The 461,373-nt window shown below is 52.5% G+C and carries 406 protein-coding genes, 5 tRNA genes and 1 riboswitch (1 of these 412 running past the window's edge); of the genes, 181 read left to right on the plus strand and 230 right to left on the minus strand.

Annotated features, from left to right (window positions below; genetic code table 11):
* Window positions 1-576 precede the first annotated feature (576 nt).
* Both IEV97_RS05530 and ppk1 read left to right on the plus strand, forming a co-directional pair.
* On the plus strand, window positions 577-1,071 hold the full coding sequence (locus tag IEV97_RS05530) for a SixA phosphatase family protein (RefSeq protein ID WP_188500528.1): 495 nt from the start codon (window positions 577-579) through the stop codon (window positions 1,069-1,071).
* A gap of 92 nt (window positions 1,072-1,163) precedes the next feature.
* Complete coding sequence (gene ppk1, locus IEV97_RS05535) at window positions 1,164-3,266, plus strand: polyphosphate kinase 1 (RefSeq protein ID WP_188500529.1); 2,103 nt, start codon at window positions 1,164-1,166, stop codon at window positions 3,264-3,266.
* Between the two features lie 74 nt (window positions 3,267-3,340).
* Here the strand turns inward: ppk1 and IEV97_RS05540 are convergent, their stop codons facing one another.
* The gene (locus IEV97_RS05540) at window positions 3,341-4,390 is read right to left on the minus strand and encodes a DUF6268 family outer membrane beta-barrel protein (protein ID WP_188500530.1); all 1,050 of its coding nucleotides are present in this window, start codon (window positions 4,388-4,390) and stop codon (window positions 3,341-3,343) included.
* 80 nt (window positions 4,391-4,470) lie between these two features.
* Window positions 4,471-8,280, minus strand: a complete 3,810-nt coding sequence (locus IEV97_RS05545; RefSeq protein WP_229733814.1) for a metallophosphoesterase — start codon at window positions 8,278-8,280, stop codon at window positions 4,471-4,473.
* 366 nt (window positions 8,281-8,646) lie between these two features.
* On the opposite strand from IEV97_RS05545, the gene IEV97_RS05550 reads away from it, so the two are divergent.
* Window positions 8,647-9,930 carry a Pycsar system effector family protein gene (locus IEV97_RS05550; protein ID WP_229733815.1) on the plus strand — a complete coding sequence of 428 codons (1,284 nt, stop codon included), beginning with the start codon at window positions 8,647-8,649 and terminating at the stop codon, window positions 9,928-9,930.
* A 137-nt stretch (window positions 9,931-10,067) separates the two neighbouring features.
* On the opposite strand, the gene IEV97_RS05555 is transcribed toward IEV97_RS05550, so the two are convergent.
* Window positions 10,068-11,363: a hemolysin family protein gene (locus tag IEV97_RS05555; RefSeq protein ID WP_188500532.1), complete on the minus strand. Its 1,296-nt coding sequence runs from the start codon at window positions 11,361-11,363 to the stop codon at window positions 10,068-10,070.
* 329 nt (window positions 11,364-11,692) lie between these two features.
* Here IEV97_RS05555 and IEV97_RS05560 point away from each other — a divergent pair.
* Both IEV97_RS05560 and IEV97_RS05565 read left to right on the plus strand, forming a co-directional pair.
* Window positions 11,693-11,767: transfer RNA gene (locus IEV97_RS05560), tRNA-Arg, on the plus strand.
* Window positions 11,768-11,911: 144 nt separating this feature from the next.
* Complete coding sequence (locus IEV97_RS05565) at window positions 11,912-12,247, plus strand: hypothetical protein (protein WP_188500533.1); 336 nt, start codon at window positions 11,912-11,914, stop codon at window positions 12,245-12,247.
* A 71-nt stretch (window positions 12,248-12,318) separates the two neighbouring features.
* Here the strand turns inward: IEV97_RS05565 and IEV97_RS05570 are convergent, their stop codons facing one another.
* Window positions 12,319-12,687 carry a T9SS type A sorting domain-containing protein gene (locus IEV97_RS05570; protein ID WP_229733816.1) on the minus strand — a complete coding sequence of 123 codons (369 nt, stop codon included), beginning with the start codon at window positions 12,685-12,687 and terminating at the stop codon, window positions 12,319-12,321.
* A gap of 161 nt (window positions 12,688-12,848) precedes the next feature.
* On the opposite strand from IEV97_RS05570, the gene IEV97_RS05575 reads away from it, so the two are divergent.
* The 5 genes from IEV97_RS05575 (at window position 12,849) to IEV97_RS05595 (ending at window position 16,400) form a co-directional block, all read left to right on the plus strand.
* A complete protein-coding gene (locus IEV97_RS05575) occupies window positions 12,849-13,958 on the plus strand; it encodes an NAD(P)/FAD-dependent oxidoreductase (RefSeq protein WP_188500534.1) in 1,110 nt (369 codons plus the stop codon).
* A 186-nt stretch (window positions 13,959-14,144) separates the two neighbouring features.
* Window positions 14,145-15,266, plus strand: coding sequence for a type III polyketide synthase (locus IEV97_RS05580; RefSeq protein ID WP_188500535.1), 1,122 nt, complete (start codon window positions 14,145-14,147; stop codon window positions 15,264-15,266).
* Window positions 15,247-15,948: a methyltransferase domain-containing protein gene (locus tag IEV97_RS05585; RefSeq protein WP_188500536.1), complete on the plus strand. Its 702-nt coding sequence runs from the start codon at window positions 15,247-15,249 to the stop codon at window positions 15,946-15,948. The genes IEV97_RS05580 and IEV97_RS05585 overlap by 20 nt, the downstream gene beginning before the upstream one ends.
* A 39-nt stretch (window positions 15,949-15,987) precedes the next feature.
* The gene (locus tag IEV97_RS05590; RefSeq protein ID WP_188500537.1) at window positions 15,988-16,164 is read left to right on the plus strand and encodes a hypothetical protein; all 177 of its coding nucleotides are present in this window, start codon (window positions 15,988-15,990) and stop codon (window positions 16,162-16,164) included.
* A gap of 23 nt (window positions 16,165-16,187) precedes the next feature.
* On the plus strand, window positions 16,188-16,400 hold the full coding sequence (locus IEV97_RS05595) for a hypothetical protein (RefSeq protein ID WP_188500538.1): 213 nt from the start codon (window positions 16,188-16,190) through the stop codon (window positions 16,398-16,400).
* 2 nt (window positions 16,401-16,402) lie between these two features.
* On the opposite strand, the gene IEV97_RS05600 is transcribed toward IEV97_RS05595, so the two are convergent.
* Window positions 16,403-17,305, minus strand: coding sequence for a histone deacetylase family protein (locus IEV97_RS05600; RefSeq protein WP_188500539.1), 903 nt, complete (start codon window positions 17,303-17,305; stop codon window positions 16,403-16,405).
* Between the two features lie 555 nt (window positions 17,306-17,860).
* Between IEV97_RS05600 and IEV97_RS05605 the strand changes: the two genes are divergently transcribed.
* The 3 genes from IEV97_RS05605 to IEV97_RS05615 all read left to right on the plus strand — a co-directional run bounded on the left by IEV97_RS05605 (window position 17,861) and on the right by IEV97_RS05615 (window position 20,063).
* The gene (locus tag IEV97_RS05605; protein ID WP_188500540.1) at window positions 17,861-18,490 is read left to right on the plus strand and encodes a porin family protein; all 630 of its coding nucleotides are present in this window, start codon (window positions 17,861-17,863) and stop codon (window positions 18,488-18,490) included.
* 177 nt (window positions 18,491-18,667) lie between these two features.
* On the plus strand, window positions 18,668-19,390 hold the full coding sequence (locus IEV97_RS05610) for a YceI family protein (protein ID WP_188500541.1): 723 nt from the start codon (window positions 18,668-18,670) through the stop codon (window positions 19,388-19,390).
* Window positions 19,391-19,514: 124 nt separating this feature from the next.
* Window positions 19,515-20,063 carry a DUF6992 family protein gene (locus tag IEV97_RS05615; protein WP_229733817.1) on the plus strand — a complete coding sequence of 183 codons (549 nt, stop codon included), beginning with the start codon at window positions 19,515-19,517 and terminating at the stop codon, window positions 20,061-20,063.
* A gap of 76 nt (window positions 20,064-20,139) precedes the next feature.
* On the opposite strand, the gene IEV97_RS05620 is transcribed toward IEV97_RS05615, so the two are convergent.
* Window positions 20,140-20,697: a type 1 glutamine amidotransferase domain-containing protein gene (locus IEV97_RS05620; RefSeq protein WP_188500542.1), complete on the minus strand. Its 558-nt coding sequence runs from the start codon at window positions 20,695-20,697 to the stop codon at window positions 20,140-20,142.
* Window positions 20,698-20,812: 115 nt separating this feature from the next.
* Between IEV97_RS05620 and IEV97_RS05625 the strand changes: the two genes are divergently transcribed.
* The gene (locus IEV97_RS05625; protein WP_229733818.1) at window positions 20,813-21,310 is read left to right on the plus strand and encodes a TlpA family protein disulfide reductase; all 498 of its coding nucleotides are present in this window, start codon (window positions 20,813-20,815) and stop codon (window positions 21,308-21,310) included.
* A 9-nt stretch (window positions 21,311-21,319) separates the two neighbouring features.
* Window positions 21,320-21,955 carry a thioredoxin family protein gene (locus tag IEV97_RS05630; RefSeq protein ID WP_188500543.1) on the plus strand — a complete coding sequence of 212 codons (636 nt, stop codon included), beginning with the start codon at window positions 21,320-21,322 and terminating at the stop codon, window positions 21,953-21,955.
* Window positions 21,956-22,144: 189 nt separating this feature from the next.
* On the opposite strand, the gene IEV97_RS05635 is transcribed toward IEV97_RS05630, so the two are convergent.
* Entirely contained in the window at window positions 22,145-22,522 is a 378-nt protein-coding gene (locus tag IEV97_RS05635) for a hypothetical protein (RefSeq protein ID WP_188500544.1), read from the minus strand.
* 292 nt (window positions 22,523-22,814) lie between these two features.
* Between IEV97_RS05635 and IEV97_RS05640 the strand changes: the two genes are divergently transcribed.
* The 3 genes from IEV97_RS05640 to IEV97_RS05650 all read left to right on the plus strand — a co-directional run bounded on the left by IEV97_RS05640 (window position 22,815) and on the right by IEV97_RS05650 (window position 25,314).
* Window positions 22,815-23,435 carry a C40 family peptidase gene (locus IEV97_RS05640; protein WP_188500545.1) on the plus strand — a complete coding sequence of 207 codons (621 nt, stop codon included), beginning with the start codon at window positions 22,815-22,817 and terminating at the stop codon, window positions 23,433-23,435.
* A 179-nt stretch (window positions 23,436-23,614) separates the two neighbouring features.
* Window positions 23,615-24,307 carry a DUF1232 domain-containing protein gene (locus tag IEV97_RS05645; RefSeq protein ID WP_188500546.1) on the plus strand — a complete coding sequence of 231 codons (693 nt, stop codon included), beginning with the start codon at window positions 23,615-23,617 and terminating at the stop codon, window positions 24,305-24,307.
* Between the two features lie 266 nt (window positions 24,308-24,573).
* Window positions 24,574-25,314 (plus strand): M48 family metallopeptidase, encoded by a 741-nt coding sequence (locus IEV97_RS05650; protein ID WP_188500547.1) that lies wholly within the window; start codon window positions 24,574-24,576, stop codon window positions 25,312-25,314.
* Window positions 25,315-25,481: 167 nt separating this feature from the next.
* On the opposite strand, the gene IEV97_RS05655 is transcribed toward IEV97_RS05650, so the two are convergent.
* The 8 genes from IEV97_RS05655 to IEV97_RS05690 form a co-directional block, all read right to left on the minus strand.
* Window positions 25,482-25,739 carry an acyl carrier protein gene (locus tag IEV97_RS05655; RefSeq protein WP_188500548.1) on the minus strand — a complete coding sequence of 86 codons (258 nt, stop codon included), beginning with the start codon at window positions 25,737-25,739 and terminating at the stop codon, window positions 25,482-25,484.
* A gap of 3 nt (window positions 25,740-25,742) precedes the next feature.
* Complete coding sequence (locus IEV97_RS05660; RefSeq protein ID WP_188500549.1) at window positions 25,743-29,177, minus strand: efflux RND transporter permease subunit; 3,435 nt, start codon at window positions 29,175-29,177, stop codon at window positions 25,743-25,745.
* Window positions 29,178-29,195: 18 nt separating this feature from the next.
* The gene (locus IEV97_RS05665) at window positions 29,196-30,344 is read right to left on the minus strand and encodes an efflux RND transporter periplasmic adaptor subunit (protein ID WP_188500550.1); all 1,149 of its coding nucleotides are present in this window, start codon (window positions 30,342-30,344) and stop codon (window positions 29,196-29,198) included.
* Between the two features lie 33 nt (window positions 30,345-30,377).
* Window positions 30,378-31,853 (minus strand): TolC family protein, encoded by a 1,476-nt coding sequence (locus tag IEV97_RS05670; protein WP_188500551.1) that lies wholly within the window; start codon window positions 31,851-31,853, stop codon window positions 30,378-30,380.
* A gap of 20 nt (window positions 31,854-31,873) precedes the next feature.
* On the minus strand, window positions 31,874-32,506 hold the full coding sequence (locus tag IEV97_RS05675; RefSeq protein WP_188500552.1) for a TetR/AcrR family transcriptional regulator: 633 nt from the start codon (window positions 32,504-32,506) through the stop codon (window positions 31,874-31,876).
* A 235-nt stretch (window positions 32,507-32,741) separates the two neighbouring features.
* Entirely contained in the window at window positions 32,742-33,485 is a 744-nt protein-coding gene (locus tag IEV97_RS05680; protein WP_188500553.1) for a LytR/AlgR family response regulator transcription factor, read from the minus strand.
* Window positions 33,460-34,518 carry a sensor histidine kinase gene (locus IEV97_RS05685; RefSeq protein ID WP_188500554.1) on the minus strand — a complete coding sequence of 353 codons (1,059 nt, stop codon included), beginning with the start codon at window positions 34,516-34,518 and terminating at the stop codon, window positions 33,460-33,462. The genes IEV97_RS05680 and IEV97_RS05685 overlap by 26 nt, the downstream gene beginning before the upstream one ends.
* Window positions 34,518-35,366, minus strand: a complete 849-nt coding sequence (locus tag IEV97_RS05690) for a LiaF transmembrane domain-containing protein (protein WP_188500555.1) — start codon at window positions 35,364-35,366, stop codon at window positions 34,518-34,520. Before IEV97_RS05690 ends, IEV97_RS05685 begins: the two co-directional genes overlap by 1 nt.
* A gap of 424 nt (window positions 35,367-35,790) precedes the next feature.
* On the opposite strand from IEV97_RS05690, the gene pheS reads away from it, so the two are divergent.
* The 5 genes from pheS to IEV97_RS05715 all read left to right on the plus strand — a co-directional run bounded on the left by pheS (window position 35,791) and on the right by IEV97_RS05715 (window position 38,860).
* A complete protein-coding gene (gene pheS, locus IEV97_RS05695; RefSeq protein WP_188500556.1) occupies window positions 35,791-36,819 on the plus strand; it encodes a phenylalanine--tRNA ligase subunit alpha in 1,029 nt (342 codons plus the stop codon).
* Between the two features lie 192 nt (window positions 36,820-37,011).
* On the plus strand, window positions 37,012-37,869 hold the full coding sequence (locus IEV97_RS05700; RefSeq protein WP_188500557.1) for a 3-hydroxyacyl-CoA dehydrogenase family protein: 858 nt from the start codon (window positions 37,012-37,014) through the stop codon (window positions 37,867-37,869).
* 19 nt (window positions 37,870-37,888) lie between these two features.
* A complete protein-coding gene (locus IEV97_RS05705; RefSeq protein ID WP_188500558.1) occupies window positions 37,889-38,278 on the plus strand; it encodes a Rieske (2Fe-2S) protein in 390 nt (129 codons plus the stop codon).
* Window positions 38,279-38,413: 135 nt separating this feature from the next.
* Window positions 38,414-38,487: transfer RNA gene (locus tag IEV97_RS05710), tRNA-Asn, on the plus strand.
* A 202-nt stretch (window positions 38,488-38,689) separates the two neighbouring features.
* Window positions 38,690-38,860, plus strand: a complete 171-nt coding sequence (locus IEV97_RS05715) for a hypothetical protein (RefSeq protein ID WP_188500559.1) — start codon at window positions 38,690-38,692, stop codon at window positions 38,858-38,860.
* 65 nt (window positions 38,861-38,925) lie between these two features.
* Here the strand turns inward: IEV97_RS05715 and IEV97_RS05720 are convergent, their stop codons facing one another.
* The 5 genes from IEV97_RS05720 to IEV97_RS05740 all read right to left on the minus strand — a co-directional run bounded on the left by IEV97_RS05720 (window position 38,926) and on the right by IEV97_RS05740 (window position 42,868).
* Window positions 38,926-39,540 (minus strand): sterol desaturase family protein, encoded by a 615-nt coding sequence (locus IEV97_RS05720; RefSeq protein ID WP_188500560.1) that lies wholly within the window; start codon window positions 39,538-39,540, stop codon window positions 38,926-38,928.
* A 105-nt stretch (window positions 39,541-39,645) separates the two neighbouring features.
* Window positions 39,646-40,167 carry a shikimate kinase gene (locus IEV97_RS05725; protein WP_229733819.1) on the minus strand — a complete coding sequence of 174 codons (522 nt, stop codon included), beginning with the start codon at window positions 40,165-40,167 and terminating at the stop codon, window positions 39,646-39,648.
* A 16-nt stretch (window positions 40,168-40,183) separates the two neighbouring features.
* Window positions 40,184-41,275: a BT_3928 family protein gene (locus IEV97_RS05730; RefSeq protein WP_188500561.1), complete on the minus strand. Its 1,092-nt coding sequence runs from the start codon at window positions 41,273-41,275 to the stop codon at window positions 40,184-40,186.
* 128 nt (window positions 41,276-41,403) lie between these two features.
* Window positions 41,404-42,210 (minus strand): alpha/beta hydrolase family protein, encoded by an 807-nt coding sequence (locus IEV97_RS05735; protein WP_188500562.1) that lies wholly within the window; start codon window positions 42,208-42,210, stop codon window positions 41,404-41,406.
* A gap of 103 nt (window positions 42,211-42,313) precedes the next feature.
* Entirely contained in the window at window positions 42,314-42,868 is a 555-nt protein-coding gene (locus IEV97_RS05740; RefSeq protein WP_188500563.1) for a DUF1599 domain-containing protein, read from the minus strand.
* A 42-nt stretch (window positions 42,869-42,910) separates the two neighbouring features.
* On the opposite strand from IEV97_RS05740, the gene folP reads away from it, so the two are divergent.
* The 3 genes from folP to IEV97_RS05755 all read left to right on the plus strand — a co-directional run bounded on the left by folP (window position 42,911) and on the right by IEV97_RS05755 (window position 45,249).
* Complete coding sequence (gene folP / locus IEV97_RS05745) at window positions 42,911-43,768, plus strand: dihydropteroate synthase (RefSeq protein WP_188500564.1); 858 nt, start codon at window positions 42,911-42,913, stop codon at window positions 43,766-43,768.
* Window positions 43,765-44,613 (plus strand): diadenylate cyclase CdaA, encoded by an 849-nt coding sequence (cdaA, locus tag IEV97_RS05750; RefSeq protein WP_188500565.1) that lies wholly within the window; start codon window positions 43,765-43,767, stop codon window positions 44,611-44,613. Before folP ends, cdaA begins: the two co-directional genes overlap by 4 nt.
* A 294-nt stretch (window positions 44,614-44,907) precedes the next feature.
* Window positions 44,908-45,249 carry a hypothetical protein gene (locus IEV97_RS05755; protein ID WP_188500566.1) on the plus strand — a complete coding sequence of 114 codons (342 nt, stop codon included), beginning with the start codon at window positions 44,908-44,910 and terminating at the stop codon, window positions 45,247-45,249.
* Window positions 45,250-45,329: 80 nt separating this feature from the next.
* Here IEV97_RS05755 and IEV97_RS05760 read toward each other — a convergent pair whose 3' ends face one another.
* The 4 genes from IEV97_RS05760 to IEV97_RS05775 form a co-directional block, all read right to left on the minus strand.
* Complete coding sequence (locus tag IEV97_RS05760; RefSeq protein ID WP_188500567.1) at window positions 45,330-45,542, minus strand: PLDc N-terminal domain-containing protein; 213 nt, start codon at window positions 45,540-45,542, stop codon at window positions 45,330-45,332.
* A 31-nt stretch (window positions 45,543-45,573) separates the two neighbouring features.
* A complete protein-coding gene (locus IEV97_RS05765) occupies window positions 45,574-45,864 on the minus strand; it encodes a hypothetical protein (protein WP_188500568.1) in 291 nt (96 codons plus the stop codon).
* Between the two features lie 104 nt (window positions 45,865-45,968).
* Window positions 45,969-47,165, minus strand: a complete 1,197-nt coding sequence (kbl, locus tag IEV97_RS05770) for a glycine C-acetyltransferase (protein ID WP_188500569.1) — start codon at window positions 47,163-47,165, stop codon at window positions 45,969-45,971.
* A 62-nt stretch (window positions 47,166-47,227) separates the two neighbouring features.
* A complete protein-coding gene (locus tag IEV97_RS05775) occupies window positions 47,228-48,649 on the minus strand; it encodes a hypothetical protein (protein ID WP_188500570.1) in 1,422 nt (473 codons plus the stop codon).
* Between the two features lie 387 nt (window positions 48,650-49,036).
* On the opposite strand from IEV97_RS05775, the gene IEV97_RS05780 reads away from it, so the two are divergent.
* The 3 genes from IEV97_RS05780 (at window position 49,037) to IEV97_RS05790 (ending at window position 52,350) form a co-directional block, all read left to right on the plus strand.
* Window positions 49,037-50,014: an NAD-dependent epimerase/dehydratase family protein gene (locus tag IEV97_RS05780; RefSeq protein ID WP_188500571.1), complete on the plus strand. Its 978-nt coding sequence runs from the start codon at window positions 49,037-49,039 to the stop codon at window positions 50,012-50,014.
* Between the two features lie 467 nt (window positions 50,015-50,481).
* Entirely contained in the window at window positions 50,482-50,820 is a 339-nt protein-coding gene (locus tag IEV97_RS05785) for a thioredoxin family protein (protein ID WP_188500572.1), read from the plus strand.
* Between the two features lie 75 nt (window positions 50,821-50,895).
* Window positions 50,896-52,350, plus strand: a complete 1,455-nt coding sequence (locus IEV97_RS05790) for a DUF4403 family protein (RefSeq protein ID WP_229733820.1) — start codon at window positions 50,896-50,898, stop codon at window positions 52,348-52,350.
* 124 nt (window positions 52,351-52,474) lie between these two features.
* Here IEV97_RS05790 and IEV97_RS05795 read toward each other — a convergent pair whose 3' ends face one another.
* Window positions 52,475-53,203, minus strand: coding sequence for a hypothetical protein (locus IEV97_RS05795; RefSeq protein ID WP_188500573.1), 729 nt, complete (start codon window positions 53,201-53,203; stop codon window positions 52,475-52,477).
* A gap of 25 nt (window positions 53,204-53,228) precedes the next feature.
* Between IEV97_RS05795 and IEV97_RS05800 the strand changes: the two genes are divergently transcribed.
* Both IEV97_RS05800 and IEV97_RS05805 read left to right on the plus strand, forming a co-directional pair.
* Window positions 53,229-53,384, plus strand: a complete 156-nt coding sequence (locus IEV97_RS05800; RefSeq protein WP_188500574.1) for a hypothetical protein — start codon at window positions 53,229-53,231, stop codon at window positions 53,382-53,384.
* Window positions 53,385-53,445: 61 nt separating this feature from the next.
* Entirely contained in the window at window positions 53,446-54,435 is a 990-nt protein-coding gene (locus IEV97_RS05805) for a YihY/virulence factor BrkB family protein (RefSeq protein WP_229733821.1), read from the plus strand.
* A 75-nt stretch (window positions 54,436-54,510) separates the two neighbouring features.
* Here IEV97_RS05805 and rlmN read toward each other — a convergent pair whose 3' ends face one another.
* Together rlmN and IEV97_RS05815 are read right to left on the minus strand one after the other, a co-directional pair.
* Window positions 54,511-55,584, minus strand: coding sequence for a dual-specificity RNA methyltransferase RlmN (gene rlmN, locus IEV97_RS05810; RefSeq protein ID WP_188500575.1), 1,074 nt, complete (start codon window positions 55,582-55,584; stop codon window positions 54,511-54,513).
* 21 nt (window positions 55,585-55,605) lie between these two features.
* Window positions 55,606-56,034: a thioesterase family protein gene (locus IEV97_RS05815; protein WP_188500576.1), complete on the minus strand. Its 429-nt coding sequence runs from the start codon at window positions 56,032-56,034 to the stop codon at window positions 55,606-55,608.
* A 316-nt stretch (window positions 56,035-56,350) separates the two neighbouring features.
* Between IEV97_RS05815 and mnmC2 the strand changes: the two genes are divergently transcribed.
* From mnmC2 to IEV97_RS05835, 4 genes are all read left to right on the plus strand, one after another.
* The gene (gene mnmC2, locus IEV97_RS05820) at window positions 56,351-57,028 is read left to right on the plus strand and encodes a tRNA (5-methylaminomethyl-2-thiouridine)(34)-methyltransferase MnmC2 (RefSeq protein ID WP_188500577.1); all 678 of its coding nucleotides are present in this window, start codon (window positions 56,351-56,353) and stop codon (window positions 57,026-57,028) included.
* Window positions 57,029-57,082: 54 nt separating this feature from the next.
* Window positions 57,083-57,622: a glutathione peroxidase gene (locus tag IEV97_RS05825; protein ID WP_188500578.1), complete on the plus strand. Its 540-nt coding sequence runs from the start codon at window positions 57,083-57,085 to the stop codon at window positions 57,620-57,622.
* A gap of 270 nt (window positions 57,623-57,892) precedes the next feature.
* Window positions 57,893-58,210 (plus strand): hypothetical protein, encoded by a 318-nt coding sequence (locus IEV97_RS05830; RefSeq protein WP_188500579.1) that lies wholly within the window; start codon window positions 57,893-57,895, stop codon window positions 58,208-58,210.
* Window positions 58,211-58,395: 185 nt separating this feature from the next.
* Entirely contained in the window at window positions 58,396-59,484 is a 1,089-nt protein-coding gene (locus IEV97_RS05835) for an endonuclease/exonuclease/phosphatase family protein (RefSeq protein WP_188500580.1), read from the plus strand.
* Here the strand turns inward: IEV97_RS05835 and IEV97_RS05840 are convergent.
* Together IEV97_RS05840 and bshC are read right to left on the minus strand one after the other, a co-directional pair.
* Window positions 59,481-60,062 carry a 5-formyltetrahydrofolate cyclo-ligase gene (locus tag IEV97_RS05840; protein WP_188500581.1) on the minus strand — a complete coding sequence of 194 codons (582 nt, stop codon included), beginning with the start codon at window positions 60,060-60,062 and terminating at the stop codon, window positions 59,481-59,483. The two genes, IEV97_RS05835 and IEV97_RS05840, sit on opposite strands and share 4 nt — an antisense overlap.
* Window positions 60,062-61,639 carry a bacillithiol biosynthesis cysteine-adding enzyme BshC gene (gene bshC, locus IEV97_RS05845; RefSeq protein ID WP_188500582.1) on the minus strand — a complete coding sequence of 526 codons (1,578 nt, stop codon included), beginning with the start codon at window positions 61,637-61,639 and terminating at the stop codon, window positions 60,062-60,064. Before bshC ends, IEV97_RS05840 begins: the two co-directional genes overlap by 1 nt.
* A 458-nt stretch (window positions 61,640-62,097) precedes the next feature.
* On the opposite strand from bshC, the gene IEV97_RS05850 reads away from it, so the two are divergent.
* Window positions 62,098-62,478, plus strand: coding sequence for a PH domain-containing protein (locus IEV97_RS05850; protein WP_188500583.1), 381 nt, complete (start codon window positions 62,098-62,100; stop codon window positions 62,476-62,478).
* Between the two features lies 1 nt (window position 62,479).
* On the opposite strand, the gene IEV97_RS05855 is transcribed toward IEV97_RS05850, so the two are convergent.
* The 10 genes from IEV97_RS05855 to IEV97_RS05900 form a co-directional block, all read right to left on the minus strand.
* On the minus strand, window positions 62,480-62,875 hold the full coding sequence (locus IEV97_RS05855) for a hypothetical protein (protein WP_188500584.1): 396 nt from the start codon (window positions 62,873-62,875) through the stop codon (window positions 62,480-62,482).
* Window positions 62,876-63,043: 168 nt separating this feature from the next.
* Window positions 63,044-64,357 carry a 30S ribosomal protein S12 methylthiotransferase RimO gene (rimO, locus tag IEV97_RS05860; RefSeq protein WP_188500585.1) on the minus strand — a complete coding sequence of 438 codons (1,314 nt, stop codon included), beginning with the start codon at window positions 64,355-64,357 and terminating at the stop codon, window positions 63,044-63,046.
* A 191-nt stretch (window positions 64,358-64,548) separates the two neighbouring features.
* Window positions 64,549-64,983 (minus strand): hypothetical protein, encoded by a 435-nt coding sequence (locus tag IEV97_RS05865; RefSeq protein WP_188500586.1) that lies wholly within the window; start codon window positions 64,981-64,983, stop codon window positions 64,549-64,551.
* Window positions 64,984-65,142: 159 nt separating this feature from the next.
* Window positions 65,143-65,658: a carboxypeptidase regulatory-like domain-containing protein gene (locus IEV97_RS05870; RefSeq protein ID WP_188500587.1), complete on the minus strand. Its 516-nt coding sequence runs from the start codon at window positions 65,656-65,658 to the stop codon at window positions 65,143-65,145.
* Window positions 65,659-65,676: 18 nt separating this feature from the next.
* Window positions 65,677-66,636 carry a signal recognition particle-docking protein FtsY gene (ftsY, locus tag IEV97_RS05875; protein WP_188500588.1) on the minus strand — a complete coding sequence of 320 codons (960 nt, stop codon included), beginning with the start codon at window positions 66,634-66,636 and terminating at the stop codon, window positions 65,677-65,679.
* Window positions 66,637-66,749: 113 nt separating this feature from the next.
* Window positions 66,750-66,902 (minus strand): DUF4295 domain-containing protein, encoded by a 153-nt coding sequence (locus IEV97_RS05880; protein ID WP_007652248.1) that lies wholly within the window; start codon window positions 66,900-66,902, stop codon window positions 66,750-66,752.
* Between the two features lie 2 nt (window positions 66,903-66,904).
* Entirely contained in the window at window positions 66,905-67,093 is a 189-nt protein-coding gene (rpmG, locus tag IEV97_RS05885) for a 50S ribosomal protein L33 (RefSeq protein ID WP_007652246.1), read from the minus strand.
* Between the two features lie 135 nt (window positions 67,094-67,228).
* Window positions 67,229-68,845, minus strand: a complete 1,617-nt coding sequence (locus tag IEV97_RS05890; protein ID WP_188500589.1) for an aminopeptidase P family protein — start codon at window positions 68,843-68,845, stop codon at window positions 67,229-67,231.
* The gene (rpmB, locus tag IEV97_RS05895) at window positions 68,845-69,084 is read right to left on the minus strand and encodes a 50S ribosomal protein L28 (protein WP_018476578.1); all 240 of its coding nucleotides are present in this window, start codon (window positions 69,082-69,084) and stop codon (window positions 68,845-68,847) included. Before rpmB ends, IEV97_RS05890 begins: the two co-directional genes overlap by 1 nt.
* A gap of 132 nt (window positions 69,085-69,216) precedes the next feature.
* Window positions 69,217-69,390: a C1orf53 family protein gene (locus tag IEV97_RS05900; protein WP_308419849.1), complete on the minus strand. Its 174-nt coding sequence runs from the start codon at window positions 69,388-69,390 to the stop codon at window positions 69,217-69,219.
* Between the two features lie 145 nt (window positions 69,391-69,535).
* On the opposite strand from IEV97_RS05900, the gene IEV97_RS05905 reads away from it, so the two are divergent.
* From IEV97_RS05905 to IEV97_RS05935, 7 genes are all read left to right on the plus strand, one after another.
* Window positions 69,536-69,850 (plus strand): hypothetical protein, encoded by a 315-nt coding sequence (locus IEV97_RS05905; protein ID WP_188500590.1) that lies wholly within the window; start codon window positions 69,536-69,538, stop codon window positions 69,848-69,850.
* 149 nt (window positions 69,851-69,999) lie between these two features.
* Complete coding sequence (gene rocD, locus IEV97_RS05910) at window positions 70,000-71,241, plus strand: ornithine--oxo-acid transaminase (RefSeq protein WP_188500591.1); 1,242 nt, start codon at window positions 70,000-70,002, stop codon at window positions 71,239-71,241.
* Window positions 71,242-71,395: 154 nt separating this feature from the next.
* On the plus strand, window positions 71,396-71,776 hold the full coding sequence (locus IEV97_RS05915; protein ID WP_188500592.1) for a hypothetical protein: 381 nt from the start codon (window positions 71,396-71,398) through the stop codon (window positions 71,774-71,776).
* Between the two features lie 81 nt (window positions 71,777-71,857).
* Window positions 71,858-72,121, plus strand: coding sequence for a putative signal transducing protein (locus IEV97_RS05920; protein ID WP_188500593.1), 264 nt, complete (start codon window positions 71,858-71,860; stop codon window positions 72,119-72,121).
* 145 nt (window positions 72,122-72,266) lie between these two features.
* Window positions 72,267-73,241, plus strand: a complete 975-nt coding sequence (gene hemB / locus IEV97_RS05925) for a porphobilinogen synthase (protein WP_188500594.1) — start codon at window positions 72,267-72,269, stop codon at window positions 73,239-73,241.
* 201 nt (window positions 73,242-73,442) lie between these two features.
* Window positions 73,443-77,204 carry a S8 family serine peptidase gene (locus IEV97_RS05930; RefSeq protein WP_188500595.1) on the plus strand — a complete coding sequence of 1,254 codons (3,762 nt, stop codon included), beginning with the start codon at window positions 73,443-73,445 and terminating at the stop codon, window positions 77,202-77,204.
* A 191-nt stretch (window positions 77,205-77,395) separates the two neighbouring features.
* A complete protein-coding gene (locus tag IEV97_RS05935; protein WP_188500596.1) occupies window positions 77,396-78,013 on the plus strand; it encodes a hypothetical protein in 618 nt (205 codons plus the stop codon).
* A gap of 389 nt (window positions 78,014-78,402) precedes the next feature.
* On the opposite strand, the gene IEV97_RS05940 is transcribed toward IEV97_RS05935, so the two are convergent.
* The 5 genes from IEV97_RS05940 to IEV97_RS05960 all read right to left on the minus strand — a co-directional run bounded on the left by IEV97_RS05940 (window position 78,403) and on the right by IEV97_RS05960 (window position 85,177).
* Complete coding sequence (locus tag IEV97_RS05940) at window positions 78,403-80,901, minus strand: DUF5916 domain-containing protein (protein ID WP_188500597.1); 2,499 nt, start codon at window positions 80,899-80,901, stop codon at window positions 78,403-78,405.
* 245 nt (window positions 80,902-81,146) lie between these two features.
* On the minus strand, window positions 81,147-81,527 hold the full coding sequence (locus IEV97_RS05945; protein ID WP_188500598.1) for a co-chaperone GroES: 381 nt from the start codon (window positions 81,525-81,527) through the stop codon (window positions 81,147-81,149).
* A 17-nt stretch (window positions 81,528-81,544) separates the two neighbouring features.
* Window positions 81,545-82,072 carry a hypothetical protein gene (locus tag IEV97_RS05950; RefSeq protein WP_188500599.1) on the minus strand — a complete coding sequence of 176 codons (528 nt, stop codon included), beginning with the start codon at window positions 82,070-82,072 and terminating at the stop codon, window positions 81,545-81,547.
* Window positions 82,073-82,216: 144 nt separating this feature from the next.
* A complete protein-coding gene (locus IEV97_RS05955; protein ID WP_188500600.1) occupies window positions 82,217-83,416 on the minus strand; it encodes a homogentisate 1,2-dioxygenase in 1,200 nt (399 codons plus the stop codon).
* A gap of 75 nt (window positions 83,417-83,491) precedes the next feature.
* Window positions 83,492-85,177 carry a S41 family peptidase gene (locus IEV97_RS05960; RefSeq protein WP_188500601.1) on the minus strand — a complete coding sequence of 562 codons (1,686 nt, stop codon included), beginning with the start codon at window positions 85,175-85,177 and terminating at the stop codon, window positions 83,492-83,494.
* 959 nt (window positions 85,178-86,136) lie between these two features.
* On the opposite strand from IEV97_RS05960, the gene ruvX reads away from it, so the two are divergent.
* Window positions 86,137-86,553, plus strand: a complete 417-nt coding sequence (gene ruvX / locus IEV97_RS05965) for a Holliday junction resolvase RuvX (RefSeq protein WP_188500602.1) — start codon at window positions 86,137-86,139, stop codon at window positions 86,551-86,553.
* Window positions 86,550-87,110 carry a peptide deformylase gene (gene def, locus IEV97_RS05970; protein WP_188500603.1) on the plus strand — a complete coding sequence of 187 codons (561 nt, stop codon included), beginning with the start codon at window positions 86,550-86,552 and terminating at the stop codon, window positions 87,108-87,110. Before ruvX ends, def begins: the two co-directional genes overlap by 4 nt.
* 81 nt (window positions 87,111-87,191) lie before the next feature.
* Here the strand turns inward: def and IEV97_RS05975 are convergent, their stop codons facing one another.
* From IEV97_RS05975 to IEV97_RS05990, 4 genes are all read right to left on the minus strand, one after another.
* A complete protein-coding gene (locus IEV97_RS05975; RefSeq protein WP_188500604.1) occupies window positions 87,192-88,067 on the minus strand; it encodes a hypothetical protein in 876 nt (291 codons plus the stop codon).
* Between the two features lie 119 nt (window positions 88,068-88,186).
* Window positions 88,187-89,269, minus strand: coding sequence for a signal peptidase I (gene lepB, locus IEV97_RS05980; protein ID WP_188501005.1), 1,083 nt, complete (start codon window positions 89,267-89,269; stop codon window positions 88,187-88,189).
* Between the two features lie 397 nt (window positions 89,270-89,666).
* On the minus strand, window positions 89,667-90,089 hold the full coding sequence (locus tag IEV97_RS05985; RefSeq protein ID WP_188500605.1) for a DUF1810 domain-containing protein: 423 nt from the start codon (window positions 90,087-90,089) through the stop codon (window positions 89,667-89,669).
* A 28-nt stretch (window positions 90,090-90,117) separates the two neighbouring features.
* The gene (locus IEV97_RS05990; RefSeq protein ID WP_188500606.1) at window positions 90,118-91,152 is read right to left on the minus strand and encodes a patatin-like phospholipase family protein; all 1,035 of its coding nucleotides are present in this window, start codon (window positions 91,150-91,152) and stop codon (window positions 90,118-90,120) included.
* 186 nt (window positions 91,153-91,338) lie between these two features.
* On the opposite strand from IEV97_RS05990, the gene IEV97_RS05995 reads away from it, so the two are divergent.
* The gene (locus IEV97_RS05995) at window positions 91,339-92,352 is read left to right on the plus strand and encodes a zinc dependent phospholipase C family protein (protein WP_188500607.1); all 1,014 of its coding nucleotides are present in this window, start codon (window positions 91,339-91,341) and stop codon (window positions 92,350-92,352) included.
* A gap of 120 nt (window positions 92,353-92,472) precedes the next feature.
* Window positions 92,473-94,041, plus strand: a complete 1,569-nt coding sequence (locus IEV97_RS06000; RefSeq protein ID WP_188500608.1) for a serine hydrolase — start codon at window positions 92,473-92,475, stop codon at window positions 94,039-94,041.
* Between the two features lie 1,000 nt (window positions 94,042-95,041).
* Here IEV97_RS06000 and ettA read toward each other — a convergent pair.
* Window positions 95,042-96,712, minus strand: coding sequence for an energy-dependent translational throttle protein EttA (gene ettA / locus IEV97_RS06005; RefSeq protein ID WP_188500609.1), 1,671 nt, complete (start codon window positions 96,710-96,712; stop codon window positions 95,042-95,044).
* A gap of 365 nt (window positions 96,713-97,077) precedes the next feature.
* Here ettA and IEV97_RS06010 point away from each other — a divergent pair, with 365 nt between their 5' ends.
* The 3 genes from IEV97_RS06010 (at window position 97,078) to IEV97_RS06020 (ending at window position 99,689) form a co-directional block, all read left to right on the plus strand.
* Window positions 97,078-98,391, plus strand: coding sequence for a DUF349 domain-containing protein (locus IEV97_RS06010; RefSeq protein ID WP_188500610.1), 1,314 nt, complete (start codon window positions 97,078-97,080; stop codon window positions 98,389-98,391).
* Between the two features lie 275 nt (window positions 98,392-98,666).
* Complete coding sequence (locus IEV97_RS06015) at window positions 98,667-98,888, plus strand: DUF2795 domain-containing protein (protein WP_007652164.1); 222 nt, start codon at window positions 98,667-98,669, stop codon at window positions 98,886-98,888.
* A gap of 72 nt (window positions 98,889-98,960) precedes the next feature.
* Window positions 98,961-99,689 (plus strand): ABC transporter ATP-binding protein, encoded by a 729-nt coding sequence (locus IEV97_RS06020; RefSeq protein WP_188500611.1) that lies wholly within the window; start codon window positions 98,961-98,963, stop codon window positions 99,687-99,689.
* Here the strand turns inward: IEV97_RS06020 and IEV97_RS06025 are convergent.
* The 3 genes from IEV97_RS06025 to queA all read right to left on the minus strand — a co-directional run bounded on the left by IEV97_RS06025 (window position 99,686) and on the right by queA (window position 102,185).
* Window positions 99,686-100,378: a 2-C-methyl-D-erythritol 4-phosphate cytidylyltransferase gene (locus tag IEV97_RS06025; protein WP_188500612.1), complete on the minus strand. Its 693-nt coding sequence runs from the start codon at window positions 100,376-100,378 to the stop codon at window positions 99,686-99,688. The two genes, IEV97_RS06020 and IEV97_RS06025, sit on opposite strands and share 4 nt — an antisense overlap.
* Before the next feature lie 31 nt (window positions 100,379-100,409).
* Complete coding sequence (locus tag IEV97_RS06030; RefSeq protein ID WP_188500613.1) at window positions 100,410-101,042, minus strand: CatB-related O-acetyltransferase; 633 nt, start codon at window positions 101,040-101,042, stop codon at window positions 100,410-100,412.
* Between the two features lie 96 nt (window positions 101,043-101,138).
* Window positions 101,139-102,185 (minus strand): tRNA preQ1(34) S-adenosylmethionine ribosyltransferase-isomerase QueA, encoded by a 1,047-nt coding sequence (queA, locus tag IEV97_RS06035; protein ID WP_188500614.1) that lies wholly within the window; start codon window positions 102,183-102,185, stop codon window positions 101,139-101,141.
* Window positions 102,186-102,367: 182 nt separating this feature from the next.
* On the opposite strand from queA, the gene IEV97_RS06040 reads away from it, so the two are divergent.
* A complete protein-coding gene (locus tag IEV97_RS06040; RefSeq protein ID WP_188500615.1) occupies window positions 102,368-103,615 on the plus strand; it encodes an ABC transporter permease in 1,248 nt (415 codons plus the stop codon).
* A 141-nt stretch (window positions 103,616-103,756) separates the two neighbouring features.
* Window positions 103,757-104,620, plus strand: a complete 864-nt coding sequence (locus IEV97_RS06045; protein ID WP_188501006.1) for an LOG family protein — start codon at window positions 103,757-103,759, stop codon at window positions 104,618-104,620.
* 109 nt (window positions 104,621-104,729) lie between these two features.
* Here IEV97_RS06045 and IEV97_RS06050 read toward each other — a convergent pair whose 3' ends face one another.
* The 3 genes from IEV97_RS06050 to IEV97_RS06060 are packed head-to-tail and all read right to left on the minus strand — an operon-like array spanning window position 104,730 to window position 110,638.
* Window positions 104,730-106,820 carry a carboxypeptidase regulatory-like domain-containing protein gene (locus IEV97_RS06050; RefSeq protein WP_188500616.1) on the minus strand — a complete coding sequence of 697 codons (2,091 nt, stop codon included), beginning with the start codon at window positions 106,818-106,820 and terminating at the stop codon, window positions 104,730-104,732.
* A gap of 15 nt (window positions 106,821-106,835) precedes the next feature.
* Window positions 106,836-107,897 (minus strand): DUF4249 domain-containing protein, encoded by a 1,062-nt coding sequence (locus IEV97_RS06055; protein ID WP_188500617.1) that lies wholly within the window; start codon window positions 107,895-107,897, stop codon window positions 106,836-106,838.
* 59 nt (window positions 107,898-107,956) lie between these two features.
* Window positions 107,957-110,638, minus strand: coding sequence for a TonB-dependent receptor (locus IEV97_RS06060; RefSeq protein ID WP_188500618.1), 2,682 nt, complete (start codon window positions 110,636-110,638; stop codon window positions 107,957-107,959).
* 185 nt (window positions 110,639-110,823) lie between these two features.
* Between IEV97_RS06060 and IEV97_RS06065 the strand changes: the two genes are divergently transcribed.
* The 3 genes from IEV97_RS06065 (at window position 110,824) to uvrA (ending at window position 114,718) form a co-directional block, all read left to right on the plus strand.
* Window positions 110,824-111,219: a YidH family protein gene (locus tag IEV97_RS06065; protein ID WP_188500619.1), complete on the plus strand. Its 396-nt coding sequence runs from the start codon at window positions 110,824-110,826 to the stop codon at window positions 111,217-111,219.
* A gap of 89 nt (window positions 111,220-111,308) precedes the next feature.
* Entirely contained in the window at window positions 111,309-111,692 is a 384-nt protein-coding gene (locus IEV97_RS06070; RefSeq protein ID WP_101444321.1) for a YidH family protein, read from the plus strand.
* A gap of 131 nt (window positions 111,693-111,823) precedes the next feature.
* Window positions 111,824-114,718, plus strand: a complete 2,895-nt coding sequence (gene uvrA / locus IEV97_RS06075) for an excinuclease ABC subunit UvrA (protein WP_188500620.1) — start codon at window positions 111,824-111,826, stop codon at window positions 114,716-114,718.
* Window positions 114,719-114,775: 57 nt separating this feature from the next.
* On the opposite strand, the gene IEV97_RS06080 is transcribed toward uvrA, so the two are convergent.
* Window positions 114,776-115,348 carry a DUF4142 domain-containing protein gene (locus IEV97_RS06080; protein WP_188500621.1) on the minus strand — a complete coding sequence of 191 codons (573 nt, stop codon included), beginning with the start codon at window positions 115,346-115,348 and terminating at the stop codon, window positions 114,776-114,778.
* Between the two features lie 99 nt (window positions 115,349-115,447).
* Window positions 115,448-116,029, minus strand: coding sequence for a DUF4142 domain-containing protein (locus IEV97_RS06085; protein ID WP_229733822.1), 582 nt, complete (start codon window positions 116,027-116,029; stop codon window positions 115,448-115,450).
* Between the two features lie 235 nt (window positions 116,030-116,264).
* Here IEV97_RS06085 and IEV97_RS06090 point away from each other — a divergent pair, with 235 nt between their 5' ends.
* Window positions 116,265-116,975 (plus strand): DUF3575 domain-containing protein, encoded by a 711-nt coding sequence (locus tag IEV97_RS06090; protein ID WP_188500622.1) that lies wholly within the window; start codon window positions 116,265-116,267, stop codon window positions 116,973-116,975.
* A 140-nt stretch (window positions 116,976-117,115) separates the two neighbouring features.
* On the opposite strand, the gene IEV97_RS06095 is transcribed toward IEV97_RS06090, so the two are convergent.
* The 3 genes from IEV97_RS06095 to rpoN all read right to left on the minus strand — a co-directional run bounded on the left by IEV97_RS06095 (window position 117,116) and on the right by rpoN (window position 120,238).
* Window positions 117,116-117,898 carry an enoyl-CoA hydratase-related protein gene (locus tag IEV97_RS06095; RefSeq protein ID WP_188500623.1) on the minus strand — a complete coding sequence of 261 codons (783 nt, stop codon included), beginning with the start codon at window positions 117,896-117,898 and terminating at the stop codon, window positions 117,116-117,118.
* A gap of 65 nt (window positions 117,899-117,963) precedes the next feature.
* On the minus strand, window positions 117,964-118,584 hold the full coding sequence (locus tag IEV97_RS06100) for a hypothetical protein (RefSeq protein WP_188500624.1): 621 nt from the start codon (window positions 118,582-118,584) through the stop codon (window positions 117,964-117,966).
* Window positions 118,585-118,792: 208 nt separating this feature from the next.
* Window positions 118,793-120,238, minus strand: coding sequence for an RNA polymerase factor sigma-54 (gene rpoN / locus IEV97_RS06105; RefSeq protein ID WP_188500625.1), 1,446 nt, complete (start codon window positions 120,236-120,238; stop codon window positions 118,793-118,795).
* A 285-nt stretch (window positions 120,239-120,523) separates the two neighbouring features.
* Here rpoN and asnS point away from each other — a divergent pair, with 285 nt between their 5' ends.
* The 3 genes from asnS to IEV97_RS06120 all read left to right on the plus strand — a co-directional run bounded on the left by asnS (window position 120,524) and on the right by IEV97_RS06120 (window position 124,268).
* Window positions 120,524-121,963, plus strand: a complete 1,440-nt coding sequence (gene asnS / locus IEV97_RS06110; RefSeq protein ID WP_188500626.1) for an asparagine--tRNA ligase — start codon at window positions 120,524-120,526, stop codon at window positions 121,961-121,963.
* Window positions 121,964-122,085: 122 nt separating this feature from the next.
* On the plus strand, window positions 122,086-122,661 hold the full coding sequence (locus tag IEV97_RS06115) for an outer membrane beta-barrel protein (RefSeq protein WP_188500627.1): 576 nt from the start codon (window positions 122,086-122,088) through the stop codon (window positions 122,659-122,661).
* A 71-nt stretch (window positions 122,662-122,732) separates the two neighbouring features.
* Entirely contained in the window at window positions 122,733-124,268 is a 1,536-nt protein-coding gene (locus IEV97_RS06120; protein ID WP_229733823.1) for a hypothetical protein, read from the plus strand.
* Between the two features lie 73 nt (window positions 124,269-124,341).
* Here the strand turns inward: IEV97_RS06120 and IEV97_RS06125 are convergent, their stop codons facing one another.
* Window positions 124,342-124,836 carry a DUF4168 domain-containing protein gene (locus IEV97_RS06125; RefSeq protein ID WP_188500628.1) on the minus strand — a complete coding sequence of 165 codons (495 nt, stop codon included), beginning with the start codon at window positions 124,834-124,836 and terminating at the stop codon, window positions 124,342-124,344.
* 402 nt (window positions 124,837-125,238) lie between these two features.
* Here IEV97_RS06125 and IEV97_RS06130 point away from each other — a divergent pair, with 402 nt between their 5' ends.
* Window positions 125,239-126,486, plus strand: coding sequence for an outer membrane beta-barrel protein (locus IEV97_RS06130; RefSeq protein WP_188500629.1), 1,248 nt, complete (start codon window positions 125,239-125,241; stop codon window positions 126,484-126,486).
* A 117-nt stretch (window positions 126,487-126,603) separates the two neighbouring features.
* On the plus strand, window positions 126,604-127,161 hold the full coding sequence (locus tag IEV97_RS06135; RefSeq protein ID WP_188500630.1) for an IPT/TIG domain-containing protein: 558 nt from the start codon (window positions 126,604-126,606) through the stop codon (window positions 127,159-127,161).
* Between the two features lie 94 nt (window positions 127,162-127,255).
* On the opposite strand, the gene IEV97_RS06140 is transcribed toward IEV97_RS06135, so the two are convergent.
* The 3 genes from IEV97_RS06140 to IEV97_RS06150 all read right to left on the minus strand — a co-directional run bounded on the left by IEV97_RS06140 (window position 127,256) and on the right by IEV97_RS06150 (window position 130,623).
* Window positions 127,256-128,653, minus strand: a complete 1,398-nt coding sequence (locus IEV97_RS06140) for an FAD-dependent oxidoreductase (protein WP_188500631.1) — start codon at window positions 128,651-128,653, stop codon at window positions 127,256-127,258.
* 77 nt (window positions 128,654-128,730) lie between these two features.
* A complete protein-coding gene (locus tag IEV97_RS06145) occupies window positions 128,731-129,330 on the minus strand; it encodes an alpha-ketoglutarate-dependent dioxygenase AlkB family protein (protein WP_188500632.1) in 600 nt (199 codons plus the stop codon).
* A 3-nt stretch (window positions 129,331-129,333) separates the two neighbouring features.
* Window positions 129,334-130,623, minus strand: a complete 1,290-nt coding sequence (locus IEV97_RS06150) for a cation:proton antiporter (protein ID WP_188500633.1) — start codon at window positions 130,621-130,623, stop codon at window positions 129,334-129,336.
* Window positions 130,624-130,749: 126 nt separating this feature from the next.
* Between IEV97_RS06150 and IEV97_RS06155 the strand changes: the two genes are divergently transcribed.
* Both IEV97_RS06155 and IEV97_RS06160 read left to right on the plus strand, forming a co-directional pair.
* Window positions 130,750-132,138, plus strand: coding sequence for an alanine/glycine:cation symporter family protein (locus IEV97_RS06155; protein WP_229733824.1), 1,389 nt, complete (start codon window positions 130,750-130,752; stop codon window positions 132,136-132,138).
* Window positions 132,139-132,279: 141 nt separating this feature from the next.
* A complete protein-coding gene (locus IEV97_RS06160; RefSeq protein ID WP_188500634.1) occupies window positions 132,280-132,711 on the plus strand; it encodes an SRPBCC domain-containing protein in 432 nt (143 codons plus the stop codon).
* A 61-nt stretch (window positions 132,712-132,772) separates the two neighbouring features.
* On the opposite strand, the gene IEV97_RS06165 is transcribed toward IEV97_RS06160, so the two are convergent.
* The 3 genes from IEV97_RS06165 to IEV97_RS06175 form a co-directional block, all read right to left on the minus strand.
* The gene (locus tag IEV97_RS06165; protein ID WP_188500635.1) at window positions 132,773-133,714 is read right to left on the minus strand and encodes a mechanosensitive ion channel family protein; all 942 of its coding nucleotides are present in this window, start codon (window positions 133,712-133,714) and stop codon (window positions 132,773-132,775) included.
* A gap of 47 nt (window positions 133,715-133,761) precedes the next feature.
* A complete protein-coding gene (locus IEV97_RS06170) occupies window positions 133,762-136,002 on the minus strand; it encodes a monovalent cation:proton antiporter family protein (protein ID WP_188500636.1) in 2,241 nt (746 codons plus the stop codon).
* Between the two features lie 181 nt (window positions 136,003-136,183).
* Complete coding sequence (locus IEV97_RS06175; protein WP_188500637.1) at window positions 136,184-137,509, minus strand: mechanosensitive ion channel family protein; 1,326 nt, start codon at window positions 137,507-137,509, stop codon at window positions 136,184-136,186.
* 16 nt (window positions 137,510-137,525) lie between these two features.
* On the opposite strand from IEV97_RS06175, the gene IEV97_RS06180 reads away from it, so the two are divergent.
* The gene (locus IEV97_RS06180; protein WP_188500638.1) at window positions 137,526-137,699 is read left to right on the plus strand and encodes a hypothetical protein; all 174 of its coding nucleotides are present in this window, start codon (window positions 137,526-137,528) and stop codon (window positions 137,697-137,699) included.
* Between the two features lie 248 nt (window positions 137,700-137,947).
* On the opposite strand, the gene kynU is transcribed toward IEV97_RS06180, so the two are convergent.
* The 4 genes from kynU to IEV97_RS06200 form a co-directional block, all read right to left on the minus strand.
* Window positions 137,948-139,225 carry a kynureninase gene (gene kynU, locus IEV97_RS06185; protein ID WP_188500639.1) on the minus strand — a complete coding sequence of 426 codons (1,278 nt, stop codon included), beginning with the start codon at window positions 139,223-139,225 and terminating at the stop codon, window positions 137,948-137,950.
* Between the two features lie 157 nt (window positions 139,226-139,382).
* The gene (locus tag IEV97_RS06190; RefSeq protein ID WP_188500640.1) at window positions 139,383-139,943 is read right to left on the minus strand and encodes a hypothetical protein; all 561 of its coding nucleotides are present in this window, start codon (window positions 139,941-139,943) and stop codon (window positions 139,383-139,385) included.
* Window positions 139,944-139,977: 34 nt separating this feature from the next.
* A complete protein-coding gene (locus IEV97_RS06195) occupies window positions 139,978-141,066 on the minus strand; it encodes an amidohydrolase family protein (RefSeq protein ID WP_188500641.1) in 1,089 nt (362 codons plus the stop codon).
* A gap of 92 nt (window positions 141,067-141,158) precedes the next feature.
* On the minus strand, window positions 141,159-141,686 hold the full coding sequence (locus IEV97_RS06200; protein ID WP_188500642.1) for a 3-hydroxyanthranilate 3,4-dioxygenase: 528 nt from the start codon (window positions 141,684-141,686) through the stop codon (window positions 141,159-141,161).
* A 119-nt stretch (window positions 141,687-141,805) separates the two neighbouring features.
* On the opposite strand from IEV97_RS06200, the gene IEV97_RS06205 reads away from it, so the two are divergent.
* The 3 genes from IEV97_RS06205 to IEV97_RS06215 all read left to right on the plus strand — a co-directional run bounded on the left by IEV97_RS06205 (window position 141,806) and on the right by IEV97_RS06215 (window position 145,220).
* Entirely contained in the window at window positions 141,806-142,594 is a 789-nt protein-coding gene (locus IEV97_RS06205) for an SDR family oxidoreductase (protein WP_188500643.1), read from the plus strand.
* 259 nt (window positions 142,595-142,853) lie between these two features.
* Window positions 142,854-144,299: an aldehyde dehydrogenase gene (locus IEV97_RS06210; RefSeq protein ID WP_188500644.1), complete on the plus strand. Its 1,446-nt coding sequence runs from the start codon at window positions 142,854-142,856 to the stop codon at window positions 144,297-144,299.
* Between the two features lie 57 nt (window positions 144,300-144,356).
* Window positions 144,357-145,220: a RelA/SpoT domain-containing protein gene (locus IEV97_RS06215; RefSeq protein ID WP_188500645.1), complete on the plus strand. Its 864-nt coding sequence runs from the start codon at window positions 144,357-144,359 to the stop codon at window positions 145,218-145,220.
* A gap of 18 nt (window positions 145,221-145,238) precedes the next feature.
* On the opposite strand, the gene IEV97_RS06220 is transcribed toward IEV97_RS06215, so the two are convergent.
* From IEV97_RS06220 to IEV97_RS06235, 4 genes are all read right to left on the minus strand, one after another.
* On the minus strand, window positions 145,239-146,039 hold the full coding sequence (locus tag IEV97_RS06220) for a YybH family protein (protein WP_188500646.1): 801 nt from the start codon (window positions 146,037-146,039) through the stop codon (window positions 145,239-145,241).
* Window positions 146,040-146,252: 213 nt separating this feature from the next.
* A complete protein-coding gene (locus IEV97_RS06225) occupies window positions 146,253-148,487 on the minus strand; it encodes a S9 family peptidase (RefSeq protein ID WP_188500647.1) in 2,235 nt (744 codons plus the stop codon).
* Window positions 148,488-148,649: 162 nt separating this feature from the next.
* Window positions 148,650-150,218, minus strand: coding sequence for an OmpP1/FadL family transporter (locus IEV97_RS06230; RefSeq protein WP_188500648.1), 1,569 nt, complete (start codon window positions 150,216-150,218; stop codon window positions 148,650-148,652).
* A gap of 17 nt (window positions 150,219-150,235) precedes the next feature.
* Entirely contained in the window at window positions 150,236-151,510 is a 1,275-nt protein-coding gene (locus IEV97_RS06235) for a hypothetical protein (RefSeq protein ID WP_188500649.1), read from the minus strand.
* A gap of 185 nt (window positions 151,511-151,695) precedes the next feature.
* Between IEV97_RS06235 and proS the strand changes: the two genes are divergently transcribed.
* The 3 genes from proS (at window position 151,696) to floA (ending at window position 154,854) form a co-directional block, all read left to right on the plus strand.
* The gene (gene proS / locus IEV97_RS06240; RefSeq protein ID WP_188500650.1) at window positions 151,696-153,174 is read left to right on the plus strand and encodes a proline--tRNA ligase; all 1,479 of its coding nucleotides are present in this window, start codon (window positions 151,696-151,698) and stop codon (window positions 153,172-153,174) included.
* A 210-nt stretch (window positions 153,175-153,384) separates the two neighbouring features.
* Complete coding sequence (locus IEV97_RS06245) at window positions 153,385-153,858, plus strand: NfeD family protein (protein WP_188500651.1); 474 nt, start codon at window positions 153,385-153,387, stop codon at window positions 153,856-153,858.
* A gap of 9 nt (window positions 153,859-153,867) precedes the next feature.
* Window positions 153,868-154,854 carry a flotillin-like protein FloA gene (floA, locus tag IEV97_RS06250; RefSeq protein WP_188500652.1) on the plus strand — a complete coding sequence of 329 codons (987 nt, stop codon included), beginning with the start codon at window positions 153,868-153,870 and terminating at the stop codon, window positions 154,852-154,854.
* A 279-nt stretch (window positions 154,855-155,133) separates the two neighbouring features.
* Here floA and IEV97_RS06255 read toward each other — a convergent pair whose 3' ends face one another.
* Window positions 155,134-155,970: a hypothetical protein gene (locus tag IEV97_RS06255; RefSeq protein WP_188500653.1), complete on the minus strand. Its 837-nt coding sequence runs from the start codon at window positions 155,968-155,970 to the stop codon at window positions 155,134-155,136.
* Window positions 155,971-156,068: 98 nt separating this feature from the next.
* On the opposite strand from IEV97_RS06255, the gene IEV97_RS06260 reads away from it, so the two are divergent.
* Window positions 156,069-157,052 (plus strand): isopenicillin N synthase family dioxygenase, encoded by a 984-nt coding sequence (locus IEV97_RS06260; RefSeq protein ID WP_188500654.1) that lies wholly within the window; start codon window positions 156,069-156,071, stop codon window positions 157,050-157,052.
* A gap of 65 nt (window positions 157,053-157,117) precedes the next feature.
* Complete coding sequence (chrA, locus tag IEV97_RS06265) at window positions 157,118-158,287, plus strand: chromate efflux transporter (protein ID WP_188500655.1); 1,170 nt, start codon at window positions 157,118-157,120, stop codon at window positions 158,285-158,287.
* 94 nt (window positions 158,288-158,381) lie between these two features.
* Here the strand turns inward: chrA and rfbA are convergent, their stop codons facing one another.
* From rfbA to prmC, 6 genes are all read right to left on the minus strand, one after another.
* Window positions 158,382-159,257, minus strand: coding sequence for a glucose-1-phosphate thymidylyltransferase RfbA (gene rfbA, locus IEV97_RS06270; RefSeq protein ID WP_188500656.1), 876 nt, complete (start codon window positions 159,255-159,257; stop codon window positions 158,382-158,384).
* Window positions 159,258-159,369: 112 nt separating this feature from the next.
* Complete coding sequence (gene rfbC / locus IEV97_RS06275) at window positions 159,370-159,921, minus strand: dTDP-4-dehydrorhamnose 3,5-epimerase (RefSeq protein ID WP_188500657.1); 552 nt, start codon at window positions 159,919-159,921, stop codon at window positions 159,370-159,372.
* Window positions 159,922-159,936: 15 nt separating this feature from the next.
* Entirely contained in the window at window positions 159,937-160,986 is a 1,050-nt protein-coding gene (rfbB, locus tag IEV97_RS06280) for a dTDP-glucose 4,6-dehydratase (protein WP_188500658.1), read from the minus strand.
* A gap of 8 nt (window positions 160,987-160,994) precedes the next feature.
* Window positions 160,995-162,020: a UDP-glucose 4-epimerase GalE gene (gene galE / locus IEV97_RS06285; RefSeq protein WP_188500659.1), complete on the minus strand. Its 1,026-nt coding sequence runs from the start codon at window positions 162,018-162,020 to the stop codon at window positions 160,995-160,997.
* 58 nt (window positions 162,021-162,078) lie between these two features.
* Complete coding sequence (locus IEV97_RS06290) at window positions 162,079-162,516, minus strand: PH domain-containing protein (RefSeq protein WP_229733825.1); 438 nt, start codon at window positions 162,514-162,516, stop codon at window positions 162,079-162,081.
* 162 nt (window positions 162,517-162,678) lie between these two features.
* Window positions 162,679-163,533 (minus strand): peptide chain release factor N(5)-glutamine methyltransferase, encoded by an 855-nt coding sequence (gene prmC, locus IEV97_RS06295; protein ID WP_188500660.1) that lies wholly within the window; start codon window positions 163,531-163,533, stop codon window positions 162,679-162,681.
* Window positions 163,534-163,762: 229 nt separating this feature from the next.
* On the opposite strand from prmC, the gene ribD reads away from it, so the two are divergent.
* Window positions 163,763-164,815 carry a bifunctional diaminohydroxyphosphoribosylaminopyrimidine deaminase/5-amino-6-(5-phosphoribosylamino)uracil reductase RibD gene (ribD, locus tag IEV97_RS06300; RefSeq protein ID WP_188500661.1) on the plus strand — a complete coding sequence of 351 codons (1,053 nt, stop codon included), beginning with the start codon at window positions 163,763-163,765 and terminating at the stop codon, window positions 164,813-164,815.
* Window positions 164,816-164,893: 78 nt separating this feature from the next.
* Entirely contained in the window at window positions 164,894-165,376 is a 483-nt protein-coding gene (gene msrC / locus IEV97_RS06305; RefSeq protein WP_188500662.1) for a free L-methionine (R)-S-oxide reductase MsrC, read from the plus strand.
* Window positions 165,377-165,464: 88 nt separating this feature from the next.
* Here the strand turns inward: msrC and IEV97_RS06310 are convergent, their stop codons facing one another.
* The 6 genes from IEV97_RS06310 to IEV97_RS06335 form a co-directional block, all read right to left on the minus strand.
* Complete coding sequence (locus tag IEV97_RS06310; RefSeq protein WP_188500663.1) at window positions 165,465-166,049, minus strand: hypothetical protein; 585 nt, start codon at window positions 166,047-166,049, stop codon at window positions 165,465-165,467.
* Window position 166,050: 1 nt separating this feature from the next.
* Entirely contained in the window at window positions 166,051-166,863 is an 813-nt protein-coding gene (locus tag IEV97_RS06315; protein WP_188500664.1) for a metallophosphoesterase family protein, read from the minus strand.
* Between the two features lie 245 nt (window positions 166,864-167,108).
* Window positions 167,109-167,792 (minus strand): phosphatidylserine decarboxylase family protein, encoded by a 684-nt coding sequence (locus IEV97_RS06320; protein WP_188500665.1) that lies wholly within the window; start codon window positions 167,790-167,792, stop codon window positions 167,109-167,111.
* 121 nt (window positions 167,793-167,913) lie between these two features.
* Entirely contained in the window at window positions 167,914-169,188 is a 1,275-nt protein-coding gene (locus tag IEV97_RS06325; protein WP_188500666.1) for a Glu/Leu/Phe/Val family dehydrogenase, read from the minus strand.
* Window positions 169,189-169,283: 95 nt separating this feature from the next.
* Window positions 169,284-170,111, minus strand: a complete 828-nt coding sequence (locus tag IEV97_RS06330) for a phosphatidate cytidylyltransferase (RefSeq protein WP_188500667.1) — start codon at window positions 170,109-170,111, stop codon at window positions 169,284-169,286.
* Between the two features lie 45 nt (window positions 170,112-170,156).
* Entirely contained in the window at window positions 170,157-171,122 is a 966-nt protein-coding gene (locus IEV97_RS06335) for a CPBP family intramembrane glutamic endopeptidase (RefSeq protein ID WP_188500668.1), read from the minus strand.
* 53 nt (window positions 171,123-171,175) lie between these two features.
* Between IEV97_RS06335 and dusB the strand changes: the two genes are divergently transcribed.
* From dusB to IEV97_RS06355, 4 genes are all read left to right on the plus strand, one after another.
* Complete coding sequence (gene dusB, locus IEV97_RS06340) at window positions 171,176-172,165, plus strand: tRNA dihydrouridine synthase DusB (protein ID WP_188500669.1); 990 nt, start codon at window positions 171,176-171,178, stop codon at window positions 172,163-172,165.
* Between the two features lie 234 nt (window positions 172,166-172,399).
* Window positions 172,400-173,245, plus strand: a complete 846-nt coding sequence (locus IEV97_RS06345) for a DMT family transporter (protein WP_262890285.1) — start codon at window positions 172,400-172,402, stop codon at window positions 173,243-173,245.
* A 161-nt stretch (window positions 173,246-173,406) separates the two neighbouring features.
* Window positions 173,407-175,404: a Na+/H+ antiporter NhaC family protein gene (locus tag IEV97_RS06350; RefSeq protein ID WP_229733826.1), complete on the plus strand. Its 1,998-nt coding sequence runs from the start codon at window positions 173,407-173,409 to the stop codon at window positions 175,402-175,404.
* A gap of 11 nt (window positions 175,405-175,415) precedes the next feature.
* On the plus strand, window positions 175,416-175,868 hold the full coding sequence (locus IEV97_RS06355) for a hypothetical protein (protein WP_188500670.1): 453 nt from the start codon (window positions 175,416-175,418) through the stop codon (window positions 175,866-175,868).
* A 31-nt stretch (window positions 175,869-175,899) separates the two neighbouring features.
* Here the strand turns inward: IEV97_RS06355 and IEV97_RS06360 are convergent, their stop codons facing one another.
* Both IEV97_RS06360 and IEV97_RS06365 read right to left on the minus strand, forming a co-directional pair.
* On the minus strand, window positions 175,900-176,835 hold the full coding sequence (locus IEV97_RS06360) for a GNAT family N-acetyltransferase (protein ID WP_188500671.1): 936 nt from the start codon (window positions 176,833-176,835) through the stop codon (window positions 175,900-175,902).
* 284 nt (window positions 176,836-177,119) lie between these two features.
* On the minus strand, window positions 177,120-178,295 hold the full coding sequence (locus IEV97_RS06365) for an ATP-binding protein (protein WP_188500672.1): 1,176 nt from the start codon (window positions 178,293-178,295) through the stop codon (window positions 177,120-177,122).
* Between the two features lie 112 nt (window positions 178,296-178,407).
* Here IEV97_RS06365 and hemA point away from each other — a divergent pair, with 112 nt between their 5' ends.
* Together hemA and IEV97_RS06375 are read left to right on the plus strand one after the other, a co-directional pair.
* Window positions 178,408-179,685 (plus strand): glutamyl-tRNA reductase, encoded by a 1,278-nt coding sequence (hemA, locus tag IEV97_RS06370; RefSeq protein WP_188500673.1) that lies wholly within the window; start codon window positions 178,408-178,410, stop codon window positions 179,683-179,685.
* Window positions 179,686-179,890: 205 nt separating this feature from the next.
* On the plus strand, window positions 179,891-180,298 hold the full coding sequence (locus IEV97_RS06375) for a hypothetical protein (protein WP_188500674.1): 408 nt from the start codon (window positions 179,891-179,893) through the stop codon (window positions 180,296-180,298).
* Window positions 180,299-180,462: 164 nt separating this feature from the next.
* Here IEV97_RS06375 and IEV97_RS06380 read toward each other — a convergent pair whose 3' ends face one another.
* Window positions 180,463-180,771: an ArsR/SmtB family transcription factor gene (locus IEV97_RS06380; protein WP_076421268.1), complete on the minus strand. Its 309-nt coding sequence runs from the start codon at window positions 180,769-180,771 to the stop codon at window positions 180,463-180,465.
* Window positions 180,772-181,210: 439 nt separating this feature from the next.
* On the opposite strand from IEV97_RS06380, the gene IEV97_RS06385 reads away from it, so the two are divergent.
* Window positions 181,211-182,437 (plus strand): Glu/Leu/Phe/Val dehydrogenase dimerization domain-containing protein, encoded by a 1,227-nt coding sequence (locus IEV97_RS06385; RefSeq protein ID WP_188500675.1) that lies wholly within the window; start codon window positions 181,211-181,213, stop codon window positions 182,435-182,437.
* Window positions 182,438-182,842: 405 nt separating this feature from the next.
* Here the strand turns inward: IEV97_RS06385 and IEV97_RS06390 are convergent, their stop codons facing one another.
* Entirely contained in the window at window positions 182,843-185,338 is a 2,496-nt protein-coding gene (locus IEV97_RS06390) for an AsmA-like C-terminal region-containing protein (protein WP_188500676.1), read from the minus strand.
* A 203-nt stretch (window positions 185,339-185,541) separates the two neighbouring features.
* On the opposite strand from IEV97_RS06390, the gene IEV97_RS06395 reads away from it, so the two are divergent.
* Window positions 185,542-185,616 (plus strand) — tRNA-Val (locus IEV97_RS06395).
* A 224-nt stretch (window positions 185,617-185,840) separates the two neighbouring features.
* Here the strand turns inward: IEV97_RS06395 and IEV97_RS06400 are convergent.
* The 9 genes from IEV97_RS06400 to IEV97_RS06440 form a co-directional block, all read right to left on the minus strand.
* Window positions 185,841-186,311, minus strand: coding sequence for a hypothetical protein (locus IEV97_RS06400; protein WP_188500677.1), 471 nt, complete (start codon window positions 186,309-186,311; stop codon window positions 185,841-185,843).
* Window positions 186,312-186,449: 138 nt separating this feature from the next.
* Window positions 186,450-187,055: a dephospho-CoA kinase gene (gene coaE / locus IEV97_RS06405; protein ID WP_188500678.1), complete on the minus strand. Its 606-nt coding sequence runs from the start codon at window positions 187,053-187,055 to the stop codon at window positions 186,450-186,452.
* Window positions 187,056-187,060: 5 nt separating this feature from the next.
* Window positions 187,061-188,038 carry a YbbR-like domain-containing protein gene (locus IEV97_RS06410; protein ID WP_188500679.1) on the minus strand — a complete coding sequence of 326 codons (978 nt, stop codon included), beginning with the start codon at window positions 188,036-188,038 and terminating at the stop codon, window positions 187,061-187,063.
* Window positions 188,039-188,050: 12 nt separating this feature from the next.
* The gene (gene yajC / locus IEV97_RS06415; RefSeq protein ID WP_007655023.1) at window positions 188,051-188,353 is read right to left on the minus strand and encodes a preprotein translocase subunit YajC; all 303 of its coding nucleotides are present in this window, start codon (window positions 188,351-188,353) and stop codon (window positions 188,051-188,053) included.
* Window positions 188,354-188,383: 30 nt separating this feature from the next.
* Window positions 188,384-188,923: a DUF1573 domain-containing protein gene (locus IEV97_RS06420; protein WP_188500680.1), complete on the minus strand. Its 540-nt coding sequence runs from the start codon at window positions 188,921-188,923 to the stop codon at window positions 188,384-188,386.
* Window positions 188,924-188,948: 25 nt separating this feature from the next.
* Entirely contained in the window at window positions 188,949-189,947 is a 999-nt protein-coding gene (locus tag IEV97_RS06425; RefSeq protein ID WP_188500681.1) for an isocitrate/isopropylmalate dehydrogenase family protein, read from the minus strand.
* A 2-nt stretch (window positions 189,948-189,949) separates the two neighbouring features.
* Complete coding sequence (locus tag IEV97_RS06430) at window positions 189,950-190,252, minus strand: YtxH domain-containing protein (protein WP_188500682.1); 303 nt, start codon at window positions 190,250-190,252, stop codon at window positions 189,950-189,952.
* Between the two features lie 80 nt (window positions 190,253-190,332).
* Window positions 190,333-191,472: a transcription antitermination factor NusB gene (gene nusB / locus IEV97_RS06435; protein WP_229733827.1), complete on the minus strand. Its 1,140-nt coding sequence runs from the start codon at window positions 191,470-191,472 to the stop codon at window positions 190,333-190,335.
* Between the two features lie 238 nt (window positions 191,473-191,710).
* Window positions 191,711-192,811: a Glu/Leu/Phe/Val family dehydrogenase gene (locus IEV97_RS06440; protein WP_188500684.1), complete on the minus strand. Its 1,101-nt coding sequence runs from the start codon at window positions 192,809-192,811 to the stop codon at window positions 191,711-191,713.
* Window positions 192,812-192,962: 151 nt separating this feature from the next.
* Here IEV97_RS06440 and IEV97_RS06445 point away from each other — a divergent pair, with 151 nt between their 5' ends.
* Both IEV97_RS06445 and IEV97_RS06450 read left to right on the plus strand, forming a co-directional pair.
* Window positions 192,963-194,747, plus strand: a complete 1,785-nt coding sequence (locus IEV97_RS06445) for an ABC transporter ATP-binding protein (protein WP_188500685.1) — start codon at window positions 192,963-192,965, stop codon at window positions 194,745-194,747.
* Window positions 194,748-194,884: 137 nt separating this feature from the next.
* Window positions 194,885-195,313, plus strand: coding sequence for a hypothetical protein (locus IEV97_RS06450; protein WP_188500686.1), 429 nt, complete (start codon window positions 194,885-194,887; stop codon window positions 195,311-195,313).
* A 113-nt stretch (window positions 195,314-195,426) separates the two neighbouring features.
* Here the strand turns inward: IEV97_RS06450 and IEV97_RS06455 are convergent, their stop codons facing one another.
* From IEV97_RS06455 to IEV97_RS06485, 7 genes are all read right to left on the minus strand, one after another.
* Window positions 195,427-196,038: a TetR/AcrR family transcriptional regulator gene (locus tag IEV97_RS06455; protein ID WP_188500687.1), complete on the minus strand. Its 612-nt coding sequence runs from the start codon at window positions 196,036-196,038 to the stop codon at window positions 195,427-195,429.
* Between the two features lie 84 nt (window positions 196,039-196,122).
* Window positions 196,123-196,644: a GyrI-like domain-containing protein gene (locus tag IEV97_RS06460; protein ID WP_188500688.1), complete on the minus strand. Its 522-nt coding sequence runs from the start codon at window positions 196,642-196,644 to the stop codon at window positions 196,123-196,125.
* Window positions 196,641-198,410, minus strand: a complete 1,770-nt coding sequence (locus tag IEV97_RS06465) for an ABC transporter ATP-binding protein (RefSeq protein WP_188500689.1) — start codon at window positions 198,408-198,410, stop codon at window positions 196,641-196,643. The genes IEV97_RS06460 and IEV97_RS06465 overlap by 4 nt, the downstream gene beginning before the upstream one ends.
* An 893-nt stretch (window positions 198,411-199,303) precedes the next feature.
* Window positions 199,304-200,611: a cystathionine gamma-synthase family protein gene (locus IEV97_RS06470; RefSeq protein WP_188500690.1), complete on the minus strand. Its 1,308-nt coding sequence runs from the start codon at window positions 200,609-200,611 to the stop codon at window positions 199,304-199,306.
* A gap of 1 nt (window position 200,612) precedes the next feature.
* Window positions 200,613-201,380 (minus strand): tRNA pseudouridine(38-40) synthase TruA, encoded by a 768-nt coding sequence (truA, locus tag IEV97_RS06475; protein ID WP_188500691.1) that lies wholly within the window; start codon window positions 201,378-201,380, stop codon window positions 200,613-200,615.
* 169 nt (window positions 201,381-201,549) lie between these two features.
* Window positions 201,550-202,011 carry a hypothetical protein gene (locus IEV97_RS06480; protein WP_188500692.1) on the minus strand — a complete coding sequence of 154 codons (462 nt, stop codon included), beginning with the start codon at window positions 202,009-202,011 and terminating at the stop codon, window positions 201,550-201,552.
* 137 nt (window positions 202,012-202,148) lie between these two features.
* Window positions 202,149-203,348: an acetyl-CoA C-acyltransferase gene (locus IEV97_RS06485; RefSeq protein WP_188500693.1), complete on the minus strand. Its 1,200-nt coding sequence runs from the start codon at window positions 203,346-203,348 to the stop codon at window positions 202,149-202,151.
* Between the two features lie 64 nt (window positions 203,349-203,412).
* Between IEV97_RS06485 and IEV97_RS06490 the strand changes: the two genes are divergently transcribed.
* Window positions 203,413-203,910: a DUF4293 domain-containing protein gene (locus IEV97_RS06490; RefSeq protein WP_188500694.1), complete on the plus strand. Its 498-nt coding sequence runs from the start codon at window positions 203,413-203,415 to the stop codon at window positions 203,908-203,910.
* 203 nt (window positions 203,911-204,113) lie between these two features.
* Here the strand turns inward: IEV97_RS06490 and IEV97_RS06495 are convergent, their stop codons facing one another.
* From IEV97_RS06495 to IEV97_RS06505, 3 genes are all read right to left on the minus strand, one after another.
* On the minus strand, window positions 204,114-205,451 hold the full coding sequence (locus tag IEV97_RS06495) for a PepSY-associated TM helix domain-containing protein (protein ID WP_188500695.1): 1,338 nt from the start codon (window positions 205,449-205,451) through the stop codon (window positions 204,114-204,116).
* Between the two features lie 79 nt (window positions 205,452-205,530).
* The gene (locus IEV97_RS06500) at window positions 205,531-207,048 is read right to left on the minus strand and encodes a SusD/RagB family nutrient-binding outer membrane lipoprotein (RefSeq protein ID WP_188500696.1); all 1,518 of its coding nucleotides are present in this window, start codon (window positions 207,046-207,048) and stop codon (window positions 205,531-205,533) included.
* Between the two features lie 27 nt (window positions 207,049-207,075).
* On the minus strand, window positions 207,076-210,111 hold the full coding sequence (locus IEV97_RS06505; protein ID WP_188500697.1) for a SusC/RagA family TonB-linked outer membrane protein: 3,036 nt from the start codon (window positions 210,109-210,111) through the stop codon (window positions 207,076-207,078).
* A 173-nt stretch (window positions 210,112-210,284) separates the two neighbouring features.
* On the opposite strand from IEV97_RS06505, the gene IEV97_RS06510 reads away from it, so the two are divergent.
* Window positions 210,285-211,265, plus strand: coding sequence for a helix-turn-helix transcriptional regulator (locus tag IEV97_RS06510; RefSeq protein WP_188500698.1), 981 nt, complete (start codon window positions 210,285-210,287; stop codon window positions 211,263-211,265).
* A 260-nt stretch (window positions 211,266-211,525) separates the two neighbouring features.
* Here IEV97_RS06510 and IEV97_RS06515 read toward each other — a convergent pair whose 3' ends face one another.
* Window positions 211,526-212,257, minus strand: coding sequence for a proline and serine-rich protein 1 family protein (locus IEV97_RS06515; RefSeq protein ID WP_188500699.1), 732 nt, complete (start codon window positions 212,255-212,257; stop codon window positions 211,526-211,528).
* 172 nt (window positions 212,258-212,429) lie between these two features.
* A complete protein-coding gene (locus IEV97_RS06520) occupies window positions 212,430-213,599 on the minus strand; it encodes an AIR synthase related protein (RefSeq protein WP_188500700.1) in 1,170 nt (389 codons plus the stop codon).
* 222 nt (window positions 213,600-213,821) lie between these two features.
* Here IEV97_RS06520 and IEV97_RS06525 point away from each other — a divergent pair, with 222 nt between their 5' ends.
* Together IEV97_RS06525 and IEV97_RS06530 are read left to right on the plus strand one after the other, a co-directional pair.
* Window positions 213,822-214,370 carry a hypothetical protein gene (locus IEV97_RS06525; RefSeq protein ID WP_188500701.1) on the plus strand — a complete coding sequence of 183 codons (549 nt, stop codon included), beginning with the start codon at window positions 213,822-213,824 and terminating at the stop codon, window positions 214,368-214,370.
* A gap of 58 nt (window positions 214,371-214,428) precedes the next feature.
* Window positions 214,429-214,971, plus strand: coding sequence for a hypothetical protein (locus tag IEV97_RS06530; protein ID WP_188500702.1), 543 nt, complete (start codon window positions 214,429-214,431; stop codon window positions 214,969-214,971).
* Between the two features lie 147 nt (window positions 214,972-215,118).
* Here the strand turns inward: IEV97_RS06530 and IEV97_RS06535 are convergent, their stop codons facing one another.
* From IEV97_RS06535 to IEV97_RS06550, 4 genes are all read right to left on the minus strand, one after another.
* Complete coding sequence (locus IEV97_RS06535; RefSeq protein ID WP_188500703.1) at window positions 215,119-217,065, minus strand: CHU_0125 family OmpA-like outer membrane integrity protein; 1,947 nt, start codon at window positions 217,063-217,065, stop codon at window positions 215,119-215,121.
* A 25-nt stretch (window positions 217,066-217,090) separates the two neighbouring features.
* Window positions 217,091-217,573, minus strand: coding sequence for a hypothetical protein (locus IEV97_RS06540; protein ID WP_188500704.1), 483 nt, complete (start codon window positions 217,571-217,573; stop codon window positions 217,091-217,093).
* Window positions 217,574-217,748: 175 nt separating this feature from the next.
* A complete protein-coding gene (locus tag IEV97_RS06545; protein WP_229733828.1) occupies window positions 217,749-218,567 on the minus strand; it encodes a (Fe-S)-binding protein in 819 nt (272 codons plus the stop codon).
* Between the two features lie 105 nt (window positions 218,568-218,672).
* Window positions 218,673-220,046 (minus strand): 4Fe-4S dicluster domain-containing protein, encoded by a 1,374-nt coding sequence (locus IEV97_RS06550; protein WP_188500705.1) that lies wholly within the window; start codon window positions 220,044-220,046, stop codon window positions 218,673-218,675.
* Between the two features lie 168 nt (window positions 220,047-220,214).
* Between IEV97_RS06550 and IEV97_RS06555 the strand changes: the two genes are divergently transcribed.
* A tRNA-Phe gene (locus tag IEV97_RS06555) sits at window positions 220,215-220,290 on the plus strand.
* 280 nt (window positions 220,291-220,570) lie between these two features.
* Window positions 220,571-221,077, plus strand: coding sequence for a TlpA family protein disulfide reductase (locus IEV97_RS06560; RefSeq protein WP_188500706.1), 507 nt, complete (start codon window positions 220,571-220,573; stop codon window positions 221,075-221,077).
* Here the strand turns inward: IEV97_RS06560 and IEV97_RS06565 are convergent.
* A complete protein-coding gene (locus IEV97_RS06565; RefSeq protein ID WP_188500707.1) occupies window positions 221,074-222,171 on the minus strand; it encodes a J domain-containing protein in 1,098 nt (365 codons plus the stop codon). The genes IEV97_RS06560 and IEV97_RS06565 overlap by 4 nt on opposite strands.
* A 152-nt stretch (window positions 222,172-222,323) precedes the next feature.
* On the opposite strand from IEV97_RS06565, the gene IEV97_RS06570 reads away from it, so the two are divergent.
* Genes IEV97_RS06570 through IEV97_RS06580 form a run of 3 tightly spaced genes read left to right on the plus strand, consistent with a single transcriptional unit; the run spans window position 222,324 to window position 224,081 of the window.
* On the plus strand, window positions 222,324-222,698 hold the full coding sequence (locus IEV97_RS06570; RefSeq protein WP_188500708.1) for a phage holin family protein: 375 nt from the start codon (window positions 222,324-222,326) through the stop codon (window positions 222,696-222,698).
* Complete coding sequence (locus tag IEV97_RS06575; RefSeq protein ID WP_188500709.1) at window positions 222,695-223,339, plus strand: hypothetical protein; 645 nt, start codon at window positions 222,695-222,697, stop codon at window positions 223,337-223,339. The genes IEV97_RS06570 and IEV97_RS06575 overlap by 4 nt, the downstream gene beginning before the upstream one ends.
* A complete protein-coding gene (locus tag IEV97_RS06580; RefSeq protein ID WP_188500710.1) occupies window positions 223,317-224,081 on the plus strand; it encodes a phosphoglycerol geranylgeranyltransferase in 765 nt (254 codons plus the stop codon). The genes IEV97_RS06575 and IEV97_RS06580 overlap by 23 nt, the downstream gene beginning before the upstream one ends.
* On the opposite strand, the gene IEV97_RS06585 is transcribed toward IEV97_RS06580, so the two are convergent.
* From IEV97_RS06585 to panC, 7 genes are all read right to left on the minus strand, one after another.
* Complete coding sequence (locus IEV97_RS06585; RefSeq protein ID WP_188500711.1) at window positions 224,064-224,987, minus strand: AraC family transcriptional regulator; 924 nt, start codon at window positions 224,985-224,987, stop codon at window positions 224,064-224,066. The genes IEV97_RS06580 and IEV97_RS06585 overlap by 18 nt on opposite strands.
* 158 nt (window positions 224,988-225,145) lie before the next feature.
* Window positions 225,146-226,285: an acyl-CoA dehydrogenase gene (locus tag IEV97_RS06590; protein WP_188500712.1), complete on the minus strand. Its 1,140-nt coding sequence runs from the start codon at window positions 226,283-226,285 to the stop codon at window positions 225,146-225,148.
* A gap of 192 nt (window positions 226,286-226,477) precedes the next feature.
* Window positions 226,478-227,158: a zinc metallopeptidase gene (locus tag IEV97_RS06595; RefSeq protein ID WP_188500713.1), complete on the minus strand. Its 681-nt coding sequence runs from the start codon at window positions 227,156-227,158 to the stop codon at window positions 226,478-226,480.
* A 13-nt stretch (window positions 227,159-227,171) separates the two neighbouring features.
* Window positions 227,172-227,660 (minus strand): D-glycero-beta-D-manno-heptose 1-phosphate adenylyltransferase, encoded by a 489-nt coding sequence (gene rfaE2 / locus IEV97_RS06600; protein ID WP_188500714.1) that lies wholly within the window; start codon window positions 227,658-227,660, stop codon window positions 227,172-227,174.
* Window positions 227,644-228,687 carry a lysylphosphatidylglycerol synthase transmembrane domain-containing protein gene (locus IEV97_RS06605; protein ID WP_188500715.1) on the minus strand — a complete coding sequence of 348 codons (1,044 nt, stop codon included), beginning with the start codon at window positions 228,685-228,687 and terminating at the stop codon, window positions 227,644-227,646. Before IEV97_RS06605 ends, rfaE2 begins: the two co-directional genes overlap by 17 nt.
* Window positions 228,688-228,696: 9 nt before the next feature.
* Window positions 228,697-229,044, minus strand: coding sequence for an aspartate 1-decarboxylase (panD, locus tag IEV97_RS06610; RefSeq protein WP_116545020.1), 348 nt, complete (start codon window positions 229,042-229,044; stop codon window positions 228,697-228,699).
* A 97-nt stretch (window positions 229,045-229,141) separates the two neighbouring features.
* On the minus strand, window positions 229,142-229,996 hold the full coding sequence (panC, locus tag IEV97_RS06615; RefSeq protein ID WP_188500716.1) for a pantoate--beta-alanine ligase: 855 nt from the start codon (window positions 229,994-229,996) through the stop codon (window positions 229,142-229,144).
* Window positions 229,997-230,133: 137 nt separating this feature from the next.
* On the opposite strand from panC, the gene IEV97_RS06620 reads away from it, so the two are divergent.
* From IEV97_RS06620 to glmS, 3 genes are all read left to right on the plus strand, one after another.
* The gene (locus IEV97_RS06620) at window positions 230,134-230,949 is read left to right on the plus strand and encodes a glycogen/starch synthase (protein WP_188500717.1); all 816 of its coding nucleotides are present in this window, start codon (window positions 230,134-230,136) and stop codon (window positions 230,947-230,949) included.
* Window positions 230,933-232,312: a DUF4270 domain-containing protein gene (locus IEV97_RS06625; RefSeq protein ID WP_188500718.1), complete on the plus strand. Its 1,380-nt coding sequence runs from the start codon at window positions 230,933-230,935 to the stop codon at window positions 232,310-232,312. Before IEV97_RS06620 ends, IEV97_RS06625 begins: the two co-directional genes overlap by 17 nt.
* A gap of 94 nt (window positions 232,313-232,406) precedes the next feature.
* A complete protein-coding gene (gene glmS, locus IEV97_RS06630; protein WP_188500719.1) occupies window positions 232,407-234,242 on the plus strand; it encodes a glutamine--fructose-6-phosphate transaminase (isomerizing) in 1,836 nt (611 codons plus the stop codon).
* A gap of 395 nt (window positions 234,243-234,637) precedes the next feature.
* Here glmS and IEV97_RS06635 read toward each other — a convergent pair whose 3' ends face one another.
* A complete protein-coding gene (locus IEV97_RS06635) occupies window positions 234,638-235,321 on the minus strand; it encodes a 3-hydroxyacyl-CoA dehydrogenase family protein (RefSeq protein ID WP_188500720.1) in 684 nt (227 codons plus the stop codon).
* A 48-nt stretch (window positions 235,322-235,369) separates the two neighbouring features.
* Between IEV97_RS06635 and IEV97_RS06640 the strand changes: the two genes are divergently transcribed.
* The 5 genes from IEV97_RS06640 (at window position 235,370) to IEV97_RS06660 (ending at window position 238,915) form a co-directional block, all read left to right on the plus strand.
* Window positions 235,370-235,750: a RidA family protein gene (locus IEV97_RS06640; protein ID WP_188500721.1), complete on the plus strand. Its 381-nt coding sequence runs from the start codon at window positions 235,370-235,372 to the stop codon at window positions 235,748-235,750.
* A gap of 184 nt (window positions 235,751-235,934) precedes the next feature.
* A complete protein-coding gene (locus IEV97_RS06645; RefSeq protein ID WP_188500722.1) occupies window positions 235,935-236,366 on the plus strand; it encodes an Imm44 family immunity protein in 432 nt (143 codons plus the stop codon).
* A 96-nt stretch (window positions 236,367-236,462) separates the two neighbouring features.
* A complete protein-coding gene (locus IEV97_RS06650; protein WP_188500723.1) occupies window positions 236,463-236,870 on the plus strand; it encodes a hypothetical protein in 408 nt (135 codons plus the stop codon).
* Window positions 236,871-237,032: 162 nt separating this feature from the next.
* On the plus strand, window positions 237,033-237,950 hold the full coding sequence (locus IEV97_RS06655; protein WP_188500724.1) for a T9SS type B sorting domain-containing protein: 918 nt from the start codon (window positions 237,033-237,035) through the stop codon (window positions 237,948-237,950).
* A 326-nt stretch (window positions 237,951-238,276) separates the two neighbouring features.
* Window positions 238,277-238,915 carry a hypothetical protein gene (locus IEV97_RS06660; RefSeq protein WP_188500725.1) on the plus strand — a complete coding sequence of 213 codons (639 nt, stop codon included), beginning with the start codon at window positions 238,277-238,279 and terminating at the stop codon, window positions 238,913-238,915.
* 144 nt (window positions 238,916-239,059) lie between these two features.
* Here the strand turns inward: IEV97_RS06660 and IEV97_RS06665 are convergent, their stop codons facing one another.
* Entirely contained in the window at window positions 239,060-240,082 is a 1,023-nt protein-coding gene (locus IEV97_RS06665; RefSeq protein ID WP_188500726.1) for a YihY/virulence factor BrkB family protein, read from the minus strand.
* 165 nt (window positions 240,083-240,247) lie between these two features.
* On the opposite strand from IEV97_RS06665, the gene gltX reads away from it, so the two are divergent.
* The 5 genes from gltX to IEV97_RS06690 all read left to right on the plus strand — a co-directional run bounded on the left by gltX (window position 240,248) and on the right by IEV97_RS06690 (window position 243,746).
* Entirely contained in the window at window positions 240,248-241,789 is a 1,542-nt protein-coding gene (gltX, locus tag IEV97_RS06670; RefSeq protein WP_188500727.1) for a glutamate--tRNA ligase, read from the plus strand.
* A gap of 131 nt (window positions 241,790-241,920) precedes the next feature.
* Entirely contained in the window at window positions 241,921-242,289 is a 369-nt protein-coding gene (locus IEV97_RS06675; protein ID WP_188500728.1) for a hypothetical protein, read from the plus strand.
* 44 nt (window positions 242,290-242,333) lie between these two features.
* Window positions 242,334-243,101, plus strand: coding sequence for a TIGR00266 family protein (locus IEV97_RS06680; protein ID WP_188500729.1), 768 nt, complete (start codon window positions 242,334-242,336; stop codon window positions 243,099-243,101).
* Window positions 243,102-243,147: 46 nt separating this feature from the next.
* Window positions 243,148-243,522: a hypothetical protein gene (locus tag IEV97_RS06685; protein ID WP_188500730.1), complete on the plus strand. Its 375-nt coding sequence runs from the start codon at window positions 243,148-243,150 to the stop codon at window positions 243,520-243,522.
* Between the two features lie 20 nt (window positions 243,523-243,542).
* Entirely contained in the window at window positions 243,543-243,746 is a 204-nt protein-coding gene (locus IEV97_RS06690; protein ID WP_188500731.1) for a hypothetical protein, read from the plus strand.
* A gap of 163 nt (window positions 243,747-243,909) precedes the next feature.
* Here IEV97_RS06690 and IEV97_RS06695 read toward each other — a convergent pair whose 3' ends face one another.
* The 4 genes from IEV97_RS06695 to lptB form a co-directional block, all read right to left on the minus strand.
* Window positions 243,910-244,419, minus strand: coding sequence for a hypothetical protein (locus IEV97_RS06695; RefSeq protein WP_188500732.1), 510 nt, complete (start codon window positions 244,417-244,419; stop codon window positions 243,910-243,912).
* A gap of 142 nt (window positions 244,420-244,561) precedes the next feature.
* Window positions 244,562-246,079 (minus strand): GH3 auxin-responsive promoter family protein, encoded by a 1,518-nt coding sequence (locus tag IEV97_RS06700; RefSeq protein WP_505801604.1) that lies wholly within the window; start codon window positions 246,077-246,079, stop codon window positions 244,562-244,564.
* Window positions 246,080-246,097: 18 nt separating this feature from the next.
* Window positions 246,098-246,478: a four helix bundle protein gene (locus IEV97_RS06705; protein WP_188500733.1), complete on the minus strand. Its 381-nt coding sequence runs from the start codon at window positions 246,476-246,478 to the stop codon at window positions 246,098-246,100.
* Between the two features lie 49 nt (window positions 246,479-246,527).
* A complete protein-coding gene (lptB, locus tag IEV97_RS06710) occupies window positions 246,528-247,259 on the minus strand; it encodes an LPS export ABC transporter ATP-binding protein (protein ID WP_076668514.1) in 732 nt (243 codons plus the stop codon).
* Window positions 247,260-247,458: 199 nt separating this feature from the next.
* On the opposite strand from lptB, the gene IEV97_RS06715 reads away from it, so the two are divergent.
* Window positions 247,459-248,322: a glycoside hydrolase family 25 protein gene (locus tag IEV97_RS06715; protein ID WP_188500734.1), complete on the plus strand. Its 864-nt coding sequence runs from the start codon at window positions 247,459-247,461 to the stop codon at window positions 248,320-248,322.
* A 91-nt stretch (window positions 248,323-248,413) separates the two neighbouring features.
* On the plus strand, window positions 248,414-248,698 hold the full coding sequence (locus tag IEV97_RS06720) for a hypothetical protein (RefSeq protein ID WP_188500735.1): 285 nt from the start codon (window positions 248,414-248,416) through the stop codon (window positions 248,696-248,698).
* 46 nt (window positions 248,699-248,744) lie between these two features.
* Here IEV97_RS06720 and recJ read toward each other — a convergent pair whose 3' ends face one another.
* The 11 genes from recJ to IEV97_RS06775 all read right to left on the minus strand — a co-directional run bounded on the left by recJ (window position 248,745) and on the right by IEV97_RS06775 (window position 262,306).
* Complete coding sequence (recJ, locus tag IEV97_RS06725) at window positions 248,745-250,460, minus strand: single-stranded-DNA-specific exonuclease RecJ (protein ID WP_188500736.1); 1,716 nt, start codon at window positions 250,458-250,460, stop codon at window positions 248,745-248,747.
* 657 nt (window positions 250,461-251,117) lie between these two features.
* On the minus strand, window positions 251,118-252,953 hold the full coding sequence (locus IEV97_RS06730; protein WP_229733829.1) for a tetratricopeptide repeat protein: 1,836 nt from the start codon (window positions 252,951-252,953) through the stop codon (window positions 251,118-251,120).
* A gap of 140 nt (window positions 252,954-253,093) precedes the next feature.
* The gene (locus tag IEV97_RS06735; RefSeq protein ID WP_188500737.1) at window positions 253,094-255,199 is read right to left on the minus strand and encodes a peptidylprolyl isomerase; all 2,106 of its coding nucleotides are present in this window, start codon (window positions 255,197-255,199) and stop codon (window positions 253,094-253,096) included.
* A 74-nt stretch (window positions 255,200-255,273) separates the two neighbouring features.
* Window positions 255,274-256,572 (minus strand): hemolysin family protein, encoded by a 1,299-nt coding sequence (locus IEV97_RS06740; RefSeq protein WP_188500738.1) that lies wholly within the window; start codon window positions 256,570-256,572, stop codon window positions 255,274-255,276.
* Window positions 256,573-256,585: 13 nt separating this feature from the next.
* Window positions 256,586-256,759 (minus strand): hypothetical protein, encoded by a 174-nt coding sequence (locus IEV97_RS06745; RefSeq protein ID WP_180336386.1) that lies wholly within the window; start codon window positions 256,757-256,759, stop codon window positions 256,586-256,588.
* Window positions 256,759-257,295, minus strand: coding sequence for an LPS export ABC transporter periplasmic protein LptC (gene lptC, locus IEV97_RS06750; protein WP_188500739.1), 537 nt, complete (start codon window positions 257,293-257,295; stop codon window positions 256,759-256,761). The genes IEV97_RS06745 and lptC overlap by 1 nt, the downstream gene beginning before the upstream one ends.
* 95 nt (window positions 257,296-257,390) lie before the next feature.
* Window positions 257,391-258,686 (minus strand): BamG family beta-barrel-assembly machinery protein, encoded by a 1,296-nt coding sequence (gene bamG, locus IEV97_RS06755; RefSeq protein ID WP_188500740.1) that lies wholly within the window; start codon window positions 258,684-258,686, stop codon window positions 257,391-257,393.
* Window positions 258,679-259,398: a type III pantothenate kinase gene (locus IEV97_RS06760; RefSeq protein ID WP_188500741.1), complete on the minus strand. Its 720-nt coding sequence runs from the start codon at window positions 259,396-259,398 to the stop codon at window positions 258,679-258,681. Before IEV97_RS06760 ends, bamG begins: the two co-directional genes overlap by 8 nt.
* Before the next feature lie 4 nt (window positions 259,399-259,402).
* Window positions 259,403-261,253, minus strand: coding sequence for a pseudouridine synthase (locus IEV97_RS20125; protein WP_188500742.1), 1,851 nt, complete (start codon window positions 261,251-261,253; stop codon window positions 259,403-259,405).
* Between the two features lie 90 nt (window positions 261,254-261,343).
* Complete coding sequence (gene scpB, locus IEV97_RS06770) at window positions 261,344-261,904, minus strand: SMC-Scp complex subunit ScpB (RefSeq protein ID WP_188500743.1); 561 nt, start codon at window positions 261,902-261,904, stop codon at window positions 261,344-261,346.
* A 12-nt stretch (window positions 261,905-261,916) separates the two neighbouring features.
* On the minus strand, window positions 261,917-262,306 hold the full coding sequence (locus IEV97_RS06775) for a TraR/DksA family transcriptional regulator (protein ID WP_188500744.1): 390 nt from the start codon (window positions 262,304-262,306) through the stop codon (window positions 261,917-261,919).
* A gap of 345 nt (window positions 262,307-262,651) precedes the next feature.
* Between IEV97_RS06775 and IEV97_RS06780 the strand changes: the two genes are divergently transcribed.
* Window positions 262,652-263,248: a DUF3575 domain-containing protein gene (locus IEV97_RS06780; RefSeq protein ID WP_188500745.1), complete on the plus strand. Its 597-nt coding sequence runs from the start codon at window positions 262,652-262,654 to the stop codon at window positions 263,246-263,248.
* 96 nt (window positions 263,249-263,344) lie between these two features.
* On the opposite strand, the gene ribH is transcribed toward IEV97_RS06780, so the two are convergent.
* From ribH to pdhA, 3 genes are all read right to left on the minus strand, one after another.
* Entirely contained in the window at window positions 263,345-263,821 is a 477-nt protein-coding gene (gene ribH / locus IEV97_RS06785; RefSeq protein WP_188500746.1) for a 6,7-dimethyl-8-ribityllumazine synthase, read from the minus strand.
* A 169-nt stretch (window positions 263,822-263,990) separates the two neighbouring features.
* Window positions 263,991-264,710: a tetratricopeptide repeat protein gene (locus IEV97_RS06790; RefSeq protein WP_188500747.1), complete on the minus strand. Its 720-nt coding sequence runs from the start codon at window positions 264,708-264,710 to the stop codon at window positions 263,991-263,993.
* Window positions 264,711-264,827: 117 nt separating this feature from the next.
* The gene (gene pdhA, locus IEV97_RS06795) at window positions 264,828-265,874 is read right to left on the minus strand and encodes a pyruvate dehydrogenase (acetyl-transferring) E1 component subunit alpha (RefSeq protein ID WP_188500748.1); all 1,047 of its coding nucleotides are present in this window, start codon (window positions 265,872-265,874) and stop codon (window positions 264,828-264,830) included.
* A 132-nt stretch (window positions 265,875-266,006) separates the two neighbouring features.
* On the opposite strand from pdhA, the gene recF reads away from it, so the two are divergent.
* From recF to IEV97_RS06825, 6 genes are all read left to right on the plus strand, one after another.
* Entirely contained in the window at window positions 266,007-267,113 is a 1,107-nt protein-coding gene (recF, locus tag IEV97_RS06800) for a DNA replication/repair protein RecF (protein WP_188500749.1), read from the plus strand.
* 370 nt (window positions 267,114-267,483) lie between these two features.
* Window positions 267,484-268,026: an RNA polymerase sigma factor SigZ gene (gene sigZ / locus IEV97_RS06805; RefSeq protein ID WP_188500750.1), complete on the plus strand. Its 543-nt coding sequence runs from the start codon at window positions 267,484-267,486 to the stop codon at window positions 268,024-268,026.
* 173 nt (window positions 268,027-268,199) lie between these two features.
* The gene (locus IEV97_RS06810; protein WP_229733830.1) at window positions 268,200-268,568 is read left to right on the plus strand and encodes a DciA family protein; all 369 of its coding nucleotides are present in this window, start codon (window positions 268,200-268,202) and stop codon (window positions 268,566-268,568) included.
* A 25-nt stretch (window positions 268,569-268,593) separates the two neighbouring features.
* On the plus strand, window positions 268,594-269,250 hold the full coding sequence (locus IEV97_RS06815) for a hypothetical protein (RefSeq protein WP_188500751.1): 657 nt from the start codon (window positions 268,594-268,596) through the stop codon (window positions 269,248-269,250).
* A gap of 52 nt (window positions 269,251-269,302) precedes the next feature.
* A complete protein-coding gene (locus IEV97_RS06820; RefSeq protein ID WP_188500752.1) occupies window positions 269,303-269,863 on the plus strand; it encodes an acyl-CoA thioesterase in 561 nt (186 codons plus the stop codon).
* Between the two features lie 161 nt (window positions 269,864-270,024).
* A complete protein-coding gene (locus IEV97_RS06825) occupies window positions 270,025-271,404 on the plus strand; it encodes a M28 family metallopeptidase (RefSeq protein ID WP_188500753.1) in 1,380 nt (459 codons plus the stop codon).
* A 76-nt stretch (window positions 271,405-271,480) separates the two neighbouring features.
* Here the strand turns inward: IEV97_RS06825 and IEV97_RS06830 are convergent, their stop codons facing one another.
* From IEV97_RS06830 to IEV97_RS06840, 3 genes are all read right to left on the minus strand, one after another.
* Window positions 271,481-272,212 carry a head GIN domain-containing protein gene (locus IEV97_RS06830; RefSeq protein WP_188500754.1) on the minus strand — a complete coding sequence of 244 codons (732 nt, stop codon included), beginning with the start codon at window positions 272,210-272,212 and terminating at the stop codon, window positions 271,481-271,483.
* A gap of 675 nt (window positions 272,213-272,887) precedes the next feature.
* Window positions 272,888-274,465 carry a rhomboid family intramembrane serine protease gene (locus IEV97_RS06835; protein ID WP_229733831.1) on the minus strand — a complete coding sequence of 526 codons (1,578 nt, stop codon included), beginning with the start codon at window positions 274,463-274,465 and terminating at the stop codon, window positions 272,888-272,890.
* Window positions 274,466-274,530: 65 nt separating this feature from the next.
* The gene (locus IEV97_RS06840; protein ID WP_188500755.1) at window positions 274,531-274,740 is read right to left on the minus strand and encodes a hypothetical protein; all 210 of its coding nucleotides are present in this window, start codon (window positions 274,738-274,740) and stop codon (window positions 274,531-274,533) included.
* 205 nt (window positions 274,741-274,945) lie between these two features.
* On the opposite strand from IEV97_RS06840, the gene IEV97_RS06845 reads away from it, so the two are divergent.
* The 3 genes from IEV97_RS06845 to IEV97_RS06855 are packed head-to-tail and all read left to right on the plus strand — an operon-like array spanning window position 274,946 to window position 278,689.
* The gene (locus IEV97_RS06845; RefSeq protein WP_188500756.1) at window positions 274,946-275,761 is read left to right on the plus strand and encodes an N-formylglutamate amidohydrolase; all 816 of its coding nucleotides are present in this window, start codon (window positions 274,946-274,948) and stop codon (window positions 275,759-275,761) included.
* Window positions 275,740-277,614 carry a peptidase MATCAP family protein gene (locus tag IEV97_RS06850; RefSeq protein WP_188500757.1) on the plus strand — a complete coding sequence of 625 codons (1,875 nt, stop codon included), beginning with the start codon at window positions 275,740-275,742 and terminating at the stop codon, window positions 277,612-277,614. Before IEV97_RS06845 ends, IEV97_RS06850 begins: the two co-directional genes overlap by 22 nt.
* A gap of 25 nt (window positions 277,615-277,639) precedes the next feature.
* Entirely contained in the window at window positions 277,640-278,689 is a 1,050-nt protein-coding gene (locus tag IEV97_RS06855) for a glutathione synthetase (RefSeq protein WP_188500758.1), read from the plus strand.
* 612 nt (window positions 278,690-279,301) lie between these two features.
* Here the strand turns inward: IEV97_RS06855 and IEV97_RS06860 are convergent.
* From IEV97_RS06860 to IEV97_RS06870, 3 genes are all read right to left on the minus strand, one after another.
* Window positions 279,302-279,754, minus strand: coding sequence for a hypothetical protein (locus IEV97_RS06860; protein ID WP_188500759.1), 453 nt, complete (start codon window positions 279,752-279,754; stop codon window positions 279,302-279,304).
* A gap of 27 nt (window positions 279,755-279,781) precedes the next feature.
* Window positions 279,782-280,717: a hypothetical protein gene (locus tag IEV97_RS06865; protein WP_188500760.1), complete on the minus strand. Its 936-nt coding sequence runs from the start codon at window positions 280,715-280,717 to the stop codon at window positions 279,782-279,784.
* Window positions 280,718-280,825: 108 nt separating this feature from the next.
* Entirely contained in the window at window positions 280,826-281,659 is an 834-nt protein-coding gene (locus IEV97_RS06870) for an energy transducer TonB (RefSeq protein ID WP_188500761.1), read from the minus strand.
* 139 nt (window positions 281,660-281,798) lie between these two features.
* Here IEV97_RS06870 and IEV97_RS06875 point away from each other — a divergent pair, with 139 nt between their 5' ends.
* Window positions 281,799-283,649: an ABC transporter ATP-binding protein gene (locus IEV97_RS06875; RefSeq protein ID WP_188500762.1), complete on the plus strand. Its 1,851-nt coding sequence runs from the start codon at window positions 281,799-281,801 to the stop codon at window positions 283,647-283,649.
* A gap of 81 nt (window positions 283,650-283,730) precedes the next feature.
* On the opposite strand, the gene IEV97_RS06880 is transcribed toward IEV97_RS06875, so the two are convergent.
* The 9 genes from IEV97_RS06880 to IEV97_RS06920 all read right to left on the minus strand — a co-directional run bounded on the left by IEV97_RS06880 (window position 283,731) and on the right by IEV97_RS06920 (window position 295,539).
* Window positions 283,731-284,501 (minus strand): DUF2490 domain-containing protein, encoded by a 771-nt coding sequence (locus IEV97_RS06880; protein ID WP_188500763.1) that lies wholly within the window; start codon window positions 284,499-284,501, stop codon window positions 283,731-283,733.
* A 99-nt stretch (window positions 284,502-284,600) separates the two neighbouring features.
* Entirely contained in the window at window positions 284,601-286,019 is a 1,419-nt protein-coding gene (locus IEV97_RS06885) for an FAD/NAD(P)-binding protein (RefSeq protein WP_188500764.1), read from the minus strand.
* A gap of 251 nt (window positions 286,020-286,270) precedes the next feature.
* A complete protein-coding gene (locus IEV97_RS06890) occupies window positions 286,271-288,049 on the minus strand; it encodes an SLC13 family permease (protein WP_188500765.1) in 1,779 nt (592 codons plus the stop codon).
* A 187-nt stretch (window positions 288,050-288,236) separates the two neighbouring features.
* Entirely contained in the window at window positions 288,237-288,674 is a 438-nt protein-coding gene (locus IEV97_RS06895) for a hypothetical protein (protein WP_188500766.1), read from the minus strand.
* Window positions 288,675-288,792: 118 nt separating this feature from the next.
* On the minus strand, window positions 288,793-289,266 hold the full coding sequence (locus tag IEV97_RS06900) for a fasciclin domain-containing protein (protein ID WP_188500767.1): 474 nt from the start codon (window positions 289,264-289,266) through the stop codon (window positions 288,793-288,795).
* A gap of 96 nt (window positions 289,267-289,362) precedes the next feature.
* Entirely contained in the window at window positions 289,363-289,989 is a 627-nt protein-coding gene (locus IEV97_RS06905; protein ID WP_188500768.1) for a rhomboid family intramembrane serine protease, read from the minus strand.
* Between the two features lie 301 nt (window positions 289,990-290,290).
* Window positions 290,291-291,265 (minus strand): polyprenyl synthetase family protein, encoded by a 975-nt coding sequence (locus IEV97_RS06910; RefSeq protein ID WP_188500769.1) that lies wholly within the window; start codon window positions 291,263-291,265, stop codon window positions 290,291-290,293.
* An 8-nt stretch (window positions 291,266-291,273) separates the two neighbouring features.
* Entirely contained in the window at window positions 291,274-293,532 is a 2,259-nt protein-coding gene (gene rnr / locus IEV97_RS06915) for a ribonuclease R (protein ID WP_188500770.1), read from the minus strand.
* A gap of 171 nt (window positions 293,533-293,703) precedes the next feature.
* On the minus strand, window positions 293,704-295,539 hold the full coding sequence (locus IEV97_RS06920) for an ABC transporter ATP-binding protein (RefSeq protein WP_188500771.1): 1,836 nt from the start codon (window positions 295,537-295,539) through the stop codon (window positions 293,704-293,706).
* A gap of 108 nt (window positions 295,540-295,647) precedes the next feature.
* Between IEV97_RS06920 and IEV97_RS06925 the strand changes: the two genes are divergently transcribed.
* Window positions 295,648-296,310 carry an HAD family hydrolase gene (locus IEV97_RS06925; RefSeq protein ID WP_188500772.1) on the plus strand — a complete coding sequence of 221 codons (663 nt, stop codon included), beginning with the start codon at window positions 295,648-295,650 and terminating at the stop codon, window positions 296,308-296,310.
* Between the two features lie 181 nt (window positions 296,311-296,491).
* Here the strand turns inward: IEV97_RS06925 and IEV97_RS06930 are convergent, their stop codons facing one another.
* From IEV97_RS06930 to IEV97_RS06940, 3 genes are all read right to left on the minus strand, one after another.
* Window positions 296,492-297,112, minus strand: a complete 621-nt coding sequence (locus IEV97_RS06930) for a lipoprotein signal peptidase (RefSeq protein WP_188500773.1) — start codon at window positions 297,110-297,112, stop codon at window positions 296,492-296,494.
* A 102-nt stretch (window positions 297,113-297,214) separates the two neighbouring features.
* Window positions 297,215-300,562: an isoleucine--tRNA ligase gene (gene ileS, locus IEV97_RS06935; protein ID WP_188500774.1), complete on the minus strand. Its 3,348-nt coding sequence runs from the start codon at window positions 300,560-300,562 to the stop codon at window positions 297,215-297,217.
* 1,010 nt (window positions 300,563-301,572) lie between these two features.
* The gene (locus IEV97_RS06940; RefSeq protein ID WP_188500775.1) at window positions 301,573-303,075 is read right to left on the minus strand and encodes a glycine--tRNA ligase; all 1,503 of its coding nucleotides are present in this window, start codon (window positions 303,073-303,075) and stop codon (window positions 301,573-301,575) included.
* A gap of 228 nt (window positions 303,076-303,303) precedes the next feature.
* On the opposite strand from IEV97_RS06940, the gene IEV97_RS06945 reads away from it, so the two are divergent.
* Complete coding sequence (locus tag IEV97_RS06945; protein ID WP_188500776.1) at window positions 303,304-304,440, plus strand: hypothetical protein; 1,137 nt, start codon at window positions 303,304-303,306, stop codon at window positions 304,438-304,440.
* Window positions 304,441-304,776: 336 nt separating this feature from the next.
* Here IEV97_RS06945 and IEV97_RS06950 read toward each other — a convergent pair whose 3' ends face one another.
* The 12 genes from IEV97_RS06950 to IEV97_RS07005 form a co-directional block, all read right to left on the minus strand.
* Entirely contained in the window at window positions 304,777-305,235 is a 459-nt protein-coding gene (locus IEV97_RS06950; RefSeq protein WP_188500777.1) for a hypothetical protein, read from the minus strand.
* A gap of 91 nt (window positions 305,236-305,326) precedes the next feature.
* The gene (locus tag IEV97_RS06955; RefSeq protein ID WP_188500778.1) at window positions 305,327-305,833 is read right to left on the minus strand and encodes a DUF4385 domain-containing protein; all 507 of its coding nucleotides are present in this window, start codon (window positions 305,831-305,833) and stop codon (window positions 305,327-305,329) included.
* Entirely contained in the window at window positions 305,805-307,883 is a 2,079-nt protein-coding gene (locus IEV97_RS06960) for a cation:proton antiporter domain-containing protein (protein ID WP_188500779.1), read from the minus strand. The genes IEV97_RS06955 and IEV97_RS06960 overlap by 29 nt, the downstream gene beginning before the upstream one ends.
* A 1,412-nt stretch (window positions 307,884-309,295) precedes the next feature.
* Window positions 309,296-310,912, minus strand: coding sequence for an Ig-like domain-containing domain (locus IEV97_RS06965; protein WP_188500780.1), 1,617 nt, complete (start codon window positions 310,910-310,912; stop codon window positions 309,296-309,298).
* 76 nt (window positions 310,913-310,988) lie between these two features.
* Window positions 310,989-311,876 (minus strand): class I SAM-dependent methyltransferase, encoded by an 888-nt coding sequence (locus IEV97_RS06970; RefSeq protein ID WP_188500781.1) that lies wholly within the window; start codon window positions 311,874-311,876, stop codon window positions 310,989-310,991.
* Window positions 311,877-313,739: a tRNA uridine-5-carboxymethylaminomethyl(34) synthesis enzyme MnmG gene (mnmG, locus tag IEV97_RS06975; RefSeq protein ID WP_188500782.1), complete on the minus strand. Its 1,863-nt coding sequence runs from the start codon at window positions 313,737-313,739 to the stop codon at window positions 311,877-311,879.
* Window positions 313,740-313,806: 67 nt separating this feature from the next.
* Window positions 313,807-314,235: an rRNA maturation RNase YbeY gene (gene ybeY / locus IEV97_RS06980; RefSeq protein ID WP_188500783.1), complete on the minus strand. Its 429-nt coding sequence runs from the start codon at window positions 314,233-314,235 to the stop codon at window positions 313,807-313,809.
* Window positions 314,219-314,644, minus strand: coding sequence for an ATP-binding protein (locus tag IEV97_RS06985; RefSeq protein ID WP_101444487.1), 426 nt, complete (start codon window positions 314,642-314,644; stop codon window positions 314,219-314,221). Before IEV97_RS06985 ends, ybeY begins: the two co-directional genes overlap by 17 nt.
* Before the next feature lie 31 nt (window positions 314,645-314,675).
* Window positions 314,676-317,984, minus strand: coding sequence for a DUF4175 family protein (locus tag IEV97_RS06990; protein ID WP_188500784.1), 3,309 nt, complete (start codon window positions 317,982-317,984; stop codon window positions 314,676-314,678).
* 157 nt (window positions 317,985-318,141) lie between these two features.
* Window positions 318,142-318,903, minus strand: coding sequence for an exodeoxyribonuclease III (locus IEV97_RS06995; RefSeq protein WP_188500785.1), 762 nt, complete (start codon window positions 318,901-318,903; stop codon window positions 318,142-318,144).
* A gap of 98 nt (window positions 318,904-319,001) precedes the next feature.
* Window positions 319,002-319,352, minus strand: coding sequence for a hypothetical protein (locus IEV97_RS07000; protein WP_188500786.1), 351 nt, complete (start codon window positions 319,350-319,352; stop codon window positions 319,002-319,004).
* Window positions 319,353-319,455: 103 nt separating this feature from the next.
* On the minus strand, window positions 319,456-319,809 hold the full coding sequence (locus IEV97_RS07005) for a carboxymuconolactone decarboxylase family protein (RefSeq protein ID WP_101444491.1): 354 nt from the start codon (window positions 319,807-319,809) through the stop codon (window positions 319,456-319,458).
* A 95-nt stretch (window positions 319,810-319,904) separates the two neighbouring features.
* Here IEV97_RS07005 and IEV97_RS07010 point away from each other — a divergent pair, with 95 nt between their 5' ends.
* Window positions 319,905-320,591, plus strand: coding sequence for a ComF family protein (locus IEV97_RS07010; protein WP_188500787.1), 687 nt, complete (start codon window positions 319,905-319,907; stop codon window positions 320,589-320,591).
* A gap of 64 nt (window positions 320,592-320,655) precedes the next feature.
* Here IEV97_RS07010 and gldJ read toward each other — a convergent pair whose 3' ends face one another.
* Together gldJ and IEV97_RS07020 are read right to left on the minus strand one after the other, a co-directional pair.
* Window positions 320,656-321,891, minus strand: coding sequence for a gliding motility lipoprotein GldJ (gene gldJ / locus IEV97_RS07015; RefSeq protein WP_188500788.1), 1,236 nt, complete (start codon window positions 321,889-321,891; stop codon window positions 320,656-320,658).
* Window positions 321,892-321,954: 63 nt separating this feature from the next.
* Window positions 321,955-322,968, minus strand: a complete 1,014-nt coding sequence (locus tag IEV97_RS07020) for a PorP/SprF family type IX secretion system membrane protein (RefSeq protein WP_188500789.1) — start codon at window positions 322,966-322,968, stop codon at window positions 321,955-321,957.
* Between the two features lie 106 nt (window positions 322,969-323,074).
* Between IEV97_RS07020 and IEV97_RS07025 the strand changes: the two genes are divergently transcribed.
* Complete coding sequence (locus tag IEV97_RS07025) at window positions 323,075-326,101, plus strand: AsmA family protein (protein ID WP_188500790.1); 3,027 nt, start codon at window positions 323,075-323,077, stop codon at window positions 326,099-326,101.
* 268 nt (window positions 326,102-326,369) lie between these two features.
* Window positions 326,370-327,161: a DUF4382 domain-containing protein gene (locus IEV97_RS07030; protein ID WP_188500791.1), complete on the plus strand. Its 792-nt coding sequence runs from the start codon at window positions 326,370-326,372 to the stop codon at window positions 327,159-327,161.
* 123 nt (window positions 327,162-327,284) lie between these two features.
* Here the strand turns inward: IEV97_RS07030 and IEV97_RS07035 are convergent, their stop codons facing one another.
* The 10 genes from IEV97_RS07035 to IEV97_RS07080 form a co-directional block, all read right to left on the minus strand.
* Window positions 327,285-327,761: a DinB family protein gene (locus IEV97_RS07035; RefSeq protein ID WP_188500792.1), complete on the minus strand. Its 477-nt coding sequence runs from the start codon at window positions 327,759-327,761 to the stop codon at window positions 327,285-327,287.
* A gap of 1 nt (window position 327,762) precedes the next feature.
* Window positions 327,763-328,158: a DUF6970 domain-containing protein gene (locus tag IEV97_RS07040; RefSeq protein ID WP_188500793.1), complete on the minus strand. Its 396-nt coding sequence runs from the start codon at window positions 328,156-328,158 to the stop codon at window positions 327,763-327,765.
* Between the two features lie 96 nt (window positions 328,159-328,254).
* Window positions 328,255-328,641 (minus strand): diacylglycerol kinase family protein, encoded by a 387-nt coding sequence (locus IEV97_RS07045; protein WP_188500794.1) that lies wholly within the window; start codon window positions 328,639-328,641, stop codon window positions 328,255-328,257.
* Between the two features lie 87 nt (window positions 328,642-328,728).
* Window positions 328,729-329,040, minus strand: a complete 312-nt coding sequence (locus tag IEV97_RS07050) for a peptide-methionine (R)-S-oxide reductase (protein WP_188500795.1) — start codon at window positions 329,038-329,040, stop codon at window positions 328,729-328,731.
* 23 nt (window positions 329,041-329,063) lie between these two features.
* A complete protein-coding gene (locus tag IEV97_RS07055) occupies window positions 329,064-329,459 on the minus strand; it encodes a methionine-R-sulfoxide reductase (RefSeq protein WP_188500796.1) in 396 nt (131 codons plus the stop codon).
* A gap of 94 nt (window positions 329,460-329,553) precedes the next feature.
* A complete protein-coding gene (locus tag IEV97_RS07060; protein WP_188500797.1) occupies window positions 329,554-330,330 on the minus strand; it encodes an SDR family NAD(P)-dependent oxidoreductase in 777 nt (258 codons plus the stop codon).
* A gap of 202 nt (window positions 330,331-330,532) precedes the next feature.
* Complete coding sequence (locus tag IEV97_RS07065) at window positions 330,533-331,570, minus strand: hypothetical protein (RefSeq protein WP_188500798.1); 1,038 nt, start codon at window positions 331,568-331,570, stop codon at window positions 330,533-330,535.
* 466 nt (window positions 331,571-332,036) lie between these two features.
* The gene (locus IEV97_RS07070; protein WP_188500799.1) at window positions 332,037-332,975 is read right to left on the minus strand and encodes a TerC family protein; all 939 of its coding nucleotides are present in this window, start codon (window positions 332,973-332,975) and stop codon (window positions 332,037-332,039) included.
* Between the two features lie 291 nt (window positions 332,976-333,266).
* The gene (gene fumC, locus IEV97_RS07075; protein ID WP_188500800.1) at window positions 333,267-334,664 is read right to left on the minus strand and encodes a class II fumarate hydratase; all 1,398 of its coding nucleotides are present in this window, start codon (window positions 334,662-334,664) and stop codon (window positions 333,267-333,269) included.
* Window positions 334,665-334,774: 110 nt separating this feature from the next.
* A complete protein-coding gene (locus IEV97_RS07080; RefSeq protein WP_188500801.1) occupies window positions 334,775-335,491 on the minus strand; it encodes a hypothetical protein in 717 nt (238 codons plus the stop codon).
* 266 nt (window positions 335,492-335,757) lie between these two features.
* Here IEV97_RS07080 and IEV97_RS07085 point away from each other — a divergent pair, with 266 nt between their 5' ends.
* From IEV97_RS07085 to IEV97_RS07110, 6 genes are all read left to right on the plus strand, one after another.
* Window positions 335,758-338,697 (plus strand): CHASE domain-containing protein, encoded by a 2,940-nt coding sequence (locus tag IEV97_RS07085; protein WP_188500802.1) that lies wholly within the window; start codon window positions 335,758-335,760, stop codon window positions 338,695-338,697.
* A 70-nt stretch (window positions 338,698-338,767) separates the two neighbouring features.
* Entirely contained in the window at window positions 338,768-340,153 is a 1,386-nt protein-coding gene (gene radA / locus IEV97_RS07090; RefSeq protein ID WP_188500803.1) for a DNA repair protein RadA, read from the plus strand.
* Between the two features lie 194 nt (window positions 340,154-340,347).
* Window positions 340,348-341,763, plus strand: a complete 1,416-nt coding sequence (locus IEV97_RS07095) for a TlpA disulfide reductase family protein (protein ID WP_188500804.1) — start codon at window positions 340,348-340,350, stop codon at window positions 341,761-341,763.
* 208 nt (window positions 341,764-341,971) lie between these two features.
* Entirely contained in the window at window positions 341,972-343,159 is a 1,188-nt protein-coding gene (locus IEV97_RS07100) for a baeRF7 domain-containing protein (protein ID WP_188500805.1), read from the plus strand.
* An 87-nt stretch (window positions 343,160-343,246) separates the two neighbouring features.
* A complete protein-coding gene (locus IEV97_RS07105; protein ID WP_188500806.1) occupies window positions 343,247-344,269 on the plus strand; it encodes an SPASM domain-containing protein in 1,023 nt (340 codons plus the stop codon).
* Window positions 344,270-344,308: 39 nt separating this feature from the next.
* On the plus strand, window positions 344,309-345,223 hold the full coding sequence (locus IEV97_RS07110) for a mechanosensitive ion channel family protein (RefSeq protein WP_188500807.1): 915 nt from the start codon (window positions 344,309-344,311) through the stop codon (window positions 345,221-345,223).
* 55 nt (window positions 345,224-345,278) lie between these two features.
* On the opposite strand, the gene IEV97_RS07115 is transcribed toward IEV97_RS07110, so the two are convergent.
* The 6 genes from IEV97_RS07115 to IEV97_RS07140 form a co-directional block, all read right to left on the minus strand.
* Window positions 345,279-345,617: a hypothetical protein gene (locus IEV97_RS07115; RefSeq protein ID WP_188500808.1), complete on the minus strand. Its 339-nt coding sequence runs from the start codon at window positions 345,615-345,617 to the stop codon at window positions 345,279-345,281.
* A 336-nt stretch (window positions 345,618-345,953) separates the two neighbouring features.
* On the minus strand, window positions 345,954-346,130 hold the full coding sequence (locus IEV97_RS07120) for a FeoB-associated Cys-rich membrane protein (protein WP_188500809.1): 177 nt from the start codon (window positions 346,128-346,130) through the stop codon (window positions 345,954-345,956).
* 119 nt (window positions 346,131-346,249) lie between these two features.
* Window positions 346,250-347,053 (minus strand): inositol monophosphatase family protein, encoded by an 804-nt coding sequence (locus tag IEV97_RS07125; protein WP_188500810.1) that lies wholly within the window; start codon window positions 347,051-347,053, stop codon window positions 346,250-346,252.
* The gene (locus tag IEV97_RS07130) at window positions 347,050-348,288 is read right to left on the minus strand and encodes an Lnb N-terminal periplasmic domain-containing protein (RefSeq protein ID WP_188500811.1); all 1,239 of its coding nucleotides are present in this window, start codon (window positions 348,286-348,288) and stop codon (window positions 347,050-347,052) included. Before IEV97_RS07130 ends, IEV97_RS07125 begins: the two co-directional genes overlap by 4 nt.
* Window positions 348,289-348,470: 182 nt before the next feature.
* Window positions 348,471-349,163 (minus strand): 16S rRNA (cytidine(1402)-2'-O)-methyltransferase, encoded by a 693-nt coding sequence (gene rsmI, locus IEV97_RS07135; protein WP_188500812.1) that lies wholly within the window; start codon window positions 349,161-349,163, stop codon window positions 348,471-348,473.
* Between the two features lie 92 nt (window positions 349,164-349,255).
* Window positions 349,256-349,501 carry a 4a-hydroxytetrahydrobiopterin dehydratase gene (locus tag IEV97_RS07140; RefSeq protein WP_188500813.1) on the minus strand — a complete coding sequence of 82 codons (246 nt, stop codon included), beginning with the start codon at window positions 349,499-349,501 and terminating at the stop codon, window positions 349,256-349,258.
* Between the two features lie 126 nt (window positions 349,502-349,627).
* Here IEV97_RS07140 and IEV97_RS07145 point away from each other — a divergent pair, with 126 nt between their 5' ends.
* The 10 genes from IEV97_RS07145 (at window position 349,628) to rpiB (ending at window position 366,747) form a co-directional block, all read left to right on the plus strand.
* On the plus strand, window positions 349,628-350,488 hold the full coding sequence (locus IEV97_RS07145; RefSeq protein WP_188500814.1) for an SDR family oxidoreductase: 861 nt from the start codon (window positions 349,628-349,630) through the stop codon (window positions 350,486-350,488).
* 76 nt (window positions 350,489-350,564) lie between these two features.
* Window positions 350,565-350,876, plus strand: coding sequence for a hypothetical protein (locus tag IEV97_RS07150; protein WP_188500815.1), 312 nt, complete (start codon window positions 350,565-350,567; stop codon window positions 350,874-350,876).
* Window positions 350,877-350,973: 97 nt separating this feature from the next.
* On the plus strand, window positions 350,974-351,210 hold the full coding sequence (locus IEV97_RS07155; protein WP_188500816.1) for a hypothetical protein: 237 nt from the start codon (window positions 350,974-350,976) through the stop codon (window positions 351,208-351,210).
* A 96-nt stretch (window positions 351,211-351,306) separates the two neighbouring features.
* Window positions 351,307-352,002 carry a metallophosphoesterase family protein gene (locus IEV97_RS07160; RefSeq protein ID WP_188500817.1) on the plus strand — a complete coding sequence of 232 codons (696 nt, stop codon included), beginning with the start codon at window positions 351,307-351,309 and terminating at the stop codon, window positions 352,000-352,002.
* A 416-nt stretch (window positions 352,003-352,418) separates the two neighbouring features.
* The gene (locus IEV97_RS07165) at window positions 352,419-354,020 is read left to right on the plus strand and encodes a PKD-like domain-containing protein (RefSeq protein ID WP_188500818.1); all 1,602 of its coding nucleotides are present in this window, start codon (window positions 352,419-352,421) and stop codon (window positions 354,018-354,020) included.
* A gap of 786 nt (window positions 354,021-354,806) precedes the next feature.
* On the plus strand, window positions 354,807-357,065 hold the full coding sequence (locus tag IEV97_RS20020; protein ID WP_229733833.1) for an Ig-like domain-containing protein: 2,259 nt from the start codon (window positions 354,807-354,809) through the stop codon (window positions 357,063-357,065).
* 692 nt (window positions 357,066-357,757) lie between these two features.
* Window positions 357,758-363,904 carry an IPT/TIG domain-containing protein gene (locus IEV97_RS07175; RefSeq protein WP_188500819.1) on the plus strand — a complete coding sequence of 2,049 codons (6,147 nt, stop codon included), beginning with the start codon at window positions 357,758-357,760 and terminating at the stop codon, window positions 363,902-363,904.
* A gap of 244 nt (window positions 363,905-364,148) precedes the next feature.
* Window positions 364,149-365,423, plus strand: a complete 1,275-nt coding sequence (gene glyA / locus IEV97_RS07180; RefSeq protein ID WP_188500820.1) for a serine hydroxymethyltransferase — start codon at window positions 364,149-364,151, stop codon at window positions 365,421-365,423.
* 33 nt (window positions 365,424-365,456) lie between these two features.
* Window positions 365,457-366,305 (plus strand): twin-arginine translocase subunit TatC, encoded by an 849-nt coding sequence (gene tatC, locus IEV97_RS07185; protein ID WP_188500821.1) that lies wholly within the window; start codon window positions 365,457-365,459, stop codon window positions 366,303-366,305.
* A gap of 4 nt (window positions 366,306-366,309) precedes the next feature.
* Window positions 366,310-366,747 carry a ribose 5-phosphate isomerase B gene (gene rpiB, locus IEV97_RS07190; protein ID WP_188500822.1) on the plus strand — a complete coding sequence of 146 codons (438 nt, stop codon included), beginning with the start codon at window positions 366,310-366,312 and terminating at the stop codon, window positions 366,745-366,747.
* 16 nt (window positions 366,748-366,763) lie between these two features.
* Here the strand turns inward: rpiB and IEV97_RS07195 are convergent, their stop codons facing one another.
* Entirely contained in the window at window positions 366,764-368,128 is a 1,365-nt protein-coding gene (locus tag IEV97_RS07195; protein WP_188500823.1) for a hypothetical protein, read from the minus strand.
* A 145-nt stretch (window positions 368,129-368,273) separates the two neighbouring features.
* Here IEV97_RS07195 and rbfA point away from each other — a divergent pair, with 145 nt between their 5' ends.
* From rbfA to IEV97_RS07240, 9 genes are all read left to right on the plus strand, one after another.
* Complete coding sequence (gene rbfA / locus IEV97_RS07200) at window positions 368,274-368,669, plus strand: 30S ribosome-binding factor RbfA (protein ID WP_188500824.1); 396 nt, start codon at window positions 368,274-368,276, stop codon at window positions 368,667-368,669.
* Window positions 368,670-368,686: 17 nt separating this feature from the next.
* Window positions 368,687-369,496 carry a class I SAM-dependent methyltransferase gene (locus IEV97_RS07205; RefSeq protein ID WP_188500825.1) on the plus strand — a complete coding sequence of 270 codons (810 nt, stop codon included), beginning with the start codon at window positions 368,687-368,689 and terminating at the stop codon, window positions 369,494-369,496.
* A 241-nt stretch (window positions 369,497-369,737) separates the two neighbouring features.
* Window positions 369,738-370,961, plus strand: coding sequence for an ABC transporter permease (locus tag IEV97_RS07210; RefSeq protein ID WP_188500826.1), 1,224 nt, complete (start codon window positions 369,738-369,740; stop codon window positions 370,959-370,961).
* A 49-nt stretch (window positions 370,962-371,010) separates the two neighbouring features.
* Window positions 371,011-371,688 (plus strand): hypothetical protein, encoded by a 678-nt coding sequence (locus IEV97_RS07215; protein ID WP_188500827.1) that lies wholly within the window; start codon window positions 371,011-371,013, stop codon window positions 371,686-371,688.
* Between the two features lie 180 nt (window positions 371,689-371,868).
* The gene (locus IEV97_RS07220; RefSeq protein WP_188500828.1) at window positions 371,869-374,802 is read left to right on the plus strand and encodes a DEAD/DEAH box helicase; all 2,934 of its coding nucleotides are present in this window, start codon (window positions 371,869-371,871) and stop codon (window positions 374,800-374,802) included.
* A gap of 502 nt (window positions 374,803-375,304) precedes the next feature.
* Complete coding sequence (locus IEV97_RS07225; RefSeq protein WP_188500829.1) at window positions 375,305-375,745, plus strand: SRPBCC family protein; 441 nt, start codon at window positions 375,305-375,307, stop codon at window positions 375,743-375,745.
* Between the two features lie 131 nt (window positions 375,746-375,876).
* Window positions 375,877-377,373: a 1-hydroxycarotenoid 3,4-desaturase CrtD gene (gene crtD / locus IEV97_RS07230; protein WP_188500830.1), complete on the plus strand. Its 1,497-nt coding sequence runs from the start codon at window positions 375,877-375,879 to the stop codon at window positions 377,371-377,373.
* A complete protein-coding gene (locus IEV97_RS07235; RefSeq protein ID WP_188500831.1) occupies window positions 377,366-378,049 on the plus strand; it encodes a carotenoid biosynthesis protein in 684 nt (227 codons plus the stop codon). The genes crtD and IEV97_RS07235 overlap by 8 nt, the downstream gene beginning before the upstream one ends.
* 163 nt (window positions 378,050-378,212) lie before the next feature.
* Complete coding sequence (locus IEV97_RS07240) at window positions 378,213-378,821, plus strand: TetR/AcrR family transcriptional regulator (protein ID WP_188500832.1); 609 nt, start codon at window positions 378,213-378,215, stop codon at window positions 378,819-378,821.
* Window positions 378,822-378,903: 82 nt separating this feature from the next.
* Here the strand turns inward: IEV97_RS07240 and IEV97_RS07245 are convergent, their stop codons facing one another.
* From IEV97_RS07245 to IEV97_RS07255, 3 genes are all read right to left on the minus strand, one after another.
* Window positions 378,904-379,146 (minus strand): DUF6952 family protein, encoded by a 243-nt coding sequence (locus IEV97_RS07245; protein WP_188500833.1) that lies wholly within the window; start codon window positions 379,144-379,146, stop codon window positions 378,904-378,906.
* Window positions 379,147-379,148: 2 nt separating this feature from the next.
* Window positions 379,149-379,469, minus strand: coding sequence for a thioredoxin family protein (locus tag IEV97_RS07250; RefSeq protein WP_188500834.1), 321 nt, complete (start codon window positions 379,467-379,469; stop codon window positions 379,149-379,151).
* 152 nt (window positions 379,470-379,621) lie between these two features.
* Window positions 379,622-380,239: a Tll0287-like domain-containing protein gene (locus IEV97_RS07255; RefSeq protein ID WP_229733834.1), complete on the minus strand. Its 618-nt coding sequence runs from the start codon at window positions 380,237-380,239 to the stop codon at window positions 379,622-379,624.
* Between the two features lie 193 nt (window positions 380,240-380,432).
* On the opposite strand from IEV97_RS07255, the gene prfA reads away from it, so the two are divergent.
* The 4 genes from prfA to IEV97_RS07275 all read left to right on the plus strand — a co-directional run bounded on the left by prfA (window position 380,433) and on the right by IEV97_RS07275 (window position 384,369).
* The gene (gene prfA, locus IEV97_RS07260; protein ID WP_188500835.1) at window positions 380,433-381,506 is read left to right on the plus strand and encodes a peptide chain release factor 1; all 1,074 of its coding nucleotides are present in this window, start codon (window positions 380,433-380,435) and stop codon (window positions 381,504-381,506) included.
* A gap of 184 nt (window positions 381,507-381,690) precedes the next feature.
* Window positions 381,691-382,254 (plus strand): LURP-one-related family protein, encoded by a 564-nt coding sequence (locus IEV97_RS07265; protein WP_188500836.1) that lies wholly within the window; start codon window positions 381,691-381,693, stop codon window positions 382,252-382,254.
* A 55-nt stretch (window positions 382,255-382,309) separates the two neighbouring features.
* Window positions 382,310-383,680 (plus strand): hypothetical protein, encoded by a 1,371-nt coding sequence (locus IEV97_RS07270; RefSeq protein ID WP_188500837.1) that lies wholly within the window; start codon window positions 382,310-382,312, stop codon window positions 383,678-383,680.
* 263 nt (window positions 383,681-383,943) lie between these two features.
* Window positions 383,944-384,369 carry a secondary thiamine-phosphate synthase enzyme YjbQ gene (locus tag IEV97_RS07275; RefSeq protein WP_188500838.1) on the plus strand — a complete coding sequence of 142 codons (426 nt, stop codon included), beginning with the start codon at window positions 383,944-383,946 and terminating at the stop codon, window positions 384,367-384,369.
* 13 nt (window positions 384,370-384,382) lie between these two features.
* Here IEV97_RS07275 and IEV97_RS07280 read toward each other — a convergent pair whose 3' ends face one another.
* From IEV97_RS07280 to gpmI, 3 genes are all read right to left on the minus strand, one after another.
* Window positions 384,383-385,876: a M43 family zinc metalloprotease gene (locus tag IEV97_RS07280; protein ID WP_188500839.1), complete on the minus strand. Its 1,494-nt coding sequence runs from the start codon at window positions 385,874-385,876 to the stop codon at window positions 384,383-384,385.
* Window positions 385,877-386,013: 137 nt separating this feature from the next.
* Window positions 386,014-386,589, minus strand: coding sequence for a hypothetical protein (locus tag IEV97_RS07285; RefSeq protein WP_188500840.1), 576 nt, complete (start codon window positions 386,587-386,589; stop codon window positions 386,014-386,016).
* 1 nt (window position 386,590) lies between these two features.
* Window positions 386,591-388,123 carry a 2,3-bisphosphoglycerate-independent phosphoglycerate mutase gene (gene gpmI / locus IEV97_RS07290; protein WP_188500841.1) on the minus strand — a complete coding sequence of 511 codons (1,533 nt, stop codon included), beginning with the start codon at window positions 388,121-388,123 and terminating at the stop codon, window positions 386,591-386,593.
* Between the two features lie 317 nt (window positions 388,124-388,440).
* Here gpmI and IEV97_RS07295 point away from each other — a divergent pair, with 317 nt between their 5' ends.
* From IEV97_RS07295 to IEV97_RS07320, 6 genes are all read left to right on the plus strand, one after another.
* Window positions 388,441-388,863 carry a DUF4783 domain-containing protein gene (locus tag IEV97_RS07295; protein ID WP_188500842.1) on the plus strand — a complete coding sequence of 141 codons (423 nt, stop codon included), beginning with the start codon at window positions 388,441-388,443 and terminating at the stop codon, window positions 388,861-388,863.
* Between the two features lie 66 nt (window positions 388,864-388,929).
* Window positions 388,930-389,787: a carboxylating nicotinate-nucleotide diphosphorylase gene (gene nadC, locus IEV97_RS07300; protein ID WP_188500843.1), complete on the plus strand. Its 858-nt coding sequence runs from the start codon at window positions 388,930-388,932 to the stop codon at window positions 389,785-389,787.
* A 51-nt stretch (window positions 389,788-389,838) separates the two neighbouring features.
* Window positions 389,839-390,420: a hypothetical protein gene (locus IEV97_RS07305; protein WP_229733835.1), complete on the plus strand. Its 582-nt coding sequence runs from the start codon at window positions 389,839-389,841 to the stop codon at window positions 390,418-390,420.
* 100 nt (window positions 390,421-390,520) lie between these two features.
* On the plus strand, window positions 390,521-390,820 hold the full coding sequence (locus IEV97_RS07310; RefSeq protein WP_188500844.1) for a hypothetical protein: 300 nt from the start codon (window positions 390,521-390,523) through the stop codon (window positions 390,818-390,820).
* A 160-nt stretch (window positions 390,821-390,980) separates the two neighbouring features.
* Entirely contained in the window at window positions 390,981-391,715 is a 735-nt protein-coding gene (locus IEV97_RS07315) for a class I SAM-dependent methyltransferase (RefSeq protein WP_188500845.1), read from the plus strand.
* Between the two features lie 6 nt (window positions 391,716-391,721).
* Window positions 391,722-392,477 (plus strand): ZIP family metal transporter, encoded by a 756-nt coding sequence (locus tag IEV97_RS07320; RefSeq protein WP_188500846.1) that lies wholly within the window; start codon window positions 391,722-391,724, stop codon window positions 392,475-392,477.
* 230 nt (window positions 392,478-392,707) lie between these two features.
* On the opposite strand, the gene IEV97_RS07325 is transcribed toward IEV97_RS07320, so the two are convergent.
* From IEV97_RS07325 to IEV97_RS07345, 5 genes are all read right to left on the minus strand, one after another.
* A complete protein-coding gene (locus tag IEV97_RS07325) occupies window positions 392,708-393,082 on the minus strand; it encodes a hypothetical protein (protein ID WP_188500847.1) in 375 nt (124 codons plus the stop codon).
* Between the two features lie 117 nt (window positions 393,083-393,199).
* Window positions 393,200-393,604 carry a septal ring lytic transglycosylase RlpA family protein gene (locus IEV97_RS07330; protein ID WP_188500848.1) on the minus strand — a complete coding sequence of 135 codons (405 nt, stop codon included), beginning with the start codon at window positions 393,602-393,604 and terminating at the stop codon, window positions 393,200-393,202.
* A 31-nt stretch (window positions 393,605-393,635) separates the two neighbouring features.
* Entirely contained in the window at window positions 393,636-394,340 is a 705-nt protein-coding gene (locus IEV97_RS07335; RefSeq protein WP_188500849.1) for an alpha/beta fold hydrolase, read from the minus strand.
* An 8-nt stretch (window positions 394,341-394,348) separates the two neighbouring features.
* Window positions 394,349-395,098, minus strand: coding sequence for a hypothetical protein (locus tag IEV97_RS07340; protein WP_188500850.1), 750 nt, complete (start codon window positions 395,096-395,098; stop codon window positions 394,349-394,351).
* A gap of 39 nt (window positions 395,099-395,137) precedes the next feature.
* The gene (locus IEV97_RS07345) at window positions 395,138-395,443 is read right to left on the minus strand and encodes a hypothetical protein (protein ID WP_188500851.1); all 306 of its coding nucleotides are present in this window, start codon (window positions 395,441-395,443) and stop codon (window positions 395,138-395,140) included.
* A gap of 647 nt (window positions 395,444-396,090) precedes the next feature.
* Here IEV97_RS07345 and IEV97_RS07350 point away from each other — a divergent pair.
* The gene (locus IEV97_RS07350) at window positions 396,091-396,270 is read left to right on the plus strand and encodes a hypothetical protein (RefSeq protein ID WP_188500852.1); all 180 of its coding nucleotides are present in this window, start codon (window positions 396,091-396,093) and stop codon (window positions 396,268-396,270) included.
* Between the two features lie 5 nt (window positions 396,271-396,275).
* On the opposite strand, the gene IEV97_RS07355 is transcribed toward IEV97_RS07350, so the two are convergent.
* The gene (locus IEV97_RS07355; RefSeq protein ID WP_188500853.1) at window positions 396,276-396,662 is read right to left on the minus strand and encodes an Hsp20/alpha crystallin family protein; all 387 of its coding nucleotides are present in this window, start codon (window positions 396,660-396,662) and stop codon (window positions 396,276-396,278) included.
* A 471-nt stretch (window positions 396,663-397,133) separates the two neighbouring features.
* Here IEV97_RS07355 and IEV97_RS07360 point away from each other — a divergent pair, with 471 nt between their 5' ends.
* Window positions 397,134-398,828, plus strand: a complete 1,695-nt coding sequence (locus IEV97_RS07360) for an Ig-like domain-containing protein (protein WP_188500854.1) — start codon at window positions 397,134-397,136, stop codon at window positions 398,826-398,828.
* A 648-nt stretch (window positions 398,829-399,476) separates the two neighbouring features.
* Window positions 399,477-399,908 (plus strand): hypothetical protein, encoded by a 432-nt coding sequence (locus IEV97_RS07365; RefSeq protein WP_188501021.1) that lies wholly within the window; start codon window positions 399,477-399,479, stop codon window positions 399,906-399,908.
* Between the two features lie 189 nt (window positions 399,909-400,097).
* Here the strand turns inward: IEV97_RS07365 and IEV97_RS07370 are convergent, their stop codons facing one another.
* Together IEV97_RS07370 and IEV97_RS07375 are read right to left on the minus strand one after the other, a co-directional pair.
* The gene (locus IEV97_RS07370; RefSeq protein WP_188500855.1) at window positions 400,098-402,476 is read right to left on the minus strand and encodes a ribonucleoside-diphosphate reductase subunit alpha; all 2,379 of its coding nucleotides are present in this window, start codon (window positions 402,474-402,476) and stop codon (window positions 400,098-400,100) included.
* 347 nt (window positions 402,477-402,823) lie between these two features.
* Complete coding sequence (locus tag IEV97_RS07375) at window positions 402,824-403,783, minus strand: ribonucleoside-diphosphate reductase small subunit (protein ID WP_188500856.1); 960 nt, start codon at window positions 403,781-403,783, stop codon at window positions 402,824-402,826.
* Between the two features lie 647 nt (window positions 403,784-404,430).
* Between IEV97_RS07375 and rplU the strand changes: the two genes are divergently transcribed.
* Both rplU and rpmA read left to right on the plus strand, forming a co-directional pair.
* A complete protein-coding gene (gene rplU, locus IEV97_RS07380; RefSeq protein ID WP_116543707.1) occupies window positions 404,431-404,739 on the plus strand; it encodes a 50S ribosomal protein L21 in 309 nt (102 codons plus the stop codon).
* Window positions 404,740-404,810: 71 nt separating this feature from the next.
* The gene (rpmA, locus tag IEV97_RS07385; RefSeq protein ID WP_116543706.1) at window positions 404,811-405,080 is read left to right on the plus strand and encodes a 50S ribosomal protein L27; all 270 of its coding nucleotides are present in this window, start codon (window positions 404,811-404,813) and stop codon (window positions 405,078-405,080) included.
* Between the two features lie 74 nt (window positions 405,081-405,154).
* Here rpmA and IEV97_RS07390 read toward each other — a convergent pair whose 3' ends face one another.
* Window positions 405,155-405,787 (minus strand): hypothetical protein, encoded by a 633-nt coding sequence (locus IEV97_RS07390; protein ID WP_188500857.1) that lies wholly within the window; start codon window positions 405,785-405,787, stop codon window positions 405,155-405,157.
* Window positions 405,788-406,177: 390 nt separating this feature from the next.
* Window positions 406,178-406,287: riboswitch (SAM riboswitch) on the plus strand.
* A gap of 71 nt (window positions 406,288-406,358) precedes the next feature.
* Between IEV97_RS07390 and metH the strand changes: the two genes are divergently transcribed.
* A complete protein-coding gene (gene metH / locus IEV97_RS07395) occupies window positions 406,359-410,069 on the plus strand; it encodes a methionine synthase (protein ID WP_188500858.1) in 3,711 nt (1,236 codons plus the stop codon).
* Between the two features lie 377 nt (window positions 410,070-410,446).
* Entirely contained in the window at window positions 410,447-411,403 is a 957-nt protein-coding gene (gene metF / locus IEV97_RS07400) for a methylenetetrahydrofolate reductase [NAD(P)H] (protein ID WP_188500859.1), read from the plus strand.
* A 239-nt stretch (window positions 411,404-411,642) separates the two neighbouring features.
* On the opposite strand, the gene IEV97_RS07405 is transcribed toward metF, so the two are convergent.
* The 3 genes from IEV97_RS07405 to hemW all read right to left on the minus strand — a co-directional run bounded on the left by IEV97_RS07405 (window position 411,643) and on the right by hemW (window position 414,045).
* Entirely contained in the window at window positions 411,643-412,413 is a 771-nt protein-coding gene (locus tag IEV97_RS07405; RefSeq protein WP_188500860.1) for a cyclase family protein, read from the minus strand.
* 3 nt (window positions 412,414-412,416) lie between these two features.
* Window positions 412,417-412,836: a hypothetical protein gene (locus IEV97_RS07410; RefSeq protein WP_188500861.1), complete on the minus strand. Its 420-nt coding sequence runs from the start codon at window positions 412,834-412,836 to the stop codon at window positions 412,417-412,419.
* An 81-nt stretch (window positions 412,837-412,917) separates the two neighbouring features.
* On the minus strand, window positions 412,918-414,045 hold the full coding sequence (gene hemW, locus IEV97_RS07415) for a radical SAM family heme chaperone HemW (RefSeq protein WP_188500862.1): 1,128 nt from the start codon (window positions 414,043-414,045) through the stop codon (window positions 412,918-412,920).
* 197 nt (window positions 414,046-414,242) lie between these two features.
* Between hemW and IEV97_RS07420 the strand changes: the two genes are divergently transcribed.
* The 8 genes from IEV97_RS07420 to IEV97_RS07455 all read left to right on the plus strand — a co-directional run bounded on the left by IEV97_RS07420 (window position 414,243) and on the right by IEV97_RS07455 (window position 430,634).
* Entirely contained in the window at window positions 414,243-416,042 is a 1,800-nt protein-coding gene (locus IEV97_RS07420) for a BamA/TamA family outer membrane protein (protein ID WP_229733836.1), read from the plus strand.
* An 83-nt stretch (window positions 416,043-416,125) separates the two neighbouring features.
* Window positions 416,126-416,198, plus strand: a tRNA-Met gene (locus IEV97_RS07425).
* Between the two features lie 173 nt (window positions 416,199-416,371).
* Entirely contained in the window at window positions 416,372-417,772 is a 1,401-nt protein-coding gene (locus tag IEV97_RS07430; protein ID WP_188500863.1) for a PKD-like domain-containing protein, read from the plus strand.
* A gap of 868 nt (window positions 417,773-418,640) precedes the next feature.
* On the plus strand, window positions 418,641-422,012 hold the full coding sequence (locus IEV97_RS07435) for a DUF8696 domain-containing protein (RefSeq protein ID WP_229733837.1): 3,372 nt from the start codon (window positions 418,641-418,643) through the stop codon (window positions 422,010-422,012).
* 5 nt (window positions 422,013-422,017) lie between these two features.
* Window positions 422,018-422,977 (plus strand): PorP/SprF family type IX secretion system membrane protein, encoded by a 960-nt coding sequence (locus IEV97_RS07440; protein ID WP_188500864.1) that lies wholly within the window; start codon window positions 422,018-422,020, stop codon window positions 422,975-422,977.
* A 500-nt stretch (window positions 422,978-423,477) separates the two neighbouring features.
* The gene (locus tag IEV97_RS07445; RefSeq protein ID WP_229733857.1) at window positions 423,478-427,641 is read left to right on the plus strand and encodes a PKD-like domain-containing protein; all 4,164 of its coding nucleotides are present in this window, start codon (window positions 423,478-423,480) and stop codon (window positions 427,639-427,641) included.
* Window positions 427,642-427,667: 26 nt separating this feature from the next.
* A complete protein-coding gene (locus IEV97_RS07450; protein WP_188500866.1) occupies window positions 427,668-428,621 on the plus strand; it encodes a PorP/SprF family type IX secretion system membrane protein in 954 nt (317 codons plus the stop codon).
* 18 nt (window positions 428,622-428,639) lie between these two features.
* Entirely contained in the window at window positions 428,640-430,634 is a 1,995-nt protein-coding gene (locus tag IEV97_RS07455; protein WP_188500867.1) for an OmpA family protein, read from the plus strand.
* A gap of 310 nt (window positions 430,635-430,944) precedes the next feature.
* On the opposite strand, the gene IEV97_RS07460 is transcribed toward IEV97_RS07455, so the two are convergent.
* The 5 genes from IEV97_RS07460 to IEV97_RS07480 form a co-directional block, all read right to left on the minus strand.
* Complete coding sequence (locus IEV97_RS07460) at window positions 430,945-431,712, minus strand: 3-hydroxybutyrate dehydrogenase (RefSeq protein WP_188500868.1); 768 nt, start codon at window positions 431,710-431,712, stop codon at window positions 430,945-430,947.
* A gap of 82 nt (window positions 431,713-431,794) precedes the next feature.
* A complete protein-coding gene (locus IEV97_RS07465) occupies window positions 431,795-434,296 on the minus strand; it encodes a TonB-dependent receptor (protein ID WP_188500869.1) in 2,502 nt (833 codons plus the stop codon).
* A 38-nt stretch (window positions 434,297-434,334) separates the two neighbouring features.
* The gene (locus IEV97_RS07470; RefSeq protein ID WP_188500870.1) at window positions 434,335-435,369 is read right to left on the minus strand and encodes an alpha/beta fold hydrolase; all 1,035 of its coding nucleotides are present in this window, start codon (window positions 435,367-435,369) and stop codon (window positions 434,335-434,337) included.
* Window positions 435,347-436,903 (minus strand): sodium/pantothenate symporter, encoded by a 1,557-nt coding sequence (locus IEV97_RS07475; RefSeq protein WP_188500871.1) that lies wholly within the window; start codon window positions 436,901-436,903, stop codon window positions 435,347-435,349. The genes IEV97_RS07470 and IEV97_RS07475 overlap by 23 nt, the downstream gene beginning before the upstream one ends.
* A 291-nt stretch (window positions 436,904-437,194) precedes the next feature.
* A complete protein-coding gene (locus IEV97_RS07480; protein ID WP_188500872.1) occupies window positions 437,195-437,950 on the minus strand; it encodes a LytR/AlgR family response regulator transcription factor in 756 nt (251 codons plus the stop codon).
* Window positions 437,951-438,071: 121 nt separating this feature from the next.
* On the opposite strand from IEV97_RS07480, the gene IEV97_RS07485 reads away from it, so the two are divergent.
* Together IEV97_RS07485 and IEV97_RS07490 are read left to right on the plus strand one after the other, a co-directional pair.
* Entirely contained in the window at window positions 438,072-440,237 is a 2,166-nt protein-coding gene (locus IEV97_RS07485) for a sensor histidine kinase (protein WP_188500873.1), read from the plus strand.
* A gap of 348 nt (window positions 440,238-440,585) precedes the next feature.
* The gene (locus tag IEV97_RS07490) at window positions 440,586-441,407 is read left to right on the plus strand and encodes an alpha/beta fold hydrolase (RefSeq protein WP_188500874.1); all 822 of its coding nucleotides are present in this window, start codon (window positions 440,586-440,588) and stop codon (window positions 441,405-441,407) included.
* Here IEV97_RS07490 and IEV97_RS07495 read toward each other — a convergent pair.
* The 12 genes from IEV97_RS07495 to IEV97_RS07550 form a co-directional block, all read right to left on the minus strand.
* Complete coding sequence (locus IEV97_RS07495) at window positions 441,404-442,096, minus strand: hypothetical protein (RefSeq protein ID WP_188500875.1); 693 nt, start codon at window positions 442,094-442,096, stop codon at window positions 441,404-441,406. The genes IEV97_RS07490 and IEV97_RS07495 overlap by 4 nt on opposite strands.
* 143 nt (window positions 442,097-442,239) lie before the next feature.
* Window positions 442,240-444,045: a hypothetical protein gene (locus tag IEV97_RS07500; RefSeq protein WP_188500876.1), complete on the minus strand. Its 1,806-nt coding sequence runs from the start codon at window positions 444,043-444,045 to the stop codon at window positions 442,240-442,242.
* A gap of 31 nt (window positions 444,046-444,076) precedes the next feature.
* Entirely contained in the window at window positions 444,077-444,736 is a 660-nt protein-coding gene (locus IEV97_RS07505) for a hypothetical protein (RefSeq protein WP_188500877.1), read from the minus strand.
* Between the two features lie 44 nt (window positions 444,737-444,780).
* The gene (locus IEV97_RS07510) at window positions 444,781-446,958 is read right to left on the minus strand and encodes a DUF4175 family protein (RefSeq protein WP_188500878.1); all 2,178 of its coding nucleotides are present in this window, start codon (window positions 446,956-446,958) and stop codon (window positions 444,781-444,783) included.
* On the minus strand, window positions 446,958-448,496 hold the full coding sequence (locus IEV97_RS07515; protein WP_188500879.1) for a BatA domain-containing protein: 1,539 nt from the start codon (window positions 448,494-448,496) through the stop codon (window positions 446,958-446,960). Before IEV97_RS07515 ends, IEV97_RS07510 begins: the two co-directional genes overlap by 1 nt.
* 38 nt (window positions 448,497-448,534) lie before the next feature.
* Complete coding sequence (locus IEV97_RS07520) at window positions 448,535-449,284, minus strand: class I SAM-dependent methyltransferase (protein WP_188500880.1); 750 nt, start codon at window positions 449,282-449,284, stop codon at window positions 448,535-448,537.
* 39 nt (window positions 449,285-449,323) lie between these two features.
* The gene (locus IEV97_RS07525; RefSeq protein ID WP_188500881.1) at window positions 449,324-450,223 is read right to left on the minus strand and encodes a DUF58 domain-containing protein; all 900 of its coding nucleotides are present in this window, start codon (window positions 450,221-450,223) and stop codon (window positions 449,324-449,326) included.
* 12 nt (window positions 450,224-450,235) lie between these two features.
* Entirely contained in the window at window positions 450,236-450,775 is a 540-nt protein-coding gene (locus tag IEV97_RS07530) for a hypothetical protein (RefSeq protein WP_188500882.1), read from the minus strand.
* A 72-nt stretch (window positions 450,776-450,847) separates the two neighbouring features.
* Complete coding sequence (locus IEV97_RS07535; protein WP_188500883.1) at window positions 450,848-451,843, minus strand: AAA family ATPase; 996 nt, start codon at window positions 451,841-451,843, stop codon at window positions 450,848-450,850.
* Between the two features lie 496 nt (window positions 451,844-452,339).
* A complete protein-coding gene (locus IEV97_RS07540; protein WP_188500884.1) occupies window positions 452,340-452,957 on the minus strand; it encodes a DUF4159 domain-containing protein in 618 nt (205 codons plus the stop codon).
* Between the two features lie 83 nt (window positions 452,958-453,040).
* Window positions 453,041-454,357 (minus strand): TldD/PmbA family protein, encoded by a 1,317-nt coding sequence (locus tag IEV97_RS07545; protein ID WP_188500885.1) that lies wholly within the window; start codon window positions 454,355-454,357, stop codon window positions 453,041-453,043.
* A gap of 149 nt (window positions 454,358-454,506) precedes the next feature.
* Window positions 454,507-456,153, minus strand: a complete 1,647-nt coding sequence (locus tag IEV97_RS07550; RefSeq protein ID WP_188500886.1) for a TldD/PmbA family protein — start codon at window positions 456,151-456,153, stop codon at window positions 454,507-454,509.
* Window positions 456,154-456,436: 283 nt separating this feature from the next.
* On the opposite strand from IEV97_RS07550, the gene IEV97_RS07555 reads away from it, so the two are divergent.
* The 5 genes from IEV97_RS07555 to IEV97_RS07575 all read left to right on the plus strand — a co-directional run bounded on the left by IEV97_RS07555 (window position 456,437) and on the right by IEV97_RS07575 (window position 461,164).
* On the plus strand, window positions 456,437-458,122 hold the full coding sequence (locus IEV97_RS07555; protein ID WP_188500887.1) for a S41 family peptidase: 1,686 nt from the start codon (window positions 456,437-456,439) through the stop codon (window positions 458,120-458,122).
* Between the two features lie 114 nt (window positions 458,123-458,236).
* Window positions 458,237-458,749 (plus strand): GFO_1088 family ECF-type sigma factor, encoded by a 513-nt coding sequence (locus IEV97_RS07560; RefSeq protein WP_188500888.1) that lies wholly within the window; start codon window positions 458,237-458,239, stop codon window positions 458,747-458,749.
* Window positions 458,736-459,524 (plus strand): HEAT repeat domain-containing protein, encoded by a 789-nt coding sequence (locus IEV97_RS07565; RefSeq protein ID WP_188500889.1) that lies wholly within the window; start codon window positions 458,736-458,738, stop codon window positions 459,522-459,524. The genes IEV97_RS07560 and IEV97_RS07565 overlap by 14 nt, the downstream gene beginning before the upstream one ends.
* 47 nt (window positions 459,525-459,571) lie before the next feature.
* Window positions 459,572-460,429, plus strand: a complete 858-nt coding sequence (locus tag IEV97_RS07570) for a DUF4097 family beta strand repeat-containing protein (RefSeq protein WP_229733838.1) — start codon at window positions 459,572-459,574, stop codon at window positions 460,427-460,429.
* A gap of 27 nt (window positions 460,430-460,456) precedes the next feature.
* Window positions 460,457-461,164, plus strand: coding sequence for a DUF4097 family beta strand repeat-containing protein (locus IEV97_RS07575; RefSeq protein ID WP_188500890.1), 708 nt, complete (start codon window positions 460,457-460,459; stop codon window positions 461,162-461,164).
* Window positions 461,165-461,289: 125 nt separating this feature from the next.
* Here the strand turns inward: IEV97_RS07575 and IEV97_RS07580 are convergent, their stop codons facing one another.
* Window positions 461,290-461,373, minus strand: partial view of a septal ring lytic transglycosylase RlpA family protein gene (locus IEV97_RS07580; RefSeq protein WP_188500891.1) — the 3' portion only. 561 nt of this gene lie beyond the right edge of the window; 84 of the gene's 645 nt are visible here — the last part of the coding sequence; its start codon lies beyond the right edge, outside the window; its stop codon occupies window positions 461,290-461,292.

The raw sequence follows: 461,373 nt of genomic DNA on the forward strand, positions 1-461,373 counted from the left end.
CGCTGTACCGGGTCCAACCACCCCTAACCCCTCCTTGTCTAAGGCGGGGAATCTGAAACTGCCATTCCAAGGTATAAGTTTTGTAGCACAGACCACTGACAGGTATAGCAAGACTAACTTGCCCCGATGGCAATGAAACAAACAGCCTTAGCCGGGTGCACTAAATGGCGCTCCACTGTTCGAGCGTTCAGCGAGTTTGGAGCGTCTTGATTTTTTTGCTTACTTTTTTCATCAAGGAAAAAAGTGAGGCCCGCCCGGCCAGGGCATACGGTGCCCGCCGCACAGGCGAAGCGATACAACAACTCAGGTTGCTATACCTATAACAGCCGTAGCTACAAAGTCGGTATAGTCAGCTATTACCTGCAACGGCCGCTGCTACAACGCAAGGCACAGGCGGGACTATCCGCTTTTACTGCAGGCGGACCTGATACCAGCAAATCATCATCCGTGTGCCCTACTGGCAGACTCCCCCTCCTCTATCACAACTATTTTCCACTGCTTTCAGTAAACAGCATGTATAGCAGACGCGCTATGTAACAGGCGCGCTGGTATACCTTTCTGAATGTGAATCATCTTATGAAAACCTTATATATCATGCGTCATGCCAAGTCCAGCTGGAAGTTTGAGGAGCTGAGCGACCATGACCGACCTCTTAACAAACGCGGCCGTACAGATGCCCCGCTCATGGGGCAGGAACTAGTGGCCAACAACGCCAAAATCCAGCTCATCCTGTCGAGCCCTGCGGTACGGGCAATCACTACCGCCACGCTGGTGGCCCGCGAGCTCGATTACGATGCCGATGACATTGCAATAGATGACCGCATATATGGCGCCAGCGCTGCAGAACTGCTGGAGATTGTCCGCGAGGCGCCCGCTGATGTGGATAGCATGCTGATGGTGGGCCACAATGATGCCATCTCGGAGTTTGCCAACATGCTCTCGCCCAAGCCTCTCACCAGCATGCCCACGGCCGGGGTGGTCGCGCTCCGCTTCGACTGCGAAAGCTGGCACGACATCAACCGCAGCAATGCCGGGCTTTTATTTTACGAAGTGCCCAGCAATAACAAATAACACAGCACAGCGGCGTGGCCGGCTACAACCCCATAACCGACCACCCTGTCTATACCTTTACACCATTGCCCCACCAGGCAACAAACCAAACCATGGAAACCAATACCCAAGATAAAGAACCAACCACCACACCGCTGATCAACCGTGAGCTCAGCTGGCTTGCCTTTAACTACCGTGTGCTGCAGGAGGCAAAAGACCGCACGGTGCCACTGCTGGAACGCATCAAGTTCATGGCCATCTTCTCGTCGAACCTGGACGAGTACTTCAAAGTGCGCGTGGCCACGCTCAAGCGCCTCATCAAACTCAAAAAGAAGACCCGAGACAAACTGTCCGAAGACCCTGCCGATACTTTTGAGCAGGTGATGCAGGAGGTAAAACGCCAACAGGAGGAGTTCGGAGAGGTGTTCAGAGAAGGCATACTGGCCGACCTTCGCCAGCAAAACATCCACCTGCTCACCGAGAACGACCTGAGCACAGAGCAGCAGAAATGGGTACAGACGTACTTTGCCGAGCACATACAGCCCCACATCCTGCCGCTTTTGCTGGACGATACCGAGACGCACTTTTTCCTGAAAGACCAAACCGTATACCTGGGCGTGCAACTCTTCGACCCGAAAGAGAAAGACCTGAAGCCGGAGCGCTTCTCCATGCTCGAGATACCCACCAAAAAGCACGGCGGCCGCTTTGTGAAGCTCCCTACTGAGGGTGAGGAGCGCTACGTGATGTTCATTGATGACGTGATTCGCTGCTGCCTGCCTGCCCTATACCCGAACTATACCCGCTTTGAGGCACATGCCGTGAAAGTGTCGCGCGACGCCGAACTGGATATTGAAGAAGAGGTATCGGGCAGTTTGATGGCCAAGATCCAGAAGAGCCTGCAGAAGCGTGAAACCGGCTACCCGGCCCGCCTGCTCTACGACCCCGTTACCCCCAGACCGATGCTGGAGGCCATCATGGCGCATACCGGCATCTCCGAAGATGAACTGGTGGAGGGCAGCAAGTACCACAACTTCCGCGACTTCTTTGGCTTCCCCGACTTTGACCTGCCGGACCTGAAATACTCGCCGCAGCCAACGCTGGTGCACCCGCTTCTGGAGAAGGAAGAAAGCCTGATCGAGGCCATGAAAAAGCAGGACTACTTGGCGCACTACCCTTACCAGTCCTTCGACTACGTGCTGCGCCTGTTCGAGGAAGCCGCCAACGACCCCAAGGTGACCGCCATAAGCGCCACCCTCTACCGCGTAGCCGAGGACTCGGCCATTGCCAAATCGCTGGTAAAGGCTGCCAAGAGCGGCAAACTGGTAACCGTGGTGGTGGAGCTCAAAGCCCGCTTTGATGAGGAGTCGAACATCTTCTGGGCGGGCAAGCTGCAGAAGGCCGGCGCCAACGTCATACTGGGCCTGCCTGACCTGAAGGTGCACACCAAACTAGGCCTGATCACCCGCAACGAGGACGGCCAACTGGTGAACTACGCCTACCTGAGCACGGGCAACTACAACGAAGACACTTCCAAAATCTACGCTGACCATGCCTTGTTCACCTCCAACCAAACCATCACACAGGATGTGGAGCAGGTATTCAACTTCTTCATCGATCGACAGCACGACAAGAAATTCAAGAAACTGCTGATGGCCCCGATCAACATGCAGGATCGCTTTGTGGATCTGATCAACCGGGAAATAAAGAACGCCAGCAAAGGCAAGCCTGCGTCCATGATCCTCAAGATGAACGCCCTGCAGGACGAACGCATGATCAACAAGCTGTACGCCGCCAGCCAGGCCGGTGTGAAGATCGAGTTGCTGGTGCGCGGCATTTGCTGCCTGGTGCCGGGCGTGGAGGGGCTGAGCGAAAACATCCGGGTGCGCAGCATCGTGGACCGCTACCTGGAGCATGCGCGGGTATACATCTTCCACAACGACGGCAAAGAAGAATACTACGTGGCCTCCGCCGACTGGATGACGCGCAACCTGAGCCGCCGTGTGGAAGTGGCTTTCCCGATCCTGCAGAAGGACCTTGTGGAGCAATTGCGTGCGATCATCGATCTGCAGCTAGCCGACGACACCAAGGCCCGCGACATCGACAACAATTATATAAAGCAGGAGAGTCCTGCCGATATCCGGTCGCAGTACGCTACCTATGAGTATCTGCGCAAGCTTATACCCGAAGGGATGGAACCGATCCGAAAATCGAAGTAATTATACCTTATCCAAAAGCAAAGCCCGACTCGCATACCTGCAAGTCAGGCTTTGTGCTTCTATACCTTCGCTTATTAGCGGTTCTGGCTGCGCTCCAGCAGCTTGCGGGGCGGTACCGCGTAAAGCTCTATCCCAATGTAGCCTGCTCCTTTCAGCGTGTTTTTGATCAGCTCGTCACGTGAGCCTACCTCGTCGAAAGCACGGTGGCGGTAGTACTGCCTGAAGCCCCCTTCCACGGCAAACCACAAAAAATCATAGATCTCCTGCTCCAACCGCAACAGGCCTTTGATGTCGGTGCGGCGCAGCTCGATGTCGTTGAACTGGGAGAGCGGTGGTTCGCTGGCGTAGAGGTTGTAGCTGGCCCCTTCAATGCGGTAGCCGGTGTAAAGGAGCGTCTTTTCAGACACGTTGTAGCGTACCCGCAGGTTGGCCGGAAAGATCGATTCCACACCCCAGCGGTCGTTGAAGGTGCGGTTGTAGATGATGCCCGGGTAGAGGCGCTGCCGCCCGAAAGTATAGCCCAGCTGGAAGCCGATGCCCCAGGCAAAGTCAGGGCTGCGCTTCCAACCGTAGCCCACGTCTACAGTGGTCTTCAGGTAATCTGACACGTTGACGTTGTCGCGGGTATAGTCGCCGTTGAGCTCGCCCTTGGCGCGCACCAGCAGGAAGCGCACCTCGTCAAAAGAGTGCAGGAAAGCCAGCTGCAGGCCCAGGCTCTTCAGGTTTTTGTCTTCCAGGTTGCGGTACAGGCTGTAGGAGGCCGGCGATACGTTCTCGAAGTTGAACTCCTCAAACTTATGGTCTATACCTAGTATCAGCTTGGTTTGCGGCTTGTTCATGACAGGAGCCAGTGCCCGCACAAAAAACTTATTGTGCCGCCGCACCCGTGCCCGTCCGTTGCCCACCTCCGGGTGGTCCGACTCCGATTCCATGTCGAACTGTGGCAGGCGCTCGTAGCCGATCACAATACCCCGGCTCTTGCCCATGCCCCTTACGCCCGGGCTGGCGTAATCTTTGGTTTGTTTTTGCACATCGGACAGGTCCTGTTCGGTTTCCTGGGCGAGTGCGCGTTCTCCTATCAGGAGCAAAGGGATAAGGAGTAATTTGGGTAGGATTAGTTTCATAGTTTGTGGCTAATTACATGGCGGTAAATGCAAAAAGTGCCAAAACTGAGGCACTTTTTGCTATACGTCTTTAGTTTATTTTAGAATAAAAAGCCGAAGCTTAATGTCCACAGCCGATCCACATCGCCTTTGGCATAGGTCAGCACGATGACATTCTTCTGCATAATATCGGCCCATACACCGCCACCAATGCTCGTATGCAGGCTGCGGAAGAAGGCTGATTCGCGTTCGCCGTCGTGGTATACGCGACCCACATCATACAGGCCCAGCACCCCGAGCCTGCCCGGTGTCAGGTACAGGTTAAAGTCAAAGAGCGACAGGCGCGCTTCAGCATTGCCAAAGATTGCGCTGCGGCCGGCAAAGCGGGTACGGCGGTAGCCGCGCATGTTGTCCATGCCACCCAGCGTATTGGCCTGGTAGAAACGGAAGTCGCCGAAGTTATGCGCTGCCCCCACACGGCCCGCCCAGGTGAGCTGGAAAGGGAAGTTAGGCGTCAGGTAGAAGGCGAACTCAGAGCTTACATGGGTATAGCTCAGCCCTTCGCCGTCGGTCTGCTTGTTGTAACTCAAGCGGTTGTGCAGGCGCATCCCGATGCGCGGGTTCTTCTGATTGCCTTCCCCCAGCACATCCATGTCGGCAAAAGCCATCAGGCCCACATAGTGGTGCGATTCGAAACGATCCTGCTCAAAGTCATAGGTACCTGGCTCCAAACGGCCGCTCAGTGCCTCGTTCACCAGGTAGGTGTCCTGCTCAGAGTTCACTACCCGGAAGCGATCGTAAGTAGGGCCTATACCTACTTTGAAGAAAGGAGCCAGGTTGTTATTGAGGGTTGCTCCTACGTTCGCCCGCTTAAACCGGACGCGGTAAAAGGAATCATCCTCCCCGTCCTGCTGGCGGGTGTCGTTGCCGTAGCCGTAGAAGTTGCGCTGGTACTGCGGGCCCTGAATGGCAGCATTCACACCGATGTTCCAGTTGCCGAACACCTGCCGCACATCACCGGTATAGCGCACGTTAAAGGAGTTTGTGTAAAAGGCATAGTTGCCCTCCAGCAGGTGCTCCGAAGCATAAGGTGATTTGCGGAACTTGTGTGTACGGGCCAGTATACCGGCTCCCACAAACAGCCCGTCGTCCACGTTATACTCCAGCGACAGACGAGGCCCTATGTAGGGCAGTTTGTAATTGTCACGGTCATAGAAATTCACATCCGGACTAACACTGGTACGGACTTTTGTCTCAGGTCCGAAGTTGAACACGTTGCCTTCTTCTGTATCATACACAATCGTATGCCGTTTAATGCCGGCTACACGCGACTTGTCGGTGATCACGTCTTCGTCGTTGCCCCCGATGATGCGCACTAAGATGCCTTTATTCACATCCCCGTTTACTTCAAATATATCTTTTCCGCGCTGCCCGTACAGGCGAAGTTCTTTGGTTTCAGGGGTATAGAAGGTGCGCTTGTAAAGTGTGTCGCGCAACTCGCCTTCTTTGTTGATCTTGTACACCGTCAGGTGGGTTTCCTGATCGTTGAGGCGGTTCACCACAAAGTGCTCATGCTTGTCGCTGCCGGCCACGTCCACCATCTCGGCGAGGTGTTCGTAGTAGGCTTCGGCAGCTTGTGGCAGCTTGTCGCGGCGGGAGCGCAGTTTGGCTTTGATCTCCTCACCTGATATGGCCCGCACCTCTTCCGGCCATTGGTTGATGGCCTCTTCAATCACCTGATCCGTCACACCGGCCTGTATCTCTTCGGCAATGCGGATCCAGTCCTGCCGGGTGATGGCCGAGGTAAAGGTACGGTCGATGGTAAGCGCACTCAGGTTGAGCCCCACAATATCGCGGAAATCATGACTGAAGTTCTGGACGTTGCGCACCCCCCACTTCCGGGTGGCCAGCCAGGGTATTACACCGTCGGCCTTGAAGAACACCTGGTCGCGATCCTCGGGTACCGGGATGTATACCTTGCCGCTGTCGGTCTTCTCCTCCTTCCAGCGCCATTGTCCCTCATGGCGGTCCCAGTCGCCTACCAGCATGTCGAACAGACGGGCGCGCACAAACTCCTGCTGGTTTACTTTGTTGTCGTTGTCCTGCCGCAACTCTTTCAGCACTTTGTCGGTGCCCACCAGGTTTTCGGCAAAGCCCAGGCTCTCCACATCCTCGTGGTTTTCGTCGGCATCCTCTTCCAGGAAAGCCAGCGTGTTGCTGAATTCATCCATGTACTGGCGCAGGTAAGGCGTCTGCGGAATGTACACAAGTTTCGGATTGGTATGGAACACGCCGGCTCCATCTGCCAGCCGGGGTATAGCCAGTGCACCATAAGGGTGCTGGGCTGAGACCTGGTCCTGTAGTAAAGCTTTGGCAGCGGTCTGGCGCAGGTACTCCGGCAGTGCCATCGTCGGGTCCTTGTCGACGGTGCGCAAGGTATACTCGCGGGCATCGGGGTTGCGCACTTTCAGCGAAGCCGTTTGCTTGCCGCCCCCCTTCTGGTAAGGAGTGAGCCCGCCCAGTTCGTTGCGCATGTCCAGCAACGGTACCTCTACCGGTGTGGCCCACTCTCGGCGGTAGTGGTCGCCCAGCATGGTGCGACGCAGCCCCCTGGCAGTATAGTTTTCGTTGGCAGCCACCACAATAGTACTGTCCGCGTAGTTGGTTTCGTCTACTATCGCGGATCGCTTGCGGCGTGGCTCCTTGGCGTAGAGCGGTGTCCGGAAGGTCATGGTGCCCTCCGAGCCGTCGCCCTCCGGCGTCCAGTATTCCACCCAGGCCTCTCCGTTTTCGTAATACATCAGCTTGGCAAAGCCCTTCACCTGGTGAGTGTACATGGCGTTGCCGCCCGGCTTTACGTGCTGTATCTTACAGCCCGAGCCGCTGACAATGTGGGCCAGTTTGTTGTGCTTGAAATGCTGCAGGGAGTGCTCGTGTCCGGCAGCATACACGATGTTATCATACTTATCAAAGATGTTGAGCAGTCCCTCGATGTAAGCGTTGTAGCGCGGGTGCGGAATGTCCTGCAGGATGCCGCCATACTTGCGGGCAAACGGATAGATGGATCCGATGACAGGCAGCGGCAGGTAGATCCAGTCGCGTAGCATGGTGAGCGGGAAAACGTGGTCTTTCAGTGTGAAGAATCCGCCATGATTACCGCGTGTGAACAAGGGATGGTGCGCTACCACCACGATGTTGGAGCCCTGGTGCTTTTCTATAATGTCTTCCAGCTTCACCAGAAAATCGGCCTCCGTAGATGCCCAGCAGTTGCTGCCGGCACCGTAAGGACGCTCCCAGGGGTGCAGCCACCACTCCGAGTCCAATGCAATCAATACGACATCATCGCTTATCTTCACCTCGTATGGACCAGGACAGCCGTCGCCCGGCACATAGAAGTCGCCACCCACCACAATGCCTTCCTCGGTCAGGTACTCGTTCACGTAATTCTGCTGACGCACTACAAACTCAAGTCCGCCGCGACCGCTGTGGTTCCAGTCGTGGTTGCCCGGAATCATATACTTTTCGCCCTGGTAGCCCCGCAGCACATCCAGCTGGGCGTTAAGGCGCTGCTCGGATACCTCCCGGTCGTAGCGGCCTGGCTCGGGCAGGCCGTTGTGGTACACGTTGTCACCTAAAAAGACGGTCGTGCTTTGCGCGCCCGCTTCGTTCATCTGCTTTTTCATGAGCTTGAGTGACGGCTCCTGCTGCTTCAGATCAGGTGCCCCCACGTCGCCGATCAGGAACACGGTGTAGTTTAGCTTGTTGCCAGCTTTGGGCTCGGTCTGCTGCCAGTCGAGCACATCGCGGCTGTAGTAAGGTTTTTGCGTGGCACAGGCTTGCAGAAGCACTAAGAAAAAGCCCACAGCCAGGGGGCGCAGGATAAGAGGTATAAGGTGAAAACGGTTTTTCATAAGGTTCTGTGTGTACGGGGTGTCCTGTCTAGCGAAAGCAAGTGAGCCGGCCACGGCACATCGTTTGGCGATAAGGTTGCTGCCGGCCGGCCAGGACTAAAAGCAGTGGTTGGGTTTGGTGGTGCATGGTTGGTGTCAGTGCGCGAAAGCAGCTTCAGGGTTACATCCGGGCTGAGATAAATAACGTAGGGCAGCTGTATTAAGTTTTTGCATTACTATATAGGGCATAGTGTGCGTTGTGGCCGGCCCTTTCAACAAAAAGCGGTATTCACCGTAACGGCAAAAGAATAATAGCACTACCTACAACCGCCGCTCACAACTATGCACCACTTGCAGAGCTCCCTGACAAAAGCGGCAGATACCGTTATGGAAGAACAAGATATCGTCAAGCAAGCCAGTGAGTACGTTTTCAGGCTTTTTAAGGAACAGCTGTCCAAGAAGCTTGTTTACCACAATTACAAACACACCTTCGAGACTGCTAATGAAGCCCGGCAACTAGGCGAACTGCATGGTCTGAGCCCTGAGGAACTACAGGACCTGGAGCTGGCCGCCTGGTTTCATGACACTGGTTATATCAAAGCCTACGACGGGCATGAAGAAGAAAGCGTACATTATGCTGCCTCTTGGCTACAGGAAAAGAACTACCCGCCCGAGCGCGTTGCCCGTGTGACTGACTGCATTATGGCCACCAGGCACGGCATTAAACCCCAAACCCTGCTGCATGAGGTCATCGTGGATGCGGACATGGCCAACATCGGCAAAGAAACCTTTTTTGCCACAGCCGAGCTGCTGCGTGTGGAATGGGAGATCTTCAAAGACAAGTTTTTCACGGATCAGGAGTGGGCGCAGTTCCAGATGGAGTTCCTGCTCTCAACCTCCTTCTACACCGCAAAGGCCCAGCACAAATATGCTGAGCAGCTCGGCCTGAACATACAGGAGCAGCGCAACCAGCTGCAGAAAGAGTCGAAGAAGCTGAAGAAGGAAGAGAAAGAGCAGCGCGAAACACTGGCCCAGCCCAAACGCGGTATCGAAACCATGTTCCGCAACACCTACCGCACGCACCTCAACCTGAGCGCCATCGCTGACAACAAGGCCAACATGATGATCAGCCTCAACGCCATCATCATGTCCGTGATCATCACCTACCTGAGCACCAAGACCTCTATTACGGGGGCTGAGTTTGCCCAGCACCGTTCGCTGCTTATACCGGTGGGTACGCTGTTGCTGACCACGCTTGGCTCGGTGATCTTCGCCATTATTTCGGCGCAGCCGGAGGTAACGAGTTTCTCTTTCAACCGAAAGAAGATCGACAGCAAAAAAGTGAACCTGCTCTTCTTCGGCAACTTCACCAATATCCCACTGGAGGATTTCCAAAACGGCATGCACGAGATCATGCGCGACAAACAATCGCTTTACACAAACATGATCACCGACATCTATTATTTGGGTGAAGTGCTGAGCCGCAAGTATAAGATCCTGCGCGTTTCCTACTCTATTTTTATGGTGGGGCTGATATTGACCGTGATCGCCTTCGGCATTTCCATCGCCCTGTACGACGAACCTATGCTGGAGCCAACCCCACAGGAGCAGACTCCGCAGGGACAGCAAACTCCACAAGAACAGTCCCCGCAAGAACAGACCAACCAGTAAGTAATGGGTATAAGACAAAGCCTGCGGAGGTTAGCGTAGCACGCTACCAGACCAAAAAGTATAAAACAGAAAGAGAGCCTGGCTACTGATGCCAGGCTCTCTTTTTTGCTTGGAGATTAGAATGGTCTTGGTTCGAGCTAAGATGCTTCCTCGCTTTCAATGGGCTTTAGAATAACTTTGTCCACCCTGAACCCGTCCATGTCCACTATCTCAAACTCATAGCCGCTGATCTGAAACTTGTCGCCGGCGACTGGCAGCTTGTCCAGCTCATAGGAGATGAATCCGGCCAGCGTAACGTAGTTGTCGGCGTCTTTGGGTATAACCTCCCGCCTCAGTTCCCGGTTCAGGTCGTAGATTTCCATGGAGCCGTTCACGAGAAGCGATCCATCGTCTCTTTTCACAACATCCGGTTCATCATGCTCGTCCAAATCCGGAATGTCTCCCACAATGGCTTCCAAGATGTCATGCAGCGTGATGATGCCTTCACTCGAACCGTACTCATCCACCACGATTCCCAGGTACTGCTTCTGCTTTTTGAAAATGTTCAGCACCACGCTCACCATCATGGTTTCGGGGATGTAAATGGGCGGCTGCAGAACGCTTTGCAGCGGCTCCCCTTTATTCTCCGCCAGATACTCGTAGAAGCGCTTTGCCGTCAGTATCCCGATGATCTTATCGAAGCTGCCATCGCCCACAGGAAATTTAGAGTGCGCGCTGTGCTGAATCATATCCCTGATGGCATCGATGGGCTGGTTGATGTCGATGTACTCCACGTCCATGCGGTGGGTGCGCAGGTTTTTGGCGCGCTGCTCGGAGTAAGTGAAAATGTTCTGGTGCAGCTGAATTTCCTCCTTCGCCAGGATGCCCTGCTTGCCAGCTGTCTTTATTATCTGCCGGAGCTCTTCTTCCGACATCTTCTCTTCTGACGGCTCCTTGATGCCGAGCACTTTGATGACCAGGTTAGTGGAGCCGGAGAGCAGCTTCACCAACGGAAGGGTGAGGCTAGTGAACACCTGGATGATGGGCGCTACAAAAAGGGCGATGTTGTCGGCATTGCCAAGCGCTATGGTTTTGGGTATCAGCTCCCCGATCACGATGGTGAAGTAAGTGATAAGTCCTATCACCAGCACAATGGAGAGCGTATCGGCGTAGGGCGCCAGAAAATCTATACCTACCAGCCACTGCCTCACATCGTCGGACAGGGCGGCCCCACCATAGGCACCAGACACAATGCCGATCAGCGTGATGCCAACCTGTATGGCTGACAGGAAATTCTCCGGCGATTCGAGCAGTTTCAAAACCGTTTCCGCGTTTTTGCTTCCCTGCTTTGCCTTGTTCATAATCCTGTTTCTGTTAACGGAGATGATGGACAGCTCAGACAAGGCGAAGAAGCCGTTAAGCAGGGTCAGGAGTATTAAAATGACAATTTCCATAGAGGTGTCGGGTAGTGAGAAAGATGAATTATCTGCCTTTATACCTTATGCAATGAAAAGGGTATAAAGAATGCCACTAATTTAAGTAAATCCTCAGTAAAGGATGTTGTTAATGACACGCGGTATCTTATATGTGTAAATCATACTTTATTTAAACGTATTACGCCTTTTATGATGTAATCAGAAAAGTTATCTTTGCACAGTCAGCTATTAAACTTTGTGCTGTTTAGCTATGATTCTGGAAGACGTGTAACACAGAGTGTAACGCATTTTTGCAAATATCTGGCAAGAGTGAGCTGAAAAGAACCAGCCAGGCATATAGTTCACAGGGCCCTGTAGTTCAATGGATAGAATAGGAGTTTCCTAAACTTTAGATAGCAGTTCGATTCTGCTCAGGGCCACCATTTTAAGAGTCTTCCGGCGTGGTTGAAGAGCTAGGCCCACCACTTCGCCTTAATAGCAAGAGGCTGAGTTACTTCGCCAGTTCACTATATTTTAGATTTTATATTTTATTCGCTATCTTGGAGCTGAAGCCACTCTCTAACACCATGAAAACAACCTTAACAGTATGCGTACTGGCTCTCTTCACCAGCCTTGCTGCCTGCAACAGCGAGCATCGGAGCACGGAGGTAGACGGATCTGAGGCTACCGTTGCCAGCGAAACCGGGGGGCTCCCGGCAGATGTACTCTATGCCACCCGGCCCCTGATGGGGGGAGAGGTATACAGAACAGCCAGCTTTCAGGCGGTCAGTTTGCTCCGCTTCGACACCACACAGGTCATCCAGGTGCTCGACACTTCCGATGTGATGTTTGTGAAAGCCCGTGTGCACCGAGACACCACCGCTTATACAGGGTTTGTATCCAAAGCTATCCTGCCGGAATAATCCGCTAAAGCATAAAACAAGAAAGGCCGCTCTGTTTGCAGAGCGGCCTTTCTTGTTTTATAGTTGCTGCTTTATTTAACGACAACCCGTCTGACAGAACTGTAGCCGTCAGCCTCAATCTTGACATAGTATAGCCCCTTGGCAAGGCGGGTCAGGTCTACGGTCTTGGTTGCATGAATGTCAGGTCGGCTGATCACTTCATGATACACCTCGTTTCCAATCACATTTAAAATGCGCAACTCCACCTGCTGGGTGTTAAGCTGGGCAAACGAAATTGTAAAAACCCCGTTGTTGGGGTTAGGATAAATAGCAACTTCCTTTTCCTGTTGCTCCAGGCTCTTACTCTTCGTATCAGCTTGTACAGGAGCGGGCTCGCGTACCTGGGCATCTGCCAGTAAGACTGTCATAGAGAAAAAGAAAGTAAGTATAATTTGCTTCATATTGAAAATTAAGATTTTGTCCTTCTGAGTATATACAAAAGTTGTTCCATATTGTTAACGTTTGGAGCAACAATTTGTTCTTGCATTTTACGCACCAAATCAGATGCTTTCACCAAATAACAGAAAGTTTTTTTGGACTTAAAACATATTGCCTGTCAATTATGCAGATAGCCGTTATCGGAGGGGGCCTTGCCGGACTGACCAGTGCAATCGCACTGGCCAACCAGGGACTTTCCGTGACGCTGATCGAAAAAAAATCCTACCCGCTGCATAAGGTATGCGGCGAATACGTCTCGAACGAAGTGCTGCCTTATCTCCGTGCCATCGGAGCAGACCCGGCGGCCCTCAACCCCGCTCCGATCTCCCGCTTTCAACTCACCTCACCGAAAGGCGTCATGCTGGAGTCGCCCCTTGACCTGGGCGGGTTTGGCGTGAGCCGCTACACCCTCGATCACTTTCTGTACCAGGTGGCCCTGGCGAAAGGGGTACAGGTACGGCTGCAAACGGCGGTGCAGGACGTGCGGTTTGCGGGCGACCAATTTGTTCTCAAATTATCCGACGGCGATACCCTTACGGCTGAGGTGGCACTGGGAGCGTTTGGCAAGCGCAGCGCCTTAGACCGGCAGCTCAACCGCTCCTTCTTTGCAAAGCGCTCCCCTTACATCGGCGTAAAATACCACCTGCGCCTCGACATGCCCACTGACCTCATCGCCCTGCATAATTTTCAGGATGGCTATGCCGGTATATCGGCAATCGAAGACGGCCGCTACTGCTTCTGCTACCTCACCACCCGCGAGAACCTGCGCCGGAATGGGTCTATACCTGCCATGGAGCGGGCTGTTTTACAGCAGAATCCGCACCTGCACCGGATTTTTTCGGAGGCCGAATTCCTGTACGAGCAGCCTGAAGTCATCAACGAAATCTCCTTTGCCACCAAAACCTGTGTGGAAGACCACCTGCTCATGTGCGGTGATGCGGCCGGCATGATCACGCCGCTTTGCGGAAACGGCATGGCCATGGCCATCCATGCAGGTAAGCTGGCGGCAGAGCAGGTGGTGCATTATTTCGAAAACGGTCGCAACCGGCAGGAATTGGAAAGGGGCTATACCCTGGCCTGGGAAAAGCAGTTCAAGCGCCGCCTGCAGCTGGGCCGTGCGGTGCAGCGACTGTTTGGCAACCCGCTGCTCTCGGAGATGGCGGTGGGCACGCTGCGTTACCTGCCGGCAGCCGTGCGCCTGATCATGCGCCAGACCCACGGGCAGCCCTTCTAATCCCTTACATCTTAAAACGGCCGCTTTCGTACTAATCCAAACCTGTAGCTGCATCTTTTTATAGGAAAAGCACAAACATAGTGCTTGCCTGCCTGTTGCTGCTATGCTTCTATCAGACGGGCAGGAAGCAGGTACAGTATTCCTTTATTTTGCTTTGAATCGAATTCTTAGAACGGACACCAGCTCATGAAAAGCTATATATGCGGTATCGGCACAGCTAATCCCCCCAACAAAATCCCGCAGATGCAGGTGGCTGACTTCATGGCCGCGGCCCACCAACTCGATGAAGCGGGAAGCCGCAAACTCAAGGCACTTTACCGCGTGTCAGGTATAGGACAGCGCTACAGTGTGCTCGAAGACTTTACCCGCCAAAACGGCGACTTCACCTTCTTCCCCAACACCCACGATCTGGAGCCTTTCCCCACCGTGCAGAAACGCATGGAGGTATACCGCAAGCACGCCCTCGACCTCTCGGAACAGGCGGTGCGCAATTGCCTGGACCAGGTGAGCGATACTTCCCTCCAAAGCCTGACGCACCTGATCACGGTGAGCTGCACCGGCATGTACGCGCCCGGCCTCGACATTGAGCTCGTGGAGCGACTCGAACTGAACTCCTCGGTGCAGCGCACGGCTGTTAATTTCATGGGCTGCTACGCGGCTTTCAACGCCATCAAACTGGCCGACGCCATTTGCAAAGCCGATCCGGGTGCGAGGGTGATGCTGGTGTGCACCGAGATCTGCACCATCCATTTTCAGAAGAACCCCGAGGAGGACCACCTGGTGTCAAACGCCCTGTTTGGCGATGGCGCGGCGGCGGTGCTCATGCAGGGCCAGCCTTGCCAGGAGGTGAGCCTCGAGCTGCAGTCTTTCCACTGCGACCTGGCCCCGGCCGGCAAACGCGAAATGGCCTGGCACATCGGTGACACGGGCTTTGAGATGACGCTCTCCTCCTACGTACCGGATCTCATTAAAAACGGCATTAGGCAACTGACCGACCGCCTGCTGCAAGGGCTCCGCACTACGGTGTCGGAGATCAAGCTGTTTGCCATACACCCCGGCGGCCGCCGCATCCTGGAGGTGATCGAACAGGAGCTGGGTATGACGCGCGATGACAACCGCTTTGCCTACCGTGTGCTGCACGAGTTTGGCAACATGTCGTCGGCGACGGTACTCTTTGTGCTGAAGGAGCTGATGGCGAGCCTGACCACAAAGGAAAAAGACGAGCCGGTGCTGAGCTTTGCCTTCGGCCCCGGCCTGACATTGGAATCGATGTTACTGAGGGTGCACTATGCTGAAGCAAAGGTCTAACCAAGCCGAACTGATGGACGACCTCAGCCTGTCGGGGGACGAGCTGCGGCGCAACCTCGAAGAGCTGGAGGTGATCAACACCTGGCTGGGCGGGTATAAGGTGGTGCTCGATGCGCTGGAGCAGCTGCTGGCTGGGTATACGGGTCCGCCCTTGCGCCTGGCCGACATCGGCTGCGGAGGAGGTGACACGCTGCGCCACATTGCCAAGTGGGCCCGCCGCAAAAACATACCCATGCAGCTCACAGGTATAGACGCCAACGACTTTATGGTGCGCTACGCCCGGCAGCGCTGCGGCGGCTTCCCTGAAATTGAACTGGAACAGCACGATGTGTTTTCGGAGAACTTTCAGCGGCAGCGGTATGACATGATCGTCTGCAGCCTTTTCTGCCACCATTTCACAGATGATCAACTCGTGCAGATGTTCCGGCAACTGCACCGGCAGGCAGGTATGGCCGTCATCGTCAACGACCTGCACCGCCACTGGCTGGCCTACCACTCCATCAAGTGGCTCACGAAAGCCTTCTCCGAATCGCACCTGGTCCGGCACGATGCGCCACTCTCCGTTTGGCGTGCTTTCAGAAAAGAGGAACTGCAGCAACTGGTGCAACAGGCAGGTATAGACAGGTATAGCCTGCGCTGGATGTGGGCGTTCCGGTGGCAGCTCCTTTTGAAAAAAGCCTAACAATTAGTACCTTAACTGGGTATACCAACTTACTCCCTTATGATGCGACGTCTCAACTTGCCTTACCTGCTTTCGGTACTGCTGGCTGCCGCGGCGTTTTATTTCGCCTGGTCCCGTGAGTTTGTGACGAATGTATGGCTGGCACTGGCCCTGCTGGCGACGCTGCTACCGGCTGTATACCTGGTGTTGCGGCACGCCCGCGACCGGTATGGCTGAATCGCTCACTTAACCCTTAAGACATGAACAAAAGCACGCTTAATTTCTGGATACTCTTCATCGTCTCCATCATTATCTCGGCACTCGTTCTCTCTATTTTTGTGAAGATGCTCAAGATTGCCCTGTTTGCGATTCTGGTGCTCGTACTGGCACCGATCGTTTACATCCTGCTCAAGCTGCTGCTCCCTGGCGCACGAGGCAAGAGCGAAGACGATAAGCTCAAGTCCAGGCCTTAGGTTTAGAAAAAGAGCTGCTGCGCCAGCCGGAAGGTGTTGGCGTGCGCCTCTACAATGTGCGCGATCTGTTTGGAGTAGCCCCCGCCCATACTCACCGTGACAGGTATACGGTGGCGTGCGCAGACCTCCAGCACCAGGCGGTCGCGCTCCTTGCAGCCGGCTATGCTCATGCCCAGCTTCCCCAGCTTGTCGGTAGCCAGCACATCCACCCCGGATTGAAAGAACACAAAATCGGGCTCCTGCTCATCCATCAGCCTCGGCAGGTGCTCCCCCAGTAACTTCAGGTAAGTTTTGTCATCCGTGCCCTCCGCCAGCGGCACGTCCAGGTCAGACTGCTCTTTGTGGAAAGGATAGTTGTGCCCGCCGTGCATGCTGAAGGTGAACACCCGCGGCTCGTTCCGGAAAATCTGCGCAGTTCCGTTTCCCTGGTGCACGTCCAGGTCCACTACCAGCACTTTTTTGATGCCTTTGTATTTGAGCAGGTGATTGGCGGCGATGGCAATGTCGTTGAGCAGGCAGAAACCCTCCCCCCGATTCGTAAAGGCGTGGTGCGTGCCGCCGGCGATGTTCATGCCGATACCAAAATCCAGCGCAAACAGCGAGGCCTGCAAGGTGCCGTTCATGATCACCACCTCCCGCTGCACCAATTGCTCCGATAGCGGAAAGCCTGTTTTGCGGATCTCCGACGGACTCAACTCCAGGTCGCGCAGGCGCTGCCAGTAGGCGGCATCGTGGGTATCGAGGATGAATTGCTCTTCGAGCGGCTCGGGGGCGAAGAGGTTGTCTTGGGTGATGGTGCCCTCATAGAGCAGCTGCTCGGGCAGCAGGTCGTACTTGGCCATCGGGAAGCGGTGGCCTTCGGGCAGGGAATGTGCGAATATCTCGGACCAGGCAATTTTCAGCATAACGTAAAATTAACATTTAAACCCCTTGACTGGTTTATCCACCGCCGCATTTTTGCTTTTAAACATGCACCTATTCCTGTACGCTGGACATAGATCCGGGCTTCTAACCAATCAAGTTTCGGCTCACTTATCCCTGATTTTCAGTGCAATTACAGGCACACAACATTATGTAAAACACGCTATACACACAGGTGCATAAATTCCTGAAACCCTATATAATTGCCCACAAATGCCCATTCAGAATGTGGAAAAATGTGGATAACTATGTTGATTAGCGTGAATTATCCACCATTTCGTGTTAACTCCATGTTAATTTCAGGTAAATTTTTATCTTCTTCCCTCCTATTGGGTAGTTCTTTCGGTAGCATCTATACCCAGTGTAATCCAAAAAATTGATGATCTCCCCGCAATTCCAGCAAGCCAAAAGCTATACCTGGAAGCTGATTCGCAAACCGGAGGCAACCTTAGTAAATATAAAACGCTATATATAACTTTATACATTAATCCATATGCAAGCTGCGCGACCGCAGATTTCTATTTAAACCAGCCAACACCATGAAAAAACCGATACTACTCTTCCTTGCTTTCCTGATCTCAGCCGGTGCTTTTGCCCAGACTGAGTACGGCCCCTCAACAGGACAGCAGAATCATAACCTGTTCAGCGACAGCGGCAGAAACGCGGGCTTCGGCATCAAAGGCGGCGTGAACTTCGCCACGCTCCGCGGCAGCGACAAAGAGGTGCTGGGCAATTTCAAAGGCCTCACTACTTTCCATGCGGGCGTCTATACCCAGTTTTCGCTGGGCAACACCTTTTCCATACAGCCCGAGGCGCTCTACTCCCGCAAAGGCATTGAGCGCAACGACTCCACTTTCCGTTTCGATTACCTGGAGGTACCCATTCTGGCCGTGTTCAACATCACTGAGACGGTGAGTGTGCATTTTGGTCCGCAGGTGGGCGTGCTGATGTCAGCCAAAGAAGAGGACACGGAAGTGAGCATAGAGCCGTTGAACACCTTTGCCTATGGCGTAGCCGCCGGAGCTGAGGCGCGTTTGAGCATCTTCAGGCTGGGGGCAAGGTATAATCTGGGGCTGGAGGACCTTCGCAAAGAGAATAACCAGGGCCAGAAAATCAGCCAGGACTTAAAGCACGGCGTTTTCCAGGTATACCTGGGCGTCGGCTTTTAAGGCATTACGCTCCTCCGATCAATTCGACGCAGGGAGCCGGCAACAGGTCCCTGTTTTGTTTCAATACCAGGTATAGCACCCTCTGTTTCAGACCTTTGAGTGCGCATAACGTATTTTATAATAACGGGATAATGCGAAAAAACCACCCCTGTATCGCCAGATACAGCGCCTATACTTATGAATACGTACAAACTGCGTCCGCTCTACACCCTGCTTTGGACCCTGCTGGCCTTTTCCGGCATGTCCTGCGACACCACTGTTAAAACGGACGAAGCAGAGATAGGCGCAGCCGCGAACTTCCTGGCCCCACTTAACCCTGACCAAATCTTTCGGATCGACACGTCCAGGAGCACCGTCACGTGGATAGGCGCTAAAGTGACAGGCCGCCACAATGGCTATATACCTATCAGGGAAGGCACGATCACATTGCACAACGGTGAACTACGCGGCGGGAAGACAATCTTTGACATGGCAAATGTGCGATCGGAAGACAGGGCCATTGACCAGGCAGGCAACATAAAACTGACAAACCAACTGCGCTCCGCCGATTTTTTTGCTGTGGAGCAGCATCCCACCGCCTCGTTTGTGATCACCACGATTGCCCCGTTTGACAGCACGGAGCGCCAGGGAACGCCTGCCACCGAGGGCAAAACAAAACGAATGCGCATCAAAGATCCTAATCACAAAGTGACGGGTAACCTCACCATCACAGGTATAACCCATAGCATCAGCTTTCCGGCCCGTATTGACCTGGAAGACTCGGTGCTGCGCGCCAGGGCCAACTTCAACATCGACCGCACGCACTGGAAGCTCACCTACGGGACCGATAAGTCGCTGGGGAACAGGACGATTTACCCGTCCGTCAATATTGGACTGGACATAGTGGCATACCGCCAATAAGCTAACCAGCAAACACTTACAGGTATAGTTGCGTTACAGCAATTGTACTGTTCCTGCATTTATTCCAGCCTAACTATGCTAAACTCACCCATAGTTCGTTCCTACACAAACCATTTGCGCGCATATGATGAGAAAATACCTTTGCCTGTTGCCTCTTTTGCTACTTTGCCTCACGGCCAACGCCCAGGGCAGCGCCGCAGCGGCAATTAACTTAAAACAGGCAGAGACGCTGAAATTCGGGATGCTGGTATTGGGTGTCTGGGCGTTGATCAACATCCTGATCAGCAGCATCAAACTCACCAAGTCGTCGCGCAACAGGCGTTACTTTTTCCAGATGAACATCTACTGGAACATCGTGAACATGATCATTGCAGGGGGGGCGCTCTATTATATCCTGTCCGCAGACGCTGGTGCGCGCACGCTGCCCGAGACGGTGGCATTCCACTCCTGGAACCTGAAGCTGCTATACCTGAGCATTGGCCTGGATTTGGCTTTCCTGATGCTGGCCGCCTACCTGAAGGAAAAATCCCTGAGTTCGCCAAAGGCAGAGCAATACCTGGGCTACGGGCAATCCATCACGCTGCAGGCGCTGTTTCTACTGGTGCTGGATGTTACGTTGGTGGTCTTGCTGGAGGGCCATGCCGAACAGCTGCTGCCCCTTATCCAAGGTTAAATGCAGACACAAAAAACCGCCGCGCTATACCTGTAGAGGTATGGCGCGGCGGTTTTTGTTATGGACGGGTGCCTGCTTAGCGCGGCTCGTGATGGCCTTCAGCAAATTCCTCCACCATCTTTTTGTTGAAGGCAGGTATATCGTCCGGCTTGCGGCTCGTGATCAGGCCATTGTCCACCACCACTTCCTGATCCACCCACTCGGCTCCGGCGTTTTTCAGGTCGGTCTTCAGGGTATGGTAGCTGGTCATTTTCTTGCCCTGCAACTTACCGGTTTCGATCAGCGTCCAGGGTCCGTGGCAGATAGCGGCGACGGGCTTGCCGCTTTCCATGAAGCTGCTCACAAAGCGCACCACTTTCTCGTTGGCGCGCAGCTTGTCGGGGCTCATCACGCCACCGGGCAGCAGGAGGGCACTGTAATCATCAGCGTTTACATTGTCGATGGTCTTGTCAACCTTGAATTTGTCGCCCCAGTCCGTGTGGTTCCAGCCTTTCACTTCGCCGTCTTTCAGAGCAATAAGGTGGGTTTCGGCGCCTGCCTCTTCCAGGGCTTTTTTCGGCTCGGTCAGTTCCACCTGCTCAAAGCCATCGGTTACTACTATCGCTATCTTTTTTCCTTTCAGATTATTAGCCATTCTAAGTTGGTTTTTATAGTTTAACATGCGTATCGTTTATTCAAAACGATTTGGAGGGCAAATTGTTAGAAAGGAACATTCGCAATAGGGCTGTTGCCCGTTTCGTTATAGCACCATGACCGTATACCTGAAACAACTTATTTTACTGTTAGCCACGGGCTTGCTCACCTGCACGGCAGCGCAGGCCCAAACCGTCCCGACCATTAAGTTCGACCAGTTGCAGGAACTGCGCCAGGCGCCGCACGACACACTGTACGTGGTCAATTTCTGGGCCACGTGGTGCAAGCCCTGCATCAAGGAAATGCCTTATTTTGAAGCCGCCAATGCGAAATACAAAGACCAGCCGGTGCGCGTGATTCTGGTGAGCATGGATGCGGTGCAGGACAAGGAGAAGCGGGTGCTGCCTTTTGTGCAGAAGCGCAAGCTGCAGTCGCGGCTATACCTGCTCGACGAGCCCGACGGCAACACCTGGATCGACCGCATCGAGCCCAAGTGGTCGGGTGCTATACCTGCCACCATGTTTTTCAACAACAAGCGCGGGCAGTACGAGTTTATTGAGCGCGAAATCTCTGAAAAGGAGTTACAGGAACTGATCACCAAGTATAAACCATAACCTATCACTATGAAGAATAACCGAATACCGTTCCTTTACATGGCCTGCCTGCTGGTGGTGGGCGTGCTGATGGCAGCTGTACCTGCCTCCGACAACTCTGGCTACCAGGTGGGCGACACGGCCCGCGATTTTAAACTGAAAAACGTGGATGGCAAGATGATCTCGATGGCCGACTACAAAGACGCCAAGGGCTTCATCGTGACCTTCACCTGCAACACCTGCCCCTACTCGGTGGCTTACGAAGACCGTATTATCAACCTCCACAACAAGTATGCACCAAAAGGCTACCCGGTTATCGCCATCAACCCGAACGATGTGAAGGCATCGCCGAAGGACTCTTACAAACACATGCAGGTGCGCGCCAAAGAAAAGAAATTCCCGTTCCCGTACGTGTATGACGAAACTCAGGAAATCACCAAAGCCTACGGAGCCACCCGCACACCGCACCTATATGTCGTGCAGAAGCAAAAGGACGGTAGTTTTAAAGTAGCCTACATCGGTACCATAGACGACAACTCACGCGAGCCGGAGAAAGTGCAGAAGAAATACGCCGAGGCCGCCCTTGACGAACTGGTAGCCGGCAAAGCCGTGAGCCAGCCGAACACCAAGGCGATCGGCTGCACCATCAAATGGCGCGAAGCGTAGTATTTCTGCGTATCAAGTATCAAGTATCACGTATCAGGTAGCACGACTTTTGAAAAATTGACAAAGGACTTTTCGACAAAAGACAAAGGACAAAAAACGCTTAGTTCTTTTGTCCTTTGTCACAAAATCTATTGTCGGATTATATCTAAAGAAGTCATGCTACGTGATACGTGTGTCGTGATACCTATTTCAGACTTCCTTTTTCACATCAGCAGGTATAGGCAGCTCGGTCGGATTGATCGAGCTGTCAGCTTTTTCGGCAATCAGCATATCGCGCGCTCCTTTCAGGCCGGCGATGCGGGCCTCCACTTCATACTTGTTGTTCCAATAACCCACCCGCATCGACTCGCGCAGGTATAGCCACAGGAAGCGCAGGTAGCCGTGCTCCTGAAACTGCCGGATGTGGCATAGCTCGTGCGCCACCCAGCCGCTGTCTTTCAGAAAGCCTTCCCGTTTCACGCCGCTCAGGTGTATCGTTTTGCCCAACACCATGGCAACGTTGCTGCTCCTGAGCACCAGTCGTGCAATGCGCGCAAAGGGCGAGTTTTCCACAATTTTGTACTTCATTTCTGTAAGCTTATACCTGAATAATAGCACCTAAGAAATACGGCCCGATACACTTTATCGTGTGAATGCATCGTTCCTAAGGGTGGAGCCTATACCTGTTCCCCGTGAGCATCAGCAATTTACTATATTGCCAGTTTAGAAAATTGTAGCTATTTTTGTCAATTCGTTCGTCAATTATTCAACTTGTCGGACAGGTTGCAGGGTATAAAATGCAATTATAAGACCTATACCATTCTACAACCATAAGGTGACAAAGTTTGCTGCCACGGCAGTGCGAAACATGCTAAACCCTATGACAAAAACGATCATACTGAGCGTACTGGCCCTTATCTCCATCGCTCTTTCTTTCTTCTACGATGTAAAGAAGCCAGAGTCGACGCCAGCCGGACCGGAAACCGCCGCCCTCATGCTGTACCCGGTGCAGACCGGCGAGGACATTGCCCGGGCCCTGGAGCTCTCGGTACCGCTGGACCTCAGCGAGCCAATTGACTCCTCGTTTTACAAGCGCTACTCCCGCAAACTGGGCCTCAAGCTCGACTACAGCGAAGACAAGGACCTGCTCCAAACCGTTTCCAGCTGGCTGGGCACCCCCTACAGCTACGGCAGCAGCTCCAAAAGAGGCACCGACTGCTCCGGCTTTGTGACCCGCATTTACAGCGACGTATACGGCATCGACCTGAGCCGGAGTTCCCGCTCCATGTTCGACGACGTGACCCGCATCCGCAAAGACAGCGTGCGCACCGGCGATCTGGTGTTCTTCCGCCGCGGACCCAAACAGCCCATCTTCCATGTGGGCATCTACCTCAAAGACAACAAGTTCGTGCACTCTGCCACAAACGGCGGCGTGATGGTGAGCTCGCTGAAGGAGCCCTATTACCGCAACTACTACTATGCGGCCGGCCGCGTGGACTAAACCCATTCCTTCCTGACAGATTTTGAGAAAGGGCTGCAGCATAAAGCGTCCCTTTTTTCGTTTACAGGATACAACAAAATTACTTGTGGCAAGGTATAGGAAGCTTGTTAGGAGTTGAGCAACTTGCGCCCGATTCGCATAACCCCTGCACAAGGGCCATACCAAATCACAGATACTTTATGACAGATCAAAATACACAGAACCAGCAACAACAGCGCCCGGACGGAAGCACCATCTCCCAGAGCCCGCTCTTTAAAAACATACTCAAAAAGGCCGAGAAGTATCTGGAGCACCCATCGCAGGTGGTGAAGCTCCTGAACGATGCCTTTAAGAAAGCCACTGCCAAGAAAAGCCTCGGCACAATCGCCTCCGAAGTGTGGGAAAGCTTCCAGATACTTTCGCAGATGATCAGGGCAGCCGTGAACGGGGAGTACAAAGGCATACCGAACACGACAGTGGTTGGAGGTATAGCCGTCATCCTGTACTTTTTGATGCCGCTTGACCTGATTCCGGACTTTATACCGGTGATCGGCCTGCTGGACGATGCCGCCCTGCTGGCCTGGTTTATGGCCAGCATCAAGTCTGAGCTGGACCGCTTCAAGGAGTGGGACACCGAGCGCCAGGCGCAACAGAAGACGGTGCACATCATGGAGCCGCACCACGCCGACAGCTCCTTTGGCACGCCCAAGTACAGCGACCAGCCTGCCGGCACTACCGAAGTCCGCCACGAAGGCACGGCCCCCGCTTCGCAGGGGCATGACACCGGAAACCTGGGCCACCACGAGCCAATCGTGCGCGCCTCCACCACCGACAGCAGCCGCGTGCCGAAAGACCCGCATGACGACGTTCCGGACGGCGGCAACATCCGCTAAACCAGATCTACAGAATAATTCCAGGAAGAGCTGCCCTCAAAGGCGGCTCTTTTTTATGTCTTTTTATCAGCTCGCGGGGACATGATTATTGGTCTGATAACCGCGTAACACAGCTTAAAAAAATACATTCCGACCACACAATATAGTACTATTCAAATACTGAAATCTGAAATAATTTAGAAAAAAGCCACCTGGCTATTAGTTTCCTAAGGAATTAATTTTCTATATTTGGACTGATGATTGTGTATTTTTAACTTTTAGCCAAGGTGTCTTCATCATTTCTACGACTAACATCCGTTAATCTTCACATCGACGGAATCGGGAAGGTTCTGATCGAACGAAGCGACAAGGCCAAGCGCCTTAGCATCAGTGTGCGCCCTATCAAAGGCATACGCGTGGCCGTGCCGCCGCATATCAGCTTTGAGAAAGCCGAGCAGCTTATTTATACCAAGAGCGATTGGATAAAGGAGCACCAGGCCCGCATGAAGCAGCAAGAGGCTCGCGTAACCATGTACGACGGCAACACCGACTTCAAGACCCGCAGCCATACCCTGCGGCTGCTCACGCACGCCCAGTACACCATGCGCTGCGTGATCGAGAACGGGTATATCAACGTGTTCTACCCGGCCTACAAAGACGTGCGCGACAGCGACGTGCAGAAGTTCATCCGCAAGTCGATTGAGGAGGCTTACCGCAAGGAGGCCAAGGAATACTTGCCGCAGCGTGTGAAGTTCTTTGCCGACAAGTTTGGCTTCGACTATCAGAACGTGTTCATCAAGAACGCCAAGTCGCGCTGGGGGAGCTGCTCGCACACCAACAACATCAACTTGAACCTGCACCTGATGCGCCTGCCCGATTCGCTCTGCGACTACGTGATCCTGCACGAGCTGGCGCACACGATCGAGAAGAACCACGGTTCTGGTTTCTGGTCGCTGCTCGACAAGGTTTGCCCTAACTCAAAGGCACTCGACCAAAAACTGAAGGCCTACCGCATTTCCATCTACTAAACCAATTGCTTATCGACTGAACGCTTACTATACCTGAATTTTGAAAACATACGCATAACGGCAGTCGCACAGGAGCTAACACTACCTTTCGTGCTGTTGTTTCACCAAATAAAAAGCGGCCGGGGTTTGCACCCCGGCCGCTCCTGTTTATAGCGTTACAAATTTGATCAGCTGGCTTTCTGCATCGTATGTGATGCCACATAGTCCACGAAGTCGCCCACCGTGTTGATCGGGACTTCATCCGGAATCGTGATCTGGAAATTTTTCTCCAACTCCAGGATGATATCCACTACATCCACCACATCAAAGCCGAAATCCTTTTCCAGACGGGCATTCGCCTGCAAACGGGCAGGCCTGATTTCCTTGGTTTTGCTAATGATACGGATCACCTCACGCTCAATAGTCTTGTCTGTTGTTGCAATCATAAATTATACGGTGTATTCTCTAACTACTTTTCCATTTACAGGCACCTCGGTTTCATCCTGAGGTATAATTTTTACGCCGCCTGCGGGCTTTCTCTCTCCTTTAACTTTCGCTCTCAGTTTCTCATTGAGCAGGTACATGACCGGCACAATGAGCAGTGTAATGATGGTGGCAAATCCCAGGCCAAAAATGATGGTCCAGGCCAGCGGACCCCAGAAAGCGGCACTATCGCCCCCCATGAAGAAGTTCGCTTTGAACTCCGTGAACAGGGTGAAGAAGTTCAGGTTTATACCTAACGCCAAGGGTATCAGGCCTAGTATAGTCGCCGTCGCCGTTAACAATACCGGGTTCAGGCGCGTCTTGCCTGCTTCCACAATCGCTTCTTTCAGGTCACGTCCCTCCTCTATCAGCAAGTCCGTGAATTCCACAATCAGGATACCGTTCTTCACCACGATACCGGCCAGCGCCACAATGCCCACACCCGTCATCACAATCGACACATCCATCCCGAAGATGGAGAAGCCCAGTAGCACGCCGATGATGCTGAAGAGCACCTCCGACAGAATGATGAAGGGCTTCGAGACGGAGTTGAACTGCGTCACCAGTACCAGAAAAATGATCAGGAAGGCCGCCACCAGGGCAATCAGCAGGAAGTTGGCTGTTTCCTCCTGCTCCTCCTGCTGTCCGCCCATACTGATCTCAAAGCCTTCCGGCGTTTGGAAGTTCTGCAGTGCGCTTCCGATACTCTGCACCACCTCGTTGGCGTTATACCCATCCAGCACGTTCGACTCCAGCGTCACCACCCGTTTCAGGTCCTTGCGCTTGATACCTCCGTATGAAGTACCGTACTCAATGCTCGCCAAAGACGAGAGCGGAATTTGCCGCACCAAGCCGCTGTTCATGTCGCGGTAGGTGATGCGCATGTCCAGCAGGGCGTCTATGTTCTTGCGGTAAGGCTCTGCGTAGCGTACCTGTATCGGGTACTCCTCTTCGTCCAGTTTGAACTTAGAGGCCTCGTCGCCGAAAATGGCCGTGCGCAGCTCCATCCCTATCTGCCCGGTGCTGATGCCTTCGCGGTTGGCGCGCTCCCGGTCGATGTTGATGATGATCTCCGGTTTGCTGTCTTCGAGGTCGCTGCGAAGTTCCTCTATACCGCCGATCTGCTGCTGCTCGATGTAAGCCTGCACCTGTTTCGACAGCGCTACCAGTCCCTCAAAGTCCTCACCGGCTATCTCAATGCTGACCGGCTTGCCCACCGGCGGACCGTTCTGCTCTTTGTCAACCGTGATGTTGGCGCCCGGTATGCCGCGCACCGCCTCCCGTATTTCATTCATATAGGCCTGCGTGCTGCGCTCGCCGGTCCGGTATTGATACTCAACAAAGGCTACGGTAACCTTACCTAAATGAGATTGTGCGGTCACGCTGCGGTCGTTCTGGTCGCCGGCACCGATAGCCACATTGGAAATAACCGATTCCACGTCGGCGTTCTCCTCCCCGATCACGCGGTAGATGCGCTTCTCCACTTCCTTCGTAACCGAGTCAGTGACAAGCTGATCGGTGCCCACCGGCATGCTGATATAGGTATAAATGAAGTTAGGATCAGAATCCGGAAAGAATACTACTTTGGGAGCACGCAGGCCTGTCAGGAAAATAGAGAAAAAAAGTAGTCCGAACATGCCCACCAGCATCCAAACGGGGCGTCTGCCCACCAACATCCAGCGCAGCAGGCGCTCGTAGCCCCGCATGAAACGCGGCAGCGTCGTATTCTGGAAACCGTGAATCATAGGGCGGAAGACATAGCGGTTGAGCAGCACCAGTGTCACAGCCAGCATAATCAGGTTGGCTGTACCGTACCAGCCAGCCAAATAGCCTACAATAGCCACCAGCATGGCACCGCCGATCAACAGCCAGAAATTACGACGGGCACGCGGGGTGATGTCAGCCTCCTGCTCGTGCTCTTTTTTCATGAAAGAAACCGCAAACACCGGGTTGATGATGAAGGCCACCAGCAACGAGGCCATCAGCGTCACGATAAGCGTGATGGGCAGGAAGAACATGAACTTACCCACCACACCGGGCCAGAAGGCTAGCGGCAGAAACGGTGCCACCGTTGTAAGCGTACCCGCCAGCACCGGCACAAACACTTCACCAGCCGCCAGTTTCGCCGATTTCATTACGCTCAGATTGGACTGGTGCAGAATGCGGTGCGTGTTTTCGATCACCACAATAGCATCGTCCACCACTATACCCAGCGCCAGCAGGAAGGAGAAGAGCACGATCATGTTGAGCGAGAAGCCCAGCACCGGCATCAGCATAAAGGCAATGAACATCGAGATCGGCACAGACAACCCCACGAAAATGGCGTTGGTCGTGCCCATGAAGAACATCAGGATCAGGGTCACCAGCACGAAGCCGATGATGATCGTGTTGATCAGGTCGTTCAGGGTATGGCGCGTCATCGTGGACTGGTCGCCGGTGATGGTGATCTTGAGGTCGGCTGGCAGTACGCTCGCCTGCATGTCCTCCACTAGGGCATGGATGTTGTCAGATGCCTCGATCAGGTTTTCTCCGCTTCGCTTGATCACGTTGAGCGTGATAACGGGGGAATTATCCAGACGGGCAAAGCTTTCCTGCTCTTCAAAACCTTCTTTTATCTCGGCAATTTCCTTCAGTTGTATGTTGGCACCGGATAGCGACTGCACCACAATGTCGCCGATCTTGTTCGGGTCTACATACTGGCCCACCACACGCACCGAGCGCTTCATCTCTCCCACTGAAATATTGCCACCCGACACGGTAACGTTTTCAGAGGAAATAGCCCGGCTGATGTCTGCAAAGGTCACCTGCGCCACCTGCATTTTGTAGAGGTCCACGTTCACCTGCACCTCCTTGTCAAGCGCGCCTACCATGTCCACGCGGGTAATCTCCGGCTGTGACTCGATCTGGTCCTGAATGTCCTCGGCGTACTTTTTCAGGCGGTCGAGGCTGTAGTTGCCCGACACGTTGAGGTACATGATCGGGAATTCGGAGAAGTTCACCTCCTGCACGTCCGGATCCTGGTCGAGGTCGGTGGGGAGGTCGGTGCGGGCTTTGTCTACGGCGTCCTTCACCAGCTGCTTGGCCTCTACCACATCCACGTCGGTGTTAAACTCTACCGTGATCATGGAGAAATCCTGAATGGAATTGGAGGTCACTTCTTTTACCCCCGATATGGATTTTAGCTGCTTTTCAATGGGGCGGGTCACCAGGTTCTCGATGTCCGCCGGCGAGGTGCCCGGGTATACCGTGCCCACAAACACTGTCGGGATCACAATGTCGGGGAAGTTCTCTTTCTGAAGCGTGATGTACGAGAATATACCCCATACCGCGATGATCAGGGTAATGATGTAGATGCTCGTTCTATTATCAATGGACCAGTTGGTCGGCTTGAAATGTTTCATAGTCTTGGGCTTAAGAGTTTATTGCTGCGCGATACGTTCCTGGCTGAAAACTACCGGCTGCCCCTCGTTCACGCTCTGGTATCCTGCTGTAATAATGTAGTCCTGCGCTGTCAGTCCTTTCAGCACCTCTACCTGCCCCTGGTAGTTCACGCCGGTCTCCACCTCTTTACGGGTAGCCACATAGCGCTCACCCTGTTTCTGGGCCACATACACGTACTGCGACTTCTCGTCGCGCTGCACCAGGTTGACAGGTATAACAATGGCGTCTTCTTTGCGGTAATCCTGTATGCGCACCACCGCCACCAGGTTCGGACGCAGCGCTACGTTCACGTTTTTAGGCCGAAGCTCGATGGTAAAGGTGCGGCTGCCGGGGTTGATGAAGCTGCTCACTACATCCACAGTGGCCGTTATTTCCTGGTTCAGGTCCGGGAAGCGCACCAGGGCTTCGTCGCCTTTGTTGATCTTGGATAGGTAAGCCTCTGATACTTCCGCCACAATCTTGGTACCACTGGTGTTGACCACCCTGATAATGCCCACGCCCGGCGCCACGGCCTCGCCTGCATTTGGAATCACGTTGTCTACCACGCCACTTACAGGGGCTTTGACGTTGTACTGGTCGCGCTGCTGCTGCAGGGTAGCCAGGCTGCGCTCCAATGCCTCTTTGTTATTTTTAGCGGTCAGAAACTGCATTTCGGTGCCGATCTGCTGATCCCAGAGGTTTTTCTGGCGCTCGTAGGCCACGTTGGCCAGTTCCAGTCGGGTGCGCACCTCAGCAATGTTCTGCTCCAGCACCTGTGCATCTATTGTCGCCATGGTCTGGCCCTTGGTCACTTTGTCGCCGCGCTTCACCCGTATACCTGTCAGCACACCCGGCACTTTGGCGCTCACCAGTACGTTCTGGTCGAAGTCTACACGGCCCTGCACCTCCAGGTAATGGCGGAACGTATCCTGCTGCACCTGCAACACGGTTACCGGCACGGTCTTTTTCTCAGCCGGCCCTCCTTTTCCAGCTGCCTTCAGTTCTGCTTCCAGTTGCGCGATCTGCTCCTGCAACTCAGTCTGCTGCTGCTTCAGTTCGGCCAGTTGCGCCTCTTTGTCGCTGCCTTGGTTGCAGGCGGCCAAACTCAGGAACAGGGCCAGCGATGAAACTCCGAATATCTTTTTCATAGTAAGTCGAGTGTAAATGTTTACAGAGGGTTTTTATTTTGTGAGAAGAGTGCCGGTGGCTTTGTCGAGGTTCACTTTGGCGATGAGGGCATCATACATGGCGGCGTAGTAATTGGTCTGCGCCTGGCGCAGGTCGGTTTCGGCGGTTACCACTTCCAGGTTAGAGCCCACGCCCTCCTGAAACTTGATCTTGGACACGCGGGCGATCTCCTCGGCCAGTTCCAGGTTCTCGCGCTGCGAGGCCAGCACATCCAGCGAGTTGGTCAGGTCGGTGGAGGCCTGCTCCAGTTCCAGGTCTATACCTTGCTCCAGACTCTCAAAGCCAAGTTTGGCGTTCTCCAGCGTCAGGCGGGACTGCTGCACCTGGTAGTGCTTGCGCAGTCCGTCAAAGATCGGTAACTGCAACTGCAGCCCCACATAGCCAAAGTCAAAGTAGTTTCTGTCTGTTGTGTTATCCTGACCGGCTCTTATGTTCATCACATCTGAAAAAGTAGACCCTACTCCGATGTAACCATAGCGGGCATTCAGGTATAGCTTGGGCAGGTAGCCGGAGCGGATGTTGCGCAGGTTTAGCATGGCAAGGTCGCGCTGCGTCTCCAGCACAGAATATTCGATGCGGTTGCTGTAGTTAAAGCCATTCCGATTCGTCTTGGCCATATCGACCTGCACTTCGCTCAGGCTGTCCGTCAGGGTGATCTGCTCTCTTTGGGGCATCCCCATCTGGAACTTGAGCAAGTCTTCGCCTAGAATGAGCAAGCGCTCGGTCTTCTGCTTTTCTACTTTCAGGTTGTTGTACGTCACCCGCAGACGGTCCACATCCAGCTTTTCGGCCACGCCATTGTCAAACATCACCTGCGTCTGTTTTAAAAGTGTGTCGAGGCGATTGAGGTTCTGATTGAGGAGTTCCATGCGCTCGCGGCTCACCAGCACGCTGTAGTAGGCCTTGGTCACTTGTTCCACCACGTCAATCTCGTTTTGCTCGGTAGTTTTGCGCGAGAGCTCGGTATAGGTTTTGGCGGCTTTCAAGCCGATCAGGTATGAGCCGTCGAACAATAGCTGACTGCCTGTAATGGTGAGACTTCCATTATAAGGCTGCACGAAGGAGATCGCCTGAAGCCCGGTGGATGGCTGAGGTTCCGGTTGCGAGTAAGTCGGATTAAGGACGATAGGCTGTCCGGAGGCCACCTGCTCCGGTGTAATTACAAAAGGATCCAGTTCAGAAGGGGCTCCCCCAAAACTACTCGGATCAAACAAAGTCTTCTGTTGGATGAAGTTATTGCCGACCTCTGCGTTTCCGTTGATCTGGGGCAAACCCATCGCCCGAATCTCCCCCACCTTGGCTTTGTCGATGTCCTGCTGGTTGCGGGCCATCTTCAGGCTCAGACGGTTCTGCAGGGCATAGTCTATACTCTGTTGCAGGCTAAAGGCCTGTGGTGCCCCTTGCGCAAGCGCCCCAAGCGGACTTAGGAGGACAAACAATGTGAGTAACAGGCTACTGTGTTTTTTCATAGTTGGGAAGGTATATTCGGTTATTCTTCTTCTGTGATTTGCTTGTAGTCATTGATCATCTTATGCCCTTTGAGCGTGGCAATGCCGAGCATGAAGTGCTCGAGGCTGGCCATCTGCACATGCAGCAGTTCAAATTGGAAGCGCGGGAAGATTGTTTCGTCAAAGGGCACTTCAATTTGGGAGAGACGAAGGCGGGCGATCACCTCTATGTCCAGGTCCTTGCGGAACAGACCCTCCGAAATGCCCCGCTCCAGATTCTCCTTGATCCGGTTCAGGAAATCGCGGTGCTTGTACTCCTGCCATTTTTGCCAGGCATTGGCGTGGTACTTCTGCAGGTCGTAGAATATGCCTGGGTGGATGCTGGCGAAGACCTGGCGGGTGGTCTTCATGATGTTGAAAAGCTCTTCGATGGCATTGGGTGCTTCCTGCCTGCAACACTCGCAGTCCGTGTCCACAGAGGTCAGGTAGGAGTTGATGGCCCAAAGCACGATCTCGTCCTTGTTGCTGAACCACTTGTAAATGGTTTTTTTCGACATCGAAAGGTGCTGCGCAATATCGTCGACTGAGGTGCCCTTAATGCCTCGACGACAGAAAAGCTTGAACGATTCTGCCGCAATCTTGTCTTTCACCGATGGCTGTACTGATGTCTCCATTTTCTTAATCACGAGGCAAAACTAAGGAAACGTTTTTTATCTCCAAAGTTTCCACCATAAAATAACAGTACTATCTAGTGATTGTTTTGAAATACAGGGCAAAAGCCACTTGCGGCTTGACGAGTGCCCCCGCATTACAAAAGTGGCAGGATTACCTGAGCGCGAAAAGAAGTTTTAGACGAACAGCCGAAAAGCTAATCCAGACAGTCGGATTTTGCGGTTGAAGCAGGTATAGCTATATACCAAGCACACTGCGAAGACGGGTATAGCCGCTCTTACTCAGGGGAATACGGGCTCCATTTCGAAGCAGGGCCACATGGCTGTCTTTCTCAAAAGGCTCGATACGCGTGAGCTGCGGCAGGGCCATGATGTAAGAGCGGTGCACCCGCACGAACTGCGCCGGGTCCAGCGCCTTCTCGTAATATCCCATTGTCTTCTTCTTCAGAAACACGCCTTCGCGGGTGTGGATCTTCACATAGTCGTCGTAGGCCTCCAGGTATAGCACCTCGGCTACAGGTATGATGCGGATGTTGTTGCCGGCCCGCACCACAATGCGGTGCTGCTCCTCGGGCTGTTTGCCGGTTGCCTCTTCCAAGGCCTCGGTTGCAGGTATAGCCTGTGCCACCGCCTGGCTCTGCAGCCACTTTTTAATTGCCGCATCGAAACGTGCTTTGCTGAAAGGCTTGAGCAGGTAATCCACGGCATTGGCTTCAAAGGCTTTGATGGCATACTCGTCGAAAGCCGTGGTGAAGATGACGCCAGGCGCCTGCTCCACCAGCTCCAGCATCTCGAAACCGTTGATCTTGGGCATCTGGATGTCGAGGAAGATCAGGTCGGGCTGGTGCTGCATGATCGCCTTTACGCCCTCGAAACCATCACCGCACTCCTGTACTACCTCCAGTTCGGGATAGGCTTGCAGGTACTCGGCCACAATGCTGCGTGCCAGCGGCTCATCATCTATTATCAGGCATTTTTTCATAGTGCTGGGGTATCTTGATGGTGGTTGTGAACTGATGGTCTTGCTGTGAGATACTTAGTAAATCCTGTCGGGCATAAAGCAGGTATAGCCTGCGCTGTATCGAATCGAGTCCGAAGCCGGTGCCCTTGCGCGGTTGACTGGTGGCGGGGTCGAAAGGGTTTTGGGTGGTGATGGTCAGGTAGCCGTCTGCGGCAGTGGCCTTTACCTTGATGGCCGTCTCCCCCACCGTGTCGTAGAGCCCGAACTTGATGGCGTTTTCCACAACAGGCTGTAGAAGCAAAGCAGGTAGTTTCATGTGCTGACTTTCTTCCGTCGCATCCACTTCCACCTGTAGCCTATGCCCAAAACGCACTTTCTCAATGTCCAGGTATAGCTGCAACTGCCTAAGCTCCTCTGCCAGCGGCACTAGCTGGTTGTTGTCTTTGCGCAGGGTGCCGCGCAGAAAATCCGACAGTTGTTGCACCATGGTACGCGCCTGTTCCGGCCGGCTCACCGCCAGGGCGCTGATGGAGTTGAGGCTGTTGAAAAGAAAGTGCGGTTGCAGTTGCTGGCGCAGGTTGTAAAGCTCGGCTTCGCGGGCCAGTTTCTCGGTGGCCGCCTTGCGCTTCTCGGCCTCCTGCAGTTCGCGGGTGTAAAACCAGAGCCAGGTCAGGAGAAGCATCAGAAGCAGCATCAACCAGTTAAAAGCCACCCGTATCGCCAGGGTGCTATCCACGAAACGCAGGTATAGCGCATTGCTTTCGAACAGGGCATGGGTGCTCCAGTAGAAAACAGTGACACTTATACCTGCTAGCCCGAGGCTCCAGCCCAGCAGGTAGCCCGCCTGCCGCAGACTGGGCTGGTAGTAGCGCAGGCCCGTGCCCATGGCAAAGCCCCCAATGGCGAGCAACAGATTCGTGAGCAAAGCATCTGTCACGATGACGCGCCTCTCAAAGCCCGCCGGCCACAGCACCAGCACCTGCACCACCGACCAAAGCAGAGCCCAGCCCAGGTATAGCAGCCCCAAGCGCACCTGTGACGCCACCCCCTCCATTAGTAACTCTTAATGCTTAGTCCGCCAAAAAGGGTAACACCTTTCAGGATCAGCACCTTGTTCGGGTCGTAGCCCTGCGGCATGGCCGGGCGCTTGTCGTCTATACCTCCCAGTATGGCCACCATCTCGTCCGACTTCACCTGCCAGTGCGGCGGTATGATCAGGGTGGTGCCTCCGAAAATCTGGGTGGCCTCCAGCACGATCGGGTGCTGTATGTCGGCCTGCATCAGGTTCAGCTCTGTGCCACCGAACACACTCACCACTTCGCCCCCTTTGAAGTTCTTAGAGACGATGTTTTTTTTTATGCCTCCGAGAATGGCCGCACTGTCGATATGGTCTTCGGGTCCGTATGCAGTCTGGTCGGTTGCTCCGTTGTAGGCGCCTGAGGTATAGGCCTCTTCACCTGTGTAGTCAGTATAGGCTCCGGGATAAGCGCCGTTCACCGGGTCGGTGTAGTAGCCGGGTGTATCCTCCGGTCTTGTGTTAGGGTTGGGGCCAACCTGGTTTTCCCAGGGATTGCGTTTCTTAGGCTTGAGGATCAGCCACAAGCCTAGTCCGATGATCAGGATGGGCCAGAAATAAAGTTTCAGGTTGATGTCGAGGAAGAAGTGCCTGTCGAGCAGAAAAACGCCGCCGATCACAATCAGCACCAGCCAGCTTGGTTTCTGGAACGAGTGCTTGAAGCCCAGGTAAACGCCCAGCGCGATCAGGAACATCGGCCAGGAGAACACCCAGCCCGGCAAAAAGAAAATGCCCATTTTGGCAGTGAGCAGGAGCACACCCACCATCAGCAGGAAAACACCGGCCATCTTGCCGGAACCGCCGCTTTTATAATCTTGATTTTTCATGGCTTTATTTCGTTTTAGTTTTAAGATCTGTTCCAAAGGTATAAGGTGCATTGGCTCAGCTCAATGGTTATTAGGTTACCTTTGGACAGAAGTCGGTGAACGGCCGGTTGGCGTCGGTAAAGCAAATTAGGATTTTAATTTGAAACATTTACCTACTGTGATTTCATCCCCCGCCCCCTTCATAGCATGGCCATTTCATTCTAAAAGAATGCTCTTAAAACTTATTGTCATTCTGTAAAGAAACTTGGTTGAAATAGAGGGCCCTTCCCCCGGGAGGTTAAGCCTATACAACTTGCTACCAAGATCCTTACAGGATGACAAAAAAGGAGAATGAAACGGCCTTGCTTTGAAGGAGGCAGGGGATGACCTTATTTATAGAGTCAAAACAACCGCTAAATTTCTCAAATTATTATCTTTGCATACTATGGTTGAGAATATACAGAGAGTAGCACAAGAGATAGAGGCCGCGCAGCTGACGAGCGCTGTCGAACTGGAGCAGTTTCGCATCACATACATTGGTCGCAAAGGCGCCATCGCCGCCCTTTTCGACGACCTGAAATCAGTGGCGCCGGAGCAGCGCCGCCAGGTAGGCCAGGAGCTGAACCAGCTCAAAAACCGCGCGCAGGCTCGTTTCGACGAGGCGCAGGAGCAGCTGAGCAATGCCTCGGCAGCCTCTGAAGCCGAGAACGCTTTTGACTTTTCGCTACCTCCTATACCTAACACGCTGGGTACCCGCCATCCGCTTTCATTGGTGCGTGCCGAGATCGTGCGCATTTTTGAGCGCATCGGCTTCAACGTGGCCGACGGTCCGGAGATCGAGGACGACTGGCACAACTTCACCGCCCTTAACTTCCCGGAAAACCACCCGGCCCGCGAAATGCAGGACACGTTCTTTTTGAGCGAAGACCGCGACAAGCTGCTCCGTACGCATACCTCCAATGTGCAGGTGCGCCTGATGGAGAACAACCAGCCGCCGCTGCGCAGCATCATGCCGGGACGCGTGTACCGCAATGAGGCCATCTCGGCCCGTGCACACATGGTGTTTCAGCAGGTGGAGGGCCTGTACGTGAACAAAGGCGTGAGCTTCAAAGATTTGAAAGAGACGCTATATTACTTTGCAAAGGAGATGTTCGGGCAGGACACCAAGATCCGTTTCCGTCCGTCGTTCTTCCCGTTCACGGAGCCAAGCGCCGAGATCGACATTTCGTGCCTCATCTGCAAGGGTGAGGGCTGCAACATCTGCAAGCAGTCGGGCTGGGTTGAGATCGGTGGCGCTGGTATGGTAGACCCGAACGTGCTGGATAACTGCGGCATCGACTCCACGGTATACTCGGGCTTCGCCTTCGGCATGGGCATCGAGCGCATCACCATGCTCCGCTACCAGATCCGCGATCTGCGCCTGTTCACCGAAAACGACGTGCGCTTCCTGCGGCAATTCAAGGGAGTGATTTAGCGATTGAGTGAATGAGTGAGTTGTTGGATGGTTAAATTTTGAAGGGTTGATTCAGTTAAAATTTATGATAAATTCATCCGTGATATATTGAATCATCCTCTCCATCAAAAATAAATAACTCACTCAACCACTAAATCAAAAACTTCTCAATCACTCATTCACTAACTCACTCATTCGCTAAATCAAAAACACATGAACTTCGAGGACATCAAGACGATCGGGATAGTGGGTGCCGGCACCATGGGCCAAGGTATAGCGCAGATCTGTGCGCAGGCCGGGTATAAAACCATCCTGTTCGACATCAATGCGCAGGTGCTCAAAAAAGCCGAAGCCACTACTAGCAATAACCTCGACAAGGGCATAGAGCGTGGAAAGCTGACCGAGGCTGAGAAGCAGGCGGCGCTGGCAAATCTTATTTATACCGGTGATACACTGCAACTGAGCTGCGACGTTATTATAGAGGCTGTGGTAGAGCGCCTGGAAGTGAAGCAAAGCATCTTCAAGGACCTGGATGCGGTCAACACACCGGACACTATCTTCGCCTCCAACACCTCGTCTATACCGATCACGCGCATCGCGGCAGGTATACCACACCCGGAGCGGGTAGTGGGTATGCACTTTTTCAATCCGGCCCACATCATGAAGCTGGTGGAGGTGATCTCCGGAGCAGCCACCTCACCGGAAGTAGCCGAAACCATCCGGCAGCTGGCACTGAAGCTGGACAAGAAGCCGGTGATGGCCAAGGATGCGCCGGGCTTTATCGTCAACCGGGTGGCACGCCACTTTTATGTAGAAGGGCTCAAGCTGCTCGAAGAGGGTGTGGCCGACGCGAAAGGTATAGATCGGCTCATACAGGCCAGCGGCTTTAAGATGGGCCCCTTTGAACTGATGGACCTCATCGGCGTAGACACCAATTATTCTGTTACCTCCTCCATGTTTGAGGCCTTTCATTATGACCCGAAATTCAGACCGAGCCGCATACAGCAGCAGAAAGTGGACGCAGGCCACCACGGCCGCAAGTCCGGCAAAGGCTTCTACGATTATCAGTAGACTCCTCTGCCTGCTGGCAATGCTGCTGGTCTCCTGCGGCAGCGACAACCAGGGCCCTGGTATACCCAATGTGCCGGTGAGCGAGCAGATCAACGTGAACAGCCAACTGTACACGCGCCTGCGCCAGGACGGTGGCTACGTATACCTGAACTCCGGCTACAAAGGCATCATCGTGGTGCGTCAAAACGCCAACTTATACCTGGCTTTCGAGCGGGCCTGCCCCTACGACCCAACTGCTAGCGCGCCCTGCGGTCAGGTGGAGGCAGACCAGTCCAACCTGTTTATGGTGGACACCTGCTGCGGTTCGCAGTTCAATTTTCAGGGTGGGATAATGGCGGGCCCTGCAGTGTACGGCCTCCGGCAGTACCGAACCGCACTGAACGGCTCCCTGCTCTCCATTTTCAATTAAAATTTTCAGATTGATTCCCAGAAATTTACGCTCCCAGAGAAGATTTTTTTAGGACAGGACTTGCATAATCTCAAAAAGAGCCGTAATATTGCATCATAATTCAACGGCACACCGCCTGCGAAATAACCGAAACACTCTTCCTTAGCTCAGTCGGTTAGAGCATCTGACTGTTAATCAGAGGGTCCCTGGTTCGAGCCCAGGAGGGAGAGCGAAAAGCCACTCAATCGAGTGGCTTTTTTGTTTTATGGCCTTTGCTTTAAGCACCCACTACAGCTTGCCCCTGCTTTAAAGCCAACCTTTTCCCAAAAAAGTAAGTATCTGATATATATATGACAATTTCGTCATATTACCACGGCCTCGTACTTGAGTAGAGCATATGGTGCCGTGCTATCACTTAAACTAACCAAGACTATGAATAATATAAGAGCATACTTATCCGTACTATTCGTGCTGATGGCAGTTACGCTGAGCAGCTGCGAATTAATAGGAGACATCTTCGAGGCGGGCATGTGGACCGCCCTCATCATCATCGTTCTGATTGTAGCCCTGGTGGGCTGGCTGTTCAGCCGATTCAGACGATAAGCTTAATACCTAACAAAAGAAAAGGGAGCCAAATGGCTCCCTTTTTGATTTTCGTATACCTTAAACTACTTGGCGTTGGTGCGCTTCGGCATGGTACCCAGTATGTAGTCCCAGAGCGGCGACGACACACCATAAGCCACGTTGGGGTCTTTGTAGTGATGGATGCTGTGGTGGATCCAGAGTTGCTTCAGGAAGTTTTTGGGTGGCGCATAGGCATGCACTGCATAATGCACAAACAGGTATAGCGCATAGCCAAACAGCATACCAGCTACCACACCAAACACAAACTGCCCGAAGATCAGCTTGAACACAAAGAAAAAGAACGACGCAATGAACAGGCTCACGATCGGCGGCATGGCCAGGCGCTCCTTGTCTTTTGGGTACTCGTGGTGGTTGCCGTGGAAGGTATACTGGATGCGTTCTTTCATCGGCGTGTCGGTATCCATGTGGAACACGAAACGGTGCGCGCAGTACTCGATCAGCGAGAAGATCAGCCAGCCTAGTAGGAAGAAGCTGATCGCCTCCAGCACGTTGATGAAGCTGTAGGTGATCCCATAGTAGATCAGCCCGATGGCGATGACGATAAAGATGGAAATAGGCAGTGCAATGTGCGTACGGGTCAGTCTTTCCAGCACAGGATTCTGGAATATCTGGGCTTGTCCTTTGTGATTAGGTTTCATAGTCAGGTTTTGCTAAAAACGGATTTTAACTGCAATATTAGTTAAATATTAGGTATACCGTATGTATTTACCGCTGCCATACGCGAGCGGTAACGCGGAGTTTTGTTATGGTTTAACTAACGATTCTAACTGTTCAATGTTATACCTTTTTCCCGATAGCGTATACCTTGCCTGCCGATAGTAGGCGATGCGTTCAGCTAATGTTTTGACAATGAAATCCTTTAGCCCGGCTTCGCTTTTTTGAGCCAGCAGGGGCCGCTGGCTCAAATCCGTTAAAAGTAGCCGTTGGGTGAGTTCGTCAGCCGGCACATCCAGAAAAATGCTGGTGCCGTGCTGGTTGATAAAATTCATGTTGTCGAAGCAGCAGGGGGTACCGCCACCAGTGGCAATCACGGCTTGTTCGAAGTCCTGCACCACCGCCTCCAGCGCCTGCCGCTCCTTTTGCCGGAACCACTCCTGCCCTCCTACCTCAAACAGCTGTGCAATGCTGCTGCCTTCCCGTTGCTCGATGTACTCGTCGAGGTCTACGAAGGTATAGCCGAGCCGCCCGGCCAGTTGCCTGCCCAGTGTGGTCTTGCCGGCCCCCATCATGCCGATCAGGAAAATGCGCTGTGCTTTCAAAGCCAAGGTATAGCGAAATCTCTTACAGCAAATTTACCAGCTCCGACACTTCGGGTGTGTCGTTGTGGTGCCACATACCCTTCACAGTACCGTCCTGCAGCAGCATGGTGCCGGGGTTGGAGCGCATCATGGTCTTGAGCACCGTGCCGTCGCCAAAGTAGTAGGGAGCAGCCAAACCAACCTCGTGGCGGAAAGCCTCAAACTCCTGGCGGCCGGACGAGGTGATGATCACCGGCGTTATACCTTGCTGTTCGGCTTCCTGCACCAGCTTGCTTATCTTATCGATGTTGCTGCGGTTAGCTTTCTCTACACTGTGCACGATCACCAGCAGTTTGTTGCCGCTCAGGATCTCCTGCGTGAAGTCGCCTTCGTCGTTCCATACGTTAAAATCGGTGATCTTCGGGCCGTCCTCCGGGTTCACCGCCACCATCTCCTTGAAGGTATAGGCCTCGTCCATCGGGTAGTCTTCAAACTCTTCCTCCTGGCCGTCTTTCACCATCACATACTTGTAGCGCAGAGGCGCTGAGGGCTTCATCAAGGCCGGAATGTTGTTGCCTATCTTATAGGCGCGGAAGTCAACATAAGGCAGGTGCTCGTAGGCGTACCAGCCGATGCCCACCGAAATCAGAGCGGTAAGTGCTGTTACGGTTGCACCCACTTTGGCCTGCACCAGTGGTTGCAAATGCCTGCGGTAAAGAAGCAGCCAAATGATCATCACCAGCAGCACCACGTCTTTGGTAAACGACTCCCAGGGCGTGAGCTTGATGGCGTCGCCGAAGCAGCCGCAGTCCGTCACTTTGTTGAAGTAAGCTGAGTAAAAGGTGAGGAAGGTGAAGAACACGATCATGGCCAGCAGCAGCCACAGCACCTCTTTGAGCTTCCAGCGGATAAGCAGGGCCACGCCCAGCACGATCTCCGCCGCACTCAGGAAGATGGACAGAAAAAGCGCCGCCGGCACCAGCGACAGGAACACAGGCGAAATGTCGTGGGAGAACACTTCAAAGTACTCTTCCAGTTTAATAGCCGTGCCTACCGGGTCGTTGATCTTGATCAGGCCCGAGAAGATGAACAGCACGCCCACAAAGAGCCAGAAAAATTTGGTGATGAATTTCATGATTGACCTCCCCCCTGCCCCCTCCTAAAAACAGGAGAGGGTGGGAATTATGTTTATTTTTATAGTAAAAGTATCGGCCTAACTAAGGCAAGTTTATGTGCTTTAGGTATTGTTGCCGTTTAATGCTTTTATTTTTGGCTGAACCTGGTAAGTTCTTTTATATACAGATCACCGAAGCTGTCCTGGGTCATTGTTATAAAGCCTTCCGTATGATTACCGCTATGCGTTAAGGTTGCTCTGTTATTCCTTTGCCGGGCAATCTTCTCACTGTCTTCTATTGTGGTGAATTTGTCTTTCTCACCTGCTACGAGTAGCATATTGCACTTTATTTTTCTCAACTTAGCGCTATACCTGTAGGCACCCTTCGGCAGGACAATATCCCTGTCTTTCAACAACTTTATTTTTGAAGCATAAGCGTCAGGTTCATAGACGTACCCCTCTCCAATTAAAAAGTCGACCTTCTCGTGCTGCAAGGCGAGCGTCGCTACGATTGTGCCCATCGAAAATGCCAGCACTCCTGTTCTATTCCCCTTAATGTTCTTCTTTGTCCACCCCAACACAGTCTGCAAGTCGGTAGCGAACTCATTGTAATAAAGGTTAAGAGGGTTGATTTCAAAGTCAGAGCTTTCCCCAAAACCCCTGTAGTCGTAGGCGACCACGGTGAAGCCATTATTTGTGAGAGCTTTGATATGGTAGAGCCAATAGGACATGTTGCCGCTGTCAGCATAAGTCAGTACCAACGTTGTTTTAGTGTCTTTGTCCTCTGCTGGTTTAATTACCCATGTGTTGATTAAATAACCATCCACGGTTTTGATCCGCTGCTGCTCATAACGCATTCCCAGGCTGTCTGGCGTAGTTACATATTCTCTGACTGGCTTTATGGCATAGCAGTCGAAGGAAAACAGTAAGACAAAAACTAATAGTATATTTTTCATTATATGCTTTTCAGTAAAGTCTCTCCTGTTAAACAGCTCTAAACAACAATGCCCCAGATCTCTCCCAAAGGTCGAGAGGACATGCTTGTATCTGGATTATACCCTACTTCACCGTCTCCGCAAAGCCCAACTTAATCAGCGCAAACACGGCGTAGTTGATCATGTCGCGGTAGTTGGCTTCCACGCCTTCCGAGATCAGGGTTTGCCCTTCGTTGTCTTCGATCTGCTTGGTGCGGTAGAGCTTCATCAGGATGATGTCGGTGATGGAGCTCACGCGCATGTCGCGCCAGGCCTCGCCGTAGTCGTGGTTTTTGGCGTTGAGCAGTTTGATGTTCTCCTCGACCTGCCGAGTATACATGCGCTCCACCTCCTCTGCCGAAAGCGTCAGTTCGTCACTCTCCTGCAAACCAAGCTGCATCAGGGCGATCACGCAGTAGTTGATGATGCCCACAAACTCGTCGCGGATGTCGTCCTCCACCATTTGCCTGCCCTTCTCCTGAATGGAGCGGATGCGCTGCGCTTTTATAAAAATCTGGTCGGTGATGGACGGTAATCGGAGCACGCGCCAGGCGGTGCCGTAATCTTTGGTCTTCTTGACGAAGGTATCTTTGCAGCGGTTTACTACCTGATTATATTCCTGGAGTGTTTGACTAATCAACTTTTTAGCTTTAATTTTAAACGATTGACAGATACGCCAACATTGGAATCGAAAGATAAGTTTTTTCGAAGGAAAAGCACACTTAACTGCCGCGGAAAAATCCTTTCGCTGGACACCCCGCTCGTGATGGGCATCCTCAACGTCACGCCTGACTCCTTTTATGCAGGCAGCCGCATCCGCTCTCTTGATGACGTGTTGCACCGCACCGAAGCCATGCTGCGCGACGGCGCCGACATCCTCGACCTGGGAGGCTACTCTTCCCGACCGGGAGCTGCGGAAGTCTCGGTAGCCGAGGAATTGGACCGTGTTATACCTGCCGTGGAGGCCATCATGCAGCGTTTTCCGGAAGCCATTATCTCAGTGGACACCTTCCGGGCCGAAGTGGCCGAGGCAAGTATACAGGCAGGCGCTTCTATCATCAACGACATTGCGGGCGGCAACCTCGACGAGGCCATGTTCGAAACCGTGGCGCGACTGCAGGTGCCGTACATCCTGATGCACATGCGCGGCACACCGCAGACCATGAACAGCCTGACGGACTATAACGACCTGGTGCTGGAGGTGATAGACGAACTGCAGGCCAAGGTGGCGCAGCTGAAGAACCTGGGCGTGAACGACATCATACTGGACCCGGGTTTCGGTTTTGCCAAGACCGTGGACCAGAACTTTGAGCTAATGCGTCGACTTGAGGAACTTCGTATACTGGAGCTGCCGTTACTAGTGGGAGTATCCCGCAAGTCCATGACCTACAAGTACCTCGGCATCGACCAAACTGAAGCACTGGCCGGCACAATAGCACTCAACACCATCGCGTTAACAAAGGGCGCCGACATTTTGCGGGTGCACGACGTAAAAGAAACTAAACAGACTATCCAACTATACACGAAAGTAGCGCATTGATTCCTTTATTTACACTGGGTTTTTTGGAGATTGAGTTGCTGGATGTGCTCGACATCCTGCTCGTAACGGTATTGCTCTACCAGCTCTACAAACTCCTGACCGGTAGCGTGGCCCTCAAAATTTTCCTGGGGCTGCTCTCCGTATACCTGTTATACCTGGTGGTAAGGGCGGCTGGCATGGAGTTGCTCAGCATCATCCTCGGCCAGTTTATGGGCGTAGGTGTGCTGGCGGCCATCATCGTGTTCCAGCCTGAGATCCGGCGCTTCCTTTTGCTGATCGGTAAAACTACCGCCTTCAACAACGACCGCCTGTTCCGTGGCTTCCCCTGGCGCCGCGATCAGGTGGAAAAACTCAGTCTCACGCCTTTCATTGAAGCTGCTAAATCCCTGGCCGCTAAAAATACAGGCGCCCTGATCGTGTTTGCCAAGAGTTCTGAATTGAAATACTACGCCGAGTCCGGTGACCTGATCGATGCCGTGATCTCGAAGCGCCTGCTGATGTCGATCTTTAACAAGACGAGTCCGCTGCACGACGGTGCCGTGATCATTTCGGGCAATCGCATCAAAGCGGCCCGCTGTATTTTGCCTGTGACGGAGAACAACGACATTCCCGCCTCGATGGGTCTGCGCCACCGCGCCGCCATCGGCCTGAGCGAAGTAACCGACAGTGTGGTGCTGGTGGTATCGGAAGAGACAGGCCAGATCGCGCTCGTGCGCAATGCCGAGGTATACCGTAACCTCTCCTCTGCCGACCTGCGCGTGAAGCTCAACCAGTTCCTGTTCGACACAGACCAGAAACCAGCCGCTGCTCCGGCCCCGGCCGAGAAGCCGGTGAGTGCAGTATAAGGTTTAAGCCATAAACTAACAGCAAAGCCAGCCTTCCGGGGCTGGCTTTTTTATTTAACCTGGCACAAGGCTGATCGCTATACCTGTTTTCTAGCACCGCCTTATTGGGGGCTCACACCACAATGTGTGGAAGCAGTTCCCCATCTTTCTACGTGCATCCACAGTTTGGGAGAAACCCACCTTAATCACAATAACCTGATTATCAGTCAATTGATTTGAAAATCAACTTATGGCACGGTTATGCCAATAGGGGTATTCTAAATCAAATGTTAATCAGAACTAAATAAGCATAACATGAAAAAAGCAACTTTTTTAGCAGCCGCCATCGCCCTTCTTGGATTTACATCAATCGATGCAAACGCACAAGCTACACAGGCTGCTGAGCAAGCACAGACGCAAACTCAGAACGACAATAAAGAGAAAGTTACAAAAGATCAGCTTCCAGCCCCTGTAAAGGCGGTGTTAGATCACGAAACTTACAAAGAGTGGACGGTAGGCGACATCTACAAAGTGAAGCCAGCTGAAGGTGACGCGAACGCAAAAGTTGTTTACGAGATCAACCTGACCAACAAAGAAGGTCAGTCTGGTACAATCACTCTTGACGAACAAGGCAAAGACGCTTCTAAAGAAGACTAGCCTCAGCGCATTTAAGACAATACTTAGAACTAACTATGGAAAGGGCCTCCGCTAAGCGGAGGCTTTTTTGCGTCTATACCTTAAGCTCTTCTTTTCCAAAACACCCAATAGGCCAGCAACCCGAACACCGGCACCACCCACAGCACCACCATCCAGAGCAGGCGCTCCGTCAGGGTATAGTCTGTCTTGAAAATCAGGTGCAGCAGCGAAAGGACGACCAATAAGTAGTGGGCCACCACCAGCAGTACGATGGAACCGAAGAAAGGATCGTTTTGGATAAAGCAGAGGGACATATAAGGGGATTGAAGTTAAGGCTGAACAGGTTTACCCAAACAGAATCTGGCTGACAAACCACGCCAGGTAGGCCAAGGCCGGAGCGCAGAGCAGGAGTATCATGCCCAGGTTTACACGCACCCACTGCGGGTTGAGCATCATACTCAGGTAGGCCTCCGCTGAGAGCAGGATGGAAAAGTAAAAAGTGATCTGAAGCAGCGTGCCCGTCAGGTTTACCTCACCCCGCATGTCGGCTGTGGCATAGGCCAGAAACGAGATCACTAGCCAGGCCAGCACGGTGCCGAGCAGCAACTGACCAGCCTTTATTTTAACGTTGTTCATAGGTATAGCAGGTATAAATGAAAACCGTACCTGACAAGGTACTAAAAAAACAGCCGCTCCCCAAGCGGAAGCGGCTGTTTCTATACCTTGATAGATTTGCAATTCTACTTGATCACACCAAGCTCGCGGCCTACCTCTATGAAGGCGGCGATACACTTGTCTATGTGTACGCGGTCGTGCACGGCAGAGAGCTGCACCCGGATGCGGGCCTGTCCTTTTGGCACCACCGGGTAGTAGAAGCCGATCACGTAGATGCCTTTGTCGAGCATGCGGGCGGCAAATTCCTGTGCCAGCGGGGCATCGTACAGCATCACCGGCACGATCGGGTGATCGCCCGGCTTGATGTCGAAACCGGCCGCCGTGATCTGCTCACGGAAGTATTTGGTGTTCCACTCCAGCTTGTCGCGCAGTTCGGTGGTGGAGCTCAGCATGTCGAGCACCGCGATGGACGCACCCACAATGGACGGAGCCAGTGAGTTGGAGAACAGGTATGGACGGGAGCGCTGACGCAGCATGTCGATGATCTCTTTTTTGCCAGACGTGAAACCACCCATGGCACCACCCAGGGCTTTGCCCAGCGTGCCCGTGATGATGTCTATTTTGTCCATCACGTTGTGGTACTCGTGCACCCCACGGCCCGTCTTTCCCATAAAGCCAGTCGCGTGCGAGTCGTCCACCAGGATCAGGGCCTTATACTTGTCGGCCAGCTCTACGATCTTGTCGAGTTGCGCCACGGTGCCGTCCATGGAGAAGGCGCCATCGGTTACGATGATGCGGTGCTTGGTGCCGGCATTCATGGCCTCCTGCAGTTTGGCCTCCAGGTCTTCCATGTTGTTGTGCTCGTAGCGGAAGCGCTGCGCCTTGCAAAGACGGATGCCGTCGATGATGGAGGCGTGGTTCAGGGCATCTGAAATGATGGCTGACTCCGCATCGAAAAGCGGCTCAAATACACCACCGTTGGCGTCAAAAGCCGCTGCGTACAGGATGGTGTCTTCCGTGCCCAGGAACTCGGATAGCTTTCGCTCCAGCTCTTTGTGGATGTCCTGCGTGCCACAGATGAAGCGCACCGAGCTCATGCCGTAGCCATGCGTGTCGATGGCGTTTTTGGCCGCCTCGATCACTTTCGGGTGAGCCGACAGGCCCAGGTAGTTGTTGGCGCAGAAGTTCAGCACGTGCTGCATCTGCGTGGTATCAATGTCCGCGCCCTGCGGCGTGGTGATGATGCGCTCCTGCTTATACAAACCAGCTTCCTTGATCTCGGCAAGCTGTTTTTCCAAATCTGGTTTTAAGGTTTCGTACATGTTTATCTTCGTTAGGCTGTTACTAATTTATTTTGATCGGCAGGTATAGCACCTGGCTTCGGTTATTCCTCTGTTTTGGGCGGCGGACGACGGATGATAGGTCGCGGCCGCGGTGGTTTTGGTTTTTCCGCCTGGTCCTCAGGTATAGGGGGCTCTTCCGTTCCCGCTTCCTCAGGTCTATCCAGTATTGCTGGACTCTCCTGCTTTTCTTCTACGCTCGGTTCTATCTCTGGTGCAGCCGAGACTGGCGGTGTCGGTCGCCTGATGATCGGGCGCGGACGGGGCGGCTTGGCTGGTGGCGCAGCATTGGGCTGCGCTTCTGGTGTGTGCTGAACTGGCTGATTGCCTGCCTGCTCCACTTCAGTAATTGGCGCGATTGGTGAGGTTTCCGCTGCAAGTTCATTTGCAGGGAATTTCTTTTCTGGTGATACGTCTACAGTCGCGTCAGGTATAGCAAGTTCCCCCTCAGCAGATTTTGCCTCTTCCGGCATCGCTTCCGGAGCAGCAGGTTTTGACAAAGCAGCCGAGCGCTTCATGACAGGCCGTGGCCTGGGTGGTTTTGGTGCGCCTTCGGCAGCGGATTGCGTTGGGTTGTCTATACCTGTTGGCGCTGTTTCTGCAGCAGCTGGCCCGGCTTCTATACCTGAACCCAACTGTTGTTCTTCCACAGGCTTCTGCAAAACAATTGGCCTTTTGATCACCGGTCTTGGGCGCGGTGGCTTTGGTGCTTCAGCGGCTGTCTCACTGGCTGGCGCTATACCTTCGTCTGCTACTCCCGAAACTGGTTGCTCCTCCCCTTGCAGCGGGTTTTGCAGCGCGGTTGGCCGCTTGATCACAGGCCGCGGGCGGACTGGCTTAGCTGCTTCAGCTGATGCTTCCGAAGAAGCGGCCTGCTCAGGTATAGCTTTGGTATCTTGCTCTTCTCTGGTTGGCTGGTCTTCCGGTTTTGCCAGGGCGGCCGGGCGCTTGATTACCGGTCTGGCGCGTGGCGCGGCAGGCTTGGCGGCTTCTTCGGCCTGTTTTGCCGGGGCTGGCGCTTCATCTTCGGCAGCAGGCGTTTGCAAAGCTGCTGGTCGGCGCACCACAGGTCTTGGCTTAGGCGCTGCGGCAGGTATAACCGGCTTTTCCTCAGTTGTTTCCTGTGGAACGTCCGGGGTGGCAGGTATAGCCAGCGCATCTGGAGTGATCTCTGCCTGAGGCGCAGGTATAGCAGCAGTTCTGCCGGCTTCAGGTATAGCGCCTGACGGGGCGGCGCGTCGGGCGGCTGGGCGTGGAGCAGACGTGGTGGCTGGCCTTGGCACATCCTCTTCGCGCAGGTGGTAGCGCAGCCGTACGTTGTTGAGCACCATTTTCACGGCCACATAAAAGCTGTTGGGGTGCATTTGCGCGTACATGCTCTCCCAGGCCCGGTACCGGCCCGGATCTTCTGCCGCGAAGGCATCCCTGTTTATCCGCTTCTTTATGAGGTACTCTTCAAACGTCATAGTGCGCTGACCGTGTGCTATACCTGCAAAGGTACGGAAACAGGCCTGAATCGTGTCTTACATTCACCCAATCGGCCTGCAATGCTTCCTGCGGCGGCCTTTTGCTCAACAAATATAAGAAAATCGCACTCCTGAAACAGGATGGCATTATTTCTATTTTAACGTTGCATTACTTAATCGTTAAATCTGCCCCTCGCTCTTTCAGTACCCGGCCAGCCGCTATACCTTTGGTCCGTGGTGAAAATAATAGGTTAAGATTAAATTAGTGAGCTTGAAGCGCTTGCCTTTGGCAGGCGTTTTCTATTTCAGAACCTTTGGGATTCTTGTGTTTATACTTTCAGGATTGCCTTGAAATCGGTTACTTTGTGCAATTAATTTACTCTGACTATGGCAAACACAAGTGACACGGTATTGGTGATTGGCGCCTGCGGACAACTTGGCTCTGAACTCACCCTGGAGCTCCGCAATATGTACGGTGGGTCTAATGTAGTGGCCGCCGATATTTCGGCGCCCAAGCAGGCTGACCTCCGCGACTCAGGCCCATTTGAGAAGGTGGATGTGCTGGACACAAACGTTTTGGCCGAACTAGCCTCCAAATATAAATTCAAGCAGATTTATCACCTCGCCGCCGTGCTGTCGGCCACCGGTGAGCGCAACCCGAAGTTCGCCTGGAAGCTGAACATGGAAGGTCTGTTCAACGTGCTGGACCTGTCGCTGGAGCACAAGGTGCAGAAGGTGTACTGGCCCAGCTCCATTGCCGTATTCGGCCCGAACACCCCACGCCAGAACACGCCGCAGTATACCGTCATGGACCCGAACACGGTCTATGGCATCAGCAAGCAGGCCGGTGAGCGCTGGTGTGAGTACTACTTCCAGAAATACGGCCTCGATGTGCGCAGCCTCCGCTACCCTGGCCTGATCGGTTACAAAGCCCTGCCGGGCGGCGGCACCACCGACTACGCCGTGGACATTTACCACAAGGCTTTAGAGAGCGGAACATACGAGTGCTTCCTGAGCGAAGACACCTACCTGCCGATGATGTACATGCCAGATGCCCTGAAAGCGACGCTGGACCTGATGCACGCCCCGGCCGAGCAGGTGAAGATCCGCGACTCTTACAACCTGAGCGCCATGAGCTTCTCGCCGAAGGAAATTACCGAGTCCATCCAAAAGTTTATACCTGATTTCAGCATCACCTACAAGCCCGACTACCGTCAGCAGATCGCCGACTCCTGGCCGCAGAGCATCGACGACAGCACCGCCCAGCAGGACTGGGGCTGGAAACCTGCCTATGACCTAGATGCCATGACGGAGGATATGCTGTTGAACCTGAAGAAGATGAAGGAAGAACAGACGCTGGCCTAAGGCGTTTGATTATCTTGAAAAAAGACTTTTTGGACAAAGAACTTACAGGGTAAGACACATGATCTGATAGTCCCCTAAAGCCAAAACTCTACAAAGTATAAAACCGAAAGCGGGTGGTGCGAAAGCATCATCCGCTTTTTTTGCTCAACAAACGAAATTATCACCGCAGACCCCATCTGCAAAAATCAGGCACAACATTTGCTTCAGGCTATATATTCATTTAAATATAAAAAGGAGCGAAACGCTGATAGCCTTTGCTTTCCGTTTGCCAATGGGCCATCCGCCCTGGATTTGTATTTTAATAAAGATTAAAGATTAGCTACACTTGCACAAACAGCCGCCAGCATCTTGTTGGCGGCTGTTTTCTTATTCAGCGGTTAACCTATATTTTGCACAAAACGTCTACAAGTTACATGGAATACTGTCGCAGGACCGTAACAGGTTTTCCGGCCTCAAAACTATGAAACATGACTGTAACTGAAATAAATGACGAAAAGCTGCGTCAGCTGATTTTTGAAAAGGAAAGAGTGATCGTCAAGTTCACCGACCCGGCCTGCCCGGTATGCAAACAACTGTCCCCTTCCTTTCGGAAGCTTTCTACAGAACCTCGGTACACCAATATTACTTTCGCGCGCATGAGCGCCAGCGAAAATCCCGTATCCAGCCAGGAAGTTAAACAGACGGGTACGCCATTTTTTGCTTCTTACCTGAAAGGAACAATTCAGGAGTGCGGCATTGTTGACACCGAAGAAGGCATCCGCGCTATGCTGACCCGGCTCCTGCAGCCCGCCAGTCAGGAAACCTGATTTGCTAGACCTTACACAGGTATAGCGAAAGCGCAAATGCCGTAACTTGCGTCCTTATTTAGAAGCCTATACCGCGTGTTCCGACTCACTACCCTACAGTTCGTTTTTATTTTGCTTGTACTCAGCAGCCTGCTCGTTTTTCAGGCCTGCTCCAGTACTGCCCGTCTGAACACCACCGCCCCTCCGGCTACTGTGGCGCATGCGCCCGTGTACCAGCCGAAGCTTTCGTCTATCAGCATACCTGTTTCCATCCCCTTGTCTGCCATTGAGGACAAGCTGAACCAGGAAGTACAGGGCACGCTTTACAAAGACGATAACCTGGAGGATGACGACCTGATGGTGACCGTGCTCAAAAAGGGCCGCATGACCATCCGGGCCGATAAGGACAAACTCTATTTCAATATACCACTGCAGGTCTACGCCAAAGGCCGCTGGCAATGGGGGCCTTGTAAGGCCTGCCCTTCGTTCAGCAAAACCGAGGCTACTTCTTTTGACATGGTCGTGCAAACCGAAAGCCGCTTTGGCCTGACTGACGATTATAAGGTGAACACCATCACAAGCAGCAATTTTGAATGGGGCAACACCAAACCTTACATCTACCTGGGTCCGCTTAAGATCGGCTTGGCGCGTTTTATAGAGCCTGCCATGCAGCAGCAGATGAACACGATCGCCCGCCAGCTGGACAAGGAAATACAGAACCGCCTGAACCTGCGCCAGTACGTGACCGACACCTGGGTGCAGCTGCAGCAGCCCGTGAAGCTGGAAGACAACCTCAACGCCTGGCTCACCGTGAAGCCGCAGGAAGTGCGCATGGCCCCGCTATACGCCCACAACGGCAGTCTGCACACCCGCCTGGGCATCAGCTCTTTTATACAGGTGAGCACCGAGGGCAAGCCCCAAACGCAGGTAAACAGAACCCTGCCCCGCCTGATCATCGACAGCCGCCTGAGCGACGACATCCAGATCGGATTGACCGCTACCGTGCCCTATACCCAGGCCAGTAGCCTGCTGCAGCAGCAGGTGGCCAACCAGACCTATACCTTCGATGACGGCAAAAGTCAGCTCACCGTAAAGGACGCCGCCATCACCCCGAGCGGCGAGCAGCTGGTACTGATGCTGGACGTGGACGGCAAAACCAAGGCAGGTCTCTTCACAAAGAAACTGATGGGCAAAGTATACCTGCGCGGCACGCCTTATTACGATGCGCAAACCGCCTCCATCAAACTGCGCGACGTGGACTACGACCTCGACACCAAAGACATGCTCGTGAACACGGCCAGTTGGCTCGCCAAAAACAAATTCAAGGAGATGATCCAGAGTCAGGTGAATATACCGGTGCAGAGCCAGCTAACGGATGTGCGCAATATGCTGCAGCATACCCTGAACCAGTCAGGTCGCCTGCACGAGTCGGTGCTGTTGCGGGGGGCTGTGAGCGATCTGGCCCTCGAGAACATCTACCTGAGCCCAACAGGTATACAGGCAGTCGTGAATGCGCGCGGCAACCTCACGGCAACTATCGATAAGCTGTAATTCCGGACGCAGGACTTAAGACTTTTTAGAAAGGGGAAGGGCTGCCATACCTGGCAGCCCTTCCCCTTTCTTCTATTCCATACCGGATCGGCATACAATGATCCTGTGTCTTGTCTCCCAGGAACTAAAGTTTCTCGATTGGGGTGGGGCTGTTGAACACGGTATCCGGCACCTCGGCTGGAGCGGCTATGTCGGTCAGCTTGAATTCACCCTGGGCATTGCTGCGGTCGGAGGCCAGTTTTATACTTCCGTAGTCTTTGTAATCACTCCAGCGCCGGGTAAAGGAGGGCTCGGCATCCTCGGCGCTTCGGAAGAAAGCCCACTGCGTTACCAGCCCCTGCTCCTTATCCACCCATAGTTTATACTTGTTTTGCGGCGTGAGACCCACCTGGGCAAAGGTCATCTCCAGCACATCGGCCGGGGCCCCCTCCAGGGTTTGCTCCTCGCCCACATAGCGGAGCGTTACGCCCTCGTCCTGCAGTTTAAAGGGCATCACGAGCCAATAAGAGTTGTTTATCCAGAGGGCATAGGCGCGCTCCAGCAGCTTTTGTTTCTCCTCCGGGTTCTGCAGTTCCCGGCCTTCTACGTATACCTTGCCGTCCTTGGTGTCGGTGTTGATAATGGCCACGAGGCTGTCCTGCTCCCAACGGAAGCGGTTCTGGTGTTTGTCCCATACCTGGTACTGGTTGTTGAAGGTCCAGGCAAGGTAGCGGGTGTCGTTCCAGCCTTTCTCCCCGCCCATGTTTTCCAGCACCTCCCGGGCTATACTTTTGGCTTTATCTTCGGGCCTTTGGGCACAGCCGAACAGCAACAGGAACAGCAACAGCGGTTGGAGGAGGTTTCGTAGCGACATCGGGCCATACTTTAAGTTCGCTCCCGTGTACGGATTTATACCCGCGCAAGATGCCACTATGGTGCCGCCGCCTGGAGTTGAGAGCGGGCTGGCCCTCGGGAACATCTGCCTGAGCCCAACAGGTATACAGGCTGTTGTAAAAGCGCGCGGCAATCTTACCGCCGCCATCGATAAGCTGTAGGGTTCCAACCTAACATTTCCCGCTGCCGTATCAAAAAGCTATTCTGATACAGACACGCGACATGACGAAATCTATAACCGGCATTATATTCCCGCTCACAAAGAATACCTTCAACGGGTTCCTGGACAATGGCTCCCTGATGCTCGCGGCGGCGCTGGCCTTCAACGCCATCTTTTCCATACCGCCGTTGCTGGTGATAATTATACAGGCAGCCGGTTTCTTTTTTGGGGAGAAGGCCGTTTCCGGTGAGCTTTCCAGCCAAATCTCTGGGGCGATAGGCCCTAGCGCAGCCGAATCCATTGAGACCATCGTGCAGAATGCAGCTTTGAGCGAAGGGGGCGGCATCGCCTTCTGGATAGGTATAGGGACTCTGATCTTTGCGTCCACCACGTTTTTCGCCACACTGCAGGAGTCGCTGAACCGGGTATGGAACGTGAAACCGAAACCAACGAACGGGATCGTGAAGATGCTGAAGGTGCGTATGTTCTCATTTGGCATCGTGCTGAGCATCGCCCTGCTGATGCTGGTGTCGCTTCTGCTGAGTGCCGTCATCTCCATCCTGAGCGATTATCTCCGGGCCATCTTCGACAACTACCTGACTTTTATGTCGCCTGATGTACTCTACTACCTCATTAAAGCAATGGACTTTATTCTGTCTGTTGCCATCATTACGGCGCTATTCTCACTTATTTTCAAGTACCTGCCCGATGCCTATATCAAGTGGAAAGATGTGTGGGTGGGCGCCTTGATCACGGCTTTGCTGTTCACCATTGGCAAATTCCTGATCAGTTGGTTTATCAGCACCAGCGACCCAGGCTCGGCCTACGGGGCGGCCGGCTCTATTATCGTGATTTTGGTGTGGATCTATTACTCGTCGCTTATCGTGCTGTTCGGGGCGGAGTTCACGCAGCAGTACGCCGCAGAGTTTGGCCAGGAGATAAGACCGAAGGAACACGCGGTGCTGTTCAGAGAACAGGAGATCACTAATAACCCGCACGACATCTCCAGCGGCAGGCCAAGGCCAGAGGGTAGGTTCAACAAAGCCAGCTGACCGAAAACCCAGGTATAGCAAAAGGCCCCCGCTACAGGTATAGCGGGGGCCTTTTGTATGAGGTATAGCTTACGCCTAAACGGGCTGTTTCTCTTTCACGGCGAGCTGTCCGCAGGCGGCGTCGATGTCCTTGCCACGGCTGCGGCGCACGTTCACCTGCACGCCACGGTCGGCGAGGTAGTAAATGAAGTTCTGCCAGCGGTCTTCGTCAGTATTTTTAAAGTCGGCGTTCTCGATCGGGTTATACTCGATCAGGTTGATCTTGCAAGGGATCACCTTGGAGAAACGGTACAGTTCTTCGGCGTCCTGCAGCGTGTCGTTGAAGTTCTGGAATACAATGTACTCGTAGGTTACCTTACGGCCCGTCACTTCATGGAAGTGCTTCAGGGCATCGGTCAGCGCCTCGAGTGAGTTCGTTTCGTTGATCGGCATGATCTGGTTGCGCTTCTCGTCGTTAGCGGCGTGCAGCGACAAGGCCAGGTTGGCTTTCACGCCATCGTCAGCCATCTTCTTGATCATCTTGGCGATGCCTGCCGTGCTCACCGTAATGCGGCGTGCGGCCATACCCAGGCCGTCGTGCGCCGTGATGCGCTCGATGCTCTTCATCACGTTGGCGTAGTTGAGCATCGGCTCGCCCATGCCCATGTACACGATGTTGGAAAGCGGCTGTCCGTACTGCTCCAGGCTTTGCTGGTTGATGCGCACTACTTGATCGTAGATCTCGGCGGCATCGAGGTTGCGCACGCGGTCCATGTAGCCGGTGGCGCAGAACTTGCAGGTAAGCGAGCAACCCACCTGGCTACTCACGCAGGCAGTCTTGCGCTCTTCGTGGGGTATGAGCACACCCTCCACAATGTTGTTGTCGTGCAGTTTGAAAGCAGACTTGATGGTGCCGTCGTTGCTGATCTGCTTGGTGGCCACCTGCACTGCGTTAATGGCAAAGTGCTGGTCCAGCTTTTCGCGCAGGGCCAGGCTCACGTTGTTCATCTCCTCAAACGACTGCGCTGAGTGCTTCCAGATCCACTCGTATACCTGCTTGGCACGGAACGCTTTCTCGCCCTGCTCCACGAGCCAGGCCTTCAGGTCGTCGAGCGACAGCTTGCGAATGTCTTTTTTATTTAAAACGGGGATGTCTGCAATCAAATTCATATCACAAAATTACAAAAATACTCAGGCTTTAGTTTCAATCCTGGCTTTTACTTCGTCGGGCAGCGCCATTAATTTTCGCTGCTGGTAATTAAAGCACAGCATACCGGTCTTGGCGCGGGCCACTTCTTTACCATTTTGGTTGAGCACGTGGTATGTAATATCGAAGCCATACCTGTGCACATCGTCGAAAGCCAGCCGCAGCGTGAGCACATCCCCGTAGAAGCCCTCGCCTTTGTACTCGATGGCCACATCAGCCATGATCAGGCTCGCCCCGCCCAGGTCAAGCTCGGTATAGCCGAAATTTTTTAGTAACTGCAGGCGGGCTTCGTGCAGAATGGAGAGCAGCGCGTCGTTGCCGAGGTGGGCGCCGTAGTTCAGGTCGGTAATGCGGACAGGTATAGAGGCCTCAAAAGAGACGTGTGCAGGTATAGCTACTTTGATGCGGGGCATGTTTGCTAGTTAAATGGTTGTATTGTTAAATTGTTAAATGGTTGGTTGTGCACGATTGGGCAAGTCGTGGCCTGTCCCTATAGTAACTAAAATGATCTTCGGAACACGGCTGTCCGAAACACCTGCGTAGCCAGAGAATTGGAATTTAAGCGAACGGTACAGCACATTCATCATTCCTCTACAGCCACTACCCACTATTGATTCATCATTAGTCGTTAATCACTACTCATTATTCATTCCACCCTATTCATTAATCATTATTCATTCCTCATTATTCTCCAACCATTGCTTACATTTGTAAAGTAAACAAATAATCATGCATCTCGAAATCAGGCAGACCAAAGATGGCTCCTACACCCTGTACGTGCCCGAATTGAACGAGCACTACCACTCGGTGCATGGCGCTTTGCAGGAGTCGCAGCATGTCTTCATTAAGCACGGCCTGGAGCATGTGCTTAATCTTCGCAAAGACATCAAAATACTGGAGGTGGGTTTTGGCACCGGTCTCAACGCCATCCTTACCTATCCTTTTGCGCTGGCCCAGAAAGCCTTTATCCAGTACGACACCCTGGAGAAGTTTCCGCTGACCATGGAGGTGGTGGAGCAACTGCAGTTTGACAAAGTGATCCTGAACCCGGAACTGCACGACGTGTTTCTGAAACTGCACCAAGCCCCCTGGAACGAACCGGTGGATGTGATCCCCTACTTCACGCTGCAAAAGATCCACGAAACACTTGAGGAGTTCGTGCCGCCGCGCGCTTACTACGACCTCATTTACTTCGACGCCTTCGCGCCCGAAAAGCAGCCCGAGCTGTGGTCTGACGAGATGTTTGCCAAGCTGTTCCAGGCCACCCGCCCCGGCGGCGTGTTGGTTACCTACTGCGCCAAGGGCTCGTTTAAGCGCAGCCTCAAAGCGGCCGGCTACGAAGTGGAGGCCCTGCCAGGCCCTCCGGGCAAGCGTGAAATGACGCGCGGCCTCCGCCCTGTGGAATAAAACCTTTTAAAAGAATTTCGGTTGAGGTATAGGATATACCTTACAAACGAATACATGAGCAGATCTCAGAACAACAGCGAATTCTATAACTTATCGGCCACCTCTTTGCAGGGCAAGGAAGTGGACATGGATGACTTCAAAGGGAAAGTGGTACTGGTGGTGAACACGGCCAGCCACTGCGGTTTCACGCCCCAGTACGAAGGCCTGGAGAACCTCTATAAGAAATACAAGGACGAGGGTTTGGTGATCCTGGGCTTCCCTTGCAACCAATTCGGCAACCAGGAGCCGGGTGGCAAAGAAGAAATAGAGCAGGGTTGCCTGATCAATTATGGCGTCAGTTTTCCGATGATGGAGAAAGTGGACGTAAACGGCCCCAATGCTCATCCGGTGTTTCAGTACCTGAAGTCAGAACTGGGTGGTCTGCTAGGCAGCCGGGTGAAATGGAACTTCACTAAATTCCTGATCGATGCCAACGGAAAGCCGGTAAAACGCTACGCCCCGATCACCAAACCCGAGAAAATAACACCGGATATAGAGCGACTGCTGCAGAAAGCCCAGGTAACACCGGACAGAGTAGAACAAGCTAACAAATAGTATATCAGGAGGTTGCATGCGCTATTAAAGTGACTGGTTATAGGGTTTTACAGGTATAGCAGGCTCATGCTATACCTTCGTTTTATACCAAGCTGCTTAATTTTAGCCCCCTGCAGCCATGTTCCATCTTAACAAAGTATAAAACAGCCACTTATAATTCTGCCCGCCCAATTTTTTTTCGCGCGCTGTTACAAAAATTGTTTTATTTCTGGAATTAAGTCTTATTTTGCGTTGTCTTAAAGCATTGAAAGCAAATCAACAGGAAGCAAAATGAAGAAATTATTACAGAAAGTGGTGAAGCCTTTGGTAACCCCATTCAAGGCGAAGTACGAAGTAGTGTGCACAACGTACCAGGTGATACCTGGTCTGCCCGTTAACAAGAACGAGTCAAGACATCAGTTTGAGCGTGGCGCAGTGGTAGAAGCCCGTGAGTTCTATACCAAAGTGGTGAGCTCGGACATGACCCGTACCATGGCACCTGTTGAAGTGCAGCTGCGCAAAATTTACCTGGGTGGCAAAACAATTGAGCAGGCTGAATTCGGCCCTGTCGCTCAACTCCGCCAGGTGTTAAATGGCAAAAAGAAATAAACGCTATCAGCGTTCCTAACTTAAAGCCCTGTTGCAGTCCTGCAGCGGGGCTTTTTGTTGCCGACCTGTTATCACTTGGCCAGTCCCCTCCCAACATCTGTGTGGGGCTTGCGTAATACTGCAAACCAACTATATAGAAAAATCTTCCTCCCAACCCAAGTCCTGCCAAACGCACCCAAAAAACCATGAAAAACGCTGCAGTCATTGCGCTGAGAACTGTGGCTACCATACTCATCATAGCGACCTTTGTGCCGCTACTGCCCTTTGAGGCATGGTATATCCGCATTTTTGATTTCCCCAGGACCCAGATATTTGTAATGGCCGCCCTGACACTGCTCTTTTTCCTGGGTATGCGCCTGTGGCGCTTTGGCTTAGACAAAATCTTACTGATGGGGCTGGTCGCCTCTCTGGTGTTTGAGGCCGTGAATATTTACCCCTATACCTTCCTCTCCCCTGTTGAGGTGAAACAGGCCCCTGCTGATGCCCCCGCAGACGGACAGCTGAGCATCCTCGTTTCCAATGTGTACCAGCATAATGTGGAGCACCAGTTGCTCGTCGACCTGATACAGGAACGCAACCCTGATCTACTGCTCACGCTGGAGACGGACAGCATCTGGCAGGAAGCGCTGCGCCCCGCCACCGACGCTTTCCCGGAGCGTGTCACCATCCCCCTGTCGAACACCTACGGCATGCACCTGTACAGCAAGCTGCCCCTGCGCCAGACACGCATCCGGCATTTGCTCGACGAGGAGATTCCTTCCATTAAAACCTATGTGCAACTGCGGAACGGCGTATGGGTGGAGCTGCACGCCGTTCATCCCAAACCGCCCGTGCCCACAGAAGATGATGACTCCAAAAAGCGTGATGCGGAGATCGTGCTGGTCGGCAAAGAGGTGAAGCGCTCTGACTACCCTGTGATTGTGGCAGGGGACTTCAACGATGTGGCCTGGTCGAACACCACCCTCTTGTTTCAGGAAGTGAGCGGCCTGCTGGACCCGCGCATAGGCCGCGGTTTTTACAACACATTCAACGCCAGGTATAAGTTGCTGCGTTGGCCCCTGGATCATGTCTTTCACTCTGACCACTTCAAGCTGGTGAAACTGGAGCGACTGCCGGACATCAACTCCGATCACTTCCCGATGATGGCCACCTTAAGCTTTGCGCCTGAGAACAAGTATGAGCAGAAGGAGCCGCAGCCCGATGAGGACACAGCAGAAGAAGCCGCCGAAACCATAAAGGAGGGAAAGGAAGAGGCGCAGGAAGAGGATGATTAAGGTATAGCCTCCGGCCAGACGCCTTCGGGCGTAATGGCATAATCAAGTGGCACGTCGTACTCATTGGGGTCGGCAATGCGCTCCACGGGCGGCTCCAGCGACAACCCCACCTTCACCACATCAGGGCGACAGTCGGCCAGGAAGCGGTCGTAGAAGCCTTTGCCATACCCTACCCGATGGCCCTGCCTGTCGAAAGCCAGCAAAGGAAGCAGCACCAGGTCCACCTCGTTGGCATGTATGATCTGCGCGTCTTTCGGCTCGGGTATACCCCAGGCGTTTTCCACCAGCACCGACTCCTCGGTCAGGTGATGGTGGGTGAGCACGTTTTGGGCAGCATCGGTGACGGGCACGACCACCCGCACTTCGGGGAATTCCAGCCGCAGTCGCTCAATGATGGCCCAGGTGTTGACCTCGTTGTTTTTGATGATCGGCAGAAACACGTGCACCGTCTGCCCTGCTCTCAGTGGGAAGTGCCGGAAAAACAAATCTGCAATGCGCTGGCTGCGCACGGCCACCTCGTCGACGGAAAGGGCCCGGCGGCGTTGCAGCATGGTCTTTCGCAGCTCGGCTTTGTGCATTATTCCTCCTCCAGTATCGTGAATTTAAACTCCAGCGGATCGAAGGCCTCTACCAGTGCAGGTATAAAGTTGGGGTGGTTGGTCTGGTACGAGAGCAGGTTGTCCTGGCGTTCCTGCAGGCTGCCGTTCGGGAAGAGCTTGTCTTTGAGATTTTCGAGTTGCTTGAAGGTCTGCTCGTGCTTGCTGTCGCGCGCCTTGGAGAGCTTCTTCTCCAGCATCTGCAGGGCGTTGGTTGCTTTCTGCTGTTCGGCTGCCACAGCCTTCACCAGCGTCGGGTCTATACCTGCGGCCAGTTCCTCTACCTGTTTATAAACCTCTGACAAGGCTTCGCGCTGCGCTTCTAAGTTAATTTCCGCTTCGTGCAGCTGCGACGAGAGTTTCTTTTTGAGCTCCAGGTAATCCTGGAAAAGATCGAGTGGCTCCAGCCCCAGCTTGTGTAGGCGGGTGGCGTTGGGTTTACTGATATACAGGGCCGAGTTGCGCAGCATGATGAGCGGGAAGGCTACCTGATGCGCCTCGAACACCTTGCCCAGTTGGAACCAGTACGCCACTTCGGCCCCACCGCCAATATAGGCCAGGTTCGGCAGCACCATTTCCTCGTACAGCGGGCGCAGAATCACATTCGGACTGAAGCGCTCCGGGTGTTGCTGCGCCTCCTGCATGATTTCCTGCCGTGTGAAGCTGAGGTCGGTGTTGAGTACCTTATACCGGTCACCTTCCTGCACAATGCGCTCGCGCATACCTTCCAGCAGGTAAAACAGGTTGATCTCGCGCGAAAACACCTGCGGCCTATACCCCAGCTTTTCCAGTTGGGCGTTCGTCTCCTCTACCAGCTTATTCGACAACTGCTCCGTCAGCTCTTTTTCCACCACAGGTATAAGCGCCTTTTTCAGCTCTTTATGATCCCCGTCGATGCTCACCAAACCATACTCCCCGAACAGGGCATGCGTAATGGCGCGGGTCGCGTCAGCCAGCGTCTTGCTGTTGCGGTAGGCTTCTTCAAAAACGGGGAAGGCTTCGGGCAGTTCTTCCAGTACCTTGTCGAGACCGGTTGTAGCGAAGCGGCCCACCGCGCCTGTCTGCTCCGACTCCCAGGTATAGCGCTTGCCGAACAGGTTGAAGTGGTTGATCTCCGCAAAGTCGTGGTCTTCGGTGGCCATCCAGTACACGGGCACAAAATTGTAATCCGGGTACTTCTCCTTCAACTGACGGCAGGTGTTGATGGCCGTCACGATCTTGTACACAAAGTAAAGCGGACCAGTGAAGATATTGAGCTGGTGGCCTGTGGTAACGGTATAGGTGTTGGGCTGCTGCAGCAGCTCCAGGTTTTGCTGCACTGCGGGATGGATGTCTGCCACGGAGCCATACTGCTCCTGCAAGGCCTGATACAAGGTATGGCGCTGAGCCTCCGTGAACTGCTTCTCTTTGATCTGCTCGCCGAAAGCCTCCAGCGTCGGGAAGCGGTGATAGAAAGCCTGCAGCTTGTTGCTTTGGGCAAGGTAATCGGCTATTGTCTGGGAGAAGGCGCCTGTGGCGGCGTAGTCTACCTTCGTTACTTTCATATCGGTTACTTCCATCTGCTCTATTTTGTGGACTCGCGCTCGTTTAGCTACCTGCACGGTATAACAAGGCGCCTTTGCCAATGTTGCGCCCCAAAGTTCGGTTTTTTATTCCTGATATACAGCTGATACGACAGAAAACAGGTATAGGCGGACGGAATCGGAATTTTAGCGGGCTACTGATGCCCTCGCTCGCGTCCCGCGAGTGTGAGCTGTTTGGTGGTGTCCCGCCATCTGTGCACGATTAACCTACCCCTCCTTTTATCGAGGCCCCCTACCCCAAAGGGGATTTTCAAATCCTGGTGTGTAAATTTTAGCGCTCTTTCGGACATGGATACCCGAAAGAGCATTTGGGCATTTGGAAAGCGCATTTAGAAAAGCGGCCAGAGTCCGCCTGATGACTCACACTCACGGGACGCGAGCAAGAGCGAACTAAAGGTATATAGTTCGTATACCTAGCTAAAAGGAAACACCATATGGGACTACTAAACGGATTGATGGGCCATGCCTCGGTGGTGCCTGTCGAGAAACTCACCAAAGAATTTCAACCGATCCTGCTCGATGATGAGCAGATCGAAAAAGCGTTCAAACTCATCCGCGACATGCTCGTGTTCACGAACAAGCGGCTGATCGTGGTGAACAAACAGGGACTGACGGGATCTAAAATCGAGTACCAGAGCGTACCCTACGCCAGCATCAAAATGTTCTCGAAAGAAAGCGCCGGCATGATGGACTTTGACGCTGAGCTGAAGATCTGGCTAACAGGTGAAGCCACACCCACCATCAAACAGGAGTTTCGCAAAGGAGACAATGTGAACGACGCCTACAAGGTGCTGAGCAAATACGTGCTGAAATAGACTAGAGCGAATTGAGCCAGTTTTCGGCGTTTTCAATTGTTTCAAAGCCTTGGGCAATGCCATCGCGCACCATACTCATGGCCCTGTCGGTCGAGAGACGGCTGAAGTAATCGCGGGAGTAAACGGCGGCGTGATACTGCAGGCCCGCTTGCTCCGCCCGGGGGTGCCAGTCATTCGCCAGCCAGTCGGTTAGCTCTACCCAAAGGCCCTGCACGTCGTAGTGGTTGTCGAGCAGTTTGTGGGTGCGCTCCTTCTGCAGGAAAAACAGGATCTGCTCGTAGCCCTGTTTAATAACATCGCTGGTGAAGGTACCATGCCAGGTGGCCACGATGTAATCTTCCACAGCGTTGTATTCCAGGGTGAGCGAGTCTGTCGTAAGTAATTTAATGTGCCGCATTTGGAGAGACAGGCGTTCTGAAGCAGAAGCCTATGTTTTGTACTATATTTTGGATCGAAAGACCATATTACGTAATTCCGGACTATAATCAAAAAAGGAAATTCCCTGCTTGCCGAAGCATCCAGGAAATTTCCCTTGATAATGGTTTATACCTGCGTTGGATTTTGCCTAAAGCACCACCTCCCCGTACAGGTCAAAGTCCGAAGCGTCAGTTATTTTCACGTTGGCGAAATCACCGAGGCGCACATACTGGTTGTCGGCGGGAACGAGCACTTCGTTGTCTACCTCCGGCGAGTCGTACTGGGTACGTCCCACGAAGTAGCCGCTCTCTTTACGGTCGAAGAGCACTTTGTAGGTCTTGCCTATTTTCTCCTCGTTCAGTTCTACCGATATTCCCTGCTGCAGCTCCATGATGGCGTCGGCACGCTCCTGCTTCACCTCGTCCGGCACATTGTCCTCCAAGGTATGGGAGTGCGTGCTTTCCTCGTGCGAGTAGGTGAAAATGCCCAGACGTTCGAAGCGAGTTTCTTCTACCCAGTCATACAGCTCCTGGAAATCCTGTTCGGTCTCGCCCGGGTGACCGGCAATCAGTGTGGTGCGCAGCGCGATGTCTGGCACACGCTGGCGAATCTGGTCCACCAGCTCGATGGTACGGCGCTTGCTGATGCCGCGGCGCATGGTCTTGAGCATATTATCTGACACGTGCTGCAGCGGCATGTCGAGGTACTTGCAGATGTTCTTACGCTCGTTCATCACGTCAAACACATCCATCGGGAACTGCGACGGGTAGGCGTACTGCATGCGGATCCAGTCTATACCTTCCACATCCGACAGGTTGCGGAGCAGGTCAGCCAGCTTGCGCTCGCCGTAGTGCTGCAGACCGTAATAGGTCAGGTCCTGGGCAATCAAAATCAGTTCTTTTGTTCCCATGCTGGCCAGTCGCTTGGCTTCGCGAACCAAATCCTCGATCGGACGGTCCACGTGCTTGCCGCGCATTAAAGGTATAGCACAGAAAGAGCAGGGGCGGTTGCAGCCCTCGGCAATTTTGAAATAAGCGAAGTGAGAAGGCGTCGTAAGCAATCGCTCGCCGATGAGTTCGTGCTTGTAGTCGGCCTCCAGCTTTTTGAGGAGTTGTGGCATCTCCAGCGTACCGAAGTAGGCATCCACTTGCGGAATCTCCTGCTCCAGAGAGTCTTTGTAGCGCTGCGACAAACAGCCGGTTACGTACAGCTTGTCAATCTGGCCTGCTTCCTTGGCTTCGGCGTAGCGCAGGATGGTGTCGATGGACTCCTGCTTGGCATTGTCGATAAAGCCACAGGTGTTCACAATGATGATATTCGAATCGTCGTTTGCAGACTCGTGCGCCACGTCAAACTCGTTGGCACGCAGTTGCCCCATCAGCACTTCCGAATCCACCAGGTTCTTAGAGCAACCCAGCGTGATCACGTTTACCTTGTCTTTCTTTAAACTTCTTACTTTCACTTATCTATAGTATTAGCGCGATAATTCCCGATCATTCAAAACCATTGCGGCTGCGCATTAGTTCGATTGGGCAAATGAACTGCAAAAGTACAACATGTTTGGATAATAACAGAGCAGCTTCCGGTATAGCGGGCTGTTCTTTCCGTGTTATACCTGTTTGAGAGCGTCGTTCAGCTGTTTCAGAGTATAGCCTATGTTTTACCTGCTCTCGATTTTCCACCTTTTACTGGTTGGTTAAACCATTTCCGGGCTGCAAATTCGTCTTTCACTACTTCGATTGCAATCGGCAACTGATGGTTGACGATCAATAGTTTAATCACCTGGTAAAGGTTTGCATCCCAGAGATAGTCGGGGGACTCCAGTAGGGCGATACGTTTTAAGGGTGTATCCGGAATGTTACGGACGATATGGTGGATGATGTCTTCGGTGAGTACACCGCCCGAGGGCTTGCCAGAGGCCACGATCAGGTTGGCTACCTGCTTCTCCCGAATCGCGACAAACAGCGTAACGATACTTTCATAGAACTGGTCAGACTCCACACTCAGTTCATCCGACCACTTCACACTTAGTACATTTGGCACCGCTTCATATACTATCTCCATCATCCTGTTTTCGCTTCCAGCCATAAGGCACCTTCGGTTAAGAGTAAATCTTTGTAGGTAAGGTTGTTTATAGCTTTATAAGAGGTCGCGCTGCCAATTGTTCAGTTTCTGCAAAACAATGGCTTACTGGAGGATGATCTTGTAGCAAATGTACTGCGAAACGGCCAATGACCGCGGAGCAGGCTAATAAAATGCGTTGTAATTCACCAAAAACTCCACTGTAGTCACTTCGCCCTCCTTTACTTCCACCGGAAAGATGTTCATGTCGCCATCCAGGAGGTTGGCGTACAGTCCCTGTTCTTCTTTTGTGAAGAGGCTGTACCTGCCAGGCTCCAGACGAACCGCAAAGTTACCGTTGGCGTCTGTTTTTACCTGCGTGATGAGTTTGGTTTGGATGGCGGTGTGAAAAACACCGTCCTGGGATGTGGTTTGCGAACTGTTGGTCAGCTCGTAGATGTACACGGTGCGCTCCACGCCGCGAGGGCCTTTGCTGGGCGGGGCGTCCGGGGAGGGCATTTGGTTGCCGGCTTCCCAGAGAATCTGCCCCCGTATACCTTGTTTGATCTGCATCTGCTGGCCTGTTTGCGCTTTCAGTTCCTGCTGCGATTCCTGCGCCTCGCTTTCCTGCCCGGACGTACCTTGGGTACCGTTACAAACGGTCAGCAACAGCGACAGCCCTATCAGCAGCAATTTTCCCATACAGGCAACAGCAAAAATCTATTTGCGGGAGAAGAACGACTCCACGAACTGGTTCTTGTCGAACAGCTGCAGGTCCTCTATCTTCTCGCCCACTCCGATGTATTTCACCGGAATCTTGAACTCGTCCGATATACCGATCACCACACCGCCTTTGGCCGTGCCGTCCAGCTTGGTGATGGCCAGCGCCGTTACGTCCGTGGCTTTGGTGAACTCACGCGCTTGAAGCAAGGCATTCTGCCCTGTGCTGCCGTCGAGCACCAGCAGCACCTCATGCGGGGTATCTACTGTGATCTTCTGCATCACGCGCTTGATCTTCGACAGCTCGTTCATCAGGCCCACTTTGTTGTGCAGTCTTCCGGCTGTGTCGATGATCACCACATCGGCTCCTATCTCTACTCCTTTCTTTACGGCATCATAGGCTACAGAGGCCGGGTCGGTGTTCATACCATGCGATATCACCGGCACGCCCACACGCTCGCCCCAGATGATCAGCTGATCCACGGCCGCGGCACGGAAGGTATCGGCAGCTCCCAGCACGACTTTCTTGCCGGCCTTGTGGAATTGCGATGCCAGCTTGCCGATGGTGGTGGTCTTCCCCACACCGTTCACACCCACGACCATGATCACGTAAGGCTTGATGCCTACCGGCAGGTCGAAGTTAGCGCCGTCGCCTGCACGGTTCTCCTCGAGCAGGGCGGCAATCTCCTCACGCAGGATTCTATCGAGCTCGCTTGTGCTCACGTATTTGTCGCGGGCTACGCGTTTCTCGATGCGGTCGATGATCTTCACCGTTGTCTCTACCCCTACGTCCGCATGCACCAGAATTTCCTCCAGTTCGTCGAGCACCTCCACGTCTACCGTAGATTTGCCAACGACTGCTTTGCTCAACTGCCCGAAAAAGCTGGTTTTTGTTTTCTCTAGGCCCTTATCGAGCGATTCTTTCTTCTGCTCTTTGCTGAAAAAGTCAAAAATTCCCATCTGCGTGTTTTGTAGGGTGAAGACTATCTCGGTGGATACGGTAATATACTAAAAAAGTCCCAATAAAGGGACTTCTTCATGTATTCTATCTATGTATAGTAGAGTAGGCTTAATTACTTCTTAAGGAACTCCTGTACTTTGTCAACAGGCACCATCTCTTCTTTAAAGCTGTAAGCACCAGTTTTTGGAGACTTAACGGCTTTGATCACTTTCGCCCAATCTTTACCTGTAGCGGTTTTTAGGGTTGCAACTACCTTCTTAGCCATGGTTATTTAATTTCTTTATGTACAGTTACTTTTTTCAACACAGGGTTATACTTCTTAAGCTCTAGACGCTCAGCAGTATTTTTTCTGTTTTTGGTAGTGATGTACCTTGAAGTTCCAGGCATGCCAGTCGCTTTATGCTCTGTGCACTCCATAATTACCTGGATTCTATTACCTTTTGCTTTTTTAGCCATCTCAACAGTAAATTTTTATTTAGGACTGCAAATATACAAGCTTAAATCTCTAATTACAAACAAAGTATCAATTTTTCTGAAGAAGCTTTTTGAGTGCCGCTCCAGACGCTTTCTATACCTTGCCCGTATCGCCTCTTAATCCAGCTTCGGAAGCTTAAAACCATCCAACGCGCTCGGCTGGGCCATTGTTTTCTCTATCTCCTCTACCGTGCGTGGCGCCAGTTTCGACAGGTTTTCCCAGCCCTTTTCGGTAATCAGGATGTCGTCTTCGATGCGCACGCCAATGCCCCACCACTTCTTGTCGCAGGGACTGCCTTCCGGTATGTAAATGCCCGGCTCCACGGTGATGACCGTGTTGGCTTGGAAAGGTCCGAAGCTACCTCGGTCGTGCACGTCTAACCCCAGATAATGTGAAGTGCCATGCGGAAAGTAGCGCTGTACTTCTTCTCTTTTCTTGATCACACCCAGCCTCACCAGCCCGTCGGCTATCACGGCTTCGGCTGCCTGGTGCGGCGCGTTAAAAGCGTTGCCCACTTTGCACTGCTGGAAACCCGCCTCCTGTGCCTTCAGCACCAGCTCATAAATGGCCCGCTGCTCTTTCGTAAACTTACCGTTGGCAGGTATGGTGCGTGTTACGTCGGCGGTATAGCCGAGGCACTCCGCCCCCACATCCATCAGCACCAGTTCCTGGCCAGGTATAGCCGGCTTGGCGCTGGAGGTATAGTGGAGCACGCAGCCGTTGTTGCCGGCCCCCACGATGCTGGGGTAGCCTACGTGCTGCGCGCCGTATTTCTTGAACACAAACTCGTGAATGCCCTGCACCTCCATTTCGGACATGCCCGGCTTCATGGCTTTCATCACCTCGATCTGCCCGACGGCCGATATACCCGCCGCCTTACGCAGCAGGCTGATCTCCGCCTCGGTTTTTACTTCCCGCATTCCGTCCAGCACCTGGTCGAGTGTGAAGGCGTCGAGCTTTTGGTCAGGTATAGCCGCCACCGCCTTGGTGCGGCCGCGCATGTCTTTGGCCTCCAGGTAACCCTGCAGCGGCTTGTCGTGCTTCAGTTCCGGCTCCCGCTGCATCGCTTCCTGAATGTAAACAGAGACGCCTTCCGCCTGTCCCAGCCCGTGCTCCCGCACAATGCCATAGAGCATGCTGCGGGTCGCGCTGAAATTGGCCGGGTACTTTACCTTCGTTTTGAACTGGCCTAGCAGACTAAATAAATCCGCTTCGTCAGCGGCGTCATCGCGCACGTCATGCGGCAGTTCCTTGATCAGGATGTGCTGCAGGTTGGCCGTGTCGAGTTTATAGCCCGCGAAGTCGGTGTTTGCGAGCGTGGTGATGCCAAGTTCTTTTTCTGCTCCCTTCACTCCTAGCCTGCTCCCGTTCCAGAGCTCCTGCATCTCGTCGTTGGGTTGCACGAACAGCAGTTCCTGTACCTGCTTGCCATCCACGGTATGCGGACTTTGAAACAACAAAAGCACGGCATTCGGCTCTTTGTAGCCGGTCAGATAATAGAAATCGGGGTCAGGATGGTAGTAGTAGTCCACGTCGTTGGCGCGGTTGCGCACCGGACTGGCAAAAAGAACGGCAACGGAGCGAGGGGGCAGCTGTTGCCGCAGTACCTCTCTCCGTTGCCGGTGAAACTCTTTATCTAAAGTATCAGATGGCTTTCCCGAGCCTGCATGCGGTTGCGCTACTGCCGTAAAAGACAGCCAGCATAACAGTGCACACAGCCGGAAGGCTGCCATTAGTACATAATGTAGCCTTGCTCAACAGCCTTCTTCAGCACTGCTGAGATGCCGTTCTTGTTGATTGTTCTCAATGCTGAAGTGGATACTTTAAGGGTTACCCAAGCATCTTCCTCAGGGATGTAGAAACGCTTCTTCTGAAGGTTCGGATAGAACTTACGCTTTGTCTTATTGTTAGCGTGAGAAACGTTATTTCCTACTTGTACTCTCTTTCCGGTTAAATCGCAAACTCGTGCCATCTTGTATTTTCTTCTAAATTATTTCAATAGGGGTGCAAATATCTATAAAAAGATACACAATGTCAAAGGCATAGCAGATAATTTTAACTAAACAGGCTCTAAAACAGCTACAAAGGCCTTTTCATTGTGCGTCTATATCTTGCCTGGGCCTTTATCTTCGGCTTCTTTCCTCTTTTTGGTGAAGTCATAGGGGCAGTTCCGGCAGGCGTTTTTGCAGCAGTAGCCGCGCTTAAGCAGGTACTTGGCCGTCAGCACCATCAGTCCCCGCTCAAAGTAAAAATCCTCTCCTTCTTTCAGGTCGCTCACAGCTATACTTCTTTTTAAAGGGCAAATATCGGCATTTTCAGGACGCTCACCAAATATCTGCCGTCCCCTCTCTCCCTTCCGCACCATATTCGTTCAACTATATATCATTCCTTGCCGCGCATTCGACAACTAAATCATAAAGACCATGTCCCGTTTCAACAATTTGAGTGAGCTCGTGTCCGTCATGCGCGCCCGCGGCTTCGTGAACACCTTCAGCATACAGCACCAGCAGGTATACTGCTCTGAGCTGAGCAAGTCCATCTCCCCTAGCCAGCTTACCCTGCTCGAGCGGCATGTCGTGCCTTTGCCTTCTTCGCAGACCGGGGAAGAGGAGGTATACGGTTTCCGGACCGACGACAACCAGCTCGGCATTATGACCAACATCTACGCCGAGTACGACCCGGAAGGCTTCTATGCGGTGTTCCGGCAATGTCTGAAAGGACACGCAGTCGGCGCCTAGCCGTGCTTTCCGGGTAAAGGTATAATTCAGGCTGTTTTCACTATATTTACAACAATTCGTCAGAATCCCGGTAAATATAGGTTCGGAGTTGTAGCCTGTGGCGCAGCTCTGTTCTTAGTTTCAGACAACAGCTTTTTAACACATAAACTATGAGCACGCTATCCATTACTTCCAGCCAGCAGGCAATCGAAACCGAAGAGAAATACGGCGCCCACAACTACCACCCGCTGCCGGTGGTGCTGAACAAAGGCGAGGGCGTATACCTGTGGGATGTGGAAGGCAAACGCTATTACGATTTCCTGTCGGCCTATAGCGCCGTGAACCAGGGCCACTGCCACCCACACATCATCAACGCGCTGATCGAGCAGGCGCAGCAACTCACGCTGACTTCCCGCGCTTTTTACAACGACAAGCTAGGTATAGCTGAGAAGTACATCTGCGAGCTGTTTGGCTACGACAAATCTCTTTACATGAACTCGGGCGCAGAGGCTGTGGAGACAGCCATCAAGCTAGCCCGCAAGTGGGGTTACCTCAAAAAGGGAATCGCCTCGCACAACGCCGAGATCATTGTAGTGGAGCGCAACTTCCACGGCCGCACGACGGGCATCATCTCCTTCTCCACCGATCCGGATTCCACCAAAGGCTTCGGTCCGTATATGCCGGGCTTCAAAGTGATTCCTTATGATGATCTGGAGGCGCTGGAAACGGCCCTGAAAGAGAACCCGAACGTGTGTGGCTTCCTGGTGGAGCCAATCCAGGGAGAAGCCGGTGTGGTCGTGCCGCAGGACGGCTACATGGCCAAGGCGCATGCGCTTTGCAAAGCGTACAACGTGCTGCTCATGGCCGATGAGATCCAGACAGGTATAGCCCGCACAGGCAAGCTACTGGCCAGTTATTATGACGATGTAAAAGCCGACATCCTGATTCTGGGCAAAGCCCTTTCGGGTGGTGTACTGCCGGTATCCTGCGTGCTGGCCGACGACGATATCATGCTGTGCATTCAGCCCGGCGAGCACGGCTCTACTTTTGGTGGCAACCCGATGGCCGCCGCAGTGGCCATTGCCGCTTTGGAGGTGATAAAAGATGAAAACCTGGTGGAGAATGCCTACAGGCTGGGTGAAGTGTTCCGGGACCGCATGAACCAACTGATGGCCAAGCGTCCGGAAGTGGTAACGCTAGTACGTGGTCGTGGATTGCTGAACGCCATCGTGATTAAGCCTGCTGCAGACGGTCGCACCGCTTGGGATGTGTGCGTGGAGCTGAAGGAGAACGGCCTGCTGGCCAAGCCAACCCACGGTGACATCATCCGCTTCGCTCCGCCGCTGGTGATGACCGAAGAGCAGCTGCACGAGTGCTGCGACATTATTGAAGGAGTGATCATGAACTTCTAAGTCAGGTATACCTGACGCAAAGTATAAAGGCGAGGCTCCAGCGGCTTCGCCTTTTTGTTTTTTAAGCGAAAACAAAAAAATCAGTAGCTTTAAGAAACAATAGTTCTTGATTACAAGAAGCGTAAACTGTATGTCTTGGATTAACTTAGAAGTAATGAAAAAGTATCTGTTTGTTTCAGCTTTGTTCTTATTTTCCTGTTCATCCGAAAACGTAACGACACCAGAAAACAACGCTTCTGCAGATGAAAAACTTCAATGGAGGAAGGACTATGCTTTTTGTGCCTGCTTGCACCACGCTTTAGGAGAAGACATAGCTGGTCAAATTAGAGAAGTAGATTTCTCTAGGGGAATGTTATTTGATATAGGAGACCTTGGTGGACTATACCGCCCTCTTGATAGCATGGCTTTAGAGGCTGCCAGCAAGATAACAGTGAGCCGGATAAAAGATTTTGGAGACTCGCGACCTATCGTTTTTGAATGTCTACAATTTCATCGCTCGAAAGAGCTGGATATGTACTTGAAATCTATAAAGTAAGAATAATTTCTACAGCAATCGCGAAAGCATAATAACGTCAACACATGGGACTTCGACTTGCTTCTAATTTAAATTGAAAACATGCCTCAACCAGATCAAACCAAACCCATTGTCATTTTCTCCGGTGATTTCCACCGGGCAGCCATCATCAAAAACATGCTCGAGAACCACAGCATTTACGTGTTCATGCAAAACGAGCACATGGGCAGCATCGCGCCCTGGCAGGTGAGCTCAGGCGGTTTCAACCCGGTAAAGCTGATCATCTCCGGTCAGGATGAGGAAGAAGCTAAAAGGCTTTTGGAGGGCTTTGATGACGCCGCTTTTGACAACGAAGACAACTTGTAAGGAAACCTCCGAAAAACAGGTATAGCCTCAAATCATTGCAGGTATAGCATGCACCAATTTCTGAGGTATCGCTTCGCTTTGCCCCGCATAAGCCGTACCTTTGCGGTATACTTATGTTGAAGCATGTTAGAGCAAACGCGATACTATGATCACGAAAAGACCAAGACGAAACCGCTATAACGAAGTCATCCGCAGTATGGTGCAGGAAACCGCACTGGAGCTGAACGACTTTATTTTCCCGCTCTTTATCATCGAAGGGCAAAATCAAAAAGTAGAGGTGGCCTCCATGCCGGGCATCAATCGCTACTCTGTGGACACTCTGCTCGATGAGGTGGCCTCCTGCGTGGACCTGGGCATCAAGGCTTTCGCTCCTTTCCCGAGCATCCCCGAAAACCTGAAAGACAAGTACGCCAAAGAGAGCGCGAACCCGGAGGGCCTCTTCCCGAGAGCCATCCGCGAAATCAAGAAGAACTTTCCGGACGTGGTGCTAATGACGGACGTCGCCATGGACCCCTACAGCTCCGACGGCCACGACGGCATTGTGATCAACGGTGAGATCGTGAACGACGAGACACTGGAGGTGCTGGGCAACATGGCGCTCACGCAGGCGCAGGCCGGCGCCGACATTGTGGGCCCTTCGGATATGATGGACGGCCGCGTGGGGCACATCCGCCGCGTACTTGATGAGAACGGCTTCCACAAGGTGGGCATCATGAGCTATACCGCCAAGTATGCGAGCGCCTTCTACGGTCCGTTCCGCGACGCCCTCGACTCTGCCCCGAAAATGGGTGACAAGAAAACCTATCAGATGAACCCTGCCAACAGCCGCGAAGCGCTGATCGAAGCCGCGCTCGATACCGAAGAAGGAGCCGATTACCTGATGGTGAAACCCGCTTTGGCCTACCTCGACATCATCAAGCTGCTGCGCGACAACTCGCACCTGCCGATAGCCGCCTACAACGTGAGCGGAGAGTACGCCATGGTGAAAGCCGCCGGCCTCAAGGGCTGGATCGATGGTGAGAAAGCCATGCTGGAAAGTCTGCTGAGCATCAAACGTGCCGGTGCCGACATCATCCTGTCTTACTTTGCCAAGGATTTCGCAGAATACATCCGCAAATAGTCGAATCTGACCACTGAGAGAAAGCGCTCTGGGCCACAAGCTCAGGGCGCTTTCTTTTTAAAAGCTATGTTGCAAGAACACAAGGTATAAGATGGCACCTGCGTCTGTGTTTAACCAATTATCATATTCATTCTGAACCAGTTTGGCGTTCGGGCACTTTTACTTATATTGGTGGTTCTATACTTATACCTAAACTACTTTATGAAGGGATTGGGCCTTTGGCTGATGGCCGCGGCACTCGCGACGACTTCTGTTAGCTTCGCGCAGCAGAATGCCTCATTGCCCGTGCGCGCAAATGTGAAGGAGCTGGGCCGCATTGCGGCAGCCGAGGATAAAAACTACCGGGCAAAACGTGCGGAGGCCATTGCGCTTGCCAGGAAAAATGGCTGGGAAATCGAGAAGACCTACCAAGACGGCACGCATATTTCGCTGCAGCGCCTCGATGCGCTGGGTATGCCGGTCTACTACATCACGTATAACAACGCGTCTGCCATCACAACCGGCACAGACCAACTCTGGGCGGGCGGCAAACTGGGCCTTAACCTGAGCGGGGCGAGCGCGAGCGTAACCGACAAAATGGGCATCTGGGACGGCGGCCTGGTCCGCGAATCGCATGTGGAGCTGCGTGGCCGGGTAGCGCAGAAAGATAAGGCCACCAAGCTGAATGACCATGCGACCCACGTGGCGGGCACGCTCATCGCCAGCGGGCAGAGCGGCATGGCCAAAGGGATGGCCCATGGAGTAAAAATGCTCCATGCTTATGACTTCAACAACAACGCCACTGAAATGGCCGAAGCCGCACAGGCCAATATGCTGGTTTCGAACCACTCCTATGGCACCATAGCCGGCTGGCGCTACAACAGCGAGCGCAAGGGCACTGACGAGGATCCGTATTGGGAATGGTGGGGCACTACGCAGGTGAGCGAGACCGAGGACTACAAATTTGGCCTTTACGACGAAACCTCTGTCAGCTGGGACCGCATTGCTTTTAACGCCCCTTATTTTCTGATCGTGAAGTCAGGCGGAAACAACCGCCAGGAGCCCGGGCCTGAGGTGGGGAAGCCCTACATGCAGCGCAACTCCAACGGCAACTTTACCCTGGTGGCAAAGCGCCCCGATAACATCAGCAGCAACGACGGCTACGATGGCATTGCCACATACGGTTCCGCCAAAAACATACTGACGGTGGGTGCTGTGAACAACATACCGGGCGGCTACAACCAGCCATCCGATGTAAAGGTTACCAACTTTAGCAGCTTTGGCCCTACGGACGATGGTCGCATCAAGCCTGACCTGGTTGGCGGCGGAGAAAAAGTACTATCTACGACCAGCGTCAGCGATAAATCTTACAAAGTGTTGAGTGGCACCTCCATGGCGGCGCCCAATATTTCGGGTTCGCTGCTGCTGTTGCAGGAGCATTATGCCAATCTGCACAACGGGCAGGTTATGCGCGCCGCTACCCTTAAGGGCCTGGCCATTCACACGGCTGACGAGGCGGGCAATGCCCTGGGCCCTGACTACATACACGGTTGGGGACTTTTGAACGCCAGTCGTGCCGCTACCATGATCAGCAATGCCCAGGGCACGCACCTGATGCAGGAGCGCAGGCTGGAGCAAGGCAAAACCTATACCTTCGAGGTAGTGGCATCCGGCGCGGGGCCGCTGGTAGCCACCATTTCCTGGACCGATCCGGAAGGAGCCGCCCACCCAACGGCAAGCGCCCTGAACAACCGCAGCCCGCGCCTGGTCAACGACCTGGATGTGCGCATCATGCACCGTGGTAAGACGATCATGCCTTGGGTACTGGACCCGAACGCACCCGACCAGCCTGCCACCCGCGGCGACAATGTGGTGGATAACGTCGAGCAGGTCTTTATACCTGATCCTATACCTGGCGAAACCTATACCATTACCGTAGGCCATAAGCGTACGATTCAGAAAGGACCTCAGGAATATTCCCTTTTGGTGAGCGGCGTGGGCGGCACCGCCTACTGTGCGAGTGCCCCTTCTTCAGAGGCGGGTTCACGCATCAGCAAGATCACATTCGACGGCATCACGACGCCTTTCGAGGGTTGCGCGACCTACCGCCTACAAGACGAGATGCTATTGACTTTTGAGCCGGGCCAGACCAAGGTCGTGTCGTTTGAGCTGGGCACCTGTGGCGCCAATGCCAGCAAAGCCGCCAAGGTATACGTGGACTGGAATGGCAACGGCAGTTTTGAAGATCAAGGTGAGGAAGCGGCTGCTTCGGACGTCATCAATGGTGTTGGCGTGTTCAACGCCAGTATCGCCGCCCCTTCGTTCCTGCAGCCCGGCTCCTCCACCCGACTGCGCGTCGTGCTGGTCGAAACTTCCAATCCGGCCAGTATAAGCCCCTGCGGCACCTATACCCGCGGCGAAACGCAGGACTACATCGTTCAGGTGACTAGGCCATCCTCCGACATCGTACTGCAGCAGGTGGCGCCAGTCGGTGCTTCGCTTTGCGCGGGCACTACCCAACAGTTCTTAGTGACCCTCCGCAACAACGGGCTACGCGAGCAAAAAGACATCCCTGTCACACTGGAGGTATACCGCAGTGGTGCTAAAGTAGCTACCTTGACAACGGTGTACACCAAAACGCTCAAGTCCTTTGACGCTGACGAGATCTTACTGACGGCTGATTTCCAGACCGAAGCTGGAGCGACTTATGAACTGATTTCCTCGGCAGGCGCTGCCAGTGATGCCGTGCCGGAGAATAACACCTTGAGCAAAACGTATGGTGTGGGGGGCAATACTACTGCACCGCAGGTGGTGGCCACCCGCTGCGGCGGTCAGGCCAGCTATACCCTGACGGGCACAGGCGACGGCACGGTCTTCTGGTTCAATACGGCGACCGGAGGCACGCCAATAGCCGCAGGTAACGCAACCAGCATCACGACGAGCAGTGCCAACGGTACCCTCTATGCCTCCCTCAACGATTTCTCAGCTACCGTTGGGCCAGCTACCAAGAAATTTGCAAGCGGCGGCGGGTATAACCAATTCACGCCGGATGTCATTGTAGAGACGCAAGCCCCGATGCTGCTGGAAAGCGCCCGCCTGTACATTGGCAACTCCGGCAAGATCACCTTCACGGCCTACAACAGCAACGGGCTACCTGTATCAACCCGGACACTTACCGTAGAAGCTACCCGCACCAGCCCTGCCCCAAAAGTGCAGGAAGATGACCCGAACGACCAGGGCGCGGTCTATTACTTGGGATTAGAGCTACCAGATGCCGGCACCTACAACATTGCGATCAGTTATGACCATCCGGATGGCGCCACCATCTACCGGAACAACGCCGGTGTAACGGGCTACCCGTTTGGCGTAAAGAACGTGTTCACCATCACCGGCACTACGGCCAACCCAGGTGCGCTTAGCTATTACTACTATTTCTACGACCTGAAAGTGCGTGCCCTCGGCTGCGTTAGCCCAAGGGTAGCGGTGCCAGTGGAGAATGGCGTTCCGATTCCGACACCGCTCATCACGCGCCAGGGCCTTAGCCTGCAGTCGAGTGTGGCGGATGGCAACCAGTGGTACTTAAACGACCAGCCTATACCTGGCGCAACCGGGCAAACCTATACCCCAACTGAAAGCGGCGACTATAGCGTGCAGGCGCAGTGGCAGGGCTGCGTTTCCACACGATCGCAGACCTATACCTTCGCCTATCAGGCTAACGGGCGCACGTTGAAGAAGGAACTGGTCGCTTCGCCTAACCCGAGCAGCGGCATTTTCAAGGTGCAGTTTGAGACAGAGCAGCAGGAGGATCTATACCTCCGCGTAACCGATATGCTGGGTCACGAGATTTACAGCAGACAGGTGACCGGATTCAACGGTTTCTACGAAGCTGATATTGATCTTTCGGCCAGGAGCTCCGGTATCTACCTGCTCCGCGTGAAGTTCGCCAACCAAACCTATACCCAGAAACTGGTGCTGCAGCGTTAGCAGGAAGCTTGCCATATGAAGAGCCCCGGCCGTTGCGCCGGGGCTTTTTTGTGACGCCGTATTTCCGTCTGCTTCAGGTATAGCACAAAGACATACAACCTGAGCCACCGCCTATACCTGCCGCTGCCGTGTTCCCCTTATTTTGCCGGATCGCCCGTATTGCCTATCTTCAGCCAAACAAAACAGAGATTATGAAGAAATTACTACTCGCCATGAGTGTGGCTTTTATGTTCGCCTCCTGCGCGCAGCAGCCACAGGCCAGCAACACCCCGCCACAAACCGAAGAACTTGAGGAGGTGCCTGAGCAGCTGCAACTGGCCTCGCCGGTAACGCCTACGCAACAGGCCTTCTTCAATCAGCTGAGCAAGCTGTGCGGCAAGAGCTTCCGGGGCAAGGCCGTGTTTCCGGCTGATGGCAAAGACCCCTTTGCGGGCAAAGAGCTGACCATGCATGTGCGCGAATGCTCCGATGAGGTTATCCGCATCCCTTTCCACGTGGGCGAGGATAAATCCAGAACCTGGGTCATCAGCCAGATGGAAGAGGGCCTGCAGCTGAAGCATGACCACCGCCACGAAGACGGCACGCCAGACGAGGTGACCATGTATGGTGGCATCGCTCTTGACACACAGGACGCCAGCACCATGCGCTTCCCGGCTGATGCCTTTACCGCCCAGCTTATACCTGCCGCCTCTACCAACGAGTGGAGCCTGGTGCTCAGCCCCGACGGTAAAACATTCAGCTACATCCTCAAGCGCGACAACCAGCTCCGCTTTCACGCTGACTTCGACCTGACCCAGCCGATCAACTAAGGTATAGCTCATCAAAGCAAGAAACCCGGAGTTTGCAATAACTCTGGGTTTATGCCCTCGCTTGCGTCCCGCGAGTGTGAGCTATCGGGCGGCCTCTGGCCGCTGGTGAACAGTAACTGCTAATCCCCGTGCCCTTTGTGCCTATCGTCATAGGTGGCGTCCCGCCACCAAATAGCTCACTCTCGCCAGAGGCGAGCGAGGGCTGTGGCCGCTCAATAGTGTCCAGAGTCTGCTCAATAGTGCCCACTCCGAAGACATTCGGAGCGAGGGCATTGAAACCTGAGCACAACTATTCTGTCTCCTTATTTTTTTAAGTACCACTTCTTCCATAGACAGAAGGCCCGGAGCTATTGTAGCTCCGGGCCTTCTCTTTGTTATGCGCAACAGACCTACGATTTCGAAAACTGCTTCTTCAGCACCTGATAATCGATGAAGTAGAGCACCTTGATGGAGAGGCTGTTGGTCTGCGGTCCCGTGATGGTTCGGGTGAAGTTGTCGTAGTACCGGGGTATGATCTCCGCCTGGTCGTTGAGTATGGCATTCTTCCATACGATACTGATTTCGCTGCCCGGCGCAAACCACCACGAGTACACCATGTCGATGTTAAAGGTGTTGAAGTTGATGTTGTGGTTCGGTTGCTTCCCATCCGCATAATAGCCGCCATGTGGGTAGGTGTCCGTCAGCAACTCCCCTTTGTCGCCGAGCTTGAAGAAGCGATCATACTCAGCCTTGGACCAGTAGTGGCGCGCGCGCAACGACAGCGACATCCGGTTGTTGAAAATGTAAGAACCGGTCAGGGCATTGGTCACCGTGTTCACATCCCGCAGGCCGAAGATCACCCGCTCCTCCATGCCATCCCGCTCCCCTTCCGCCACATGATGGGCAAAACCCATGTCGTCCTGGCGTATGTTGCGGCTGTAGCTGTATGTAAAGGAAAGCTTGTCGTTGACGCGGTAGCGGGGCGCCAAAAACACATCGAGGCTGCGACGCTCGTGTTCGTTGAAGGTACGGTAGTTGAGCTCCACGTCCAGGGCCAGCTTTTTGCGGTAGTCCGATGAGACCCAGCCGCCTATGCTGGAGTTGGTCGGGTAGGCGTAGTAGCGCCCATCCACGCGCGGCTCAAAAAAGTCATAGGTTACCACAGGCTCCAGGTTAGAGAAGATACCCATGCTCAGGAAGTTCTTAAACGTGCCGCTCACCCGCCCATAGACCACGAAGTTCTGGAAAGCGTCGGGCTTGTACCGGCGGCTGTACGTGGCGCCCAGCTGGGTGTTCATGTTCAGCAGCTTCCAGAAAGGCTGGTAGAAGTTATACCTCAGGTTCAGGTCCTCGTCCACGGTGTTGCGGATGAAGTTGATGCCCATGTCGTTGGGGTCGTAGGTGTCGGACTTCATGGAGTGGGTGAAGCTGTACTGAAAGTTGCCGCTCACCTTGCCCGCCCCCAGGCTATACATGTGCCCCAGGCGCGTGTCGCTGATGTAGTATTTCTGGCTGAGTGCCGCCTTGCCGTTCAGGGCGTATTTGTTGCCTTTGGTGGCCAACCGGAAGAGCAGGCCGGTCAGGTTGGCATCGTAGGTGCTGCCCTGCCGCATCACGTTCGTGTTCACCAGCGTTACATAGGAGTTGTTCTTGAGCGACTGGTCGAACACGGCGATGTTGTAGTTGGTGAGCGGCTGCGTCTCTTTGCGGAACTGCCTGCCTTCGCTGTCCTCCACAGTAGCGTACTGCCGCCCCACCACTGCATTGAAGATGCCTATACCCAAACCCGACTGTGTGCGACCCGATATCTTGGTGCCGTTCAGCATCTTCGTCTCACGCGGGTTCTCGATGATGGTATAGCCCAGCTTCTCCTCCTCGTCTGCTTTCAAGTAGTTGACAGGCCTGCCGCCAATGCGCCGCGAGTACAGGAAGTCCCCTTTGTTGAAGAGCTCGGTGCCCTCCATAAAGAAGGGCCTGTTCTCGTTGAACTGCACCTCGAAAGGAGACAGGTTGAGCACCTGGTTGTCGGACTGCACCTGGCTGAAGTCAGGTATAAGTGTCATGTCTAGCGTGAAGGCGTCGTTGATGCCGTACTTCACGTCCATGCCGCCGCTGAAGTTGAAGTTGTCTTTGTAGGAGGTGGTGCCGTCGCCGTTCTCGCGCGGGTACTTCTCGGCATAACCCGATACGTAGGGCGTCAGCGACAGGCGCAGCGGCGCTTCCACGTTCTTTATACCCGTCAGCTTGCCCCACTGGTTCACAAAGCCGTTGATGGCCGGGTCCACGTGGTTCCAGAAGTAGCCCTTGCGCGTCGACTGCCGGTTGCGCATGAGGTTGAGCCCCCACAGCTGCTCCGGTTTGTTGCTAAAGCGGATCGCCGAATAAGGTATGCGCATCTCGGCGACCCAGGTGTTGCCCTGCAGGGTGGCATTGCTTTCCCAAACGGCGTTCCAACTGAAGTCCTCGCCGTTGGAGGAATAGCGGGCGTCGAGCTGCACCCCGGCCGGGGTCGTGAAGAAACCGAAGCCGTTGATCTGGTCGTTGTAGGTGTCGAAGAAAACGCCGAAGAAGTCCGTGTTGCCCAGGTCATCGCGCTTGCCCATCTCCTTGAAGATGCTGTCCTGCGACACGTCGTGCATGATGGCTCCCACGTAGATGGCATCATCGTCGTAGAGGATGCGCACTTGGGTAGGGTGTACTTCCTTCGGACCGGGGTTGGGTCGGTTTTGTATAAAGTCTGTCGCTATTTCGGCTTGCTGCCATACCGCCTCGTCCAGCGAACCGTCGATTTTGATAGGTTCTGTAATGCGAAGTGCCTGCAGTTGTTTTGGAATAGCCAAGGCAGGGGTTTTCTTATCCTGCGCCTGCGCCTGTTGCTGCACCAGCACCGCCAGCACTAACACAACCATCCGTGCAAAAACAGGCTTAGGTAGACAATCAATCATAAAATAAGATAGCGATCAAGGTGAGTATCAAAACAAAGGTATAGAATAGATGTCGCTGAGTCTACAACAGTTGCTTTTGTCTGAAAATAATCCTGCAAACGCCGGATATGAGGGGGCTAACGGGTAATTTTTGTCTACCAAGGACTGTAAAAACAAAGCGCCATACCCGGCTTTCAGGTATGGCGCTTTCATAAAGGCTGGGGCAGGGCTTACAAGTCCTCTTCGCGCACCAGCATGAGCACAGCCGACTGCGGCACGATGAAGTACTTCTCGCCGAGGTAGTTGATCTCGATGGCGTCGCGCTGCAGGTAGATGGCCAGGTCGCCCTCCTTTATCTGGAGCGGCAGGTAGCGCACCTGCTCCTGCTCCTCGTCGCCGAGCACCTCGTCCTCAAAGCCATAATCGGCCGGCATCGGGTAACCGGGCCCGACTTTCATCACGTAGCCTTCCTGCACTTTCTCTTTTTCCTGCACGCCCGGCGGCAGGTACAGCCCGCTCTTGGTCTGCTCCCGCGAGCTTTTCGGTTTGATCAGCACCCGGTCGCCTACAATGATGATCTTCTCCAGTTTGTTGCCTTCTGAAATTCTCATGGATATAGTCTGCATGATTAAATGGGGTCTGCGGTCACTTTAAAACGCATGGCCGCCTTGATGGCAACGTCACGCGTGATCGGTTTGGCAATGGCAGCTCTTGTCTTGACAGTATAGGTTTCTCCTTTAATGTACTTGTCGAGCTTGGCGTTGGTCGATTTCAGCTCGATGGCCTTCACGCCCTTCGGCACCTCGTCCAGGTAAGCGATCCTGGTCTCCTCCCCTTTGTCGTTGCTCAGGTAGATCTCGATGCTGCGCAGGAAGTCAAAGTTCTCGTCGGCTGGATCTGCAATGGTCAGCGTCAGTTTGTTCAGGCTGACGTCCTTCACCAGCTCGGCGCGCGTCTTGTTGTTCTTAAACGTCTCCGATGAGTTGGTCTTCACAGGTATGGGTGACAGCGGCGTCACCACACCTATCGGGAAAGTCGACTCGATGGTGATGGTTTCTTCCTGGTTGATGTAAAAGGTGAGCAGGTCGTCTACCTTGTCACAGGATGTTCCTATAAATGTGAGCAGTACCAGTACCGCCAGCAGTATTTTCTTCATATAAGGGTGAAATGTAAAGTACTCTCTGTTAATTATTTTAACATGCAGCAGGCCTCAAAAAGGAGAGCAGCCTCGCGGGCTGCCCTTCCTGTATTGCCTGCACAGTGTGCAAAATTAAGTAAAATGATCGAGAGTAAAGAAATCCTAGTCAAACATGTCGGCAGCTCGGGTGGTATCCGGGCCATGCTCCAGCCAGCTCATCGGGTAGTTCTTGTCCATCAGGCCCACCGCCTCCTCGGTCAGGTATAGCGGTTTGAAGGTGTCGATCATCACGGCGTACTCGTGTGTTTCTTTCTTGCCGATGCTCGCTTCCACCGTGCCCGGGTGCGGACCATGCGGTATACCGCCCGGGTGCACCGTAAACGAAGCCCGGTCCACACCCTTGCGCGACATAAAGTCGCCGGCCACGTAGTAGAGCACCTCGTCGGAGTCTACGTTGGAGTGGTTGTAGGGCGCAGGTATAGCCTGTGGGTGATAGTCGAACAGACGCGGCACAAAAGAGCAGATCACGAAGTTGTGCGCCTCAAAAGTCTGGTGCACGGGCGGTGGCTGGTGGATGCGGCCGGTAATGGGCTCAAAATCGTAAATGGACAGCGCGTATGGATAGAAGTAACCATCCCAACCCACCACGTCAAACGGGCTGAAGTCGTAGTAGTACTGATGCAGCATGCCGTCTTTCTTGATCTGCACCAAATGCTCGCCTCCCTCGGTGTACTCGATTAGCTCGTGCGGGGCACGGATGTCGCGCTCGCAGAAAGGCGAATGCTCCAGCAGCTGCCCGAAGTGATTGCGGTAGCGGCGCGGCGTTTCGATCGGGCTGAACGACTCTGTGATCAGCAAGCGCACCGGGCCGTCGTTGAAGTGGAACTGATGGATGATGGTGCGCGGGATCACGATGTAGTCACCCTCACGGAACTCCAGCTTGCCCATCTGCGACAACAGCACCCCGCTGCCCTCATGCACAAATACCACCTCGTCGGCATGCCCGTTTTTGTAGTAGTAGTCCATTTTCAGCTCCGACGGATTGCAAATACTGATGGCCACATCGCTGTTCAGCATCATGGTTTTGCGGGCGCTCAGGTAGTCAGTGCCGGTGATGGTTTGGTCAAGTGTTTTCAGGTGATGCGGGGCCAGCTTTATACCTTCGGCAATTTTGGGCGCGTAAGGTATAGGCTCCCCGATGCGGGTGATGCGGGTCGGCGGGTTCTTATGGTAAAGCAACGACGACAGGCCACTGAAGCCCAGCGTGCCCACGAGTTGCTCGGCATACAGACTGCCGTCCTCCTGCCTGAACTGCGTGTGTCGCTTCTGCGGGAAATTGCCTAATTTGTGATAGTAAGCCATTCCTTTTCTTTGGTTATGGTTTTAAAAGCCACCCCACCGGGCGCCCTTCTTTTTACAGGTATAAATTTTGGTCTGTTATACGCCTCCTTTGGCCAGACGCTGCGCCTTCCCAAACTGGCGAAGGGCTTCCTGAAACTCCTCGTCCTTTTCGTGTAGGATCGGGAAGAAACCCGGATTGCCGTACACGCTGCGGCCTATGAAAGCCTTCACGTTGTTGCGCAGCAAGGCCTCCGAACGCTTGTACTGCGTTTCGTCATACGTTACCTCTGACTGGGATGCTACTTTCAGCAGGTCTTTCATCATCTTGTCCGACACGTTGAACGACTTGATGAATTTATCCATCTGCATCTTCTCCAGGTCTTTGCGGTTATCGTTGTAGTAGGCCAGGGCGTACTCGCGTATCACGTTCTTGCTATACAGCTGCCCCAGGAAGTCAGATATCTCAGTCGTGTCGCGTGCCACAAACACATCTGGCATAATGCCGCCGCCACCGTATACCACACGCCCCTTGCCTGTCTTATACTTGAGTGAGTCCACAAACAGGCTACTGTCCGGATGGAAGTATTCGCCGTTCTCGAAACGCTGCAGCATGTCTTTCTGGTAGTCTTCGGTTCCGGCTACATAGGGCTTCTGGATAGAACGGCCGCTAGGCGTATAGTAACGCGAAATGGTCAGGCGCAGCTCCGAGCCATCATTCAAAGGTATAGGCATCTGCACCAGCCCCTTGCCGAAGGAGCGGCGGCCAACGATCAGGGCGCGGTCGTTGTCCTGCAAGGCGCCGGCCACAATTTCGGAAGCGGAGGCGCTGCCTTCGTCCAAAAGCACGATGACCGGGTTATTTTCGAAATCGCCTTTGGTGCGGGCGAAGGATTTGGAGTCGTAGCGTGAACCTTTACCATCGGTATACACGATCATTTTGTCGCCGGCAATAAACTCGTCGGCCATGCGGGTGGCGTGGTCCATGTAGCCGCCGGGGTTGCCGCGCAAATCCAGGATCAGCTGCTGCATCCCTTTCTTCTTCAGGGCAGAAAGCGCCACTTTAAACTCATCAAAGGTGTTGGAAGCGAAGCGGCTCACTTTGATGTAGCCCGTGTTGTTGTTCACCATATAGCTCACGTCCACTGATACGGTCGGGATTTTGTTGCGGGTGATGGTAAATTCAAGCGGTCTCTTACTGGTCTTGCGCAGCACCTCCAGCTTCACAGTAGTTCCTTTGGGACCGCGCAGGCGCTTGAACACCCCTTCGTTGGTGATGCCGTTGCCGGCAACATTCTGGCCATCCACCGAAATGATCTTGTCGCCTGCCTGTATACCTGCCGCCTCTGACGGTCCGCCGCTCAGGGGCGTGATCACGTAGATCGTGTCTTTGAAAATGTTGAACTCCACGCCGATCCCTTCAAAATCGCCTTCGAGGTATGAGCGGGCCATGGCCAGGTCAGCAGCCGGAATGTACGAGGTATGCGGATCGAGCTTCTCGAGCATTTTGGTGATGGCGTGGTCAGTTAGTTTCTCGGTATCCACGGTGTCCACGTAGTCGCGGTCGATGTAGCTGAGCACGTCGCGAAACTTCAAATAAGCCCTGGCGGTACTTTGCGGGTTGGTATCAGAAGGGGAAAAGGTATTGGCGCCAATCAGGACCCCCACCACCAGGGCCAAGGCGATGTAGAGGGGCAGGCGCACCTGAAAAGGCGTGTTACGGGGCTTGTCCTGCCCGGTTGTTTCCGGCTCCTCCTGCGGATTGTATTTGGTTTCTTCGCTCATTTCGCTCTCTAAAAACGGTTAAATATAAAGCTAAGCGGGCGCTTTTGTGCAGCTTTATAGAGATAAATATTCAGTTTTCCTGATGCAGGGCTCCTCCATGTGTATACCTGCATACACTATTGCTTGTTATTCTCTCAACAAAGCTTTGGTCGGGTTTTATTCCATTTTAGTATAAAATAATGCTGTAGACGGATTTTGGATTAGCCAGTTGAGTTGTATTTGCTATAGTAGTAACGGTAATTGTAGGTGAAGCAACCTGCGTTGCTTTGTAGCATCGCCTGGCCGGCGGGGCCTCACTTTTTTCCTTGATGAAAAAGTAAGCAAAAAAATCAAGACTATCCAAACTCGCTGAACGCTCAAACAGTGGATAGTCGATAAAGTGCACTTGGCACAGAAGATTTGTTTCATAGCTAGCGTGCAAGTTAGTCTTTCAATGCGTGCCAGTGGTAGTTTGCAACAGTGCTTATACCTATTGATTGGCAGAAGCCGAAAATTCCCCGCCTTAGACAAGGAGGGGTTAGGGGTGGTTGGACCCGGTACAGCAAAAGGACTGCTGGAACTACAGTGCTTATACCTGTTTCCCCTCTTGAGAGGGGCAGGGGTGGGTTATAGCAACCGTCTAACCTCTCCCTTCAACCAAGATCCTTCCAGGATGACAGACCGGAAAGCAGCAGCGGAAAAGTCCCCCTTGGGGTAGGGAATGATAATCGTGCTCCAAAATCCTGTAAATCCTTTAATCCTGAAAATCCTGACTCCGACAAGCTATACCTCCGTTGCTGCTACTGAACGCTCACAAGTCTTAAAGACACTGCGAGGTCTTTGCACTCCCCTCCAACATTATCAATCCCGTAAACCCTTCTCCCCACAAGCCTCTGCAAATCCCGATTAAATCCCTTAACTTTGTATTTTTAAGTGTAAGCCTCCTGTTAGCGGGTAACAGCGGCAACTAATCAGGTATAATGGCGAGAATATTAGGGATAGACTATGGCAACAAGCGGGTGGGGCTGGCAGCGACCGACGCGCTCCAAATCATCGCCTCTCCGCTCGATACCATACATGCCAAGGACGTGCTCTCCTACCTGAAAGCCTATACCCAGCGCGAGGCCGTGGAGGCTATTGTCGTGGGCATGCCCCGCCGCCTGACCGGCGAGGCAACTGACGCAACGCCACACGTTATCGGTTTTGTGCGTAAGCTGCAAAAGGAGTTTCCGGGCATACCGGTGCATACCGTAGACGAGCGCTTTACCTCCAGCATGGCCCAGAAGGCAATGCTGGCCGGCGGCCTCAAGAAAAAGGACCGCCAGGACAAAGGCACCGTGGACCGCGTGAGCGCCGCCATTATTTTACAGTCGTATTTAGAAAGCAGAGCAATATGATTTACCCAATAACCGCCTATGGCGACCCGGTGCTGAAGGAGCCGGCGCAGGACATCCCGAAAGACTACGAAGGTCTGAACGAGCTCATCGAAGACATGTATACCACTATGTACCACGCGCATGGCGTAGGTCTGGCTGCCCCGCAGATCAGCAAGAGCATCCGCCTGTTCGTGATCGACTCGGAGCCCATGATGGACGAAGAGGACGAAGGCAAGGGCGTAAAGAAGGCGTTTATCAATCCGGAGATAATCGAGGAAGACGGCGAGGAATGGGGCTTTGAGGAAGGCTGCCTGAGCATACCGGGCGTACGCGAAGTGGTATACCGCCCCGAGCGCATCGTGATCCGCTACTTTGACCAGGACTGGAACGAGCACACCGACACCTACGACGGCATGACGGCCCGCGTGATCCAGCACGAGTACGACCATATCGAGGGTATCCTGTTCACCGATCACCTGACGGGACTGAAGAAGCGCCTGATCAAGAACAAACTCACCAAGATCTCTAAAGGTGAAGTGGACGCGGACTACCGCATGAAGTTCCCGGTGAAGCGATAGGCTATACCTGGCCAGCAATAAAAAAGCGCCTGCCCCAGAGATGAGGCAGGCGCTTTTTTATTGCTTAGTTATAATTTCACGCTATTCCGTTATAGTTAGTGCATAGGTGTTTACCATGTTGAAAGGTTCTCCTCCGTATGGATTCGGCCATATGTACTCCTCTCCGTTTGCAATTGTCCCGTCTTCAGCTGCAGTTAGTTTAATGTTTATGGTTTTCTCGGGGTTGAAGCTACCTGTTTTGTTAATGCGCAAAACCTGGTAGCTATTGCCTTGAAAGGGCCGATCAAAATGCCTTGGGTCAAGCTCCAGTTGCGCTTCTTTCTGGTAATGCACTCCATCCTCTGCTGTACCAGAAAATGAAAGTGAGATTTTCTGAGGCTGTGTAAAAGCTCTGTCTACCATTACAGTGAGATAGAAACGACCCTGATTGTCAAGATGCGCTATATTGACTGTTCGTGTTACATCTCTTTCATTTTTCTTGAACAAACCGAAAACCGGCTTCGGCGTTATATCTTGGTAATCAATGGATAGGCTAGTTTTGGGTAGTACTACCCCGTTCTCATAGCTGTAGACTTTTATTTCGAACGTGCTATTGCCTTGGTATACCTCATCCTTGTCTACCCGCAGGCGTATAGTTCTTTTTCTTTCCCCAGCAGGTATGGGTATGCGCGTCAAATTTCGTTGCTTGCCATCCACTTCTGCAGTAAGCCATCCGTCATCATGACGGATCTCCCTGTCCATAAACATTGCAGCCCCTTTTAAATATAGATATTTCAGCTCTTTGTAAGTTCTGTCCATCTCCACAGTCAGTTCAACAGCTTCGCCCCCTTCTACTAGCGTCTGGCTGGAGCTGCTTACGCTCACCTGTAAATTGGCGGGGTTTACATCGTCGTCGTTGCAGCTCGTTAAGAAGAGGCTTAAGCATAAACCCAGACTAAGTAGTACTTTAGATTTCATAGGCGTTTGAATAAGGGGGTTAGCAAATATTGATTTAAAGATATATTCTTGAAAGACAATGTGCTAACAAGCAATATCCATACCATATTCACTATATCTTATGTTTTTGCCCGCACCTGCTACTCTATCCAGCTGAACAATCTGTTCCAGCGCACTTTTTCAATCATTTCTGCCTTCTCGTCTACTGAGAACCAGGGAAAGAGGGGCTTGCCTACCACGTGGTCTTCGGGCACGAAGCCCCAGTAGCGCGAGTCGAGTGAGTTGTGGCGGTTGTCGCCCATCATGTAGTAGTAGTTCTGCCGGAAGGTATAGCTCTTCGCTTCCCGCCCGTTCAGGTATAATTTGCCGCCACGCACTTCGGCATTTTCGTTGCGCTCATAGTCCAGGATGATCTTCTCGTAAAGAGGCAGCGTTTCGGGGGTGATGGCCACGGTGGCGCCTTGTTTCGGGATGTAAAGTGGGCCGTAGTTGTCGCGGTTCCAGCCAGAATTGCCGAAAATATCCGGTTCCACCTCGCCGGCTTGCATTTGCTGTAGCTCTACCTGCCGGATAAAGTCGAGCGAGGCCAGCGCCTGTGCCCTGGCGGGCGTGGTGTGCAGCATGTAGCCGCCCGGCACAGGGTACACATCGGTGATATCGCGCTCCTGGAAAAACTTTGGCTGCAGCACTTTATCACTGGCCACAAAGTAAGCGTACTGCATCTTCTCCGGGTTGTCAAGGGGCTGGCCGTTTAGGTATAGCTGCCGGTTGCGGATCCGGAGGGTGTCGCCGGCTATACCTACGCAGCGCTTCACGTAGTGCGTGCGCAGGTCCACGGGGCGCTCGTCCTCTACGGGCAGGTTAAACACCACCGGATCGTTGCGCCTGATTTCTGAAAAGCCGGGGAGACGGAGCGCCTTTAGCTGCAACGCGTCGGAATAGGCAGGTATATCGGTGCCCCAGATGGTTTGGTGCGTGAGCGGCACCTGCAGCGGCGTTGTGGGCGTGCGGGGACCGTAGTGCAGCTTGCTCACAAACAGGCGGTCGCCCACCAGCATCGTCTTCTCCATGGAGGAGGTAGGTATGGCATAGGCCTCGAAAGTCGCCCACCGGAAAAAAGTGGACACGACCACAGCGAACATCAATGCGTTGCCCCATTCGCGCAGGGCGCTTTTCCGGACTGGTTTCTCAGCCGGCTTCTTCTTCCAGAGTTTTAGCTGCATCATCAAAGTATAGTAGGTCTACTATACTTTAACTGCGGTACAGGTCAGCATATTATACCTGCCGCCATGAAAATTACCGGGCTGCCACTTTGCGCGTGGAAAGGGAGCCACCCGAAAAAGCCGCGGTAGATCAGGTGATAAATGAGGAAGTGATTTCCAGGTACTATACCTGCCCAGAATCGCTTTTGTTAACGCATCAGGTCACTTCTTAACCCTGCCCTCACTTCGCGTCCCGCGGGTGTGAGTTATTGGGTGGTTTGGTCGCTTTTCTCATTGACAAACAGCACCAGCGGATAGACGCTAGCCTTTGTACAAGTTCAGTTGGTTGGACGCCGCACCCTGCACTGGCTTCCACTGTGTATGGCAGACGGAATTTGCCTGGCTTTGAGAGCCTCAGTTACTTCAAGAGCTGCAGCGTTTTCTCGTCTGCCTCTCCCCTGTAATATTTGTCGAGCACAGCCTGGAATACCGGATCAGCTCCGGGCACAGATGCAAACAGCGTCATGCTGGAGCGCAGCTTCAGATCATCGGGGTTTCCCAGGATCTGGTTGGCTGTTTTGCCTTCCAGTGCCAGCAGGGCTTTTGAGATTCCGATCAGCCGCGGCCCCAGCACAGGGTGCTGCAGGTATAGCCGGGCCTCTTCCAAGTCTTTGATGGCGTAGAAGCGGGCAGTTTCGCTGTAGCCCAGGCCCTGCAGTTGCGGAAAGATAAACCACATCCAGTGGCTGCGTTTGCGGCCGCTTTTAATTTCGGAAAGCGCTTGTTCATAGCTGTTGGATTGTGCATCCAGGAAGCGGATTAGGCTATCAGAGTCTTTCATATCAGGCGGTATATGGTTAATGGCTAGTTCAGTCTTGTATACTGCAAGTACGCAGCAGGTAGTTTGCCGTATACTCCCTTCCACTCTGAATCAGGCTATTCTTTTCCTCTTTCGACATCCTCCTGATGCGGGGACTGATACCGACTGACGAAACCGATATCGTTCTGTCCCAGTCCGCTTCGGTCAGCTCATTCCGGTTCAGGTTTTCGATCACGAAGGTATAGAGCGCTGCCATGTAATCATTCAGACTACGGATTTCGATGGGCACCAGCTCTTTCGTCAGGGCGTCTTCCTCAATCTGCGTATCCGAGTCTATCCGCACGCCCAGAGTGCCAGGGTCAGGTATACGATGTTTTCTCCCCGTTGAATCGGCTACAACGGTGTCGAACATGGTGATGGGAAAGTTGCCGATGATGCCGCCATCCACCACAACATCCAGCTGTTCGCCGGCGTCTGGCTTTTTGTACACCCTCCCATCGCTGTCTATAAAGACGGCCTTGAAGTAGAGCGGTATAGAGATCGATATCCTGACCGCATCTTTCACTTTCATGTCCGGGTAAGTTTCCCTCGAGAAAACAAGCAGCCGCTGCCTGTTCAGGCTCGTGGCGGTAATGTACAGGTCCTTATACCCCAGCGCGCTCAGCTCCCGGAAGGTGATATCCGGATTCCCCGTTTTTTCTTCGATCAGCCTGGCAGTCCAATCCGTGAAGCGATCTCCCCGGTACCACCCGTAGAGTTTGTGCATGCGCGCAAAGCCCCCGAGGAACATAAAGCGGCCATCGTTGAACTTCCTGAGTTGCGTGGACGAGATGATGGCTGCTATTTCTTCGGCGGAATACCCCAGGGATACCATCATGGCCGTAATCGCCCCGGCCGATGTGCCGCCGACTTTCTCTATCCCCTTCAACTGTCCGTGCCGCTCCAGCTCATCAATTACACCAGCATAGGCAATGCCCCGGATACCGGCTCCCTCAAAAGCCAGGTTCCGGATTTTACAGTCCTGACTGTATACTTGCACAGTGAGTAGAAAGAAGAAAAGGGCGAGTATGGCAAGTTGCTTCATTGTGAGGCTGGAATTGCATGTTTATTTAAAAATAGGATCACAAGGTGCAAAAGAGGCTCTCTAGAGTGCTGTCTCTTGCAGGTGATTCAGGTATAGCCTATTAAAGGAAGCGCAGACCAAATCAATGCAGTTGCCGCACTTCTTCTTACAATATACAAATTCCCCGATTCTCCGTACACCGCAGGTATGGCTTTCCGACAAATCGCTGTATTGTTGCTTCTTACGCTCCTGCTGCCGCTCACCGGGTATGGCTGGGGATTCTTTGCGCACCAGCGCATTAACCGGCTCGCCGTCTATACCCTGCCGCCCGAGATGGTGGGTTTCTACAAAAAGCACATCCGCTACATCACCGAAAACGCCGTGAACCCCGACCGCCGCCGCTATGCCGTGGCCGGTGAGGCACCCCGCCACTACATCGACCTGGACGTATACGGTGACAGCGCCCTGTATAAAATGCCCCGCTACTGGCAACAGGCTGTGGAGAAGTATGGAGAAGACACGCTCATGTCGCACGGCATCGTACCCTGGCACATCAACCGCATGAAGTTCCAGCTCACGCAGGCTTTCAAAGACCGTAACCTCGACCAGATCCTGCGCCTCTCCGCCGACATGGGTCACTACATAGCCGATGCCAGCGTACCACTGCACACCACCCGCAACTACAACGGACAACTAACCGGCCAGCGCGGCATCCACGCCTTTTGGGAAAGCCGCCTGCCCGAGCTGCTCTCCGACAACTATGACTTCTTTGTGGGGCAGGCACAGTACATCGAACAGCCACAGCTCAGGGCCTGGGACATTGTCGCCAGCGCCCACTTGGCCCTCGACTCGGTGCTCAGTTTTGAGCGGGAACTGACGCTGGCGTTTGACGAAGAGAAGAAATACAGCTACGAAGTGCGCGGCAACCTCACCACACGGGTATACTCGCGGGAGTTTTCCGAAGCCTACCACCGCCGGCTGAACGGGCAGGTGGAACGGCAGATGCGACTGGCCATCCACAACGTAGCCAGCTACTGGTTCACGGCCTGGGTAGATGCTGGTCAGCCCGACCTACGCCAGTTGGGCTCGACCTTATCGGCAGAAGAGCAGGAACGCCTGCGCATGGAGTTGAAAGAGTACGAACAGGGCCCGCACCTGCCGCGCGAAGAAGGCGAAAGCTACCTGCACCGAAACACATGGATTTCAGGGCATAAAGAGTAGCCTTACCCTCCCTGCAAAAGCTAAATCACTTTATTAGCGTCTATACAGCAACGCACAAGTGGCATTATGCAAAAGGATGTAAAATTACCTAACTTGCCCCTGCAACCTACTCACTCATCCATGAGCTATACCTATACCTTCTTAAAGCGCTTTGCGCTGTTCCTTTCTTTAGCATCCTTCGTTAGCCTGCAGGCCTCCGCGCAGCAAAACACGGCCGCTACTCTGCAAAAACTCGATGCCTACTACCAGAAAGCCCTCAAAGACTGGGACGTGCCCGGCATGGCCATCGCCATTGTGCGGAACGATTCCGTGATTTTTGCCAAGGGCTATGGCGTACGTGACCTGAAGTCGGGCGGACAGGTGGACGCCAACACCGTGTTCGGCATCGCCTCCAACTCCAAAGCCTATACCGCCGCCGCGCTTGGCATACTCGTAGATGAAGGCAAGCTCAACTGGAACGACAAGGTAACCAAGCACCTGCCCTGGCTGCAGCTCTATAATCCCTACGTAACGCAGGAGCTCAACATCAAAGACCTGCTGAGTCATCGCGCCGGCTTCCGCACCTTCAGCGGAGACCTGCTTTGGTACAACACCACCTACAGCCGACGCGAGATTCTGGAACGTGCCCGTCACCTGCAGCCCGCCTACAGCTTCCGCGACGGGTATGGCTACTCCAACATCATGTTCATCGCCGCCGGCGAAGTGATTGAGGCTGTGTCTGGCCAGAAGTGGGAGGACTTTATCAAGCAGCGCTTCTTCGCGCCGCTGGGCATGAACCGCTCCTATACCTCCGTAAATGAACTGGCAGGCAAGGACAATATCGCCTCCCCGCATGGAAACGACGAAAAGAACAAGCCCTACCCTACTACCTTCACCGCCTGGGACAACTGGAACCCGGCAGCCGGTATATTCACGAGTGTGAACCAGCAAGCCCAATGGATGCGTCTGCAGCTGAACCGCGGCACTTACAAGGGCCAGAAGATTTTCAGTGAGGACGCCAGTCGCATGATGTGGGCCGCCCACAACGCCCTCCCTGTTTCCAAACAGGCCGAAGCCAACGTACCCTCCACGCACTTCTCTGCCGCTGGACTGGGCTGGATGATGAACGACTACGAGGGCCGCAAAATACTGGCGCACGGTGGCGGGCACGAGGGGATGAACAGCCGCACCGTGCTGGTGCCCGAAGAGAACCTCGGCATCGTGATCCTGACCAACAGCATGAGCGGCATCATGTCGCCGCTGGCCAACTACACCCTGGACCAGTTCTTTGGGGTACAGAACGGGCGCGACTGGAGTCAGTTCTCGCTCGACAACATGGCCAAAGCACGCAAGGCGCAGGAAGAAGCCGCTGCCAAAGCTCCGAAAGAGAAGACACGCAAGAGCAAACCAACAATGGATCTGGAAGCCTATGCCGGCACTTATAACAGCCCGCTGTATGGTGATGCTACCATCAGGGTGCAGAACAAGCAACTGGTGTTAGACCTGGCCCCTGCGCCAGCCCTGGGTGGCAAGCTCACGCACTGGCAGCACGACATCTTTGACCTGGAATGGAAAAACAACTTCGCCCTGCTCACCCCCACCAAGGTGCGCTTCATTGTAGGGCCTGACGGCAAAATCGCTGAAATGCGATTGGATGCCAACAACCCGGACTTCCACTTCAGTGAACTGGAGTTTAAGAAAGTGAAGTAAGCTTTCCTGATCCTTAAAAACAGCGGGGCCATACCTAAAACTAGGTATGGCCCCGCTGTTTTTAAGATACTGCTCTTAGTAAGCTACAATAACAGAAACGATGCTCGCAACTGCAAAATATCCTGCTATAACAATGTATGCGAGTGCATCTTCATCAAAGTAAAGTTTTTTCATGAGTGACAACCTTTTAAACGTTAGAAATGCTTTAAAATACCTTTGGCCATCTTGGTATTCTTTACGCATTACGCCCGCAATCGTTGTACTAAATTAAAAATTGTTATAACTATTTATATATGAATATATAGATATTACTACACTTCTTACCTACAGGTATTTACAACATTATTACACCTCCCTACCCTGTAAGGTAGCTGTACGCTTACTGGATGTTTTTATGCAGGATTTACTTAGTTTTTAAAACACCAAGGGCGATGCTTAGTAGCATCGCCCTTGGTGGTAATTTATATAAGTAAGCTACATTATGCTACTGCTACTAGTAAACTACTTACTGCGCCACCAAGCACAAAATAAGCAGCAACAATTACATTAGCCATAGTTTCATTAAGAGTAAATTTTTTCATGGCAATAGAACGTTTTAAGGTTTAGTTTAGACATTTTTATTTTAAGCATAAAAAAATTCACTTCCAGTAAAACATATTCATATTTTTTCCAGAAGACGTTGCAAATAAATATTAAATAAATGTTGTATGCAAGCAATTGTATATAATTTCTGTTAATTATAACAATACCCATGCCCTAAAGTCAGCAGACCACCTTCTTATATTACAATTACCTAATAATCAATCATGTATCTTTAGTCAATTAATCATACGAATAATCCTATAATGGTTATATTAAAAAATATATCGAAATTATTTCAAATTATTGATCCTACTATACCTGATTGGCAGCTAAAAAAGAAAAATCCCCTGCTGACCGTCAGGCCAACAGGGGATTTTGTAAAACAAAGGCATTGGTTTTCAGCACTTAACAGTGCAATCTATACCAGCTTCTTATAGCGTATACGCTTCGGCTCTGTATCACCCAGACGCTTCTTCTTATTCTCTTCGTAGTCGGTGTAGTTACCCTCAAACCAGTATACCTGCGAGTCGCCTTCAAAGGCCAGGATGTGCGTGCAGATACGGTCCAGGAACCAGCGGTCGTGCGAAATAATCACGGCGCAACCAGCAAAGTTTTCCAGCGCGTCCTCCAGCGCACGGATCGCGTTCACGTCCAGGTCGTTGGTCGGTTCGTCGAGCAGCAGCAGGTTACCGCCTTCTTTCAGCGTCATGGCCAGGTGCACGCGGTTACGCTCCCCACCCGACAGCTTGTCTACTTTCTTCTCCTGGTCGCCGCCCGAGAAGTTGAACTTGCTCACGTACGCGCGGGAGTTCACCTGGCGACCGGCCATCATCATGTGCTCCGTGCCCCCTGAGATCACCTCAAACACTGACTTGTTCGGGTCCAACTGCGTGTGCTCCTGGTCTACGTAGGAGATCTGTACGGTAGAACCTACTGTAAAGTCACCTGCATCCGGTTTTTCCTGACCTGTGATCAGCTTGAACAACGTCGTCTTACCGGCACCGTTCGGACCGATGATGCCCACAATGCCACCCTGCGGCAGGGAGAAGTTCAGGTTCTCGAACAACAGCTTATCGCCATAGGCTTTGCTGATGTTGTGCGCCTCAATCACCTGCGTACCCAGACGCGGGCCGTCCGGTATAAAGAGCTCCAGTTTTTCTTCTTTCTTAGAGGCTTCTTCGCTGGCCAGCTTATCGTACTGGCTGATACGGGCCTTCGATTTGGCATGACGGGCTTTCGGGGCCATGCGCACCCACTCCAACTCACGCTGCAGGGTCTTCTGGCGCTTGCTCTCCGTCTTCTCCTCTTTCGCCAGGCGGGCAGCCTTCTGCTCCAGCCAGCTGCTGTAGTTGCCTTTCCACGGAATGCCTTCGCCACGGTCCAGCTCCAGAATCCAGCCGGCCACATTGTCGAGGAAGTAGCGGTCGTGGGTTACGGCGATTACGGTGCCTTTGTAGTGCTGCAGGTGCTGCTCCAGCCAGTCCACTGACTCCGCGTCGAGGTGGTTGGTAGGCTCGTCCAGCAGCAGCACGTCCGGCTCCTGCAGCAGCAGGCGGCACAGGGCCACGCGGCGCTTCTCACCACCCGACAGGTTGCCGATCACGGCATCTTCCGGTGGTGTGCGCAGGGCGTCCATGGCGCGCTCCAGGCGGTTGTCCAACTCCCAGGCGTTGTGGTGGTCCAGTTTTTCCTGCACGATGCCCTGGCGCTCGATGAGTTTGTTCATCTCATCGTCCGTCATCTCCTCGGCGAACTTCATGTTGATCTCGTCGAACTCCTTCAACAGGGCAACCACTTCTCTCACGCCTTCTTCCACTACTTCACGCACCGTCTTGGTCGGGTCGAGCTGCGGCTCCTGCTCCAGGTAGCCCACCGAGTAGCCCGGCGACCATACTACTTCGCCGCGGATCTCTTTGTCCACGCCAGCGATGATTTTCAGCAGGCTCGACTTACCGGATCCGTTAAGGCCCAGCACGCCGATTTTGGCGCCGTAGAAAAAGGAGAGGTAGATATTCTTAAGAACTTGCTTCTGTGGCGGGTAGATCTTGCTGACCCCGGCCATGGAGAAAATAATGGTTTCGTTGCTCATTTTACTGTATATCAGTTTAGTACTGTCTGCAGACAGCAGTTTTCGTTTACATAGGAACGGCATTTACAGCGACTTACCCGACAAATCCGTGCAGTCAGGCTGTTTTTATGCCGACAAATACAAATATCGTAAAAATTCATGTCTTTATGGTTCACAAAAGTGCTTTGAAATCACTAAACTTGTAGAAAAACTGTATGGGAGAAGTCCGCACAGACTGATCGTGGCACCAGGTCAGGTGATTACTCGAAGGCTTCTGCAGCTAAACTGCAGACTGTCAACACTACCACCTGACTTGCGTATGCTAAGGTTAGTCTAAATTCTGGACCCTTTGCCCTTTTATGTTCCGACTCTAACCCAATCCTTAAATGGAAAACAACGACCTATTGGAAGAAGCCAAAAAGTATGGCTTCATTCAGGACCAGCAAGTATGGCTGAAAGCTTTTATGACCTATCCCGACAGGAAGGTAGGCGAAGTGAAAGAATCAGAGGAAGACTCGCTGGTATATTTTGCCAGGCGCTTTCACATGTTTAGCGATAAAGTATACGCCCTGCTCGAGCGCATCGCAACTTCCGAGAACAAAGGCTCCTTTCTGATGAAGGTGCTGCACATGAAAGACCAGGTCGGTAACTATGACGCGCTGGGCGACTTTGAGTCCATTTACCATACGCTGAGCAAAGCGGAGGAGGATATCAATGAGACCATCAAGCAGAACCGCGAGAAGAACCTGAGCATCAAGATCGGGCTTATACAGGAGGCGGAGGAGTTGCAGAATAGCCTGGAGTGGAAGGAGACCTCTGACAAGATGAAGGACCTGCGCGCCACCTGGATCAAGACAGGCCCTGTAGAGAAAGACCTGACTGAAGAGATAGAGGAGCGCTTTAAAACAGCGCTGGAGGCTTTCTTTGAACGCAAAAAGTCTTTCTTCAACGATAAAAAGCAAATGCAGAACCGTACTTACGACAGGTATAGAGACCTGATCGCGAAGTCGGTGGCACTGCAGAACTCCGAGGAGTGGGAAGCCACGACGGCCAAACTGAAAGACCTGCAGACCCAGTGGAAGCAGATTGGCGGATCGTTGCCGCGCGCCACCACCAACAAGCTGTGGACGGAGTTCAGAAAAGCGCACAACCACTTTTTTGAGCGCCTCAAGGTAAAGATCACCAACGAGAAGACCGACTCGAAGGAGAAATACTACGAAACCAACCTGGAGCGCAAGCAGGAGCTGGTAGGCCAGGCTGAGCAACTGCTCCAGCACAACAGCCTGAACGACGCCGTGAAGCGCGCCAAGGAACTGCAGGCAGAGTGGAAAAAGGTAGGCCCGGTGCGCCCCGATGTTTCGGATGCGATCTGGGAGCGCTTTATCAAGGCATGCGACCGCGTGTTTGAGATGAGCAGCCTGGAGCACTACATCCGCAAGCGCCAGCAGAACGCCAACGAAACCTATGGCCACGAGGAAGGGCTGAACGCCCGCATCAACGCCCTGCGCGACTTCATCAAGTCTGACCGTCAGGAGTTAGAGGTGCTTGAATCGAACCTGGGCAAACTGAGCGAAGCGCCAAGCAACGACTCGTTCCGCAATATGCTTTTAGGCAAGATCCGTAATTTCAACCGCAAGATCACGACCAAACAGGCCCTAATCGAAATGTTCCAGGAGCAGCTGAGCACGATCAATAAATAGGAAAATAAAGATTTAACGATATCTTTTAAGAAGGCGTCTGTTGCGAATGCGGCAGACGCTTTCTATATTTACATACAGCCCAATCCAAGGTAAATTTCAGTAGTAAACGGAGTCCGAAAAAATTTGACTCAAAATGAACATTTACTGTGTATTTGCGTTGTTTTGGTAAAAACAATCACAAAAGCAATAAATATTTCAAAAAAATTTTAGTTTGTGAATTAATTCATACTTTTGCGAACTATTTTTTAACGCCATTATTTAAGGAGACACATACTATGTATTGGACACTGGAATTAGCATCATACCTGGAGGACGCACCTTGGCCTGCCACTAAGGACGAGCTGATCGACTATTCTATCCGCTCAGGCGCCCCTATGGAAGTGGTAGAAAACCTGCAGGCACTTGAAGATGACGGACAGCCTTACGAGAACATCGAAGAGATCTGGCCTGACTACCCTACCAAGGAAGACTTCATGTTCAACGAAGACGAGTACTAATTAGTGACTAATTAGATAATGAATAATGAGTAATTGACTTTATATTATTCATTATTCACTACTCATTATTCATTGAAAAGCATCGTTGAAGTAAAAAATCTGGTTGCGGGTTATGAGCATCGAGCTCTGATCCGCAACCTTTCTTTTTCTGTGCCTGCACAGGCATTTGTGGCTATTGTGGGCCATAACGGAGCAGGCAAAACAACCCTCTTCCGGGCTTTCCAGCAGAAAATACCCTACCAGGGGCAACTCCTGCTGCATGGCCTGGATTTGCGCCACACCAAAGACGCCGCAGCCTCCGGCCTCCTCTCCTATCTCCCCCAGAAGAACATTGTCTCTTTCTCGATCAGCGTGCTTGACCTGGTTGTGATGGGCCTTTTCCGAAAGAAGGGCTTTTTTGAGAACTATACCGCACAGGATTACGCCCAGGCCCGCGCCACGCTGGCGCAACTGGAGCTGACGCACCTGCAGGAGCAGGACTTTACAACCCTTTCAGGAGGTGAACAGCAAATGGTATGGCTGGCGCAACTGATGCTCCAGGACGCCGATGTCGTATTGCTCGACGAGCCGACACAACAGCTGGATGTATACTATAAGAAGCAGGTATTCCGACTTTTGCAGCAGTGGGTGCGGCAAAAAGGCAAAACGGTGTTCTGCATAACACATGACCTCTACAACCTGCAGCCGATGCAGGGCTTCCTCCTCAACCTCTCCAAACCCGACCCTACACTCGAGCCGCTTTCCCCGGAAACGGTGCAGCAGAACCAGGTATACCTGGAAGCGCAACGCATTGTCCGCTAAGGCAGCGACTCAAACTGCTTCACCAGCACTTCGGCCAACAGCAGGTCCTCAGGCGTGGTGATCTTGATGTTACTGTAGCTGCCTTCCACCAGCGCTATACCTGCGCCCAGCTGCTCTACCACCGAAGCATCGTCCGTGAAGTGTTCCTGCTCAGGCTGCTCGTAAGCTGCCCGCAACAAATCGGCCCTAAAGCACTGGGGCGTTTGCACCAGTTTATACCTGGTGCGCGGCACGGCACGGCTCCCGCTTTCAGTTAGCTCCCGGATAGAGTCTTTCGGAGACACTGCCACCACGGCAGTACCCGATTCAGCCGCCTGCTCAAAGGCCGCCTTGATGATGCCAGTGCTCACAAACGGGCGTACCCCATCGTGCACCGCCACTAGCGCCTCGCCCTGTACCGTAGCCAGCCCGTTCTTCACCGACCCGAAGCGTGTCTTTCCTCCCGGCACTGCCATATGGAACACGGGAAACTTATGCTGCTTGCAAAGGCCCCGCCATACCTGCAACTGGTCCTCGGGTAATACGACTACAATCCGTATATCCTTACTATAGGTATAGAACCGCTCGATCGTGTGCATCAGGATAGGCTTTCCGGCAAGCTCGATGAACTGCTTGGGCATGCTGTGCTGCATGCGGCTGCCCGTGCCTCCGGCAACGATAATGGCGTATTGTTGCAAAGATTCTTCCATATACTGGCTTGTTCTATTAATGCGCTCTTTGTTACTCACAATCGGCCAGTCGGGCCACATCGGCCGCGGTGATGTGAGGTAAGTTTCGGGTGATTTTTTCTATGCTCCAGTCCCACCACGCGATTTGGCGTAATTGTGCGATTTCGCTTTCTGTGAACCGCATCTTCACCACCTGCGCCGGGTTCCCGGCCACAATAGCGTAGTCCGCCACATCTCTGGTGACCACGGCCTTGGTCGCCACGATGGCGCCATTCCCAATTCTTACGCCGGGCATGATCACTGCTTCATAACCAATCCAGACGTCGTTCCCTACCACCGTGTCTCCTTTGTAGGGATACTTGTCCGTTCCGGCATCCGCTTGCTCCCAGCCGTTTGCGAAAATAGCGAAAGGGTAGGTAGAGACGGGCCTTGTTTCGTGATTGCCCCCATTCATAATGAATTTTACTCCGGAGGCGATGGCACAGAACTTCCCGATGCGGAGCTTATCGCCGATGAAATCGAAATGGTACAGCACGTTCTTCTCGAAGTTGTGAGGATCATCCATGTCATGGTAATAGGTATAGTCGCCTACCACAATGTTGGGGTTCCGGATGATGTTCTTCAGGAAAACCAGGTTGTGGTGATGGGCAAGCGGAAAAGTATTTTCTGGATCTGGACCGTTCATACATTCAGGCAGGTAGCACAATACTTGAAGCTGCAAATAAAACAAAAAGCCCCGACTTTGGAGAGCCGGGGCTTTGCTAAATATTTATACCTGCCACTAGAGGATCAGCATCACGTCGCCGTAGCTGAAGAAGCGGTACTTCTCTTTTACGGCCTCTTCGTAGGCTTTCATCACCAGTTCGTAGCCACCAAAAGCAGCCGTCATCATCAGCAGCGTGCTCTCCGGCATATGGAAGTTTGTCACCAGTGCGTTGGCGATCTTGAAGTCATATGGAGGGAAGATGAAACGGTCCGTCCAGCCCTCGTTTGGCTTCAGGCGGTTGCTCGCCGATACCGACGACTCCAGCGCACGCATGGTCGTCGTACCGATGGCACACACGCGCTTCTTGTTGTCCAGCGCTTTGTTCACCATTTCGGCTGTCTCGGCTGGCACCATGAAGTTCTCAGAGTCCATCTTGTGCTTAGTGAGGTCTTCTACATCCACTGGGCGGAAAGTGCCCAGGCCCACGTGCAGTGTAAGCGGCGTTACATCCACCCCTTTGATTTCGAGGCGCTTCAGAACCTCTTTCGTGAAGTGCAGACCAGCAGTTGGAGCCGCCACGGCGCCTACGTTCTTGGCGTATACGGTCTGGTAGCGCTCCTTGTCTTCCGGCTCTGCTTCGCGGTTGATGTACTTTGGAAGCGGGGTCTCGCCCAGCTCGTTGATGGTCTTGTAAAACTCCTCGTCCGGACCATCGAACAAAAACTTGATCGTGCGGCCACGGGAAGTCGTGTTGTCAATCACTTCAGCCACCAGGTCGCTGTCGCCGAAGTACAGCTTGTTGCCCACGCGGATCTTGCGGGCCGGGTCTACCAGCACGTCCCACAGGTGAATGTCCTTGTTGAGCTCACGAAGCAGAAACACTTCGATCTTGGCGCCGGTTTTCTCTTTGTTGCCATACAGGCGGGCCGGGAATACTTTGGTATCGTTTACTACCATCACATCGCCCTCGTCAAAATACTCCAGGATGTCTTTGAAGATGCGGTGCTCAATTTTGCCCGTGTCGCGGTGCAGCACCATCATGCGCGACTCGTCGCGGTTGGCGGAAGGATGCGTTGCTAGCAGGTTCTCAGGTAGGTCAAACTTAAATTCTGATAACTTCATACTTTTTATAATACGGTATAAATCGTGCTGACTTGGAACGGAATGTACCAGGTATAGGGTCAGCACCCTGAATTTCAGGTATGGCTAACCCATGATACAATTAAAAAATCAAACCGCAAATTTACTTAGTTTGCCCGAAATATTCTTACTTTTAAGAAAATTACTTTGCTATACGCCAATCTATGATCTACATCCGCCTAATAGCTGAAAGTTTCCGCTTTGCATGGCAGGCCTTGCGTGCTAACCTGCTCCGAACGATTCTCTCCCTGCTCGGCGTTACAATAGGCATTTTCGCCATCATCTCGGTTTTCACGCTGGTCGACTCGCTCGAGCGCAACGTGCGCGACAGCATGAGCTTCATTGGCGACAAGGTGCTGTATGTGGAGAAGTGGCCCTGGAGCTTTGGCGGAGAATACCCCTGGTGGAAGTACTTTAAACGCCCGCAGCCCAACACCCACGAGTACCGTTTGCTGGACCGCAACCTGACCAACGACGCTGGCGTGGCTATTTTTGCCAACAAAGGACGTAGCCTGTTCAAGTACCGCAACAACAGCTTCAAAGACGCCGGCCTGATGGGCGTCACCTACGACTATAACAAAGTGACGGAGATTCCGGTGGCCGAAGGCCGCTACTTTGTGCCGCAGGAGGTGGACGCCGCCCGAAACGTGATGATCATAGGCGACGAGGTGGCCAGCACGCTCTACCCGGGCCAGTCGGCCATTGGGCAGGAGCTCCGGGTGAGCGGGCATAAGTTTACGGTGATAGGCGTGATGGAAAAGCAGGGCGAAAGCATGTTTGGCATGCCTAATTTCGACCAGATGGGCATTATACCTTACGGCACGTTCAGCAAGATGTACGCGACCGGACCCAACGGCATTGGCTCGACCATTGCGGTAAAGGGCCGTGACGAGGACGTGGGTCTGCTGGAGCTGGAGTATGAGGTGCGGGGCATGATGCGCAACATCCGGGGCCTGAAACCGCGCGACGAGGACAGCTTCGCCATCAACCGCCCCGAAATGGCTACCCAGGCCATCACAGGCTTGTTTCAGGTCATCGGCCTGGCTGGCTGGGTAATCGGTGGCTTTGCGATTCTGGTGGGTGGCTTTGGCATTGCCAACATCATGTTCGTGTCCGTGAAAGAAAGAACCAACATCATCGGCATACAAAAATCACTGGGCGCCAAAAACTATTTCATCCTGTTCCAGTTCTTGTTCGAGTCCGTGTTTTTGAGCGTTATTGGCGGCGGCATCGGCATCCTGCTGGTATTCCTGCTCACGCTCATACCGCAGGACATGATGAAGATCTCGCTCTCGGCAGGCAACATAATTCTGGGCCTTGGCGTATCGGCGGTGATAGGTATGCTGTCGGGCATTATTCCGGCGGTGCTCGCCTCAAACCTGGACCCGGTGATTGCCATTCGCTCCAAGTAGGAAAAGACACAACCGTGGCTGCAAAGTTTAACCTCCATGCTGCAGACACAAACCCTTTAAATTGTTTATTAAATGAAGAAGGCACCTCCACATGAGCGTGCCGCAGGAGGCTTGCCTCCTGAAGAAGACGAAGAAAGATTTATGGCAAAGCTTAGAAAGACAAGCAAAACGAAACTCAACGACGAGTCACACAACAGCGGCAGCGGACAAACGATCCTAAACCCGGACGTAAACGAAAATAAAGCAAAAACCATTACCGACCTGCGCGAGGCCGGACACGTGCAGGCCCCGCCTGCCTCTGCAGAGGACATCAAAATCAGAAAGGCCTTTGTAGACAAGGACTGGAACGAGATCAAGATCGCCGACTCATGGCAGATCTTCAAGGTGATGTCGGAGTTCGTGGAAGGCTTCGAGAAGATGGCCAAGATCGGTCCCTGCGTTTCCATTTTCGGATCGGCCCGCACCAAGAACACCCACAAGTACTACGTTATGGCCGAGGAGATCGCTGCCAAGCTGGTGCGCCATGGCTATGGCGTGATCACGGGCGGTGGACCGGGCATTATGGAGGCGGGTAACAAAGGAGCGCACTCAGAGGGTGGCAAATCCGTGGGCCTGAACATTCACCTGCCATTCGAGCAGTTCAACAACATCTACATCGACTCTGACAAGCTCATCAACTTCGACTATTTCTTTGTGCGCAAAGTGATGTTCGTGAAGTATGCGCAGGGCTTCATCGTGATGCCAGGTGGCTTTGGCACGCTCGACGAGCTGTTTGAGGCGATCACGCTGATCCAGACCAAGAAAATCGGCGCATTCCCGATCGTGCTGGTGGGCCGTGAATTCTGGGGAGGCCTGTTTAAGTGGGTGGAGGATGTGATGCTGAACACGGAAAGCAACATCAGCCCGGAAGACCTGAACCTGGTGCACATCGTAGACGACGCCACCGAAGCGGTGAAAGTGATCGACGATTTCTACAGCAAATACCTGCTGTCTCCAAACTTCTAGGAAAGAGAATACTTCCACAAAAAACGCCCCGCTGCAGAACAGCGGGGCGTTTTTTTATCAAAGGTTTTCAGGGCTCTTCATGTTCCTCAACTTGTACTTGGCTTTGGCTTTAATTCACCAGCTTCACTTCAATTGAGGTGCTTCCGACTACAGGTGTACCCTCTGCTGTCTGGCCTTGCACCCTGACCTCAAATACACCCGTTTCATCGGAGGTATAGAAGGTGAAGGTGGCACTCCCGTCTGCTCCCGCCTGCAGGTATGGCTGCCAGTACAGCTGCTGCCGGAAATCGGGGAGCTGGGCCTGCGCTCCGCCGCTGGAGGCGGTGGTTGGCACAACAAAGTTTCGGGGCAGGTTGTACTGCTCGTACAGCACGGGCAGGCCCTTTTCTCTGAGACGTTCCCGGGCCTCCCCGCTTTTGGTGTAGATGGCGAACATACCGTTGTCGACCAGGCGGCCCAGGTTGCCGGCGTACAGTCTTTCCTCTGACCAGGCAATCTCAATCGAGGCGATATCATTCAGGTCGAGCGCCATGATCTCATCCATATTCTCCAGCATCACGCCGTCCAGCAGGTATAGCGGTTCCTCTCTCATCATGCGCTTGGTCTCTGCGGAAACGTAGAGCAGCCGCACGGTTTGCTTGCCTTTCTTTTTGCGCATGCGCAGGTTGGTAGACACCTCCCGAATGGCCTCCTCTACATCCTGGAAGGCAACATAATCATCCAGCTTGAATACCCGGTCGGCTGGCAGGCGTGGAAGCGGAGCAGCGGCATGCGGCTCTGTCAGGCCATAGATCTCATGGATATTGGCGCGGGTATAGTGCTTCTGCGCCGCGCTCACCACCTGCGGCGGCAGCGCCTGCACAAAGGCAGTGTCTGTGTGTTTGGCGAAAGTTTCCTGCTGAAAAGGGGCCTTTACATCTGCCTGCCGCATGGGCTCTACCAGGGGCTCTCTTCGGAAGCGGGCGTTTGCTTCGTTTCTGGCAATGGCCTCCCACAGTTCCTGGTCTGTATTATACCCTTGTCGCATCTCGTTTACAGCGATAAAACCATTTGGCTGCTGAAGGCCGGCACGGCGCTCTGCCACCGAGGCGGCGAGCCAGGTAGCGGGTTGCAGCCCCTTTACCGTAACAGTTACATGCTGGCGGGGGCCATACTGCTGGCGGTCGGCCTGCACGGCTATACCTGCTCTCTGGGGTAGCATTACCTGCTGCTCGGCTACTACCAACCCACCCGTATTGAGCAGCAGTAAGCGGCATTCTGGTCGTGCTGCATCGCGCCACGGCACCATAACCTGACTGGCTCCGGTAACATGCTGCGCGAAGTACACCAACCCTCCGGAAGCGGCCACTAGCACATGGCCTTCCGCCGATTTGCCCGGCACGCTCACTTCTATACCTGCGTCGCTTACCTTGCCAACTGCTAGCGCTATACCTTGCTGCTTGGTCGCCGGCAGCTTTACCTGTTGCGGCGCATAGCCCTCCGCCCGCAGTTGTGCCACTAAGTCCTGCTCCTCTGTGCCCAACAGGCTGAAAGTTGCTATACCTGTTTCGTCACTTTTGAAGGTGACGATGGTCTGTCCGGCTGTATCAGCCACTATTCCCTGGGCGGCTATACCTATACCTGCCGCGTTGGTTACGGTCGCTGTTATTTTGGTAGGCGCCCCGGCTGTCCACACACCGGACTCTGGGAAAAACCGCACCTGCAGTGGCTTGGCCGTTGCCGGCAATGTCTGCAGCGTCCTGACTTCGTTCGGGTTCAAGATGGTGAGTTGCTCCCGCCAGTGCTGCTGTGCGCTGAAGTTCCGCATCCAGTTGGTGGCGGCCAGTAGTGTATAGCTTCCTGAGGGCATGTCTTTAGGCAACAGAAAGTCACCTTGCGCTTTTCCGTCCTCCACGACCAATCGCTGGCTGATCAGGGTGGCGCCTTTCGCATCCAGCAGTTCAACGTAAAGCACCCGGCTTGCCGGAGCGGTTGAGCTCTTTTGAACAGCAGCGCTGTACCAGAGGCGCTCCCCGGCCATGTACCAGGGCTGACTGTGCGTCAGGTGCACCTGCTCGTCGGAGAGCTGGCGCTGCACCTGGGCGGCGGCTGCTTTAGCAACCTGCTCCTGCTGGGCGAAGGCAGGCAGGCTAAGGCAGGAAGCTACTGCCAGAAGCAGGCCAGCTGCGTGTTTGTGGAGGCTATCAAGGAGTAGATGCATCTGTTCTTTTAGATTTTAGAAGCCGATCGGCCGTTCATTCGTCACATTCGGATATAGGAAGGTATAGCGACAATCACCAAGAGGCGGCTCGTAAGGCAGGCCCGGGAAGGGTGCATACAGCTGCCGCCGGATCACAATGAAATCCTCGGTCACAGCCGAGGCGCTGAAATAGCCGACCACCTGTTCTTCCGGGTTTGTAAGACTATACAGGTTGCTGTTGATGCGTGCCGGAGGCGGGTCGAAGATGCTGCCGACGCTGGACTGCTGCTGATTGAACAGGCGCCAGAATTCGTACGCCTCGCCTGTCAGCGAGAACTGCCTGATTTTGATGCGGTATTTGGTTGGGATGTCTGCTGGCACCACCACCACCGGCTGCTCAAAGTAGCGCCCGTTCACCAGTCGGTCATCACTCGTTACCACTTTGGTGTTGATGCTGCCCATATTGGACCAGCACCTCGCAGGCAATGGAGCGTCGCCTACATTGGTATAAAACTCGAACACACCCTCTGTATCCCAACGGTAGTAGTTGCCTCGCTCCGAAGGGTCCTGCACCTGGGCCTTCACCTCAAAACCCACCGACCTGCGCTCAATCAGTAGGCCCGCTGAGTTGCGGACTACGTCTATAAATTGCTTAAACTCATAACTTATACCTTGAATGGCGGGCACAGGCCGGAGTAGCTCTGGCCGCGAGGCATATTCCCTGCCATCGGGTAGCCGGATGTGCAAGGTATAGCTGCGCCCCTGCTCTACCAGGAAGTCTTCTTTGCGCAAGGTATACACGCCATAGGCAGGCCCTTCATACAAAGGCATGCTGTTGCCGAGGTTGTCCTGCACCGTAACGGTGGCATTACGCACGCGCTCCACCACCACCTGCTGGTTTTCACTGTCGAAGGGGGCGGTCCAGGTCAGCGTCACTTTATTCAGCGTCGAATCGTTTTGATCTGTCACCATCCCACTCACTACCAGCGACCTCTGCCCGGTGTCGATCTGGAGCTCCAGAGGATCCACACAGGCCTGCAGACAAGCCACTATGAGCAGCACGGCCAACAAACGGTATTTTTGAAAAGTAATTCGCATTTGCAGGTATAATTTAGTTGCCTGTGCCTTGTCTGAGTATTCTTTCCTGATTAGTCTCCTCATCTGGTGATCTTGAAATTGTAGGTGATAGCCGGCACCGCAGAGCCGATCACTGATAGCCGGTAGGCCTGCGGAATGGTGCCGCCATAGGCAGGTTTGAAGAACACCGAGTAAGGGTTCTTGCGGCCGTATACATTGTACACCGAGAAGGCCCAGCTGCTCACCCAGTTTGCGTTGCGCTTGTTGGTGCCGTCAATCACCAAGGCCAGGTCCAGGCGGTGGTAGTCTGGTATGCGGTGCTGGTTGCGGTCACTGTAGTTTACCATCAGCAGGCCATCGATGTAACCCACCGACTCCGGATAGGTAATCGGCCGACCTGTGCTGTAAGTGAAGTTGGCGGAAAGACTGATCAAACGGGACAACTGTTGGTTCAGGACCAGGCTCAGGTCATGCGGCTTGTCGAAGTTGGCCGGAAAGAAGTTGCCGTTGTTGATGCGCTCTTCGGGCGTAGGGCCATTGACGCGGCGCAGCGACCTGGAATAGGTATAGCTGGCCCAGCCCGTCAGTTTTTTGCCTTTGCGGCGCATCATCAGCTCCAGCCCGTAGGCCTTGCCCTCGCCCGGCAGCAGGTCGGCATCGAGGGTGCTGTTGAGCAGGAGCCGGGCACCGTCCTTATACTCCACCAGGTCGTGCAGCTTTTTGTAGTATGCTTCTGCTGAAAGCTCGATGGTGTTGTCCTGCAGGTTTTTGAAAAAGCCGAGCGCCACCTGATCGCCGAGCTGCGGTCGCAGGTTTGGGTTGCTGGTTTTCCAGATATCCACTGGCGAGGCAGCGGTTGTGTTGGAGATCAAATGGATGTACTGTGCCATGCGGTTGTAGCCCACCTTCACCGAGCTGTTCTCGCTCAGGCTTATTTTAAGGGAAGCACGCGGCTCAATATTACCGTATCGCTGTATCACACCGCCGTTGCTGTAGCTGAGCGTGTCAATGATCGTGGACTCGCGCCGTGGCGACTCCGGATCGTACACATACACGTCGCCCGGCCCCAGGTTAAAGTAGGAAGAGTAGCGCAGCCCGAGGCTGACAGATATGCTTGGGCTGAGCGTGTACTCGTGGTCCAGGTATAGGGCGGCTTCGATAGAGCGCTCGCGCGGCATGCTGACAGGCAACAAGCTGGACCGCTCCGAGCCGGGCGTCAGGGTGCCGGGGCTGAACTGATACCAGGACGACGAGGCACCCAGGCCTATTTTATGCCGCACGGAAGGCTCGTAATTCAGGTCTGCCCTAATCTGCTTGTACTTAATCTCCGAGTCAAGGGTATAGCTGTAGGGCTCTGTTTCGGCCTCCACGCCATAGTCGTAGTCACCCACCACGCCGGTTACGCTTGACAGGAGTTTGTCGTTGAAGGTATGGTTCCAACGCACTGTGCCGGTGGCGGTGCCCCAGGTATAGGTCGTGTCGGCCCCAAACCGGAAACCGTCGCGGCTTAGGTAGCCAGATACCATCAGCTGGTCTTTGGCGCTGATCGTGTAGTCGACTTTGCCGTTGAAGTCGTAAAAGTAGCCATCGCTGTCGCGCACGGCCTTGTCAGGCACGTAGCGCATGGCCAGACCGGGGTAGGCGCCACGACCACCGAGCACAAAAGAGGCCTTGTCTTTCAGCAGCGGCGCTTCCACCATCAGACGGCTTGCCAGCAATCCGATGCCCCCGCTCAGGATGGGCGCCTTCTTATTGCCCTCTTTCAGCTCCACATCCAGCACCGACGAGATGCGCCCGCCATACCGGGCAGGTATACCGCCGCGGTACAAGGTGACATCCTGTACCATATCCGGATTGAAAACCGAAAAGAAGCCGAACAGGTGGGAGGAGCTAAAAAGCGGTGCCTGGTCCTGCAAAACCAGGTTCTGGTCGATGCTGCCTCCCCGCACGTTGAAGCCGCTGGCCCCCTCCCCGACGGTGGTCACGCCCGGTAGCGTAATGATGCTGCGCAGCACGTCCACCTCTCCTAAAAAGTTAGGCATCTTGCGCACTTCCTTGATCGACAGGCGGGCCACGCCCATTTCCAGGCTCTCCACATTATGGTCGGGCGCCTTGGCGGATACTTCTACTTCCCGCAGCTGGTTGCTTACCTCGAACAGCTCCACATGCATGGTGCGGCTTTGCTGCAGGCTCACGCGCCGCTGGTCCTCTACCATGCCGATGGCACGCACCCGCAAGGTATAGTTACCAGCCGGCACCGCCAGGGTATACCGGCCCTGCTCGTCGGCCACGGTGCCTTTTCCGGTTTCAACAAGCAGCACGGTGGCTCCTATGAAGGGCTCCCCTGTTTTGGCGTTGCGTACCTGTCCGCTCAGGGTCACGATGCGCTCAGCAGCCTGGCCTGCAGCCATCCCGGATGGCACCGTGTCTGTTCGAAACAGGGAGGCTGCCGATTGAGGCACAAGCACAATGGTACGGTCATCATACAGCACAAACGACAGGCGGGCTTTTTCCAGAAGCTTTTGTAATGCGCTGGCGAGCGGCTCCTGGTCAAAGGTTTGGGTAATCTGCACGCCTTCCACCCACTCGGGTTGGAAGAACACGCGCAGTTTGTGCTTCTGTTGCAGGTCATGGAGCACAGCCTGCAGAGGCTGCTCCTGGTAGCTTGCCGTGATGCGTGGCTGCCCAGTGCCCTGCGCCCAGGCGTAGCCGGACAGCAGCATAAAGGCGGCAAGCAGAAGGTAATGGTAGCGTCTTCTCATAAAAAGGAGGTGCGGTTGGCGTATGTGCGCAGCAGGGACAAAAAGGAACTACATTGCACCTTAGCAATATATAGTTTTAACACTGAATTTGAAAATTTTGGAATTGCCACTGCACAAAAGCTTTGCGTTTTTACATTTCACTTAAGTCCTACAGAATCGTACATAATAGCAGGAGAGCTAAGCCTATGTCCGACACCGACAAAGAGAAGATAAAGAAGCTCAAGAAAAAGCTGAAAGTGCAGGAGCAAAAGAACGCGGAGATACGGGACCACATGGCAGCGGAACGCACCATCTTCGCCAACGAACGTACCCTGATGGCCTACCTGCGCACGGCCATGACGATCTCCGTGGGCGGTTTTGTAGCCATCAAACTTTCCGAGGACCTGTACCTGGACATAATTGGTGTGATTTTAATCCCGATCGGCATCATACTCGCAATTTACAGCTTCGTCAGGTATAGGCACAAGCAGCGCATCATTGAGGGGCACCACCAGGACTACTGCCCCACCAGCCACGAACATGAGCGGGCGCACAACGAGCTGCCCCAGCCCGGCGGAAACGGCAAGCAGACCTCTGCTTAGCGCAAAAAGACCACCTGGCAGCTTCACGACTGGTAAGCGCTGCGCTCTTCGTCGTATTTGTTTCGTATATTTCTCAAAAAAAGGAATAAATGCAGGTGCCCCAGCAAGACGAAATCAAAAGGCTCAAGAAGAAAATCAGGAAGCTGGAGAAGAAGAACTCGGAGATACGCGACGAGATGGCCATACAGCGTACCATCTTCGCCAACGAGCGTACCCTCATGGCGTATTTACGGACCGCCATTGCGCTTATTGCCGGTGGCTTTGCCGCTATCAAGCTTTCCAACCATGTGTATATGACGATAATGGGCCTTGCCCTGATGCCGGTTGGCGTGCTGCTGGCAGTCTACAGCTTTGTGCGCTACCTTGGCAAGCAAAAGCTGATCAAACGCCACTGGCAGAGCTACGAACCCACCAGCCATCACCACGAAACACTGTACGAAAAGCAGGCCTCACGCTATGGGAACATAGATTGAGGTAGATGCTAAGGATAATTGCTGAAAGCTAAACCATTTAGCGCTGATCGCTGTTAAGAAGGGTTAGCATCCTCGAGTCCGAAGGCGCTGATATTTTTGTACCTTTGCTATTTAAAATCAAGCATTCCTGAATGGCTTTTAACCAAGCGCAAGACACAGCAGCCGGCACTGATACTGCCTTTTCGCAAAATGGCGAAACACAGCAGATCGAAGTTTACGGTGCCCGCGAACATAACCTCAAAAACATTTCCATTAAGTTGCCCCGCTACAAGCTGGTGGTCTTTACCGGCATCAGTGGCTCGGGCAAGTCCTCGCTGGCCTTCGACACCATTTATGCCGAGGGGCAGCGCCGCTACATGGAAACCTTCTCGGCCTACGCCCGCTCGTTTATGGGCGGACTCGAGCGCCCCGACGTGGACAAGATCGAAGGCCTTTCGCCGGTGATCTCCATCGAGCAGAAGACCACGAGCCGCAACCCGCGCTCCACGGTGGGCACCATCACCGAGATCTACGACTTTATGCGTCTGCTCTGGGCCCGTACGGCCGAGGCGTATAGCTATGTGACCGGCGAGAAAATGGTGCGCCAGAGCGACGACCAGATCGTGAACCACATCTTGGAGAACTTCGCTGGCAAGCGCATTATCGTGCTGGCACCGGTAGTAAAGGGGCGTAAAGGCCACTACCGGGAGCTCTTCCAGCAGATCCGGAAGATGGGCTTTATCCGCGCCCGTGTGGATGGCGAATTGCTGGAGATAGACCCGAAAATGCAGGTGGACCGGTATAAGATCCACGATATCGAGATCGTGATCGACAAGATCGTGGTGAAGGAAGAGGACCGCTTCCGTCTTTCCGGCTCCATCCAGAATGCGCTCACGCACGGCAAGGGCACGGCGCTGATACTGGATGTGGACGCGGACAAGACCCACTTCTTCTCGCGCCACCTCATGGACCCCGCCACAGGCATCGCCTACGACGATCCGGCGCCGAACTCCTTCTCGTTCAACTCCCCGTACGGCGCCTGCCCGGTGTGTACCGGATTGGGTGAGATACAGGAGATCACAGAAGAATCGGTTATACCGGACAAAAGCCTGAGCATCCGCCGGGGAGGTATAGCACCGCTCGGCGAGTACCGTGATATCTGGATTTTTAAGCAGATCGAAGCCCTGTTCAAGCACTTCAAGGTATCGGTTTCGACGCCGATCAAAGACCTGCCGGAAGATGTGCTGAAGGTGCTGCTCTATGGTCTGGATGAAGACTTGGAGGTGAATACCAAAAAAGGCAATTACGTGGTGGAGTTTGAGGGCATCGTCAACTTCCTGAAAGGGCAGATGGAATCGGACTCCGACAACATCCGCTCCTGGGTGGAGGATTTTGCACAGACCACCACCTGCCCGGAGTGTAACGGCTACCGACTCAAGAAAGAATCGCTGCACTTCAAGATTGCCAACACGAATATTGGTGAGCTTTCGGTGCTCGACATCAACAAACTGGCCGCCTGGTTTGAGGGTGTGGAAGAACGCATGAGCGAGCGCCAGAACGTGATCGCTCGCGAGCTGTTGAAAGAGATTCGCAAGCGCATCGGCTTTTTGCTGGATGTGGGTCTGGACTACCTGAGCCTGCACCGACCGGTGAAGACGCTTTCGGGCGGTGAGAGCCAGCGCATACGCCTGGCCACGCAGATCGGAACGCAACTGGTGGGCGTGCTTTACATCATGGACGAACCGAGTATCGGCCTGCACCAGCGCGACAACGAGCGCCTGATCAAAGCCCTGCAGGATCTCCGCGACCTGGGTAACTCCATTATTGTAGTGGAACACGACAAGGACATGATCCTGCAGGCCGACTATGTGGTGGACATCGGTCCGGGCGCAGGTATACACGGTGGCCAGGTAGTAACGGCTGGTACGCCAGAAGACATGATGAACGCTGGTACGACCACCGCCGACTTCCTGAGCAACCGCCGAGGTATAGCCGTGCCACGCGTAAAACGCCCGGGAACAGGCCAGGTACTGAAATTGAAAGGCGCTACCGGCAACAACCTGAAGAACGTGACACTGGAACTGCCGCTTGGCAAAATGGTGTGCGTAACAGGCGTGTCGGGCAGTGGCAAGTCCTCGCTCATTCACGATACGCTCTACCCTATCCTGAACACGCACTTTTTCCGGGCTAAGCGCGATCCGCTGCCTTACAAGAGCATCGAAGGGCTGGAGCACATCGACAAAGTGATCGAAGTGGACCAGTCACCGATTGGCCGTACGCCACGCTCCAACCCCGCTACGTATACCGGTGTGTTCACCGAAATCCGCACGCTGTTTGCACAACTGCCGGAGGCCAAGATCAGAGGGTATACGCCGGGCCGTTTCTCGTTTAACGTGAAGGGCGGACGCTGCGAGGCTTGTGAAGGCGCAGGTATGCGCACGATCGAGATGAACTTCTTACCGGACGTATACGTGCCCTGCGAGGTCTGCAAAGGCAAGCGCTACAACCGCGAAACCCTGGAAGTGCGCTTCAAAGGCAAGAGCATTACCGACGTGCTGGACATGACCGTGGAGCAGGCGGTGGACTTTTTCGAGAGTCAGCCGCGTATCCTACGCAAGATCCAGACACTGAACGAAGTGGGCCTGGGCTACATCACCCTCGGCCAGCAGGCTACCACCCTATCGGGTGGCGAGGCACAGCGCGTGAAACTGGCCACGGAGCTTTCCAAGAAAGACACGGGCCAGACGCTCTATATTCTGGACGAACCAACGACCGGTCTCCACTTCCAGGACATTGAGCACCTGAGCGAGGTGCTGCACAAGCTGACCGACAAAGGCAACTCAGTGCTCATCATCGAGCATAACCTGGATTTGATCAAGATTGCCGACTGGATCATCGACATCGGGCCGGAAGGCGGCGAGGGCGGTGGTACCATTGTGGCGGCCGGCACCCCAGAGGATATTGTCAAAAAAGGCAAAGGCTATACCGCCCGCTTCCTGAAAGAGGAGCTGAAAACGAGCCACTACCGCGAGAACGGCCAGGCCTAGCAGGTATAGCAGTATATAAAAATGCCGCTTTCAGGTATGAGAGCGGCATTTTTATTGTTAGATGTTTCCGAGTCTTTCTTCCAGTGCCTCCGTTTGCTGCAAGTGCTGCCGCAAGAGCGGAAGCTGCTTGGAGGCGAACTGCTTTACTTCCATCACCTGGGCGTTCTCGGCCATGTCCTCGTATCGGTTCAGCAGGTTGTCGTGCTCTTCGCGGATGCGTTTGATGTAGGCCAGGTCAAAGCCTATACCTGTTTCAGTGCTCACCTGTTCGTACACTTTCTGATGCGCCCTGCCCAGTTCATTCGGCACTACAAACCCGCCCTGCACTGCTGTGTTCTGCAAGTCTTCCATCAATCGCCGGTGTCCTTCGCCCATTACCTGAGCCGTTTCTTTTACTTCCGGACTGACAGCTTTCTCCAAAGCCAGTTCACTGAGTTGTACCTGCAGCATATTCGCGCTGGTAGCCTCGGCTATGAACAGGGCATCGTTTTTCATCCCCTGCACGCCGGCAGCTTCAAACTGCTCTACGCTCTGGGCGGCGGCCTGTTCAATGCTGTCGTCGGGGCTGCAGCTGGCGGTGCCCAGCAGAAGCATGGCACTGGCAAGGTATAGGGTAATATTTCGGATCATACACATGGGTTTAAAATAGGAGCATCTGCAGCCATGACAGGCGCAGATGCTCAAGATAATTAGATTTTAGGAAATGCCCAGTGTTTGGGATTACACATTTTACTTCAGTCCGTCTTTGATCTGCTGTGCACGCTTGTGATGCTCGCGTAGCTTAGGGAGCGTCTTGGTGGCGAAGGCTTTCACTTCGGCATCATCGTAGTCGGCATCCTCCGTCACATCTTCGAACAGGCTGATGTCGCTGTCGTGCGCGCTTACCATTTTATCCATGTACTCTCTGTCAAATTCGGCTCCCTGCTTTTCGCGCAGGTCACGCATCTGGCTCATGTGCTCATTGCTCATGCTGTCTGGCAGCGTGATGTTTTTGCTGAGCGCCAGGTCGCGCATTTCTTTGTTGGCCGCCGTGTGGTCCTTCACCATCATGGCGGCAAACTCCTTCACCTGCGGATTAGTAGCACGCTCCTGCGCCAGTTTGCCCGCTTCTACTTCCATCATGCTGCTGCTGGCAGCCTTGGTCATAAATTCAGCCTGATCATCGCGCTCCTCCTCCATGGCAGTGTCTTCAAAACGCTCCTCGGTAACATCCTGCGCCTGCTCTACACTGTCGTTGCCTGAGCCGCCGCAAGCCATTGTGCCAAATAGAAAGGCACAGGCCATTAATCCTGTTGTTGCAATTCTTTTCATAGTGTTATTTCTTGTTAATAGTAAAATAGTTTGAACAAATTGGTATACGCCGCTAAAGCCATGGAGTTTATACGATAGGCCTCTAATATATAGGAGGCTGACAATTATGTAATTTGGGGATATTCCGGAGCAGGGTGCGTGTATGCAAAATGCAGGGCCAATGGCCACAACTATCTCAGGTATAAAACGATATATACCTGAAGCAAGCCAGAAACACCTTCTTAAGCTATACCTTATGATACGACTCTTTGCTATGCGCGCCGTCGCAGCCTTGCTGTCCACTTTTTGCTTTTTGTTCTGCTCTGCCGTGTATGCGCAGGTAACGGAAGAGGAGAGAGAAGACCGCGCTGAAATGCTCAACATAGACCGTGACCATGACAAGACGATTAAACTACACCCGCTGCATTATGGGGAAGTGTTTGTGTCGTACGAGAAGGTGCGGGCGCCCAACATCAGCAACGAGTTTGGGCTAAGCTATTTCTACAAACTGCACCTGAAAGGCGATGGCTGGACCACGAACGCGAAAGACGTGATGGGCATCGGCATCCGGATGAGTCAGCGTTACTATACCTCTAAGAGGAAGTCGCCCCCCTTTGGTTTCTTTCACGGGCCCATGTTCAGCTACCGCTTCATCGTGTTTGAGCGCAATGTGTTCGACCTGCCCGACCTGCCGCCCAGCGACCCCGACTTCAGGTATGTGGGCCGGCTCTACCAGAACGCAGTGGACCTGAGCTACCACCTGGGCTACCAGTTCCAGTTAGGGCGCCACTTCACCACGGAGCTTTCAGGCGGGCTTGGAGGACGTATCAAAATTGCCAATGCCACCAATGGCGGCGATCTGATCGAGCAGAACATCATCGGGCATGTGGTGCGCTCCGACGAGGGGGCGGTCATTACCGTAGGGCCCTCTCCGCAGCTGAATTTCTCGATCGGCTACTCTTTCTGATTACTTGTTGATCATGTTGAGCACACTGGAGGTATAGATCGCTTTAGTCATACCCGAGCGGCCAGGATACCAAATGCCAGGTATAAAAAAACCGGACACATGGCCCGGCTTTGTAGGTATAGCTTATAAGGTATAGCGCACTAAGCGCCTGTAAAGTTTGGCTTGCGTTTTTCGTTGAAAGCCGTCACGCCCTCTTTGTAATCAGCGGAGTTGCCGGCAATTTTCTGGCAGTGGGCCTCGTAATCCAGCATTTCGTCCAGTGTAGAGCTAAAGGATTTGTTCAGCATCTTTTTCATCAAGCCAATGGCTTTGGTTGGAGCCACGGCATAGCGGGCGGCCAGTTCAGCTACGGCCGCATCCAGCTCTTCAGGAGCTACCACGCGGTTAACCATGCCTAGCTGCAGCGCTTCTTCGGCACTCACTTTAGAGCCCAGCGTGCTCAACTCAAACGCCTTCAGCGAACCCACTACACGCGGCAAAAAGAAAGAAGAACCCGAGTCGAGCACTAGGCCCACATTCACGAACACCTCGATCATACTGGCGGCGGTAGAGGCCACTACCAGGTCGCAGGCAAGGGCGAGAGAACAACCAGCACCAGCGGCCACGCCGTTCAGCTTGCAGATGATGGGCTTGGGCAAACTGCGCATGGCCCGGATGATCGGGTTATACCGCTTCTCCAGCGACTCAGACAGATCGCGCTTGTCGGCGCTGGCGATGGCTTTCAAATCCTGACCCGAGCAGAAGGCTTTGCCGGCGCCCGTCAGGATAACCACCCGCACGCTGTCGTCGCGGGTCACCTGCTTCAGGGCGTCCTGCAGTTCGTAGCTCTGCTTGTCGTTAAAGGCATTGAAAACATCGGGTCTGTTCAGCGTGATGGTCGCGATGCCATCCTGCACATCATATAGCAAGCACTCGTAGTTCATATTGTCGTTTGTTTAGTAGAAGAGATAACCAAAGGTATAGATAATCACTTTGAAGAGCAAAACGGTTACAGGGCCACAAAGCCCGCCGCCAGCACCAGCAAAAGCCCTGTCAGAAAGCCCGTGTAGGCCTGCGCCGGGGTATGGGCATGCAAGGCCAGCCTCGCCGTCAACACCGCACCTGACACCAGAATCAACAATACAATAGGTATAAGCAGGCCCGATTCCGGCATAAGTTTGTTCACCAGCAGAAGCACTCCCAATGCTCCTCCCAATCCGATGCCGTGCGCGCTGATCTTCCAGAAAAAAGAAACGCACCAGGCCACAAAAACAGAAGCGGTGACCACCCCCATCACAAAGTAAAACAGCTCATCAAAGACAGACTCAGTGTAAAACAGGTAAGTTGTGACGGCATAGCAAAGGGCCGTGAACAGGAGCGGCCTGCTGCGCTGCTCCCGCCGGTCTATTTCATACGAGTCGATGAAGCCGGTCTTGAACATGGCGAAAGCCCCCAGCCCAGGCACCATAAACGTGGTGAAAAAGATCATGCCCAGCACGATCCAGCGGCTTTGCAGCGGAAGCGAAATAGAGGAAACCGGCAGAAAATAAAGAATGATGGCAAACAGATACGTCGGCATCAGCAATGGGTGAAACGCAACAGACAAAAAGCGGGCGAGGGAGCGGTTCAAGAGGGAGTCAGTGATTGAGTGGTTGAGTGTGAGTTAGTGAATTAGAAAAGTTCGCTTGCAGGGACAGGTCGCGACCTGTCCGAATCGTGCACTGGTCATTCCTTGGGGTATACCTGTTTTGGCCGTCAACAAATAATCCTGCAGGCTATACCTGCCCGAATCGGGCACCAAACAACAATTTAACCATCAACAATTTAACAATTCAAAATTATAACTCCTTCCGCAGGCGGGCTACCGGTATATTGAGCTGCTCCCGGTATTTGGCCACGGTGCGGCGGGCAATGTTATACCCTTTCTCGTTGAGCATCTTTTCGATCTTCTCATCAGAGAGCGGCTTTCGCTTGCTTTCCTTGTCGATGATCTCTTTGAGAATGTGCTTTACCTCACGGCTGCTGGCGTCCTCGCCTGAGTCGGTGGCGATGCCTTCGGAGAAGAAGTACTTGAGCGGGTAAATGCCGAACTCGGTCTGCACGGCCTTGCTGTTGGCCACACGGCTCACGGTACTGATGTCCATGCCGATGTCCTCGGCGATGTCCTTCAGGATCATGGGGCGCAGCTTGCTTTCGTCGCCTTCTAAGAAAAACTCGTGCTGGTACTTGATGATGGACTCCATGGTGCGCAACAGCGTGTTCTGGCGCTGGCGGATGGCATCGATGAACCACTTGGCCGCGTCGAGCTTCTGCTTCACGAAAGCTACCGTCTCCTTCAGCTTCTTGTCCTTCTTGTCCGACTTGTCATAGGCGTCGAACATGTCGGCGTAGGAGCGGCTGATGCGCAGGTCCGGGGCGTTGCGGGAGTTGAGCGAGAGCTGCAGCTGCCCGTTTTCGTTGGTCAGAATGAAGTCAGGTATAATGTACTGCACCCGTGCCATGCCGGCGCCGCTTCCGCCCGGTTTCGGGTTGAGTTTAATGATCACGTCGATGGCCTTTTTCAGCTCATCTTCCGAAACGTTAAACTTCGACTGTATTTTCTGGTAGTGTTTCTTGGTGAATTCGTCGAACGACTCTTTGATGATGCGCTCAGCCAGACGGGTTGTTTCGTCCTGCTCGCGGCGCTCGAGCTGCAGCAGCAGGCACTCCGGCAAATCGCGGGCGCCTATACCTGCCGGATCGAAGGTCTGAATCATGTGCAGCACCTGCTCAATCTCCTCTTCGGTGGTCATCACGTTCTGCGAAAAAGCCAGGTCGTTGGCAATGGAGCTCAGCTCGCGGCGGATGTACCCGTCGCTGTCAATGCTGCCGATGAGCTGCATCCCGATGGTGTACTGCTTGTCGTCGAGCGCCAGGAAACCGAGCTGGTCCATCAGGTTGTCGTTGAGCGAGCTGGACATGGCAATCGGCATTTCGCGGTCTTCCTCGTCGCCCCCGCGGTCGCCCTGCATCTTGTAGCCGCTTATCTCGTCGTCGTTGAGGTAGTCGTTGATGTCGACTTCGTCCTTGCCGTAGTCATCCTCGCTGTCGTAGTCCTCTGACTCTGAGTCGCTGTACTCGCTTTCGGGCTCCTCTCGGCCCTCTTCAAGGGCGGGATTCATCTCCATTTCCTCTTTTATGCGCGCCTCGAGCTCAACAGTAGGTATCTGCAGCAGCTTGATAAATTGTATCTGCTGCGGCGATAACTTCTGGGATAAGAGTTGTCTTAAATCGAGTCGCTGCATAGTAGGAAAAATGGGTGCTGGTGCCTGTCAGTGCACCTTCAAATTTAGGATAATTTTACTTGCATTTACAAAAAAGGTTAAAATATCGTTACTTTGAGGGATTATTGGAAAATGGGTGGCTACACCATTCCGGATAGGGCCTGTGGGCTTGCTACACGCTTTGTCCGAACCGGTTAAGCCCTCTGATCCAATGGCGATACGGTACCTTCTTTTGCCTTTTCACGAAGGCATGAATGTATACCTTAACGCATAAATTGTTCAGACATATACGCTACTAGAAATAACATGCAACGCACGAAAGTAAAAGAGCTACTGACTGGTGCCGAAGAAGGCAAAGAGGTATTATTGAAGGGCTGGGTACGCACCAAGCGCGGCAACAAGTTTGTGAATTTCATTGCCGTGAACGACGGCTCTACGATACAGAACCTGCAGGTAGTGGCCGATGCCGAGAAGTTCGGCGACGAGGCGCTGAAAGACGTAACGACCGGTGCTGCCGTGTCCATTACGGGCCAGTTGGTGGCCTCGCAGGGCAAAGGACAGGCTTTTGAAATTGTAGCCAACACGATAGAAGTAGTGGGCAAAGCCGATCCGGAGACTTACCCGTTGCAGAAGAAGGCGCACTCGCTGGAGTTTTTGCGTGAGATCGCGCACCTGCGTTTCCGCACCAATACCTTCGGAGCCGTGTTCCGCGTACGCAACACGCTGGCCTTTGCCGTGCACAAGTTCTTCAACGAGAAAGGCTTCGTGTACATGCACACGCCCATCATCACGGCATCTGACGCCGAGGGCGCCGGCGAGATGTTCCATGTCACCAACTTCGACCTGGACAACCTGCCTCGCACCGAAGACGGCAAGATCAACTACGAAGAGGACTTCTTCGGCAAGGCGACCAACCTGACGGTGTCTGGTCAGCTGGAAGGCGAACTGGCGGCCATGGCCTTCAGCGACATCTATACCTTCGGACCGACCTTCCGTGCCGAGAACTCCAACACCGCCCGCCACCTGGCCGAGTTCTGGATGATTGAGCCGGAGATGGCGTTCTACGACCTCAAGATGAACGCCGACCTGGCCGAGGAGTTCATCAAATACATCATCCGCTATGCACTGGAGCATAACCGCGAAGACATCGAGTTCCTGGGCCAGCGCCTGGTGGAGGAAGACAAGGCCAAGCCGCAGAACGAGCGCCAGGAAATGACGCTGCTGGAGAAGCTGGAGTTTGTGGTGAACAACAACTTCGAACGCGTGACCTATACCGAGGCGGTGGACATTCTGATGAACTCACCTGCCTACAAGAAAAAGAAATTCCAGTACGACGTGTCGTGGGGCATCGACCTGCAGAGCGAGCACGAGCGCTACCTGGTGGAGAAGCATTTCAAGAAGCCGGTGATCGTAACGGACTACCCGAAAGACATCAAGGCTTTCTACATGCGCCTCAACGACGACGGCAAGACTGTGGCCGCTATGGACATCCTGGCGCCGGGCATCGGCGAGATCGTGGGTGGTTCGCAGCGTGAGGAGCGTATGGAGTTACTGGTGGAGCGCATGAAGGGCGTGGGCATCGAGGAAGAAGACCTGTGGTGGTACCTGGATACCCGCCGTTTTGGTGGCTGTCCGCACGCCGGCTTCGGTCTGGGCTTCGAGCGCATGGTGCAGTTCGTAACGGGCATGGGCAACATCCGCGACGTGATCCCATTCCCACGCACACCGGGAAACGCAGAGTTTTAACAGAAGCTATACCTTATACCTGAAAGAGCCCGGCTATACCTTAGCCGGGCTTTTATTTTAAGCTTAAAAAATATATATAGCATTCAACTATTTTTAAGAGTCTAATTTCTTGCCATTTTTATATGCATAAATTTTACGTACTCCTTGCTGGGATTTTTTTGCTTGGCTCTACCTCGGTGATGGCACAGGAGCAAGCCTCCTCCTCTTCTGCCAAAAGGAAGTATACCAGTATCAAAATTGGACCAAGCCTTACGACCTTATCTCCAAAGGATGAGCCCTGGCCTGGCGGACAGATTGGCGCTCACGCCGGTATTTCTTACCTCACCATGGAAAATGATTGGCTAGGCATACAGCTAGAGGCTCAATATTCATTACAGGGAGCAAAGATAAACAGAGGCCACCTGCTACTGCATTATCTGAATATCCCTGTGCTTGCTAAGCTCTTTATTGCTCCTCAGGTGAGTTTACAGGGGGGTGCCTATGCAGGTTTGTTACTGTCCGAGCGTTATGAGTTTGAATCCTACTCTTCCAAGCCGAATATGAAAGGAAGTGACTATGGACTGGCCTACGGGATAACTTTCGGAGATGAAGCCAAACTAACCTGTAGCCTTCGGCACCAAGTAGGACTTGCCAATGTCATACATGCTAAGAACCAAGTATTGCAACTATCCTTATCCTATTGCATCAGTAGCAAATAGTGTTAGTGATTTTATGTTTTTGGCTAGAAATTTGCTATCTAACATAAGTTAAATCCCTTATAAATAGACTTATGCGATATATATTTTTAGCCTTGCTCCTGCTCGGCTTTACGGCCTCTGAGGTGCGTGCGCAGCAGGAGTTCGCCAGCCTGGAGCTGCCCTTGCGCCGGGCTGAAGACCTGGTGTCGGTAGCGGATGGCGATGGCAACGTTTGTCTTTACTTTTTTCAGGGTGGCAAGCTGAATTTTAGTTTGGTAGATGCCAAAGGGCAAACCGTGGCCACCCAGGAAATCCCCTACCGCAACGGCCAGCAGCCCCAGGTGCTGGGCACCCGCGTAACCGATACGGAGTTTGTGTTTTACAGCCGCTTTGTGAATGGGAACAAGGAGTTTGTGCGTCCCTTTGCCATAAACAGGTATAGCGGCGCATTCCGAAGCCTGCCCGATGTACCGCTGCGTCGCGAAAGAAACGAAACGTTTGTCGGGGCTTTTGCGGATGCCTCCCACTTCTACATGATCTACACCGACAAAAAGGACAACCTGATCCTGCACCGCGAACTGGACGAAAGCTATTATGAGAAGAAGACGTTCAACTTAGCCGATCTGCCACGCACCCGCACCAAAGGCGAGCGGCAGCAAGAGCTGATCTTTGTGCACCCCGACCTGGAGCGAACCGTGTTCGCCGGCCAGCACCGAAGCAAGATCTATACCCGTGGCGACAAGCTATACCTGGTATTCGATGGCTTTTCGCTGCGCGGCAAGAAAAACGAACTGACCACGGAGATCCTGACGCTCGACTGGCCAAGCGGACAGACTGAATACCGCACCCTGCCGTCGCTGGCTGTTAAGAGCGATGCGAATTTCAACTCCTTTTTGCATGACAACACCCTGTTCCGGGTGCAGCTCGAAAGGGATGAGTTTACCTTGACCGCCTTTGACTTTAGCAGTCTGCAACCCATCAAGGAGTACAGGTATACGGCCGACCAGGACATCGATATTAAAGCCACGCCGGTGCACCAGCGGGGAGCGGGCGCCTTGTTTTCGTCCGGCAACAGCGTGATCGAGAAGACCTCAAAAGTGATGCGCAACCTGTCGACCGGCAAGCCTGCCATTACAGTGGATGCTTTCAACGACAGCACGCTGCAGTTGACCATTGGTTCGTACCAGCCGCCAGCCCGTCGCAACCCTGGAGGTGACCCAACCAGGCTGGTGCGTACGCCGGATCGCTATATCCAGACCTCCCGTGGCTTATTCCTGATGCCAGGCCGCTGGATACCAGCCTATTCGCTGCCGTACAGCTACAGCATGTTCCCCTACAACCGTTACTACTACGATCCGTTCTACAACCAGGCGGGCGAGTCAGTAGGGCCGGGCACCAGCACCTACTTCAGGGCCGTGCTCGACAGTGAGACGCTCGATAAGGCAACAGTGTCGGTTTCTGACAGCACCGTAGCCACTGCGCAGGACAAGATAGAGGCGTACGAAGAAGAGTTGAAGCAGACACCCGAGTACAAGACCCTGTACCGCTACGGCAACAACAAGCTGCACTACGGTTACTTCGATAAGCGCAGCAAGACCTTTAAAATACTGGAATTCACACAGAACTAAGAATTACGCCCAACAAAAAAGCTTCGTCGAATCCCGACGAAGCTTTTTTGTTTCCTATACCTGGGCGCCTGGTTTACAAGCCCATCAGTTTCTGGATTTTGGCCTGCACAGCGGGGTCCTGCTGGTAGGCCAGCATGATCTGCTCGTAGCGCTCCACCGTCATGCCGTCTTTCTGGATGGCTGTCTGCATGTTCTTCTCAATGTCAGGCTGCATTTCCATCATTCGGCCGATCGCCTTGTTAAAGGCGGCTTTCTCAGCGGCTGTGCCTTCGGCTTCTGCCAGTTTCTGCTGCTGGTGCGCCTGCGCCAGGGCGTTAAACTTGTCCACGCTCAGCTTTTCCTCTTCCAGAATCACTAACATGGCTTTTTCACTTTCCTGCTGCAGCTCCATCAGGCGCGTGCTGGCATCTACAAAAAGCTTGATATCTTGGTCAGAAATAGCCTGCGTTTGCTGCTGCGGTGCTTTCTGGGGAGTGGCCTGCTGCGCCAGAGCGCTGCCACTAATGGATACTAGACCTACAACAAGTCCTGCCACAGCAGTGACTTTCAGTTTATGGAAAATATTCATAAGACTCGGGGTTAAAGATTTTGAAGTGAAAATTAGGTCAAATAGTAGGCTGATCTATCTGATTGACACTTTAACTATACTTTTCTTTGGAAAAATAGTTGCTGGCGCTACTTATAAGACATTCTGTTAGAAGGCCTTGATAGCAATTTCCATACCATTAAGCTGAGTATACCCTGTACGGACCAAACACCTAAGGTAAGGGTATCTGCCTGATGTAAAAAGAGTAGCTTTAAGATGTCATTAGAGAAGTAGCAGCACAAAAACCCTTTGTATCAGACAAGCTGTTTTAACCGGCAAATACTACTGTAGATTGATTAATAAAAAGCTCTGAGTTTTCTTTTGAAATGGCTGACTTGCTAATGCTCAAGAAATGTTTAAGTTTGTTAAACACATCTGTCTCGTATGATTAAATTCTACACTACCCTGCTGCTGGTCCTTTGCAGTTGCACAGCTTATGCACAATCAGATTTCAGGCCAGGTTACATCGTTAACCTGGCTGGCGATACATTGAGCGGTTATGTCGATTACAAAGAAAGCCGGTCAAATAATAAGTTTTGCTCTTTTAAGCCAAGCAAAGAAAGTCACTCACAGCAGCTTGGTGTCGATGCCATACGGGCTTATGGGTTTAAAGGGGATAAAGCGTATGAGGCCAAGCAGGTAAAAACGAATGAAGAAGAGCTTACAAAGGCTTTTATAGAAGTCCTTGTCAAAGGTAGGTTAAGCTTATATCTCTATAAAGCCCGTTTCTTCGTTGAAAAGGACCCGGACCAGCTCCTGGAACTCACCAACACAGCAGAAGAGGTTTATGTTAATAACACGCGGGTAATGAAGCGTTCGAACGAGCACATCGCAACGCTCAATACACTAATGATTGACTGCCAGGACCAACTAAACAAAATTGAGGATGTGTCCCTGTCACAGCGTAGCCTGGTTACCCTGGTCAAAAATTATAACCAATGCGTAGCTCCTGAAGAAAACAGGATACTGAAAGAAAGTAAAAAATGGCTAGTCGCAAAAGTAGGGATTGCCGGTTCCGCAAATACAGAAAACCTTACCTTTACCTCATCAGACAGGAGATTGGCCTTATATGACCATGCCCGGTTTGATAAGGTATATTACCCATCCGTTGGGCTTGTTCTGAACATTGTCTCTCCCAGGCTAAAAGAAAGGCTGTCCCTACAGACTGAAGCATTTTACGCTACCTACGATTACATCGGCTATTCCAATTACTCTTCTTTCTCAGAAGATGTATATTACCGCAATGACTTTGCTTTGGAATTAACTTCGCTTAAATTAAATGCCGCCTTCCGCTATACCTTCATCGACAAAGCAACACAACCATACTTTAATTTAGGGGTCTCCAATAGATTGTTATTGAACAACACGGCATCCAGAATACAAGAGTCTGAATCCGGCAACACTATTCAAACAAGTAAGCACTCCGACACTTTCCTTAATAAATATCATATGGGGATGATGGCTGGCCTGGGAGCAAGCTACCAAATCTTCAGCTACAGGTTATTCTCTGAGCTCAGATATGACAAAGGTATGAACATCGCAACCCCTCCTGAATTTAGCAATGTCAGCAGAAGCCTGAAGGCAGGGTCTGACACGTTCAGTTTGATTGTTGGATTGTATTTTAACAAATAAGAACCTATCCGGATGAAATTAAATTGCTCATTCAGTTTACTCCTGGCCTTCTCACTGGCGACATTACTCCTTTCCTGTAAAGCAAAAGACGAACTAACCCCTCGGGAATACCCCCGGATGGATACAGGAGAAGTAACGGCCATCAATACTTCAGGAGCCACTTTCACAGGCATTATCAGGACTTTAGGAGCAACTCCTGTCAGTGACCATGGTTTTACCTGGAGCACCACACCCCATAGCCTTGTTGATAACTCCAGTCAAATCTCACTAGGCCCCCGCAATGAAATCGGTCCCTTTAGCGCTACAGCTACTTTTGCCATGGAAGCAGACAAAGTGCATTATGTCCGAGCCTATGCCCGCGCCGGTGAATATGTTGTGTATGGCCCTGCAATGCCTTATACCAGCAAAGGCAGCATGACACCGGTTATCACAGGATTTTCTCCGGCCTCAGCACGTAGAAATGACCAGGTGACCATTACCGGAAGTAACTTTACCCAGGACCTGAACAGGTTAACGGTCCTTTTTGGCAGCACGCCAGCTACAATCGTCAGAGCAACTCCTGAAAGTATCGTATGCATGGTGCCTTATAATTTGCAAGCGCCACAAACAAAGATTACCGTAAAGCTGGCGGGTAAAACTGCTACCACTACTAACAATTTTACTCTGATACCTTAGAAGCTTTATCACACTTCTATTTAATGGCGTGACTATTTATTAATGGCTGATGTGGTGTTGGAGTCTGATGTAAAAACAGGGAAAATAGTATAGATCAGCTTCTGGCAGCAGCCTCCTGCGCCTGATAACCCTTCAGTTTCTCTTTCTCCACAAGCTGCTTCTCCAACAGTTGCTGCACTTCCGGCTTGTCGTAGTCTTCCACGGTTCTGATGTGCTTCATCACCTTTTTCATAATGGCGTCCTGCAGGCGGCCTGTTTCCAGGGCATAGGAGTACGGCAGGTCGGTGAAGGTCACCATGGAATAGAGCGGGATCCACTTATCGGGGTATTGCTGGTTGATCTTGCCTTCGATTTTCTTGCGGAGCAGGAAGCGCGGGTCGGCCACCTTGTCGCGCATCTCGATGAAGTTCATCACGGCCAGGTCGGCGATGGCGTCGGCGTCGGGTTTGCGTTTGCGCTCGAATCTCTTGAACAGGCTCTCCCAATCGCCGTTGAAGTTTTCCAGCATCTGGTCAAGCACGGTGATATCCTCGAAACCGGCGTTCATCCCCTGCCCGTAGAACGGCACCACGGCATGGGAGGCATCCCCTATCAGCAGGGCCTTGTCCTCGTACGACCAGGGGAAGCACTTCACCGTTACCAGTGAGCCGATGGGATTGGAGAAGTAGTCCTCCGCCAGGTTAGGCATTAAAGGCACAGCATCAGGGAAGGTCTGCAGGAAGAAATTGAGCAGGTCGTCGTCGGTTTTGATGCTCTCGAAAGAAAGCGCGCCTTCGTAGGGGAAAAACAAGGTACAGGTAAAGCTGCCGTCGAGGTTGGGCAGGGCAATCATCATGTAGTTGCCGCGCGGCCAGATGTGGAGAGCGTTCTTTTCCAGTAGCCAGCCTCCGTCTGCCGCCGCAGGTATAGTCAGCTCTTTATAACCATACTCGAGGTAGCTCTGCGAGTAGTTGTAACGTTCGGTCTTCTGCATGGCGTTGCGCACCATCGAGAAAGCGCCGTCGGCCCCAAACAGCAGTTCCGTCTGCAGTTCCTCCAATCCCCCTGTTTCGTGGTTGCGCAGCGTGGCTTTGTTGCGGTGCAGGTCCAGGTCTAGGAGTTGGCGGTTGAAGTGGTAGGTGATGTGGGGGTTGGGCTCTGACAAATCCATCAGGGCAGCGTTCAATCCCGCACGCGATACCGAGTAGATGGACTGCCCCTCTTTGCCATAGGGCTGAAACGTGAGGTTGCCTTGCTCGTCGTGCATCATGCGACCGTGCATGGGGATGGCCACCTTACGCACGGCTTCTTCTATACCTATGCCGCGAAGCGCCCGGAAGCCGCGGTCGCTTAGGGCAAGGTTAATCGAACGGCCGCCATCGAGCAGGGTCTTGCGCATGTCGGGCCGGCGTTCGTAAATGTCTACCTTGTGGCCACGCTTGGCCAGGTATAGCGACAACAGCGAACCAACCAGTCCGGCTCCCATGATGGTGATGTTCTTTCTCTCGGCCATAGTGCAAGGGTATAGATTTCCTGTTCGTAAAGAAACGTTTTCCAATCGGGAAAGGCAATACTCGGCGTCAATATACCTTAGCCCACAATGGTGCGGAAAGTCAGGTTGATACGGGGTGCGATGGGGCGGCTGGTTTTGGGTAGTTGGTGCTGCCAGTGCTGCTGTGTGGCCCCCTGCATCAACAAAAGGCTACCGTGCTGCAAGGTGAGTTTCACCGGGGGCAAATCTTTGCGTTTGCGGTGCCGGAAAGCGAATCCCCGCTCCCCGCCCAAACTGACGGAGGCTATACCTGGCCCGAGCGTTTTCTCGTCGTCGGAGTGCCAACCCATACTGTCCTGCCCGTGGCGGTAGTAGTTGAGGAGCACACTGTTATACCTGTCGCCGGAGGCGGCTTCTACCCGCTCCTTCAGTTCCAACAGCACCGACAGCCAGGGCTGGGGCGCATTGTACAGGCCGGAGTAGGTATAACCTTTGTCGCCGTACCAGGCCGTGAGCCGGGGCAGGGGCAACTGCTTGCCGAACATCTTGATCTCCTCCTGTTGCCAGGCAATCTCTTCTGTCAACCGCTGCAGGTATAGGTCGCTTTCTTCTTTGCTGAAGAAGTGCGGCGCGTAGTATACCTCAGCCTCAAGCATATCGAGCCTGGAGAAGACTGTCTGATATGATTTGTTTATCATTTGCTACAGCTTATTTGCGTCATCGTCCGCATCTTGCTTTTTCAGATATCCCCTTCTGTAAAGAATGCGGCGCCGGGTTGAGTCTAAGTAATCCATTACGCGGGAAGCCGTAACACCATGCAAGATGATTGACACCATCACAATGAATCCCACAATAGACCAAAGCCTATCCGCGTCGACAAAGTCTATTTTTGATAGAGCGAAGGCAAGGTAGAAAAAAGAGCCGATGCCCCTTATCCCAAAAAAGCTGATGGCCATCTTTTCACGCCAGGAACAGCTTACGTTATAAATAGCCACCAAACTTGTGAGCGGCCGAATCACAAACAAGAAGGCAAGACTGATAAACACATCATTCCATGTTAGATGATCCAGCAAACCACTTACCAGGCTGCCTCCAAACAGTATCAGCAGCACAACCATGATGATGCGCTCCACCTGCAGCACAAAATCATGCATTTCGGTGTGATATTCATTCTCCTCTTCGTAGCTGCTCAGAGTCAGCGCCGTAAAAAAGACAGCCATAAAGCCGTAGCCCCCAATCATTTCGGTTACCCCGTACGATACCAGTGTTGCTGACAGCCCTACGAATCCGTCCCTTGTCTTGGGAAAAGCTACTTTCCTGGGAAGGTAAAATATCAGGTATGCCAGTCCCCGCCCAATCAGATAGCCAACTCCGACACCCGCCAGGATACGATATATAAGATCGCGCAGCAACCATTCTATAAACCAAGGTTCGTTGGTGCCTGCAGCAACAGCCACTACAATGGCAAGCCAGGTAAACGGAAAGGCCATCCCATCGTTGAGACCGGCCTCGGCCGTGAGCGAAAAGCGCACATCGTCTTCCTCTTTGTTGTTGGGGGGCCCTACCTGCACCTGTTCGGCCAGCACAGGATCTGTAGGTGCCATTACGGCCCCCAATAACACAGCGGCGGCAGGCGCCAAAGCCAGCAGCCACCATCCAAGGGCTGCCAGTATGGTAATTGAAAGCAACATGGTGACGGTAACCAGCAGGAAGGGGATTTTCCAGTTATGCCAGTTGAATTTACGTCTGATTTTTAGTCCTGTGCCCATCAAGGATATGATCACACTTAGTTCTGTCAGGTGCACAGCATAGCTTTCATGCCAGAGCGGGTCAGGCAGCGGCAAGTCAAGCGGCAGCAGGTAAATTATGGCGCCCAAGGCCAGAAACAGGATTGGGTAAGAAAAGAAACTTTTTTCCAAAAGCGTGGGCACCCACGCCATTGCCAGCGCTGCAAAGCCAATGATTGTAAGAGCGATTATGTACGTATCCATTAAAAGGGGCTATGGAATAAGGCGATGCGAAGGGCAACGTCGCTAAAAGCTGCACTTTGACCTCATGCCTTACGGAATTCCGGGCAAGGGTACTTATCTTTACAGATAACATCAGTTTTAATACAATTGGAAGCATTAGAAAGTTTTTTTGTCGCGTTTAGCGACGCCGCATGGGGCATGCCATTGTTGGTTTTGTTGATGGGAGGCGGCTGTTACTTCATGTTCTATTCGGGCTTTTTGCCTTTCCGTTACCTGCGTCACACTATCAACGTGTTGCTCGGCCGCTACGACGACCCCAACGACCCCGGCGATATCAACCACTACGAGGCCTTGTCGGCTACCCTCGCAGCCACAGTGGGCATGGGCAACATTAGTGGCGTGGCTGTAGCCATTGCCATTGGCGGGCCGGGTGTACTGTTCTGGATGTGGGTGAGCGCCGTGGTGGGCATGGCTACCAAGTTTTTCACCTGTTCGCTGTCGGTGATGTACCGCGGCTACGACAGCGTAGGCCACCTTGAAGGCGGCCCCATGTACGTGATTGAAACCGGATTGGGCAAAAAATGGAAACCGCTGGCAGTGGTCTTCGCCATAGCCGGCATGTTCGGCACGTTGCCCATCTTCCAGGCCAACCAACTCACCCAGGTAGTACGCGAGGTGCTGCTGGAGCCCCATGGCTATACCACCGCCGACCTGTTCTACACAAACATTACCATCGGTCTGGTGCTCGTGTTCATTACCTCTCTGGTAATTTTCGGGGGCATACAGCGCATTGGCAGCGTGGCGGGCAAGATGGTGCCTAGCATGGTAGTCCTCTACATGCTGGCCGTATTCTACATCATGTTTGCTAACTATGCCGCTATACCTGAAGCGTTCGCACTTATCTTCACAGATGCTTTCACAGCGCAATCCGTGCTGGGCGGCGCAGTGGGCGCCATCATCATCGCGGGTGCGCGCAGGGCGGCTTTCTCGAACGAGGCAGGCATCGGCACGGCTTCCATGATGCACGGCGCCGCTAAAACCGACGAACCCATCCGCGAAGGCCTGGTGGCCATGCTCGGCCCCTTCATCGACACCGTCATCGTGTGCACGCTGACGGGTCTGGCCATCATTGTGACGGGAACGTGGCACTCCTCCGAAGCCAGCGGCGTGACCCTGACGGCCACCGCCTTCAACAACGCCATGCCGGGTTTCGGCAACTATGTGCTGATGGTCTGCGTCCTGATCTTTGCGTTTACCTCGCTGTTCTCCTACTCCTACTACGGCACCAAGTGCTTCAGTTACCTCTTCGGCGCCAAGTACAAGCACCTTTACAACTACTTTTATGTAGTGACCATCGTGTTCGGCGCCACGGCCACCATCACGGCCGTTATCGCCCTCATTGATGGCTTGTTCGCCATTATGGCGGTGCCTACCATGATCTCAGCCCTGCTGCTATCGCCCAAGGTAATGGCTGCCGCCCGCGATTACTTTAAGCGGATGAAGGAGTTTAAAAAGTTAGAAAGTCAGAAAGTTTAGGAGTTTGGGATAGGTTGGAGGTAAGGAGCACGCTGTACAGATTGTATATGAGACTTCACTGCATTATTCAAGAAGAATATTGTTTATTCTGAATATTTGTAAATTACCGTCTTAATTGATAATTCACGCTTGTCCAACCCCATGCGACACATCGAAACTGAGATTTTAATCAATGCGAGCCCAGAAAAGGTGTGGGTTGTCCTCACCGATTTTGAGCAGCACCCAAAGTGGAACCCGTTCATCAAATCCATTGAGGGTGAGAAAGCTGTAGGCAGGCGATTGAAGGTTTTTATTCAACCTCCGGATGGGGGTGGCATGACGTTTAAGCCTGAGGTACTGGCATTTGAAGCGAACAAACAATTCCGCTGGAAAGGCAAGCTTTTCCTTAAAGGCATATTCGACGGCGAGCACTACTTCCGGCTGTCTGACGCAGGAAATGGAGCAACCCGTTTTGTACATGGCGAGAAATTCAGCGGTTTTCTGGTGGCGCTGATGGGTGGCACGCTCGATAAAACAAAAGTGGGGTTCGAGCTAATGAACGAGGCGTTGAAACGGGAGTGTGAAAAGGTATAGACGCTGGGATACTGGCACCTAAAACAATAAAGGCCTGGGCGATTACCCAGGCCTTTATTGTTTACTCCATTCCCCTCCTCCCACTCTCCATGTGCTGCATTTCGCTTTCCTGCCCTTCGGTGGCGCTGTAGAAGCGGGTGGTTGGGTAGGCGAAGCGGATATCGGGTGTGGCCAGGAACTCCGTCAGGGTGTCTTCCCAGATCTTGTTCTCGCTTTCGCGGCGGCCGTTGAGGTTAATGAGGTAGCGTACCGTGAGCTGTATGCCGTTCTCTCTTACTTTGATGAACACTTTGGGGTCGAAGCTCCTGTAAAAGATCAGGTGTTGCTGTGCCTCAATGCGCACGCGCTGCTCCTGTTCTTCGTTCAGCCGCTCGGAGTGGCGCAGGGCAATCTCCTTTAAGATGCCCTTGGCTTTCTGCCAGTTGCTCTCGAAGGTGATGCGCAGCTGCAGCTCGTGCCACAGGAACGGGAAGCCGTAGTTGTAATTGATCTGACCCTGCGTGAACACCTGGCTGTTGGGGATGTGCACCACGCGGCCCGTCGCCTGCTCCGAATCCACCCACTCGCCCAACTCGTTGATGGTGAACTGGAAGAAGCCTATGTCGATCACATCGCCGGTGTAGAGGCCTATTTTGATGCGGTCGCCTACTTTAAAAGGGCGCTTCCAGATCAGGAATACCCAGCCCATCATGTTCAGGATGGGGTCGCGGAGCACCACCACCAAACCCACCGAGAAGATACCCAGGAACGTGGTGATGGTCTTAAACCCATCGAACCAGATGTTGGCCAGAAAGATGATGCCCAGCCCCGTTACCACGTAGTTGGTCGTTTTCTTCCACTGGTAAAGCTTGCGCGTGTCCGTTTGCTGCCGTGAGGCCAGCCGCAACAGCACCCGGCTGATGATCCAGAGCACCAGCAATGCGATCAGCGACTTCAAAACGTTTTCCTGTATCTGGGCCGATAGGTGGAAATTCTCCTCTATCCAGTTTTCTATGTTACGCATCGTGTTTGTTTCTTTCTCAGGCTAAAATCGTAAAAAAAGCGCTTCTCTCAAACCTTCTGTCGGGCCGCCTCCAGCTGCCTTACGCGCCGCGGGCTACCCACAATCCAAACTATATCGCCCTCCTCTATCACTAACTCCGAGTCGGGGTTGAGGATCCGCCTGCCTTTCTTCTCTATACCTACGATCAGGCCTTTCGTTTTCTCACGCACCCCCGATTCGCGCACCGTACGGCCGTGCAGCATCGAGTCAGACGATATAATCAGTTTCTGTAACCCGACTTCTTCCCGGGTGGTTGCGCCGTCCTGAACAGGTATAGACGCCTCGTTGATAAAGTCTCCGAAAGACGCGATTTGCTCGTCTGTACCGAATACGAAAATCTTATCACCCGGAAAGATGCGTTCGTCGCGCGTCGGGGCCATGATCGTGCGGTCTTCCCGCTCTATAACGGCCACATTGATGCCATATTTTTCGCGTATCTGCAGCTCGATCATGCTCTTGCCCACCACCGCGGCGTTCGGCGCTACCTCAAAGCTGGTCAGGTGCGCGTCCCAGGGCACCAGGGTGTGCGTCATGCTGCTGGCGGCCGCTATTTCGCGGGCGTTCAGGTTCGACATGAACCGGTTCTCGATCCGGATGTAGAAGTTCTGAATTCTTTTGGAGAAAAGCACCAGCAGGCCGATGATGAGCAGACTCACCACAAGCGCCACCTGCACCGAAAGCACCCGGTTGAGCAAAAAGCCGATAACCAGAATGGCTATACCTACCCTGGTGAATTCCAGCACAATGATCAGGCTGCGGTAGTTGCGGTTGGCCCAGATACGACCCTGCGCCTCTTTCTGCGGATGGTACACAGCCATGGCCCAAAGGAAGGGCAGCATGAGAATCAAGGCGATGCTAACCGTAGCCACGCGCCCCAAAGTGCCCGGAAAGACTTCTTCGGTCATGAAAGGGTATAGGTAGTTTTGAGACAGCAGCACGATCGCCACCAGCAAAACAGAAGACACCACCATGTTGACCACGTAGGAGCGCAACAGTATTTTCCAGTCGCTGGCCGTGCTGATGGACTGGGCACCGGAGCTGTACTCGTTCAGCCTTTTCTTCCACTTCCTCGGCAGCATGCGCTCCACCGATTGGTAAAGCGGCTCCGACAGCTTGATCATGTAGGGCGTGGTGAACGTCGTGATAGCCGACACTGCCACTGCCACAGGGTATAGGAAGTCGCTGGTTACCTTGAGCGAAAGGCCGAGGGTGGCGATGATGAAGGAAAACTCCCCGATCTGCGACACGCTCATACCTGACTGGATGGAGGTTTTGAGTCCCTGCCCCGCTATCAGGCCGCCACCGCTGATACTCACTAGTTTCCCCACCAGCGTCACGACCGTGATCACGGCAATGGGTCCGGCGTACTCCACAATCATCGCCGGATTGATCAGGATGCCCACCGACACAAAGAAGATGGCGCCGAACAGGTCTTTCACAGACATGATCAGGTGCTCGATCTTCTCGGCTTTGGTTGTTTCGGCCAATATGGAGCCCATGATGAAGGCCCCGAGCGCCGGCGAGAAGCCCACCTGCGCCGCCAGAATCACCATCAGGAAGCAAAGCGCAATGGCAACGATCAGCAGCGTTTCGTCATTCATCAGTTTGCTTGCCTTCTTGAGCAGCGTAGGGATAAGGAAGATACCTGCCAGAAACCACACCGCCAGAAAAAAGGCGAGCTTGAGCACAGCCAGCAGCATTTCGGTGCCGGCAAACTGCTGGCTCACCGCTAAGGTCGATAGCAGCACCATCAGGAGGATGGCCACCAAGTCTTCCACGATGAGCACCCCAAATACCAGCCCGGCGAAGCGCTTCGATTTCACGCCCAGCTCATCGAAGGCCCGGATGATGATGGTGGTAGAGGAGATGGAAAGGATACCGCCCAGGAACACGCTGTCCATGGTGTTCCAGCCCAGCAGTTTGCCCGTGAGGTAGCCCAGCAGGAGCATCACGGCCACTTCGACCCCGGCCATGATGGAGGAGGCCCCTCCCACTTTCACGAGTTTTTTAAAGCTGAACTCCAGCCCCAGGCTGAACAGCAGGAAAATCACCCCAATCTCGGCCCAGACGTTGATGTTCTCCAGCTCCACTATGGTCGGGAACAGCTTAACATGCGGCCCCACCAGCAGTCCCGCGATGATATAGCCCAGCACCAGTGGCTGCTTCAGTTTCTTAAAAACAAGCGTCATGATGCCGGCTGCACCAAGAATCAACCCGAGGTCCAGGACCAAATTGGGTAGGTGGGTCATATAGTAGTGTCGTACTTAAACATTCGATCTGAAATCAATACGGCGGCGGCGGCCAACCTGACAATATACATTTAAAAAAACCCTTACGCAGGCTCGCATACCTGGGCATAAGCTTCGGGCATTTATTAGTTATACTCTTCCTGCAGCCGCTGCGATGCATCCTTTTCTAACGACCGAAGTTTTAGTTCTGCATGGTCTCTGCCATGGGGTAGCGCACACCCGGTGTACCCGTCATATTAAAGTGCAGACTCCGCACGTCGTCTGCCGCCGGCATCTCAAACACCTCCAGGTCGAAGTACTTAACCGCCGCCAGCAGGTGGTCAAAAATATCGGCCATGATGCCTTCGTACTCCACCCACACGATGCTGTTGGCGAACAGGTATAGCTCGATCGGCATACCGGTGGTGGTGGGCTCGAGCTGGCGCACCATCATGATCATGTCTTTGTGGGTGCCCGGGTGCTGCTTGATGTAGGCATCGATGTACTTCCTGAACACGCCTACGTTGGTCAGGCTGCGGCCGTTGATGAGCAGGCTCTTGTCGATCTCGTTCTCTTTGTTGAACCGGCTGATTTCGTTTTGGCGCTCCTCCAGGTAGCTTTTCAGCAACTGTATTTTGCTCAGTTTGGTTATTTCTTCGGCTGACAAATAGCGGATGCTCGATATTTTGATGTAGACAGAGCGCTTGATGCGTCGCCCGCCCGATGCCTGCATGCCCCGCCAGTTCTTGAACGAGTCGGAGATCAGGTAATAGGTAGGGATGGTGGTGATGGTTTTATCGAAGTTCTGCACTTTCACCGTCGTCAGGTTTATTTCGGTCACGGCCCCGTCGGCGCCATACTTGTCCATGGTTACCCAGTCGCCGATGCGCACCATGTCGTTGGACGACACCTGAATACTGGCCACAAAGCCCATGATGGTGTCTTTGAAGATCAGCATCAGAATGGCTGAGGCCGCACCCATCGCCGTGATAAACGTCCAGGCGTCTTTGCCGGTGAGGGTGGAGAAAATAAGTAGCCCAGCTATGAAGTATAGAAAAATGGTGATGACCTGCAGAAAACTGTCGACTGGTTTCTCTTTGAAGGTTTCGGTGGTTTTCAGAAAGTCTTTGCAGGTTCGCAGCACCGCGCGCGCCACCCACATCCACAGCAGGATCAGGTATATGTCGGTGAACTTGTTTAGAGCCGGAACCCAGGTCGGAAAGTCGGCAAACACAATAGGTATAGCCTGCACTACCACCACGAGTGGCGCAATGCGGGCCAGGTATACGACTACCCTGTTGCGCGCCATATACTCGACCAGCCTCGTACTGGACTTGGCTGCAAACTTATGGGCCGTGCCTACAAATATTTTTCTAGCCAGGAAATCAACCAGGTATACGACAAGGGCTGTCGCGGTGATCAGTACCAGCAGATTGATGTAAGTGGCGGCCTGCTCAGGCACGCCGAGGTTCAACAATTGGTCTGATGTCCAGCTACTGATTGCATCATTCGAATAAGTAGTGTTCATGGTAAAGGGATTAAGAATGTTGGCAATGAATCGGCATGGTGCTGCCGACAGGAGATTTGGCGGCGTAACGCTTCAGGAGCATCTGGCAGGCCTGGCCATACCTGTCAACCCGTGGCCTACCAGCAGTGCGAGCGGTAGTAGCGCTTACGAGGGCAGTGGAGTGACATGGACCATGCTAGGTTGCCGGTAATGACCGTCGCACTACAAAAGTAGGACTTTTGCGTCTAAAACACAGTTTAAACCTCAATTCCTGAGTCAGGCATTCGGCTCTCTTTGTCGGTTCTGTGTCATAGTTGGTCATCACAGCACCATACCTGCGTTTTCGGGTACAGGAGCGCATCGCAACATGCTACCTGACTGAAGCGGCCGCCGGGAGGGGTGCGCTTCAGTCAAGTAGTTGAAGTAGTTTTTGCGCTGGATTGCGCGATGCAGAGTGGTTTAACTGTGTCCTTCCAGGCAGGCGTGCAGTATTTCGGAGAAGCGGTATACCTCCTCGAAGCTGTTGTAAAGCGGCGTAGGCGCAACCCGGATCACGCTCGGTTCCCGGAAATCCACAATGATGCCGGCTTCCATTAGTTTGTTGAAAAGCTCACGGGCGTTTTGCTTCACCAGCAGCGATATCTGGCAGCCACGGGCCTGCGGGTTGCGTGGCGTGATTATCTCGAGCACATCTTTGCCCACCTGCACATCATCGATCAGGAACTCCAGGTAACCCGTCAGCTTCTCGCTTTTGGCCCGCAGGTTGGCCATACCTGCCTCGTCGAACAGCTCCAGCGAAGCGCGGTGTACCGCCATCGGCAGGATCTGGGCATTGCTCAGCTGCCAGCCTTCGGCGCCGGGCATCGGTATAAAGCCTTTCTTCATCTGGAAGCGGGAGCTGGCATCGTGCCCCCACCAGCCGGCAAAGCGCGGCAGGTCCGGGTTGTTGACATGGCGCTCGTGCACGAAAACGCCCGCCGTGCCGCCTGGTCCGGAGTTAAGGTATTTGTAGGTGCACCACACGGCAAAGTCCACGTCCCAGTCGTGCAGCTGCATAGGTACGTTGCCGGCGGCATGCGCCAGGTCAAAGCCCACCAAAGCGCCCACTTCGTGACCGACCCGGGTAATGGCCTGCATGTCGTATACCTGCCCGGTGTAGTAGTTGATGCCGCCCATTAGCACGAGTGCCAGCTCCCCGCCGTACTCTTCTATACTTTGCAGGATGTCCTCGGTGCGCAGTGTGTGCTCACCTTCTCTCGGGAACAGCTCCACAATCGCCTCTTCCGGGGTATAGCCATGGAACTTCACCTGCGTTTCGAGCGCATACTGGTCTGAAGGGAAGGCCCCGCCCTCCATGATGATCTTGATGCGCTTGCCCTCCGGTCTATAGAACGACACCAGCATGAGGTGCAGGTTCACGGTGAGCTGGTTCATAATGACTACTTCCTGAGGCCTGGCTCCTACCACGCGGGCAGCGCCATCAGTGAGCAACTTGTGGTAGTTGAACCAGGGTTCCTCGCCCTTGAAGTGACCTTCCACGGCGTAGTTTGCCCACTTATACATCTCGTTGTCGATGTACATCTGCGCCGACTTCGGCTGCAAACCGAGCGAGTTGCCACAGAAGTAAATGGCGTCCTGGCCGTTTACCTGCGGAAAGTAAAAGCGGTCTTTGAAATGCTTGAGTGGGTCGAGGTTATCCTGTTCCTGCGAGAAGGCAAGGGTATTTTGGTAGTTCATTTTTCTGGTGCGGGTAAAATATGGTTAGGCGCAGCTCGCAAAAGGCCATGCGCTATCATGTTGCAAGATAAGAAAATGAACAGGAAATTGGGGAAAGGACGAAACTAGCGTGAAAGAGAAAGTAACCTATGAAAGTTTAAGAGCATACATGAGTTTATTATTCATCTATCCTAACCAATTCTGTTAGTACTTCCTTTGTATTATCAGGAAACTTTTGATGAAAGAAATTAATAGTTCTTTCTGAGTTCTCAATAGAAACTGGCAGGTATTCGCCTTTCTTCTCTGCTTCTGCTAACACACCAGCAACTCCTCCATTTCTGCGAGTATCTGTTAAGTTAACTGGTGTCCAATCAATGGTAATATCTCCAATATAGTAGATCTTATCTGCTGCAGGGAGGTTTATAGAAATATAATTCTCTGGTAGGTTCTTATAGAATCCAATATTATCCCTATACTCAATTAGTGCAAGAAAATTGCTTCCTAATGGTAGCTTCGTATAAAAATATCCGCTTTCGTCTAGCCAAACGGAATGCTTACCCCACAACCGGTCATTAAAGTGCATCAATATTTTCTTGTTATCTAATGGTCTGGTACTATCAATGGATAGTTTACCAAACACTATAGTTTCAGAAGGTTTTGTGCCTGAAGTAGATGCAATTCTGCCTGTACTGCAGCTTACTAAAGCAAAAAACAATAAAATATAAACTATCCTATGCATTGGGTGTTTATTAATGCCATTTATCACACAAAGGCTACACTTTCGCCTTAGAAACTCTAGTCCCACCTTTCACAAAAAGACTCTTTTCCAGATTCAGCCATTCCAAGGCAGTACCGTGCAGCATGCGGTCTTTGGTGGCGCGGTCGTAGGGCATGGATTCGATCAGTTGGCCGGGCTCGAGTTCGCCGAGTGGGAAAGGATAGTCGGTGCCGAGGGCAATGCTGTTGGCGCCAACCAGGTTCACAAGATAATCCAGCGCCATAGGGTCGTGCACGAGCGAGTCGAAGTAGAATTTGCCCAGGTACTCGCGTGGGTTCACGTTGTTATCGACCGCGCACAGGTCGGGGCGTACCTCAAAGCCGTGGCAGATGCGACCGATGGTGGCCGGAAAGGAACCGCCGCCGTGGGCGAAGGCCACACGCAGTTTCGGCAGACGCTCGAGCACGCCACCGAAAATCATGGAGCAAATGGCCAGACTGGTTTCGGCGGGCATACCTACCAGCCAGGGCAGCCAGTATTTGTTCATTTTCTCTTTACCGTACATATCCCAGGGGTGCACAAACACGGCCGCACCCAGTTCTTCTGCCGCCTGAAAAATCGGAAAAAGCTCGGGCGCGTCGAGGTTCCAGTCGTTGATGTGCGAGCCGATCTGTATACCTGCCATCCCCAGCTCTTTCATGCAGCGCTCCAACTCTTTGATAGCTAACTCCGGGTCTTGCATCGGTATGGTGCCCAGGCCGATGAAGCGGTCCGGGTAGTCGGCAACTATACCTGCTATGTGGTCGTTGAGCATCCTGGACAAGTCGTAGGTATGCTCTGGCTTAGCCCAGTAGTTGAACATGACCGGCACCGTGCTCAGCACCTGCACCCCCACCTGGTGCTGACTGCACTCGTGCATGCGCACGTTGGGGTCCCAGCAATTGTCCTGTATCTCACGAAAAAACTTATCGTCCATCATCATGCGGGCGCAGCAGGGCTTGTGATGCTCCAGCCTGATGAAGCCACCATAGCCGTACCTTTCCCGCAGATCGGGCCACGTAGCGGGCAGGATGTGCGTGTGAATGTCAATCTTGAACAGATTATGCTCGGTAGGTATAGGTGCTATGGGCTTCAGGTTTTGCATGCTGGTAAAAGGGCGAAAATGCGGCTATACGGTATACATCCAAATCAGGCAATCCAACAAGATACACATTTTATAGATTCTATACCTATAAGCTATGCAGGCTTCACCGGTGGTTGCAGCACCTCACCGCACTTCTTGCAGGTACGCAGCTCCTCGTTGTCCCAGAAGTTGCCCATGATCACCGGCAGTTGTTTCACGATGTCCGTTACCTCGGTAAAGTCCTCGTGCAGCTTGTTGCCGCAGTTCTCACAGAACCACATAAAGCCGTCCTTCTCCCCCTCGCGGCGGTAGCGCTCAATCACCAGACCCACCGTATTAGCGGGACGCTGCGGGGAGTGCGGCACCTTGGCTGGCAGCAGGAAAATCTCGCCTTCCTTGATGGGAATATCCACGGGCTTGCCGTCTTCGATGATCTTCAGCACAATGTCGCCTTCCACCTGGTAGAAGAACTCCTCGCCTTCGTCGTAGTGGTAATCCTTGCGGGCATTGGGGCCGCCGACCACCATCACAATAAAGTCGTCGTTGCCTTTGTATACCTGTTGGTTGCCCACCGGTGGCTTGAGCAGGTGACGGTGCTCCTCTATCCACTGCTTGAAATTGAAAGCGCGCTGTATGGCCATAGTTCTATCGGGTTAGGTTGATTTTTGAATGTACGAAAAAGTATGTAGAAATGGTAGCCAAGGTATAGCTCCGCCTCAGACTGCCGTGCAAGTTTAAAGCCTTTTACGTACATTTAAGCATGAACTTAGACCTGACGGATAAAAGAGCCATCGTGTGCGGCAGCACGCAAGGTATAGGCAAAGCCATCGCCGTGGAACTGGCGCAACTCGGGGCCAGCGTAACACTGGTGGCGCGCAACGAAGCCAAGCTACAAGAGGTAGCCCAGGAACTCGACAATAGCAAAGGCCAGCAACACGACTACCTGGTGGCCGATTTCAGCAAGCCGGAGGAGTTGGTGCAGCAACTACAGGTATACCTGCAGCAACACGAAAAGGTACACATCCTCGTCAACAACACCGGCGGCCCGGCAGGAGGCCCGATCGTGAACGCCAAGCCAGAAGAGTTTCTCAGCGCCTTTAATATGCACCTGATCAACAACCACAATTTGGCGCAGGCGGTGATCCCGTTGATGAAAAAGGCAAGTTACGGCCGCATTATCAACATCATCAGCACGTCGGTGAAACAGCCGCTGCAAGGCTTGGGCGTGTCCAATACGATTCGCGGTGCCGTGGCCAGCTGGGCCAAGACCATGGCCAACGAGCTCGGGCAATTCGGCATCACGGTAAATAACGTGCTTCCCGGTGCCACCCGCACGGGCCGTCTGGAGTCCATCATCGAGAACAAAGCGAAAAAAACCGACAGCGCCGTGGACAAAGTGGAAGAAGAGATGATGTCCGAAATCCCGGCCCGCCGTTTCGCTGAACCCGAAGAAGTAGCGGCAGCCGCAGCTTTTCTGGCTACGCCAGCGGCGGCGTATATCAACGGCATTAATGTGCCGGTTGATGGGGGCAGGACGGGAAGTTTGTAACCCCACCCGAACCCTCCCCTAAAAACAGGGGAGGGAGTTGAAATAGCCCTCGCTCGCCTCTGGCGAGTGTGAGCTATATGGCGGACTCTGGCCGCTTTGATTGTGCCTCTGGGCACACAAGTGACGAGACACCACTAAATATCTCACACTCGCGGGACGCGAGCGAGGGCGAAACAAAACATAGATCATATTTATTTGATAAAAAAATAAACCCCAAAACTCCCCCTCCTGTTTTTAGGAGGGGCTGGGGAGAGGTAACATGCAACACATCCATAATTACATCGACGGCCAGTTAGTCATGCCTGTGGCGGGGCAGTACATCGACAACTACAACCCAGCTTTGGGTGAGGTATACTCGCTTATACCTGACTCGGATGAACAGGATGTGGAGCAGGCGGTGCAAGCAGCTCTCAAGGCTTTCCCGGCTTGGTCGAACACGCCTGCCGAGAAGCGGGGGCAGATTTTGATGCGCATTGCCGACCTGATTGACCAGAACCTGGACAAGCTGGCCGAGGCAGAATCAATCGATAATGGCAAGCCGCTGAAACTGGCAAAGTCGGTGGATATACCTAGGGCTAGTAGCAACATGCGTTTCTATGGCACGGCCATTCAGCATTTCGCTTCGGAGGCGCATTACATGGAAGGCACCGACGCCATCAACTATACCGTGCGCCATCCGCATGGCGTGGTGGGCTGCATCTCGCCCTGGAACCTGCCGCTTTACCTGTTCACCTGGAAAATTGCCCCTGCCCTTGCCGCCGGTAACTGCGTGGTGGCAAAGCCATCAGAAGTGACCCCTATGACGGCTTACATGCTGTCGGAAATCTGTATTGAAGCGGGCCTGCCGGCGGGTGTGCTCAACATCGTGCATGGCTACGGACACAAAGTAGGCGCTGCCATGACGGCGCACCCGAAAGTGCCCGTTATCTCTTTCACAGGCGGTACGGCCACGGGGCGTACCATTGCAGCCACGGCGGCCCCGATGTTCAAGAAGCTGTCGCTGGAGTTGGGCGGCAAGAACCCGAACATCATCTTCGCGGACTGCGATTTCAACAATGCGCTGCATACCTCCATTCACTCCTCTTTCGCCAACCAGGGGCAGATCTGTTTGTGCGGTTCCCGCATTTTCATTGAGCGTCCGCTATACGAGAAATTCCGCGATGCATTTGTGGAGAAAGTGAAAGCCATGCAAGTAGGCGACCCGATGGAAGAAGGCTCGAAAATGGGCGCCGTGGTATCGGAGCAGCACATGAAGAAAGTCCTCTCCTACATCGAACTGGCCCAGCAGGAGGGCGGCACCATCCTCACCGGCGGGCACCAGGTGCAGGTAGAAGGTCGTTGCCAGAAAGGCTGGTTCATCGCCCCGACCATCATCGAAGGGCTGCCCTACAACTGCCGCACCAACACCGAAGAGATCTTCGGGCCTGTGGTCACCCTCACTCCTTTCGACACCGAAGAAGAAGTCATCCAATACGCCAACTGCACCGACTACGGCCTCTCCGCCACCATCTGGACCCAAAACCTGCAACGCGCCCACCGTGTCGCGCACCAGGTACATGCGGGCATCATCTGGGTGAACACCTGGCTCCTCCGCGATCTGCGTACACCTTTCGGCGGCATGAAGAACTCGGGCGTGGGACGAGAGGGCGGTTTTGAAGCCTTGCGCTTCTTCACTGAGCCGCAGAATGTCTGTGTGAAATTGTAGGGATCATAACCCTTTCCACCATCAGAAGAGTATTAAACGTAGAACCGCATACTTCTGATGACCAGCCACAACCAGCCTAACGAGAGCCAATCCGCAGCTATCCTGACCAGTTTAGGTATAGCCGAGGAAGAATGGCGCGTGCAAGGTATAGCGCCTGAAACGCTGGTGGCTATTTACCACGACTTTATACAGCGCAAGACGGAACTACTGGAGATTGCGGCACTGACATCCCGAAGTCTGCAGTATCTGCCCGACGTACATGCCGTTCGGTATCGGGTGAAAGACCCGCTGCACCTGCTTCGCAAGGTCATCCGCAAAAAAACGGAGTACCCTGACCGCACCATCGATGAGCACAACTATGTGGATTGGATTAATGACCTGGCTGGCTTGCGGGTGCTATACCTGTACAAAGAGTCCTGGCAGAAGATAGGACAGCTCATACAAGACAAATGGGAGCTGAAACGTCCCCCGATCGCCTATATCAGCGCTGGAGAAGCCGAATCCGTTGCAAACCTTTTTGCTGCTACTGGCTGCGACATCCGGCTACACGGTCATGGCTACAGGGCGGTGCATTTCGTGATTCGGACGCAACCAAACCGACAGCGTTATTTTGTGGAGATACAGCTGCGCACCCTTTTTGAAGAGGGCTGGAGCGAGATTGACCATACTATCCGTTACCCGGACCAGAGCTGCAACGCCATCATTCGGGAGCTGCTAACGATTCTTAACCGCCTGACTGGCCAGTCCGATCAGCTTGCCTCTTTTATCAGGGCAGTGTTTAACACGGTTTATACCTCAAAGCAAATCCCTGAAAAAGAGCAGTCAAAGCTGTTTGCACAATTGCAGGCGCTTTCCATAAGCCGGACAGAAAAACGCCGGCTGCAGGAGCAAATCGAACGCATGCTGAAGACGGCAAAGTAAAGGCTATACCTGTTGGTGCTACTGCTTTTTGTTCGGCACCAGGTTGTGCGCTACCAGTTTCCAATCGCCGTCTATCGCTTTCCATACCTTCAGGTAATAGCCTGTTTCTCCTTCCTCGGTTTCACCGCGGGTATAGCGGCCGTAGGTATAGGCCATATCGGCTGCCGGTGAAATGTCGTGCCCGAGGGTGGTATATAGGATGTTTCCGGCTAGTTCTATGCTCAACTCCTTATACCTGACCGGGTACTGGCCTGCCCGGTAAATCAGTGTTTCGTCATGGTAAGGCTGCACCCGCAGCACGTCATTTTGCAGTAAGTCCTGCTCTGTTCCTTTACTTTCTTCAATGCCTTTAGTTGGCTTGTAAGACTCAGGCTTTATCTGATCTACTGAATAAGAACTCCCTTGATCGATGGCTACTTTCCACTGCCCGTCAGGCTGTTTTTTCCAGACCGACAGGTAAAAGCCCGCTCCTGTTGGCTGCTCATCCGTAGGGTTGGCTCTCACCTCGTAAGGTCCGGTGGTATAGCCCCAGTCCAGGGAGTTGGAGATATCGGCATACACAGGGTACCAGGAAAGTTTGGCGCTGCTTTCCGGTCGGTTGCCGTAGCCCTCTTTGCCGTTTACCGGCTCAGGCAGGAACACAATCGCGTCATCTGCCAAATACTCCAAAAAGGCAGTACGTATACCTTTCTCCACGGAAGCTGAAGCAAAGCCAATCTCGGCTTCCACCAGACTGGCAAGCGCTTTGTCACGGTCTTGACCCAGGCTCTGAAAAGCGCACAGCATAATCGGCAGGGACAGGAAAAGTAGTTTTTTCATAGGGAACAGGTATAGCCATCCTAAATTTAGCAGATAGCCGCTGTCTGTCTATAGCCGGTCACTTATTTTAATTAGTGCTTCACTTATAATATTGCCCCTTTAAAACAGAGAGGCCCGCCAATGCTGGCGGGCCTCTTTATTCAGGTATAGGCTTCGGACTTTACTCTAAGTACAGCAACCTGCTATACCTAACAATCCTTTGTCGGAAACCAATTACTGGTTCTTCTCTGTCGTCGGGTTGATCAGGTTGCGCTCCAGGAAGTCGGTCATCATGGTGAAGCGGTGCAGGCTGGTGATGCCGCCGCCCACGCCGTGATTACGGTTCGGGTAGTAGAAGCTCTCGAACTGCTTATTGGCGCTGATCAGGGCATCCTGCATTTCCACTGCGTTCTGGAAGTGTACGTTGTCGTCGCCCGTGCCGTGGATCAGCAGCAGCTTGCCCTGCAGCTTGTCGGCAAAGAACAGCGGTGAGTTGTCGTCGTAGCCCGATGCGTTCTCCTGCGGCGTTTTAAGGTAACGCTCGGTATAGATGGTGTCGTAATAGCGCCAGTTGGTAACCGGAGCCACCGATATACCTGCCGCGAACACGCCGTTGCCTTTGGTCAGGCCGAGCAGCGTCATGTAGCCGCCATAGCTGTGGCCCCAGATGCCGATGCGGTTCTTGTCCACGTACGACTGGTTGCCCAGCCACTTGGCCGCTTCAATCTGGTCCTCGATCTCGTACTTGCCGAGGTTTGCGTACGTCACTTTCTTGAACGCAGCGCCACGAGCACCTGTGCCGCGGTTGTCCACGCTCACCACAATAGCGCCTTTGTTGGCCAGCACCTGGTACCACAGGTAGTTGGCACCACCCCAGCTATTGTTCACCGTCTGAGAGCCAGGTCCGCCGTACACAAACATCAGCACCGGGTATTTTTTGTTCGGGTCGAAGTCAGTTGGTTTGATCATCCAGCCGTTCAGCTGCGTGCCGTCCTGCGTTTTCATGGTGAAGAACTCCTGCTTGGCAATGTCATATTGGGCCAGCGTGTTGCGGAGCTTCTGGTTGTCTTCCAGCACCTTCACCAGCTTGCCGTCTTTGGCAGTGTGCAGGCTCACGGTCAGTGGGGTGTTGGCAGCTGTGTGGTAGGCAAGGTAGTACTTGTAGTCCTTGCTCATGTTCACGCTATAAGTTCCTGCTTTGTCAGTCAGGCGCTTTTTGTTTTTGCCTTTGATGCTGATGCTGAACAAGTGGCGCTCCATCGGCGACACTTCTGTCGACATAAAATACAGCTTGTCGTTTTTCTCATCGAAACCGATAAAATTGCTAACCTCCCAGTTACCCTTCGTGATCTGGCGCACCAGTTTGCCGTTCATGTTGTGCAGGTACAGGTGGTTGAAGCCGTCCTTCTCCGAAGAGTGGATGAAGTGCTTGCCGTCTTTCAGGTAGGTCAGGTCGTCGGTGATGTCGATGTAGGCTTTGTCGGTTTCCTTCAGCACCACGTTGGCTTTGCCGGTTGTAGCGTTGGCGTGCAGCAACTCCAGCGTGTTCTGCAAGCGGTTCATCTTCTGGATCGAAAGCAGGTTGCTGTCGTTCGTCCACTTGATGCGCGGGATGTAGATGTCCGTCTCGTTGCCGGTGTCCATCTTCACGGTCTGCCCGTTACCCACGTTGTACACCGATACGGTCACGATCGAGTTGGCCTCACCGGCTTTCGGGTACTTGAACTTGTTATCCTGCGGGTATAGTTCACCCCACATTTGCATGTTGAACTCCGGTACGTTGGTCTCGTCGAAGGTATAGAAGGCAATTTTAGAGCCATCCGGTGACCAGTGGAAGCCTTGCGCAAACGAGAATTCCTCTTCGTATACCCAGTCGGCGTAGCCGTTGATGATGGAGTTGAACTTGCCAGTGTTGGTGATCTGCGTCTCCTTCATGTTGCCCAGGTCCACGAAGAACATGTTGCCTTCGCGGGCAAAAGCCACACGCTTCGCATCCGGCGAGAAAGTGGCATACAGCTGCTTGCCGCCGTTGCTCAGCTTGGTCAGCTTCTTGGAGGCGATGTCGTACACATAAAACTCAGCCTTGGAAGAGCGGCGGTAGATCTGCTCTTTTTCTGTGGCAAAAAGCACTTTCTTCTCATCCGAGCTGAAGGTATAGCTATCGAATTTAATCGGCTTGTCACTGCCTTCCGGCTTCAGGTCCTCGCCTTCGATGATGGTGTTCACCGGTTGGCCTGTCGTCACGTCGTAGCGCACGATGTCGTTCACGCCGTTTTTCTCGTCGGCTACCTGCCCGCTGTAATAGCGGCCGTCGTTCATCCAGTTGACGCCGTACACCGATTTGGCTGAGAAGGTACCCTTTTGGTAAATGTCCTCCAGCGTGACTTCTTTTTTCTGCTGCGCCTGCGCCACAAAAGCGAAGCACAAGAGCACCACAGCCAGAAAATTGGTTTTAAGGTTGATATGCATGTGTATAAGGGTTGTTATCGTTTAGTTTGCTAATTTATCAGAATAATGTGGTTTTGCCATACCTTGCGGCCAAAACCATACCGCACACAGGTATAGCCCAACAAAAAAGCGGCACCCCTTTCGGAATCCGCCGCCTTTCTGAAAACAGGAAAAAAGTCTTGCTTAGAAGTTATAGCCAAAGGTCACCATCACGGTGTTGAGCTTGTCTTCGATGTCAATGATCGGTTCACCGCTTCCGGAACTGAAAGTATAAGGAGAATAAGGGGTTTCTAACTTGCTGCTTGCATAAGCAGCATCCAGATAGAATTTTTTCAACCTGACGCCTGCACCCAAGGTATAGGTGCTAACAGAACCGTCAATGTCCGAGCTGTTATAAGGGTTACCCGTATGCGCATAGCCCGCTCTCACTCTAAAAACTTCGTACCGGCCTTCGGCTCCTATTCTGTAGTTTATTGCAGACTGGAAAGTATTTTCAATACGTGTATTTATACCAGAGAAATAATCACTTGATGAGTTCATATCATCTCTTTCTGAGTAGCGCATATTGCCATAGTTTACATACTCCAAATCACCCGTAATAAACCCATACTTGTTGATGAAAAAAGCTACACCACCTGTGGCACGTAGCGGAGTAGTCAGTTTATAATCGAACTCGCCAGGGAACGTCGACTCTGAAATGGATTCAGGCTGAAATGTCGTTGGATTTAGCGTGGTAGCCGTAAGCGAACTTTGATAGCTGTCACTAAACTGATAAACCGTTGGTGTCTGTAAGGTTACGCCCAGTCGTAAGGCATCCGTTGGTCTGGCAATCAACCCTAGCTTCAGATTTATTCCAGTGCCGCGCGACCTAAACTCATCACGCAATCCCAAACTGTAAGGCCCTTCTACGTCAGGATTGCCATTTTCATCGAATGTAGCCACATAATTGCCTGACTCTTGAAACAGGCTCTCTTGCTTAAAGTCAGTGGTTACAATGCCCATAGAAGCACCCAAATAGATTTTATCCCTGTAGCTCGTACCTGCGCCTATATCAATCTGACTCTGAGAGCCACTGCGCTGTACACGCTCTTGCTGATTGCTGTTTCCAAAAGTATACAGACCCTCTGCAAACTGTTTGCCGTTCGCATCTTCAAACACATCTACCAGGTATGTGCCGTATGCCAGGCCCGAAAGAGTCTGGAAACCTGCATCATACTCAGCATCCAAATTGCTCAGCAAAGTCTCACCTGCCCTAAGCTGTCTGTTATTGGCTAGATCACCAAAATAGTCAACAATTGTATTTGGTGGCTCGGAAGTATTCTGATAAGAGAAGATTTGGTTGAAGTTATTTAGCCTTGTAAATCCGATACCGAAGGTAACCCCCTTCCAGTCACTGTCTTCATTACCCATCCTGCTAGGAATTACTACCCCCATCTGCGGAATCACAAAGCGGCCTTCCTGCTCAGAGGCTTTCCCAACATTTGAGAAAGTGCCTACATTAGCAGACTGCTGTCCTAAGCTGAAACTAAATTCTGATCTCCTAAACATGCCCAAGCCAGCAGGATTGGAAGCAATTGTTGAGATGTCTGCACCGAGGGCTGTTTGCGCGCCTCCTATACCTTGTATGCGTGCCGAGCCGGTCAAACCCAAACGGGTATAACGTAAGGCATCTGTTTCGTTTTGGGCAAAAGCCGTTCCGCCCCAGCCCAGCATAAGTGCCAGGCTGGCCGAAACAATCTTCGAAAATTTCATAGGTTAGCTATTTGTGGTTAGTTTCCTCCTCTACCCGGGCGGCCACCGCCGCTGGAGTTAGTTCGTGCCGGAGGGCTTGATGTACCAGAGTTTCTGGATGGCGGAGAGTAGCTCGGCTGCGAACGCTGCACCGGCTCACTGCGCTGGTAACTTGGTTGAGAACGTTGCACCGGCTGGCTGCGCTGGTAGCTTGGCTGCGAGCGCTGTACTGGCTCGCGCTGAATCTGCTGACGCTGCACCGGCTGCTGCTGTATTCTTTCCTGGCGTTGCGTAGGCTGCTGTATGCGCTGCTGGCGCTCCCGTGGCTGCGTAGCTGGCGACACATACTCTTCTCTCGACTGATTCATGCGCTGCACAGGCTGCTGACCTTCCGGTTGCTGGCGCGATGGCCTCACCTGGCCGCTCTGCGGATCATAACCACGGTTCGTAGTCGCCGGTCTGGCTGGCAAAGCACGACCCGTGTTTTCTCCTGCATTGATCTCCTGGCTTCTTGAGTTCGTATTGCCGTTGGTACGTTCTGTTCTGCTTGGGCGGGCATAGTCTGCACCTTGTGTGCGCTGTTCGTTGCTAACTGCTTCTGATCGGTTTGGTCGGCCCGTTACACGCTCCGGGTTGCCCGTTGCAGGCACCACACTGCGCTCGCCACGCGGTCCGTACTGCACCTGACGCGGCTGCACCACTACCGGACGGTCGTAGATAAAGCGGTTGCCGCCGTAGTAGCCTCGGTTATAACCATGATAGTAGCCGGCATAGTAGTTGTTGTACGGCCAGTACCTGTTACCCCAGAATGGATCATACATACCGTAATGGTGTCCCCAGCGGTTCCAGCCAGAGCCCCAGCCCATGCCTAATCCGATGCTCACGCGCAGACCGCTTCTTCTGTGCATGAACGGATCATACATGAAAGGATCGTAGAAGGGGTCATAATAGTAAGGATCATAATACGGACTTACCCCGCGGTGAACGTACGAAGTCGTCCAGTACGGGTCCACATAGGCGTAGTTTGGTGTGTTCCAGGTTGCCTGCGGACGATAGGTGCGTCCGTCGTAGTACTCGTCGGCGGCGTAGTTCTGAGTCACATCGCCAGTGGCGGCCTGCTGGTTTTCCTCGGCAGAAGCGTACTGCTGCTGTTGGGGAGCCTGGGCCTGAGGCTGCACATATTCGGTACGGTCTGATGAGCTGTAATACATATCATCATACTCCGTCGACTGCATAGCTACCGGGCTGCTGCAACCAACCGCGAAAAGTGCAATCACAGGGGCTATTGCGGTGTATAGGTTTATTTTTTTCATGGCCTTCTGTGTTTCTAAAATGCTTCTATATCAAAGATATAAACACAATAGCGCAAAACCTTATCAATAGTATAATATATTAACGTAATTTTGGGCCGGAATGATTTTAAATCTTCTCTATGCGAAGAGCAATATCCATTCCAAAAAGATTTACAATTAGAGATATACAATAAATAATTTTAAAAATGAGTAAAGGGCTGCCAAAAAGAAGCGAAGACTACTCCTTATGGTATAACGAACTGGTGAAAAAAGCCGGTCTGGCGGAGAATTCCTCCGTTCGCGGCTGTATGGTGATCAAGCCATACGGATTCGCCATCTGGGAAAAAATGCAACGTCAGCTAGACGATATGTTCAAGGCCACGGGCCATGAGAACGCCTACTTCCCGCTGTTCGTGCCCAAGAGCCTGTTCGAGGCCGAGGAGCAGAACGCCGAAGGCTTTGCCAAGGAGTGCGCAGTAGTGACGCACTACCGTCTGCAATCAGACCCTGACAAGCCCGGCAAACTGCGCGTAGACCCGAATGCTAAACTCGAAGAAGAGCTGATTGTTCGACCAACTTCTGAGGCCGTGATCTGGGACACGTACAAAGGCTGGATCCAGAGCTACCGCGACCTGCCCTTGCTCATAAACCAGTGGGCGAACGTAGTGCGCTGGGAAATGCGTACGCGTCTGTTCCTGCGCACGACGGAGTTCCTCTGGCAGGAGGGCCATACGGCTCATGCCACCGCTGAGGAGGCTATCGCCGAAACCAGGCAAATGCTGGAGGTATACGCCACCTTTGCCGAGCAATACATAGCCCTGCCGGTTATACGCGGGGTAAAAACACCAAACGAGCGCTTCGCCGGCGCCCTTGACACGTATTGCATCGAAGGTTTGATGCAGGATGGCAAGGCTTTGCAGGCAGGCACATCCCACTTCCTGGGCCAGAACTTTGCAAAGGCTTTTGATGTGAAGTTCGCCACCAAAGAGGGCGGGCTGGAGTACGTATGGGGCACTTCGTGGGGTGTGAGCACGCGCCTGATGGGTGCGCTTGTAATGGCTCACTCCGACGACGAAGGCCTGGTGCTTCCTCCAAAACTGGCTCCTATCCAGGTGGTGATCGTGCCGATTTACAAAGGCGAAGAGCAACTGGCCCAGATCAGCGAGAAAGTAGAGCAACTCCGGAAAGAACTGATGGCCAAAGGCATCAGCGTGAAGTTCGACAACCGCGACACCGAGCGTCCTGGCTATAAGTTTGCTGAATGGGAGCTGAAGGGTGTGCCGGTGCGCATCGCTATCGGTGCCCGTGACCTGGAGAACGGCACGGCCGAAGTCGCCCGCCGCGACACCAAGGAGAAGAGCACGCAGCAATTCGACAGCCTGGCAACCTACATCCCTGCCCTGCTCGACGAGATACAGGCAAACATCTACAACCGCGCGCTGACCTACCGGGAGGAGAACACGACCAAGGTAGACAGCTACGAGGAGTTCAAGCAGGTGCTCGACACCAAAGGCGGCTTTGTGCTGGCCCACTGGGACGGCACACCGGAGACCGAAGAGCGCATCAAAGAAGAAACCAAAGCCACGATTCGCTGCATCGCCCTGGATACTCCTGAAGAAGACGGCGTGGACATGATCACAGGAAAGCCATCGAAACAGAGGGTATATTTTGCTAAGGCTTATTAATTGTTAATTGTTGATTGCTGATTGTTTTCGGCAGATAATCATAAAAAGCGTCGCTTTCCGGATAGGGAGGCGGCGCTTTTGCTTTACGGTTATCCAGGTTTTCGCTTGATGCTATGCCTACGTATAACCTTCTACTCTGTCGTCATCCAACAATTAACAATCAACAATTATCAATTATTTGCTATATTTACCTAAACCTACTCCGAAACTATGCTCTTAGACTGGCTTACAGTAGTGCTGCTTATAGGCATCGGTCTTGTCCTGATCGTGGTGGAGCTCATCTTCGTACCGGGCGTCACCATTGTGGGCATTCTGGGTTTCATACTGGTAGCCGTGGGCATCTGGATCAGCTATGCTGCTCTGGGTACCGAAACAGGGCATCTTGTACTGGCCGGATCGGTACTGGCTGGTGGAATAGCACTTTTCTATAGCTTCAGATCGGAGGCCTGGTCACGGTTTGCGCTCAAAGACAGCAACAAAAGCCGGGTGAACGAAGAAACGCCCCATTTGCTGGAGGTTGGTGAAGAAGGTATAACCGTATCGGCGCTTCGACCTCAGGGCACGGCCATTTTTAAGGAGCGGCGCCACGAAGTGCAGACAACCGGCACCTTTCTGCCACCCAACACTCCCGTGCGCATCATCAAAATAGTAGCGAATAAAATCACAGTAGAAGCAATTACCTAAAACAACTCAATGGAAAATTTTTCAATTTTATTCCTGATTGCGGGCGGCATCATCCTGCTGTTCATCTTCTTATACTTTGTGCCGATCAGCCTCTGGATCACGGCCCTTTTCTCGGGCGTAAAGGTTGGCCTGCTGGAGCTCGTGTTCATGCGCATCCGTAAGGTGCCGCCAAGCCTCATCGTCAATTCCATGATCAACGCCACCAAGGCAGGTATAGACGTGACCACCACGGAGCTCGAAACCCACTACCTGGCCGGCGGTAACGTACCCAATGTTATCCGGGCGCTCATCTCAGCTGACAAAGCCAATATCCCGCTCTCTTTCAAGCAGGCCACTGCCATCGACCTGGCAGGCCGCGATGTGTTTGAAGCCGTGACTACCTCGGTAAACCCGAAGGTGATCAATACACCCAATGTGGCCGCGGTAGCCCAGGATGGTATCCAGCTCATCGCCAAAGCCAGGGTAACGGTGCGCGCCAACATCATGCAGTTAGTAGGTGGCGCCGGTGAGGAGACTATTCTGGCCCGTGTGGGTGAAGGTATCGTGACATCCATCGGTTCATCCGCGTCGCACAAGAGCGTGCTGGAAAACCCCGATATGATTTCGAAACTGGTGCTACAGAAAGGCCTCGATGCCGGCACAGCTTACGAAATCCTGTCCATCGATATTGCCGACATTGACGTAGGGGAGAACATTGGTGCCAAGCTGCAGATTGACCAGGCAGGCGCCGACCTGAAAGTAGCCGAGGCCAAAGCCGAAGAGCGCCGTGCCATGGCTGTTGCCGTGGAGCAGGAAATGAAAGCCAAAGCCCAGGAAGCACGCGCCTCCGTAATTGCGGCCGAGGTAGAGATTCCGCAGGCCATCGCAGCTGCCTTCCGAAGCGGCAACCTCGGCATCATGGACTACTACAAGATGCAGAACATCCAGTCCGATACTGACATGCGCAACTCCATTGCCAACCCAAGCCAGGGCGGGCAGAACAAGCCGAAGGAGTAAAGCTTTTGCTCACAAAACAACAGCGGCTATACCTGCATCAGGTATAGCCGCTGTTGTTTTTGGCGCATGCTTATTGCCCGTATGCTCCCTACCTACTCTCTCCCTGGCGCTAAACCACACGACTTAGCTGGGGGCGGTGTTTGGCCTCATCATCCAACCAACCTGTCGGGTGACATGCTCTCATGCTAATATCAAAAGCTATACCTATACCTGCTAAAAACAAAAGCCCGTGACGCATTCTGGCCACGGGCTTTCGTTCTTTATAATGTGTTCTAAATCCTAGCTTTCTTTCAGCGTGATGGTGCGCGTTACGGTATTGTAAGGACCAGGTATAACGGCGCCGGCGTTGTTGATCAGCTCCAGCTTGATGGTTGTTTCGCCCATCGGCAGGCCCTCGATGATGTGCGGCATCCACTTGTCCAGGATAAACTCGTTGCCATTGATCGTAGCGCGCACCTTGTTGCCGGTCGTCGACAGGTCGGTGTTCACCAGGTAGAAGTCCAGCATGATGCGGCGGGTGTCGCTGCCTACGTACTCGCCCTTCGGACGGCTGTAGAACATGTGCTGCCCCTTCATGTCGAACTCCATGCGTTGCTGTGGTCTGCCCACTGTAACCATACGCAGGTCATAGGCACCTTTGTGCTTCAAACTCTCGTGGTAAGAACGCGAAATGAAAGATAGCACCACGTGCTCACCTTCCTCCATTTCTTTCGTGAAGGAAGTCTCGTAGTGGGCCGTGTAAGGCTCGTTGTCAACAATGTTGTGAATGTGCTGTCCTTCCTTTGAGTTAGCCATAAACTCCGAATTAGAGTGAGGCGTCATACGCGTAAGCTGGAAGTTAGACAGTTCGTATACAAACTCTACCGGGCCAGGCTGCACTACGCCGTTCTCAGGAGGAGTATTCAGTCGCAGCTGGGACTCAGGGTATTTCTGCGAATCGTCGAAAGCAAATACACGCAATCCGCCTTTGCTCATCACGGCTCCCGTAGGCGTTGGCCCTGTGGTGGTGGCCATTACCGGGGTGCGTGTTTCATCATCCTGCATCTGGCGTGTGGTGTCGCAGGAAGCAAAAGCCAGCATAAGGGCCGAAGCAAAGAGTAAGTAGGTTTTTTTCATCTAGAGGGGGTTTGAATTAGCAAATAGCCAATATACTGTTTTTATTTGTATATTGCGCACTACGTAATATTAACGTAAAAGTATACAAAAAAGACTATATGAGCGAGATTTTGTTTGATGAAGTTCCTTCATTGGACCTGGCTGATTTTACATCGGGGGATGAGGGACGCAGAGCGCGTTTTGTGCAGGAGTTGGGAAACGCTTATCAGAACATTGGCTTTATCGCCCTGAAAAACCACGGCCTGAGCGATGACCTGACCGGAAGACTCTACGCCGCCGTGAAGAAATTTTTTGCCTTGCCCGATGAGGTGAAGCAAAAGTATGAAAACCCTGAACTTGCCGGCCAGCGTGGCTACGTGGGCAAGGGTAAGGAGAAGGCCAAAGGCTTCAACACCGGCGACCTGAAAGAGTTCTACCATGTGGGTCAGGAGCTGAGCGGTATTCCGGACAACGACCCGATCAAGGCAGAATATCCGGAGAACATCTGGCCAACCGAAGTGCCGGAACTGAAAGATACCACCCTGGAGGCTTACACGAAGCTGGAGGCAGCCGGCAAGCAGGTACTGCGCGCTATCGCCATCCACCTGGGCCTGGAGGAAACGTACTTCGACGAGAAAGTGAAGTATGGCAACAGCATTTTGCGCCCGATCCACTACTTCCCGATCGAAAACCCGGACAGTGTGCCGGCTGATGCCGTGCGTGCCGCAGAGCACGGCGACATTAACCTGATCACGCTCCTGATGGGTGCCAGCGCCGACGGTCTGCAGGTGCTGCGCCGCGATGGCAAGTGGATCCCGATCACGGCCCTGCCTGAGCAGGTGGTGGTAAACGTGGGCGACATGCTGGCCCGCCTGACCAACAACAAGCTGAAGTCGACCATCCACCGTGTGGTAAACCCGCCGCGCGAGCTGATGCATACCTCCCGCTACTCTATTCCGTTCTTCATGCACCCGCGTTCCGAAATGGACCTGACCTGCCTGGAGAGCTGCATTGACGAGCAGAACCCAAAAGCCTATCCGGATGCCACTGCAGGTGAGTACCTGAACGAGCGCCTGGTGGAACTGGGGCTTAAAAAAGCTTAACTGAACTGAAACCAGTAAGAAGAGAGATGGTGCCCGCGCCGTCTCTCTTTTTTTGAACCCACGGCATGAGTCTGCGCTACTACATCTTCCTGAAAGACGTACTATTGCTCGCCCTGACCTCGTTTGGCGGACCGCAGGCGCATATCGCTTTGATGCTCCGGCTGCTGGTGAACAAGCGCCGCTACTTAACGGAGCAGGAACTCATCGAACTCAACGCCCTTTGCCAGATTCTGCCTGGCCCCACCTCCACCCAAACCCTCACGGCTATTGGTTACCGCATCGGCGGACCCAACCTGGCTTACCTCACCCTGCTGGTATGGCTGCTGCCAGCTTCTACTATCATGGCTTGCGCCGCGCTGGGCATTTCCTACATGCAGAAGAACAATATCTCGCTTGATTTTCTGCGCTTTATACAGCCCATGGCGGTTGGTTTCGTTTCGTATGCGGCCTATGCCATCAGCTCCAAAGTAGTCAACACCAAGCTAGCCATTGGCATCATGGTGGTCTCCGGTATACTGGCCTACTTTTTCCACTCTCCCTGGGTATACCCGCTGCTCCTGATTTCCGGGGGGGCTATCACGGCGCTCCGCTTCAGGCAGCACCCGCAGGAAAAGGACAAAAAACTCCGCATACAGTGGGCAAACTTTATACTCTATGTAGGGGTGCTGATCGTGGCAGCCGTATTGGGCGGGGCGACCTCGTCCCTTCCGATCAGGCTCTTCGAGAACTTTTACCGCAACGGCAGCCTGGTATTTGGTGGCGGGCAGGTACTCATCCCCCTGATGTTCACCGAGTTTGTTGACTTTAAGAAGTATCTAACAGGCGAAGAGTTTCTGTCCGGTTTCGCGGTGGCGCAGGCCCTTCCCGGACCCGTATTTTCTTTCTGCGCATTTATCGGCAACCTGGCCATGCGGGAGCATGGGGTGTGGGGGCAGTTACTGGGCTCACTAGTCGCTACGGTCGGCATTTTCCTGCCCGGTACCTTCCTGATCTTCTTTGTGATCCGCTTCTGGGACGACCTGAAAAAATACAGGGTCGTTCGGGCCTCGCTGGAAGGCATTAATGCCGTCAGTTCAGGCATGGTGGTGGCGGCAGCCATTATGCTCTACCATCCCATAGACAATACCCCGCTTAACTTTGGCATTGTCGTGGCCACTTTTTGTGTGTTGCTTTTCACCCGTATACCCGCGCCCATCATCATTCTGGTAGGCTTTGCGCTGGGTTTTATATTTTAAGGCTCGCTGTACCTTGGCATCAGGGTATACCTCAAAAAAAGCTGCCCATGCGTTTGCACAGGCAGCTTTCTTGTTTATTCTATAGAGTCTATACCTATCGGATTGTCTTTTCCTTCATGATGCGGAGCAGATACTCCCCGTAGCCGCTTTTTCGGAGCGGCTCTGCTACGGCCTTCAGCTGCTCGTCCGAGATGAAGCCCATGCGCCAGGCCACCTCCTCGATGCAGCCGATCTTGAGCCCCTGCCGCTCCTCGATCACCTGCACAAACGTGGCCGCCTGCATCAGCGACTGGACCGTGCCGGTGTCGAGCCAGGCCGTGCCGCGGTTCAGCACCCCGACCTTCAGCCTGCCCCGCCGCAGATACTCGCGGTTGACGTCCGTGATCTCGTACTCGCCCCGCGGGCTGGGCTCCAGGCGCTTGGCAATTTCAACAACGTCATTGTCGTAGAAGTAGAGGCCCGGCACGGCGTAGCTGCTCTTGGGCTCCGCGGGCTTCTCCTCGATGGAGACCGCCCTGCCCTGCTCGTCGAACTCGACCACGCCGTAGCGCTCCGGGTCCTGCACATGGTAGGCGTACACCACCCCGCCGTCCGGGTCGGCGTTGGCCTGCAGCAGCTGGCTCATGCCGGCGCCGTAGAAGATGTTGTCGCCCAGCACCAGCGCCACCTTGTCCCGCCCGATGAACTCCTCCCCGAGCACGAAGGCCTGCGCCAGCCCGTTGGGCACCTCCTGCACAGCGTAGCTGAAGCGGCAGCCGATGCGACTTCCATCGCCGAGCAGCCGCTCGAAGAGGGGCAGGTCGTGGGGCGTGGAGATGATTAGTATCTCCCGGATACCCGCCAGCATCAGCGTGGAGAGCGGGTAGTAGATCATGGGCTTGTCGTAGACGGGCATGAGCTGCTTGCTCACGGCCAGCGTCAGGGGGTGGAGTCGGGTGCCGGAGCCCCCGGCCAGGATAATGCCTTTCATTTGTCTTCCGTCAGTTTTTGTGTTTGATGCTCGGGCGGGGTCTACACGAGTTCCGCCCGGGCAAAGGTAATAAAATCCCCGGCAAGGGCTGCTCGCCCCGCCTGAGCGGGCATCAGAGGCTATGTCTGAACTCAGCGAATGTCCCGCTCTCCCTGTCCTTTGCGGACACGATCAACTCGGCCGGGTCGATCCCCCAGTCGATGCCCAGCTCCGGGTCGCTGTAGAGGATGCTGCCCTCCGACTCCCTGTGGTAGTAGTTGTCACACTTGTAGAAGAACTCGGCCTCCCGGCTGAGCACCGCGAAGCCGTGGGCGAAGCCGCGCGGGATGAAGAGCTGCAATTTGTTTTCGGCGCTGAGCACCACCGAGAAGTGCTCCCCGAAAGTGGGCGAATCCGGCCGCAGGTCCACGGCCACGTCAAGCACCTCGCCCCGCAGCACCCGCACCAACTTAGCCTGCGCGTACGCCCCGCGCTGGAAGTGCAGCCCGCGCAGCACGCCGCGGGTGGAGTGTGATTGGTTGTCCTGCACAAAGCGCACCTCTTTTCCCACCAAGCTGTTGAACCGGCTTTCGTTGAAGCTTTCAAAGAAGTGGCCCCGCTCGTCTGCGAAGACGGCCGGCTCCAGCAGCAGGCAGTCCCCCAGGTATGTCTCCTTTACTTTCATGTCTCGTCTCCTCCCCTATCTCTCCCCGTACTGCTGCGCGTAATACTGCTGGTAGTGGCCGCTTGTCACTTCCTCCAGCCAGGCCTCGTTCTCTAGGTACCAGTCCACGGTCATGCGCAGGCCCTCCTCGAAGGTCACCGACGGTCTCCAGCCCAGTTCCTCCATCAGCTTGGAGGAGTCGATGGCGTAGCGGGCGTCGTGGCCGGCGCGGTCCTTGACGAAGGTGATCAGCTTCCGTGAATCGCCCGGCTCGCGGCCCAGCCTCTCGTCCATCACCTCACAGAGCAGCTCGATCAAATCGATATTGCGCCACTCGTTCACCCCGCCCACGTTGTAGGTCTCCCCCACCCGGCCGCGGTGGAAGATGGCGTCGATCGCCCGGGCGTGGTCCTTGACGTAGAGCCAGTCGCGCACGTTCTCGCCTTTGCCGTACACGGGCACCGGCTTTGCGCTCTTGATGTTGTGGATCGCCAGCGGGATCAGCTTCTCGGGGAAGTGGTTGGGGCCGTAGTTGTTGGAGCAGTTCGAGAGCTTGACCGGCAGGCCGTAGGTGTGGAACCAGGCCCGCACGAAGTGGTCTGAGGCGGCCTTGGAGGCCGAGTAGGGCGAGCGCGGGTCATACGGTGTCTCTTCCGTAAACAGGCCCTCGGCGCCCAGCGAGCCGTACACCTCGTCGGTGGAGACGTGGTAGAAGAGCTTGCCCGCGTAGTCGCCGGCCCAGGCGCGGCGGCAGGCCTCCAGCAAATTCACCGTGCCGATGACGTTGGTCTCGACGAAGGCCATGGGCCCGGCGATGGAGCGGTCCACGTGCGACTCGGCCGCCAAATGGATGACGGCGTCGAACTTGTGCTCGGCAAAGAGCTGCTCCAGGTACGAAGCGTCGGTGATGTCGCCTTTCAGGAAGGTATAGTTCTCCCGCGACTCCACGTCGGCAAGGTTCTGCAGGTTGCCCGCGTAGGTCAGGGCGTCGAGGTTGAAGACGCGGTAGTGGGGGTAAGACTCTACGAAAAGCCGCACCACGTGCGAGCCGATGAAGCCCGCCCCCCCGGTAATAAGTAAGTTCATGTTATAGATTATTCTTCTGTTTTCTGTAAATGCATCTGCCAGTCCCAGGCGCTCTTCATGGCTTCTTCCAGGGTGCTGGTGGTCTTAAAGCCTAGCTCTTCAGTGGCTTTGGTTACGTCAGCGTATATTTTTGGCACGTCACCTGAGCGGCGGGGGCCGATCTTGTAGTTGAGCTTCTCGCCGGTGGCACGTTCAAATGCCTGCACCGCTTCCAGCACCGTGTTGCCTGTGCCTGTTCCCACGTTGAAGAACTCGATGTTTTCAGCCTTGCCGGACAAGAGCCTCTCAATCGCCACTACGTGTGCTTTGGCCAGATCGACCACATGCACGTAGTCGCGGATACAGGTACCGTCCGGGGTGTCGTAATCGTTGCCGAAGATGGTGAGCTGCTCCCGTATACCTGCGGCCGTTTGGGTGATAAAGGGCACCAGGTTGTTCGGAACTCCTAACGGCAGCTCGCCTATCTCAGCGGAAGGATGCGCTCCGATCGGGTTAAAATAGCGCAGCGCAGTCGTGTACATGTCGCTGCCGCTTGTTGCCAGATCCGACAGGATCTCTTCACAGATCTTTTTGGTGTTGCCGTAAGGAGAATTCGCTTTCTGCACTGGGGTCTGCTCCGTTACCGGCAGCTCGGCAGGTATACCGTACACCGTGCAGGACGAGGAGAACACCAGCTTATTCACATTAAACTCTTGCATCACCTGCAGCAGAGCCACCAGCGAGCCCACGTTGTTGTGGTAGTACTTGAGCGGCTCTTCTACCGACTCACCTACCGCCTTGTAAGCGGCAAAATGGATAACGCCCGCTATACCTGTTTCCTGCTCAAAAAACCTGCGCAACGCTGCCGTATCCGTACAGTCGATGCGGTGGCAGGTTACTTCGCGGCCCAGAATTGCAGCTATACCTTGTAGGGAACGCTCTTCAGTGTTAGAGAAATTGTCGATGATGACGGGTTCATAGCCTGCCTGTACCAGCTCTACCACGGTATGGGAGCCAATATAGCCCGCCCCTCCTGTCACTAAAATTTTCTTCATATGATTTGTTTTCAAGCTTTTCTAAAGCTTTCTGGTTTTGTAGCCGCCTGTTGGCAAACTACCGTTTAACAACTTGTATGTTTCGGTTGATCGACAACAGATCAGCGATCACTTCCTGGTTACTCTCCGGCGCAATATATATCTCATCAAAGCGGTTGTACTTAATCACCAGTCCATTTCGGGCTAACGCCGGCTTCATCCCTACCCAACTTGTTTTCCCTTCCTCTATCAGGGTAATGCTCTCCACCGCTACTGCACCTTTCCAGGGGCCGGACTTATACCTAAGCCTGCCATCCTGGAGCCAATAAACAGTGCCAAAGTAGATCCAGGCGATAAGCACAATCGGTGCCAGCAATGGCAGGAGCATGTAGGGTCTCGCTGCAAAAGCCTCCCTGTCGAGCAGGAAGACGGCGACCGGCAGCAAGAGCATCCCGATCAATAGAAATTGGATCAGGCCTTTCCGGTTAGCTGCGTATACCTTGGGCTCGCTCATCATATCACGTTTACTGTACCCTTTAAGCTATACCTGACTTCACACGCCTATTCTGCTCTATAACGGGCCTTCACAAAAATATAATATTAAATTGTATTTATAGTTACGAGTGGCCTGGCCACAGCGGTATTGCCGGAGAAGATACTGCAAAACAAAAGAGGGATTTTACAACTCTCCTTTCACGATTCTGTCTTTGCCGAAAAGGTCCTGCACCACCTGCGCCTGCGTGAAACCTGCCTGTAACAGCAATTGCCGCACTTCCTCGCCATACTGCTCGTTTATTTCGAAGTATAGCCGGCCGCCCTTCTTGAGTAATTCTACCCCTACCTCCGCAATGCGTCTGTAATATTTCAGCGGATCCTCGTCGGGCACAAACAGGGCCAGATGGGGCTCAAACGCCAGCACATTGGCGCGCATCAGGGCCTTCTCCTGCTCTTTCACATAGGGTGGGTTGCTCGTGATGATGTCCAGGGAGTGAGGTGCTATACCTTGAATCGGATCGAAAACATCCTGCTCCAGCCAGGCCACCGGCAACCTATGCTGGCGGGCGTTGGCGCGGGCTACCTTTAGCGCTCCTTCCGAAACTTCCAGCCCGTATACCCTATCGGTCAGTAGATGAGCGGCCAGCGCCAAAGGGATGCAGCCGCTGCCGGTGCAGATGTCGAGCACCTGCAAACCGCTGCGTCCCTGGTGTTCGCGCACTACCAGCTCCACCAACTCCTCTGTTTCGGGGCGGGGTATCAGCACGCGTTCGTCCACCTGCAGATCGAGGCCGTAGAAGTGGGCGGTGCCGAGCACGTACTGCACCGGTTCCTGCTTTTTTAACCGCTCCACCGCCTGTTGCACCTGCGCCTCCTGCTCCGGCTCCAGTTCTTCCTGCTGGGCCAGGCTCAGCTGCATGCGGCTTTTCCGGAGCACATGCTCCAGTACCAACTGTGCGATGGCGCCGGCCTCCGGTTCAGGGAAAGCCTCCTGTATGTTTTCGCGGATGTGTTGAGATGTTTGCTGTATGGTGGCCACAGGTATAGGTTTTGTGTGATTTTAGGTACCTTTGCAAAAGTAAAATTTTATTGCGTATAAGTACCCGGACGAAAGAACTTTAGACAAAGGAAGTAAGCCTTTTAAGTATAAAACCGCCTATACCTAGACACTATAATACAACCAGGTATAGCGCCAAAACTTAATATCATAAGATCCTATTCTTTTAACTTTCTAACTTTTTAACTTTCGCCTTTCTAACTTCTTAAACTTGACTGACGAACTGTACATGCGGCGTGCACTGGAACTGGCCAGGCTGGGCAGTGGCTATACCTACCCCAACCCGATGGTGGGCTGTGTGGTGGTGCACGAGGGGCGTATTATCGGGGAGGGCTGGCACCGCGTGTTTGGTGGGCCGCATGCTGAAGTCAATGCCATTGCCAGTGTGCAGAACAAAAGCCTGCTGCCCAAAAGCCGGGTATATGTCACCCTGGAGCCTTGCTCGCACTTTGGCAAAACGCCGCCTTGTGCCGATTTGCTGATCAGCAGCGGCGTGCGCGATGTGGTGGTTTGCAACACAGACCCTAACCCCAAAGTAGCCGGACGCGGCATCAGGAAGCTGTTTGAAGCGGGAGCACGGGTAAAAGTGGGTGTACTGGAAAGCGAAGGACTGGAACTGAACAAGCGCTTCTTTACTTTCCATACTCAGAAGCGGCCTTACATCCTGCTGAAATGGGCCGAGTCGGCTGACGGGTTTATCAGCGGACCCAACAACCAGCAGGTGCAGATCAGCGGACCGCTCTCGCGCAGGCTCGTGCACAAGTGGCGCTCCGAGGAGCAGGCCATCATGGTGGGCAGCCACACAGCCGCCTGCGACAACCCCCGCCTCGACACCCGCTTCTGGCCCGGACACAGTCCACTGCGCGTGGTCATCGACCGCCAACTGCAACTGCCCGGACACCTGCATTTGTTCGACAAAACCCTGCCAACCGTGGTGTATACCTACCAGCAAAAAGAGCAGCAGCACGAGCACCTGGCTTATGTGCAGCTCCGCGAAGATGAGCCGCTGCTACCTCAGCTGCTGCAGGACCTGCACCGACGCCAGGTATTGTCGCTGCTGGTGGAAGGTGGCACTTACCTGATCAAAAGTCTGTTGAAGGAAAACCTGTGGGACGAAGCGATCTGTTTCAAGAGCCAGACTTGTGTGCTGCGCGATGGCACGCCGGCTCCGGGTATGGCGCACAGCCAATTGCTCGAAGTGCAGTCCGCTGGCACAGACAGGCTTTTGCATTACCGTAACAGTATTTCAGAACTTAACTTTTAAACCCTGCGCAGGAGTGCTATCCCGTTAATCAGGTATAGATTATCTCCGCCGCGCACTTATACCTATACCTTACTCCTTATGGCTGAATCACTTATAGTAGACCAGAATCTAACAAAAGAAGAAAAATACAAGTCACTCATACCGCAGATCGAGGCACTCGTAACCGGCGAAACCGACCTGATCGCCAACCTCTCCAACATGATGGCCGCCCTGCGTCAGGGTATGGGCTTCTTCTGGGTGGGCGTGTACTTCAACAAAGAGGGCCAGCTGGTGCTGGGTCCGTTCCAGGGGCCGGTGGCCTGCACCCGTATCCCTTATCACAAGGGCGTATGCGGTGCCTGCTATACCCGCCGCGAAACCATCCTGGTGCCGGATGTGGAGGCTTTCCCGGGTCACATCGCCTGCAGCAGCGACTCCAAGTCTGAGATCGTGATACCGGTGATAAAGGACGGAGAGGTGAAACTCGTGCTGGACGTGGACAGCGACAAGCTCAACGACTTTGACGAAGTAGACCAGCAATACCTCGAGCAGCTGATGAAGCTGGTGGAAAGCTGGTATTAAAATTCATTGTTGCCAAAAGGAATGGCCTTCTCTCTGCTTCGGGGGAAGGCCATTCCTTTTAACTTGATGTGTTAAAGTAGTTCCACGTCTATAATCTCAACCGTACCCCCAGCGCCAGGTTAAAGATCTTGCCCGGACTCAGGTATTTTGGGTTCTGAATGTATGAGATGAGGTACTCTGCGCTGGAGTTCACCTCATAGTACAACCCGAACCGTTGCAGCTTCTCCACACGGGTAAAATCCACCTGGCCACCCAAGGTCAGGAATAGGTGCAGCGCCGTCGGGAATCCGTAATAGCCTCTCTCGTATTTATCGCGTGGTTCCACAATAAAGTACTGCTCCCCGAAGGTATAGCCCAGCTGCAATCCTGTGCGCAACGGCTGCCAGTCCAGCGACCTGACAGGTATAGCTTTGAAAGGTATGGCTGTGGCCTTAAGTGCGGCCGTCCAGATGTGGTCTCCGCCAATTTTCTCCGGCAGGTAGCCTATAAACAAGTCCGTCTCCAGCTTCTCGTGAAAGAAGCTCCGCCCTATACCTACCGATGCAAACCCAATGCTGCCCGCATACTGCACCTTGGCATGGTACGGCGAAAATGGCGTTTCCTGGCTGTGCGATGCCTGAGGGCTAAGCAGTAGCAGCAGGCTAACAAGCGCTATGACAAAGATCCGCTCCATGTCAGTAGGCAATCCGCTTATAATCGTAGCCTCCCTCCCATACCCTCAGGTGCGTGAATTCGCGCTGCTTCACAGTGGAGGTAGCCAGGTATAGCAGGGTAGAATCGTAGCGGAAGTCAGCTCTGAAGCTATGAATATGCCCATGCAAACTCAGTTGTACCCGCTCACTATCCTTCAACGTGCTGTGGAAGGCCCTTTCCAGATTCTTGTCAAAATCGTTGTCGTAAGGTGGTATATGCGACACCGCAATGGCCTGCTGCCACGTGTCACCCTGCTGGTGGAGTAGTTGCCTGCCCATCCAGTCGATGTCAGGCACTTTGCCGTTGTAGTTGTACTCCATGCTGTTGGTGTCGATGAATACAAAGCGGGTGTGGCCGTAGTCGAAGCTGTAGTTAAAGTCGCCGTACATCTGCTGGTATACCTTGCGCCCGTTGGCCAGCAGGTCGTGGTTGCCGACTACCGTCAGGTAGGGCCACTTCAGCCCTTTCATGATATCATGCACCCACCGGAATTCCTGCGACATGCCGAAATCAGAAATATCGCCCTGGTGAATGACTAAGTCGATGTAGGGGAAAGTATTGGCTTTGTCGACAAAGGCGCTGGCCGCGTCATAGAAGCGCTGGGTGTCGCCCATCACGAGCAGGTGCAGCGTATCGCCGGGCTGCTGGTTTTGCAATCGGGCCAGGTTGCGTGCGGTAAGGTTACGCTCGTCTTCGTTTAGTATTATCTGATTCGGATGGTATTCGAACAACTCTTCGCAGGCCGGAAGTATAGCCAGACTCAGTAAAAGTAACAGGAAATAAAAATTTCTCATAGGTGCAATTGGCGCCGTCATCATGCTTTTGTCCTAACGCTTTTCAAGGAAGAATGTTAGTCGCCAGCTCGACGGCTGCAATTTCATACCGCAATTTAATGTTTAAACTTCAAACTTGCCTCCGAACGGCTCCATAAATTTATGAGCGGTCCCGCTCAGGTATAGCCTATCAGCAAAAAGGCCCTGCCGGAGATCGTCTCTGGCAGGGCCTTTTTATGTCTTTGCTTGTAAACTGGTTATTGATCTTATCCGAAGAAGGTTGGGGTTTCGGTCTTGAGCTGGGCAATGACGGTCTGGCCGCCTTTGGTTTTCTGTCCGAGCTCCACTTTCACTTCCGTGTCAAGCGGCAGGAAGATGTCCACGCGCGAGCCGAACTTGATGAAACCGAACTCCTCGCCCTGGCTTACCTCATCGCCCTCGTTCACATACCACACGATGCGGCGCGCCATGGCTCCGGCAATCTGGCGGAAGAGCACCTCCGGCCCGGCAGTAGATTCTACTACTACCGTCGTGCGCTCGTTTTGTGTGCTCGACTTCGGGTGCCAGGCCACAAAGTAGTTGCCCGGGTGATATTTGAAGTAGCTCACGATACCCGAAACCGGGTTACGCGTGATGTGCACGTTGATCGGCGACATGAAAATCGAGATCTGCTTGCGCTTGTCTTTGAAGTATTCGGTCTCCTCTACCTCCTCGATCACCACCACTTTGCCGTCGGCAGGCGCCACGATCAGGTCTTCGTGCAATAACAGGTTGCGGTAGGGGCTGCGGAAAAACTGCAGAATGAGCAGGAAGAGCACTACCGAAACACCGGAGAAAATCTTGTTGAAGGTATTGTTGTCAGCGTTGAAATGGTACAGCAACAGGTTGAGTACCACCAAAATCAACAGTGTAAAAAATAGAATCCTTCTTCCTTCTTTATGAATTTTCATCCGTGAAAACTAAATGCTACAGGTCCTTTATAAGTTATAATAGCCCATCCAGTTCAGTAGATGGGCTATTATCTGTTCCAAAATTATATAATCTTTCGATTATTTTACTAAAAATCTTCGCTTAGAAGCCGCCGCGGTACTTATACGTCATGGCCACCTTGTCAATCGCCACAATGTAGGCAGCAATACGCATCGGCACGTTGTACTTCTGCGAAGCGGCGTACACGCGCTCAAACGACTCATTCATGATGCGCTCAGCACGTTCGTTCACACGGTCCAGCGTCCACTTAAAGCCCATGCGGTTCTGCACCCACTCGAAGTACGACACCGTTACACCACCGGAGTTGGCCAGAATGTCCGGCACCACCATAATGCCCTTCTCGTTGATGATGTTGTCGGCTTTGTAGGAAGTAGGGCCATTGGCACCTTCCACGATCAGGCGAGCCTGTATCTGGTCCACGTTCTTGATCGTGATCACGTCTTCCACAGCGGCAGGTACCAGCACGTCCACTTTAGAAACCAGCAGCTCGTCGTTGCTGATTTTCTCGGCGTTCTCGTAGCCCTCCAGTCGGCCTTTATTGTTGTTCTTGTATTCAATCGCCTCTTCGATGTCGATGCCGTTGTCGTTCCAGTAGGCACCGCTCACGTCGCTCACACCAAGGATCTTCACACCACGCTCCGACATCAGCTTGGCAGCCCAGGCGCCCACGTTGCCGAAGCCCTGTATCACGGCTGTTGATTTGGCCGGGTCCATGCCCAGTTTGTCCATAGCCGCCATTGCCGACACCATCACACCACGACCGGTTGCCTCTACACGGCCAAGCGAACCGCCCAGCACAAGGGGCTTGCCCGTTACTACCGCGTGTATGGTGGAGCCTTTCATTCGGGAGTATTCGTCCATCAGCCAGGCCATTTCGCGCGGACCGGTACCCATGTCAGGCGCAGGAATATCCTGGTCCGGGCCGAAGGTATCCACCAGCGCCTGGGTATAGGCTCTGGTCAAACGCTCCATTTCACCGGCAGACATCGAGAAAGGATCGCAGATAACGCCCCCTTTGGCGCCACCGTACGGGATGTCCACCACGGCGCACTTCCAGGTCATCCAGGCGGCCAGGGCCTTCACCTCGTCCAGGAACACATCCGGCGCAAAGCGCACACCACCTTTGGACGGGCCCAGGATGGTGGAGTGAATAACACGGTAACCTTCAAATACGCGTACTTTTCCATCGTCCATTGTAACAGGTACGTTTACGATCACCTGGCGCGTTGGCGTCTTGAGTACGTTGTAAACTTCCTCATCCAACCCCAGTATCTCTGCCGCGATGTTGAAACGCGACATCATCGATTCAAATGGGTTCTCCCTGTCCTTTATCGGTGCTGGCTCTTTGTATAACATTATTTTTAAGCTTGATTTTATCGGTGGTTAACAATTATGGTGGTAAAGTTATGTAATTATTACATACTCACACCTACACCTTTATCAACAATAAATTAGAAAATCTTAAGGAATGCGACGATGAACGGAACGGCCAGCACCAGGCTGTCGAAGCGGTCCAGGATGCCGCCGTGGCCAGGCAGCAGCGTGCCCGAATCCTTTACACCCAGGCTCCGCTTGAGCAGGGACTCCACCAGATCGCCCAGCACGCCGAAAACCGACACGATGATCGCTATGCCTATCCACTGGTAGAGCGCCAGATCGAGGAAGAACAGAGACAGCACCCAGCCAACAAGGATGGTCAGGATCGTGCCGCCCATCCAGCCTTCCCAGGTTTTGCCGGGGGAGATGCGCTCGAAGAGTTTGTTTTTGCCGAAGTTTTTGCCTGCAATGTAGGCGCCCGTGTCCGACGACCAGATCAGCAGCAGCAGCCCCAGGATGGGCTGCCAGCGGTACTCCCCCTGCAGGTAGCCCAGCAGCTGGAGCAGCGAGAACGGCACGGCGATGTAAAGCACGCCCAGTAAGGTAAAGGCGATGTTCGTGAACGGTTGCGGTTGCTTGCGGTACAGTTCCAACACAAACATCAGGAACAGCGCTGGCAGGATAAGGTATAGCAGCTCGGCCGGGGCGTCTGCTTGCTCGAACATGAAAACGAAGATGAAGATACCAGCCGCCAGCAGGGTGCCGTATACCTTGTTGGCCTTTATACCGGCTGCACCCGCCAGTCTGTAAAACTCCAGCGTGCCCAGCACGGTAAGCCCCAGGAACAGGATGAAGAAGGTCCACTCGCTGAAGATGATACCGCCGATGAATAGGGCGGCCCCCAATACTCCGACAATAAGGCGTTGCTGTAAATTACTAAGGGCAGATAGCTTGGTGCTCATGCGATATGGGTTGCCGGCAGCATCAGCCGGGTGATTTGTCTGGATTTAACTGTTTTGACGCTCTCCTGCGGCTTCGGCTATGCTTTCGGGGCGTGTGGGCGTTTGCATAAACTGCTTGTAAAGGTAATAGATTACGGCCGCACTCAGCACCGCCGATATCAGAATGGTCATGACCGGCATCGGCTCCGTCGACTCGATATTGAAGTCAATGGCGCCCGTTTGCTGCAGGTATAGCAGCACTACTGTGAAGCCGTTGTTGAAGAAGTGCGCGATGATCGGCACCCAGATATTGCCCGACCACAGGTATAGGTAGCCGAACAAAGCGCCCAGCAGTACGCGCGGCACAAAACCGAAGAACTGCACGTGTATGGCCGAGAAGATGATCGCCGCCACCCATACGGCTACGTGCGCATTGCCCGACCAGCGGTGCACCTGCCGTTGCAGCACGCCCCGGAACACCAGCTCCTCGCCGATGGCAGGTATAACGGCTATCACTAGCAGTCCCATCAGCAGGCGCGGAAACGTCCCGAAATTGGCGATCAGCTTGGTCAGTTCGGCCAGTTCGTCCTCCTTGGCACGCGCCCACTCCTCAAAACCCCGCATGAAGTCCGGCAAACCGAGCTCGGCGTTCCAGTTGATGATGAGCGAATTGGCTGGCATGATGAAGATGATCAGAAACCCCGCCAGCAGCAGCAAGGTGGGCAAAGGCAGCTTTTTCCAGTTCAGGTAATGGCCGATGTTCACCTTTGCCAGGCGCAGCATCAGCAGCGGCGCCAGCACAAAAGAGCAGAACTGCACCAGGCCCTGAAAGAGCAGGAGCGCATCGGCCGCTTCCGGATGCTCCGTCGGGTTGGCCAGCAGGTTGGTCAGGTCCATCACCTCTATTCCGAGCACCGTGGTTACCAGCGCCAGGTAGATAAAACTGGCCACAAAATAGCCGCCCAGCATGAATGCCAGCAACAGCAGCAGCACTAAAAATGGGTGTCGGTCTTCGGAGATGAAACCTTTCATAGAGAAGATTAGGTTTAATTGACGTAAATTTACGTGAAATTTTAACTTTTGCTTTGGTAAAGATAGCGAACATAGAACTGGGCGAGTTTCCGCTGCTGCTGGCACCGATGGAGGACGTGAGCGACCCGCCTTTCCGAAAAGTGTGCAAAGCCAACGGAGCAGACCTGATGTACACCGAGTTCATCTCTTCTGAGGGACTGATACGTGACGCCGCCAAAAGTGTGCAAAAACTCGACATTTTTGACTACGAGCGACCCATCGGCATCCAGATCTTCGGCTCCGACATCGACTCGATGCGCGAGGCCGCCATCGTGTCGTCGCAGGCCGGACCTGACCTCATCGACATTAACTACGGCTGCCCCGTGAAGAACGTAGCCTGCAAAGGGGCTGGCGCCGCACTGTTGCGCGACGTACCTAAGATGGTGAAGATGACCGAGGAGATCGTGAAAGCCACGCACCTGCCCGTGACCGTGAAAACGCGACTGGGCTGGGACGAAGACACAAAATACATCGTGGAGACGGCTGAAAGACTGCAGGATATCGGTATAAAAGCGCTGAGTATACACGGCCGCACCCGCGTGCAGATGTACAAAGGCGAGGCCGACTGGACCCTGATTGCGGAGGTGAAGAACAACCCGCGCATGCAAATCCCCATCTTCGGTAACGGCGACATCGACTCGCCGCAGAAGGCGCTGGAGTACCGCAACAGGTATGGCGTGGACGGCATTATGATCGGCCGCGCCAGCATCGGTCATCCCTGGATCTTCAACGAGATCAAGCACTTCATGGCGACCGGCGAAGTTTTACCAGCTCCAACTTTAGAGGAACGTGTAGAGGTATGCCGCCAGCACTTCACACACTCGCTGGAGTGGAAGGGCGACAAGCTGGGTATTTTCGAGATGCGCCGCCACTACACCAACTACTTCCGCGGTCTTCCTCACTTCAAGCCCCTGCGCATGAAGCTGGTGCAATCCGAGGACATCCAGGAAATCTACGACACGCTGGACGAGATCGCCCATACCATGGCGTATGAGGAAGCGTAGTGATTTAGAAAGTTAAAAAAGAAGAAAGTCAGAAAGTTTTTGAGGAGTTGGGGTATCGGCATACGTGTTGAGACTTCAACTCCTTTTATCTTTGCAGATGGTTCGAATGATGACTTACCAGAAGAGGCGAATTCTAACTTTCTACTTTTTTAACTTTCTAACTTAATTTAACTTATCAAAACTATCCCCTCTCCCCCACAGCAGCAAACAGGCACACCTACTATTGCCTGGATTCTGGTCATCATACTGGCCCTGATCTGGGGAACATCCTTTATACTGATCAAAAAAGGCCTGGTCGTTTACTCATCGGATGAACTGGGGGCGCTGCGCATGGTCATCGCCTGCGCCGCCTTGCTGCCTTTTGCTATCAAGAATGTGCGCAAGGTGGAGCCACACCGCTGGAAGTTTCTGCTGGGCAGCGGGCTTCTCGGCAACTTCCTGCCGGCTTTTCTGTTTGCCATCGCTGAGACGCGCCTGGCCAGTGGGCTGGCCGGAGTACTCAACTCACTCACAGCCCTGTTCACGCTGCTGGTAGGTGCCGCCCTGTTTGGCCAGTCCATTACCTGGATGCGCATGCTCGGCATCGTGGTAGGTATAGCGGGCACTGCCATTCTCATATTCTCGGGCAATGGCAACGCCGAGCTCGACAACATGTACTATGGGCTGTACATTGTGCTGGCCACCATTTTCTACGGTATCAGCGCCAACCTCATCAAATTCCGCCTGCACGGCATGAAGGCTATTGCTGTCTCCAGTCTGGCGCTGCTCACGGTGGGTCCTGTGGCGCTCGTATACCTGTTCACGACCGATTTCTGGCACAAACTGCATCATGTGCCTGGTGCCTGGGAAGCGCTCATGTACATCGCGATACTGGCCGTGTTCAGCACCGCCATTGCCCTGGTGCTCTTCAACAAACTGATCCATATCTCTACCACCCTGTTTGCCAGCTCCACCACCTACCTTATACCTGTGGTGGCGCTTATGTGGGGCGTTTTGGACGGGGAGGAAATTCAACTTTGGCACTACGTGGGCATGGTTATCATTCTGGCGGGGGTGTTTATTGTGAACCGGGCAAAGTAATTTCTGAGAATCAATAAGGCGATTCCTTCCTCAGCAGCCTCTGTCATACCCTGGCAGAGGCTGTTTTATTTTATCCCGGCAGGGTATGACAATATCAGAATTTTCTAATCTCTCGATAATTTACTTATTTAAGGGTTTACAAGAACCGACCCAACCACCATATGAGGTTATTACAGACCCTTTTGAGTCTTGCGCTGCTGATCCTTCTCTCATTTCAGGCAATGGCACAGGAAGACAGTTCAGAACTCGCCATAGAGGAACTCAAGCTGCAGGCCGTGAACGACACGGCTTTTACGCTGCGCGCCACCAACGAGTCGGGCAACCTGGTCAGGTATAGCGGCCCGCTGCCGGTGCGCATCAACGGCGACTTGCAGGAAATCAGCTTTACCGAAGGCGAGGCCCGCTTCTCTATACCTCAAAGGGCTAACCTGGTACAGGTGAGCGCCAACATCGGCACCCATACCATAGCCCGCCTCTACCGCCTCGATGCCGAGGCCGAGCACGGCGTGCGCCACTTCCCGATGTGGCTCTCCATACTGCCTCCACTGATCGCCATCATCCTGGCTCTTATCTTCAGGGAGGTGCTGCTATCGCTTTTTGCAGGTATATGGGTAGGAGGCTTTGTCATCTACGGCCTCTCCCTGAAGGCATTTTTCACCAGCCTGTTGGCTGTGGCCGACACCTATCTTATTGGTGCCCTCACCGATCCGGATCATATTTCCGTCGTCATTTTCTCGATGCTGATTGGCGGTATGGTGGCCATCATCTCCAGAAACGGGGGCATGGCAGGCGTCGTGAACAAGCTCTCGCGCTACGCACGCTCTGCCCGGAGCTCGCAGCTGGTGACATGGGTTTTGGGTATTGCCATCTTTTTTGACGATTACGCCAATTCCCTGATCGTGGGCAACACCATGCGCCCCGTTACCGACAAGCACCGCGTGTCGCGTGAAAAACTGGCCTACATCGTGGACAGCACCGCGGCTCCTGTGGCCGCCATCGCTTTTGTGACCACCTGGATCGGCGCTGAGCTGGGCTATATCAAGGATGCCACTGTCACACTGGGTATAGAGGAAGGCGCTTATTCCATGTTTTTAAACTCCCTGCAGTATGCCTACTACCCGGTCCTCACGCTGGTATTTATGCTGATGCTGATCTGGATGAACCGCGACTACGGTCTGATGCACAAAGCCGAGCGGCGCGCCCGTACAACAGGCGCCGTGAGCAACCACCGCCCCGACAGCCGCAGCGACGCCCGCCAGCACCTGGAAATGGCCGAGTTCGAGGCCATCGACCCTGACCGCAGCCGCGCTTTCAATGCGCTGATACCGGTGCTGGTCGTTGTCTTCGGAACCGTCATGGGCCTGCTTTTCACAGGGTACAACCCTGAAACGTGGGCTGATACAGGCATCGGTTTCTTCCGCAAGCTCTCCATGACAATCGGTGACTCCAACTCCTATACCGCGCTCATCTGGGCATCACTTTCAGGGGTGGTTGTGGCGATAGCCCTTACGGTGAGCCAGCGCATCATGAGCATCTACGAAACGATGGAGTCGCTGGTGACGGGCTTTAAAACGATGCTGCCGGCCATGCTGATCTTGGTGCTGGCCTGGTCGCTGGCACAGGTTACCAAAGAGCTTTACACGGCCGAGTACCTGACCTCGCTCTTCTCAGGCAACGTTTCGCCGCGCTGGCTCCCTGAGATCACCTTTTTCCTGGCTGGCATCATCGCCTTTTCTACCGGATCGAGCTGGGGCACCATGGCCATTCTATACCCGCTGATGCTGCCTGCCACCTGGTATGTGAGTCAGCAGCACGGCATGAGTGTGGAGGAAACGATGCCGATCATGTACAACGTGATATCGGTGGTGCTGGCCGGAGCCGTGTTCGGCGACCACTGCTCCCCTATTTCCGACACCACCATTCTCAGTTCGCTCGCCTCGGGCTGCAACCACATCGACCACGTAAAAACGCAGCTGCCTTATGCCATTACGGTGGCGCTGGTAGCCAACTTAGTTTGCACCTCACTCTCAAGCTGGGGGGTGCACTGGTTTCTGGTATACCTTATCGGAATTGCCGTGCTGTGGGGCATCATCAAGCTGATTGGAAAGAAAAACGAACCTGAGTCCATACGCGCTGAAGCAGTCGCAGAACTTACCTAAGCAAAGCGTTTATGATCCCAAAACTGCAACCAGGAAAAGGTATAGCACAGTCTAAAAAACTGGCAGAGGAGTTTGACCGCATGCAACAATTGATCGATGGGCTGAACAGCAAAGCCATACCGGAAGGTATAGCCGCTACCATTACGCAGCAGCTGGAGCCGCTCAACAGCCTGGATATTCCTGACAAGCAGTGTGCTGCCAGACTGAAAGAAAGCCGGCGCTCTATCCTGAGGCTTGTGGAAAAGCAATTAAACCTGGTTCCCCAAAAACATCATCTGAAACTGTGGATGGCACTGGGTATGTCGGCATTCGGCTTGCCATTTGGGGTCGTGTTTTCCCTGGCATTGAAGAATTTCGCCTTCATTGGGTTGGGCTTGCCGATTGGAATAGGTATAGGTATAGCTGTTGGCACCAAGCTCGATGAAAAGGCCAAAGCCGAAGGCCGACAGCTTGATTTGGAATAGACTAAAACAAGGCGACTTATTACCTGGAAAGCTAAAAGTCCAGTCTGTAAAAGTCGTGCACCAGGGTGCGGGCGCCGTAACTCTCCTTATACTTCACCAGGCCCTCGTTCAGGTATAGGCCCTGCTGCTCTGTGGAAATGCCGAAGCTGAAGTATTTTTTGTGTGGGTATACCTGGCGGATCAGGTGGTCAACCAGCACATAAGCGGCCCCTTCTTCCTGCGCCCTACTGTTCGCGCCGATGTACTGGCAGTGGGCCACGGTAGCGGTTTCGTATACCAGAGCGCCCGTCAGCAGCTTACCCTCCTGTGAAATTGTATAAAGGCTGACGTTCTCAGGAAATAACTGGGCCAGCCTCCCGACTTCCTCTGCTGAATGCACCGGTTGTAGCCTATGCCTGCTTTCAAGCTTTGTCGCTACAAGCTGCATAAAACCAGCATAATCTTCTGACTGCTGCACCTGCCACTTCTGCTGCCTGCCCTGCGAGAGGCGCCAGCGGCGGTCTTTGCTATACCTGGCTGGCTGCCCCAGGTCAACTACGGAGTTCACATCCCGGCGGTATAGAGCGGCTCCATACCTGAATAGGGCATAGAGGTCTTCTTCGGCTGGTAGTTGGTGGTAGATGTGCGGGATGGCTTTGTAATAAAGCGCCTTGAAATACTGCTCCCGGCTATACCTGACCAGGGCCTCAAACACCTGCAGCATCAGCGGACTTTTCATTTTCCGGCCGCTCACCAGCCCCCCGTAGCTCAGCCCTGCATGCGAGTGCAACTCGTTGTTGGCTACATTGGCCGGCAGCACTGCCACCAGCTTGCCTTTTTGGTAGAACAGCAATGAGTGGTCTTCGAAGCGGTCGGCATGATACGCCATGTAGTCACGCAGAAACAGGAACGTGCCGTTCTTGGAGGCTTTCACAAAAGCATCCCACTCCGACTTATGCCCATCGCTATACCTGACTACTGCTACCACTTAGAATGACTATTTGACAAAAGATTACTAGACAAAGGACAAAAGACGGCTATTCCCGCGATTAATAAAAGTTATACCTGTGAGGGTGCCGTCAACATAAAAGCGGACAGTTTGCTGCCTGTCCCTACAGCTATACCTGAGGTTGACTACCATACCTGCCAACGACCTTACCATGTAACGTCGCTTCATGCGGTTGTCTCCCACATTCTAGAGTCTTTTACTCTCAAACTCTATAACACACTCAACTTTCTACTTTTCTAACTTCCGAACTTTATAACTCAGAATCACCTGTTCAGCACGATCCGGAAGGTGGTGCCTTTGCCGACTTCGGAGGACTTGACGTAGAGGCGGCCTTCGTGGTAGTTGTCGATGATGCGCTTGGCCAGCGCCAGTCCCAGGCCCCAGCCCCTCTTTTTGGTTGTAAAGCCCGGCAAAAATACTGAATCCATTTTGCTCTTCGGTATACCTTTGCCAGTGTCGCTGATATCCAGGGCTATCTGGCTTTTGCCCAGCAGCGAGAGCTGTAGTTTAATGCTGCCGCGGCCTTCCATCGCATCCACCGCATTTTTGCAGATGTTCTCAATCACCCAGTCAAAGAGCGGCACGTTCACTTTGGCTGTGATTTCGGGGGCAAAGTTTGACGCTACCGTAAAGTCCACCTTGCTCGAAATACGGTTTTGCAGGTAGCCGATCGCATTTTCGGTTACCTGCAGAATGTTTTCGTCGCGCAGCAGCGGCACTGAGCCGATGTTGGAGAAGCGCTCCGTGATGATCTCCAGGCGCCGGATGTCTTTCCAGAGCTCAGCTGTGATGGGCTCGTTCTCGAACTTCGGGCTGGACTTCATGTACTCGTACCAGGCCATCAGGGAAGAAAGGGGCGTGCCCAGCTGGTGGGCGGTTTCCTTGGCCAGCCCCACCCATACCCTGTTTTGCTCGGCCTTGCGGGAGTAGCTGAAAGCAAAATACGCCATCAGGGCAAAGCAGGCGATCACCATCAGCTGCACGTAGGGATAGTAACGCAGTTGCGAAAGAAGGTCCGAGTCTTTGTAGAACACGTAGTTCTCAGAACCTTCCGCCCAAGGCACGATGATGGGAGCGTGCTGTGCCTTCATGCGGGCAATCTCGCGCTGCAACAGTTCATTTTTGCGCTCCTCCGAAATTTTGTCAGGCAGGTTGATATTTTTGAAATCGAGAATGTTCTCGTTCTCGTCTGTCAGGATAACAGGTATGGTGTGGTTAGATGAGAGGATTTCCTCTTCAATGAAAACGATGTTGTCATCGCTGGGCGCATTGATCATGTAACGCAGCCCCTTGGCATATAGCTGCACCAATTCCTGCTCTCTTTCAGACAATTTGCTCACCAATACGTTAGTGTACGTAATGGTAACCGCCCCGATAAAGAGCGCGACAATAACGACAAGAAACTTTATTCTGTTTTTCTGGGCGTAAATGGGAATCATGCGGTGCGCGAAAATTATCTGAAATTAGTAGAAATTAATTAATAAGGGCAAGGAAGTTTCTTTTTAATAAGCAAAGCCGTAATTTTGCACTTTAGTATTCCGAACGAACGTTATGCTTCAGAACTTTAAAGCAATCAGCCTGTCTTACAAGAAAGCGCCGCTGGATATCAGGGAACTGATTGCCTTAGATGAGAACTCATGCAGGCAATTTATTCAGACGCTGAAGAGCTTTATTCAGGCTTCTGACATACTGGTGCTCTCTACCTGCAACCGCACCGAGGTATACTATAACTCCGATGTGGACTATAGCACCGAAATTGTGAAGCTGCTCGGCATCACCAAAGGCATCGACAACATCACCCAATACCTCGACTACTTTACGATCCTCAACGAGCACAACGATGCCGTACAGCATTTATTTGAGGTGAGCATGGGGCTGGAGTCGCAGGTGGTGGGCGATATGCAGATCACCAACCAGGTGAAGCAGTCGTACCAGTGGGCGGCCGACAACGAAACCGCCGGTCCGTTCCTGCACCGCCTAATGCACACCATCTTCTTTACCAACAAGCGCGTCGTGCAGGAGACTGCCTTCCGCGATGGTGCCGCTTCTACGTCTTATGCCGCCATTGAGTTGATTGAGGAACTGACTGCCGATGTGGTGGCTGAGCCCAAAATCCTGGTGGTGGGGGTAGGCGAGATCGGCGCTGATGTGTGCCGTCACCTCAAAGACAAGGGTTACCAGCACGTCACCATCACCAACCGCACCATGGCCAAGGCGCAGGTCCTGGCGGACGAGTGCGGTATGACCGTGCTGCCGTTCGAGGATATCGTGCAGGGTTTGAAAGAGGCGGATGTGATCGTCTCGTCGGTGGCACGCGAAACGCCTTTCTTCACCAAGGAAATGATCCAGCGCCTGAACGTGCTCACATTCAAGTTCTTCATCGACCTGTCTGTGCCGCGCAGCGTGGAAGCCGAGGTAGAAGCCGTGCCGGGCGTGCTGGTTTACAACATCGATACGATACAGAACAAGGCATCGGCCGCACTTCAGCAGCGCATCAACTCCGTGCCAAAGGTACGCGCTATCATCGAAGAGTCGATCGAGCAGTTTAACGACTGGTCGAAGGAGATGATGGTGTCGCCTACCATCAACAAGCTGAAGAATGCCCTGGAGTCGATCCGCCAGGAGGAAATGGCCCGCTTCATGAAAAAGCTCGGCCCGAAAGAAGCCAAGCTGGTTGATAACATCACCAAGTCGATGATGCAGAAAGTGATCAAGCTGCCAGTGCTGCAACTGAAAGCGGCCTGCAAGCGCGGCGAAGCCGAAACGCTGATCGATCTGCTGAACGACCTATTTGATCTGGAAAAGCAACCGACAGACTCACACCAATAGTAACAAAACCATTAAATAATAGAAAGCTGACCCTAAAAAGGCCAGCTTTTTTTATGTCTAAACTTGCAACATATAAATATTTATACATATCTTTGCACATATAAATATTCAAATAAGATTTTTGCTTTAACCAGAAGGAATTCCGATCCAGGCTACGAGAACAGCAGCAAATAAATTCCACCCTATCACCCTTAGTGCAGTAAAAATGAAAAACATCTCCACTTTCCTATCCTTTATTACTGTTGTTCTGCTACTCAGCTCCTGTACCAGCCACTCATTTATGCTGACAGAGCGCGACATTGCCAATGATGGCATTGCCCCGATCCAGAAGTCAGAGTATAGAATGGTGGCCGACAAGCCAGCGGATGCCTATGCAGATGCGGACGCCAAGTGGGTTGCTACTTCCAAGCCGCACGTGGCCTCTACTTCCGCCCGTGTCGTGCGCCGCACCGATGCCGTGGCACTCTCTGCCGCCACTACCCACGAAGGCCACGAGATACTGAAGCGTGAGGTTGAAAAGGCCATGAAGAAGGAAAAGTCTGCAGCTGCCCCCACCAAGAAGGAAGCGAAGACAAAAAAGCAGAAAGAGACAGGCGATAAGATTTTACTCTAAGCCTCAGCACAAGAAACTACTTTGCGCGGTTCTTCGTGAACCGCCTGATTTTTTTAGTATAAAAAAAGCCAAAGGTCCCCGTCTGCTTCATTTTACGAAGGGAACGGAGACCTTTGGCTTTTCTATGAATGTAATACTCGGTGCCTCAGCACCTGGGCGGATCACTAAATGTCAATGCAGCATTCTTCCAGGCAATCGATCACGTCGATCAGCTTTGGAATGGCAAGGGAGTAGTAAATTTTGGTGCCCACCTTAAAGGAAGACAGCACCCCTTTGTCCTTCAGCGTAATCAAATGCTGGGAAGCAATAGCCTGTGGCAGGTCCAGATACTTATAAATTTCCGTAACAGTCATTTTATCCTCCTTGCCGAGCAAGTCCACTATCGCCAGTCTCTTCGGGTGTGCCAATACTTTCAGCATGGCTGCCGCCTTATCTATTTTCTTAGATTCAATTCTAGATAACAAACTTTTCATAATTAATAATTATACCTAACAGTTTCTACATACATTTAAACAATACAATTCATATTAAGATATATACGGCAACCGCGACATTTGGCTGATGTAGCTCCAAAGGAATTTTAAAATTTTCTTCTGAAGGCTCCCATAACACAACACACTCCTTGTCAGATACATCCTGAATGATGAATTGAGTACATGTACGTATAAAAATTAAAATTGGATATATGAAATACTTAATGTTGATAGATTCCTATATAGCGCTCTCCTAATTGCTTTCCTCCGTGAAACGTCCAACACGCTAAGCCGGTCACCGAAAATTCAGTGTCGCAACGTGCATTCCCAGCACAGTACAATATAAACGCCTGGATAGGTATAAGATTTCACAGCCCTGTACGCTCCGGGCTAATTTCGTACCTTTGCGGTCTGTAAACCCTTAACTACAAACAAACCCATGAAAGAGCTTCTCGAAAAATTTGAGAATAAACGCCCTGAGATAGTATTTGAGTGGAAGGATGCCGAGACCGAGGCAGAAGGCTGGGTGGTGATCAACTCGCTGCGCGGTGGCGCGGCCGGTGGTGGCACCCGCATGCGCAAAGGCCTGGACAAGCGTGAGGTAGAGTCATTGGCCAAAACCATGGAAGTGAAGTTCACCGTGTCGGGCCCTGCCATCGGCGGAGCCAAGTCAGGTATAAACTTTGATCCGGCCGACCCGCGAAAGCGCGGTGTGCTGGAGCGCTGGTACAAGGCGGTTATTCCGCTGCTCAAGAGCTACTACGGCACGGGTGGCGACCTGAATGTGGACGAGATACACGAAGTGATCCCGATTACGGAAGACTACGGCCTGTGGCACCCGCAGGAAGGTGTGGTGAACGGGCATTTTAACGCCACGGAGCCGCAGAAGATCAACAAAATAGGCCAGTTGCGCCAGGGCGTGATCAAGGTGATCGAAGACCCGGCCTATACCCCGGCTGCGGCCCGCAAGTATACGGTAGCCGATATGATTACGGGCTACGGCGTGGCCGAAGCTGTTTGTCACTATTATACCATTTGGGGCGGCTCGTATGAAGGCAAGCGCGCCATCATACAGGGTTGGGGAAACGTAGGCGCCGCCGCGGCCTTTTACCTGGCTGGCAAGGGCGTCAGAATTGTCGGCATCATCGACCGGACGGGCGGCCTGATCAGGGAAGAGGGCTTCTCTTTCGAAGAGATCAGGGAGCTTTTCCTGGGCCGGCAGGGCAACACGCTTTATGCAGAGAACCTGATTCCATTCGAGGAGATGAACAACCGCATCTGGTCGCTCCCTGCCGAAATCTTTATACCTGCCGCCGCATCGCGCCTGGTGACGCGCGGCCAACTCGAGCAAATGATCGCCAGCGGCCTGGAGGTAATCTCCTGCGGGGCCAATGTGCCGTTCCAGGACCCGGAGATATTCTTCGGCCCTACCGGTGAATTTGCCGACCGCAACATATCCGTTATACCTGACTTTATCGCCAACTGCGGCATGGCCCGTGTGTTTGCCTACCTGATGGAGAACGAGGTGGAGATCACGGACGATGCCATCTTCCACGACATCTCCCGCATTATCCGGGAGGCGCTGGAAAAGACGCACACGAAGAACCAGGCAAAAACAGAGATCGCGAAGGCCTCTTTTGAAATAGCGCTCAGCCAGTTGCTGTAACACTGTATAAGTCCCCTCGGGGCTAAGATATAAATAAAAAAGCCGGAGAAACTCCGGCTTTTTTTTCACCCTTATATCTTCAAACTGCAACGTATTCCTTAACAAGATAGGACCTTACCAAGGAACCTTACAGCATCTATTAAATTTATACCCAAAAACAAATACAAATCATTATTGTAATTTTGTTTTATCTAACGACCGAACGCCACGCAGGTTATACAACAAACAGCATTTTTTTAACAAACACTTCCTTTTGCGCAGTAAACGTTAGTTAACAAAGGATGTAAGTAAAATATAATTTTTACAATACAACCCCTGCTACCCCATAGCCCCTGCCCTATACCTGCCTGATGCTGTAGATCTGCTTAGGGCCTTATCAGGTATAGCCGCTTTATTTCTGACCTGCTAAAAGTCGAAGTACTCGCCTTCCTGCAGCTCCACTTTCTTTTCCTGTTTCACAGGTTTTTTGCCGCGTAGCAGCTCTTTCAGCTCCTGCCCTTCCTGCTTCAGGTCGGTCTTGATTTTCTCACGCACACGCTCGTTGTCGTACGCCAGCTTAAAGTCGCTCTCCTTGCCGCGCAGGGTCAGGAAAAGCGAGCTGTTCCCTGCATCTGTATCCTCAGCCACCACCCCATAAACGCTGTCGCGGTCACGCCGGCCACCTTTGCTAAGCGGCAGCTTGATGCGGTAATCCATGTCCTGGTCGAAGGTATGGGTACCGGAGATAGACACCGAAGGTATAGCCGACAGGTTGGAGCGGATGTCCATCTCCGGAATGAAGATGGTGCGCTGCTGTATCCAGAAGTTATTGCTGAGCTCTGCAAACTTCATGTTCGCCAGTTCTGACCGCTTCACGAAAGCCGACATTTTCTGCATCGGGGCAAAGCTGATCAGCTGACCGTCGCGCACCGTGGCGGCAATCTCCGCCTGCATGAGGTCCGTTTTGGTATTGAGCTGGCTATCGAAGTAAACGTCCGATACAATGTTGGCGGTCAGTCTGCCCCGCAGCTGCTTATCCGAAATAAAGCTCTGCCCGAAGTTCTCAAAAACATAGAACAGGCTGTCGACGCTCATGTTGCTCAGCTTGGTGGCCGTGCTCACCTTGATGTGGTCGCGGTTGCGTGCATCCAGATTTCCGCGCACGGCGAAGTCCCCCCCAATGGCGTTAAACGAGATGTTAGGCGTTGACACGATCTGGTTGCGCAGCTTCACCTCGCCTTTGATGTGCTCCGCCCGGAAGCGTCTGAACTTAGCCTGCCGGATAGTGGCGCCCAGGTCGAAGGCAATATCGGGGGAGATGTTGAACTTATAGGCAGCACTGCCGGTCTGTCTGGCGTCAGCCGGTGTATTCAGCTCTTCGCTTAGCAACTGATCAAAATTAAGGTATTGGCTACTGAAGTCAGCCTCTACGAGCAGACGCTGCTTGTCGAGCAGCAGCCAGGCCATCACGTTGCGAAACATCCCGTTCAGTACAAAGTCTGAGTCGCCCAGCTGGCCCTTGAAATCCGACACGGCTACGTCATTCTTCTTGAAAATGAAGTTTCCATTCAGACTCTTCAGTGGCATCGGCATTTCCTTGAGGTTCAGCATCACGTTGTGCAGCGTGATATCGCCGCTTGTATTGAGCGTGCTGTTGCCCGGCCTGGCCTTGAACTCTTTGAGGTTACCTGCAAAGGCGATGTGCACATCCGCCAGGCCGCTGCCGCTTTTCACTTCCTCGAGCTGCAGCAGGTTAACCACATAGCCCACATCCAGCATGCCTTTGGCACTAAAGGCCAGGTAGGGATTCTCGAAATTACGGTAAGTCAGACTCCCCTCAAAAGGACGCTTGTTCAGCACGCCTTTCAGGTTCTTCACTTCCAGTAGCGACGTTGCAGCGCTCTTGCTGCTGCCATTTGTAAAGTACCCGTCCAGGTGCAGGCCTTCGATCTTCTGTTTGGTGTCAGGGTGAAAGAAGGAAGCGTTTCGGGCGCCAAACTCAAAGGCCACCTCGGGGTTTTGCTTGCCGGATACCTTGCCTTTTACGGTTCCTTCAAAGAAGACGTCCCCCTCGCTGCGGTACTGGCTGTACTCACGCGTAATATGCTGGGGCAGCAACGAGAGCAGCGACTGTATGTTGGTGTCCTTGCCCTGCAACTGTAAATTCAGCTCTGTCGTGCCGCCATAAGCGATCTTTCCGCCTACTTCATAGGCAGCGCCTTCTACCTGCACAACAGAGGGTCGCAAGGCAATGGTGCGCGCTGTGCGGTCTATTGTCAGGGCGGTATGCAGCGCGACAGACTTCCCCTTAAAGAACTCACTCTCCACTATCCGGATGGTGCTGATCGTGGCGTTCCCCTTCGTTTCGAGGGCTATCTTATCGTTGGTGATCGCCATGGCGGCAACCAGTTGCTGCGCGTCGGCTTCGATGTAGTGGTTCAGTTGCAGGTCGGTGTAGCGCAGCGCGACCTGGCTAAGGTTGATCTTCTCCAGATGGAAGGCGAAATCACCGGACGAGTTGGTGGAATCAGTCGCAAGGATATGGTAGTTGACCTGTCCGTTTTTCAGTACGCGCACGTGTATGGAGCCGTTCTCCAGGTATAGCTGCTTCACATCGTACTTACCGCGGATGATATCGAACACGCTGAACGTAAAATACAGCTTCTCGGCCCGGGCCAGCGACGAGTCACTGTCCGCTATACCTTCGTGCACGTTTACCTGCTTGAGCGCCACGGCCACCTGCGGAAACTTATCGAAGAGGGATAGCGAAATTTTGCCGACGTCGACCTTGGTTGTGATGTGCTTGTTGGCTTCGGCCACAAAGAGCCCGATTATTTTATCTTGGTACGCATACACCAGCCCTGCCGAAATGCCTGTGATCGCCACCGCTGCCAGGGCGACATAAAATAGCACTTTTTTCACAACACGTTTTCGTCCCAAGAGAAAGTTCAGATTTTAAGCATCTTACAAAAGCTAAAGGTACTGCAGTATTCACACGTGCACAATAGAGGATGCGGCTCGAAAAAAAATTTTAAGATTTTTTTATCAGATGTTTTGCAGTTCCAAAAAAACACCCCATATTTGCATCATCAAACGGGGACAACAGGTCAACGAAACGATAAAACGGGGTGTTAGCTCAGCTGGTTCAGAGCACCTGCCTTACAAGCAGGGGGTCACTGGTTCGAATCCAGTACGCCCCACAAAAGGACAACTTCAAAGTTGTCCTTTTTTTATGTCCATACTTTTCTGAAGCGCTATAGCTTCAATAAGCAAAGCCCGCCCCAGCTTCTTGTATAACGGTCTGATTTCGAATATAATATACCTATGCTAAGAAGGTCTTAAAATTCGCCTCCCCATATTAGATCAAGTTATCCAAAGGAGTATAAGGTATGAGAAGCCTAGACATGACTGTAGTCATGTGAAGTTATATTCCCCAACTGACCACTTTTTCATACTCGAAGCTTTCTTTCTGGCAGTCATGCTTAAAGTAAATTTGCACCCCATTACCAAGAGACAGATTCAGGTTCCCGTTCCACTTCCTCACCCCGCTATAGGGTATGAAGCTGACTACTATTCTCCCCCTTTCAACTTTCATTGGGAACAACTTTGTATGAATCAGGCTGTTATTATTAGACCTGTATACCTGCTTTATGTTTTCCCGTGTCAGAGCTACTATCTGGTATCCGTTCAAGCTATTTGGTAAGCCATCCAGGGAGCCAGGAAGCTCTAGATAGATTGTATTGCCTTCATGATTCCTGTTGCCAGCATACAAAGAGTCTATCTGAAGCGTGTACTGGTTCAGGGCTTCCAAATAGATTTCCTTGCTCTCATCCAATTGAGCATGTGCTACCAAGGTTGATGTAAGAGAGAGGTGTATAAGGAGAAGACTCTTCATGCTTTGCGATTATCTACAAGGGTTTCAGGAAAACAGAATATTAGAAAGAACGCTTCTGTATTCCTTGGGCATTCTTTCAGGTATAAGCATAAAAATAGGCATGCTATACCTGCAGGGCGCAGGTATACATAAAAAACCCTACTCAGCTATACCTGACTTGGAAAGGAATTGCTCGTGCAGGGCCAGCACCTGGGGTATGATAAGCTGTTGGTCGTCGTTGTAGACAATGTGCTGCGCCCGGGCTATTTTCTCCTCTTCGCTCAGCTGCTTGCTGATGATCGCTTTTATATCGGGCTCTGTGCGGTGCGGGTCGCGTTTGAGCAGGCGCTTGAGGCGCACATCCAGCGGGGCGGTCACGACAATGATCTCGTCCATCTGCCGCCATGACTCCGACTCAAACATCAGAGCGGCTTCCTTGATCAGATAAGGGGCGTTGGCATTCGCCGTAGCCCAGCGCTCAAAATCAAGACCTACGTGCGGATGCACCAGGGCATTTAGCCTTTCGAGTCGTTCCTGGTTGTTGAAGACTACTGATGCCAGATAGGCACGGTCCAGATGTCCTTCTGAGGTATAGGTTTCCTGCCCGAAGGCTGCCTGCAGCTCCTGCTTCAGTGCAAGGTCGTATTGCATCACCCATTTGGCGCGGGTGTCGGCATCATACACAGGTATACCCAGCACTTGAAACACGCGGCACACAATGGTTTTGCCTACGCCTATTCCACCGGTTATACCTATCCTGAGCATCCTCTTTATTTTTTTAAGACGGCTTTGATGCGCTCAGGCCAAAGCGTGATGTTGCGGGCGCCGGCAGGCTTCTGCACAAGTTCGGGTGCCACAGTGGAGTCGAGGCGGCTATACCTGGAGAAGTCCACGATGGCCTTGAATGCCTCGGAGTTGATGACGGCCGCTGAATCCTCGAGTGCGAGGTAGCGTATCAAGACCACTTGCGGACGCAGGGTTACCTCGGTATTCAAGGGCACATTCACCATCTCCGGCACAACCTGGTGCTCGCGCTGCTGCAGTGGCCTTATCCTTGCCGAAACAGTGGCTTCTGTTATATCCGCCTTCACAAGCGACTTGTTATCATACTCGATAGGCACTACGATCTTAGCCGACTCGGTCAGGTTGGTGATCGGCAGGCGCAAAATAAAAGGGCTGGGCAAACTATCGACCATGGAGGATGGCCCGCGGAAGGTAATGGAATCTGGGTCGATGCGGACAGGGCGCAGCAAGGCGTGGCGTTCGCCTGTCACTTTCTGAGCAGGATCGAGCTGCAGTGGAATGCGGCGCGTCACATTCTCATTGAAGTTAAAGAAGAGGGTATCGGTTACAACAAAGTTAAGCTGCAGACCGTCCATGGCATTCACCAGAGCAGGTCTTAGGGCTGAGCCAAGCAGGTAGTTGTTGCGGGGAAGGCTACGGATGTAGACCTCTGCGGGCTGTACTTCTACTCTAAGCGCTTTGCGGAGGAGTTTCCACCCCCGGCCGGTAACATTTACCGCTACCTCTTCAGGCAGCGGACTGATTGGAACCAGGCGCTGTTCGTTGTACACAAAGCGCACCGGGTAGGTGGTCTGTGTAGAGTAGCTTTTATTGAGGGCATTGAGCAGCCAGAAAGTAGAGGCCGCCACAAAACAGAGCACTACAATTCGCCAGTAGTGCTCTGTTTGGGGCTTAAATGGCCTTACAAACCATAAAATGATATTTCGGGCTTTCTCAAACGACAAGGTGTCTTATCCTTATTTCACTTTAGCAGTAGCTTCCAGCGAGATAGCAGATTTCTCAAACACAAGGCGCACGCCTTTGTCTACTTCTATCTCTACGGTGTCATCGTTCACAGCTGTTAAACGACCATGCAGTCCGCCTATTGTCACGACCTGCATGCCTTTGGTCAGCTCTTCACGAAATTTTTTCTGGTCCTTCGCCTTTTTCTGCTGCGGACGGATCATGAAAAAATAGAAAACAAGGATAATAGCGCCGAACATCAGGAGCTGTGGCAGCATGCCACCGTCTGGTGCGGCTTGTAGGAATATCGTTTGCATAAAAAGGGTTGTGCTCTTTGGAGCGTGTTTTTAGTTGAGTTTCACAGGGCCGTCGGCGCCTGCAGTTGGAATGCTTGATGACGTTACGTTGCCTTTCATGAACACACGCACAATGTTAGGCTCTGTGTTGGCACGTACCGTTACAGTTGGAGACTGCTGGCCAGGCTTGTTGCGGCTATCGAAACGAACCTTCACTTCACCTTCTTCACCAGGAGCAACAGGAGTCTTCGTCCAGTCAGGAGCAGTACAACCGCAAGAAGCAGAAGCACTCTCGATCACCAGCGGTGACTTACCTGTGTTGGTGAATTTGAAGGTATGCTCCACTACATCACCTTCCTTAATAGTACCAAAATCATACTCGGTTGTCTCGAAGCTCATCACCGCCATGTTCTCCGTGCTTGTCGCCTGGCTGGTCGGCACTACGTTCGGGTTGTCCACTGCCTGTGGCTGTGCTGCAGGTGCGGTTGCTTCGGCAGTAGTTGCCTCCGATGCCGTCGTGTTGTTCTGGTCGCAGCTGGTCACTGTCATGGCAGTGCCAAGCGCTAGGGCTAATAAGAAGTTCTTTTTCATATCAGTTAAACAGCTTTTTGCTTGATTATAGTTTCGCAATAATGTGTTGTGCAAATTCCATGGTGCTGGCTTTGCCACCCAGGTCGCCTGTGCACTGCTCTCTGTTGGCAAGCGTTGCGTCCAGCGCCGTCTCAATGCGGTTTGCCTCATCTTTCAGGTCGATGTGGTGGAGCATCATGATGGCGGAGCGCAGCAGCGCAGTTGGGTTTGCCTTGCCCTGGCCTGCAATATCAGGAGCAGAGCCGTGTACGGCTTCGAAAATGGCCATGTCGCTGCCGATGTTGGCACCGGATACCACGCCCAGACCGCCTACCAGACCCGCGCACAGGTCAGACAGGATATCGCCGAACAGGTTGGTGGTTACGATCACGTCGAACTGCTCTGGCTTGATCACCAGCTGCATGCACATGTTGTCGATGATCTTATCGTCGTACTGGATGTGCGGATATTCTTTTGAGATTTCGCTGGCTTCGCTCAGGAACAGGGCGCCAGCGCTTTTCAGAATATTGGCTTTGTGAACCGCCGTTACCTTCTTGCAGTTGTGCTTGTTGGCGTACTCAAAGGCAGCGCGGATAATCTTGCGGCAGCCAACGCGTGTGAGACGGGCTACTGAGTCAGAGATCTGCAGACGCTCGTCGAACATCTCCAGGCCAGAGTACAGGCCTTCGGTGTTCTCACGGAACAGCACCAGGTTTACGTTATCGAAGCGGGTGTTCACGCCTGGCGTCGTCTTGGCGGGGCGTACGTTGGAGTACAGGTCGAACATCTGGCGCAGCTGCACATTGATGCTCTTGAAACCTTTGCCAACCGGCGTAGTGATAGGGCCTTTCAGGGCCACTTTGTTTTTCTTAAGCGAGGCAATCAGGGTTGAAGGGATCAGCTCACCCATTGAGTCGAAGGTGGTCTGTCCTGCATTTTCCTCTTCCCAGGTTACGGGCACCTTAGCGGCACTGAAAACGGCTTTAACAGCTTCTGTAATCTCTGGTCCAATCCCGTCGCCGGGAATCAGTGTAATCTCTCTCATGTCTATATTTCTTTCCTGCTGTTAATCTCGTTGATAAGTGAATCCACATCGCCCAGCAGCTTCTCGGCCTTGTCTTTTGCGTCCTGTATCACACGCTGCCCCTCGGACTTTGCGCTTGATGTTACGCGGTTGCGGTCTTCCACCAGTTCTTCCAGCAGGTCTGACAGGGTATCGCGGTATTTCTCAAGGCGGTAGCTCAGCCAGCTGCGTGTCTCTCTACCTTTCTCTGGCGCAAACAGGATGCCTGCTGCAGCTCCTACAGCGGCTCCGGAAACGAAAAACAGGATATTGCTCGTTTTACTCATAGGATTATCTCTATACTTATATATTAGGTATGTCGTTTTTCCCTATTACGGCATAATGGGGCGTAAAGACGGACAATACCTTATTTGTTGTCGATCAAACCACGGCCTGACTTGCGGATTTCTCCTTTTGTGGTCAGTTCCTGCGCCATCTTGTCCAGTACGCCATTCACAAACTGCTTGCTTTTCGGCGTGCTGTACAGCTTCGAGATCTCAATGTATTCGTTGATGGTCACTTTAACGGGTATGCTTCGGAAGATGTGCATTTCGCAAAGCGCCAACTTCAGGATGATCTTGTCAAGCAGGGCCACACGCTCCACATCCCAGTTCTTCACGCTTGCGGCAATCATGGCCTCGTACTTTTCATCATCCTGCAGGGTTTGGTGGTAGAGCTCCTCAAAGAAGGCCTTGTCGTCTTCCCAGTTAGCCGAAAGGTCGAGCAATACGGGCTCTTCTTCGGTCTCTTCGCCAAACATCTTTACAGTCTTGTTGACCAGGCTTTTCACGATGGATTTGTTCTCCACCCAGTTCAAATCCTGCTCTTCAAACAAAGATTGTAAGTTTTTTTCTTTAAAAATAATGTTTTTGAAAATATGTTTCACCACTTCCAGGTCCTCCTCGAGCGTGGGCTCAGGCAGTGCCAGGTAGTTCAGAAACACTTCGTCCTGCTTCAGAATGTTCTTGTAAACGAGGCGAATTTCGCTGATGTCGGAGCCCCAGCTGATGTTGCGACGAATGATGTGCTGCTGGTAGGACTTGTTGGTGAGGATGCGTTGGGCTACCCGGTTGTTCAGAAAGCGCTTGACATCAGGGCCAGTGGCGGCCGTAAAACGTTTCTCCTTCTTCTCCTCCTCATCTTTTACCAGCTCGTTGATCAGCTCCAGAATCTGCAGGGTGCCCAGGTAGTGATCGTAGATGCGCTCCACCGCACTCATCATCTGGCTGCTGTATTGCTTGTAGTCTTTTTTGGTGAGGTTCTTATAAGTTACAACAGCTCTATTTACCGCATCTATTATCTCCTTGCCGGTCTCTTCTGTTTCAAACTGGCCCGTTTCGTGCCATTCCTTAAAGAGCAGCTGGGCAATCTGTTTGCGGCCTTCAAGCAGCTTGCGGTCCTGCACCTCCATGGAGTTCAGGTCCGGTGCGAAGTCTTCTGCTATCTGGTCAAGTGCCAGCTGGTAATCCGAACCTTCGGCCTGTTTGTAGGCATAAATGGCTTGCATAGCCTTGATTCGAAGTGTTCTGCGGTTGAGCATAATGGTATTTTAAAGAACGTGTTGGTTGATATGTGTTTTACTATAGTCGGTGCCGCGGCACCAAAAGCAGCAGACAGGTATAGCTGCCGCTGGTAAAGGTATACGCAAAGGCGAACCTGTGCGCTAATAAATATGGCATGTAGTAAAACAAAAGTGCCACAGGTTAATGCAGCACTTTTGTTTTGAATAAGATCAAAAGGAAAGCCTAGAAAGTGGACTTTACTTTACCAATGGCGTTGATGCGCTGCTCTGCCATCTTGGTAGCGGCTAGCTGCGTATGGATGCCTTCTTTCTCAGCCTTCTCAAAGATATCCAGGGTATAGCCGTAGATACGCTCTGTCTGAGCATAAGCGCTTTCGCGGTTGTAGCCAACCAGCTCAGAGTACACGTTGATCAGACCACCCGCATTGATCAGGAAGTCCGGAGCGTATGCGATGCCTTTTTCTATCAGCGCAGGGCCATGAATGGACTCATCGCGCAGCTGGTTGTTGGCGCTGCCCGCAATCACCTGGCACTTCAGGCGGTTCAGGGTGTCGTCGTTGATGGTGCCACCCAGCGCGCATGGCGAGTAGATGTCCACATCCAGGTCATAGATCTCGTCCATGCCCACTACCTTTGCGTTGTACTTGGCAGAAATCTCGCGCAGACGGTCTTCGTAGATGTCGGTGATAAAAATCTGGGCGTTTTCCTTCGCCAGCAACTCTACCAGGTAGCCACCTACGTGACCAACACCCTGCACAGAGATCTTCTTACCTGCCAGTGAGTCAGAACCATACACCTTCTTGGCAGCAGCTTTCATGCCCATGTAGGTACCGTAAGCCGTTACCGGAGACGGGTCTCCGCCACCACCCATCGATTCTGGAAGACCGGCCACATGATCTGTTTCCATCTTGATGAACTCCATATCTTTGGTCGTGGTCCCTACGTCTTCGGCCGTGATGTAAGCACCGTTCAGGTTCTTCACAAAGCGACCGTAGCGGCGCATCAGGGCTTCTGATTTATCTTTTTTAGCATCGCCGATGATCACGGCTTTACCGCCACCCAAGTTCAGCCCGGAGATGGCAGCCTTATAGGTCATACCTCTCGAAAGACGCAACACATCATTCAGCGCTTCAGCATCAGAAGCATAAGACCACATACGGGTACCACCCAGTGCCGGGCCAAGTACCGTATTGTGGATACCAATGATAGCTTTCAGACCGGTCTCGTGGTCGTGGCAGAAAACTACTTTCTCATGGTTATACTCTGATATCTGACCGAAGATAGAATCGTCTTTCTTCAGTTCAACTTCTTTTAGTTCGACCATTTATGAATTTAAATTAAGGGTTGTCCTATCTTTGTAGTAGACGGGAAGGAAGTACCTCCCGTTTCATGCTGCAAAATTAATTCTTTTTTTGATTAATTCAATTTGAACCTGATAACTCTACGTAAAAGCCTCTGAGCTTCATATTCTTGCTGTGAAATCACTCCGCTACCTCAATAAATATCTGCTCAAGTATAAATACCGCCTTTTCTGGGGGCTGGTATTCATCATCATATCCAACTTTTTCCAGATTCTGCCTGCCCAGGTGGTGCGCCATGCCTTCAATTTGATCAAAGAAGGCATCAACCTGCACAACCTGTATGGGGGCATGGAACAGCAGGAGTTGGTGTACGACAATTTCGCGAGCAGCATCCTGGTGTATGGGGTGGTGATCTTGGTGATGGCGCTCCTGCGGGGCCTTTTCCTATTTTTCGTGCGGCAGACCATCATCGTGATGAGCCGCCTGATCGAAAACGACCTCAAAAACGAGATTTACGAGCACTACCAGAGCCTGCCGCTCAGTTTCTACCGCAAAAACAACACCGGCGACCTGATGTCGCGCATCTCCGAAGACGTGAGCCGGGTGCGCATGTACCTTGGCCCGGCCATTATGTACGGCCTCAACCTGGTCATTCTGTTTCTGATGGTGATTCCGTACATGCTGTCGGTGAACGTGAAGCTTACGCTCTATACCCTGATTCCGCTGCCAATCCTGGCCATCAGCATTTACTACGTCAACAACATCATTGAGCGAAAGTCCGACGAGATTCAGCGCAGCCTCTCAGGTATAACGACCTTTGTGCAGGAGGCTTTCTCAGGTATACGGGTGCTCAAATCCTTTGTGCGCGAAGACGATTCGCACAACAACTTCACCAAAGCCAGCAATAATTACAAGGATAAGTCGCTGGAGCTCAACTTCGTGAACTCGCTCTTTTTCCCGCTGGTGCTTTTTCTGGTGGGCCTGAGTACCATCATCACGGTATACATTGGCGGTCAGGAAGTGATGAACGGGAGCATTACCACCGGTAACATCGCCGAGTTTATCATTTATGTGAACATGCTCACCTGGCCTGTTACTTCGCTGGGCTGGACGGCCAGCCTGGTGCAGCGCGCCGCCGCTTCGCAAGCCCGCATCAACGAGTTCCTGAACACCAAAAACGACATCATTTCGCGCGCGAACATCAGCAAGCCGATCGAGGGGGACATCGTGTTCGAAAATGTGGATTTTGTATACCCTGACACAGGTATACACGCCCTGAAAAACATCTCGTTCCGCATCAACCACGGCGAAACGCTGGCCGTTATCGGCAACACAGGCTCGGGCAAAAGCACGATTGCCACGCTCCTACCCCGCATGTACGACGTCACCAGCGGCCGCATTTTGATTGACGGGGTGGATGTGCGCGACTATAACTTAGAGAGCCTCCGCAGCCAGATCGGCTACGTCCCGCAGGATGTGTTCCTTTTCTCCGACTCCATCCGCAACAACATCGGCTTTGGTTTGCCGAGCATCACGGAAGAGCAGATGGTGCAGTCCGCCAAAGACGCCGACGTATACGAGAACATCATGCGCTTCCCCGAGCAGTTCGACACCAAGCTGGGTGAGCGGGGCATCACGCTTTCCGGCGGTCAGAAGCAGCGGGTGTCCATCGCCAGGGCGCTGGTGCGGGAACCAAGCATTTTGATCCTCGATGACTCGCTCTCGGCCGTGGACACCAAGACGGAGAACGCCATCCTCAACAGCCTTCGCCGCATCATGGCCAACCGCACTTCTATTATCATTTCACATAGAGTATCTTCCGTAAAACTGGCCGACAAGATCCTGGTACTGGATGATGGCGAGATCGTGCAGCACGGTACGCACGAAGAGCTGATACAGCAGCAGGGGCTCTACAAGGTGCTTTATGAGCGACAACTACAGGCCGAGGACTCGCAGTAGACCTCTTTGCAACTTCCTGATTATGAACCCGAAATGAATCAGCTCAACTGGCCATAGTATTATCTGAGGGAATTTTTTGATACAGAAACTGTTATAGGTACGTATAGCAAGTTTAATCAACTCCTAAATCTCTATCTATGGCTATTGACATACAGCAAATCGGCAAAAGGTTCCGTTTTTATACCAGCATCAAAGAGTTGGAAATGCCACAGCTCCTCGAGATGACGGGCAGCGATGAAGCAGTGCTTGCCAACATCCTGTCAGGGAAAAATTACCTGCTCGATGAGTTAGTGGCTATCGTAAAGAATTTTCATGACCTGAACACGCAGTGGCTCATCTATGGAGAGGGTGGTATGTTCAAGCCCATGGACGAGGACGGCACCTGCAAAGACAACCACAAAGGCTGCCTCAAAAAGGACAAAACCGCCTACCTGAAGCAAATGCAGAACATGCTCATAGAGCTCGACGCTGCCGAAGTAGCCAAAGGCCACCACGCCGATGTGGATGCGCTGAAGGCAAAGCTGGAAGAGTACAAAGCCAGTCAGGGCAACAGCATGGCTGAGTAGTTAACGGCCTAACCCCACACCCTATTTTGATACGTTTATTAGCCTGAGCAGGCTTTAGACATACTGATGCCCCCATGCAAGCGGTTTGCTTTCCTGGGGGCATTTTTTATTCCTTACACCCTCACCCGTATACCTTCCAGAATCAGGTTCACGGTATAGAGAACCTCGCGCTCTATTTTCTCAAAGTCGATGGAGGGCAGGTTGTGGAATTGGGCGCGCTGGAACTCTTCGAACTGGATCAGGTCTTTGACGACCATGATAGAGTAGCCCACCCGCTCGGCTTCACACTCGATAAAAGTGCCGTTGGCTATACCTTCTTTAATGACGGAGGCGTAGAAATTCGTCTCCTTGGCACGCGATTCCTTAAAAAGCTCCTGAAACATGATGCGCGTTTCGATGAGCACTTGGATGGAGATGGTGTGCTGCGTGACGATTTCCTGATAGTAGCGCAGCGATGAGCGGATGTAACGCAACAAGCGCTCGCGGGGGTCTTTTTCCTGTTCGGCTATTTTCTTGATCCGGTACAGACTGTCTTTCCACTCCTGCGAGAAAGCCTCGATAAAGAGCACTTCTTTGCTCTTGTAGTAATAGTAGAGCGTGGGTTTCTTGAGTCCGATGGCATGGGCAATGTCATCCAGTGTGGCTTTGCTATAGCCTAGTTTGCCGAACACCGACTTAGCTGCGTCCAGTATCAGCTCCTTTTTTGCCTCTGCCTTTTTGCCCAATTTGCTGTTTTGCTATCGTTCCACGGGGAAAGGAGTGACCGTTCCCCTTTTATCAAATATAGAGAGATAATCTATACCTGCAAGCTAGTCCTTTATCGGAACCTCCACTATACCCTGATGGTCATCGGGGAACCACTCCACGTAGAAAGTGTCCAATTCTAGGTCCTTCTTTTTGGCGTAGTCAAAAATAGCTTCGTAGAGTCTGTTTGGGGCCAGCATGTAATGGGCGTTCACTTCGCCGCGCAGCACACGTCGGCCAGCGGGCACTACCCGCAGTTCGTAGTCGGCAGGCAACTGCACCGTGCTGTCAGGTATAATTATGCCGATAAAAGCGTTCACACTATCGGCCCTCCCCTCGGGATTGTTGTAGTAGATATTGCCCAGCGTTCCTCCCAGTTCTTTCTTGTCGAGCACCTCGGCAGCTCTCCGGAAAGCATCATTGATCCCACTGTCGTTTACGGAACCATGGAAGGCGCGGCCCGCCACATAAAGTTGTGTTGAACTTGCTTCTGATACGCTGGCCGAGCTGAAGCCTCCCAGATAGGCATAAAAAGCCGCTACGATGAAGGAGAGCACCAACATCACTAACAAGAATTTCTTGTTCATAGGTCGATCATGTTTTTGTACTGCATGTGGTAGAGTTGCGCATAGTAACCGTCGTGGCGCAGTAATTCCTCGTGGTTACCCATTTCCTTTATCTCGCCCCGGTCCATCACAATAATCTTGTCAGCCTTCTGGATAGTAGACAGACGGTGGGCGATAACGATGGACGTACGACCGTGCATGAGCTGGTCGATGGCGTACTGGATCAGTTCTTCGGTTTCGGAGTCGACGCTAGAGGTGGCCTCGTCGAGGATGATGATCTCGGGGTTGTAGACCATGGCCCGCACGAAGGAGATCAGCTGGCGCTGGCCTACCGAAAGTGTGGCCCCACGCTCCATCACCTGGTAGTGCAGGCCGCCCGGCAGTCGCTCAATGAACTTGCGGGCGCCCACCAGGTCGGCGGCGTGCCACATCTGCTCCTCGGTGATGGCTTTGTTACCCAGGCTGATGTTGTCGGCGATGGTGCCCGAGAAGAGGAACACATCCTGCAGCACCACGCCGATGTGGTGGCGCAGCACGTCCAGGTCGTACTCCTTGATGTCGTGCCCATCGATCAGGATCTGGCCGCTGTTAATCTCGTAGAAACGATTGAGCAGGTTGATCATCGAGGTCTTACCCGCGCCCGTGGCTCCTACGAAGGCCACGGATTCGCCCGCTTTCACATCGAGCGAAATGTTGCGCAGCACCCAGTCCTCGTCTTTGTAGGCAAACCACACATCCTTGAAGTTCACGTTGCCTTTTATCTTCTCCGGTGCATAGGTGCCGTTGTCCGGTACCATTTCCTTGCTGTCGAGCAGGCGCATGAGGCGCTCGGTGCTCACCACGCCCAACTGCAGCGTGTTGAAGCGGTCGGCGATCATGCGGATCGGGCGGAAGAACATCTGGATATAGAGGATGAAGGCCATCAGCGTTCCCAGCGACACGTCGTTGTCGATCACGCCGTGAGCGCCATACCAAACGAGCAGGCCCAAACCGGCCGCACCGATGATCTCCGCCACCGGGAAGTACACCGAGTAGTAGAGCACAGACCGAACGTTGGCGCGGGTATGCTCCTTGTTGATCTCCTTGAACTTTTCCATCTCGCGCTTCTCGTTGTTGAAGATCTGCACGATGCTCATGCCGGTGATATGCTCCTGCACAAAGGAGTTGAGCCGTGCCACGGCCGTGCGCACATCCTGGAACGTGTCTTTGATCTTCTCTTTGAAAATGTAGATACTGATAAGCATGATCGGGAAAGTGGACAAACTCACCAGCGCCAGTTCCCAGTCGATGTAGAACATGAAGCCCAGGATGAAGACCAGCTGCAGGATATCGCCGATCATGGCCGCCAGCCCTTCGCTGAATACATCCGATAGCGTCTCCACATCCGACACGTTGCGGGTCACGAGCGTGCCAATGGGCGTGCGGTCGAAGAACTTGAGGCGCAGGTTGAGGATGTGGCGGTAAAGCACAACCCGTATGTCGCGCACCACGTGCTGACCGAGCCAGCCAGCGAAATAGGTATGGAGGTACTGCACGATGGCATGCACGACCAGAAGCACCGCGAGAATCACGAACATCTTGTTCAGTCCTTCCCAGTCGTTCTGCAGGATCTCCTGGTCCACGGTATACTGGATCAGGAAGGGGCGCACTGCAGCCAGTATGGCCGAGGCGAACGTCAGGAACACGATGAAGTAGAAGATCCGGATGTACGGCTTCACAAAGGTGAAGAGCCGCCGGATCACGTCCGCATCGAATACCTTGCCTGTATTTTGTGGTTTATCTTCCAAGTTTGGTTGTTCTGTTATTAAACCCGGGAACAATTGTTGTCCGCCTGTTCCTTTATTGTCCAGCTGCCCTACCTCAAAGGAGGCTTTTCTGCTGATACCAATTTTCAGGTATAGCTTGTATCTTTTGCCTTTTAAGGGCCACTTTACTTAACCCACCCCTCCCAAGAGGGGATTTTCAGCTGGTGCTTAATTGTCAGGTATAATCATAGTAGCTGCTATACCGGATCCAACCACCCCTGCCCCTCCTTGTCTTTTAGAGGGCCCCTACCCCCAGGCGGGGAATCTGTTGCTACCAATTTACAGGTATAGGCATTGTCGCTTCAGTATTCTGTGCACGATTGACATCCCCCTTCGAAGGGGGACCTTACTGCCGTGGCCAGCCTACAGGTATAAGCCATGTCGTGAGTGTGACGCACCACTGGCAGGTACAGCAAGGCTAACTTGCCCCGGAAGCGATGAAACAAACAGCATCAGCCAGGTGCACTTTTCGGCGCTCCACTGTTTGAGCGTTCAGCGAGTTTGGAGCGTCTTGACTTTTTTGCTTACTTTTTGTGTCAAGACAAAAAGTGAGTGCCCGCCGCACAGGCGAAGCTATGAAACAGCACGATTGCTATACCTGCAGAAAGCAATAGCCACAGTGCAAAGCAGGCTATACCTATACCTGAGTCTAACACAGACACGAGCTACTATGCCCCGAATCGAGTTCGGGATCTGCGACTCATGCAACTAACCAGCCGTAGCTATACCCTTACGGATACTACATGCTAACCGCTTGCAAAGTTAATGGTTTTTGCATCAGGATTTTCGGGATTTATCAGGTATAGCCATTCCTCCTGAAGGCACAAAAAAGCCCTCCCCTGTTTTGAGGAGAGGGCTTGGGTGGGATTTTATACCTATACCTCCGCTTCCACAGGTACGACTACTTTCTCGAGTGCCTGTGCGATATCTGATATGATATCCTCCGGGTGCTCCACGCCTACCGAGATGCGCACCATGCCTTCGCCAATCCCCATCACGGCGCGGTCAGCCAGACAGATGTCGGAGTGCGTCATGGAGGCAGGGTGCTCAGCCAGCGACTCGGTGCCACCAAGGCTCACGGCCAGTTTAATCAGCTTCAGGTTGTTCAGGAATGTGAATGCCTCTTTCTCGCCGCCTTTGATGTCGAACGAAATCATAGAGCCCGCTGCCTTGCATTGCTTGTCGTAAATAGCTTGTTGCTGCGGATTATCCTGCAGATAGCCGAGGAAGTAAATCTTGTCTACTTTCGGGTGCTCTTTCAGGTATGCCGCTACTACTTCGGCGCCGCGTGCCTGGCACTCCATCCGGATCTTCAGCGTCTCGAGGCTTCGCATCAGCATCCAGCCAGTCCACGGACTCGCCATGGAACCCATGAACGTACGCATGCCTTTTACTTGCTTCATCAAGTCAGCCGGGCCAGCACAGGCACCCGCGATCAGGTCGGAGTGGCCGCCAATGTACTTGGTGGCCGAGTATAGCACAAGATCAGCACCGTGCTTGAGTGGGTGCGAAAACACCGGGCCGAGGAAGGTGTTGTCCACGGCTACCACGACTTTTTTATCCGCAGTCGAGTGCTTCTTGGCCATGGCAGCGCATGCCTCGATATCCACCAGGTGGTTGGTTGGGTTGGCAGGGGTTTCCAGGTATACCATCGCCAGTTTGTCGGCCATACCTGACTCTTCGAGCATTTGCTCTACTTTCTCAATCGGGGTGTTGGCACGGAAGCCCATGCTCTTCACGCCGAACTTCGGCAGGATGTTTTTGATGTAGTAGTCAGAACCACCGTAGATGGGCTCGCTGTGCAGGATCAGATCGCCTGGCTTAAGCAAGGCCAGGAGCGTGGTGCTGATGGCGGCCATCCCGCTGGCAAACACGGCCGCTTCCTCGGCACCGTCCCAGAAGCGGAGGCGGTTCTCGAGTATCTCGAGGTCGGGGTTGTTGAGGCGGCTGTAGATCAGGCCAAGCTGCTCTTCGGCGTGCTTCTCACGCAGGCCATACGCTAGTTCAAAAAAGGCCTTGCCCTCTTCCGCGTTCTTGAACACGAAGGTAGAAGTCTGGTAAATCGGCGCCTTGACGGCCATTTCTGACCACTCCGGGTTATAACCGTAGCTCATCATCAAACTTTCAGGGCGCAGGTGTTTGCCGTTTAGATGGGGACCGTTCTGGTCTTCTGGTAATTGCATGCTATAAAGGGTTTGTTTTTGGTGATGTCTTGAAAATATGCTCCGGATACGACACCCTGGCCAGGTATAGCCCCTCCGATGGTGCCGCCCCACTGGCCTTGCTGCGGTCCTGGTTGGCCACAATCCGCTCAAAATCGGCCACCGTGAGCTTGCCGCGCCCTACGTCCAGTAAAGTGCCCACGACCAAGCGCACCATACCTCTCAGGAAGCGGTTGGCCCGGATCGTGAAAATAAGCTCGTCGCCCTGCTGTCGCCATATGGCCTCGTACATGTTGCAGCGGTAGTGATTGGTGTCGCCTTTGACTTTGCTAAAGGTCGTAAAATCCTCGTAACGAAGCAATACGGCAGCCGCCTCGTTCATCTGCGCCACATCCACGGAACGCGGCAGATACGTGGCGTAGTATCTTTTGAAAGGGTCTTTGGCCAGCGTGATGTGATAGTGATAAGTGCGCTCAAAGGCATCAAATCGGGCGTGGGCCGCGTCGGTGACCAGGTATAGGTTCTTCGCCACGATATCAGCCGGCAGGAGGCGGTTAAAGCGGTAAACCGTATGCGCGGGGTCCAGTTCCTCCTCCACATCAAAGTGCACGAACTGCTGACTTGCATGCACGCCCGTGTCGGTGCGGCCGCTCCCCGTGGAGTTGATGTGTTGCCGCAGCACTTTGCTCAGGCAATCGTCGAGCACCTCCTGCACCGAGAGCGCGTTGGGCTGCACCTGCCAACCATGAAAACGAGTGCCGTCGTAGGCGATTTCCAGAAAATACCGCATGGGCAAAGATAAGATTTCCTGACAAAAGTGAGAGAAAATTAGTGCACCCGGCCACTAAAGGCCACGCCTCATAGTTTATAAAAACAGAAAGGGCACTCCCATCAGGAGTGCCCTCTGCAAAGGGTGAAACTGTGTGCTCTACACTAGTATCGTTATAGCAAAAGGTTGTTTAGTTTCTGTGGCTGGGATCAGGGGAGCGATTACCGATATCGTCGTTTCTCACACCTTCCTGCAGAATTTCGCCCAGGCTGCGATTGCGGCGCTGCTCATCCCGCTTCTCCCAGCGCTCACGCTCCTGCCGTTCTGCTCTTTTCTCGTCTTCTTTTCGTCGTTCCCAGCGATCATCATCTCTTCGCTCATTTTCTCTTCGTCGCTCCCAACGCTCGTCATCTCTTCTTCTATCCTCCCAACGATCATCGTCGTCATCACGGTCTTTGTATTCCTTTTTGCGGGCCTTCTCATACTCCTTCTCCCGCTTCCACTCGGCATGCGCCCGGTGTTTCTCCTCTACAAAAGAGGGCTTGCCCTTTTTCTTGCCTTTATCTTTATCACCATTGTAGTCGGCGGCGGTGGCTACCTGAGCCCCAAATGCCACCAAACCTACCAGTACCAGTGTCATCAACTTTTTCATAAGCTTTTGTTTTAGGTTTGATGAAATGTAGGCAAAGGAGGTGCCAGTTTCTATCCGGTTAGCCACTGCGGCATAATATGCAAAAGAAAAAGGCCCTTCTGAAGCTTCAGAAGGGCCTTTCCTAATATAAAAAATAACTATAGTTTCTCGTAAATGATGGCTGCTCCTTGCCCTACCCCCACGCACATGGTGGCCAAACCGTAGCGCACGTTGTCGCGGCGCTTCATTTCGTGCAGTAAGGTAGCTGAGATACGGGTGCCGCTTGCCCCCAGTGGGTGACCGATGGCAATGGAGCCGCCGTTCACGTTCACGATCTCCGGGTTGATGCCGAGTTCCTGCACACAAGGTATAGCCTGCGCCGCAAACGCCTCGTTGATCTCAGCCAGACCAATGTCGTTGATGGTAAGGCCTGCACGTTTCAGGGCTTTCAGGGTAGCTGGAACCGGGCCCATGCCCATGTATGCGGGTTCTACACCGGCCACTGCGGCCGACACAATGCGGGCCATTGGCTTCAGGTCGAAGCGCTTTACGATTTCCTCACTCACGACCAACGAAGCGGCCGCCCCGTCGTTTATGCCAGAGGCGTTGCCTGCGGTCACAGTGCCGCATTTTTTGAAGGCTGCCCCCAGCGTGCCCAGCTTTTCTACAGACGAAAGGCGCGGGTGCTCGTCGGTGTCGAAGATGATCGGGTCGCCTTTGCGCTGCGGTACAGGTATAGGTACGATCTCGTCTTTGAACTTGCCGGCCTCGGCTGCGGCCTTGTACTTGAGCTGCGAGCTGTGGGCAAACTCGTCCTGCGCTTCACGTGAAACACCGTAGCGCTCGGCCACATTCTCGGCCGTCTCACCCATGCTGTACGGGTAGTGCAGTGACGAGAGTTGGTTGTTCACAAAGCGCCAGCCGATAGTGGTGTCGTAGATTTCGGGGGTGCGGGCGAAAGCGGTTTCGGCTTTGGCCATCACGAAAGGCGCGCGCGTCATGCTCTCCACGCCACCGGCCAGGTATACGTCGCCGTCGCCACAGGTAATGGCGCGACCAGCGTCGATGATGGACTGCAATCCCGAAGCGCAAAGGCGGTTCACGGTCACGCCACCGATCTCGTGCGGAAGCCCGGCCAACAGGAGCGCCATGCGGGCCACATTGCGGTTGTCTTCGCCAGCCTGGTTGGCGGCGCCCAACACCACATCCTCGATCAGGCTTGGGTCCAGCTGCGGATTGCGGGCCATCAACTCTTTCAGAATAAAGGCTGCCATGTCGTCGGGGCGCACGCTGCTGAGGGCTCCGGTAAACTTGCCAACGGGTGTTCTAACGATATCAATTATATAAGCTGTGCTCATCAATTTTTGTTTTACAGGTCTTTGTCTAATTTTGCATCTCTTTGCAAGTTAAATTAACCCCCTTATGATACAAAGAATTCAAACCGTATTTCTGGCGCTCATCGTGGTGGCCATGGTGTCCCTGTTGTTTTTGCCAATCTGGTCTAAAGTTGATGCCACCACCGGCGAAGAGGTGGTGCTGACTGCCTGGAACCTGTTTTTCCAGACGGTGAACGACCAGGGTGAGGCCGTGCAGGCAGGCGCGCAGACAGGCAGAAGCACGATCGCCATCGGCATCCTCGCGATTGTGGCAGCAGGTGTGGCCCTGTACGAGATTTTCCAGTTCAAGAGCCGCCTTACCCAAATGAAGTTCGGCCTGATTAACTCGCTGGTACTGATCGCACTGTTCGGCACCTCATTTTACTATGCCAACTACGTAGGCAACGCGATGGCTGCTGGCAACGGAGGTGGCTACGAGGCCGGTTTCTACATGCCTGTACTGGCGCTGTTTCTCAATGCCCTGGCTAACCGCTTCATCAAAAAAGACGAGGACCTGGTTCGCTCTGTCGACAGACTGCGCTAAGGTATAGCGCATTGCCAAATGCATAAAAAGGAAGGGCTTCTGTGATGAACAGAAGCCCTTCCTTTTTTAAAGTTGAGCACTAAGTAGAGAAAGCCACCTTGTCATTTCGAGTGCAACAAGAAATCTGAAATAGTGTGGAAACCATGAAATACCCCAGATTTCTTGTTGTACTCAAAATGACAAAAAAGCCTAAGCTACCACCTCTAAACCGTGGCCGACTTTCTGGCCACAGGTATAGCCCCCTTCTTCGACTTCTTGCGCAGCTTGTTGATCCAGATCAGCGTGCCCGTGATCGGCAGACTGGTCGCCACGAGGCAGGCGATGAAGTAGAGTATTTTGGAGAAGGTGCCATATACGTTGCCCACGTGCAGCGGCTTGATGGAGGAGGTGATTTTCTCGTTGAACGGCTTGTCGGCGAAGACATCAGCCTTCAGCACCTGTCCGCTGTACTGGTCGAGCTGCAGTTTGTCTGAGGCCGCCGGCGCAAAAAAGCCCACTTTGTTCTTGTTGATAGATACCGTAGCGGCTGAATCGGTTGAGAACGAAATGCGGTAGTCACCCTTGTAAGGCAGCGCGGTATCAGCCGCCTTTACGTAATCCGCTATCGTCGGTGCTGTGGCTTGGGTTGGATCTGTTGGCACAGTGGAGAAAAGCGGCTCTTCTTTGCGGTCTTTCGGCTGCTCTACGCCCAGCACTTTGAAGAATCCTTCTTTGTACCACTCAAACGACCAGGTAAGACCCGTCAGCGACATGACCAGCAACAGGAATGACGAGTAGAAACCAAGCGAGTTGTGTAGGTCGTGGTTAACGCGCTTCCAGTTGCCGCTCCACTTGATCTTGAGGCCTTGTCGCCAGTTTTTCACTTTCTGCGGGATCCAGATCACCAGACCACTGATAACGATCAGCGTGAAGATAATGGTAGCCCAGCCCACAATCGGACGGCCTACTTCGGTATCGAGCAACAACCAGCGGTGCAAACGGAACATGGTCATGAAAAACTCGGAAGTCGGACTTTCGGTCGTGCCGATCACTTCAGCTGTGTAGGGGTTCACGAGGTAGTTGGTGCCCCGGTCGCGGCCACCGCCTTTGCCACCAGGACCAGCACCCGGCCCGCCTTTGGCTACGGCAGCTTCCGGTCCTTTTTTGCCTTCACCGCCTTTTTCGCCGGCTCCCTTGTCACTACCTTTTGCTTTACCACCAGGGCCTTTTCCTTCCCCGCCCTTGTCCATTTTCACGTTCACGGTATAGGTACGGTAGGGGTCAGCAGGTATAGTAATAGCACTCACCTTACCGCCTGTCTCGGCTGCCACTTTTGCCATGATTGCTTCCGCTGCCATAGGCTCAACTCCCGCCTCTATCTGCACGGTAAACTTCTCCGGCTCCATAAACTCCTGCACCTCGGTGTTGAAGGTATAGATAGTGCCGCTCAGGCAGACCACAAACAGGATCAGGCCGCTCGCTATACCCATCCACAGGTGGAGGTCGTTGAACAGCTTGCGCACCTTTTGCCAGGTCGATTTTGGTTTTTGGTTTTGTGTCATGGTGGTGATGTTTAGCTAAAAATCCCCTCCTTGCTTTTGCCGGCAAGGAAGGGAAGTACTGTGTATTGCTATTTTCAATTTACTTGTTCCAGAATACCCGCGAGCGGAATGGATCGATGGCCCCCTGCCTGGCTACTTCCTCGCTGTTGGTGTATACCTCCGACTGGCGGTAAGTCAACCGGCGTGGCCTGAAATCCGGGTCAGCCGACGGGCTCTGCAGCGACTGTGGCAACCTGTTCAGGTAGTTCAGCCTTCTGAAGTCGTTCCAGGCTTCGATGCTGCTGATACTGTTCAGCGCCAGCCACTTCTGCTCGATGATGCGCTCGATCTTGTTCGAAGCAAGTGCAAAGTTAACAGATGGCTGCGCATTGTAGGCCACAAATTCGCTCGCCGGCACAGTCATGTATTTAAAGGATTCTTTGATGGCCTCTTCGTAGAGTTGCTCTGCCCCGCTCAGCCAGCCCCGCTCAGCTGCTTCAGCCTGCAGGAACAGGCTTTCGAATGAAGATAGAAAAACAGATGGCTGTTGTGCGCTCTTCAGCAAACCTGCCGGCTGGTTGCCGTTCTCGTTCGGTCCCAGCAAAGCCGAGGTTTTTGCCATGGTAAAGTCAGCGCTGATCGCTCCGAGCGGCACGCCTACGTAGTTTCCATTCACGGGGCGGTAGAGCCTGGGCAGGCGCGGGTCGTTGCGTTCTTTGTACTGCTGCACCAGGTAGGCCGTGGGGCGCAGCGTGTTGTAGCCAGTGGTAAGCGCTCCGGCCTGGTTCCTGTAGTAAGTGTCCCAGAAAGGATTCTGCAAACCGGCCGTGATCTGGTAACCCGGATTGACCAACGCGCTCTCGCCGGCACCCAAGAACCCGCTTCCCTCCTGCTTTATTTTGGCCAACTCGTCGTTGATGTAGCCTTCCCTGCCGGCCTCCGACTGGCGAAGCAGCGCCCGCAGCTTGATCGTGTTGGCGAATTTCACCCACAGTGTCAGGTTGCCTTTGAAAATCACGTCGTCGGTCACCGGCTTTTTAGACAAGGCAGGGGCTGCTTTGATGTCCTGTATACCTGCCGTGATGAGATTGATGGCTCCATCATATACCACCTGGCCGTCTTCGTACTTTGGCGTCACATTGGTGCTTCCCTGCAGGGCATCCGAGAAAGGCACGTTATTGTACAGGTCCACGAGGCGCATGAAGTGCCAGCCCTGCATGATCTTCGCTATACCTACATAGGCCAGATCGCCGGTGGCGGCGGCACTATTCTCGATGTCTTTGTAATTAACCAGCGTGGTATAGCTGTCTTCCCAGATCGGACGACCGTCGCGGTCAAAGGACATGGCCTCCACGCCGTAGGTTTCTTCCAGCCTGAACAGCGAGGTGTTCACAGGACCGTCCGTAGCTTTGGCCCAGTAGCCTGCCCACACGGCGCCCAGTTGATTCAGGGCGCCCGTTTCGAGGTTTACTGTCTTGACAAGTGCGGCAGGTAACTTTTGCTCTACCGGCACATCGGTCGGTGCATTGGGGTTCACGTTTGTATCCAGGAAGCTGTCGCAGGCGGTAAAAGTAGTGCCGGCAAGCGCGATCAGGATAAGAGAGAATAACTTTTTCATATCACTAAGTATGCAGAATGATCTTATTTAGAATGCCACGTTTACATTGAAGCCAAACGTGCGGGTCGGCGGCAGGTGTCGCCAGCTCATGTAGCCTTCGCTGCTTCCGCCGGCATACACAAACTCCGGATCGTTGTAGATGTTGTCTTTTGCCCAGACAGAGAACAGGTTGCGGCCCACAAAACCGATGGTCGCCTCTTTCACCAGCTTCTGCCCATCCAGCCATTCCATTGGCAAAGTATAGCTCAGGCTCAGTTCCCGCAGTTTGAAGAAGTCGGCGCTCACGGCGTAGTTCGACTGCACCGTGGCATAGTGGTTGGCAAAGTAGTTACGGTCACCTTTGGTCTGTATCTCGGTGTTTGGAGTGAATACGCCCGGAGAAGTCTCGATCACGGAGTTCGGGATCACAAACGGTTCGCGGCCATACTGCGTGGTGAGCGGGCTGGTACCGTCTGAGATCATACGAGCTGCTGCCTCGGTGTATACCACGGCGCCCATGCGCCAATCAAACTGCGCGCCCAGTTTGAAGCCTTTGTACTGCAGTGAGGTGTTCAGGCCGAGCTGATAAGGAGGTGTGCCGGTGCCGCCGTAGTAGAGTTCCGAACCACTTACCGGGTTGCCGGTTTTTGGGTCCACGATCACCCGACCTTGCGGATCGCGCTTGTAGTCGGTGAACAGGTAGCTATTGTAAGGCTTGCCCACGATCAGGTAGTTCTGGCGGAAGTGGAACAGCTGGTCGATGCCACCGTAGATTTCCTCTACCTCGCTTCTGATGTGTGTGAGGTTGGCTCCCACATTCCATACCAGGTCTCCGCGCTGGATCACATCTCCGTTGATGTTCAGTTCGATGATCTTGTTGCTCGCCTTGAAGGCATTCACCCAAGCCGATGTGAAGCCGGATCCAGCAGAGATGTCGGCCAGGATGGTACCGTCCGTTGTTTTGGCATCTACATAGGCGGCCTCCAAATTCAGGCGGTTCTGGAAGAAGCTCAGTTGCGTGCCCACTTCAAATGAGGTCACAAACTCAGGCTTCAGGTTCGGGTTGGCGTCGGAGGTACTCAAGCTAAAGCCAGGTAGGTTGGCGTATGGGAAGCCGTCGGTCTGGCTGTACACATTCTGCAACTGGTAGGGCTCCACCACCACATTACCGGTCCGGTTGTAAGAGGCGTATACCTTGCCGTAGGAGAGCGTGCTGTTGTTCTGAAGCGCAGGTATGGCATCACTGAAAACAAAAGACGAACTCACGCCTGGGTAAAAGTAGTTGCGATTCTCCGGACTCAGCACCGACACGGCTTCCTGGCGACCGGTAAAGGTTAGAAACAGGTAGTTGTTGTAGCCGGCTGTCAATTCTCCAAAGACTGCCACCTGCCTCCTTTGGCTGATGCCGGACTTTCCGCCCAACTGCCCCAAACGGTTGTCCTGGTTGAACAGGCCGGGCACTACCAGCGCCGAGGCACTCAGGTTGGTTGTCTTGCTGTCGTCGGTGCGCACATTATTGCCCAGTAACAGGCGAGTGCTGAACTTACCGAAGTCCTTGTGCATGTCCAGGATAAAGTCGCTGTTGATGCGTCGGAAGTTATGTGTAGCATCGTTTACGCTGCCCGGTATGTTTGTGCGACCCGGTGTGGTATAAGTAAACTTACCTACCGTGGTGCGGGTGTCGGTGTTGCGGCTGTAAAGGCCCAGGCGGTAGATGGCGCTGATCCAGGGAGCAAGCTCGTAGTTGAGCTCGATGTTTCCGGTCAGGGTCTGCTGCTCGTTTACCGTGCGCTGGTTATCGGCGTTGAAGTACGGGTTGGGCTGGTTAGTGCTGAACCAGTAATTCGGGTTGGCATGCGGCGTGTTTTCCCAGTCTTTCAAGTCGGCAAAAGGCAGGCTGACCGGCAGGCGGTATACCGTAGACCAGGGCTCGCTCTGGGTTACGTCGCTTTTGTTGAACACATAGTTGAGGTTGTAGCTGGTGCTCAGTTTGCCAAAGGAACGGGAGCCGTTAAAGCGGGCGCCGGAGCGTCTGTTTTTGTCGCCTTCGATGATGCCTTTGGTCAGCACATCCTGCAGCGAGAAATAGTAAGTGGTTTTCTCATCGCCACCTGAAAAGTTCAGGTCGTTTTGGGTGGTAAACCCCGTGTTGAAGAACGCCTTTCTGCCGTCCGAATTTGGACTGTAAGGCAACTGCCACTGGCTGCCGTCTGGCAGCACAGGTCCCACCGGGCGCAGCTCCCCATCAAAACGCGGCCCCCACGACTGGTACTGCAGCGGGTCGTATACGCCGTTCAGTCCCTGGCCGAATTCCGTCTGCTGCTCCGGCAGGCGGCTTACCTTATCGAAAGTAGTGGTGTTGGAGAAATTGATGCGCTGCGTTCCTGCCTTGCCTTTTTTGGTGGTGATCATCAGCACACCGTTTACGCCGTCAGAGCCGTACACCGCCGCTGCGTTGGCGCCTTTCAGCACGTTGATGCTTTCGATATCGTTTGGATTAAGGCGGTTGATGTCAGGTATAGGCACGCCGTCCACCACATAGAGCGGCGCGTTGTTGCCGGTGTGGGAGCGTATACCGCGCAGGTTCACCTGCACATCCGGGTCCACCTTGCTGTCGAACATGTTGATGCGCAGGCCCGACACCTTGCTGGCCAGTCCAAGAATGGGGTTTACCACTTTGCCCTGGGTCAGCTCGGCGGTGTTGAGTTGGGCGCTGGCCGTGCCCAGTTCGCGGGCGGGCCGCTTGATACCGAGTGCACCAGTCACCACCACTTCTGAGAGTTGGGTATTGCCGGGCTGAAGCTCGACCTGCAACGAACCGGCATTTCCGTTTACCGACACTTCCCGGGAGGCATAACCTATGTATGAGAAAACAAGTACCTCCCCCTCTTTGGCACGAATCTGAAAAGCCCCGTCAGTGTTCGTTGTGGTTCCGTTGTTTGTTTCTTTCACTCTAACCGTGACGCCTGGCAGCGCCGTGCCGGTCGTCTGTTCTGTCACCTGCCCCGAAACGGCCAGGTCCTGTGCTGAAACGCCGAGCGCCGTGAGCATAAGTAAAGCCGACGCCAGTAAATGTTTGAACATATCTCTGTAAGGTATAGTAATTGGCTTTAAGGCAATATTGAAAGGACCATCGCCTTTTTTATCCGGTTCGTTATTTAGATATAGTCTAAATAAACTTAACTTGCGCAAAAGTAGACCTTACAAAGGTATTTCGATAACAGGTAAGGGAATACTTTTATCAAATGAGGGAAAACATGGAGCAAGACGTGAGCGAACCGGGAATCAGTGAGCGGGACTGCACCAGCCAGCAGCTGGCTGAGCAGAACCGGCCCACCTTCTGCGCCTGCCAGGGTCAGGATGCACGTGCTACCGCCGAGGCCAACATGCGCTTTCCTTCCGGCGAAATCCACTTCAGCCATACCACCATCAGTTTATCCAATAAAAAAGTGGTGGGGTGCTTTAACAGCGAGGACTTCGCCCAGTTGTACTTTTCGATGCGTGGGAAGAGCGCCTTTAGAGTGGGGGACAACCCAAAACCCTTTGCCAGTTTTGACGCCCAGCAGCACAACCTGCTTTTCTTCTCCGACGCGCAGGCGCAACAGGAGATAAAGCCCGGTCCGCAGGTGGAGATGATGACCGTATACATTCCCTCGGACTTCCTGCTGCACTATCTGCCTGAAACAGGAGGCCCGTTTTCAGAGTTGCGGGAGCATATCCTGGCCGGTAAGCCAGCACGGCTGAGAAAAGGGAATCTACCCATCACACCCAGGATAACAGCGGTGCTGCACGAGCTGCTCAACTGCACGTACACAGGCTACAGCAAGCGCATGTTTGTGCAGGCGAAGGTGATCGAGCTGCTGATGCTGCAGTTTGAGCAATGCGAGCAGGATGAAGCGTCACTCGTTACAGGGCTGAAGCAAACGGATATCGAAAAGATGCTCCACGCCCGCGATTTGATCCTTAAAAACATGGAGTGCCCCTGTTCGCTGATTGACCTGGCCCATATGGTCGGTACGAATGAGTATTATCTCAAAAAGCATTTCAAACAGGTGTTCGGCACCACAGTGTTCGGCTACCTGAACAGTTACCGCATGGAACAGGCCCGGAAGATGTTGCTGGAAGGTGACAATAAGATAGGCGACATTGCCAGCGCCCTAGGCTTTAAGTACGCCGCTCACTTCACGGCTGCCTTTAAAAAGCACTTCGGCTACCTGCCTCAGAAGATAAAGTCGTAGTGCTGCGCCGTGTTTCAGGTATAGGCCCATCGCTTCCGGACAATCTGGACAAAGGATATTTTGACAAAGGACAAAAGACTCTTAGGTATATCTTCTTGATTCGCCGCATTGCCTGATTCATTACGATTGCTAATGCTTCAGCTTGATTCTCCCCTTCCAGTAGATTATACCTTCTCTTAACTAAAAAAAGAGCAACGCAGGATTGCCCCACACTGCTCTCAATTTATACCTTTCTACCTTTTCAACTTTCTAACTTAAAATCACCTTCTCCGGCTGGTATACTCCTCCAGTTCCCGCACATGGTGGTCGAACTTGAAGATGTCGTAGATGTAGTAGAAGCGCTCTTTGTCGCACACGCTGTCGTAGGCGAATTTGGCGAACTCCAGTCGGGTGCTTTCAAATTCAAATTGCAGCAGCACATTGCGCAGGTCCTCTGACAGGATGCTGCTGTTGCGCACCGCCTCGCGGGCAATGGTGAGGCGGGTGCTCTCGAAGTCGCGGCCTTTCATGGCGTCGATCAGGCGGTCCACGTCGTAGCGGTCCAGGAGGTTGCGGCAGCCGTTGGCGGGCTCTTCGTAACGGGGAGGCACCGGCTCGTAACGCGGCGGAGCGGGCTCATAGCGGTCGGGGTAGCGCGGTGGCACAACCACTACCGGCGGCGGGCCCAGTGGTATTTCGCTGAGCACGTGCAGGGCTACTTTTCTACCGGACACACGCACGGAGTAATTCGTTTCGTACCCAGCGCGGGCCAGCACGTTTATACCTGTCCTGTAAATGCCATGGCGACCTCTGATGCGGAACTCCACATAGTGGTTACCGGGCCGCAGGTGCGTGATGCGCACAAAGTTGGAAGCCGATCGGTTGATCACACGCCCATCCAGGGCCATCTGGAACAGTTCGCCCCGATGGGTGGTAAAGGTCACAACAGTGGGTTGTGCGAAAGCCGGCAGCGCCAGCAGCACAAACAGAAGCGGGAGTAGAAGCTTTTTCATGGCAGTATAGGTTTTAGCGTATACTTTCGCCAAGCCAATTATTGTGCCAGTTTGTGGAACTAAAGAAGAGCGGGCTTTGTCTGCGGGGATTCTTTGATTTTGCAGGTATAGGTATAAGTAAAAAACCACAGGCGCTATACCTGTGGTTTCTCTTCAAATCTTACTCGGAAGCTTATCCTTCGTAGTAGAACTCCCCCTTATCAGTCTTGATCGTGAGTTCGTTGCGTTCGCTGGCTTCTACACGACCAACAATCTGCGCGTCCACATTGAAGGACTTCGAAATGTCAATCAGGCTTTGGGCGTATTGCTCCGGTAGGTAAATTTCGAGGCGGTGGCCCATGTTGAAGACCTTGTACATCTCCTTCCAGTCGGTGTGGCTCTGCTCCTGTATGATGCGGAACAGCGGCGGCACCGGGAAGAGATTGTCTTTGATGATGTGCACCTTTTCGGTGAAATGCAGCACTTTGGTCTGGGCGCCGCCACTGCAATGCACCATGCCGTGTATGTGCGGACGGTGCTGGTTCAGAATTTCCTTCACGATAGGTGCATAGGTTCGTGTCGGCGAAAGCACCAGTTTGCCAACTTCTATACCTGTCTCGGGCTCCACATCGGTCACGCGGTAGTTGCCTGCGTACACCAGGTCCTTCGGTAATTCCGGATCGTAACTCTCCGGATAAGAGGCGGACAGGTATGAGTGAAACACATCGTGGCGGGCGGAGGTGAGGCCATTGCTGCCCATGCCGCCGTTGTACTCGTCTTCGTAGGTAGCCTGCCCGTAAGAGGCAAAGCCCACGATCACGTCGCCAGGCTGTATCTTATCATTCGAGATCACTTCGTCGCGGCGCATGCGGGCCGTCACGGTGCTGTCCACGATAATGGTGCGCACCAGGTCGCCAACGTCTGCTGTCTCGCCGCCTGTGCTGTAAATGCCGATGCCGTTGTCGCGGAGCATCTGCAGCACCTCCTCGGTGCCGTTGATGATGGCGGCAATCACATCACCCGAAACCAGGTGCTTGTTACGGCCGATGGTAGAAGAGAGCAGGATGTTATCCATAGCGCCCACGCACAGCAGGTCATCGGTATTCATCACCACAGCATCCTGTGCTATACCTTTCCACACGCTCAGGTCGCCGGTTTCTTTCCAGTACATGTAGGCCAGTGCCGACTTGGTGCCCGCACCGTCGGCGTGCATGAGCACGCAGTGCTCGGGGTCGCCGGTCAGGATGTCCGGAATAATCTTGCAGAATGCTTTCGGGAAAAGTCCTTTGTCGATGTTCTTGATGGCGTTGTGCACGTCTTCCTTTGAGGCGGACACGCCACGCCGGAGGTATCTATTTTCCATAGTGCTGGTCTTACTTGCTTTACAAATTTAAGAAAGGCCTTTGTATATACGGCAAAAAGAAATGCTTTTAAAAAGCCATGACTGCAATTATTGGTCGGGCCAGCATGTCACAGAGCCAAATCCAGCGGGTATAAAGCAAAGCGTTTCGGAAAAGCAGCACCTATACCTTGCAACCTTCCTGCAATATATTGACTCCTCTATATAAACAAACTTAAATAAAATATGATAAAGAAATTATTGATTTCATGCATCAGTCTGTGTTTTGTTGGTGCAGCGCAGGCGCAAGATTCACTGCAGGTGCAACCTCAGCAAGTGTCGGCGCCTTATAAATTGGCTGTCGGCCTACGCTATGCAGTCGGACCGACAGGCTTGACGCTTGGGGTAACGGCTAAGTACTTCATACGGGAACAGTCTGCCTTAGAGGCTTACTCCGATGTGAATCCTGAATCCCGCCAGTTTCTTTCCTCCCTCAGCTACATCTGGCAGCCAAAACTCGCTACATCAAACCGCCTCAGGCCATATGCAGGTATAGGCGTTGGCTTGCTCCGCACCAACAATCCGGCGCCTACATACTTCGATGGACCCGCCTCCTATATTAATCCGGTAGGAGTTGCTTCTTTCGGCGCTGAATACTCTTTCAAGAAGCTTCCTCTGGCCCTTTCGCTCGATTACCGATCGACCTTCCTGCGCTATGGACGCACCACACCAAACTATGTGAACCATTACAGGTCCAGCAATTTAGGTATAGGCCTGAAATACACCTTCCGCTAGGTATACCTGCCTCCGATTCCAGTTCCAACTCAAATAGCTCAAAACTAAATCTACACCTATGATCAAGAAAGCTTTGCTTACCCTATTCGGTGCTTGTACCTTCCTGGCTGTGCATGCGCAGGATTTGCCCGATACAAAGCCACAAGCATCAGCGACTTACAGGGCGGCTGTCGGACTCCGTTATACAGTAGGAGGCGCGGGCTATACAGATCTCGGTCTAACGGCCAAGTACTTTATCACGGACCAAACAGCCTTCGAGGTCTATACAAAGCTACCTTTCTACTCTCGCGACTACCTGGCTTCCCTGAGTTATATCTGGCAACCGAAACTGGGTTTCTCGGAACGCTTTCGGCCCTATGTAGGTGCAGGCGCGGGAATACTGCGCCATACCAATTCACCGCTTGAACATGAGGGCGAACCCCGTATAAGCCCAATTGCTTTCGGAATGGTAGGTATAGAATACCAATTCAAAAAGCTGCCTATGGCTCTTTCACTGGATTATCGCACACCACTGCTCAGCAGTGGGACTTATGCTCCAAGTCACAGACATATTAGTCGGGTAAGTAGTCTTAGTGTAGGCCTGATATATACCTTCCGCTAGGTATAGCACGGGTAGAAACAGCATCGGCGGCTACAGTGCAAGACTATAGCCGCCGATTTTATTTGCACTAAGGTATAGCGCTACACCTGTCGAGCCAGCGATGTGTGTCAAAAAATTCCTTTGTCAAAAAGTCTTTTGTCCAGGCACTTACTCCTGTATGCGCACCACCTTAAACTCGGTGCGGCGGTTGCGCTGGTGCTCGTCTTCGGTCTTGGCATTGCGCACCACCGGGCGACTCTCGCCATAACCTTTGGCCGTGATACGCGACTTATCAATCCCTTTAGAGATGATGTAGTTCACAGCGGACTGGGCACGACGCTGTGACAGGTCTTGGTTGTAGATGTCTACACCACGGGAGTCGGTGTGTGAACTCAGCTCAATGGAGATGCGCGGGTTGTCCACGAGTATCTCCACCAGTTTGTCGAGTTCTTCAGCGGCGTCTGGTCGGATGTCGGCCTTGTCGAAGTCGTAGAAAATGTTCTCAAGTACAATGGCCTTCTCTTTCACGATCTCGGTCAGCAGCAGGTCAGCGGTGAGGCGTACTTCGTTCACTTCGTTTGGCAACTGGTTCTGCGGTGGCATTTTGCCTACAGTAGTCACACGCTGGCGGGCAGCGAAGAAGCCGGGTTTCTCAGCCAGCAAAGAGTAAGCAGTCGCGCTGTCGAGCGGGAAGCTGAACTTACCCTCTGCATCGGCTGTGGTTTCGGCAATTTTCTGCCCCTTGCTGTCCTGCAGCACCACCGGTGTGTTCGGTACTGTCGTCTGCTGCTTGTCTTTGTCGCGGCGCTGGTATACCGTACCGTCCACAAAGAAATTCACCAGTTTGCGGGCCGACTTAGCAATCGCGTAAATATCGTCGCCCCCTTTGCCGCCTTCGCGGTTAGAGGAAATGTACCCTGTCAAAGCATCCTGGAAGAAGATGCCGAAATCGTCGCCGCTGGAGTTAACGGGCACGCCCATGTTCACGGGTTTGCCATCTTCTATCTTAAAGACATCGAGTCCGCCCAGCCCTGGCAAACCATCAGAGGCGATGTATAAAGTGCCGTCCGGGCCTACATACACATAGCTCTCGTTGCCCGGCGTGTTGATGCTTGGGCCCAAATTCTCGGGAGCCGAGAAGCGGCCATTGTCGTCGATGGTGGTTTTGTAGATGTCGTTGCCTCCCAAGCCGCCTTTGCGGTCAGATGAAAAGTAAAGCGTTCTGCCATCAGGAGAGAAAGCAGGAGAAGAATCCCAGGCTCGCGGGTCGCTGATGCTGATCAGCTTCGGCTCGGTCCAGGCGTTGGAGCGGTAGAAGGAGATGAATAGGTCCACGTTGCGGCGGCCTTTCTTGGTGCCTTCGTTGCCACGGGCAAACACCATCGTGTTCCCTTCGTCAGCAAAGGTAGCCAGCGCATCGTGCAGGTCTTCGGTGTTTACCCCCTCCAGCTTGCGCACGGCAGCGCCCATGTTGGCCGTGTCGCCGAGTGTGGTGGCATATAGGTTCAGGAAGCCTTCGCCATTGCCCAGGTAGGTTTTGCCAGGTCCGCGGGAAGACGAGAAAACCAGTTCGTTGCCACGCACAAAAGGAGCAAAGTCAGAGCCTTCCGTATTCAGCGCCTCCAGGTTATAGATCTCAAAGCCGGTGTTTTTCTTCAGAATGGTGCTCAGCTGGCTCAGGGTTTCGACTTCGCGCAGTGCGAGTGCCTTCAGCTCCGGCTTGCTGCCAATGCGGGCGTAGTCCTGCATCTGGCCCAAAGCGGCTTCGTACTTGCCATTGGCCTTCAGGGCCATGCCATAATAGAAGTAGCCCTCCTCTTTGCGGTAGTTGTTGTCGAGCGCGGCTTTGTAATAGGTTTCGGCCTCCGCCAGTCGGTTAGACAGACGGTACGACTCGGCAATGCGGTAATTGATCTCGCCGGTGTTCTTAGCCCCCTTCAGCGCCTGTTTGTAATACTCGATGGCCCGCTCATACTGCTCTTCTTCGAAGCGCTTCTCGGCCTTGCTCAGGTACATGCCCGCGCCACAGGAGCTGAGCACCACGGCCAGCAGCAGAATGGCTGCTGTAAACTTCAGGTAATGGGCCACTGACTTGGTCGATAGCGTCTGCTGCATGGGGGTAGGTTTTGAATTAGCGGTTCTAAAAATACCTGGAGAGCCAGCTCTGCTGCGCCGGCCGTGGCCAGGCATCCTGCAGCTCTCCGTAATTGTTTACCAATGTATCAAAATATAAGGTATGTCCGTCAATCTCGCCGGCGGCCACTTTATTCTTTAACTCGTTCATACTCACCACCTCTACCTGATCGTCTTTCAAAAAAGCCAGTCGGGTACGGTCGAAGAACGAAACGCCAAAGCGCTGCTCCAGTTCCCGTACAAAACTCACCGAAGAGTCGATAGAGCAGCCACTGGCAGAAGTAACGGCTTCGTTGTTGGCCAGCACCAGAAAGCGGTCGTGCAGGAAACTGGCCGACGCCTGCAAGCCTGCGCCATGACTGCTCCACTCAGTAGCAAAACGCTCCAGCATTGGCTTTATTTCTTCTTGCTCTTCCGCCGTCAACGCCCTGTCAGCCTGGTAGATCCAGAGCCGGGCATGCGGTGGCAATTGGTCAAAAGGAATGTACATTTTTTAATTGTTGAATTGTTGATTGTTAAATTGTTGCCTCAAAAAACGTGCAGCTTGTTGACGGTTAGATGGCTGATGGCTATACCTGATTACACGCTTTCGCAAACGCCAAAGCAGGTATGCTTAGCCCCCTTGATACCAAAACAACAATTGAACAATTTAACAATGTAGCAATTTACTTACTAAGCCCCTCCGCTTGTGCGATCAGCTCGGCGATGTCAAAAACTTTTACGCTTTCTTCCTGCTCCTTGTTTTTCACGCCGTCGCTCATCATCACCATGCAGAACGGGCAGGCTGTCGCAATCACACCATTACCAGTGCCAAGGGTTGCCAGGGCTTCTTCCGTACGCTCGATGTTGATGTCTTTGTTGCCCGGCTCCGGCTCTTTGAACATCTGGGCACCACCGGCGCCGCAGCAAAGTCCGTTGGCGCGGCTGCGCTTCATCTCCACCAGGTCGGCATCGAGTGCGGCCAGCACGTCGCGCGGCGCTTCGTAAATGTCGTTGGCACGGCCTAGGTAGCAGGAGTCGTGGAAGGTGATGCGCTTGCCTTTGAAGGCTTCGCCACCCTGCACCTTCACCTTGCCCTCGTTGATGAGCTGCTGCAGGAACGTAGAATGGTGAATCACCTCATAGTTACCGCCCAGGTCCGGATACTCGTTTTTGATGGTGTTGAAGCAGTGCGGACAAGCCGTCACTATCTTCTTGATGTTATAGGCGTTGAGCACCTCGATGTTGGTGATGGCCTGCATCTGGAACAGGAACTCGTTGCCGGCGCGCTTGGCGGGCTCGCCCGTGCAGCTTTCTTCGGTGCCCAGCACGGCATACTTCACGCCTACGTGCTCTAATATCTGCACGAAAGCACGCGTTACACGCTTGTAACGGTCGTCGAACGAACCGGCACAGCCAACCCAGAACAGCACTTCCGGCTCCTCGCCGTTTGCCGCCATCTCCGCCATGGTTGGCACTTTCACTAATCTTTTATTTTCTTCCATCTGTGTATTTGAAAAGGACAAAGGACTGTTTGACAAAAGACAAAGGACATTTTATCAGGTCCAGTATCATGAAGTCTTTTGTCCTATGTCTAAAAATTCTTTTGTCTAGTTCTTACTTGGTACATACAACTCTTCGGCCCAGTTAAAGCGGTCTGAAGACGGGAAGGCCCACGGTGCGCCGTTGTTTTCGATGTTGGTGAACATGGCGTTAATTGAGGCCGGAGCAGCTGACTCTTCGAGTACCAAGTAACGGCGCAGGTCCATGATCGTGGACAGCTGGTCGATGTTCACCGGGCAGGACTCCACACAGGCGTTGCAGGTAGTGCAGGCCCAGAGTTCTTCTGGCGTGATATACCCACGCAGCAGCGTCTTCTCGTCGGTGGTCTTCACGCGCTCCACGCCCAGTTCTTTGTAGTGGTTCGGGGCGAAGATGGCCGGATGCTCACCCTTCTCTTCCATACGGTCGCGGGTGTCCATCACGATCTTGCGCGGCGAGAGCAGCTTGCCTGTTATGTTAGCAGGACACACGGATGTACAGCGACCACACTCGGTACAGGTATAGGAATCCATCAGTTGTTTCCAGGTCAGGTCCTCTACGTCCTTGGCACCGAAGCGCTGCACGATCGGGTTGCCCTCCGCGTCCATTTCCGGAGCCGGTGGCTGGTAGCTTGGGTCCAGCATCGCCTTGATCTCGTGCGTGATGGCTGGGTTTGTGGTGAACTTACCCTTTGGCCACAGCTTGGAGAAGTACACGTTCGGGAAAGCCATGATGATGTGGAAGTGCTTGGAGCTCGGCAGGTAGTTCATAAAGGCCAGAATGCCGATTATGTGGATCCACCAGCCAACGCTTGCGATGGTCGCCAGTGTGCCGGCGTCGTTGCCAAAAATATTCACAAAGGAGCTGCTCACCGGAAAGGTGCCCGGCAAGGTATGGTTGTTGAGCGCAGCCAGTTTCAGGTCGGCGATGTTGAAGGCAAAGAGGGCAAACATCAGCACAATTTCCGTGATCAGGATCACGTTGGCATCCATCTTGGGCCAGGCGCGCATCTCCACACCGGTTGCCAGGCGCGGCACTTTGGTCACGTTGCGACGCCACAGGAAGATGGCACAGGCAATGATCACAAGGGCAGCCAGAATCTCGTTCACGGCCATTAGCCCATCATAGAACGGGCCCAGGAAACCGAGCACCCGGTGCGTGCCGAAGATCCCGTCGATCATGATCTCCAGCACTTCGATGTTGATCACCAGGAAGCCTACATACACAAACAGGTGCAGCACGGCCGGCAGCATACGCTTAAACATCTTCTGCTGCCCAAAGGCCACCAGCAGGGTTTTGTTGATGCGCTCCGAGGGATTATCGCTCCGGTCGACGTCACGGCCTATGAGAATGTTCTTGCGAATCTTGCGAATCTGCCATACAAACAGGCCAATGCCCAGGGCAGCTACTATCAGGAAGATAATGTTCTCGAGTTGAATCACGGTGAATTATTCGTTATACATACCAATTCGTAGATAAAGATAGCAGAATAGTGAGAATAAACGTATACGGAGGCCCTTTTTTAAAATATTTTTGCCCGAAAGTTTGCGACTTCGAATTTGGTTACTACTTTTGCATACTCTTTCGAAAGAAGGGGCAACAACAGAGCTGGTGATGTAGCTCAGTTGGTAGAGCAAAGGACTGAAAATCCTTGTGTCGTTGGTTCGATTCCAATCATCACCACCAGCTTAAACCCTTACCCTAACCGGTAAGGGTTTTTTGTTTTTATACCCTTCTCACTTCCACTGCCCCTACTATACTTCATATAAAGCCACTGGTTGTCTAATTTGTTTTCAGCCTGTAATTCTTCCTGCATTTTAGTAACTTAGCTGTTACAACACCAATTACTGCCATGAAAAAAACCTACTGGAGCGCCATTTTTGCGGGCATGTCGGCCGGCATCGGCACGGTGCTCCTGCTTGCACTCGTTTACATGTATTTCATCCAGAACATCCAAATCTAAGCCATGACCCGCCGACAAACCTTCTGGACAGCCTATGCCGTGGGCTTTGCCGTTACGAGCATTATTGCTGTGTTTGCCTTTTACATGCTCAACCAAACAGTGCCGCAACGCGTGGACTGGCAGTCGCTAAAACTCACCAGCCTGCAGGGCGAACCCATCTCTATTGACAAGTACAAGGGAAGAGTGGTGGTGCTGAACGTGTGGGCCACCTGGTGCAAGCCCTGCATCGAAGAGATGCCCGCTATGGACCGCCTTCAGCAGTTGCACCCCGATAAGATTGCCGTCGTTACCGTGTCGGATGAGGAGTTGGAAAAGCTTCAGAAGTTCCGAAGCCGGCAGACGTATTCCTTTACCTATCTCAAAGCCAACACTCCCCTGGCCAACCAGCAACTGACCGTATACCCGACCACCTACATATTGAACCCGGAAGGAGAGATAAAAGAGATCTACCTGGGAGGGCAGACCTGGGACAGTGACAAAATGCAGCAGAAGCTGCTAAAGCACTTCTAGCGACAATTGGCCCGAAGCTCCAGCAGCGCCGCGGAGTAGCCCAGCCGGTAGGCCTCGTTAAAATGCGCGCAGGCGGAGTCGGGCTGCGCCTGCTCCAGCTCGGTGCGACCGAGCAGGTAGTATACCCGTCCATTGGCGTTATCTGCCTGGAGCACCTGCCGGTAGTCGGCCTCCGAGGCGGCATAGTCTCCTGTTTTGTAGTACCCGAATCCCCGGAAGGTCAGGGCGTTTGCCCACGATTCGCCTTTGGAGGTATAGCGCAGAAAGCTGGTAAAGTCAGCGATGGCCGGCTCGAACTTCTGCAGGTAAAACAAGCGCACCTCCCCCCTATCCAGCTGCGCCGTGTGCAGGGTGCTGTCCAGCGTGAGGGCTATCCCGAAATCCCGCTCGGCCTCCGGGTACTTTTCTAACTTGGCGAGACTCTTGCCCCGCATCAAAAACACTTCCGCTGAGGGCCTGTCCTGCAGCGCGATCACCTGGTTCAGGTCCTCCACTGCCGCGCGGTAATTCTCATACACGTTCATCGAGATGCTCGCCCTCGTCAGGTAGGCATCCGCGTGCTTTGGCCGGAAATAGATGGCATCATTCAACAGGCTGTGCGCACTGCTGTACTTGCCATGCTCGATGTAGCTGAGGGCCGTCTTATACCTGTCTTCGCCCGTGATGTAGTCCATGGTGGATTTGAGCAGCACACTGAAGACAAACATGAAAGCGAAAAATCCGAGCGTGATGTAGAGGTCCTTGCGCACGAAGCGGCGGCCTTCGCGGCGGGGTATGTTCTGGTAGTGGCGCTCCGACACAGGAGCCGGTGGCCGGGTTTGCCGGTAGCGGGGGTTGTGGTGCGGCTGGTGCTGGCGTATGGCCTGCCGCTGTTCGCGCAGGTACTGCAGGCGCAGGTCGTAGCGCGCACGTTTGCCCGGATCTGACAAGGTCTGGTAAGCAGCATTAACGACTTTGAACAATTCCTCGGCACGCGCATCGCCCGGGTTTCGGTCAGGATGATACTTCAAAGCCAGCTGCTTGTAAGCCAGTTTGATCTCCTGCGCCGACGCCGTAGGGCTCACGCCCAGAATGCTATATAGGTTATGATCCAAGGAGGCTAATGTAACAAAAAAGGAATACTTAAGTTAAGTAAACACGGACAAGATACAGCAAATTCCGTACTACCACTTTAACTGATTGCATCTTCCGTACATATTTTAATATACTACCGTATACAGAAAAAGCACTAAAAAAGCTGGGCACTATGAACGACAACGGCACAAGAGAAAAAAGCACCAACCTCATCGAAAACCTCATGGGGTACATTGATACCCGCATAGACATTATACGGCTTGAGATACAGGAGAAGATGAAGGCAGCCATGGTGGGTGCTATACATGGAGTACTGCTGGGCTTTTTTGGCCTGATGAGCTTTCTGTTTGTGAGTATTTTCCTGGGGCTGCTGCTCAACCACCTGCTCGACAGCTCTTTCTGGGGCTTCGGCATTATTGCCCTGTTCTATGTAGTAGTGCTTGTAATTTTGCTGGTTGGCCTCGACAAAAAAGTGTTCCAGGGTATGGCCGACAAGGCTTTGGACAATACCATCTATAAAACCGATAAACGAGAAAATCAGATATGAGCGAGATAACGAATCCTTTGTTCGACAATGAACGGGAACTGCTGGAGCGCCAGAAAGAAGAATACAAGAAGGCGCTCATGGGTGATGTGGACCAGATAAAGACACAGGGCCAGCAGATCGGCAAAAAGGTCGCCATTGCCGGCGGTGTGCTGGTGGCAGGACTACTGCTCCGAAGCCTGTTCAGCGGCGGTAAAAAAAAAGCTAAAACGCTGAAGGGCAAGAAAGCTGCCAAGCAATCAAAGTTCACGGGAAAAGAGGCGGACGCACCTGGCTCCAACAGGTATGCGTACGGACAGGAAGCCGGCTATACCGCAAGCAACGCGGACGTGGCCGGATACGACTCTTTTGTACACGAGCAGGAAGACGCCTATACCTTGTCTTCTGAGCGCATGCCGCATGCGCAGCGTGAGCCGAAGCAACAGACCGGCGTTTCCAAAAGCTTCTTAAGCCCTGAGCTGATGCAGGTCATCAGCCAGCAGGTAATGGCCCTGCTCCTTGTATACCTTACGAAAAAGGTGGAGGAATACTTAAGCACTGTTTCTAAAAATAGCGATATTGCAGCAGCGCCTATTGAGGTGACTGAAATAGAGACCATTGCTTATACCATTCCAGAAGAGGATGCCATTCAACAACCTTTGTAACAGACAGCAGCATGAACCAGGCAGAAAGCACTTCGCCCTCCTGATCGATCCCGATAATCTGGACGAAGCTTCCTGCCTGAACCTGCTCTCTCTAAGCGAAACCCACCAGGTAGATTTTTTCTTTGTCGGCGGCAGCCTCATCACCACCGACAACCAGGCCGCCATCATCCGGCTCATCAAAGAGAACAGCACAATCCCCGTCATCCTTTTCCCGAGCAACAGCCTGCACATCGACAAGCAGGCCGACGGCATTCTGCTTCTTTCCCTTATCTCGGGCCGCAACCCCGACTTCCTGATCGGCCAGCATGTGCTTTCGGCCCCCATCCTCAAGGCCAGTGCGCTGCAGGTATACCCTACCGGCTACATCCTCGTTGAATCCGGCCGCCAGACCACCGCTTCTTACATGAGCGGCACCACGCCTATACCGCATGACAAGCCCGCCATTGCTGCCTGCACGGCCATGGCCGGTGAACTCCTGGGTCTGCGTTACATCTACCTGGATGGCGGCAGCGGTGCGCTGCACCCTGTCAGCGCGGACATGATCAGAGCCGTGCGCCAGTCCGTGGAAGCGCCCATTATTGTGGGAGGAGGCATTGACACGGCGGAAAAGGCACAGGCAGCGCTGGAGGCTGGTGCCGACGTGATCGTGGTGGGCAACCACATAGAAAAAAACCCCGGCTTTCTGGCCGAGGTTTCTCATACAATAGCTTCTTATAATCTAGCCTTAGATGTTCATCGCTGATTCGCGACGGCGCATCTTACCGGCAGGTATACCGAACATCATCTTGAAGCGACGGCAGAAGTACGCTGTGTCTTTGTAGCCCACATCTTTACCGATTTCGCGGATGCTCTTCTTCGTGGTGCGAAGCAGGAACACGGCGCGCTCCATACGCTGGTATTCTATATAGTCCTGTGGGTTTATACCTGTCAGCATTTTGAAGTACTGGCCTACATAGTCCTCAGACACGTTGGCAACGTTAGAAAGCACTTTGTTAGACAGGTCGCCGCCCAGGTTCTCCTTGATGTAGTTGAACAGGTCGATGAGACGCGGGTCTTTGAAGTACGTGCTGTTCGTGGCCAACTGCTCCACAAACATTTTGTTGCGCAGAATGTGACGAACAATCTCTACCACGATGTTCTCGGTGTAGATGCTGATCAGGCGCTCCTTGCCAGGCAGGTCCTGCATGTTCTCTTCCACCACCTTGATCACCAGGTTAGCCAGCTTGTTGTTTCCTGAGATCAGGAAAGCAGGCAGGTCAAGCGATGCAAAGAAGTTAACAGAGTCGAACACTTTTGCTTCGAAGCTCACGTAGCTGTGGCTCTCTTCGGCGTCGCCGATCAGGTCGAGGTCGTTGTTGCTCTTAAAGAACTTCTCTCTGTTGGTGATCAGATCATCATTTGTGATGGAGCGGCCGTCCGTGGAACCATAGGTTACCTTTGTGCTGCGCCCACCCGGTATAAAGAGCAGTTCGCCCTCTTCTACCATCTGTTCCTCCTCACCAAAGAAAATTGTACCTTTATGAAGCAGAATCAGGTTGTTGCCTACATCGTAGTAGTTGCGAACCGAGAACGGCTGCTGCAACACCAGATTTTTCGCTTTAATGAATCGCACCCCAAGCGACTCAATAATCTTATTGTAATCTTCCATGTGTGTTACCAACTAACTTTTATACTATAAACCCTTTAATTTTGTCCTAAAGCTAGGCTAATCTTTATAAAATTCAAAATATTTTAAATATTTAATTTTAATTCAATAAACCATATCCTTAGCCTAAATAACACAGCAACAAAGGTTTAAGTGCCAAATTACTTTAGTAATTCTCTTGAAATTACTATTTTCTGAATCTCAGAAGTACCCTCATAGATTTGTGTGATTTTAGCATCACGCATCAAACGCTCCACATGGTACTCTTTCACGAAACCATATCCGCCATGCACCTGCACTGCTTCAACGGTTGTGTCCATGGCCACTTTTGAGGCGAACAGCTTGGCCATCGCACCGGACATGCCATAATCCTGGTGTGTGTCTTTGTGATAGGCAGCCTTCAGGCAAAGCAGGCGGGCAGCCTCAATGTTGGTGGCCATGTCAGCCAGCTTGAACTGGATGGCCTGGTGCTTGGCGATCTCCACTCCAAATGCCTTGCGCTCTTTTGAGTACTTCACCGCCAGTTCGAAAGCGCCTGAGGCTATACCTAAAGCCTGCGCCGCTATACCGATGCGGCCGCCTGCCAACGTGGACATGGCGAACTTAAAGCCGAAGCCGTCTTCGCCGATGCGGTTTTCCTTTGGTACTTTCACGTCTGTGAACATCAAAGAGTGCGTGTCAGAGCCACGGATACCCAGCTTGTTTTCCTTCAGACCTACCTGGAAGCCTTCCATGCCGCGCTCCACGATAAACGCGTTAATGCCACGGTGCTTCTTCTCAGGGTCTGTCTGCGCGATCACCAGGTATACGGAGGCCGTGCTGCCGTTTGTGATCCAGTTCTTGGTGCCGTTCAGCAGGTAGTAGTCGCCTTTGTCTTCGGCGGTGGTGCGCTGCGAAGTGGCGTCAGAACCAGCCTCCGGCTCTGAAAGACAGAAGGCACCGATGATCTCGCCTGTTGCCAGACGGGTCAGGTATTTCTGCTTTTGTTCTTCCGTGCCGTATTTCTCAAGGCCCCAGCATACCAGCGAGTTGTTCACCGACATCACTACAGAGGCAGAAGCGTCTACTTTAGAGATCTCTTCCATGGCCAGCACATAGGAGATGGTGTCCATGCCGCCGCCGTTGTATTTGGGATCCACCATCATACCCAGGAAGCCTAGCTCTCCCATTTTCTTGATCTGCTCAGCCGGGAACTTCTGGTGCTCGTCGCGCTCGATTACGCCAGGCAGCAACTCTGTTTGTGCAAACTCACGGGCAGCAGCCTGCACCGCCAAATGTTCTTCAGTTAATTGAAAATTCATGCTTTTATATATAAAAGGACTGCGATTAATAGTTTATAGTACAAAACTATGAAATTTGGTAATATCTGTGTAACCCTCCTAACGAATATTTGTTAGGCTGCCGTTTTAATTAGTGCAATAACACAAAAGCGCCATCCGCTCTGAACGAACGGATGGCGCTTTGTTTATTTTATAAGTTGCATAATGTCCAGCTTAGTCGCGGCGGCCCATCAGCAGCGATACGTAGTACAACAGCGTAGCCAGTGAACCGAGTGCTGCGACCACATAGGTTAGGGCGGCCCACTTCAGCGCGTCTTTCGACATGGCCAGTTCCTGCTGCGTTACTATGTTGTTGGAGCTGATCCAGGCCAGGGCCCGCTTACTCGCGTCAAACTCGACAGGCAATGTCACAAAGCTGAAGATGGTCGTCAGGCCGAAAAGGGCCACACCGATCGTCAGCGGAATAGGCGTGGTCTGTAGCATCAGGATACCGATCAGGATGATCCACTGCATGTAGCGCGAAGCGATGCTCAGCGCCGGCACCATGGCCGAGCGGAACTTCAGGAAGCTGTACGCTTTGGCGTGCTGCACGGCGTGACCGCATTCGTGTGCTGCCACCGCTGCCGCAGCCGCGCTGCGTGCTTCATACACATACTCACTCAGGTTCACGGTCTTGTCTGCCGGATTGTAATGGTCCGTCAGGCGGCCTGCCACCGATATCACTTTCACATCGTGTATGCCATTGTCGGCCAGCATCATTTCGGCAATCTCGCGGCCTGTGTAGCCCGATTGCAACGGAATCTCCGAATATTTTTTGAATTTGCTCTTCAGTCTCCAGCTTACCCACATGCTGATGCCCATGAAGAGAATACCTATTAAATATATTCCAGCCATAGCTTTCTCCTAATTATAACTTATTTTGGTTTTCAATCTTTTTAACAACATTCGTGGTGGAGTAGCCTTTCACGAGCGGCACGGTCTTCACCTCGCCCCCTCTTGCAGTAACGACATCCTGCCCCACAATATTTTCGATGGTATAATCGTCGCCCTTTACCAGAATATCGGGCTGTACAGCCTTTATCAGTTCGAGCGGCGTATCTTCATCGAAGAATACTACCGCATCCACAAACAAAAGCGATGCCATAACCCGTGCACGTGACATTTCGTCCTGCAGCGGGCGACTTGGACCTTTTATACGGCTTATTGACGCGTCCGTGTTAAGTCCGAGCACCAATTTATCGCCAAGTTGTCGTGCTTTCTCCAGGTAATCGACGTGGCCCAGGTGCAGAATATCAAAGCAACCGTTGGTGAAAACGACCTTCTGCTCCTGGCTGCGCCAGGCCTGCACTTGCTCCTGCAGGTCGGGCAGGGATAGGATTTTATCTTTCGAGTTCATGTATAGGCGGGTTTGCCTCCGCGAGCTCCTCCGCCACGGCAGGCTTTTGTAACATTCCTGTCATAAAACTAAGCACTCCCATGGCAACTACCAAAAGTGTCTGCGAAGTGTGCGCCACCAGGGCATAGGCCATACCCGCCTCTTTAGGTATACCATAGAGTAATAGCACAGTCTGCACCAGCAGGTGGTACACCCCTACCCCGCCCTGCACAGGCGCGGCCATACCCAACGTACCGATCACGAGCACCGAGAGTCCGGCTGTTGGCGACAGACCGGATGTGGCAGGTATAGCATAGAACACGACAAGGCTCATGCCGTAATACATACCCCACACAAACAAGGTATGGCCCCAGAAACCAACCTGGTTCTCGATTTTGGTGATGCTGAACACGCCCTGCAGCATGCCGCGCACGAAGGTGACGGTTTTCCTGAAGAAGGCGTTTTGCCGCAGCCTGTTCAGGTATAGCAGCCCCAGCACCAGGAATACGAAACCGACCGCCATTACCAGCACAACCAACAGGTATAGCGACCCGAAGCTTTGCTCCAGGCTGGCGTACTTATCCGTGAAAAGACCGAAGAGGAAATCGCGGAGGCGGTTGACCTCCAGCAGAAAGGTGAGCCCCAGGAAAAGGAGCAGCATGACCATGTCGATGATGCGCTCGGCGATAACGGTGCCGAAAGCCTTGTTGACAGGTATGCCATCGCTTCGGCGGAGCATGCTGCAACGCACCACCTCGCCCATACGGGGCAGCACGAGGTTGGCCACGTAGCCCACCATCATGGCGTTGTAGGTATTCCGAAAGGAAGGGGTATAGCCCGTAGGCCGTATCTGCATGTACCAGCGGTACGCCCGGCTCAGGTAGGCGGCCAGGCCCATCATCAAAGAGAGCACCAGCCAGCTGTAATTGATGTTCTGAAGCTCCGCCCACAATTTTTCGAAGTCGAGCTCTTTGAGGGCATACCACATCAGAAATGCGGAAAGCCCCAGAAGCAGGCTATACTTCAGAAAAGAGAGCAGTTTTCTCATGCAATGGCGTTACACCAATCGGTTGTGCTGATCCGGGAACACGAGCGTTGGCTGGTGGCTTTTGGCGTCTTCGAACTTGATGGAGCAGTAAGAGATCACGATCACGATATCGCCTACCTGCACTTTGCGGGCGGCCGGGCCGTTGAGACAAACCGTGCCGGTACCGCGCTCGCCCTTAATCACATAGGTCTCGAAGCGCTCGCCGTTGTTGATGTTGACGATCTGCACTTTCTCATTCTCCACCACGTTGGCGGCATCCATCAGGTCTTCATCAATGGTGATGCTTCCTACGTAGTGCAGCTCCGCCTGTGTAACCCGGCAACGGTGGATCTTTGATTTTAAAACCTCAATATACATGGTTTATTTTTGTAATAGGGCGCAAAGTTATGCATTTAGCCGCAGATAAACTACCAGCGCCTCAGCATCTTCTTAAGCCTCCACCATCCTAAACAAATCAGCCTTCCTTTAGATTCACGAGCACATTGTCGATGAGGCGCACCTCGCCCACATAGGCGGCAATGCAAAGGGCCACTTCCTCCTGCCCGCTGACATCCTGGAGCGGCTGCAGAGTAAGCGGGTCCACTATTTCAAAGTACTCCAGCTTTATCTCGTTCGATTGCTGTAGCTGCTGCGCCATGTCGCTTTTGATGGTTGCGATGGGCTTCTGCTGCAGACTGGCGGCCGCCGTTTGCAGGGCGTTGTAAAGCTGCGGGGCCAGCTGCCGCTGCGCCTCGCTCAGGCGCTTGTTGCGCGACGACATGGCCAGTCCGTCGGCTTCGCGCACGGTGGGGTAGCATACCAGCTCCAGGTCGAAGCTCAGCGTCTGCACCAGCTGCCGCACGATGGCAACCTGCTGCAGATCCTTCTGCCCGAAATAGGCCTTGTGCGGCTGCACGATATGGAACAGTTTGCTCACCACAGTGGCCACCCCGTTGAAGTGACCCGGCCGGTGCTCGCCCTCCATTACAGCCTCCAGCGCCCCGAAACTAAACTGCAGCACAGACTGTTGTGGGTATACTTCCTCCGCACTCGGCGCGAACAGGTAGTTGCAGCCGACGGTTTGCAGCAGGCTAATGTCCTGCTCGAGCGAGCGGGGGTATAGCTTATAATCAGAGGCGTTGTTGAATTGGGTCGGATTCACGAACACACTACAGATCGTAATGTCATTCTCGCGGGCCGAGGCGCGCAGGAGTTGCAGGTGCCCTTCGTGCAGGGCGCCCATGGTAGGCACAAAACCAATGCGCTTGCCGCCACATCGCAGCGCCGTCACAATGGCTCTCAGGGCTGACACCCGCTCTATAACTTCCATATTAATAGGTATAAAAGATGCAATTGCTGAAAGTCGGCAAAAGTAGGTTATAGAACATTAAATTGAAAATTAGAATAAAAAGTGCTAATTTTGCACGTCCCATTACTGTTGCTCATTAATTTTTTAATTACATCCCCATGTCTAAATTGCGAATCCTGTACGCCGCCACCGAAATCCTTCCTTTCCTCCAAACCACTAAAGTAGCAGAATTTCTGAACACGCTGCCGCAGAGTATGCAGGAAAGAGGTATGGAGATCCGCATCTTCGTGCCAAAGTTCGGTATAATAAACGAGCGTAAAAACCGTTTGCATGAGGTAGTTCGCCTGTCGGGCATCAATATCGCCGTGGGCGATGACGAGAAACCGCTGGTTATTAAGGTAGCTTCTATCCCGAATGCCAAGCTGCAGGTATATTTTATCGATAACGAAGACTATTTCCAGCGCAAGTCCGTTTTTGTGGATAAGAACAACAACTTCCACCAGGACAACGACGAGCGTGCCATCTTCTTCTGCAAGGGCGTGCTCGAAACAGTGAAGAAACTGGGCTGGCAGCCGGACATCGTGCATTGCAACGACTGGATGACCGGTCTGATTCCACTGTACCTGAAAACTACTTACAAAAAAGACCCGATCTTTAAGGATTCGAAGTCTATCTTTACGGTTTACAACCACGAGTACAAGCACAAGTTTGAAGGCGACCTGCTCGAAAAAGTAAAAATGCTTGATATCGACAACAGCATGCTGGCCTCACTGCAGGAAGCGGACCTGGACAGCTTTATCAAGGTGGGCATGGAATACGCTGACTCTGTGATCAAGACAAACGAGAACTTCAGCGAGAACATCAATGCCCTGTTCAGCGAATTCGTTGAGACAAACAAGAACATCAATACCATCAGTGCCGACGACAACCTGTGTGATTCATACTTCAACCTATATAATGAACTCAGCCGCTAGAAGATTATTCCTTTTCTTCTTTTCATTTGCCGCTCTCACAGCCTGCGAAGACCCAAAAGACATCGGACTCGAACTTCAGGACGAAAACCTGATAGGCACGGAGTTCACCGACACCCTTACCATCCGGACCGGAACCGTTTTTCAGGGGGACTCGATCCCTGCGTTCCGTTCACAGCCGCCTCTGCTGGGGCAGTATGTTGATCCGGTGCTGGGTAAGGTGCGCGCCAGCACGATCACGGAAGTGTCGCTCAATGGCACTAGCCTGAACTTTGGCGCGGGCGCCAGGGCAGACTCGCTGGTGCTCACACTGGACTATGCGTTTAAGTATGCGGACACCCTGAAGGCGATGCAGGTAAACGTGCACCGCCTGACCGGTACTTTTGATGAAAGAACGTCCTACTTCACGACCACCCCTTTCCCTTATGAAGCAACTCCGGTTGGCTCGAGGGCTTTCGTTCCCCGCATAGATACCGAGACCACGAATGGGGCCACGACCAAAAAGACACGACTAATTAGGATAAAGCTGAGCCCCGAGCTGGCAAACGAGTTCATGGCCCAGTCCGGCCAGGCGGGTTTGGCTGATCAGGCTGGCTTCCGAAACTTCTTCAAGGGCCTCGCGCTGACAGTGCCTGAGGATGCGAATGCAAGTATCGTGGGCCTGACCCTGACAAGCACCAACTCCAGCCTGGCACTGCATTACACAACGGCGGAAGGCACGGCCAAGCAGCATAACTTTTTGATGGGCGCCGGCAATTTCTTCACGCAGCTATCATCCGATCGCACGGGCACCGCTGTTGCGGCGCTGCAGACTGACGGCAGCTTTATACCTGCCACCGAGACAGGCGGCGACTCTTATGTGCAGGCGGGCACGCAGTTGCTCAGCAAGATCACTTTCCCTTACCTGGATAAACTCAAGGACCTTCCGGGCAACCTGATCATCAACCGGGCCGAGCTGATCATACCTGTCAAAGCAGCTTCTTCGGCCAACAACCTGCCGAGACCACCGCAATTGGTTCTGTATGAGACCAACAGCGCGAACGAGTTTTTGAAAGACATTTCCGGCACTGTGCGCGCCGTGCAGGTAGACGGTATTAATCCATTGTTTACCAACTACCCGGCCCTGGTGGCCAGCAGCCGCAAAAATGGCGTGGATTATTATACTATGAACGTGACCAGCTACCTGCAGGGTGTGATGATGGGCATCAAGTCAAACAATGGCCTGATGCTGGGTGCTGTATCAGCCGCTTCAGGAGAAAGGTCTACGACCATAATTCGCCCTGAGGTGCGCCCATACCGCGCCATTGTTACCAATAACGAGGCGAACCCGGTGAGGCTACTGATATACTATTCAAAGCTACAGTAGCAAGTCATAAATTTTAGTTAGAAATTTTATACATATTGAAGAAAAGGGTACCTTTACGGGTACCCTTTATTTTTTTAATGAAATTTTATACTATATGTGCGGAATTGTAGCATACGTAGGGCACAGAGAAGCTTGCCCTATAGTCCTAAAAGGCTTGAAACGACTTGAGTACAGAGGCTATGACAGCGCAGGAATAGCCCTGATGAACGGAGGTTTAAACATCTTCAAAAGAAAAGGCAAGGTAAGCGACCTTGAGGAGTTTATTGCAGACAAAGATGTGCACGGCCACATCGGTATGGGCCACACCCGCTGGGCTACCCACGGCGAGCCGAACGATGTAAATGCACACCCGCACTACTCTAGCTCCAAGAACATTGCCATCATCCACAACGGCATTATCGAAAACTATGCTTCCCTGAAGCAGCTCCTCATCGAGAAAGGCCATACTTTCCAGTCTGAAACGGACTCGGAGGTTTTCATTAACCTGATCGAAGACATTAAGCAGAACAGCAACTGTACGCTGGCCGAAGCGGTGCGTCTGGCCCTGCACGAAGTGGTGGGTGCTTATGCCATCGTGGTGCTTTCGAAAGACGACCATAACCAGCTGATCGCCGCCCGTAAAGGCAGCCCGCTGGTGGTAGGTATAGGCGAGGGCGAATACTTCCTCGCTTCTGACGCGACCCCGATCATTGAGTATACCAACGATGTAGTGTACATCAATGACTACGAACTGGTGGTGATCAAAAACGGTGAGTTGGAGATCCGCACCAAAGAGGACGTGGTGCAAACACCTTACGTACAGCGCCTTGAAATGGCCCTGGAGTCGATTGAGAAAGGCGGCTACCCGCACTTCATGCTGAAGGAGATCTTTGAGCAGCCACGCTCTATCCTCGACAGCATGCGCGGACGCATGATCGCTGAGAGCGACCACATGATGATGGGCGGCATCCGTGAGTTCGAAAACAAATTTGTGAATGCAGAGCGCATTATCATCGTGGCCTGCGGTACGTCCTGGCACGCCGGTCTGGTGGCCGAATACCTCATCGAGGACCTCGCCCGCATACCTGTGGAAGTGGAGTACGCCTCTGAGTTCCGTTACCGCAACCCGATCCTGAGCGAGCGCGACATTGTGGTGGCGATTTCGCAGTCTGGTGAGACGGCTGATACGCTGGCTGCGCTGGAACTGGCGAAGTCGAAGGGCGCTACGATCTTCGGTATCTGCAACGTGGTGGGATCTTCTATCGCCCGCGCTACGGACGCCGGTGCCTATACCCACGCGGGTCCTGAGATTGGCGTAGCCTCTACCAAAGCCTTCACGGCACAGGTAACGGTGTTGTCGCTGATCGCCATGATCCTGGGCAGCAAGCGCGGCACGCTGGAAACAACCAAGCTGCGCCAGCTGATGGTGGAGCTGGAAAGCATTCCGGCCAAAGTAGAGAAGGCGCTGGAGCTGAACGACCAGATCGTCCAAATTTCGGAGCAGTACAAAGACGCTACGAACTTCCTATACCTGGGTCGCGGTTACAACTTCCCGGTTGCTCTGGAAGGCGCCCTGAAGCTGAAAGAGATCTCTTACATCCACGCCGAAGGCTATCCTGCTGCTGAAATGAAGCACGGCCCGATCGCGCTGATCGACCAGCACATGCCGGTGGTAGTGATCGCTACGAAAGACAGCTCTTACGAGAAGATCGTATCGAACATACAGGAGGTGAAGGCCCGCAAAGGCAGGATCATCGCCGTGGTGACGGAAGGCGACACCACTATACCTGCTATGGCAGACCATGTGATCGAGATTCCGGAGACGAGTGAGCACCTGGTGCCGCTGCTGTCTGTTATTCCGCTGCAGTTACTGTCGTACCACATCGCGGTGATGCGCGGCTGTAACGTAGACCAGCCCCGTAATTTGGCGAAGTCTGTGACGGTGGAGTAATTTTATTTAGGTATAAAAGAGAAGGGGAAGCCAATCGGCTTCCCCTTTTTTGTTGATCTAACCGCCACTCTCGGTAGCAGCCGTTTATCCGATGCGCTTATACCTGTAAAGTGGCAGCAACTACAGGCTCCCCTCCTTTGACAAGGAGGGGCAGGGGTGGCTAGACCCGGTAAAGCAAAAGGACTGCTGTAACCAAAACACTTATACCTTGAAGTTGTAGGAGGTTCCCCTCTCGGGAGTGGCAGGGGAGATGTAGCGAGAGCCTGATCTCCCTTCAATCAAGATCCTTCCAGGATGACAGGTGGGAAAGCAGTAGTCGATGGTCCCCTTTGAAGGGGGAAGGAGGATGACAATCGTTCCCGAGAATCCTGAGAACCCCTTAACCCACACCAATATTACACCTCAAACTTTTCCCCTCTCAGGTACTTCGTCTTGAGCAGCGGGCAGATCTTGTAGCGCTCTTCTCTGGTGTCTTCGTACATGGCCTTCAGCACCTTATAGACGTTGGCTATACCTATCGCATTGGCCCACTCGAAGGGGCCGTGCGGGTAGTTGGTGCCGAGCTTCATGCCCAGATCTATGTCCTGGATAGAGGCCGTGCCCTCCTGCAAGGTATAGCAGGCTTCGTTGATGATCATACACAGGATGCGCGGTGTGGCCATACCTGCGCGGTCTGCTACCAACTGATACTCTGTAACGAGTTGCTCACATACCTGGTGCAGTTTTTCGGCGTCGCTCTGCTGGTATAGGCTTACCTCCAGCACCGGCCGGTTGAGCATGGTAGGCAGCCCGTTGAAACCGAACAGCGTGCAGGTAGTCTCTAAGCATGACTCGTGCACGAGTGCGGCCAGCTGCTTTGTTACCGCCTGGCAAAACACGACTTGTTCCGGTGCATAATGGCACAGGCGCTCGGGTTCCTCGTGCAGCAGGAAGTCAAACACGATATCAGAAGGCTTCAGCTGCTCATCGGTCAGGTGGCGGCTGTGGAGGAAGGTATAGGTGTTGCCGTTTGCTCCTTCCGGAAACTTCTGTCGAAACTCAGCGGCCATTTCATCGCCAGACAAAACAAGTATGTGCATATTTCTGTACTTTTGATCATAAAGATACACATTAAAATAAATCAGACTATGAATCATAGCATCATCACATCCGCCAACGCACCAGCCGCTATCGGGCCTTACAGCCAGGCAACGCTTCACAACGGCACCATGTATGTTTCGGGACAAATCCCACTGGACCCACAAAGCGGCGAGTTGGTAAGCGGCACCATCGAGGAGGAAACGCACCAGGTCATGAAGAACCTGTTTGCCATTCTGCAAGAGGCCGGCATGGGCTTCGACAATGTACTCAAGTGCTCCATCTTCGTGAAAGACCTGGGCAACTTCGGCAAAATAAACGAGGTATATGGCAGCTACTTCACCGCCAACCCACCTGCCCGCGAGACTGTGGAAGTAAGCCGCCTGCCGAAGGATGTGAATGTTGAGATTTCCTGTATTGCGGCTTTGTAGAAAAGCTTAAATTAGTAAATACTATACCTCCAGCTCTGTCTTTTGATGATGGGGTTGGAGGTATTTTCATGTATAGAATATTCAGTAATCCAGTTACGCCTATCTGTTGAAATCGACAAAAAACCGTATGTTTATTCCGTTTATACAGTAGTTATGTGCAACCTTAAGAAAGACTGTTTAGAATATGACAGCAATAGCAGGGAACAATCTTTTTGGATTTTATGCGAGTTTTCAAGCAGGTGAATCAAACCAAGAATTGGTTAAAGATTACTTATGGGGGAATGAAGGATTGAAAGAAAAACTAAAGGCTTTAAAGTGGCAAACCTACGGTCAGGACTTTCATCTCATATTATTTGAAATTTACGTAAATCCCATTCCGACTTATCGTGAAGCCTTGAAGGAAATGGGAAGTTATAGACGAAAAGAAAAATCCATTGGGATTCCAATTATACTCGACCAAAATAACTTTTTCGGACTTAATGAACGTGACCGACAAAAATTCTTTCAATCAACTATCTTAAAAAGACTGGAACTACTCAAAGAAAAAATTAAAAGGAATAAGCTTGATTTGGAAATTCAAAAATTAATAAATGATACCGAAGAGATATTAGGTTAAAATCATAAAAAAGCCAGCACATAACATTGCATAAATGTCACCTCGGCCGGCGGCCTTCGCCGTCATTTATACTAACAGTTGTATGAAATTGAAAGAATGATGGAGCCAATATCTATACCATACCATCTGTTACTTCCAGCGATTGCTTGCATAGTATTTCTTTACCTGATTTTTATTAGAAGAAAGAAATTGTTCAGCAACAGCAAGAAGAGGTCTCTGTGGATTACGGCTACAATACTTATCGCTTTCTATGGTCTCATTGTTGGCGGAGCCACTTTTGAGGATGTGTATGCTCAATGGGATGTAAACAGGTATGACTTAAACAGTGATGGTCTCTTTTCTAGTGATGAAGTAACTGAAGAGCAAGAAGCTGCAATGTTCAGATTAACGAGTGACGTTGGGCGGAATCTTTCTGTGCTTACAGGCTTGATTTCTACAGCAGTGCTGGCTCTTCCTATCTATATTCTGGTAAGACTTATAGTAAAGATAAAAACACCTTCATAAAACAAAACCTGAAGCATACTTAGGTGTGTCCTAGCCACCACATTTGTAATAACACTATAAAAACGGAAACTCAACAAGTAGCATGCTCACATGAGCCTCTTTTGAATGCTCCATTAAGTATGGTTTAATATAGAAATCAACTCAACCAATCTTTAAATAAAAATGACCTTTGTTGTTCGCTCCGTTTTGCTAATAATCTTGTTTTGTAACACCTTAAGGGGATATGCTCAATTAATAACAAACCCTTCTTTTGAGAACACTCCCACCGGTGCGAACAATATTCCTTTATCCTGGGCAAGGTGCCACTATTACAGTACGCCAGATACGCAGCCAGGGGCCTGGAAAACAACAACTCCTCCATCTCATGGAAATACTTATTTGGGGTTAGTTACAAGGGGAAACAATGGCCCTTATGCCAATTCTACCGAAGACGCCCAGATTCAACTATCTTCAAAGTTAAAAGCCGCTAAGCGGTATGACTTTAGTGTTGATCTTGCCTATTCTGCTACGCAAGGTCATGATGATGACAACGGAAACTTCATCTCCTATGCGAATCCTACTATACTTAGATTATGGGGAGGAGTTAATAACTGCCAAAAAACAGAACTATTATGGGAATCACCGAAAATAGATCATACAACCTGGCAAACTTATGATTTCAGTATTGTTCCGAAGCTACAGGAAATTGGCTACCTTATTTTAGAAGTTTACTATACCGGCTCTCCAACTTATTTCGGTAATATCCTGATCGATAATATAGTTGAAAAGAAAGTGCCAGAACCCAATCCTACGTCCTGTACTCTGGAGACTTTTAACGTGTTTACCCCGAATGGAGACGGATACAATGATGTGTTTCAATTTAGATCCAGTACTAAAATTGCCAGGTTCAAATCTCAGATTTATAACCGCTGGGGAAATCTGGTTTTTGAGAGTAATGACATAGAGAAAGGCTGGGATGGGAAATATAAAGGAAGTGATTGCGCAACAGGAGTTTACTACTGGTACGTTGATTATATGTGTATAGAAGGCGAGTCAATTACCGATTATAAAAGAAAGGGTACAGTCACTATGCTCAAATGAAGACACTTAGAGATTTAAATTAATGCTCCGGAAGCAAGTAGCTAATCCTAAAAATATACACTCTCAGTTGATAGAACTAAAAAACTTATAAAGCTCTTATAATGCATTTTAGTCTGAACTGTTGGCAGTACCTTTAAAACAAATTAAGAACAAGACCATACAACAGAGTACAGCCTGTATGCTCGGCTCTGCCGCGCATACAGGCTGTACCACCCCGTTAGACTTATTATAATTATGGACCACTTTTTGCCCTCGCAATTTATATAGCTTCCATAACCATTCTTTTGATTTCTTAAACAGTCAATGTTGCAGATGATACAATGTCTATGAAGAAGTATTTTATTCTACTATCATTAATAGTTATCAGCCAGCTATCACACGCTCAGCGCATTCAATTCGATATCTTCGGAGATTTACATTATGAATCCAAAGAAAATCGATATACAGCTTCTTTGAAGAAAGACATTTTTAACAATCTGATATTTAGCGACAATACCAACAACGAACTAGTTTTCAAGAAAAAATACCTTGACCTGAATTATAAATACTTAATAAAAGATGAGGAAGCTAAAATAGACTTCTTCAGATATATCATTAATAGATATAGCCTAGAAAGAGGATATAAAGCAAAATTTGATGTAGACATATTCGATAAGGTAATAATTGAGGACAATAAGAATAATAGAGTTGAGGTCGGAAGGGATATTTTTGGCAATCTAACATATGAAGAAAAGAGAGATGATTTTAAAATCTCTATAAAAAGAGATCTCTCCGGGAACTTAGAGTTTAGATCAGACAAAGAACAAGCCTATCTGAAAAAGGATATCTTAAATAAATGGAGTTACAGCGATAGCAGTGGGAATAGATTTAATTTTAGTAACAAAACATGGGATAAGTTGATGCATGTGTATGGAAGCGATGAAAGTATTTTCTTCTTCTTAATTGACAATTTTCTATACTTTTAGCAACTATCCTTTAGTTAACTTCTAAGTCCTGTATTTTGTGCTTATTCTTGATAGTGAGCTTATGAAATAATACTTCACAGCAATTTAAGTCTCGCCACCCGATAGAAATCTGTCGTTATACTTGGCTGCTTCATACTATTGCCTCTAAATCCCCTCCCCCGCCGTCTTATCGTGCTCATCGGATTTAGCGGCCTCCTTCGCTTCCTCTTCTCCATAAATATCCTTGGTGAACTTGCCTGGCTCGGCGTTCACGGCCGTGTGGCCTACTTCTATTTCCTGCCGGATGAAGCGCACGGCATACTCGGCGGGGTAAATGTTGAAGCCATACTTGCGGGAGTAGACGAACGTGAACACGGCCCCGAAAAAGATGATCTGCGAGGTATAGAACACCCACAGCAGAATCACAATAACTGAACCCGCCGCCCCGTAGATGGAGGTGACGTTGCTCGTGCCCAGGTATAGCCCGATGATCTCGCGGCCGATGGCAAAGAGGCCCGACGTCACCAGCGCGCCTACCCACACGTCGCGCCACTTGATCTTGGCATCGGGCAGGAAACGGTAGATGCAGCCGAACATGAAGGTCATCAGCACAAAGCCCGACACCAGGTTGACACCGCGCATCACGTACACAACCCAGCCAGCCAACCGGGCCTCCAGGAAATCCCCGACGGCGACCAGGATGGTATTAGCCAGCAGCGACACGATGAGCAGAATGGCGATGGCCAGAATCATGGCGAAGGACAGGAAACGGTCGAGGATCAGCTTGACGTAGCCGCGCTTGGGGGCGGGCCGCACGTACCATACCTCATTCAGCGATTCCTGCAATGACACAAAAACACCTGTAGCCGCTATAAACAGCGTAAATACAATGATAGCGGTCGCAAAGTTGAAGGAGGTGATGTCGTTGATGCTCTCCACCATGCGCTGCACGGCAAAAGCGGCCTCCGAGCCGATCGTCTCCCGAATCTGGTAATAGATCTCTCCCGAGACAGCCTGTTCCCCAAAAAAATAACCGGTGGCGTTGATGATGATCAGCAGAATGGGCGGCAGCGCGAAAATGGTGTAATAGGCCAGCGCCGCCCCTTTTTGGAAGGAGTTGTTCTCGATGAACTCAAGGCCAGCCTCCTGGAGCAGGCACCATATCTTTTTCAGCGTCTTGCGGGGCATGGGGTGGTAAGGGATACTATCCTAAAACTGATACGCAGATGAAAGGTTATGTTTATACCTGAACCTCGTACAGGTATAGGTTAGAGCACGTAACACTTACCGAAACGAAAATTTATTTTGTACCTTTGTGCCTGAATTAGCAATGCCTTTTTGATATAACCATACATGGAAAGAGAAGTTAGAGTACGCTTTGCCCCGAGCCCGACAGGGCCTCTCCATATCGGCGGTGTTCGCACGGCCCTTTACAACTTTTTGCTTGCCAAGAAAACCGGCGGCAAAATGATTTTGCGCATCGAGGACACCGACCAGAACCGTTTTGTGCCGGGTGCTGAAGACTACATCCGCGAGTCGCTGGAGTGGTGCGGCATCGAGCTGGACGAGAGCCCATGGGACGGCGGCCCTTACGCGCCATACCGCCAGTCGGAGCGCAAGCCGATGTACATGCAGTATGCCATGCAACTCATCGAGAGCGGCCATGCTTACTACGCTTTCGACACGGCCGAGGAGCTGGACGAAATGCGCGAGCGCCTGAAGGCTGCCAAGGTAGCCACGCCCCAGTACAACGCCATCACCCGTATGACGATGAAGAATTCTCTCACGCTGCCGGAGGATGAAGTGAAGAAGCGTCTGGAATCAGGCGACCCGTACGTGATCCGCCTGAAAGTGCCGCGCAAGGAAGAGGTTCGTTTGAAAGACCTGATCCGTGGTTGGGTCATGGTACACTCTTCTGCCATCGACGATAAAGTACTCATGAAGTCGGACGGTATGCCGACCTACCACCTGGCCAACATCGTGGACGACCACCTGATGAAGATCACGCATGTGATCCGGGGTGAGGAGTGGTTGCCATCTGCGCCGCTGCACGTGTTGCTATACCGCTACCTGGGTTGGGAAGACACCATGCCGGAGTTCGCACACCTGCCGCTTTTGCTAAAGCCAGACGGCAACGGCAAACTGAGCAAGCGTGACGGCGACAAGCTGGGCTTCCCGGTATTCCCGCTCCGCTGGGTAGATCCGTTTACCAGCGAGGTTTCCTCTGGCTACCGTGAGGCAGGCTACATTCCGGAAGCTTTCATTAACTTCCTGGCCTTTTTGGGCTGGAACCCGGGCACGCAGCAGGAGATCTTCTCGATGGAAGAGCTGGCAAATGAATTCTCTATCGAGCGCATCGGCAAGTCCGGCACCCGCTTCGACATACAGAAAGCCCGTTGGTTCAACGAGCAGTACCTGCGCGCCAAGCCAGACGCCGAGTTGGCAGGTTACCTGCTGAAGGCACTGGAAGAGCACAACATTTCTTGCTCGCCTGAGAAAGCCGAGAAGATCGCCGGCCTGATGAAGGAGCGGGTGAGCTTCCCGCAGGAATTCTGGCGTGAGGCGGCCTACTTCTTCGTGGCGCCAACCGAGTACAGCGAGAAAGTGGCCTCCAAGAAGTGGAACAGCCAGTCAGTGGCCGTTTTTACGGATTTCCGCAACGAGCTGTCCACCTTGAGCGACTTCAACGCCGATACCGTAAAAGATTTGCTGGTAAGCATTCTGGAGCGTCACGGCATGAAGATCGGCATGGTGATGCAGGCACTTCGCCTGGCCGTGACCGGTGCCGAGGCGGGTCCTGATTTGATGCAGATCATCGAAGTGATTGGCCGTGAGGAAACGCAGAACCGCATAGACGCTGCCATCAGCGCACTGAGCCAGTACGCGACGGCTTAGGCTATACCTTATACCTGACAGAGGCGGCTATTCCGGAAGGGGTAGCCGCCTTTTTTATACCTGCCTACTATACCTGTGTGTAACTATTTGGTCGTTTCGCCTTATACTTCAGAAAGCAACAGACCCAAGGTATGGCTAAGGATAAGAAAGAAAATAAAAGCTCAAAGAAGAAAACCCGTGTGCACAAAGACCTCGAGGGCTTCGAGATCAAGGTAAACAAGCAGGGCGAGATCATCTCCAACTACTCCATCGACCAGATCAACGAGTTCCTGAACAAGAACGTGGAGGACAAAAAACTGGTGAAGCGCGACGCTGCCGAGCGTGCCAAGAAAGAGGAAGAAGAGTTTCACATAGAGGAGGGTGAAGAAGTGGAGGAAACCGACGAGGACTTTGTGAAAGGCACCAGCTCCGTTTCAGATGACGAGGACGACAAGGACCTGCCCAAAGCCCGCCGAAAAAAAGGCAGCGTGGAAGAGGACGAAGACGATGAAGTGGATTAGATAATTTGTTATCTTGTCTGCCTGAACATCACGTCCTAAAAACTATGAGAAACGCACACGAAATCGACTTCCGCATTTTCGGTAATGACATACAGGTACTCGAAATCGAACTCGACCCCAACGAAACGGTTATTGCCGAGGCCGGCGCCATGGTCTACATGGAAGAAGGCATCGACTTCCAGACCAAAATGGGCGACGGCTCCAACCCCAGCCAGGGTTTTCTGGGCAAACTGGTCTCGATGGGCAGCCGCCTGATCACGGGTGAGTCGCTGTTTATGACACACTTTACGCACCGTGGCCATGGCAAGAGCCGGGTCGCTTTCTCGGCCCCCTACCCCGGTACCATCCTGCCCATCGACCTGCAGCAGCTCACCGGCAACACACTGATTGCACAGCGAGATGCTTTCCTGGCAGCGGCGCTGGGTACCAAACTGGCCATGCACTTCAATCAGAAACTCGGATCCGGCCTGTTCGGTGGCGAGGGCTTTATCCTGCAGAAACTCACCGGCGATGGACTGGCCTTCCTGCATGCGGGCGGCACCATCGTAGAGAAAGAGCTCAACAACGAGACCCTGCGCGTGGACACAGGCTGTGTGGTGGCGTTCGAGCTAGGTATAGATTTCAGCATACAGCAGGCCGGCGGACTCAAGTCCATGATCTTTGGCGGGGAAGGCTTGTTCCTGGCCACCTTGCGAGGCACCGGCAGAGTATGGCTGCAGTCCATGCCAGTGAAGAAGCTGATCCAGGCCCTGATGCCACACGGCGAGAACGCCAAGAAGGAAGGCGGCTTTATGAGCAGCTTTCTCGAGTAATGAGTAATTAAAAATGATGAATGGATAATTTTTTGGCCCCATGTATATGGTAAGATCCAATAAATTAATAGAGCAGAAAAATAAGGTACTTCCCTATACCTACTTCATCGGATTGGCTGCACTCTGGTTCTTTGGTGACCTGCTTGCCAAAGAAAATTTTAGCTTCGTTGCCTTGGGCATTATGGTTGCGCTTATTGTTCAAGCGGTATGGCAGAATAAATTAGTAGGGGCCAGCCTGGGTGTGTTCACCACAGCAGTCAGCTTCGTCGCTTTTTTGGCCGTTCTGTCAGAGTTTAGCGATTTTGAAGTTGTTAATGGGAGCGCTGTACAGTTGATCGCTGTTGGCTCCATACTTACATTAAGCGGGCTTGCCATGGGGCTTCTATTGACTGTAACGAACTCGCGTAAGTTGGCGATTTAAGTATAATATAAGGCTGTACCATGACTTTAGAGATCAAGAATTCCTGGAACGCCATTAACAGAGTGTTGACCATCATTAACCTCTTCCTGTTTATGGTGTTAACCGCTCAGGGTTTTAACTACCAAGAAGTGAAAGGCAAGACGGTACCTGTTTATCTGAATGTGGTGCTTCTGCTTGTTTTGGGTTTCGCGGTGTTTATATCCCTATATGGTTTGCTTCGCTAGTCGCTATACCTGAGATAAGGCTTAAAAATGAAAATGCCCGGCAGTCTATACCTGCCGGGCATTTTCATTTTGTCATTTCGAACGACAGTGAGAAATCTGGAGTGAGTAACGGCTACTATTCCAGAATTCGCCTACTGTCTGAATAACACGCTGAGCCATCGCCTTATTTCACGATCTCCATATACCTTGGCCCCGTTCCATCCCACACCAGTTCATTGTTATACCATACCCTGGTTACGGCAACAGACTGGTTGTTTTTCCCCCACCTTTTTACAGCACAGGATATCGTATCAGTATCCGTTTCACTGAGCTTGATATAAGTCTGGGTTCGCATATTCTCTTCCTGCAGACTCGGGAAAAGCCGCATGACATATTGGCTCCCGGCTTGATACACAAAGAATTGCTTCGGATAATCCAGTTTACCGTCAAAGACGCGCTCCTGCTTTCCATTTGTCAGGTAGTACAAATCTATGTTGCTAGGGGAATAAGCATGGGGAGTTTTGGCATCCAATAGATCATTCCCAGACGAGTCTTTGAAAGTGAGTTCGATAGCAATATCGTTCACCACCTCTCCTTCCTCCTTTTCGCAGGATGTGAACATGGGCCCAATGGCTACCAGCAGCATGGTTATGACTTTACCAAACTGGTTGGGCATGTATGATCTTGCTTTCATGTTGCTGGTGCTTAATTGGTTGGGTCGCTCATCACTCTAAATATCAGAAATAAAGATAGAGTAGCGTACTATAATTTTACTTAACATGAAAAAGCCCCTGCAGGTTATAGCTGCAGGGGCCTCAAGTACTTCTCTCTGATTTTTAGCTCTCCACTAAATTTAAGATCTCCTCCAGGTATTCTCTGGAATTACTCAGCCTTGGCACTTTATGCTGGCCGCCGAGTTTGCCTTTTTTGCTGAGCCAGTTCATGAAAGTACCCTTCGGGGCGGCGTGCACGATGGGCTCCTGCAGGGCGATGTCGTTCTGGCGTTTGGCGTCGTAGTCGGAGTTCACTTCGCGCAGGGTTTCGTCGAGCACCTGGGTGAAACGGGGCAGGCTATCCGGTTCCTTCTCGAACTCAATCAGCCATTCGTGCCCGCCACGCTTGCCGCTCTCCATGTACACAGGTGCGGCCGTGAAGTTGGAGATGATCGCGCCAGTGGCTTTGCATGCCCTTATAATGGCTTCTTCGGCATTCTCCACGATTACTTCCTCGCCAAAAGCATTGATGAAGTGCTTCGTGCGGCCTGATATCTTGATGCGGTAAGGACTCAGGTTGGTGAAGCGCACGGTATCGCCAATTTTATAGCGCCACAGGCCGGCGTTGGTCGAGATCACGATGGCGTAATTTTTACCTAGCTCTACCTGGTCCAGCGTGAGCGTTTTCGGGTTCTCCTCCTCGAACTGCTCCATCGGGATGAACTCGTAGTACACGCCGTAGTCCAGCATCAGCAGCATTTCGTCTTCGGTTTCGCGCTGGTCCTGTATACCGAAGAAGCCCTCCGAGGCATTGTATACCTCCAGGTAACGCATCTTATCAGAAGGGATGATATCCCTAAACAGCTGCCGGTAAGGCCCAAAGGCCACAGCCCCGTGCGTAAAAAGCTCCAGGTTCGGCCATACCTCCAGGATATTCTGCTTGCCCGTCACTTCCAGAATGCGCTTCAGCAGCACGTAGGTCCAGGTAGGTACACCGCTCAGGCTGGTTACGTTCTCCGGCACCGTCACCTCCACCATTTTCTCGATCTTCTCTTCCCACTTGTCCATAAGCGCTACTTTGAGCGGCGGCGTGCGCATGGCCTCGGCCCAGATCGGCAGGTTTTGCATGATCACCGCCGACACATCGCCGCAGGAGGTCTTGGCGTTGAACTCGTTGGGATGATGGCTGCCCCCAATGGAAAGGCCCTTGCCTGTGAACAGCTTGGTATCGGGGTAGTTGTTGACGTAGAGTGAGAGCATGTCTTTGCCGCCCTTGTAGTGGCAGTCTTCCAGCGACTCCGGGCTGACAGGTATAAACTTGCTACGGGCGTTGGTGGTACCCGACGATTTGGCAAACCACTCGATCTTGCTGGGCCACAGGATATTCTGTTCGCCCTTCATCACCCGCTCTATATAAGGGTATAGGTCCTCGTAAGCAGCAACCGGCACCCGCTCCTGAAAGGTCTCCACGGACTTCATATCGCCGAAGCCATACTTCTTGCCAAACTCTGTGCCCTTCGCCGTGCTGATCAGGTTCTGAAACAGCTCGTTCTGCACTTCATGCGGGTACTTCCGAAACAGATCAATGTCATGAATCCGCTTCTTCATCACCCACGTTACGATTGAGTTGATTATTTCCAAAGGCTGAAGGCTAAATTGTTAAATGGTTAAATTGTTGTTTGTCCACTTCACCAAGCTATTAATTGCTATAGGCAGCTTCTTCAACTCACCTAGTATGTACTGGTACTGCTCTTCTGTAATCAGCTTACGTACTCTTGCTTTCTCGGTCCAATTAAACGATTCGTACATGGAGCCTTGGGCATAGCGGTAAAACTTTATTTTGTCTTTTTTCCCATACCTGCCAAACCCCTCTGCAATATTGGCTGAAATACTATCTACTGCCGTAGCATACTGCTGCCCTACTGTATTTTGAGGAAAATGGCTCCAGGCGATCACGATAGCCCAGATATGATTACTTAATGCAAAACTGATCTTGTAGGCTTCGATGTCGTTCAATTTAAGATATTTCTTCTCCTCCATATATCTCTTCAAACAACAATTCAACCATTTAACAATTTAACAATTTAACCTAAATCTTCCTCTTCAACTCAAAGTGCTTGCCCAGGTATACGCGGCGCACCTGCTCGTCGGCGGCGAGCTCTTCGGCGGTACCGGATTTCAGGATTTTGCCTTCAAACAGCAGGTAGGCGCGGTCGGTGATGGAAAGGGTTTCGTTTACGTTGTGGTCGGTGATCAGGATGCCGATATTTTTGCTCTTAAGCTTGGCCACGATGCTCTGTATCTCTTCCACGGCTATCGGGTCCACGCCAGCGAAGGGTTCATCGAGCAGCACGAATTTGGGGTCAACAGCCAGGGCGCGGGCGATCTCGGTACGGCGGCGCTCCCCTCCTGACAGCACAATGCCTTTGTTTTTGCGTACGTGCGTGAGCGAGAACTCCTCCAGCAGTTCCTCCACCTTCTCAAGCTGCTCTTTCTTCGGGCGATTCGTCATCTCCAGTGGGGCCAGGATGTTCTCCTCCACCGTTAGTTGCCGGAATACCGAAGCTTCCTGCGCCAGGTAGCCTACGCCGCGCTTGGCGCGCTGGTACATGGGCAGGTCGGTGATATCTTCCTTGTCGAGGAAAATACGGCCCTCGTTCGGCTTCACCAGCCCCACGATCATGTAAAACGAAGTGGTTTTACCGGCACCGTTCGGCCCCAGCAGACCCACGATCTCGCCCTGGTTCACTTCCACGCTCACGTCGTTCACGACCATGCGCGACTTATATTTTTTATATAGATGTTCGGCTCTTAATATCATCGGGCTAATTTACGCATTCTAGTTCCGTCCTGCAATGCAGTAATCCTGCCAAGTTTTATACCTATACCTGGCAGGCATAACATCGGATATACCTTGTCATATATTCAGAAAATCTAATTTTAAAATTGAAATTATTCCGGGTACACTGTTGTTAGTGTCGCGTCTTCTTATTAGTTTGGAATTCCGATAACCAGCCTTTATGATGTTTTCTTTACTTTACCTGGCCGCTCACAAGGCGGCTTACTCCGGCTTATTGCTTTCGTTCATGTTTACCGGGCTTTCTTCCGGAAATTCCGATAATGCAAAAAATAACGGTACTACTGCCAAAAGCACGGGTGCTACCACGAAGACCACATTGATCACTTCTTCGAGCCTGAAAGGTATAGACGTGTCCAAGTGGCAGAAAGAAGTGGACTGGGACCAGGTACGGGACGCTGACGTGACGTTTGCATTCGTAAAGGCAACGCAGGACGACTACAGGCTGGACCCTTACTTCGCCCGCAACTGGGCCGAAACAAAGCGTGTGGGCATCAAGCGGGGCGCCTATCATTTTTTTATACCTGCCGCGCCGGTGCAGGGCCAGATCGAGATGTTCATCAATACCGTAGAGTTGCATGAAGGCGATTTGCCGCCTGTGCTGGACGTGGAAGTGATTGAAAAGCACACCTCCCCGGCCGACATGCGAAAGAATATGCGTATCTGGCTGGAGGCCGTTACAGCGCACTATGGCGTGAAGCCCATCATCTATACCAACCAGAACTTCTACCGCCGCTGGCTGCAGGGGCACTTCAAGGACTACCATTTCTGGATTGCCCGCTACAATACCATCGAGCCTGACATTCACCACGAAGACAAATGGCTCTTTTGGCAATATACCGATACAGGCCGGCTGGCTGGCGTCAACGCCGCTATTGATCTTAACTACTTTGCAGGCGACCTCAACAGCCTGAACCTGATGTGTGTGCCTCCTAAACTTATACCTTACCCGGAGAAGGTGATCTTAGCCGAACTCGAGCAATTGCCCGCCGTGAAGCTTTTGGCTAACAATTACGAACAACAGTAAGATTTCCTAAGCGAAACAAACGAAGCGAGCCCTGCCATCACTGTGCAGAGCTCGCTTCGTTTGTTTTTGATGGTTATGCGTAACCAGGTATATGAAAATGGGATTCGCCTCTGTGATAATCGGTTTGATCGGGCTGATCGTGATCACCTATTTCTACCTGCAGGCAGAAGAAATCCAGGTGGATACAGGCGAGGCGCTGCACATGGCTTCCGTTTACACCATGAGCCTCCCGCTGCGGGTTGCTTTGTTTACAGTGGAGGCGCTGGGTGTCCTGCTGGGCTATCTGGCCTACAGAGGCCGGCACATGAAGCCCGGGCTGCTCGGTATAGGATTGTGCACCCTTTGCCTTATCCTTTTATATGGTTATAGCTTCTAAGGACAGCTGCAAACCTTGCACAAGAGCGTGAGAGGTAGATCGTTTACTACTTCAGCATCCGGATGTCCTTGATGCGCAGCTGCAGCGTCACGTTTCCCCTGTACTCGTTCTCTTCTATGGTATAGCACACATCAAATGGTATCCCTTTGGAGATGTGTCGGAAGAAGTCGCTAAAGCCAAAGCCGATGGCGTCAATGTCATAAAACCCGTCCTGCGTCAGGCGCAGCTTCAGGTGGCTGTCACCGACTACCCGCACAGAGCCCGTATCGTACACGCATTCCGAAACGAACACAGGCTTCATGTTGCCCGGCCCAAAAGGCTCCATCTGTTTGATGATCTTGTAGAAGTTCTGGGTAATCTGGTTGAGCCTGATCTTGGCGTCTACTTCTATCTGCGGGATCTTCTGGTCTTCGGTAATGGTACGGGCCACCACCTCTTCAAAGCGCTGTCTGAAGGCTGGCACGTTCTCCACCGGCAACGTCAGGCCGGCGGCGTACATGTGGCCCCCAAACTGATCGAGCAAATCGGAGCAGCTTTCGATGGCGTCGTGCACGTTGAAACCATGCACCGAACGGGCCGAACCGGACGCCTTGCCGTTTGATTGCGTGAGGATGATGGTAGGGCGGTAGTAGTGATCGATGCAGCGCGAAGCCACAATACCGATCACGCCCTTGTGCCAGTTCTCTTTGTAGAGCACCGTCGAGTTGGCATTGCGCAGAAACTCGTCCTCGGCAATCATCTGCAGCGCCTCCTTGGTGATGTTGGAGTCTTTGTCGCGGCGCTCTTTGTTGGACTCGTTGATGATATCGGCCATCTCAATGGCCTCTGTCTTCGTCTGAGCCAGCAGCATGCGCACAGAGCGCTTCGCATCGCCCATACGCCCTGCCGCATTAATGCGGGGCGCAAAGCCGAACACCACACTCGTAATGTCCATCTCACCGGTTATACCTGCCAGTTCCTTGAGCGCCTCAAGCCCCGGACGCAGCGGGCCAGGTCCGTTGATCAGCTGCAGACCAAAGTATGCCAGAATGCGGTTCTCTCCCGTGATCGGCACAATGTCGGCGGCAATGCTCACCACCAGCAGGTCGAGCAGCTTGAAGGTCTCTTCCAGCGGGATGCCCTGCTGCATACAAAAAGCCTGCGCCAGCTTAAAGCCAACGCCACAACCCGAAAGTTCTTTGTAAGGATAAGGGCAATCGATCTGTTTCGGATCCAGCACTGCCACGGCCTGCGGAATGTCCTCGTCGGGCAAGTGATGGTCGCAGATGATGAAGTCTATACCTAGTGATTTAGCATAGGCCACCTTGTCGGCCGACTTGATGCCGCAGTCGAGACTGACGATCAGTGTGAAGCCCTGCTCCTTGGCATAGTCTATACCTTGCGTGGAGACGCCGTAGCCTTCCTTATACCTGTCCGGGATGTAATACTCGAGCTGACCGGGTTGGGTGAGCGGCTGCAGGAAGCTATACATGAGCGCCACGGAGGTGGTGCCGTCCACGTCGTAGTCGCCGTACACCAGAATGCGCTCGGCGCGGTGCAGGGCCTCGGCCAGTCGATCGACGGCGCGGTGCATGTCCTTCATCAGGAAAGGGTCGTGCAGGTCGAGCAGGCTGGGGCGGAAAAAGGATTTTGCCTCGTCAAACGTGCAGATAGAGCGCTGACACAGTACATCAGCCAGCGTGGTGCTGATCCGGAGCGATTCGGCCAGTTGATTGATCAATTCCGGCGCAACTCTTGCGTTATATACCCACCTTTTCTCCATATGCTGCTTCACAAATAAACCCGAGTGCAAAGGTAGTCAATTTACGCAGGATTTGGGTTCGCCGCATCCCATTACGCAGCACCTTTGCGCTATTTTTTGTAATTTGCAGCTATACAATTCACCAGATCATGAAACGCATTAAAGAAATTTATGAGCAGTATAAGAACTACTCGCTCGACCTGATCATGTATGGATTCTTCCTTCTCTTCATCCTGTTCCTGTTTATTTTCTTTGCTTAGGATGTAGAGCAGAAAACAGTTTATACCATTCGCAAAGACTTTTACAGCATGCCCCATTAGGCGCACATCGGGCGGATTGGGGGTTTACTAGCCTGTGTGGCCCTAGGCTAAACAACTGGGAGTATTACACTTACGACTGATCGCTATACCTATCAGTTGATTAAAGAATTTTTGAAGCTGATTCGGATATATTTATCCGAATCTAAACTGTTGCGGGTCTCCTGACCCGCGTATATAGCAAAGCGGGGATTGAAAAATCTCCAACAGTGGGGGTAGGGGCCCTCGATAAAACTTTCGGATTGGTAAATCCGAAAGAGCCATTGTAGCTCCTGGTGCAAAACTCTCTGTCGCCAATAGTGCAGCCGTTATGCTACCTCTGGTCAGGTGCAGGTATAGCCTAAGAACTTTTGCTTAGGTATTAGTTAACCACGGGCGCATCGCCGCGAAGGTTGCGGAAGCGTTTGCGGGCCTCAGCCACGTAAATGCTGCCCTGGTGCTTCACCAGAAACTCGTTGTATAGCTCCTGTGCCTTCTGGGTGTCTTTCAGGTTCTCCTCGTAGATGTAGGCCATTTTATACAGCGCATCATCACTCAGAATATCGGCGGGAGCGCTCACCACTTTCTGCAGACTGGCGATGGCTTTGTCAAACGCACCGGTGCGCTCGTAGATGCTGGCTTTCCGGAAGTAGATCTCATCCGTCAGGCTGTGGCCCGGGAATTTCTGCAGCATATCGTCCAGTCTATTTTGCGCCTCGTCCAGCTTGTTCTGGAAGATGAGCAACTCAATGGCCGCATACTCTTCCATCGCTACGGTAGAGGTGTCCAGGCCGGTGTTGTCGGTAATGAGCAGACTCAGGTCCATGGCGTCGTTGGCGATCTCGCGGCTGGTGGCCAGCTTCAGGATATCGAGGTGGGCCTGCGCCAGTTCGAAGTCACCTTTGTAGTAGTTGAGCCGGGCGTTGCGCAGCTTGGCCTCGTGCCCGATCGGCGTTTCCTTATGCGACTTCTCCACCTGCGAGTACAGCAAAGTCGACTCCCAGGGTTCTCCTTTCAGCAGGTAGATATCGCCTAGCGTGAGCTTGCTTTCAGCCACAAAATCGGACTTGGCACGTGGCATGGCAATGGCCTCCTGCAACAAGGCAATGGCTTTGTCTTTATCATCCAGGTGAAAGGCATATAGATTGGCCATGTGTTGCAGCACCTCCACGGTCTGGTCATTGCGTCCCACTTCAGCCAGCAGTGCTTCATAGTCCGTTATCAGCGTCCGGATCTTGTCCAGGTCAACCGGGAAGGTGTTCTCCACCTGTTCCTCGCGGGCGTGTATCAGTCGCTGCCGGGCAATCAGGTAATAGGGCCCGTCCGGGTACTCTTTGATGATGTACTCGTAGGCCTCGATGGCACCCTGGTAATCCTGGTTGCGGGCACTAATGGCTCCCAGCTCCATCACGCGGGTACCGCCGCTACGGGTGCGCTTGTCCACAGAGCGGGCCTGCAGCAGGGCGCTGTAGAAGTCGCGACGCTGGATGTAGAGCCAGATCAGCAGTTCGTTGTAAGCCAGCAGGTCGGGGTTTTGCTGCACCCGGGTAATGAGTTCTTTTTCCAGCAGGTCCATCGTCTTTTCGTCCTGCATGCTGTTCTGCAGCATGTTCTGCACATAGATCAGCTCGCTCTCGTTTTCCTGCAGCAGGTTAAGCGCCTCCCCTATCAGATTTTCATGCTTCTGGCGGAAGGTATAGAGCGCGATGAGCGAGCGGTTGTGTTCGTAAGGGTTCTTGCTGAGCTCACGGCCCCGCAGGTAGGCTTTCTCGGCATAGTCGAACAACTCGTGCTGCACAAATACGCTGGCGGCTACGATCACTTCCTCCGGCTTCAGTTGGGCAATCAGTTTGTCGAAGTGCTTCTCCGCAGCCGCTTTGTCGCCGGCTGCCTGGTAGACTATACCCAGGTCGATGTTGTAGCTCACCTGCCCCGGATAGCGCTTGATGGTGCGCTTCACCAGCTTCTCGGCATCTTTGTGATTGTTCTGCGCCAGCAGGGTTTTCAGGTAGTCGGGGTACACGACGGAAAAGAGGCGCTGGTCGTCGATGAGCTTGCTGTAAATGGCCTCCGCCTTCTGGTACTCACCTTTGCTGAGGTACTCGCGTGCCAGCGCCAGCTCCTGGTTTTGCGCCATGGCACCAGGTATAGCCAGCAGTAGCAGGGCCAGTGTCAGCAGCAGGTAGGTATAGCAGGTCTTCACAGGTACAGGCATCATCTCTTAAAACGTGTATGCGGGCTTTTTGATATGGACTTATCTCCCGAAATTGAAGATAACCAATAATTTTAATTTGGCCATTAACAACAAAGGGCTGCTTCTTCCGAAACAGCCCTTTGCTCTTATACCTTCTGTAAGTCTTAGAAGAATCTTACGCGGTTGTCTTTGATATCGGCTTTCTCTTTGATCGCCTCGAACGCGTTGCTTTCTACACGTGAAGAGCGGGTGTTGGCCAGCTGTGCTTTCACGCCAGAAAGATCTTGCGCATCCGGCGCTTTGGTCACGTTAACCAGCTCTGCTATCACCACGCCACCCTGTCCTTCGATCGGAGCAGTACGGCTGCCAGGCTTCAGGCCAAATGCACTGCCGATGGCCACTGGCTCCAAGCCCAGGCCAGGTATAGCACCAGAAGCAAGCGATACATCTGCAGCATCTCTTACAATCGCATCCGGGCCGTAGTTAGCCGCGATCTGATCGATTGAACCGGTAGCGCCTTTCAGCTTGGCGATGATCTGCTGTGCTTTTACCTCGTTACGAACGGCGGCAGTCAGCTCTTCTTTCACATCCTCCAGCTTGGCATAACCAGCCTCACGCTTGCCGGTCAGGGTAGCGATTACGTACTGGTCGTTGATCTCGAACACAGGCGACACGTCACCAACTGAAGTGTCTTTGGAGTAAGCCCAGCGCACCAGTTCTCTGGCGTTGCTCAGGTTACCTACCAGCACGTTGTTCTTGCCTACGTTTGGCGCTTCTTCAACAGAAAGTGCCTCGTTTTTCTTCACGTTCTCTCTGAACTCCTGAGTTGAACCGCTTGTGCCGGCCAGCTCGTCGGCCATGGCATAGGCCTGGTCGCGGGTGGCGTCGCTGGCGTCCAGTGAGCGCTGCACGGCAGCCACTTTGTACGTACGCTTCGACTTGGGAGCCGTCACTTTGATGATGTGGTAACCGTACTCTGTTTCAACAGGAGCAGGCAGCAGGCCTTCGGCAGTAGCGCCAAATACCGCTTTCTCAAAAGCTGGCACCATGCGGCCTTCCGTGAAGTAACCCAGGTCACCACCTACTGATGCTGTACCGTCAGAACCGTGCTGTGCCGCCATTGCCGCGAAATCAGCGCCGTTTTTGATTTGCGCCTGAATATCTTTTGCTTTGGCAAGGGCTGCCTGCTTCGCCTCCGGCGTGTCGTTCTCCGGCTTGATCAGAATGTGGCTGGCACGTGCTGTGTTCACGCTACCGTCTTTGATGTCCACGATCTTGTACAAAGCATAGGTATCGCCGTCGTTGTAAGGGCCGTATACCTTGCCTTCTTCCAATGGTGCGATTTTGTGCAATTGCTCAGGCAGCTCTGCGGTGTGCAGGTACGTACCGTCGTATGGCACGTCGGAGTGTGTGTTCACGAAAGCGGAGTCGTTGGTGGCTGCCGTAAACTGTTCTGTCAGGTCTTTCAGCTCTTCCTGGAAATAGTTCATGTCGTCGGTAGAGGCAGCAACCGGAATGGTCACAAACTCCAGCGTACGGCCATCTTCTACTTTGTAGAGCTCCTTGTTGCGGTTGTAGTAGTCTTTCAACTGTGCGTCTGTTACGCTCACAGCTGAGTCAGCGATCGAGAAGTAAGGGATGTACAACACTTTCATGTCGGCGATCGTGTTCTGCGCATCGAAGTGCTTCTTCGCTTCAGCCCCTGTTACGTACACCGACTTGGTCAGCAGGTTGCTGTACTTGGTCTGGATACGGTCGTTGAGGATGCTCTGCTCGAAGTTCACCCACATCGGGCGGCCACCAGTCTGGTCCAGGCTCTGCAGGTACTGCACAACCTGGGAACGGTCGAACTCGCCGGTTTGCGGGTTGGTAAATGCCTGGCGCACTGAAGGGTGGATGTTGTTACCCTGCACCATATCGGCCAGTTCTTCTTCTGACACCTGTATGCCCAGGCGGTCGTACTCCTTCTGCAGGGCAATCTGGAAGATTAGCTGGTTCCAGGCCTGCTCACGCATCATGGCCATTTCACTCTCAGTGGCTGCGCGCTGTACCTGTCCTTCGTACTGGGCTTTGATCTGCTGAAACACCATATCGAAGCGCTGGTAGTCTATTTTCTCACCGGCTATTTCGCCTACGGTAGTTGCATCGTTGCCCAAAAGTCTGGAGTTTGGCCCTAATAGGTCGCCGCCTACTACAAATACGCCAAGTCCAATGGCGATAGCGCCAACAGCCCAACCCGACTTCTCTCTAATCTTGTTAATTAATGCCATGTGTTATACGAATGATAAAGGATGTGCAAAATAAGGTTAATCGTGCAAAAATTCAAAATTTTGTGCGCATCTGTTTAAAATACGCCATCTGCCTGTAAGTCTGGATCTTTGAAGAGCTTCACGGCATTGATGCGGTTATCGTCCATCGACAGGATGGTGATCATAAAAGGACGCAGCTCCACCACATCGCCCGGCTTCGGTATTTCGCCCAGCACCGAGAAAATAAGGCCACCCAGTGTCTCGTAATCCCCTTCAGGCAGGTTGAGCTCGTATTTGTCGTTGAGGTAGTCGATCTCGTGGCGGGCGCTCAGCAGGTATAGGTGCTTGGCCGGGAACACCTGCTCAAGCAGGGCCTCGTAATCGTACTCGTCCTGTATCTCCCCTACAATCTCCTCGATCACATCCTCCACCGTCACGATGCCGGACGTTCCGCCGAACTCGTCTACCACCACGGCCACGGTGCGGTGCTCCGTGCCGAAGCGCAAAAACAGCTCGCTGGCCAGCATACTCTCCGGCACCAGGCTCACCGGCGACAGGATCTCGCGGATGTGGCGTGGCTGCTGAAACATGGCCAGCTGGTGGCAGTACCCGATGATGTTGTCTATGGAGTCCTCGTATACCAGGATCTTGGAATGTCCTGTTTTGATAAAAGTGTCACGCAAAAGTTCTACCGTCTCATTTACCTCTATTGCCTCTACCTCCGTGCGCGGCACCATGCATTCCTTCACACGCACTTTCTTAAACTCGAGCGCATTGTGGAATATCTCCTGGTCTACTTCCGGGGCTCCCTCCTCTACCGGGTGGTAGAGCCGGTTTTTGATGAAGGCGTTCAGGTCCGTTACCCCAAACACCGGGTGCTCGTCCGAGAACTCGATCTTAAGTATCCGCTCGGCAATCCATTTGCTCAGCCCCATCAGCAGGATGACAACAGGGTATAGCAGGTAATACAGCACCAGCATCGGTATAGCCAGCACGTCGAGCATGCGGTTGGGGTTGATGGCAAAGAGGCTGCGGGGAAGAAACTCGGCCGTGAGCAGCACGAAGACAGAAGCGACCAGCACCTGCAGCACCAGAATAAGCGGGGCCAGTTGCAAAGACGCAGGCAGGTAGGTCTGGAGCAAGGTATAGAGGATGCCCGCGATCACGAAGCCGTACAGCACCAGCGAGAGGACGTAGCCGATCAGGGTGGTGCCCATCAGGTGAGCGGGTTGACGAAGCAGATGCGTGAGGATGCGCCCGGAAAGGACGTTGTTTTTCTCGTCGAGCTCTATCTGCAGTTTATTCGCAGCCATAAAAGCGATCTCCATACCTGCGAAAAAGGCACAGGACAGCAGCGCAACAAATAGCAGCAGTATCTGGTCGGGGTCTATCATAAGATCCTGCAGACTACTCGGTCTGTTTCTTCTTGCGGTAATGGTACACGATGTAGAGCATAAAGCCGATCATGTAGATCCAGTAATTGCCTGCAATATCAGATTCCTGAATGCTTCTGTGCACGCCAATCACCATGGCTACAAAAGCCAGCGACAGTAAAATGCTATTAACCAGTTTTGGGTTCATTATTCTTTCAGGCTGAAAACGCCTGTTACTTTTTTGATTCTGTAATTGCTAAAGTCCTGGTTTGCCTCCAGGCCGTGCCCCATCAGGATTTCCTCGGGCGTCGTGATCTTCACAAACTTGTCTGTGTAGATCTGGGCCTTGGCTTTGTTCCAGTAAAGTTCTTCCGTTTCGAGTTTTTCCTGCTTCTGCAGGTTGTGCACGATCACGTTGCCCCGCACCAGGTATAGGTCTTTGTTGCTCTCCTGCTTGCCGTAATTGGCCCGTAGCGTGGAAGTCACCGCTTCCCCTTCTTCCAGAAACTCCACGTCAATGCCGTCCGGAAAAACCACATCGCCATTTTCGTAGTCTTCCTGCATCGGGGTCTGCAGCCTGACCATCACCTTGGCCGAGTCGCTGTACAGGGTCAGCACATTGGCTGTTTCCCGAAAGGGGCCTTCATATTTCTTCTCCTGGTCCGGGTCCTTCAGCTCTGTTCCGCAGCCTGCTGCCAAGATGGCCAGCAAGGCGATCAGCACTGAAAAAATAGATCTCGGCATGCTTTTTATCCTTATCGAAAGTGAAGATACTAAAAATTAAAAAAGACCGTCGTCAGAACGGCCTGTTTTAATAATGCTTTTAAGGTCGGAATAGTTTACTCTATTCTGCGTTTTACAAACCAGCGGCTGTTGATGGTCACACCTGCACCGAACTGGAAGTAGTTTTCAGCAATCAGGCCCTTGTCAGTCGTACCCCGCTTGCCATAGCCCATCATAACGTTCAGTTGGAAAGGAGGCTCAAAGTAATTTCCGCGTCCTATTGGGAATGTTGCGCCTCCTGTAACGGCCATGTCCTTGATGTTCTCGCCGTTAATGCTGTAGGGGCTCTGGCCGTAGCGCAGACCGCCCCGGTACGTAACACGCTTGAGGTAACTGTCGATGGCGGTTGGGTTGGGCGTGAACTCGGTACCGAAACCAATCTTATAGCTTTTGCCGAGTTCCTGCTCTCCATCCAGGTTGCGGTAGTCCGACCAGTCCTGCGTCATAAACTCTGTACCGATGGTCAGGTTAGAGCCATTGTCGTAGCTAATGGAGGCGCTCAGGCTTGGCGGAACATTCACGGAAGATTCTACGCTGTCGGGCAGCATTGGCGCCCCCTTGAGGGCATCTCCCAGGTCGCGGCGCTCGTAGGCAGTGCTGCGCTTCGCATTCAGGTCGGTGCCCAGGGTATAAACGGCTCCAGCGCTTATGTAGGACTTGTCAGCGATCTTCTTGCGGTAGTTGGCTCCACCCCTGAAAATAAAATCTGTATAGCGGGTGCGCTCCACGTAGGCCACCCGCTCCAGCGAGGCATTGCTGATCGTCGTATCCGCCACGATAGAGGAAGACTCCTGCGAGATAGTACCGAACAGGTATGAGGCGCTGGCGCCGATTGTCAGACCGTCCGCAATTCGGACACCATGCCCGAAGTATAGTTCCGAAATACCGCCTTCGCCACTGTATTCGCTGATTACTACGGCTTCCTGCCTGTTCGGCAATGAACCCATGTTTGTGATCTTGTATTCAACTGAGCTATAAGGCCTCAGGCTGAGTGCAGAACTCCAGCGCTTGGTAATAGGCACGCCCAGGGTCAGGTAACTGAGGTTGGCATCGCCGTCGCGCTGCGACTGGCTGGCGTTTTTCAGGGTTTTATACCTGCCTGCTATACCTACATCAAACACCGTGATGCTATTGTAGTACAGAAGTGCCGGGTTGGCGGTGTTGGAATGAAAGCTGTTTCCAGTGCTTACGCCCACATCGCCCATTGCTGCCGTTCGCAGGTTGCCTAAGTTGGTGTTGAGTTCTCCTAATCCGTAGCGGGAGTAAGGCGAGTTACCGATGCTTTGCGCCTGCACGCCCTGCGCCAGGCACAGTACGGATGCGCAAATAAGTAAACGGAGCGTTTTATACATTATGTCTTAATATTCTTTGCAGTCCAATCAGGACCAGTTCAGGAATTACAAAGATGGGGTGTTTTACGGTACTTTCAAAAAATCCTGCGTCTCCACCGCAAAGTATAACCACCAGTTTATCTGATTTTTGACGGTAAGCGCTGATAATTCCCTCTACCTCTGCCACACTACCGCCCAGCACACCGCTCTCCAGCGACTCCTGCGTGGTCTGTCCGATCAAAGGAAAATTTTCGTGGATTCCTTGTACTAACGGAAGGCGGCCTGTAAAATTATGCAGGGCTTTAAATTTCATCTGGATGCCAGGCGCTATACCTCCGCCCTGGTAATGGCCGCGCTCATCTATAAAGTCATAGGTGATGGCCGTGCCTGCATCAATCGTGAGGCAGTTGCGCCCGGGAAAGAAATAGTGGGCGGCCACAGCAGCTGCGATGCGGTCGGCACCCAGTGTTGCGGGCGTCTTGTAATCGTTAGAAACAGGCAGGGCTGTCTGCGCCGAAAGCATGATGATGCTCCCGGACACTGACAGCCCTGTTTGAATCTTTGCCGCGTCACCACTCACTGACGCAATAATGGCATGGTCAAAAGTCTGGGAGGCTACCGTTTGCGGTAGTCCCTCCTGTTCTTTAAAACTGCCTTGCGAGACAAGCGCGTCCTCTTCGAAGACACCATACTTACCTCCTGTATTGCCTATGTCAATGGCGATGCTGCGCATATGCTTACATAAAGTATTTCAGACGAATCACTTCTTTTTCGGACAGGTAGCGCCACTCGCCGCGTGGCAGGTCCTTCTTAGTCAGGCCAGCGTACTGCACGCGGTCCAGTGTTACTACATCATAACCCAGGTGCTCAAAAATACGGCGCACGATGCGGTTGCGACCTATGTGGATCTCCAGCCCGAGAAACTTCTTTGAGTCACCCAGCATGGCCACGTCGTCTACCATCGCTTTGCCGTCCTCCAGCTCCACGCCTTCCACCACTTTCTGGAAATCGTCTTTGGTGATCGGCTTGTCCAACTCCACCTGGTAGATTTTCTTGATCTCGTTCGACGGGTGCGTCAGTTTCTGGGCCAGCTCGCCGTCGTTGGTGAACAACAGCAGACCGGTTGTATTGCGATCCAGGCGACCTACCGGGAAGATGCGCTCTTTTGAGGATTTCTCCACGAGGCTCATCACGGTCTTGCGGCCTTCCGGATCTTCTGTTGTCGTGATAAAGTCTTTTGGCTTGTTGAGCAACACGTATACCATCTTCTCGCGGCTCAGCACTTTCTTGCCGTATGTCACGGTATCAGAAGGCTGTACCTTGAAGCCCATTTCGGTTACGGCTTCACCGTTCACCTTGATCTCGCCTGACAGGATCAGCTCATCCGCCTCACGACGTGAACATACCCCGGCATTGGCAATGTAACGGTTCAGACGGATGCTGCCATCCTCGTCTTCGCCCTTGCGGTTGGTTTTCTTAATGCGCGGATTGTCTTTGTAGCGGCGCAGGTCGTAGTTTGGCGTCTCCGGATTGTGCTCTGAATCGGAGCTGCTGTCGAAACTGCGGCTACGGCGCTCTTCGCCATCTTTGCTGAAGCTGTCTTTGCGGTCGAATGATTTACGTTCGCCTCCTTCACGTCGATCACCAAAGGTGCGGCGCTCCCCACCTTCTCTGCGGTCGCCTCCGAAAGAACGTTTCTCGCCACGGTCACCGCCTTCACGGCGATCTCCGAAGCTACGGCGTTCTTCCCTTTCACCACCTTCTCTGCGGTCACCGTAGGGCTTGCGCTCACGATCTCCTCCGAAAGAACGGCCTTCACCACTCTCTCTTCTGTCACCATATGGCTTTCTGTCGCCACCTTCGCGACGGTCACCGTAAGGTTTACGCTCTCTGTCACCGCCTTCGCGACGATCGCCATACGATTTGCGGTCTCTGTCGCCGCCGAACGAACGACGTTCTCCGCCTTCACGACGGTCGTTGCCAAATGAGCGGCGTTCACCTCTTTCTTCCCGGTTCTCACCAAACGAACGGCGCTCGCCTCCTTCTTCTCTGTTAGCACGGCTAAAGGATTTTCTCTCGCCACGCTCTGAGTCAAAGCGACGCTCACCACCCTCTTTGCGTTCACCACCTTCACGGCGATCGCCATAGGATCTGCGTTCGCCTCCCTCGTTGCGTTCGCCATAAGACTTGCGCTCACGGTCTCCTCCAAAAGAGCGACGTTCGCCACCCTCTCTTCTGTCACCGTATGATTTGCGTTCGCGATCGCCTCCGAAAGAACGGCCTTCGCCGCCTTCTCTGCGATCTCCGTACGACTTTCTTTCTCCACCCTCGCGGCGCTCTCTGTCACCTCCGAAGCTGCGGCGCTCACCACCTTCGCGGCGGTCGCCGTATGGTTTGCGGTCTCCGCGGTCGTCTCTTCTATCGTTTCCGAAAGAGCGGCGCTCACCGCCATCTCTTCCTTCGCCTTTATCTCTTCTGTTAAAAATCTTCTTTTCGCCGCGGTCGTTGTACGGTCTGCCTGACTCGTTTCTGTCAGACGATCTTCTGCCTTCGCCGTCGCGTGAAGGTCTTTCGTTTTCTGTTGCCATTGTCTAATTATTATCGATGCAGTATCGCTACTGTACCCTTGTGTGCAGTATATGTAAGAATAGTATACTCTAATGAATGATGGGGGTTCGCTAGTCGGCTATCTCGCCAATCATGTTTTCTTCTGAGGCGAAATCCTTTAGCTGTGGAAGGTCCTTGATGTGGTTAATACCGAAGTAGTCCATGAACTTCTGAGACGTGCCGTACAGGACGGGTCTCCCAATGGTGTCGGCTTTACCCTTGATCTCGATAAGCTCTTTCTCTAGTAGTTTGTGAATGGCGTAGTCGCAGCCAACGCCACGGATCTGCTCTACAGCCGAGCGGGTGATCGGCTGCTTGTAGGCAATGATTGCCAGCGTCTCCAGAGAAGACGCTGACAATTTCTTTTTTGACTTATGCTTCAGGTACGTGCTCACCGTTTCCTGATACTCCGGTTTGGTCAGGAATTGGTAGCCGCCTCCGATAGCGTATATCTGAAAGGCAAAACCAGCTTCAGCCAGCTGCTGATTGATATTTTCAATCGCCTCCAGCACGTCGCTCACCAGCACCTCCATTTGCAGCGACTCCGTCAGGCAGCGCTGCACCTCTTCGATGCTGATTGGCGATTGGGCACAAAATACCAGTGCCTGAATATGATTCTGCAGTATATTCAAAGTATAAATTGACTAGTCTTTACGCTGAAGCTTGGCTTCGATGGTATGCTGTGTGTGTGGCACGGCACGCAGTCTCTCTTTCGGGATCAGCTTGTCCGTCACGATGCACACACCGTAAGTTCCGTTTTTGATGCGGATCAGCGCATTTTCCAACTGCTGGATAAACTTCATCTGACGCGACGCCAGCTGGTTCAGGCTTTCCTTTTCCGCTGTGTCAGCCCCGTCTTCCAATACCTTGGTTGGAGATGCCGTGTTATCGGTGCCCGAGTCGTTTTTGCGGCTCAGGGTCTCTTTGATAAAAGACACTTCCTTGCGTGCGTTCGTCAGCTTCTCCTGAATGATTGCTTCAAATTCTGCCAATTCCTCACGGGAATACCGCTGTTTCTCTTCGTTTGTGTTCATTATACTATCTTAGAACTAGGTTATAGCTTTTTGTCTTGATCCTTAAAAAACCACCCCTTCGTTGTGTTTGCGCTTGTGCCTACTCAACAGCAAAGGGGAAGTTTTAGTTTACTGCTTCAAACTTATGCCCAAAAACTGAACCACACTGATGTTCAGATTATTATTTAAGCTAAATTTCGTGCAAAAATAGAAGTTATATCTATAATTTGCTACCCGCCTTCTTTATTTTAATTTTAATTTTGTCTTTCTGCTCTTTTATCCGGCTTGCCGCAATACTGGAATGGAACTTGCTGATAGCCTGAACATGATCTGCTTAACTTAGGTTCGATATACTCTCATTAATATATGAAAAACAAAATAATACTCGCTTTGGCTGCTGCAGCACTCTTTTTTATACCTTCCCAACAGGCTCATGCCCAAGCACAACAACCGAATAGAGCCGTGATCAAGGTAAACCCGTTGAGTGCTTTCGCGCTTACGGGCTCTGGTTTTCTGGAGTATGCCATTACCGATAACCTGAGTGCACAGCTCGGCGCTTCCGTTTCGGGCATCTCTATTTCTGATGTCAAGTTCAGGGGGTATGGCTTCACGCCTGAGGTGCGGTATTATTTTTCTGAAAACAAAGCGGCGCCCATGGGACCGTATGTGGCAGGCTATGGCCGCATCAGGAGCTTTAAACTGACAATGGATAAGCAGGATGAAGAAGGCCGCGACTACAGCGCCACTTACAAACCAATAGGGGCCGGTGTGGCCATCGGCAACCAGTGGATCTTTAACAGCGGCTTTACCTTCGATGTGTTCCTGGGAGCCGGCTACAACGGCGGCAACCTGAAGGTGAACGTTGGGACAGAGGAAGACTTTGATACAGGTATAATCGGCGACATGCTTTTGGGAGGCGGTTTTTCCGTTCGGCCAGGTATAGCGATCGGCTATAATTTTTAAACTGCCTATACCTATCTTTTCTTACACAAAATCAAAAAAGGCCCTTGCTATGACTAGCAAGGGCCTTTCTGTTATACCTCTATACCTGCTCCTGGTCTAGAAGCTCAGCATGTGGATGGCCGCTGCGGCTGCCTCTACGCCTTTGTTGCCGTGCTTGCCGCCGGCTCTGTCCAGGGCCTGCTCCAGGTTATTGGTCGTTACCAGGCCAAACGAGACAGGCTTGTTGAACTTGAGGGACACATTGGTGAGGCCGTTCGCTACCGCGTGGTTGATGTAGTCGTCGTGCTTGGTGTCGCCCTTGATCACAACGCCGATACAGATCACCGCATCGATCTCTTCCTGCAAAGCCAGGAACTGTGCACCCAGTGTTAGCTCGAAGCTGCCAGGCACCGTGTTGCGGAAGATGTTCTCCTTTTTGGCGCCGTGCTGCAGCAAGGTATCAATAGCGCCTGCACACAGTACATCGGTTATCTCATGGTGCCAGTCGGCCACTACAATGCCAAACCGCTTTTCAGATATATCGCCGAAGCCCTCTTTCTTATAGTCGTTCAGGTTTTTGAGAGAAGTAGCCATGGTTAAATTGTTGATGGTTAAATTGTTTAATTGTTGACTTGCAGGTATAGGACCACGCCATACAGCAGGTATAGCGCTTCCGTTCCATGCCCCGCTAGCCTAAAAAAAGAAGCGCTTTTGCCGGAAAGACAAAAGCGCTTTTTATATCCAGGCCTTCGCCTATCGGATCTTACTTGGCAGCAGCTGTGCCGGCCAGTGACTCGGCAAGCGCCTTGTACTTTTTGGCATCGGTTACCTCAGCTGAGGTCGCATAATCCTTGATGATCTTGTCATACACGTTGACAGCAGCCTTGAAGTCGTTGGCAGCTTCGTACGCTACGGCAGCCTTCATCAGGTACTGTGGTGAGAATAATGCGTTGCTGTTGTGGTTAGCAGCTTTGTTATACAGGTCAGCTGCCTCCTTGTACTTGCCCTGCTCAGAGAGTGCATCGCCTGTCAGGCTGTAAGCACGCGCCTGCATCAGGTAGTCATCCGACTTGAAGCCCTCTAAGTGAGCCTGTGCCTCGGCAAAATTTCCCTGCTTCAGTAAAGCAACGCCAGCGTAGAAGTTGGCCAGGTTGCCAGCCTCTGTTCCGCTATACTCGTCCGCAATGCTGAGCAAACCGTCGTACTGTCCGTCGCCGTTCAGGGCTTTGTTCAGCGAGTCGGCTTCGAAGTAGTATACTGCCTGGAACATGGCTTCGTGCGCCTCCTGGTTCTGGGTAGTGCGGTGGTTATAATACAGGAAACCTGCAACAACAATAGCGGCAATGGCGGCAAACACACCGAGCAGCTTGGTCTTGTTTTTCTTCACAAAGTCCTCCGAGTGCGCCAGGCGTTCAGCCAACACCTCCGGATTCTCTACCAGCTCCTCAAACTCGCTGTGCTTCTTTACTGTCTCTTTTGCCATTAGTTTAATTGAAATAAGAACTCAAAAATAGAAATTAAAAGCGATTCGTTCCAAATCTCATAAGACCAGAACATCAAATTTATGTTTTTTAATTCCTAATCTTTAAATATTTAGAATTTAGTCCATTATATATGGATAGTTCGGCTCCACATAAATGTCGGTGTACAGCTCAGAAGGATCCGGGTATGGAGACTCTTCGGCAAACTTCACAGCATCGGCCACGATCTGCTTTTGCTGCTCGTCGATCTCGTCCAGTTCCTCTTCAGTAGCCCAGCCGTTTTTCAGGATGGTGGCTTTTACAGACTCTATCGAGTCGCGGCCTTTGTAGTCTTCCAGCTCTTCTTTGGTTCTATACTTGGCAGGGTCAGACATGGAGTGACCTTTGTAGCGGTAAGTTCTGAACTCCAGCAAGGTCGGTCCTTCGCCGGCGCGGGCACGCTCAGCGGCTCTTGCCACAGCCTCGTGCACATTCTCCACGCTCATGGCCTCTATTGGCTCCGAAGGCATGTCGAACGCAAGGCCCAGTTTGTAAAGCTCCGTCACGTTAGACGTACGCGTTACGGATGTACCCATTGCGTAGCCGTTGTTCTCGATAACAAAAATCACCGGCAGTTTCCAGGTCATGGCCATGTTCAGGGCCTCGTGGAAGGCACCCTGACGTACGGCACCGTCGCCCATGTAGCAGATACACACGTTGCCGGTCTTGTTATACTTCTCGGCAAAGGCTATACCTGCGCCCAGTGGCACCTGGCCACCCACAATACCGTGGCCGCCCATGAAGTTCACCTCTTTGTCGAACATGTGCATCGAGCCGCCTTTGCCTTTGGAGCAACCGGTCACCTTTGCAAACATTTCGGCCATAATCGCGCCTGGCGATGAGCCCAGCGCCAGCGGGTGGGCGTGATCGCGGTAAGCGGTAATCCACTTATCGTCTTTGGTGAGCGCTGTAACAGCACCGGCCACACAGGCCTCCTGGCCAATGTAAAGGTGGCAGAAGCCTTTGATCTTCTGCTGGCCATACAGCTGCCCAGATTTTTCTTCAAAACGGCGCATGAGTTTCATCGACTCATACCACTGCATGTAGGTCTCTTTTGAAAATGATGGTTCAGCCTGTACCTTTGCTTTCTGCGACTTCGCTTTTGCCTTTTCTTTCGTATCAGCCATGAGTATTTGTGTAACGTTATTGTTGTCCCTACAGCTTTTTTAGCGAGATTCGGCCCTAAATGGACGGCAAATCGGCTTACTGTCGGGTTTTAGCATGCGAAATTAAGGAAAAAGAAATCAAAGACGAAACTAATGCTCCTCGAAAATCTAAGTCTGCTGTTTTTCAAGAACTACGACGACGCGAACATTAGTTTCTCGCCGCACATAAACTGCTTTATCGGCGACAACGGCAGCGGCAAGACCAACCTGCTCGACGCCATCCATTACCTCTCCATGACACGCAGCGCCTTCAACAGCTCCGATGCCCTCAACATCAAGCAGGGCGAGGAGTATTTTATGGTGAAAGGCCGCTTTAAGATAGATGGTGAGAAGCACACCGTGACCTGCAGCCTGAAGCAGGGCCAGAAGAAAACCGTGCTGCACAACAAGGTGGCCTACGAGAAGATGAGCGACCACATCGGCCGCTTCCCCGTGGTACTGATCTCGCCCTATGACACCGACCTGATCCGGGAGGGCAGCGAGGAGCGCCGCAAGTACTTCGACAGCCTCATTTCGCAGCTGGACCATACCTACCTGGAGCGGCTCATCCAGTACAACTACGTCCTCAAGCAGCGCAACTCGTTGCTCAAGCAGTTTGCCGAGCGCCGCTACTTTGACCGCGACTACCTGCATATCCTCAACGAGCAGCTGGTGCCGCTGGGTGAGCAGCTGGCCCAGGAACGCATGGCTTTTCTGGAGAGTTTTGAGCCTGTGTTTCAGAAGCACTACCGCCACATCTCCGACAGCCACGAAACGGTGACGCTGACCTACAAAAGCCAGCTGCCCGGCGCGAACTTCGCCCAACTGCTGGAGCAGGCCGAGCAGAAGGACCGCGCCCTCCAGCGCACCACCGTCGGCACGCACAAAGACGACTTCGTGTTCCTGATGGACGGCAACCCCGTGAAGAGCTTCGGTTCGCAGGGCCAGCAGAAGAGCTACGTGATCGCCCTGAAGCTGGCGCACTTCGAGGTAATGGACAAACGCCAGCACCACAAGCCCCTCCTCCTCCTCGACGACATCTTCGACCGCCTCGACGAGAAGCGCATCACCAAACTCATGCAAATGGTCGCCGCCCATACCTTCGGCCAGATCTTCCTGACCGATACCCACCTGGAGCGCACCGATAAGATACTCGAAAACCTGTCGGAGCAGATCCGCAGGTTTGAGGTGAAGGAAGGGACGGTGAAGTTAATAGGGTAAAGGTTGGTTGTTGGTTTCAACTTTATCCTTTGGGCATGTGTTATAGGGGAGCTGGGCATTTTACCGAGCTCCGGGCAGTAAGATTTTATACCTCCGAAACTTTGAATCCTTTTCGAGCTTTTGCAGTCTACAGCACAGATAAATTTAAAATTCAATCTTATGAAGACGATCATGCTGTTCAAAGAAGAAACTGAAAAGAAGCAAGGAGGCTGTACCTGCCCTGACTGCAAATGCGCCAACTGCGACTGCGGAAATTGTGCCGACGGCCAGTGCACATGCGAAAAGTGCGAATGTGAAAACTGCGTAAATTGTTGTTAACAAGGTATAAAGTGAGGAGGGGCAATCTCTCCTCACTTTAAAACTACTTGAAATGCAAAAAGACACTTTACATATCTGGAATGGCCTGAGAGAGAACCTCCACCGCTTTATTCTGAAAAGAGTCAAGAGTCAGGCGGAGGCAGAAGATATTCTGCAGGAAGTTTTCATTAAGATCCACCTCAACCTGCCCCACCTTAAAAATCATTCCAGCGTGCAGGCCTGGGCCTATCAGATCACCAGAAACCAGATTGTAGATTTTTATAAGCAAACCAGACAGTCGGTTGAACTGCAGGACACGACGCTTGAAAGGTTGTCGGAGACAGAGAGCAGGGACATGTACTGCTGTTTCGAATCCTTCATCCATGAACTTCCCCAGAAGTATAGGAAAGTGATCGAGTTGATCAACCTGGAGGGCAGGAAGCAGCAGGAAGTGGCCAAACTGCTGGGGGTTTCGCTTGCGAACACAAAGTCGAGGGTACACCGCGCAAAGGAAATGCTGAAGGAGAAGTTTGTGGCGTGCTGCCAGTTTACAATAGATGCGCAAGGCAAGCTGAAGGGAGAGCAGAATTGCCAACGCTGCGGTTTCGAAAGCTAGTAGAAGCGGGCTGCTTTTTAACTCGGTGGCGTTGCTGTATAACTTATAACCAGCGTATAAGCTATAACTCTGAAGCTTTATGATTACTTTTGCCTCTGCTTGACGAGAGGAAATTAAAAGCCATTCGGAAAGCCCCGGAAGTTTTTCAGCAGTCAGCCATTTGCCTGAAAGGCATGCCTCTGGGAAAACCAACCCACTTATTCAAAAACCAACCACCCGTGCGCTACTACAAGAAGAAAGAGGAGATTGCGAAGCGAAAGGCTGACGTGCAGACCATCGGTGACAGCATCAAAGGGTTGCTGAAGGCCTACCGGCTGCAGGGCAAGCTCAATGAGGTGGACCTGGTGCAGCGCTGGGAGCAGATAATGGGCAAACCCATTGCCATGAAAACCAAGGAGCTCTACTTTCGTGACCAGAAATTGTTTGTGCGCCTCACCTCCGCCCCCCTCAAGCACGAGCTCAACATGTCGAAAAGCAAGGTGGTAGAGTTGCTCAACCGTGCCATGGGCGATGAGGTGGTGAAAGAAGTCGTATTTTTGTAGGTCCTATACCTGCTGCTTCCCTTTTATGAGAAACCTTGTTTTTTTAATCCCGTTGGTGCTGTGCCTGGGCATGAGCTTTGGTTGTGAGCAAAGCAAACGGGGCCTGACAGAGGCCGACGGCATCACGATCGAGTCAGCGGAAGAAACGATAACGGATGCACCCGCTGAAGCAGTTTCCCCTGAACCTGAACCCGAAGAACAGACAGCGACTGAGAGCACGGCCACTGCATGCGAGGAAAAAGATGAGGACAACCCGGGCTCCGAAGATCCCATCATTGTCAGAACCTGCACTTACCAGAACTACAGATCGGTGGCCACCGGCATGCCCGACTACAAAGGCCGCTACAGTTGGGAGCACGCCCTGTACAAGCTCGAAAATGAAGCCTATGTGCCGATAAAGAACGAATCCCTGTTCAACGACAAACGAAACGCCCTGCTCCGACAGGTCAACCAGCGGATACGGGCTGAGTACCATCTCTTCGCAGGCGACCCTGACTTCAGCGACTGTTTCACGATGGCAGAGACCATACCTGAGTTTGGCTATGAGGACCTCAACATCGGGTTCGAAGACGATCAGCTGGTTTTTCACGCCTCGCTTGGCCTGCCTGAGGTGTGCCTCTCCATAGACGGAGCTTCCGTTTCGTTTAAGCTTTCAGAGGTGGCTCCGTATTTGCAGCAGTAGCGTACCCCTCTCTTGCCGGCCTCGTATACCTTGCCATACCCGATAAAAGAACATGGCTATACCTGCATTCCGACCTGTCTCCTATTCCCGCACCACCCTCACCGAGCTCATGATCCCGAGCTACGCCAACTTTGGCGGTAAGATACACGGCGGCATTCTGCTCTCGCTCATGGACAAAGTGGCCTACGCCTGCTCCGCCAAGCATGCCGGCAACTACTGCGTGACTGTAACAGTAGATGGCGTGCATTTTCTGCAGCCCGTGGAGGTAGGTGAACTGGTGTCGCTGTTGGCTTCGGTGAATTATGTCGGCAATACGTCGCTGATGGTAGGTATAAAAGTAATTGCTGAGAATGTAAAGACAGGCATCGTCAAGCATACCAACACCTCATACTTTACCATGGTGGCCAAGGGCGATGACGACAAGCCTACCCAGGTACCGGGTCTGATACTGGAGAGCCCGGATGATGCACGCCGGTTTCTGGAGGCGATCAAGCGGCGTGAGCTGGCCCAGCGCTACCAGTCGGAGTTTGCTGAGGCCAAGCACGATATCACTGTCGAAGCAGAACTCGATAAACTTAAGGGTGAGCGCTGCCAGCTTGCTTTTACACAATAGGCCGTTTGGGGAGATTTATACCTGAGATAGGACTATGCTGCTATACCTGCTACGGCCTGCGCTTTGGCACAGTCTTTCTTTTCATTCTTTCCTGAAGCTGCTTATCTTTAGAAACTAAATCTAAACTACCAAGCACTTAACCGACCTCACCTGACACACCAATGACTTACAAATCGAAGTTCACCCGACTGCTGGCGCTCTGCATGCTGGCAGGGCTATACCTGAACCAAACCGCAGTAGCCCAGGCGCCCGCTGCGCAAGACGAAGAAATCCATAAGATGGTAAACGAGGTATCGGCAGACAACCTGCGGGCGCTTGTTGAGAAGATGGTTTCCTTTGAGACCCGCCACTCCCTGAGCTCCACCACCGACAAGAAAAGAGGTATAGGCGCCGCCCGCGAATGGGCGAAAGCCGAGTTTGAGAAATACGCCAAAACCTCCAACGGCCGCATGACCGTGGACATGGACCGCTATACCGTCAAGAGTGACGGCCGCCGTATCCCGCAGGACGTGGAAATGGCCAACGTACTCGCTACCCTCAAAGGCTCCGACCCGACCGACGACCGTGTGATCATCGTGGCCGGCCACCTTGACTCGCGCGCCACTGACGTGATGGACGCCAAAAGCAAAGCCCCCGGTGCCAACGATGATGCCTCCGGTGTAGCCATTGTGATGGAGATGGCCCGCGTGATGGCTTCGCGCCAGTTCCCGGCAACACTGGTGTTTGTGGCCTTTCAGGGCGAAGAGCAGGGCTTGTACGGCTCCCGCCACATGGCCGAGCGCGTAAAGAAGGAAGGCTGGAACCTGGTGGCCGTGCTCAACAACGACATCGTGGGCAACTCCTACTCTGCCGAGATGGGCATTCACGACAATACCCGTGTGCGTGTGTTCAGTGAAGCCACTCCTTCCAACGAAACCGAAGAACAGGCTCGTCTGCGCCGCACCCTGGGTTCCGAGAACGACGGCCCGAGCCGTAACCTGGCCCGCTACATGAAAATGACCGGCGAAGCGTATGTAGACCAGATCGAGGTGGTGCTTGGCTATCGCCCGGACCGCTTCCTGCGTGGCGGCGACCACACGCCGTTTAACCAGCAGGGCTATGCAGCCGTGCGCATGAGTGAGATGAACGAGGACTTCGACCACCAGCACCAGGACGTGCGCAAGGAGAATGGCAAGCAGTACGGCGACCTGACAGAGTTCATGGACTTCGAGTACCTGCGCAAAAACACTGCCGTGAACCTGGCCACGATGGCCAATCTGGGTCGCGCGCCGCATGCGCCTGAGAAGGTAGGCGTGCTCACGGCCAACCTCACCAACAAAACCGACCTGAAATGGGAGGCCCCTGCCAAAGGCAAAAAACCGGCAGGCTACTATATTTTGATGCGCGAAACCAGCAGCCAGACCTGGGACAAGAAGTTTTTTGTGAAGGATACGAAAGTGACGCTGCCTTACTCGAAAGACAACTACTTCTTTGCCGTACAGGCCGCTGACGAACTGGGCCATACCAGTCTGCCGGTGCTGCCGGTACCGGTGCGCCAGTAAAACTCAGCCAAACTCCTGCATAAGAAAAGGGCAACCCAGCGGGCTGCCCTTTTTCTTTTGTATGCGATGTATTCTCTTACATTTTAGAAATTTTGGCTGCCGCCGACACGTTAGACGATACACTTGGGTCGCCTTTGTAGGCCACTTTCGTAGCTCCCGAAGCATTCACGCTCAACTTGTTCTTGGCAAACACCTTCACATTGCTGGCGCCGCTGGCTTCTAGGTATACATCCTTAGCCTCTAACTCAGACGCGTCTACTTTAGAGCCTCCCGACATATCCATGCGCATTTCGTCGGCGCGGCCGCTGAGTTTTACATTACTGCCACCGCTCATGTCGGCTGTCAATTTTTTGGTGTTCAGTGCCAGCGTTACCTTAGAGCCACCGCTCAAATCCATCTTAAAAGCATCGGCCTTAAAGGTGGAGGTGCCGGTCACTTTCACGCCGCCGCTGATATCAAGCATGTTCAGTTCTTTAACCGATATGTAGGCTTTCAGACTTTTGTTGGTGCTGATGTTGTCAGAGGTATAGATGTGGAGCACGCCATTCTTCACTTCCGTCCGGATGCTGTTGAGCAGGTTCTCCTGCGCTTCAATCCGCACGCCTTCTTTGCTGCTCTGCGTCACTTCCACTGCAAAGCCCCCGCCCACATCAATGCCTTTGAAGCCGGATACTTTTCTGTCTTGCGATACAGGCTCCCCCTCCCCTTTCAGGTTGCGACGCCCCTGCGCCAGGGTGGTCAGGCTGGTCAGCAGAAAGGCCACTAAAAGTACAGAGGCAAGTGTTTTGTAGATGTTGATGGTGTTCATAGTTTTATTTTGTTTGATGGTTTTGGTTAGAAGTGCGTGGGCCAGGCAGCAGGCTATACCTGTCTTAAGCTTATCTCTGCCTAATAGATGCGCAGATTCCCGAAAGGTTGCTTGGAGCTCATAAAAAATTATACTTTTTGATATTCTCTTGCAAAAGGGCATTGCAAGGTATAACCTGCTACCTGAGAGATGGGTGCGTGAAAGGTATAGCAATGACAAACAGGGAGCAGTATGCCCCTTGCCGCCAACTCAAGAATTTAGAAAAGCTGAATTGCAGAGCTGATTCGGATTTATCAATCCGAATCCCAAGCGGTGGCAGGGATGTTTCATTCAAGTTGATTCTCCCCTTGAGGACAAGTGAGAACGAGAGTTGGAAGCCTGCGAGCGAAGCTCTCAGAGGGGTGTTTACAGGTGTAGAGGAAATGGAAATTGGCCCATTACTGGCAATTCAATGCTGAATTTACACCCCTATAATCCCCTCAAGGGGATAGTCTTGGAAAATGAAACGACCCTGCCTGCAGTAGTGGTAGGGCCCCTTGATAAAACTTCCAGACATGGATGTCCCGAAGAGCATCGGCTTAAGCTGACGGCATCGGCAGCATACCTTAGGTATAGGCCGCCACCTCTAATTGGTTTGCACATCGAGCCACTTGCCTGTTGGATTACAGTAGCAGTTTATTTCTGCTTCGAAATTATCTCGATCACCCCGTTCCGGGCCTTCTCGCCATACTTGGCTACGGCCTCCTCACCCTTCAACATTGACACCGCTTCTATGTCGTCACGTCCGATATGATCCTCTAAATCATCGGGCGCTATACCTTCCAGTACCTCGCCATCGAGCACGATAAGCGGTTGTGATTCCAGTGGCAGGCCTGTGACTTCTTCCAGCGCTTCTGGCAGCGGGAGATCGTTTACGCCTTTGTACAGCTTGGAGGGTTTGCCCTCGCGCAGGTCGTTCAGTTCCTGCACATACGTCCCGATGGCCCACAGCACCCGTTGCTGCTGCTGATGCATCCAGGGTTGGTTGCTCCGGATATCATCACGCATCATGGTATAGGATGTTTTGCGCAGCTGCGTGTAGTTCAACAAGATTTCTACCTCCTTTGCCTGCTGCTCGCCCAGGTCAGGCAACTCCTGCAGTGCGATCAGTTCTTTGACGCTCTCGTCCCACAACGCTATACCTTGCTCCAGCCCTGGCAGGTACTTCCCTCCATTGATCAGACTGGCATCCAGCTCCATTTCCTTCATCACATCCATCGCCTTTGTTTCCCGTTCGCCAAAGCGGTCCAGCATGGTCAGGTACTTGGCGTTCTCGGTCGGTATCTGCAGGTATAGGCCCACAAAAGCAACCAGCAACAGCGCTACCGTCGCGATGTTTCCACCCAAATTGTACTGTCGCGTAAAATACCTCCCCGAGCGCAGCATCAGCACAGCCCCGTAGGCTATACCCAGCACCAGGCCGCCTGTGTGCGCCGCATTGTCAATACCTCCTTGCAGACCGAAGACCAGGTTCAGCGCAATTACGCCCAGCATGTTGTACACCATGCCTTTTTTCTCGGCCCAGGTCATCCGGCGCTCCAGCAGCACCATGGTCATGAACATGCCAAACATGCCAAAAATAGCCCCGGAGGCACCCGCGCTGATGCGCTGCTGGTCCCACCACAGGCTCGCCAGGCTACCCGCCAGTCCGCAGAGCACGTAGGCTGTGATAAACTGCCTGCGACCCACCAGCGGCTCCAGCGCACCGCCTATGCTGGCCAGCGCATACATGTTCACGAGCAGGTGGATGATGCCGATGTGCAGGAACATGGACGTGAATAGGCGCCATGGCTCGCCGGTCAGGGTATAGGGGCCGAAGTTAGCGCCTGCGTTCACCAGGTCCTCTCCCTCAGGCGAAAGCACGTGCATGCCTGTGAGCACCAGCAGCACGAAAATGACAATGTTAATGTTGACCAGGATGGGCGTGACAAAGTAGTGCCGTTGCGGCACGAAGAGTGTCCAGAAATCTTTGAATTTATCTGCAAACGAGGTTGGCCCTGCGGGTTCAGGGTTTACCTGTAGCTCGCGTTGTTGAAGGGCTTGCAGGGTTTCCTGCTTTATCTGCTCCAGATCCGGAGCCTGTAGGTTTCGTTTTTCAATCTCAGCGATCACGGCCAAAATGGCTTCCGGCTCGTATGCTGCATGTTCCCCTAATATTCTCAGCAGTTGATCGTCCTCTTTTTCGGAGGCCACTGCTGCATAGCTGTTTTCCATCTGCAAACCTTATTCTCTTCCTGTAAAGATAAGGCAGCGGACGCATTATACAAGCACAGGGGGTGTTACCGGATGTAGGCCAGCATCCCTTTGCCCACCAGCAGGGCGCCGGTTAGCCCAATGGCAAACCATAAACCAAGTGCTAGGGTTTCTGTTAGAAACAGTCCTCCGTTTCTAAGGCTCTGCATGAGCAGGATCACTGAGAAAATGGCAATAGCTAATAGCGTATTTTTGTAGAACTCACGCATGGGCACCTTCGGTTTGTGGTGAAACAATTGGTATATAGCTATACTTTATAGTATCTAATTTTGTTATAGACTTCTAAATCTATTTATTTCTCATCAATCCGCCAACCATTTCAAGGTGGGCTTTCGCCTTATTTCTATGAAATGTTTGTGATTGAATATCAAGGTTTAAACAAACATACCTGTGAAATAACCTTAGGTATAAATATCGGGTAAAAGTTTTCAAAAAGATTTTATGCCTGACCCTACACAAGCAAAACCATACTATACCCTTACCACTGGCCAGAGCCCCCTCATCGCCACTGCCATACACGACGGTCATGTCGTACGCGACAACATCAGTTCCCTTTTTTCGCTCTCTTCGGATGAGCGGCTGCGCGAAGAAGACCCTTTCACGGCCGGCTGGGTAAGTATAACCGACAACCAGATAATTGGTTTGAACTCCCGGTTCGAAATGGACCTGAACCGCCCGCGCGAGAAAGCCATCTACCGCAAGCCCGAAGATGCCTGGGGGCTCACCGTCTGGAAAGAAGAACTCTCGGAAGAACTGGCGCAAGAGTCGCTGGCCCGCTACGACCAGTTTTATGCCAACGTAAAAAAGATGCTGCAAAGTATAGCGGACCGCCACGGCTGCTTTGTGGTGTACGACCTCCATACCTACAACCACCGCCGCGAGGGGGCTGACGGTCCCGAGGCCGACCCGCAGGACAATCCCGAGGTGAACCTGGGCACCGGCAATATGAACCGCCAACTCTGGGCTCCCGTGGTGGATGCTTTTACCCAAAACCTGCAAGCCTACGACTACCAGGGTCGCCACCTCGACGTGCGCGAGAATGTCAAGTTTGAGGGTGGTCATTTCATGCGCTGGATCCACGACACCTTTCCGGGCCGCGCCTGCGTCATCTCCATCGAGTTCAAAAAGTTTTTTATGGATGAGTGGACGGGCAAACCGGACGAGGCCCAGCTGCAGGAAATCAGGAAAGCGCTGCAAAGCACGATAGCACCTGTTTTGGCGGCGCGCGAACAGGTATGCAAAACCCTCTCACCATGATCGACACCATCTCTGACATCTTCATAAAAGGCATTGTGCGGAGCTTAAAGCGCGGCCGGCAGGTGCGCCGACGGCTGCCCGATGGGGGCTTGCTGCACATCGACAGGCCGCTGCCCTTTCTGGTGCTCTACCGGCACCCGGCGGGGCAGCCCGACTATGCCACTGCCGACTTTGTGAAAGCCGAGGCTGCCTACATTATCGCCCGCGAAGAACAGACACCGGAGCTGCGGCAGTTGGTAGGCGAAATCGCCAAGGCCATGGCCGACGAGTTTGGCGCTTTTATGGTGCTTGAGCTATTTGCCGCCCCGGACAACAGCGCCGCCGACAGTCCGACCTTTCGGGTGCTGGGGCCGGAACAGGCCTTGCCCGCCACTATTCGTACGCTTAAGAACGAACTGGCCAGCATCAAGATCAGTAATTTGCCGGTTACGGTGGACACGGCTTCCAACCAGGCCTTGCTGCAGGGACCTAACAGCCTGATGAATGAAGAAGAGCTAAAGCAGCACAGCACGCTCATGCTCGGGCTCGAAATGAAGCCCATTTACCGCCAGGCCGGCACCGGACAGGTATACCCCCTGCTGCAGCGCACCCTGCGCAGCCATGTATCGAGCGCCATCAAAAAAGCCGTCTTCGACTTTGTGCGCGTGCAGACCACCCATCATCCCAAGCACTTTCAGGCGCTTGGCCGGCAGGCCGTGGTGCCTGCCGTCTGGCGAATCGATCGGCAGCTCACGGCCATCAGCGACCAGTTCCGGTTTCTGCTGCTTGTCACGCCCATTAATGCTGCTGAGGCCTGGGAGGAGTTCCGCGTAAACAAGTTCAGGCAGGCGCCCAACTTCCATTACCGCCTCATGCCCATGGACGCCGACCTGCTCAAGCGCAAGCTCTACAACATCCCCATCGAGAAGGTGGAGGACCCGACACTGGCCTTCCTGTTCCGGGACAAGCGCAACGAGCTCGACAAGACCCTGACGATGCTGGCCAACCGCAATACACCGCACTTTCTGTACAGCAGTATGCAGCTGTTTGGCGGTGTGGATGAGCAATTGCTGAAAGTGGCGGAAGGTATACTGGCCGCTATACCGGAGTCCGCCCGCCAGAAAGATATGCCGCTTATACCTGTGGACGAGTTTGCCGCACTGGCCGAGCGCGAAATTGCTTTTCTCAAAAGCCAGTACCCGCCGCTCGAATCGGGTGTAGATATCCGCAAAGACATCGTGGGGCTGATCGTCTCGAAAGGCAGGCTCAACATCGGCACCGACGCTAAAATACCACGCCACCGCGCCGAGGCGCTGATTCAGCACGAAGTGGGCACGCACATTCTCACTTACTTTAATGGCAAAGCCCAGCCGCTGCAGCAGCTGTATGTGGGCGCGCCGGGCTACGAAGAGTTGCAGGAGGGGCTGGCCGTGCTAAGCGAGTACCTGGTGGGTGGCCTCGACCAGGACCGATTGCGCATACTGGCCGCCCGCGTTGTGGCCGTGCACCACCTTGTCAAAGGCTGCAGCTTTACCGACAACTTCTGCCGACTGAAGGATGAATATAAGTTTGACGAAGAAACGGCCTTTAACGTGACCATGCGCGTGCACCGGGGCGGCGGGCTCACCAAAGACGCCGTATACCTGCGCGGGCTCGTCCACCTGCTGCACTACCTCAGGGAAGGCAACGATTTGGAACCGCTTCTCATCGGAAAGATCCGGCAGGAGTACATTCCCATCGTGCAGGAACTCATCTACCGGCAGGTGCTGCGACCCGTGCCCATCCGGCCACGTTACCTCACCGATCCGGCCGTGCAACCCAAACTGGAAAAACTAAAAACGGGGATATCAGTATTTAACCTACTGGAAAATTAATCCCAACAAATACTGATATATAGATATGACAATAGGATTCGTAGTAAACGACGTAAAAACAGAAAAGCCCGAACACACCACTATCTTTCTGGCGCAGCGCATGCACAATCTGGGGCACAGGGTGCTGCTGATGGGCGTGGGCGACCTGGCTTATTACCCCGACGGCTACATGGGTGCCACGGCCACTTTTGCCGACTCTAAGCAGAAGTATAAATCCCCGGCCACTTTTCTGGAGGCCATACAAGGCCCTAAGGCTAAGCAGGCCCGCGTGACCGCTCCGGAAATAGATGTGCTGATGCTCCGTAACGACCCTTCATCGGAAGGCGAAGGCCGTAGCTGGGCGCAGAACGCGGGCATTATCTTCGGTCAGTTGGCGCAGCGCCACGGCGTGATCGTGCTCAACGACCCAACCTCGCTTTCAGATGCCGTGAACAAGATGTACTTCCAGCACTTTCCGGAAGCGGTGCGTCCCCGCACGCTCATCACCCGCGACAAGGAGGAGATAAAGGAGTTCTTTAACGAGCAGAAAAACAACATCATCCTGAAGCCTCTACAGGGTTCGGGCGGCTCGGGCGTGTTTATGGTGAAGAAGGACGACTCGACCAACCTCAACCAGATTGTGGAGGCCATCAGCCGCGACGGCTACGTGATTGCGCAGGAGTACCTGCCACAGGCTACTGAAGGTGACACACGCCTCTTTGTGGTGAACGGCGAGGCCTTGCAGTACAAAGGCAAGTACTGCGCCATGCACCGCGTAAACAGCAAAGACGACATCCGAAGCAACATACACGCCGGCGGCACTGCCGTAGCCGCCAAAATCAGCCAGACTGCCCTGGACCTGGTGGAGCTGGTGCGCCCGAAGCTTATTCAGGATGGCATGTTCATGGTGGGCCTTGATATTGTGGGTGACAAGCTGATGGAGATAAACGTGTTCAGCCCGGGCGGTATGCCAACTGCCAGCAACCTGGAGGGGGTAGACTTCTCTATACCTGTTATCGAGGCGCTGGAACGCAAGGTGCACTACAAAAAGACCTACGGCACACAGATCGACAATAAAACGGTGGCGATGATCTAAGCCTGTTTTAGAAATTAAAAAGGCAGCCGGAAGCGTGTTCGCAAGCAACGCATTTCCGGCTGCTTTTTTTATGGGCCAGGTATAGCAAGCTATAAGTGGTGATGCGAAACGCCTGTTGCTTATCTGCCAGGTATAGCGCTCAAGAAATTTCGAATAAAGACTAAGTAGCCCGCAAAAAGGACAGGTGAAAGGGGAAATAGAGGAAGCGAAATAAAATTATTTTCCTGAGGATCAGGCACATACAGAAAGTGCAAAAAAATTTATGCAGACTGCTTTGTTTTATAAAAACAAAGCCATAATTTTGCACCCGAATTGAGAGAGACACATAACCGGAAGGCTAATATGTGGAGCAATTCCTAAACACGCAAATCTCTCCGTGATTTTTTTGAATTTTATTAGCTATATACAGTATAGCTTTAGAAAAGTGATATAAAATCTGCCCCGGCAGGTATAAAGATAAGGTTAGTTAAAGTTTAGATTAGTTTGTTTTAAGGTGAGAGAAGGCCCCGGTCATTTTGACGGGGCTTTTCTCATTTCAGAGCTTTTCTGAATCGTATTTTCTTGGTGCCTGCTATGCAGAAAAACCCGCCACTTTCTTCTTTCAGAAACAAGTCAGGCATACAGCAAATAGGCAGTCCCCAGTGTGATCGGTATAGCGGTCAGGAGCAACTTCAGGACCAGGCCCGGCGAAGGGGTGCCCGCTCCCCAGGGCAGCTTCGTCTTAAACACGTAGCGGAGGCTGGTCACCAGGGTGACCAGGGCTATCAGGCCCACCGCCAGGTGGGTGATGGCAATGGCCGTATCGAAGGCAGCGGTTTGCCCCATGATACGCTCGGCAGTGCGCAGGTTCCAGTAAACGAGCAGCAGCAGACAAGGCAGGGACACCAGCGCGCCCAACCGCATGCTGAACAAGGTGAGCCACGAAGCGAAGGCAAAAAGCGGAACAGCCGCCATCAACCCCATTCTCCGGTCAAAGAGCGCTTCATCGCCTGCCAGGTCGGTATAGAGCAGGATCAGGAGAGCGTGGGCAAAGCCCGTCAGGAAAAGCAGCAGGTAGCGCGTCATAGGCTACTATACTGCAGAACCAGGGTTTCAGATTTCCTCCAGGGAGTAATAGGTATAGGAACTTCGCAAAAGTGGCAGTTTTTCGGGGAGGTTCGTGTTGTATACCAGCACCTCGTGGGCCTGCCCCGCTTCGTTGTAGCGGTATTCCTCCTCGATGTAAGGCTTGCCGCTTCGTAAAATGGTGCGCTGGCTCAGCCTGCCTGCCTCGTCATACACGAAGTTTATCTCTTCCGAGGCTCCCCTCACATTTCTGATCCGGATCTGCTTTAGCCGCCTGGCTGTATCGTAGTCGAACGCCATGTGCTTTTGCAGCATGCCGTCTCTGTGCAGTTCACGCTCCACTACAAAGCCCTCTTGTGTGCGGTTTGACCAGCCCGGCCCACGCTCCTGCAGGTAGCGCAAGGTATAGCTGCCTATGTAGTTGCTGTAAATAAACGCCGCATTATCGTGCAGTTCCTCTTTCGCCTTCAGCTCTCCATCCGGCCAGTACGCTAGGTTGATCAAGGGCTGATAGGTGCCCGTCGTGGGGTCGTACATTTCAACCTCCTGCGTTTTGGGCATCAGGTTGGTATCCAGATTCTTCTTGTATTTGATGGCGATACCTGTAAGGGCACCTACGCTAGTGGTGTACAGATTGCCAGTGACCGCACCAGCTTGTACATCAGGTATAAAACTCTTGTCCTGGATGACTATCCCATCGGCGCCATAGGCTCTGGCTTTGTCCTGCAGGCTTTTGATCATGTAGGCGTAAGGCACATTCCCTCCGCTTCTGGTCTCGAGCGCCGCCAGTTTAATGTACGGTTCCTGGGGCCACTCTCCGGCGAAGAACACTTCTATATCGTAGGGATGTGGTTGCGACGGGAGTGTCGTCAGGCGTTCGTCCACTTCGGGGTATAATGTTGGGGAGCAGGCGGTAAGCGAAACAGCTCCGGCCAGCAGTATGAACAGTACAGTTTTTTTCATAGGTCTTTACTAATTGTTCGACCTAACATGGCTCAAACTTCGTGCTACAGTTGGCCCGGAAGGCCTTGAAGTAATAAAATATAGTAAAAAGCTATATTCAGAGGTTTTTTAATGCAGCGAAAAACGCAACGGCAAGGTATAGCGCACCGGCACGGGCTCGCCCTCCTGCAGCCCGGGCTTCCAGGTGGGCATGGCCTGTACGACCCGAAGTGCCTCGGCATCGGCGTCTGCATGAAAGCCCTTGATCACTTCGGGGTTACTGATACGGCCGCTTTTATCCACTACAAAAGAGATAAACACCATCCCCTGCGCTTCGTCCTTCCGGGTTGTTTTCGGATACCGCACATTGGTAGCGAGCCACTGCAGCAGGCGCCTCTCCCCTCCCGGAAACGCGGGCATCACTTCCATCGGAAGGTACTTAATTTCTGCTCCAGCCTCGTCGTATACCTTGCCGGCAATCATTTTCCCTTTGCTATATACCTCCGTTCTGCGCAGCATGCCCGATTCGTAATAGGCATGGAGCGTATCTACAGGCATGTTGCGGAAATACCTGCGGCTTACCTTTGGCTTGCCACTCTCATACCATGATTTGTAATGGCCCGTCAGGCTATCGTTATGGAAGGTCTGCTCCATTTTCAGCTGGCCGTTCTCGTACCATTCGTAGCTGGGGCCGTGCTGTATACCGTAGCCATACTTGCCGCCGTCAATATCCTGATAAGTAGTCAGGCTCACCTTAACATTGGTTCCCACTTTAAACTTGGTCCGGGTTCCACCGCCAAGCGAGTCCTCTTTAGCCACAATGAAATAAGCCGCCTCGGCAGGACTCACTTCCTTTCCGTGCTCGCTGACGTATTTCACTGTTATATTTAGGTTCTGGGACTGCACACTATGCCCTGTAAAGAGCAAGGCTATACCTATCAGAATAGCGTAAATTTGTTTCATCCGCTAAAAATAGGCACAATTCTGAATACAGGGTATCGCCGCAATAAATATCCTACAGCTTTTGTTAAGATTCAGACTCCGTGGTAAAACATAAGCCCGTTATTTCGGTATAGGTATAGGTTTCAGGTATAAATTGACGATGAACAGACCAAGCAAGGGGGCCCGTGGGGCGAATCAGGCAGACGATAAGAAGAGCTTCCGCGAACAGGTGGGTGCCCTGAAAAACCTGCCCAAATTCTTCCGCCTGATCTGGAACACGAGTCCGAGTATGACCATCGGCAACGTGCTGCTGCGCCTCGTCAAGTCGGCTATACCTTTGGCGATGCTCTATGTGGGCAAACTGATCATCGATGAGGTGATCGGGCTGATTGCCGTGACGGGGGAGCGTGACCTGAGTTTCCTTTGGATATTGGTGGCGGCAGAACTGGGCCTGGCCATCCTCTCCGATATCTTCAACCGGGGCATCACGCTGCTCGACAGCCTGCTCGGCGACCTGTTCTCCAACAATACCTCGGTGCAACTCATCGAACACGCTGCCCGGCTGGACCTGACGCAGTTCGAGGATGCTACCTTTTACGACAAACTGGAGCGGGCCCGCCGGCAGACGATTACACGAGTGGTGCTGATGTCGCAGGTGCTTTCGCAGCTGCAGGACATGGTCACAATTGCTTTTCTGGCAGTTGGTCTGATTGCCTTCAATCCCTGGCTTATTCTGATCTTGCTGGTGGCGGTTATCCCTTCGTTTCTGGGTGAGACGCACTTCAATGAGCGCACCTACTCCCTCTCCCGCTCCTGGACGCCCGAGCGCCGCGAACTCGACTACCTGCGCTACATCGGCGCCTCCGACGAAACAGCCAAGGAAATCAAGACCTTTAACCTGTCGGGCTTCCTGGCAACTCGTTTCAAGGAACTCTCGGACCGCTACTATGCCCTGAACAAAAGCCTGATCGTGCGGCGGGCCGTGTGGGGGAGCGCCCTCTCCTCATTGGGCACGCTGGCTTACTATGGCGCCTACATTTTTATACTAGCCCAGACCGTAGCAGGTGCCATCACGGTGGGTACGCTCACTTTCCTGGCGGGCTCGTTCAGTAACATGCGGGGCTTGCTGCAGGGCATCATGACCCGCTTTTCGCAGATCGCGGAGAGCGCGCTATACCTGCAGGACCTCTTTGATTTCCTGGAATTGAAACCGCAGATCACCCCGCCTGCCAATCCGCTTTCCATACCCCGGCCGATCCGGGAAGGCTTTACCTTTGAGAATGTCGGCTTTAAGTACCACAACAGCGACAAATGGGCGGTGCGGCACCTCTCCTTTCATCTGCAGGCCGGCGAAAAACTGGCGTTGGTGGGCGAGAACGGGGCTGGCAAAACCACGCTGGTCAAGCTGCTTGCCCGCCTCTACGAGCCCACCGAGGGCCGCATCCTGCTCGACGGCATCGACCTGCGCGAGTACGACCTCAACGATCTGCGTCACCAGGTCGGCATCATCTTTCAGGATTATGTACGCTTCCAGATGACGGCCTCCGACAACATCGCCATTGGCCAGATCAGCAACATCGCTGACCGCGACCGCATACAGGGCTCCGCGCAGAAAAGCCTGGCCGACCCGGTGATCCAGCGCCTGCCGGATGGCTATGAACAGGTGCTGGGCAAGCGCTTTAACAAGGGCGTGGAACTGTCGGGTGGGGAATGGCAGAAGGTGGCGCTGGCCCGTGCCTACATGCGCGATGCGCAGCTGCTCATCCTCGACGAGCCCACTTCAGCTTTGGATGCCCGCGCCGAGCACGAGGTGTTTCTGCGTTTTTCGGAGCTGATCGCCGGCAAAACGGCCGTGCTCATCTCCCACCGCTTCTCCACGGTGCGCATGGCCGACCGCATCCTGTTCCTCGAGCAGGGACAACTCAAAGAACTGGGTTCGCATGAAGAACTCCTGGCACAAAATGGAAAATACGCCGAGCTGTTTGCGTTGCAGGCGAAAGGGTATTTGTAGGTTTCTCGACAAAGGAAATTTCTGACAAAGGACAAAAGACTTTAAGCGCTCTACTTATTATACCAACCACATCCCTATCCTTTACTCTATCACCTCCTTGCGCTTGTCCGATAGATCTATTGTGTGGGAGACGGCCAGCTGCACGATATGCCGGTTGTAGAACTGGTTGCCCGTCGCCCGCTGCTGGAACCAGTTAAGGTAACCCGCCGCTATTTCCAGGTTATCTAAAATGGCGTAACTCAGCCCGGCATATACCCTGTTCTGGTCGAAGCGGTTATACAAAATCTTCTTCCCGGCATTGACGTGGATCTCATCGGTTACCTCGAGTTTGAGCGGCCGGTCATGTAGTTCTGTCAACCGGTACGCGATCCCCAGCTTATACCTGAAGCGGTAATTCGTGTTATACCCGGGGGCCAGTTCTCCATTGCTGGTGTTTCGAAAGAAGCGCTTTTCGGCCCTATACCTGTGCGTCATGTTTATCCTGCCAAAAGATTGCTCGTAGCTCAACTGAATGTGCGGTCTTAGCTCCGGCACGACGAGCCTCTCCGTGGCTTTGGGGTCGTTGGGGCTTTGCAGGAAATACATAAAGCCCGTCTCCGCCTTCCAATTCTCACCCAGTACATAGCGGCCCTGCGCGCGTACCAAAAACTGGTGCTGCCTGTCAGGGTTTACGAACCGGCGTTCCTGCACCTCCGAAGTCAGCGACCACTTGTGGTTAAACTTAAGCGTGTTGGCATAAGAGAACCAGACCAGTTGCTGGTGCGTCACCTCTTTTCCGGGAGATTGGGCAAATCCCGAAGTGGCATGCAGCACCCCCATCGCAAGCAGCACCCAAAGCCGTATGTTATTCATCCTCCGCCATAAAATGCCAAACCAGTAGCACACAGGCCAGACTCAGTACTGCCAGCAAGATCAGGAACAGGTCTTCTCCCATGGTCGGTCTTTAACAAATCAGCTTTTGTCGGCGATTTCCAGCGTGGCCTTGCCCTCCCGAATTATTCTGTGAGCGAGCGCTTTCGCCTGCTGCCTTATCTCACGCAGCGCGGTCGACTCGAAAAGCATCCCCTTTCTGGGAGGCCCGAGCGTGAACAGGCCGCGAACGGGTTTGCCTTCTGCATCGATTAACTTGCCTCCTGGTGTCGTTTTAAGCCCAAGGTATAGCACATCGGGCTGCGCCATGCCGTCCGTCAGCAACTGCTGTACCAGCGGGACTTTTACCTGGGTGTAGTCGCATTGCGGGCCCGTGCAGTTGATGACCCTACCTACTTCAATTTCCTCTGTTTCCTGATGATGCCTTCTCCTGATGGTAACGCGCGTGCCATTCTCCGTCTCGTGCATATCCACAACAGCCGCTGCGATCACCTCAAGCTGCCCGTTTGCCTGTAGCTCTTGTAGAAGGGCGGCTGAGGCGGCAGGCATGCGGTGGCGGTGCACTTCCCAGTATGGCCGAACGTGGCGCAGAAAAGTCTTTTTCTCTTTCAACGGCAAAGCCTGCCATAGAACGGGTATGTCATCGCGCAGCGCATCCAGCACACTCCGCCAGGTATAGCCCTCCGCTTCGGCCCGCTTTATCTCTTCCCGAACGAAACGGAATAAACTCAATGCGGATAGATACGCCGCTGTAGGAATCGCCAGGTTGGGGTATGGCCGTGTGCCCACGTCGAAAGGCTGCGGCAGCAGTCCGTGGCGCGAAACCACGTATACCTTGCCTTTGTGGCCCTGCGCCTGCAGGCTGCCCACCAGGTCCACCATCGTCAGGCTGGAGCCAATAAGCAAGAGCGGTTCCTGCGCCTGCAAACCGTTCAGCCCTTTGGCCGACCAGGGAGAGGCTACATAGCATTGGCTTCTATAGAAGTGTGTATTAGGTATAGGCAACGGCGCCGGCGGGAAGTTGCCCATTGCCAGCACTACTTTGTTGGCGCTTAACATGCACTGGTTGCTGCAGCTGACAGTGAACCCACGGCCCTGCCTCGATACAGACAGGGCCTCTTCGTACACCCGCACAAACCCAACGCCCAGCGCCGCACCAGCCTCTGCCTCCTGCAAGCGCGCTTTCAGGTAATCGCCGAAAACAGTGCGCGGGATGAAGTCAGTCGCCTGAACCGGCTGCGAAAGCTGTCTTTTGTAAAGATAAGCGTGCTCCGTCAGCCAGTTAAAAAAATCGAGGGGTTCATCGGCAAACAGGCTCATGGTGGAAGCGGGCACATTGAGCGGCTGAAACGGCAACTGACTTGAGTAGGCAACACCGCGGTGCATTCTATACCTGTCAGGCTCGATCAGATAAATCGTAGTGCCCGATGCAGCATGCTTCAGCAGATGGATAGCCGTTAGCGTACCGCTCAGCCCTGCTCCTATTATTGCAATTGTCATGGTGGGTATAGCTAAGGTATAGACTTCTTTTCCTGTGGCGGGACGTATGGCCTGGTGCTTGCCATCTGCCTGTAAGCTTGTCAGGTGCCTGTATCTGCAACGGTTTCAAAACAACACTCTGATTTTACGGCAATCCAAAGGCTGAGTTGGTAAGTTACGTTGCTTAAAAACATTGGTTTTAAGCCGATTACACCCCAGCTTATACCTTAGTCCGTTGCACGGCAGGGCACAGGCGTCCCACGTGGAACAATTCAGAACGGGAAGAAGAAAGGGATGATAAACGAGGCTACCAGCCACAGCAGGATGTTGAGCGGCGTGCCCACGCGCAGGTAGTCCATAAATCTGTAATTACCCGGACCGTAAATCATGGTATTGGTCTGATAACCCATGGGCGTCATAAAGCTGAGCGAGGCTGCATAGGTCACCGCCACCAGAAAAGGCCGCACGCTCACGCCCATCTCTTTGGCAGCCACAATGGCGATGGGCGCCAACAGGGCCGCCGTGGCGTTGTTGGACATGAAGTTGGTCGACATAAAGGTGATGAAGAAGAAAGCCGACAGGAGTGCATGCGGCCCGTAACTGCCTATCGACTCCACCAAAAAGCCTGAGAGCAGGCTCGCTGCGCCGGTCTTTTCGAGCGCCGTTCCCATCGAGAGCACACCGGCCAGCATGAAAATCACTTTCCACTCAATGGCTTTGTAGAGTTCGTCGAGGCGAATAGATTTGGTGAGTACCAGCAGCACCACTCCTACCAATGCGCTGAGCACGATGTGCGCTAGCCCCGTGGCCGCCGTAATCACGACGCCTGCCCCGATGATTAACACTGGTATAATCTTGCTATAGTCGTAAGGGCTGCGCTCCGTTTCGGAAATGAGCAGAATGTCCTCGTTGCTGCGCAGGTTCAGGGCCTGGTTCTTATCGGCTGAGATCAGGAGCACATCGCCGGCAGAGAGACGCGTGTGGGTGAGCTTTTCGTGGAGGATCTCGTCGCGGTGGCGGATGGCGACCACCGTGGCCCCGTGGTTGTAGGCCCTGAAGTCGAGCTCTTTCAGGGACTTGCCTACCATGTAGGAGTTGGGTGTCACAATGGCCTCAAAAAGCTTTGTGTTGGCGCTGTTCAGGTCCTCTTCTTTGAGCTTCCGCTCCGATTTCAGTTTGATGCCCTTCTCCTCCTTCATTTTCTTGAGCTTCTCCACATCGCAGCGCACCTTCAGCACATCGCCGGCCCGCAGCATGGTATAGGGCGTGGCATTGAGTTTGTATTTGTCGCGGGTCACCTGCAGCACGTCTATATCGAGGTTCTGCACCAGGCTGGAGCTGCTGAGCGGCATACCTACCGATGGCGAGTTGGGCAAGAGCACGATCTCGGTCAGGTAATCGCCCATGTTAAAGTCCTCGGTCAGGTCTTCGGCTACTTTGCGGTTGGGCAGTAGGAAGCGGCCCACAAACACCATGTAGAGCACCCCGGTTATCATAAAAAAAATTCCTGCCGACGTGAGTTCGAACATGCCGATGGGTGGTTCGCCCTGCGCCTCGGCAACGCCGCTTACCAGTATGTTGGTAGAGGTTCCGATCAGGGTACAAACGCCCCCCAACAGCGCTCCGAAGGAGAGCGGCATCAGTAGTTTGGCAGGACTGATGCGGGTGTCGCGGGCCACCTGTATCACCATGGGCATGAGCAGGGCTACCACCGCCGTGTCGTTAACAAAAGCGGAGAGAAGGCCTGCCACCAGCATAACCGCCAGCAGACAGAGCAGGTAGTTTTTGCGCCCTACCCGGGTGAGCAGCACCCCCACACTGCTTAAAGACCCGGACTTAAATATAGCGGTGCTGATGATGAACATACAGGCTACCGTGATGGTGGCAGGGTTGCTGAAACCGGCCAGGCCTTCGGCGGGAGTGAGGATACCGAGTACCATGAATAGGGACATGACCAGAATGGCCGTCGTGTCGATGGAGAGCTTCTCGCTGACGAAAAGCACCACAGCCACCGCTATCACAGATAGAACCACGCCAATCTCGTATGTCATGCTCGATGTTTAGGTATGGAACCGACTTTGTATGCCGCCGGTCAGAAGGTATAGCGTTGCCGCAGTAAAGAGGCGAAATAATTGGTAGCTATAACTGCATTTGTGGCCAAACAGTTACAAAAAACGGGAATTAGCGAGAAGGAAAATAAAGGTATTCAGGATAAGAAAAGCTGTAGCTAGGCAGGTGTTACGCCATTGTTTTATCAAGCCACTGCTGAGCCGCTTCGCAGGTTTCAAAATGCTGGGAAGGCAGTTCTATCTTCTTGATACTGTCTGCCACCTGCAGACTGGCAATTTTGTCCAGCGGCATCACATTGGCAATTCTGCTTAATCCGGCCGCTCTCATTTTGCGCTGCGACTCTTCGTGCAGGTCGGTGAGCTGTTGCGGATGGGTAATCATGGTGCGCATATCGATGAGAAGGGTGAATCCCGGTGAAACCAGTTGCAGTGCTCTGTCCCAGTCTTTCAGAAAATCAGGTACGATGTCCGTGTTTTTCCAAAAGCCCAGTATGCTGAAGTATAATCTGTTCCGGATTCCGTCGTAGCCAATTTCGTAACAAGTGTTACGGACAACATGTTGTTGGGGAGGTATAGAAGGGTCGGTGTGTAGGGTTTTGCTATCCATGGGGCTTAGGTATAGCATACGCAATCGGCCGGCAAATGCATGACACCTATTCAAGTATGAATAGGCTGATAAAAGGTAAGGCAGTGAAATCGTGGAATTGGGCCGCTATTTTCTGCTTCTAAGGTTGCAACATCCCTCCCAACTCGTGCACTTTACCGTTTCGCAGGCTAATGTCGGCGGTGCGCAGTTGCACACCGTTCAGGAGTATATTGTTATTCTTACGGCACACGTTGAGTGAGGCACTGCCATAGGTCTGCAAGCGGCTCCCCTCTTTAAAGTCAGTGGCGGACAGAGCGCCTTTGACCAGGTGCATCGCCATAACCGCGCGTATTTTCTCTACAGGCTGGCCTTTCAACTCCTGCAAGCTTGCTTCGGGCGGCATCAGCAATGTATAGGCCGTGCTGCCGGAAAGGGCTGGCGCCATACCAGCCGTGGTCAGAAGTTCGGCCAGCAAGGGGCGTTCGTTGATGACATATTGCATGATAGTGGTGCGCTGCAGGTCAGTGTCCTGCGCTACGGCCTCCTTGCCCGCCAGGGAAAAGGCTACAAAAAGTACTATTCCAAGGTATATATAATAAAGTTTCGATTTCATCAGTACAAATGCTGTTCTTATGCATTTATACGGAAATCACCGGCTCTCAGCCTGATTTTATTTTCAGAGAATCAGGGCAGAAGAGTGCAATTACACCTAGCCGAACAAACGCCAGTTGCCAATCTGCTCAATAAACAGCGGACCTGCGCCCGGTACAAGCGCCAGACTGATGACCATGCCATACACGGCTCCATATAAGTGTGCATCGTGGTTGATGTTGTCGCCCATGCGCTTGCCCTGAAAATAGGAGTACATCAGGTATAGGATGCCCAGGATGAAGCCAGGTATACAGAGGATGGCGTACAGGCAAATGTCTTGGGTCGGGTAGAACAGGATGCTCGAGAAAACCACCGAAGCCACCCCACCCGAAGCGCCCAGGGCACGATAAGCCGGTTCATCGCGGTGCTTCAGGTAAGTAGGAATATCCGACACGATGATGCCGCCCAGGTAAATCAGCATGTAGATGAGTATACCTGTCACATCCCCAAAAATAGCCCCGAATGTCATTTCCACAGCATTACCGAAGAAATACAGCGTGAACATGTTGAAGAACAGGTGGGTATAATCGGCATGCAGGAAGCCCGAAGTCAGGAAGCGATGCCAGGAGTTATCGCGTGCCACGGAGTACGGATGAAAAATCCAGTTCTGCATCAAGTCGTGGTTCTTCCAGGCATACAATGATATACCTACTGTAATGATGATCAGGATGACGGTAACGCTCATTTTTTATTTTTGAGTGATTGAGTGGGGTAGCAAGTTAGTGAGTTAGCGAATGAGTGATTGAGTGATTTTACCATATTCCCAAGCGCTCTATTTTGGCTGGCACCGACTTTTCTGTCTTTGCCGATTTATTGATTTTGGTCTATGTCTAGGCTATTAGTTATAAAGTATAGGTTTGCAGACCTACGCTATACCTGCAGACTTAACTCCTATACCTGAAAAGCCCTTCGCTATACCTGACAATTTATACCTGAGAGCCACGCTCTGCGAACCAACAATTTAACAATCCAACAATTTAGCAACTCTAACTATCCCTCTCCATCAGCTGCAAGGCCAGCCCATGAATGGTCGCTTTGCGCTCGACAGGCACTTGCACAGCCTCTAAGTGATACAGGGCCTGCTGGAAATAGAAATCGATTTGCTGTTCGGTTTGCTTTCGGATGTTGAGCTGGTCATAAACAGCGGTGATGGCCTGCACTTTTTCCTCGGCTATACCTGCGTCTGTATTATCGCGCCAGCTCAGAATGGTTTGCAGTTGCTCCTGGTTGGCCTGCTCTAGGGCCGTCAGCATCAGAAAGGTTTTCTTATCCGAGAGGATATCGCCGCCCACTTGTTTACCGAATTTGGCCTTGTCGCCATACACGTCGAGCAGGTCGTCGCGGAGCTGGAAGGCGATGCCTACGTTGTCGCCGAATTGCTTCAGGTGCTCGGCGTCGCTGTCAGGGGCTCCCTGCAGGATAGCGCCCAGCTCCAGACTGAAGCCCAGGAGTACGGCCGTTTTAAGCGTGATCATGTGGATGTACTCTTCAATGCCCACCTGCTCGCGGCGCTCAAAGTTCATGTCGAGTTGCTGGCCTTCGCATACCTCAGCGGCTGTTTTGCTGAAGAGCTGCAGCACCTTGCCCAGCTTGTCGGGCGCTATACCCAGGAGCATTTCGTAGGCGCGCACCAGCATCACGTCACCACTTAGAATGGCGGTGTTGGCGTTCCACTTTTCGTGCACGGTCGGGTTGCCGCGGCGCAGTGGGGCCTTGTCCATGATGTCGTCGTGCATGAGCGTGAAGTTGTGGAAAACCTCCACTGCCGCAGCGGGCAATAGTGCGTTTTCCACATCATCAGCATACATTTTTGCAGCCAGCAGCACTAGTAAGGGCCTTATCCGCTTTCCGCCCAGCGACATGATGTAGCGGATGGGCTCGTACAATTCCGCCGGCTGTTCTCCAAAGCGGAGGGTATTGAGCGTTTGGTTAAGCTGGGTTGAAAGCTGCGTAATATCCACAGGTTGTTTTAATGTCTTTTAAGGGTTTCTACCAGTTCCATGTCGATGGTGCGCTCGGCCATGTTGGCACCCACGATCTCGACCAGCACTTCATCTCCAAAAGAGATAATGCGCTTCGACTGACGACCAATAATGCGGTAGTTGTTGGAATCCAGCTCGTAGTAGTCGTCGTTCAGACTCGAGAGGCGCACCATGCCTTCGCACTTGTTCTCTTCAATCTCCACAAATATACCCCATTCTGTCACACCAGACACAATTCCTTTGTACTGATTGCCGATGGTGTCCTTCATGAACTCCACCTGCTTGTACTTAATGGAGGCACGCTCGGCGTCGGCGGCACGTTTCTCCATTTCGGAAGAATGGCGGCAGCGCTCCTCAAAAGCCTCTTTGTCCTCCGAAGTGCCACCGTCCAGGTAGTGCTGCAACAGGCGATGCGCCATCATGTCGGGGTAGCGGCGAATAGGTGAGGTAAAGTGTGAGTAGTGGTCGAATGCCAGACCGAAGTGACCTTCCGGCTCGGTGCTATACTTGGCTTTGGCCATCGTACGGATCGCCAGGTTCTGCAGCACGCTTTGCTCGGGCTTGCCCTCGATCTCGTGCGTCAGGTTGTTCAGTTCTTCCGAAATATCGCCATCCGGGTCTACCTTGTAGCCAAACTTGCCGGCGAAGATAGAGAACGTGCTCAGCTTGTCGGGGTCCGGGGAGCCGTGCGTACGGTATACCATGGTCGGGCGCTTTTTGCCTTTGCCCAAGCCGTAGACAAACTCAGCCACCTTTTTGTTTGCCAGCAGCATGAATTCCTCAATCAGCTTGTGGGCGTCCTTGCGCTCCTTCACATAAACAGAAAGCGGCTTGCCCTTCTCATCGAGCCTAAATTTCACTTCGGTCGTCTCAAAGCTGATAGCACCGTTTTTGAAGCGCTTCGCCTGCAGTTTTTTGGCAATGTTATTCAGGGTATTGATTTCCTCCACAAAGTCGCCCTCACCTGTCTCAATGCGCTCCTGCGCTTCTTCGTAGGAAAAGCGGCGGTCGGAATACGTTATCGTACGACCGTACCAGGTGTCGTAGAGCTTGCCGTTGTCGTCAATCTCAAACACCACCGAGAAGGTCAGTTTCTCTTCGTTCGGACGCAGGGAGCAGAGGCCGTTTGATAGGCGCTCCGGCAGCATCGGGATGGTTCTGTCCACCAGGTATACCGAGGTGGCCCTGTGGAAAGCTTCCTTCTCGAGCAGGCTGCGCGGGTGTACGTAATGCGTCACGTCGGCAATGTGCACGCCAATCTCCCAGTTACCATTCTCTAGTTTCTGGATCGAAAGGGCATCGTCAAAGTCCTTGGCGTCGGCCGGGTCAATCGTGAAAGTGGTGACGTCGCGCATATCGCGGCGCTTGGCAAGCTCACCGGCCGGTATCTTGTCGGATATCTGCTCGGCCTCTTCTTCCACAGTCTCCGGAAACTCGAACGGCAGGCCGAACTCGGCCATGATGGAGTGAATCTCGGCCTCGTTCTCACCGGCCGGACCGAATACGCGAATCACTTCGCCCGTCGGGTTCTTGCCGGGCTCTTTGGGCCATTCGATGATTTTCACCAGCACCTTGTCGCCTGATTGTGCCCCATTCAGGTTGCGCTCGCCCACGAACACGTCGAAGTAGAGTCGCTTGAAGTCGGGCACCACGAAGCCAAAGTTTTTGGTGAGCTCCATCAGGCCCACCAGTTCGGTGCGCGAACGCTCCAGTACCTCGACCACCATGCCTTCTGAACGGCCGCCCTGCATCGTGGGCAGCACTTTCACTTTCACCAGGTCACCGTCCATGGCGTACTTCAGGTGCTCGCGGAACACGCGCACATCGTCTTCTGTATCCTCGGACACGATGTAGGCATACTTGCTGTTTGCCAGGTCCACACGGCCCGTGATGATGTTGACGCGCAGGTTGAGCTGGTATTTGTCGCCGTCGATCAGCAGCAGCTTGTTCTCGCGCAGCAGTGTATTGACAATCACCATTAGCTCATCGCGGCCTTTCTTATCGACTATACCCAGCTTGCGGGTCATCTGACGCTGCGTGAATACGGTGTCAGGGCTGTTGGAGAACATCTCCAGCACGATGCCTTTGGCTGAGCGGTCTCTGCCGCCGCCTCTTTGGCCATCGCCTCGGCGGGAGCCGCCACCTGCGGATGGTTCTCTTCTGGAAGACTCGCCTCTGCGGGAGCCGCCTTTCTCGTTGCGGCTGTCTTTGTCTCTGCCGCCTTTGCTTGGTCTTTTACTTCTCATGTATCTTGTTTCTAATGGCTAGTGCAGGTATGCCGCACCTCAGGCCATGTACTTATTGGTTGAAATGGTTTTGACTCTATACGCCCGCAAGGCAGACTAAGGTTAAAGCCAACTCAATTTCAGGTGAATTTATAGAGAAAAGTCTATATATGGGCCATGTGGACGGGTATATTAATCCTGGTACTGCGCTATACCTGATCTCAGGGCCACGCGCTTCTCCTGCGCCGCTGCAATGGCCTCGGGCCCGCCATCAGGTATGGCTTGCAGCAGCGAACGGGTATAGGCGTGCTGCGGGTTCCGGAAAAGCTGTGCAGGTATACCTTCTTCCACCAGGCGCCCTTCGTGCATCACCAGAATACGGTCGGCCATGTGCCGGGCCACGGCCAGATCGTGGGTGATGAAGAGGTACGTCATATTGAAATCGCGCTTGAGTTCGTTGAGCAGATTGAGCACCTGCGCCTGCACCGACACATCCAGCGCCGACACCGACTCGTCGCATATCAACAGCTTCGGCTGCAGCGCCAGGGCCCGTGCGATGACAATGCGCTGCCGTTGTCCTCCGGAAAATGCCTGTGGATAACGCTGCGCATGTTCCGGCGTAAGCCCAACCTTCTCAAGGAGTTCCAGCATTTTAGCGCGGCGTTCTTTGTCATTTCCGTAGAGTTTATGCACACGCATGGGTTCCAGTATGGCCTCCCCTACGGTTTGCATGGGGTTGAGCGAGGTATAGGGGTCCTGGAAGATCATCTGAAAATGGCGGCGGTTCCGGCGCAGGGTTTCCGCGTTCATGCGGGCGATGTTGTTGCCTTCGAACAGTACGCTCCCCGCCGTTGGCTCTATTAGCCGCAGAATCGCCCGCCCCAGTGTCGTCTTGCCGCTCCCCGACTCGCCCACCAGCGCAATCGTTTCGCCGTGCTTTAAGGCAAAGCTCACGCCGTCCACCGCTTTTACATGGCCTGTGGTGCGGGAGAAGATTCCTTTTTTGATAGGGAAGTATACCTGCAGGTCCTGCACCACCAGCAGGGGTGGCTTCTGGCTGTTGTCGCGCTGTTGTTTTATACCGGATACAGTGCCTACGTAGGCATTCACCACATCTACCAGAGAGGGTTCGTATACCTGAGGCTGCTTTTCGAGGATATGGCCCTGCTCGTCTTCCTCCATAAAGTCGGCCACAACCGGCAGCCTGGTCTGTGACCTGGTGCTGAGCGTAGGGCGGCAGGCCAACAGGCCCTTGGTATAGGGGTGCTGCGGATTGGTGAAGATGTCGAGCACTTTCCCTTGCTCTACGATACGGCCTTTGTACATGACCAGCACGCGGTCGGCTATCTCGGCCACTACCCCCAGATCGTGACTGATGAACAGCACGGCCATGTTCTGCTTGACCCGCAACTCGTCGATCAACGAGAGCATGCGGGCCTGCACCGTTACGTCCAGGGCAGTGGTCGGCTCGTCGGCAAGCAGGATGGCAGGCTTGCAGGCCATGGCCATGGCGATCATGACGCGTTGCTTCTGTCCGCCGGAAATCTGGTGTGGATAACTGTCGTAAATTTGCTCCGGCCTGGGCAGCCTGGCCTGCTCAAAAAGTCGCAAAACGTGCTCTTTCGCCTCTTTTTTGGAAATTTTACGGTGCCACAACAGCACCTCCGCTACCTGTTGTCCACAGGTATAGACGGGGTTGAGCGACGACATCGGGTCCTGAAAGATCATGCCCATCTCGTTGCCCCGAACCTGTTGCAGGTCCTTTTCCTTTAGTTGCAGGAGATCTACCGCCCCCAGCCGTTCCGACTGAAACAAGGCCTTCCCGCCGACCTTTGCGTTGGCATCGAGCAACTGCATCAGCGAGAGCGCCGTCACCGTCTTTCCCGACCCCGACTCACCCACAATGGCTACCGCCTCGCCCGGGTATACCGCAAACGACACCTTGTCCACTGCGCGCACCATACCCTGGCGTGTGGCAAAAGTGGTTTCGAGATCGGTTACCTGCAGTATGGGTGTGGGTATAGGCAAGGGCGATGGGGCTTGGTGCTTCTGGTAAAAATAAGGTTTTTTGAATGAATGCGAAGCCTTTCTTGTTCTGGTATTTCGCACTACATTTAAGTTTGACCAAAAAAAGCAATGCAGAACAATTCAGAATATAATCACGCTACCAATTTAACTAGTTTAGAAGCCGATCAGAAAAGCACGATCATTTGGGACCTCGGTGCCGTGCTCATCGACTGGAACCCGCACTACCTGTACCGCAAGATTTTTGACGATGAGGCAGAGATGCATCATTTCCTGGAGAACGTCTGCACCTTTGATTGGAACGAAGAGCAGGATGGCGGCCGCACGATTCAGGAAGCCAATGATTACCTGATTGCCAGACACCCGGAGCATGAAGAGAACATTAGAGCCTACTATGGCCGCTGGGAGGAAATGCTGGGCGGACCGATTCAGGACTCAGTAGCGATCTTACGCGAGATGAAACTACGCGGAGAACATACCCTATACGCCCTTACGAACTGGTCTGCCGAACTCTTTCCGATCGCTTTGGAGCGCTACGACTTCCTCGGCTGGTTCGACGGCATCGTGGTGTCGGGTACTGAAAAAGACCGCAAGCCCAACCACAGCTTCTACCATACCTTGCTGAACAGGTATAGCCTGCAACCCGAAGAAGTGCTTTTCATTGATGACAACCTGCGCAACATCAAGGCCGCCGAGCAGTTAGGCATCGAGTCAATTCATTTTACTTCGCCGGAGGAGTTGAGAGTACGACTGGAGAAAATGGGGGTGTTGTAAAAAATTCTTACCTTCAGTTGATGTCGATCCTCATAAATGATGGAGAAGAAAAGATGGTCTATGGTTTCCTTCTTCACCATGGTTTTGAAGATATCAGGTATGAACCAGGTAAAACTTTAAGCAAAACGAAAGCGGCTATTCCACATGGAACAGCCGCTTTCGTTTTGCTTATACCTATACCTTACAAACCCTGCTGCTCGGCAGCCGGCTCCTTAACGGGCTCGTCGTGATGCGCGAAGAAACGCTTCTGGTTGAAGAGGATAATCAGCACCCCGATAAAGATAGCCGAATCCGCCACGTTGAAGATAGGCCACAGCGACATCGGTTTGCCACCCAGCAAGGGGATCCAGTGTGGCACGATGCCTTCCCAAATATCAATGTAGAACATATCGATTACCTGCCCATGGAACCACGGTGTGGACGAGCCATAAGGGTGATTGTCGAACAACACACCATAGAACGTACTGTCGATCAGGTTGCCGATGGCACCGCCCAGAATCAGGCCGATGCACCAGATCAGGCCTTTAGGGGCTTTCGTCTTCACCAGATGATAGATATAATAGGCGATGCCAAACACCGCCACCAATCTAAACAGCGACAGCATCAGCTTACCGTAATCAGAGCCGAGCTCCACACCGAAGGCCATACCCGGATTCAGGGTATAGTGCAGCTTCAGCCAGTCGCCCAGCAGTACGATCTCGCCCGGCATACCCATTTCCATGTTGTAATGCACGATAAGCTTCACAGCCTGATCGATGATGATGACGATGAGGGCCACCAGGTAGTACTTCCAATATTTCATGTTTCGTCAATTAGGCTGCGGGGACCTTGTGAAGCCGCCGCAGGATAAAGGTATAAGGTATAGCCCCAGCCGATTCAAGGCCGGGGCTTCTTGTTCTTTAAGCTAAACCGCTTCGGTGCGGATGTGAATGTTCACCTGGTAGTCATCCACCTCGAGAAGCGTACCATCTACCACATTGTCAGTCAGTTCCAGGCTCAGCGCCTGCGTTTCGGTCTGGATGTAGTCGCGGAAGTTTTCCACAGCGGTATTTACCTCCTGCACCGATGCCTGCAGCACGATGTGTATCTTGTCCTGCACCTCCAGGTTGCTGTCCTTGCGCAGGTTCTGGATGCGGTTCACCAGTTCGCGGGCGATGCCTTCCTGTTTCAGCTCTTCGGTGATGGTCACGTCGAGCGCCACGGTCAGTTTGCCTTCGCTGGCTACCAGCCAACCCGGAATGTCTTCTGAAGAGATTTCCACGTCATCTGGCGTCAGCACGGCGGTTTCCTCGTCGTTTATCTGCAGCTCGATGCCACCTTCACGCTCCAGCGTAGCGATGTCGTCCTGGTTCATCTGCTGCACGGCAGCGGCCACCAGCTTCATTTTCGGACCGAATACCTGACCCAGCTTCTTGAAATTCGGTTTGATCTTCTTCACCAGGATACCCGACGTATCGTCGATGTACTCCACATGCTTGATGTTCACCTCGCTCATGATCAGGTCTTCCACGGCCTGTATCTGGTGACGGGTATGCTCGCTCAGTACAGGTATAAGGATACGCTGCAGCGGCTGACGTACCTTGATGAAGTGCTTCTTGCGCAGCGAGTGCACCAGCGACGAGATGGTCTGGGCCAACGCCATGCGCTCTTCCAGGTCTTTGTCGATGGCGGCGTGCTCCACTTCCGGGTAGTAAGCCAGGTGTACCGATTCCTCTTTGTGCTTGCCGCTCACGGCGTTCAGGTCGCGGTACAGCTGCTCGGCGTAGAACGGCGCGATTGGCGAAGCTAGCTTGGCAATGGTCTCCAGACAGGTATAAAGCGTCTGGTAAGCGGCCACCTTGTCTTCGTTGTACTCGCCTTTCCAGAAGCGCTTGCGGTTGAGGCGCACGTACCAGTTGCTCAGGTCGTCCACCACGAAATCCTGTATCGCACGGGCGGCGCGGGTTGGGTCGTAGTCATCTAAATACGAATCTACGTCAGCTACCAGTGTGTTCAGCTTCGAGATGATCCAGCGGTCGCTTTCGGTTCTGCGTTCCAGCGGCACTTCGTCCTCGGCGAACGTAAAGTTATCGAGGTTGGCGTACAGCGCGAAGAAAGAGTAGGTGTTCTGCAGCGTGCCGAAGAAACGGCGCTGTGTCTCTACCACCCCCTCCGGGTTGAATTTCAGGTTGTCCCAAGGCGGCGCGTTGGCGATCATGTACCAGCGCACGGCATCCGGGCCGTACTTGCCGATCATTTCGAACGGATCGATGGCGTTGCCCAGGCGCTTGCTCATCTTGTTGCCGTTCTTGTCCAGCACCAGGCCGTTGGCGATTACGTTCTTGTAGGCCACGCTGTCCTCGAGCATCACCGCCAAGGCGTGCAGCGTAAAGAACCAGCCACGTGTCTGGTCCACCCCTTCGGCGATGTAGTCAGCCGGGAAGTTCTGTTCGAATATTTCCTTGTTCTCGATCGGGTAGTGCCACTGTGCATAAGGCATGGCGCCCGAGTCAAACCAAACGTCGATCAGGTCTGTCTCTCTGTACATTGGCTTTCCGGACGGGCTCACCAGCACGATGTTGTCCACATACGGACGGTGCAGGTCATTGATCTCCACGGAAGCCTCCATGTAGCCTTTTTCCACCGCACGATCCATCTCCTCGCTCAGCTGTGCGATCGAGCCAATGCAGATTTCTTCCTCGCCGTCCTCTGTCCGCCAGATCGGCAAAGGGGTACCCCAGTAGCGGGAGCGCGACAGGTTCCAGTCCACCAGGTTCTCGAGCCAGTTACCGAATCGCCCTGTACCGGTAGACTCCGGTTTCCAGTTGATGGTCTTGTTGAGCTCGATCATCCTGTCTTTCACGGCAGTGGTTTTGATGAACCAGCTGTCGAGCGGATAGTAGAGCACCGGCTTGTCAGTTCTCCAGCAGTGTGGGTAGGTGTGCTCGTATTTCTCTACTTTAAAGGCTTTGCCTTCTTCTTTCAGTTTGATGGCGATCAGGACATCGGTCGGCTTGTAGTCAGGCGCTGACTCGTCTTCTCCGGTGTAGTTTTTCACGTACATGCCGGCAAAGTCGGTGATCTCCTGTACAAAACGACCTTGCTTGTCCACGATAGGGGCAGGCTTTCCGTTCTCGTCCATTACCAGCAGCGCCGGGATGTCGTTCTGAGCCGCTACCCTAAAGTCGTCCGCACCAAAGGTTGGCGAGATATGCACGATACCGGTACCATCTTCGGTAGTCACGAAGTCGCCTACCACTACGCGGAACGCAGGCTTGTCTGGCTGCACGTACGGCATCAGCTGGTGGTACTCCACCCCTGCCAGGTCCGCGCCTGTAAATTCCTCTACTACTTTGAACGGGATCAGCTTGTCGCCGGAGCTATAGTCCGTCAGGGCCAGGTCAGCGGCCTTCGGATTGAAGAAACGGCTCACCAGGTCTTTGGCCAGGATAACCGAGATCGGCTCGTAGGTATAGGGGTTGTAGGTTTTTACCTTCACGTACTTGATGCCTTTGCCTACGGCCAGGGCCGTGTTGGCAGGTAGCGTCCAGGGCGTGGTCGTCCAGGCCAGGAAAGAGACTTTCTCTTCCTCGTACTCGAACAGGAACATGTTGCGGGTGATCTTCTTCACCTCGAACTGCGCCACGATGGTCGTGTCTTTTACCATCTTGTAGCAACCCGGCTGGTTGAGCTCATGCGAACTCAAGCCGGTACCCGCACCCGGCGAATAAGGCTGGATGGTGTAGCCTTTGTAAAGCAGGCCTTTGTCGTAGAGGCGCTTCAGCAGGGCCCATACCGACTCAATGTATTCGTTCTCAAACGTGATGTAGGGGTTGTCCAGGTCTACCCAGTAGCCCATCTTCTCGGTCAGGTCGTCCCACTGGCCTTTGAAACGCATCACGGTTTCGCGGCAGCGCTGGTTGTACTCCTCTACAGTGATTTTCTTGCCTATATCTTCCTTAGTAATGCCCAGTTCCTTTTCTACCTGCAGTTCTACGGGCAGGCCATGCGTGTCCCAGCCACCTTTGCGGTTTACCTGGAAACCTTTGAGGGTCTTGTAGCGGCAGAAAATGTCTTTCACGGCGCGGGCCATCACGTGGTGAATGCCTGGCGTACCGTTCGCTGACGGCGGTCCTTCATAAAACACGAAAGGCTTGTGCCCTTCTCTTGTTGCAACTGACTTCTGGAAGATGTTGTGCTCCTTCCAAAACGCCAGCACCTCCTCGCCTACTTGCGCGTAGTTGAGGTTTTTGTATTCGTTATATTTTGCCATGTTCAGCACTTATTCTTCAGGTAATTCTTCGTCAAAATCAAATCAGCTGGTTCAGGTATAGCCTCAGGGACCGGACCGTGTTGCTATTTGGCAAGTTAGTTAGGTTTGGGCACATTGCAATCCAGGCTGCCACTCTACTTGCCTGATGCCTGGTGCAATCGTCTATACCTCTCCAGAGCATCCGGCTCAGGCAAGCGGGCAAAGTAACCAGGTTACTTCTCTTCGGGGTTTCGGACTGGCTACCAAAATCAATTGATCTGCCTCCTTATGGCTCTGATAGAGTGCCTTTTTGCCCCAGATTTTCCAGCTGTAATACAAAGGTAAGTATTTTTAATTTTTTGATGCTTTCCACGTGGAAGCTTGCCAGAATTTCTATCATCTTTTGCTATACCTATACCTAACAAGTGAAGCCCGAATTTAGCGACATAGCCTAACTAAGATTGTGGAATAATGACTGTAAAAAACCGTTTGCGCGACCCACAGACGCTTTATGGAACAGTTATACACGATTGACCCTGTAGTTTTCTATTGCGAAAAGCTTCTTCGCTTTGTCCGGAGATTACTTGAAAAAGGTATCTGAAAAATGTAGCATCATCCTATGCTTCTTTATTCCTGCCCGCCTGTATGCCCGAAGTGTAAGGACACAGCTATACCTTCAGTAATCCTATCATCCGGCAAAAAGGTAAATGTTACAGGTATAGCTGTGGATTATATTGCATTTTATAAACCACAAACAACTGTCTATCAGGTTATTATTATGCGAACATGATCAAACTTTCACGTAATTTTCCACATAAAGCGAGGCATAGCTTAACATAACAACAGCACTTTACTTGGTTTCAGGACATTTTCAGCGCTCGTGTAAGGTATAGTTATACCTAGCAACTGCTTCAGCTAACCTCGCCCATCATAGCCTATACCTGTAAAACAAGGCCTATACCTGGTGCTAAAATAAAACAGCCCACGGCTTAGCGCCGCAGGCTGTTCTTAATCCAGGCTATACCTATACCTTAGGCCAGCTTTTCGAATATGCTTTTGAAGTTAACGGCTTTGTCGATGTAGCTGTGCAGTTCGCTGATCGGCATGCGTACCTGCTCGCGTGAGTCACGGTCACGCACGGTAACAGTGTTATCCTCCAGAGTCTGGTGGTCTACGGCGATACAGAACGGCGTACCGATCAGGTCCTGGCGGGTATAGCGCTTGCCGATGGAGTCACGCTCTTCGTAGATGGTCTTGAAGTCGTACTTGAGCGAGTCAAAGATCTCAGTGGCTTTCTCTGGAAGACCGTCCTTTTTAGTAAGCGGCAGGATGGCGGCCTTTACAGGAGCCAGTGCCGGGTGGAGCTTCAGGAAGGTACGCGTCTTGGTTTGTTCGCCTTCGGTGATCTCCTCTACGGTATAGGCGCTGCAAAGCGTCATCAGGAACAGGCGGTCGGCCCCAACGGATGTCTCCACCACGTAAGGGATGTAGTTGCCGTATGGCTTGCCTTCCTCGTTCAGGTCGTTGTCGAAGTACTGCAGTTTCTTGCGGCTCAGCTCCTGGTGCTGGGTCAGGTCAAAGTCGGTGCGGGAGTGGATGCCTTCCACCTCTTTGAAACCAAACGGGAACTTGAACTCGATGTCCACGGCGGCGTTGGCGTAGTGGGCCAGCTTTTCGTGGTCGTGGTAGCGCAGGCTGTCGGCAGGTATACCAATGGCCTCGTGCCACTTCTTGCGGTTCTCTTTCCAGGTGTTGTACCACTCCATCTCGGTGCCAGGGCGCACGAAGAACTGCATTTCCATTTGCTCGAACTCGCGCATGCGGAAGATGAACTGACGGGCCACGATCTCGTTTCGGAAGGCCTTTCCGATCTGCGCAATGCCAAACGGCACTTTCATGCGGCCGGTCTTCTGCACGTTCAGGAAGTTCACGAATATACCCTGTGCTGTTTCGGGGCGCAGGTAAATGGTGCTCGAGTCTTCGGCCACAGAACCTACCTGGGTGGAGAACATCAGGTTGAACTGACGCACCTCGGTCCAGTTGGTGGTGCCGGAGATCGGGCATTTGATATTTTCACGGATTATCAGGTCACGTACTGCGTCCAGTTCCTCGGCGCCTAACAGCTTACCCATCTCCACCAGCAGCTCGCTGGCTTTGTCGTAGTGGCCGTCGGCCTCGTACTGGGCGGCTTTCTCTTCAATCAGCACGTCGGCACGGTAGCGCTTCTTCGAGTCCTTGTTGTCGATCATCGGGTCATTGAAGCTGTCGATGTGACCGGAGGCCTTCCAGGTGAGCGGGTGCATGAAAATGGAGGCGTCTATACCTACCACATTCTGGTGCAGCTGCGTCATGGACTTCCACCACAGGTTCTTGAGGTTGTTCTTCAGCTCTACGCCCATCTGGCCGTAGTCATACACGGCTTGCAGGCCATCGTATATCTCGCTTGACGGGAACACGAAGCCGTACTCCTTCGCGTGCGAGATAATGTCTTTCAATTGTGCGTTTTCTACAGGGGTTTTCTCTTGTGTCGCCATGCTGCAAAGATAGAAGATTAAAGGGTGATTATGCCAAACGCTGTTTATAGAATTTTGGGTACAGCAACAGCTTTATATTTTAATTTTATCAGGTCTTGCTATAATTATTAAGGGTATATTCGGTATTAATCCTTCGCTGTTAACAATTTCTTAACATTGGCAGCACTACCTCTCGCCTATTATGTGATAACTTGCGTCGTTTTTGAAAATCTCACCCAACCTTTAAAAATGGCTAAGAAAAAGAAGGGACCGAAGCAAGTTCTTCCGGCCCAGCCGCACAAATTCACAAAGCGCTTCAGTCTTTTGGATGTTGTTGTCCAGAAGGAGAAGAAGTTTCTCTACTTTATTGCTTTCTCCCTTATCGCAGCGGGCGCGCTCTATCCTTATCCTTCCATTGCTATGTGGGTGGGTTTTGCTTTTGCAGGTTACTCCGCTATCGCCAACGACAGTATCCAGACCATCGGCACGTTTATCGGTTCCAACGAAGACAAGAAGTGGTACTGGCAGTGGCTGTTCATGGGCCTTATTTTTGTGGCCACGGTTACCTATAGCTGGGTCGTGTTTAACGGTGATGTTTCATACCAGCGTCTGGCCACACCTGGCCTCGAAAAAGCGCCTACCAACTTTGTGTACCTGCAACTGGCTGCGCCTATCATTCTGCTTCTCTTAACCCGGTTCCGCATACCTGTCTCAACCACGTTCATGCTACTGAGTGTGTTCACGGCTACCTCAGGCACCATCCTGAGCATGCTCAACAAGAGTATAGCGGGGTATATTGTGGCGTTCCTGTCAGCACTGATCATATACCTTACCCTAACAAAGGTTATAAAACGTTTTATCAAAGGCGAGGCGCATACTTTCTGGGTGTGGGCTCAATGGATAATCAGTGGCTTTTTATGGTACATCTGGTTGGCACAGGACCTGGCAAACATTGCCGTATACCTGCCGCGTCAACTGAATGTTTATGAATTCCTGGCTTTCACCTTGTTTATCTTCCTGGGCCTCGGTTTCCTGTTCTTTATGAAAGGAGACAAAATCCAGAACATCATCAACGAGAAATCCGAAGTACGTGATGTTCGCAGCGCTACCATCATTGACCTCGTATACGCTTTGATACTGTATGTTTTCAAGGAAGTGAACAACGTGCCGATGAGTACCACCTGGGTATTTATAGGTTTGCTCGCAGGCCGTGAATTGGGTATGCGCCTGAGAGCCCAAGACAGCAGCGTGAAAATTGCCAAAACGCTCAACCTAATCGGCAAGGACATCTTGTCTGTGACCATTGGTCTAATCATTTCCATGATCCTGGCAATTTCCATCAACCCGGCCATTCAGGAGGAGATTTACAACTTCTTCTTCAACTAAGGTATAGCACTTTTACCACAGAAAAGGCCCGGTTTAAGCCGGGCCTTTTTTATGCCCCTTGTGTACAGCTATACCTGATACAGGGCTTCCTATACCTTTGAACGCTATTTTTGATTCGCTTTTCCACAGCTGTATACCCGCACTTTAGGGGTAGATTGCCCCATGTGGAACAGCTTTCCCATGGCTTTGATCAGTTTTCAGCTTGCTGTATACTTCAAGGCAGGTATACAGCTTGTGGTCTTTTAAGATCAGACTTCACTGCAGGTAGCTCAAGTCGGGCAAAAAAAATCCCGGCTCCTTTGCAGAAGCCGGGTTGTATATAGATTTACTGTTTTCTTATTTCTCTGGCCAAACAACCTCCAGGTTGTCATTGATGAACACGCCGAAGTTCACGGCAATTAGCTGGTCCTCGTCGAAGTACAGGTCGATCATCTCTTTCTCGTAAGAAATGCGCGTCTCGCCTGTTTCCATTTCCTCTTCTTCCAGATCCTCATACCCGTGGTCAGCGAAAAGCCTTTTCAGCTGCTCCTGGCTCATCTCGAAAATGCGCTCTTCCCACAGTTTCACCTCGCGGTTGGCTGTTTCGATGCAGCTGAGTTTGTAATCGTCTTCCTTATCGAAGTACAGCGAGTAGCCTTCCTCCCAGTAGTTCCAGGCCTGATGCTCAAACTCATCCTCTTCGTCGGACTCTTCTATTTCTTCAGGTTCGCCCAATAGCGCTTCTACTTCTTCCATTGTAAGGCCAAACTTGATCTTACCAAGCCCTTTGCCTAACCTGATTTCTTTGTTAACCATGTTGCTCTATCGTTTTATCTTGTATGCAAAGATATGTGATTTACTAATTTCGGAATTAAAAGGTTAAATCATTTCATCTCCTTCAATTTTTTTACGACTCGTATGTTGCCCTGAACTCTGTCATCAGCTTTTTATACGTTTCATTTTCTTTCGCCTCCTCCCACCTCGCCTTGAAAATGCGTGCCGATTCAGCTTTTACCGGGTCAGGGTCCAGAGGCAACTGGTCTCTTCCATGGGCGCCGCTCTGCCCTTTCTTATCATCCGGAACGGGGCCTCTGTACTTCTGGCCCGTGCGGTGGTTAGCGTAGCGGCGTGAGCGGGTGTAGCCCATCTGCAAAAACTTGCGGGCCATGTCGGCGCCTACAAAGTCGTTGTGACGGAGGTAATCCAGGAACAAGCCGTAGATATGCTCCGACGACTCCCGTGCCACCTCGGGCGTTTTAAAGCGCCAATGCGGCAGTATCTCCGACTTATAGGGTTCTACCAGCAGAACGCCTTGCTCTCCTTTTCCTATACGGTATAGCTCCGGATTTTTTCTGAAATCCGTATTTCTGAAATCCAGATCATAGTTAAAAGCCCTCGATTTCCCTGGTTTCATTGGTATAGCCGGTTGTTTTGAACTGATTGTCCTGGTATAGGTTCGGGTGTTGCTCCGGATATATGATGATGAAGCTGTTGTCTTTGTAGTTACGCGAAAGCACGCGCGGCACGCTATCGAGTATACCGTTGTAGGACACCGTACCTTTTCGTGCAGATAGCACGACTACCATATCGTCTTTGCCTATACCTGTCTGGTTGTTCTCAAACTCGGGCATGGACGGTCTCGGCTCGTAGGTCGCATCTATGGCTGGCTTGCTGTTCTTTACCGTAGATTTCAGGTTGTTGATGGTTCTGTTTCCTGCCATGAACACAACCTTGGCCCCCAGCTGGGTTGCCAATATGCTCACTGTTCGCATCCAACGCAAAAAGCCTCTTTCCAGTTCGGCGTAGGCCGGCACGATCACCACGATGCGTCGGGTCGTATTCAGCGGCTGCATGATTTTGCACACGAGTATCATCTGTTCGGTGTTCTCCAACAGGTTGTCGAGCACCGTGCCGAAAATACGGTCGCGGGTGGTAATCTTCGCGTTCCAGCCCAGCACCACTTCCGTAATCATCAGCTCTTTGATGGCGCGTAGGATGCCGCTGGCAATGTTGATGTCAATTTTGGCGACCAGCTGCACATCGTTGTCCGTGGCCGAGGCGTAGGTAATGGCTTCCTGCAGCATCTTGTTCTTTTTGAAGATCTCCTCCTCTGCCTGCTCGTTGTCCAGCACGACGGCCAGCGGGTAGATCGGCTCATGATAATCCGGGTTGCGCAGCATCACAGCCAGGTCAATCAGGTTCTCGATGTTCTTCGGGTTGGCGATCGGCACCAGGATGCGGTCTGGTTTCTGGCTCAGGTCCGGCTTGCGTCGGCTTTCAATGATAGCCAGTTTCTTACCTGCCTTCTCTGTCACAAAAGAGCTTACGAGGCAGCTCACCAATATCAGCACGATGGTGCCGTTCAGGGCGTCCTCGTTGATGATGCCAAGGTTGAAGCCCACCAGTATAACGGCCAGCGTTGCGGCTGCGTGAGCGCTGCTCAAACCGAACATCACGTTGCGCTGCGCAGCGTTATAGCCGTATACCTTCTGGGTGGCCCAGGCCGCCAGGTATTTCGTAACAAGCGCCACTGCTACTATAACGCCCGCTATGATTAGTGCCTCCGGCCCCCTGAAGAGAACGCTCAGGTCTACGATCATGCCCACGTTTATCAGGAAGAAAGGGATGAAGATGTTATTGCCCACAAACTCGATCCGGTTCATCAGCGCTGAGGAATGAGGGATCAGCGTATTGAGCGCCAGCCCTGCCAGGAAGGCGCCGATGATAGCCTCCACGCCCGCCAGCTCTGCCAGAAAGGCCGCCGCAAACACTAGGGTGAGCACGAAGATATACTGGGCTCCTTTCTCGCTTTCTATCTGTTTAAAAAACCAGCTGGCGATGCGCGGGAACACATACATGACGATGAACCCGAACACTGCCAGCGACAGGGCAAGTTTTATCCAGTACCACATGTCCACGTTGCCCTCTGCGCTGCCTGCCACGATGGCCAGCACCAAAAGCACGGCCGTATCCGTTATGATCGTGCCCCCTATGGTGACGGTCACTGCTTCGTTTTTACTTATTCCCAAACGGCTGGCTATGGGGTATGCGATCAGGGTATGGGTGGAGAACATACTGGATAGCAGAATTGCCGACAGCAATTGGTAATCCAGTATGTAGTAGAAAATCAGGGTGCCTGTTATAATCGGGATGAAAAACGTAAAGGCGCCGAATACCATGCTTCTGTTTTTGTTCTTCTTGAAATCAATCATGTCGATTTCCAAGCCCGCCAGGAACATGATGTAGAGTAAGCCCACCGTACCGAACAGAATGATGCTGGAGTCGCGCAGCAGCAGGTTAAATCCGTTTGGCCCTACAATCACGCCAGCCAGTATGAGTCCTATTATACCTGGTATTTTGAGTTTGTTGAGGATAATGGGGGCAATCAGGATAATGAGCAGCACCAGCGTGAAAATCAACACCGGGTCTTCGAAGGGTGGTACCAGTTTTAATAGAAATGTCATAGTTCAGATTTAGCGTTCTCGTTTTCTCCTTATAAATATAGGGCTTTTATTTTTTTGCTCTTTTCTTCAGCTGTTTTCTCCGGGCCTTTTCCGCCGCTCTTTCTCCCCCTTTTTGAGCCGACTTATCCAGCTTTCCACATCTTTCCTGACCTTATTAATTTTAATTAGATAAATCTTTAAATAAATCTTCTTTCATCATTAAGGCTGTTCATAAGTTGATAAGTGTGGAACATCTGGACTTGTCCTCATTTCCTATTCCTATACCTTGGCTGTGCACCCGTCTTCCCACACATTATCTTTTTGTTAATTTTTAGCTTTCAGTTACTTACCCTGCTTATCCACTTTTACCCATTTTGTGTGTATTACTTTTTTCACATGAGGGTGCCACCGTGGAAAAGCCTTTTCAAGGTATAGCTTTGTCAACCGCTTTCCACTTTTTTGGTGTTCCACAGGCCTCTTGCTATACCTGTGGAACATGGGGGTGCTGAGTTATCAGATTTACTCCACACTTGTCCACAGCTATACCCACCTTTTTTGTGGATTACTAAACAGTTTTTTTGATTCCAGAAAAAGCTGATTTTTCTTTTCTCCCGGCACCAGGTTTTTACCTCTTACGGCAATCCGAAGACTTTCTTTGCGAGGCCGCCCCTACTTTCTTTTAATAGTTGTTTCACGCGTAGTCTGGTTCGTTGCTGCACATCAACTCTACAACATTGCTTGCTCGCTGAGTTTCTCTTTTCAGGTTCTTATAACGGTGCAGCGGCTAGTTATACCCTTGCTATACCTATGCGATTATTTCGAGTGCCCTAACCGGGACTATTTTAGATCTTTTACCAGGGAGAATTGGCCAGGTATAATCTCACCAGGTGCGATTTTATCTTACTGACTTTTTTATGTATCAGGCCGATCTAGTCCTCTTTTAGTGAAGAGCTAAATCTAAATCGGCAATCGTTTCAATCTGATGGGGACTTTTCAGGTGTGGCGATCGATGATTTTACAAAGGTTCGCTTCACTCCGATTCTGCGATTTGATATACCGGGCTTCAGTCTTTCCTTATACCTTGAGACTATCTATGCTTGTGTTTTTAGGAGTCAGACACTCTGTGGTTACGTTGGCCTGTTTACATGAATTGAGACGGGCTGGCAATTTGTGTGAGTGATTCCCCTGTTCGCTTTTTTGTTTTTCGCTTGGGCCCTGTTTCAGAATCTATCTCCACAAATGATCTCTCTTTTTTTTAAAGCGTACGGACAGCTTTCGCGTCTTCACTCTGCTTTACTACTGTTGACAAGGTGCAGCCTTTATGCCCCCTGCGTAACCTATTGGTCCTTCCTGCAGATTTTATCCACTATAATTCAGCCTGGCTATGCTGGTCCGGACATGAAAAAAGGAAGCTACTTTGCTTCCTTTTTCTTTTAAAATGTTATGTCCTCTTCCATTTCCCAGTTTGCCCGAATCTCCAATGGCTTGTCATGCAGGTATACTTGTTCCGGTTCCTTCACTAGTTCCGGGTCTCCTCCATCCCACTTTCCATTGTTGTTGGTATCCAGTATGACCCGGATAAAGTAGGTGCCTGGCTCAATGTTTCTGAAGTTGTACGTCTTGGTATTACGCACCTGGTTCTTCACTTTATATTGGTTGTCTACTAGCTGAACGATGTAGTTTTTCTGTTCTGTTTTCACGGCTCCTCTCAAGCTTCCGGCGCCACGCGCCTCTGCTATCGTTACCTGAATGGCCGGTTTGCTGAACTGCGCTCCCTGTACCGGCACTATACCCGCGCTGTCTATTATGATAGTTGCTTCACGAATCTTGTTGGTCCACTTTGGCATAACGAAACTCAGCTCTGTAGCGGAGCGGTCTACTTTCACCTGATCAGGATACGTTAGCCTGGCCACTTCTATGCTATCGGCCAGTAGGCGAATGGGCTCCTTTGTCTTAATGCTTACTGGCGTCTCCAATTCGATCGTTACTTGCTGTCCTTCACTTACCGTGTTGTTATTGCCTGTTCCATTGCCATTCGCTTTCAGCCTGGCTCCGATCACACGCTGGGCTCTCTTTCCTTCAAATGCTATTTGAACCGTATCCACGGTGCGATTTGCAGCGGAGTCCAGTGCGGTTAACAGGGCCTTGCCTCCTGTGAAACGGTTGCTTCCAAATACATCCACGACCTTTCCATCTGGCGATATCTTATGGACCAGGGTATCCTTTGGGGATTCTGCGGAGGTGGCTACGAACCTTTCCAGGCCTTCATTATAGTTGGCCACGAAGCGGTCTGTATACCTTTCGCGGCGTTGCAGAAGTGGACGTTTGGTATCTATTCGTACCGTTTGCAATACAACCTCCTGTTCTTCGCTGGTTACACGGATTGGTTCTGCTTTGTAGGCTACCCATTCATCTTCGTTATCATACAGCGAGTTGTTGTTCTTATCTGTCAGCGCGTAAATCCTGTATTCGCCATCCTTTATGTTCTCAAATGCAAACTCCCCATTCGCATCTGCCTGTGTCTGGTAATAGGGTCTGCTTTTCCGGATGCTGAGGGTATCGTTGGTTGGGTATAAGGCAACCACGGCTTCTTTCTCTGGTTCCTGTGTCAGCAGTTTGACCACCTGACCGCTTACTCTGCTTGAGTCGATGAACGTGCCAGTACTGAACGTAAGCCCAAGTCCTTCCGCTGTGTTTTTCTCCGTGATATCCTGTATGCCTTTTCGGAAGTTGAAGGTATAGGTGGTGTTTTCCTCAAACGGTTCTTCAAATACCAGTTCCAACCTGGTCTTCTGTAACCTCACCTGGTATTTGTTATCAGTGAAAGGCGTGATCAGCAATTCCTTCTGTAAGTTGTTTGGCTGCACCTCTTCATTAAAGTCCAGCGTGATGGTGCGGGTGCTGACATTTAGCTCTTGCGGCTTGGGATTGCTGTCGAGGAGTTCCGGTGCGTCTTCATCCTTTGGGCCTCCTTCCGGGTTGTTTATGCTCGCACAGGATGCAAGCGTCATAAGGGAAGCAGCTAGAAAAATACTGTTGACAAGTTTCATCTACTATTCGTTTAAATGAAAAACAGGCAAACTTTCGCTTGCCTTGTTCTTATTTATTAACACCCGATTGGGGTGCTTATTTTCTTTTTGCTACAAATATCAGGCTCGAATAATCGTTGCCGTTTTTCTCTGCGTAGCTATTGGACTTGTACCCGTTCACTACGCTGCTGATGACCTTTGTCTTTCCCTCCTTCTGTTTCTCACTTAGCATGCTGACGTAGTAGGCATCAAACTTCATAGGCAGCACTTCCTCCAGTTGCATCTTGTGCTTTTTGAGCAGGCGCTTCATAGTCGGCTGTGTGAAATGGTATAGGTGTCGTGGCACATCATAGGCTGCCCAGTCTGCCTTGTACTGCTGCGCATCATGCGAATCGGCGTTGGGAACAGCTATGATCAACGTCCCGTCGTCCTGCAGCAAGTTGATGAGTTCTGCCAACGTTTCGTTTAGCGTATGGATATGCTCCAACACATGCCACATCGTAATGACTTCGAATTTCTCACCAGAGATCTCTTCGAGCCCCTTGGCAATTATTTCCCCTGTCAGGGAGGAGGCTTCCTCGCGAGCACGGATATTTGGCTCGACTCCTCTTATGTCCCAACCGTCCTGCTTGCAGGCATTCAGGAATACGCCCGTCCCGCAGCCATAATCCAAAATGGTTCCCTTGGCTGGGACGTGCCTGTTGATAAGCTCTACTTTTTGCTTCGTCGTAATGGAGCGCACCACATGATAGGCCCTGTTGATAATGCCTGTCTTAATGTTGCTGTGCGATATGTATTCTTCAGATTCGTAATACTTATCAATACTGGCAGCATCCGGCCGTGGGTTTGTAAACTTGAAGTTGCAATTCTCGCACTCCACAATTACAAAGCTCTCTTTCGAGACCGCGTTGTCTGTCACTACCAGGAAGTTTTTAAAATCTTCTTTGCCGCATATCGGGCATTGCTCCAGTCTTTCGTAGCTCATTTATTTTCCAAGGTATACCATTAGTACCGATATGTCAGCCGGTGACACGCCACTGATGCGCGATGCCTGCCCTATGGTTTCAGGCTGTATGCGCAGCAATTTTTCGCGGGCTTCTGCTGACAAGGCAGGTATGTTGCGGTAGTCTATTTTCTCTTTGATGTTATAGTTCTCGAGTTCGCCCATTTTAGCAGCCATGGTATGCTCCTTTACTATGTAGCTCTCGTATTTCACTGCAATCTCAGCCTGTTCTATGCTGTCAGTTTTGAACTTGCTTAAGTATTCTGCTACAGCCGGTACAGCTTCAGCGATGTGCTTTATCTCGATGTTTGGTCGCTTGATCAGTTGGCCTGCACGCTGCTTTTCAACGATTGGAGCGGACCCCATTTGCTCTAGCATGCTGTTGATATCTCCAGGCTCAATCGGCTTGTTATTTAAGTAGGCGATGATATCTGCTGATTCTGTGATCTTCTTATCCACAGTTGCCATGCGGCTTTCATCAGCCAATCCGAGTTCATAGCCCAGCTTCGTCAGGCGAATATCCGCATTATCCTGGCGTAGCAGGATGCGGTGCTCTGCTCTGGAAGTAAACATGCGGTACGGCTCGTCCGTCCCTTTGTTTACCAGATCATCGATCAGCACACCGATATAAGCTTCTGATCGCTTCAGTATAAACGGTGCTTTTTCATTTATCTTGTTGTGCGCATTTATACCTGCCATCAATCCCTGACATGCTGCTTCCTCATACCCTGTCGTTCCGTTGATCTGGCCTGCAAAGTAAAGGTTTTCTACCACCTTCGTCTCCAGCGTCAAGTTGAGCTGAGTTGGTGGAAAGAAGTCGTACTCGATGGCATAGCCAGGGCGGAACATCTTGGCATTCTCGAATCCAACGATCTTCCGAAGCGCTTTCATTTGCACATCTTCTGGCAGAGAGCTCGAGAAGCCATTCACGTATACCTCTACTGTGTTCCATCCCTCTGGTTCCACAAAGATCTGGTGACGGTCACGATCGGCAAAACGGTTAATCTTGTCTTCAATTGATGGGCAGTAACGTGGCCCCAATCCCTGAATACGACCCTGGAACATCGGCGACTTTTCGAAGCCGGTCTTTAGGATCTCATGTACGTCTGAATTGGTATAGGTAATGTAGCAACTGCGCTGTTTTGCCAGTGGCGTCGTTTCAGTGTATGAGAACTTGGATGGATTCTCATCTCCGAACTGCTCTTCCATGCGGCTATAGTCCAGCGAGCGGCCATCCACTCGTGGCGGAGTTCCGGTCTTCATACGGCCTGCCTCAAAACCAAGTTGGATCAGCTGCTCTGTTATCCCTTTCGCTGATTTCTCAGCTGAGCGGCCACCGCCCATCTGCTTCTCTCCAATGTGGATAATACCATTCAAAAAGGTGCCATTCGTTAAGACAACGGCCTTTCCACGTATAGTTATCCCCAGACTAGTGCGTACGCCAACAGCTCTTCCACCCTCTACTTCTATACCTGTCACCATCTCCTGCCAGAAGTCCACGTTCTCCGTTTGCTCCAACGTCAGGCGCCAGGCTTCCGCAAAGCGCATGCGATCGCTCTGTGCACGGGGGCTCCACATGGCAGGCCCTTTGGACTTATTAAGCATGCGGAATTGGATCATGGTCTCGTCGGTGATAATACCGCTCATACCACCCAAGGCATCTACTTCGCGCACTATCTGCCCTTTTGCCACACCGCCCATGGCAGGGTTGCAGGACATCTGGGCAATGGTGTTCATGTTCATGGTTGCCAATAGAACTTTTGAGCCCATTTTGGCAGCGGCGGCGGCAGCTTCACAGCCCGCATGACCCGCACCTACAACTATGATATCGTATTCTGGAAACATTTATTCTGAATTTAGAGATGTTTCACGTGAAACATCAAAGGAGGGTCGGTAATTCCCTTTTTTGCGATTAAAATTTCCGCAAAGATAAGGAAGAATCTTCGAGTTTGCGCATAGCGGCTTCCTGCTCAGGGGTTTTATCTTTAAAACCTAGCAGGTGGAGAACCCCGTGGATGAGGACGCGGTGAAGTTCGTCGTGGAAAGATGTGCCGTGCGTAGCGGCATTATCGCGTACCCGGTCTATGCTTATAAAAACATCACCTTCGATAGTGCCTTCTATATCAGCATTGTCGAAGGTGATGATGTCAGTGAGCGTGTCGTGATCGAGATACTCAACGTTGATCTGGTGCAGGTAATCATCAGAACAGAAAATGTAAGTCAGGCCTACCAGTTCATGCTCGTGACGCTCTATGATGTCTGCGATCCAGTCGGAAATCTGTTCTGGGTTATCCAGCGAGAATTCGATGTCCTCGCTGAAGAACTCAATTAGATGATCCATTCTGTAAAGAAGTGATGTTAAATATGAGTTGTACCTTTTTGCCGTTGTCCAGGAAGTTCACCTCGTCGCACAAATTGCGCATCAGGAAAATGCCGCGGCCACCTGGGTTCTCCAGGTTTTCAGGAGCGGTAGGATCCGGGAGCGTATCGTAATCAAAGCCGGGACCTTCGTCCTCGATTTCAAAAAGAAGCTGGTTGTTCTCTACCTGGAGTGTGAGGTATACTAGTTTTTCCTTGTCGAATTTATTGCCATGGCGGATGGCATTGTTCACAGACTCTGTCACGGCTACCATGATGTTGCCATACACGTCGTCTTCAAACTCGAATTCTTCCTTTGAATTGTCTATGAAGCTCTCTATAACCCGGATGTTCTCGATTAAGGAAGGAATCTGAATTTTAACCTGATTCATATAACTTGTTAGTGATGCTATAAGGTGCGTATTAGTTACTCATATGCTGGAAATACTCGCTGACCTTTTGCTTATAGTATGGCGTAAGCGCCGGTGGTACGGTCTGCAGTAATTCCGTTTGTTTTTCTTTCGTTCTTAAATACTTTTCAAATGACGGCGGAACTCGTCTGGCTACATCCTGAGCGCTCTTTGCCTCACGTTTGTTGTCCAACTCCCGCTCCTTCATAGACTTCTCGGCCTCCAGCAAACGAGTGAGTATTTCGCGCTGTCGCATGATGGTCTGGTCAGTCAAACGTTTATTAACGAGATCAGTCTCGCTTTGTTCCATCATCTTGGTGATATTTCCCAACTCACCGTTGCCGCCCTTTTCGCCGGGTTTTTGGCCCTGCTTTTCCATTTCCTTCAAGGCATTGCGTAGCGCCTCCTGCTCCGCAGCTAATTTAGCTAATTCTTCAGACAGTGCCTTACCCGACTTGCCACCTTTTTTCAATTCGTCGATTTTTTTGTTCAAAGCGTCCTGCATCTGACCAAAATCGCCCGGCTGTGGCTTACTGCCCTTCTGTTTGCTGGCCATATTGCCCTGCATTTGCTGCATGGCCTGCTGCATTTGTTTCAAAGCGTCGTTCAGCATCAAAGCCAGGTTGTTCATGGACGTCATGGCCAGTTGCTGCTGGGCGGTGGCCCGACCCACATTGCGGTCGCGCAGCTCTTTCATGCTGTTGTCCATGCTCTGGTTCATCTGGGCCACCTCACGGGTTACAAACGACTCTAGTTGGAACACTTTCTTGGCGAGGGCAAAAAGGCTATCTTCAATTACCTTAGCATTGTCGCGGAGCGAGAGCTGCTGCTGCGAAAGGGAAATGAAGCGTGGGTCGCTTTGGTTGACGCCCCGGAAGGCCTTCATCACTCCTTCCTGGTCAAAGGAAAGTTTGATCAGGTTCTCCAGAATGTCGCGGAGGTTGTCGAGGTTTTGCTCCATGCCTTGCATGCTCATGCTGTTCTGCATCTGCTCCATTTGCTGGGCCATCTGCTTCATCTTCTCCCCTGCCTTCTGCTGCGACTCGCTGGCTTTTTTGTTCTGCTTCTTTTCAAGCTGCTGCTGCCCCTGCTCCATGCTCTGCTGTATCTGCTGCTGTTCCTGCTGCAGCTGCTGTTCATCCATCTGGTTCGGATTCTGAAGCTTGTCATTGAGCTCTTTGAGGTCCTTCATGTCCTGCTTCAGTTGCTCAAACTCCTTCTGTATGCTTTCCTGCTCCTGCTGCAGTTGCTGGTTGTCTTCCTGTTTCTGTGCGGTCTTGTCGGCCAACTCTTCCTGCTCTTTGGCCATCTCCTCCAGCTTGTTGGTGATGTTGTCGAGCTTTTGCTCAAACTGAAGCTGTTTGAATAACTCCAGTGCCCTTTCGAGTTCACGCTCCATGTTGCGCTCTCGGTTATCGAGTTTGCTCAGCAGTTTCTGTAGTTCGGAATCTTTCGGGCTTTGCTCCTGCAGTAGCTTTTCGAGCTCCTCATACAGCTTTTTGGTTTCTTCGTCCAATAGGCTGTCCATCAGTTTCTTCAGCTCCTGCGCTTTTTCGGCCAGTTGCTTGTCCTGTTCCGAAAACATGTTCTGCTTCTTGTTGAGTTCATCAAAGTGCTCTTTCATCGAAGAGATGTCCTGCTCCAGTTGCTTGCGCTTCTCGGCCAGGTCCTCCAGTTGCTTTTTGTCCTGCCAGTTAAGGTCGCGCTTGGTCTTCATCTTTTCTTCTGACTGAGCGAGCTCCTCCTTCAGCTTTGTGCTTCTCTCCAACGATTTGCTCAACTGGCTCTCCACCGATTGGGCGTTGCTGATCAACTCCTTTTCCAAGTCCTGGCGGCTTGGCACCCGCAGTTCAAAGGAACGCGTGCGTGCGCTCTTGGGACCCTTCAGTCCGTCGTTGTCCCATACCTGCACAAAGTACTCGAGCTTGTCACCAGGGTTAAGCTGCAAGCCGGCTGTGTTCCACTGGTGATAATAGGTCTGGTTAAGTTGCTGCCGGTTCAGTCCGATCGGCACGCTCTTGTACCTGGCTTGCGGATTTTTATCGTTAGTCACTTTATAGTGCAGTACCAGCCGGGTCAGGCCGTAGTCATCCGATATCTCGCCGGCCAGCACTACAAAGCGATAGAGCGCTGAGTCATGGTACTGCTCCAGCGTAATCTGCGGGTGATGGTCAGGTATAGTCGTGATCTGGTAATTGATGTCTTCCTTGTTGGTGCTATGCGCGTTCCGCAGGTTTACCCCATAATTCTGACTTTCGGTAAACTGCTTGGTCGCTGTGTATAAGTTTGCCTTAGATTTAGCTACAAGCGTTTCAGAGGGGTTTTCTAATTTGATTTCAACACGCTCTGTTTCGGTTGCGTCAAAATTCCAGGTGATGGTACTGCCGGCAGGTATAGTGGCGTTGCCGGTGTTCTGGATCAGTTCAGGCTTGCGCTTCAGGTAAGTGGGGTAGGCCACTTCCATATAGAAGTTCTTCAGGCTGGGCCGCGAGAGCAGGTTCAGGTTGTAGTCATCGGACATAAAGCCGGAGCCTTCCAATTGAAACTCCACGGGGCGCTGCAGTTGCCTGAAGGTATAGGTATAGCCATCGCCGTTCTTTTGCAGTCGCTGGCGTCTGCCATTATAGTGGATGTATACTTCATTGGGGATAGTCTTGCCCTCCAGCTGCACTTTCAGCTCAAAGTCCTCTCCTCTGTAGGTCTGGAGGGACTCGTTCTCCAGCACGAACTGGAATGGGGCCAGCGGGGTATAGTGTTTCTTGTAGTTGAGGATGCGCTCGGTGCCCTGTACAAAAATCGTAGGGTATAGCAAAGCGATCAGCAGCATCACGACTGCCGGCAGTGCAATGTATTTTAAAAGCGGCTTGTTTTCGCGATAGGTGACGGCTTCCTCGAAGGGGTAATTGACAAGCTGCGAAGAGCGCTGGGCTATACTGGCTGCAATAAGCTCGTTGGTCCGGTCAAGGTCTTTTAACTGAATGGCATTCAGGAGCTTATCCTTTATTTCGGGATAGTGTTCTCCTACCCTGGCGGCGGCCTGCTCATCGGAGAGCAGTTTCCGGAGATTGGTTAAGGCTGAGAGTGGAAGAATGATCCAGCGAACGAGCGCGTAAATGGTGAGGGCAACGAATGAGAACAGCAAAAAGGCCCGCACAAACACCGGGAAGTAGAAGATGTACTCCAGCAAACTGTACACAATGTAGATGGACATCAGCAAGCCGATGGCGAAAATGCTCCCCCGCAACAATAAGTTGAGGTAGAACTTTTTCTTAAAGGCCTGCAGTTGCTGTAACAACCTGTCCATCGCATCGTGCTGATTCATCTGCCTGATTCTTTAACTGTGACTAACCCATGCTTACAGCTAATGATTAACCTGAGAGGTATAAGTTGTTAAACTATAGAAATTTAAGAGAATCTCCTATAGCCCCTATTATTAAACTGACGACAAGGTCGATTTAGTATACGTACAGTACGTTGCACTATATAATATCCAATAATACAGGGCAGTGATCAGAGTGCTTGGCTTCCGGCAAAATGGCTGCCCGTTGCATGCGGTCCTGCAGATTGCCCGTCACCATGTTATAATCGATACGCCAGCCCAGGTTCTTGGCGCGAGCTCCTGCCCTGTAGCTCCACCAGCTGTAATTATGCGGCTCCTTATTGAAATGGCGGAAGCTGTCCACAAAGCCACTTTCGATAAATTGGGTCATCCAGTTGCGCTCCTCAGGCAGAAAGCCCGAGCTATTGGCATTCGATTTCGGGTTATGGATGTCGATCGCCTGGTGACAGATGTTGTAGTCACCGCTGATCACCATACCTGGCAGCGTCTGCTTCAGGTCGCCGATGTACCCATTGAAATCGTCGAGCCACTGCATCTTAAAGCTCTGCCGCTCGTCACCACTGGAGCCGGAAGGCATGTATACGCTCATGACCGAGAAATCGTCGTAGTCTGCGCGGATCACACGGCCCTCATTATCGTAGCATTCTATGCCACAACCTATCTCCACATGCTTCGGCTTCTCCTTGCTGAGGATGGCCACCCCGCTATACCCCTTCTTAACAGCAGGGTGCAGGTATACGTTATACCCCAGATCTTCAAAGATGGCCCGGTCAAACTTGACTTCACAAGCCTTGATCTCCTGCAGGCAAAGCACGTCCGGGTTGGCAGCTTTCACCCAATCCTGAAATCCTTTGGAAATAGCGGCACGGATGCCGTTCACGTTATAGGTAATAATTTTCATACTTCCTGTTTCACAGTCCATGTATAGGCAGCATGCCTCTCCTTTGTCTATCAGAGGAAACATGCTGCCGGTACAGGTTAAATAATTGGTTTGAGATGTTAGATTTCGTCCGCTCTGTCAAAGTATTCCAGGATGTGCCACTTCAGCATGCGCTCCTGATCTTTCAGGTTGGTGAAAGGGATGGGCTTGACAGAGCGGTAGTGCGGCCAACCTTCTTCGTCAACCCGCTCTAATTCGTAAAAGCCCGACAGACTGAACACCTTGCAGGTGGCGATGTGCATCAGGTCCTGCTTTTCTTCTTTTGTAAAATCCGAGATGCCCCTGCCCAGTTCCTGTATACCTATCAGAAAGAGAATTGCATTCAGGTCAGGCTTTTTCCCGAAAGTCTTCATCATAGAAGCCCGCAGATTAGTCCATCTGTGCTCCAGGTTAGATGATTCGTCGGTCATATAGTTAATTGTTGAATGGCTAAATTGTTTAATTGTTGTCCTCAAGAGTGTATATCCACGAGGAGTAACAATATGATCAACAGTTTAGCATTTGAATTTCTGTTTAAGAAGCGCTTTGCTGGGCTTTAAGTTCCTCCCAATACTCCACGGCGCGGCGGAAATGCGGGATCACGATAGAGCCGCCCACCAGGTTGGCGATCGAGAAGACCTCAAACACCTGCTCATCTGAAACACCCTCTTCAAAGCATTTGCCCAGGTGGTACTTGATGCAATCGTCGCAGCGGAGCACCATGGAAGCCACCAGGCCGAGCATCTCCTTGGTTTTTACATCGAGGGCACCCTCTGCGTAGGTGTTGGTATCGAGGTTAAAAAAGCGCTTGATTACTTTGTTGTCGTACGACATGATGCGTTCGTTCATGCGCGTACGGTATTCGTTGAATTCTTCTATCTGACTCATTGTTGTGTGTGCTGTTACTGTTTTAAGCTTTTAAAAGTATAATAGATAAAGTTAATCGAAATTATCAAGAATACCTTAACCACAACAGCGCCGCTATGTTACAGGATTTCCTGTCCCTGCTTTTCCCGGAGATATGCCATGCATGCGACCAGCCATTGGCCCGGGGTGAGCGTTATATCTGCACCGAGTGCAACGTAAAACTCCCTTATACCGACCTGCACCTGCACGGCGCAACTGAGTTGAACTGCCTGCAACAAAGGTTCTGGGGTAAGGTGCCGGTTCGGTTCGCTTTTTCTTACCTGCATTTCAGATCCAAAGGGCGCGTGCAGCGTGTGCTTCACAAGCTCAAGTATAAAGGTGCGCAGGAACTCGGGGAGCACCTGGGCAAACGGTACGGAGCCATTCTCTTAGACCAGGGATATGCCGTGCACTTTGATCTGATTGTGCCTGTGCCGCTTCACCGCCTGAAACTGCGGCGCCGTGGCTATAACCAGTCCGAGGGTTTTGCGAAGGGGTTGGCGGAGGCTTTGCAGATTCCGTGGAGTAACAGGGTGCTGGAGCGCGCAGTGGACACCGACTCGCAGACAAAGAAAAGCCGTCTCGACCGGTGGCAAAATGTGGAGCAGGTGTTTGCTGTCAAGCAGATGGAGGCAGTAAAGGGGAAGCGCATTCTGCTGGTGGACGATGTGCTGACTACCGGCGCGACGTTGGAAGCCTGCGCCCAAGCACTGCTGCAGAAGGGATGCAGCGAAGTGAGCGTGACCACTATTGCGGCGGCCTAGGTATAAATGCAAAAAGCCCGGGTAAGTCCCGGGCTCTTTAAAATATAGTATTAACTGTTAGTTCTTATCTGTTAGATCCTGCGTTGATCATCGCACAACGGAAACCGATTGTTGCTGTAGACGAATCCTGTGCCATGAATCTTCTGGTACCTGGAGACAACCAGTAGGCTACGTCTTTCCATGAACCACCTTTGAAAACGCGCACTTCGTTGCTGATCAGGGAGTGGAAGCCTTCAGAAGTGTCGTAGTTTTCAGCTTCGTCCTGGTAGCCGTCTCTGCGGAACGGGTTCAGGTCTTCCACATCCTGGAAGGAAAGCGGACGGTACACGTCCTGCACCCACTCGTTTACGTTACCAGCCATATTGTACAGACCGAAGTCGTTTGGCGGATAAGCGTAGATGTAGTCCGTGATCATGGCACCGTCGTTGAGTGAACCGGCTACACCTGCATAGTCACCGCGACCGCGCTTGAAGTTCGCCAGGAACTGGCCCATTTTCTTGCCGTGCGGGTTACGCAGCTGGTGGCCATCCCAAGGGTATAGTCTTCTGTTGTTCTGGTTTTCGTCTTCGTTGTACTGCGTACCGATCAAAGCCTGGGCGGCGTACTCCCACTCAGCCTCTGTTGGGAGACGGTAGTTCGGCAACACATAGCCAGACTCGATGGAAAGGGCTGTTGCTTCAGTTGCTTCCTCCGTACGGTTTCTACCGAAAAGACCTCTTCTCTTTTTACCACCAGTTGTTGCTTCTTTGGCCAGGTTCTCGTTCACCTTAGCCGTACGCCAGGTGCAGTAATCATTGGCCTGTAGCCAGCTAACACCTACCACCGGGAAGAAACGGAAACCAGGGTAACGCAGGTAATACGTTACGTAAGGGTCGTTGAAAGAAAGCTGACGGGACCATACAGTCGTGTCCGGAAGAGCAGCTACGTATACCTCAGGTATAGAGTCACGCTTCAGGTAGTGCAGGTACTCCAGCCAGTGGATGTTAGCCACCTCGGTTTCGTCCATGTAAAAAGAAGCTACCGTTACCGTGCGCTCGATATTATCGCGGGTCATGGCAATGTCCTCCTCCATAGAGCCCAGCGTGGTACGGCCGCCTTCAATAAATACAAGACCCGGTGCCTGAGGGAAATCCTCGTAGTCGTTTACCTGAAACGCCGTTTCGTCCTCGTTGTATTCTATACCCGTGGCTGAGCTGTAATCGCCTGGGTCAGTGCTAGTTGGATAGCCACCACCTTTTCCGCATGACGCAAGGAGAGCCCCTCCTACTACAACGGCTGATACATACTTAATAAGCTTCATAGATTAGGACCTACTAATGATAAGGTTCTTTTAATGTAATTTAACGTGCAATTATAACTAAATTCAGAATGCCGGACAAACAATGTTATGGTTTATTTTGGACGATCGACGGCCTGTGAACAAATTATTTAAGTTAAGTTGTTCAAAAACGAGCGAAATTTCATTCGCGCCTCCCGCCTGTCTGCCAAAACCCTTCACTCCCACGTCATGGCTGAAGCCGATGCGGAGCCTGTTGAGGCTCACACCTGCGATTACGCCTAAGCTCTGATCCTGGTCGGCACCCGTTACAGGTACTCCTTTATATATTACTCCTAACGCCAAAGGCGAATAGATAGTATACAGGGCTAAATCAACGCGGCTAAAATTTTGCTGGTGGGTAAGATTCAGGGCCGGACTTACGCTAAACTCCGCGTTGTTGCGCCCCAGGCCGGTGCTAAGATAAAACTTATACCCGGCATTCGCCACAAAGCGCAGGGGCAGGCGGGTGGTCTCATCAAAGCCATAGTTTGGCTGGTTGAGGTGCGATACGTTGAGCCCCGCCCAGAAATTGTTATTGTACAAGATGCTGCCTACAGCAAAGCTCACATAATTAGTGGGGTCAAATTGATTAGCCTCGGCAGAAGTAAGGGCAGTTTGGCCGTAGTCGGAGAGCTGGTCGCCAAACACCAGGTTGTCGTAATTGACACGGAGTGAGGCAATCGTAGTCTGAAGGCCTGCAGCAAGAGCCAGGTTGTCCGTCAGGCGGGTGTGGTAGGCGTACGCCAGGGCGGCCTGCAGTTTTTGTAATCCGCCAATACCGGCGCGGTCTTGCTGCAGGACCATCCCAATTGCACTTTTGGTGCCCTCAAAACGATAGTCGGCCGAGACCTGGTTGGTAATGAAGGAGCCGTTCAGCGAAGGCCACTGGTTGCGGTGTGCAACGGCCACACTCCAGTCGCGGCCCAGCCCGCTGAAGGCAGGGTTCAGGTATAGCCGGTTGGCGTACTGTTGCGTAAAATGCGCATCCTGCCCTGTTGCCCGCAGGCCACAGAGGGAGATTATCAGGCAAAAAAGTAATTTTGTGAGGCCTATACGCATACTATCAGTACTCCTGAACGGTTATTGCTACAGCACTTGTATAATTTCCGCATGGTTTTCGCTATAAAATTATATAGCTTAGCTTTTACTAAACGCAACCACCTATATGAAAAAAGTAGTTATCGGTTTTTTTGTCTTCTTAGCGGTGCTGTTGGCACTGGCAGCCTTAGTGCCCCTGCTCTTCAAAGATAAAATTAAACAGGCCCTGGACAAAGAGATCGCCAAGAATATCAACGCTTCTGTTGTGTATGCGACAGATGATGTAAGCCTTTCCCTTTTTCGCGATTTCCCGAACATGTCGCTGGGCGTGGAGAACCTGCTGGTTGTTGGCCAGGATTCTTTCGCAACTGACACGCTGGCAAAAGTCCCTTCCTTCCGGATGGGCCTTGACCTGATGAGTGTCATTACGGGCAACCGGGTGAAGGTGAACAGCATCAAACTCGACGACCCGACCATCCGTCTGCTCGTGCTCAAGAGCGGCAAGGCAAACTGGGACATCTTTCTAACAGATACTACCACAACTGCCGAAGCCGACACGGCAGCCAGCGACTTTCGCATGGCGATCAAGCGATGGGACATCAACAACGGGACCCTGTTCTACGACGACCTGAGCATTCCTTTCGGATTGGCGGCCTACAACGTGCAGCACACCGGTAGCGGCGACTTTGAGAAGAGCGTCTTCGATATGAAATCGCAGACCACGGCCGACCGTTTTGTGATGACCTACGACGGCGTGAACTACATCGAAAACGCGGTGCTGGACGCCGACGTCACCATGGCCATGGACCTGGATAAGTTCCTCTTTACTTTCAAAGACAACCACATCCGCATCAACGAACTGCCGGTTCAGTTTGCCGGTACCATTTTGATGCCGGAAGAAGACATTGACCTCGACCTGACCTTTAAGGCGGCTGACACCGACTTCCGCAGTGTGCTCTCCGTGGTGCCAGGTATGTTCAAAGAAGATTTCAAGGACATTAAGACCGAGGGTAACCTGAGTTTTGACGGCTATGTGAAGGGCCGCTTTAACGACACCCTGATGCCGGGTTTTGGCACGGAGCTGAAAGTGTCGGAAGGGATGTTCAAGTACCCTGACCTGCCACAGGCCGCCCGCAACATCAACGTAGACATGCGCATCGACAACCCGGATGGCAACATGGAGAACACCGTGGTGGATGTGCGCAAGTTCCACATGGACATGGGCAAAAACCCGATTGACGCCCGTGTGCTGGTGAAAGGTATAGAAGTGATGCAGGTGGACGGTAACGTGAAAGCCAACATCGACCTGGAGGAGGTAACCAAGGTGTTTCCCGTGGAAGGAATGACGCTGCGTGGGCTCCTGAAGGTGGACGCCGACGCGAAGGGTACCTACAGCGAGAAGAGCATGCCGGTAATAGACGCCGACATGCGCCTGACCAATGGCTACGTGAAGTCAAAGGATTTCCCCGCCCCTATCCAGAATCTGAGTGCAGTGGTGAACATCCTCAACAAAACAGGCAACACCGATGACACCCGCATCAACATTGAGCGCTTCAACATGACGCTGGACGGCGAGCCACTGGAGGGCCGCATGCTCGTGCAAGGTATAGAGCACCCTGCTTTCGACGGGCAGATCAAAGGAATACTGGATCTGGAGAAGCTCACCAAGATTTTCCCGCAGGAAGGTATGACCGTGACAGGTCGCATCAACGCCAACGTGGCGGCCAAAGGCAAAATGACCGACATCGAGGCTGAAAGGTATAACAACATCACCGCCAACGGCACCATGGGCATCAAAAACCTGAACTTTGTGAGCACTGACCTGCCACAAGGGTTAAAGATCAGCAGCGCCGATGCCGTGTTCAACAACGAGCGCATCCAGCTCAACAACATGAACGGCTTCCTGGGCCAAAGCGACTTCAAGGCCAGCGGTACCGTGTCGAACTACATCGGTTATGCCCTGGCCGAGAACCAGTCGCTGCGTGGTAACTTCAACCTGAGCTCCAACACCTTTAATGTGAACGAGTGGATGGTGGACGAAAATACCGGGCAGACCACAGATGCCACAGCCGAGGCCGAGGGCGTAGTGGCAGTACCGGAGAATCTGGACATCACACTGAATGTGGATGCCAAGCAGGTGCTTTATGACAACCTGAAACTCAGCAATGTGGACGGCCGCGTGCTTGTGAAAGACAAAGTAGCCCGGTTGGAGGCTGTGAAATTCAACACGCTGGGCGGTGCTTTTGTGGCCAGTGGCAGTTACAATACCCAGAGCCTGAAGCAGCCGCTATTTGACATGAAGCTGGATGTGCAGAACCTGAGCTTTAAGGAGGCCTTCAACGCCTTCAACACCATCAAAGTGATTGCCCCTATCGCAGGTCTGCTGGACGGTACCTTCTCCACCAAGTTCAACTTTAACGGAGAGATAGGCCAGCACATGACCCCGGTATTCAAAACGCTGGACGGCTCAGGTATAATCGATGTGGTGAAAGCTGCCGTGAGCGATGTGAAGATTGTAGACCAGATCAGCAGGCTCACCCATTTTGAAGAGCTGCAGAACTTTGTGATCCAGAACAAGCGCATCGATGCCCAGATCATAGACGGCAGCCTGGTAATTCGCCCGTTTGACATGAAAGTAGGCGATATCCAAATGACCGTGGGAGGCTCTAACAACGTGAACGGCAACATCGACTATGTAACCGCGCTTAACGTACCTGCCGGCAAAATAGGCCGTGAGCTGAACACCCGACTGGGCAGCCTGATCGGTAATGAGGCCCTGAAGACATCGGACCGCATTACCCTGAACCTGAACATTGGCGGTACCCTGTCTGATCCTCGCGTGGCCTTGGCGGGCGGCAGTGCCAAGGGGCAGGCCAAAGACCTGGTGGAAAGTGTGGTGAAGAGCAAAGTGGATGACGCGAAAATGCAGCTGGAGCAGAAGAAGCAACAGATGCAGGACAGCGTGCGCAACGAGCTCGATCGTCGCCGTCAGGAAGCGGAGGATAAGGCACGTCAGGAACTGGAGAAAAAGCGACTGGAAGCTGAAAAGCAGATCAAAAAGCAGGCGACAGATAAGATAACGGACTTCCTGAAACCCAAGGCAAAACCGGCTACCCCCCCTGCGCAGCCTGATACCACAAAGGTACAGCAGTAGTAAAATGTAATTTTAATAAAGGTGAGGCCCTAAGGCAATTGCACTCTTTTTAACAAGCAAAAGCCGGCAGCGGATAATCGTTGCCGGCTTTTATTTTCCTAAAGCTATATAACATTGTTAGACTATTTATCGTTTTGCAGTCGCAGGGATCTGTGAAACCAAACAAATCCTTATTCCTGATTAAATAAAATATAGCGATATCTGATTCTTCATTCTATCTTCATTTAAGGTACAGATATTTGCTATGAAACTTAAATATGCAATTTTTATGAAAACAAGATTTGTAATTCCTTTTCTGATGAGTGGCCTGGTGTGGTTCAGCTCTTGTGATAGCGAGTCAGACAGCAATGGCACTGCCCGTATGGAAGTGCGCATGACAGACGCGCCCGGCGACTATGAAGAGGTGAACGTGGACATCCGCTCCGTGCAGATCCACAAAGAGAGTACTGACAGCGAAAGCGGCTGGCAAACGCTTGACGAGATCAACCCGGGTGTATACAACCTGCTTGACTTTGCCAACGGACGCGACACGCTGCTTGCTTCTGCCAACCTGCCGGCGGGTACTATTTCCCAAATTAGACTGGTACTGGGCGAGAACAACTCGCTTAAACTTAAGAACGGCGATATAGTTGGTCTGAAAACTCCAAGTGGACAAACCTCAGGCGTGAAGCTGCAGCTGAATGCTGACCTGAGAGAGGATGTGACTTATGTGGTGTTGCTCGACTTTGACGCGGCCAAGTCGGTTGTAGCCAGAGGAAACGGTCAATATAACCTAAAGCCCGTAGTCCGCACAATCACGCAGGCTGTGGCAGGCGGTATTAAAGGCCGGGTAACGCCAGCCGAAGCCAAGCCTGGCATCTATGTGATCTCCGCTGCAAACGACACCATTGGCGGGTTTGCCAATGAAAACGGCGATTTCCTGATCAAAGGTGTGAAAGCGGGTACCTACTCAGTGAAGTTCTATACCGCGGGTGCTGTAAACGACACGACTCTGACAAACATCAGCGTTTCACAGGATCAGATCAAAGACCTGGGCACGGTTAAGTTGCCAACAAAATAAGTTTTAGGAACAAGCTATACCTGGCTTGTCCTATCTCCGAAGCAAACAAAAAGGGAGCTCTTCGTAACGAAGAGCTCCCTTTTTGTTTAAAGTCTGAATATCTAAAAGTCCTTTGCCGACCAATTAATATACCTGCCCCATCAGTTCGCGCACATACGTTACGTAGTCGGTGTTGGGCGGCGTGTGGCCGCACTTGCGCAGATCAGTGGCTACCTGGGCACGGTGGTAGGTGGCATGGTTGAAGGCGTGTGTCAGGATGTCGAGCACGCGGGTGCTGTACTTGTGGCCCTGGCTGTTGGTGTAGTCGATCAGGCGGTTAAACTCGTCCTCGTCGGAATTTGAAACCAGTTCGGCTATTTTGTAAGAAGCATACTGGTGCAGCTTGTGCAGTTCCTCTAGGTTGTGCTCCTGCCATACCTTCACCGGGCTTTCGGTGCCGGTGATGCGGGCTATCCAAATGGCCTGCGCATTTAGGGCGTGGCTGAACAGGCGCGCTGCGTTAGCGGGTAGCTCTGGCAGTGAGTCGAATACCTGCAGCATCGTCTGATTAGCCCAGATGTTATATTCCGAAAGGTTCTTTAATACGTCGTTTCCAGTCATCTCAATTATATTCTCTTTTATCTTCCCAAATCAAGGTCTCGTTTGTCCTGGCGTCCAGAAAGTCCGCGCAGCGACCGTCGCCCTGGCCCGTTATGCCGCCTTCAGGCTCACACAGCAGGTTACCGTCGGTGTCGTATACCCTGGAGGGGATGTCGCAGCAACGGCTGGTCAGGTAGTAGACTTCCTGCCCGTTATAGGTATAGCGGTATACCTTGGCTGGCGGGTTGGCTACGTCTTCCTGCTCCAGTTCACGGATGAGCTCGCTTAGCCAGCCTGTCGGAGCGGCCTTTCCCTGTTGTACTTCAGAAGTTGCAGGACTGCCTGCCGTCTGGCAACTGACAGAAGCCGTCATCAGCAAGAGTGCAAGTGCCCACACAGGTATTTTTGGTGCAGCCATAGCGGTTAATTTTCAAACGAAGCGCAAAGGTACGACATTTAAGGCTAAACACCGATTCCGGCGCAGCATTATACCTATACCTGCCTTTTGCGGCAATTACAATTCAGTGTTTACGTACCCGACCCAATAAGGTATGAAGATGAACAAGCCGACAACCGCAGCGGTAATGGCGGCCATCAGCACGGCGCCGGCCGCCAGGTCTTTGGTCTTGCCTGCCAGTGGGTTGTGCTCCGGCGACACCAGGTTGGTGAGCGTTTCGATGGAGGTGTTGAAGATCTCCGCCACCCACACCATGCCAATGCAAAGAATAAGCAGGCACCACTCCACGCGCGTAACTTCAAAACCATAAGCCATGCCCAGCACAACGATGCTGGCCAGCACATGCAACTGCATGTTACGCTCGGAGCGGAAGACGGCTGTCAGACCATTAAAAGCAAACCGGAAACTGTTTAGGCGGCTTCTGATAAAAGAGGGTCGGCTCATGCTAGCGTATGTCAGGGTGAGGATATTCGGTTTTTGCTGTGGTTTACTGTGCAGGCAGGTATAAAGTTAAGGTATAGCCCACTCACGTTAATCTACAAATCGGATGGCGGCCTGGTTGATGCAGTAGCGGAGTTGCGTGGGCGTGCGTGCGTCCTCGAAAAGGTGCCCCAGGTGCTGGCCGCATTTGCCACACAACAGCTGCGTGCGATCTCGTCCATAAGTGCCAAGCGCCTTGTGGATAACATGGTTGCCAAACTGCTCCCAGAAGCTGGGGAAGCCGGATCCGACCTCAAATTTCCTGCTCGCCTCAAACAGCGCATAGCCGCAACCGGTACAGACATAAGAGCCGGCGCTATGTGCGCGGTCTCTGGCCGATACCTGTTGCCTGTGCTTAAACATGTGCCTGCGGCTATACCTGTGGTTTACTTCTCCAGTTCTTCGACCGGTACAAATTTCATGGAAAGGGAATTGACGCAGTGGCGCACGTTCTTCGGAGTGAGGTACTCGCCCTCAAACACGTGGCCCAGGTGGCCGCCGCAGTTGGCGCATACGATCTCGGTGCGGTGTCCGTCCGGGTCAGGTATACGCTTTACGGCGCCCGTTATCTCGTCGTCAAAGCTTGGCCAGCCGCAGTTTGATTCAAACTTATACTCGGAGGTATAGAGCGGCGCATTGCAGCGGCGGCACAGGTATACCCCTTCTCCTTTAAATTTATTGTATTCACCAGTACCCGGGTATTCGGTGCCCTTGCGCACGATGATGCGCTCTTCGTCTGGTGTCAATTTGTTATATTCAGATGGGTCTTTCGCGATTTTCATAAGCTTAATAGTAATGTATTTGTGTATACAAAGGTATACAAATAACGCACCACAAGGGTATTTGTGACAGGATGGCGGAGGTATAGGCTACAGGCTATGCCCCCTGCCCCATGTACTGCGACAAGCCGCCGTCCATAAAATAGCTCGATCCGGTCACATAGTCAGCGTCCGACGAGGCCAGGAACAGCACTACTTTGGCGATCTCCTCAGGCTTGCCCGCCCGCTTCATCGGGATGTTCTGTTCGCTCTCTTCACGTTTTTCCTTATCGTCTACCGCTTCCTGGTTCATGGGTGTCAGGATCATGCCGGGGCAAACGTTGTTTACGTTGATGCCGTCCTCGGCCAGTTCCAGCGCCAGGGTGCGGGTGAGGTTGCGCACACCGGCTTTGGAGGCGCAGTAGTCCGCCGTGCCCGCCGACACGATCTCCTCGTGCACCGACGATACATTGACGATCTTGCCTTTGCCGCCCTGCTGTTTGCGGTGCCGGATAAAAGCGCGGGAGCAAAAGAATGTGCCATACAGATTGGTCCTGATCGTTCTGTCGAAAACTTCGGTGTCCATGTCGGCTACGTTGATGCCAGAGCCGTTTACTGCGGCGTTATTCACAAGTATATCGATGGAGCCGAACTCTTTCAGGGCCTGCTCAAAAAGCTTTTCCACTGCCTGCTCATCGCTGATATCCACTTGAAGCACCATGCCCTTGCGGCCCTGTTTCTTGACCTCGCTCAGTGTTTTTTCAGCACCTTCCTTATCGGTGTGGTAGGTCACAACGACATCGGCCCCTTCTTTGGCGAATTCGATTGCAGTGGCCTGTCCAATGCCGGAGTCGGATCCGGTGATTAAAGCAACTTTATTTTTGAGTCTTTCCATAGCGTAGGTTTTAGAGGTATAAGCATGTAGCTTGTTCGCTTCCATACTTCCTAAAGCATACTGTTTGGGTGGGGCGATTGTTTTGATGATGCTACTTATTGGGGATGGGCTTACGTCTCCCCTACTCGTTTTTTTAATTAGCCTACACATAAAAAAAAGCAGCCCCTCTCAGAGCTGCTTTCCTGTTTATGTATTTCCAATCCTACTCTTCTAACTTAAGCGGGTAATCAGAGCAGCGGGCTTCTATTACCCTGAAACTGCCATACCGTTTCTTCAATGATGCATTGTGGTCTGCATTGACAGGTATAAGCTGCTTTTCGCCGCGTTGTGTTCTAATCTCCAGCAATTCTCCCAGTGGGTTGACGAGTGGGTTGGCCTGTGAACCTGCGATCTTAAACGCAGTGCCAGGCTTCATGCCCTTGGCCTCAAAAAGCACGTCGCCGCTGTTCCCCTCCTGCACCGACTTAACGGTGACATTGGCAGGCTGCTCGCCAGTATACTCCAGCCACAAGGTATGCACAGCTCGGTAGCGGGTTTCATCATAACGACCCTGGCCATCCACGCAAAGCTGCAATCTGGCTATAGCCCCAGAGCCGACTTTGCTGCGCTCATCACCAAAAGTCACAATAGCCTTGGCTACGCCAGGTATGTTGCCAAAAGATACGATAACAGCCGAGTTTTTCGCTCCAGTCGGTATTTCTCTTTGATGCAGCAATTGCCCGTTGCGACTATACAACTCAACCTTTGAGCCTTTATCTTCTGCTGCAACATCTGTAAAAACCATGGTTTTCATAGTAACAACGCCAACAGGAGCAAAGTCCATGATCACACGGCCACCATCACGGTTTGCCTTAGTGCCTGTTTCGTCCGGTACAGTAAGTATGCCTCCAAACATACCTAGCATCTGTGCATCAAAGGGGTTGGTAAGGTCTGTTGCCGGGTCGCGTGGGTCGAGTAACAACCCCTCTGTTGCGGGCAGGTATTTGCCGTTGTGTCCTCTTCGTTGAGCCGTTACGGTCATGATCAACCCGTCCTCTTCTATTAGGTTCACGTGTCGCGGAAGCGCTCCTGTCCCCATGCTCTGCACCAGGTTGCAGGTGCTCGGGTCATAGCCCACTAACTCACTTTGCTGATTGACCTGCATTGGCTCTACCAAGTCCTGGTCTGCATTGCGTTCGCATGAAAATAAGAAAAGACTGGCGAACGCCATGGCAAGGGTTTTTGTATTTATTGTTTTCATAGAATAATGTATAGTTTGAAAAATGAAATAAGTATCCTGAGAATTAGCTTTTCAACTAAAACATATAAATTGTATTATATAATGTGGTTTAATTATGTTGATTTGAAATCAAACGTATCGTGCTCTGATGCGATTTGTCTGATCAGGGGGGTTTTTTACTAAAAAGGAAAGGTAGTACACTAAATTTATTTACTGATTCTGGATACGAAGCTTATTTAAAATCAGTTTTAAAATTTGTGCTGAAATTGAATTTTTTTTAAGTAGAGCTCCAAGTGTTACTTGGGTGGATTACCCTTTTGTTGGGATTGTATTTACCAATTGTGATGTAGGGACAGTAGGATTTTTTTGTAGCCAAGCAAAAAAGCAGCCCCTTCCGGAGCTGCTTTCTCTGTTGTCTCAGTTAAATTGTAAAGCTTCCATTAGGCAGCAGCTTTGTGCTGCTTCTAACCGAAGGAAAGAATCGTTACTACATCCCCTGCCCGTTCATTTTATTGTCTCTTCTCGTTTTCACAAAAGACAAAACGATACTAAAGATCAGGATGATAGCAATTACCAGCAGGGATATAAAAGTAGGGATCTTGAAGATATCGATCAGTAGCATTTTCGTGCCTACAAATGCCAGTATGATGGCAAGGCCGTAGGACAGGTAAACAAAACGGTCCACGACGTGGGCAAGGGCGAAATACAGCGAACGCAGGCCCAGGATGGCAAAAACGTTGGAGGTATAGACGATGAACTGGTCCTGCGTAATGGCAAGTATGGCCGGAATGCTGTCCACGGCGAAGATCAGGTCAGTGGTTTCGATCAGTACCAGGACAAGGAACAGTGGGGTTGCGAACCGCTTGCCATCTAGCTTCACAAAGAATTTATCACCATGCAGTTGATTCGTAACCGGCATCATCCTTCTAAAGAACTTCATAACCGGGTTGTTTTCCGGATCGATTGCAGTGCCCTTCTCCGTAAACATCTTATAGCCGGTATAGATCAGGAAGGCACCGAAAATGTAAATGGTCCAGTGAAACTTTTCGATGAGGGCAACGCCGGCGAAAATAAAGATCACGCGCATAACGAGCGCCCCCAGTATACCCCAAAACAGGATCTTGTGCTGGTAAATGGGAGGTATCTGGAAATAACCGAAAACAAGCACAAACACGAATATGTTGTCTACACTCAGCGATTTCTCAATAAGGTAACCGGTCAGAAACTCGATCGCTTTCGCCTCACCAAACCAGTAGTAAATAAGCCCGTTAAAAGTTAAGGCGAGGCTGATCCAGACGCCCGACCAGGTCAGGGCTTCTTTGACAGAAACTACGTGTGCCTTCCGGTTAAAAACCCCCAGGTCAAGGGCAAGCATGAGCAGTACGAATACGTTGAATCCAATCCAGAATGAAGCGGTTACTTCCATAAGTGTTTTTATAATTAAAATTAAGCCACAAGGCTTTTAAGGTGTTTGTTGTAAGCAGGACCTGTTTTGTGTACAAATTTAATCAGAACGGGTTCTAGGCACATGATGTTTTTAACTACAGGCACCAAAATAAGATAGAAAACACGAAAAGCAGCCTAAACAGCAACTACTTTTCCTTAAACTAATAGTGGCTATAGAAGAATAGATGTATAAAGTATAGGATGTTTCATTGTAAAACTAAAAAGCAGCCCCTAATGGAGCTGCTTTTCCTTTGTAAGTCAAATGTATCTTTTACTTCTTCAAGCTGCCGATCATGTCTTCCGGCTTCACCCACTCGTCAAACTGCTCGTTGGTCAGGTGGCCAAGTTCAATAGCTGCCTGACGAAGCGTAGTGCCCTCTTTATGGGCTTTCTTAGCGATGGCGGCGGCTTTGTCGTACCCGATGTGTGGGTTCAGGGCCGTTACCAGCATCAGCGAGTTCTCCAGGTTGTGCTTGATGCGCTCTCTGTTTGGCTCTATACCTACGGCACAGTGCTTGTCGAACGAGTCGCAGGCGTCGCCTATCAACTGGGCGCTCATCAGCAGGTTGTATATCATCACTGGCTTGAACACGTTCAGCTCGAAGTGGCCGTTCATGCCGCCTACAGAGATGGCTACGTCGTTGCCGATCACTTGGGCGCACACCATGGTCATGGCCTCAGCCTGGGTTGGGTTTACCTTGCCCGGCATGATAGAGGAGCCCGGCTCGTTTTCAGGTATCAGGATCTCGGCTATACCTGAGCGCGGACCAGAGGCCAGCAGACGGATGTCGTTGGCGATCTTCATCAGCGATACAGCCAGCTGCTTCAGGGCGCCGGATGTCTCCACCATCGCGTCGTGCGCGGCAAGCGCCTCAAATTTGTTCGGGGCTGTACGGAAGTCGTGGCCGGCGTACTTCGATATCTTCTCGGCAACCAGCTCTGCGTAGCCAGCCGGTGTGTTCAGGCCCGTACCCACGGCAGAGCCGCCCAGCGCCAGGTCCTTCAGGTGGTCCAGCGTGTTTTCCAGCGCCTTCATGCCGTACTCCAGCTGCTTCACGTAGCCCGACAGTTCCTGGCCCAGTGTCAGCGGCGTGGCGTCCATCAGGTGCGTACGACCGATCTTCACCACGTCCATAAACTCCTCCGACTTGGCCTTCAGCGTGTCGTGCAGTTTCTTTACCATCGGCAGCGTATGCTCCACCACTTTCTTGTAAGCGGCAATGTGCATGGCGGTCGGGAAGGTGTCGTTCGATGACTGCGACTTGTTCACGTCATCGTTCGGGTGAATCTTCTTTTTCTCGTCCATCAGGTTGCCGCCCAGCACCACGTGCGCACGGTTGGCCACCACTTCGTTCACGTTCATGTTCGACTGTGTGCCCGAGCCTGTCTGCCATACCACCAGCGGGAACTGGTCGTCCAGCTTGCCTGCCAGTATCTCGTCGCATACCTGCGAGATGATGTCGGCTTTGTCCTGCGCCAGCACGCCCAGCTCGGCATTGGCCTGCGCCGCCGATTTTTTCAGGATGGCAAAGGCCTCAATTACCTCTTTCGGCATCTGCTGACCACCGATCGTGAAGTTTTCTTTTGAGCGCTGTGTCTGCGCGCCCCAGTATTTGTCGGCAGGCACCTCAATCGGGCCCATCGTGTCTTTCTCTACGCGAACTTGCATATCGTTTATACTTAGGTTTAAAGGATCAGTTTAACTCCGGCAAAACTACGAAAATATTCTTTCACGGCCGCTTTACAGGTATAATCAAGGTATAGCCTATACCTGCCAACTTATCGGATCACGCGCTTGCCCGAGCGGTCGGACAAAAGGGCAATCAAGTCTAACGGCACAGGCTTCAGGTAGGCTGTGTTCAGGATGGTCTGGTCTTCGAACGTGATGAGGTACTCGCCCTCCGCCCCCATGTAGTGGATGCTCTCGATCGCGCTGTGCGGGTAGGTGCGCTCCTGGTTGAGCATATTGGTCACCTGCACCTGGTTTTCGTCTACGTTCACATGCCAGCGCATGGCAAACCAAAGCACCACCACCGAGATAATCAGCATGAAAGCAAACAGGATGCGGTAGATACGGGTGGAGCGGAGCCCTTCCTGCTGGACCAGGTACTGCCTGTACAAATCCAGGTCCTGGCCCAGGAGCGTGCTATGTGAGAGCCGCAGCGGCAGCATGGCCGTGGTGAGGCCCAGCAGCAGGCCCGGCGCAAAGAAGGCATGGAAGTTAGGCGTCAGCACAAACATGTGCTCCGAAGAGAGGTGCAGTATGCTGGCGAGCATGGCCAGCGCCCCTGCGAAGAACACGGACAGCACCGAGGCAAATATAAAATAGGCAATTGTCAGTTGCCACTCTTTCTTCTGCATGTAGCGCGACTCGTCGGCGCTGATGGAAGCCTGCTGCCCTGCTGGTGACAGCCTGCGTAGCGCATAGCGCAGCACAGGCAGGAGTACAGCCACAGCGATGAAACTCAACAGCAGGCTTTTCAGAATATCTATCATGGTAAAAAGGTGTTTGATGTAAAATTAACATGCAAAGCCCAATTTCCTGTATTTAATTCGGCATTATCCGTTTATTTATAGGTAATTCAGGTATAATCAAGGGCTGGCTTGCAGCGCCGCCGCCGCCGGATTTTAAGCCCCTTAAATGTTGCAGTGGTTACAATAAATTCGTTATTTTTGATGACCTAACCATTGAACTAAGTGCTGTTGCCGGCCGTTGTTTTGCGCAAGGCCGGTGTTTTTTTGAATAGCCTGTTCATTTATTTATGAAACTTTCCAAACTGGTAGCGTTTGTCCGGGAGTATCTGATCGCGATTTCGTCTTTTCTGCTTATTTTTCTGTTAACGCTTTTTATTTACTCAGAGACGAAGAAGAAGGCGCTGGAGCGAAACGAAAAACTCTTCGAACTAAAGGCAGTACAGGCTACTCAGGCACTGCAACTGCGCATGCGCGACTATACCCAGATCTTGGTGGGTGCGAAAGCTCTTTTCGTGGCCTCCGACACCATTACCCGCGAAGACTGGGCGCAATACTACCGGACACTGAAGCTCGAGGAAAACTACCCCGGCATACAGGGTGTGGGCTATACCCATTTTGTGAAACCCGAAGAAATGCCTGCCCATATCAGCCGCTTTCGCAAGGAGGGCTTTAAGGATTATGCCATCCGTCCGGACAACCCCCGCTCTACCTATACCTCCATCATTTACCTGGAGCCGCTCGACAAACGCAACCGGAGGGCCATAGGCTACGACATGTTCAGCGACTCTACAAGGCGCTCGGCTATGCAAATGGCCCGTGACACCCGCAAGCCAGCCTTGTCTGGCAAGGTAAGGCTGGTGCAGGAAACTGGCGTGGATGAGCAGGCCGGTTTCCTGATCTACCTGCCCATTTATAAAGGCAATGCCGAACCCGAATCCATCAAGGAGCGCCAACGGCTCATCCAAGGTTTTGTCTATAGCCCTTTTCGGGCCAAAGACCTGATGATGGCGGTGTGGGGGAGTAATTATAGCGACCTGGATATTGAAGTGTATGACGGCACAGGCCTGGGAAGAAAAGACCTGCTTTTCAACACAGACAGCGTGCTGCATTATCATGCCGCTAAAAAACCGGAGCTGGACATGCTGAGCACCCTGAGCATCGGCAATCAAACCTGGCGCGTGTACTTTTCTGCCAAGCCCTCATTTGCCCGCTCCGCCGATACCGAACTGCCTTATTTTATTTTGTTGGGTGGTACTATCATCAGTCTGCTGATGTTCTTCATCATTTGGTCGCTCATCAACACGCGCCGCTCCAACAGCCTGAAACAGACGATAACCGACAATGCCACGGCTGCCCTGTTTATCATCGACGCAAATGGCATTTGCACCTTCATGAACCCGGCCGCAGAAGAAATGACCGGTTATGATTTCTCGGAGATGCAGAACAAGTCGCTGCACAAGATGGTGCACCACACCAGGCCGGACGGCACGCCATACCCGGCAACCGAGTGCCCGCTGCGCAATGCGCTGCATAAGGGGGTAGAAAAGAAAGAGGTATACGAGGAAGTGTTCGTCCGTAAAGACGGCAGTTTTTTCGATGTATCCTGTGCTGTGCACCTGATCAAAGACGGCAGCCGCGAAGCCTATGCCATCATTGAAGTGCAGGATATTACAGAAGAGAAGAGAGCCCAGCAAGCCATTATTGAGAGCGAGGCCCGCTTCCGTACCATGGCCGACAACGCTCCCGTGATCATCACCATCCTCGATATCTGGAAGCAGAGCGTGTATGTGAACAGGCAGTGGCTTGACTTTAGCGGGCAGAATTTCGAAGACAGCATCAACTTCGGCTGGCAGCAGATCATCCACCCGCAGGACATGCCTGCCTTTGATGAACAGTACAACAATGCCCTTGCCTCAGAAAGCGATTTCAGCGTAGAGGTGCGCATGCGCCGCCATGACGGGCAGTACCGCTGGATGGTGGTCACCTGCACGCCGCGTGTTGGCACCGAGGGCGACTTCCTGGGGCATATCAGTTCGGCCATCGATATTACAGATATAAAAGAGGCGGACCGCAAAGTGAAGCAGAATGCCGAGCTGCTGCAGAAGCTGTTCCTCGAAGTGCCGGCCCTGGTAGGGCTTGTGCGCGCCTCGGACCAGCAGTACCTGTTAGCTAACCCGCTTTACCGCAAGCTGTTCGGAAACCGCATGTTGGTAGGCAAAACGCTGCGCGAGGCCCATCCCGAACAGGAGTACCGGGGTGTATTCGAGGAGATAAAGAAGGTGTTTGGAACCGGCTCTCCTTACGTAGGCAAGGAGGTGCCCCTCATGGTGGACAACCACAACAACGGCAGCCTGACACAGGGTTATTTCAACATCGTGATACAGCCGCTGATGGACGCGAAGGGCAAACCGGAGGCCGTGCTCATTTTTGCGGTGGAGGTGACGGAGTTGGTAAAGGCCCGCACCAAGCTGGTGTCAACTAACGAGGAGCTCAGCCTGAAAAACATGGAACTGCTGCGCACCAACAACGACCTGGACAACTTCGTTTACACCGCCTCGCATGACCTGAAGTCTCCGATTGCCAACATGGAGGGCCTGTCTAACCTGCTGCGCGACATCCTGGAGGGCAAGCTGGAGGGCGAAGACAAGCAACTGCTCGACATGCTGGCCGATGCGATCGACAAGCTGAAGCGGACCATTGCCGACCTGGCGGAGATCACCAAAGTGCAGAAAGGGCTGCACGCCAAAGTGGAGCCGCTGGAGTTCGAGCACATACTGCAGGATGTGATGCTGGACATCGACAGTCTTGCAAAGGAATCCAACGCGGATGTGCAGGTGGATTTCCAGGTGAAGAACCTGCTCTATGCCCGCAAGAACCTGCGCAGCATCATTTACAACCTGGTGTCCAATGCGCTCAAGTACCGCAAGCCGGATCTGGCGCCGGAGGTGCACATCAGCACTTATATGGAAGGTGACTATGTGGTGCTGCGCGTGCAGGACAACGGGCTCGGCATCAAAAAAGGCCAGGAGCAAAAGCTCTTCAACATGTTTAAACGCCTGCACAATCACGTAGAAGGCACAGGTATAGGCCTGTACATTGTGAAGCGGATTATTGAAAACAATGGCGGGCGCATAGAACTGGAAAGTGAGCTGGGGCAGGGTACCACCTTCAAGGTATACTTCAAGCAGGTGCCGGTAGAGGAAGTGGTAAAGCCGGAACAGGTATAGTGCTCCTTTTTTAATCAATTTAAGAACACGTCAGCCCTGATTCAAAAGGGCTGCATAGGTATAAGGCTGAATGGCTAAAATCAAAACCTCTTATTTCTGTCAGAACTGCGGTGCGCAGTCCGCCAAATGGATTGGCAAATGTCCCGCTTGCGGCGAGTGGAACACCTACGTGGAGGAAGTGGTGCAGCGCGAAGAGCTCACCCCCACCAGCGTGTGGAAAGTGGGCAACACCAGCAGTTCGTCGCAGGTGGCCAACAAACCCAAGCCGATAGCCGACATCAACTACCAGGAGCAGCAGCGCATCCAGACCGTGGACCAGGAACTGAACCGGGTGCTGGGCGGCGGCATCGTGCCGGGCTCCATGGTGCTGATTGGCGGCGAGCCAGGTATAGGCAAGTCCACGCTGATGCTGCAGATCGCCCTGAGCCTGACGGGGATGCGGGTACTGTACGTGAGCGGCGAGGAAAGCGAGCACCAGATCAAGATGCGAGCCGAGCGCCTCAATGCCCAGACCTCCGACTGCTTCATCCTGACCGAGACCGGCACCCAGAACATCTTCAAGCAAATAGAGCAGCTGCGCCCGCAGGTCCTCATCATCGACTCCATCCAGACGCTGCACTCATCCTTTATAGAGGCTGGGGCCGGCAGTGTGAGCCAGGTGCGCGAGTGCACGGCGGAGTTGCTAAAGTTTGCCAAGGAAAGCGGCACGCCCGTTTTCCTGATCGGCCACATCACCAAAGAAGGCAACCTTGCAGGTCCGAAGATACTGGAGCACATGGTAGACACCGTGCTCACATTCGAAGGAGACCGCCATATGACCTACCGCATCCTGCGCACCACCAAGAACCGCTTTGGCTCTACCTCGGAACTGGGTATTTACGAAATGCTGGGTACCGGGCTGCGGGAAGTGAGCAACCCTTCGGAGATTCTGATCTCACAGCGGGAAGACGCCTTCAGCGGCATTGCCATCGGAGCGACGCTGGAAGGCAACCGGCCTTTGCTGATCGAGGTACAGAGCCTGGTAACACCTGCCACCTACGGCACACCCCAGCGTACGAGCACCGGCTTCGACGGCAAGCGCCTGAACATGCTGCTGGCCGTGCTCGAGAAGCGGGGCGGGTATCGACTGGGAGCACAGGATGTGTTCCTCAACATAGCCGGCGGCCTCAAGGTAGAAGACCCGGCGCTGGATCTGGCTGTCTGCGCCTCCATCCTCTCCTCTTTCGAGGACATTGCCATACCTAGCACCTCGTGTTTTGCAGCCGAGGTGGGCCTTGGCGGCGAGGTGCGGGCTGTCAATCGCATCGAGAACCGCATTACCGAAGCAGAGAAGCTTGGCTTCCGGGACATCTACATCTCAAAGTACAACAAAAAAGGAGTGGACCTGAGCAAGTTCTCGATCAATGTGCACGCTTTTGGACGGTTGGAGGAAGTGTTTGCCTCCCTGTTTGGTTAGGATTGTGCTTTAAACAGGAAGGACTTCTAACTTTCGTATAATTTAAAAGGGGGCGTTGGGATTTGGAATTATAATCTATATAATTAATGTTGAGTGCGTTAGCTGAGAGATTTTCGGTCCTGGACTGGAAGATCGAAATAGCGCCTAACTCAACCTAAATTAGATTTTATAAGACACCTCTACCCACTGTACCTATGAAACGGACGCTTACCCTATTGCTGGCATGCATGCTGGCAACGCATTGCCTGTTGGCTCAAAGTACCGTTACCATTACGGGCAAAGTTCAAAAAGGCCAGGTGGATGACATCTTCATCGCCTCTCTCCCCTCTTTATTATTTCCGGAAGAACAGCGCACGTTTACCGAAGTGAACAACGGCCGTTTCAGGTTTGAGCTGCCGGTGAACAAACCCACGACGGTAGAGCTGGTGTATGGCAACGAATCAGTGCCGCTATACCTGGAGCCAGGTTTTGAGCTACAGGTTTCGTTTGCAGCCGGCAAAATGCTCAAGACGCTGAAATATAGCGGACAGGGTGCTAACGAAAACAACTACCTGGCCCTGCATACCTATCGCTTCGACGAGGAGGAAGATTACCAGACCCTGCCCGACAATGTGCGGCTTTCAGAAAAAGCGTTTCTGCAGTTTCTGGACTTCCGCAGAGAGGACCAGCAGGCCATCTTCGAAAAGAAAATAGAAGTGAAGCCAGTGAGCGAGCATTTCCGGCAAATGATACTGGCGGAGATCGAATATAGCTACGCCAACGACCGCCTCACCTTTTTCGACATGCGCGAGCTGATGCGACTGCCGGTGCAGCTTAGTCCCTCTGCCACCTACTTCGACTTCCTGAATCACCTGGAAATGGAGCAGCCTGCCAGTCTGGAGGCCATCAGCTTTCCGGCCTTCCTGCGCAACTACATCCGGTTTATAGGGCAGCAAGCCAAGCTGGAAACGAGCGACATACACTATTATAAAAAGGCCTACGATGAGGTGAGCTATACCTTGCAGGGGCAGGCGCGCGTGATGGCGCAGGCCTACCTCATACGGCTGTCGCTGCAGCAGGGCAACGTGCTGCACCTGCCTGCCATGCTGCATGACTTCAGCCAGAACCAAGGTATAGCGGCTGTGCATGCCAACCTGCTGCGCCAGTACGAAAGCCACCCGGGCTTAGGTATAGGCAGCGCCGCTCCCGACTTTAGCCTGCAGGACATAAACGGCGAGTTAGTATCGCTCAGCGATTTTAAAGGCAAGATTGTGTACCTGAGCTTCTGGCGTACGGACTGCGGCCTGTGCATGGTAGAACAACCGCATGCGCAGGAATTGGCCCGAAAGCTACAGCCCCACGACGTGGTGCTCATCAATATAGGAGTGGATGAAAACGAGCAGGCCTGGCGCAGCGTGGTGCAGTCGAGAGGGTTGGGCGGCGTGCAGCTATATCTGAAGGGGCAGGGCCATGAACTGGCCCGGAAGTATGGCCTCAAAGATGTGCCGGCTTACTTCCTGATAGGCGATGATGGCACGATCCTGAGTACAAAGCCCCGCCGCCCCATAGACCGCGAAGTCGAAAAGGAAATTCTGCAGCATGTGATGAACAATCGCGCCTCCCGCAAATAGGCAGTTTGTAATTTATACTTTAGCAAGAGCCGCCCGTCATGTTAACGTGATGGGCGGCTTTGTTTTTGGATCTTAAGCCCCTCTTTCCGGAGGCATAAATAACCGTGCATTTGATTGGTGCGTAATTAAAGCCTAACCCCCAACGCGAGGGGCAATCAAAAGGAATTGATTGTTTGAGATATCCTTATTCATTTAACCGCTAGAAAATATGGCATTAATCAACAAAAGTGACATTGAGAAACTGCTCAATGTTCAGAGCAACACGAAGGGCGCACTTTGCATCTCTATTTACATACCTACGCACCGAGCCGGCCACGAAACCCTGAATGGTCAGAACCAGACCCTCTTTAAAAACAAACTGAAAGAAGCGCGCGCCCTGCTGGCCAGACACGATGTGGCAGAGACGGAGATTAACGCCTACCTGCAGCCTGCCGAAGAACTCCTGAGCGACACCGGATTCTGGCGCCACCAGGCCGAGGGACTCGCCGTGTTTCTGACCAAAGGCTTCTCGGCACACTATACCCTGCCGACCACCATGCCGGACGTGGTATACGTGCTCGACCAGTTCTACTTCACACCGATGCTGCCGATCCTGAGCCAGAACGGCCGTTTCTTTATCCTGTCCCTTTACCGCGAGCGCATCGGTTTCTACGAAGCCACTATTGAGCGCATCCGTCAGATAGACATCAGTGCTTTTGCGCCGGAGAGCATGAACGAGGCGCTCAAGTTCAATGTCAAGGGCAAAGACCAGGATTTCCATAACTCCACCACGACCGTAAACGGCTCCAACATTGTACACGGGGCAGGTGCCAGCAAAGGCGACGAAGAGCACGACGAGGTAATTGAGTTTATCCACGAGGTAGACAACAGCCTGCAGGAGATTCTGCACAACGCCACGGAGCCACTGGTGCTGGCCGGTGTTGACCACTATTGTGCCCTGTACCGCAAGTTCAGCAAGTATAAGCACATCGTGCCGCAGCACATCAACCTGAACGAGAGCGCGGCAGGCATGAACCCGCAGACCATCCACGAGAAGGCGCTGGAAGTGATCAAGCCGCTGATGCAGCAAAGCCATACCGACTCACTGAGCCGCTACGAAAACGTGGCAGGCACCGGGGTAACCTCCGAAGACATTGCCACGGTGGCCGCCGAAGCGGTGCACGGTCGTGTGGACACGCTCTTTATTACGCCAAGCAGCCCGGTTTGGGGACGCTACGATGCCAAGAGCGCTGTGGCGGAAGTGCACAAAGACTACCAGCGCGGTGATGACGACCTAATTAACCTGGCGGCCATCAAGACGCTGGCGCAAGGCGGAAAGGTGTTTGTGAGCAGCTACAACGGCCTGGCCGAGGTAAGCGAGGACGGCGGCAGCGTGAAAGCGCTCTTCCGTTACTAATCAGCACCAGATTTTGGCCGTTAGCGCCATAAAGTATAATTTAGAGGGCAGCCTTTGTGGGCTGCCCTTTCTTTTGCATACCTGTACATGAAGCTTCACCTTACTGATAAGCTCAATTTCCTGTCGAAACTAACACCGCTGCGCATGCTCAATGCCCTGCAGGTGACGGGCAGCTATTGGTATGCAAGAGCGTCGCGGAAAGCGGTGCACTGGGGCGACCCGCTCAGCATCTCGTTTGAGCCGACCACCTCCTGCAACCTGCGCTGCCCCGAGTGCCCCAGCGGCCTCCGCTCCTTCACCAGGCCCACCGGCATGCTGCAGGCCGATCTGTTCAAACAGACCATCGACCAGCTGCACAAGCGCCTGTTATACCTGATTTTCTACTTCCAGGGCGAGCCCTACCTGCACAAACAGTTTCTGGAGCTGGTGAAGTATGCCTCCGACAAGGGCATCTATACCGCCACCTCCACCAACGCTCACTTCCTCGACGACGACACCGCCCGCAAGACTGTGGAGTCGGGTCTTGACCGACTGATCGTATCGATTGACGGCACCACGCAGGAGACCTATGCGGCCTATCGGGTGGGTGGCAAACTCGACAAGGTGCTGGAAGGCACGCGGCAAGTCGTGAAATGGAAAAAAGAACTGAAGTCGCGCACGCCGCACATCATGTTCCAGTTTCTGGTGGTGCGCCCCAATGAGCACCAGATTTCGGAGGTGCAGGCGCTGGCCGACGAACTGGGCGTAGATGAAGTGGTGTTTAAAACGGCGCAGATTTATGATTATGAGCAGGGCTCCCCGCTTATACCTACCATCGACTATTACTCCAGGTATAAAAATAACGGCAATGGCAGCTTCTCCATCAAAAACAAGCTGCTTAACCAGTGCTGGAAGATGTGGCACTCGTGTGTGATCACCTGGGATGGCCTGGTAGTGCCCTGCTGCTTCGACAAAGACGCTGAGTACCGCATGGGCGATGTGAAAACGCAGAGCTTCCGGCAGGTATGGCGCAGCCCGGGGTATAACCAATTCCGCAAATCGTTGTTACAGTCACGGGAAGAGATAGAGATGTGCCGCAACTGCACCGAAGGCACACGGGTATGGGCATAAGCTATACCTGAAGATAATGTGAAACAATAGAAACGCTATATGAATGATATAAACAAGGCGCTTGAACTTTTGCTGGGCAAGCTGGAGAGTTGGGGTGAGCACTTGATTTTGATGCTGCCAAATATTGCAGTGGCGATCATACTGATTATCATCACATTCGTGGTGGCCCGGTTTATCCGCAACGGTCTGGACAAAGTGATCGGACGCATATCGCACAGCGCTGCCCTTAATAACCTGATTTCCACTATTCTTTACATTGCCCTGCTGGCGGTTGGTTTCTTTTTTGTGCTCAGCGTGCTGCAACTCGATAAAGTGGTGATCTCCTTGCTGGCCGGTGTCGGCATTATCGGTCTGGCATTGGGTTTCGCCTTTCAGGATATTGCCGCCAATTTCATCTCAGGCATTATCATAGCAGTGCAAAAGCCCTTTGGAGTGGGCGACATGATAGAAACCAACGATTATTTTGGGGTGATTGAGCGGGTGTCGTTGCGCACCTTGGATATCAGGCAACCCTCGGGCGAATTGGTGAAGTTGCCCAACAAGATGGTGTTTGAGAACCCGGTCACCAACTTTTCGAGCAGCGGTACACGGCGCCTCGACCTGGATGTGGGCGTGTCGTATGGAGAGGACCTGGAAAAGGTGCAGCAGATTGCGATTGAAGCTTTGCAGGATGTGAAGAACCGTGTAAAAACGCGTGACATAGAAGTGATGTACGATGCCTTCGGTGACAGCTCTATTAATTTCAAAGTCCGCTTCTGGATCAGCTATTCACGGCAGATAGATTTTGTATCGGCCAAGAGCGATGCTATTATCAAGATCAAAAAGGCTTTTGATGCGAACAACATCATGATCCCGTTCCCGATTCGAACACTGGACTTTGGCATAAAAGGAGGTGAAAAGCTGAGCGAACAGCTAGAGCAGGTGAAGGATGGCCGGAGCGTGTCAGATAATTAGGTATAGCCGAGGCAGTTATAAAACAGAAAGGGCCGACTCATCGGCCCTTTCTGTTTTATTTGTCTTTTTTGTCAAGGTTTTTACCAAGGTCTTCCACCTGTTTCAGGAAGTCATCCACTTTCGCGTCGGCATAAGGCCCGTAGGAGTTGGAGATCGTGCCGTGCAGGCCATTGCTGGTTTCCACGGCGTAAAGTATCGACATGTCATCCGGATTGCTTTCACCCTCAAAGCGGTAAAAGTCCACGATACGCACCTCGTCCGGCCCGAAGGTCTGCTTGTCCTCCATGGTGCACAGTCTGCCCTCACCAGACACTTTAAAGTCGTAGGTATAGCCGTCCTTGCGGAGGCGGTTGAGTACGTTAATGAGGCTTCTTTCTTCTACTTTATCTTGCATAGCATATAGTTTTAAGGGATATTCTAGTTAGGTATAGAACTATACGCAAAATCAGGCAAGGGATATGAAAATGGGGCTGGAATTATTAATAGCCGCAGGTATGGCAGGCACAGGAGGAGCAGTGAGCCAGCGCAGACGATCAGGCATAGTGCCATGGAACTACCGAAGCTTATACCTAAAGCGTTGAGGATTTGTGCGAAGGTATAGCCGAATTCACGCGGAGGCAGTTCAGGCATGGCGACCAGCGTAATCCCAGGTATAGGTGCTATGCCTAGTTAGTTTTTGAGAAAGGAGTCCCAAAGTCTTTTGTCAAAAACTCCTTTGTCAAGCCGAAACCTATGCCGATTTCTTCGCGAGCTCCTTCTGAATCTTGCTGAAGTCGATGGCCGAGCAGCTGCCGCAGCCTTTGGCGCATCCGGCATTTTTGTTCGGCATGAAACTGCGGTAAATCACCCGGCCCATGTAGACCACTGCTACCGCGAATATCAGGAAGATGATGATGTTCTGTACCATACGCTCTTATCAACTGCACAAAGATACAAAAAGTTTAGAGGTCGTTTTTGATTTTATACCTGAAGACGAAAAGACCCTTTTATAAAAGTTTTTTGTCTTAACCTCCTTTGTCAAACAGCTTACGGGAGCTGCTCTTTCCAGTGCTCGGCAATCGTATCGAGCATCTCCTGGTGGATGTTGCCGTTGCTGGCCACAATCTCCCGGTCAAAAACATAGTCGCCGCCCGCTGTGAACTTCGAGACATGGCCGCCGGCCTCCTGCACGATAATGGCGCCGCCTGCCACATCCCAGGCGTTCAGGTTAAACTCAAAGAAGCCCTCAAAACGGCCCACCGCTACATAGGCCAGGTCCAGCGCCGCTGAGCCGAGCCGACGCACCCCATGCGATTTGCCCATGAAAGCGCCCAGCACCTGCAGGTACTGCTGCGTGAGCCCGAACTCGTAATAAGGAAAGCCAGTGGCGATGAGCGAATCCTTTAGTTTTTCTGCAGGCGATACCTTGATGGGACTGTCATTCAAGAACGCACCGTTGCCCTTGGTGGCGTAGAAGCATTCGTCTTTGTTGATCTCGTACACAATGCCCAGTACCACCTCGTCGCCTTCCATCAGGGCCACGCTCACAGAGTAGAGAGGCAGGCCATGGGTAAAGTTGGTGGTGCCATCCAGCGGGTCGATAACCCAGTTGAAGCGCTCGCCACGGGTGTTGTCGGTTTCCTCTTCTGTAATAAAGCCCGCCTCGGGGAAGAGATTGCGCAGGCCCTCGACCAGTTGCTTTTCGGCCTCTTTGTCTACGTAAGACACCAGGTTGTTGAATCCCTTCAATTCTACCCTGCCCCTGTCAAAATCAGCGGCTTCGTGCTTGATAAAGGCGCCTACTCTTTTGACGATGATAATGGCATTCTGGCAAAGTTGCTGCAAGTTCATATACGCTCCTTTATTTTAGTATTTGTGTTGCTGATAACCGTGGGCTGTCTGGCAGCCCAAACCGTATACGCGGCTCTTACCAGGAGGGCTAAGGCAATTGGGAAAACGGCAGTGTGCAGTTGCTGCGGCCACGCCCACCACAGCAGTAGGGTGATGAACGCCAGTGCAGCCGTCACCAGCATGTACTTCTGCAACCAGCCCGGCAGCACCGGACGGGCCAGGAAGGCCGCCGCTATAACGTGGGTAGGAAGCGCCCAGAGCAAATTAAAGTTATTGGCAGCCGCCTGGTGATCGGTGGCAAACCAAAGCAGAAACAACAACACGCCCAGCAGACCGGTGATCAGGAAGAAAAACACATCAAACATACGGCTGCGCTTGCGGCGCTTGTAATCCAGGTACGTTATCAGGGCAACTGCCCCGAAAAACAGCCACCACACCACCACCGGGTTAAACGGGCCGCCAGTGGAGGTAGGCGGAGGGCTGTTCTGGAAAATAACGGTTGGTTCGCCCACCAAAGGTACCTGCTGACCATTTTGCTGAATGGTGGCGCTGCCGAATCCCTCCGAAAGGTAATCCGGCAGGAACATGTACTCGTAAGGCGTGGCTTTCTGGTCGATCGGTGCGCCCAAGGCCAGGTCTATCCCGAAATCGGACCAGGGCTGCGGCGGCAGGTATAGGTCGATCAGGTTGCGGAAGCTCATGTCCTGATCAAGATGCGTGATGTTGAAGGCCACCTGGTCTGGGAAGGTAGCTTCTACACCGTCGCGGATGCGGGTGGCGCAGTTGTCGAAGAAGAAGTCGTAGAGGTAGAAGCGGTTCTGGGGCAGGTAGTTGTTTGTGAGGAACTGCCAGTACTGCTGCTTCTGCGCTTCCGTGAAGTTCATCTCCTGCTCATAAATGGAGCGGTTGTCCAGGGTATAGCTGTAGGCGAAATCCTGGAAGTAGGCAATGGAGAGCTTGTAGTTGAGCTTGCCCCGGATGAACTTGATGTAGAAGCCGGGCTCATTGAAGTCGAAGGTGCCGTAGTTGAACACGATGTCCATACCTGTGGCGGGGTCGTTGACGCGCACGGCGCTGTGCCCGAATATGGCGTACAGCTCTTCGCCCGGTGAGCAGGTGATCAGGCTAATCTTGGCCTCCGTAGACAGGCGGGTGTCCTCAAACTGCGCCTGTGCCTGCAGGGCAACCAGCAGCAGCGTGCATATGAGTGAGAGCTTTTTAAGGTATAGCTTCATGGTAGTTTCAGTATCACGACACACGTATCAAGTATCACGATTTTCGTGTGTAGTATGCGTTTATAACAATATCTCCAGATCTAATCTACCAGGCAGGCCTGGCCAGGGTCTAGGGTTCGGGTTCTTAACGACACAGGTATAAAAATCAGACGTGCTACTTGATACATGTGTCATGATACGTTTTACTTCGCTCCTGCCCCGGAAACCACCAGCACAAACTCTCCCTTTATGGCTTTGGTGGTGAAGAGCTCGATCAGTTCGTCAAGCGTGCCGTTCACGGTCTCCTCAAACATCTTCGAGATTTCACGTGAAACAGAGGCCATGCGCTCGCCCCCGAAGTACTCTTTGAACTGCGTAAGCGTTTTGAGCAGGCGGTGCGGAGATTCGTAGAAAATCATGGTGCGCTCCTCGGCAGCCAAGCTGATCAGGCGCGTCTGCCGTCCTTTTTTCAGTGGCAGAAAACCCTCGAAGGTAAAGCGATCAGTGCTGAAACCGGATTTCACCAAAGCGGGAACAAAAGCGGTTGCGCCGGGCAGACATTCTACTTTGAGACCGGCCTTCAGGCATTCGCGCACGAGCAGGAAGCCGGGGTCAGAAATTCCGGGCGTGCCGGCATCCGAAATAAGCGCCATTACCTCGCCCGCTTTCATGCGCTCTGCCAGGTGTGCGCTGGCTTTGTGCTCGTTGTGCAGATGGTGGCTGTGCATGCGCTTCTCTATACCTAGGTGCTGCAACAGCTTGCCGCTGGTACGGGTATCCTCGGCCAGAATCACGTCCACTTCCTTCAGGATGCGAATAGCCCGCAGCGTAATGTCCTCCAGGTTTCCGATGGGTGTCGGCACGAGGTATAGATTGGTTTTTTCAGGTTCCTGCATGCAGCAAAGGTATTACTTAATTGTCGATTGTGCACAGCTGATTGCTTCGCCAGCGCACTGGTTTACGCAGCTGTAAGTGAGCTACAAGCAATTTATACCATCATGCTATCGTAGATTTCGTCGATGCGCCGGGCCAGCTCTACATCTTTGTCTGTCACCGTATTGCCGGCGTCGTGGGTGGTCAGCTCGATCTCTACTTTGTTGTACACATTGCTCCACCACGGGTGATGATTGAGCTCCTGGGCCACATCGGCCACTTTGTTCATAAAAGCCATGGCCGCCCTGAAGTCTTTGAACTCGAGGCTGCGGGTGAGTTTATTTTCAGTTTCCTTCCACATGTTCTTCCGGTGCTAAATTTTAAGGTATAAACGGCCAGCTACCTCACAAGATGCCGACCTGCGGTAACTAGGCTAAAAATGCAGGCGTATAGTAGGGACTGCGATCACACTAAAACTATGAAAACTATGGCAAACAAACCAAAAGAAGTGCCCGCTCAGAAGCAAGACGAGCAACCCGGCAAAGAGCACAAAATGACCCCACGGCCGGAGTACATACGCGAAAACTACAAAGGCAGCGATAAACTGAAAGGCAAAAAAGCCCTGATAACGGGCGGTGACAGCGGTATAGGCCGTGCCGTGGCCGTGCACTTTGCCCGCGAAGGGGCCGATGTGGCCATCGTATACCTGAATGAGGACAAAGACGCCAAAGACACACTTCAGCTAATCGAGAAGGAGGGCCGGAAAGGGGTGCTCATCTCAGGCGATATCGGTGACGAATCCTTTTGCAAAAGTGCGGTGAAGCAGGCCGTGAAGGAACTCGGAGGCTTGGACATACTGGTCAACAACGCCGCTGAGCAGCACGACCAGGCCGACCTCCGGGACATCACGAAAGATCAGCTGCAGCGCACCTTTCAGACCAACATTTTCTCGATGTTCTACATGACCAAAGCGGCCCTGGACCACCTGAAAGAAGGCAGTGCGATCGTCAATTCTACTTCCGTTACCTCCTACCGTGGCAGCGACCACCTCATGGACTACGCCTCCACCAAAGGAGCGATCACAGCCTTCACCCGCTCCCTTTCCTCTAACCTGGCCGAAAAGAAAATACGGGTAAACGCGGTGGCCCCCGGCCCGATCTGGACCCCGCTTATACCTGCCTCTTTTGACAAAAAGAAAGTGAAGGAATTCGGGCAGGATGCGCCGCTGGGGCGTCCTGGGCAGCCATCAGAGGTGGCGCCGGCCTATGTGCTGCTGGCCTCGGAAGACGGCTCTTACATAACCGGGCAGGTGATCCATGTGAACGGCGGCGAACAGGTAGGCAGCTAATCAAATTAAACCATAGCGGCCGAAAAGGAGTAAAAACAGGTATAGCTCCCGAGCGGAGCGCGATAAAGACACAACTATGGAAAACAAAGAAAACGATAAACACGCAGGTGAATCGAATCACAGTGAGGCCGCCAAAAACAGGCCGGTGCGTGTGATTGAGGACGACACCACGGATCAGGAATTCCGTGCAGGGCACATCATACCCGGCGCTGATCCGCCCAAGAACGAGCACCAGCGCGGCGGCTTCGGTAACCGCGACGGCAAAGAGGGCTTTGGCAGCGACACGGCTTCCGAGGGACCATCAGCCACTGGCGTGAACGACTACGCCGACGACGGCACACCGCCACCCGACAACATGCGCACCGAAGACGAAGGGCGCGGCACCTGATCAGTAGCATCGAATTTTACACAAGGTATAGCTGCTTCAGGTATAGCCTGAAGCAGCTTGCCTTTCATTTTTAACTTAACTACAAGGAGGACACATTATGCCATCATATAAGCATACCCAGCCTGGAGGGGAAAATTCAGGAAATCCAACAGGCAAGGGCCAGGACAAAGCCGGCGCCAAACCTGTGGACCCAAACAGCACCAGATCGGAACACGAAGAACTGGAAGAGAAATATACCGTGGATGATGCGGATGAGACCGGCGCCAATGTACGCGTCAACAACCCGAACCGCAACCACGACAAGCCCGGCCTAGACAATAACAAGTATAACTAATCAGAAAAAAACAGCTGAAGAGAATAGCACCTGCTTATAACACAGGTGCTATTTTTTTAGCCTGTTTAAAACGATTCAGACCAGACGTACCCCGCCATGGCCCGATACGCGATCAGTGACATACACGGCTGCGCCCGCACTTTTAAAACGCTTGTGCTTGAGCAGCTGCAGCTCAAAAAAACGGACGAGCTATACCTGCTCGGCGATTACGTAAACAAAGGCCCTGACAGCAAAGGCGTACTCGATTTCATTATTCATCTTCAGAAGCAGCAGTACCAGGTGTATTGCCTGCGCGGCAACCACGACCAGATGCTACTCAAAGCTGCTTCCAAAGGAGAGTCAGCGCTGAACCTTTCAGAGCCGGAGAAAGAAATGGTGCTGCAAAACTTTGGGATGCAGGATTTCAGAAAACTCCCCACCACCTATGCCCGTTTCATAGACTCCCTTCCCTACTACCTCGAACTATCCGACTACTACCTGGTGCACGCCGGCTTCGACTTCCACCAGGATGATCTGTTCAGAGACATAGAGGCCATGCTTAACATCAGAAACTATAACGTCGACTGGAATCGGCTGGATAACAAGAGACTGCTGCACGGCCATACCCCTACTGCCCTTCATGCCATAAAGAAAAGTGTTACACACCAAAACGCCCGCGTCAACCTCGATGCAGGCTGCGTCTACTACAAAAACGCCGCCTATGGCAACCTGGTGGCGTTGGATTTAGATACTAATTTATTGAATATTCAGTGCAATTTAGACCGCCCTTATACTGTTCGCAGAAAGAGCTGATAATTAAATATTTGAATCGTTATAATTGGCTATTGGTAAGATAATTTTGGTTATTAAAGCATATGGGTGTGTATAAAACCATTAAAATTTAGTGCAATTTGTGAAAATCTAATAAAATAAATAACATAAATAATGTGAGTTTTTGTGGTGCAATTCTTAATATTGCTTTATAGTTATAAACAATTACACTTAATAGCTGCAAGGCAAAACAAAATTCCAGAATATTTAACGAGGTATTAGGCTACTCTAGTAAGCTATAGCATACTGTGCTTTCCTGACGAAGTGGTGAACCTTAAGCTTCAGCTTTAAGAAGCAGATGCAGGAAGTGCTTGAAAAAGCATGCTGGAATTGCTTTGCCCATTTTTTCCAGCTTGTGAGTAGGTGCATAGGGATACTTCTAACCTTTTATAATTTTTATGAAACACTTCTACAACTCAAACACGGCTGCAGGTAACCCGCAGCCAATTGCTAAAGCCATGGGAACGGCGATTAGCGGTAAACTCCTCACTTTTCTGTTATTGGGCTTTTTCCTGCTGGTGAGTGGGGAGAGTATGGGACAAGCTGCAGTTATTACCAATATTACTCCTAAATGTGGTATAAAAGGCCAGGCTTTAAATTTAACAATAGTTGGTACGGGCTTTAAGATAAACCAAGGCGGAGGTAATGATCATGATGCCCATGTAGTAATTAATGGCAATACTTCGAGCCTAATAGTTCCTACTTCTAAAACATCAACTGAATTGCAAGTAAATATTCCTGCTAGCAGAGTAATAGGTGATTTTTTAGATATCCAAGTTAGGCAGAGGGAAAGTAGTGGGAATGTTTATCCATTGTCTAATGTTGTACGAGTACATTTATATGACATTCTGCCTACCCTTAGCCCAATAGGAAATATAACTGCTTCAAGGGATATCTCTTGTGGAGTGCAGCAGGTTACTTACTCAGTTCCAGCGGTAACAAATGCCACATCTTACAATTGGGTAATACCATCAGGAGCGTCTGTTATAGGGGCTACAAACACTAATAGCATTATTTTGGAATATACTGATGCAGACCTAGTTGGAACGGTATCAGTTTCAGCAAGTAATAATTGCTTTACAAGTGGATCTACAAGTTTAAGTATAGTGCATAAAAAATCTACTATATTGTCAGGAGGTAGGATAGATATAAGGACTACTAATCCAGACAACAGAGTTGATGCTTTCAAACCTGCAACATTTATAGCATGGTCAGAAATTACAGAGGCGAATGACGTTGCTAGCTATGCTTGGTTTATAACAACTGATGGAGTGAACTGGGCTGGTGTACCTAATTCAAATTCAAAAGAAATTACTATTGCCTCTGTCCCTGAAAATTTAAAAGGCATTCAAGTGTTTTTGTACGCAAAGCAAGAAGGAAATCTTAGTACTTGTTACAATAACCTACCAGCAAATAGAATTGTTGAGATAAATAATATTGGTATAGTTCCCCTCCCAGTAGAACTCGTCTCCTTCAACGTGAAGCGTGATGTCAAAGGAGCAAAATTAGTATGGGCAACAGCCTCGGAACTAGATAACAAAGGCTTCGAGGTACAGGTTTCGACAGATAGCAGAACATTCGTAGCTATTGGCTTTGTAGAAAGCAAAGTAGGTACAACCTCACTGCGTCAGGACTACAGCTTCCTTGATACAAAAGCTGTGTCTGGCACACGCTATTACCGTTTAAAGCAGGTCGACCTAGATGGCACTACCTCGCTGTCGCCAGTAAGGGCCATTGTGCTTGATAGTGACAACAGCATTGCGGCAGCCTACCCTAACCCATTTAGCGATGTAGTAACGGTAAGACTACCTGGCACAGAATCGCGGCAGGTAAAGGCAACACTTACCGATGCAATGGGCAAGGTGATGCTCGAAACTGTAGAGGAAACAGCTGGTAACTCCATCAGTGTCAGTACGCACAATATTTCCACAAGTGGTATGTACATGCTGCATGTATATGACAACGATACCAAATACACTTTTAAGCTTATGAAACGATAGTGATATCAATGCTATAACAAAGCAAAAAAGGGCTGCAGTAACTGCAGCCCTTTTTTGTTGCTAAGCAGTTTTTAGGAGTTACTAATGACTCTTATACATAGAGGGGCTTAGCTGCTACGGGTTACTAATCGCGAAACGCAGGTAAGACTTAATTCCGTCTTTGCGATGAAGCCACTGCCAAAATTGTAGGTCTCGAAGCTTGTACATTATTGTATCCTTAATTAAGGTTTAGACCAAGAATCATAAGTGCTGATTAATGAAATATAGCCTGCTAGTTTAAAAGTAAACATTAATAGGGTGTTTAAATATTAAAATATTAAGTAAAAAATTAATATTTTTTAGTCCAATTCTAGATTTTGATATGCATGAGCATAAGTGGCTGATATCCATAAGTTTGATTTGATGTATATAATTTTTTACTGAGAATATTTGTTGATGTAAAGAATGATGAATGATGCAATTTGTAAATTTCCATTAAAAAAAATAACAATAATTGCATGGATATTACCTGCCCTATCATTAATATTGCTTTATATTAATAATTATTTATATTAATTTAGTTAAAGGCAAAATAATTCTCCTGAATATTTTAATGGGTAGAAAGTGATTCTGTAAGTCAGCAAACTGCTTATTGTCTTATAGTTAGTCAAACTATACCTATCTGGCTAGGTTTCTAGAAATAGAGTCCTAAAAAATGCTGTAAAAAGCATGAATGGGATTACTGTGTCCATACCTAGTCTCCGGTCAAGCCACTACCAAGCTGAATCTTCTAATTTTTTGTTCATTATGAAACACATCTACAATCCAACTAAGGCCGTTCACATCCAGCAGCCATCTGCCAAAGCTATGGGGGCAGCTGCGGCAAGCAAAATTTTTATGTTAATGTTGCTAAGCTTTTTCCTACTGGTGAGTGAGGAGAGTTTTGGGCAGACTATTACTAATATTTCACCAAGTTGTGTGATAGCTGGTCAAGACGTTACTTTCACGATTAACGGTGATAAATTTAATACTGGAGGAGGTAATCCGTCTTATATTATACTAAATGAAAGTAGTGATTATATAATACCTTTATCTATATCAAAAAATCAAATAGTAGTTACTATTCCTGGTAATCGTATAAGTGGGACTAGTCTCTCATTTAAGGTTGGTCAGCCGAGTGGGGAGTCAACAAATCCGGGCACAATTAACGTTGTACAGTTGGTGGGGATTCCTGGTCAAACTTGCGTAGCTGGTAATAGTGTTACTCTTTCAGCAACAGGGTCCTCCAATGGTAACTATCGTTGGTATGCATCTGCAACTGGTGGGACATCAATAGGCCAACAGTCGACATTACTTTTAAACGGTTTACAAAACAGTACAACATATTATGTTAGCGCTGTTATCGGAGGATGTGAAACAGCAAGAATACCTGTACAAGCGGTGGTGGGAAACAGTATTATACCAACGGCTGTGAATAATGGAAGATGTAATGCTGGTCAATTAACTATAAGTGTTACAGGAGCGCCAGTAAACACCGAGTATCGATGGTATAATACTCCAACTTCAAATTCTATACAACATACAGGTGCTACATTGACTGATGTATTTGATAGGACAACAACTTATTATGTAAGCATTTACAATGCAACTAGTGGCGGCTGTGAAAGTGCGAGAGTACCTGTAACAGCAACCATCGGAAACCCACCTACACCAACTATTACATCTGATGGAGACTGTGGGAATGGAAATCCAACTATTACCTTAACAGCCCATGGAGCTTTAGGTAGTCAAGTTTATAGATGGTATAGGGATGCATCAGGCGGAACACCTATTAAAACAGGTAATACATTGTCAATTAGAAGAAATAGTGAATCAGGTTACTACTATGTGGCAGTTTATGATGCAAATGGTAACTGTGAAAGTTCAGCTAGAGCTATAATAAATATCACAAATGAAGCACCAGCTGCCCCACAAGCAACAAATGGCGTTAGATGCGGAGAAGGGGAGGTGGTGCTTAGTGCCTCAGGTGCTTTAGGGGGAGAGACTTATAGGTGGTACACCACGCAATCAGGCGGGAGCTACTTGAGCCAAGGCCTATCATTCACTACACCTACAATCCAAGCAGGAACGAGTATTAACTATTATGTAAGTAAAGTAAACATAGGGACAGGATGTGATGGGGAAAGAGTACTTATAACAGCAACGGCAAACCCCATAGTTTCCACAGCTATTGAAGGAAATATAGTAGGGCTAGCGAACCCAGAGGTGAATAAGAGAGCTGATTATACCTATGAAATTAATATTCCAGACAATGAAATCATAGGTCATGAATGGCTAATATATTATAACAATACACCTGAGCCATTAAGGGTTGTAGGAGGTAAAACATATACCATAGAATCTGTGCCTGCAGAAATGGAAAGGGTTGCTGTTGTACTACAGCTTGCGCCAGGAATTTGCTATACAGCAGCAAGCATTGATGGGAAAATTGCTATCGATGATCTTCCAATCACTCCCCTCCCAGTAGAGCTCATGTTCTTCAAAGCGCAGGCACAGACAAAAGGTGTGAACCTAACCTGGGCAACTGCTTCGGAACTGGAGAACAAAGGCTTTGAAGTGCAGGTATCAAGCAACGGTAGAGATTTTAAGGCAATCGGTTTTGTAGAGAGTAAAGTAGGAACAACTTCACTGCGCCAAGACTACAGCTTCCTGGATACAAAAGCAGTGTCTGGCACACGCTACTACCGCCTGAAGCAGGTTGATTTTGACGGTACAACTTCCTTCTCGCCAATCAGAGCTGTTGCTTTGGATGCAGGTAACAGCACAGTTTCAGCATATCCGAATCCGTTTGATGATGCAGTTATTGTGACACTTAACGGCACAGAAGCTAGAAATGTGCAGGTAGTTTTGATGGATGCGATGGGGAAAGTACTGCTGCAGCGCACCGAAGAGACATCCGGGAACTCCATTACAGTCGATATGCGCAACGTCACGACCAAAGGCATGTATGTGCTGCATGTACTTGATAACAACACAAAGCATACCTTCAAGATTATGAAGCGCTAGGTATAAGATACTACTAGCTTTTTAAAAGGGCAGCTGCAATAAAATGCAGCTGCCCTTTTTTGCTTTATGGCAAGGGCGCTCTTCGAGTCATTTGGAAGCTAGCAACAGAGTATAGGCATCACTGGGTATGTGGAAGAAGGAAGTCAATATTAGAAGTGGTTGTGTAGGGGAAGGCGATAAGAACAAGAGAATTATTGACTAAAGAGATTATCTCTTCAAGAGATTAAACCTAATGAAAGGTGTTCCGCAAAATATAATAGACAGCAAATAGAAGGTTGTGGCTTTATCCATATAACTGGGACAAAAAAATGCTCTATTATATACATAAACCAAAATGTTTATAGAATTGTGCAATAAGCATCTAAGGTAGATTGGATTAAAGACAGAGGTATAATAATAAGAATTTTATATATATACTTTTACAATGCAATATGGGAAGAACAATGTGCGAACACTTTTTATTCATATGCTGGGTAGGCATATAACAAAAAGTGTCCATGTGCCCTTGAATAGGGCTATATATAAAAAAGGCCACTACAAATCAAAAAAGGCATATTACTAAGTAAATATTAAAATCGGACAAAAAAAGAGTCTAATTGATTGCTGAAATGAAAGATAAATTATCTTATTTTGTGGCAATTAACTTTTCATTAAAACAGCACAATAAAATTAGTAACCCTTAACTTTTAGCTATGGCACAACTCTACAATCCCACTTTAAGCCGGCTATTGCGTTCACTGCTCCTGCAGTGCGTGATTATGCTGGGTCTGGTCTCCGCCGCATTGGCGCAGGCTACACTGCCAATCAATTATGATGGTCCTTGGGGAGCAGAACTACCTCAAGGTTGGTCAAAAACTGGCTCCATCATCACTGGGCAGGACTTAGAAGGCGGAAGCCAAGGCTCAGCACAGTTCAGGAGTGCGGGCGCTACCATCCAAATTAGCTTTGCAAACGCAAGCACTACTGATTTCAGATTGAGATATAGCCTGCAAGCTGTAACAACAAGATCTGGATATAGTGCGAGCTTTACTGTTAGCTATTCTACAGATAATGGGAGCACCTATACGCCAACTGAAAGCGCAAATGCCATAACACCAGCAAGAACTGCGCAGCGATTGACGGATTTACTTCCGGCAGCTACGACCAATATCCGCTTCACGCTTAATTCTGTTTCTGAAGCTTACGTTTTGCTTGATGCGATTGAGTTGGTGCAAACTCCGGAAGTACTTGCAGTTACGCCAACTAGTGGCGTGCCTGGAACGGCTGTAACCATTACAGGTAACCGCCTGAATAACGCTACAGTTAAGTTTGGGGAAATTGAAGTGCCTGCGACATTGACTATTAAAGATGCTACAGGTGCAGAAAGCACAGTAGATGGAGTTACCATTAATGCAGCAGGTACAGAGATTATTGCTTATGTACCTTACGGTGCAGTAGCAAACTCTCCTATTATAGTTACGACACAGTACGGCACAACAGCACAAGTTGACTTTACAGTGCTAGCGCCGACATTTGACCCAACCACTCCTTTCTCACCAATCTCAGGTATAGCAGGTGCTACGGTAGAATTGTTTGGCAACAACTTCATCGATGCAAGAGAAGTGCTTTTTAATGGAGCAGCCGCGACATTCACTGTTAATCACAACGGCAAAATTACCGCTACTATACCTAACTTGGCTAGTTCAGGTCCGATAACTGTGACCACTCCAGCGGGTAGTGTAGAAAGTATAGCGTTCGATGTGCCAGAGCCGACTATCATAACCTTTTCTCCTGCTTTTGGAGAAGCTCTTGAAACAGAAGTAATCATCTCGGGTGAAAACTACCACAATGTGACGAAAGTTGAGTTTAATGGTGTCGCTGTAACAAGCTTCACAGTTAATGAAACAAATAACGAAATAACGGTAACCGTGCCACTTGGCGCGAGCACAGGTCCAATAACTGTGACAAGCCCTGCGGGTATAGCAACTAGCGCCGATCCATTTGAAGTGCCAGCGCCAGCTTTTGTAGCGCGTGTAATCGTTGAAGGTGAAGCCCCAGTAGAGTTCAACCCAACCAAAACAGGTGCAGGGAAAACAATCACTATCTTTGGTGAAAACCTGGCAAGCGTAAGCCGCGTGGTATTCGCTGGTGCTGAAGGCGAAGGTGTTGATGGTACTAACCTAGTTGCTATTACGGATACTGAGTTGACAGTAACTGTACCAGTAGGTGCAGCCACTGGCTTCCTGCAGTTAATTGCTCCAGGGGAAAAATCAGCGACAAGCTCACAAGAGTTTGAGTTTGTGCCAGCTCCTGTTATTGCTGAAGTAAACCCAATATATGGTGAAAGAAATGCTCAAATAACTATAACAGGATCTAACTTCCAAGATGCAGAATCTGTTAAAATTGGTAATGGTACAGTAGCCGCAGCGGACTTCATTTCAAATACGGGCAGTGTAATCACTCTATCTGTACCTAACGAAGCCACTACAGGCACTGTGTCTGTAACGACACCACTTGGTGGTACTGGTGTTTGGAACGGAACATTTGATGTGGTGCTCGCGCCGACCATCATAGCCTTTACACCTAATGAAGGTCCGATTGGTCAAGAGATAACATTGAAAGGCACAAACTTGAAGTATGTAACAGAGGTTGTTTTCCTTGGAGATAACAATACAGAAGAAGATACCGATGCAAGAGTAACCTTTACAACACCTAACGACAGCGAAACACAGCTTGTGTTCAGTGTACCAACAGGTGCGACAGCTAGCAAAGGTAAGCTGCTCGTTAGAAACTCTGTTGACGCCGCTGTTTCTGAAGTTGAGTTTGAAGTGATTCTTCGCCCAGTAGTGCAGTCTATCACGCCAACTATGGGTGTGGTTGCTTCCACAGTAACAATAAATGGTTATAACTTCGACAACGCAACATCACTAAACTTTGGCGGTGTAGTAATACCAGCAGCGACAGAAGGTACAGAAGGCTTCACAGTTGTATCGGATAATCAGATTACAGTAACAGTTCCAGAGGAAGCACTTGTTATCTCGCCTATCGTTATCACAAACGCATCTGGCAACAGCGAGCCTGTAAACTTCACGGTAATCAAAACGCCTACTATTGTTTCATTTGTTGAGGAAAGAGGCATCGTGGGCAGTGAAGTTGTTATCACTGGTACAAACTTCTACGGCGAAAATATTACGGTATCTTTTGCAAGTGCAGAAGGCAGTGTTGATGCGCCAGCTAGAGACGTTACTCCTACTCAGCTGAAAGTATCGGTTCCTGCAGGTGCTGTTACAGGTAACCTGATAGTAACGAATGCAGCCGGATCAAGCGAGCCAAGCACAGATACATATGTAGTTGCAACAACTGCAGAAATCTTCAGCTTCACCCCTACTACCGGTAAAGTAGGTGATGACGTAACAATTACTGGCTGGTTGATGCAGAATGTGACAGAGGTTGCCTTCAATGGAACAAAAGCAGCAGTAACGCCAAACGCTGAAGGTAGAACACTTACAGTGAAAGTGCCTGAAGGTGCTACAACTGGTAGATTATCTCTGTTCGAAGGTGAGAATTCAGTGTTTACAACAGCAGAAGACCAAATTTTCACTGTTATACCTGCACCAACCATCGCAACAGTTAACCCTAACAGCGGCGTTGGTGGAACAGTGGTAACCATCACAGGTACCAACTTCATTGATGTAACGTCTGTTACCTTTAATGGTGTGGCAGTTGCTACAGCGGATATTGCAGTTAATGAAACATTCGACGTGCTTACAGTAACAGTACCAACTACGGCTACTACTGGTGCCTTAGTAGTTACTGCAGATGCTGGTGAAGCAATTTATGCGAACTTTATAGTTCCAACACCTGCTGCCATCACATTCACAAACAACACTGCATCTCCATTTAAGAGCTATGCGGACCAGCTGGTTACAATTAGAGGTCAATACTTCACCAATGCAACAGAAATTGACTTTAACGGAAAGAAGATTACTACAGGTATAACTGTAGTAGACGAAGTTGAAGGCAGCACTGAAGCTGACCGCTTCCAGTTGATTACTGTTAAGGCGCCGTTTGATGCAGGAACAGGTAAGATCACAGTAACTACTCCTGCTGGTTCAGGTGTGAGTGCTGATGACTATACTGTGAAAGAACCTAAGATAGCCAGCATCAGTGCTACTGAAGGTTACGCAGCCCAAACAGTATTAACGATTACAGGGGAATTGTTTACGCAATACTGGAATGAAACATTGAATAACAATGAAGGTGGCGAGGATGTGAAAGCGCCAATTGTTAAGTTCAATGGAGCACAGGTTGAAGCTACAAACTATTCGCCAGAAGGCACTAGCATTACGGTGACAGTACCAGGTTCTGCCAGAACAGGTAGTGTAACAGTTATGTCTGGTAGCGGCGAAAGTGAGCCAGTACAGTTTAATGTACTTGCTCCTGTGTTATCATCTGTTACACCTACAGCAGTTTATGCAGGCCAAACGGTAACAATCTCAGGTACAAACTTTATCAACATAAGAAGTATGTCCTATGGTAACATTCCAATTACTGGTTATAATGTTGAGTTAACTGATACGGTGAAAGGCACAGGTACTATCACCTTCGTGGCGCCAGTAATCAACCACAATACAACAAATACATTATCAGTAACCTCAACAAGTGGCACAGGTAGTACAGACGTATTTACAATATATAGGCCAGTAATTTCTAATGTCTTCGAAACAGGTAAAGAAAGCCCTGCAGACAGAAGAGTATACGCTGGCGTAAACACTATTACGATAAAAGGTACACGCTTCGACGAATATTGGAATGGAGCAGTTACTAGTGCCAACCCTACGTTATCTCTAGTAAGAACAGGTACTAATGGAACTGTAACACCACTAACAAATTTCACCTTAACACCAAGTGCAAACGAGGCAGGCGAAGATGTAATTGTTGCCAATATTCCAGCAAATATGTCGGCGGGAGATTACTTTGTTAGAGTAGGCAGCGAGAGCGGCACAGGACAATCTTCTGGAGCAGCTGGTACAATCACTGTTCTTGGTACGCCAACTATCACTAGCCTGAGCAAAGTAGTTGGTCTTGTAGGTGACGAGTTGATTATCAACGGTACATTCTTCGATGACGCCACTAAAGTAACTTTCTTGGGTATTGATGGAGAAGAAGATGAAGTAGAAGCTGTCAACCCAACAGTAACCTCAACTTCTATAACCGTTAAAGTACCAGTAGGAGCTACAATCGGTAAAATAGCGGTAACCACTCCTTTTGGAGGTGGAGAAGGAACTACTGTGGTAAGTACTCAAATCTTCAGAGTAGTGAAAGCGCCGATTGTGTATGACTTTAATGCGAAAGAAGGACCATCTGGCTCAATTGTAACTATTACTGGCGAGAACCTGATTGCAGTTAATGGCATGATAAAAGTGTCATTCAAAGGTCATGGTGGTGAGGCTGTTCCTGCTCCACTTGCTAGTCAAATTGAGCTAACTGCAGAAGTTAAATCACAGGACCTTGTGACTGCTCGTTCAATTACAGTAGAAGTTCCAGCCAACGCGCTTACAGGAGTAATTACACTGACAAATGAAGTAAGTTCAACTACTACGGCTGAATCGAGAGATACTGAAGTTGACGTGTACACAGTAACCAGCCCAGTAGTAGTAAGATTCGAAAGAGCCTCCGACAATAGCGCTATTGATGCTGACAGACCTGCTCGTCTGCTTGAAACTATAAATGTAAGAGGCTACAACTTAGTAGGTGTGCAAGGTCTGAGAATAGGCAGCACAAATGTATTTGGCTATTACGAGGAGAGTCAGCACACCTTGGAAATGATTGTGCCAAGAACAACACCTAGATCAGCTGTAGTAACTGTAACAACTATAGTAGGCACTGATACGAGCGAAGATATGCTTGAAATCATAAGACCGAATATTACAGTTAGCCCTACAGTGCTAAGCTTCAAAGCAGCGACTGAAACAAATGGTGTGTGGAATTACGAGGTTAAGAACTACACTGTAACGGCAACCAACCTCGCAGTGGGACAAAACTTAACTATCTCCTTAAGTGAGAACATGCCATATCTGCTTTCACTTGATCCTAACTCAACTGCAGAAGATGCTTGGACGACAGGTATGACGCTTTCAGCAGACGAAAACGGTAACTTGACAAAGGTTGTTTATGCTAGAAATAATAGCACAGCAGTTGCGAATGATGAGAGCAGTAGACAGACAGTACTTGCTAATCATACTTCATTAGAAGCAATGACAGCTACTGTAACCCTACAGTCTGAAATCATCCCACTCCCAGTAGAACTCATCGCTTTCAACGCCAGAAAAGAAGGCAACGGTGTTCAACTGACATGGGCGACAGCTTCTGAGTTGGATAACGACTACTTCGAAGTGCAGATGACAGAAGACCTGAAAGGTGAGTTTAAGGCTGTAGGCAAAGTGAAGAGCAAAGTGAACACGACTTCGCTTCGTCATGACTATCAGTTCAACCACAAAGGCAACTTCAACGGCACACGTTACTACAGACTGAAGCAAGTAGACCTGGATGGTACAACCGATTACAGCAAAGTGGTGGCCGTATCGTCTAACGGCGTGAACCTGGCAGTTGGCCCAAGAGTGTATCCTAACCCAATCAACGCTGACTCTAAACTGGTATACAACGCCGACAGAGCAGGTAAGTTGAATGTGCGTATCGTGAACATGAATGGCTCAGCCGTACAGAACCTGAGCTACGACATCGAGGAAGGTGAGAACACCATCCTTCTGAACCTGAACAACAACCTACCAACAGGTATCTACATCCTGATGACAGAGTTCAACGGTAAAATGGAGCAGGTAAAACTGATGAAGCAGTAGACCCAAAGCTCACCTATTATAAAAGAAGGCCCGCCAAATTGGCGGGCCTTCTTTTTTTGCGCTCAGGTATAGCGAATCATACATAGGTATAGCGCGCCCGGTACAGGTATAGCAAAATCCAATATACAAGCCAAGAGCAGGAATGACCACCGCTATACCTGTCCCTTCCTCATATAAACATTTGAAACATTGGTTTATTCAGGCGCAAGCTTTAATTTTGAAGGAATATAAAAACAAAGAAGCCATGCAGAAAGATACAGCCATATTTGACCTGATTGCAAAAGAAAAAGCACGCCAGACCCACGGCATCGAACTGATCGCGTCCGAGAACTTCGTTTCGGATCAGGTGATGGAGGCGATGGGCAGCGTCATGACCAACAAGTACGCCGAAGGCCTGCCGGGCAAGCGCTACTATGGTGGTTGCGAGATTGTGGATCAGTCAGAGCAGCTGGCGATCGATCGGGCTAAGGAGCTGTTTGGAGCTAGCTGGGCCAACGTGCAGCCGCACTCTGGTGCGCAGGCTAACGCCGCTGTGATGCTCGCCGTATTGCAGCCAGGCGACAAGATCCTGGGCTTTGACCTGTCGCATGGCGGTCACCTGACGCATGGTTCTCCTGTTAACTTCTCGGGCAAACTGTATCAGCCAAGTTTCTATGGCGTGGAGCAGGAAACAGGCCTGATCGACTTTGACAAAGTGGTAGAGACAGCGCGTCGTGAGCAGCCAAAGCTAATCATCTGTGGTGCTTCTGCCTACAGCCGCGACTGGGATTACAAAAAACTGCGTGCCGCCGCCGACGAGGTAGGCGCCTTGCTGATGGCGGATATCTCCCATCCGTCCGGACTGATCGCCAAAGGCCTTCTGAACAACCCATTTGAGCATTGCCACATCATCACCACGACCACGCACAAAACACTGCGCGGACCAAGAGGCGGTATGATCATGATGGGCAAAGACTTTGAAAACCCATTTGGCATCAAAACTCCGAAAGGCGAAATCCGCATGATGTCTTCTTTGCTGGACGGCGCCGTATTCCCAGGCACGCAAGGTGGACCGCTGGAGCACGTGATCGCGGCGAAAGCAGTGGCTTACTACGAGGCCTTGTCTGATGACTATATGGGCTATATCAAGCAGGTGCAGCAGAATGCACAGGCCATGGCAGCTGCCTTCGTGGAGCGTGGCTACAACATCATCTCTGGAGGCACAGACAACCACATGATGCTGATCGACCTGCGCACCAAAGGTATAACCGGCAAGCTGGCCGAGAACACACTCGTTAAGGCAGATATCACCATCAACAAGAACATGGTGCCTTTTGATGACAAGTCGCCGTTCGTGACCTCAGGTATGCGAGTAGGAACGGCTGCCATAACAACGCGCGGTCTCAAGGAGGCGGATATGGCCCGCATTGTGGAGCTGATCGATGACGTGCTGACAAACAACGAAAACGAAAGCAAAATAGACGCGGTGCGCAAAGAAGTAAACAGCTGGATGAAAGACTACCCACTTTTTGCTTATTAATCACACCACAAGAGTATCTAAGAGCGACGATTGATGGACCAACCGTACCTGGAAGAAGGAGGAGTAGAGCCGCAGCAGGAGATGTCCTTTGTGGATCATCTGGAAGAGTTAAGGTGGCACATCATCCGCTCACTCGCCTCTATTCTGATTTTTGCCGTTGCCGCGTTTTTGGCAAAAGGCTTTGTTTTTCATGATATTATCCTGGCCCCTTCCCGCACAGACTTCCTGAGCTATCGGTTTATGTGCGATGTTGGAAAGTGGATAGGCTCCGATGTGCTGTGCATAGAGGATCTGGGTTTCACCATCCAAAGCCGGCAGATGAGTGGGCAGTTCTCCATGCACATCATGGTGTCGCTGGTGCTGGGATTGGCCTGCGCCTTCCCGTATGCCTTCTGGGAGATCTGGCGATTCGTGAAACCTGGCCTGTATCCGCAGGAGCAGCAGAGCTCGCGTGGCGCTGTGTTTTGGGTATCGATCCTGTTTGCGATGGGCCTGCTGTTTGGCTACTATGTGGTTTCCCCGATCTCGATCAACTTTTTGGCAGGCTATCAGGTAGATCCGTCTATCCTCAACGAGTTTGACCTTAGCTCCTATATCTCTACGCTCACGACGCTCTGCCTGGCTTGTGCCATCATGTTTGAGCTGCCTGTCATTGTGTATTTCTTCACCAAAGCAGGCCTGCTCTCGCCGGAAGTGATGAAGCTGTACCGAAGGCATGCCATTGTCGTAATCTTAATTGTGTCAGCGGTCATCACTCCTCCGGATGTGGTCAGTCAGATGATCATATCCATTCCACTGATCATCCTGTATGAAGTAAGTATTGGTGTATCGAGAAGGATTATCAAACGCGATTTGAAAAAACTGAACGAAAATAACGCTTAGAACAATGGGATATAAAATAGCGATTGGCGGCGACCATGCCGGTTTTACTTACAAAAACCTGCTGAAAGAACAGCTAACGGCAGCCGGTCATGAAGTAACAGACTTCGGTCCTGGATCAGACGCTTCGGTGGACTATCCGGATCATGTGCACCCGCTTGCGAAGGCTGTGGTAAACAAAGAAGCTGATTTTGGAATCCTGATCTGCGGCAGCGGAAACGGGGTGGCCATGACAGCCAATAAGTACCAGGAGATACGGGCGGCCCTTTGCTGGCAGACCGAGCTGGCCAAACTTTCCCGGGAGCACAACAATGCCAACATCCTCTGTATACCTGCCCGCTTTGTGTCGCAGGAGGTAGCCGCTGATATGACACGCGTGTTTCTGGAGACAGCGTTTGAGGGCGGACGCCACCAGAACCGGGTAGACAAGATTCCGGTTTGCTAAGTCAGGTATAGCCTGTTTAGCGGGCTTTCTTATAGACTGCCGCTGTTTTCGTGGGTGCATAGCCTTCGAAAACGGACGGCAGTTTGTGTTTCAGCTGCGGCATAAGTCCCACCTGGTCTACAATGTACTCCGGAGTCTCCTGGCGGAAATTCTGGTAGAGATCATACACGGCCTGGTACTCATTGAGTCGGCCGAAGTGGCGTTGCGACAGCTGCCAGTTCAGGTATGGCGTCGCCAGCTTGTTATGCTCATAGTAGCTCAGGTCGTCGCCCAGCACCAAAACAGAGCTGCCTTTAACTTCTCCGCTCGCACCGCCCTCCGGAAGCAGTAATTGGGAGTCATCTATCTTCACAAAGGACGCTATACCCAGGGGTTGCCGGTAGCGGATGAGCAACACCCCACCCAGCAGGATAAAAAATAGCAGGTTCAATATCCACTTCTTGATGCGGCTTGTAAACAGAAACTCGCCAAAATAGGCAATGGGAGGCAGTATGACCACAAATGAGCCAACTGACAGTTCATGACGTGTCACCAACACCAAAACGCTCACCACGAGCCATACCGTCATGAGTTGCTGAAACTTGCCCTGGAACACGAGGCGCTGCGGCAGCGAAGTGGTGCTGATGAGCGAGAGGAGCAGGATGGCTGCGGGAAGTGCCAGCGCCAGGGCCAGGTGTGCCGGCGGTACCAAAGGGTTGATGCCAAACTGCCAGGACTGCAGCAGGTGCATTTCCACAAACTGAGAAGCTGTGTTGGTGTACAGGTAGTAGGTAAACAGCACGGCATATGGGAAGGCAAAGCCGCACAGCATCAGCAGGAAGCTTCTGAATGTGTTGGAGGCGAAGAGTACCACCCCAAAGGCCGCCACCAGCAGAAACTGGGCCAGTGGCAGGTAGCTGAGCGCCGCAAGTCCCACCATAAAGCCCCCGACAAACAGGCGGTTGTTTTCAAAACCCTCCCGCGAGATGGTGATTATATAAGGGAGCGACAGAATAAGGAACGTATTGCCGATCAATAGCGGCGTCAGCATGTCAAACTCAAACGTAAGGCTGCCCATAAGCAGGTAAAGCAAGGCCGGAATGTAGCCCTTGCCGGCGTATACCTGGTGCCGGTTGAGCGTCACATTGAACATGATCGCCTGAAAGAGCAGCAGTAGCGTAGCCACGATCCGGTAACTCAGGTATGAGCGCCCCGCTATCACATCGATCGTCCAGTATACGAAGGCCGAAAGCGGTGCTGTGGTGTCGTAAATATCGCTGTACATGGCAAAACCACCCGCCATGCGCTCCCCTACCAGCATATGCAGCAGCTCAGATGAGGTAGCAGGTATACCCAAAAAGAGAAGAGGCAACCGGATAGCCAGGAACAGTAATACCAGCAAAAATAAGCGGGAAGGCAGTATGCTTCGGAAGTAACTAATCAAAGGAAGACGGAGTTAGAAAGAACTATACACCAGCCTGGGCCGAAATGAGTACGGCACAATTGGGGTAAAAATGCGAAATTAATATGATATTTGCATCTTCAATATGGAAAGTAAAAGACAACAGAAATTTTCGCGCCTTATTCAGAAGGAGTTGGCAGAGGTCTTCCAGCGGGAAGTGCCACACTTGTTCGGAGGCGCCTATATATCGGTAAGCGTAGTGCGTGTGTCGCCCGATCTGGGACTGGCGCGTGTATACCTGAGCGTGATGAACGCCAAGGACGGCAACGAGATGCTCCTGCAGGAACTGCGGGTCAATACCAAGACGATCCGCCACCTGCTGGCGCAGCGTATTAAGAGCCAGGTACGGGTAGTGCCTGAGCTCGTGTTCTTTCTGGACGATACCGCTGAGTACTCCGCTAAGATCGACAAACTATTTGCCAACCTCGACATACCGCCTGCTCCCGAGGAAGACGAGGAGGACGACACCTATACCCGCTAAGAAGCAGCAACACCCTTATGCAGTACGACCCGATCAAACGCGTGCTGGGCGATGTTTTTAACAAGACCCCTTTCCTGCGCCGCGTATTTTACAACCTGCTGGACCTGCTCCTGCTGCGTGCCTGGCACGTGCACAAGGAGTTGCGCGAGTGGGCCGCCAACCGCAAAAACTCAGAGCAGCACATACTCGATGCGGGCTCCGGCTTCGGACAGTATACCTATTGGCTCTCGAGCCAGAGCAGCAAGTGGAGCATACTGGCCGTTGACGTGAAGGAAGAGCAGATTTCTGACAGCAACCGCTTTTTCAGAGCCATCGGGCGGCAGAACGTGCTGTTTCGTATTGGCGATCTGGTTAAGTACCGCGAGGAAAACACCTACGACCTGATCCTGTCAGTGGATGTGATGGAGCATATTCTGGAGGATGTGGAAGTGTTCCGTAACTTCCAGGCATCGCTGGTGCCGGGTGGCATGCTGGTGATCTCCACCCCCTCTGACCAGGGAGGCTCGGACGTGCACGGCGACGATGAAACGTCGTTTATAGAGGAACACGTACGCGACGGTTATAATATCCGCGAAATTCAGGACAAGCTTTTCTCGGCCGGCTTCAGCAAAGTGGAGGCACGTTATTCTTATGGCAAGCCGGGGCAAATCTCGTGGCGGCTGTCCATGAAGTACCCGCTCCTGATGTTGAATACATCGAAGGCGTTCTTTATTCTGCTGCCATTCTATTATCTGATCACGTTTCCGATCAGTTTGGTATTAAACTGGCTTGATGTGAACGGCAAGCACGACTCTGGCACCGGCCTGATCGTGAAAGCCTGGAAATAAATTTAATTGTTGATGGCTTAATTGTTAAATGGTTAAATTGCTAATTGTTGATTGTTAAATTGTTGATCCCACAAATAATTAAATTGCTGGGAAGGCAGGAAAAGATCAAAGACCAGATGTCACATCAACAAGGTATAGCCGCCAGCCAACAAAATTATTTTTTGTAAGAACAATCAACAATCAACAATCAACAATCAACAATCAACAATCAACCTTTAGCCTAAGCGCCTATACCTGCTAAATGAACGTCCCTTATCTCATAGCGAAGCGTTATTTTTTCTCTAAGAAGAAGAGGAACATCATCAGCATTATCTCCAACATTGCCATGATCGGGGTGGCGGTGGGAACGGCGGCGCTCATCATCGTGCTGTCGGTGTTCAACGGCCTCGAAGACCTTATCCGGACCATCTACACCAGCTTTGACCCAAACCTGAAGATATCGGCTGCGGAAGGCAAGTCTTTTGAGACGGATACCGAGTTTATGAACCGCATACGCCGCACGCCTGGCGTGGCACTGGTGACAGAGGTGATCGAGGACAATGCGCTGCTGCGTTACAACGACCGCCAAATGGTGGTGAAGGTAAAGGGCGTGAGCGAAAACTTCTTTGAGCAGAACAAAATTGGCTCTTCGGTGGTGGAGGGTCACTATAACCTGTATGCCAACGATAATTACTATGCCCTGGTCGGGCGGGGGGTGCAGTACCAGCTATCCATCCGGACGAGCAATGAGTTCACGAACATGCAGTTCATGTACCCGCGCAATACCAAGTTCAATCCACTCAACCCCGAAGGAGCTTTCAAATCATTGCAGATAACGCCTGGCGGGGTGTTTGCCATCGAGCGGCAGTACGACGACGCCTATGTGTTTGTGCCCATCCAGTTTGCGGAGGAACTCATGGAGTACGGCCGGCGGCGTACGGCCATCGAGATCAAGGTAGAGAACGGGCAACGCATTGAGACGGTGAAACGCGCCTTGCAGAAGGTGCTGGGCGAGGGCTTCCTGGTACAGAACAGCGACGAGCAACACACGAGCCTGTTGCGTGCCGTCAAGGTCGAGAAGCTCTTTGTGTTCATCACCTTCGCCTTTATTCTGCTCATCGCCTCGCTCAACATCTTTTTCTCCCTCTCCATGCTGGTGATCGACAAGAAAAAGGACATTGCCGTGCTAGCCTCCATGGGCGCTACAAAAGAGCAGATCCGCAACATATTCCTGTTTGAGGGGGCGCTGGTCGCCTTTATCGGGGCTTCGTACGGTCTGTCGCTGGGAATGCTGATCGCCAACCTTCAGCAGACCTTCGGCATTGTTTCGATGGGTATGGCCACGTCGGTCGTCGACTCCTACCCTGTCAAGCTTGTGTTGATGGACTTTGTGCTGACGGGGGCCGCTATTGTGATCATTACCATGCTGGTGTCCATACGCCCTGCCCGCAAAGCGGCTGCCATGTCCGTGCGCGACAACCTGTAAGGTATAGCCGCTCCTATTCCCTTTCGCTTCGAGCTTCAAACCCCTTATCATGAAAGCTCTGCTACTGCTTTTCCTGCTTCTCGTGTCCGGCTGCTCCACAGTGGAGACTGATACAGCTATCGCAGAAGTTGCCTCAGGTATACCGCTAACCGAAACAGAAGCCTATACCTCTGCTAATAGGAAAATCCGTTTCCTGTGGCGTGAGCAGGTATACGACGCCGGACTGCAGGACTCAGTGAGCACGATTGTGATCGACCAGGCATTAGCTGATCAGCTGACCGATGCTGAACGGGCGGCTTTGGGCTATGTCGTTACTTTTATAGGTAGTGCGTGCGAGTGGGATGGTGAGGCGAACGAGGAACTCAGCAACCTGAAATGCAGGGCACTCACGGCGCTAGACCTGGGTTACCAGTGCTCCGACCAACACCTTGGCTTTCTGCAAAACTGGTTTCGAAACGATCAGGACGTGCTGGCCCGCCTGGCCTCCTGCCCGCGGGTACCCTTTACTGCCTCCAGCCAGCAAACATTCAACGAGGTATACCTGACTACCCAAGGGGACAAGATTCAGGTATGGTTTAGTGCAAGCGGCGTGAACGTGCCCATGAATGTTTCCTGGCAGTGGACGGAGGAGAACGATTTCCTGGTTCAAGATGATGCGATTAGCCTGGTGAAAGTTGATCAGTCGGAGGTGGTGAGAGGCGAATTGGGGCTGGAGAAAGGACTTTAGCGTGAACATCAATATATAGGGACTCCTATATATTGAGATTAAAAGTCTTTAATGTGTTACAACTGGTAATAGGGTGCTGGGAATATGAAAATATTTTGATTCCGGGCGCCATTTTCAAGCGTTTCAGGTAGGAAATCAGGTGTTTTTTGGATAAATTTGGAGTCCTAAAATTGTACCTGTATGAAAGTATACACCACACAGCCGTTTCAGGTAATCTATTCCCTGTTCGAGCACGAGTACCTGGGATACCTGTTCGAATCATTTGTGGTGCAGATTAATACCAAGGGCCAGCTGACTTTACAGCACCAGAATATTTCTGCCAAAAACGCCGAGGAGTTCTCCGCTCGCCTCGATGCCAAAGATTTTAAGTTGATCGACCTGATCGACCAGATTCAGCAGGACACCGTCCTGAAGAAGTTCTCCAATAAGAAACTCTCCGCCGTTGATTTTTTCCTGAAGGTATACGACCCCGAAAAGGGCGACAAAAACTTGCAGGAGGCGATCACCCACTACATGCAGGTGCGCATGAACAAGATCCTGGAAATGCTCCAGGACCGACGCACGTTTATAATGGGCAAAGACGGCGATCCTACCTGGAAAGAGATTCAGGTAGCGGCCGATAAAGCGACCGTGCGCTTTCACCTGCACCGAAACGCCGACAACACCCACTATTACCCCACCGTCAGGTACAAGGGTGAGAAGCTTAACTTCCAGTACCGCAATGCCGCCCTGATTTGCTACGAACCGGCCTGGCTGATGGTGGACGGCATCATCTATAGTTTCGAGAGTGGTATTGACGGGAAGAAGCTGCAGCCTTTCCTGAATAAGAAGTTTATCCTGATTCCGCGCTCAGTAGAGGAAAATTACTACCGCAAATTTGTGACCTCGTTGGTGGAGTCCTTCGACGTGAAGCCTAATGGGTTCGAGATAAAACCGCAGCAGTTCAGGCCCAAACCGCACTTGAACTTCTCCGAAATCAAGTCGGCTGATGTGTCTGCGCTGTTGAGTAACGGCGGCAGTGAAGCCAGCAAAGTGGACAAAGCTGCCGCAGCCGACAAGATCCTGTTTAACCTGTCGTTCAGGTATGGCGACCACATGGTGGAGGCCCAGGATGCCAAGCGCATTAGTGTGAGCATGGAAAAGACGGAGGATTCCTACATTTTCCACAAGCTGCTGCGCGATGCGGTATATGAAAAAGAGTATGTAAAGGAGCTTGCCAAGCGCGAATTGGAGGTGAAGAACGGACAGGCCGTGCTGGACAAGAGCGCTGCTTTCTCGTGGCTCAACCACAACCTGCAGGCATTGGAGCAGCTCGGCTTTACGGTGGAGCAGTCCGAGAAAAGCACGAAGCACTACTTCATTGGCGAAATCTCTGTCAACGTAGGGATAACCGAAAACAACGACTGGTTCGATATACACGGCACTGTGCGTTTCGGTGAGTTTGAAGTGCCGTTCATCAGGCTCAAAAACCACATCCTGACCCGCAACAATGAGTACGTATTGCCGAACGGACAGGTGGCGATCATACCTGAAGAGTGGTTTACGCAGTACATCGAGCTGTTTGCCTTCTCGGAGGGGGAGCACCAGCTGACACTGCGCAAGCACCACATGGCGCTGGTAAACGATCTGCAAAACGGCAACCTGGCCCAAGTGACGATGACGCGCAAGCTGGAAAAGCTGCGCGGGTTCGATGAAATAGAAGACAAACCGCTGCCAGTGGGCTTCCAGGGCGAACTGCGACCTTACCAGAAGGCGGGCTACAACTGGCTGCACTTCGTGAAGGACTTTAAGTTTGGGGGTTGTCTGGCCGATGACATGGGTCTGGGCAAGACCGTGCAGACGCTGGCCATGCTGCAGCACCGCAAAGAAAACGGCGCCGAGTCCGCTACGCTGTTGGTGATGCCTACTTCGCTGATCTACAACTGGCTGAACGAGGCGCAGAAATTCACGCCGGAACTGCGTATCCTCACCTATACCGGTACCTACCGCGAGAAGAACGTGGAGCAGTTCAAGGACTACGACCTGGTGCTGACCTCCTACGGCATCGTGCGGCTCGATACGGAATTGCTCAAGACCTACTACTTCGACTACATCATCCTGGACGAGTCGCAGGCCATCAAAAACCCGGATTCCAATACCTCAAAAGCGGTTCGTTCCCTGAAGTCGCGCCATCGCCTGATCCTGACGGGTACGCCGGTTGAGAACAGCACCATGGACCTTTGGTCACAGATGTCATTCATCAACCCGGGCCTGCTGGGTAACCAGCATTTCTTCCGGAAAGAGTTTTTGAAGCCGATAGAGAAGCAGAAGGACGAGCACAAGACCCGCCGGCTGCACGCGCTCATCAAGCCGTTCATACTCCGCAGACACAAGTCGCAGGTGGCCCGCGAGCTGCCGCCCAAGATAGAGCACACCACCTTCTGCAAGATGACAGAGGAGCAGGAGCACGCCTACGAGGAAACCAAGTCGTATTACCGCAACAAGATTTTGACCAGCCTGGAAGAAAAAGGGCCGGGCAACACGCAGTTTATGCTGTTGCAGGGTTTGATGAAGCTCCGCCAGATTGCCAACCACCCTTACATGACCGATCCGGGCTATGAAGGCGAGTCGGGTAAGCTGAAAGAGGTGATACGCATGACCAGGAGCATCGTGGCAAAAGGCCATAAGGTATTGGTGTTCAGTCAGTTTGTGAAGCATTTGGAAATTGTGAGGCAGGTGCTGGACGAGAAGGGGATAACGTACGCTTATTTGGACGGCAACACCAAAAACCGGCAGCAGCAGGTGGAATTGTTCCAGAACAACCCGAGCATTCAGGTATTTTTGATCTCGATGAAAGCCGGCGGCGTTGGCCTCAACCTGACTGCGGCAGACTACGTGTTCATCCTGGACCCGTGGTGGAACCCAGCCGTAGAGGCGCAAGCCGTGGACCGGGCCCACCGCATTGGGCAGCAGAACAAGGTCTTCACGTATAAATTCATTACCAAAGACACCGTAGAGGAGAAAATCCTGGCGCTGCAGAACCGTAAGATCCAACTTGTAACCGATTTGATCAGCACCGACGAAAACATTATCAAGAGCCTGACCAAAGAGGATATTGACAATCTGTTGAGTTAAGGGTGAATTGTTAAATGGTTGATGGTTAAATTGTTGGTTCGAGAGTGAATGATTTTGCCAAGGCCGCAGCATGCTACATGTTGCGGCTTTTTTGCAGGTATAGGTATAGCCAAGAGGGAGCAGCAACATTTGGCTCCTGATATGGTTAAACGGGTAAAGAGGTATAGCAAACAAGGTATAGCGCTGTTGCCAGCTTAAATAGCTTCTAACCTAACCTGTCATCTCGAAAAATCGAGAGATCTGGATTATTTCAAAGTATCAGTGATGTTCCAGATTTCTCCCAAAACGAGGGCCCCTACCCCGGGTCGGAATGACATAAAATCCTTAAGTTGACGACATCGGAGGCATAGCGCCGCCGCTGCTATACCTTAGCTGGACTCGTTATTGTTTTCGGAGAGCGCTGTCTATCATGAGTTATACCTGCAGCATGTCAGCAGTCCAGAATTAGAGTACTTTCTGCGAACCAACAATTTAACCATTCAGCCATTTAACCATCAATCAAATGCTCCTTCACCTCCAGACAGCAGTGCAACAGGATTACCTAAGCGTATTTCATGCTTTTGACGAGCAGCTGTTCAGGAAACTGGCGCCGCCCTACCCGCGGCTGAAGCTGTTGCGATTTGATGGCAGCGCGCCGGGAGATGTGGTGGAGGTTAAGTTGCAGACAGGTATAAGGTCCTTCCGGTGGACCAGCCTGATTACGGAGCGGGAAATAACGGACAAAGCAGCCTGGTTTGTAGACGAAGGCCAGGAAGTGCCCCCACCCCTGCGCAAATGGCGGCACAAGCATCTGGTCAAGCAGCACGGCGGTGGCGCCATCATCCACGACATCATTGAGTATAGCACCGGGTATAAGGCGCTGGATGTTATACTATACCCCTTCATGCTGGCGGCGTTCGGCATGCGGAAGCCAGTTTACAGAAAGGTGTTTCTAAAGGTATAGCTATTGGTAATACAGGTTTAGCCGTGGCGAGCTTCAGTTTTTCTCTTTTAGGTATACCAGCTATTTTCTAAAACCTTTGCCCCACCCTCGCAGTTAAGTGCAGGAAAGAAATAATCTGCTTACATTCGGATATGACGAAGGCGGCCATCATCGGTTCAGGTATAGGAGGTATAGCCACGGCTATCAGGCTGGCGGTGAAAGGCTACGACGTGACCGTGTTTGAGGCCAATGCTTCCTTTGGCGGCAAGATGCACCAGTTCGACTTGCAGGGCTATCGCTTCGATGCAGGGCCTTCGCTGTTCACGCTGCCGCACCTGGTGGATGAACTCTTTACGCTGGCTGGCCGCAACCCCACTGACTACTTTACCTATACCCGCCTTGACCCGATCACGCACTACTTCTGGCCCGATGGCAGCCGCCTGAAGGCGTATGCCGATGCGGAGGCCTTTGCAACTGAAGCAGAACGGCAATTGGGTGTAAACGCGCAGGATGTGCGGGACGTGTTGGCCAAGAGTGCGCGTCTCTACAAGGGCACAGCCGACACTTTTCTGCACAAGTCCCTGCACCGGCTCGACACCTACCTGAGCGCCGATGTGCTCAAGGCGCTGGGCTGCCTGTCGGATCTGGGACTGACAACGACGATGCACGACGCCAACGCCAGGCTATTCGATGACCCGCGCTTTGTGCAGCTGCTCGACCGCTTTGCCACTTACAATGGCTCCGACCCGTACCAGGCACCGGGCACGCTCAACCTGATTCCGCATCTAGAGCACAACATCGGCGCTTTTTTTCCGAAAGGTGGCATTTACAGCATCGCATCCAGTTTGGTGAAGCTGGCTGAGGAACTGGGCGTGGCCTTCCGGTATAACGAGCGGGTGGAGCGAATCATCACGCAGAACGGCAGGGCCGCAGGTATAGAAACCAGCCTGGGCAGGTATAGCGCCGAGGTAGTGGTGAGCAACATGGACATAGTGCCGACTTACCGTCGCCTACTGCCCGACCAACCGGCCCCGGAGCAGACGCTGCAGCAACCGCGCTCCAGTTCAGCCTTGATCTACTACTGGGGTATAGCCCGCGAGTATCCGGAACTGCACCTGCACAACATCTTTTTCAGCCAGGACTACAAGCAGGAGTTCGAGCACATTTTCCGGCACAAGTCCATCAGCCCCGACCCAACCGTGTATGTGAACATCACCTCCAAAATGGAGAAGCACGATGCGCCAGCTGGTTGCGAGAACTGGTTTGTGATGGTAAACGTGCCGCACCACCAGGGGCAGGACTGGGAGCAACTCGTCGGCACTACCCGCCAGGCCGTGACAGACAAGCTGAGCCGTATGCTACAGTCCGACCTCCGCCAGGCGATCGTCTGCGAGCAGGTGTTGGACCCTTTGCTGATCGAGCGGCAGACGTCTTCCTATGCTGGAGCGCTGTATGGCAGCAGCTCCAACAACCGCATGGCGGCTTTCCTGCGGCACCCGAACTTCAGCTCCAAATTAAAGGGGCTCTACTTTTGCGGCGGCAGTGTGCACCCGGGCGGGGGTATACCGCTGTGTTTGCTTTCTGCCCGTATAGTGGGTAACCTGGTGCCTGTCGTAACATCAGTTAACCGATCAAAACATCATGCCTGAGACCACACACCCATACCAGCCGGCTATACCTTTGCAGCAGCGCCTGAAGCCCTATGCTTTCGCAGTGGCTCTGGGAGTATTGACGATTTTTCACGCAGTGGGCTTTTGGGGGCTCCTGTTTAGTGGCGAACCCGAGAAGTTTCAGCGGCTCACCCCCATGAACCTGATCCTCACCAATGTCCTGCTCTTTTCCTTCCATCGGCGCTGGAACGCGGCCTTCCTGCTGTTTGCGCTGGTCATTGTGTCGGCGGGCTTTTTTGCTGAAGTAGTAGGTATACACACCGGTCTGCTGTTCGGAGACTACGCCTATGGAGAATCACTAGGTATAAAGGTGCTGGACGTGCCGCTGCTGATCGGGCTCAACTGGCTGATGCTCGTCTACACGTCAGGCCATTTGGTGAATATGATTGACATGCACTGGCTTATCAGGGCCGTGGTGGCAGCCCTGCTGATGGTCGGGCTCGATTTCTTTCTGGAGCCGGTGGCCATGGCCTTTGACTTCTGGGACTGGCAGGGCGGGCACATTCCGTGGACTAACTACCTGGGGTGGCTTGGGTTGGCTTTTCTGTTTCAGGTATACTTCCAAAAAGCCCCTATATACAAAGAGAACCGTCTGGCGCCCTATGTATACCTGGTGCAGGCCGTTTTCTTCATAAGCATCTGGACCTTACTGTAAATCTGCCTGACTCCGGCTCTAAGCAGTTTGCGGGGCGCAACTTATTGTGTTACATTTGCATGTTTCCCGCGAGACATCGAAAGCAAATTTAAAATATACATCAGGTCTGTTATTGCGTATAGGTATTTGTCCTATTCCGCAGCTTGATGGTCTACCCTGTTCAATGACTTTTTTAGAAACCATATTAGGTGAGCTCCTGCAGATTTTCAAGCGGGAAGGTATAGAGGCGAATTCGGACGCAGATCTGATCAGGAAGCTCGACATACGTCAGTCGACTTTTCATGAGCTTTTCTCGAGCCGGGAGAATATGGTGAAGCAGGTGATCCTGTATGATATAGAGCTGGAAAACAGAAGACAACAGGAATTGCTGGCGATGGCCTCTAATCCCGTAGAGGAAATCATGCTGCTCCTGCAGGATGGTACCAAAACGATCAAACAGATAAACCCGGTCTACATCAGTGATTTGCAGAAGTATCCGGAGGCCTGGCAGATAAGCATGCAGAACTTGATCGACAACAACCAGCATGTAAACGCCGAGATCCTGAACAGGGGCATACTGCAGGGGTATTTCCGTAAGGACATCAACCTGCAACTGGTTACCAAAATCATTCTGGAGCAGTTCTTCATGATGATCAACCCGGCCTCTTTCCCGCCTGCAAAATATGACCTGTCGGAAGTGTTCCGCAGCATTTACCTGTACTATGTGCGCGGCATCTGTACTGATATGGGCGGAAAGCTGGCAGAAGATTATTTCTCCAGGACCAATACGTAAGTAATAACTATACTATAAAAAGCAGCCGGCCCCGAAACATTACGCTTCGGGGCCGGCTGCTTTTTATAGGTGCCACACAGGGCTAGCTGATGGAAACGCGCACCTTCTTGGTATACTCACGCAGCGCCGTCTTAAAGTCCACGCCGTTGTCGTTCATGTAGGTCAGGATCCAGGCAGCGGCGATCACGTGCGTCAGCTGCTCGCCTTCGTCGTCTCCTTCTACCTCAATGGCGAGCGGTTGCTCCTCCATCAGTGCTTCCTCGGCCGCCGTCAGGGCGTCCAGCGACTGGGTCTCTACTAGTTTCTTTATTACGGGTATCTTCATTTTTAAACGGTCAATTTGGTGATCAGATCGCGTACGGCTTCTTCTTTGCTGGCGGCTACGGTGTCTACCAGTTTGCCATTCTTGAAAACAGCGAAGAAGGGCAGGTTGGTTACGCCAGCCACTTTGCGGGCCTCCGGGCTTGTCTCAGCATTCACATCCACAAAAGCCACGTTGGCAAAAGCCTCGTCGTCTGACAGGCGCTTGAACTTAGGCGCAAACAAACGGCAGCTGCCGCACCAGTCAGCGAAGTATTTCACCACCACGTTCTGGTTTGAGTTAAGTACGTTATCGAAATCGTTATCAGTTGCTACTATAACAGCCATAGTATATCTATCTTTTAAAGTTTAAACATCAGACCAGGTATAAGCCCTGATCAAACTAAGTGCAAAGGTAAGGCTTTTGGGCGTAAAATGCAGTGACATATGTCATCTTAAACCGGTTGTATGGCCCAGAAACAAACCTGACAGCGAAATGTTTAGCGTGGACGACGGCTTTTCTTGGGTTGGTCGTTGAGGAAGGCAACCAGGTCCATCTTGTCGAAGGTGAGCTCCCACATGCCCATCAGATCACCTTTTTTATAACCCGTGGCCTGGTCCTGCGGATACTTTTCTTTGATCAGGGTATAATCGGACTCGCCCAGTTCCTGGCCGACTGTGCCGTGGCAGCTAAGGCAAGTCTCGTCGCGCAGGTAGATCGGAGAGGTATAGCGGATCTGGTCCTGCCCCAGCTCCTCCACATTTGCCCCTTGCTGCTGGCCGCTGCTATACCTGGCCAGCGCCTGCGCTGTGCCGCCCCTGGCCACGTTCTGCGGATTGCGCGGCCGCTCGCTGAAGCGGCGCGAGATGGCGCCGAACTTATCCTGCAAGGCCTCCACTTCCTCAAAGTTTTCAGGCTGACAGTAAGGTATGGCGGCCGCTATACCTCCCTGAGCGAGGTGCTCCGCCAGCCGTTGGACATGCAACCGCTCCGCCACCACCACAACAGAGTCTCCGTATTTCTGGGCGGCATTGAGGATGTCCTGCTGGGTGAGGCGCTTGATCTTGTGGCGCTCCAGTTCCTGGGCTATTTCCTTCCCGCCTTCTATTGGTTTCACTTTCACGTCGCAGCCTGAAACTATAAATACAGTGGCAAGGGTTATAGTAACGAGCAAAGAGCGGGCGTTGAACATCTTTCGATACAAATTTGTAGTAGGATAAATAAGTAATATTACAGCTGCAACCAGCACTTATGTTTTATTACTTAAACGCCAATTTAGTATCTTTGCAGCTTAAAACCATAACAGAGCGATGTTAGATAAATTAGAAGCCATTAATCAACGGTTTGAAGAGGTAAGCCATTTGCTTATCCAGCCAGATGTGGCCAGCGACATGAAGAAGTACAAGTCGCTGAATAAAGAATATAAGGATCTTGAAAAAATAGTAGTAGAGTATAAGAAGTACCTCAACATCCTGAGCAACATCGACAATGCCAAACAGGTAATTTCGACGGAGAAGGACGAGGACTTCCGTGAGATGGCCAAGGAAGAGTTGGACGAGCTGCTTCCGCAGCGTGAGGCGATGGAGGATACCCTGAAAGAGCTGCTCATCCCGAAAGACCCGAACGACAGCAAGGACATCATCATGGAGATCCGCGCGGGAGCAGGTGGCGACGAGGCCTCTATCTTTGCCGGCGACCTCTACCGCATGTACAGCCGCTTCGCTGAGAAGATGGGCTGGCGCATGGAACTGATGGATGCTACCGAAGGTACATCCGGCGGCTACAAGGAAATTATTGTGGGCGTGTCTGGTGAGGACGTGTACGGCAAGCTCAAGTTCGAGTCAGGTGTGCACCGCGTGCAACGCGTACCGGCCACCGAGACACAGGGTCGTATCCATACCTCTGTGGCTTCGGTAGTGGTGCTGCCAGAGGCGGAGGAGTTTGACATCGAGCTCGACATGAACGAGATCCGCAAGGACCTTTTCTGTTCTTCAGGCCCGGGTGGCCAGTCGGTGAACACGACCTATTCCGCCGTTCGTCTGACGCACCTTCCAACAGGTATAGTGGCCCAGTGCCAGGACCAGAAATCGCAGCTCAAGAACTTCGACAAGGCGTTGGCGGTACTCCGCTCGCGTATATTTGAAGTGGAGCTGGCCAAGAAGAACGAAGCCGAAGGCGCCCAGCGCAAGAGCATGGTAGGCGGCGGCGACCGTTCTGACAAGATCCGTACCTACAACTACCCGCAAGGGCGTGTAACCGATCACCGCATAGGCTATACGGTGTACAACCTGCCTAACGTGATGGATGGCGGTATTGAAGATTTCGTAGAGGAGCTGCGTATAGCAGAGAACGCCGAACGCCTGAAAGAAGGTGCCACCGCGTAATAAGTTATCTCGCTTTTGATCAAGGTATATATAGGAATGTGGTGCAGCCGAAAGCTGCGCTGCATTCCTTTTTTTGTTTTAACTTGGTGAACTCGATAAATGATGATTGTATCATTAACGAGTATATTCAATGGCACATCGACCGTCTAGATATTAGTTAGGTAGGTACTTGAATTAGTAAAGGATGGTGATTGACGTAAATCAGAAGAAAATCGCTTTCGGAGATAAGTACAGGATATTTATCAACGGAGAACAAACGTATTTTGCATCATCCCAGCTGATAGGCTTTATGCCAAAGCTGCACCTGTTCGACAATCAGAATTCTCGAGCGAAGCTCACAATGGGGAAGAAGTGGTCATGGTTCAGCCCGAAGTATGAGGTTACGCTATGGGATGGAGGCATAATTGAATTTGGTACGGTCTCACTCTGGAAGTCTCACTACCAATGCCAGGACGGAGCCGACCTGTATGAAATCTTCGGGCACAAAGGGCATAAGCATTCTGTGTATAAAAACGATGTTCAAATAGCTTGGTGGGATAAGGAGATGGTGACGTGGTTTGAAGGAGACAACTACAAAATAGTAGCTGACGACGATAGCAATCATGAGCTAATCATTGGCTTCTGTCTTATGCTTGACAGCCAGTTCAGCAATAACAAAAACGGAAATACAGTAACCATTAATTTTGGAAATATCGGTCCACAGGCTAAGGAGTTCGATTATGCATGGAGACCGAAGCAACTTCATTGAAGGAAAGCAAATAATAATTAGACCTATACTTAGCAATTCAACAATTTAACCACCCTTGAGATACCTGCTCGCCATACTGCCCCTCCTGTTCCTGCTCTCGATGGTGGGCTGTGAGCCCAAAGATGAGGTTGTGACGAACGACCCGGGCGCGATGCTGCAATTTTCGGCGGACACGGTGCTGTTTGATACGGTGTTTGTGACGCAGGGCAGCGTGACGCGGCGACTGAAGGTATACAACCCGCAAAAAAATGCCGTGCGCATCAGCAGCATCAGCCTGGGCGGCGCTAACACCTCTCCTTACAAACTAATCATCAACGGCCGGGAAACGCCGATTGCCAGTAACCTCGAGTTGCGCGGTCAGGACAGCCTCTACATTCTGGTGCGCGTCAACATCAATCCGGCGACTCAGAATCAGCCTTTTCTGGTAGCAGACTCTATCCTATTCCAGACTAACGGAAACCAGCAAAACGTGAAGTTGGTAGCCTATGGACAGGATGCTGTGTTTCATCAGAAGAGCGTGATCGGTACTACTACCTGGGCGGCAGGCAAGCCGCATGTGCTGCTCGACACGGTGTTGCTGCGCGAGGGAGCTACACTCACCATTGAGAAAGGGACACGCATATTTGCCACGAACAAAGCCGTGCTGCTGATCAACGGCACGCTGCAGGTGAAAGGCACACCAGAGGAGCGAGTGACGTTTTCAGGTATACGGCGCGAGCCGGCCTATGTCAATGCGCCCGGTCAGTGGGAAGGCATACGCATCCTCACAGGCAGCCAGAACAACACTATCCGCTATGCTGATATCCGTAACACGATACGCGGTATCCGGATAGGCAACCCGGGCAAGGGAGGCACTTTAGTGGAAGGCTGTGCTATACAGTATGCGTTCCTGGACGGCATCGTGGCTTTCACTTCGGATGTGAAAGTGGTGAATACCCTGATCCAGAACTGCGGACAGTATAGCTTTGGTGGCCTGGGTGGTGGCAACTATGAGGTGCTGTACTCCACCATCGTCAACTATCAGAACCAGCTGCAGCGCGAGACACCTGCATTTGTCGTCGCCGACTTTATACCTGGCACCGATATCCGGAACCAGCCCACACAGCTACGGCTGGTCAATAGCATCGTGTCCAGCGATGGATCCAACTATATAAATGAGGTGCTGCTGGAAGGCAATATTTCATCAGAAGTAACCAACAACATACTGCGCACGGATGCTTACAAAAGCACGCTCAATAGCAACGGCAACCAGCTCAACATCGACCCCAAGTTCAAAGACGTCCGCAAGCAGGACTTCCGCCTCGACACCCTCTCCCCTGCCACCGGCGCTGCTAAGCCCCTGCCAGGTATAGGCAAGGACTTCAAAGGTATAAACCGCAGCTCCACCAAGCCGGATATCGGAGCGTTTGAACGGATTATTGATTGATTTAGTGAATGAGTGATTTGTTTTTGAGTTGTGAATGAGTGGTGGAGCGAATGAGTGAGTTATTTGATCAGTGGCGCAATGCTTAGAGAAACAAGAGCATTGTATCTAAATTTACTCCGATGAAGTATTCGCGTATGAACCATAACGATCGGCCCTTTCAGAAAGTCATCCAGAAGAATTAATCACTAAATCGCTCAACCACTCATTCACAACTCAAAAACAAATCACTCATTCACTCCATCACTCAATCAAAAATCAAAACTATGTGGTTTCAGAAAGAGATACGCTTGCCAGCTGTGAAACGCGGTTTTCATTTGATCACGGACCTGCTGACAGCGCAGCTGCCTGAACTGGAAAACTACAAAGTGGGCCTAGCGCACATCTTCATCAAGCATACCTCTGCCAGCCTTTGCATCAACGAAGACGCAGACCCCACCGTGCGGCAGGATTTTGAGAGCCACTTCAACCACATGGTGCCTGAGAACGCGCCTTATTACCGGCATACCCTGGAGGGCCCGGACGATATGCCGGCGCACCTGAAGGCTGCTTTGCTGGGTAGCTCTGTGACCGTGCCGATCTCGGATGGGGAGTTCAATATGGGCACCTGGCAGGGCGTATACCTGTGCGAGCACCGCAATCATGCTTCGAAGCGCACGGTGGTGGTGACCCTGCAGGGAGAGGGCTTTTAAGGTATAGCTACTGCTATTTCACAATACTTACTTTTGTAACTGCAGTGCCGTTGGTGCTGGTCGTGCGCAGGAGGTAGATGCCAGCCGGTAAGTGCTGCACCTCCAGCCTGATGACCCTTTCCGCTACCTGCTCGCGCAGGAGCACCTGTCCGTGGCGGTTCAGCAACTCTACCAGCTGTATCTGCTGGCGGGCTACCTGTTCCACTATGAGATAGCCTTTCGCCGGATTCGGGTATACCTTCACCTTGTCAGAAGTCACATAGATGTAAGCCTCTTTGGTGAGGGTATGGCTTGAACTCTTGTTGGAAGTGGTGAGGGTGACGCTATACCTGCCCGGGCGGCTATACCTCACGGTTGGGTTCTGCTCAGTGGAGGAGGCCGGTGTGCCACCCTCAAACTGCCATAGCCATTGCGTGGGCTTAAAGCCGGAGAAAGAGCCGATAAACTGTACCTGGTCGCCGGGGGCTAAGAGCGTGTCCTGGGGCTGGGCTGTGCTGAAACGGGAACGCAACTCACCTGTGCAGGCCGTGGACGCAAACATATACCCGCGTGCCGACTCCAGTATCGCTTGCATGTAAGCGGCCTGGCCCTTTGTAAAAAGGCTCATGCAGGCATCATCCGAATAGTCCATGTAGTTCTGCCACATGTTGCCGTAGGGGCCATTGTCGCACGAAACCTCGATGCCGTCCGGGCAACCATCTGTCTGGGTGAACTGATTGGGCGTATCGTCGATGTCGTCGGAGTCGTTGCAGGTCATCCCGTTTCCCCAGATGTGCTTCAGGCCGAGCCAGTGCCCTACCTCGTGGGTGGCAGTTCGCCCCTGGTTGTAAGCCCACAAGCTGTTATTATGTGGGGCCGCTCCCACTGTTCGGTAGTGCAGCACCACGCCGTCGCGACCCGGGGAGGCGTCCGGTGAAGAGGCGTAGCCAATGCTGCTGTTACCCAGGTTGCCTATCCAGATGTTCAGGTATAGCCTGGTGTCCCAGGCGTCCACACCGCCATTGGCCGAGGACTTGATCTGGTCAGAAAAATAGCTGAAACTCTCTTTGGTCGTCTGCGTGCGGGTGATGCCTGTCGTAGGGTTGCCGGTCGGGTCTACTATGGCCAGGCAAAACTCAATGCGGGTGTCTGCGGCGAAAGGTTGGAAGTAATCCGGGGTATTGGTGGTGTCCGCGTTGAGGCGGCGAAAGTCCTGGTTCAGTACTTCGAGCTGGGAGCGCACCTGCGCCTCAGAGATGTTCTCACTCCCACTCTTATACACGACATGGAACACGACCGGTATGGTAATGGTGGCCTGCTGCATGGCCTGTCCGGCAGGGCGCTGGCGTATGTGCTGCTGCACTGCTTGCTGCGTCTTCAAGCTTCGCTCCTCAAAGCCCGGGTCTTGTCGCTTCAGCGTCTCCAGGTAGGCCTCTGTGCTGCAGCCACGCCCCTGCTCTGACGTTTGGGCAAAGGCCAACCGGGCAAAGGCAAAAGCGAGAAAAAAGGCCAGGGTACAGACACGCATACGCACAGATCAAACAGGCATCAGAGGCGCTCAAGTACAGTTAAAGCACATGACTTGAGCGGCTTAGTAGAGCAATATACGCAATTTAAACCTGAAAAAAGTAATCAGGCAACAGAAGGCTGCTATGGAAATACTGCTTATAAGTTCGCATCGACGCGATACCGGAGCGAGTCCCCGAAAATAAGCTTTTGCACACCCTCGACCCGATAGCCATTAAGGTTGCCAGAGCCCGGCTCTGCAGTCAGGCTAATGTTTCTTTTAGAGTAGAACAGCAAATTCTCTTCTAACACCACCGCTTCAAGGCGCTCCAGTTTTTGTAAAGGCGACACGGTAAGCTGCAGGCGGTCGACAGGAGCGGCCGCTTCGGCGTCTTTCGTGAAAATGCTCACCGTGCTGCCATTGGGCAAGGTATGGCGCTCCTCTCTGTAAAAGTCACGCAGGGCAGGGCGGCTCAGATCCACTTCCTGAAAAATGGCCAGCTCCTTTTCCCAGTCCAGCTCCTCCAGCTGCAGGGTCTCGGTCGGCTGCCCCTTGGTGATAACCGATTTCAGCACCGGCGGCTGCTCCTGCTGCAGGCGGGCCGTTTGCTCCTGCAGGTAGGAGGTCAGGTCATAGGCAGGCTCCTGCCCCGCGGCAAGCGGCGGAGTAGGGCGCTCGCAAGCCGTAAGGCCTCCCAGCAGGGCAAATAGTCCGATGATGCGGTAGCTGCTCAAATTACTGTGCTTTCTGAAGAAGTGATTCGCCCGTCATTTCCAACGGCTGCGCTATACCCATCAGCTCCAGTATGGTCGGGGCAATGTCACCGAGCTTTCCTGGCCTCAAGGTGCCTCTATAGTCGTTGCTCACTAGAACGCAGGGCACCAGGTTGGTGGTATGGGCTGTGTTGGGTGTGCCGTCCGGGTTGATCATGTAATCCGCGTTGCCATGGTCGGCTATCACAATTACGTCATAGTTGCTTTCCAGCGCAGCATTCACCACCGCTTCAGCGCAGCGGTCTACCGCTTCACAGGCTTTCACTGCGGCCTCAAATACGCCGGTATGGCCCACCATATCGGGGTTGGCGAAGTTGAGGCAGATAAAGTCGGCGGTTTGCTGCTGGAGCTCCGGCACAATGGCGTCGCGGATGTCGTAAGCGCTCATCTCCGGCTTTAGGTCGTAGGTAGCCACCTTCGGTGATGGGCACAGCAGGCGCTTCTCACCGTCGAAAGGCACCTCGCGGCCACCCGAAAAGAAGAACGTCACGTGGGGGTATTTCTCCGTTTCAGCAATGCGGATCTGCTTGCGGCCGGCTTTGGCCACTACTTCGCCAAGGGTGTTATTCAGGTTGTCTTTATCAAAAATAGCCTCCACACCCACAAAGGTGTCGTCGTAGTTGGTCAGGGTGGTGTATCGCAGGTTGAGCTTGTGCATGTTCTGCTCCGGGAAGTCCTGCTGCGTGAGTGCCTGCGTGATCTCACGGCCACGGTCGGTACGGAAGTTGAAGCAGATCACCACATCGCCTTCCTTGATCGTCGCGATGGGCTGCTGCTCGTTATTTACTTTTACAATCGGCTGGATGAACTCGTCCGTGACACCGGTATTATAAGAGTCCAGTACCGACTTGATGAGGTTCTGCGAAGGGGTGCCCTTGCCGTGCACCATCAGGTCGTAAGCCAGTTTCACGCGCTCCCAACGGTTGTCGCGGTCCATGGCGTAGTAGCGGCCAATGATGGAGGCAATCGTGCCGGTCGTGTTCTCGAGGTGCTGCTCCAGGTCGTTGATGTACTTCACGCCGCCTTTGGGGTCTGTGTCGCGGCCATCCATAAAAGCGTGGATGTATACCTTGTCCAGGCCATAGTCGAAGGCGCTGGTACAGAGCGCCTTGAGGTGCTCAATATGGGAGTGAACGCCACCGTCTGAGAGCAGCCCGATCAGGTGCACGTCCTTTTTGTTTTCTTTAGCGAAGGTATAGGCGCCTGCCAGTGCCGGCATAGCGGCCAGCTTGTGCTCTGCAATGGATTTGTTGATCCGTACCAGGTCCTGGTACACCACGCGTCCGGCGCCCAGGTTCATGTGGCCTACTTCGGAGTTGCCCATCTGTCCCTCCGGGAGCCCTACGGCCTCCCCGGAAGCCTGCAGCGTGGTGTGCTGGTATGTCTGAATGATGTGATCGTAGAAGGGCGTGTGCGCCTTATGAATAGCCGAAACTTCTGGGTTGGTGGCGATTCCCCAACCATCCAGAATCATGAGCATTACCTTTTTATCCATGGTGCAAATATAAGATAATCTGTGGTGCCTTATCAGCCTAAATAGCTGATTTGTGCTTTGATAGTGGGAAGCCTGCCCGGAAATGCTTAAATTGTAGCATACGCCAGCAAGGAGGCCTCACTTCTGCTGGCAAAGGTCGATTTGTTGTTCCGAATCCGGTGAAGGCACGCTGCATGGACCAGTCCTCTGTAACGTCAGGTATAATTATACCGTTACATCGGCATATATTGATTATTCCTGTTATATTTAGGTACTTGCTGACGACTTTTGTTGGCATAGTTTTGGCAGATAGAGAGGCGAGATTACTTATACACCTTATGAAAAACTTTAAAAACATTGCTGTAGTACTTTTCCTGGCCTTTGTCACGACTTTATTCGCTTCCGGGCAGGCGGTGGCCCAGAAAGATGTGTTCAACGGAGTGGAGGCGGCTCTGAAGGCGGGCTCTGCCAAGGACCTGGCCAGGCACTTCGACAGCAAGGTAAGTCTGTCGTTCGCCGACGAGAAGGCCACGGATTACAGCAAGACCCAGGCAGAGTTTGTGATGAAGAATTTTTTCAGCAAAAACCCGCCAACCGGTTTCGCCTACAACTTCCCGACGCCGAGTGAATCTGTTAGAAAAGACAAGCGCTATGTGATCGGCACCTACACCCATCGCAACGGTTCTTACACCACTTTGATCCGTGTGAAGGAGGCAGGAGGTAAATTCCTGATACATTCTATCGATTTCATTAAAGATTAAGAAGATAATAGTGATATTTTTAGCAAGGCTCGGGGTATATACCGGGCCTTTTTTTATTTTTGCACCGTGAAAGCATCATACCTGACAGAAAAAAGCATAGCTGAGTTTATATCCAGGGCCCTGGCCGAGGATATAGGCGATGGCGACCACTCGTCGCTGGCTTCTATTCCGAACGATGCCCAGAACCAGGCAAGACTGCTGGTGAAGGGTGACGGCATACTGGCTGGCGTGGAGCTGGCCGGGTATATCTTTAAGCAAGTAGACGCTGACCTGCAGGTAGAGGTACTGCTGCAGGACGGGGCCGAAGTGAAGTTTGGTGATGTGGCCCTGACCGTAAAAGGCAAGGCGCAGTCCATTCTCACGGCCGAGCGACTGGTGCTCAACTGCATGCAGCGCATGAGCGGCATTGCCACCTATACCCACTACCTGAACTCGCTGATCTCCGGCACGAAGGCCAGGCTGCTGGACACGCGCAAGACCACGCCAAACTTCCGCATCATGGAAAAGTGGGCCGTGCTGATCGGCGGCGGTGTGAACCATCGCTTTGGCTTGTTCGACATGATTATCCTGAAAGACAACCACGTGGATTATGCCGGAGGTATACGCGAGGCAATCGAAGCCACGCAGCGCTACCTTAAAGCGAAAGGCAAAGACCTGCGCATTGAGGTGGAGACCCGCAACCTGGAGGAAGTGAAGGAAGCCCTGGAAACAGGCGGTATCCACCGCATCATGCTCGACAATATGACGCCGGAGATGATGCGCGAAGCAGTGGCCCTGATCGGTGGCCGCTTCGAAACCGAGGCATCCGGCGGTATCACCGAGGCGACCATCGCGGAAGTGGCCAAATGCGGTGTGGACTTTATTTCAGTGGGTGCGCTCACGCACTCGATCAAGAGCATGGACCTGAGCCTGAAGGCTTATTAATTGAACTTATACCTGTCCGATAAAGGGCGGGCGCTTATTTTTTTATTTTTTATGCAACAGAATCAACGTTACCGGATGCAGTCAAGCGCTGCGCCGAATGCCATTCGTACCAAAAAGTACCAACTGGAGAAGAACACTTTTACAGGTATAGCTCTGGCCAAGGTATGGCGCAAAGACTGGTGGATGGCCCTTATTCCGCTGGTGCTGTTTCTGCTGCCGGCTGTGTTTAGCTTTTCCTGGTGGTGGGTAGCCGGTGCTATCCTGGTTACGCTTATCTTTGTGCTGCTCCGTTCGGCCCAGGTGATGGGGGTGACGCAGATGGAGCAGGGCAATCCGCTGTTCGAGAAACTGAGCTACGAGATCGACTCCCGCCAGATCCTGCTGAAGCGCAACGAGCGCGAAGGCATGGCCCTAACCTGGGACATGATCGGATCGGTGGAGCGCAAGGGGCAGGCCTACCTGCTGTGGCTGAAGCCTCCTACGGATGCCCAACTACCAGGCGGTTGGAGAGGCTGGCTAGCCAAAAATTTCCAGGCACCGGTGTTTGTGATGATGCCATTCCGTATCTTCAACAACCCGAACGACATCAAGCTGCTGGAGTCGATGCTGCGCCGCAAGGAGCTCATCGCCTAGTGGTTTAAAACCAAAGCCTGTATACCTGTCGTACTAAGGGATTTGCTATTGCGCTGTGCAGTAGTGTTTTAAAATAAGGACCTATAACCTATAAATAGAGATGAATAAGAACGTACTTGCAGTATTCGCCGCAGTTTGTGGTTTGTTTATGATTTCGTGCGATACGCCAAAAGACCTGCGCCCTGAGGCGAAGGTGTCAAATGATACAGTTCCTCCGGGGACGCGCGGCACCTACAACGTGTCTGATGCCGGTGGTGAGGATGCCGCACATGGTGCTGAAGGCCATGGCGCACAGGAAGTGATGCCTAACCACGACCAGGGAGCTAAAACAATTCAGCCAGGCGACAGCGTACGCGAAGGTGCTGTAACGAATTCAGCAGCTGGCGCTGACAAACAATAAGCGACCGCTTGCGCTAGTAAAAAAAAGTCTGCCGTTACTGTGTGCTACAGTAGCGGCAGACTTTTTTGTGAGTTGCTATACCTGTGTACGCTGCCTCCGTATACCCATGTTCCAAAAATAAAAGGTATATTTGCACCCTTACTGCATTTGCATTGCTCCTATGGCCCAACAGGAAGAATGGTTCAGCACTTGGTTTGACTCACCCTACTATCACATCCTTTACAGCAACCGCGACGACCACGATGCCCGGCTGTTCATGGATAACCTGCTGGCTTACCTGCACCCAAAACCCCAACACAAAATCCTCGACCTGGCCTGCGGCAAAGGCCGCCACTCCCTTTATCTGAACGAGCTGGGCTACGATGTCACAGGTATAGACCTCTCGGAGAAAAGCATAGCACACGCCCGGCAGTACGAGAATGAGCGCCTGCACTTTGATGTGCACGACATGCGGGAGGTATACAAACCCGAGGCATTCGACTTTGTGCTGAACCTGTTCACGAGCTTCGGTTACTTCGAAAGCGAAACCGAAAATGTGGTGTCGCTGAAAGCCGCCGCCACCGATCTGAAGCACGGCGGCAAACTGGTCATCGACTTTATGAACACCGACCGCACCATCGAGCGTCTGGTATCGCACGAGCAGAAAGAGGTGCAGGGCATTGTATTTGATATCAGCCGAAAAGTGGAGCACGATTTCATTGTAAAAACCATTCGCTTTGAGGACAAAGGCCGGGAGTACTGCTTTGAGGAGCGTGTGCGGGCCTTGCGGCAGGAAAACTTCATGGAGTACTTCCGTATTGCGCAACTGCGCCTGGCAGAGGTGTTTGGTGACTACAAGCTGCAGCCCTTTGATCCGGAAAAGAGTGAGCGAATCATTTTCGTGCTAAAAAAATAACGCGGTATGATCATAGCTATACTTGTGCTCTTTTTCACGGTGGTGCTATCCAGCTTCCTCGTAAAGGTATTTCCGCCAGACAACAGTCGTTGGCTGAAAATGGCACTCGCCTTCAGTGGTGCCTATCTGTTCACGATCACCATTGTGCACCTGCTGCCCGATGTGCTGCTTGGCAACGCAAGCCCGCATCGTGTTGGTTACTGGGTGTTGGCCGGCTTCTTTCTGCAGCTGGTGCTGGAGCTTTTTTCGCATGGCGTGGAGCACGGACACATGCACACCAACCACCATGGCCATGCGCATGCAGGCACTATGCCCTTTCTGCTGCTGGGCTCGCTGTTTATCCATTCGTTTCTGGAGGGTAGCATACTGGTAGAGGGCGGCGAGCGTCATGTGGGGCACCACCATGCGGGCGAGAATTTCTATGCGGTGCTGTTAGGTATAGCCATCCACCACGTACCCGCTGCATTCGCACTGATGTCTGTGCTGATGTCGCGCATCGGCTCTTTCCGAAAGGCCTTCTTGTGGCTGTTGATATTTGCCATTGGGGCGCCAATGGGTATACTGGTGAGCAATTACATCATAAAAGATAATATTGGCGGTGACCTGGTCTTTACTGCGCTTACAGGCCTGGTAGCCGGCAACTTCCTGCACATTTCCACTACCATTCTTTTCGAAACAAGCCCCGATCACCGCTTCAACCGCAACAAACTGCTGGCAACTCTCTTTGGACTGGGGTTGGCCCTACTCACGGACCTGATGTAAGTATAGGCGCGCCCGTTAAGGTATAGCTATACCTATACCTATGCTATTTGCGCCTGCCATTACCGACGTATTGGTTTTGGGGATTGTTTATCTTATCCTATACCTGGTCTTATAGTGCCCCCAATAAGTTTCCTAATCTCCTGGTTTGGGTTTTGGTAGGTATAGCACCGGCCAAAAACAAAAAAAGGCCGATCTAAATCGGCCTGCATAGAGTAAAGTAAAAGGAGAAATTACATGATCGTGGAAAGCAGTGTCGCCGCGAGTGCTTTCAGAGCCAGCACGATCGTACTCGACTTCACCGTCATGTCAGACGACTCCTCCTCTTCCGATCCGGAAGAAAGGTCTTTGAAGAAAGAAAGCGGGCTCTCCAACACATCAGCATCCAAAACTGATTTCTGCTTTTTAGGCGTTGAGGGCTTTGCGTCGTCTGTAGTAGCGGCAGTGTTGGTATCAGGCGCTACTACAGCAGTTGCTTCAACAGTGGTTGCTTGAGCTGTGGCTTCCCCATTGTTCAAATCGGCTGCATTAGGCGTAGTGGTTACACCCAGCAACAGAATTGTTGCAAGACCAGCCGTCACCGAAAGAGATTTCCACTTTTTAAGCATGCCCAAAATTATGTTTTAAAATACAGTATTCCAAATGATTAATTGGAATATTTGTAGACTTTTTAAAAAACAGAGTAGGAGGTATTCCAAAGGTGGTCAGTGTGTAAACATCTTGTGCTAACGTACAGGGGCAGGCTTCACCACCTTCACCTCTACTGGTACTATACCTGCACTAATATAGTCTAGCCGCTTGGCTGCAGCTTCACTCAGGTCTATCACACGCCCCTTTACAAAAGGCCCCCGGTCAGTAATGCTCACCTTAACCGATTTCTTTGTCTGCAGATTCGTGACTTTTACTTTAGTGCCAAAAGGCAGGGTGCGGTGGGCCGCAGTAAGCTTCCTGCGATTATAGGTTTCCCCGTTGGCCATCTTACGGCCATGCAGCTTGTTGCTGTAGTAAGATGCCTTGCCCGCCTCGGTATAGCCTCGCTGCCCCGCAGCGGGTTTTGTGCTGGTACAGGCACCTGCAGTAAGTAAGGTAGAAGCAATTAGCAAAGTGCCGCAGAAGTGTTGTAAGCGCATAAGTACTCGCAATAGGTATGATCAGCTGAATTTAAACCAAAACGGCATCTTTCCCAAAGAATTGCCTCAGCTCGTGCTGCAACTGGCCCAGGTTGACCTTTTCCAGAGGATGATGCGTGTCAGGGAATACCTGCAGGCTGGCATTAGGCAAATGCCGGTAGGCCCAGGCTGTCTCCTGCAGACTGACCATGTTGTCGCGGTCGCCCACACTTACGCGGACGGGCACAAGTATGCGCGGCAAGGTTTCTTCAGTAAGCATGGGATAGCTGCCCAGGTGTTGCATCATGTCGGCTGTGCGGCGCATGACCTCCTGCCACTCGTTAGGCTGGTGGCGCCTGGCGAGAACAGCAGCAAAGGCGGGCACTTTTTCCTGTACCTTCTCCGGCTGCAGCATTTTGACTTCCTTGGCCGCTGTTTCAGGGCTCCAGGCAAACTTAGTGGCCAGCGTGAAGATGCGGCCCACCCTGTCCGGGTGCTGAAGCGCCAGGTATAGCGCTACGTAGCCGCCCATGCTATACCCGAATATGTCGACCTGCTGCAGTTGGTGCTGGTCCAGGTGGCGCAGTATATCCTCTGCAAACAACTCCATACGGAAAGGGCCCTGAGGCATCTGTCTACCACCATGCCCTCTGAAATTGAGAGTATGCACGTTGAAGTCTGCTTCAAGCAACTGTTGCAGGGGATGCAGGGTGCTGGCAGCGCCCAGGGCGCCGTGGAGTAAGAGCAAATCAGGCATGAGCTATGCTACTGCTTTACCTGGTAGTTGTAGACATCAACTGCCTGTGTCAGCTTGTCTTTGCGGAAAAGCTGAATAACCAGCGGTACCGCTATAAGCCCGGCTCCCGCATACACGGCCGGCGACACATTAACAGAATTCGGGTTAGTGGAGCTCTGGGAAGGCGATAGCAGACCGTACGTAAGCAAACCTGCGCCGGCTATACCTACTACTGTCGAGATTGTCTTCTCGCGCTTATGACGCTGGATCAGCACCATACTGGAGGCGTTGTCCGCCAGCGCCTGCTCCAGATTTTGCTGGTTGAACGTCATCAGCGGGCCGTTGTCTTTGGAGAAGAAGTAAATGCGACGTCGGCTGGTGCGCGGCATACCGTACCCGTACGGGTGGTAGCCCATGGCGGCATAGTCGATCGTGGTCGTGTAGAACTTAGAAACGCGTGGTCCCTCCATAATGCGCTTGGCAAAAGAGTCGAAGCGGTTGCCGGCGGCCACTCTGGCAAAATAACCATCGCTGTTCTGATACACATCTACCAATTCAGGGGAGTACTTGAGCGTGTCGTCCACCAAGAAGAAATCCTGCTTAAAAATAGGCGACTTGTACTGTACTCTGTTACCGTACACCACCTGGCCGTTGCGCAGCTGCAGAAAGTGGCGGCCCTTCTGGCGTTGCGGCTGGTAGTTTTCCTGGGAGTATTCCTGCGCTTGCAGGCCGAAGCTTAGAAACAAGCAGGCAAAAAGTGCAAAGATTGTCTTGTTCATGAATAGGGTGATTTCAGCTGTAATTCAAAATAGGCTTGTTCAGAATATAACCACGAGCATCACGAGCATGCCAGCCAGTGCCAGGTATACCCAACTCATCAGTTGGCCCCTATGCTTGCTGGGCACAATATTGCTCACCAATACAACGGCTATCAATACGCATAATATATATAACAGTATAAAAGTAACAGCTTTTACCCAATTCGGCACTATCGTGTTTTCTGCCTGATACTGGTCATCCATGCCCATGTCCGACACCAGGTAGCGCAGCAAAAAAAACACCACTACCTCGAACACTATAAAGAAAAACAGACCATAGAGCCTGTCGCTTTTCCGCTCAGCCATGTTGCCGGGTTTAGGGATGCAAAAGATAGCTCTCAGAGGCAGGGGCTCTGTTTAGTTGAGGTTTTGCCTAAATAAGTGCTTCTCCACCTAAATATAATAAAGGAATACTGATATCTCGCCACAAGTGCTGGTTTTTAGAACGCCCGTATACCCTGATTGCTAAGTCAGGCAAGCTTAATACATATTGTTAACACAGTATATATGTATTATGGCAGGCTGTTTGTTGTTCATTAACAGGCACATATATAGACATTGTTTCGAAATGAATTTTAGATATGTGCCTGATTAGTGCAATTTATAGTAAGATAGGAAGAATATGCTTGCACATCTTTTATAATGTGAAACAATTTTAGGGGGAGAACCCGTTAAAATACCAGATGAATGTAGGGATATGAGGTTATTAAGGAATATTAAATTAGACAATCACTATTTTAACTACGGTGATAAGACGCGGAAGATCTTTAGCATAGGTTATGAGGATCTTACGACGCTCATTTATTACCAGGATAACAACAACAACTACACGTTAGTAATATCGAAAGAAGACGACCCGCCGCTTATAGTCGAAAAAAAGATATCGCGCGCGGAAGCGTTCAGATTAATGAATACCCGGCCCTGAAGCCGGGTATTTTCATTTATAGCCTATTATGAGTAAGTGGAACAAGTACTACAGAATTGCTTTTTGGGGAGCCGTGCTAACCTTTGCAGCCCAGTTAGTCGTCTCTCTGGCAGTAGACCCCTATTTGGCCTCAGCCTTCACCCCTTTCTATGCAGTGTGGGGCATTGTAGCTGTAGTGGGCCGGCGGCACGAACATCCGCGCCGGTAAACAGTTTAAAGCTGCTGGATATCAATCTGACGCGGATGAAGCGCAGCGTCATGGTAGGGCAGCTTAACCCGCAACCCCCCTTCCTTATAGAAAGCCTCAATGCGACCTAAGTCGATCTGTGGGGGCAACATAAAGACGCGGTTAAACATCGGCACCGCTATCTCGGGGTTGTCCTGGCTCTGCAATACAGAGAATATGGTAAGTTGGTTCTGGTGGAGCACCACTTTGAACGACTCCGGATTTACACCAGCCGCCCAAACATTGATGACAGCACTTTTCTTTTTCTTTTTAATATCAATGTAAGTCTCACTCACACCTCCGCCCACTGTGTTAAGTAAGTCAATGTGATGTGCGATGTTTCGTAAAAACTCTTTATCCTTTATAATTTTCATCTCTTTCTCCTCTAAGTTTTCAAAGAGTAATGATGCAAATGAGGTGCCAATAGCCTAGAGCGCCAAATTGACTGATAAATAGTATTAAAAATGCCCTGAGTATGCCAAAATGGCCTTGATGGTTGGTTCGTTACAATTACGCCTAATGTGTAGGGTCAGGATAGAACTCCCCAAATGACTAGAAATGCATGCAATTAAAACGGAGTTAATAAAACGTATTTTATCCCATAACGGTGCAATATTTCCCATATATGGAATGATTCCGATTTTTGTCTGCCTATTACGTATGCTCATTACTGTAAATGATCAAAATCACTTTTCTAATAGTTTACATCAATCGATTGGTGTACAGTTATTTCTAATTGCATGTATAGTCGCGGTTTCCAAATTTATTGGATTTTACTGCAATTAGATTGCTTTATAATATGCTGGCATACTTCTTTCATATATAGTGATATAAGAAAGAAAGTCATGAAACACGTTTACACACTCAAACTAACTAAAGCAAGATACAGTGAATTGATAACCACTGTAGTAGTTTTTGCTTTAGTTACTTGCACATTCCTATTTTCAAGCGTTAATGCATTTGCACAGACTACAACTCTGTATGGGCCTAACAGCTTTAGTGATAATGCAGGTATAAACTTACCTACCCCGGCACGTGGAATTACTGGTATAGCAGGAGGCTACTTTAGAGCAGCTGGTGATAATGGCAATCTACAATCCAGAGGTTTTGATGGCTATGTTGTGATTAATGCCAGACAATTTAATCTAAGAGTTGGGTATACTTATAAGGTGACCTTCGATGGACGAATTTCCTCAAATAATAACAACAGCCCGAGTAGTGTAACTGTCGTAAGAGGCAGTAGCCAGACTGAAGCTGGAAGCGGCGCGAGTACTCCTCTGGGTTCAGTTAGTGTGACTAATATTGGTACCACTTTTAATTCTTACTCTGTTAGTTTTACAGTTTCACAGGATAGATCTGGTCAGTTTCTCGCTTTGCGTGTGATGGATACCGAATCGAATAATGCTGAGTTGTATATTGATAACTTGTCTATAGCTGAGGCATGTATCGCTCCGAGTACACCTACAGTAACTAATGGGAGCCGTTGTGGCTCAGGTACAGTAAACGTATCCGCTACAGGCGCTCCTACAGGAGGGAAATATCGCTTTTACGGTAGTGATATGGGAGGAAATTTCTTGGCTGAATCGACTAACGGGACATTTGTATCTCCATTCATATATTCCTCTACAACATATTATGTAAGTGTTGTTAGCGCAGCCGGCTGCGAAAGCGCTAGAGTACCTGTAACAGCAACAGTAAAACCTATAGAGTTCGCAAGCACAGAATTTGTAAAGCAGAACTTAGAAGTAGGAAAGCCAGGTACGATCAAATTAAACTCAGAGCTAATTGATAAAGGCCATGCCATAAGCATTACATGGCAAGCCGTTAAAAATGGAGAGACTACAACATTAGGGGTAACTGATGCACCTGCTGTATCTCCTGCAACATTTGAAATTGCCAGTGCCCCAAGCTCTGATACTTACTTCCGGGCTATTATCACTCCAATTCCCTCAGTTTGCTATGATGCTTCATCGCTTGATGTGACATCACAAGGTATAGTAGCGTTACCCGTAGAGTTGGTTTCTTTCAAGGCTCTATCTACCAAAGATGGCGTTCAGCTTAACTGGAAGACGGCTTCTGAGCGGGATAACAAAGGCTTTGAAGTAGAGGTATCTGCTGATGGCAAGAACTTCAGGAAGATAGCTTTTGTGGAAAGCAAGGTAGGCACCACATCACTCACGCAGAACTACAGCTTCCTTGACACAAGAGCAACAGCTGGCACAAACTACTACCGCCTGAAGCAGGTTGACTTTGACGGCGCATCTGAATACTCTAAAACAGTAGCTGTGAACCTGGCGCTGGCGTCTTCCGCAGCCGTGTATCCTACGCTGGTTACAAGTGATGTTACCGTAAGCCTGGCTTCTTCTGACGAACAGGTGACAATTGCGGTGGCGGATATGGCAGGAAAACAGCTGTTGACTGTTCAGAATCCTACTGAGCGCCAGGTAGTATTACCAGTGCAGCAGCTGCAGCAAGGTATTTACTTTGTCACGGTAATCTCCGGTACACAAAAAGAAGTATTTCGATTTGTGAAACGCTAATAGAGATTTCTTATCGATAAGGAAGAGGCTGGCCTACAAGGCTGGCCTTTTTTTATGCCAATATGTTTTTTGAAGTAGATAAGATACTAAGTGAGCGCCGAGCACTTTAGGTATAGAGTTACATTAACCACAATATCACGTGGGTAGTTGAAAATTATATAAGTAAAGTACTATGTTTCTTGTATTCGGGATTGGTCTCCAAGTATGAGTCCACCACCTTCGCATAAGCACATCCTTAGGCGAATAGTCTGATTTTGTAGCAACTAACTGTTATTAAGCGTCGTGCAAAGCGGGTTTTACTTCCTTGCTAAGTTGATCGTCCTAATAATTGTAGCGGTATGTGAGTTCAGGACTAAGTAATAGTGCAATTTCAGGTATTGCTTCTATACAGTAACTAAGTATATTTGCAACTCAGATGCAGTTGGAGGAAAGGCTTCATGACCAGTCATTTTCAGAAAGACCTGGTAATCCTGGTAAACGGGGTGCTAAGAGATCAGGATCGTACTGAATTTGTTATCGCCTGGCCGTATGACTATCCGCCTCAGCTAAGACAAGCTTAGCTTTGGTAATACTCCCTCTGCTATTATCTGGAACCCAGCCGCTCTAACCTTATCTACAACACTAACTACCTGACAGGGAATTCTCTTGATGCAACTTTACTTTCAAAACAGCTTTGTCAAGCTTTCATATGACAAAATCCTGAGGCTCGGGAAAGCCGAATGGCGCGGCCGACTACATGGTGCCGAACTCAGAGAAGCGTACCTGCTTTGCCATGAAATGATCAACCGTTTTTCGCTTATAAGCTGGCTGGCGGATGACCGCTTGATGGGTGCCATTTCGCCTGCAGACCTAAAATGGAGCCTGGAAGTTCATGTTCCAAACATGGCAAAAAGTTCTTTAAAGCGATTTGCCCGTATACCTTCAAAATTTGAAAAGAATCGGGAAGCTGTCGGAGTCATGATTAACAAAGGATACACGCTTGATTTATCCTTAGAGCTCCGGGATTTTGAAGATGAAAAAGAGGCGATGAAATGGCTGCTGGAGACTTCTCAAGTGTCTTCTGCTACCAGTTCTCTGTAGTCCTATAATCTCTCAATGCATCATGAAGCCGCTGATCTTTATTGGAGGCTTTTGCTTTTATGCTTTTAATGGCTGAGTTATGCTGTTGGCCACCGAATGTATAATCCAACGGAGCAGCAGCTGCAACATAGGATGCACTTAAATTGAAAAAAAAGAAGGAGTACGATAAGCCCTCCTTCTTCAGTTATTTTATGATCCGCAAGCTTCGCAAGCGTCCGGGTTATCCAGCGAGCAACTCATGTCGCTGCGATTCTGATCCTGGTTGTAAACTGGCTCTAGCGTCTCGGCGGCTTGTTTCTCTACCGTGAACTTGATGGCGTCTACTGCGGCTTTGGTGCGCAGGTAGTACATACCTGTTTTCAGGCCTCTCTTCCAGGCGTGGAAGTGCATAGAGGTAAGCTTACCGAAGTTCACGTTCATCACGTGCAGGTTCAGCGACTGGCTCTGGCAGATGTAAGCACCGCGGTCAGCACTCATATCGATCACTGTACGCTGGCTGATCTCCCATACCGTCTTGTACAGGTCCTTGATGTTCTGTGGGATGTTCGGGATGTCTTGCACCGAGCCGTTGGCTGCGATAATGGCGTTCTTCATCTTGTCGTTCCACAGACCCAGGCCGATCAGGTCTTTCAGCAGGTGCTTGTTTACCACCATGAACTCGCCTGACAGCACACGACGTACATAGATGTTAGAGGTATAAGGCTCAAACGATTCGTTGTTACCCAGGATTTGTGCAGTAGAAGCAGTTGGCATTGGAGCCAATAGCAGCGAGTTCCGTACCCCGTGCTTCACTACTTCCTGACGCAGCTCTTCCCAATCCCAACGGCCGCTGTCTGGTGTTACACCCCACATATCGAACTGGAATTTACCTTCTGAAAGCGGCGAACCTTTGAATGTCTCGTAAGCACCGTTCTTCTTCGCCAGATCCTTAGAAGCCGTCATGGCTGCGAAGTAGATCGTCTCGAAGATGTCCTTGTTCAGACCTTTGGCCTCGTCACTTTCAAACGGCATGCGCAGCGCGATGAATGTGTCGGCAAGACCCTGCACGCCCAGACCGATCGGACGGTGGCGCATGTTGGAGTTCTTCGCCTCAGGTACCGGGTAGTAGTTGATATCAATTACCTTGTTCAGGTTTAGCGTCACGTGGTAGGTCACGTCAAACAGCTTCTGGTGATCGAACACCTTGTGACCATTCTCCTCCTTCACGTAGCGTGGTAGAGCCAGGGAAGCCAGGTTACACACCGCTACTTCATCGTGACTAGTGTACTCCATGATCTCAGTGCAGAGGTTGGAGCTCTTGATGGTACCCAGGTTTTGCTGGTTGCTCTTGCTGTTGGCAGCATCCTTATAGAGCATGTAAGGCGTACCTGTCTCGATCTGAGACTCCAGCACGGCAAACCAAAGGTCCTGTGCTTTTACCGTCTTGCGGGCACGGCCTTCGCGCTCGTACTTTTCGTACAGGCGCTCAAAGTCCTGTCCCCAGGTGTCGCCCAGGCCAGGCGCTTCGTTCGGGCAGAACAAGCTCCAATCGCCATTTTGCTCCACGCGCTTCATGAACAGGTCTGGCGTCCAGAGGGCGTAGAACAGGTCGCGGGCGCGGTTCTCTTCCTTGCCGTGGTTCTTCTTCAGGTCCAGGAACTCGAAGATGTCGGCATGCCACGGCTCCAGGTAGATCGCGAAAGCGCCTTTGCGCTTGCCTCCACCCTGGTCCACGTAGCGGGCCGTGTCGTTAAACACCTTCAGCATAGGTATAATACCGTTAGAGGTGCCGTTGGTGCCTTTGATGTAAGAGCCCGTTGCACGTACGTTGTGGATGCTCAGGCCGATACCGCCGGCGCTCTGCGAGATCTGGGCGCATTGCTTCAGGGTGTCGTAGATGCCCGGTATACTGTCGTCCTGCATGGTGAGCAGGAAGCACGAGGACAGCTGCGGCTTTGGTGTACCGGCATTGAATAACGTTGGTGTGGCGTGCGTAAACCACTTCTCAGACATGAGATTATAAGTCTCGATGGCAGATTCGATGTCTTCCTTGTGGATACCCACGGCCACACGCATCAACATATGCTGGGGGCGCTCCACGATCTTGCCATCAAGGCGAAGGAGGTATGAGCGCTCCAGCGTTTTGTATCCAAAATAATCGTAGTTGTAGTCCCGGTCGTAGATGATGGTCGAGTCCAGCGTGTTGGCGTGCTTGCGGATGATCTCGTACACATCCTTGGCCAGCAATGAGGCGTTCTCACCCGTTTTCGGGTCCTCGTAGGTATAGAGGCGCTTCATGGTGTTGGAGAAAGACTTGCTCGTTACCTTGTGCAGGCTCGAGATCGCCACACGGGCAGCCAGCACCGCGTAGTCGGGGTGTTTGGTCGTGAGCGACGCAGCCGTTTCTGCCGCCAGGTTGTCCAGCTCTATCGTGCTCACGCCGTCGTAAATGCCGTCAATTACTTTCTTGGCCACCTCAATCGGCGACACATAGTCCATGTTCAGACCATAGCACAGCTTCTCGATGCGTGCGGTAATTTTGTCGAATTTGACGGATTCGCGTCTGCCGTCTCGTTTAACTACTAACATAGCGTATACATTTAGCGGGTGTTAAAAGCCCGGGTTTTTATAAGGTGTAGGTATAAGAGAGCCGCTACCGATGCAGCGGGATGATACATGCTAATATTTTCATAGGGAAATACGTGTATATATACGCAATCCGTTGAAATACTATAGTTTAAAAGCTAAAGCCAATTGCTTTCACAAGTTTGGAGGCGAGTGCTCCGTCCGGCGTTCGTTGCCAGGTATAGGGTCCGGTGTTGCAGGCATTGGCGCGGTTGGCTATACCTGTATCCGGGTGGTAAAAGGTAATTCAGGAAGCGGCCGGACAAAAGCCCGGCGCTTTATTTCCTAAACTTACTAAGTATTTCAGATTCTTAAAAGTCCTCGTCGAGCGAAAAAACGTTTTTGTCTTTGTCGCCCATCACGCCGGCTTTCTGGTACTCGCCCACGCGCTTCTCGAAGAAGTTGGTCTTGCCCTGCAGCGAGATCATCTCCATGAAGTCGAACGGGTTGGTGGCGTTGTAGAGCTTGCTGCAGCCCAGCGACACGAGCAGGCGGTCGGCCACAAATTCAATGTACTGGCTCATCAGCTTGGCGTTCATGCCGATCAGGTCAACCGGCAGCGCGTCTGTCACGAATTCCTTCTCAAACTCCACGGCGTCGCCAATGATTTCGAGCACACGGCTCTCAGGCAACTTCTCGTTCAGCATAGAGTAGAGCAGGCAGGCGAAGTCGCAATGCAGGCCTTCGTCACGGGAGATCAGCTCGTTTGAGAAAGTCAGACCCGGCATCAGGCCACGCTTCTTAAGCCAGAAGATAGAGCAGAATGAACCGGAGAAGAAAATGCCTTCCACGGCCGCAAAAGCGATCAGGCGCTCCGTAAAGTTCTCGCTGTTGATCCACTTCAGGGCCCACTCGCCTTTTTTCTTCACGCAAGGCACTGTCTCCAGCGCGTTGAAGAGGTAGTCTTTCTCTGACTGCTTCTTTATATAGGTGTCGATCAGCAGGGAGTAGGTTTCCGCGTGGATGTTCTCCATCATGATCTGGAAGCCATAGAAGCAACGGGCCTCCGGAAGCTGGACCTCCTGCATGAAGTTAATGGCAAGGTTCTCGTTTACGATGCCGTCGGAGGCGGCGAAGAAGGCCAGTACGTGGCTGATGAAGTGGCGCTCGCCGTCGTTCAGGTTCTCCCAGTCCTTTTGGTCCTGCGACAGGTCGATTTCCTCGGCAGTCCAGAAGCTAGCTTCTGCCTTCTTATACATTTGCCACACCTCGTCGTGCTGTATCGGGAATAAAACAAAGCGATTTGGGTTTTCTTGTAGTATTGGCTCCATGCTCGTAAACTTTAATGTTATTTAAACTTGCAGCGACACTTCGTTGCTGCTTTATCAGATGTCAGACTCAGTAGACGGTGCACCATGTGGTGCATGCACTTGAGATAACAGGATTTCAAATATAGGGATAAGAACTTGAATTGGCGGGCTAAAGTTGTTCAATTTATTAACACTTTGCTAAGTGTTTGATTGTCTGAAAATTGGGTCGAAATCAACAGCCTTGTTAACATGATACTGTTAACATATATAATTGTTAAAATATAGTAAATAAAATATTAATTCATTGTTAAGTGAATAAAAGTGCAACCCCGGAGTGCCCGGTTAGGTGTAAAAGGTGTTTTTAGAGGGATAAAATCCAAAAGGTTACCCTTTGAACAGTTTTTCAGAAGATGAATTCGGGTGGCATCTCTTCGGTTCTGTGGAAAACGCGATTTTCAGAGTTGGTGGTCAAGGTGCTGCGGATTAGTGTGTTATGCTTGATTTTGAAAGGTGCAAAATTTTGGAGCGGAGATTTCAACAGCGTTATCCACAGGGCTGTGCATAAGGTTTGGGAAAACAGAAAGAATTAGAAAACAATGATTTGCATATTAACTTTAAGTCCGCTAATTTTGCAGACTTAAATTTTTTTAAAACATACATTGAAGCTGATGTACGCAATTGTAGAAATCGCAGGTCAACAGACCAAAGTAGAGAGCGGTAAGTTCATCTACGCTAACAAGCTTTCCGGCAATGATGGTGACGCCGTTGAGTTCGCCAATGTTCTTCTTACTGATGATAATGGCACTATTACTTTAGGTGCTCCTTTCGTTAGCGGTGTTAAAGTGGTTGGTAAAATCCTTGGCAACGTGAAAGGCGACAAAGTGATCGTTTTCAAAAAGAAGAGAAGAAAAGGCTATCGTAAGAAGAATGGTCACCGCCAGCACTATACGAAAGTCCTGATCGAGAGCATTGGATAAGCAGTAAGAGGAAATTAATCGTAAAATCTTTCAGGCATGGTTCGTCCGCCTGAACTAAATAGTAAAAGAAAATGGCACACAAAAAAGGAGCTGGTAGTTCTAATAACGGCCGCGAGTCACACTCAAAACGACTTGGTGTTAAGATTTACGGTGGCCAGGACATCATCGCTGGTAACATCATTGTAAGACAAAGAGGTACTGCACACCACCCAGGTAACAACGTGGGTATGGGCAAAGACCACACACTGTTCGCTATGGTTGACGGTGTGGTTCAATTCAAAAAAGGCGTTAAGAACCGTTCATACGTTTCTGTAATTCCTAAGGTAGAAGCAGAAGCGTAAGCTTTACGGCCTACGCCGCCACCCGTGGGTGGCAAAAACAGAAAAGGGATGCGATGGCATCCCTTTTCTGTTTTTTAGACTTTTTGTTTCGCAACAGGTATGGCTGCAGGTATAGCCGGTGAAGCTTTCGCATGCTTGCCCGCCCGGCCGCCCTTCCAGTAGGTATGGAGCCCGACTGCTATACCTGTCACGCAAAGTACATAAGCGGCGGTCTGGCTTTGGAAGGAAAGCGGGACGCTGCCCAGCACCAATCCAAGGCCCGATAGCCAAAGCAATCCATAGCGTACGGGCGCGTGCACAGAGGGAGTGTAATTTGTTCTGAACCCGAGCAGGTGCAGGAGTTTGGGAGACTCCGCTGCCAGCAGCACCAGGTTTAGCAGTAGGAAGAAAGCCAGCACATAGGGCGTGCCTTTCCAGTTCTGCGATATGGTAACCAGCAGGATGTTCAGCAGCATGGGAAGCAGGGCAATAGCCCCCAGCGTTCGGTAGCGGAGCGTCAGCAGCATAAACCCAACCACGATCTGGGAGTAGGCAATGAAGCGGGCGAAGAGCCCCAGGCCAAACTCCGCCAGTTTCTCCTCTAGCCAGACCGGCCCGATCAGGCCCGGGAACCGGTGCTCGTAGAAGACCTTCGCCATACCTGCCGTGAAGAAGATAAGACCCAGGAAAACGCTGATGCCGTTGAGCGTGAATGTTTTGTAGTTCATGTTTATACCTGCCATGATGTTCTAAGCTATTAAGGTATAGCCTTTTATAAATTCATCGCGAAGAATTATACCAACCGGATAATTATCTAGACGATCGCGCTATACCTAAATTAGAAGGAATGTGGCCTCCCGGAGCAAATCGCTAAAGACCAAAGTTTTATTCAGAAAAGGGCAACCTGCCTACACCACCCCCGTATACCTAAATAGAAAGAGTTATAGAGTGAAAACAATTAAACTCTTTTAGGAAAGGGATACTTTTTAGTATCCCTTTCTGTTTTTATACCTTTTGAGTACGCCCCTCAACTTCGTTTCTGCTTTTCTACTCGCTATCTTCCTATTCTCTGGCAACAAAAATTCGGCTTTTGCGGATAAGTATGTATCTTTACAGCATTCTTATCAAGAAAGACCGAGGGACAGGGCCCGATGACGTCTTAGCAACCTTGTACCAGCTTGGTGCTAATTCCCTTCTCCGCCATACCTTGGCCGGGAAAAGATAAGAGAGTATACCTGCCTTAGGGTGTCCTTCTTGATAAGCGCAATTGTAGACTTAACCAAGAGGGGGAACACCAACATGACCACATCACATCCGATCCATACCTTGCTGCAGGAGCGCGTGCTCGTGCTCGACGGCGCCATGGGCACCATGATCCAGCGCTACAAGCTCTCCGAAGCCGATTTCCGTGGCGAGCGCTTCAAGGATCATCCGTCCGATCTCAAGGGCAACAACGACCTGCTCTCCATCACGCGTCCGGATATCATCAAGGCGATCCATACCGAGTACCTGGAGGCCGGCGCCGATATCATCGAGACCAATACCTTCAGCGGCACCAGCATCGCGATGGCGGATTATAGCCTGGAGCATGTGGTTTACGAAATGAACTACGAGTCGGCAAGGATTGCCCGTGAGGCGGCAAATGAAGCGGAAGCCAAAGAGCCGGCGCACAAGCGCTTCGTAGCGGGCGCCATCGGCCCGACCAACCGCACGGCCTCCCTCTCTCCCGATGTAAACAACCCCGGCTTCCGCGCCATCACCTTCGACCAGCTGGTGGAGGCTTATTACGAACAGGTACGTGGACTAGTGGACGGCGGTGCCGATTTGCTGTTGGTAGAAACAGTCTTCGATACGCTTAACTGCAAAGCGGCTCTTTTTGCTATTCAGGAATACGTGAACAATGGTGGCAAAGAACTGCCGATCATGGTGTCCGGTACCATTACCGATGCCAGCGGCCGTACCTTGTCGGGCCAGACCGTGGAGGCTTTCTGGAACTCGATCTCGCATGCGCCGATCCTGAGCGTAGGCTTTAACTGTGCGCTGGGCGCGCGTCAGCTGAAGACGCACATACAAGAGCTCTCCCGCATTTCGGATTGTTACATCAGCGCCTACCCCAATGCCGGTTTGCCGAACGCCTTTGGCGGCTATGACGAGACAGCCGAGCAGATGGGCGCCATTGTAGAGGAATATCTGAAGGAAGGGCTAGTGAACGTACTGGGTGGTTGTTGTGGCACGACGCCCGTACACGTTAAAGTAATCGCAGACCTGGTGCGCAGGTATAAACCGCACGTTCCCACTCCCGTCACCCCGCTCCCCCGCTACAGCGGCCTTGAGCCCTTCACCATCACCTCTGATACCCTTTTTGTGAACGTCGGCGAACGCACCAACGTGACCGGCTCCAAGAAATTCTCCCGCCTCATTGTCGACGGCAAGTTTGAAGAAGCCCTTTCTGTCGCCCGTCAGCAGGTGGAAGGCGGCGCCCAGATCATCGACGTGAACATGGACGAAGGCATGCTCGACTCAGAGCAGGCCATGGCCGACTTTCTTAACCTGATCGCCTCCGAACCCGACATCGCCAAGCTGCCCATCATGATCGACTCTTCGAAATGGAGCGTGATCGAGTCCGGCCTGAAACGCACACAGGGCAAATCGATCGTCAACTCCATTTCTTTAAAGGAAGGCGAAGCGGAGTTCAAAAAGCTGGCCCGCAAGGTGCGCCAATACGGGGCTGCCGTGGTAGTGATGGCCTTTGATGAAACAGGCCAGGCCGATACGCTGGAGCGCAGAATCGAGATCTGCGAACGCTCTTACCGTATTTTGGTAGACGAAGTGGGCTTCCCGCCGCAGGACATTATTTTCGACCCGAACATCCTGGCCATCGCCACAGGTATAGAGGAGCACAACAACTACGCGGTGGATTACATCGAGGCGGTGAAGTGGATCAAGGCCAACCTGCCGCATGCCCAGGTGAGCGGGGGCGTGAGCAACCTCTCCTTCTCCTTCCGCGGCAATGACGTGGTGCGGGAGGCCATGCACACCGTGTTCCTGTACCACGCCGTGCAGGCAGGTATGGACATGGGCATCGTGAATGCCGGTATGCTGGGCGTGTACAGCGAAATTCCGGCTGAACTGCGCGACCTGATCGAAGACGTGATCTTCAACCGCCACCCGGACGCCACCGAAAAGCTGGTGACCTACGCGGAAACCATCAAAGGCAAAGGTAAAACAGCTACTGCCGCCGATAATTCCTGGCGGGAGGCGCCAGTGGAGGAGCGTCTGAAGCATGCACTGGTGAAAGGCATCGTAGACTTTATCGACGAAGACACCGAAGAGGCGCGGCAGCAGGCAACTAAAACCCTGGACGTGATCGAGGGACCCTTAATGGCAGGCATGTCAGTGGTGGGCGATCTGTTCGGGGCCGGTAAAATGTTTCTGCCCCAGGTGGTGAAGAGCGCCCGTGTGATGAAAAAGTCCGTGGCATACCTGCTGCCCTTTATGGAGCAGGAAAAGCTGGCCTCCGACACCTCGAAATCAACCGCGGGCACGATCCTGATGGCGACCGTGAAAGGCGATGTGCATGACATCGGCAAGAACATCGTGGGCGTGGTGCTGGCCTGCAACAACTACGAAGTGATCGACCTGGGCGTGATGGTGCAACTGGACAAGATCCTGGCAGAAGCCGAAGCGCATCAGGTAGACATCATTGGCCTGAGCGGCCTGATCACGCCTTCGCTGGACGAGATGGTATACGTGGCCCAGGAGATGGAACGCCGCGGCATGAAGATTCCGCTCCTGATCGGTGGCGCCACAACTTCCCGGGTGCACACGGCGGTGAAGATTGCGCCGCAGTACAGCGGCCCGGTTGTGCATGTGCACGATGCCTCGCGAAGTGTGACGGTGGTGAGCAGCCTGCTCAGCAGCGAGCGCGACAGCTATATTGCTGAGATCAAAGCCGAATACGAGAAGCTGCGCGAAGACCACCTCGGCCGTACCAAAGACCGTGCTTTTGCCAGCATTGAAGAGGCCCGTTCCAACAAGTATAAAGTAGATTGGGCTGCTACTAAGCCAACCAGGCCGAGCTTTATTGGCAACAAGGTATACACCAACTACCCGCTGCAGGAGATCGAGCCCTACATTGACTGGACGCCTTTCTTCCATACCTGGGAGCTCAAGCGCCAGTACCCGAAAATCCTGAACGATCCGGAATTAGGTACGGAAGCGACCAAGCTGTTCAACGATGCCCAGACCATGTTGCAGGAGATCGTGGACAAGCAGTTGCTGGAGGCCCGTGCCGTGGTGGGCTTCTACCCCGCCAACGTGGAGGCCGACGATACGATTGAGGTATACGCCGATGATTCACGTGAAAGCGTGCTCACCGAGTTCCATACCTTGCGCCAACAGGGCAAAAAAGGAGCCAACGTGCCGAACCTCGCCTTCTCCGATTTCCTGGCCCCGAAAGAAACAGGTATAGCCGACTACATCGGCGGCTTTGTGGTGTCAGCCGGCTTTGGCATCGAGAAGCTCCTGGAGCAGTACGAAGCAGAGCACGACGACTACAAGTCCATCATGGTGAAAGCGCTGGCGGATAGATTAGCCGAGGCCTTTGCCGAACTGATGCACCTGAAAGTGCGCAAGGAACTGTGGGGCTACGCGGCAGACGAGCAGCTGGACAACGAGAGCTTGATCAAAGAAGCTTACAAAGGTATACGCCCGGCCCCCGGTTACCCCGGCTGCCCGGATCATACCGAAAAGATCACGCTCTTCAATTTATTGAAAGCGGAGGAGACTGGTGTAATCTTGACCGAGAACCTGGCCATGCATCCGGCATCCTCGGTGAGCGGCCTGTACTTCTCACACCCGGATTCCCGCTACTTCGGCCTCGGCAAGATCGGCGAAGACCAGGTAGCAGACATGGCCCGTCGCAAGGGGATGGCCAAAGAGGAATTGGAGCGCTGGCTGTCGCCAAACCTGAATTACGAGCCAAAGCCAGTAGCGCAGCAGGCGGTGTAGAGGACAACCCACCCCTGCCCCTCCTTAACCAAGGAGGGGAGTCTGCTATAGCCGCTTATTCTGTCTTCATAATAGTGATTGTCTTACAGTTTGTCATCCTGATAGGATCTTGTGTGAAGGGAGGTTAAGCAGTAGCAATAACACACCCCTGCCTCTCTCTTCAAAGAGGGCCCCTACCCCCAGAGGGGAATTCCCGTGCAAGGAAGTCCCCCCTGAGGGGAGGAGCCTTGACAAGGAAGGAGCAGGGTGATGATAAACTTAGGCTGGCCCAGATCTCTCACTCTGTTCGAGATGACAGGTAAGGCCCCAAGTTTGGGCTCTTATAAAAGGGGAAGCCCAACCATTTAACAATACAGCAATTTAACCATCAATATAAATTGAAAGTAACCGAGCACTTCCAGAACGCCAACGGCAAGACGCTGTTCACCTTTGAGATCTTGCCGCCGCTCAAAGGCGAGAACATGAAGACCCTGTTCAACCACATCGACCCACTAATGGAGTTCAGGCCGCCCTTTATCGACGTGACCTACCACCGCGAGGAGTATATCTACAAGCAGCGGGAGAACGGCCTGTTAGAGAAGCGCAGCACACGCAAGAGACCGGGCACGGTGGGCATTTGCGCGGCTATCCAGAACCATTACAAGGTCGACACGGTGCCACACCTGATCTGCGGGGGCTTTAGCAAAGAGGAAACAGAGAACGCCCTGATCGACCTGCACTTCCTGGGTATAGACAATGTGCTGGTGTTGCGCGGCGATTGTGTGAAGAGCGAGCAGCGCTTCGTGCCGGAGCCGGATGGCCATACCTATGCCACAGAGCTGATCGGGCAGGTTGTGAACATGAACAAGGGTTGTTACCTGGATGATGAGCAGGCATACCACAACGGCACCGATTTTTGCATTGGCGTGGCGGGCTACCCGGAGAAACACTTCGAGGCGCCCAACATCACCTCAGACTTGCGCTGGCTCAAAAAGAAGGTAGAGCTCGGCGCGGAGTACATCGTCACGCAGATGTTCTTCGACAACCAGAAGTACTTCGACTTCGTGAACCGCTGCCGGGCCGAAGGTATAAACGTGCCGATCATTCCGGGTCTGAAGCCGATGACCACCAAAACGCAGCTCACCCTGTTGCCCAGTCTGTTCCATGTCGAGATTCCGTGTGCGTTGGCCGATGCCATCGAGTCCTGTGCGGACAACAAAGCAGCTGCGCAGGTAGGCGTGGAGTGGGCGATACAGCAGTCGCGGGAACTGATGGAGTTTGGCGTGCCTTGCCTGCACTACTACTCGATGGGCAAATCGGAGTCTGTGCGGAAAGTGGCGGAGGCGCTGTTTTAAAGAAGAAACCTCAACTAAACTAAACCTAACCTTAAGGCTGGGGCTTCTGGCTCCGGCTTTTTTTATTTTCGGGTTCACTATACCTGACCCCTGACCTCGCGGTGTCTTTAGACCCGCGAGCGTCTAACAGATCGGCCTTCGGTAAATAGGTACAGGTATAGGCTCAGCTACGGCTGCTGGCAGTAGACACTCGCGGGAGCTGCGCACACCGCGAGGTCTGAGTCAGGTATAGCGATGCATTACAAAGTCGGGAAAACGGGAGACAGCTTGTACAGCACCGGCTTGCTGGGGCTGGCGTCAAGTTGCAGACTGGCAATCTGCAGGTTGAGCAGGTATAGCCCGTCGTCTACCTGGTCCGGCACATAGATCAGTTCGGTGATAGTGGCACCGCAGCGGGTGTTTCTGGGGTACTGCCAGAAAGCGTGGTGGCAGAGCAATTTACCTTCGTCCAGTTCGCGGTCCACAGAAGGCAGGTCGAGGAGCAGGTGCTGGATCCCTTTTTCGGCCAGGTATTGGCCAATCGTGTGCTCCAGGTAGGGTGGGTTGGTGCCGGAGTAGTGGCGGGTGAGTTTCTCGTCTGAGTTAGGCAGGGTGCGGATGACGAGTGCTTCGCACTTTATACCTTGCAGCCTGGCTTTCACATCGTCGAGTAGCACCACTTCATCGCCGTTTTCCTGCTTTTGCGGCTGCACCGTAATCAGCTGCGCCACGAACAGAAAGCGTTTCAGGCAGTTGTGGATGGTGGCGTGCTCGTCGGCGGAGATGTGGCCGTAGCACTCGGTGTGTGTGCCGTTGCCGTGCGGCGTCAGGTGCACCCGCTTGTAGTTGGTGCTGCCGCCTTCTGCCACGCTTCCCACGAAGTCGCCTACCCGGATCACATCAAAAGCCACCGGCTCGGCCCAGAAGCACTCCGGTTGAAGCTGCTTGTCGTGCAGCGGCATCGAGATGTCCAGCGGCTGTGTCGGGTCGAAGGCATAGGGCTGGCCGCGGTATGTGATGGAGGCTTGCATGGCTTAACTGCTGTAACCCCGCAGCCAGCGCAGGGCATCAGCATCATTCGCAAAGTTTCTTACTTCGAAGGTCACTGCCCCCAGCGCTTCGGCTCTCGTTATCACAGCCTCGAATGAGAGTCTGTTAAAAACATTTTCGGGCAGCACGCGGGCCAGCTTTTTCAACCCCAGGTCCGAGAGTGACTTGTAATAGGTAGTGGACATCCACTCTTTGGTGTGGGGTAGCAGCTTGCCAATGGCCAGGGCGTTCAGTAGCAGTTTATCGTTCCCGGACTCCTGTAGAAGCTGGCTTATCATTTCAGCAATCTCAAGCATCTCGTTATGCTCCACGGGACGCAACCAGGTGTTGGTCAGTATACCGTGCTCGCGGTCTGTGGCAATCCGGCTGATGTCGTTCTGGTAAAGTGTTTCCAATAGCTGCATAGTAGGTGTGGCGCGGGGCTCTGATTCCGTCCTACTTCAAATCTACGAATAAATCTGATATATAGTATGCTGTATATGTGGCTATTCTGCCATCAGATCCAGCGTGATCTGGTCGGCAAGCAGCTTGCCCTGGTCGGTCAGGTATAGCACGTCTGCCTCGATCCGGGCCAGACCTTTCTCTCGAAGCTGCTGCAGGTATAGCCGGTGCTGTGCCTGCAGGTCGTAGCCATACCTATCGCGCATCAGGCCCAGGTCGCAACCCCAGATGGTGCGGAGTGTGGTGAGCAGGTAGTCGTTGGCCTGGTCAGCTGGCGTGAGTTCTTCCACCTCGGCAGGTATAGCGCCTTCCGCCAGGGCGGCGGTATACTTGCGGTTATTGGCCACGTTATACTGCCGGCTGTGGCCGTTGAAGGAGTGCGCACTCGGGCCTACGCCCAGGTAGTGCACCCCGCGCCAGTAATTGCTGTTGTGCTTCGACTCGTAGCCAGGCTTGCTGAAGTTGGAGACCTCGTACTGCACATACCCGTGCACTTTCATCTGTTCCAGCAAAATCTCAAACTGCTGCGCCGTGAACTCGTCTTCTGACGGCTTAAAGATGCCTTTTTTGCTCCAGCGGCCCAGGGCCGTGTCGGGTTCAATGGTGAGGGCATAACAGGAAACATGCTGCACGTTGAGCGAGAAGAGTGTTTCCAGGTCCTGCAGCCAGATGCTGTGGTCCGGCGCAGGTATACCGTAGATCAGGTCCACGGTGATGTTGTCGAAGCCGGCCGCCTGGGCGTCGCGCACGCACTGCAGGCTCTCCGTTGCGTTGTGGGCCCGGTTCATCATACGCAGGTGCGGCTCGTGGAAGGACTGCAGTCCGATGCTCAGTCGGTTGATGCCTGCGGCTTTCAGCTCCTGCAGTTTCTCCGGCGACAGGTCATCCGGATTGGCCTCCAGTGTTATTTCTGCTTCCTCCGAAACTATAAACAGCTCTTTGATGGTTTGCAGGAGAAGGTATAGCTCTGCCTGGGTGAGCAGCGAAGGGGTGCCGCCACCGAAATAGATGGTGCGCACTTCCTGTCCCTGCAGGTAATCTTTGCGCAGCTCCAGTTCCCGGGCAATGGCCTGAATGGTAGCCTCCTTGTGCCCCATGGAGGTACTGAAGTGGAAGTCGCAGTAATGGCAGGCCTGTTTGCAGAAGGGAATATGGAGGTAGATGCCGGACAATTTTTTAATTGTTAAATTTCTTTAATTGTTAAATTGCTGATGGTTAAATTGTTGTTGAGGTCGTGCAATATGTGAAGGTATAATGCGAGAATCCGTTCAGGCAATTTTACCTTTGCCGCTGTTATATACTATGACAAGGGTCCGTGTTATAGAGTTAACAATTTAGCCATTAAACAATTCAACAATTCAGAACACAAATGTACAAAATCGCGGTCTTAGTCTGGTGCTTATTCCTGTGGCTGCCCCTGGTGCAGGCGCAGGATAAGCCACCGGTGCCACCGCAGCAGGTGCAGCCGCCCGCGCCTAAGCTGGTTAGTCAGGCGAAGGCAGCACTCCGGGTATACACCGCTAGCCCCGATCGGCAGGTGCTCCGACAGTACAACTACCGCACCCAACTAACCGACACCGTAGAGGCCCGCAAAGAGGTAGTAGCGCTCGTGCATCGCCTGCACCAGGACGCATACCTGCTCGCCTCGGCAGACAGCTCTTACAAGAGCAATGATACGCTCCACGTGAAACTGCACATCGGCAGCCGCTTCGACTGGGCTGAGCTGCGCAACGGCAACCTGAGCGAAGGCATTCTGGTGGAGTCTGGCTTCCGGGAGAAGTTTTACCGCAACGTGCCCTTTAAACCGGCCGAATACGCCCGCCTGCAGCAGCGCATCCTCGATTACGCCGAGCGCAACGGCTACCCCTTCGCCTCCGTCTGGCTCGACTCCATTCAGATAGTAGATAACAAGATAAAAGCTGCCCTGATGGTGGAGAAGGCCTTTGTGGTCACCTATGATACGCTACAGGTGATGGGCGGCAGCAAAACGCAGCCCAAATTTCTGATGCGCTACCTGCAGCTATACCCTGGGCAGCCCTACAACCAGGATCAGGTGGAGGCTTCGCAGCGCATGCTCACCACGCTGCCATACCTCAAAGTTGTGCGTCCTCCGCAGGTGCAGTTCCTCCGTGACAAGGCACGGGTCGTTTACTTCCTTGAAGACCGGCAAACGAGCCAGATAGATGGTGTGGTCGGTTTCCTGCCCGACCCAAGTCGCTCCGGCAACAAGTTGCTTATTACGGGCGAGGCCAATATGAACATCCGAAACATCAAAGGCAGCGGCAAGCAATTGGGGCTGCAATGGCGGCGGGTGAACAAAGGCTCTGTGATCCTGAACGGCGAGTACCTGCACCCCAACCTTTTCGGGACTCCTTTTGAGTTGGGCACGCGATTCGGGCTACTGAAGCAGGACTCCAGTTACATCACCATACAACCGCGGGTGCAACTGGCCTACAACACCATCCGGTACGGGCGTTTCAGTGTGTTTACCGAGTGGCGCAACTCCCGCATCCTCTCCACGGCTAGCCCGCAAAGCCTGCGGGCCCTCGACCTGGCCGACGCACGCACCAACACCTACGGACTGAACTACCTCTGGAATAACCTGGATGACTTCTATTTCCCACGTAAGGGACGACTGGTAGAGTTGCAGCTGGCGGCAGGTCGCAAGAAGCTGTTGCGCAACCCGAATCTGGAGAAGGAGTTTTACGATACCTTGGAGGTAAATACGACCCAGCTCAGTCTGGGTGTGCGGCTGGAGAACTTCTTCAGGGTTGGCAAAAACAGCGCCCTGCTGGCCAGGCTCCGGGGCGAGGCACTGCTCAATGACCAGATCTTTCTGAATGACATGTACCGTATCGGTGGGCTGTCCTCCCTGAGGGGCTTTGACGAGTACTTTTTCTTCGCTTCTACCTACGGCATCGGCACACTGGAGTACCGCCTGTTCACGGCCGAGGATTCTTATGTGTTGCTCTTCTATGACCAGGGCTACTACCGCAGCGATCTGGAGCAGTCAAAGGCTGAAGGCCTGCCGCTCGGGGTTGGTGGAGGCATCAGCTTCAGTACCGGCGCAGGAATTTTTCAATTGGTGTACTCTGTCGGAAAATCAGAGCAACAGCCTATGTCGCTGAGAACCTCGAAGATACACTTCGGAATTACCAGTAAGTTTTAACGTGGCGCAATTTTTTTGAGGTTTTTGGCAACCAAAGCTTGCGTAGTAAGTATGTTTATACTACTTTTGTAACACAATAACAGTGCGGGATGGAGCAGTTGGTAGCTCGTTGGGCTCATAACCCAAAGGTCACAGGTTCGAGTCCTGTTCCCGCTACCTAAAAAGAAGCCTGATTCAGAAATGAGTCAGGCTTCTTTGTTTTTTATTCCCCCTCATGCCGCTTTTTCTATCCTGCTGTTAATAACCTCCCCGACACATTCGGCAAAGAAGCATCCGTATATGTAGTAAAATTACTATATTCGAAGTAGAATATATGACTGCTTTGCCACATGACACCAGCGCCATTCCGTTTTCTTCTCACTGCCCTCCTGCTTATTAACCTGGCACTGCCATCGCACAGCCGAAGCCATGCCGTTTCTGCTACTCCGGCAGGTATAGCATGGGTTGCTCCTGCCACCCCGGGGGCTATCAACGGGTCTGCAAAGGTTTGTCCAGGTCAGGACCTCCTCTACAGCGTGGAAGCCGTCGCAGGTGCGATGTACTATACCTGGTCCGTTCCGGACAGCTGGGTGATTACTTCCGGGCAAGGGGCCAGGCAAATCTCTGTTATAGCGGGTAGTAAAGGTGGCGTCATCAGTATAGTGGCTGAGAATAACGACGGGGTAAGCGGGGCCCGCGAGCTGGCAGTTCAACTGGAAAAGCATCTTTTACAGCCTGGCGCCATAGAAGGGCCTACTGCCTTGTGTGCAGGTAGCCGGGCCAAGTTCAAAGTCGAGGCAACAGCTGGTGCCCGTTCGTATGTATGGAGCATTCCGGCCGGATGGGTGATTGTGTCAGGCCAGGGAACAAGCGAGGTAGAGATTCTGACAGCAACTGCAGGAGGAGTAGTGCGGGTGACCGCCGCGAACGCGTGTGGCCAGAGTGCCGTTTCCCAACTGGCTGTAACAGTCTACTCGCCTCTGAGCAATAATCATGTGCAGGGAGAGCAGGAGCTTTGTGTTGGACAGCAACCGCAGACCTTAGCCGGCAGTTTTCCTGCCGGTGGCGAGGGTGCTTATGCCTATCTGTGGGAAAGCAGCATACAAAATGCATCCGAGGGATTTATACCTGCGGATGGCGCCAATAATCAGCAGAACTACACGCCGGGTGCCTTAACCGAAACCACCTGGTTCAGGCGCAGGGTGACGTCAGCAGATTGCCAGCACATCAGCGATGCGATCATGGTAAAAGTGCTGCCCGTACCTGCCAAGCCGGCTATTGAGCAGTTGGGCGAAAAGGAATTGAAGGCGTCTGTGGCAGGAGCAGCGTACGAGTGGTGGCACAACGGCGTGTTGCTGGGGCAGCAGACGCAAGTTATCACAATAGGGAAAGCAGGGGTTTACTCGGTGCGGGTGCAAAATTCCGAAGGATGCTCCTCTGCCGTATCTGACGCGCTGGAGGTGGTGCAGCAAGAGGAGGAAGAAGTGCAGCCGGAAGAAGTAATCCCTCCAGGGGTTAACGTGACACTGCGGCCAGGCGAAAGACAGCTGATCCTGTCTTCCAAGGAGCCCCTGCCAAAGGCACTGCTGCAAATAGCGGATCTTCAGGGGCGTGAGGTATACCGGAAAGAAATTTTGCAGTTGAACAAGCCTGTGACATTAGAGTTGCAGCAATTGCCAGATGGTATTTATATGCTCCTGCTCCACACACCCGACCTGTACCTGAAAAAGAAAGTGCTGCTACAGCGGTAGCCGCCACGATCTGCTTTCAGAAGGGTGCGGAGCTTTGTTTCTCTTGCGCGTTTACTTTCTACTTAATGGGCAAACTGCCTAGAGCAAGCAAGCGTGTTTGAGAACTTAGGCAAGTCATTGCCTCCACCCGGGTTCATTGTCCGGGGTGGAGGCGGCCTCTGCCGATGTCTGGTTTATGTCAACGGCGGGCCAGGGTTTCTGTGCATTGGCTTGACGAATACATGCCCGCCTGCTCCCCTTTTCCTTCAAGTGCATTACCTCGACAGATTAAATATTACCCCTACTATATTTAAACGGAACTATACCTTTTCCCGTAGAAAAGGGTCTTCTGCTATGAGGAATTATCAGAGTGAAGCCTAAACAATATTGCACTTCATTTGTAAGCCAATTTCGGGAGTGAATATATCAACCACTAATTAGGGTATATATACTGTTATTTGATTGTTTTACTTATATTTAGATAATATTAGCTTTAAAGTCATGCTCTGATAAATCATAATGAAAGATTATATCGTTATAGTTTCAGTATAGCCAAATTTCATCCTTTAAATCTGATCCGATGCGTCAACTGCTACCCAGGCATCTGTTCTTTAGCTTGCTTGCTTTTCTGTTATTATCAAGTGTTCATGTTTGGGCAGCTCCCTGTCCTAACACCGTGCAAATTGAGGGACGTACTGTTCTGTGCGAAGGCGAAGAAACTATCTTAAGAGCTCCTGAAGGTGCTGGGCTTTCTTACCTCTGGTTTAAAGACGGCGTTCAGACTGGAGTTACAAGCAGAGAGTTGCAAGTTACTGAAACGGGCAGGTACAGGGTACAGGTGTCAGGTGCTGCATGTGATGTAAGTGTTTCCTCTGAGATACCCATTACAGTGAATAGCCGGCCGGCGCCACCAAACTTTACTGTCACTCCCTCCACTGCAGCCTGTGCGGGTACTGCATTAGCTTTTTCAGTAAATAACGCAGACGATGCACTCTTTATTTATACATGGGATTTTGGGGATGGCAACACGGCCCGAGGACCCAATGTAACATATGCCTACAACCTACGCGATACGGGTGTAAAGCCCTTTGATGTAACCGTTTTTGCAACAAGCCGCGAAACGAGCTGTGAATCCGAGCCAGTGGTGCGCGAAGTGCAGGTGCGCCCGCTTCCAGAAATCTCTTTCACCGAAGAAAACAGCTTTCTCACCTGTCTGCCTGATACTGTTGCAGATGACGAAATTAGCGTAACAGCCATTATCAGTAACAATACACAAGAGCCATACCTGGGTGACATCCGCAGTTACTCCGTAGACTGGGGCGATGGCAGCGCACCGGTGCAGTACCGTCCGTCTGATTTTCCAATCTCCAACCCAAACCCCTATACCGCAGTCGGGGACTATACTATTACCATCTCGGCCGTGGCTGGCAATGGTTGTACAGAACCCTTCATGCAGGTATACAGTGTGAGCAAGGAGCCCAAGGCGGGTTTCTCGCTAGGCAAAAAGCGGGCGGATGAGAGCCAGCAACCCCCTTGCGTACCCGTCATTGTGACGCCCGAAGACTCCGCGACTGGTGGAGGGCTAACCTATGTCTGGTCCGTAACGCCAGATCAGGGCTATGTCTTAGAGTCAGGTAGCCTGACCGAAGCGAATCCTGTTTTCCGCTTCACAGAGTCCGGGGTGTACACCATTGAGCAGATCGTCACCAACGGGTGCGACTCCGACACAGCCTCGCAGGGTATCGTAGTGGGCTGGCCGCAGGTGCAGCCTCCGGCGGGAGGCGTATTTTGCGGACCGACCCGGATTGACCTGAGTGGTACCGGGGGCGGAGGTGTTCCAGGCGGAGGAGGAGGTCTGTTTATCGACAAGAACCTCGGAGAGAAAATCACCGTGACCATCTCCATCAACGGACCGAAGGGGCCAACGACCCGTACTTTCAATTCAGAAACCTTTAGCTATGCATATGATTTCGACCGACCCGGCACCTATACCATAGCCGTGGAGGCGGTGAACGAGTGCGGTAGCTCCAATGCCATTTTCCAGGGTCAGCCACAGCCGCCGGTGCAGGTAGTCATTTTGCAGCAGCCAGGGCTGCCAACCATCGCTAACCCGGGCATCGTCTGCGAGGGCGATTTTGTGGAGCTGACCCCAACCTCCACGGCGCCGTCTTTTGCCTGGTTTGATACGGATGACCCGAATGCAACCCCAATTTTTATAGGCAAGACCTTTGTGACGCCCCCTTTGCCTGGTGGTAGCAACAATTTTTATGTTGCCGCTCGTGACTCAGCGCAAGGTATACTTTGTACCGGTCCGCGCAGGCAAGTGACCGTTAACGTGAACCCACGCGTGACCAACAACCTGATCGATATTGGTGGACAGGAAACAGGTAGTGTGTGCATCGGCGGCGTAACGGCGGCGCTTACAGGCGGCAGGCCTTCCGGCGGCGACGAAACTTCGCCTTACAGCTATACCTGGCTGGTTAGTACAGCTGGGCCGGACCGAGGCTTTGCGGCAGCCCCTGGGGTAAACAACAACCAGAACTATACCCCAACACAGCCCATTAACGCTACTACCTGGTTCAGGCGTGTCGTCCGCTCAGCTAACTGCTCACCTGACTCCAGTAATGTAGTGGAGGTAGTGGCCGTAGAGCCAGTGCCAACTAGTGCGAATGTTGTCACGCCGGCATTGCAGGAGATCTGCGCGGGAGATTCCCCAGCTCAGTTAGTAGGTTCACCACCAAGCGGCGGAGCAGGCGGGCCCTATACTTATCGTTGGGAAATAAGCACGCTTGGGCCAACTACAGGCTTTGTGCCAGCACCGGGTTCAAACAATGGCGAAAATTACGAGCCCCCTACCAATTTATCCGGCGACTCATGGTTTAGGCGTATTGTGACTTCAGGAGCTTGCGACTCGCCCTCAGAGGCTGTTCGCATCACTGTTTCCCCGGCCCTGGCCAATAATACCATCACAGCGTCCACTCAGGACGAATGTTCCGGCACTGCGCCAGGCTCCATTACCGGTACTGCCCCATCGGGTGGCAGTGGCAACTATACCTATGAGTGGCTGATCAGCACTACAGGTACTGCGGGCAGTTTCGTGCCGGCGCCGGGCACCAACAACCAGCAGAGCTATACCCCGGGCGCCATTACGCAAACCACCTTCTTCCAGCGGGTGGTGCGATCCGGTCAGTGTACGCCCAACGAAAGCAATGTAGTAGAAATACGCATCCGGCCCGCCATAACAGGTAACGCTGTTTCAGCAGCGCAGGAGATCTGCTCGGGCACACAGCCGGCGCCACTGACGGGCACTACTCCTTCCGGTGGCAGCGGCGGGTTCACCTACCGCTGGGAAAGCAGCATCAGCGGGCCAACTGCGGGCTTCAACCCTGCCCCTGGCCAGAATACCGGGGTGGGCTACACCCCTCCTGTGCTCACCCGCGATACCTGGTTCCGCCGGGTGGCGATCTCGGCAGGCTGCGAGAATCCTTCAGAGGCCGTGCTGATCTCGATGCTGCCATTGCCAAACGCGCCTATCCTGACAGTGCAAAATGCCCGGGCCTGCGTGGGCGAGCCTGCTACCCTGACGGTGGCCAATGCCAACGGCAATACCATTGAATGGTACGACGCTCCTACGGGCGGAGCGCCGCTCTTTGTGGGCACCACCTTCGTCACGCCAGCGCTCGACCGCAACACCACATACTATGTGCAGGCCAGAAACAATAACAACTGCGCCAACGCGACCCGCACAACTGTAGGCGTGACCATCGTAACGCCGGTAGCGGATGCCGGTCCGGATGTGGAGATCATCCAGGGGCGTCCTGCAGAACTACGCGCTACCGGTGGCGTGACCTATGCGTGGGAACCCACAGAAAGCCTGAGCAATGCCAACGTAGCCAATCCAGTGGCCAGGCCCGATGTAACAACTACCTATACCGTTACCATCACGACCGAAGAGGGTTGTACGGCTACTGATGAAGTGACCGTGACGGTTATACCTGCCATCACGGCGCCGAACGCCTTCTCGCCAAACGGTGACCGGGTGAACGATGTGTGGGAGATCGGGAACATCCAGAATTACCCGGACGCCCGCATCGAGATCTTCAACCGCTGGGGGAATCAGATTTTCAGTTCAACCGGCTATGCTACCCCCTGGGACGGCACCTATAATGGCGAATCGCTGCCGGTGGCCACCTATTACTACATCATTTATCTCAACAGCTCCGAAAAACCAATTTCAGGGCATGTGACCATTATTAGATAATGACTATGAAAAAGCTGTCTTTCCTGTTGGTTGTATTGGTAGGTGTTGTTACGCAGGCTTTCGCACAGCAGCGTCCGCAGTATAGCCAGTACATGGTCAATAACTTTCTGCTCAATCCCGCCCTGTCAGGTATAGAAGATTACGCTGACATACGGGTGAGCACCCGACAGCAGTGGGTGGGGCTTGACGGAGCGCCTGTTACCTACTACGTCTCCGCCCATATGCCGCTGAACAAAGGCGCTGCCAGTACCAAGTATGCCAAGGCGCTGGCGCACCACGGGGCAGGCATCATCATCCATACCGATAAGACGGGCCCGTTGCGCAGAACAGGACTGTCAGGTACTTATGCGTACCACCTGCCTGTCACGCGCACCATAAACATGTCAGCTGGAGTGGCGGCAGGTCTTATTCGCAATACTGTTAACAGTTCAGAACTGGAGTTTACCAACCCGGCGGAGCCGCTGATAGGCGGCGGCCGGGTGAACCAGAATGTGCTGGATCTTTCGCTGGGGCTGTGGGTGTACTCCCGTAACTTCTCGGTGGGCCTTGCTGGGGCGCAGCTGCTGGAGAACGCCGGCACCTTCCGCTCATCAGAAGAGAACAACGTGTCGCTCGACCTGCAGCGGCATTACTTCCTGACGGGCAGTTACCGCATTGCGCCCGGAGGCTCTATTGACATCATCCCATCTGTCATGTTCAAGCTGGCCGCGCCAAGTCCGCTATCGGTGGATGTGAACCTGCGCGCGCTTTACGATGAGCGCTTCTGGGTAGGCGCCTCGTACCGCCACAACGACGCCATCGTGGGCATGGTAGGCGTGTACGTCAGTCCACTGATTGATATCTCCTATTCTTACGATGCCACTACATCAGGCCTCAACCGGGTAAGCGCCGGAACCCACGAGGTGGTAGTCGGTTTCAAACTGCTCAACGACCGCCGTATTATCTGTCCGCAATGGGTATGGTAGGGTAAAGCGCATTTTTCGGTTTAGTGCAATTCAGGGAAAACTGGTACAGGAATATTTTTTTTATGTTACTGATACAGAGTGTGCCTGATTGTGCCTACTTTTGCAGCCGGGTCTGAAAAATACCATTTTAGGATTGCTTGAATAAGCGTGACGAGCCTATACTCTGGGTTGGGTTGACGGCTGTGCTGAAGTTAAGCGAGCCGGATAGGACTTTGCCGTAATTAAGTTTAAACTTTAACTTAAAATTTGGTGCTTAACAAATTTTGTTAAATTTTAGAGCTTAATATAGCCCTAAATATATGCAATATACTTTCGAAGCTTCGGAATGTACTTTTTAAAGTATATACTTGCAGGTTATTTGGCTAAGTGGGGTGAAAGGAAAAGAGCTTCGGGAATGGCCGTCCGTCGCTGCAAATTGTTGAATATTAAACGCCAGGTTCTATAACAAACTTATACTCATTGATTTCATGACAAGCTTCTTAAGTAGAGCCTTGCTCCTAGTGCTAGGCTTATGGCTGGTGGCATTTGGCGTAAATGCGCAACAAGCACCCACACTGGGGGCCTTTTACGACTATAACGTAGTAGGTGCCGATAGGGTTATCAACCAACCTAACACGAGTACAATTGTTCGCGCAAAAGTAGCCTCGGTCAGCAGGCCAGCACAGAACTTCAATACAGGAGCCGTTTGGCGTGGCATTGAGAATCAGAACGCAGCCGCTAACGATGCCCTTGCCGCAGCTACATCAGTATATAACACAGCAGCCGCAGCCACCCCCACTTCCACGCTGACCAATCCAGAACTCGGCGGCCGTACCTATACCGCCGGTGTATACCTGTTCAACGGCAATGCTACAGTTGCCAGCGATATTACACTGGATGGAAATAATAACCCCAACGCCGTTTTCATCTTTATTGTCAAAGGCAGCCTCAACATAGGTGCCGGTGTAGACATTGAGCTCATCCGGGATGCTAAAATTGGCAATGTATTCTGGGTAGTGGAAGACGCGCTTACGGTAGGTAATGGTGCAGAGATCAAGGGCCAATACCTGGCGAAGCAAGCAGTTACAATAGGAGACGGCTCTATTGTGAGAGGGCGCGTTGCCTCCTTGCAAGGAGAGGTCAGACTGAACAACAACAACTTCTTTCTGCCAACAGACCTGGAGATCAAAATTTCGAAAACGGAGGGCAACGCCGGTGTCGACCGCTACATCGTAGGCCAGACGATCACCTATACCTTCACAGTTACCAACAAAGGTCCGGTTGATGACGAAAACGTGCGTGTATCGCCCATTCTCTTCTCAGGCGTTAATCACTCCTTCACAACGGACGCTCCCAACTCCACCTTTTCGTCTGTGAATGGCAACTGGGTATGGAACATCGGGAGTCTGAAAGTAGGACAAACCTACACGCTCACGCTTACGGCCACCATCAACGAAACTGGCCCGGGTTTTGTGCGCGGTACAATTTCAGGGGCGGCCGAAGACGAAATTCAACAGAACAACACAATTGACATCAACTTTTGCGCGGTGCTTCCGGATGCCGGCGTTATCACTGGGGCAGTTGAGCTCTGCGTGGGCACTGTCGGGGAATACAGCATCGAACCGGTAGTAGGAGCCACCGGCTATACCTGGAACGTGCCAAGTGGTTGGAGAATCACGAGTGGTCAGGGAACCACAAAAATCACAGTGGAGGCAACCGGACGTAACGACGAGGCCTTTATACAGGTTTCGGTGAACAACAGCTGCGGCGCCAGCCCTCCAAGCCGTCTGAAAGTTAACAACTACCCCGACCCACCTGCCACACCTGGTCCTATTACGGCAAATGAAGGCGTGTGTGCCGGCGAAGGTGCAACCTACTCCATAGCACCTGTGCAGGATGCTACCTCTTATGTCTGGACAGTGCCAGCAGGCTGGAAGATAGTGTCCGGACAAGGTACCACACAGATTTCTGTAAGTGTGGGTGAGTCAGCCGGCAAAGTAACGGTAAAGGCTAAAAACGTCTGCGGCGAAAGCCCGAATGCGGCTGAGCTGGATGTGAAGCCCTTCCTGCAGGCTCCTAACCAGCCCTCCAATATCTCCGGATCAGGCACATTGCCTTTCTGCGTATCTACCGAGCGTGTGACATTCAGCGTGACAGCCAGCGGCGATGTGGCAGAATATGTATGGGAGTACCCAACTGAGTGGACACTAATCGAAGGGCAGGGAACGAACACCGTTACCTTTAACCCGAATGGAGTAGGCGGCACTGTGACTGTGAAAGGTATAAATGCCTGCGGAACCAGCCCCTCCCGAACTTTCAATGTCGTGCCCGTTCCTGGCCCACCGGTTAATCCGGGAGATATTTCAGGAGCATTCCCGGTTTGCCAAGGCAGTGTAGGTACAAAATACTCTGTAGCGCCAGTACCTGGAGCGACAAGCTATACCTGGTATGTGCCAGACGGCTGGACCATTACCGCAGGCCAGGGTACGAATGAAATCACCGTATCGCTTAGCGAGAATGCCAGCGGAGGTCAATTACGCGTGCAGGCGGTTAACAATTGTGGCGCAAGTGGCATCACACGCAAAGACGTAACGACCGCAACCGGCGCTCCTGCCGCTCCTGTCGCGATAAAAGGAGAAGAGTTTGGCTGTACGGCCAAAACTACAGTATTTGAAATAAATCCGGTTGCAGGCGCTCAGAGCTATACCTGGACAGTGCCTCCAACCTGGGTTATCACCAGCGGGCAGGGTACAACCCGCATCACGGCCACAATAGGTAGCCAATCGGGCAATGTAAGCGTGATTGCAACAAACTCATGCGGTCAGAGCAGCCCGGCAACAAAGGCCGTAAGACCATTCCCAACTGTGCCAGCCTCGCCGTTCGCCATCAATGGTCCGAACGAGGTATGTATAGGACAGAGCCAGGTGGTGTATACGCTGGCGCCAGTGGACCACACCCTGGAGTATATCTGGGCAGTGCCAGATGGCTGGACCATCCTGTCTGGACAGGGCACCACAGAGGTCGTGGTAAAAGTAGGTACATTGGCTGGCGATATTACCGTGACGGCTTCCAACCCTTGCGGCAACAGTATACCTGCCAAACTGCGCGTGGCACCTGTGGCTGACGTGCCAGCCCCACAGGCAGGACCAATAACCGGAAACGCGCAGTACTGTGCCGGTCTTAACCAAACCTACTCGGTAGCCCCTGTGCAAGGTGCAACATCTTACTTCTGGACCTTCCCGGGTGCAGACTGGGTGATCGTGGAAGGACAGGGCACCACAAGCGTTACTGTGAAAGCCGGAACAACACAAGGCAAGGTGAGCGTGGCAACGGTTAACAATTGCGGAACCAGAAGCACCGCCACCGGTTTGACCGTTCAGTCGGTAGGTACGGTACCTCCCACACCATCCGCTATCGTAAGCGACAACAAGACCTACTGCGGTAATGCAACTGGTCTTACTTTCCGAATAGCTGCTGTCCCAACGGCGGTTAGCTATGAGTGGGCAGTGCCGCAAGGCTGGACGATCACATCAGGGCAAGGGACAACACAGATAAAAGCAACAGCTGGAACGAGTGGAGGCGAAATAACAGTAGTCGCTGTTAACTCATGCGGAAAGAGCCAGAGCGTTAAACTGCTAACTGAGCCCCAGCGTGCGCTTATGAACCCGGAAGCTATCAAGGGGCCGGAAGTGGCATGTGTGGGCAGAACCGACGCGGTTTACTCTATACCTGCCATCAGCGGTGCCGAAACATACCTCTGGACACTGCCAACTGGTTGGGAGATACTTGAAGGAGAAGGTACCAACAGCATAAGGGTGAAAATAACAGGCAGAGGCGATGTGATAGTAAAAGCTCAGAACGCCTGCGGCACCACGGCCGACGCTAAGTTGACGGTAGAAGTCGTGACATCGCCCCCTCTGGCACCTGCCACTATCAAGGGCGAGACGCTGACTTGCGCAACCCGCACCACTACATACTCCATTGACCCAGTTGCCAACGCAGCCTCTTATTCCTGGAAAGTGCCGGCCGGATGGACCATCACGGCTGGCCATGGCACTACGCAGATTACAGTACAGATAGGCTCTGGCTCAGGAGAGGTAAGCGTGGAAGCCGTGAACGACTGCGACAAGAGCGCTGCCACCAAACTGGCTGTTTCAACAAGACCGCTTCCTGTCATCAGCCGCATTGTGGACCGCACTCTCGCCTGTTCAGATATAGCCACCTTCGAGCTTGAGTCGGACAGCCCAAGCGCCCTGTTTACTTGGGAAGTGCCGACCGGATGGGAAATCCTGTCAGGCCAGGGTACTAGCGTCATCACCGTGATGCAGGGCAATAACAGAGGAGAGATCACCGTGGTGGCCGACAACGGCGAGTGTAAGAGCGATCCGGTAACGATGATCTCGGACCCAAGTATGCGTGAGGCCAACCTGATTGTGCCGAACGTGTTCACGCCGAACAATGATGGTGAAAACGATACCTGGGTGATCGGAAACCTGGCAAACTACCCGGACAACGAGGTGGTGGTAGTGAACCGCTGGGGCAATGAAGTGTACAAGAGCAAAGCTTATCAGAACAACTGGAACGGAGACAAATTAGCGGAGGGTACCTACTATTACCTGATTCGCCTGACGCTGTGCGATGGCTCTGAGAAGACCTACAAGGGTTATGTGATGATCGTCCGATAAGAAAACAAACGAATTAAGTGATTACCATGCGAAAATTAGGGGTACTTCTGGTGTTACTGCTGCTGTCCTGGGAGGGCTATGCACAGCAGGCACCGCAATATACACAGTACATCTTCAACGAGCTGATCATCAACCCGGCCTATGCGGGTAGCAAAGAGATTATCAACGCTAACCTTACCCACCGCAGCCAGTGGGTAGGTATAGAGGGAGCGCCTACCACGCAGACCTTCAGTGTGGACGGGGCCTCACGCAGCGGACTGCTGGGCTTCGGTCTTAATGCCATGAATGACGAGCTGGGGGCTCAGCGCCAGATGGGCCTGCACGGCAACCTGGCGGTGCGCCTGCGTATGAGCGAAACCGCAAAGCTGGCCCTCGGCTTTGCAGCAGGTTTGGCCCAGTATACCCTCGATGGCACCAAGCTCAACACAGGCAACACACGGCCTGACCAGGCGCTCAACCCGGGCAAAGTTTCGGAGCTGATGCCTGATTTCCGTATTGGCGCCTTTTTTAACACCGAGCGTTTCTACACGGGCCTCTCGGTAGCCAACCTGGTGAACACGGGAGGTGACAAGCTGGAGGTCACCATGCCGAACCGCCATTACTTCCTTTCGGCGGGCTATGTGCTGGACCTTTCATCGGCGCTTATTTTCAAGCCGAGTTTCCTGGTGAAGGAGGACTTCAACAGCCCGACCAGCCTGGACCTGAACGCCTTTTTCCTGCTGGGTGAGCGCATCTGGCTGGGCGGCTCGTACCGCACGGCCGTGAAGGTGCACAACAACTACTCTGACGAATACGAACTGGACCGCCGCAACGCATGGGCCGCCATCGCGCAGCTGTATGTGACGCCGAAGCTGCGCCTGGGCTACTCGTACGACGTAAGCCTGAACGCCCTGCGCCAGCACGCCAGCCACGAAATTTCATTAGGCTATTCCTTCTTCAAGAAGCAGGACAACCGAATGCTGACCCCACGATACTTCTAATTCACCCAGAAAGCAGACATGAGATTACGATTCCTATACCTACTGATTCTTCTGGCCACAGTATGCGCGCAGCCACTGGTGGCGCAGAAAAAAGAGATGAAGGAGGCTGATAAGTACTTCAACAGCTTTGAGTACGCCCTGGCGCTTGATGCCTACAAAAAGCTAATGGAGCGCAAAGAGCCCGACGCCTACCTGCTTGAGCGTATTGCGGACAGCTACCGCCTGATGAACAACAGCAAGGAGGCCGAGTTCTGGTATGCCCAGGCGGCCGGCTTCGAGAATGTCACGCCAGCGAGCATCTTCTACTATGCCGAAGCAGCCAAGCGCAATGGCAACTATGAGAAGGCGAAGGAAATGTATACCAGTTATGCCCGCCGTGTGCCGGAGCAGGCCACCATGGCCATGGAGAAGGCCGCATCCTGCGACACGGCCAGCTTCTGGACCAACAGACCCCTCTCTTATGAAATTGCTGTTGAGGAAAAGCTGAACTCCTCCGGTGTTGACTTTAGCCCTATTCAGCTGCCGAACGGCGACATGGTTTTCTCTTCAGACAGACTCCCGACCGACGACAGCAAGAAAAAAGAGCGCTTTAACTGGACAGGCAATGGTTTTGTGCAACTGTACTACGCCAGTATGAAAGAAGACTCTACCTGGAGCGAGCCGAGCCCGCTCAGCGAAGAGATCAACACAGAGTTTCACAACGGGCCGGCCGCCTTCCTGCCGAAGGAGAACACACTCTACTTTACCAGAACCAACAGTGTGAAGCGTAGCCAGAGCAAAGTGAACACGGACCCTACCAGTTGGGTGAATAGAGGTGGTGGTAAAGGAACTGGGAACATTAACCGCCATGAGATCTTTACAGCGCGTCGCAATGGCGAGGAATGGGTGGATATAAAGCCCTTCAAGTATAACAAGCCACAGGAATACTCGGTTGGTCATCCGGCCATTACGCCAGACGGCAAGCTGCTCTACTTCGTGTCGGATATGCCGGGAGGGCAGGGAGAAACTGACATTTACTACAGCGAGCGACAGCCGGACGGCAACTGGGGCGAGCCCGTGAATGCAGGCGAAGTGATCAACACAAGTGGCCGTGAGAGCTTCCCGAGCATTGGAGGCGATGGCAAACTTTACTTCTCATCTGACGGGCACGTAGGCCTTGGCGGACTAGACATCTTCAGAGCAGAAGGAGAGCACGGCAGCTGGACACGCGTACAGAACCTGATGTACCCGCTCAACACCTCACGCGACGACTTAGGTATAGTAGTAGACAGCTCAGGTACCAAAGGCTGGCTTTCATCCGGCAGAACGAGCGAATCGGGCTACGATAACATCTATAAATTCAGAGAGGTGAACGTGGAGTGTACGCTGGTGGGCCAGACGTACGAAATGGTGGACCAGCCGGGAACGCACATCAAGAAACGCGTGATGGTAGACAATGTACTGCTGCAGTTGTTTGAAGAAAACGTGGGCTCGATGGTGGAAACGCACTCCGACTCTACGGGTAACTTCAACTACAAAGTGGAGGCGGGCATGCAGTACACCATCCGGGGCAGTAAAAAAGGCTACCTGACCCAGACGATCCTCTTCACGCCGGATTGCCGCTTCAGCATAGACTCGCTGCTGGTGGAGATGATCATGTACCGCGACACGCCGAACGTGCCGATCGTGCTGGAAAACATCTTCTACGACCTCGACAAGCATGACATTCGCCCGGATGCGGCCATCGAACTGGACAAACTGGTGCGTATCCTAAAGGCCAACCCGACGATCCGCATTGAGCTGAGCTCGCACACCGATAGCCGCCAGACCCGTAAGTATAACCAGGACCTGTCGGAGCGCAGAGCCCAGGCCGCCGTGGATTACATCGTCTCGAAAGGTATAGATCGTAAGCGACTGGTAGCGAAAGGCTATGGCGAAACCAGGCTGCGTAACAAGTGTGCTGACTTTGTAGAGTGTTCGGAGGAAGATCACCAGGTGAACCGCCGTACCGAATTCAAGATCATCAGCAAGTAATAAACAAGTAATAAATTAAGGTTAAAGCAAAGCCCCGGCCCTCCTGAGAGAGCCGGGGCTTTTTGTTTGCAGTCAGTTACTTTTGCTCAGGTATAGCAGCTTGGAAAAGGTATAGGAATGCTGGAAAGCAGCCAGACAGAATTAATTTGAAGTAAACAAAATCATGCTGGTGCAGACAGTTTACCGATTCAAGCTGCTTCGCTTATCAAAGGCACCTATTAGCGGGACACCTGCCCGTTGTCGTCAGGTATAGCTATTCTGTTAAGATGCGCTATATCTGATGGCAATAGCAGGTATAGCGCTCTCTAAGCTACTGTGCAGACCAACCACCGTCCACCGGGAGCATGGCGCCAGTTAACTGTGCAGCTGACTCGGAGGCCAGGTATAGCGCCAGGTTGCCGAGTGCCTCTACTTCCACAAACTGCTTGATGGGTTGCTTTTTGAGCATCACTTTTTCAATGACTTCTGTTTCTGACATCTGGTGGGCACGCGCCTGATCCGCGATCTGGGCTTCTACCAAAGGGGTGCGTACATAGCCCGGGCAAATCGCATTGCACGTAATACCATGCGGGGCTCCCTCCAGCGCCAGCACCTTTGTTATACCTGCCACCCCGTGTTTCGCGGCCACATAGGCTACTTTATACTCGGAGGCACGCAGCGCATGCGCCGATGCGATGTTGATGATCCGTCCGAATCCTCGGGCTTTCATACCTGGCCATACGGCTTTAGAGGCATGGAAAGTAGCCGACATGTTGATGGCGATGATGGCATCCCAGCGGTCTTCCGGAAATTCGTCGACCGGAGCGACATACTGTATACCTGCATTGTTGATGAGTACATCCACTTGCCCAAACTCCTGCTCTGCCTGCTGCACCATCTCCCGGATCTGCTCCGGCTGCTGCATGTTGGCCGACGAGAACATGACCTTTATGTTGTACTCCTGTGCCAAGTCATCGGCAATCTGCTGACCATTTTTCTCCAGCCCGTTTAAGAGCAAATTATACCCCTGCGCGGCAAAAAGTCGGGCTATACCTAAGCCTATGCCACTCGTGCCACCTGTAATGATTGCATTCTTCATGTGTGAAAACCTGTGAATTGAATATGTAACGCAAAAAAACAGAGCGCCCTTGCGGGGCGCCCTGCCTTCACCTTAATCTAATCTACCTAACGTCGTTTTTGTCTTTTTTGCCACCGAAGTCGAAGCGCAGTTCAGCTGAGTACAGGCGGCCGATAACCGGTGAACCCACAAACTCGCGCTGCTCGGTATTGAACAGGTTGGATACGCTGGCACCCAGTGTGATCATCTGCGTGAAACGGTAGCCAGCGCTCACGTCCACAGAGGTAAAGCCACCCAGCGGTCCGTAATTGTAAAGGAGCGGTGCCACACGCTTATTTGCATTTTCTTTAGCTGCCACCTGCGAACCGGAGTAGAAGTCATACTCTGGCAGGATGCGCACGTTCACAGAGCCAAAGAATTTGTTGTTGAACAGGTCACGGGCCGTGAAGTTGAAATTGTAGCGGTGCTTCGGTGCGTTCAGGCTGCTTTCAGCGGGAACCACTTTGCCGTCACCATTCGCGTCGTTGTCCAGGTTGTCGTGGTCCGTAATGTCAGAGTTGAAGTAAGAGTACTTGGCGCCTACGCTGAAGTTATTGTTCAGGTAGTAGTTCAGGCCAAGATCGGTACCCCAGGAGTTCACGTTACCATAGTTCAGGTAGGTGAGGTAGTAGTTCAGCGCGTTAGAAGCGGCCTCTGTCACGTCTTCAGTACCTTTGCGAATCACTTTCTCTTTGCCCATAAGCGGGGTGATGGCTGTCAGTGGCGAGATAAAGTCCTCAGACATAGAATACCATGTGCTCAAGTCCACATAAAACTTGTCGGTTGGAGTGCCTTTGTAACCCAATTCGAAGGTCTGCACACGCTCCGGCTCCAGTTTCGGAATCTCACGGGTGGCACCTGTTTCGGTGTTCTGTATCGTCAGGCCGGCGCCGCTACCCAGAATGGCCAGGGCACCATTGTTCAGGTAAAACTCCTGGAACTGGATGGAAGGGGCCGCATAGGCGCGACCGTAAGTGGCTCTGAAAGTACCGGCCAGCGCGTTGAGTGTGAGGGCGGCTTTCGGGCTGAACTGCGTGCCGTAGTTATCGTGGCGGTCGAGGCGGGCACCCACCACAGCGCGTACACGGTCACCCAGGCCGCGCTCGATCTGGGCAACAGCACCGTACTGGTTCAGGATGATATCGCCGTTGCGGTCATCGAGATAAGTCTGGCGGCTATAGGCCACGTCGCGCTGGAAGCTCAAGCCGGTTACGATATCAAAACCACCATAGCTGTTGTTGTACTGCACCTCTCCGTTCAGACGGTGGCTCTTGTCGATGAAGCCCGGGAAAGCGATGGCCGGAGAGTTAGGGTATAGCTCTCCTCTGGCAGCACCTGTCTTGGACTTTTCGTGTGCCACTTCCTGCGACTGACCCAAGGCACGCAAGGTATAGTAATTGTTGGTGCGGGCGTTGATCTGGTAAGTGTCACCGGCATCGTTCCAGGTGTTGTATACCTGTGCAAAGATGCGTGGCGTTACGATGCGGCCGTGCAGGTACTGGAAAGTCCAGCCGTCGATCTGGTTACGGCCGTTGTTGGTGACGCCAATGTTAGAGCCTTGTCCGATACCGTAGTCCAGGATCACATCCATGTTCTGGGTCGGGCTGTAATACACGGCGGCGCTGGCACGCTTGAAGTTGAAGTTGAAATCCACATCATACTCAGGCAAGGCACCCAGTGTGGCATTGTAAACGGTGTCGATGAATTCAAAGTCTTTGCCCTGCGTGTATTCTGCATTCACTTTATAGGCAAACTTGCTGTTGATCACCCCGGCATGGCGGGCGCGGGCCGAGAGAACGCTTTGGTTACCGGCACCCAGCGTAACGGTGGTGCCCGGATGACGACGTGGGTCTTTGGTGATCGTGTTGATGATCCCGTTGTGCGCGTTCGGACCATAAAGTGCCGAAGAAGGGCCCAGAATCACTTCCACCCGCTCAATGTCTTCTTTGATCACGGTATTGTAAACACCGGCCGGAAGGCCGGTACCGCCCGGCAGCATGGAGTTACGGCCGTCGGTAAGCTGGAACATCTTCACGTTAAAGGCATTGTTGAAGCCGCGGGCGTTGATGCCGATACCGGCCACCCCAGAGCGCACCACTTCCACGCCCTGCACCTTGTTGAGCAACTCACCCACGTTAAAAGAAGGCAGCTCGGTCAGGTCGCGCGTGGAGATCACGCTGATGGCGGCGGGCGCCTCGGTGAGTTTCTCCGGACGACGGGAAGCCGTTACCACAATTTCCTCGCCTACTACCTGAGTAGTGTTCATGGTCACAGTGCCGATGTCGGTTGTGCCACCAGAGCTAACCGTGATGGATTGTCTTGGGAAGGTATAGCCTACATAAGAAATACGCATGTTGTAGGTGCCGGCTGGCACATCCATAATACTGAACTCACCGGCCGCATCCGTAGAGGCGCCTTTGGTGGTTCCTTCAAGCAAAACTGTGGCACCCGTCAGGGGCTCCCTGGTATCGGCCCCGAGCACGCGGCCTCGCACACTGCCGCTTTGGGCCAGTGCCACCTGTGTCACTGCAAGGAGTGCGAACAGGAGAGAGTAAATTTTTTTCATGATAATTAGGTTAGATATTAAAGGTTAAGGTTTAGATGCTATTTCAGAAAATCCCGGATCGTTTTGTTAAAAGCGCCCGCCTGCTCGTACTGCAGGAAATGCCCCGCTTCGGGCAGCAGCACCAGTTGGCTGTTGGGAATGCGCTCGCGCGCGGTTTCGGTCACGGCCTGGGTGGTTAGGTTGGGGTTCAGGTAGCGGTTAGGTATAAGCGCGTCATTACTGCCGAAGATGATGAGCGTCGGCACCTGCACCTGCGGCAGTTGTTCGTACACCGGCTCGTCGACCATAGCGGCCACACTGCCAGCCACAGCCGTACTGTAGGCCCCGAATTCAGCCGACTCAGCCATTTTCAGGCGGTCGTCGATCATATACTGCACATCCCCTGGCATCTGGTGAAAGTTCATTTTAAAATTAGCTACCACTTGCTCCGGCGTGGTTTTCTGCACGCTCTCCGGCGTCACCGTCATCTTGAAAAGCTGTTTTTGCTGCTCGGTGAAGGTTTCTATACCAGCCGGGGCGGCCAGTATTAAATGCTTGATGCGCTGCGGCTCTTTCAGGGCGGCGGTGATGGCGATCTGCCCGCCCATGGAGTGCCCGACCAGAGTAGCTTGTTTCAATTCAAGCGCATCCATCAGGGCCAGCACATTGGCGGCGTAGCTCGCCATACCTGGCGTTATACCTGTTTTGTCGGACTTGCCGTAGCCGGGCAGGTCGATGGCGATGCAGCGGTAATGCTGGCTCAGCTCGGCCACGTTCTTATCCCAGGCAGGCAGGTAGCTGCCCAGTCCATGTATGAAGATCAGCGTTTCAGGTCCTTTTCCCTCGTCGGTATAAGCTAGTTTGGTGCCGTTGGGCAGCGTCACTTTTTTGACCGCATACTTGTAGTTCAGCCCTTCGAACACAGGATCGGCAGCTGGTGCAACGGCAGTGGTCTCGGTGCTGGCTGTTGCCGTGTCGGTGGTCTTGTCTATACCTGTGGAGGTGGCGGCAGGCTGCGCCGACTGGCAGGCCGTGTGCAGGTATAGCAGGCCAAGCGATGCCAGCATGAGTTTAGTTTTTGAGCTCACTTTCATAGGTCGGTTCAGTTAAAAGTGAAGGGTCTTCTGTTGTCGGCTCAGTGGCTGGCTTCCGGAAGGCGTAGTAAAAGATAAGTCCCACGGCTACCGAAGCCAGTATGGCCAATGCGGCGGCTATACCTGGGTTGCGCACCGGCGCCTGCATGTAGGTGGTGAGACCGCCGTAGTACACGCCGAAATGCACGATCACCGAAGTGATGGACGCCGCCACCGGGGCAATAAGCGGAACCCGGCGCAGGAACATGCCGAAGAGCACCGGTACGAAGGCGGCCGAGAAGTAGGCGTATACCCCGTTCTGCGCAAAAATGCCCACGCTTAGGTTCGGGTTTTGCAGTTGGTCAAACGTCAGCCAGATGGTGACGGCCGCCAGCACCACGATCACGAGGCGGTTAACCAGCACACCTTTTTTGGTGATGCCTTCGCCCACGACCGGGGCCAGGATGTCGGAGGTAATGGTGATGGAGAGTGACTGGATAAGGCCTTCCAAAGTAGAGAGACCCGCCGAGATCAGCCCCAGCACTACCAACAAGCCCATGTATACCGGGAACTCCTTCACCACATAAGCCGACATGATACCATCCACTGGCAGCGGTTGCCCGTTTACTGTCATATCCGGGAAAGAAAGACGGGCGTAGAGACCGGCGAACACCACCAAAAAGAAAAGTCCCTGCGCCAGCAAACCCGTCAGCAGGTATAGGTTCACATCTTTTTCGTTCTTGAGTAAAAGTGATTTGGTGATGATGTGCGGTTGGCAAACGATGGCCACCCCGATGATGAACTGGCAGAAAATGATCTCAAAGTTATCGCGGAACAGAAAGCTCTCCGGGTTAGTGGGAGACACCAGCAGCGGATCGATAGCCGCCAGTTTGTCCAGAAAACCATGCACGCCATTGCTGAAGTGCTCGTAGCCGGAACCCAGCAGGATGAACGCCACAATCAGCATCAGCACCGCCTGAATCATGTTGGTGTATACCATGGAGTTGGCGCCTCCGAACATCATGTAGCCGAACACAAACACCACAATGCCGACGCACACATGCAGCTCGTTGAGGTTGAGCACGCTGGCCAGCACCTTGGTAAGCCCTACGCAGATGAGCACGATGAACGTGATGAGCAGCAGCGACAGGATCGCGAAGAACATGGCATAGCCGCGACTCTTGTAGGTCAGCCCCATCCACTGGGCCATGGTTTGCGCCTTTACGGCGGTGCCCATCTTGCGGAAGCCCTTGGTGAGCACGACCAGCGAGACCAGGGCCGCTACGGGCAGGGCGATCGCCATAGAAATGACCCCGCTGATGCCATACAGCGCTACGAAGCCTGGATTGATGATAAAGGTGGCGGCACTCGTCATGGAGGCAGCCAGCGCTAAACCTACGGCAATGGGTGAGAAGGCCACGTTGCCGAGGGCATAGTCAGAGATGGAGCGGATGCGCAGTGCGCCCCGAATCACAAAGAACAGGATAATGCCTGCGTAGGCGAGTACGAGTACCCAACCAGCCGTAACAAGCTCCGATGATGCCAGACTATTCATGCTTGATGGTATTATTGCTAAGGAAATATTGAATTAATTTAGCTAATAATAAACATTGACAGAAGCCTATACTTGCCAAACGAGATTAAATTAAGGTTAAATCGGTAAGGGAGAAGGTGAGGTGAATTTTGAATGAGTGAGTGGTGAATCACCGGGATGGTTGAATTGTTGGTTGCTGATTGTTGAATTGTTTATTCGGTGCATGATCTGCGCCCTATACCTGCATACCCTCCCCATTCAAAGCTCAGAACAGGAGACCTTTAAACTCCTCAACTCTCAAACTCCAACACGCTACAGTATTTGCAGGCGCTTCAGCAAGGCGTCGCGGTGGGTGTTGCCGATCGGGATCTGTTTGCCGCCGATGAGGATGTTGTTGTCTTCGATGGCTTCGATGGCGGTGAGCTGCACGATGTAGGAGCGGTGGACGCGCATAAACTGGCCGGCGGGCAGGCGCTGCTCCAGGTTCTTCAGGCTTTGGCTGACCAGGTGCAGGTGCGTGCGCGTCTTGATGTTGCAGTAGATGTCCTGCGCTTCGGCCCAAACGATGTCCTCGAGCATCACTTTCTCGAGGCGGTTGCGCACTTTCACAAACAGGGCGTCGTGCAGCAGAAAATTGTCGGCCTCTACGGTATCGGTGGGCTGGGCAGGTAAAGCCGCTGGTTGCAACTGCCAGGTGCCGGCGTTGTGAATGGCCAGTTCGATGCTGCTTTGCAGGGTGCGGGCATCAAAAGGCTTCACCAGGTAGGCATGCGGGTTGGTTTGCTTAGCGCGGTCGATGGTCTCCTTATCCGAAAAAGCCGTCATGAAAATGAAAGGCACCCTGGTGGCCTTCGCCAACATGGCAGCGGTCTCTATGCCGTCGAGCTTGCCGTCAAGCGTGATGTCGAGAATGATCAGGTCCGGCAGGTGCTGGTGCACCTGCAGCAGCAACTCCTCGCCCGAGCTCACGGCCTGACACACCTCGTAGCCCATCGACTCCAGCGAAAGCGACAGGTTCTGGGCAATCACCACATCATCTTCTGCAATCAGTAATTTTAGCCGGGCCATAGGTATAGGTGTAAGTAAAATCGGTCAGGTATAGCAGCTCAATATAGCAAAAGGTTTCCATCGGCGAAATCTCTTACTCTCCTAAGTATAGCTGAACTGAGATTATTTTGTAAATTGACGTATGTTTGCGCCTTCCTATACCTGTTGTTTGCGCCGCTTTTTCAGGGTGCTCGCCTTGCTGCCTTTCCTGTTGGCAGTGTTGCAAGCCCGTGCGCAGGCACCCGATACGGTGGATGTGACGGCTTCGGAACAGCGTATAGCCGAGGCCCTGCAGGTATACCACGACCCAAGTGCGACGCTGACGCTTGACCAGGTTCAAACGCACCGCTTTACGCCAAACGGTACCGGTACCGTGCTGCAGCCGGGCAAAACGGTGCACTGGGTGCGGGTAGTGTTGCGGAACCCGAGCGACCGCGAACAGATGCGCCTGCTCTATGCCGGTGACTGGAGCCACATCGAACTCTTTCAGCAAACCGGCGCAGGCTATACCTTAAAGCGCACAGGCCGGCTTTTGCCCATCGGGGAGCGTGACGTGCCTTCTTATAAATCCTACATCCGGCTGGAGCTCCTGCCCAACAGCACCACCACCCTATTCCTGCGTCTGCAGAGCGACATCGACCTGTACAAGCCCCAGGGGCTGCAGGTACAATTGCTACTGCCGGAGCAGGTGAGCGCCGCCAACAGCGACAGGCTTTTCGGGCAGGGCCTTTTCATCGGCATTATCCTGGTGATGACGCTTTACAACTTGGTGCTGTTTGCCTCGGTGCGCGACCGCAGTTACCTGTACTATGTGTTGGCGCTGCTGGGCACGGGGCTCTACTTCATGTTCTACCATGGCTTTGCCCTTGAGCTGCTCTGGCCGAACTCCCCGCTCTGGAATGCACACAGTTTCCCGTTTATTGTTACCTTCAATGGCCTGTTCCGGGTGCTGTTCACACGCCACTACCTCAATACCCAGCGCACCATGCCTGTGTGGGACAAAATGCTGACACTGCTGGCCCTGCTCTACATTCTGCCGGTAGGAATGGGCCTGCTCTCTTACTTCACGCCCCTCGACCTGCTGCAGGCTTGCGTGAGCCTGATCGGCATCATCGGTGGACTGGTGCTGCTGGCCATGGTGCTGACCAGTATACAGTCGCTGCGCCAGGGGTATAGGCCGGCGCTTTATTTCCTGATCGCCAATGTGTTCTTTGTGGTCGGGGCCTTGCTGTTCATCCTGAAAGAGAATCATCTGGTGCCGGACAACCTGGTGACCGTGTATGCGGCGCAGGTAGGTGTAGTGGCGCAGGTGGTGCTGTTCTCGCTCGGTCTGGCCTACAGGCTGAACACCGTGACAAGCGAGCTCAACGCCAAAGTGCTCGAGAAGGAGCGACTCGAGCGCGAGAAGGAAACGGAGCGCAAGCTGCTGATCGAGCAACAGAAAAACGAACTCGAAGTGATGGTGGCCAACCGCACGGCTGCTCTCCGGCATCGTACGCAGGAGCTGAAAGACACGGTGCGCAAGCTCAAGGCCTCGGAGCACAAGCTGCGCCGGCTCAACTATTTCAAGGACCGCTTCTTCTCCATCATCTCGCACGACATCCGCACGCCGCTGGCCACACTGGAGTCTTTCCTGAATATACTGGTGAATTTCTCGGACAAGATGAAGCCGGAGCAGATGCAGAAACTAGCCACTCATACGCAGGTATCGGTGCGCAACCTGCAGGCCCTGCTCGAAAACCTGCTGCAATGGTCGACCGCCCAGACAGCCTCAGGGCACCATGTGCGCTTTGAGCCGGAAGCGCTACAGGTGGCCGAACTGGTGAACCGCAACGTGACCCTGCTCAAAGATACGGCTGATACCAAGCAGATCGCCTGGCAGGTAGAAGTGCCGATGCAGCTACAGGTACGTGCCGACGCCCACATGCTCGACTTTGTGGTGCGTAACCTGCTGCACAACGCCATTAAGTTCTCGTACCCGGGCGGATTGATACAGGTGTCTGCGGAAGAGGGCCCGGGCAACATGGCGACGATAGCCGTAACCGACCAGGGCACCGGTGTAAGCCCCGATGTGCTGGCCACGCTCTTTAAGCTGGAAACGCCGGCCATGGCAACCAAGGGCACTATAAACGAGAAAGGCACCGGCCTGGGTCTGCTGCTTTGCCGCGATTTTGTGGAGCGGAACGGGGGTACTATACAGGTAGAGACAGCGCTTGGAAAGGGCAGTCGGTTTTACTTTACCGTGCCGCTGGTTATACCTGAGCAGGCCACAGATAAGCAACTGCAGCTGGAAGGCGAGATCTGCTAACCACATCTGTACCTGAACGTTTGCATGCCAGGATTATAATCAGAAAGGCGCTGGCCGCCAGACTTTATGGCTATCCTGCCGACAGTTTAGCAAGTTGGCTCACGATGGAAACAGTAAAAAGCCAAGCAGTATAAGGTATAGGTTGTTTGCCAGCTGGCATGGCGAAAGGCCACCGGATACGCGCTGGGCACATTGCTTAGGTATAGCAGCCGATCTTTACAGGAAGTTTACCGCGAAAATCTATACCTACACCTGATGCAGGTATAGTTTGGCCGCATCTCACCCAGCACCCTTCAGAATTTTCCAGTAGATTTGGTTATCATCCCTTCACCTCAAACAGACAACCCCATGAGACATCGCCTACCCGACGGACTGGAAATGCATTATGAACTGCACGGAAACGCTGATGCTTCGCAAGCGATGGTTTTCCTGAACGGGCTCTCGCAGTCGACGGCTGCCTGGGCGGGACTGGTGCATGCGCTTGGCAAAAACTACCGGCTGGTGCTGGTGGATCTGGTGTTTCAGGGGCAGTCGGACGAGGCGCCGGAGCACCGAAGTTTCGAACAGCATGCCGCTGATGTGGCCGACCTGCTCCGGGCACTGCAGTTACCCAGCGAAACGATACTGGTGGGGATCTCCTATGGAGGGGCGGTGGCGCAGCGCTTTTTAGTCAATCACCCGGAGCTGGTGCAGCGGGGTGTGCTGCTCTCTACTTTCCCGTACAAAGACGCTTACTTCGATGCGATCGGGGCAAGCTGGAAACAGGCCCTGCTGGCAGGCGGCTACCCGCTCATGCTCGATGTGATGTTGCCTTTTGTGCTGGGACGCAGCTATTTTCTCAACCCGATCATCACGATAGAAAACCTCAAAAACAACAAGACCAGCCAAAGCCCTACCCCAGAGCGACTGCTGAAGCTGGTGCGTGCCACAGAAGAAAGCGGCAACTACCTCGAAGAACTCAAGAAAGTGCAGGTACCGGTGCTGGTGGTGCATGGCGAGGAAGACATGCTCTGCACCCCCGAGATGGGAAGAGCCATGTACCAGGCGCTACCGCACGGGGAATTGGAGATACTCCCGCACGTGGGCCATACCCTCAACCTCGAGTGCATCCCGGATCTGATCCAGCTGCTGGATACCTTCGCGGCGAAGGCAGTCTACAAAGAGCACTAAAAGTCGATGACGTGGGTATAAGAAGCGCCATAGGGCACCCTGATCGTGTCCTGCTTCTCCAATGCTTTCGACTGCTGCCGGTCTATGCCCCTGGTCACCACCACGACAGGTATGTCGGCGGGAATGTAGAGCGGATTTTCGGTGTAAGTCATGCTCACAGCGCCCGTTTCATTCAAAAACTGGTTGGCATTGCTCTCAACGCCACAGGTAAATCTGAAAATCGTGTTGAGCTCGTAAAGTGTGGCTTTTGCCGGGTCTTTGTACACGCACTTTATTTCAGTCCGGCGGGGTAGCGTGAAGTTGTAAACCAACGTGGTGTCCGCGCTGGGTAAGTGGCCGATTTGTGCGTAGCTCGAGGAACAGAAGTATGGGTCGTTCTCAGATATGGAGATGTCGTAGCTGATGCCGTAGTTCCGCTCGTTGAGCTCGTGATTAGCCTTGAATTTAAACTTGTAATAACCATTGGCGTCCGTTCTGGCAGTCAGTTCGTCTATGTCAGGAGAAGCTGGTTTGCTTCTGACAAGCTTGACCTGCATCTGAGGTGCGGGCCTGGTGCCGTCTGTGGTGATGTGCCCTTCAATAATCACATCTGGTTTGCCAGGTATAGGCAGGTTGCCCTCGCAGCTGCTCAGGAGGGTAAGAAAGAATAAGCCACAAAGACAGCCGGGAAGGCTTAGAAATTTTGACATATGGGGTATAAATTGAGGCAATTTGAGGAGAATTTGGTAAAAGTCAAACTACCCTGGCTTCAAAAACTCAAGGTATAAACCGTACTCTGAAGCAGGTTATGGGGCAGCCTATTTTAATCGGGTGTTCCCCGGAATTTCTAATGCTACAGCTTTTCTTCGAGCCACAAAAAGCTGCCACTCAGCACAAACAACACAAAGAACCAGATTACCGGTACCTCCTCTGTTGCATAGGCCGTTGTGCCAGCCGTTCCGGAACTGCGCTGCTGCTGTGAGGCGAACTGCGTGGTTGCCTCCCGTTTAGCTTGTACACTTTGATGGAGCCACGCAGCACTATCCTGCACCAGAAAATAAAACGGCTCCACTCCCGGCGACTCCACCACATGCCAGCCGGTGCGGTGCGGCCAGAAAGTGCCCTCGTATACCTCCGGTTGGTGCACCCCTTGCTGCAGGGCTATACCTGTGTGTGTCGAGTCGGTTGTGCTGCGGACGGTTGCCGCAGGTATGGCGGAAGCCTCGGTCAGCGTATAGTCGGTTTGTTTCAAGGTTAGCGGTTGTTGCACTTGGGGCATTTGTGGTTTGGCTACCTGCCAGAACTTCTCCCTTACTTCCCGCTTAGCCACCGACGAAAGCAGGTGTGCCCAATAGCTGGCGTAGGTGGTTTGCTTTCCTTCGAGCTGCCAGCTGAACGTTTGAGGCACCACCGAAAGCGCCACAGTGCCCCATCCTGATCTTCGACTGGCTGCCAACAGGTTGTTGCTCTGTTCTTCTATCAGCCCTGTCACGGCCTCGCTGCTCACCAGGGTATAAGGCGACACAGGTATAGCGGCGGGTTCACCATTTATCCAGTTTGCCCTTGCATTCCGGATATCCTGCTGCGACAGGCGCTTGCTTTGGAAATTAGTGAAGAAGGCAGTGGTTCGGTTTCCCAATTGCTCACCGGCAACAGTCAGCACGCCCAGCCCATCCACTGTAACGGCCTGTTGCAGAGCAGACCGTTCGGCGCTGCGGAGTTCCTGCAAAGCCTGCGGCTCAATGATCACCACATCAAACTGCTGCAATAGCCTGGGCGTAATGCGGCTCAGGTCGGTTTGCGGCATGTTGAGCCACTCACTTTGGTACATCCCTTTGCTAACCGTGCTGCGCAGGGCTACTTTATGCTGCAATTGTCCCAGATGGTTTTTTAGGAACTTGAACTCGAAAAGCGGGAAAGAGGATACCAGCAATACGGCGGGCTTGGAGGCTGGGTATACCTGCACAGGCACCTGGCCGAGCGTATCCATATTGTTACCTGACTTAGAGATCAAGTTACAGGTATAGCGGCCTTGCTGCTTTGGGGTATAGCGCAGCTGGAAGGGTTGCTGGCCGGCTTCTTTGAAAATAACAGAATCCTGTGCTTGTCCGGCGGCCTGCAGGTATAGGGTTGTTTCTTCTGCAGAATGCAAGTTATACTGCCCGGCTACCGCCACCGCCTCGCCCAGCACCACCACATCCGGCCACGTGATAGAAGTTATACCTGCTGGCATACCGGATAGGTGCGGTATCACAGTTGTGTTTTGCAGCGCCAGCAGTTCCTGCTCGGACAAGCCATGGCCCAGCACATGCACCATCTGCACCTCTGGTTGTTGTTGCCGGAAGGTATACAGGTCAGGTAGAGCGGCTGCTTTTGGAGCCTGGGTCTGGTAGGTATAGACCAGCGGGCTTGGTTCCAGCCTTTGCAACAGCGCACTAAGCGAGTCAGGTTCATACCCCTCGGTCAGCAGAATAGCGGTGCCCGGGTCGAGCGCCCTCTGATAGCTTGGCGGGAAAAGCAAGAGCACCAGACTGATTCCTGCCGCCGCACTGGCTAGTAGTCGCCACACCAGTCGCCTACGGTCAGGCCGTCGCCACGCCAGCCAGCCGAGCAGCAGCACGGCTATGATAGCGAGGAGGTATGGAAGATATGGGGTCATTTAATTGCTGATTGTTTATCGCGCAGCTGCTTTAGTTATAGATGCGTCGTATAGGCGTCTTTGAAATCTCTTTCTGAGTAACCCGTCCATCCGGCCCAATGGTGTAATGTGTAACCGTGGAGTCGCCCTCCACAACTTCTGCGTTAGTAACTGAATCGATCTCCACCATTTCTGTCTCCACCGTTGTTTCTTCGTAGGTGTCTTCGGATATAAACCTGCCATAAGAATGCAGTCCCCAGCCGCCGTCGCCACAGCCAGCAGCGGCTATAAAGCTATCAATGGCCTTTCCGTTTTTATCGTAAATCAGATAGTGCAGCAGGTCACAGTAACTTGATTCATCCTGTGTCAGGACGGTAAATTCTGTAAAATCCGGATTTCTGTTCTGCCAGGAGTGGAAGTAGTCACGGTCATAGTCCTTCCCTATAAAGACCCGCTTGCTATTTTGCCACACAAGCTTAAAGGTAGTGCTGTCAAGCTCCTTGTACTGTCCTAAGCGATTGTCCCAGTTAAAGCTGTCTATGGCAAAACTATCCAGATCTGTGTACTTGAAATACGACCTGTAGTTTGCTAGCGAAGTTTCCCTGATTTCTGGAGCAGTAACTGGAGCCGACTCTTCGGCGACTGTCTGTTTTTTATCGCTACAACCAGCAAGAAAGAGTAAAGCCCCAAGGGCTAGCAGGATGATTTTCATAACACTGTTATCTAATAAACGACCTATTCTAAACTCTTAAACTCTTACTTGCCCAACTCCTCCAGATACCCTCTCCCCAGCTTGCTCCGCGTCGTGCCCTGCTTCTGAGGCGCTGGTTTGGCGGGTGGCAACAGTTCGAACCATGCTCTTTCCACCGTTATCAGGCAGTTGCTACACAGCGCGCGATTAGCGTTAATATCAGCTATGAGCATGCGGAGGTCCTGCATGGCGCGAAGGTAGCGGCCTGGTTTGGCCAGTGCCTCCTGTGCCAGTTCCCGTCCGGCCCGTTCGAGCAGCGCCACGTCCTGCTGGCTATACCTGCCGCCCTGCTTTTGTTTTTCAAGCCACTTCAGAGCGTCGCGGGTATGAGGCAGTTTGGTTTCGGCTTCTATCGTGCGGCGCTCCGTGGGGGCTTTTATCTTGCTCAGGTCGCCCGTCAGGCGCTTTTCAGGTTCTTTGAGGGGCGGTGGGTCGAAGCCGGTTTTGGCGGCGTAGGCACGGGTGCTTTGCTGTACTTCTTTGAGCATGCGCAGTGCTTTGTACTCGTAAGGCAAGGCTTCTTTCGGGCGATGGGTGCGCAGCCGCAGCTCGGCTTCCCACATCTGGGCCAGCGCCCCTTTCAGTTTGGCTTTCACGGCGGGCTCGAAGAAAGTGGCAGCTTCTTCCTGATCGTGCTTGTGCAGGTAAGGATCGAGCAGGGCTTCTACGCTGGTCTGGTCTTCGAACTCGGGGTGGTCGTGGCCGTCTCCGGCAAAATGCTCTTCTTCGTGTCCTTCTTCGCCCTCCGGTATGCCGCCGCCCGGCCCTATACCTGACTCGAACTCCTCGCCCAGGAACTTGCCGTAGCGCAGGCGCAGCAGCTTCTGATCCACGCCCAGGTTGTTGCCACGCTCCTCGAACACGGCACGGCTCAGCGATTTTTGTTCTTTGATCAGCTTTTCGGTGTCGATGATGATCTGGCGCTGGCTGCGGAAATACTCGGGCACGGGGTTGACGCCCATGGTCAGGTCGTCCATACTCTCTACGATGGTGGTGTCCTCAATCTGCACAAAGTAGGTCTCGGAACGGGTATAGCCGCGGTGGTTGTCCCAGGCCTGCACATAAAAATAAAGCTCGTCGCCGTAAGTCATGCCCAGTTTCTGCAGGTCGATGGTTTTGTTCACGGGGAAGTTACGTCGTTGCCCGCTATAGCCAATGCTGATTTTCTCTTCCCTGAACTTCACGGCCTCGCCTGTGCCCTTGGCGACGGTGGCGATCATATTCGCGTCGCGCAGGCCGTAGTCGTCTGAGAGCTCAGCCTGGATAGTCACCCTTTGCGGGTCCCCAAACAAAATTTCAGTGTACTGCTCCGGCTTCGTGATCTGGATGGTTGGCGCTTCGTCCGGAATGATCTCCAGGGTATAGTAGGCCGATTTTTGTCCGTTGACAGCAATGTGATAAAGCGCCGGCTCTGTGAATGTGCTCGACAAGGTATAGCGACCGTTCTGAGATTGCAGCGGGAGAGGCTTTCCTTCGTTCAGCACCAGTGCTAACCTGCGGGCAGGTCGGTTGGTGCTGATGCGCCAGGTCACACGGGCACCCCGCTCCACCCGCAGGTTAGGCTGCCCGGCCTGATAGGCTTTGCGTCCGGTATAGGCAGGCGGCGTAATGGTGATGGCGATTTCCTGAATCATAACGGCGGTGTCGGCTACTGCTGCGGGCGTGTCGGGGAAGTCGAGTTGCAGGGGAGTGGTTGTACTGGCGTCGGCCACCGAGGCGGCCGGAAGCGCGGCTATACCTGCCGCTACGAGCACGGCTATACCTAAGGCTATGTAAGTAGGCTGCTTGTGCAAGTGAAAAACCAACTGCTTTTCAGGTATAGCGGTTTGTAGTTGGCTGGCCACCCGCTGCTGCTGCAGGCGCTCCAACAGGTTAAGTTCAGAAGTTTCGCGAAGCAGGAGCTGGGCACTGTCTTCGAGCTGCGGATAGCTGCGGTTGAGGTGACGGGCCACCTGCTCGAGCTTGATCTTCCGGAGCTGGCTCCAGGTCCAACCCAGGTATAGCAGAGCGCCCAGGATCGTCAAACCAGCCAAACCAGCCAGCAAAGGTACTTCCAGTCGCCACTTGTATAGAATGGTCGCCCCCACCAGCGCCACAGCCAGTGCCTGCAGGGCATACAACCACCCCTTCGCCCGGATGTAGTCCCGGCGGATACGCTGTAAGCTATGGAGGCTTTCCTGCATCAGGCGGTTCTTCGTTTACTGGTGATCAATCGCTCCGCTACAAATAACAGAAAAGCCAGCAACACCAGCCAGGGAATCAGGCTGTACTGCTCCTTCTCCGACTTGTCTTCTTTGTTGAGCGGCTGCACCACGGTTGATTTCAGTTGTGTTTCATCCAGCGCACGGGCGTCGTAATTGGAGGCAGCTTGTTGTGGCAGAAGCAAAGGCAGTAGGAGCTCCGGCAGTTGCGCGCTCTGCCCCAGTTGGCTCCATGCCGGGCCAAATCCGCTTCTGAAATGGTATACCTTGCCCAGGCCCAGCTGCTGCACAAAGAGCAAGGGCTCTCCGGCTGTTGTCTGCCACACGGTGCTTGCTTCGCCTGGCGTTATGCCTGCTTTGCTGTTGGCTATACCTGTTGCTGCGAGCTGGTGTATCCTGATCTTCTCTATACCTGAACTTGCCAGTTGCGCGGTGATAGGTTCGGGCTCTGAAGTCGGCTGTACCCATAGTCTGGAGCCTTTTTCCTGCGCTTGATTCAGCCAGTTGGCCGGTACTTCATCGCTGCTCAGCCAGAATAACCAGGTGGCGGAAGTATCCGGTTTGGCGGTTGGAGCGATTCGCTGTATTTCGATAGGCATACCGGTATAGCGGCTGATCGCCTGCACGGCCGCCTGCAGGTAACGGACCTCTGCTTGTCGCGCCTTGTCGTGGGCTATACCTATGCGGAGTGGTTCTTTTTGGATTGCTATGCGTTGTGAAAAACTGTTGCCCCACTGTGCTGTGAGAGAATCACTTTGTAAACTCAGCCTAACCAAACTGCCGTTGATGGTCGCCTCGCGGGCATCGGCCGCCACCCGGTTCGCATTAAATAAAGTGCCTTCGTGGCTGCTTTGGCCCGTGATAAGCAAGAGACTGTCAGGACTCAGGGTATAGGCAGTCTGTATCCAATGGGTGGTGTTTTCCAAGGCCACCGGTACCCAGCGGATGTTCTCCTGAAGTGGTGTTGGGGTTCCGGTAAAGTGACGTTGCTGATCCGAAGTGAAAAGCCACACGCTGTCCTGTGCCTGATCATAGCGTTGAGCCAAAGCGGGCAGTAAGCCCCAATGGTTGCCGCTGATCACCACAGAGTCTGTCGGGTTGCCACTAAGTGCTTGCCACGCTTCTGCAGGTATAGTCTCAAAAGCCGGGGTATAGCGGTGCAAGGTATAGCCGCGCTGAATCAGGGCGTCTACCGTCGGTTTAATGTCGCGGAGGGCGGCGCTATGCAGCAGTTCTTGGCTGATGAAGACGGCTTTTTGTGCCTGTTGAGCGTTCGGAGCTCCTTCCCAAACAGGCTTCGCCAGAGCGGCTGCCAATAGAATCAAAATTAAGCAACGCAGCACCAAAAGCCAGACGTCGCTTAACCGGATACTGCTCCAGCGTTTGCTCGCCGATGGCTCCAGCCAGCGCAGGCTTCCCACCTTCACAGTCTTCCCCTGCCGCCTGTTCCACAGGTGAATCGCGATCGGGATTAGTATCGCCGACGCCGCAAAAAGCCAATAGGGGGAGAGGAAAGTCAAGGAAGTTAATAAAGTTAGAAAGGTGGGAAGTTAGAAAGTTAAAAAGTTTGGGAATTGGGTAGTTTGCCAATTCGGGTTAAAATATTGAAGTTGACAGTGGCTGTCTCTCTGTCAAAAGCCTCCCGAAGTTGCTTTTCGACCAGCTGCACCGGGTTGTGGCCCTGTTGTTTCTCGTAGTGCTTCACGGCCGACCAGGTGTTCAGGTAACCGATCAGGTCGTCGGGCGTCCAGGTATAGCTGCTGCTAAATGGCGGTACCTCCACTTCCTGAAACGGAAACGGGATGGTGCGATAGCCTTCGTCGAGGTAGTTGCGCTCCGGGTCCCAGTAGCCGTCGAGTACTTCGCTGTATAAATGCCCTATGACCTGATCCAGTGCAGGATGCGTTTTAAGCAAACCATACCCGATGATGGCGATGATGCCGTTTGGCTTAAGCACCCGCCTCACTTCCTGATAAAAGCGCTCAAAATCAAACCAATGCACGGCCTGCGCCACCACGATCAGATCTACAGACTGATCGGTCAGCGAGGAGTTTTCTGCCTGTTCTACTTTGTAGCTGATGTTGGGTAGCTGCACGGCGTTCTTCAGCTGATTCTCACTGATGTCGGTGGCCACCACCTGGTTGAAGAGCGGCGCGAGCATACTGGCTACTTGCCCATTGCCCGTGGCACAGTCCCAGGCCAGCTGCCGGGCCGGCGCTATACCTGCCAGATGTGCCATGAGCTCCTGCGGGTAGGCGGGCCTATACCTGGCGTAGTCTGCCGCATGTCCGGAAAAGTTATCTTTCATCGTTTTTAACATTCACTCAATCACTCATTCACCGAATCACTAACTCATAATCAGTCTGTTCTTCAAAAAAGCCCGCAACGCCTTGTCCAGCGGCTCATCGGTCACGAAGCGGTCGTAGGCGATCTGGCGGTTGCGCATGGCTTTTTCGGTTTGCCGGAGCCAGTGCTGCAGCTTGGCCAGGTAAGTCTTGCGCTGCTCGGCGGTGCCTACCTGCATGGTCTGGCCCGTTTCCAGATCCTCGAAAGTCAGGGTGCCTTCATATTTAAAATCTAGTTCGTTGCGGCTCATCAAATGGCACAAAAGCAATTCGTGCCGCTGCGCGCCCAGTTTGTAAAGCAAATCCGTTATTTCATGTTCGTGCTCATACAGGTCGGTCACAAATACAGTCAATTCCTTCTGGCGACGACCCGAGAATAGGTTGGCAGCTGTGTGGGCGTCAGGGAAGCGGCCGCTGGGCTTGATCTCGGCGAGCTGGTGCCAGAAGCGCTGTAAGTGCATGTTGTCGGAGCGGGGCGTCAGGTTGATCAGCTGCTGCTCGTGCAACACGTACAAACCCACCGCATCGCCCTGCGTGGTGGCCAGGTAAGCGAGTGAGGCCACCAGGAAACGGGCATAGTCCATTTTGGTCAGGCCGTTCTCGTCCTCGTGCGCCATCGACGCGCTGCCGTCCACAATAAAGCGCACGGTGATATTAGTGTCTACTTCGGCTTCCCGGATGTAGTAGCGGTCGGAGCGGGCAAACATTTTCCAGTCGAGTTGGCGCAGGTCGTCGCCGGGCTGGTAACTGCGGTACTGGCTGAACTCCAGTCCGGCCCCTCGCCTGATGCTCTGGTTCTGCCCGCTCAGAAAGCCCTCTACTACCGTTTTGGCCAGCAGCGGTAGGTCTTTGATGGTAGCCAGCACCTTCGGATCGATGAACTTATGCCCTGTTTGTGACATACAACACTAATGTTAAACCAGACTCTGGCGTAGTTTCAGATCAGCCAGTTCCGCCTCTATCGTGGCTTCGTCCAGAATGATGTCTACACCACCGATCAACTCTTCGCGCACCCGCAGCAGAAACTTCTGCGTGTCGGTGTACAGCACAATGGCTGCATCGTAGTGAATGGCCTCGTCAGCTTCCTGATTCCAGGCCTGGTATACCTCAATCAGCAGCACAGGGGTTGATAACACGCGTATCTCAGAGTGCTGACCCGACTGCAGGAGCTTCTCGCAGCGGAGCGGCATCCAGCTCTCCTCTATTTCGAACTCGTAAAATGTGGTGGATGAGCGGGAGGTGAGCTTGTAGTCGGCACTGATGTTGATAAAGCGGTGATCCTGCTTGTTTTTGGTCAGGCCAATGGCAAACTCGGGTGCCCAGTAGGTAACTTTGCCGCCGGTGGCCTGTATTTTTATGTTGTCAGTGAAAAAATAACAGATTCTCTCCCCTACAATCCTTTTCAGGAGTTGTGTGCCTGCGTCCGTCAGTTTTACGTTTTCTATCTCTTCCATTTGTTTTCAGTTTGCCCTGTGGAGCTGCTTTGTTAGGCGCTTGTGCTACGTTCCCGGCCGCCGCTATACCTACTATACCAGTACCGCTTTGGGCAGTTTAATGTGCTGCTGCAACTCTTCCACCACTTTATCAGGGGTGATGCGCTCGGCCTCGGCTGTAAAGTTAACGAGTATGCGGTGGCGTAGCACCGGGAACGCCATCGTCTGCACGTCGGCGGCCGTTACGGCAAAGCGTCCCTGCAGCAAGGCCCTTGCTTTGGATGTTAGAATGAGCGCCTGCCCGGCTCTTGGACCCGCCCCCCAGCGCACATAGCTTTTGATGTGTTCGCTCGAAGTCGTGTCAGGACGTGTGGCACGCACCAGTTGGTTCACGTAAGTCAGCAGATCGTCGCTGATGCTCACCTCACGAACCAGTTGCCGCAGCTGCAGTATTTCTTCGCCCGAAATGGCTGGATATACCTGAACCTGTCGGGTGCCAGTGGTGCTGGTAAGGATGTTCAGCTCCTCCAGCTCGGTCGGGTATTTTATTTTGATGTAGAGCAGGAAGCGGTCCAACTGCGCTTCAGGCAGTGGGTAGGTGCCGGCCTGTTCAATTGGGTTTTGGGTGGCGAGCAGGAAAAAGGGCTTCGGCAAGGTATAGGTCGTGCCCGCGTAGGTCACCTCATACTCCTGCATGGCTTCCAGCAAAGCCGCTTGGGTCTTGGGTGGCGTCCGGTTGATCTCGTCGGCCAGCACGATGTTGGCGAAGATGGGTCCTTCGTTGAACTTGAAGAAGCGCTTGCCTGTGGCGTGGTCCTCTTCCAACACCTCCGTTCCGAGAATGTCGGTTGGCATCAGGTCCGGGGTGAACTGGATGCGGCGGAAGCTGAGGTCCATGGCGTTGGACAAGGTGCGTACCAGCAAGGTTTTCGCCAGGCCCGGTACGCCCTCGAGCAAGCCGTGTCCGCCCGCCAAAAGCGTAATCAGCACCTCGTCGAGCACTTCCTCCTGCCCTATAATTACTTTCTGTATCTCCTGCTTGAGCTGCGGCAGCTTGCCGAGGAGTTGGTGTATGTCTTGTTCAGTCACTGTTTAATGGGTTAATGACTTGGTGTTGCTTAACTGCTGTTGTAATGGCTTAGCTACAGCTTAATTTGTAGCAACTTAATTTGTTCTATAGCTTGCCCTGGCCGGGCAGGCCTAACTTTTTTCCTTGATGAAAAAAGTAAGCAAAAAAATCAAGACAATACAAACTCGCTGACCGCTCAAACAGTGTATTGTCATTTTGTGCACCTGGCACAGTTCTCTACATTGTAGTGAGCGTGCAAGTTAGTCTTCCTATACCTGCCAGGGGTATGTACTGCAGCTACAACGCTTCTACCATTAAAATGGCAGCTGCTGAAAATCCCCTCTTGAGAGGGGCAGGGGTGTGTTATAGCAACTGCCTGTCCCCCCTTCTACCAAGATCCTTTCAGGATGACAGATGGGAAAGCAGTAGCCAAGCAGTCACCCTTGGGGCATGGAAGACAATCTTCCATGAAAATCCTGTTAGTCTTTAAATCCTGAGAATCCTGATTCAGACAACTTAACTCGTCAGCGCATACATAATAATGTTCACCCCAAACTTCGTATTGTCTTCCGCCAGCCACCGCTTGTTTCGGAAATCGTAGTCCCATTCGCAGCCGTAGTCTTTGTTGCTATAAAGTACTCCGATTTTCCCGTTGATCTCAATCGCCTTCAGGTAGTCGTGCACCAGGTCGTCGCCCCATCCGTTTAACTCAAACGATGTCGTAGGTGGACCATCTTCAAAGGTGAAGAAGCTGCGGTATACCTTGTGGTTGTTCGGGATCTTCTTCAAAGCGCCTTGCCCGAAAATCTGCTTCATCTGCTCCTCAAACGAGCGGGCAAACAGTCCGTCGATGTCGTGGTTGCAATCATCGACAAACACAAAGCCACCGTTGCGCACATAGGTCTCAAAGTTCTGCCGCTCCTTTTGATTGAACTGCACCAACCGGTGGCCGCTTAGGTAGCTGAAGGGGTAGTTGAAAAGCTCGGCACTCTCCAACGGAATTACTTTTTCCTGCTCGTTCACCTTCACCGTCGTGTACTCGATCAGCGAATGCAACAGGTTGCTCGGCATACGCGGGTCGGTATCCCAGTTGCCGGAGCGGTATTGCAGTCGGACGAAGGTGAAAGGTTGCATTTGGGGAGTAGAAGTTAAATTTGCTGTTAAAAGGAATGCCGTACACAAAGCTGCATACGGCATTCAAGGTATAAGTTAGCTGACTACACCGCGTCAGACAAGCTGGTGAAGGTGAAGTCGCGGATCTTCATTGGCGGTACCAGGTTACCGTTAATGCGTTGCGGACGACCCAGGGCCTCCAGGTTGTTGAGCATGATGATGGGGCTTTCGTTGAAACGGAAGTTCTTCACCGGGTACTGGATCTTGCCGTTCTCGATGTAGAAGGTGCCGTCGCGGGTAAGGCCGGTATAGAGCAGCGTCTGCGGGTCTACGGAGCGGATGTACCACAGGCGCGTCACCAGGATGCCGCGTTTGGTGTTCTTGATCATTTCCTCCAAGGTCTGATTGCCGCCTTCCATCACCACGCCGCCTGGGTTAGGAACCGATTTGGCACCTGTTTTCTCAGCCCAGAAGCGGGAGTTGTACAGGTTCTTGATCACGCCTTTCTCAATCCAGGTGGTCTTCTCGCGCGGACGGCCATCGCCGGCGAACGGAGCGGACGGGATCTCAGGGTGCATTGGGTCAGAGTATACCGTGATGCGCTCGTCTACCAGTTTCTCGCCTACCTTGGTCTTTCCGCCCGGCTTGCTCAGGAAGCTGCGGCCTTCTTCGGCGTTACGCTGATCCATGTTGCCGAACATATTGCGCAGCAAGTCGATGGAAGCAGCTGGTTCCAGGATGACGGTATACTTGCCTGGCTCCAACGCTTTAGCATTGCGGGAGTTCACCGCTTTGCTGGCTGCGATCTGGGAAGCAGCGCCTGTGTCGAGTTTGCTCACGTCGCTGAAATCCTGCGTCACGTAGCCGGAGCCGGTACCGTCCTCGGTACGCATGGTCACCGAGAAATCGACTACCGTGGACGGATGGTAGGCAAACAGCCCTTTGGAGTTTAATCGTGCCATAAAACTGGTCGAGTGCTCCAGGAAGCCGGCGGCAGTCAGGCCTTTATCGGCGGCCGCTTTTATGCTTTTGGCAGCTGCATCGGCTCGGTAGGCGGCGTCTATTTTGGCAGTGCTGTCGAAGTGCGCTTTAGTCGTGACGTACTTCTGTGGTCCCAGCATGGGCACGTACTCCGGGCTCTCCGGCGCAATGCGCGCAATCTCCTCGGCACGACGGATTACTTTCTCCAGAGAGGCATCGTCAAATTCGTTGATGGTGGCCACCCCGGATTTTTTCCCGAAGCGCGACTCTACCGACAGGGCCACGTTCTCTTCGGCACCGCTGGTAGATACTTCGTTTCGGGCGTAGCGGATGTTGCCGCCAATATTGCCGCTCAGTGTGACCTCACACTCATCGGCTTTTGAGTAAGCCAGGGCCTTTTTCAGCAAAGCCTCCGCTTGTTCTCTTGTATATATTGCCATTTTTCTTTAGTTAAGAGTTATGGGTTCAGAGTTAAAAGTTGATAAGCGGTAACAGGTATTTTCAGCTATACCTGTCAGCAGGGCTTATGGCTGAGTAAGAGTCCGTGGATGTGAACTCATAACTCAATAACTTTTAACGCTTAACTAATTTAGATTTTACGAGCCGTATTGATCACGTTCACGCCATTGAAGCGGGTGTGGGCAGAGCCATGCGATACGGCGCTTACCTGGCTTGGCTGGCCCTTGCCATCGAAGAACGAACCGAACAGGCGGTAGTCGCTTTCGTCGCAGGAGCCTGCGCAGGAGTTCCAGAATTCTTGCGTGTTGCTCTGGTAGGCCACGTCTTCCAGCATACCCACAATCTTGCCTTTGCTGATCTCGTAGAACACCGTGCCGCCAAACTGGAAGTTGTAGCGCTGCTGGTCTATGGAATAAGAGCCACGACCCGCAATGTAGATGCCTTTGTCGACGCCTGAAATAAGCTGGTCCACGTTCATCTTCTGCTTGCCTGGCGACAGCGACACGTTCGGCATACGCTGGAACTGCACCGAGCTCCAGTTGTCGGCATAGCAGCAGCCATGTGACTCCGGCTCGTTGATGATGTGCGCCTGGTCACGGATGGCCTGGTAATTCACCAGAATACCGTCTTTGATGAGGTCCCACTGTTTGGTTTTCACGCCTTCGTCGTCCCAGCCTACCAGGCCAAGCGAGCCCTTTTGGGTCTTGTCTGCGAAGATGTGCACCTTGTCGGAGCCGTACTTGAATTTCTTGGATTTCCACTTGTCGAGGGTAGCGAAGGAGGTACCGGCGTAGTTGGCCTCGTAGCCCAGCACGCGGTCGAGCTCCAGCGGGTGACCCACCGACTCGTGGATGGTCAGGCCGAGGTGGTTCGGGTCCAGGATAAGGTCATACTTGCCAGCGGCCACTGACTTGGCTGTCAGTTTTTCCTTGGCCTGTTTGGCGGCCAGGGCGGCGTCCTCGAGCATGTCGTAAGCGTAGCGGTAGCCCATCAGGCCAGTGCCTTCCGGTCCTTTAATCTTCTCACTGGCTTTTGGTACCATGTATTCCCAGCCCATTCCCATTGGTGCGCTCAGGGCCTCACGGGTTCTGAACTTACCACTGGCTTTGTCCACGGCAGTTACCGTGAAGTTTGGCCAGATGCGGTGGATGTCCTGGTCGATATAAGAACCATCGGTGGAGGCAAAATACTTCTGCTCGTTTACCTGGAAGAGCGCTGAGTTCACGAAGCTGGCTCCGTTCTCCATCGCCTTGGCGTTGGCGGCCAACAGCAGGTCGGCTTTCTCGTTGATCGGCACCTCAAAGGAGTTTTTCTCGATCGGCGTTTTCCAACTCACTTCGCCGTAGCTCTTCACAGGCGCCAGTCTTACCGGCTCTTTCTGCAGTTTGGCGTTAGCTTTAGCAATAGCCACCGCCTCGTTTGCAGCCTTTGCTATACCTTTGTCGCTCACGTCGGACGTGGCGGCAAAGCCCCAGGTGCCGTTGGCCAGCACCCGCACGCCCACGCCATAAGACTCGGCGTTCACGATGTTCTGCACCTGCTTCTCACGCGTGAAAACATACTGCTGCAGGTAGCGGCCTATGCGCACATCGGCATAGGAGGCGCCGCTTGACTTGGCTGTATTCAAAGCTACATCTGCCAATCGCTTTTTCAGGGCAGGGTCCACCTGTTCCAGCGCTCTCTCGGGTGAGATGATATCGCCGAAAACAGGTATGGAAGGCAGCATGAGCCCACCAAACCCGAGCGCCGATAGCTCGATAAAATGACGTCTTTTCAAGTTCTTTTAAGTTAAGGTTTAGAGAAGTTTAGTTTTAGGTAACTAAGTTTAGGCATTTGCATGCTTAAATCAAAGTGCAGCTACCAGTTAAAAGCTATATAGGGCATTTTAATCGATAAACCGGGGGTTCTGCTCTATCAGACAAGTCTCACTCAAGCAAAATTTTGTGATGCCCAAAGCTTAGTAAAAGAGTCAGTGTAATGTTTCTGATGCTGTGTCGTCTCTTTCATAGGAGGGTCAGCCGCGGTTTCTGTGCCTTGCGTTTATACCTGACTTTGTTACTATGGAGAATCGATTCTTAACCGGCTGCAGCGTTCTATTGATGCTGCTCGCGCATAGCCTGGTTCAGGCCCAGCCCAAGGTGCTAAGTGTGGCCCAATGGCAACAAGACGTCAAAGCGCTGGCCGAGCAAATGCCCAAAATGCACCGGTCTTCCTATAACAAGGTGTCGCAGCAGGAGTTCGACAGCGCCGTAGCAGTACTGCACGCACAGGTTCCTAAACTGCAGGATCATGAAATTATGGTAAGCCTGACGCGGCTGGTCGCTGTGATCGGTGATGGCCATACCCGCCTGACCCTACCGCAGGACATGGCGGTGGCCTACAGCCGGGCGCACTCCTCCACTCCGCCTCCGGCTGACTCCAGTTTGTTTCTGAACCACCTGCCTGTGAAGCTCGCCCTTTTCGACGATGGCCTGTTTATCCGGGAAACTACGCCTGAACTGATGCACCTGGTGGGAGCAGAGGTGCTACAGATCGGAAACATAACCGTAAAAGAAGTACTAGAGAAGGTAAGGCCCGTCGTGCATTATGATAACGAGATGGGCTTCAAGCAGCTGGCCCCCACCTTTCTGGTAGTACCTGAATTTCTGGCAGCGCTAGGTATAGCCGACGATTCGGAGGAGGTAGTATTCAAAGTAAAGACACGGGATGGAGCTACGACAGATATTGTGCTCTCTTCAATCCCGCAATTCAAGCAGGTATACTTTGTCGGGGCAAGTGAGGCACTAGGTATAGCAGCGCCTTTGAGCCAGTGGAACAGAAAGGAAAAGTTCTGGCTCCACATGCTGGAGAAAGAAAAGACGCTGTACGTGCAGCTGAATGAAAGCAACGACAAGGAAGAAGAGTCGCTGGCGGCTTTTGTCGCACAGATAGAGCGCATCGTCACCGGCTTTCCAGTTGAGAAGCTGGTGCTCGATCTGCGGTATAATCCTGGCGGAAACAATCATCTCAACCGTTCCCTGGTGCTGGCCCTGGCACGGTCGGAGCAGGTCAACCGGTTTGGTAAACTCTATACCCTGATCGGTCGGGAGACCTTCTCGGCTGCGCAGATGCTGGCCAATGACCTGGAATATTATACTAATACCCTCTTTGTGGGAGAGCCATCGGGCTCCTCGCCCAGCGCCTACGGCGACTCCAGAAAAATGCAGCTGCCCAACAGCAAACTGACCATACGGGTGTCCACCATTTACTGGCGCGACTGGGATGGGGACGAAAAGCGGCCCTGGACAGCGCCCGATATTCCTGTCGGCTATACCTCAAGAGACTACCTGGCGGGAAGAGATCCTGCGCTGGAAGCAGTACTGCAGATGCCCCAGAACAACACAATAGCCAATGTGATGCAGCAGGTATATGAAAATGCGGGCTTTCGCTCAGCTACCTGGGTCTACTTCCGGGCCGTGCAGGATGCTCGGGCCGATAGCGAAGCGGTCAACCAGGCAGAGAAGAGTTTCGGAGAGTACTTACTGCAAGCTAACAAATCACCCGATGCCATTGCCTGGTACAGCCACATCAGTAGTCGGTACAAAGAGGAGGCCTGGCCGTTGGTCGGGCTGGCAAAGGCACACTTGCTAAGTGAAGAACGGCAAAAGGCAGTGGCCATGCTTGAGAAGGCGATTCAGCTACAACCTGCCGATAAGCAGGCAAAAGAACTGTTGTCGGCCATCAAAAAGATGCCTTCTAAAGGATGAAACATCCTGGTACGCAGTGTCTTAAAAAGAAAGAAGAGGCTGCTATACCTTGCACAGGCAAAATTTTGATAATATGCTGTAATGTTTCCCAACCTAGGTCGTCTTTGTAATTGAATGGATCTGCAAGAGTTTAAAATAAAGGTACTTCCTGCGAAGCAAAAGCTCTACCGGCTTGCGCTGTTCCTGCTTCACGACAAAGATGAAGCGGAGGATATCCTGCAGGATGTATTCCTCAAACTCTGGACCCAGAAAGACAAGCTGGATGCTTATAACAGTGTAGAGGCCTTTGCGATGACCATCACCAAAAACCTCTGCCTGGACAAGCTGAAGGCAAGCATACGAAAGCAGATGGTTGACGTGACAGGTATAGACCTAAGCTCAGGAGATATGAACCCCTACCAGCACTCGGAGCTGACAGACAGCATGAGCAATGTGCAGAAGCTGCTGGCAGCCCTGCCCGAACAGCAGAAACTGGTGCTGCACCTGCGGGATGTGGAAGGGTACTCCTTTGAAGAAATAGAGCAGATCACCAGCCTGACCGTGAACAACCTGCGGGTGATCCTGTCAAGGGCCCGCAAAAGCGTACGGGATGGCTTTTTAAAACTGGAGAATTATGAAATTGGATAACATAGAAGAACTGCTGCAGAAGTACTACGAAGGCGAAACGACAGTGGCCGAGGAAAAGGAGCTGCGAGCGTTCTTTAACGAAGCATCAGACTTGCCCGAGCACCTGAAGGCCCATGCTGCCCCATTTCAGTACTACGCCAAACAGCAGCAGGAGCAATCCATTAGAGTGCTGTCAGACGACTGGCTGTTTGAGAAGATCGAGCAGGAGGAGGAAGTGAAGCAGCAGCCAAAAGGAAAACAAGTGTTCTTCCCAATCCTGCAGGAGTACGCCACCTACTGGCGTGTGGCGGCGGGTATCATCTTTATCCTGGGAGCCTTCTGGCTGGGCCGGAACTATAACCAAGGTATAGCGCCAGAGCAGAATGCTGAAATAGCCGCCCTCAGAGAAGAAGTAGAAGAGATGAAGCTGGTGATGACCACAGGAACCTCTGCTAGTGAGCGCATCCAGCTGGTCAGCCAGGAGTTTGATACGGAGCAGCCCGACGAGATCATTCAGGTGCTGATCACGACCATGAACCAGGACCCGAACGTGAATGTGCGGGTGGCCGCCTCTGAAGCACTTTATAAGTTCAGCCACAAAAAAGCAGTACGCCAGGCTTTGGTTGAGTCGCTGAAACTGCAGACAGACCCGATCATGCAGCTCACCCTGATCGACATGCTGGTCAGCATCAAAGGAAAAGAAGCAGTTAGCGAGCTGGAGGAAATGGCGAACCGAAAAGACCTGCTCCCTATCGTGAAAAGCAAGGCCGCAGAAGGGCTGGGCATCCTGATGTAACAAGACACATTATCAAAACAAAAGATATTACTTACCACTAGAGCCATATGAAAAGATTAACACTAGTAGCAGTTGCCTGTCTTCTGCTCTCCGCGGCGCCAACACATGCGCACAAAGGAAATGAAACCCATACCACTACAATAGCCGGGACTATCGATCCGGAAGAGACCCTGCAGGACAAACCGCTTGTCTACAAAAGCAAGCTAGGCAACAGCAAGGGCAACAAGGTGGTCATCATGATGCACAACAGCGATGTAAAGGTCATTGGGCACAACTCAGACGAGGTTGTGATAGAGGCTGCCAGCTATCAGGCTCCTCCCGCCCGTGCTGCCGGATTGAAACCCCTGTATAACCAGGCGGAGGATAACACAGGATTGGGATTGTTCGTCGGTAAAGAAGGCAACACGCTGACCGTTACGAAAGCCTCCAGACAGGATGGCAAGTATACCATCCGGGTGCCTAAGAATGCATCTGTCATGTATGAAGAGACTAACTGGATGGGTGGTGACCTTAGCATTACGGACTTACAAGGTGAGATCGAGCTTAAGTTGAACAATGGAAACGCCACCCTCTCCAATATTACGGGTCCGGTTGTGGCCAATGCCACCAGCAGCGACATGGTGATCAAGTTCTCGAGCCTGAACCAGTCCAAGCCGAGCGCCATCTCCACGGTGGCAGGCACTGTGGACATCCACCTGCCAGCCAACACAAAGGCGAACTTCAAGCTGAAAACCATACAGGGCGAAATCTACTCAGACTTCGATATGAACATTGCCAAAGACCCGAAGAGCAATCTTCCGCGTGTGACCGGCGGCAGTAACATCGACGGTAAAACCAATGGCGGTGGCGTGGAGATGAACCTGTATACCATCAGCGGCGACATGTACATCCGCAAGAGCAAATAGATAAAGACATCATAAACTTCCAGAACTATGAAAAAGATATGGACAATTGCCCTCCTGTGGCTGGTAGCAATAGCGGGTGTGCAGGCCCAAAGCAAGACAGTGGAGCGGACCCTGGCCGTGCCCGCGAATAACAAAGTAGAACTGAACCTTAGGTTCGGCGAAGACATCAAGATCAGTTCCTGGAATAAGAAAGAGGCCTATATCAAAGTAACCTACGAGATAAACAGCGGCAAGCTGAACGAGGCCCTGCAGCTGGGTTTTGAGACCGACAATACCAGCGCCCGCGTAAAGGTAGACCTGGACGAAAAGCTAACCAAGAACGGACAGGCAGCGGACTGCCCGGACAATAACTACAGCCAATACAATGTCAGCAAGAACGGCGACCGTAATTTTATCTGTGCCAAGATCAATTATGAGATCTTCCTTCCGGCCAATGCTGACCTGACCGTGGAAACCATTAACGGAAACATAGAGCTGAGAGGGTTGAACGGCCCGGTAAGCGCCAAATCCATCAGCGGTTTTGTGGACATGAACTGGGCTTCGAACAAAGGCGCTGCTGTAGCCCTGAAAACCATCACAGGCGAAGTTTACTCCGATCTGGCCATCGACCTGGCAGACAAGAAGCAGAAAGCGCCTATGGTAGGGTATGAGTTGAAAGGCAATGTGAGCGGCGGCGGCTCCCCCATCAAATTAGAGAGCATCAGCAACGACATCTACTTCCGGAAAAAGGACTAGGTATAGGCAGAAGAGTGATCGTTTTGTGAACCGGCATCTGCGATCGTAAGAGGTGCTTGAAACCAAAAAAGCGGGATACCATACCATGGCATCCCGCTTTTTGCTTATCAGTAATTATTAGTCGTTTAGGCTTCGCTAACCTTTCCTGCCAGGCCTTCTTCTTCGAGTAACTCGTTGAAGGCTTCGGCTTCGTTTCTGCTGTTAAACCT

Source organism: Pontibacter amylolyticus (assembly GCF_014638845.1).
GTDB lineage: Bacteria > Bacteroidota > Bacteroidia > Cytophagales > Hymenobacteraceae > Pontibacter > Pontibacter amylolyticus.

What these genes read in the sequence shown, in the direction of transcription:
- IEV97_RS05530 (WP_188500528.1), top strand. Translation starts at nt 577, where the DNA reads ATGAAAACCTTATATATCATGCGTCATGCCAAGTCCAGCTGGAAGTTT.
- ppk1 (WP_188500529.1), top strand. Translation starts at nt 1,164, where the DNA reads ATGGAAACCAATACCCAAGATAAAGAACCAACCACCACACCGCTGATC.
- IEV97_RS05540 (WP_188500530.1), bottom strand. Translation starts at nt 4,390, where the DNA reads ATGAAACTAATCCTACCCAAATTACTCCTTATCCCTTTGCTCCTGATA.
- IEV97_RS05545 (WP_229733814.1), bottom strand. Translation starts at nt 8,280, where the DNA reads ATGAAAAACCGTTTTCACCTTATACCTCTTATCCTGCGCCCCCTGGCT.
- IEV97_RS05550 (WP_229733815.1), top strand. Translation starts at nt 8,647, where the DNA reads ATGGAAGAACAAGATATCGTCAAGCAAGCCAGTGAGTACGTTTTCAGG.
- IEV97_RS05555 (WP_188500532.1), bottom strand. Translation starts at nt 11,363, where the DNA reads ATGGAAATTGTCATTTTAATACTCCTGACCCTGCTTAACGGCTTCTTC.
- IEV97_RS05565 (WP_188500533.1), top strand. Translation starts at nt 11,912, where the DNA reads ATGAAAACAACCTTAACAGTATGCGTACTGGCTCTCTTCACCAGCCTT.
- IEV97_RS05570 (WP_229733816.1), bottom strand. Translation starts at nt 12,687, where the DNA reads ATGAAGCAAATTATACTTACTTTCTTTTTCTCTATGACAGTCTTACTG.
- IEV97_RS05575 (WP_188500534.1), top strand. Translation starts at nt 12,849, where the DNA reads ATGCAGATAGCCGTTATCGGAGGGGGCCTTGCCGGACTGACCAGTGCA.
- IEV97_RS05580 (WP_188500535.1), top strand. Translation starts at nt 14,145, where the DNA reads ATGAAAAGCTATATATGCGGTATCGGCACAGCTAATCCCCCCAACAAA.
- IEV97_RS05585 (WP_188500536.1), top strand. Translation starts at nt 15,247, where the DNA reads ATGCTGAAGCAAAGGTCTAACCAAGCCGAACTGATGGACGACCTCAGC.
- IEV97_RS05590 (WP_188500537.1), top strand. Translation starts at nt 15,988, where the DNA reads ATGATGCGACGTCTCAACTTGCCTTACCTGCTTTCGGTACTGCTGGCT.
- IEV97_RS05595 (WP_188500538.1), top strand. Translation starts at nt 16,188, where the DNA reads ATGAACAAAAGCACGCTTAATTTCTGGATACTCTTCATCGTCTCCATC.
- IEV97_RS05600 (WP_188500539.1), bottom strand. Translation starts at nt 17,305, where the DNA reads ATGCTGAAAATTGCCTGGTCCGAGATATTCGCACATTCCCTGCCCGAA.
- IEV97_RS05605 (WP_188500540.1), top strand. Translation starts at nt 17,861, where the DNA reads ATGAAAAAACCGATACTACTCTTCCTTGCTTTCCTGATCTCAGCCGGT.
- IEV97_RS05610 (WP_188500541.1), top strand. Translation starts at nt 18,668, where the DNA reads ATGAATACGTACAAACTGCGTCCGCTCTACACCCTGCTTTGGACCCTG.
- IEV97_RS05615 (WP_229733817.1), top strand. Translation starts at nt 19,515, where the DNA reads ATGATGAGAAAATACCTTTGCCTGTTGCCTCTTTTGCTACTTTGCCTC.
- IEV97_RS05620 (WP_188500542.1), bottom strand. Translation starts at nt 20,697, where the DNA reads ATGGCTAATAATCTGAAAGGAAAAAAGATAGCGATAGTAGTAACCGAT.
- IEV97_RS05625 (WP_229733818.1), top strand. Translation starts at nt 20,813, where the DNA reads ATGACCGTATACCTGAAACAACTTATTTTACTGTTAGCCACGGGCTTG.
- IEV97_RS05630 (WP_188500543.1), top strand. Translation starts at nt 21,320, where the DNA reads ATGAAGAATAACCGAATACCGTTCCTTTACATGGCCTGCCTGCTGGTG.
- IEV97_RS05635 (WP_188500544.1), bottom strand. Translation starts at nt 22,522, where the DNA reads ATGAAGTACAAAATTGTGGAAAACTCGCCCTTTGCGCGCATTGCACGA.
- IEV97_RS05640 (WP_188500545.1), top strand. Translation starts at nt 22,815, where the DNA reads ATGACAAAAACGATCATACTGAGCGTACTGGCCCTTATCTCCATCGCT.
- IEV97_RS05645 (WP_188500546.1), top strand. Translation starts at nt 23,615, where the DNA reads ATGACAGATCAAAATACACAGAACCAGCAACAACAGCGCCCGGACGGA.
- IEV97_RS05655 (WP_188500548.1), bottom strand. Translation starts at nt 25,739, where the DNA reads ATGATTGCAACAACAGACAAGACTATTGAGCGTGAGGTGATCCGTATC.
- IEV97_RS05660 (WP_188500549.1), bottom strand. Translation starts at nt 29,177, where the DNA reads ATGAAACATTTCAAGCCGACCAACTGGTCCATTGATAATAGAACGAGC.
- IEV97_RS05665 (WP_188500550.1), bottom strand. Translation starts at nt 30,344, where the DNA reads ATGAAAAAGATATTCGGAGTTTCATCGCTGGCCCTGTTCCTGAGTTTG.
- IEV97_RS05670 (WP_188500551.1), bottom strand. Translation starts at nt 31,853, where the DNA reads ATGAAAAAACACAGTAGCCTGTTACTCACATTGTTTGTCCTCCTAAGT.
- IEV97_RS05675 (WP_188500552.1), bottom strand. Translation starts at nt 32,506, where the DNA reads ATGGAGACATCAGTACAGCCATCGGTGAAAGACAAGATTGCGGCAGAA.
- IEV97_RS05680 (WP_188500553.1), bottom strand. Translation starts at nt 33,485, where the DNA reads ATGAAAAAATGCCTGATAATAGATGATGAGCCGCTGGCACGCAGCATT.
- IEV97_RS05685 (WP_188500554.1), bottom strand. Translation starts at nt 34,518, where the DNA reads ATGGAGGGGGTGGCGTCACAGGTGCGCTTGGGGCTGCTATACCTGGGC.
- IEV97_RS05690 (WP_188500555.1), bottom strand. Translation starts at nt 35,366, where the DNA reads ATGAAAAATCAAGATTATAAAAGCGGCGGTTCCGGCAAGATGGCCGGT.
- pheS (WP_188500556.1), top strand. Translation starts at nt 35,791, where the DNA reads ATGGTTGAGAATATACAGAGAGTAGCACAAGAGATAGAGGCCGCGCAG.
- IEV97_RS05700 (WP_188500557.1), top strand. Translation starts at nt 37,012, where the DNA reads ATGAACTTCGAGGACATCAAGACGATCGGGATAGTGGGTGCCGGCACC.
- IEV97_RS05705 (WP_188500558.1), top strand. Translation starts at nt 37,889, where the DNA reads ATGCTGCTGGTCTCCTGCGGCAGCGACAACCAGGGCCCTGGTATACCC.
- IEV97_RS05715 (WP_188500559.1), top strand. Translation starts at nt 38,690, where the DNA reads ATGAATAATATAAGAGCATACTTATCCGTACTATTCGTGCTGATGGCA.
- IEV97_RS05720 (WP_188500560.1), bottom strand. Translation starts at nt 39,540, where the DNA reads ATGAAACCTAATCACAAAGGACAAGCCCAGATATTCCAGAATCCTGTG.
- IEV97_RS05730 (WP_188500561.1), bottom strand. Translation starts at nt 41,275, where the DNA reads ATGAAATTCATCACCAAATTTTTCTGGCTCTTTGTGGGCGTGCTGTTC.
- IEV97_RS05735 (WP_188500562.1), bottom strand. Translation starts at nt 42,210, where the DNA reads ATGAAAAATATACTATTAGTTTTTGTCTTACTGTTTTCCTTCGACTGC.
- IEV97_RS05755 (WP_188500566.1), top strand. Translation starts at nt 44,908, where the DNA reads ATGAAAAAAGCAACTTTTTTAGCAGCCGCCATCGCCCTTCTTGGATTT.
- IEV97_RS05760 (WP_188500567.1), bottom strand. Translation starts at nt 45,542, where the DNA reads ATGTCCCTCTGCTTTATCCAAAACGATCCTTTCTTCGGTTCCATCGTA.
- IEV97_RS05765 (WP_188500568.1), bottom strand. Translation starts at nt 45,864, where the DNA reads ATGAACAACGTTAAAATAAAGGCTGGTCAGTTGCTGCTCGGCACCGTG.
- kbl (WP_188500569.1), bottom strand. Translation starts at nt 47,165, where the DNA reads ATGTACGAAACCTTAAAACCAGATTTGGAAAAACAGCTTGCCGAGATC.
- IEV97_RS05775 (WP_188500570.1), bottom strand. Translation starts at nt 48,649, where the DNA reads ATGACGTTTGAAGAGTACCTCATAAAGAAGCGGATAAACAGGGATGCC.
- IEV97_RS05780 (WP_188500571.1), top strand. Translation starts at nt 49,037, where the DNA reads ATGGCAAACACAAGTGACACGGTATTGGTGATTGGCGCCTGCGGACAA.
- IEV97_RS05785 (WP_188500572.1), top strand. Translation starts at nt 50,482, where the DNA reads ATGACTGTAACTGAAATAAATGACGAAAAGCTGCGTCAGCTGATTTTT.
- IEV97_RS05795 (WP_188500573.1), bottom strand. Translation starts at nt 53,203, where the DNA reads ATGTCGCTACGAAACCTCCTCCAACCGCTGTTGCTGTTCCTGTTGCTG.
- IEV97_RS05805 (WP_229733821.1), top strand. Translation starts at nt 53,446, where the DNA reads ATGACGAAATCTATAACCGGCATTATATTCCCGCTCACAAAGAATACC.
- rlmN (WP_188500575.1), bottom strand. Translation starts at nt 55,584, where the DNA reads ATGAATTTGATTGCAGACATCCCCGTTTTAAATAAAAAAGACATTCGC.
- IEV97_RS05815 (WP_188500576.1), bottom strand. Translation starts at nt 56,034, where the DNA reads ATGCCCCGCATCAAAGTAGCTATACCTGCACACGTCTCTTTTGAGGCC.
- mnmC2 (WP_188500577.1), top strand. Translation starts at nt 56,351, where the DNA reads ATGCATCTCGAAATCAGGCAGACCAAAGATGGCTCCTACACCCTGTAC.
- IEV97_RS05825 (WP_188500578.1), top strand. Translation starts at nt 57,083, where the DNA reads ATGAGCAGATCTCAGAACAACAGCGAATTCTATAACTTATCGGCCACC.
- IEV97_RS05830 (WP_188500579.1), top strand. Translation starts at nt 57,893, where the DNA reads ATGAAGAAATTATTACAGAAAGTGGTGAAGCCTTTGGTAACCCCATTC.
- IEV97_RS05835 (WP_188500580.1), top strand. Translation starts at nt 58,396, where the DNA reads ATGAAAAACGCTGCAGTCATTGCGCTGAGAACTGTGGCTACCATACTC.
- IEV97_RS05840 (WP_188500581.1), bottom strand. Translation starts at nt 60,062, where the DNA reads ATGCACAAAGCCGAGCTGCGAAAGACCATGCTGCAACGCCGCCGGGCC.
- bshC (WP_188500582.1), bottom strand. Translation starts at nt 61,639, where the DNA reads ATGGAAGTAACCGATATGAAAGTAACGAAGGTAGACTACGCCGCCACA.
- IEV97_RS05850 (WP_188500583.1), top strand. Translation starts at nt 62,098, where the DNA reads ATGGGACTACTAAACGGATTGATGGGCCATGCCTCGGTGGTGCCTGTC.
- IEV97_RS05855 (WP_188500584.1), bottom strand. Translation starts at nt 62,875, where the DNA reads ATGCGGCACATTAAATTACTTACGACAGACTCGCTCACCCTGGAATAC.
- IEV97_RS05865 (WP_188500586.1), bottom strand. Translation starts at nt 64,983, where the DNA reads ATGGCTGGAAGCGAAAACAGGATGATGGAGATAGTATATGAAGCGGTG.
- IEV97_RS05870 (WP_188500587.1), bottom strand. Translation starts at nt 65,658, where the DNA reads ATGGGAAAATTGCTGCTGATAGGGCTGTCGCTGTTGCTGACCGTTTGT.
- ftsY (WP_188500588.1), bottom strand. Translation starts at nt 66,636, where the DNA reads ATGGGAATTTTTGACTTTTTCAGCAAAGAGCAGAAGAAAGAATCGCTC.
- IEV97_RS05880 (WP_007652248.1), bottom strand. Translation starts at nt 66,902, where the DNA reads ATGGCTAAGAAGGTAGTTGCAACCCTAAAAACCGCTACAGGTAAAGAT.
- rpmG (WP_007652246.1), bottom strand. Translation starts at nt 67,093, where the DNA reads ATGGCTAAAAAAGCAAAAGGTAATAGAATCCAGGTAATTATGGAGTGC.
- IEV97_RS05890 (WP_188500589.1), bottom strand. Translation starts at nt 68,845, where the DNA reads ATGGCAGCCTTCCGGCTGTGTGCACTGTTATGCTGGCTGTCTTTTACG.
- rpmB (WP_018476578.1), bottom strand. Translation starts at nt 69,084, where the DNA reads ATGGCACGAGTTTGCGATTTAACCGGAAAGAGAGTACAAGTAGGAAAT.
- IEV97_RS05905 (WP_188500590.1), top strand. Translation starts at nt 69,536, where the DNA reads ATGTCCCGTTTCAACAATTTGAGTGAGCTCGTGTCCGTCATGCGCGCC.
- rocD (WP_188500591.1), top strand. Translation starts at nt 70,000, where the DNA reads ATGAGCACGCTATCCATTACTTCCAGCCAGCAGGCAATCGAAACCGAA.
- IEV97_RS05915 (WP_188500592.1), top strand. Translation starts at nt 71,396, where the DNA reads ATGAAAAAGTATCTGTTTGTTTCAGCTTTGTTCTTATTTTCCTGTTCA.
- IEV97_RS05920 (WP_188500593.1), top strand. Translation starts at nt 71,858, where the DNA reads ATGCCTCAACCAGATCAAACCAAACCCATTGTCATTTTCTCCGGTGAT.
- hemB (WP_188500594.1), top strand. Translation starts at nt 72,267, where the DNA reads ATGATCACGAAAAGACCAAGACGAAACCGCTATAACGAAGTCATCCGC.
- IEV97_RS05930 (WP_188500595.1), top strand. Translation starts at nt 73,443, where the DNA reads ATGAAGGGATTGGGCCTTTGGCTGATGGCCGCGGCACTCGCGACGACT.
- IEV97_RS05935 (WP_188500596.1), top strand. Translation starts at nt 77,396, where the DNA reads ATGAAGAAATTACTACTCGCCATGAGTGTGGCTTTTATGTTCGCCTCC.
- IEV97_RS05940 (WP_188500597.1), bottom strand. Translation starts at nt 80,901, where the DNA reads ATGGTTGTGTTAGTGCTGGCGGTGCTGGTGCAGCAACAGGCGCAGGCG.
- IEV97_RS05945 (WP_188500598.1), bottom strand. Translation starts at nt 81,527, where the DNA reads ATGAGAATTTCAGAAGGCAACAAACTGGAGAAGATCATCATTGTAGGC.
- IEV97_RS05950 (WP_188500599.1), bottom strand. Translation starts at nt 82,072, where the DNA reads ATGAAGAAAATACTGCTGGCGGTACTGGTACTGCTCACATTTATAGGA.
- IEV97_RS05955 (WP_188500600.1), bottom strand. Translation starts at nt 83,416, where the DNA reads ATGGCTTACTATCACAAATTAGGCAATTTCCCGCAGAAGCGACACACG.
- IEV97_RS05960 (WP_188500601.1), bottom strand. Translation starts at nt 85,177, where the DNA reads ATGAGCGAAGAAACCAAATACAATCCGCAGGAGGAGCCGGAAACAACC.
- ruvX (WP_188500602.1), top strand. Translation starts at nt 86,137, where the DNA reads ATGGCGAGAATATTAGGGATAGACTATGGCAACAAGCGGGTGGGGCTG.
- def (WP_188500603.1), top strand. Translation starts at nt 86,550, where the DNA reads ATGATTTACCCAATAACCGCCTATGGCGACCCGGTGCTGAAGGAGCCG.
- IEV97_RS05975 (WP_188500604.1), bottom strand. Translation starts at nt 88,067, where the DNA reads ATGAAATCTAAAGTACTACTTAGTCTGGGTTTATGCTTAAGCCTCTTC.
- lepB (WP_188501005.1), bottom strand. Translation starts at nt 89,269, where the DNA reads ATGCAGCTAAAACTCTGGAAGAAGAAGCCGGCTGAGAAACCAGTCCGG.
- IEV97_RS05985 (WP_188500605.1), bottom strand. Translation starts at nt 90,089, where the DNA reads ATGAAAGACTCTGATAGCCTAATCCGCTTCCTGGATGCACAATCCAAC.
- IEV97_RS05990 (WP_188500606.1), bottom strand. Translation starts at nt 91,152, where the DNA reads ATGAAGCAACTTGCCATACTCGCCCTTTTCTTCTTTCTACTCACTGTG.
- IEV97_RS05995 (WP_188500607.1), top strand. Translation starts at nt 91,339, where the DNA reads ATGGCTTTCCGACAAATCGCTGTATTGTTGCTTCTTACGCTCCTGCTG.
- IEV97_RS06000 (WP_188500608.1), top strand. Translation starts at nt 92,473, where the DNA reads ATGAGCTATACCTATACCTTCTTAAAGCGCTTTGCGCTGTTCCTTTCT.
- ettA (WP_188500609.1), bottom strand. Translation starts at nt 96,712, where the DNA reads ATGAGCAACGAAACCATTATTTTCTCCATGGCCGGGGTCAGCAAGATC.
- IEV97_RS06010 (WP_188500610.1), top strand. Translation starts at nt 97,078, where the DNA reads ATGGAAAACAACGACCTATTGGAAGAAGCCAAAAAGTATGGCTTCATT.
- IEV97_RS06015 (WP_007652164.1), top strand. Translation starts at nt 98,667, where the DNA reads ATGTATTGGACACTGGAATTAGCATCATACCTGGAGGACGCACCTTGG.
- IEV97_RS06025 (WP_188500612.1), bottom strand. Translation starts at nt 100,378, where the DNA reads ATGGAAGAATCTTTGCAACAATACGCCATTATCGTTGCCGGAGGCACG.
- IEV97_RS06030 (WP_188500613.1), bottom strand. Translation starts at nt 101,042, where the DNA reads ATGAACGGTCCAGATCCAGAAAATACTTTTCCGCTTGCCCATCACCAC.
- queA (WP_188500614.1), bottom strand. Translation starts at nt 102,185, where the DNA reads ATGAAGTTATCAGAATTTAAGTTTGACCTACCTGAGAACCTGCTAGCA.
- IEV97_RS06040 (WP_188500615.1), top strand. Translation starts at nt 102,368, where the DNA reads ATGATCTACATCCGCCTAATAGCTGAAAGTTTCCGCTTTGCATGGCAG.
- IEV97_RS06045 (WP_188501006.1), top strand. Translation starts at nt 103,757, where the DNA reads ATGGCAAAGCTTAGAAAGACAAGCAAAACGAAACTCAACGACGAGTCA.
- IEV97_RS06050 (WP_188500616.1), bottom strand. Translation starts at nt 106,820, where the DNA reads ATGCATCTACTCCTTGATAGCCTCCACAAACACGCAGCTGGCCTGCTT.
- IEV97_RS06055 (WP_188500617.1), bottom strand. Translation starts at nt 107,897, where the DNA reads ATGCGAATTACTTTTCAAAAATACCGTTTGTTGGCCGTGCTGCTCATA.
- IEV97_RS06060 (WP_188500618.1), bottom strand. Translation starts at nt 110,638, where the DNA reads ATGAGAAGACGCTACCATTACCTTCTGCTTGCCGCCTTTATGCTGCTG.
- IEV97_RS06065 (WP_188500619.1), top strand. Translation starts at nt 110,824, where the DNA reads ATGTCCGACACCGACAAAGAGAAGATAAAGAAGCTCAAGAAAAAGCTG.
- IEV97_RS06070 (WP_101444321.1), top strand. Translation starts at nt 111,309, where the DNA reads ATGCAGGTGCCCCAGCAAGACGAAATCAAAAGGCTCAAGAAGAAAATC.
- uvrA (WP_188500620.1), top strand. Translation starts at nt 111,824, where the DNA reads ATGGCTTTTAACCAAGCGCAAGACACAGCAGCCGGCACTGATACTGCC.
- IEV97_RS06080 (WP_188500621.1), bottom strand. Translation starts at nt 115,348, where the DNA reads ATGATCCGAAATATTACCCTATACCTTGCCAGTGCCATGCTTCTGCTG.
- IEV97_RS06085 (WP_229733822.1), bottom strand. Translation starts at nt 116,029, where the DNA reads ATGAAAAGAATTGCAACAACAGGATTAATGGCCTGTGCCTTTCTATTT.
- IEV97_RS06090 (WP_188500622.1), top strand. Translation starts at nt 116,265, where the DNA reads ATGATACGACTCTTTGCTATGCGCGCCGTCGCAGCCTTGCTGTCCACT.
- IEV97_RS06095 (WP_188500623.1), bottom strand. Translation starts at nt 117,898, where the DNA reads ATGAACTACGAGTGCTTGCTATATGATGTGCAGGATGGCATCGCGACC.
- rpoN (WP_188500625.1), bottom strand. Translation starts at nt 120,238, where the DNA reads ATGCAGCGACTCGATTTAAGACAACTCTTATCCCAGAAGTTATCGCCG.
- asnS (WP_188500626.1), top strand. Translation starts at nt 120,524, where the DNA reads ATGCAACGCACGAAAGTAAAAGAGCTACTGACTGGTGCCGAAGAAGGC.
- IEV97_RS06115 (WP_188500627.1), top strand. Translation starts at nt 122,086, where the DNA reads ATGCATAAATTTTACGTACTCCTTGCTGGGATTTTTTTGCTTGGCTCT.
- IEV97_RS06120 (WP_229733823.1), top strand. Translation starts at nt 122,733, where the DNA reads ATGCGATATATATTTTTAGCCTTGCTCCTGCTCGGCTTTACGGCCTCT.
- IEV97_RS06125 (WP_188500628.1), bottom strand. Translation starts at nt 124,836, where the DNA reads ATGAATATTTTCCATAAACTGAAAGTCACTGCTGTGGCAGGACTTGTT.
- IEV97_RS06130 (WP_188500629.1), top strand. Translation starts at nt 125,239, where the DNA reads ATGATTAAATTCTACACTACCCTGCTGCTGGTCCTTTGCAGTTGCACA.
- IEV97_RS06135 (WP_188500630.1), top strand. Translation starts at nt 126,604, where the DNA reads ATGGATACAGGAGAAGTAACGGCCATCAATACTTCAGGAGCCACTTTC.
- IEV97_RS06140 (WP_188500631.1), bottom strand. Translation starts at nt 128,653, where the DNA reads ATGGCCGAGAGAAAGAACATCACCATCATGGGAGCCGGACTGGTTGGT.
- IEV97_RS06145 (WP_188500632.1), bottom strand. Translation starts at nt 129,330, where the DNA reads ATGATAAACAAATCATATCAGACAGTCTTCTCCAGGCTCGATATGCTT.
- IEV97_RS06150 (WP_188500633.1), bottom strand. Translation starts at nt 130,623, where the DNA reads ATGGATACGTACATAATCGCTCTTACAATCATTGGCTTTGCAGCGCTG.
- IEV97_RS06160 (WP_188500634.1), top strand. Translation starts at nt 132,280, where the DNA reads ATGCGACACATCGAAACTGAGATTTTAATCAATGCGAGCCCAGAAAAG.
- IEV97_RS06165 (WP_188500635.1), bottom strand. Translation starts at nt 133,714, where the DNA reads ATGCGTAACATAGAAAACTGGATAGAGGAGAATTTCCACCTATCGGCC.
- IEV97_RS06170 (WP_188500636.1), bottom strand. Translation starts at nt 136,002, where the DNA reads ATGACCCACCTACCCAATTTGGTCCTGGACCTCGGGTTGATTCTTGGT.
- IEV97_RS06175 (WP_188500637.1), bottom strand. Translation starts at nt 137,509, where the DNA reads ATGAACACTACTTATTCGAATGATGCAATCAGTAGCTGGACATCAGAC.
- IEV97_RS06180 (WP_188500638.1), top strand. Translation starts at nt 137,526, where the DNA reads ATGTTGGCAATGAATCGGCATGGTGCTGCCGACAGGAGATTTGGCGGC.
- kynU (WP_188500639.1), bottom strand. Translation starts at nt 139,225, where the DNA reads ATGAACTACCAAAATACCCTTGCCTTCTCGCAGGAACAGGATAACCTC.
- IEV97_RS06190 (WP_188500640.1), bottom strand. Translation starts at nt 139,943, where the DNA reads ATGCATAGGATAGTTTATATTTTATTGTTTTTTGCTTTAGTAAGCTGC.
- IEV97_RS06195 (WP_188500641.1), bottom strand. Translation starts at nt 141,066, where the DNA reads ATGCAAAACCTGAAGCCCATAGCACCTATACCTACCGAGCATAATCTG.
- IEV97_RS06200 (WP_188500642.1), bottom strand. Translation starts at nt 141,686, where the DNA reads ATGGCCATACAGCGCGCTTTCAATTTCAAGCAGTGGATAGAGGAGCAC.
- IEV97_RS06205 (WP_188500643.1), top strand. Translation starts at nt 141,806, where the DNA reads ATGAACTTAGACCTGACGGATAAAAGAGCCATCGTGTGCGGCAGCACG.
- IEV97_RS06210 (WP_188500644.1), top strand. Translation starts at nt 142,854, where the DNA reads ATGCAACACATCCATAATTACATCGACGGCCAGTTAGTCATGCCTGTG.
- IEV97_RS06215 (WP_188500645.1), top strand. Translation starts at nt 144,357, where the DNA reads ATGACCAGCCACAACCAGCCTAACGAGAGCCAATCCGCAGCTATCCTG.
- IEV97_RS06220 (WP_188500646.1), bottom strand. Translation starts at nt 146,039, where the DNA reads ATGAAAAAACTACTTTTCCTGTCCCTGCCGATTATGCTGTGCGCTTTT.
- IEV97_RS06225 (WP_188500647.1), bottom strand. Translation starts at nt 148,487, where the DNA reads ATGCATATCAACCTTAAAACCAATTTTCTGGCTGTGGTGCTCTTGTGC.
- IEV97_RS06230 (WP_188500648.1), bottom strand. Translation starts at nt 150,218, where the DNA reads ATGAAATTTTCGAAGATTGTTTCGGCCAGCCTGGCACTTATGCTGGGC.
- IEV97_RS06235 (WP_188500649.1), bottom strand. Translation starts at nt 151,510, where the DNA reads ATGAAAAAAATAAACCTATACACCGCAATAGCCCCTGTGATTGCACTT.
- proS (WP_188500650.1), top strand. Translation starts at nt 151,696, where the DNA reads ATGAGTAAAGGGCTGCCAAAAAGAAGCGAAGACTACTCCTTATGGTAT.
- IEV97_RS06245 (WP_188500651.1), top strand. Translation starts at nt 153,385, where the DNA reads ATGCTCTTAGACTGGCTTACAGTAGTGCTGCTTATAGGCATCGGTCTT.
- floA (WP_188500652.1), top strand. Translation starts at nt 153,868, where the DNA reads ATGGAAAATTTTTCAATTTTATTCCTGATTGCGGGCGGCATCATCCTG.
- IEV97_RS06255 (WP_188500653.1), bottom strand. Translation starts at nt 155,970, where the DNA reads ATGAAAAAAACCTACTTACTCTTTGCTTCGGCCCTTATGCTGGCTTTT.
- IEV97_RS06260 (WP_188500654.1), top strand. Translation starts at nt 156,069, where the DNA reads ATGAGCGAGATTTTGTTTGATGAAGTTCCTTCATTGGACCTGGCTGAT.
- chrA (WP_188500655.1), top strand. Translation starts at nt 157,118, where the DNA reads ATGAGTCTGCGCTACTACATCTTCCTGAAAGACGTACTATTGCTCGCC.
- rfbA (WP_188500656.1), bottom strand. Translation starts at nt 159,257, where the DNA reads ATGAAAGGCATTATCCTGGCCGGGGGCTCCGGCACCCGACTCCACCCC.
- rfbC (WP_188500657.1), bottom strand. Translation starts at nt 159,921, where the DNA reads ATGAAAGTAAAGGAGACATACCTGGGGGACTGCCTGCTGCTGGAGCCG.
- rfbB (WP_188500658.1), bottom strand. Translation starts at nt 160,986, where the DNA reads ATGAACTTACTTATTACCGGGGGGGCGGGCTTCATCGGCTCGCACGTG.
- galE (WP_188500659.1), bottom strand. Translation starts at nt 162,020, where the DNA reads ATGAAGAAAATTTTAGTGACAGGAGGGGCGGGCTATATTGGCTCCCAT.
- IEV97_RS06290 (WP_229733825.1), bottom strand. Translation starts at nt 162,516, where the DNA reads ATGATGAGCGAGCCCAAGGTATACGCAGCTAACCGGAAAGGCCTGATC.
- msrC (WP_188500662.1), top strand. Translation starts at nt 164,894, where the DNA reads ATGGCTGAATCACTTATAGTAGACCAGAATCTAACAAAAGAAGAAAAA.
- IEV97_RS06310 (WP_188500663.1), bottom strand. Translation starts at nt 166,049, where the DNA reads ATGGAGCGGATCTTTGTCATAGCGCTTGTTAGCCTGCTGCTACTGCTT.
- IEV97_RS06315 (WP_188500664.1), bottom strand. Translation starts at nt 166,863, where the DNA reads ATGAGAAATTTTTATTTCCTGTTACTTTTACTGAGTCTGGCTATACTT.
- IEV97_RS06320 (WP_188500665.1), bottom strand. Translation starts at nt 167,792, where the DNA reads ATGAAAATTCATAAAGAAGGAAGAAGGATTCTATTTTTTACACTGTTG.
- IEV97_RS06325 (WP_188500666.1), bottom strand. Translation starts at nt 169,188, where the DNA reads ATGTTATACAAAGAGCCAGCACCGATAAAGGACAGGGAGAACCCATTT.
- IEV97_RS06330 (WP_188500667.1), bottom strand. Translation starts at nt 170,111, where the DNA reads ATGAGCACCAAGCTATCTGCCCTTAGTAATTTACAGCAACGCCTTATT.
- IEV97_RS06335 (WP_188500668.1), bottom strand. Translation starts at nt 171,122, where the DNA reads ATGAAAGGTTTCATCTCCGAAGACCGACACCCATTTTTAGTGCTGCTG.
- IEV97_RS06350 (WP_229733826.1), top strand. Translation starts at nt 173,407, where the DNA reads ATGAGGTTATTACAGACCCTTTTGAGTCTTGCGCTGCTGATCCTTCTC.
- IEV97_RS06355 (WP_188500670.1), top strand. Translation starts at nt 175,416, where the DNA reads ATGATCCCAAAACTGCAACCAGGAAAAGGTATAGCACAGTCTAAAAAA.
- IEV97_RS06365 (WP_188500672.1), bottom strand. Translation starts at nt 178,295, where the DNA reads ATGATTCCCATTTACGCCCAGAAAAACAGAATAAAGTTTCTTGTCGTT.
- hemA (WP_188500673.1), top strand. Translation starts at nt 178,408, where the DNA reads ATGCTTCAGAACTTTAAAGCAATCAGCCTGTCTTACAAGAAAGCGCCG.
- IEV97_RS06375 (WP_188500674.1), top strand. Translation starts at nt 179,891, where the DNA reads ATGAAAAACATCTCCACTTTCCTATCCTTTATTACTGTTGTTCTGCTA.
- IEV97_RS06380 (WP_076421268.1), bottom strand. Translation starts at nt 180,771, where the DNA reads ATGAAAAGTTTGTTATCTAGAATTGAATCTAAGAAAATAGATAAGGCG.
- IEV97_RS06385 (WP_188500675.1), top strand. Translation starts at nt 181,211, where the DNA reads ATGAAAGAGCTTCTCGAAAAATTTGAGAATAAACGCCCTGAGATAGTA.
- IEV97_RS06400 (WP_188500677.1), bottom strand. Translation starts at nt 186,311, where the DNA reads ATGAAGAGTCTTCTCCTTATACACCTCTCTCTTACATCAACCTTGGTA.
- coaE (WP_188500678.1), bottom strand. Translation starts at nt 187,055, where the DNA reads ATGCTCAGGATAGGTATAACCGGTGGAATAGGCGTAGGCAAAACCATT.
- yajC (WP_007655023.1), bottom strand. Translation starts at nt 188,353, where the DNA reads ATGCAAACGATATTCCTACAAGCCGCACCAGACGGTGGCATGCTGCCA.
- IEV97_RS06420 (WP_188500680.1), bottom strand. Translation starts at nt 188,923, where the DNA reads ATGAAAAAGAACTTCTTATTAGCCCTAGCGCTTGGCACTGCCATGACA.
- IEV97_RS06425 (WP_188500681.1), bottom strand. Translation starts at nt 189,947, where the DNA reads ATGAGAGAGATTACACTGATTCCCGGCGACGGGATTGGACCAGAGATT.
- IEV97_RS06430 (WP_188500682.1), bottom strand. Translation starts at nt 190,252, where the DNA reads ATGAGTAAAACGAGCAATATCCTGTTTTTCGTTTCCGGAGCCGCTGTA.
- nusB (WP_229733827.1), bottom strand. Translation starts at nt 191,472, where the DNA reads ATGCAAGCCATTTATGCCTACAAACAGGCCGAAGGTTCGGATTACCAG.
- IEV97_RS06440 (WP_188500684.1), bottom strand. Translation starts at nt 192,811, where the DNA reads ATGGTCGAACTAAAAGAAGTTGAACTGAAGAAAGACGATTCTATCTTC.
- IEV97_RS06450 (WP_188500686.1), top strand. Translation starts at nt 194,885, where the DNA reads ATGGCTATTGACATACAGCAAATCGGCAAAAGGTTCCGTTTTTATACC.
- IEV97_RS06460 (WP_188500688.1), bottom strand. Translation starts at nt 196,644, where the DNA reads ATGAACAAGAAATTCTTGTTAGTGATGTTGGTGCTCTCCTTCATCGTA.
- IEV97_RS06470 (WP_188500690.1), bottom strand. Translation starts at nt 200,611, where the DNA reads ATGCAATTACCAGAAGACCAGAACGGTCCCCATCTAAACGGCAAACAC.
- truA (WP_188500691.1), bottom strand. Translation starts at nt 201,380, where the DNA reads ATGCGGTATTTTCTGGAAATCGCCTACGACGGCACTCGTTTTCATGGT.
- IEV97_RS06480 (WP_188500692.1), bottom strand. Translation starts at nt 202,011, where the DNA reads ATGAAAAAGTTGATGACACTGGTACTGGTAGGTTTGGTGGCATTTGGG.
- IEV97_RS06485 (WP_188500693.1), bottom strand. Translation starts at nt 203,348, where the DNA reads ATGAGCACAGCTTATATAATTGATATCGTTAGAACACCCGTTGGCAAG.
- IEV97_RS06490 (WP_188500694.1), top strand. Translation starts at nt 203,413, where the DNA reads ATGATACAAAGAATTCAAACCGTATTTCTGGCGCTCATCGTGGTGGCC.
- IEV97_RS06495 (WP_188500695.1), bottom strand. Translation starts at nt 205,451, where the DNA reads ATGACACAAAACCAAAAACCAAAATCGACCTGGCAAAAGGTGCGCAAG.
- IEV97_RS06500 (WP_188500696.1), bottom strand. Translation starts at nt 207,048, where the DNA reads ATGAAAAAGTTATTCTCTCTTATCCTGATCGCGCTTGCCGGCACTACT.
- IEV97_RS06505 (WP_188500697.1), bottom strand. Translation starts at nt 210,111, where the DNA reads ATGTTCAAACATTTACTGGCGTCGGCTTTACTTATGCTCACGGCGCTC.
- IEV97_RS06510 (WP_188500698.1), top strand. Translation starts at nt 210,285, where the DNA reads ATGGAGCAAGACGTGAGCGAACCGGGAATCAGTGAGCGGGACTGCACC.
- IEV97_RS06515 (WP_188500699.1), bottom strand. Translation starts at nt 212,257, where the DNA reads ATGAAAAAGCTTCTACTCCCGCTTCTGTTTGTGCTGCTGGCGCTGCCG.
- IEV97_RS06520 (WP_188500700.1), bottom strand. Translation starts at nt 213,599, where the DNA reads ATGGAAAATAGATACCTCCGGCGTGGCGTGTCCGCCTCAAAGGAAGAC.
- IEV97_RS06525 (WP_188500701.1), top strand. Translation starts at nt 213,822, where the DNA reads ATGATAAAGAAATTATTGATTTCATGCATCAGTCTGTGTTTTGTTGGT.
- IEV97_RS06530 (WP_188500702.1), top strand. Translation starts at nt 214,429, where the DNA reads ATGATCAAGAAAGCTTTGCTTACCCTATTCGGTGCTTGTACCTTCCTG.
- IEV97_RS06535 (WP_188500703.1), bottom strand. Translation starts at nt 217,065, where the DNA reads ATGCAGCAGACGCTATCGACCAAGTCAGTGGCCCATTACCTGAAGTTT.
- IEV97_RS06540 (WP_188500704.1), bottom strand. Translation starts at nt 217,573, where the DNA reads ATGTACATTCCTTTTGACCAATTGCCACCGCATGCCCGGCTCTGGATC.
- IEV97_RS06545 (WP_229733828.1), bottom strand. Translation starts at nt 218,567, where the DNA reads ATGGAAGAAAATAAAAGATTAGTGAAAGTGCCAACCATGGCGGAGATG.
- IEV97_RS06560 (WP_188500706.1), top strand. Translation starts at nt 220,571, where the DNA reads ATGACCCGCCGACAAACCTTCTGGACAGCCTATGCCGTGGGCTTTGCC.
- IEV97_RS06570 (WP_188500708.1), top strand. Translation starts at nt 222,324, where the DNA reads ATGAACGACAACGGCACAAGAGAAAAAAGCACCAACCTCATCGAAAAC.
- IEV97_RS06575 (WP_188500709.1), top strand. Translation starts at nt 222,695, where the DNA reads ATGAGCGAGATAACGAATCCTTTGTTCGACAATGAACGGGAACTGCTG.
- IEV97_RS06580 (WP_188500710.1), top strand. Translation starts at nt 223,317, where the DNA reads ATGCCATTCAACAACCTTTGTAACAGACAGCAGCATGAACCAGGCAGA.
- IEV97_RS06585 (WP_188500711.1), bottom strand. Translation starts at nt 224,987, where the DNA reads ATGGAAGATTACAATAAGATTATTGAGTCGCTTGGGGTGCGATTCATT.
- IEV97_RS06590 (WP_188500712.1), bottom strand. Translation starts at nt 226,285, where the DNA reads ATGAATTTTCAATTAACTGAAGAACATTTGGCGGTGCAGGCTGCTGCC.
- IEV97_RS06595 (WP_188500713.1), bottom strand. Translation starts at nt 227,158, where the DNA reads ATGGCTGGAATATATTTAATAGGTATTCTCTTCATGGGCATCAGCATG.
- rfaE2 (WP_188500714.1), bottom strand. Translation starts at nt 227,660, where the DNA reads ATGAACTCGAAAGATAAAATCCTATCCCTGCCCGACCTGCAGGAGCAA.
- IEV97_RS06605 (WP_188500715.1), bottom strand. Translation starts at nt 228,687, where the DNA reads ATGAGAAAACTGCTCTCTTTTCTGAAGTATAGCCTGCTTCTGGGGCTT.
- panD (WP_116545020.1), bottom strand. Translation starts at nt 229,044, where the DNA reads ATGTATATTGAGGTTTTAAAATCAAAGATCCACCGTTGCCGGGTTACA.
- panC (WP_188500716.1), bottom strand. Translation starts at nt 229,996, where the DNA reads ATGGAAGTTATAGAGCGGGTGTCAGCCCTGAGAGCCATTGTGACGGCG.
- IEV97_RS06620 (WP_188500717.1), top strand. Translation starts at nt 230,134, where the DNA reads ATGTCTAAATTGCGAATCCTGTACGCCGCCACCGAAATCCTTCCTTTC.
- IEV97_RS06625 (WP_188500718.1), top strand. Translation starts at nt 230,933, where the DNA reads ATGAACTCAGCCGCTAGAAGATTATTCCTTTTCTTCTTTTCATTTGCC.
- glmS (WP_188500719.1), top strand. Translation starts at nt 232,407, where the DNA reads ATGTGCGGAATTGTAGCATACGTAGGGCACAGAGAAGCTTGCCCTATA.
- IEV97_RS06635 (WP_188500720.1), bottom strand. Translation starts at nt 235,321, where the DNA reads ATGCACATACTTGTTTTGTCTGGCGATGAAATGGCCGCTGAGTTTCGA.
- IEV97_RS06640 (WP_188500721.1), top strand. Translation starts at nt 235,370, where the DNA reads ATGAATCATAGCATCATCACATCCGCCAACGCACCAGCCGCTATCGGG.
- IEV97_RS06645 (WP_188500722.1), top strand. Translation starts at nt 235,935, where the DNA reads ATGACAGCAATAGCAGGGAACAATCTTTTTGGATTTTATGCGAGTTTT.
- IEV97_RS06650 (WP_188500723.1), top strand. Translation starts at nt 236,463, where the DNA reads ATGATGGAGCCAATATCTATACCATACCATCTGTTACTTCCAGCGATT.
- IEV97_RS06655 (WP_188500724.1), top strand. Translation starts at nt 237,033, where the DNA reads ATGACCTTTGTTGTTCGCTCCGTTTTGCTAATAATCTTGTTTTGTAAC.
- IEV97_RS06660 (WP_188500725.1), top strand. Translation starts at nt 238,277, where the DNA reads ATGAAGAAGTATTTTATTCTACTATCATTAATAGTTATCAGCCAGCTA.
- IEV97_RS06665 (WP_188500726.1), bottom strand. Translation starts at nt 240,082, where the DNA reads ATGCCCCGCAAGACGCTGAAAAAGATATGGTGCCTGCTCCAGGAGGCT.
- gltX (WP_188500727.1), top strand. Translation starts at nt 240,248, where the DNA reads ATGGAAAGAGAAGTTAGAGTACGCTTTGCCCCGAGCCCGACAGGGCCT.
- IEV97_RS06675 (WP_188500728.1), top strand. Translation starts at nt 241,921, where the DNA reads ATGGCTAAGGATAAGAAAGAAAATAAAAGCTCAAAGAAGAAAACCCGT.
- IEV97_RS06680 (WP_188500729.1), top strand. Translation starts at nt 242,334, where the DNA reads ATGAGAAACGCACACGAAATCGACTTCCGCATTTTCGGTAATGACATA.
- IEV97_RS06685 (WP_188500730.1), top strand. Translation starts at nt 243,148, where the DNA reads ATGGTAAGATCCAATAAATTAATAGAGCAGAAAAATAAGGTACTTCCC.
- IEV97_RS06690 (WP_188500731.1), top strand. Translation starts at nt 243,543, where the DNA reads ATGACTTTAGAGATCAAGAATTCCTGGAACGCCATTAACAGAGTGTTG.
- IEV97_RS06695 (WP_188500732.1), bottom strand. Translation starts at nt 244,419, where the DNA reads ATGAAAGCAAGATCATACATGCCCAACCAGTTTGGTAAAGTCATAACC.
- IEV97_RS06705 (WP_188500733.1), bottom strand. Translation starts at nt 246,478, where the DNA reads ATGGAGGAGAAGAAATATCTTAAATTGAACGACATCGAAGCCTACAAG.
- lptB (WP_076668514.1), bottom strand. Translation starts at nt 247,259, where the DNA reads ATGATATTAAGAGCCGAACATCTATATAAAAAATATAAGTCGCGCATG.
- IEV97_RS06715 (WP_188500734.1), top strand. Translation starts at nt 247,459, where the DNA reads ATGATGTTTTCTTTACTTTACCTGGCCGCTCACAAGGCGGCTTACTCC.
- IEV97_RS06720 (WP_188500735.1), top strand. Translation starts at nt 248,414, where the DNA reads ATGAAAATGGGATTCGCCTCTGTGATAATCGGTTTGATCGGGCTGATC.
- recJ (WP_188500736.1), bottom strand. Translation starts at nt 250,460, where the DNA reads ATGGAGAAAAGGTGGGTATATAACGCAAGAGTTGCGCCGGAATTGATC.
- IEV97_RS06730 (WP_229733829.1), bottom strand. Translation starts at nt 252,953, where the DNA reads ATGATGCCTGTACCTGTGAAGACCTGCTATACCTACCTGCTGCTGACA.
- IEV97_RS06735 (WP_188500737.1), bottom strand. Translation starts at nt 255,199, where the DNA reads ATGGCATTAATTAACAAGATTAGAGAGAAGTCGGGTTGGGCTGTTGGC.
- IEV97_RS06740 (WP_188500738.1), bottom strand. Translation starts at nt 256,572, where the DNA reads ATGATAGACCCCGACCAGATACTGCTGCTATTTGTTGCGCTGCTGTCC.
- IEV97_RS06745 (WP_180336386.1), bottom strand. Translation starts at nt 256,759, where the DNA reads ATGAACCCAAAACTGGTTAATAGCATTTTACTGTCGCTGGCTTTTGTA.
- lptC (WP_188500739.1), bottom strand. Translation starts at nt 257,295, where the DNA reads ATGCCGAGATCTATTTTTTCAGTGCTGATCGCCTTGCTGGCCATCTTG.
- bamG (WP_188500740.1), bottom strand. Translation starts at nt 258,686, where the DNA reads ATGTATAAAACGCTCCGTTTACTTATTTGCGCATCCGTACTGTGCCTG.
- IEV97_RS06760 (WP_188500741.1), bottom strand. Translation starts at nt 259,398, where the DNA reads ATGCGCAGCATCGCCATTGACATAGGCAATACAGGAGGTAAGTATGGT.
- IEV97_RS20125 (WP_188500742.1), bottom strand. Translation starts at nt 261,253, where the DNA reads ATGGCAACAGAAAACGAAAGACCTTCACGCGACGGCGAAGGCAGAAGA.
- IEV97_RS06775 (WP_188500744.1), bottom strand. Translation starts at nt 262,306, where the DNA reads ATGAACACAAACGAAGAGAAACAGCGGTATTCCCGTGAGGAATTGGCA.
- IEV97_RS06780 (WP_188500745.1), top strand. Translation starts at nt 262,652, where the DNA reads ATGAAAAACAAAATAATACTCGCTTTGGCTGCTGCAGCACTCTTTTTT.
- ribH (WP_188500746.1), bottom strand. Translation starts at nt 263,821, where the DNA reads ATGGCTACTTCTCTCAAAAACCTGAACGACTATAAGAAAGAGGGCTTC.
- IEV97_RS06790 (WP_188500747.1), bottom strand. Translation starts at nt 264,710, where the DNA reads ATGGCAAAAGAGACAGTAAAGAAGCACAGCGAGTTTGAGGAGCTGGTA.
- pdhA (WP_188500748.1), bottom strand. Translation starts at nt 265,874, where the DNA reads ATGGCTGATACGAAAGAAAAGGCAAAAGCGAAGTCGCAGAAAGCAAAG.
- recF (WP_188500749.1), top strand. Translation starts at nt 266,007, where the DNA reads ATGCTCCTCGAAAATCTAAGTCTGCTGTTTTTCAAGAACTACGACGAC.
- sigZ (WP_188500750.1), top strand. Translation starts at nt 267,484, where the DNA reads ATGCAAAAAGACACTTTACATATCTGGAATGGCCTGAGAGAGAACCTC.
- IEV97_RS06810 (WP_229733830.1), top strand. Translation starts at nt 268,200, where the DNA reads ATGCCTCTGGGAAAACCAACCCACTTATTCAAAAACCAACCACCCGTG.
- IEV97_RS06815 (WP_188500751.1), top strand. Translation starts at nt 268,594, where the DNA reads ATGAGAAACCTTGTTTTTTTAATCCCGTTGGTGCTGTGCCTGGGCATG.
- IEV97_RS06820 (WP_188500752.1), top strand. Translation starts at nt 269,303, where the DNA reads ATGGCTATACCTGCATTCCGACCTGTCTCCTATTCCCGCACCACCCTC.
- IEV97_RS06825 (WP_188500753.1), top strand. Translation starts at nt 270,025, where the DNA reads ATGACTTACAAATCGAAGTTCACCCGACTGCTGGCGCTCTGCATGCTG.
- IEV97_RS06830 (WP_188500754.1), bottom strand. Translation starts at nt 272,212, where the DNA reads ATGAACACCATCAACATCTACAAAACACTTGCCTCTGTACTTTTAGTG.
- IEV97_RS06835 (WP_229733831.1), bottom strand. Translation starts at nt 274,465, where the DNA reads ATGGAAAACAGCTATGCAGCAGTGGCCTCCGAAAAAGAGGACGATCAA.
- IEV97_RS06845 (WP_188500756.1), top strand. Translation starts at nt 274,946, where the DNA reads ATGCCTGACCCTACACAAGCAAAACCATACTATACCCTTACCACTGGC.
- IEV97_RS06850 (WP_188500757.1), top strand. Translation starts at nt 275,740, where the DNA reads ATGCAAAACCCTCTCACCATGATCGACACCATCTCTGACATCTTCATA.
- IEV97_RS06855 (WP_188500758.1), top strand. Translation starts at nt 277,640, where the DNA reads ATGACAATAGGATTCGTAGTAAACGACGTAAAAACAGAAAAGCCCGAA.
- IEV97_RS06860 (WP_188500759.1), bottom strand. Translation starts at nt 279,754, where the DNA reads ATGACGCGCTACCTGCTGCTTTTCCTGACGGGCTTTGCCCACGCTCTC.
- IEV97_RS06865 (WP_188500760.1), bottom strand. Translation starts at nt 280,717, where the DNA reads ATGAAAAAAACTGTACTGTTCATACTGCTGGCCGGAGCTGTTTCGCTT.
- IEV97_RS06870 (WP_188500761.1), bottom strand. Translation starts at nt 281,659, where the DNA reads ATGAAACAAATTTACGCTATTCTGATAGGTATAGCCTTGCTCTTTACA.
- IEV97_RS06875 (WP_188500762.1), top strand. Translation starts at nt 281,799, where the DNA reads ATGAACAGACCAAGCAAGGGGGCCCGTGGGGCGAATCAGGCAGACGAT.
- IEV97_RS06880 (WP_188500763.1), bottom strand. Translation starts at nt 284,501, where the DNA reads ATGAATAACATACGGCTTTGGGTGCTGCTTGCGATGGGGGTGCTGCAT.
- IEV97_RS06885 (WP_188500764.1), bottom strand. Translation starts at nt 286,019, where the DNA reads ATGACAATTGCAATAATAGGAGCAGGGCTGAGCGGTACGCTAACGGCT.
- IEV97_RS06890 (WP_188500765.1), bottom strand. Translation starts at nt 288,049, where the DNA reads ATGACATACGAGATTGGCGTGGTTCTATCTGTGATAGCGGTGGCTGTG.
- IEV97_RS06895 (WP_188500766.1), bottom strand. Translation starts at nt 288,674, where the DNA reads ATGGATAGCAAAACCCTACACACCGACCCTTCTATACCTCCCCAACAA.
- IEV97_RS06900 (WP_188500767.1), bottom strand. Translation starts at nt 289,266, where the DNA reads ATGAAATCGAAACTTTATTATATATACCTTGGAATAGTACTTTTTGTA.
- IEV97_RS06905 (WP_188500768.1), bottom strand. Translation starts at nt 289,989, where the DNA reads ATGAGCGTTACCGTCATCCTGATCATCATTACAGTAGGTATATCATTG.
- rnr (WP_188500770.1), bottom strand. Translation starts at nt 293,532, where the DNA reads ATGAGAAGTAAAAGACCAAGCAAAGGCGGCAGAGACAAAGACAGCCGC.
- IEV97_RS06925 (WP_188500772.1), top strand. Translation starts at nt 295,648, where the DNA reads ATGCAGAACAATTCAGAATATAATCACGCTACCAATTTAACTAGTTTA.
- IEV97_RS06930 (WP_188500773.1), bottom strand. Translation starts at nt 297,112, where the DNA reads ATGAAATATTGGAAGTACTACCTGGTGGCCCTCATCGTCATCATCATC.
- ileS (WP_188500774.1), bottom strand. Translation starts at nt 300,562, where the DNA reads ATGGCAAAATATAACGAATACAAAAACCTCAACTACGCGCAAGTAGGC.
- IEV97_RS06940 (WP_188500775.1), bottom strand. Translation starts at nt 303,075, where the DNA reads ATGGCGACACAAGAGAAAACCCCTGTAGAAAACGCACAATTGAAAGAC.
- IEV97_RS06945 (WP_188500776.1), top strand. Translation starts at nt 303,304, where the DNA reads ATGGCTAAGAAAAAGAAGGGACCGAAGCAAGTTCTTCCGGCCCAGCCG.
- IEV97_RS06950 (WP_188500777.1), bottom strand. Translation starts at nt 305,235, where the DNA reads ATGGTTAACAAAGAAATCAGGTTAGGCAAAGGGCTTGGTAAGATCAAG.
- IEV97_RS06955 (WP_188500778.1), bottom strand. Translation starts at nt 305,833, where the DNA reads ATGAAACCAGGGAAATCGAGGGCTTTTAACTATGATCTGGATTTCAGA.
- IEV97_RS06960 (WP_188500779.1), bottom strand. Translation starts at nt 307,883, where the DNA reads ATGACATTTCTATTAAAACTGGTACCACCCTTCGAAGACCCGGTGTTG.
- IEV97_RS06965 (WP_188500780.1), bottom strand. Translation starts at nt 310,912, where the DNA reads ATGAAACTTGTCAACAGTATTTTTCTAGCTGCTTCCCTTATGACGCTT.
- IEV97_RS06970 (WP_188500781.1), bottom strand. Translation starts at nt 311,876, where the DNA reads ATGAGCTACGAAAGACTGGAGCAATGCCCGATATGCGGCAAAGAAGAT.
- mnmG (WP_188500782.1), bottom strand. Translation starts at nt 313,739, where the DNA reads ATGTTTCCAGAATACGATATCATAGTTGTAGGTGCGGGTCATGCGGGC.
- ybeY (WP_188500783.1), bottom strand. Translation starts at nt 314,235, where the DNA reads ATGGATCATCTAATTGAGTTCTTCAGCGAGGACATCGAATTCTCGCTG.
- IEV97_RS06985 (WP_101444487.1), bottom strand. Translation starts at nt 314,644, where the DNA reads ATGAATCAGGTTAAAATTCAGATTCCTTCCTTAATCGAGAACATCCGG.
- IEV97_RS06990 (WP_188500784.1), bottom strand. Translation starts at nt 317,984, where the DNA reads ATGAATCAGCACGATGCGATGGACAGGTTGTTACAGCAACTGCAGGCC.
- IEV97_RS06995 (WP_188500785.1), bottom strand. Translation starts at nt 318,903, where the DNA reads ATGAAAATTATTACCTATAACGTGAACGGCATCCGTGCCGCTATTTCC.
- IEV97_RS07000 (WP_188500786.1), bottom strand. Translation starts at nt 319,352, where the DNA reads ATGACCGACGAATCATCTAACCTGGAGCACAGATGGACTAATCTGCGG.
- IEV97_RS07005 (WP_101444491.1), bottom strand. Translation starts at nt 319,809, where the DNA reads ATGAGTCAGATAGAAGAATTCAACGAATACCGTACGCGCATGAACGAA.
- IEV97_RS07010 (WP_188500787.1), top strand. Translation starts at nt 319,905, where the DNA reads ATGTTACAGGATTTCCTGTCCCTGCTTTTCCCGGAGATATGCCATGCA.
- gldJ (WP_188500788.1), bottom strand. Translation starts at nt 321,891, where the DNA reads ATGAAGCTTATTAAGTATGTATCAGCCGTTGTAGTAGGAGGGGCTCTC.
- IEV97_RS07020 (WP_188500789.1), bottom strand. Translation starts at nt 322,968, where the DNA reads ATGCGTATAGGCCTCACAAAATTACTTTTTTGCCTGATAATCTCCCTC.
- IEV97_RS07025 (WP_188500790.1), top strand. Translation starts at nt 323,075, where the DNA reads ATGAAAAAAGTAGTTATCGGTTTTTTTGTCTTCTTAGCGGTGCTGTTG.
- IEV97_RS07030 (WP_188500791.1), top strand. Translation starts at nt 326,370, where the DNA reads ATGAAAACAAGATTTGTAATTCCTTTTCTGATGAGTGGCCTGGTGTGG.
- IEV97_RS07035 (WP_188500792.1), bottom strand. Translation starts at nt 327,761, where the DNA reads ATGACTGGAAACGACGTATTAAAGAACCTTTCGGAATATAACATCTGG.
- IEV97_RS07040 (WP_188500793.1), bottom strand. Translation starts at nt 328,158, where the DNA reads ATGGCTGCACCAAAAATACCTGTGTGGGCACTTGCACTCTTGCTGATG.
- IEV97_RS07045 (WP_188500794.1), bottom strand. Translation starts at nt 328,641, where the DNA reads ATGAGCCGACCCTCTTTTATCAGAAGCCGCCTAAACAGTTTCCGGTTT.
- IEV97_RS07050 (WP_188500795.1), bottom strand. Translation starts at nt 329,040, where the DNA reads ATGTTTAAGCACAGGCAACAGGTATCGGCCAGAGACCGCGCACATAGC.
- IEV97_RS07055 (WP_188500796.1), bottom strand. Translation starts at nt 329,459, where the DNA reads ATGAAAATCGCGAAAGACCCATCTGAATATAACAAATTGACACCAGAC.
- IEV97_RS07060 (WP_188500797.1), bottom strand. Translation starts at nt 330,330, where the DNA reads ATGGAAAGACTCAAAAATAAAGTTGCTTTAATCACCGGATCCGACTCC.
- IEV97_RS07065 (WP_188500798.1), bottom strand. Translation starts at nt 331,570, where the DNA reads ATGAAAACAATAAATACAAAAACCCTTGCCATGGCGTTCGCCAGTCTT.
- IEV97_RS07070 (WP_188500799.1), bottom strand. Translation starts at nt 332,975, where the DNA reads ATGGAAGTAACCGCTTCATTCTGGATTGGATTCAACGTATTCGTACTG.
- fumC (WP_188500800.1), bottom strand. Translation starts at nt 334,664, where the DNA reads ATGCAAGTTCGCGTAGAGAAAGACACGATGGGCCCGATTGAGGTGCCT.
- IEV97_RS07080 (WP_188500801.1), bottom strand. Translation starts at nt 335,491, where the DNA reads ATGATAGATATTCTGAAAAGCCTGCTGTTGAGTTTCATCGCTGTGGCT.
- IEV97_RS07085 (WP_188500802.1), top strand. Translation starts at nt 335,758, where the DNA reads ATGAAACTTTCCAAACTGGTAGCGTTTGTCCGGGAGTATCTGATCGCG.
- radA (WP_188500803.1), top strand. Translation starts at nt 338,768, where the DNA reads ATGGCTAAAATCAAAACCTCTTATTTCTGTCAGAACTGCGGTGCGCAG.
- IEV97_RS07095 (WP_188500804.1), top strand. Translation starts at nt 340,348, where the DNA reads ATGAAACGGACGCTTACCCTATTGCTGGCATGCATGCTGGCAACGCAT.
- IEV97_RS07100 (WP_188500805.1), top strand. Translation starts at nt 341,972, where the DNA reads ATGGCATTAATCAACAAAAGTGACATTGAGAAACTGCTCAATGTTCAG.
- IEV97_RS07105 (WP_188500806.1), top strand. Translation starts at nt 343,247, where the DNA reads ATGAAGCTTCACCTTACTGATAAGCTCAATTTCCTGTCGAAACTAACA.
- IEV97_RS07110 (WP_188500807.1), top strand. Translation starts at nt 344,309, where the DNA reads ATGAATGATATAAACAAGGCGCTTGAACTTTTGCTGGGCAAGCTGGAG.
- IEV97_RS07115 (WP_188500808.1), bottom strand. Translation starts at nt 345,617, where the DNA reads ATGCAAGATAAAGTAGAAGAAAGAAGCCTCATTAACGTACTCAACCGC.
- IEV97_RS07120 (WP_188500809.1), bottom strand. Translation starts at nt 346,130, where the DNA reads ATGGTACAGAACATCATCATCTTCCTGATATTCGCGGTAGCAGTGGTC.
- IEV97_RS07125 (WP_188500810.1), bottom strand. Translation starts at nt 347,053, where the DNA reads ATGAACTTGCAGCAACTTTGCCAGAATGCCATTATCATCGTCAAAAGA.
- IEV97_RS07130 (WP_188500811.1), bottom strand. Translation starts at nt 348,288, where the DNA reads ATGAAGCTATACCTTAAAAAGCTCTCACTCATATGCACGCTGCTGCTG.
- rsmI (WP_188500812.1), bottom strand. Translation starts at nt 349,163, where the DNA reads ATGCAGGAACCTGAAAAAACCAATCTATACCTCGTGCCGACACCCATC.
- IEV97_RS07140 (WP_188500813.1), bottom strand. Translation starts at nt 349,501, where the DNA reads ATGTGGAAGGAAACTGAAAATAAACTCACCCGCAGCCTCGAGTTCAAA.
- IEV97_RS07145 (WP_188500814.1), top strand. Translation starts at nt 349,628, where the DNA reads ATGGCAAACAAACCAAAAGAAGTGCCCGCTCAGAAGCAAGACGAGCAA.
- IEV97_RS07150 (WP_188500815.1), top strand. Translation starts at nt 350,565, where the DNA reads ATGGAAAACAAAGAAAACGATAAACACGCAGGTGAATCGAATCACAGT.
- IEV97_RS07155 (WP_188500816.1), top strand. Translation starts at nt 350,974, where the DNA reads ATGCCATCATATAAGCATACCCAGCCTGGAGGGGAAAATTCAGGAAAT.
- IEV97_RS07160 (WP_188500817.1), top strand. Translation starts at nt 351,307, where the DNA reads ATGGCCCGATACGCGATCAGTGACATACACGGCTGCGCCCGCACTTTT.
- IEV97_RS07165 (WP_188500818.1), top strand. Translation starts at nt 352,419, where the DNA reads ATGAAACACTTCTACAACTCAAACACGGCTGCAGGTAACCCGCAGCCA.
- IEV97_RS20020 (WP_229733833.1), top strand. Translation starts at nt 354,807, where the DNA reads ATGAAACACATCTACAATCCAACTAAGGCCGTTCACATCCAGCAGCCA.
- IEV97_RS07175 (WP_188500819.1), top strand. Translation starts at nt 357,758, where the DNA reads ATGGCACAACTCTACAATCCCACTTTAAGCCGGCTATTGCGTTCACTG.
- glyA (WP_188500820.1), top strand. Translation starts at nt 364,149, where the DNA reads ATGCAGAAAGATACAGCCATATTTGACCTGATTGCAAAAGAAAAAGCA.
- tatC (WP_188500821.1), top strand. Translation starts at nt 365,457, where the DNA reads ATGGACCAACCGTACCTGGAAGAAGGAGGAGTAGAGCCGCAGCAGGAG.
- rpiB (WP_188500822.1), top strand. Translation starts at nt 366,310, where the DNA reads ATGGGATATAAAATAGCGATTGGCGGCGACCATGCCGGTTTTACTTAC.
- rbfA (WP_188500824.1), top strand. Translation starts at nt 368,274, where the DNA reads ATGGAAAGTAAAAGACAACAGAAATTTTCGCGCCTTATTCAGAAGGAG.
- IEV97_RS07205 (WP_188500825.1), top strand. Translation starts at nt 368,687, where the DNA reads ATGCAGTACGACCCGATCAAACGCGTGCTGGGCGATGTTTTTAACAAG.
- IEV97_RS07210 (WP_188500826.1), top strand. Translation starts at nt 369,738, where the DNA reads ATGAACGTCCCTTATCTCATAGCGAAGCGTTATTTTTTCTCTAAGAAG.
- IEV97_RS07215 (WP_188500827.1), top strand. Translation starts at nt 371,011, where the DNA reads ATGAAAGCTCTGCTACTGCTTTTCCTGCTTCTCGTGTCCGGCTGCTCC.
- IEV97_RS07220 (WP_188500828.1), top strand. Translation starts at nt 371,869, where the DNA reads ATGAAAGTATACACCACACAGCCGTTTCAGGTAATCTATTCCCTGTTC.
- IEV97_RS07225 (WP_188500829.1), top strand. Translation starts at nt 375,305, where the DNA reads ATGCTCCTTCACCTCCAGACAGCAGTGCAACAGGATTACCTAAGCGTA.
- crtD (WP_188500830.1), top strand. Translation starts at nt 375,877, where the DNA reads ATGACGAAGGCGGCCATCATCGGTTCAGGTATAGGAGGTATAGCCACG.
- IEV97_RS07235 (WP_188500831.1), top strand. Translation starts at nt 377,366, where the DNA reads ATGCCTGAGACCACACACCCATACCAGCCGGCTATACCTTTGCAGCAG.
- IEV97_RS07240 (WP_188500832.1), top strand. Translation starts at nt 378,213, where the DNA reads ATGACTTTTTTAGAAACCATATTAGGTGAGCTCCTGCAGATTTTCAAG.
- IEV97_RS07245 (WP_188500833.1), bottom strand. Translation starts at nt 379,146, where the DNA reads ATGAAGATACCCGTAATAAAGAAACTAGTAGAGACCCAGTCGCTGGAC.
- IEV97_RS07250 (WP_188500834.1), bottom strand. Translation starts at nt 379,469, where the DNA reads ATGGCTGTTATAGTAGCAACTGATAACGATTTCGATAACGTACTTAAC.
- prfA (WP_188500835.1), top strand. Translation starts at nt 380,433, where the DNA reads ATGTTAGATAAATTAGAAGCCATTAATCAACGGTTTGAAGAGGTAAGC.
- IEV97_RS07265 (WP_188500836.1), top strand. Translation starts at nt 381,691, where the DNA reads ATGGTGATTGACGTAAATCAGAAGAAAATCGCTTTCGGAGATAAGTAC.
- IEV97_RS07275 (WP_188500838.1), top strand. Translation starts at nt 383,944, where the DNA reads ATGTGGTTTCAGAAAGAGATACGCTTGCCAGCTGTGAAACGCGGTTTT.
- IEV97_RS07280 (WP_188500839.1), bottom strand. Translation starts at nt 385,876, where the DNA reads ATGCGTGTCTGTACCCTGGCCTTTTTTCTCGCTTTTGCCTTTGCCCGG.
- gpmI (WP_188500841.1), bottom strand. Translation starts at nt 388,123, where the DNA reads ATGGATAAAAAGGTAATGCTCATGATTCTGGATGGTTGGGGAATCGCC.
- IEV97_RS07295 (WP_188500842.1), top strand. Translation starts at nt 388,441, where the DNA reads ATGAAAAACTTTAAAAACATTGCTGTAGTACTTTTCCTGGCCTTTGTC.
- IEV97_RS07305 (WP_229733835.1), top strand. Translation starts at nt 389,839, where the DNA reads ATGCAACAGAATCAACGTTACCGGATGCAGTCAAGCGCTGCGCCGAAT.
- IEV97_RS07310 (WP_188500844.1), top strand. Translation starts at nt 390,521, where the DNA reads ATGAATAAGAACGTACTTGCAGTATTCGCCGCAGTTTGTGGTTTGTTT.
- IEV97_RS07315 (WP_188500845.1), top strand. Translation starts at nt 390,981, where the DNA reads ATGGCCCAACAGGAAGAATGGTTCAGCACTTGGTTTGACTCACCCTAC.
- IEV97_RS07320 (WP_188500846.1), top strand. Translation starts at nt 391,722, where the DNA reads ATGATCATAGCTATACTTGTGCTCTTTTTCACGGTGGTGCTATCCAGC.
- IEV97_RS07325 (WP_188500847.1), bottom strand. Translation starts at nt 393,082, where the DNA reads ATGCTTAAAAAGTGGAAATCTCTTTCGGTGACGGCTGGTCTTGCAACA.
- IEV97_RS07330 (WP_188500848.1), bottom strand. Translation starts at nt 393,604, where the DNA reads ATGCGCTTACAACACTTCTGCGGCACTTTGCTAATTGCTTCTACCTTA.
- IEV97_RS07335 (WP_188500849.1), bottom strand. Translation starts at nt 394,340, where the DNA reads ATGCCTGATTTGCTCTTACTCCACGGCGCCCTGGGCGCTGCCAGCACC.
- IEV97_RS07340 (WP_188500850.1), bottom strand. Translation starts at nt 395,098, where the DNA reads ATGAACAAGACAATCTTTGCACTTTTTGCCTGCTTGTTTCTAAGCTTC.
- IEV97_RS07345 (WP_188500851.1), bottom strand. Translation starts at nt 395,443, where the DNA reads ATGGCTGAGCGGAAAAGCGACAGGCTCTATGGTCTGTTTTTCTTTATA.
- IEV97_RS07350 (WP_188500852.1), top strand. Translation starts at nt 396,091, where the DNA reads ATGAGTAAGTGGAACAAGTACTACAGAATTGCTTTTTGGGGAGCCGTG.
- IEV97_RS07355 (WP_188500853.1), bottom strand. Translation starts at nt 396,662, where the DNA reads ATGAAAATTATAAAGGATAAAGAGTTTTTACGAAACATCGCACATCAC.
- IEV97_RS07360 (WP_188500854.1), top strand. Translation starts at nt 397,134, where the DNA reads ATGAAACACGTTTACACACTCAAACTAACTAAAGCAAGATACAGTGAA.
- IEV97_RS07365 (WP_188501021.1), top strand. Translation starts at nt 399,477, where the DNA reads ATGCAACTTTACTTTCAAAACAGCTTTGTCAAGCTTTCATATGACAAA.
- IEV97_RS07370 (WP_188500855.1), bottom strand. Translation starts at nt 402,476, where the DNA reads ATGTTAGTAGTTAAACGAGACGGCAGACGCGAATCCGTCAAATTCGAC.
- IEV97_RS07375 (WP_188500856.1), bottom strand. Translation starts at nt 403,783, where the DNA reads ATGGAGCCAATACTACAAGAAAACCCAAATCGCTTTGTTTTATTCCCG.
- rplU (WP_116543707.1), top strand. Translation starts at nt 404,431, where the DNA reads ATGTACGCAATTGTAGAAATCGCAGGTCAACAGACCAAAGTAGAGAGC.
- rpmA (WP_116543706.1), top strand. Translation starts at nt 404,811, where the DNA reads ATGGCACACAAAAAAGGAGCTGGTAGTTCTAATAACGGCCGCGAGTCA.
- IEV97_RS07390 (WP_188500857.1), bottom strand. Translation starts at nt 405,787, where the DNA reads ATGAACTACAAAACATTCACGCTCAACGGCATCAGCGTTTTCCTGGGT.
- metH (WP_188500858.1), top strand. Translation starts at nt 406,359, where the DNA reads ATGACCACATCACATCCGATCCATACCTTGCTGCAGGAGCGCGTGCTC.
- IEV97_RS07405 (WP_188500860.1), bottom strand. Translation starts at nt 412,413, where the DNA reads ATGCAAGCCTCCATCACATACCGCGGCCAGCCCTATGCCTTCGACCCG.
- IEV97_RS07410 (WP_188500861.1), bottom strand. Translation starts at nt 412,836, where the DNA reads ATGCAGCTATTGGAAACACTTTACCAGAACGACATCAGCCGGATTGCC.
- IEV97_RS07420 (WP_229733836.1), top strand. Translation starts at nt 414,243, where the DNA reads ATGTACAAAATCGCGGTCTTAGTCTGGTGCTTATTCCTGTGGCTGCCC.
- IEV97_RS07430 (WP_188500863.1), top strand. Translation starts at nt 416,372, where the DNA reads ATGACACCAGCGCCATTCCGTTTTCTTCTCACTGCCCTCCTGCTTATT.
- IEV97_RS07440 (WP_188500864.1), top strand. Translation starts at nt 422,018, where the DNA reads ATGAAAAAGCTGTCTTTCCTGTTGGTTGTATTGGTAGGTGTTGTTACG.
- IEV97_RS07450 (WP_188500866.1), top strand. Translation starts at nt 427,668, where the DNA reads ATGCGAAAATTAGGGGTACTTCTGGTGTTACTGCTGCTGTCCTGGGAG.
- IEV97_RS07455 (WP_188500867.1), top strand. Translation starts at nt 428,640, where the DNA reads ATGAGATTACGATTCCTATACCTACTGATTCTTCTGGCCACAGTATGC.
- IEV97_RS07460 (WP_188500868.1), bottom strand. Translation starts at nt 431,712, where the DNA reads ATGAAGAATGCAATCATTACAGGTGGCACGAGTGGCATAGGCTTAGGT.
- IEV97_RS07465 (WP_188500869.1), bottom strand. Translation starts at nt 434,296, where the DNA reads ATGAAAAAAATTTACTCTCTCCTGTTCGCACTCCTTGCAGTGACACAG.
- IEV97_RS07470 (WP_188500870.1), bottom strand. Translation starts at nt 435,369, where the DNA reads ATGAAAGTGAGCTCAAAAACTAAACTCATGCTGGCATCGCTTGGCCTG.
- IEV97_RS07475 (WP_188500871.1), bottom strand. Translation starts at nt 436,903, where the DNA reads ATGAATAGTCTGGCATCATCGGAGCTTGTTACGGCTGGTTGGGTACTC.
- IEV97_RS07480 (WP_188500872.1), bottom strand. Translation starts at nt 437,950, where the DNA reads ATGGCCCGGCTAAAATTACTGATTGCAGAAGATGATGTGGTGATTGCC.
- IEV97_RS07485 (WP_188500873.1), top strand. Translation starts at nt 438,072, where the DNA reads ATGTTTGCGCCTTCCTATACCTGTTGTTTGCGCCGCTTTTTCAGGGTG.
- IEV97_RS07490 (WP_188500874.1), top strand. Translation starts at nt 440,586, where the DNA reads ATGAGACATCGCCTACCCGACGGACTGGAAATGCATTATGAACTGCAC.
- IEV97_RS07495 (WP_188500875.1), bottom strand. Translation starts at nt 442,096, where the DNA reads ATGTCAAAATTTCTAAGCCTTCCCGGCTGTCTTTGTGGCTTATTCTTT.
- IEV97_RS07500 (WP_188500876.1), bottom strand. Translation starts at nt 444,045, where the DNA reads ATGACCCCATATCTTCCATACCTCCTCGCTATCATAGCCGTGCTGCTG.
- IEV97_RS07505 (WP_188500877.1), bottom strand. Translation starts at nt 444,736, where the DNA reads ATGAAAATCATCCTGCTAGCCCTTGGGGCTTTACTCTTTCTTGCTGGT.
- IEV97_RS07510 (WP_188500878.1), bottom strand. Translation starts at nt 446,958, where the DNA reads ATGCAGGAAAGCCTCCATAGCTTACAGCGTATCCGCCGGGACTACATC.
- IEV97_RS07520 (WP_188500880.1), bottom strand. Translation starts at nt 449,284, where the DNA reads ATGAAAGATAACTTTTCCGGACATGCGGCAGACTACGCCAGGTATAGG.
- IEV97_RS07525 (WP_188500881.1), bottom strand. Translation starts at nt 450,223, where the DNA reads ATGTCACAAACAGGGCATAAGTTCATCGATCCGAAGGTGCTGGCTACC.
- IEV97_RS07530 (WP_188500882.1), bottom strand. Translation starts at nt 450,775, where the DNA reads ATGGAAGAGATAGAAAACGTAAAACTGACGGACGCAGGCACACAACTC.
- IEV97_RS07540 (WP_188500884.1), bottom strand. Translation starts at nt 452,957, where the DNA reads ATGCAACCTTTCACCTTCGTCCGACTGCAATACCGCTCCGGCAACTGG.
- IEV97_RS07545 (WP_188500885.1), bottom strand. Translation starts at nt 454,357, where the DNA reads ATGGCAATATATACAAGAGAACAAGCGGAGGCTTTGCTGAAAAAGGCC.
- IEV97_RS07555 (WP_188500887.1), top strand. Translation starts at nt 456,437, where the DNA reads ATGGAGAATCGATTCTTAACCGGCTGCAGCGTTCTATTGATGCTGCTC.
- IEV97_RS07560 (WP_188500888.1), top strand. Translation starts at nt 458,237, where the DNA reads ATGGATCTGCAAGAGTTTAAAATAAAGGTACTTCCTGCGAAGCAAAAG.
- IEV97_RS07565 (WP_188500889.1), top strand. Translation starts at nt 458,736, where the DNA reads ATGAAATTGGATAACATAGAAGAACTGCTGCAGAAGTACTACGAAGGC.
- IEV97_RS07570 (WP_229733838.1), top strand. Translation starts at nt 459,572, where the DNA reads ATGAAAAGATTAACACTAGTAGCAGTTGCCTGTCTTCTGCTCTCCGCG.
- IEV97_RS07575 (WP_188500890.1), top strand. Translation starts at nt 460,457, where the DNA reads ATGAAAAAGATATGGACAATTGCCCTCCTGTGGCTGGTAGCAATAGCG.